Here is a 461373-nt window from a genome sequence, read left to right on the forward strand (position 1 = left end):
GCGGGCGGCCACCTGGAGGACGTCTACAACCTCGGCAGCGGCGAGGGCGCCTCGGTGCGGGAGATCATGTCGACGATGGCCGCCGTGACCGGCATCGACTTCACGCCGACCATCGGGACCCGGCGTGCCGGCGACCCGGCACGGATCGTCGCGTCGGGCGACCTCGCGGCGCGCGACCTCGAGTGGCGGATGCGCCACGACCTGACCGACATGGTCCGGTCGGCCTGGGACGCCTGGATGCGCGCGGTCGACTCCCCCACGCCCTGACCGCGGGTCACCAACGCACGTCGGCGCCCCGTGAGCCGCGACGGTTCACGTGCGGGCGAGACCGGCGAAGCGCTCGACCTTCTTCGTCGGACCCGACACGATCAGCTCGTCGAACTCGCCGACGAACGTCTCGGGACGGGCGTAGGTGAAGTCCGCGCCCGGACGCTTCACGCCGACGACCGTGATGCCGTGCCCGGTGCGCAGCGCCGACTCCGCGAGCGTACGGCCGACGGCCTCCTCCGGCGCGGCCGTCCGCGCGATCGCGAACCCGTCGTCGAACTCGATGTAGTCGATCATCGCGCCGGTGACCATGTGCGCGACGCGCTCGCCCATCGCCGACTCGGGGTAGACGACGTGGCGGGCGCCGACGCGCTCGAGGATCTTGCCGTGCTTCTTGTTGATCGCCTTCGCCCAGACCTCCCGGATCCCGAGCTCGTTGAGCGTCAGGACCGTGAGCACGCTGGCCTCGATGTCCGTGCCGATCCCGACGACCGCTCGCTCGAACTGGTCGGCTCCGATCTGACGGAGCGCCTCCTCGTCGGTGGAGTCGAGCTGGACCACGTGGGTGAAGTCGGTCGCCCAGCGCTGGACGATGTCCATGCTCTCGTCGACGGCGAGCACCTCGTGACCGAGCCGGATCAACGAGGAGGCGACGGCCGTCCCGAAGCGGCCGAGGCCGATGATCAGGATCGGGACCTCGGGGGACGGTTGCTGATCGCGCTTAGCCAATGATCGGACGCTCCTCGGGAAGGTGGAACCGGCGGGGCCGGCCGCGGAGGGCGAGTGCGGAGGCCGCCGCGACGGTACCCACTCGCCCGACGAACATCAAGAACATCAGGATCAGCTGGGAGGCCGCCGGGAGGTCACCGGTGACGCCCATCGACAAGCCTGCCGTACCGAACGCCGACGAGCACTCGAAGAGCGCCTCGTCGGTGCTCACGTCACCGAGCGCCAGCAGCGCGAGGGTCGACGTGGCCACGAGCATCACGGCGAGCAGCGCGATCGTCAGGGCCTGCCGCAGCGTCTGGCTGCCGATCTTGCGCGACCCGATCGCGACCTCCGGGTCTCCGCGGACCTCGGCCAGGATCACGTACGCCAGCAGCAGGAACGTCGTGATCTTGATGCCGCCGGCAGTGCTCGCCGATCCACCGCCGATGAACATCATGATCGACCCGATCAGCGTCGTCTCCTGGGTCGCCTGGCCGTAGTCGACCGACGCGAACCCACCCGAGCGCGGCATCACGCCACCCTCGATCGACGTCACGACCTTGTCGAACGTCGACATCGTCCCGATCGTCGCGCTGTTGTTCCACTCCGCGAGGCCGAACGTGACCGCTCCGACCACGAACAGCAGCAGCGAGCCCCAGACCGTCAGCCGGGTGTGGATGGTCCAGCGTGAGGGGTGCCGCCAGCGGCGGAACAGCTCGGCGAGCACCGGGAACCCGACCGCGCCGACGAACACGGCCACGGAGATCGTCAGGATCAGCCACGCGTCGCCCGCGAAGCCGACCAGGCTGTCGGTGTGCAGGGTGAAGCCCGCGTTGTTGAACCCCATCACGGCGTAGAACAGCCCGTTCCAGAGCGCGTCGCCCCACGACTCGTCGTACTCGGTCCGGAACCGCCAGCCGAGGATCGCGGCCAGCACCAGCTCGAACGCGAGCATCACCAGGGCGATCCGCTTCAGCAGCGGGACGACGTCACCGAGGTTGGTCAGGTGCAGGTCGACCTGCGCGGCCATCCGCGACCGCAGCCCGAGCCGCCCGCCGACGAACACGCCGAGGATGGTCGCGAGCGTGACGATCCCGAAGCCCCCGATCTGGGCGAGCAGCAGGATGATCACGTGCCCGAAGGTCGTCCAGTACGTCGCCGTGTCGACGTTGACGAGCCCGGTGACGGTGACCGCCGAGACGGAGGTGAACGACGCCGCCATGATGTCGGCCGAGCCCTTGCCGTTGTGCGCGGCCGGGATCATCAGGAGGGCGGTCCCGATCAGGCTTCCGAGCAGGAACGTGACCGGCAGCAGGCGAACCGGGTGGAGCACGGTTCGCCTGATCGCACTCACCGGCGTGCGCGGGCCATGGACACTCGCCACGACGAGCACGCTACCGCCCGCTGCGCCTCACCGAGCGGCGGACGGGACCCGAGACGGTTCGCGTCGCGCCAGCAGGACGTGCACGACGACTCCGACCGCCAGCGCCCAGAACGCCGAGCCGACGCCTCCGAGCGTGACGCCTGCGGCAGCGACCACGAAGGTGACCACGGCCGCCTCGCGCCCGCGCTCGGGCGCCAGGGCCGACCGCAGCGACGACCCGAGGGTGCCGAGCAGCGCGAGACCGGCGACGGCGGCGACCACGCCGTCCGGGGCGGCGACGACCAGGGCGACGAGCGCCGCCGACAGCACCGCGAGCACGAGGTAGGTCCAGCCCACGGCGCGGGCGGCGCGCCATCGCTGGTCCGGATCCGGGCCGGCGTCGTCGCCGGCGACCAGCGCTGCGGTGATCGCCGCGAGGTTGACCGCGTGCCCGCCGGCCGGGGCGGACACGAGCGTCCCGAGACCGGTCACGAGCATGCTCGGCCGCCACGGCACCGGGTAGCCGTACGAGGCCATCACCGCGACTCCGGGGACGTTCTGCGCCGCCATCGTGACCACATAGAGCGGGACGGCGATCCCGATCAGCGCCGCCGGGGACCAGGTCGGGACGGTCCACGCGACGTGCGGCAGGAGCGGCCCGTCGACCGAGCGGCCGGTGCCGATCAGCCAGCCGACGATCAGCACGAGGGTGACGGCGAACGCACCGGGGACGGCCCAGCGGGGCGCGACCCGCAGCAGCAGGAGCCACACCACGATCCCGGGCAGGACGAAGCCAGGGGTGTCCACGGCGGCGAGCACGGGCGCCAGGCAGAGCGGGAGCAGCACGCCGGCCAGCATCGCGTGCGCGATCGGTGCGGGGATCCGGGCGACCAGGGCTCCGAGGCCGGGCCAGGCGGCGGTGAGCAGGAGCAGCAGCGCGGTGACCACGAACGCCCCGACCGCGTCGGACCAGCCGGCGGACAGCTGCGTGCCCGCCAGGACGGCGGCGCCCGGGGTCGACCACGCGAGCGTGACCGGGAGCCGGTAGCGCCAGGTCAGCACGAGCATGCCCAGCGCCATCGCGACGCACAGCGCGAACAGCCCCGACGCGGCCTCCGCATCCGACGCACCCACCGCCCGGAGGCCGGCGAGCACCACGGCGAAGGAGCTCGTGAATCCCACGAGCGCGGCGACCACCCCGGCGACGGTGGTGGTCGCACGGGCGGTCGCGTGCGTGGGGCGAGCACCGGTCGCCGCCTGCGCCTCCTCCGGCATGGCACCTCCTCGTCGCTTCCAGGTCGGCGCCCGCACGGGCGGTTCGCACCGCGCAGAGCCGTTCTGTAGACAGAACGATACGATAGGTCCGTGCCCGAGCCACTGCCGCTCCGCGTCGGACGCCGGGTGCGCGCTCTGCGCACCGAGCGTGGGATGTCGCTGTCCGCCCTGGCCGCGGTCGCCGGGATCGGCAAGGGCTCGCTGTCCGAGCTCGAGGCCGGCACCCGCAACCCGACGCTCGCCACGCTGTACGCGATCGCGGGCCCTCTCCGGGTCCCGCTCGCCGCGCTGCTGGACGACACGATCGGGGCCGAGGTCAGCGGCGACGGCATGGACACCCGGCTGCTCGACGTGCGCCACCACGACACCGGGACGGTCGAGACGTACCTCCTGGTCCTCGCACCCGGCGCGACCCGCCGCTCCCCCGCGCACGCACCCGGCGCGACCGAGCACCTGGTCGTCACCCGGGGCGCGTTCGGAGCGGGTCCCGAGGACCACGTGACGACCGCCGGACCCGGTGATCGGCTCGACTTCGCCGCCGACCGCCCGCACCGCTACACCGCCGGTCCGGCAGGCTCCGAGGCCGTCCTCGTGATCCGAACACCTGTCGGCGGCCCGCCCTAGACTGACCGGGCACCGCAGGATCACCGACGACGACCCGAGGAGACGCACGTGAGGTCTGGCATCGACGCCGGGAGCATGGACGACGCCACCCGTCCCCAGGACGACCTGTTCAGGCACGTCAACGGCGGCTGGCTGGACACGGCCCGGATCCCGGCCGACCGCGCCGTCGCCGGCAGCTTCGTGACCCTCGTGGACGAGGCCGAGAAGCACGTCCGCGCGATCATCGAGGAGTGCCGCGATGCCGGCGCGGGTGACCCGGCCGGCGACACGACCGACGACGAGCCGGCCAAGATCGGTGCGTTCTACGCCAGCTTCATGGACACCGACCGGGTCGAGGCCGCCGGCACCGACCCGATCGCCGCCGACCTCGCCGGGATCGAGGAGATCAGCGATCGCGACCAGCTCGTCGAGGCCCTCGGCTCCCTCGAGCGGCTCGACGCCCCCGGCGCCTTCGGGGGCTACGTCGGCATCGACCGCGGCAACCCGGATCGGTACCTCCTGACGCTCGTCCAGGCCGGCCTAGGCCTCCCCGACGAGTCGTACTACCGCGAGGAGGCCTTCGCCGAGGTCCGCACGGCCTACCGTGCCCACGTCGAGACGATGCTGACCCTGGCCGGGCTCGACGACGCCGACGGCCGGGCCGCCCGGGTGTACGCCCTGGAGGAGCGGCTCGCGAGCGGGCACTGGGACCGCGTCACGAACCGCGACGCCGTCGCGACGTACAACCTCATGACCCGCGCGGAGCTCGACGCGGCCGTCGACACGCTCGACTGGTCGCGCTGGGCCCGCGCCGCCCGGATCGACGAGGCGGCACTCGCGGAGGTGGTCGTCGCGCAGCCGTCCTTCCTCGCGACGCTCTCGGACGCGATCGCCGAGGTCGACCTCGCCACGTGGAGGGACTGGCTGCGCTGGCAGGTCGTCCGGGCCGCAGCGCCCTACCTGTCGAGCCCGCTCGTCGACGCCGACTTCGACTTCTACGGGCGGACGCTGTCCGGCACCGACGAGCTCCGCGCCCGCTGGAAGCGCGGCGTGTCCGTGGTCGAGGCGGCGCTCGGCGAGGCCGTCGGCCGGATCTACGTCGAGCGTCACTTCGGCACGACTGCTCGCGAGCGGATGGACGAGCTCGTCACGAACCTGCTCGAGGCCTACCGGCGCAGCATCTCCTCGCTGGCCTGGATGAGCGACCAGACCCGCGCCCGGGCGCTGGAGAAGCTCGACTCGTTCACCCCGAAGGTCGGGTTCCCGGTGCGCTGGAAGACGTACGGCGCGCTGGTCGTCGACCCCAGCGACCTGCTCGGCAACGTCCGGCGGGCCGCGTCCGTCGCGATGGATCGCGAGCTCGCCAAGCTCGGCGGACCGATCGACCGCGACGAGTGGATGATGACGCCGCAGACGGTCAACGCGTACTACAACCCGACGATGAACGAGATCGTCTTCCCGGCCGCGATCCTCCAGCCGCCGTTCTTCGACGCCGACGCCGACGACGCGGCGAACTACGGCGGCATCGGCGCGGTCATCGGGCACGAGATCGGGCACGGGTTCGACGACCAGGGGTCGCGCTACGACGGGACCGGCGCCCTGAACGACTGGTGGACCGCCGAGGACCGCGCGGCCTTCGAGAAGCTGACCGCGACCCTCGTCGACCAGTACGCCGCGCTCTCGCCCAGCGGCGCGGAGGGCCGCCCGGTCAACGGCGAGCTCACCCTCGGCGAGAACATCGGCGACCTCGGTGGCCTCGGGATCGCCTACCAGGCCTACCGGCTCTCGCTCGGCGGCGCCGAGCCGCCGGTGATCGACGGGCTGACGGGAGCGCAGCGGTTCTTCTTCTCGTGGGCCGCCTGCTGGCGGGGGAAGGTCCGACCGGCCGAGACGGTGCGCCGCCTCACGATCGATCCGCACTCCCCTCCGGAGTTCCGCGCCAACCAGACCGTCCGCAACCTCGATGCCTTCCACGAGGCGTTCGGGATCGACGAGGGCGACGGGATGTGGTTGTCGCCGCAGGACCGGGTGGCGATCTGGTGAGCGACGCCGCGGTCGCTCTGAGGTCGCGGGTCCAACGCCGCACGGTCGCGGTGCTGGCTGCCGCCCAGGTGATCGGCGGCCTCGGTGCCGGTGCCGCCCTGAGCGTCGGGGCGCTGCTGGTGCGGGACGTGTCCGGCTCGTCGGCCTGGGCGGGCCTCGCGACCACGATGCTCACGCTCGGCGCGGCGCTGCTGGCCCTGCCGCTCGCCACGCTGGCCGGCCGCACGGGACGACGGGTCAGCCTGACGACGGGGTGGCTGCTGGCGGTGGTCGGGGCGCTGGTGACGATCGCCGGCGCCCAGGCCGGCAGCGTCGTGCTGACCCTGGCGGGGCTCTTCGTCCTGGGCGCCAACACCGCGACGAACTTCCAGTCCCGCTACGCCGCGACCGACCTCGCCGAGCCCACCCAGGTGGGCCGGTCGCTGTCCCTGGTGGTCTGGTCCACGACGATCGGCGCGGTCCTCGGCCCGAACCTCACCACCCCGGGTGCCGCGGTGGCCGACCGGCTCGGCCTGCCCGACCTCGCGGGACCGTTCGTCTTCGCCGCGATCGGCTTCGTGGTGGCGGCGCTGCTCATGGCGGTCGCCCTCGTACCCGACCCGCTCGTGCTCGCCCGCCGGCTGCACGTCGACGCGGGGGGCACCGAGCATCCCCGCCGGAGCCTGCGCGACGCACTCGCCGTCCTGCGGGTCAACCTGCCGGCACGGACCGGGGTCGTGACGGTCGCGTCGGCGCACGCCGTGATGGTCTCGGTGATGGCGATGACCCCCGTCCACATGGCCGACCACCATGCGTCGTTGACCGTGATCGGGCTGACGATCAGCCTGCACATCGCGGGCATGTTCGCCCTGTCGCCGGTGATGGGGCTGCTGGCCGACCGCTGGGGGCGCGGCCGCACGATCATCGCCGGCCAGGCGACGCTGCTGCTCGCGGTGCTGATCGCCGGCACGTCCGGCCACTCGGAGGTGCAGATCACGATCGGGCTGGTGCTGCTCGGCCTGGGCTGGTCGGCCTCGATGATCGCGGGGTCGGCGCTGGTGGCCGGCACGGTGGAGATCGAGGAGCGCCCGAGCGTCCAAGGGCTCTCCGACCTGCTGATGAACCTCGCCGGCGCGTTCGGGGGCCTGCTCGCCGGAGTCGTCGTGAACCTGTGGGGCTTCGGCCCGCTCAACGTCGTCGCCGCCTTCCTGACCGTGCCGGTGATCCGGATGGTCCTGGCGGGTCGGCACCGCCCGCCGCGCTGAGGCGACGGTCTCACCCACCCTGCCGATCGGCGCGTCGCCCGGGGTGCCGGGCAGACTGGTCCCGTGAGCACCGATCAGCACAGCACCACCGGCGCGTACGTCACGGGTGGCGAGGCCTTCAACCGGGACATGCGCTACATCCCGACCCGGATCACGCGTGACGGACGGGACGGCTACCCGGTCGAGCCCGGCCGCTACCGGCTCGTCGCGGCGCGGGCCTGTCCGTGGGCCAACCGCGCGGTGATCGTGCGTCGCCTGCTGGGGCTCGAGGACGTGATCTCGATGGGGTTGTGCGGCCCGGTCCACGACGCGCGGAGCTGGACGTTCGACCTCGACCCCGGCGGCGTCGATCCCGTGCTGGGCTACGAGCGCCTCCAGGAGGCGTACTTCGCCCGTGTCCCGGGCTACGAGCGCGGCATCACCGTGCCGGCGCTGGTGGACGTCCCGACGCGTGCGGTGGTGACCAACGACTTCCCGCAGATCACCCACGACCTCTTCTTCGAGTGGCGCGACCACCACCGCGAGGGCGCCCCCGACCTGTGGCCCGACGCCGTCCGCGAGGAGATGGACGCGGTGATGGAGCGGGTCTTCACCGAGGTCAACAACGGCGTGTACCGGTGCGGTTTCGCCGGGTCCCAGGAGTCGTACGACCAGGCGTACGGCCGGTTGTGGGACGCGATGGACTGGCTCTCCGAACGCCTGTCCGCCCGCCGCTACCTGATGGGCGCGACGATCACCGAGGCCGACGTCCGGCTGTTCACGACGCTCGCGCGCTTCGACTCCGTCTACCACGGCCACTTCAAGTGCAACCGGCAGAAGCTGTCGGAGATGCCGGTGCTGTGGGCCTACGCCCGCGACCTGTTCCAGACACCGGGCTTCGGCGACACGATCGACCAGGGCCAGATCAAGCGGCACTACTACGTCGTGCACTCCGACATCAACCCCACCGGCATCGTCCCCGACGGACCCGACCTCGCCGGCTGGACCACGCCGCACGGCCGTGAGGCCCTCGGCGACCGCCCGTTCGGTGACGGGACGGCACCGGCTCCGCTGCCGCACGGGGTGCTCGCGACCTGACGCGGACGGGGTCTTGTCAGGGCGCGTCCGCAGCACCTACCGTCGGTCGCACCGGCGGGGGCCGGGTTGGCGACTCGGGGGAGCTGCGCATGCACAACACGCCGTGGGGTCCGGCACCGGCGGCCGGACGCTTCACCTACTGGCCCGCTGACGATCGCTGGCACTGGTCGAGGGAGGTCTACGCGATCTTCGGCCTCGAGACCGAGCGCGAGATCAGCACCGACCTGGTGCTGGAGCACACCCATCCCGAGGACGTCGAGCAGACTCGCGCGGTGCTGTCCCGCGTCGGGTCGAACGGCCCGTTCAGCTTCACCCACCGCATCGTCGACGCCGACCACCTCGTTCACACCGTCGTCTCCGTCGGCTCCGACGAGCTCGGCGAGTCGGGCACGATCGAACGGCTGGACGGGTTCATCGTCGACCTGACCGACGTGCCGCGTCCGGCGTGGTCGTTGCCGATGGTGCCGGTGGAGTTCGATCCGGCCGACCTGGTGATCACGGGGTGCGTGACGTGCGCCCAGTGGTGGGCCGAGGTGGCGCACTCGTCGAGCGGGCAGCTGGTGGTCCGGGAGTGGCACGAGGCGTCCTGTCCCGAGGCGCTGCGCTGGAGCACGCTGGACGAGGTCGACCCCTCGACCGAGCCCGCTCGGGAGCAGCTGGCCGACTGATACGGTGGCCGCCGTGCCGCAGTCCTCCCCCCGCCCCGATCGCCCGACGCTCGCCGAGTACCGCGCGATCGCGCAGCCGCCCGAGGTGCGCGCCCGTCGCAGCGCCGAGCACTGGGTCGCGGACCTCTACCTGCGGGACCTCTCGCCGTACGTCAGCCGCCCGCTGGTGCGGCTCGGGCTCAGCGCCAACGCCGTGACGTACGTGATGATCCTGACCGGGTGGGCGGCCGCCGGCGCGCTGCTGATCCCGGGGATCGCCGGCGCGGTGGTCGGCGTCGTGCTCGGCCAGCTCCAGATGCTGCTCGACTGCTCCGACGGGGAGGTCGCACGCTGGCGCAACACGTTCTCGCCGGTCGGGACGTTCCTCGACAAGATCGCCCACTACACGACCGAGTCGCTGATCCCGATCGCGCTGGGCGTGCGGGCGGCCGGGGGCCTCGGGGACCTGGACGGGCACTACGGCTGGACCACCCTGGGGGCGCTGCTGGCCGTCGTGATCCTGCTGAACAAGGCCTTGAACGACTTCGTGCACGTCTCCCGGACCTTCTCCGGTCTCCCCCGGGTCGCCGACAGCGCCGAGACCGCGGCCCCGCGGCCCGGGCTCGTCGCGAGGCTGCGCCGGATCGCTCGGTTCGTGCCGTTCCACCGGCTGTACCACTCCGTCGAGATGACGCTGCTGGTCCTCGTCGCCGCGGTGGTCGACGTGGTCGCGGGATCGGCCTGGGGCGGGCTCGCGGGCACGCGTACGCTGCTGGTCGTGCTGCTGCCGCTGTCGGTGCTCGCGGTCGTCGGACACTTCGTGACGATCCTCGCCTCGTCGCGGCTGCGCGCCTAGGATCGGCGACGTGCAGCGGATCAGGCGGGTCGCCGGCATCGGTGCGCGTGCGACGGCGATGGTGCGCAACCGTCTCGCACGCAGCTCGTTCGCCGCGCGGTGCAACGACGACCCGCGCGCCCGTACGGCCCCCGTCGCCCTCTACCTCGCCGACGGACCGGAGAACGTCTACCAGCTGCGGCAGTGGGACCGTGTGGCCGAGGACCTCGACGAGCCGGTCGTCGTGATCGTGTCCCGTCCGGACACCGGCCGCCGCGTCCTCGAGGAGACCACCCTGCCGGTGTTCTTCGCGCCCGGGTCGACCTACCTCGAGGATCTCGTCGCCGACGGACACCTCGAGGTGGTGCTGTACGTCAACCATCTCCCGCTGAACTTCCGGATGCTGAGGTTCGCCGAGCCGGTGCACGTCCACCTGGGCCACGGCGAGTCCGACAAGGACTCCAGCGTGTCCAACCAGAACAAGGCCTACGACCTGGTCGCCCTGGCCGGACCGGCCGCGACCGAGCGGGTGGCAACGCGGCTGCGGATGTTCGACGTCGCCGCGCACGTGCGCGAGATCGGCCGCCCGCAGCTCGACCTCGACCACCCCGGCGCACCGGACTGGCCGGACGACGGCACGACTCGCGTGCTCTACGCGCCGACGTGGGAGGGCGACCGCGCGAGCATGGCGTACGGGTCGGTGGCGAGCCACGGCGTCGGCCTGGTGGGAGCGCTCCTCGCGGACCCGCGCTATCGCGTGATCTACCGGCCCCATCCGCGGACCGGGATCCAGTCCCCGGCGTACGCCGAGGCCGACCGCGCCGTGCGCGCCATGATCGGCGCCGCCGGTCCGCGTCACCTGGTCGACGAGGGGCCGTACGGCTGGCAGTGGGCGTTCGCGGACGCGTGCATCACCGACCTGTCCTCGGTGGCCTACGACTGGCTCGCGACCACCAAGCCGATGCTCGTCACCGTGCCGGCCGAGCCGCGGGTCACCCTCCCGGACAGCAGGCTGCTGTCCGACGTGGACCGGATCACGGTGGACGACGCCGTACGGGCGCCTGCGCTGCTCGACGCGGCGTCCCGGCCGGCCCGCCGGGCGGCGCTCCAGGCACTGTCGGCGCACTACTTCGGTGACACGGCGCCGGGTGCGTCGATGGACCGCTTCCGGGCCCTGGTCGCCGAGGCCCGCACCCTCGCGCGCACCTGACGGCTCGTCCGCGATTCGTCGGGTTGCGGTGGGTTCGGACCGCCCGAAAGCCTCCGCAACTCGACGAATCGCGGTCGGGAGGGTCAGCCGCGGAGGAAGCCGGCGCCCCAGGTGAGATGGAGGGTGCCGATCGCGAGCGGGAGGCGTACGCGCGCCGCCGCGTCCAGGTCCCGGCCCTCGACCGCGGAGACAGCGAGCACCCCGAGCCCGTACGCCGCGGGTGCCACGAACCCGAGCAGCGGCCAGCCGCCGGTCACGAGCCCGACCGCACCGACGACCAGCCCCGCCCCGGTCGCGACCGCGGCGGCCGGCGGCGCGAGGTAGCGCACCGACGCGGTCTGCGGGTAGCGGCGGATCACCTTGCGGCGCCACTGGCCGGTCTTGTACTGCTGACGGGCGAAGTCGCGCCAGGTCTCGCGCGGGTGGTAGACCACCGCGAGGTCGGGCAGGAACCAGACCGTCTCCCCCGCCTGCCGCAGCCGGAGATTGAGCTCCCAGTCCTGGGCCCGGACGAAGTACTCGTCGTACCCGCCGACGGCCTTGAACGCCGAGCGCCGGAACGCGCCGAGGTAGACCGTCGGCTGCGGACCGGGGTCGCCCCCGACGTGGAACGCCGCTCCGCCGATCCCGAACCGCGACGACATCGCGCGCGCCACCGCGCGCCCGAACGGACCGTGCCCCACCGGCTCCATCCGGCCGCCGACGTTCGCCGCGCCGGTGCGCTCGAGCTCCGCGACGACCCGCGCGACGTAGTCCGACGGGTACAGCGCGTGCCCGTCGGCGCGGACGAGGTAGTCGTGCTTCGCCGCGGAGACCGCGGCGTTGAGCCCGTGCGGGGTCAGGCCGGTCGGGTTGTCGACGACGGTGAGCCGCGGCTCGTCGGCGGCGAGCGCGTCCGCGATCTCACGGGTCCGGTCGTGGGACGGTCCGACCGCCACGACCAGCTCGAGGTCGCCGTCGTAGTCCTGCGCGAGGATCCGTGCGACGCAGTCGGCGAGGTCGCGCTCCTCGTCGCGGACGGTCATGAACACCGACACGGCCGGCATGCCCATCAGCGGATCCCCTCGTCGAGCGGGCCGGCGTCGATCAGCCGGCGGGCGGCGTCCAGGAACCCGTCGGCGTAACGGCCCGGGTCGAAGTCGCCGAGGTAGTACTGGCGGGTCCGGGTGCGTTCGTCGACGAGCGGGTCCGCGCCGAGCATCGTGTCGAGCGCGTCGTCGAGGTTCGCGAGGTCGCCGTCGACGACGTACGCCGCGCGGGCGGCCGGCGCCTCCTCACGCAGCGCCTCGGCGGTCCGGCCGACCGAGACCATCGCGAACGGCTTGCCCGACTGGAGGTAGTCCGAGACCACGGCCGAGACGTCCGCGACCATCGCGTCGGAGGCGTTGAAGCAGTCCACGAGCGACATCCGCTCCTCCGCAGCCGGGCCCCAGACGTGGCGCCGGCCCGACACGACCCGGTCGGCGTCCAGCAGGGCACCGATCCGCGTGATCGCCGCGGCGGCGTCGTTGAAGCGGTAGTTGAAGGGGTGCGACCGGAAGATCACCCGCGCGCCACGCTCCAGCAGCCGCCGTACGATCGCCTCGCCCTGCGGCAGGGAGTAGACCTCGGAGTCGGCGTACGGTCCGCGCCACGTGGGTGCGTACAGCACCGTCACGTCGTCCAGGTCGGCGACCTTGCCGCGCGCGGGCTCGATGTCCTCGACCTGCGGTCGCCCGACCACCTGGAACTTCTGCTCCGGGATGTGCACGCCGTGGCGGGCGTACCGGTCGATCCCCGCCTGGCCCGCCGCGAAGATCCGGTCGTAGATCGCGTGCACCGGGTTGAAGCAGGCGGGCTTCTCGGAGTCGCCGTGGTTGAGCCAGACGTGTGCCATCTGGCGACGCTCGAGGAAGTGGGTGTTGTTCGGGGCGTTGTTGACGTAGAACGCCGCCCGCATCGTCGGCACGATCACCTCGGGCAGGCTGCGGATCGAGGGACGGTGCACGATCGGTGCGTCGGTGATCCCTTCGAGCGCCCGGAACATCGTGAGGTTGCGCGCGACCACGACGAACGGACGTCCGATCCGCTCGAAGTAGGGCATCCACATCCCCAGCTGGTACTGGGCGCCGACGTTCGACCCGAAGTAGACCGCGAACTCCGGCCCGATCTTCTCGAGGGTCCCGTAGAGCCGGTCCTCGGCATCGACGCAGCGGTGCACCCGCCGCAGCCCGACGACGACCGCCACGGCGACGGCCGCGGTCAGCAGCAGGGCGAGACCGAGCACGAGCCAGTCCGCCGCGACGATCCCGGCGACGACCCAGGCGAGCAGCAGCACCGTCCAGTCCGCGGCTCCGACCGTCCCGCGGCCGACGACCTCGGGGATCTCCACACGCAAGGTGGGGAGGTTGCGCGCCTCGAGGCCCACCCGCTCCCAGCTGTCGAAGACGGTCGTCTCGGCCGCCGTGCACGCGGCGACCAGGGCCATCGCCGCCGCGGCGGGCCAGGACCAGCCCCACCAGTCGTCCCAGGCCACCACCAGCGTCAGCGCGAGCAGCAGCCGCGCGAGCTGGAGCGTGCCGGCGATCTCGTGCTTCTTGCGCGGGATCGAGGTGGCGCGCCGGTGCAGCGGCACGTACAGCGCGAGCGTGACCACGGCGGACGCGACGACCACACCCCGGGGTGCGCCGAGCAGGACCGTCGCGAAGGTCACCAGGGCGAGGCCACCGGTCACGACCTCGCGCGCCGCGACCGCGAGCTGGCGGCGTACGGCGCCGATCGACAGCTTGACGCCGCCGTCGCTGGTGTCGGCCTCCGCGGACTCCTCGGGCAGCTCGCTGGTGCTGCGGTGGTCGATGATCTCGCGAGCCCGGTCGACGAAGACGTCGGCGTAGCCGTCCGCCGGAAGGTCGCCGAGGTAGTCGGTGCGGACGCCGGCGCGCTCGAGCGCGAGCGGATCGGCGCCCAGCATGTCGTCCAGTGCACGCGACAGGTTGGACAGGTCGGACTCGATCACGTAGGACGCCGCCGCGATCGGGAAGTGCGCCGCGAAGTCGCGACCCGACTCGGTCATCGCCGTCATCGCGAACGGCTTGCCGGAGAACAGCCAGTCGACGACGACGCTGGAGACGTCGGAGACCATCGCGTCGGCGGCGTTGATGCAGTCGAAGATCGACATCGACCGCTCGGCCTCGGGACCGAACACGTGCTCGCGGCCGGTGCGGTCGGTGTCGTCGCGCAGCATCTGCTGGACCGTACGGATCGTGGCGGCGTCGGTCTCGAAGCGGTAGCTGAACGGGTGCGGCCGGAAGATCACCCGCGCACCGCGCTCCAGCAGCGCGCCGACCACGTCCACCGCGATCGGCAGCGAGTGGTAGGCGGTCTCGTCGACGTGGCCACGCCACGTCGGTGCGTACAGCACCGTCGGCTCCGATCCGACGGGGCCGTCGACGCGCACGACGCCCTCGACCTGCGGGCGGCCGACCACGTCGAACTTCTCCGGTGCGATCGAGATCCCGTGGATCGCGTAGCGCCGGATCGCGGCCTCGCCGGCGACGAAGATGTGGTCGTACATCGCGTGCGTCGGGTTGTACGAGGTGGGCTTGTCGGAGTCGCCGTGCCCCAGGAAGACGTGGGTGATCTGGTGGTGACGGACGAAGATGCTGTTGCCGGACGACGCGTTGACGTAGAACGCCGTGGTCAGGGAGGGGACGACCAGGTCGTCGAGGTCCCGTGAGCCATGACGCATGACGACCGGGACGTCGGTGTGCTGCGCGAGCAGCTCGGCCGGGTAGTGGTGTCGCGTGACGACGAGGAACCGGCGTCCGGTGCGCTGGAGGTACGGCAGCCACATCGTGACCTGGTGCGTCCCGTCCTCGGGCCAGGCGGTGTAGACGATGAACTCGGGGGCGTACTCGGCGATCGCGTCGGCGATCCGCGCCTCGATCGCACGGCCGGCGCGCATCCGCACGAGCGTGTTCACGCCCATCACGACGTCCGGGCCGGCTGCCAGCACCGTCACGGCCGCCCACCACCACGGGGAGATCCCGAACGCCGCGGCGACCGCACCGAAGGCGAGCGCGGTCAGGTGCGCGGCGGTGGCGGCGGTCTCGAGGCCGAGCAGCGGCGGAGCGGTGCGGACACCGGGCAGGTTCGCGACGAACGTCACGCGGTACTCCCGCGCCTGTCCGAGCACCGGCTCCAGCACGACGACCCCGATGCTCAGCGCTGCGGCGACGACGGCCGCGTGGGCGGACGCGTCGGTCCAGGCGACGAAGCAGACCGCGACCGCGGCGCCGATCATGCCCCGCAGCGGGCCGTCGTGGCCCAGCAGCGTCTTGGCGTCCTTGTCGGGGACGTCGGTGCGGTGGCTGAACCGCCACGCGTCCCCGGCGATCGCGGCGACGGCGAGCAGGAGGAGGACGACCGACGACGCCTCGGGCGCGTCGACCAGCGCCAGGGCCAGCGCGAGGGTGACCGCGGCGGCGACACCGATCTCCGCGGCCAGGTCGAGGATCCGGGCGCCGGTGACCCGTCCGGCCTCGGGCGCGCTCAGCCCACCGTCAGCCATTCGTGATCGCGGCGGGGCCGTCCTCGCGGCGGATGTCGATCACATGACCGGTCAGGTCGGACAGCAGCACGTCGAGCGACTGGTGGGCGACCTGCTCCGAGCTGAGCAGCGTGCCCGCCGGCTCCTCACCGAACGCGCGGGTCCGCATGGGGGTCCCCGTCCGCTCGGGGTTGATGCAGTTGATCCGCACGGTCGGCGACCACTCGTCGGCCAGGGCCTGGGTGAGGTTGACGACCGCCGCCTTCGCCGAGGAGTACAGCGAGTAGCCGGAGCGTCCCCGGGTGTAGGACGAGGACGTGAACAGCAGCAGCGATCCGCCGGTCTGGGCGAGGTGCGGGTAGAACTCCTGTGCGATGAAGATCGGGCCGAGGTAGTTCACCTCGGTCGCGGCGTAGATCGTCTCCTCGCTGGTCTCGGCGAGGGGGGCGATCGGCAGGACGCCGGCGGTGTTGACGACGTAGTCGATCCGCCCGGTCTTCGCCAGCACCTCCTGCGCCGCGGCGCGCACGTCGGCACGCCGCTCGACGTGGGTGTTCGTCGACGACCGGGAGAAGGTGAACACGGTCGCACCCGCCCGCTCCGCGAGCGACACGATGTCGCCGCCGATGCCGTACGACCCGCCGAAGACCACGACCGTCTTCCCGTCGAGGGCCGCACCGTGCTCGGCCTCCGACAGCGGGGTCGGGCGCTCGGCGGAGGCGAGCTGGAAGAGCTTGTCGGCGATGTAGACGTCGATCGGCTCGGTGACCTTCATGTTGCGCTCGTGACCGGGGACCACCGCGATCGGCACCTCGGGCAGGTAGCGCAGCACGACCGTGCAGTCGTCGGTGGCCTCGAAGTTCGGGTCGGCCCCGGCGAGCTCGTAGGCCCGCCGGATCACCGACAGCCGGAACGCCTGCGGCGTCTGGCCACGGCGCAGCAGGTGCCTCGGGAGCACGTCGGCGATCGTGTCGGAGTCCGGGTGCACCTGGACCACGGTGTCGGCCGACGGGATCACGGTGTCGACGGCCTCGGACTCGCCCAGCGCCTCGACGACGTTCTCGAGGATGGTCTGCGAGACCAGCGGGCGTACGGCGTCGTGCAGCAGCACGTTGCACTCGTCGTCGCCGAGCGCGTCGAGCGCGCGCTTCGTGGTCGCGTTACGGGTGTCGGCGCCCTCGAGGATCTGGGTGACCTTGTCGTAGCCGCCGCTGCGCACGAGCGCGCGGACCGGGTCGAGGTGACCCGGCGTCATCATCACGATGATCTCGTCGATCAGCTCGGAGGCCTGCATCACCGCGATGGTGTGCTCGATGATCGGCTTGCCGGCGATCTTGATCAGCTGCTTGGGGATCGCCAGTCCGACCCGGGTGCCTGTGCCGCCCGCGAGCACCACGGCGACGTTGCGCATGTTCGTCACGACCTAGAGGGTAACTTGTGACCTGCGAGACGCTGAGCGGGGCCGACGTGGATCCCGCCCGGTCACCACGTATTGTGTCGGTGCTGCGCCGCGTTTGGGCGTCGGTGCATGCTGCCGTGGAAGGAACCGATGGTCGACTCGAGCTACACCCGCTCCCCCTGGGCGCGGGTCAAGGCTATCTGGAAGGTCCGGGGCGTCTTCTGGCTCCTGGTCCGCCGCGACCTCAAGGTCCGCTACGCCGACTCGATCCTGGGCTACTTCTGGACGATCCTCGACCCGTTGCTGATGAGCTTCGTCTACTGGGCGATGTTCAGCGTGATCATGGGCCGCGACGTGCCCGGCAACGATCCCTACATCGTCTTCCTGCTGGCCGGCATGCTGCCGTGGCAGTGGTTCAACTCGACCATGAACCAGTCGTCGAAGGCGATGAAGAAGGCGTCGCGGCTGATGGCGACGACCAACCTGCCCCGCGAGATCTGGGTCCTGCGGATCGTCACCGCCAACGCCGTCGAGTACGTCTTCGCGCTGCCGGTGCTGTTCGCGTTCGCCTTCATCTTCGATGCGCCGATCCACTGGGAGATCGTCTACACGCTGCTCGCGGCGGCGATCCTGTTCGTGATGCTCACCGGCATCGGCCTGCTGCTCGCGGCCCTGACCGTGCTGGTCCCCGACATCAAGCGGCTGCTGCGGATCGTCACGCGGCTGCTGTTCTACGCCTCGCCGATCCTCTACAGCACCGACCGGCTCCCCGTGGAGCTGCAGTGGGTCTACGTCGCGAACCCCCTGGCCGACCTGCTCGCGCTGTTCCGGACCGGATTCTTCCCCGACATGCTGAACTGGTGGCACGTCGGCTACGCCGCTGCGATGAGCCTGATCCTGTTCGCCCTGGGATGGTGGGTCTTCGCCCGCCTCGAGCGCACGGTCCTGAAGGAGCTGTGATGAGCGAGCCGATCATCTCCGTGCAGGACCTGTCCGTCCGCTTCCACCGCAAGCGGCGCCACCGCAGCGTGCGCGACCTCGTCTTCAAGGGCGAGACGGGGGTGCGCGCCGGCGAGTTCTGGGCGCTGCGCGACATCAACTTCGACGTGATGCCGGGCGAGGCGATCGGCGTCGTCGGCGCGAACGGCCAGGGCAAGTCGACCCTGCTGCGGGCGATCGCCGGTCTGCTGATCCCCGACGAGGGCCGGGTGAAGGTCAACGGCGGCGTCGCACCCCTGATCGAGCTCACCGGTGGCTTCGCCGGCGACCTGACGGTGCGCGACAACATCTGGCTGGTCTCCGGTCTGCACGGGATGAAGCGCAAGGAGGTCGCGGCGAAGTTCGACGAGATCCTCGAGTTCTCCGAGATGGAGGACTTCGTCGACACGCCGTTCAAGCACCTGTCGTCCGGCCAGAAGGTCCGGGTGGCGTTCAGCGTCGTCGCCCAGCTGAACGAGCCGATCATGCTGGCCGACGAGGTCCTCGCCGTCGGTGACCGCGCCTTCCGGCAGAAGTGCCTCGAACGGTTCGCCGAGATGCTCGAGCAGGGCCGGACGCTCTTCATGGTCTCGCACAGCGAGGGCAACCTGACACGGTTCTGCACCCGCGGCCTCTACATGGACGGCGGTCGTCTGGTCCAGGACGGGCCGATCAAGGAGGTCGTCGAGAAGTACTTCGAGGACTCCGGTGACGCGGCCCGGCTGCGCCGCAAGCACGAGCGGAAGATGCGCAAGTTCCGTGAGATGGGGATCGCGGACGATGACGACGATGACGACGACGATGACGACGACTGGGGTCGCTGAGCCCTAGACCACCGGCGGGCGACCCAGCCGCGTCATCCGCGCCACCGTGCGCCAGCGCATCGCGCGCCGGACGCCGGGATCGGTCGTCCACCCCTCTCGCCAGCCCGCCAACCACGGCCGCAGCGAGTGCCGTCCCGCGGCGGTGCGGACGCTGCGCAGGACCTGCACGAGCGTCCACGTCGCGACGTACGCCCAGGTGAAGGGCCAGCGCAGGTTGCGGCGAGCCAGCCACACCCGGTTGCGGGCGTTGAGCCGGTAGTAGTAGTCGTGCCGGGCGGGGTCGATCGCGGGGTGCTCGCAGGCGAGGTCGCCGCGGTACCAGACGGTGAAGCCGGCGTCCCAGACCCGCCAGGCGAGCTCGATCCCCTCGTGGGCGTAGAAGAACTCGTCACCCCACCCGCCGGCCGCGTCGAAGGCCGTGCGGCGGACCACGAGCACGCCCTCCCACAGCGAGAACGCCGGAGAGGAGCGGTGCGGGTCGCCCTTGCGCATCCGCGGGATCCAGCGCGTCGGGGCGTCCTCCCCCGGGCTGGTGACCCGCGGCTGGACCACGCCGAGGCCGGGATCGTCAGCGAACAGCGCGGCGGCGCGGGTGAGGAAGTCGGCGTCGGCGAGCCGCGCGTCGTCGTCGACGAACAGCAGCAGGTCACCGTCGACGTGGGCCACCCCGGCGTTGCGTCCGGCGGGAATCCCGACGTTCTCGGGGAGCGCGACCGGCCGTACGCCCTCGGGCAGGCCGACCGGCGCCCAGCCGTTGCCGACGCAGACCACGTCGACGTCGACCCCGGTCTGCGCCAGCACCGCCTCGAGCGCCGCACGGAGCTCGTCGGGGCGCGTCCCCATCGTGAGCACGACGACGCCGACACGGGGGCGGGCTGGCTGCTCGGTCACGCGGGCCAACCTACCGCCGCACGGCTCAGGCGTCGCCGAGCAGGTCGGCGAACGACGTCGTCAGGGCGAACGGGTCCTCGACCGTCACCGGCTCCCGCTGCGCGACCAGCTCGGCGAGCTCACCGGCAGCCCGAGCGACCCGTGTCTGGAGCGCACCTGTGACGCCCTCGCCGGCACCCCAGTCCTCGGACGAGGCGTAGACCGCCGTCGGGACGACCACCGCCCGCAGGTACGCGAACAGCGGACGCAGCGCGTGCTCCAGGGCGAGCGAGTGCCGGGCCGTGCCACCGGTGGCCGCGATCAGCACCGGCTTGCCCGCCAGCGCCTCGGGGTCGATCACGTCGACGAACGACTTGAACAGTCCCGAGTACGAGGCGGTGAAGATCGGGGTCACGACGACGACGGCGTCGGCGGCGACCACGTCGTCGATCACCGTCTGGAGATCGGCCGGCGCGAACCCCGTGAGCATGGCGTTGGTGATGTCGTGGGCGTACGTCCGCAGGTCGTGGAACGTCGTCTCGACGGTGATCCCGCGCTGCTGCGCGTCGGCGACGACGGCGCGGGCGATCTGCTCGCCCAGCAGCCGCGTCGACGACGGCTGGCTGAGCCCGGCCGTGACGACCGCGATCCTCCGGGTCGTGAGGCTGCTCATCGGACCACCTCCGGCTCCGGCGAAGCGCCGGTGACGTCGTCGGACGCGGCGTGCACGGTCGCGTCGTGGGCACCGCCCGCCGCCGCGACCAGCGACGCGTGGGTCGGGGCCTCGGGCACGTGGGCAGGCTTGAGCGCGGCGAACTCCTTGCGCAGCACCGGCACGACCTCCTCGCCGAGCAGGTCGAGCTGCTCGAGCACCGTCTTCGTCGGCAGGCCGGCGTGGTCCATCAGGAACAGCTGGCGCTGGTAGTCGCCGACGTAGTCGCGGAAGCCGAGCGTACGCTCGATCACCTGCTGCGGGCTGCCCACGGTCAACGGGGTCTCACGGGTGAAGTCCTCGAGGCTCGGCCCGTGCCCGTAGACGGGTGCGTTGTCGAAGTACGGCCGGAACTCGTGCACCGCGTCCTGGCTGTTGCGGCGCATGAACACCTGGCCGCCGAGCCCGACGATCGCCTGGTCGGCGGAGCCGTGGCCGTAGTGCTCGAAGCGCTGCCGGTAGAAGCCGATCATCTTCTCGGTGTGGCTCGCCGGCCAGAAGATGTGGTTCGCGAAGAAGCCGTCGCCGTAGTAGGCCGCCTGCTCGGCGATCTCGGGACTGCGGATCGACCCGTGCCACACGAACGGAGGCACACCGTCGAGCGGACGCGGAGTGGACGTGAACCCCTGGAGCGGCGTGCGGAACTTGCCCTCCCAGTCCACGACGTCCTCGCGCCACAGGCGGTGCAGGAGGTGGTAGTTCTCGATCGCGAGCTCGATGCCCTGGCGGATGTCCTTCCCGAACCACGGGTAGACCGGGCCGGTGTTGCCGCGCCCCATCATCAGGTCCGTCCGGCCGTCGGACAGGTGCTGCAGCGTCGCGTAGTCCTCGGCGATCCGGACCGGGTCGGTCGTCGTGATCAGCGTCGTGGAGGTCGACAGGATCAGCCGCTCGGTCTGGGCGGCGATGTAGGCGAGCGTGGTGGTCGGAGCGGACGGGATGAACGGCGGGTTGTGGTGCTGCCCGGTCGCGAAGACGTCCAGGCCGACCTCCTCGGCCTTCTTCGCGATCGCGATCGTGTCCTTGATCCGCTGGTGCTCGCTCGGCGTGGTGCCGTTCGTCGGGTGGGGGGTGACGTCGCCGACGGTGAAGATCCCGAACTGCATCCTGTGCTCCTGTTCCGACCGGGTGTCGGTCTGCCTGGGATCCAATGTAGTACAGGGTTCAACTATTCGAGAGCGCAGGCTATTCCGGCGTCCCGACGACGGGCTCAGCGCAGCACGGTGATCGCCGTGACCGCGAACGACACCGCGACGAGCAGCGCGCAGATCGCCGTCATCGACGGCGCGAGCCGCAGGGTCGACGGCCAGCCCTCTCCGCGCACGGCCTGGGCGCGCTCGCCCAGGAGCCCGGCCCACACGAGAGCCGCGACCGCGAGCAGGAAGATCGCGATCAGGTCCCACGGCAGGCTCCGGGTCCCCACCGCCACGTCGGGCATCAGGTCGTTCACCCACGCGAACCAGGTCCTGACCACGTCCTCGGTCTGAGGGATCGACGCCGTCAGGCACACCACCGCCGCGACCAGCGCGATGAAGGCCGCGACCTTGTCGAGCCACCACCCGCGTCGCATCAGACCACGCTCCGACGTCCATCCCGCCTCGGTGTCCTCGAAGCGGCGGCGCTCGGCGTGCTCAGCGTCGGTCCAACCGCTCTCCCGCCACGCCGCGACCCGGACGGCACCGGGCGCGACCGCCTTCACCGAGCGTCGGGGCGAGCGGCGCTGGGCCCGCGCGACGATCGCCGTCGCCGCCTGGTCGTAGCCACGCTCGTGGGCCGAACGCAGCGTGCTCATGAGCCGCTCGTTGGCCAGCAGGCGAGCCACCGCGGGTTCGAGCGCGGGCTCGGCGGGGGCGGGGGGCGGCGCGGGCGCCGCCACGGTCCCTGCCGTCGTGGGCGGCACCAGCAACGGCCGCGGCGCGCCCGGAGGCTCCGGATCGCTCGGGCGACCGGCGATCCCCGCCAGCGCCGACATCACGTCGGCCATCGACGGACGGTCCTCGGGCGCCACCCGGGTCATCGCGCGTACGAGGTCCAGCAGGGGCGGGGGCACGGACCCCAGATCGGCGCGGCCGTCCAGCACCGCGCTGATCGTCTCGGGCTCCGGTGCCGACGGGAACGGCCGGCGGCCCCCGACCACGAACGCGAGCAGCAGCCCGAGCCCGTACACGTCGCACGCGGGGGTCACGGCGCCCCCGGTCAGGCGCTCGGGGGCCGCCCAGACGACGGACCCGACGATCTCGCCGGTCCGGGTCAGGTCGCGGTCGTCGCCGCCCTTCGCGATCCCGACGTCGATCAGCATCGCGCGCCGTGCCGACAGCATCACGTTGGCCGGCTTCACGTCGCGGTGGGCGAACCCGTGCTGGTGCAGCCGATCCAGCGAGCGCGCGACGTCGAGGCCGATCCCTGCGACCGCCGGGACGGGCAGCGGACCGGCGTGCCGTGCGATCTCGTCGAGGGTGAAGCCGTCGAGCAGCTCCATCGCGAACCACGGCGGCGCCGCGGCCAGATCGGCGTCGACGAACGCGGGAAAGCCCTGGCCTCCCAGCGACCGGAGCAGGTCCACCTCCGCCGCGAACCGCTCCCGTGCGCTCGGGTGACGCAGCGTGAGCACCTTGAGCGCCACCTCGGGTCCACCGGGTCGGCTGGCGACGTGCACGGCGCCGAACCCGCCGGCGCCGAGCAGCCGGTGCAGGCGGTACGGTCCGATCGCGCCGGACCCGCCCGCCGTCGACGCGGGCGTCGGAGCCGGGGCCCGGGGTGGCGTCCGAGGCGGTGACGGCTGTTGCGACGTCTGAGGCGGTGACGGCTGAGGCTGCGGCGGCGGTTGTGCACCGGAGTCGGAGCGGCGCGCCGGACGCACCGGCCTCGTGGGCAGGTCGTCCTCACCGACCTGCTCGGACTGCGAGCGTCCCCCGACCTCCGCCATGCAGGGAGGGTAACAACGGCACGGGCCGCGCCGGCCCGGCCGAGCCGCTCGCGAGTCGCTCGCGAGTCGCTCGCGGGCCGCCGGTCGACGATCGCGTACGGCCCGCCGCACCGTCGTACCGTGGCTCCATGAGCGACGACGACCTCCGCTGCACCCGCACGCTGCTGCTCGACCAGATCGACCGGCTCGAGGGCCTGGCCGACACCATCACCGACGGGCTCGCCCCCGACGTCGCGACGGCGCGGCCGGGTCCACGCGCGAACTCGATCGCCTGGCTGCTCTGGCACTCGGCCCGGGTGCTCGACGACCACACCGCCGATCTCGCCGGGACGCGCCAGGCGTGGACCGAGGACGGCTGGGTCGAACGCTTCGGGCTCCCCTTCGCCCCGGACGCCACCGGCTTCGGTCATGGCCCCGAGGAGGTTGCAGCCGTGCGCTCGGGCGCCGACGACCTCGCCGGCTACCACCGGGCGGCGACCGAGCGGGTCCGCGTCTACGTCCGCACCCTCGACGCCGACGAGCTCGACCGGATCGTCGACACCCGGTGGGACCCGCCGGTCACGGCCGGAGTCCGCATCGTCAGCATGCTCGGAGACAGTCTCCAGCACCTCGGTCAGGCCGCGTACGTACGCGGCCTGACCGAGCGCTAGACGATCAGGCGGTCGAGACGGCTGCGATCGGATTGGTCGTCGGCGCGTCCGAGCCGCCGGCGGGCTCGACGGTGATCGCGACCGCCGTCACCCCGTCGAAGTCGGAGACCAGGCGGCTGCTGGCCGACTCCGGTCCCTGGTCGTCGCGCCCGAGGACGCCTGCGCTCGTCGGGTCGTCCCCGCGCAAGGTCCACACCTGGTAGTCGTGCTCCGCGTCCAGCTCCGGAAGCCCGGCGACCACCACGACCGCGTCGTCGAGCTTCTCGGAGCGGACCACGCGGACCGTGCCGCCGCCCTCGACCTCCGCGGCACTCATCCGGGCGTCCGGGGCCGACAGCACCGCGGTGATCGCGGCCTGATCGGCGGCCAGGTCGTCGGCGCGGTCACGCTCCACCACCGCCCACGACCCCAGCGCGACGATCGCCGCGGCAGCAGCCGCCGCCAACGCGGTCAGCACGGCCCGACGTCCACGTCGCGGCTTGTGCAACGGGGTCACGCCCGGCCGTTCCTGCGGCGTCCGCGCCACCGCCTCCATGACCGACGTCCTCAGGCCCGGGGGCGGCTCCGCCCGGGCCGCGTCGGCGAGCCGCGCCGCCGTCTCCCGGAATCCCCTCACCTCCTCGGCGCAGTCGGTGCACTGCGCGAGGTGCTCCTCGAAGCCGACCCGCTCCGCCTCGTCCAGCGCGTCCAGCGCGTACGCGGCGGCCAGGTTGTGCGGCTCGCTGGTCATGCGACCACCCCCAGGCAGTCCCGCAGCCGGATCAGGCCGTCGCGCATCCGGGTCTTCACCGTCGCCGGGTTCGCGTCCAGGACGGTGGCGACCTCGGCGTAGGTGTAGCCCTGGTAGTAGGCGAGACCGACCGCCTCGCGCTGCAGGTCGGTCAGCGTGCCGAGGCACCGGCGTACCTGCTCGTGCTCCAGCCGGACCGTGACCTCGTCGGAGACGTGGTCGAAGTCCGGGCCCCCCGACCAGTCGTAGCGCGTCTCGCGGTCAGCGGCGGCCTGGTCCCGGCGGACGGCGTCGACCGCACGCCGGTGCGCCAGCATGAGCACCCACGACCGCGCCCGTCCGCGCCCCGGATCGAAACGGACGGCGCTCTGCCACACCTGGAGGAACACTTCCTGGGCGACCTCCTCGGATCGGGCCGGGTCACGCAGGACCCGGCGCGCGAGCCCGTAGACAGCCGCCCCGAGCTCGTCGTACAGCGCCGCGAACGCCGCCTCGTCGCCGCGCGCGACCGACGTCATCAGATCGTCGAGCTCGTCCGCCGGCGCCCGGTCGGCACGGTGCGCCGGCCGGTGCGGAGGTGGGTCGCTCTGGGCCATCGAGGCTCCTCGTTCGTCGGTGGTCTCATCCGTCGTTCGGCGCCGCGAGCCCGCCGGACGGGTCCGAGCCCGATCCGAACGAATTCTCGGGAGGACCAATCCGTACGGGGCGCGGCGCCGAACGACGAGGCAGAACGGTTCCTGCACCCAGACGGAAGGACGACCTCATGCGTACCACGACCACCCGGCTCCTCGCCGGACTCGCCGCGACCGCGGTGCTCGGGCTCGCCGCAGGATGCGGGTCCGACGACTCCGACGCAGCAGACGACACCGCGACGACGTCGCCGGAGTCCAGCGCGACGACCGAGCCGGACCCGGCCGCGAACCTCGTCGGCACCGGCTGCTCCGCGTACGCCGAGCAGGTCCCGACCGGCCCCGGATCGGTCGACGGCATGGCCCAGGACATGGTGACCACCGCCGCGAGCAACAATCCGATGCTGACGACGCTGACGGCGGCCGTCACCGGTCAGCTGAACCCCGACGTGAATCTCGTGGACACGTTGGAGAGCGACGAGTTCACCGTGTTCGCGCCGGTCGACGACGCGTTCGCGCAGCTCGACCAGAAGACTCTCGACACGCTGGCGAAGCCGGCCGGTGCCGAGACGCTCGAAGCCGTGCTCACCTACCACGTCGTTCCCGGACAGCTGGCGCCCGACGAGGTCGCCGGAACCCACACCACCGCCAACGGGGCCGACGTCACGGTCAGCGGTGAGGGCGACGCCCTGATGGTCGACGACGCCGCGGTGATCTGCGGCGGCGTCCAGACCCAGAACGCGACGGTCTACCTGATCGACGGTGTCCTGATGCCGCCGTCCTGAGCACTCCCCGACTGCCGGGCGGCGCCGCGAGTCGGGGGCGGCGCCGCCCGGCTCTGGAGCGGACACGGTCGTGACGGACCGGTGACGAGCGTCCGGAGCGGCCCGCGGACCCGACGCGCGGGGGTAGCGTCGAGAGGACGAGAGGGGCCTGATCACCACCATGACGGAGCAGACACGCACGACGACGGCCCGTGCCGACCTGACGCCGCGGGCCCGGCGCGCTCTCGCCGCGCTGTCGGGGGTCCTCGCGGCCGCCGCCGGGGTCGGCGCCGGCTCGGCGACCGCCGCCCTGACCGGTTCGCCGTCGCCGGTCGTGGCGGTCGGCAACTCGGTGATCGAGCGGACGCCCGAGCCCGTGAAGGAGTGGGCGATCGACTGGTTCGGCACGAACGACAAGCTCGTGCTGCTGCTCGGGATCGGCGTCCTCCTCGCCGCGCTGGCGGCCGCGGCGGGGCTGGTCGCCCTGCGCAGCCGCGGGGCAGCCGGAGGGTTGATCGTGCTCGTCGGCGTCGTGGCTCTCGCGGCCGCGCTGACGGACGAGACCACCTCCACCCGCATCGTGCTCGGGGTCCTCGCGCCCCTGGCGACGGTCGTGGTCGCGCTGTGGGCGCTCAGCGCGCTGCTCGACGCGCTCGTCGGGCCCGAAGCCCGACCGCACCGCCCGCCGCCGTCGGCCGACGGGCTCGGCGGCCGTCCCGGCCCCGGCGGCCCGGACCTGCCTGACCGTGTGGCCGGCGACGACCTTCCCACCGGCTTCGACCGTCGCCGCTTCCTGCTGGTCGCCATGGGGACGGCCGCCGCCGCGGTCGCCGGGGGCGCGACCTACCGGCTGCTCGGTACGCCCGAGGCCGCCGGCTCGCGCTCCGCCCTCGGCGTCCCGACCCCGGACTCCCCCGCCGCCCCGGTCCCCACCGGCGTCGACCCGCCCCTGGACGGGCTGCCCCCGCACATCACCCCGAACGCCGACTTCTACAGGATCGACACCGCCCTGCGCGTGCCCGACGTGCCGGCCGACAGCTGGCGGCTGCGGATCCACGGCGACGTGGAGAACGAGATCGAGCTCGACTACGCCGGCCTGCTCGCCGAGCGTCTGATCGAGCGCCGGATCACGCTGACGTGCGTCTCGAACGAGGTCGGCGGCTCGCTGGTGGGCAACGCCACCTGGATCGGCGTGCCGCTGGCCGACCTGCTGGAGCGGGCCCGACCCGCCGGTGGGACCGACGCCCTGCTGACGACGAGCGCCGACGGGATGACGATCGGCGTGCCGCTGGACGCGGTCACCGACGGCCGCGACGCGATGCTCGCGGTCGCGATGAACGGCGAGCCGCTGCCGTTGGAGCACGGCTTCCCCGTCCGCATGGTCGTACCGGGGCTCTACGGGTACGTGTCCGCGACGAAGTGGCTCGTCGACATCGAGGTGACCCGCTTCGACGCGTTCGACGCCTACTGGACCGAGCGCGGCTGGTCGGAAGAAGGTCCGATCAAGCTGTCGAGCCGGATCGACGTCCCGCAGGCGACGACCCGGTTCGGTGCGGGCGAGGGCGTCGTCGCCGGCGGCCTCGCGTGGGCGCAGAACACCGGCCTCGCCGCTGTCCAGGTGCGGATCGACGACGGCGAGTGGCGCGATGCCGACCTGGCGCCGGAGGACACCGCGGACACGTGGCGTCAGTGGACCTGGCGCTGGGACTCCCCCGAGCCGGGCGACCACACGCTGACGGTGCGCGCCGTCGACGCGGACGGCCAGTCGCAGGAGACCGCGGAGGCCGACCCGGCACCGGACGGGGCGACCGGGCTGCACGCGATCGAGTTCACGGTCGAGTAGCGCGTGGCAGAGACGCGGCTCAGTCCGCGCGGGTGACGATGCTCTGCACCTCGCCGACCCCGATGTCGTCCGACCACGACGACGTCAGCGGATCGATGGCGCCCTGCGGCGCGCCGTTGAAGCTCCATGTGCCGTGCCAGAGCGTCGAAGCGGTGACCGGCGTGGCCGCGGCGGAGCGTCGGAAGGTCAAGGTGCAGTCGCTGTTCTCGCCCTGGGCGTACGGTGTCCCGCCGTCCGTGCACAGCACCGACCCGGCGCTCGGCGAGGCGAACTCGACGCCCTCCCGGGTGATGTCGACGGTGACGCTGTTCGCGCCGGCGCTGGCGGTCACGGAGCCCGCGGTCGGGATCGACGCGTCGGTCCAGAACCACGTCTCGAGGTTCACGACGGTGATCGCGTCGCCCTGGTAGCGGGGATTCATCTCGAAGCGCGGCTCGGGGACCGTCATCGCGTCCTCGGCGGCCTGGAGCAGCACCTCCGGCGGGACGGGCGGGACGGGCGGTGTCTGACCGGCCTGGACGTAGACGGGGCCTCGGTCCCTGAACCAGTCCTCGGCGAAGTCGAGGAAGTCGCCGGTGTACCCGAGGTCCTCGTACGCGGCGCCCGAGCAGACCCCGGCGTACCACGATCCCTCGTCGTCGTCCTTGTGCTGCTTGTAGCCCGGGTAGTACTCGCTCGCCGGGACCGACGGCTCGTGCGGGCCGCCCAGCGTGACCATGCCGTCCTCGCCGTAGCGGTCGTAGAGCTCCTTGCCGGTCTCCGTCGCGAAGTACCAGCACGGCACCGGGACCGCGACCGTGGTCGACGACGATCCGGACGATCCGCCGGACCCGCCGCCGACGAAGGACCCCGTCACGTGCACCGTGACGGTGCCGCCGTCGGTCTGCGTCGAGCCGGACCCGGATCCGCCGCCGCAGCCCGTCTCGCCGCAGGCCGCCGCGGCGGAGAGCACGGCACCGGCGCCGACCATGGCGACCGACCCGGTCGCGACCACGGCCGCCCGTACGAACGTCCTCAGCATGAGTCCTCCGTCCACGTGTAGTCCGTCACCAGCCAGACCCCGCCGGCCGCGGTGAGGGTGACGTCGATCATGGTCCGCGGGTCGCCCTCGAGCGGCTCGCGGGTCCCCGCCGACTCGACCTCCATCGACGCGGTGTCCGAGCACACGGCGAGCGCGAGCATGGTGTCGCTCGACTCCGCCGCGTCGACCTCGAGCACGTTCGTGCCGACGAGCCGCGAGTCGGCGTCGCGGAAGGACCGCGCGATCGCGCGCATCTGGTCCTCGACCGGGGGCGAGGCGTTGCGCCGGACCAAGGGACCGACACGCGTCGTCTCGTACATCCGGCGGCGCCCCTCCTCGAAGGCGACGTACGTCTCGAGCGCGGGGCCGTACTCGTCGTCCACCGCGGGCAGCTCGGTGATCTCCAGGCCCGGGTAGCTCGTCCGGATCGATCCCGCATCGTCGGTGGGCGTCGAGGTCGCGCTGGTCGTGGCGCCGCCGATCGTGATCTCGTCGTCCCCGGCCTCGTCTCCGCCGCACGAGGAGAGCACGAGCACAGCCGAGAACGTGACCAGGACGGCCCGAGGCGTCGGTCTCACGAGGCTCCTCCGGGGGACGGGGGTACGCAGGAGCGAGTATGCCTCACGTCGAGCCACGCCGTCCGCACCCGGCCGACGAGTCAGCCCTTCGCCGCCTTCGCGGCCGCCTTCTGCTCCTTCTTGAACGCCCGGACCTCGCCGAGCGTGGTGGCGTCGACGACGTCGGCGATCGAGCGTCGCGAGCCCGGCTCGCCGTACGCCCCCGCGGCCTCGCGCCACCCGGCCGGCTCCACCCCGCGCTGCTTGCCGAGCAGCGCGAGGAAGATGCGCGCCTTCTGGTCGCCGAATCCCGGCAGCGCCTTCAAGCGCGTGAGGACCGTGCGGCCGTCCGGGTCGCCATCGGTCCAGATCCGGGTCACGTCGCCGTCGTACTCGTCGACGACCAGCTGGGCCAGCGCCTGGATCCGCTTCGCCATCGCCCCCGGGTAGCGGTGCACGGCCGGCGGCGTCGAGCACAGAGTGGTGAAAGCGTCGGGATCGGCCTCGGCGATCGTGGTGACGTCGAACGAGCCCATCCGCTCGGCGATCTTGTGCGGTCCGGCGAACGCGGCCTCCATCGGGTACTGCTGGTCGAGCAGCATCCCGGTCAGCAGCGCGAAGGGGTCGGAGTCCAGGAGTCGGTCGGCCTCGGCATCGCCGACGAGGTGCAGGGTCATGCTCCGATGATCGCATCCTCGGGCCGAGAGCTGGTCAGTCGGCGAACGCGATACGCGACACCGGACGCTGTCCGGAAGAAGGTGGAACACCAAGTGACCAGGCGCGCGCCGCGTTCGCACTGCCACCGAAACGTCGGCGGACGATGCGAGCACGAACCAGGCGAGGTGGGTCGACTAACTTCGCCTCTTCTGCGTCAGCGCGGCCACCGTGCAGACGAAGATCGCCGTCCAGCAACACCGGCACCCCCCGTCGGGGGTAGCTCGGAATGATCGCCCACTCAGCGACGACGTGAAGGCGGGCGAACGAGAGGGAGAAGATGCCTGCATAGGTCGTCGCCGTGCCGGCGACCGCTGCCCACAAGCGCCCCGGACTCGGTGTTGATCGACCAAGTGCGGGGCCCACTTGCGGCTGTGGAGACTGAGCTCAGTGCTCCACCTCCTCGAGCTTGTGCCTGAACACCTCGGCTACCTTGCGGGGCTCGTCGCCGTGCTGCACGTGAGCCTCGAACTTGGAGGCAGCGTCACCCAGGAACACGACGAGCTCGGCGTTCTGCGGCATCGCGTCCTTGAGGGCTGCGACCACGAAGTTCCGCGGCTCACGGTCTGCCTTCGGGAGGCCGTGAAGAGCCAGGCCGTAGCCCGGCCCGCTTGACGCAACCCGCCCCTTAACGACCCTCTCCCCGAGCGATCCCCCCGCCGACTTCGCCGCTCCGTACTTCTTCGACGCCGCCTGACCGCTCACCCCGAGCAGGTCTCCGATCAGTGCCCACGACATGTTGTTCTCGCGAGCTTCGGCCACGGCCTCGGCGAGGTCCCGCTCGGCGAACCCGCGCCGCATCACGGCGTGCATGAGCTTGTGCCGGTAGTTCTTCTCCGCCCGCTCGTAGTCCTCCTCCGTCGGCTCGTAGTTCTCGATGGAACCTGCGAGCTCGTCTGCTCGAGCGATCAGCTCGTCCATACTCATCGGCATCTGCATCACCTCACTCACGGGAGTTGCGCCCTGCGGCGCACGGCTTTGGTTAGGAAGTTGGCGTGGATCAGGACCGAGCCGAGCTCGTCGGACTCGGCGTAGCCGAGCTCAATCGGTCGACCATCGGAGGGAAGGAAGTGAACCTCGATCAGTACCCCTGACTCCGTCTCGTACGGTCGACCCAATGCTGGTGTCTGCGCCGCCGCTCGAATCTGATCTGCCGTCAAGCCGTGCTTGAAGCCCGACGACCGAACGATGGGCGGATGCCCATCCATGTCTACTTTAGACTCGTCCATGCCACCTCGTCAAACATAGGTTTCATCGCTTCACTGTAATTCCAGTGGACAAGCGTGTCGAGGTGAACCCTTCCTGCTAACGCTTCTTGAGCAGCATCCCGGTCAGCAGCGCGAAGGGGTCGGAGTCCAGGAGTCGGTCGGCCTCGGCATCGCCGACGAGGTGCAGCGTCATGCTCCGATGATCGCATCCTCGGGCCGGCACCCGCGTCGAGCGACGAGACATCTCGCCCACACGGCGGTCCAAAGGTCTCGTCGTTGCCGACGGTGGACGGACTCAGCCGAAGACTGCGTCGCCGAGAGCGAGCCCGGCGGCCGCGGCAGCGATCGCGAGCAGCAGCGTGCCGAAGGCGTTGACGAGCGCGCGGCGCACGTCACCGGCCTGGACGAGGCGGACCGTCTCGGTCGTCGCCGTCGAGAACGTCGTGAACCCGCCGCAGAACCCGATCGCGACCACGCGGTACGCGTCGCCCTCCAGGCCGGTGACCGCGAGCCCGATCACGAACGAGCCGACGACGTTCACCGCGATCGTCCCGACCGGGAGCACCGTCGGCCATCGTGCGCGGATCGACTGGTCGGTGACGAACCGCCCCGCCGCACCCACGGCCCCGCCGAGGCAGACCAGGAGGAACGCCGCCGCGCTCATGCCCGGTCTCCGTCGACGTCGGCGGCGTCGGGATCCGTCGGCAGCGCGACCGCACGGCGCCGGTGGTGCAGCCGCGCACCCAGCAGCACGCCGAGGACGCATGCCACGAACCCGACGACCACTGTCCCCAGGGCGTACGCGAGCGCGAGTCCGCTCTTCCCCGCGTCGAGCAGGTCGGTGACCTCGAGCGCCAGGCTGGAGTACGTCGTGAAGCCGCCGAGCACACCCGTACCCAGTCCGAGGCGCCACCGTCGCCGACCCGGTGTCTCGTCGCCGGAGCGGATCAGCGCCTCCAGCAGCAGACCGAGGGCGAAGGCGCCGAGCAGGTTCGCGGTCAGCGTCGCCACCGGCAGGGCGTCAGGGTCGTGGGGCCACCACACCGCGAGGCCCGCGCGGGCGGCCGTTCCGAGGAACCCTCCGAGCGCGACGACCAGCACGAGTCCCGGCACCCGGTGGTGGGGCCGGCTCACGCGCCGCCCTCGGGCCCGTCGCCCGGACGGCGCTGCGGGACGACCAGCACCGGACGCAGCTGGCTGTGAGCGAGCCGGCCGGCGACCGAGCCACCGATCAGCTCGTTCATCCAGCCGCTGATGCCCGGCCGCCGCGTCCCGACGGCGATCACACAGGCGTCCACCTCCTCGGCGACGGCAGCCAGCCCGTGCACGACCTCGCCGACCACGTACCGCAGCTGCCAGGAGACGCCGGCGTCCACGAGCAGCGGGCTCAGCCGCTCGATCATCGCCCGCTCCGCCGCGACCACGGCCTCGTCGGTCTCGTCGGGGTCGAGCGGCGTCGTGATCAAGGCCCCGGGCTCGTCGCTGACGATCGTGCGGGACCCGTCCACCCAGACGCAGACCAGTCCTGTCCGCATGGCGGCCGAGATCCGCGCCGCCGCCCGTACGACCACCGGGTTCTGGTCGTGATCCACGCCGAGGACGACCGGGCGGCTACGCGGGCCGTCGGACCACGGATGGGGCCGCGAGACACTCACGTCGCGCGCCCGTCCCGTGCCGTCGCGACCTGCTCGCGGACGGCCGGCGCGACCTCGCGGGCGTACCGGCTCAGCAGCTCGGGGTCGTCGGTCCCGAGCACGAAGCTGGAGATGCCGTCCCGCAGCGCAAGCTCCGCGACCTGCTCGGGCCAGTCCGCGACCGTGCCGTGGAGGCCGTCGCCGACCACGTTCAGCATGCGGCGGATCGCCCGCGGGTCGCGTCCCGCCTCCACCGCGGCCGCGTCGATGCGCTCGTTGCCCGCACCGAGGTCGAGGTCGCGCGCGAACCCGAGGCTGGGCAGCCACCCGTCCGCCTTCCGACCGACCAGCGTCAGCATCCGTGGCCCGTAGGCCCCCAGAACGATCGGTACGTCGTGCGCCGGCGCGGGGCCACGCTTGGCCCCGTCCAACCGGTGGAACTCCCCCGGCACCTTCAACGGGCGGCGGTCCGTGGTGTCCCAGATCCCACGGACCACGTCGATCGCCTCGCCCAGCGCCTGCACGGCCTCACCTGCCGAGAGCCGGGTGCCTCCCATCGCCACGATCGCGTCCCAGAACGCCCCTGCGCCGAGAGCCAGCTCCGTCCGCCCGCCGCTGAGCAGGTCCAGGCTCGCCACCGATCGCGCGAGCACGGCCGGCTGGCGCAGCGGCAGGTTCAGGACGTTGCCCGACAGCCGGACACGCCGCGTACGCGCGGCGACGTACGACAGCAGGGTCCAGGTGTCGAGGAAGCGTGGTTGGTACGGGTGGTCCTGGAAGGTGACGAGGTCGAGGCCGGCGTCCTCGCAGTGCACCGCCAGCGCGACCACGGCGGCGGGGTCGGCGTTGCTCGGCGTCAGGAACGCCCCGAAGGAGAGCTCGTGTCCGTAGTCCGGCACCGCGGACCTCCTCGCTCGGCTCGGTCGGCTCAGGACCCCGCGACGTGGTTGTCGGGGCCGGTGACGTCCACCTGGGGAGAGCCGCCGAACGAGACGTCGTTGCGCGCCCCCTCGACGTCGATCTCACGCACCTGGTCGACGTTCACCTCGTTCTCGTCGCCCTCGACCGACAGGTCGTCGGTGGCCTCGATGCTGACGGTCGCTCCGGTCGCGGAGACGTCGACGTCCTCGCAGGAGCCCGTGATCGCGACGCTCGTCGCAGCGCGGACGTCGATCTCGCCCCCACCGTCGCAGTGCACGCGCGCGGCCTCGGAGGAGGTGACGTCGTGCTCCTGGTCGGGCCCGATCGTGATCTCGTCGCCCGGCTCGCCCGGGTCGCCGTCGTCGGTGGCCGTGCCTGCGTCGGTCGGCACGGCCGACGCCGGTGACGGTGCAGCGTCCTCGGTGACGTCATCCGCCTCGGCGCAGCCGGCCAGCACCGCCAGGACCATCACCGCCGCTGCTCCGAGCCCCGCCGTACGCCGTCCCACCATCGTTCGCCCCCTCGTCCGCTCTCGCTCAGCGTCTGCTGCGCTCGCCCGCCACCGTACCGGCGCGCGGGCCACCACGCCGCTCGCCCTCGCCTAGACTCGGGCCGTGGTCGCGCACGTGCTCTCGCTCAGTCAGGATGTCGCCGCACCGCCCGAACGGGTGTGGGAGGTGCTCACCGACCTGCCCGGCACGGCCGCCGTGCTGACCGGCGTCACCCGGATCGAGGTCCTCACCGACGGTCCCTACGCCGTGGGCACCCGCTGGCGCGAGACCCGCCGGGTGTTCGGGCGCGAGGAGACGCAGGAGATGTGGGTCGGCGCAGTCGACCCGCCACGGTCCACCGTCGTCCGCGCCCGAGCCGGCGGCATCGACTACGACACGACGTTCACGCTCGAGCCTTCGGGAGCGGGCACCGCACTGACGATGGAGTTCCGCGGGGAGGACACGAGCACCAGCCGGCTCAAGCGGCTCGTGGAGACGTTGACCGCGCCGCTCGGACGGTCGGTGACGCGCAAGATCATGCGCCGCGACCTGGAGGACATCGCAGCCGCAGCCGAGGGCCGTCCGTCGGAGAACGCCGGGTCCTGACGCCCGTCTCGGCCGCCGGGCGGCTCAGCCGCCTGCGCGGCCGGTCGATGCGGCCCTGGCCGCCTCGGCCTCCGCCTTGGCGTCCTCCACGGCTGCCTGGGCCTGCTCCGCGGCCGCGACGGCAGCATCCTCCGCGTCGGCGTCGGCGATCGCGCTCTCGGCCTCGGCTGCGCCGGCCGCGACCGTGGGATCCTCGTCGTCGGGTCCGGTCTCGGCCCCTCCCGACCCGGCGAGCTGGCGCGGGAAGGCGCTCGCGGGACGCTCGTGGTCGCTGAAGGCCGAGGTGATCGTGCGGACCGCCTCGGTGAGCTCGCCCGGGATGACCCAGAACGTGTTGTTCTCGCCGCCCGCGAGGTCGGGCAGCACCTCGAGGTACTTGTAGGCGAGCACCTTCGGGTCGGCGTCGTTGCGGTGCACGGCCTGGAAGACCCGCTCGACGGCCTTCGCCTCGCCGTCGGCGCGCAGGATCGCGGCCTGCTGGTCGCCCTGAGCGATCAGGATCTCCTGCTGCCGGCTTCCCTCCGCACTGAGGATCTTCGCCTGTCGCTCGCCCTCGGCATGGAGGATCACCGCCCGCTTGTCGCGCTCGGCGCGCATCTGCTTCTCCATCGCCTCCTTGATCGTCGACGGCGGATCGATGGCCTTGATCTCGACGCGGTTCACCCGGATCCCCCACTTGCCGGTGGCGTCGTCCAGCACCTCCCTCAGCCGCGCGTTGATCTCCTCGCGCGAGGTCAGGGTGCGCTCGAGGTCCATCGACCCGATCACGTTGCGCAGCGTCGTGACGGTCAGCTGGTCGATCGCCTGGAGGTAGTTCGCCACCTCGTACGCGGCGGCCCGCGGATCCGTGATCGTGTAGTAGAGGACGGTGTCGATGTTGACCACGAGGTTGTCCTCGGTGATGACCGGCTGCGGACGCGACGACGCGACCTGCTCGCGGACGTCGAGCTTGGTGTTGACGCGGTCCACGAGAGGGATGATGAAGTTCAGGCCCGGTTGCAGGGTCGCGCGGTAGCGACCGAAGCGCTCGATGTTGTAGCGGCGGGCCTGCGGCACCACCCTCACGGCCGACAGCGCGATGAAGGCGACCAGGACGGCCGCGATGATCAACGGGACGATGAGTTCCATCGGGACTCCTCTCTGCGACGAGTTCCCCGCCCGGTCCGGGGGGTCGTCACGACAGCTCCTCGTGCGGGTAGACGACGGCCGTGGCGCCGTCGATCTCCATCACGTCGACGAACGTGCCCTCGGGGATCACGAGGTGCTCGTCGTACGGGCGGGCGGTCCACTCCTCGCCGGACAGCCGCACCGCGCCGTGCCGGGCGCTGACCTCGTGGATGACCAGGGCCGTCTTGCCGACGAGGGCGTCGGTGCCGTCGCGCAGCAACGGCGGCTGCCGCATCTGGCGGCGCGCGATCGGCCGGATGACGGCCAGGGACACCCCACCGGTGAGGACGAACGCCAGCACCTGGGCGAGCACCGGCGCGCCGAGCCCGGCGACCACGGCGGCCACGAGCGCGGCACCGGCCAGCAGCCCGAAGGCGAACGTGAGCGTCGCGGCCTCGGCGATGCCGAGCAGCACCGCCAGCCCCAGCCACGCGACCCATGCCATCGTCGAACCTCCCGCTCCGGGTGGTCTCATCGAGCCTAGCGCGCCGTGACCAGGATCACCGGCGGCCGCGGACCTCGCCGGTCCTCACGGGGTGTCCGGTTGCCCCGAGCACGATCCCTCGACAGGGTGAAGGGGCGGACAGCGGGAGGAGCCCACGACGATGAGCGCGAGCGACACGAGCGAGACGCACGACCAGCACGACCCGGACGACGAGAGCATCAAGGCGACGCTGGAGCGCAAGTCCGTCAAACCGTCGGTGTTCTTCCCGGCGCTGATCCTGCTGCTGGTGGTGGTGGGCCTCAGCATGGCGTTCCCGGTCCGGACCGGCGAGGTCTTCGGCACGCTCAACGACGCGGTGATCGGCTCGGTCGGCTGGTACTACACCCTGAGCGTCACCGGCTTCGTGATCTTCTCGCTCTGGATGGCGATCGGGCGGTTCGGCGACCTCACGCTCGGCCCCGACGACGAGGGTCCCGAGTACGGCTTCTTCGTCTGGTTCTCGATGCTGTTCGCCGCCGGGATGGGCATCGGTCTGGTCTTCTGGGGCGCCGCCGAGCCGCTCTCGTTCTACGTCGACCCGAAGCCGGGGTGGAGCGGCGACGACGCGGACATCGCCCACCTGTCGATGGCGCAGACCTTCCTGCACTGGGGCGTCCACGCCTGGGCGATCTACGTGGTCGTCGGCCTGGCCCTCGCGTACGCGATCCACCGGCGCGGTCGGTCGATCTCGCTGCGGTGGACCCTCGAGCCGCTGCTCGGCGACCGGGTCAAGGGGTGGGTCGGCGACCTGATCGACGTGGTCGCGATCGTCGGGACCATCGCCGGGGTCGCGACGTCGCTCGGTCTCGGCGTCTCCCAGATCTCGGCCGGCCTGGTCTACCTGGACGTCGTCGACGAGGCCACCGACCCGCTGATGGTGGCGCTGATCGTCGCGATCACCGCGATCGCGACGATCTCCGTCGTCACCGGCCTCGACATCGGCATCAAGATCCTGTCGAACTTCAACATCGCGCTCGCCGGCGTGTTCGCGGTCGTGCTCCTGATCCTCGGCCCGACGCTGTTCCTGCTGCGCAGCTTCGTGGAGAACATCGGCGCGTACCTCTTCGAGGTCATCCCGCTGAGCTTCTCGACGAGCGCGTTCTTCGGCGAGGACGGCGAGGCGTGGCAGGGCGCGTGGACGACGTTCTACTGGGGCTGGTGGATCTCGTGGGCGCCGTTCGTCGGGCTGTTCATCGCACGGATCTCACGCGGCCGGACGGTGCGCGAGTTCGTCTTCGGTGTGCTGCTCGTGCCGACGCTGGTCTCGATGGTGTGGTTCTCGATCCTCGGCGGCAGCGCGCTCTACCAGCAGATCTTCGGCGGCGGGGGTCTGACGAACGACGACGGCACGGTGACGAGCGAGAACGTGCTGTTCAACCTGGTCGGCGACCTGCCCGGCGGGACCTTGCTGGTCGGGATCGTGATCCTGCTCGTCACGATCTTCTTCGTGACCTCGTCGGACTCCGGCTCCCTGGTCGTCGACATGCTCGCGTCCGGAGGCGACACGAACCCTCCGAAGTGGAGCCGGGTGATGTGGGCGGTGATCGAGGGATCGGTCGCGATCGGGCTGCTCCTCGCAGGCAGCCGCGCGACCGACGATCCGCTCGATGCGCTCGGCGCCCTGCAGACCGGCGCGATCCTCACCGCGGCGCCGTTCAGCGTGATCATGATCGCGATGTGCTTCGCGCTCTACAAGGTGTTCAAGAGCGAGTACCGCGAGATCCAGCGGCTCAACCGCAAGGCGCGGGTCCGGGCGATGCAGGACGAGCTCGGCGACGCCATGACCGAGCAGGTCACCGACCACCTCGTCGAGAACTTCGACGACCACTTCGGTGAGCACGTCGACTCCCACGTCGAGACCGCGCTCGACCGCCGTTCGCGCTGGCGCCGTCCGCTCAGCCGCCGTTCAGCAGGACCCGACGACCCGCAGGAGTGACCAGGGCCTCCACGTCGGCGCCCGCCTCGGCGAGGGCGTCGGCGAACCGCTGACCGGGCGTCTCGAAGAAGTGCCGCCGCGTCGCCGGCGCCACCCGCCCCATCCCGACGGGCCAGAACGTGCCCCAGTGCACCGGCACGGCCCAGCGCGCCCCGACCTGCTCGACCAGCCGTACGGCCTGCACCGGGTCGACGTGGTCCTCCCCCAGCGTCGGCCCCCAGCCGCCGACCGGGACCATCGCGAGGTCGACGGAGGAGACGCCGGTCAGGTCGGTCGCGGGCCCCGTGTCGCCGGGGAACCAGAAGGAGCCGTCGTCGCCGGCGACCCGGAACCCGATCGGCATCGACGCGCGCCGCGACCACCGGTGCCGGCTCGCCGGGTGGTCGGCGGGCAGGACCTCGACGCTCAGTCCGCACAGCTGCAGCCGGTCGCCGGCCACGGCCTCACGCACGTCGAGGCCCAGACCGGACAACAGCCCCGAGCTGCTCTCCGGCACCACCACGACGGTCCCGGGAGCCAGCCGGCGCAGCGACGGCACGTGGAAGTGGTCGAGGTGCAGGTGCGAGACCAGCACGAGGTCGGCCGTGGCGGCCGAGGCGTCGGGTGACGCGCTGTGCCGTCGGAGGTGCGCGAAGCGGTCGACGAGCACGGGGTCGGTCAGCACCCGTCGTCCGCCGATCTCGACGGTCGCCGTCGAGTGCCCCCACCACGTCACCGCGCTGACCACGGAGCCACTCTACGGAGGCCGAGTGCGGTTACGCTGTGGCGACGCGAGCGAGCCTGGAGGAAGCATGACGAACGGCCGGATCCGGATCACCCTCGACGAGTCGGAGATGCCGACGCACTGGTACAACATCGTCGCGGACCTGCCGACCCCGCCGCCTCCGCCGCTGCACCCGGGCACGCACCAGCCCGTGGGGCCGGACGACCTCGCGCCGCTCTTCCCGCCGGAGCTGATCGCCCAGGAGGTGACCGCCGAGCGCTACGTGGAGATCCCGGAGCCGGTGCGCGACGTGTACCGGCAGTACCGCCCGTCACCGCTCGTGCGCGCACGACGGTGGGAGCAGCGGCTCGGCACGTCCGCACGGATCTACTACAAGTACGAGGGTGTCTCGCCGGCCGGATCCCACAAGACGAACACCTCGGTGCCGCAGGTCTACTACAACGCGATCAACGGCGTCACGCGGCTCACGACCGAGACCGGGGCCGGGCAGTGGGGCACGGCTCTGGCGTACGCGTGCGCCCTGTTCGGCGTCGAGTGCGAGGTGTGGCAGGTCGGGGCGTCGTACGACACCAAGCCGCAGCGCCGCACCCTGATCGAGGTCTTCGGCGGGAAGGTGCACCGGTCGCCCAGCACGCTGACGGGGTTCGGCAAGGGCTTCGACGCCGGGCACCCCGGTTCGCTCGGCATCGCGATCACCGAGGCGGTCGAGCTGGCCGCCCAGGACGAGGCCACGAAGTACGCGCTGGGCTCGGTCCTCAACCACGTGCTGCTGCACCAGAGCGTGATCGGTCAGGAGGCCGTCCTCCAGCTCGCGAAGGCGGGCGAGTCCGGCGCCGACCACGTGATCGGGTGCGCCGGCGGCGGCTCGAACTTCGCCGGCCTCGCGTTCCCGTTCCTGCGGGAGAGGCTCGAGGGTCGCCAGGCACCGCGGATCACCGCTGTGGAGCCCGCGTCGTGCCCGACGCTGACCCGGGGCGAGTACCGCTACGACTTCGGCGACACCGGCGGCATGACGCCGCTCATGAAGATGCACACGCTGGGCCACGACTTCGTGCCGTCGCCGATCCACGCCGGCGGCCTGCGGTACCACGCGATGGCGCCGCTGGTCTCGCACGTCGTCGAGGAGGGGATGATCGACGCGGTCGCGCTGCACCAGAGCGAGTGCTTCGAGACGGCGACCGAGTTCGCCCGGACGGAGGGGATCGTGCCCGCCCCGGAGTCCTCGCACGCGCTCGCCCAGGTTCGGCGGACCGCGCTCGCCGCTGCCGAGGCCGGCGAGGAGCCGGTGATCGTGGTGGGTCTGTCCGGGCACGGGCTGCTCGAGCTCGGCGCGTACGACTCGTTCCTGCACGGCCGGCTCGGCGACGACCCGCTCAGCGACGAGGACCTCGCCTCGTCGCTCGCCGCGGTGCCGAGGATCGGCTGAGCGGATTCGGCGGTCCGGCTGTCGAAATCCGGCGGGCCCGTTCGGCGCACTGTCGAGAGGCTCGATCGCATCGCCGGTCGAGCGTGTCGAGACCGCGAACCACAGCGACGAAAAGGATGCACCGATGAGACCACTGATCGTGACGGCGTTCGTCTCGGCCGACGGCGTGATGGAGGCGCCGGGCGGCGAGGAGGGGTACCGCAACTCCGGCTGGACGTTCAAGGACGTGGAGTTCGACGAGGCGGCCTACGAGATCAAGGGCCGCGAGCAGGAGGAGACGACGGCGCTGCTGCTCGGGCGGCGCAGCTACGAGGCGTTCGCGCCGGTGTGGCCGACGATGGAGGAGTTCGCGGAGTACAACGCGATGCCGCGCTACGTCGTGTCCACGACGCTCGAGTCCGACGACGAGCGGTGGCCGGCGACCGTCCTGCGGTCGCTCGACGACGTCGCGGCGCTGAAGGAGACCGAGGGCGGTCCGATCGCCGTCCACGGCAGCGCCACGCTGGGGCACGCGCTGGCCGATGCCGGTCTCGTGGACCGCTACCACCTGCTCGTCTTCCCGTTGCTCCTCGGGGCCGGCAAGCGCCTGTTCAGCGATGCTGACAAGGACACGACGAGGCTCCGGCTGGCCGAGTACGAGGCGTACGGCAACGGGATCATGAAGTGTGTCTACGACGTCAATCCTTGATGCCGGGACGACGGAGGGACTTGACACCTGTCTGACAGGCGCTACGGTGCCTGTCAGACAGGTTCTCCACGAAAGGTCCGTCTGCGATGAGCGATCAGAACGCAGCCTCCGCCAACCGCGACGTCGTCGTGCGCAGCCTCGACAACTTCGCCTCCGTCGCCACGATCGGCGGTGAGCACTCCGTCGTGATCGACGAGCCGCGCGAGTTCGCGGGCGACGGCGCCGCCCCGAATCCGTTCGGCCTGATCCTCTCCGCGCTCGGCGGGTGCATCGCCGGCACGCTCCGAGGAGTCGCGCGCCAGCACGACTTCGACTACGCCGACGCCTCCGTACGGCTCTCGCTGCGGGTCAACCGGCCGACCAAGGGACCGCTGGACCCGGGCGAGCGCGAGCTGCGGATCTCGCGGGTGATGGCCGACGTCACCATCACCGGATCGCTCACCGAGGAGCAGCAGGGACTGCTGCGCCACGGCGTGGAGACCTGCCCGGTCGGCAACACCCTGCGCCGGTCGCTGAACCTGGTCGAGACCGTCACGTTCAAGGGCTGAGGCAACCATGAGCACCCAGCACGACGGCACCTTCGACCTCGTCGTCGACCACGCCCGGCTCCTCGACGGCCGCGTCGTGACGCTCGGCATCAGCGACGGGCGCTTCCGCCACGTCGGAGATCCCGTGAGCGTCGCCTCCCGCGACCGCATCGACGCCGACGGACGACTCGTCACCGAGACGTTCGTCAACCCGCACATGCACCTCGAGAAGGTCTACACGCTCGAGAGGGCAGGCGACGCGGCCCTGCACGCGTACACCTCGGACTCGATGGGCGATGCGCTCGGCTCGATCGTCCGCGACGCGTCGACGGTGAAGCAGAGCTACGACCGGGCCTGGATCATGCCGAACGTCCGCCGCGCCCTCGATCTCGCGGTGGTGAACGGCGTGCTGCACGTCCAGGCCTTCGTCGACGTCGACACGTCGGCGGGACTCGAGGGACTGGAGGCGGTCCTCGCGGTGCGCGAGGAGTACCGCGGCCTCGTCGACCTCCAGGTCGTGGCATTCCCGCAGGACGGTGTCCTGCGTGATCCGGGCGCCGCCGAGCTCTGCGAGGAGGGGCTCCGGATCGGTGCCGACGTGGTCGGCGGGATCCCGTGGATCGAGAGCACGGACCGTGACGCACGCGCCCACGTCGAGTGGGCGTGCGCGCTCGCGTCCCGCACCGGCCGACGCGTGGCCATGCTGGTCGACGACGCGGGCGACCCGTCGCTGCGCACGACGGCCATGCTCGGCGAGGCGATGCTCGACCACGACCTCGTCGGACGGGGCGTCGCGTGCCACGCGCGCGCGATCGGCGAGTACCCCCAGCCCACCGTGAGCCGCCTGGTCGAGCTCGCCCGTCGCGCAGGCCTCGGCTTCGTCTCCGACCCGCACACGGGTCCGCTGCACCTACCGGTGCGGAAGTTCCTCGCCGAGGGCCTCCACGTGTCGCTCGGGCAGGACGACATCGAGGACGCCTACTATCCGTTCGGCCGGCACAGCATGCTCGAGGTGGCGTTCCTGGCTGCGCACGTCCTCGGCTTCCTGTCCGCCGGTGAGCAGCGCACCCTGATCGAGCTCGTGACCGGGCGGGCCGCGCAGGTGCTGGGGCTCGACGGGCACGCGGTCGAGGTCGGTCGCGCTGCGAACCTGTGCATCCACTCCGACGAGCGGGTGGTCGACGTGCTGCGTGAGCACGCTCGACCCTGGAAGGTCCTGCGTGACGGGCGCGTCGTGGCCGAGTCGACCACGGCGTCGACGATCCATCGCGCCGCGCCGGAGCAGCGATAGGCTCGCCTGCGTGGTGACGTCCGCGCAGTCCGCAAGTCCTCCCGACGGCCCGCCGCCCTCGGTTCAGCGGCGGCTGCAGGCGCTGTGGGACGAGGTTGCCCGCGCCGGCGGGGTGATGCCGAGCGAGCCGGCGCTCGCAGCGACGCTGTCGATGAGCCGCCCGGCGCTGCGCGAAGCGCTGGTCCGGCTCGAGGAGCGCGGGTACATCCACCGCCGCAAGGGCGCCGACACAGTCGTGAACACCTCGCTGCTCGACGTCCCGGCGCGGTTCGACCAGCGCATCGACCAGTCCGAGCTGATCGCGGCGATGGGTCGCACTCCCACGCTGGACGTGCTCGCGTCGGAGATCTCCGCGATCTCCTCACAGGAGGCACGCGAGTACGAGCTCCCGCCGGAGACTCAGGTCCTGCGCGTGGCGAAACGCTGGTCCGCCGACGGTCTCCCGGTGATGCTCGCACGGGACGCCATCCGGATCGGGCCCGGGATCGACCCGGACGACGTCGACCCGGCGCGGTCGTTGTTCGAGATCGCGCCGGAGCTGACCGGGGAACGCATCGAGTGGGAGATCGCCTGGCCGTCCGCGGCCGCGCTCGGCGACCAGGACGCGGAGCGTCTCGACCAGCCCTCGGGTGAGCCCGTGCTCACGCTCGACGCCACCGGCGTGAGCCGGCTCGGCCGCGTGGGCTACTGGACGTCGGAGATCCACCTCCCGGGCGCCTTCCGGTATGCGATGATCCACCGCACGGGCCGGACCTAGCAGCGCCTCGAGGGCGGGCGAGGCGGTGTCGGAGGTCGCCGTCGACCGGCTCAGTCCGAGTCGACGGACCGCACGGCGTAGACCAGTCGCGCGAACTGCCCGACGGCAGTCGCCGAGACGAGGCGCAGCCGGTCGGACTCGAGCCGGCGCGGGAGGAGCGGGGCGCCGCCGGTGAGGGCGACCGGCGCGACCGAGATCGCGATCTCGTCCAAGGCGCCGGCGTCGATGAACTGGCCGGCGAGATCGCCACCGCCGACCACCCAGACGTCGCCGTCACCCGCGGCCTCCCGGATCGCCGGCAGCGCGTCGGCCACGGACCCGGAGACGAACCGGACGTCCGCCCCCTCCGGGACCGGCAGGTCGCGCGTCGTGAAGACGAAGGTCGGCTTGTCGCCGTGGAAGTTCTGCCACTTCTCCGGGTGCGCCAGGATGTCCTCCTGGGCGAGCACCCAGGCGTACGTCGTGGAGCCCTCGACCAGCACGCTCGCCTCCGAGGGGAACAGGCCCTCGTCAGGATGCTCACCCCCGTCGACGGCGAACAGCCAGTCCAGGGAGTTGTCCTCGTCGGCGATCCAGCCGTTCAGGCTCGTTGCGGTGTCGAACAGGATCTTGGCCATGCACCGACGATAGGCGGGGCGACTGACAACCGACCGAGGGCCGGCCCCGCGTACGCAGGACCGGCCCTCGCCGGCGAACGATGCGGATCCGGAGGTCCGCCGTCGGACTCAGACGTCGAAGCGGTCCGCGTCCATCACCTTCGCCCAGGCCGCGACGAAGTCACGGGCGAACTTCTGCTTCGCGTCGTCGCTCGCGTAGACCTCCGCGACGGCCCGCAGCTCGGAGTTCGAGCCGAACAGCAGGTCGACCCGGCTGCCGCTCCACACCTGCTCACCGGTGGCGTCGGAGAAGCAGGCGTAGAGGCCGTCCTCCCCCTCGACCGGCTTCCAGGTGTGACCGAGGTCGAGCAGGTTGACGAAGAAGTCGTTCGTCAGCGTGCCCGGCGCGTCGGTGAACACGCCGAGGTCGGAGTCGGCGTAGTTGGCGCCGAGCACCCGCAGGCCACCGATCAGCACGGTCATCTCCGGAGCGCTCAGCCCGAGCAGGTTGGCCCGGTCGACGAGCAGGAACTCCGCCGGCAGGGTCTGGTCCTTGCGCAGGTAGTTGCGGAACCCGTCCGAGGCCGGCTCCAGGTAGGAGAACGACTCGACGTCGGTCAGCTCCTGGGTCGCGTCACCACGGCCCGGGGTGAACGGCACCTCGAGGTCCAGCCCGGCCGCCTTCGCGGCCTGCTCCACGCCGACGACACCGCCGAGCACGACGAGGTCCGCGAACGAGACCTGAGCACCGCCCCGTCCGTTGAAGTCGTCCTGGACGCCCTCGAGCGTACGGATGACCGCGGCGAGCTTCTCGGGCTCGTTGACCTCCCAGCCGCTCTGCGGCTCCAGGCGGATGCGGCCGCCGTTCGCGCCGCCGCGCATGTCGCTGGCGCGGAAGGACGAGGCCGCCGCCCACGCGGTGGAGACGAGCTGCGCGACCGACAGGCCGGAGGCGGCGATCGCGGCCTTCAGCGCCACGACGTCGGCGTCACCGATCACCGGGCCCTGCGGCGCCGGGATCGGGTCCTGCCACAGCAGCACCTCGTCCGGGACCTCGGGGCCGAGGTAGCGCTGGACCGGGCCCATGTCGCGGTGGGTCAGCTTGAACCACGCACGCGCGAACGCGTCGGCGAGCTCGTCGGGGTTGTCCTTGAACCGCCGCGCGATGGGCTCGTAGATCGGGTCCATCTTGAGCGACAGGTCCGTCGTGAGCATCGTCGGCAGGTGCTTGCGATCCGGGTCGTACGCGTCGGGGATGATCGCCTCGGCGTCCTTCGCGACCCACTGGTGCGCTCCGGCGGGGCTCTTGCTCAGCTCCCACTCGTGGCCGAACAGGATCTCGAGGAAGCCGTTGCTCCACTGCGTCGGCGTGGTCGTCCAGGTGACCTCGAGGCCGCTGGTGACGGTGTCGGGGCCCTTGCCGGTGCCGTAGCCGTTCTTCCAGCCGAAGCCCTGGGCCTCCAGCGGCGCGGCCTCCGGGTCCTCCTGGAGCTTGTCGTCGGGGTGCGCACCGTGGGTCTTGCCGAACGAGTGCCCGCCGATGATCAGGGCGGCGGTCTCCTCGTCGTTCATCGCCATCCGGCCGAACGTCTCGCGGATGTCGCGCGCCGCCGCGACCGGGTCCGGCACGCCCTCGGGGCCTTCCGGGTTCACGTAGATCAGGCCCATGTGCGTGGCGCCCAGCGGCTTCTCCAGGTTGCGGTCCGCGCCGCCGGAGATCCGCTTGTCGCTGCCCAGCCACTCGGTCTCGGCGCCCCAGTAGACGTCGTCCTCGGGCTCCCACACGTCCTCGCGGCCCCCGGCGAAGCCGAAGGTCTTGAAGCCCATCGACTCCAGCGCGACATTGCCGGCGAGCACCATGAGGTCGGCCCACGACAGGCTCTTGCCGTACTTCTTCTTCACCGGCCAGAGCAGGCGACGGGCCTTGTCGAGGCTGACGTTGTCCGGCCAGCTGTTCAGGGGGGCGAAGCGCTGCTGTCCGGCGCCGGCGCCGCCGCGCCCGTCGACCACGCGGTACGTCCCGGCGCTGTGCCACGCCATCCGGATCATCAGCGGGCCGTAGTGCCCGAAGTCGGCCGGCCACCAGTCCTGCGAGGTGGTCAGGACCTCGGCGATGTCGGACTTGACCGCCGGCAGGTCCAGGCTCTGGAACGCCTCGGCGTAGTCGAAGTCGTCATCCATCGGATCGGCGACCGCCGGGTTCTTGGCGAGGACCTTGAGGTTCAGGCGGTTGGGCCACCAGACCCGGTTGGCGTCGCCCTGGGTCGGGTGCGGCATCCGGCCGTCGTGCGCGACCGGGCACCCTCCCGCCGCGCGCTCTTCCCTCGGCTCGTCCACGTCGGTGACGGTGACACCCTGCTCGTTGGCACCGTGCTCGTTCTCAGTCATGCGATTCCTTCCGATCGTGCGGCGTTGTGCGGTCAGGCTCGTTCGTGCCCAGGCACGCTCGCGTGCTCAGGCAAGCTCGGTCTCGGGTCGGCGATGGGCAGCGCACTGGGGGCAGAGCCCCCAGAAGATCACCTCGGCCTCGTCGATCGCGAAGCCGTGGTCGTCGGACGCGGTCAGGCACGGCGCCTCGCCGACGGCGCAGTCCACGTCGTCGATGCGGCCGCAGGAGCGGCAGACGACGTGGTGGTGGTTGTCGCCCACCCGCGCCTCGTAGCGGGACACCGACCCCGACGGCTGGATGCGCCGGACCAGCCCTGCGGCCGTCAGGCGGTGCAGCGAGTCGTAGACGGCCTGGTGCGAGACCTCCGGGAGCGCGCCACGCACGGCGTCGATGATCGACTCGGTGTCGGCGTGCGGGTGCGTGTGCACCGCGTCCAGGACCGCCATCCGCGGCCGGGTCACGCGCAGCGACGCGGTCCGCAGCATCTGCTCGTAGTCCGGTCCCGATGGCATGCCCTCATCCTGCCAGTTTTCTTGAATGAGTCAAGTTTAGGGAGCGGTGTCGACGTAGGCGACCAAGCGCGGGTCGTCGGAGCTGAAGCGATCGACCTCTTCGCCGCCGTCGCAGCGCGCCAGCACCACCGTGACCCCGCCGCCCGACACGGCGACGGTCCACCAGGCTCCCCCGGCCGCCTCCCAGCGCGTGAGCCGCTCCAGGTCGTCGGACGCCTCCTGACCGGCGCCGCGGACCGGACGGTCGCCACCAGCCCCCTGCACGCTCCCCACCCTAGGCCGCGGCCGCAGTAACGTCACACCATGCCTCGCACCGACGCCGCCGAGCGCCTTCTGGACGCCCCGGCTCCCCGGGTGTTCGCCGCCCTCGTCGATCCCGACGCGCTGCTGGCGTGGTTGCCCCCGGACGGCATGACCGGTCGGTTCGAGCACGCCGACATCCGCCCGGGCGGCTCGTACCGTCTCGTCCTGACCTACGACGACCCCTCCGGCGCTCCGGGGAAGGCCACGGCGGACTCCGACGTGGTCGACGTCCGGATCGTGGATCTGATCGAGGGCGTACGGGTGGTGCAGGCGGTCGACTTCGTGGCCGACGACGCCGCGTTCGCCGGCACGATGACGATGACCTGGACGGTCGCACCGCGCGGCAGCGGCGCGCTCGTCTCGATCCGCGCCGACGACGTGCCCGACGGCATCTCGGCCGCCGACCACGCCGCCGGGCTCGCGTCGTCGCTCGCGAACCTCGCGGCCTACGTCCAGGGATAGAGCGCCGCCGCGACGACCGTCCGGACGTACGACTCTCCCCACCGACCGGCTCCCGTCGGGCGCAACGTCGAGAATCGTAGGTCCGGACGGTCGCGCGTACGCTCGGCGCATGATCGAGGCAGTCGTGTTCGACATGGACGGTGTGATCGTGGACAGCGAGGAGCGCTGGGAGGACGTGCGGCGGCGGCTGGTGATCGACAGCGGCCGACCGTACCCGGACGGTGCCACCCGCGCCATGCAGGGCATGAACCCGGCGGAGTGGGAGACGTACCTGTCCGACGACCTCGGCGTTCCGGGATCGCCGCGCGAGATCGGCCGGCGCGTGGTCACCGCGATGGCCGCCTCCTACCGCGAGGACCTGCCGCTGATCGACGGGGCGGTCGACACCATCCGCGCCCTCGCACCGCGGGTACCGCTTGCGGTGGCGTCCTCCTCGAACCGCGAGCTGATCGAGCTCGCGCTCGACCTCGCCGGTGTCCGCGACGCATTCGGTGCGGTCGTCTCGAGCGAGGAGGTCGAGCGCGGCAAGCCCGCACCGGACGTGTATCTCACAGCCGCCGGCCGACTGGGCGTCGCCGCGCAGCGGTGTGCGGCGATCGAGGACTCCTCGAACGGGATCCGCTCCGCGCACGCCGCCGGGATGCGTGTCGTCGCCGTACCCAACCGTGCGTTCCCTCCGGAGGAGGACGCCCTCGCCCTCGCCGACGCGGTCGTCGACACGATCGGTGCCGCGACCCCCCAGGTGGTCCTGGGTCGCTGACCCCGCGGCCGCCGGTGGCCGCCGAAGCCGGCCGCCTCACCGGCGCCAGGCGCGGAGCTTGTCGGGGTTGCGCACGACCCAGACGTGCTCGACGGCGGACCCGCCCAGGGCGAACGCCATCACGGCCGTCGTCTCGCCGCCGAGGGACACCACGAGCCCGGGCTCGCCGTTGACCTCCTCCTCCCGTACGGCCAGGTCGGGGCGCCGCGCCAGGACACCGACGAAGAACGCGGCGATCGCCTCCGCGCCCCGGATCGGCTCGAGCTCGGCGGACACGAGACCGCCCCCGTCGGTGATCGCGGTGGCATCGGGATCGAGGAGGTCGACGAGCGCACGGAGGTCCCCGCTGCGCCACGCCGCCGCGAACGACCGCACGACCGCGGCGTGCTCCGCCGACGCGACCGCGACGCGGCGGGCGTCACCGACCCGGCGACGGGCCGACGCGGCGAGCTGGCGGCACGCGGCCGGCGAACGCCCCACGATCGTCGCGACCTCGTCGAAGGGATACCGGAAGACGTCGTGCAGCACGAAGGCGACCCGCTCGGCCGGGGTCATCGTCTCCAGCACCACCAGCAGCGCCATGGACACCGACTCGTCGAGGCTCACGCGCTCCGCCGGGTCGTCGACCTCGCCGGTGCCCGGCAGGGTGCTCCACCGACCCGGTGCCGGGACCGGCTCGGGGAGCCATTCACCGACGTAGCGCTCGTGTCGTGCGCGCGCGGACCCGAGCATGTCCAACCCGATCCGCCCGGCGGTGCGGATCAGCCACGCGCGCGGCGTCGCGATCGCCTCCCGTTCGCGGTCGCTCAGGCGGTACCAGCGCACGTACGTCTCCTGCACCGCGTCCTCCGCATCGCTCAACGAGCCCAGCAGTCGGTAGCAGATCCCGATCAGCACGCTCCGATCGTCGCTCGCCGCGTCCGGCCCGGATCCGGCGTCGCCCCGTTCCGCTCCACCGGTCATGACCCCTCCGTCCGTCGCCCGGCCCCGACATCCTTCGTACCAAGGACGACGCAGGACCGCGGAGTGTGAGGCGCGCCGCGCCGACCTCACGAAGCGACCGGCTGCGTCGTCTGAGAGGTGGAGCCGACGCCCGTCGCCTCCCCACCTCGAGAGCAGGAGCAGCCATGTCCGATCCCGTGACGTTCATCAACGTCGTCGACGTCGACGCGTCGACGCAGCAGGAGGTCGTCGACCTCCTCCGCGAGGCCGTCGAGGACTTCTTCTCGCACCGGCCCGGCTTCCTGTCGGCGACAGTCCTGGCATCGCCCGCGGGCGACCGGGTGGTCACCGTCGCACGATGGCGAAGCGCCGAGGACGCCGCCGCCAACGGGGAGCAGGCAGCCACGGCCGAGTACGGTCGCCGGCTGAGCGCGCTCGCGACCCCGAACCCCGGCACGTACGCCACGGTGGCCGAGTACGCGGCCTGAGCCGGCGCAGCAGCGGGGGCGGCCGGGTCCCAGGGGGCCCGGCCGCCCGACGCCACGCCTCAGAGGGGAGCTATCGCCCGCCAGAGGGCGTCGCGTGCGCCCGCGAGGTCGTCGTCGGAGAGCGTCAGGTAGTCCTGGCGCTCGGCCTTGAGCAGGTGGACGAACGAGCCCCACAGCATCGCGACGAGCACGTCGGGTCGTACGTCGCCGCGCAGCGCGCCCGCCAGCTGCGCGTGCTCCACACCGCGCGCGATCGGCGCGAGCACGTCGCGCTCGACCTCGCGGCTGGCCTCGTCGAGGTACGGGAGGTGGTCCTGCAGCTCGAGGAACCGGTACGCCGCCGGGTGCTCGCGGGCGAACGCGACCTGCGCGGCCCACAGGTTCGCGAACTGCTGATGCGCCGATCCCGCCGGCCGCGCGAGCGCGACGGCCAGCCGCTGACCCAACGCCTGCTTGTGCTGACGGAACAGCTCGTTGACCAGGCCTTCCTTGCTGTCGAAGTAGCGGTAGATCGTGCCCGTGCCCACGCCCGCCCGCACGGCGATCTCGGGGACGGCAACACCCCGCACGCCGCGCTCGGCGAACACCTCGAGCGCGGCGTCCAGGATCGCCTCGCGCTTGGGTGCGCGAGGGCGGGTCGGGTCGTCGTCAGGCACGGAAGCTCTGGTGCGGCTGGAAGACGCAGATGTTGGTCTGCCCCATCGCGTTGCCGTCGGTCAGCTCGGTGAAGTACACGTACGGAGTATCGCGCGCGAACGGGCTCGTCACCGTGACGCGGTCCCGGTTGAGCCCGGCGGTCGGATCGGTTGCACGCTGGAGGAAGATGTTGTCCCACCAGTGCAGGTTCTGCGTGTCGAACTCGAGTCCGTTCGAGCCCGCGCTGAGTCGGAAGATCGCGTACGCGTCCTGCCCGGCGAGGTCCTTCAGCGAGGTCCAGGTGATGTCGACGGCCTCACGCGGCGCGTCCTCGTCGAGCACGTCGCCCTGGCCGGGGCTGTACGAGTCGTACAGCGCCTGCCGGTTCTCGACGTACGCCTCGACGATCGCCTTGGTCGGACCGTCCTCCTGGACCCGCGACATCGTGGTCACGGAGCCGTCGCGGCCACGCACCTCGATCGTGTACTCGCCGGCGGGCATGAACCCGGCGTCGAGATTGAGCATGTACCAGTGCGCGTCGGTGGTGCGGTCGTAGATGTGACCGTTCTTGTTGGCGGCGGTGAACGGCTGGTTGGCGATCTCGACCGCGTACCCGTCCGGGCCGCGGGCGGTGATGCGTTCGACCAGCTCCGGGGCCGGCGCGCCGCCGGTCGGGAAGAGCGCGACGAGGAACTTGTGCTGCTCCTTGCCGACCCCGGGCGTGCCGAAGTCCCAGTAGACGTTGCACGCCATGATGTCGAAGATCTGAAGCCGGCCGTCGGCCATGCGTCCTCCTGCTGTCGCTGCGGAATGAACATTCATTCCGCAGCCTAGTGAAAGCGGCCGGCGGACACACGCCTGCGCGGCCGAGACGCCGTCTCAGGCTGGTGGCGCACGCGCGGTCAGCGCGCCAGGCGTCGTGTCATCAGGCGGACGTAGAGGCGCGGGAAGAGCCGCGAGACGTACCACGACAGCCGGGCGGTCCGCCCGACCAGGACGCGTTCGCGCCGACGCACCACACCGTCGACCACCGCGCGGGCCACGTCGTCCGACGTCACCTCGGGACCCGACGTCGCGCGCTCCGTCCCCGACGCGCGATCGGCAGCCTCCCCCATCCCCCCGGTCACGAAGGTCGGGTGCACCACCGTCACGCCGACGCCCGACCCAGCGAGCTCCGGGCGCAGGGCCTCGTACAGCCCTGTCGCCGCGTGCTTCGCAGCCACGTACGCCGGCCGCCCCAGCACCGGCGCGAAGCCCGTGACCGAACCGATCAGCACGAGCCGGCCGCGGCTCGCCACCACCGCCGGCAGCGCCGCCTGCGTGCAGGCGACCACGCCCAGGTAGTCGACCTCCATCACCCGGCGGTGCACGTCCACTCCGTGGTCGGCGAACGCCCCGATCGCCGAGATGCCGGCATTGTTCACCAGCACGTCGATCCGGCCGGCGCGCTCCAGGACCTGCTCGAAGGCGCCGGCGACGGATGCCTCGTCGGTGATGTCGCACCCCACCATCGCCTCGTCGTCCCCGACCAGGGCAGGCAGGTCCAGGCCGACGACCACGTACCCGGCCTCGCGGAAGCGGACGACGAGGCGGCTGCCGATGGCGCCTGCGGCTCCGGTGATCACGGCGACGGGCTGGGTCATGCCCGCGACCCTAACCGCTCCTCTGAGGGTGTCGCGCACCCGCAGCGGTCCTGGCGCGATCCGGGCCGCGGTCATGCTCGGCGTTGTGGGACCCACGCCGGCGCCGCCACGCCACAACCCGTGAGGTTGTCGCACCGGACGTACTGCCGGCCGACCCGCTCCAGCGGGCAGTGCAGTCGTTCGGCGGCACCGGTGCGGCCCGTGTCCTGCCCCGGGTCAGGACGGGCCTCGGCACCGACTCCCCCAGCGCCCAGGAGCATCGCCGCACAGGCGGCGACCGCTGCCCAGCGGACCGATCCGCGATGAGTCCCCATGATGCTCGTCCCTTCCTCGGCCGGACCAGGCCGTCCGTCGCGGCCCTGTTCCGAGACTGGCCCGACCCTCGGCCCGGGAGGAATACGACGAACCTCGTATTCCTCCGGCCCGGTCCGGGAAGCCACGATCGATCGCGAAGGGACCCGACCATCGCTCGGCGGTGCTAGGTTCCCCGTAGGGCGAGGCGCCCGACGGGGCGGTCCGAGGGGAGGCGCCGTGGCGCTCGAGACCAGGCTCGCGAAGGTCCTCGACGTGCTCGCACGCGCCGAGCCCGACGAGTGCCCCGGCGTGACGGAGGACGTCCTCACCGCTGTCGGCGATCTCATCGGCGCCGACGTCACGAGCTTCTCCGAGTACGACCCGTACCGCCAGGTCACGATCGCCGACCGCGAGGTCGGACCGGCGGCCGGACCCGTCGACGTGGACGAAGGGATGTTCTGGCGCAACTTCTGGACCGCGTCGTGCTCCTATCCCGAACGCACCGGCGACCACGCGACGGTGTGGCGCGTCTCGGACTTCGCCTCGGCCCGAGAGCTGCGCGCACGGCCGATGTACGTCGAGCACATGCGACCGTCGGGGGTCGAGCACGAGATCGTGATGTCGCTCGGCACGGGCACCGGCACCTCACGCCGTGTGCTGCTCAGTCGCGGGCCGGGGCGGGACTTCAGCGAGACCGACCGCCTCGCCCTCAGCCTGCTCCGTCCCCACCTGGCCGAGTTCGACACCCGCACCCGCCGGGACCGCCGCAGCGCGTGGAGGCTGACCGACCGCCAGCGCGAGCTGCTCGGGCTCGTCGCGAACGGCCGGACGAACGCCGAGATCGCACGCATCCTCGTGGTCTCGCCGCACACGGTCCGCAAGCACCTCGAGAACATCTTCGAGCGCCTCGGGGTCAACAGCCGTACGGAGGCCGTCGCCGCGGTGTTCCTCGACGCACCCCTCGGCGCGCCGGCGGACGCCCGCCCTCACCCGAGAAGTTAACCCTGAATCACATTCTTCGGTAGCGTGGGTGGATGCCCCACGACAGCGCCCCCGACGTCGACGACGACCGCACCAAGGCAGCCGAGCGCCACGCGCTGGACGCGATGGCGACGACGGCCCTGCGCGACTCGGTCAACTGGTTCCTCCTCCTCGCGGGAACGTCGAACGTGATCATGCAGCTGTCTGCGCGGCCGATCGGCCACGGCGTCAAGGACAGCCCGGTGGACGAGGGCAACCTGTTCCTCAACCCCGCGCGCCGACGACGCACGACGCTCGGCTACATCGCGGTCGCGATGCTCGGCGGCGCGGAGGAACGCGCGGCGTACCGGCGGGCGACCAACCGCTCGCACGCGCAGGTGCGCTCGCCCGAGGGCGCGGAGGTGACGTACAACGCCTTCGACCCGGCGTTGCAGCTGTGGGTCGCCGCCTGCCTTTACAAAGGGGCCGAGCACGCGTACGAGCGCGTGCACGGTCCGCTGACGGGCGCGTTCGCCGAGCGGTTCTACCGCGAGGGGATGGTGTTCGGGACCACCCTGCAGCTCCCCCACGCGATGTGGCCCGCGACCCGACAGGAGTTCGAGACCTACTGGCAGACGTCGCTGGACGGGCTCGAGATGGACGAGCCGACCCGCGCGTACCTGATGCGCGTCGTGCGCCTGGAGTACCTCGGTCGCACCGTCTCGCCGCGCCTCCTGCGATGGCGGGAACGGCTGGTCACCGGCTACCTCGAGCCGCGCTTCCGGGAGCTCATGCGCTTCGACTGGTCCGACGAGGACGAGGATCGGTTCGCGCGGTTCAACCGGCGGATGGCGCGGTTCACGCGGGTCTCGCCCCGGTGGGTCCGCGAGCTTCCGTTCCGTCGCAGCCTGCACGACGTCAGGCGGCGGCTCGAAGCCGGTACGCCGCTGTTCTGACGGACGGCCCACGGTCGACCCCGGCTCGGTCGCGCTACGCGTCGAGGCCCCAGAACGAACCGGTGAGGCCGACGCTCCGGAAGTAGTCGGCGGCCTGCGCCGGCTCGCGCCGCTCGTACCCACGGTCGAGACGCCCGGCGTACCACCCGCGCGCGAACCGCCACAACGTCGGCAGGTCCATGACGTAGCCGAGGTCGTTGCCGGTGTCGGCGAGCCAGCGGTCGACGCAGTCCCGTGCGCAGAAGATCCGCTGGTGGCTGCAGGTGTGGACCACGTCGTCCCACATGCGGGCGGTCGGGACGAGGAAGTGAGCGACATGGTCGCCCGGCGGCGGTCCCTGCGTGTCGACGTTCCAGGCGTGTGCGGTGCCGCAGGCCGGACAGCGGGTCGAGACCAGGACGGAACGTCCGTCGATCAGCAGGTCGGGCATCGAAGGTCCCACCAGGTGCGGCAGGGCGAACGAGTCCCACGCACAGCCGCCCCACCACAGCGTCCGGTCCCCCATCACGGCGAACCCGAGCGGGACGGCGCTGAACGGGTGCGCCATGACCACTGCGCCGTGCTCGTCGAGCACCAGGTGGTGCGCGTCGGCCAGCCGGCCGAGTGCGTGGACGATCTCGCTCTCGTCTCGCCCGAGCCGAGCGGCGAGCTCGGCAGGACTCGGCACCCTCCCCACCGTCGCCAGCCGCTCGTACACCGCGACCCGCACGTCCTCGACGTCCACCACGTCCACCCCCGGTGTCATTGTGCAGGCCGATCTTGACGGGCGGCCTCCGCAGGCCTACATTTAACGTGTTGGTTAAGTGAAAGGGGCGACACGTGGCCGGCACCGATCAGCTCAGCGCCGTGTTCTCCGCGCTGGCAGACCCGACGCGGCGTGCGATCCTGGCCGACCTGGCCGGGCGCGACGCGACCGTCACCGAGCTGACCGCTCCGCACCCCATCTCGATGCCCGCCGTGTCGCGCCACCTCAAGGTGCTCGAGCGTGCCGACCTGATCTCGCGGACGCGCTCGGGCCGGTGGAGGGCGAGCCACCTCGAAGCCGCCCCGCTGCGCGAGGCGGCGGACTGGATCGAGCGCTACCGGAGGTTCTGGGACTCGTCCCTCACCCGCCTCGATGCCCACCTCGCTGCCGTGCAGTCCGCCGACCGCGCACCCGACCCCACGGACCCCAGCCTCACGACGTTCACCGCCACCGCCGTGGACCACCAGGAGACCTGATGCCGACGGAGACAGAGACTCCGCAGATCGCCATCTCGCGTGTCGTCGACGCGCCCCGCGAGCTCGCCTACCGCGCCTTCACCGAGCCCGCGCACTTCGCCGCCTGGTGGGGACCGACCGGCAGCTCGCTTCCGCACGAGGAGATCGCCTTCGATGTGCGCCCGGGCGGGCGCCTGCGATGGGTCGAGGTCTCCGCCGACGATCCCACCGTCCGGGTCCGCGTCGCCGTCGACCTCACCGAGGTGGTCGACGGCGAGGTCGTCGACGGGCGCTATCACCTGAGCGGTCGTCTCCCGGGCGGCATCGATGCGTTCGAGACGAGGATCCGCGTCGAGTTCTTCGACGAGCCCGATGGACGGACGCGACTCGAGATCCGCCAGTGGGTGCCCGCCGATGTGTCGAGCGGTGCCGAGGCCGGTTGGCGCGAGGCGTTGACCACACTGGATGCCACGCTGGCCGGCACCCGGACCCCGCCGTCGGGCGTCGAGGCGTCGTGACATGGCCCGGCTGATCTACGCGATGAACGTGTCGCTCGACGGCTTCGTCGAGGATCTGCGCGGCGCCTTCGACTGGGCTCCCCCCGACGACGACGTCCTCGTGGCCATCACCGACCTGATGAGCTCCGCAGGCACCTACCTCTACGGGCGGCGCCTGTACGAGGTGATGGCTCCGTGGGAGACCGACGCCGCCCTCGCCGCGCAGTCCGACCTCGCCGCGGACTTCGCATCCGCCTGGCAGGCGGCAGAGAAGGTCGTGTACTCGACGACCCTCGACGCCGTGCCGACCGCGAGGACGAGGCTCGAACGGCGCTTCGACGCTGCGGCGGTCCGCGACCTCAAGGAGACGGCGACCAGCGATCTCACGGTGGGGGGCCCTCTCCTGGCGGCACGCGCGTTCGAGGCGGGGCTCGTCGACGAGTGCCGGCTGTTCGTCTGGCCCGTCGTCCTCGGCGGAGGCAAGCCGGCCCTGCCGCGCGGCGCCCGCACCGACCTGGAGCTCGCCGACGAGCGCCGGTTCGACAACGGCGTCCTGAGTCTGCGCTATCGCGTCCGGGCCTGAGACCCCAGGTCTGGCCCGCACGGGCGCTCACCACCGGGACCATGCCCCAGGAACGACGAAGGCCGGACGCCCAGAGAGGGGTCCGGCCTGTCGCCGATCTCGGAAGATCACTGGGTGGAGCTAAGGGGATTCGAACCCCTGACCTCTTCCATGCCATGGAAGCGCGCTACCAACTGCGCCATAGCCCCGTGCTCGCATCGCGTGGTCTCCCACTCATCGAGCCGAACTCGATCTTAGCGGGTCTGGCCAACCGATCCCACACCGGGGTCTGCTCCCTCGGTGCCGTCGTCCTCTCGGCTCGCCTCGTCGTCGCTCATCACCGGCTCGGGCAGGTTCCCGGCGTTCCACTCGGTGATCTGCCACCGTGGTCCGCGCTCGGACAGCACGGCCCAGCAGCAGTTCGCGAACCCACCGAACGTCCTCCAGTGCTCGCGCGGAAGCCCGACGAAACGACACAGACCGACCCGGATCACCCCACCGTGCGCGACGACGACCGACGTCTCCCCCGCACCCGTACGCCCGGCCACGTCCACGAGCGACTCGGTGAACCGCTCGGCCGCCGCATCGTAGGTCTCGGCGCCGTCGACCACCACCTCCCGACCCTCGCGGAACATCGCCTCGATCTCGGGGTAGCGGGTCCGCATCTCCTCGCGCGTCAGGCCCTCGCGGTCTCCGAACGCGACCTCGCGCAGGCGGCGGTCCGGCTCGGGCTCCAGCCCGCAGAGCCGGCCGAGCTCCGCGGCGGTCGACGCGGCGCGCGCCAGGTCCGACGTCACGATCCGCGAGGGACGCAACGACGCCAGCCGGGCCGCGGCCGTACGCGCCTGGGTGCGGCCCGTGGCGTTCAACGGGACGTCGGTCTGACCCTGGAGGCGACCCTGGAGATTCCAGTCGGTCTGACCGTGGCGCCAGACGACGATCTGACGGCTCACGCGGACGCGTCCCCGGGGTCGTCGGCCCCCGCGCCCCCGGGAGCCCGGGGCGCGGGGCGCCCGGTGTCGGGAAGACTCACCGTCGGACAGTCGCTCCAGAGCCGCTCCAGGGCGTAGAACGCACGGTCCTCGTCGTGCTGCACGTGCACCACGATCTCGGCGTAGTCGAGCAGAACCCAACGGCCCTCCCGCTCGCCCTCGCGCCGCACGACCTTCGCGCCGAGCTCCAGCAGCCGCTTCTGGACGGCGTCCACGATCGAGCGCACCTGCCGGTCGTTCGGGGCCGACGCGATCAGGAAGACGTCGGTGATCACCAGCTGCTCGGTGACGTCGAACGCGACGATGTCGTGCGCCAGCTTGTCGGCCGCGGCCTGCGCCGCAGCACGCGTCAGCTCCAGGGCGCGCTCGGATGCGCTCACGTGTCCCCTCCGTCGTGGATCGTGGCCGCCCGGTCGGCGGCGTACAGGCGGTGCTTGGCGATGTACTGGACGACGCCGTCGGGCACGAGGTACCAGACCGGCTCGCCGCGCGCGACGCGCGTCCGGCAGTCCGTGGACGAGATCGCGAGCGCCGGGATCTCGACGATCGTGACCCGGTCCTGCGGCAGCTCCGTCAGCGTCCGGGTGTCGATGTCGTGGCCCGGGCGGGTGCAGCCGACGAACTCGGCGAGCTCGAACAGCTCGCTGTGGTCCCGCCACGTCAGGATCTGCTCGAGCGCGTCCGCGCCGGTGATGAAGAACAGGTCGACGTCGCCGCCGTACGCCTCGCGCAGGTCCCGGAGCGTGTCGATCGTGTACGTCGGGCCCGAGCGGTCGATGTCGACCCGGCTGACGGTGAACCGCGGGTTCGATGCCGTCGCGATCACGGTCATCAGGTAGCGGTGCTCCGCGGCGGAGACCTCGCGGTCTGCCTTCTGCCACGGGCGGCCGGTCGGCACGAACACGACCTCGTCGAGGCCGAACCACGCCTGGACCTCGCTCGCCGCGACGAGGTGACCGTGGTGGACGGGATCGAACGTCCCGCCCATCACCCCGACCCGAGGCCGGTGGCCGTCCTCGCGAGGCAGGGTCATCAGCTGTGCTGGCGTCCCTTGCCGAAGGTGAAGAGCCCGAGCAGCAGGAGGACGAAGACGACCAGGACGGCGACGCCGACGAGCCACGGGTTGATCTCGGACTCGGAGCCTGCCTCGGCGGCCAGGACGGCGGCAGCGGTGAACGACATGAAGGACAATCTACCGCCCGAGGTCCGCGCTCACGTCCCCGAGGTCCTCAGCGGACGTGCCCGTCCCCCGTCACGACGTACGTCGTGGTCGTCATCTCCGTCAGGCCCATCGGGCCGCGCGCGTGCAGCTTCTGGGTCGAGATCCCGATCTCGGCTCCCATCCCGAGCTCACCGCCGTCGGTGAACCGGGTCGAGGCGTTCACCATGACGGCCGCCGCGTCGACGGCCTCGGTGAACCGCTGGGCCGTGGCGAGGGACCGGGTCACGATCGCCTCGGTGTGACCAGAGGAGTAGCGCCGGATGTGCTCGACCGCGTCACCGAAGGAGTCCACCACCCGCGCCGCGAGGTCGAGGGAGAGGTACTCGGTCTCCCAGTCCTCCTCCGTCGCCGCCACCACCGCCTCGTCGTGCGCGGCGAACGCCGCGTCGCCGTGGATCGTGACGTCGCGCGCCCGCAGCGCGGGGACCAGGCGCGGCAGGAGCTCGTCGGCGACGGCCTTGTGCACGAGCACCGACTCGGCGGCGTTGCACACGCTGGTGCGCTGCGTCTTGGAGTTGAGGACGATCTCGAGCGCCATGTCGAGGTCGGCGTCGGCGTCGACGTACACGTGCACGTTGCCGGTGCCGGTCTCGATCACCGGCACCTGCGACTGCGTCACGACCGTCTGGATCAGCCCCGCCCCGCCGCGGGGAATCACCAGGTCGACCAGGCCGCGCGCGCGCATCAGGGCCGTCGCGCTGCTGCGGTCCGACGCGTCGAGCGCCTGCACCGCATCGGCCGGGAGGCCGACCGACGCGACCGCGTCGCGCAGGATCTCTGCGATCGCCGCGTTGCTGCGACCAGCCGACCCCGACCCGCGGAGCAGGACAGCGTTGCCGGCCTTGAGACAGATCGCCGCGGCATCGGCCGTCACGTTGGGGCGGCCCTCGTAGATCATCCCGACCACGCCGATCGGCACGCGGAGCTGGCGGACCAGCAGGCCGTTCGCAAGCGTCGACCCCCGGACCACCTCCCCCACCGGGTCGGCCAGCGCGGCGACCTCGCGCGTGCCGTCGGCCATCTGGGAGATCCGGTCGGCGTCGAGCCGCAGCCGATCGATGATGTGGTCGGAGGTGCCCGCGGCACGGGCGCCGTCGACGTCCAGGGCGTTCGCGGCGAGGATCTCGTCACGTCGCTCGACCACGGCGTCGGCCATCGCGTGCAGGGCCGCGTCCTTGGTGGCCCGCGGGACGCTGCGCAGCGTCGTGGCGGCGCTGCGGGACCGGCGGGCGGCGTCGTGCACGTGGGACGAGAGATCAGTCACGCGACCAGGATAGGGCGACGTCCCGCACTCGCGGCGCGGTGCTCGCCCCGCGGTATCAGAACGGGACCGGCACCGGCGCGGCCGACCCCAGAGGCGGCGGGACCGACGTCAGCGGGTCATCGGCACGACGTTGGTACGTCTCTCGATCGAGGACCTCGAGTCCGACGATCTCCCAGTGCGGGAGGCCGGCGGAGTCGCGGTGCTCGTTCCAGACACGCATCGCCATCGCGGCGGCATCGAGCATGTCGCGAGCCTGCTCCCAGTACGCGATCTCGGCCCGGGTGGAGTCGTACCGCAGCGAGTGCAGGAACGCATGCTGCTCACGGAGGCGCTCCATCGCCGTCCGCACGACATCGGCATCGTGCGCGGATCCGGTCACCGTCACCGCGACGTGCCACAGTCGGTCAGTCTCGCCCACCCTCGTCCCCTCTCCGGTCCGGCTCAGCGTACGACGCCCGTGGAGGGCCCGGACGATGTTGATGGAATCCCCCGTTTCGGGCGGGAGCGCGACCTCAGACCAGCACGACGAGGTCGTCGCGGTGCACCAGCTCGCGCTCGTACTCCGGGCCCAGCTCGACTGCGAGGTCCCGGGTCGAGCGGCCGAGCATCTTGGGCACCTCGGTGCTGTCGTACGCCACCAGGCCGCGCGCGACCGCGGTCCCGGCCTCGTCGACGAGGTCGACGGGGTCGCCGGCGTCGAACGTCCCGGCGCACCCCGTCACGCCGGCCGGCAGGAGCGACGCGCGGCCCTCGGTCAGCGCCCGGACGGCGCCGGCGTCCAGCGTCAGCGTGCCCTTGCCCGTCGTCGCGTGCGCGAGCCACAGCAGGCGGGTGGGGCGGCGGCGGCCGGTGGGATGGAAGGTCGTCCCGACCTCACGGCCGCCGTTCAGGGCGAGGTTGACGTTCGCGGCGCTCGTCAGGACCACCGGGATGCCCGCGCCCGTGGCGATCCGTGCCGCCTCGACCTTCGTGACCATCCCGCCGGTGCCCACGCGCGAGGCGCCGGGCGCGGCGATGTCGACGTCCTCGAGGTCGGCCTCCCCGTGCACGTGCCGGAGAAGACGCGCGCCCGGGCGCGACGGGTTCCCGTCGTACAGACCGTCCACGTCCGACAGCAGCACCAGACGGTCCGCGTGCACGAGATGCGCCACCAGGGCGGCGAGCCGGTCGTTGTCCCCGAACCTGATCTCCTGGGTCGCGACGGTGTCGTTCTCGTTCACCACCGGCACCACACCCAGATCGAGCAGCCGCGCGAGGGTGCGATAGGCGTTGCGGTAGTGGCCCCGCCGTACGACGTCGTCGACGGTGAGCAGCACCTGGCCGACCACGAGGTCGTGACGGGCGAACCGCTCGGTGTAGCGGGCCATCAGCAGGCCCTGACCGACGCTCGCAGCCGCCTGCTGCGTCGCGAGATCGCGCGGACGGGTGGGCAGCGTCAGGGGGGCGAGCCCCGTGGCGATCGCACCTGAGCTGACCAGCACGACCTCGTCACCGCGCTCCCGCACCGCTGCGAGGGCGTCGACGAGGCTGTGCAGGCTGGAGAGCTGGAGACCGCCGTCGGCGGAGCTCAGCGAGGACGAGCCGACCTTGACGACGACCCTCACGCGTCCTCGTCCTCCTCGGACCACAGGTCCTCGGCCGCCGACGTGCGCTCGCGCTCCTCGCGCGCGACCCGCTCGTGCTCACGGCGCGCGGCGAGCGCCTCGCGGCGCTCCTTGGTGGTCCGCCGGTGGTTCTGGACGAGCCGCTCGTCCTCCCCGCGGCGTGAGCCGAGAAGCTCGGCCCCGGCGACGACCTGCGGATCGAAGTCGAAGACGACCGCGTCGTCGGTGCTGCCGATGACGACGTCCTCGCCGGCGGCGGCGCCGAGCTCGAGGAGCCGGGCCTCGACCCCGAGCCGGGCCAGCCGGTCAGCCAGGAACCCGACCGCCTCGTCGTTGGTGAAGTCGGTCTGCCGGACCCAGCGCTCCGGCTTCTCACCCGTCACCCGCCACATCTCACCCTGCCGGACCACGGAGAAGTCGTCCCCGCCGTCCGCGGACGGCGGGCTCAGCACGATCCGGCGGGCGGGTGCGGGCTCGACCGTACGGCGCGTCGACGCCACGACCTCGGCCATCGCGTACGACAGCGCAGCCAGCCCCTCGTGGCTGGCCGCGGAGATCTCGAACACCTCGAGGCCGCGATCGGCCAGCTCAGCACGGACGAACTCGGCGATCGTCCTCGCGTCCGGGACGTCGACCTTGTTCAAGGCGACGAGGCGGGGACGGTCCTCGAGCCCGCCGTACGCCGCCAGCTCGTTCTCGATCACGTCGAGATCGGTCAGCGGGTCACGGCCCGGCTCGATCGTCGCGCAGTCGATCACGTGGACCAGCGCCGCACAGCGCTCCACATGACGCAGGAAGTCGTGCCCGAGACCACGACCCTGGCTGGCGCCCTCGATCAGGCCGGGAACGTCCGCGACCGTGAAGGTGGTGTCGCCGGCGACCACCACGCCGAGGTTCGGGATCAGGGTGGTGAACGGGTAGTCGGCGATCTTCGGGCGGGACCGCGAGAGCGCTGCGATCAGGCTCGACTTGCCGGCCGACGGGAAGCCCACCAGGCCGATGTCGGCGACGACCTTGAGCTCGAGCGTGATCGTACGCTCGTCGCCCGGCTCACCCTTGAGCGCGAACCCGGGGGCCTTGCGCTTCGACGAGGCGAGCGCGGCGTTGCCGAGGCCGCCGCGGCCGCCGTTCGCGACCACCAGCTCGGTGCCGGGACCGATCATGTCGGCGAGCAGCTCGCCGTCGCCGGACCGGACCACGGTCCCCTCAGGAACCTCGAGGACCAGGTCGTCGCCGGCCGCGCCGCTGCGGTTGCCTCCGCTGCCGTGCAGTCCCTTGCCGGCCCGCCGGTGCGGCTCGTGGTAGAAGTCCACGAGCGTGGTGACCTGAGACTCGACCCGGAGCACGACGTCGCCGCCCCGCCCGCCGTTGCCGCCGTCGGGGCCGCCGAGCGGCTTGAACTTCTCCCGGTGCACCGACGCGATGCCGTTGCCGCCGTCGCCTGCCTTGACGTGCAGCGTCACCCGGTCGACGAATGTCGGAACCGCCATCGCGTCTGCTCACTCTCCTCTGGGTCGGCCCGGAACGGACGAAGGGGCGGGACCCGCACTCGTGCGGACCCGCCCCTTCCTCGTGAAGTCCTTCAGGTCACTCCGCCGGGACGACGTTGACCACGCGGCGCCCACGGCGCGAGCCGAACTCGACCGCACCGGCGGCGAGCGCGAACAGCGTGTCGTCCCCACCGCGGCCGACGTTGGTGCCGGGGTGGAAGTGGGTGCCCCGCTGACGGACGATGATCTCGCCGGCGTTCACCTGCTGACCGCCGAAGCGCTTCACACCGAGGCGCTGGGCGTTGGAGTCGCGGCCGTTCTTGGTAGAAGCGGCGCCCTTCTTGTGTGCCATCTGCTCGAGCCTACTTTCGCGTCACTTCGAGATGCCGGTGATCTTGACCTGGGTGTAGTGCTGGCGGTGACCCTGGCGCTTCTTGTATCCGGTCTTGTTCTTGTACTTCTGGATGACGATCTTCGGGCCCTTGGTCTCCCCGAGGACCTCAGCCGTCACCGACACCTTCGCGAGGCTGTCGGCGTCGCTGGTCACCGACTCGCCGTCGACGAGCAGCACCGCGGGGAGCTCGACCGAGTCTCCGGTCGCGCTGGCGACCTTGTCGATCTCGATGACGTCGCCGACCGCGACCTTCTTCTGCTGGCCGCCACTGCGCACGATCGCGTACACCGCCGACTCACTTCCTCACTGGTTGCTGCTGCACGTTGTCGAAACTGGGGGTGGTGCCCGGCGAGACCGCTGCGGGCACACAGATCAGCGCGCACGTGAGCGCACCGACGCACTAGTCTACGGAGTCGTCTCGGGCCCGGTCAAAACGGGGTCGGCCGACTCGCTGTTCATCGTACCGGGTGCCTCCACACCGGCCTCGTCGCTGCCGGAGGACGTCGCAGAGGCGGGCTTGCGGCGGGAACGGCGACGCTTCGGAGTGGCCTCCGCGGGCGTCTCCTCGCCGGCAGGCTCGCCCTTCGGCTGCTCGTCCTTCGGCTGCTCGCCCTTCGGCTGCTCGTCCTTCGGCTGGTCGTCCTTCGGCTGGTCGTCCTTCGGCTGCTCGCCCTTGGACTGCTGGTCGCCACCCTTGGACTGGCCGCCCTTGCCCTCGTCCGACTTCGCCTTGCGGTTGCGGTTGCGGCCGCCACGCCGGCCCGATTCGTCCGAGGACTTCTTCGGCTCGATCGGCTCGTCGTGGATCATCAGGCCGCGACCGCCGCAGTGCTCGCAAGGCTCGCTGAACGCCTCGAGCAGGCCGGTCCCGATCCGCTTGCGCGTCATCTGGACCAGACCGAGCGAGGTGACCTCGGCGACCTGGTGCCGGGTGCGGTCACGGCCGAGGCACTCGACGAGGCGCCGCAGCACGAGGTCGCGGTTGCTCTCCAGCACCATGTCGATGAAGTCGACGACGATGATCCCGCCGATGTCGCGGAGCCGGAGCTGGCGAACGATCTCCTCGGCGGCCTCGAGGTTGTTCTTCGTCACCGTCTCCTCGAGGTTGCCCCCGGACCCGGTGAACTTGCCGGTGTTGACGTCGACGACGGTCATCGCCTCGGTCCGGTCGATGATCAGCGATCCGCCGGAGGGCAGCCAGACCTTGCGGTCGAGCGCCTTCGCGATCTGCTCGTCGATCCGGTGGGCGGTGAACACGTCCCCACGGCCCGAGCCGTCCCAGACCTCCACACGGTCCTTCAGGTCGGGGGCGACGTGGCTGACGTAGCCCTCGATCATGTCCGAGGCGTCCGAGCCCTCGACCACCAGGCGCGAGAAGTCTTCGTTGAACAGGTCGCGGACGACCTTGATCATGAGGTCGGGCTCGCCGTACAGCAGCTGCGGGGCGGAGCCGGATGACTTCTTCTCGATGTCCTTCCAGCGGGCGTCGAGCGCCTCGACGTCGCGGGTGAGCTGCTCCTCGGTCGCGCCCTCGGCCGCGGTCCGGATGATCACGCCGGCGTCGCCCGGGAGGATCTCCTTGAGCAGGGCCTTCAGTCGGGCGCGCTCGGTGTCGGGGAGCTTCCGCGAGATGCCGCTGCTGCGCCCGCTGGGCACGTAGACCAGGAACCGGCCGGGAAGGCTGATCTGGCTCGTGAGGCGCGCGCCCTTGTGGCCGACCGGGTCCTTCGTGACCTGCACGAGGACGGTCTGGCCCGACTTCAGGACCTCTTCGATCTTGCGCGGCTTGCCGTCGCCCAGCTTGCTCCAGTCGACCTCGCCGGCGTACAGGACGGCGTTGCGACCCTTGCCGATGTCGATGAACGCCGCCTCCATCGACGGGAGGACGTTCTGGACCCGGCCGAGGTAGACGTTGCCGATCATCGAGTTCTGGGACTCGCGCGACACGTAGTGCTCGACCAGGACACCGTCCTCGAGCACCGCGATCTGGGTGCGGTCCTCGCGCTGGCGGATCACCATCTCGCGCTTGACCGACTCGCGCCGGGCCAGGAACTCGGCCTCGGACACGATCGGTGCGCGGCGACGACCGGCCTCGCGGCCCTCGCGGCGACGCTGCTTCTTGGCCTCGAGCCGGGTGGAGCCGGAGACGCTGGTGATCTCGTCCTCGGGGCTGCGGGGCTCGCGCACCTTGACGACCGTGTTCTCCGGGTCGTCGGGCGAGGACTCCCCCGAGGAGTCGCCACGGCGGCGGCGACGGCGGCGCCGGCGGCTCGATCCGCTGGTCTGCTCGGCGTCGTCGTCCGATCCGGCGGTGTCGGACTCGCTCGCGTCGCCGGACGACGCGTCCGGGCCCGCGGCCTCGTCGGACGTGGCGGCAGGGTCGTCGACGGACTCCCCCGCGCTGTCGGCGTCGTCGGAGCCGTTGCCCGAGCGACGGCGGCGGCGACCCCCACGGCGACGGCGGCGGCGCGCCGGTGTGCCGTCCCCGTCCCCGTCCCCCGTCTCGCCGTCGGCGCTCTGCTCGTCGGAGGACGTCTCGGCCTCGCGGTCCTCGTCCGGCGTGGAGTCTGCGGCCTTCGACTCGCTCGTCTCCTCGCCTGCCGACTCGGCGCGCGCCGGAGCCGTGCCCGGGTCGGGGGCCTGGAACAGCGGCGCTGCTGCTGCGGAACCGCGGCTGCGCTTGCGGGGCTTGCGGGTCGCCTCGGCGGGCTCCTCCGTGGCATCGGCCTCGGAGGCCGGGGCATCCCCGGTCTGTGGGACGGTCGGGTCGTCCGTCGGCTCCTGGTCGTCGCTCGCCGGCTCGGTGTCCGCAGGCGCCGCGGCCTTCTTGGCCGCCGTCTTCTTGCTGGTCGACTTCTTCGCCGCGGCCTTCTTGGTGGCCTTCTTCGGCGGCTCGTCGGCAGCGGTGGTCTCGGCTCCTTCGCCCGCGTCGGGAGCCACCGCCGCGTCGCTGTCCTCCGCGACGGGCTTCTTGCGGGCACGCGTCCGCTTCTTGGGCGCCTCGGCGGCGTCCGAGGTGGCAGCGTCCGAGGTGCCCGCGTCCGAAGCGGCCGCGTCAGAGCTGGCCGCGTCAGAGCTGGCCGCGGCGGCAGCCTGGGCGGTCGCCTTCTTCGAGGCACCGCGCTTCTTCGGCGGGTCGGCGACCGGCTCGGAGAAGACGGCCGCGCTCGGAGGGCCGGCCGGACGGGAGGCGGCCCGTCGCCGTCTGGTGGTCACCGTCGCGGCCGCAGCCGGCTGGTCACCCGACTCCTCAGGGGTGGGAGTGGGTGTGGTGTCGTCGTCGAGCATCTGCTCTCCTTCGCCCCGCTGATGCTGCGCGGCAGCACCTCGAGGTCACGTTCGTCGCCGCGTGCTCCCTGTGGGGCACCGCGGTCGCAAGCCTTCGGTCGGCCCGGGTCCCCGGGCTACGGCGACGCTCCCCAGCTGGTGTCGGCCTGTCACTGGCTCCCCGTCCGCCGCCGCGGTCGACATCGCAGGCTTCAGCGCCTACGACGCGTCGCGGTCGGTCGCGAACGGATCGCCGACCGTGCCGGTCTCCGGATCGAGCGGACCCTGCGCCACCCGGGTCGCCACGGGGACGTCGGAGGGCGCGAAGTCCGCGACGGCGCGAAGCCCGGCGAGAACATCGTCGGGTCGAACGGACGGGGTCCCGTGCCGCACGACCAGGTCCAGTATCGCACACCGGTCCTCACCGTCCGGGTCGGCCGCGCCGACCAGGCTCACCACCGCGGCGCGGGCGTCGAAGCTGCGGAGCCCCTTCTTGGTCATCCGTTCAACGGTGACCTCCGGAGCCTGCATGAACGCCTCAGCCGCCCGTACGGCGTCCTGCGGGGCCACGCCGGTCAGCCGCAGACGCCAGGAGCTGGCCTGGAGCCGCTCGGCCAGCGCACCCCTCCCCTGGGCACCGACTGTGACATCGAGCACATCCAGTCCGGGCGGCAGCGCCGCGTCCAGCGCGCGGTGGACGTCGGCGGGGTCCAGCGGCCGGGTGACGCCGATCTCGAGGTACTCGGCCTCGCTCGCCGCCCCCGTCGGCGCGGCGCCGGCGTAGGAGATCTTCGGGTGCGGCGTGTAGCCCGACGAGTACGCGATCGGCACCCCGGCCCGGCGTACGGCCCGCTCGAAGGCCCGCCCGAAGTCGCGGTGGCTGGTGAACCGCAGCCGCCCCCGCTTCGCGTACCGGATCCGGAGTCGCTGCACGGTCGGCAGCTGCGGGTTCGGCGCCTCGGGATTGGACTTCGTGGGATCGGCGCTGGTCACCGTGCGAGGGTACCGGGCGGCCGACGGGGAGCTCAGCGGCGGCGCAGGGTGTCCTCCAGGGTCGTCCCGCGCGCGACCGGCGTGCCGGCGATCGCGATGCCGATCGCCGCGACCGCGAGCACGGTGATGGGCACGGTCCAGTCTCCGGTGGTGTCGTGGAGCACGCCGGTCAGCAGTGGTCCGAGCGAGGCGAGCAGGTAGCCGAGGCCCTGCACGAAGGCCGACAGAGCCGTGGTGGCCGCGGGTGTGCGGGTCCGCTGCCCGATCATCGTCAACGACCACGTGAAGGCGCCGCTGCCGATCCCGAGCAGGATCGACCACAGCAGCACCAGCTGCTCCGGCCCGAGCAGCACCCCGAGCCAGCCCGCGACCGTCACGGCGCCGAACGTCCAGGGCAGGACGGCAGGGCGGACCCGGTTCATCACCCAGGGCAGTGCGAGCGTGGTCGGGATCCCGGTGCCGGCCAGGATCCCGAGCATCAGGCCGGCGTACGCCTCCGAGTGCCCCTGGTCGACGAGGATCGCGGGGTACCAGCCGAACTGCGCGTAAGCCTGGGCGGACTGCAGCGCGAACAGGGCGACCATCTGCCAGGCCAGGGGCGACGACATCACGACGCGCATCGGCAGGGGCGCGACGTGCGCCGCCGCGCGCACGTCGTCGCGCAGCAGCCAGATCCACGGGACCAGCGTCGCGACCGCCAGCACCGCCCACGAACCCAGACCCACCCGCCAGCTGCCGGCGGCGTCGCTGATCGGGACCGTCACCATCGACGCGATCGACGCGCCGCCCACGATCGCGGCGCCGTAGACCGCGCTCACCATCGGGATGCGGTCGGGGAAGTACTGCTTGACCAGCGGCGGCAGGATCACGTTCCCGATCGCACAGCCGGCCAGGGACAGCGCCGAGGCGAGCACGAAGACCGTGACCGAGGACGTCGCCGCGCGCAGGAGCAGGCCGGCGGCGATCACGACGAGGGCGAGGGCGGCCGTACGGGTGAGCCCGGCACGCCGGATCGCCTCCCCTGCGAACCCGCCGAAGACCGCGAACGCCAGCACGGGCAGGGTCGTGAGGAGGCCGGCGAGCGTCGGTGAGATCGACAGCGCGTCGCTGACCTGGGTCAGCAGCACCCCGAGACTCCCGACGGCCGCGCGGAGGTTGAGTGCCAGAGCCACGATCGCGACGAACGCGATCACCCGCCCGCTGCGAGGCGTCGTCGCCCCGATGGTTGCGTCACTCACCGGACCAGCCTGCCATGCGCCCGTCCCGTCCCCGATCCGGGCACTCCGGGCAGGAATCGGCACCCTTGCTCTTCCCCGGAACGCCCGCATCGGGGACGGTGAGGGTCAGACGACCGACAGCGGCAGCAGCTTCTGGCCCGTCGGGCCGATCTGGATCTCGGTCGACATCTGCGGGCACACGCCACAGTCGAAGCACGGGGTCCAGCGGCAGTCCTCGACCTCGATCGCACCGTCGGGATCGATCGAGTCCTGCCAGTCCTCCCACAGCCAGTCCCGGTCCAGCCCGGCGTCGAGGTGGTCCCACGGCAGCACCTCGGCGTACTCACGCTCGCGGGTCGTGTACCAGTCGAGGTCGACCGGCTCGTCGGCCAGCGCCTCGGCGGTGCAGCGCTCCCACCGGTCGTAGGAGAAGTGCTCGCTCCAGCCGTCGAAGCGGCCACCGTCGCGCCAGACCGCCTCGATCACGCGGCCGACCCGGCGGTCGCCGCGCGAGAGCAGTCCCTCGACCGTCCCGGGCTTGCCGTCGTGGTAGCGGAAGCCGATCGCCCGACCGAAGCGCTTGTCCGACTGCACCGACTCACGCAGCTTGCGCAGCCGCTCGTCGGTGGTCTCGTGGTCGAGCTGCGCGGCCCACTGGAACGGTGTGTGCGGCTTCGGGACGAACCCGCCGATCGAGACCGTGCAGCGGATGTCGCGGCGGCCGGAGACCTCGCGCCCGGTCTCGATCACCTTCTTCGCGAGCTCGCCGATCTGGAGCACGTCCTCGTCGGTCTCGGTCGGCAGGCCGCACATGAAGTACAGCTTCACCTGACGCCAGCCGTGGGAGTACGCGGCCGAGACCGTACGGATCAGGTCCTCCTCGGAGACCATCTTGTTGATCACCTTGCGCAGCCGCTCCGACCCGCCCTCCGGCGCGAACGTCAGGCCCGAGCGGCGGCCGTTGCGGCTGAACTCGTTGGCGAGCGTGATGTTGAACGCGTCGACGCGCGTGCTCGGGAGCGAGAGCGAGGTGTTCGTGCCCTCGTACCGGTCCCCCAGCTGCTTGGCGACGTCACCGATCTCGGTGTGATCGGCGCTGGACAGCGACAGCAGGCCGACCTCCTCGAACCCGGACCGCTTCAGACCGTTGTCGACCATCGACCCGATCGTCTGCAGCGACCGCTCGCGCACCGGGCGGGTGATCATCCCGGCCTGGCAGAACCGGCAGCCACGGGTGCAGCCGCGGAAGATCTCCACCGAGTAGCGCTCGTGCACGGTCTCGGCGAGCGGGACCAGCGGGTTCTTCGGGTACGGCCACGCGTCGAGGTCCATCAGGGTGTGCTTGGCGACGCGCCACGGGACGCCGGGGCGGTTCGGGGCGACGCGCTGGATCCGTCCGTCCGGCAGGTACGAGACGTCGTAGAACCGCGGGACGTACACGCCGCCGGACGCGGCGAGGCGCATCAGCACCTCGTCACGGCCGCCGGGACGACCCTCGGCCTTCCACTCGCGCACGACCTCGGTGATCGCGAGCACGACCTCCTCGCCGTCGCCGAGCACGGCCGCGTCGACGAAGTCCGCGATCGGCTCGGGGTTGAACGCCGCGTGCCCGCCTGCGAGCACGATCGGGTCGTCGTCGGTGCGGTCCGCTGCGTGCAGCGGCATGCCGGCGAGGTCCAGAGCGGTGAGCAGGTTGGTGTAGCCCAGCTCGGTCGAGAACGAGATCCCGAACAGGTCGAACGCCCGGACCGGTCGGTGGCTGTCCACCGTGAACTGCGGGATCGCGTGCTCCCGCATCACCGCCTCCATGTCCGGGAAGACGGAGTAGGTCCGCTCCGCGAGCACGCCCTCGCGCTCGTTCAGCACCTCGTACAGGATCTGGACACCCTGGTTGGGCAGGCCCACCTCGTACGCGTCCGGGTACATCAGGGCCCAGCGCACGTCGACGGCGTCCCACTCCTTGCGGACCGAGTTCAGCTCCCCGCCGACGTACTGGATGGGCTTGCTGACGCTCGGCAGGAGCGGCTCGAGGCGGTCGAAGACCGACGCCGCGCCGGTCGACTCGTGAAGCTGTGCGGACATGGTCTCCAGGGTACGGCGACCTCCGAGGACGAGGAACCCGACCGGTCGACCCGGGCGCGGCGGGATCAGACGCGTCGGATCCGACCGGTCCTGCGGCCCACCGCGACCACCAGTCCCACCGCCATCGCGGCCGAGAACAGCGCCGTCCCGCCGTAGGACACGAACGGGAGCGGCACCCCCGTGACCGGCATGATCCCCAACGACATCCCGATGTTCTGGAACGACTGGAACCCGAACCAGCACGCCACCCCTCCGGCGGCCAGCCGGTCGAACGTGTCGGTCGCCCGTGCGGCGATCCGCAGGCACCGCCACACCACCACGCCCAGCAGCACCACGATCACCGCCGCGCCGACCAGCCCGAGCTCCTCTCCGGCGACGGTGAAGACGAAGTCGGTGTGCTGCTCGGGGACGAAGCCGGCCTGGGTCTGCGTCCCGTGGAACAGCCCCTGGCCCCACAACCCGCCGTTGCCGATCGCGACCCGCGCCTGGATCGTGTTGTAGCCGGCGCCGCGCGGGTCGAGGCTGGGGTCGGTGAAGGCCTCGAACCGGAGCAGCTGGTACTCGTGCAGGAACCCGGTCGCGATCGCGACCGCGATCACCCCGACCCCCGCGGCGACCAGGCCGAGCAGCCAGCCGACGCCGACCCCGGCGAGCGCCAGCACCCCCAGCACGATCGCGATCAGCACCATCATGGTCCCGAGGTCGGGCTGCGCGAGGATCAGCGCCGCCGGCACCGCCGCCGCCGCGAGCGCGATCACGACGTCCGTCGGCCGGACGGTCGAGCGCATCGCCGCCTCCGCCCGCTCGGCGAAGACCAGCGCCATCATCAGCACCACACCGAGCTTCGCCAGCTCCGCCGGCTGCAGCGACAGGCCGCCCACCGCCAGCCACGACTGCGACCCGTTGATCGTGGCCCCCACCCCAGGGACGAGGACGAGCACGAGCCCGAGCACCGCGAGCCCGTAGAGGGTGGGCGCCCACACCCGCAGCCACCGCCGGTCCGTCGCCGCCATCACGGCGCCGAGGGCCAGCGCGATCGCCAGGTTGATGCCGTTGCGGTCCAGGAACGCCGTCGGGTCTCCGCCGGTCAGGTCGTCGCGCGACGCGGTCGCGGACCACACCAGCACCGTCCCGATCACCGCCAGGGCGACCGCCGCGGCGATCAGCAGCACGTCGACACCCGCCACCCAGCCGAAGCCGCGGCGCCGGTCGTCGCCCGGCAGCGCGACCGGGCGGACCGTGCGCCCGACCCGCACCGGGGCGCTCACGGCGACCTCCGTACGCGGCCGTCGGCGTCGACCTTCGGCAGCGCCCGCGACGGCTCGGTGCCCTCGATCAGGGCCTTGTCGGGGCGGACCTTGCCGTTCTTCACCCCGTAGAGGCCCTCCCAGATCGTCCGGACCGCGTCGCCTGACGACCCCGAGCCGGTCCCGCCCTGCTCGATCATCATGACCACGACGAAGTTGCGGTCGTACGTCGCCAGCCAGCCGGTGGTCTGCCGGCCCTGCACCTCCGCGGTGCCGGTCTTCGAGCGGATCGGCACGTCGTCGAGGGGGAAGCCCGCGAACTTCCACGAGGAGGTTCCGACGCGTGCGGTCCCCTTCAGCGCCCGGTCGATGTAGCGCAGGTGCCGCTTCGAGACCGGGACGCGGCCCGCCTTCGACGGCTTGATCCGCCGGACCACGTCACCGTCCGCGTCCAGGACGGCCTTGCCGATCCGCGGCTCGTACAACGTCCCGCCGTTCGACAGCGCTCCGTACGCGACCGCGAGCTGGAGCGGCGAGAGCAGCGTCTCGCCCTGCCCGATCGAGAAGTTCACCGCGTCGCCGGCACGGTAGACGTAGCCGTCGGCGCAGAACTCGCGTGCGAACAGCCGCATGTACGCGCTGTCGATCTTCTCCGGGTTCCTCGCAAGCTTGCAGTACTGGGCCTTGTTGGCCTCCCAGTAGTCGCGCCGCCACGTCCGGTCGCCGATCCGCCCCGCGGTCTCGCCCGGCAGGTCCACCCCGGTCCGGCTGCCGACACCGAAGTCCCGCGCCATCCGCACCAGCGGGTCCGGGGTCTTCACGCCGGCGTCGCTGCCGCCCTGCTTCACCCAGTTCGCGTACGCGATCCGGTAGAAGAACGTGTCGCAGGACAGCTGGAGCGCCCGGTCGAAGGTGAGCGAGCCGTACGACGCCGACTCGTAGTTCTTGAACCACCGGTTGCCGACCTGCAGGCCCGACGAGCAGGCCAGCCGGGTCCCGGTGTCGTACCGCGCCTGCTCGAGCGCGCCCGCGGTCACGATCGGCTTGAACGTCGACCCGGGGGCGAGCTGGGCCTGGGTGACCCGCGACAGCAGAGGCGTGCCCGCGCGCTCGGAGTAGAGCGACTTCAGCCGCCGCGAGCTGATCCCGCCCACCCAGCTGTCCGGCTCGTACGACGGGTAGCTCGCCGCGGCGATCAGCCGGCCGTCGTTCGGGTCCATCACCACGACCGCACCCGCGCTCGCCTCGTAGTTGCGTCCCGTGACGTCGTCGTGGGTCCGGCGTGCCGTCATGATGGCCTTGCGCAGCTCGGTCTCCGCCAGCGACTGCACCGTCGCGTCGATGCTCGTGACCAGCGTGTCGCCGGCCTGCGGAGCCACCGCGTCGCCCTCCGAGACGACCCGGCCCCGGCTGTCGACGGCCTTGCCGGTCGTGCCCGGCACACCGCGCAGGTCCGCGTCGTAGCTGCGCTCCACGCCGGCGCGTCCGATCGCCGCCGACGGGGTCAGCGGGTCGTCGGAGTCCAGCGACGCGTCGTACTCGTCGGCCGTGATCGGACTGACGTAGCCGAGCAGGTGCGCAGCGTTCACGCCGGACGGCGCCGGGTAGTCGCGCACGTACCGCTGCTCGACCCCGACGGCCGTGAAGTCCTCCGGCCGCTCCGCGATCGCCAGCGCCAGGTCCCGCGGCACGTCCTCGGCCACCGGCACCGGCTCGTACGGCGAGCCGTTCCAGCACACCGGCGGCTTCGGCGCCCCGTCCTCGCCGCACAGCTTCGTACGGTCGACGACCCGCTGGTAGGAGGTGTCGAGGAGCGTCGCGAGCCGGCGCAGCACCGCGACCTGCTCGTCGACGTCGGTCACGGCGAGCGCCGACCGGTCCACCGTGACGACCCAGGACACGCGGTTGGTCACCAGAGGGCGGCCGGCGGCGTCGACCACCAGTCCGCGCTGCGGCTGCACCGTCACCAGCCGGGTGGTGTTGCTGCGCGCCTGCGCGGAGTACGCGTCGCCGCCGACGACCTGGACGTACCAGAGGCGCCCCAGCAGCGTCGCGAACAACGCCAGCGTCAGGACCTGCACGACCACGAGCCGCCCCGAGAGCCTGCGCTGCACCGTCACCACCCCCGCACCGGCGTCGGCTCGACCCGGTCGAGGGCAGCACGGACCAGCGGCAGCACGAGAAGACCGAGCACCGCGTCGTAGGCCACCGCCAGACCGACCACCGACGACGCGACCGCGAGGTCGGCGCCGGCGAGGCCGAGGACGATCGAGGACAGCGCGAAGATCGAGACCCCGACGAACGCCGCCGCACCGGAGACCACCAGGTCCAGCCACCGCGTCGAGCGGCTCCCGCGGTCGACGGTGCCCGCGAGCAGCCCGACCACGCACAACGCGAGCGCCCACTGTCCCATCAGGTCGTCCGACGGCGGCGCCAGGTCGATCAGCAGGCCGCCGGCGAACCCGGTCCACGCCCCGGCGACCGCGCCGTCACGCAGACCCACGGCGGCGACCACGAGCAGAACGACGTCGGGCACGACCGCGGTCGGGAACAGCACCGGCGCCACGCTCAGCTGGACGAGCAGCGCGACCACCAGCAGCGCCGCGATCACCAGCGTGCGTCCGGCCGCCACGTCAGCGCTCCCGGCCGATCCCGGTCACCACGGCGACGACATCGAGGGACGACGCGTCGACGAACGGCGCGACCGTGACCTCCGTGCTCTGCTCGCGCGGGGAGAACGTCGTGCGCTCGACCCGCCCGATCGGCACCCCGGCGATGTACGGGACGCCGCGCGGCGACCCCCACGACACCACCGTGTCACCCACGTCCGGCTCGACGGTCCCGTCGAGCAGGGTGAGGGTGAGCCGGCCGGCGCCGGACAGGTCCCCGTCGCCGCTGAGCATCCCGAGCTCCGCGTCGGAGCCCAGGCGCGCTCCGACCCGGGACTCCGCGTCGGCCAGCAGCAGCACCGTCGCGTGCGACCGTCCCGCGACCAGCACACGACCGACCAGCCCGTCGGCCGCGACCACCGTCATGTCGACACGGACGCCGTCGGCGGTGCCGGCGTCGATCGTGACGGTCCGGCGGAACGACTGCCCGGGCCCGTAGGCGACGACGGCGGCCTGGACGGTGCGCAGGTCGGCCTCGCGGGTGTAGCGGGCCAGCCGGTCGTACTCGCCGAGGCGCTGCGCGTCCACCCCGGTCGAGGCCAGCCGACGGCGCAGCGAGGCGTTCTCCTCCTCCAACCGCACGTTCTCGTCCTCCAACGCGGTCCGGTCGGCGAACACGTCGAGCCCGAATGGCTCCATCACCCGCGCGACACCGCCCTGGAACGGACCGAGGACGGTGGAGGCGACCGTACGGACCGGGCCGCCGGCGCCGGTCAGGTCGAGCGTGATCAGGGCGACCGCGGCGAGCAGGACGAGCAGGACGACGGGTCGCGGCCGCGGGTCGCGGTCACGACCGCGGGTCCGGGTGCTCGCCACGGTCTTCACCGGCGCGGCTCGGTGGTGAGCAGCTGGCTGAGCGCGTCGAACTCCTCCACGCACTTGCCGGCGCCCATCGCCACCGAGTGCAGCGGATCGTCGACGACGTGCACCGGCACCTCCGTCTCGCGCCGGATCCGGTCGTCGAGGCCGCGCAGCAGCGCCCCGCCGCCGGTCAGCACGAGTCCACGGTCCAGGATGTCGGCCGCCAGCTCGGGCGGCGTCACGTCGAGCGTGTCGCGGACGGCGTCCACGATCCGGGAGACCGGCTCCTCCAGCGCACGGCGCACCTCGGCCGCCGTCACGTCGATCGTGCGCGGCAGCCCGCCGACCAGGTCACGGCCGCGGATCGAGACCATCGGCTCGTCCGCTCCGGGGTACGCCGACCCGGCGTCGATCTTCAGGTCCTCGGCGGTCTGCTCACCGAGGAGCAGGGCGTGCTCCTTCTTGAACCAGTCCACGATCGCGGCGTCGAGGTCGTCGCCGGCCGTCCGGATCGACTTGCTCGCGACCACGCCGCCGAGGGCGATCACCGCGACCTCCGTCGTACCGCCGCCGACGTCGACGACCATGTTGCCCGCAGGCTCGTGCACCGGCAGCCCGGCACCGAGGGCGGCCGCCATCGGCTCCTCGACGACGAAGACCTGCCGCGCACCGGCCTGGTAGCCGGCCTCGCGCACCGCCCGCTGCTCGACCGACGTGATCGCGCTCGGCACGCAGACCACCAGTCGGGGCTTCGCCAGGTGACGACGACGGTGCACCTGCTGGATGAAGAGCCGCAGCATCTGCTCGGTGGCCTCGAAGTCCGCGATCACGCCGTCGCGCATCGGCCGGATCACGGTGATCGCACCCGGGGTGCGTCCGTGCATCCGCTTCGCGTCGGACCCGACGGCGAGGATCGCACGGGTGCGGGCGTTCAGCGCCACCACGCTCGGCTCGTCGAGCATGACGCCGCGCCCTCGGACGTAGACGAGGGTGTTCGCGGTGCCCAGATCGACGGCCATGTCCCGGCCGAGGACACTGCGCACCGACCGATGGCGGTTGGGGAAGGAACCTGCCATGCGATCAGGCTAGGGGCGGCGGCCCCCCGGACAGGGCCGACACGCCCGACGCGATCGCGCCGTGACCAGCACGGACGCGGTCCGCAGGTCAGCCCTTGATCGCCCCTCCGAGCCCGCCGCCGCGCAGGAAGAAGCGCTGGAAGACCAGGAAGAAGGCGATCGGGACCGCGGTCGAGAGCAGCAGTGCGGCGAGGAACACGTCGAGCTCGGTCACCGGTGCCAGGGTCGGCAGGCGCACCGACAACGGCTGCATGGTGGGGTCGGGCAGGACCAGCAGCGGCCAGATGAAGTCCTTCCAGGCGGCGAGCACCGCGAACACCGACACCACGCCCAGGATCGGACGCGACATGGGCAGCACGATCGAGAAGAACAGCCGGAACGGTCCCGCGCCGTCGACCCGCGCGGCCTCGATGATCTCGCGCGGGAGGCCGTCGAAGAACCGCTTGACGAGCACGACGTTGAACGCGCTCGCGCCCGCCGGCAGGAATGCGCCCCAGAACGTGTTGATCAGGGACACGTGCACGACCGGCAGGTCGAGGGCCGTCAGGTAGAGCGGCACGAGCAGCACGACGGCGGGCACGAAGAGCGTGCACAGCACCGCTGCGTAGACGATCCGGCCGTAGCGCGGCCGCAGGACCGACAGGGCGTATCCCCCGGTCGTGGCGACCACCATCTGCGTCACCCACGAGCCCAGCGCGATCACGACGGTGTTGACGAAGTACAGCCGCAGGTCCAGGTCGACCCAGGCCGTGCGCAGGTTCGCCCAGTCGGTCCCGTTCGGGAAGAACGCCATCGGGGTGCGCAGGATGTCCTGGGTGGGGGTGATCGCCGCCTTCGCGAGCCAGAGGATCGGACCGAGCGCGACCACCACGAGGAAGAGCAGCAGGGCGGTGTTCAGGGTGCGCCGCCCCCACCGCACGGCCGGCCGCCGACGGTCGGACTCCGACGTGATCGAGCGGGTCGACTCGGCAGGGCGCCGCCGCCGCGGGGCGCGGGGAGGTTGTGCCGGCACAGGCGGCGTCGGCCCCAGCTCGTCCTCGGTCGGACGGGCGGGCAGCTTGAGGCTCATGTGTCGCTCCACGATCGGGTCAGGCGGAAGTACAGGGCCGACAGGACGGCGAGCGCGACCGCGAGCATGAGGCTGAGCGCCGTGGCCTTGCCGTAGTCGCCGCCGAGGCTGTTGCCGAAGGCGTAGTCGTAGACGAGCAGCAGGATCGTGGTCGTGGAGTTGTCAGGACCGCCGTCGGTGAACAGGTAGGGCTCGAGGAACACCTGGACGGTCCCGATCACCTGGAGCACGAGCGTGATCAGCATGATCGCGCGCATCTGCGGCAGCGTGACGTGCCAGACCTTGCGCCACACCCCGGCGCCGTCGATCTCGGCGGCCTCGTACAGCTCCGGCGGGACCGACAGCAGCGCGGCCAGGTAGATGATGACCGTCCCGCCGGCGGCGGCCCACGTCGCCTCGATCACCAGGGACGGCATCGCCCAGCTCGTGGACTCCAGCCAGGGCACGGGACCGAGCCCGACCCAGCCGAGGATCGTGTTGAACACACCGTTGGGTGAGGCGTCGTAGAAGAAGCGCCACAGCAGGACCGCCACCGCGGGCGGGACGACGACCGGCAGGTAGACCAGCGTCGCGTAGATCCCCCGGGCGCGTCGCAGGTCGCTCATCAGGACCGCCAGCACCAGCGGGACCGGGTAGCCGAGCACGAGGGCCAGCAGAGCGAACCACAGCGTGTTCTGGGTCGCCGTCCACAGCATCGGGTCGTTCAGCACCGCGGAGAAGTTGTCCCAGCCGACGAACTCCGGCGGCGTCACGAGGTTCGTCACCTGGACGCTCATGACCACCGAGCGGACGATCGGCCACCACGAGAACAGGCCGAAGACGACCAGCAGCGGGAGCAGCATGACGAGGGTGCTCAGCCCGCCGCCGCGGACCCAGGTCGCCGGGCTGCGACGAGGACGTGGTCGCGACGACGGCGGTGCGGCGGTGGTCATGGTCCTCCCGGTGGATCGGGCCGACGCGTGCCGGCCGGGTGGTGCTCACCGGCCGGCACGCGTCAGGGGCGGCGTGCCGACCGGTGGGCGGTCGGGTGAGGCTACTGCGCGAGCACGGCGTTCGCGTCGTCGTTCGCCTTCGACAGCAGCGCCGCGATGTCCGCGTCCTCGTCGCTCAGGACCTTCTGGACGACGCCGTCGAGGATCGCGTAGACCTCCTGGGTGTGCGACGGCGGCTCGGGCACCAGCGTCTGGTCGAAGATGTTGTCGGTGAAACCGGTCATCTGGTCGACCGGCACGTTGATGTAGTCCGCGATCCACTCACGCTGCTGCGTCCACGTGTCCTCGTCGAAGACCGGGAGCAGGGGCGTGCCGATCGGCTGGTCGCTCGCGGCGAGCGTCTCGGCGTCGAGCACCGCTGCCTCCTCGTCGACCAGCTTGCGCACGCGGAAGAAGTCGTTCCACGCCACGGCCGCCTCCTTCTCGGCGTCGCTGGCGTCGGCCCGCACCACCGAGACCGAGCCGCCGCCGAGGATGCCGGCGTCGGGGTCGTCGGCCAGCGGGACGGTGGTCAGCCCGTAGGTGTCGGGGTCGATGTCGTTCGTGGTGACGAGGGCGTTGTAGACGTCGGAGCCTCCGACGTACATCCCGACCTTGCCGGCGGCGAAGGCCTGGTTGATGCCGGACCAGTCGAGCAGCAGGTTGTTGCCCATCGAGCCGTCCTCCCACCGCATCCCGTGCAGCATCTCGAGCACCGCCCGGGTCTCGGGGTTGTCGATCGTCGCCTCGGCCCCGTCCTCGCTCTCGATCCGCCCGCCGAAGGCGTACGTCAGCGTGGTGAGCAGCCAGCCGCCGGTGTTGTCCTTGGTCATCTCGGCGTAGCCGGGCTGACCCGTGCGCTCGGTGATCTGCTTCGCAGCGGCGCGGACCTCGTCCCAGGTCGCCGGCGGATCGTCGGGGTCCAGTCCGGCCTCGTCGAACAGCGCCCGGTTGTAGTGGAGTCCCATGCCGTAGACGTCGCTCGGCAGGCCGTAGATCCGTCCTTCGGCGTCCTGCGCCGCGGCGAGCACGCTGGGGTTGAAGCTGTCGGCGTACGGCAGCGCGTCGACCTGGTCGGTGACGTCGGCGATCTGCGAGCGCTGGACGAGCCCGAGGGTGTCGGTGAACGGCACCCGGAACGTCGTCGGGAGCGTGCCGCCGGCGAGCTGGGCCGGGAAGGTCTCGGCCTTCCACTCCCACTCGACCGGCTCGACGACGATGTCGGGGTTCTCCTTGTTGAACTCGGCGACGAGGTCCTTGACCGAGTCGGCGGTGGCCTGCTCGTCGCCGGGTCGCCACCCCTCGACGGTGATGGTGGTGGTGCCCTCGGCGTCGGCGGAGTCGCCTGAGTCGCAGGCGGCGAGGACGCCGGCCGCGGCCACGAGGGCCAAGGCGGCGGCGAACCGCTTCCGGTGGTGGTGCATGGGACTGCTCCTTCGGGTGGCGGCGCCGTTGCCGCGGCGTCCGCGTGTCGGGTTGGGGTGGTCGGAGGGGCGCTGGGGTGGGAGACGGTCTTGTACGGCGTGCTCAGGCGGTGCCGGGCAGCCGGATCCAGGCGGCGGCGTCCGCCGGCAGGCGACCTCCTTCCGGCGGTGTGCTCGCGAGCCACACCTGGTCGTTGGGCGGCAGCGCGATCGGTGAGTCGGTGAGGTTGGCGACGCAGGCGAAGCCCTCGCCACGGGTGAAGGCCAGGACGCCCGCTCCCGCGTCGAGCCACTCCATCGGCCCGTCCCCCAGCGCGGGGTGCGTCCGTCGGACGAGGAGGGCCATCCGGTAGAGCGAGAGCATCGAGGTCGGGTCGGCCGACTGCGCCTCGGCGGTCAGCGTGGCCCAGTCGTCGGGCTGCGGGAGCCAGCTCGCGGCCGGGCCCGGGCTGAAGCCGTACGGAGGGGCGTCCCCGGACCACGGCATCGGGACGCGGCACCCGTCCCGTCCGGGGTCGGTGCCGCCGCTGCGGAAGTACATCGGGTCCTGCAGGCGGGCGGGCGGGATGTCCTCGACCTCGGGCAGGCCGAGCTCCTCGCCCTGGTAGATGTAGTACGACCCGGGCAGAGCCATCGCGAGCAGCGCGGCCGCACGGGCGCGGCGTCGGCCGAGCTCGAGATCGGTGGGGATCCCGAACCGCTTCCGCTCGAAGGCGAACGTCGTGTCGTCGCGCCCGAACCGGGTCACCGGTCGGGTCACGTCGTGGTTCGACAGGACCCAGGTCGCGGGTGCTCCGACCGTGCGGTGCACCGCCAGCGTCTCGTCGATCGAGGTACGCAGGCGGTCGGCGTCCCAGGCCGCGGAGAGGTAGTCGAAGTTGAACGCGGTGTGCAGCACGTCGGGCCGCAGGTAGCGGGCGAACCTCTCGCTGTCGGGCAGCCACAGCTCGCCGATCAGGGCACGGTCCGGCCCGTACGACTCGGCGATGGCTCGCCAGCTGCGGTAGATCTCCTGCAGGTCGTCACGGTCCACGTACGGGTGGCCGCCCGGGCCGGGCTCGTTCGGGACCTCCGGCAGGGTCGCGTCCTTCGCGAGGAGCGCGGCGGAGTCGATCCGGACGCCGGAGACGCCCCGGTCGAACCAGAAGCGCAGCACGTCCTCGTACTCGTCGCGCACGTCGGGGTGACCCCAGTTCAGGTCCGGCTGGGCCGAGGAGAACAGGTGGAGGTACCACTGCTCGGCAGTGCCGTCGCGGCGCACCACGCGGGACCAGGCCGGTCCCGAGAAGTTGGACACCCAGGCGTTCGGTGGCTCGGCGCCGTCCACGCCGACCCCGTCGCGGAACCAGAACCGCTCCCGCTCGGGCGATCCCGGCCCCGCGGCGAGCGCCTCGCGGAACCATCGGTGCGCGTCGGAGACGTGGTTCGGAACCACGTCGACGATCGTGCGGATGCCGAAGTCGAGCGCGTCCGCGATCAGCGCCTCGGCCTGCTCGAGGGTGCCGAAGGCAGGATCGATCGCCCGGTAGTCGGCGACGTCGTAGCCGCCGTCCGCCATCGGCGAGGGGTACCACGGGGTGAACCAGATCGCGTCCACACCCAGGTCGCGCAGGTAGCCCAGGCGGGCCCGGACGCCGGCGAGGTCGCCGGTGCCGTCCCCGTCGGCGTCGGCGAAGCTGCGCGGATAGACCTGGTAGATCGTCGCGCTGCGCCACCAGGTGGCGTCGGACGGCTCGATCCGGGCCTCCGGTGCGGCCGGCACGCGCTGGAGCGCGGTCACCGCCGAGTCGCCGTCCGCCGCACTGACTGCAGTCACTGTGATTCCCCTCACGTCGCTTGACGGTGAGGAACGCTACGCCGATACGACTTCAGCGCGCAAGAACTCGACAGAATGTAATTATTTTCGTGACTTTGCAGGGCCGGTTGAGCGACGGACCACGAGCTCGGGCTCGAAGAACAGCTCCTCGGGCGCGGTCGTCGCACCCGAGATCTGCCGCATCAGCAAGGTGATCGCGGCCCGGCCCATCGCCTCGATCGGCTGACGCACCGTGGTCAGGGGCGGTTCCGTACAGCTCATGAAGGCGGAGTCGTCGTACCCGACCACCGAGACGGACTCGGGCACCGGCAGACCGCGCCGGCGGGCGGCACGGACCGCGCCCAGCGCCAGCGGGTCGCTCGCGCACGCGATGCCGGTCGCACCGCGCTCGAGCAGACGCGCCGCAGCCGCCTGCCCGCTCTGCAGCGAGTAGAGGCTGCGCTCCACGAGCACGTCGTCCAGGGGCGCCCCGGCCTCCTCCAGCACCTGGCGCGCCGCCTGGAGCTTGCGCTCGGACGGCACGTGGTCGGACGGGCCGAGCACCAGGCCGATCCGGGTGTGCCCCAACGACAGCAGGTGACCGACCGCCTGCTCCGCAGCCATCGCGTCGTCGCAGACCACACGGGGGAACGGCATCGCATCGACGCCGGCGTTGATCAGCACGACCGGCAGCCGACGGTGGACCAGGCGGTCGTAGTGGCCGTGGTCCGCATCGAGCTGGCTGTAGGTCCCGCCGGCGAAGACGACACCGGCGACCTGCTGGCCGAGCAGCAGGTCGACGTAGTCGGCCTCCCCCACCCCGCCCGCGGTCTGGGTGCACAGCACCGGCGTCAAGCCCTGCTGGGCGAGGTGCGACCCGATCACCTCCGCGAGTGCGGGGAAGATCGGGTTCTGCAGCTCGGGGAGCACGAGACCGACCAGACGGGCTCGCTCACCCCGCAGCTTCGACGGGCGCTCGTACCCGAGCACGTCCAGCGCGGTCAGCACCGTCGAGCGGGTCGCGTCGGAGACCCCGGGCTTGTCGTTGAGCACGCGACTGACCGTCGCCTCGCTCACCCCGGCACGGGACGCGACCTCAGCGATACGTCGAACCATGACGGAAACCTAGCGCACCCGGACGGCATCTGTGTGCATTCCTCTTACAGTACTTACGCAAGAAGTCGACAAGAACCTCGTTCCGGCTCCACGCAGATGCCTGCACATCGACCAGCAGGCGGTATCGAGCGCAGGCAGGTCCGTGGTGGCACGTCGAACGCAGGCGCGTCCGTACGGGCGACCACGACCGAGATCAGTCGGCGACGAGCGCCGCCGTCTCGTCGAGTGGCGCACCGGCCCGCAGACCCGCCAGCCCGATCGCGACGTACCGCCGCCAGCCGCCGCCGTCGCGGAGCAGCGGAGAGACCGACGCGACCGCGCCCACCATCATCGCGACGCCGACCAGGTCGCTGGCCGTGGCCCTCGGATGCAGGAAGCCGTCCGCGCGGGCTCGCATCACGAGCTCCGTGAACGGTGGGACGAAACGAGCCCCGGGAACGTACTCGGGGTCGTAGGTCTGCATGGCGCGCAGGATCGCGTGCGACCCCGGCACCGAGACCAGCGCCTCGCTCAGCCGGGTCACCAGCAGGACCACCGCCTCGTCGGCGGGCCCCTCCCAGTCGGCCTCGGCAGCGATCGCGTCGGCGCGCGCAGCGACGCGCGCGGTCAGCGCCCGGACCAGCGACTCGCGATCGGGGAAGTGGCGGTAGAGCGTGGCGCTCGAGACCTGGGCCCGACGGGCCACCTCGTCGAGCGCGACGGCCGCGCCCCGAAGCTCGAACAGGACCTCGGCCTCGTCGAGCAACCGCTCCCGGTTGCGTACAGCATCACGTCGCACGTACCGCCTCCCCTCCGGCCTCGACAGGCCCCCTACGTCGGCTCCACGCGTTGCCGACAGGGACACGATACGACCGGGGACCTCAGACGAGGTCCGGGAACCACAACCCGATCTCGCGCGTCGCGGACTCGGGCGAGTCCGAGCCGTGCACGAGGTTCTCCCGGTTGGACAGCGACAGGTCGCCTCGGATCGTGCCGGGAGCCGCCACGCGGCCGTCGGTGGCGCCGTTGAGCAGACGCACGACGTCGATCGCGGACTCCCCCGACAGCACGAGCGCCATCATCGGCCCGGACGTGACGAACGTCCGCAGCGGGGGGTAGAAGTCGCGCTCGACGTGCTCCGCGTAGTGCGCGTCGGACGTGGCCGCGTCGATCTGCCCGAACCAGGTCGCCTCGATGGACAGGCCCTTGGCCTCGTACCGCGACAGGATCTCTCCGACCAGTCCGCGGCGGACGGCGTCGGGCTTGAGCAGGACCAGGGTGCGTTCGGACATGGCCCGAGCCTAGCGAGCGTGGCCCTGGTGGCCCGCACGCGCCCGGTCGGGCAGGCCGGGCGCCGCGGCTGCGCGGCCCGTCAGGAGGCGTAGAACTCCGGGTTCGCCGCCCGGTCCTGGGCGATCTTGCGGCCGATCAGGATCGCCCCAGCCCACAGGGCGGCGAAGATCCCGCCGATCAGGAACGCCGACGGCATCCAGAACCCCATCGCGACCGCCAGCACCTGGACCAGCCAGCCCAGGCCGTACGCCCAGGAGAACCGGAGCAGCCCCGCCGTCACCAGCGCCAGCGCGCTCAGCCCGAGGCCGTACGCCAGGGCGAGCCCCGTCGGGACGTCCTCGACCATGATCAGCACCGGCACCGCCAGGCCCATCACGATCGCCTCGAGCGCCAGCACGGTCGCGCACATCGCCCGCATCAGTCCGTCTCCTCCCGCGAGAGCAGCAGGCGCGCCTCGCCGGCGGTGACGACCGACCCGGTCACCAGCACGCCACCCGTGCCGACCGCGTCTCCGTACCGGGCGCTCTCCGTCAGCCGGACGGCCGTCTCCAGCGCGTCGGGCAGCCGCGGCGCCCGGTGGACCCGGTCGGCGCCGAAGATCCCCTCGGCCAGGTCCGCGAGCTCCTCGGCCGGCAGGCTGCGGTCCGAGGTGTTCTGGGTGCAGACCACCTCTGCGGCGACCGGCTCGAGCACCGCCAGCATCTCGTCGGCCTCCTTGTCGGCCATCACGCCGAGCACCGCGACCAGCGGGGTGAACGCGAACGCCTCCTGCACCGCCGCCAGGCTCGCCTCCATGCCGGCCGGGTTGTGGGCCGCGTCGACGAGGACCGTCGGGCTGCGTCGGACGACCTCGAGCCTTCCCGGCGAGGTCACCTGCCCGAAGGCCTCCCGGACCAGCTCGACGTCGAGCTCCTTGCCTCCGGTGAGCGCCTCGACCGCAGCCAGGGCGTAGCTCGCGTTGCGCGCCTGGTGCTCGCCGAACAACGGCAGGAACACCTCGTCGTACGTCGCGCCGAGACCGTGCAGCCGCAGCACCTGGCCGCCCAGACCCGGCACCCGCTCCTCGATCCCGAAGTCGGCGCCCTCGCGCAGCAGGGTCGCTCCGACCTCGACCGCGCGGGCGACGATCTCGGCCGCGGCGTCCTCCGGCTGGGCCGCCATCACGACCTGTGCCCCCGGTTTGATGATCCCGGCCTTCTCGACCGCGATGTCGCCCGGCGCGTCGCCGAGATAGCGCGCGTGGTCCACGGCGATCGGCGTCACCACCGCCACCTGCGCGTCCGCGACGTTCGTGGCGTCCCAGCGGCCGCCCATCCCGACCTCGACCACGGCGACGTCGACCGGGGTGTCGGCGAAGGCCTGGTAGGCCATCCCCACCATCAGCTCGAAGAACGACAGCGGGTGGGGCTGGGAGTCGTCGACGACCTGGGCGTAGGCGGCGACGTCGGCGAAGGCCTCCACGAACAGCTCCGGCGACAGCGGCTCACCGTCGATGCTGATCCGCTCGGTCATCGAGACCAGGTGCGGGCTGGTGAACCGGCCCGTACGCAGGCCCCGGGCTCGCAGCAACGCGTCGATCATCCGGCCCGTCGAAGTCTTGCCGTTGGTCCCGGTGAGCTGGACGACCGGGTAGGACTGCTGGGGGTCGCCCATCAACCGGCAGAGCGCGCCGATCCGGTCCAGGGACGGCTCCAGGCGGGTCTCGGGCCAGCGCGCCAGCAGCGCCTGCTCGACCTCGGCGTACGTGGGATTGCTCATCGCCGTCCAGTATCCCCGATAAAAACGATGAGTCCTTCGGCCCGGTGCCGTCCTACCGTCGAACCAGGCCGTAGAGACGGCCCCACACTCCTGGGGGACAACACGATGACGCAGTCGATCGCTGGGTGGATCAGCCACCGCTGGACGAAGTACGCGGTGATCGCGTTCTGGTTGGTGCTCGTCGCCCTGCTGGGCCCGCTCGCCGGCCAGCTCACCGACGTGCAGGAGAACGAGGCCGAGAACTGGCTGCCGTCGAGCGCGGAGTCGACGAAGGTGCTCGACGCCGCCTCCGCCTTCTCCTCACCGAACGTCATCCCGGCCGTCGTCGTCTACGAGCGCGACGGCGGTCTCGCGCCCGGGGACATGGAGAAGGCCGCCGCCGACGCCGAGGAATTCGGCGCGCTCGAGGGCGCCGGCGAGGTCGTCGGCCCGATCCCGTCGGAGGACGGCGAGGCGATCGAGACGATCGTGCCGCTCGACCTCGGACCGGACGGCTGGAACGAGGCGCCCGACGCCGTCGACGACATGACCGCCACCGCCGACAGCACCGACGGCCTCGACGCCTACGTGACCGGACCGCTGGGCCAGGCCGCGGACTCGGCGGCGGCGTTCGAGGGGATCGACAGCACGCTGCTGCTCGCCGCGGCCGGGGTCGTGACCGTCCTGCTGCTGCTGACCTATCGCAGCCCGTTCCTGTGGCTCCTGCCGGTGATCTCCGCCGGGGTGGCGCTGACCGGCGCCCAGGCCGTGATCGTGCTCCTCGCCAAGCACGCGAACCTGACGGTCGACGGTCAGAGCGCGGGCATCCTGACGGTCCTCGTCTTCGGTGCCGGGACGGACTACGCCCTCCTCCTGGTCGCCCGCTACCGCGAGGAGCTGCGCCGGCACGAGGACCGGCACGACGCGATGGCGCTCGCCCTGCACCGTGCAGGACCCGCGATCATCGCCAGCGGCGCCACCGTGGCGATCGGGATGCTGTGCCTCCTGCTCGCGCAGATGACCTCGACCCGCGGGCTCGGCCCGGTCGCGGCGATCGGCATCGTGGTCGGTCTGATGGTGATGCTGACGCTGCTCCCGGCGCTCCTGGTCGTGCTCGGACGCTGGGTCTTCTGGCCGCGGATCCCTCACTTCGGGGACGAGGATCCTGCCGTCCACGGCTTCTGGTCACGGATCGGCACCCGGATCTCCCACCGGCCACGCCGGGTCTGGGTGGTCACCTCCCTGATCCTGCTCGCGCTGACCGCGGGCATCACCCAGCTGAACGCCAACGGTCTGACCGTCGAGGAGTCGTTCCGCGGCACGCCGGCCTCCGTCGAGGGCGAGCAGGTGCTGTCCGACCACTTCCCCGGCGGCGCGGGCAACCCGGTGGTCGTGGTGACGCCGGACGGCACCCAGGACGACGTCGCCGCCGCTGTCGCGCAGGCCGACGGAATCGACCCCGCGAGCGTGACCGATCCGCAGGTCGCGGACGGCTGGGCGTACTTCGAGGCGACGCTCGACGTCGAGCCGGACAGCGACGCCGCGTACGACGTCGTCGACGACCTGCGCGCCGACCTCGACGACGTCGGCGACGGGGAGGCGCTGGTCGGTGGCGGGACGGCCATCAACCTCGACATCCAACGGGCGTCGGCCGCCGACAACCGGGTGATCATCCCGGCGGTCCTGCTCGTCGTGCTGCTCATCCTCATGGTGCTGCTGCGAGCGGTGACCGCACCGCTGATCCTGCTCGGCACCGTCGTGCTGTCCTTCGCGGCCGCCCTCGGCGTGAGCGCGCTGATCTTCACGTACGTCTTCGACTTCGCCGGCGCCGACAGCGCGTTCCCGTTGTTCGTGTTCGTGTTCCTGGTCGCGCTCGGGATCGACTACAACATCTTCCTGATGACCCGTGTCCGCGAGGAGTCGTTGCGGTTCGGGACCCGGCGCGGCGCGCTGATCGGCCTGACAGCGACCGGTGGCGTGATCACGTCCGCGGGGCTGGTGCTGGCGGGCACGTTCCTCGCCCTCGGCACGCTGCCGCTGGTGGCCTTCGCCGAGATCGGCTTCGCCGTGGCCCTCGGCGTGCTGCTCGACACCCTGGTCGTACGGTCGGTGCTGGTGACCGCGCTCAACCTCGACGTGGGTCGGCACATGTGGTGGCCGAGCGCGCTCGGGCGGGTCGAGGACGTCGAGGACCCGGGCGAGACGACCGGGGGCGAGGCCCTCGCCGACACGCGGGCGTGACGACGGTCTCGTACGCCCGTGACCTGGTCGTGACCGGGTCACGGGCCTGAGCGCCGGTGCTTCTAGACTTGGCGCATGAGCAACGTGCCCGAGAAACCCGCCCTCGAAGGCCTCGAGGCGAAGTGGTCTGCGCTCTGGGAGGAGCGCGGCACCTACGCCTTCGACCGGTCCAAGGCGCGGGAGCAGGTGTACGCCATCGACACCCCGCCGCCGACGGTATCGGGGTCGCTGCACATCGGGCACGTGTTCTCCTACACCCACACCGACCTCGTCGCCCGCTACCAGCGGATGAGCGGCAAGGAGGTGTTCTACCCGATCGGCTGGGACGACAACGGTCTGCCGACCGAGCGCCGGGTCCAGAACTACTTCGGCGTGCGCTGCGACCCGTCGCTGCCGTACGACCCTGACTTCACCCCGCCCGAGAAGCCGGACGCCAAGCGTCAGATCCCGATCAGCCGACGCAACTTCATCGACCTGTGCGAGGAGCTCGTCCAGGTCGACGAGAAGGCGTTCGAGGACCTCTTCCGCACGGTCGGCGTGTCGGTCGACTGGGACCACACGTACACGACGATCGGTGAGGTGTCGCGGGCGGCGTCACAGCGGGCGTTCCTGCGCAACCTCGCGCGCGGCGAAGCGTACAGCTCCGACGCCCCGACCCTGTGGGACGTGACGTTCCAGACCGCGGTCGCGCAGGCCGAGCTGGAGGCGCGTGAGTACCCGGGCCACTACCACCGCGTCGCCTACCACGGCGCCGACGGCCCGGTGTACGTCGAGACGACCCGTCCCGAGCTGATCGCGTCCTGCGTCGCGCTGATCGCACACCCGGACGACGAGCGGTACGCCGAGCTGTTCGGGACGACGGTGCGTTCGCCTCTCTTCGACGTGGAGATCCCGGTGCTGGCGCACCCGGCCGCGGAGATGGACAAGGGCGCGGGCATCGCGATGTGCTGCACCTTCGGCGACCTGACCGACGTGCAGTGGTGGCGCGAGCTGGAGCTGCCGACCCGCACGGTCGTGGGCCGCGACGGGCGGCTGCACCGCGAGGTCCCGGAGTGGATCACCTCCGAGGCGGGCGCCAAGGTGTACGAGGAGCTCGCCGGCAAGACGGTGTTCTCGGCGCGCGAGGCCGTCGTGGCCGCGCTCCGCGACTCCGGCGACCTCGACGGCGAGCCGAAGGCGACGACCCGTATGGCCAACTTCTTCGAGAAGGGCGACAAGCCGCTCGAGATCGTCTCGACCCGCCAGTGGTACATCACCAACGGTGGCAAGGAGCCGGAGCTGCGCGGCCAGCTGATCGCCCGCGGCCACGAGATCGACTGGCACCCGCCCTACATGCAGCACCGCTACACGAACTGGATCGACGGGCTGCACAGCGACTGGCTGATCTCGCGGCAGCGGTTCTTCGGCGTGCCGCTGCCGGTCTGGTACCGCCTCGACGGCGACGGCGAGCCGCTCTACGACGATCCGATCGTCCCCGACGAGGCCGACCTGCCGATCGACCCGCAGTCTCAGGCGCCGGAGGGCTTCGCCGAGGACCAGCGCGGCGTGCCCGGCGGGTTCGTCGGCGACCCCGACGTGATGGACACCTGGGCGACGTCCTCGCTGACGCCGCAGATCGCGGCCGGCTGGGAGCGCGACGACGACCTGTTCGCGCGCACGTTCCCGATGGACCTGTGCACCCAGGCCCACGACATCATCCGGACCTGGCTGTTCTCCCGGGTCGTCCGCGCGCACCTGGAGAACGGCGCGGTGCCGTGGGGCCATGCGCTGATCTCCGGCTTCGTGGTCGACCCCGACCGCAAGAAGATGTCGAAGTCGAAGGGCAACGTCGTCGTCCCGACCGACATCCTCGAGAAGTTCGGCGCCGACGCGGTGCGTTGGCGTGCCGCCGGTGCGCGCCCCGGGGCGGACTCGCCGTTCGACGAGGCGCAGATGAAGGTCGGCCGCCGGCTCGCGATGAAGGTGCTGAACGCCTCGAAGTTCGTGCTCGCCGCACCCGACGCGTACGGCCTGGGGGCCGGCGTCGACGATCTCGCACCCGAGCGGGTCACGGTGCTGCTCGACCTCGCGATGCTGCGCCGGCTGCGCCAGGTCGCGCAGGAGGCGACCGAGGCCTTCGAGACGTACGACTACACGACGGCTCTCGAGGTGACGGAGCGGTTCTTCTGGGACTTCTGCGACGACTACCTCGAGCTCGTCAAGGAGCGGGCGCGCCGCGACGACGAGGGCGGCACGTCCGCGCGCTCCGCGTTCGCGATCGCGCTGTCGGTCCAGCTGCGCCTGCTCGCGCCGTTCCTGCCCTACGTGACCGAGGAGGTCTGGTCGTGGTGGCGCGAGGGCTCGATCCACCGCGCTTCGTGGCCCGAGGCGGCGCTCGAGATCACCACGACGCCGCACGACCCGGCGCTGCTCGTCGCGGCCGGCGAGGCGCTGGCGGGGATCCGCGGGGCGAAGTCGACGGCGAAGCGGTCGATGCGCACCGAGGTCGACGCGCTGGTGATCCGCGGGTCGCAGCAGAGCCTGGACCTCGTGGAGCGCGCCATGGACGACGTCCGCGCGGCCGGCCGGGTGACCGGTGGGGTCGAGCTGATCGTCGATCCGTCGCAGGAGGGCGGCTCACTCGCGGTCGAGGCGCAGCTCGCCGAGCCGGAGGAGAAGCCGGCCGACGCCTGACAGGCGAAGCGGATGGCGGTGCGTTGTGACGAATGCACAGCCCGTCCATCCGTCGCCACGCACCGACACCGACCCGGGCCGTACGGCGTCAGCCGGCGAGCCGGAAGTCGGCGAAGTCGAAACCGGGACTCACCAGGCAGCTGACCAGCGCATCCGCGTCGGCCGGGACGGTGCGCTGCCAGGTCCCGGCCGGTACGAGGGCCTGCGGGAGCTGACCCGATCCGACGTCCGTCCCGAGCACGACCCGTTCGGCAGGCGCAGACGGCGCCGGCTGCTCGCCCGTGCCGCCGAGCTCGAGCGTCACGGTGCCGACGTTCGCGATCCAGACCTCGTCGGACGCGACCACGTGCCACGCCGACGACTCGCCGGCGCCGAGCGCGAACAGGATCAGCGTCGCAGCACCGCGCGTACGGCCGTCCGTCGTCGTCACCGTCTCCGGCGACGCGAACGTCTGGCGGAACCAGCCGCCCTCGGGGTGCGGCTGGAGGTCGAGAGCCTCCGCCAGGCGCGGCCGCGCGGTGCCGGTCACAGCGTGCGGAAGTACGGGAGCCGCTCGAGCAGCGCCTCGCCCATCGCCACCGCGGTGGTGACTTGGCCCGCGACCTTCGGCACGTCGTCGTACGCGAGCGCCATCAGCGACTCGCCGAGCATCACGGCGGTCTCGGTGTAGCCCGGGTCGCCGCCGCGGGCCTCGGTGACGAGCGTACGAGCGCCCGAGCCCTCCCCCGCGCTGGCATGGAAGCGCACCCGGAACCACGACTTCGCGCGGGTCTGCTCGCTCGGCCCCTCCCCCGGCGTCTTCACCCGCAGGAGCGCGTCGCGCAGCGGCGGAACCTGTGCCGCGCCCAGGACCACGGCGCCGCCGACCCCGGCGCCGACCACGGTCGTCAGCCGCTTCACGTGGGCGAAGTGGCCGTACCCGAAGTCGTCGCCGTACTCACCGAGCGCACGTGCAGAACGCAGGACGATCTGCGGGTCCAGCGTCGGCAACGGCAGCGCGTACCCGCCGTCGGGCGCGCGCTCGGGTCGTCCCGACAGCCCGCGGACGCGGCGCCCCTGCTGACGCGGCTCGGCCGCGCGGCGCTGCTTCGCGAGCTGCCGCGACTCCCGGAGCCGCGAGAACGCCCGGACCGCCGAGTGGTAGGTGCCGCCGGAGAACTGCGCCGACGCTCGCACGTACCCACGAACCCGGATCGGCGTCCCCTCGTCCGTCCCGGCCTCGCGCAGCGCCTTGATCGTGTTCAGCACGCCGATGTCGTACGGGATCGAGTCGAACCCGCACGCGTGCACGAGCCGCGCGCCGGTCCGTTCGGCCTCGGCGTGGTGACGCAACCAGGTGCGGTCGACGAACTCGGGCTCGCCGGTCAGATCGCAGTACGCGATCCCGGCGGCAGCCGCAGCAGCCACGGCCGCCTCGCCGTACTCGACGTACGGGCCGACCGTGGTGCCGAGCACGCGCGTGCTCTCCGCGAGGTCGCGCACCGCGGTCGCGTCGGACACGTCGGCCTCGACGACCTGGGGCACGTTGCCGCCGGCGTCGGCGACCGCCTGCGCGACCGCCTCCAGCTTGGCTCGGCTGCGACCGGCGATCGCCCAGGACGCGTCGTCGGGCAGATGGGCAGCGAGGTGCTCGGCAGTGAGTCGTCCGGCGAAACCGGTCGCGCCGAGCAGCGCGATGTCGTGGCTCATCTGCGCGAGTGTAGAGGGTGGGCCCGGTGCCGTCCGGACGCGCGTCTCGACATCGCCGTGGATCTCGACACGGCTGCCGCGGCTACCGTGCCACATCGAGATTCACCTCAAGTGACATCAGGTCCCGACACCTCCGAACCCTTTCGATAAGGTGCCGCGCATGCCCGCGACCGGAAGCTCGTTCGTCCGCGCCGAGCACTACCTCGACGTCGGCAACCCCCAGGCCTGCGTCGACGTCCTGGACGAGGTCGCGTTCGACCAGGACCCGGTGCGCGCCTTCGAGCTCCGATCGCTCGCCCTGCTGCGCCTCGAACGTCACGACGACGCGCTCGAGGCCGCGCACCAAGGACTGAGGCTCGATCCTGAGAACGCAGCGCTGATGTTCTATGCCGCCCAGGCAGCCGGCCGGCTCGGACGCCCTGATGCGGATGACCTGTTCGCCGCTGTCCTCCGCGTGGCCCCGGGTGACGCCGTCACACGATGTGCGTACGGGTTGTACCTGACGGCCGAGGCTCGCCTTCCGGAGGCGATCGAGCAGCTCGAGGCAGCCCGGGACCTCGAACCGAGCTCGAACGACGTCACCCTGCTCGAAGGCAGGATCGCCTTCCACCGGGGCGACTGGTCGACATGTCGAACCTGTGCCCAGGCGGTCCTCGCGGAGGATCCCGAGAACGTCGAGGCCCTGCTCCTCGATGGAGCCGCGGCGGACGAGCAGGGCGACATCGCGGGAGCCGCGCGCCGGATCAGCCAGGCTGCGGCCGCCACTCCCGACGATCGAGCACTGACCGGCGTCGCCCACGAGACGCAAGCTCAGGCCCACTGGATCATGCGCCCGTTCGTCCTGGTCACGAGGGTCGTCCCGTGGTGGTTGCAGATGGTCGCGATGTTCCTCACCGTCCGCGGGGTCCAGCTGAGCGGATCGGAACGGGCCTTCACGATCGTGCTCCTGCTCGCGCTCGCCTGGGGTCTCTACGGCCTCGGGGTCCCGGGCCTCCTCGAGCGACGATCCATGAGAGGCCGCCGATGAGCGGCCAGGTGGGGGTCGCAGTCCCGTCAGCAGTCGGACGATAGGGTGCCGCGCATGCCCGCGACCGGAAGCTCGTTCGTCCGCGCCGAACACTATCTCGACGTCGGCAACCCCCAGGCCTGCCTCGACCTCCTGAACGAGGTCGCTTTCGACGAGGACCCGGTCCGCGCCTTCGGGCTGCGGTCGCTCGCGTTGCTGCGCCTCGGCCGGAACGAGGAGGCACTCGAGGTAGCCGAGGCCGGTCTGGCGCACGAGGAGAGTCCGGCTCTCCTGTTCTACGCAGCTCAGGCGAGCGAGTCGATGAGGCGGCCCGAGACCGGGACGTACTTTCGGCGTGCGGTGGAAGCGTCCCCGTACGACGTTGCGATCGTCTGTCGGTATGGCTCGTTCCTGATCGACGCGAATCACCTCGATGAGGCCCACCGGATGGCGGCGACGGCCGAGCAGCTCGATCCGACCTCGACGAACCGGCTGGTGCTCGAAGGAGAGATCGCCCGCGCAGAGGAGGACTGGCCGCGATGCCGCTCCTACGCTCAGGCCGTTCTCGCCGACGATCCCGAGAACGTGCAGGCGCTCGTCCTTATGGCTGTGAGCGCGGATGCCCAGGGTGACTTCGACGGCGGCGCACGGCGGCTGGGCCAGGCGGCCGCCGCGAACCCCCAGGACCGAGGACTACGCAAGGCTGCACGGCGGGCTCAGGCTGCAGCAGCCCCCGCTCTGCGCCCGGTCCGGCTCGCCAGCGAGGCTCTGCCGTGGTGGGCCCAGGGTCTCATCCTCGTGATCACCTTCCGGATTGCGCGGCAGCTCCCGGCGCCGGCGAACCTGATCCTGGGCACCCTTGTCCTGAGCTGGGTGGCCTACTCATGGATCGCGACCGGTTACGTGGCGTTTCGCGGCAGGCGGAGCCGCCGATGAGCGACCGGATCGACGGGCTCCGCGACGCGCTCGAGGCGAGTCCCGGCAACACAACCATCCGTCTCATCCTCGCGGAGGCGTTGCGCGACGGGGGTGAGGCCGCCGAGGCGATCTCGCACTACGAGATCCTGCTGGCCGCGGGCGGTCTCACACCTGTTGACGCTGTCGCCGTCGCCCACTTCTCGCTGGACCACGGCCGCCTCGACGTTGCCCGCGGCTGTCTCGAGTCGGCTCGCGAACGCGGCGAGATCGACGGGATCACCGAGGCCGACGCCCGCCTCGCCGCCGCGATGGCCGCTATCACGCGGACGGGCCCTGCTGTCGAGTCCGATGCGCCCGGGGACCCGTTCGATCACCTGGCCGCGGGCCAGCTCGGCCCAGGCTCCGTACCGGCCGCCGAGCTGCTCCGCGAGGAGTCGGTACGCTTCGCCGACGTCGGCGGGTTGGAGGACCTGAAGAAGGTGCTCCACCGCCTGATCGTGATGCCGTACGTCCGCCCCGACCTGTACGCGAAGTACGGACGTCGCGCGGGCGGCGGCGTGATGCTGTACGGGCCTCCCGGCTGTGGCAAGACGTTGATCGCGCGGGCGATCGCGGGCGAGTGCGGGCTCCCGTTCTTCCCGATCCGTATCGAGGACGTCGTGTCGGAGTACTTCGGCGCCTCCGAGCGCAATCTCGCCGACATCTTCGAGCAGGCCCGCGCGAACGCGCCATGCGTCGTCTTCATCGACGAGATGGACGCGATCGCGTACAAGCGCCACCGCGCCGGTGGTGACTCAGCACGACGCCTGACGAATGTCCTGCTCCAGCAGCTCGACGGCGTCGGATCCGACACGACCGACATGCTCGTGGTCGGCGCTTCGAACGCTCCGTGGGACGTGGACTCTGCACTGTCCCGACCGGGTCGCTTCGAACGTCGTGTCTTTGTGCCACCCCCAGACGACGACGCACGGCGGGCGATCGTCGAGACGCTGCTGCACGGCATCCACGCAGACGCGTCCGGCGCCACGGCGCTGGCAGCCCGAACGGACTTCTACTCAGGAGCGGACCTGCGGGCGGTCGTCGATCGTGCGGCTGAGTATGCCATCGAGCATGCCCTCGACACCGGCGACGACCAGCCGATCGGCACGTCCGAGCTGCTCGGGGCCGCGGCCGAGGTGCGGCCAACGACACTCGACTGGCTGCGACGAGCGCGCGACTTCCTCGAGTTCGCGGACTCAGACGAGTGGGACGACGTTCGCACATTCCTCAAGAAGCGGCCGATCCGCAAGCGGCTGTGACCACGTCAGCGACACCGCGAACGGACGTCCCGCGTGCGGACTCGCGTCCGTCGGTCGCCTACTCGCTCGACTGTGCGTAGCGCGGCGCCATCGCCTCCATCTGCTCCATCACGAGCGAGATCGCAGCCGGCTGCTTGTCCGGCGGGTAGCCGTGCCGCACGAGCAGCCGCTTGATCGACGACCGCAGCTTGGCCCGGACGTCGTCGCGCACGGTCCAGTCCGTACGGACGTCGCGGCGCATCACGCCGACGAGGTCGCGTGCGATCTGCGCGAGCACGTCCTCGCCCTGCTCGCGGACCGCCGACTCGTTCTCGGCGACCGCGTCGTAGAAAGCGAGCTCGTCGGTGTCGAGAGGCGGGTCGAAGTGGCGCCCCCGGTCGGCTTCGTCGGCGACCTCCTTGGCCAGCGCCACGAGCTCCGCGATCACCTCGGCTGCGGTGAGCTGGGAGTTGGTGTACTTGCGCATCAGCTCGTCGACGCGGGCGGAGAACGCGCGGGCGCGCACCTGGTTGTGCGACGTGGCCTTCCGGGACTCCTCGGCGACGAGCGCACGCAGGGCCTCGATCGCCAGCTGCGGGTTGCGGGCGTCCTTCGCCTGGTCGGCGAACGCAGGGCCGAGCTGATCCAGCGTCGGGCGCGGCATCCCCGCGGCCTCGTAGATGTCGAGCGTCTCCCCGGACGCAGTCGAGGTCGCGATCAGATTGGCGAGCAGCCGGCGGATCTCGTCCGGCACCGGCTCTCCGCGGGACCGACGGTCCTCGGCGTCGTACTTCGCCATCCACACCCGGACCTCCTCGTAGAAGGCGATCTCGGGCCGCAGCTCGGACAGGGTCTGCGCTCCCCCGGCGAGCGCCCACGCGCGGGCGAGCTGCGCAGATGCACGGCGATACCGGTCGGCGAGGCTCTCCTCCCCTTCGGCGACCTGGTTGCCCGGGGTCGCGGGACTGCGCAGGTAGTTGACCGTGCTCTGGGCAGCCGCGAGGTACGCGCGCCTGCCGCCCGACTCCAGGGTCGCCTTCCAGTTGTGGTCGGCGAGCATCCCGCGGATCCGGTCCACCAACGTCTGCACCAGCGAGACGGCCTCGTCCACGTTGCGCCCCACCGGCTTGGTCTCGCGATCGGCCTGTGTGTACTCGGCGAGTGCGGCCTGGAGGTTGTCGACGAGCGGCGCGTAGGCGACCAGCAGGCCGTCCGGCTTGCCGCGGTACGTGCGGTTCACGCGTGCCAACGTCTGCATCAGGAGCGCGCCCTTGAGCGGACGGTCCAGGTAGAGCGTGTGCAGTGGCGGCGAGTCGTAGCCGGTCAGCATCATGTCCTTCACGATCACGATCTCGAGCGGATCGTCGGCGTCCTTGAGCCGGTTCTTGATCACCTTGTTGAACGAGTCGCGGCGCACGTGGTTCGAGATCGGCGGCTCGTCGCTCGCGGTCCCGGAGTAGACGACCTTGATGACACCCTGGTCGAGCTCGTCGGAGTGCCATGTCGGACGCAGCTTCACGATCGCGTCGTACAGGTCGGCGCAGATCCGCCGTGTCGCGCCGACGATCAGGGCCTTGCCCGGGGACTCGATGTACGGGCGCATCGCGTCCCGACGTCGTTCCCAGTGCGCGACGATGTCCTCGGCGAGTGCGTCGATCCGCTCCGGCGCCCCGTACACCGCGTTGACGACGGCGACGCTCTGCTCGATCCGCGCCCGTTCGGCGTCGTCGAGCCCGATCGTGGCCTCGTCGGCGGCCAGATCGATCTGCTCGGTCGTGACGTCGGTGGCGTAGTCGACCTTGATCAGTCGCGGCTCGAACGTGACGGGGACCGTTGCGCCGTCCTCGACGGCACGCGTCAGGTCGTAGATGTCGATGTAGTCGCCGAAGACGGCCTGGGTGTTGCGGTCGTCGAACGAGATCGGCGTCCCGGTGAACGCGATCAGCGTCGCGCGCGGCAAGGCGTCGCGGAGGTGCCGCGCGTACCCGTCCAGGTCGTCGTAGTGACTGCGGTGCGCCTCGTCGACGACCACAATGATGTTGCGGCGATCCGACAAGAGCGGGTGGTCTACGCCCGCGTCCCGCTCGTCGCGGCTTCGTCCGAACTTCTGGAGCGTCGTGAAGTAGATGCCCCCGGTCGTACGGCCCGACAGCTCGTCGCGCAGCTCGCTGCGCTTGCGGATCTGGCGGGGCTTCTCGGGGAGCAGCAGGCTCTTCTGGAAGCTCTCGTAGAGCTGACCGTCGAGCTCCCGACGGTCGGTGATGACGACGATCGTCGGGTTCAGCAGGCGTGGGTGTCGCAGGGTGAGCGCGGCGTACAGCTCCATCTCCATCGACTTGCCGGAGCCCTGCGTGTGCCAGACGACGCCGGCCTTGCCGTTGCTGTCGAGCGCGGCGACCGTGGCGGCGACCGCCTTGGTGACCGCGAAGTACTGGTGCGGCTTCGCGATCCGCTTGACGAGTCCTTCGTCGGTCTCGTCGAATGCGGTGTAGCTCCGCATCAGCTGGCCGAACCGCTCCTGGTTGTACAGGCCGTACAGCGCCGTCTGCAGCGCGACGTCGGTGCTCTCCGCTGGTCGAGGCGCGAGCGCCCCTCCTTCCGCCGGTCGAGGCGCGAGCGAACCTCCCTCCGCTGGTCGAGGCGCGAGCGGAGCGAGCGATCGAGACCCCTCCCCCACCGGCGCCCCGTCGTCGTCGACGTTCCACGGCGCGAAGTGATGCAGCGGTGTGAAGGGTGTCCCGTACGCGGCGGTGATGCCGTCGGAGACCAACACGAACAAGCAGAACCGGAACGCCAGCGGGAACTCGCGGAGGTACGTCTGGAGCTGGGCGTGTGCGCCCGCGAGACCGGTGTGGGCGTCGCCGGCCTTCTTCAGCTCGATGATCGAGACCGGCAGGCCGTTGCAGTACAAGACGACGTCGAAGCGGCGGTCATGTTCCCCGCGCACGATCTTCACCTGGCGGACGGCGAGCCAGTCGTTGTGACCCGGGTCGGCCGCGAGGAGCTGGATCGTCGGGGTCGTCTCGCGCCCGTCGGCGTCGACGTAGGTGATGCCGCGGTAGCCGTGGACGAGGTACTCGTGGAGTCGCTGGTTCTCGGTGATCGCATCCTGCGACCTCGCGGCGACGATGTCGGCCGCGGCCTGCTGGAGGTACGGCTGCGGGACCTCAGGGTTGAGCCGCTGGAGCGCTGCGAGGAACCGCGGGCGGATCACGAGCTCGTCCCACGAGTCACGCTCCCCCGACCCCGGCGCAATCTCCTGTCCGGTCCCGGTCGCCCAGTCGAGCTCGGCAAGATCCTCCATCGCGAGGTCTTCCCACTCGGCCTCCGACATCACCATCAGGCGTCCTTCCGTCGCTTCGTGCTGTCGGACCCATCTTGGCCGACTGTGGGCGCGGGAGGTCGTCAGACGGTGATAACCCGGGTGATCAGGGTTCCGCGCGGCCAGGACCGCGTAGGACGCACCTGGACCTAGGCTCGCGGGCCCAGAACCAGTCGTGCCTTCTCGATGCGGAGCATCTCGTAGGTCGTGACGTGCTTGACGCCGACGCCGATGCACGCATTGGGGATCTTGATCTTCTTAAGTGATGGCGAGAACACCTCGTGGGTGACGACAACGTGCTCGCCTGCGAGAGCCTGAGCCACGAGGTAGAAGTCTGCGACCTGGAGGAACGTGTTGACCGCCGATGGTTCGTAGCCCATCCCGGCCACCCAGGTCGCGACGGCGGTCAGACTCGCGCTGTCCGTAGCGTCCGCAGGCTCGAAGAACGTCGCGGGTCGCCCGGTGGCCCAGGTGGCAAGGTCGTCGCCACCGGCCTTCAGCTCGTCACCAACCTTCTCGATGGAGAGCACCACTCCTGCATCGTGGGCCTGGACGATCCAATCCCAGAAGCCGGGCGCGAAGTCCATGCCGTAGTGAAGGTTCTTCGCTTGGATGAAGACGTTGGCGTCGAGAAGGTAGGCCATCAGGCAACGCCCATTCGACGAGCGAGCTCCTCGAACGCCGCTTCCTTCTTGAATCCGAGCATCCGGAAGGCATCGCGGTAGAGGGTCCGACCTTCGAGCGTGTCTGCGATGAGCGCACGGGTGAATCGCTTGCTCGTACGCACGGGCTGGGTGTTGTAGAAGTTCCCTCCTCCGCCTCTGGAGGACGCCAACCTGAGGTCGGCGAGTCGGGCGCGCTCGGCTTCGTAGCGGCTCCAGTAGAACGCCCGACCGATGCTCCCGAGGTCAAGCAGCCGACGGAGGACGACGAGGGTGCTCACCCGAAACTCGGCCGCGAAAGCATCGAGCTCTGCAGAGTCGAGCGCGCCGAGATCCCGCTGGGTGAGAGAAGACGCGGGCACGAGCAACTCACCCGCGACCGCATTGCACCACTGCTCAGCGGCTTGCGTGCCGATCGAAGTTGGATCTGCGTCGTCGAGGGCGGAGCCGCCGAGCCACACGTGGGCGAGCTCGTGGGCGAGGGTGAAGATCTGAGCAGCTTTACTGTCGGCACCGTTGACGAACACCACCGGAGCCAAGCGGTCGACGAGCGCGAAGCCGCCGAACTCGTCGGGGTCGAGTGGCCGGTGGGTATTGCTTCCCACGATGCCGCTGACCATGACGAGGATGCCGAGGTCCTCTGCATGCTCGCTCAAGCGTCGGAAGGCCTCGCTCCAGGAAGGTCCGCGGCTTCCCACCTGGTAGGCGAGGGTCTCGCGAAGTCGAGCGCCTGCCTCGGCCGGATCCACATCGATGGTCAGAGAACCGACGATCTCGACTTCATCCTCGCCATAGATCACCGCGAAGTCGCGATACCACTCCTGGCGGGCCTCGCACGCGTAGATGGTGTCGAGCAGATCGGGGCTCGCGTGCTGCACAGCCCGCCCTCCCCGGGTCCGAAAGTCCTGGACGGGCAGCGGTTCGTCGGGGGGCTCGGGGAGAAACAGATAGCCGAATGGCGTGTGGGTGGTCTTGGCGAACCTCTCCAGCTGCTTCAGCGTGGGGTGGGTGGTGCCGGACACCCACTCGCTCAGCTTCGGAAACTTGCGCGCGAGATCTTCGGCGGGCAAGCCAGAACGTTCACTGGCCCACGCCAGCAGGTCGCCGGTCACAGCCACTGTTGCGCTCACCCTGCCATTCTCTCGGTTGCGGGTCGCGGATGCGCCATTTGGCCGACGCCCGTGTCATGTTGCGATTCACTCACACGTCACCGACAGCCTTGACCGTTCGGCGTCAATCCGCTTCCGTCCACCGATGCTTCCAGCTACGGTGAATCACAGAAGGTGGTGAGTGATTCATGGCGATCTCTGGACGTTTAGGCAGGCTGCGCGAGGATGCGCATCTCTCGCAACGCGCGCTGGCGGAGGCCTCCGGTATCTCCCAACCGACGCTTTCGCGGATCGAAAGCGGAGCCCGCGAGCCGCACCTCGGCGAGCAACTGGCACTCTCGGCAGCCCTCGGGCTCACGCTCGACCAGCTCCGCGGCACCTCTCCGGTCGCCGAGCGGGTGACGTGCGCGGCGCGTGCGACGGGCGACGCCACGATGACGACCCTGCGCGACAAGCTCGTCGAGTATCTGGAGCTTGCCGACTACCTCGCCGATCAGGCGATTCCCGAGCCCACGTGAGCAACGAGCACGACGGGCGCCTGCTCGCCCAGCAGTTCCGGGATGAGAGCGAGCTTGGGAACGCCCCGATTCGCGACCTGATCGACCTCGTGGACTCGAGGTGCGGTGTGGACGTCGCGATCGTTCCGGCTGAGGCTGACGAGCACGGTATGACCGTGTCAGACCCACAGCGGCGCCTTCGGATGATCGCAGTCGCGACGACGACGAGACCTATGCGACAGCGAAGCACGATCGCACACGAACTCGGTCATGTTCTCGCTGACGACTGTGCACCCGCCGCCGGGAACGGCTGGGCGGAACGCAGCGACGAGGAAATCCGGGCGGACGCGTTTGCGCGGCACCTCTTGGTCCCGATCACCGCGCTTAAGGGCCGCTTTCCCGAATCGCGACCGCTGACGGAGGCCGACCTGTCGTACGTCGTCCGGATCTTCGGCGCATCGCCGATGATCGCGGCGATTCAACTCTACGGCGCCGGCCTCATCGACGACCGAACGAAGAGCAGTTGGAAATTGCTCACCACCCCGGCGCTGGCCAGCCGGTTTGGGTGGCGTGACGAGTACACCGCCCTCCAAGCAGAGTCGCGGACACCGCGGCCTCCCCGCCGACTCACCGCCTGGGCTACTGAGGGATACATCGAGGGCGTGGTGTCGATCGAGACCGTCGCACGAGTTCGCGGGCTCTCGACCGACGAGGTCCGAGCCGAGTTCGCCGACGCCAGGATCGAGCCTCGGCCTGCCGTTCCACCCGGGGCTCCCCTGAGCGCATTCAGTCGCGATGTCGACCTGAGTGAGTTGGATGACGATGGGTGAGCCGGTCGTCATCGACGCCGGCCCGGCGCTCAACTTCTTCGCCACGAACAGCGAACGCCTGATGTTCAGCGTCGTCGGCCAGATCGCCGTGCCCGAGACCGTGGTGGGCGAGTTGCTCGGGAAGGCGCGACTTCCGCGGTTCGCGCATGCGGAGAAGGTGTGGCGCAAAGTCCAGCCGACGAAGCTGGTTGAGGTCCTCGATGACGATCCCGACGACGACGCTCTTGACCGGGCGGTCCGCCGTCTGAGCAGCATGCCGATCGAGCAGAGACTGCGCCATCCCAAGGACGCCGGCGAAACCATGGTGATCGCACATGGTGTCGTCCGTGCCGAAGCGGGCGCCGACATCGTGCTGCTCATCGATGACGGAGGCGGTCTCGACCTCGCCGCGCGCGAGGCCGCCCGCCTGCAGAGGCTGGCGAGGTCGGATGACCGTACGGGCGCCTCCGCGAATGCGACGACGGCTTGCCTCCGATCGGGGCGACGGACCTGCTGTCGGCGGGAGTCTGGCAGTCTCCGCCGGATTCATGAACGGTCCAGCGGCTCCGGAATGTCGGCCCGTTGCGCAAGTGACAGGTCGGCGTCTCGACCGAGCGCCCAGAGGTAGTCGGCGAGCGTGTTCACTCGCACGTTGCCGTCCCCGCGGAACACCTGAGTGACCGCGGACTTCCGAACGCCCAGCTTTGCCGCCAGCTCGGTCTTCGACATGCCGCTCTCTTCCAGAGCCTGATGGAGCAGCTTCAGGGCTTCGCACCTGAGGCGTGCCGCAGCGAGATCTCGGGCGCCGTCAGGGACCGACGTGATCCTGTCGCGGAGGGTCATCCCGGCACGGTGACACGACGAGGGTGTTCAGTCAAGACTGAACTGATTGGCCTGGCTGATGGTTCAGAGCTCATGGCTCGACAAGGCCGCGACGTTCCCATTCACCGTAGGTGGCACCGTCCTCGGCGATCCACGACTGCCGCCCGTTGCAGGAGCGCCCAGTAGCGATCGCGCCCGCCGTCGACGGCGAGCCGAAGGGGATGTCGCGGGTCACCGTGGCAGGGGTCACTGTCGCATCAATCGCGCCGTCTTCGCGGAGCTTCTTGTGAATCGCTTCGTACCCCGCGTACGCGGCCGCGGTCGAGGATGCATACGAGGCCTTGGCTCGGATGGACGAAGCAACCAGGGAGCCCGCCAGGAGAGTGAACTCGCCGTCGATCTCCTGGGCCCGCGCCTCGACCCCTGCGCGCGGCACCGTCAGGGTGAAGAGCGGCGAGCGCGGGATGGAGCTCGCGACGGGCTCAGCCTCCGCGCTACCGCCGAGCGCCTTTCGGCCGCGCAGCACGTTGACGCCGAGGACCGGCAGGACGATCTTCAGGTACGCAATGAACTCGTCCATGTCCGAGACGTCGGCCTCGGGAAGCCGGGGAGGGTCTGGTGTGGTCCCGTTCTCGAGCGTGCATCGCGCAGCATCAGACGCGAGGGCGATGAGACGAGCTTCGAGATAACGGGCGTGGGCCTTGGTGAGGTTCTCGTCCTTCGACAAGATCAGAACGGCACGATCCCAGAAGTCCTTGCCGCGACCGCTCGCGTGCTCGCGCAACCTGGCGCCGATCACGTCCGCCTCGCCGACGTAGCACCGCAGCCCTCCGACCGCCTCGGGATCATCGCCGAGCAGGAGGTACGCGCCGGTTCGCGCGGCTTCGTCGCGTCTCAGGACAACGCCGAGGTCGGATCGCGGCGCCTGCACGATCTTCCCGGTCCAGTTGATGATCTCGGCGGTCGTGAGCCCACCGGCTGTGCCGTCCGCCAGGAAGAGCCGGACCTGCTTCCCCGCCATCAGACGACCTCCTCGACTTGCTGGATCGCGTCGCGCACGCGGAGGCGGCCCGACATCAGCTGAGGCAACAACGTGTCTCGCAGTTCGGCGAGGGTGCGGTTCTCTTCGATCGCAGAGGACGCGCGCTCGTGCAGCCCAGCCGCGTACGTCTGAAACGCGTGCATCGTCGAGTTGTCTGCGAGCCGGACGGGGAGAAGCTTGAACCGCCCCCTGCTCAACTCGAGGAACGTTGCGCCATTTGCGTGGGCGACGAAGTCATCGACGCGGGAACGCATCTCGTGGAAGATCCACATCGACACGTCCGGGTCATGGGGCTGCACGACGATGAAGCCTTGATTGACGCTCGTGGGGTGCTCCGCAATTGCGAACGCACCGATCGTCGCTCGTGACGTCATGAGGATCGAGCCTGCGGGGTACAGCTTCGATGAACACGCGCCGAGCCCGCTCTCGGTAATCCTCCGTGCCGTGTCGAACAGGTACGGGCCCACGAGCCCTGTGACGTCAGTAGGCGTTGCCCATCGGACGTCCCCGCCCCAGTACTCCTCGATCTTCGTCTTCGGCGTACCACCTCCACCCACCTCGGCCACGTCGCCAAAGGTCGCGGGGCCCAAGTTCGCATGTTGCACCTGCCTATCGAACTGCGCGGAAGCGACTGAGTCCGCTGTAGCAGCGACGGTGGTGTTGGCGGCGATCTTGTCGTCGAGGGCGCCGAGCACCTCAGCGATCGCCTGCTGCTCGGGGAGGGGTGGGACAGCCAGACGAAGCCGCTTAAGGTCCGAGAGGTTGAGTGTCGCCTGCACTGTCGTGTTGAGCGCAGAATGAAGCTGGGTCTGAACCGCGGGAGCCTGCAGCGCGTACGCAAGCCATCTCGTCACGACATGCGCAGGACGCAGCACGGCAATCGCACGCGCTACGTTCCACCCTCGGAGCGAGTCGGGCACTACTGCGACTTCCCCCACGGTGCCGACGAGTGAGACCAAAACCTCACCACCGCCAAGCCTCGTTCGGTCGTGCTTTGCCTCAATACCATTCGCAACTCTTAGGGGGTCCCCAGCGTTTATGGCTCCGCCCCGAAGGTCCTTCACCCGCAAGATCGGAACACCTTGTTCGTCGTGTGCTCCGGGTTGGACGATCCCGTAGGTAGCCTGCCCGTCGCGAAGAAGGCTACAGAGTTCTACTGTCGACCAGCCTGCCTTCACCTCCCTCACGACACACGTCCCAACTGCTCGCGGACGACCGCTGCCAGGCGGGCGGACTCGTCGAACTGCGCCTCGAGCTCCTTCGTCAGCCGCGCGATCTTCTCCTCGATCGGCTCGCCGTCGTCCTCGACCTCCGCAGCCCCGACATAACGCCCGGGCGTCAGCGCGTAGTCGGCCGTCTTGATGTCGGCCAGGCTCGCGGACTTGCAGAAGCCCGGCACGTCCTCGTACGCGATCCCTCGCTCAGTGGCCGACCGCGTCCCCCGCCAAGCGTGGTAGGTGTCGGCGATCCGGGCGATGTCGTCGTCGGACAGCCAGCGCTCGGCGCGATCGACCAAGTACCCCAGCTCGCGCGCATCGATGAAGAGCACCTCGCCACTGCGGTCGACCGCACCCTGCCGCCCGGGGGCCTTGTCCTTCGCGAAGAACCACACGCACACCGGGATGCCGGTGCTGCGGAACAGCTGTGTCGGCAGCGCAACCATGCAGGACACAAGATCCGCTTCGACGAGCTGGGCGCGGATCTTGCCCTCGCCACCGGAGTTCGAGGACATCGACCCGTTCGCCATCACGACGCCGGCTCGGCCGTCCGGAGCGAGCTTGGACAGGATGTGCTGGATCCACGCGTAGTTCGCGTTGGTCGCCGGCGGCACGCCGTACCGCCAGCGTGCGTCGTCCTCGTTGCGCACCCAGTCCTTGATGTTGAACGGCGGGTTCGCCATCACGACGTCGGCGCCGTTCGCCCCGCTCAGGTCCGGGTGGATGTCGCGCGCGAAGGTGTCCTGCCACCGCGAGCCGAGGTTGGCCGCGAGCCCGTGGATGGCGAGGTTCATCTTCGCCATCTTCCAGGTGCGCTCGTTGAACTCCTGCCCGTAGACCGAGATCGCCGTCCGGTCGCGGTCGTGCGCCTCGAGGAACTTCTCGGTCTGCACGAACATGCCGCCGGACCCACAGCACGGGTCGTACACCCGGCCGCTGCTCGGCTCCAGCACCTCGACGAGGACTCGCACGACCGACTTGGGCGTGTAGAACTCGCCGCCACGCTTGCCCTCCGCCCGGGCGAACCGCTCGAGGAAGTACTCGTACACCTCCCCCAGCAGGTCCCGCGCCTTGGTCGCGCCGTCCCCATGGAAGCGCGCGCCGTTGAGCAGGTCGATCAGCTCGCCGAGCCGCTTCTGGTCGACGTTGTCCTTGTTGTAGATCGTGGGGAGCGTGCCGTTGAGCGAGTCGTTGCCGCGCATCAGCGCATCCATGGCCTCGTCGATGAGCTGACCGACGGGCTTGCCAAGCACACCGCCGGACGGCGCCAGGCCCTTCGCGTTCTGCGCGAGGTAGCCCCATCGGGCCGACTCCGGCACCCAGAACACGCCGTGCCCCGTGTACTCGTCGGTGTCGTCGATCAGCTGCGCGACCTGGTCCTCGTCGAGACCCTCGGCCTCCAGCTCGGCAGCGAGCGCGATCCGCCGCTCGTCGAACGCGTCGGAGACGTACTTCAGGAACACCAGCCCGAGGACGACGTCCTTGTACTGCGCGGCGTCCATCGAACCGCGTAGCTTGTCGGCCGCCTTCCAGAGCAGATCCTGCAGCTCCTTGACCGTCGACGGTGCACTCGGCGTCGCCGCTCGCTTCTTCGCCATCCTCAACCCTCTTCCTCGAACCTGATGCTCATGCTGCCGTCCGACGGCGTCGCCTCGCCGGCGATCTCCAACGACACCGTCCCCGACGTCACGCCGTCGACCAATCGCGCCGACAGCCCGTCCAGGCGCCGCGCCTGCTCCCGCGCGGCCTCGCGCGACGTACGCACCGCCGCGAGCGTACTCGCGAGCGCCGACCGTTCTGCCTCCGCGACACGGCGAAGGCGCCACTGCCGCCATGCGCGGGCGCTCGGCGGCTGCTCGTTGATGTCCACCGCCACGATCTCCGCGTGCAGCCCAGCGGGATCGGCAGGATCAACCCGCAGAACCCTTGCAGGCGCCATCACAACCGACGACCCCTCGTCATCGACGATCGCGGCCGGACGCGGCGCCGTACAGAAGATGACGTCACCCGGCTCGGTGAGTCCAGCCGATGGGTACGAAGCAGCGAGGACCAGCGCTGCGATCGCACGGACTCCCGGCCGTCGTACGCCCATGACCTCATCGGGTCCGATCACTCGCAGACCACCGCCGACACCCCCGAGGTCCTCCTCTGCGAGGCGCGTGCCGGGAACCACCCGCAGGTGACGGCCGTCGAGCGCATCCGTGACCTTGATCGGTCGCAAGCCGCGCCCCGACCCCGTCCGCATCCCCGGCGCCATGGGGGCAGACAGGTCCGCCAGCCCGCCGTACGCAGCCTGGAGACCGCGTGCAGCCTCGACGATGTCGGTCATGCGGAGAGGTCGGCCCGCAGCGGCGTCGGTCAACCGGCGGGCCGACAGCAGCGAGCGGAGCGGCACCGGGTTCAGGTACGTGTACGCGTGCCGCCGCGCAAGGTCGACGTCGGCGGTGGCCGCAACAATGACGTCAGTCACGAGCTCATCGATCGTCGTCGCGTCGATCGGATCATCGGACAGGTCCACGGTCCAACAGACGTCCTCGGCGACGCCTGCCCGAAGGTCCGGTGCGCCCAGCACGTACAGCGCTAGTGCCTGTCGCGAGCGAGCAGTCACCAGCCCCGCCGGAAGCCGGACGATCGCCCGGACACGGCCACCGCGCAGCAGCGCGGACCGGGTCTGCTCGGCCGAACCACCCGACGCATCGGTCAGGGCCGACGCGGGACCGACGACCACCGCACGCTGCGTGTCGTCCATCTGCAGGACGATCTGATCGAGCGCATCCACGACCTCGGCAACTGTCATCCGCGGACGACCGGGCGCTGGAAGCTGAGTCACGATCGTCGACTCCGGAGCGGCGACGAACTCCCCGTCCGCGCTGACGTCGAGCTCGCTGCGCGCGGCGCCGTGGGTGAGCATGCGCCGGCGTACGAGCCGCTCGGCGCGTCCCTCCCCCGACGGGATCACGACCTCGGCCGGACCACGCTCCCCGTGCTCGGCGAGCACCGCCACCAGCAGGTCGCTCGAGCCAGGACGCGGGTCGACGTACGTCGCCGAACCGTCAAGCCGCGCATTCACACCGACCGCGACCCGGGCGACGAGGGTCGCGATCTCCGGCTGGAGCGCGACTGCGACGTGCTCGTCGAGGCTGCTGCGGAAACGATCCGCCATCAGGATCTCGAACGCCGCGGCAGGCGACAGCGCGGCATCCGCGCGCTGCACGGCGGCGTCGATGATTACCGGGAGACGCTCGCCCACCTGCTCGAGCTCACGGAATATCGCGGCATCGTCCGGGTCCTGTTCGTCGGCCAGGTCGAGCAGCTCCTCGGCGTCGAGCTCTCGAAGATCGTCGGGCACGGTCGCGAGCAGGCACAGGACCGCCGTCAACGCATCGAAGACCAGCGGATCGTCGTGCGGCGCGTCGCGGTCGATCCCGTACGCCGTGATCTCGTCGGCCGCGTCCGGGTTGTTGCCGCGCCCGGTGTCGCGCAGCCACGCGGCGATCTCGTCTGCGACGAACAGATCCTGCTGGCCACGGCGCTCGTACGCCGCGGGAAAGGGGTACGAGCTGGCGGCGCTGCGTGACCGCCACATCGAGACGACCGGTCGCTGCACTCGGGTGACAGCGGCGATCTCCGGCATGCCGACGAGCCTCGGCGTACGCCCGCTCTCCTCAATCGACATGCACAGTCCCCTTTCTGATCGGTGATGTGACCGTACCGAAGAACGTCGTGATGCGGCTGCTGACCTTGATAACCCGTCTTATCGCACTTCACGTGCTGACCCGCGAACAGCGGCCGTACGGTCCTGTCCGGCGTCGCGAGTCCATCTCGGGGGTTCGCGACGCCGCCACCGTCCACGAACGACGTTCCGCACACAGAACAGGAGCACGACCATGAAGATTCGTACCTCCCGCCCCGCCATCCTCGTCGCCAGCGCCGTGCTTGGCGTCGTAGCCCTGGCCGGCTGCGCGAGCTCGTCGGAGACCCCGGACACCACCGAGGCGGCGAAGGAGGCAAAGGACGCCCTTGCGGCCTCCGACGAAGAAACCCCAGAGTCGGAAGGCGACGCCACTGACGACGCGTCGGACGCACCGCTCGACGGCTCGAACAGCGGCCTCCCGCCGTCACTGGATGCCACGAACGGGCAGAGCGCCCTCTTCGGCGGCCAGTACACCTACGGCGACGGGCTGATCGTGAGGGTCGGAAAGCTCAAGCCGTACAGCGTCAGCGACAACTGGCTGCTCGATCACAAGAAGTGGCCGCAGGTGACGTTCCAGGTCACCGTATTCAACGGCACCGACGATCGGTACGACCCGTCCGGGATCTACTCGACGGCTTCGTCCGGTGGTCGCGAAGGTGAGGAGATCTTCGACTCGGCGAACGGCATCGACGGTACTCCGAGCACCACCCTCCGGCCCGGCAAGAAGGTCTCGTTCGATCTCGCCTATGCCGTCAAGGACGCCGACGACATCGACCTGGAGATCTCACCCGGGTACGACGACGACTTCAACGAGTGGGCGCCGATCCTTTTCACCACGAGCGCTTCGTGACGTGCATCCGGCTCGATTCGTCGAAGCCGGCTGACACACCTGAGGGGTGGGGAGCCGGTGCGCTCCCCACCCGACACCACAGGGGGGACACCATGAAGGGATCGACCAAGATCCTGGTTGCGATCACGGCGATGATCGCGATTGCAGTGCTCGGCGTCGGTGCGTACGTCATCGGCTCGATGGTCCAGACGCAGCGCGCGGAGGTGGCGAAGCAGGAGCGAGCCGCGGCTGAGCAGGCAGCGCAGCAGGAGGAACGGGAGACGTGCGAAGCCGCGCTCCGCCCCTACCTCCGTGCCCTGCAGGACATCGACGCACGGCTCGATGTCGGCATGACCCAAGCCGACTTCGGCGCGGCCGTCGGCGACGCATCCGTCGCGCGCAACCGCGTGGACACGACCGCGCTGTCGTCCTGGTGCTCGGGTGTGCTCGCCGATGCCGACCAGGCGCTGACCGCGTACACCACCACGAACTCGGAGTGGAACGACTGCATCTGGAGCTCGTACTGCGACACCGACGACCTCGACCTCCAGGGTCCGTGGTCCGAAGCGTCGACGCAGCTCACCGGCGCCGCCGCCTCGTTGCGCGACGGCACTCCTGGCACGCCCGGCTAGTGGGCAGATCTCGTCGTGCTAAGCCGCACACGTGTCCGATTCGTAGAGGTGACTCCGGTTGGAGGCCCGATCTTCAATCTGGTAGTGGCTCGGATCGTTAAAGTAGTTGTTCAGCTCCTGCTGGGTCCATCCCAGGGAGAGCGCTTTCATCTTGGTGCATCGCCACTCGTAGCCTGGTTTGTGGCCATAGTCGAACTTTCCGTAGCTGGGGATCACCTTTCCCGTGTTCGGGTCGATGAAGTCGCCCTCGGCAGTCTTCTTGGCCTCGGCGCGAACCTGGCTCTTCGTCGTTGCCCAGACGTTGGGGCGGACACGCAGACTGTCGGCGGTGACTACTTTCGCCATCGTGTTCTCGGGCCCGACAGCCGCCCGAATCGTGGTCGCAACCTCCGCAATATCGTCGGCCTCTGCAGCCGCCTTCTCCGCGGTTACGCCCGCCTTCACGCCCGTGGCGATCTTCGTAAAGGCGAGGCCCGGCACCGCTGCGGCGAGTGAGAGACCGGCCGCCACGTAGTCGCCGTCGATCGCATACCAGGTCGCGTTCGTCACCGCGGCGGCAACACCGACGGCTGTGAAAGGCGGCGGGGCGAACGTGGCACCCGCAAGGATGTCCAGGGTGAGGTGGCCCCAATCCTGGATCCATCGCCACACGGACTCCGCTACGGCTACAGCACAGTGCCAGTAGTCGAGCGGATTCCATGAGCAGCCGTTCTCCTCGCTCAGATCCTTCGCCAGGTTCTGCAGGACGAGGACGTCGTGCACGGGGCCGGCGCTGGCCCGCGACGCCGAAGTGGACGTGTCGTCAGCATCCGCGGCCCCGTCCGTAGCCTCGATCGCTGAGGACAACGCCGTAAGGGTCGCGGTCCTACCCGCGCCCTCGCCGTCGGACGACCCGGGGAAACGATGCTCGAACATCAGGTAGTGGGTGAACCTGCCAATGGCATAGTTCGAGCCGTCGATCTCCTCGGTGCCCGGCTGAAAGTCTGTGAACGCCCAAGCGCTGGCTTCGGCGTTCGCGGTCAAAGCTGCGGTGAGGGCGAGAATCCCGTCGGTGAGGTACTGACCGGACGGCGCCGGCGCGTACTTCGCATCCTCGAGCGACGTCCCGGACCACGCGTCGTCGCCCTGGTCGAGGTCGTACAGCCAGTAGGCGTCGGTCACTGCCTGAAGGAACTCTGTTGACCAGTAGCCGCGCGACAGCAGCAGCAGGAGGTTCTGCTTGTTCGCGACATCCTGATTGGAACGGACCTGCTCCGAGACGTCGGCACCGTCGCTCTCGTCGCCGTACAACTCCTCCGGAGTCGTCGTCGCGGTGATGAAGTCATCCGTCCAAGCGGCGGCCAAGGCACGGTCGCCTGTACCGAACGTCGCCAGGCCGAGGGTGCCCGCCAGATCAGCCAGGGTGAGGGCGTAGGCGTGGGCGTCGACGTCCTCCCGCAACGGAGTGTCGTCGCTCTCGCCGGCGGCGGTGGAGAGCGCGTCGCCGAGAGCGCGCGGTGTGGTCTCCGATGTGAAGTAGTAGGCGAAATCGGCCTGACCGCGGTTGGCCGCCAACTGCGCCTCGAGCGCGACAAGATCGCCAGCGTCGAGAGCTTTGATCGCTGCCTGAGCGTCGGCGCGAACCTCGTCAAGCGGATCCTTGATGAACGGCAACTGCGTCGATGCCCCGACGAGTCCAGCCACGACGCACAGGGCGAGTCCTGTGCGTACGATCAGGAGTCGCCAGCGCCGGTCGGTCCCCGTTCGTACGGAGGTGCGCCCGGGTCGCAGCTCGTCGGTTGTCGCACGCTGCCGGCGGCGGGAGTACGTACGTCCCAAGTCTGGCTCCTCGTACCGCTCGCCGCCGCAGTCCGGCGCTTCCGGGCCAGCCCTCCCCGTGTGGGACGCCGCAAGCTCGCGCTCACGCTACCGAGTCCCTCGAACGCGATGGGCTGAAACTGCTAAACCTGGCAGCGGCGATTCCGCATCACGTACCGACGGGAGCCTTGATGACGCGCGGCGAGGCCGGGCGCCCGCTCGGACACCGGCCTCGCCGCGTACGTCAGGGTCAGGCGGTCGTACCGCCCTCCGACGGCGGCGGTCCGGCGTGCGCGGGCGCCGCCGTACGGGCGCCGACGTCACGCATCCCGAGTCCGATCAGGACGAACAGCAGGCCCATCGCCGCCGCCATCGCGGCGACACCGAACGCGACGACGGAAGTGAACAGCGAGGCCTGGAGGAACGCCGAGTCCATGGCCGTCTCACGGACCGGGTCGTCCTGCTCCAGCTCGGCGTACGTCTTGCCGCCGGTGGCCTCCATGGTGTGCTTGTCGATCACGTCGGCCTGGCAGTAGGCGCTGATCGGCCCGTTGACGGTGTCACCGGCCGCGCAGTCGGCGTCGTCGGAGACGGTGATCTTCTGGTCGGCGAGCGTCGTGGACACGACGATCCAGGTGATGATCGCGGCGACGATCATGATCACGCCGAGCACGATCGAGGCGATGGAAGCGGTCTTACGCATGGGACGTCCCTCTCGGAGAGCATCGATCCGGAAACAGAGTGCTACGTCGGGGATACCGAACTTGGCGAACACTCTGCACCCGACACGCCGGGGTTGCACTCCGAGTTCACTGCGCGGGGAGCCGCCGTTCAGCGCAGCAACGGGGCGACGGCGTCCCGGATCGCCTCGGGGATCGGTGTCACGGTCCGACCCTCGCGGGTCACGTACACGTGCACGAACCGCCCGACCGCCGCCGGCTCCCGCGCATCGCCCTGGAACAGCCCGATCTCGTACACGATCGACGACCGCCCGAGCCGCTCGACCGCCAGCCCCACCTCGACGTCCGTCGGGAAGTCGAGCTCGCGCAGGAAGCGGCACCCGGTCTCGGCCACGAGCCCGACCGCGTCCAGCGCACGGATGTCGGTGCCGGTGGCATCGACGAGGTAGCCGTTCACGGCGGTGTCGAAGTACGAGTAGTACGTGACGTTGTTGACGTGCCCGTAGATGTCGACGTCGGCCCAGCGGGTCGTGATCGTACGCAGGACGTTGAAGTCGTCACGGGTGGGGTTCTCGCTCACCCGGGCGACGATAGCGGGGTCGGGGGTGGGACCGGGTCTCGATCCTCGCTTCCCTCAGCCGGTTCTCGAGGCGTGAGCGCAGCGAACGATCGAGAGGCGACCAGCCGGGGGATCCCTCGGCCGGTTCTCGAGGCGTGAGCGCAGCGAACGATCGAGAGGCGACCAGCGGCGTCGACTACGCCGGCTCCGCCTCGCGCATCCGCTGGCTGATCACCGCGGACACACCGTCACCGCGCATCGACACGCCGTACAGCGCGTCCGCGACCTCCATCGTGCGCTTCTGGTGGGTGATCACGATCAGCTGCGAGTTCTCGCGCAGCTCCTCGTAGATCTCGAGCAGGCGACCGAGGTTCGTGTCGTCGAGCGCCGCTTCGACCTCGTCGAGGATGTAGAACGGGCTGGGCCGCGCCTTGAACAGCGCCACCAGGAACGCGACCGCGACGAGAGACCGCTCGCCGCCGGACAGCAGGGACAGCCGCTTGACCTTCTTGCCCGGCGGCCGCGCCTCCACCTCGATCCCCGTCGTGAGCATCGAGGAGGGGTCGGTCAGGACCAGCCGTCCCTCGCCGCCGGGGAACAGCCGCGAGAACACGCCCTCGAACTCGCGCGCCACGTCGGCGTAGGCGTCGGTGAAGACCTGCTCGACCCGCTGATCGACCTCGTCGACGATCCCGAGGAGGTCGCGGCGCGTCTTGCGCAGGTCGTCGAGCTGCTCGGAGAGGAACTGGTGCCGCTCCTCCAGCGCCGCGAACTCCTCGAGCGCGAGCGGGTTGACCTTGCCGAGCAGCGCGAGCTGCTTCTCCGCGGCCCGCAGCCGCTTGGTCTGCTGAGCGCGGTCGTACGGGACGGGGTCGGGGTCCGGTGCTTCCTCGTCCGCGTCGGCGGGACGTGGCACCGGTACGAGCTGCTCGGGGCCGTACTCGGCGACGAGCGCATCGACCTCGATCCCGAGCTCCTCGAGGCTGCGCTGCTCCAGCGCCTCGATCCGCAGCCGCTGCTCGGCCCGGGCGACCTCGTCGCGGTGCACGGTGTCGGTGAGCCGGGTGAGCTCGACCGACGTCTCGCGGACCCGACGCCGCAGGTCGGCCAGAGCACGCTCCCGGTCGGCGCGGGACGCGGCCACCGCATCGCGGGCCTGCTTCGCCGCGGCGAGCGAGCCGTCGATCCGACGCAGCACGACTCCGGACGCCTCCCCCACGGCCGTCGCTGCCTCGGCCTCCCGGCGCAGCCGCTCGATCCGCTGCCGGTCGCGCTCCCGCGCCGCGCGCTCGTCGGCAGCGCGGCGTCGCAGGCCGGTCGCCCGGCCGTGGATCGCGCGGCCGCGCTCCTCGGCCGTACGCAGCGAGAGTCGGGCCTCGGTCTCCGCGGCGCGGCGCTGCTTCGCCTCCTCCGCCAGGCGCTCCATCGCCGAGGTGTCGGGGTCCTCCTCCGGCGCCTGCTCGGCGTCGGCGAGCCTCCGCTCGAGGTCGGCGAGGTCGTTCGTCGCGGCCTCCCGGCGCTGCTGGGCCGCGTCGATCTGCGTGGTGAGGCGTTCGGCCTCGCCCTTGCTCGCCCGCACCGTCGACCCGAGCTGGGCGAGCTCCTCGGTCAGGGCGGAGACCTTCGCGTCGGACTCGCGCTGCTTCGCGGTCGCCACGTCGAGGCGCTGCTGCGCGGCGTCCCGGTCGGTCCGCAGCCTCGCCACGTCGGCCTCCAGGGCCTCGTGGCGCTCGCGGACCTCGTCGAGGTCGGCCGCCGCCTGGTCGACGGCGGCCTGGGTCTCGATCAGGCTCGGCGCGTCGTGCGAACCGCCGGAGACGAGGTGCGCCCCGACCAGGTCGCCGTCGCGCGTCACGGCGACGACGTCCGGGACGGCCTCGACCAGCCCCCGCGCGTCGTCCAGGTCCTCCACGACCGCGATCCGCGTGAGCAGGCGACGCAGCGACGCCCGTACGCCGTCGGGTGCGTCGACGACGTCCACGGCGTACGTCGCGCCGGCCGGCAGGTCGGGCCACGCAGCGGCGGGGTCACCGTCGGGACCGGCCCCGAGCACGAGGGCCGCACGCCCCTGCGCGTCCTGCTTGAGCACCGAGACCGCATCGAGGGCGGTGCCGAGCCCGTCGACCGCGACCGCGTCGGCTGCGGGGCCCAGCGCGGCGGCGAGCGCCGTCTCGTACCCCGGCCGTACGGTGGCGACCGCCGCGAGCGACCCGAGAACGCCGGGGAGCCGGTCACCGGCCGCCAGCACGGCACCGGTGCCGTCCTTGCGCGCGAGACCCAGCTCGAGGGCCTCGCGTCGGGCCTGCAGCGCCGCTGCCTCGCGGTCGGCGACGTTGCGCGCCTCGATCGCCTTGCCGAGCTGGTCGGCCAGGTCCTCGACCTCGGCCCGGGCTCCGTCGATCTCGGCAGCCAGCCCGGTCTCGCCGGAGTCGAGTCCGGCGACCTGCGTCTCGAGGGCGGTGTGCTCGTGCTGGGCGCGGGCTGCCCGCTGCTCGGCGGCGGTGCGGTGCTCGGTGAGCCGGCCGATCTCCTCCTCGGCCGCGCCGACGCGGGTGCGGAAGGTCTCGACCTGGCCGGCGAGGCGCGCGAGCCCCTCTCGGCGGTCGGCGGCGGCGCGCACGAGGTCGGCCATGCGGCGCTCCTCGGACTGGTACGCCTCCTCGGCCCGCGAGCGGTCCGCCACCGCCTCGTCGAGTGCGGTCTGGGCGGTCGCGACCTCGGCGGCCGTCGCCCGCTCCTGCTCCTCGAACTGCGCGGCCTCGGCCTCGAGCTCCTCGGGGTCGCGGCCGCGACGCTGCTCGGCGGGCTGGTCCTCGGCGTTGCGGATCCGCTCGGCGGCGAGCGCGGCGACCGACTGGATCCGGTCGCGCACGCTCCCCAGCGCGTACCACGTGTCCTGGGCGGCCTGCAGCCGCGGCGCGTCCTCGCGCAGCGCCTCCTCGAGCCCGGCCTCGGACTCGCGCAGCTCGGCCAGCGTCGCCTCGACGGCGGTGCGCTTCGCCTTCAGAGCCTCCTCGTCGGCCAGCTCGGTCGCGAGCTGCGTCCGCGCGACGACGACGTCCTCGGCGAGCAGCCGGGCGCGCGCGTCCCGCACGTCGGCCTGGACCACCGCGGCCTTGCGAGCAACCTCGGCCTGGCGGCCGAGCGGCTTGAGCTGCCGCCGGATCTCGGCCAGCAGATCCTGGAGACGGGTGAGGTTGCCCTCCGTGGCGTTGAGCTTCCGCAGCGCCTTCTCCTTGCGCTTGCGGTGCTTGAGGACGCCGGCCGCCTCCTCGACGAACCCGCGTCGGTCCTCGGGCGTGGCGTGCAGGACCCCGTCCAGCTGGCCCTGGCCGACGACGACGTGCATCTCGCGGCCGATCCCGGAGTCGCTCAACAGCTCCTGGACGTCGAGCAGGCGGCACGGGTTGCCGTTGATGGCGTACTCGGAGCCGCCGTTGCGGAACATCGTCCTCGAGATCGTGACCTCGGAGTAGTCGATCGGGAGAGCACCGTCGGTGTTGTCGATCGTCAGCACGACCTCGGCGCGCCCGAGCGGCGGACGCCCGGACGTACCGGCGAAGATGACGTCCTCCATCTTGCCGCCGCGCAGCGACTTCGCGCCCTGCTCCCCCATCACCCACGACAGCGCGTCCACGACGTTGGACTTGCCGGAGCCGTTGGGACCGACCACGCAGGTGATCCCGGGCTCGAGCTGGAGGTGCGTCGCGGACGCGAACGACTTGAATCCTCTGAGGGTCAGGCTCTTGAGGTGCAAGCCGGGGCTCCTTCACGCGACGGTGGTACGGGCTCTGTCGACAGCGGACGGACTGCCGACAGCGGGGAAGGTGCCGCTCTCAGGGTAGGCGACCCCGTCGACGCCGGAGTCGATCTCGGTCCCGGCGCGTCGGAAGGCGCGGGACCGGCGGGTGGCCCGGAGGCCACCGGCCTCGGGTCAGGAGCCCGCGGGCTCGAGCAGGTCGGCGGTGCTGAACTCGGCGTCCGAGAGGGAGTCCGCCGCTGCCAACAGCTGGTCGTTCTCGCTCTTGAGCCGGAGGATCTCCGCCTCGAGGTCGGCGATGCGACGGCGGAGGTGGGCCTCTCGCGCCAGGTTCGGGTTCGGCGCCACCACGGAGCCGAGGAGAGCCTTGGCCATGGAAATCCTTCTGATCTCGATGATCTGAACTCAGGGTCTGGGCGGTCCGCGTCGCGCTCTCAGTCGCCCTCGGACCACGACGAGGCCGTGAACCCGACGCGCGGACTGCGCCGTCTTCCAATATCCCACCCGGGGTAGGTCCCGGTCAATCCGGGCCGGTGTGACGTCTGCGGCACGCCGTACGGCGGGCGGGGCCGGGTCGCACGCCGTCCGGCGCCCTTCCTCCCGCTGCCGTTGATGGCCGAGCACAGGCCCTCGAACGGCACCGAGCGCGCCCTTCCGACTCCGAGCGCGCCGCGCAAGGCGCGCCCGGAATCGGCAAGGTGCGCTCGGACCTCGGTGGCCAGTCGAGAGCGCAGAGTCGGTCCGACCGCCCGTACGGCGGGCGGTGGACGACCAGGGGCCGCGGCCGGCCCCATCCGCACGCGAGCGCCTCCGCATGAATCCGAAGATAACGAAACGGGAACGGACCTTGACCGAGGTTTGTAAGTAGGCTGAACTAACAACATGCTCGAGCGGACGACTCCCCCCAGCGGCGAACGCACGATGCCGCCGTTGCGGCCTCGTTCGACCCGCCGTTCCTCCGACAAGGTGCTGCCGGCCGACACCCGCCGCCACCACCTGTCGCTCGTGCTCCAGTGCCTCGTCGACGACGGGCCGCTGAGCCGTGCGGACCTGGCCCGCGCCACCTCGCTGACGCGGGTGACGGTCTCCGACCTGGTCTCCGAGCTCCTCGCCGACGGTCTCGTCGCCGAGCTCGGCACGAAGCCCGGCGTCCGCGCCGGCAAGCCCGCGACGCTGATCGGCCTCGTGGACGACGCCGCTCTGATCGTCGCCCTCGACCTCTCCGACGACGCCACCCTCCACGGCGCTCTGCTCGACCTGCGCGGCGCGGTGCTGACCCGTGAGGCGGTCGCGCTGGACGGCGCCCGCGGTGACGACGCGGTCGACCTCGTCGTCGCGCTGGCGCAGCGGCTGGTCGCCGACGCCGAGCACCAGGTGATCGGGGTCGGCATCGGCACACCCGGTGTGGTCGACGACAAGGGCGTGGTGCGCCAGGCCCCGAACCTCGGGTGGTACGAGCTGCCGCTCGCGCAGCTCGTGACGGACCGGCTCGGCCTGCCGGTCTCCATCGCCAACGACGCGAACATCGCCGCGCTCGCCGAGTGCACCTTCGGCAGCGGGAACGCCCACGGCCTCCTCCTGGTCGCGGTCGGGCACGGTGTCGGTGGCGGCATCCTGATGGACGGCGCCGTGCTCGGCGGCCCTCTGATGTCCGCGGGCGAGATCGGCCACGTCGTCGTGGAGCCCGGCGGACTCCCGTGCGCCTGCGGCAACCGCGGGTGCCTGGAGACGCTCCTGGCGGTCCCCCGGCTCCGTGCCCGTCTCGCCGGGTGCGACGCCGACGAGCGAGCAGCGGAGCTCGCAGCGGTCGGCTCGACGCTGGGAGCGGCGCTCGCCCCGATCGTCACCACGCTCGGGATCGCCGACGTCGTGCTCTACGGCCCGACCGAGCTGCTCGACGGGCCTCTCCTGGAGGCGGTCCGCGACGAGGTCGCCGGCCGCAGCATGCCGGTAGTGACCGAGAGCCTGGACGTGCGGATGGCGTCGCTCGCGCGCGACGTCGTCCTCACCGGCGCGGCGGCCCAGGTCCGCTTCGCCCAGCTAGGGGTGGTCTGACGTCGGACACCCCAGCCGCTGACCCCGGACCCAACGAACGACCAGCACCGATCAACACCAGCACGAATCAACCCCAGCAACCCCACAACCCCCCACAGGATCGAGAGGGAACACTCACCATGAAGCTGACACGACTGGCGGCCCTGGGCGTGGCCTCGGCGCTCGCCCTGACCGCGTGCGGCGGTTCGGACTCCGACGACACCGCGTCGGACACCCCGCCGGAGACCATGAAGCTCTGGCTCGCGGGCGAGACCGACACGCCCGAGGAGCTCGTCAACTGGCTCGAGAGCACCTACGAGGCTGACCACGAGGGCACCGACCTCGAGATCCAGCAGATCGACTGGGGCGAGCTCATCCCGCGTCTCCAGACCGCGCTGTCGAGCGAGGACCAGACCCCGGACGTGTTCGAGGTCGGCAACACCCAGTCGCCCACCTTCACCGCGGCCGGCGCCTTCACCGACCTGAGCGACAAGATGGACGAGCTCGGCGACAACATCGGCCCGGAGGGCTTCCTCGAGGCCGGTGCGTACGAGGGCGCGCAGTACGCGGTCCCGTACTACTGGGGCTCGCGCTACGTGTTCTTCAGCAAGAAGGCCTTCACCGACGCCGGGATCGAGGTCCCGACCACGCTCGAGGAGTTCAGCACCGCCGCCGCGGCGCTGAAGAAGCAGGGCAACAAGGACTACTCGGGCTTCTGGCGTCCCGGCCAGGACTGGCGCAACGGCATCTCCTGGATGTTCGCCAACGGCGGCGACATCGCCACTCTCGACGGTGACACCTGGACCGGTCAGCTCTCGTCGGAGGGCTCGGTCGCCGGCCTCGAGCAGTGGCAGGCGCTCGGCGACACGACGACCGCTCCGGTCGACGGTCTCGACTCCGAGGCGTGGGTGCCCTTCAACAACGGCGAGGCCGCCATGTTCATGGCGCCGAGCTGGGCCCGCTGGAGCGTCGAGGAGAAGCTCGCCGACGACCTGGGCGCGCTCGCGCTGCCCGGTGTCGACGGTGACGCCGCCCCGGTGTTCGCCGGCGGCTCCAACATCGGCATCTCGGCCAAGTCCCCGAACCAGGACGAGGCCTTCGAGCTCCTGCAGCTGATCTACAGCGACGAGTACCAGCAGATGCTCGCCGAGAACGGCCTCGGCCCGGCCAACTCGGACTTCACCTCGGCGATGGGTGACGACGAGTTCGCGCAGGCCGCGATCGCCGCGGCCTCCAACGCCAAGCTGACGCCCGCGTCGCCGGCGTGGACCGACATCGAGACCTCCGGTCTGATGGAGGAGTTCTTCGGCAAGATCGCCGCCGGTGGCGACGTCGCCGCGCTCGCTGCCGAGTACGACGAGAAGCTCGAGGCCGCTCTCAACGGCTGATCGAGGCTCGGGTCTGCCGGCCCGCACGTGATGGCCGGCCGGCAGACCCGTCCCACCGTGGGGCCCGTCGTACGCCCCCCGAGAACGACGGGCCCCACCCCTTCCCTTCCTCGCTCACGGAGCCTGCTCGGGCCGTTCCGACGAGCGCACTGACCACGACAGGTGCACGATGTCCCAGGCGATGACTGACGACGGAGCCGTGCGCGCCCCGCAGCAGCCGGCGGCCACGACGGCCGGTCCCGACCGCGGCGGGAAGCGCCGCACGCGACGTCGGCCCGGCGGCTACCTGCTGCTGATCCCCACCCTCGCCGTCCTGATCCTCGGCCTCGGCTACCCGCTGGTGCGCCAGGTCATGATGTCGTTCCAGGAGTTCGGCCTCGCCCAGCAGTTCGGCACCGCCGATCCCGGGTGGATCGGCCTCGGCAACTACGTCGAGATCCTCACCGACCCGACGACGTGGGCCGTGATCGTCCGCTCGGTCGTCTTCTGCTTCGTGTGCGCGTTCGTCACCATGACGATCGGCATGGCGGTCGCGCTGCTGATGCGGCAGGTCTCGACGGCCGCCCGCATCATCCTCCAGGTCTCGATGCTCGCCGCGTGGGCGACGCCGCTGATCGCGAGCCTCACGGTCTGGAACTGGCTGTTCGACCAGCGGTACGGGGTCGTGAACTGGCTCCTCGTCAAGGTCGGCTTCGAGCGGTTCGACGACTACAGCTGGCTCGCGAACTCCACGACGTTCTTCCTCGTCGCCGGTGTCATCGTCATCTGGATGAGCGTCCCGTTCGTCGTCTTCAGCCTGTACGCGGCGCTGACCCAGGTGCCCGAGGAGACGATCGAGGCCGCGCAGCTCGACGGCGCGTCGCGGACGCAGCGCTTCCGGCACATCATCCTGCCGACGATCCGGCCCGTGCTGTCGATCGTCATGCTGCTCCAGATCGTCTGGGACCTGCGCGTCTTCGCCCAGATCAACTACCTCCAGAGCGCCGGCGGGATCCGGAGCGAGACCCACCTGCTCGGCACGTACCTGTACCAGCTCGGCATCGGCCAGAGCGCGTACGGCGTCGCCTCGGCCGTCGCCATGGTGATGCTCGCCCTGACGCTGGCGCTGACCTTCGGCTACGTCCGCTCGCTGCTGCGTGAGGAGCGCGCATGACCACCACCACCGTCCGCCGCCGGCGCAGGACCGGGCGCCGCGCGCTCTCCGCGTTCGCGATCGTGCTCGCCCTCGTGTGGGCGTTCCCCGTCTACTGGATGGTCAACAGCTCGTTCCAGCCCGTCGGCAAGCTCCGAGCCCCGACCCCGGCGTGGGTCCCGTTCGGCAGCGGCACCAGCGGCGAGGCGTACGGGCGGGTGCTCGACGCCGACTTCTGGGACTCGATGCAGCTGTCGCTGACCGTCACGTTCCTCTCGGTCGCGGCGGGGCTGGTGTTCGCGTTCCTCGCGGCGCTCGCGATCTCGCGCTTCCGGATCCGCGGCAAGGCGACGTTCATCGTGGTGATCCTGGTGGTCCAGATGATCCCCGCGGAGGCGCTGTTCATCAGCCAGTACAAGATGCTGTCCGGGTGGGGTCTGTTCAACTCCGTCGCCGGCCTGACGCTGCTCTACCTCGCGATGATCCTGCCGTTCACGGTCTGGATGCTGCGCGGGTTCGTCGCCGGCGTCCCCGCTGAGCTGGAGGAGGCAGCGATGGTCGACGGCTGCAGCCGCTTCCGCGCCTTCTTCACCATCACCTTCCCGCTGCTGGCGCCCGGCCTGGTCGCCGCCGGCGTGTACGGGTTCCTCCAGTGCTGGAACGAGATCACGCTCGCGACCGTCGTGATGGACCCGTCGAACCGTACGGTGCCCCTGTGGCTCCAGGGCATGACGACGGTCTCCAACGAGGCGATCGACTGGCCGGCCGTGATGGCGGGCGCGACGCTGGTCGCGGTCCCGGTGATCGGGCTGTTCATGTTCGTCCAGAACAGGATGACCTCGGGCATGGTCTCCGGAGCGGTCAAGGGATGAGCTCTGCGACCTCCGACTCGGTGCGCCGCGACGCGCTCCGGGTGATCATGGGTGCCTTCGAGGGCGAGGCGATCCCGGAATGGCTGCCGGCGCTCGTCGACGACGGCCTCGGCGGGATCTGCTTGTACGGCAACAACCTCGGCGACTCGAGCGAGTCGGTGCTCGACCTCGCGCGGCGGGTCGGGGCGCTGTCCGACGGGCTCGTGCTCACGCTCGACGAGGAGGGTGGGGACGTCACGCGGCTGCACTACGGCCACGGCAGCCCGTACCCGGGCAACGCCGTCCTCGGCCGCCACGACGACGTGGAGACGACCGCGCAGGTCGCCCGTGGGATCGGCGAGGAGCTGAAGTCGGGCGGGATCTGGCTCGACCTGGCGCCCGACGCCGACGTGAACTCCAACCCGCGCAACCCGGTGATCGGGACCCGCAGCTTCGGCGCCGACCCTGCACTGGTCGCGCGGCACACCGCGGCGTGGGTGACGGGGCTCCAGGCCGCCGGGGTGGCCGCGTGCGTGAAGCACTTCCCCGGCCATGGCGACACGGAGGCGGACTCGCACCTCGCGCTCCCCCGCGTCGACGCCGACGCCGCGACGCTGCGCGAGCGCGAGCTCGTCCCGTTCACAGCGGCCGCCCGGGCCGGCGCCGCCGCGGTGATGACCTCGCACATCGTGCTGCCCGCGCTCGACGCCGAGAACCCGGCGACGATGAGCCGGGCGGTCCTGACGGGCCTGCTGCGCGACGAGCTCGCGTACGAAGGGCTGATCGTCACCGACGCCCTCGACATGGCGGGCGCCAGCGCGACGATCGGCGTCCCGGCGGCAGCCGTACGCGCGCTCGCGGCCGGAGCGGACCTGCTGTGCATCGGCCCGAACCTGCGGGGCCGCGGTGTCGAGGACATCGTCGACGTCGTGGATGCGATCGTCGCCGCCGTCGACGACGGTTCGTTGGCGCGCGACCGGCTGCGTGACGCCGCCGCCCGCGTGGACGCCCTCGCCGCGACGTACGGGACGGGCGCACGCGCGGCCGACGCCGACGTGGTCGCTGCCGGGCTCGCGGCCGGTGAGGTGGCCGCGGCTGCGGTCCAGGACGCGCTCGGCCCGCTCCCGCAGGGGACGCCGCGGGTCCTGCAGGTCCGCGCGCACGCGAACCTCGCCGTCGGAGAGGCGGCCTGGGGCGACCTCGGCCTGGAGGGTGTCGTGCCACGCGTCGTGGACGCCGACACGCTGCCTGCGGCCGACGAGTTGGCTGCCGGCGACGGCCCGCTGGTCGTCGTGACCCGCGGCGCGACCAACGTCGCTCTCGTGTGGGACTGGCTGCGTGCCGTCACCGAGCGTCGGCCCGACGCGGTCGTCGTCGAGACCGCCTGGCCGTCGCCGGACCTGCACGCGCTGCCCCGCGTGCTGCGCACCTGGGGCTCGTCCGTCACCGCGACCCGGGCCGCCGGGCACGTGATCGCGGAGGCGCTGGCCGGAGCGGTCGACACCACGGGAGCGCACCGATGAGCGCGCCGCGGACCGCCGTACGGATCGGGCTCGACATCGGCGGCACGAAGATCCACGGGGTCGCCGCCGACGCCGCGACCGGTGCGGTGCTCGCGGAGACGCGAACGGCCTCGCGCCGGGGACCGGGCGGCGTGGTCGCCTCCGCCCTCGACATCGTCAAGCGGCTCGTCGACGAGCTCCCCGACGACACGAGCCTGCTGTCGGTCGGCGTCGGGGTGCCCGGAGCCGTCGACGCACGCGGCGTGCTGACGAACGCCGTCAATCTCGACGTCACCGCGCCGCTCGACCTCGCCGGCGAGCTCACCTCGGCCCTGTCCGTGCCGGTCACCGTGAACAACGACGTGAACGCCGCGGCACGCGGTGCGGCGACCTGGCTGGCCGGTCTCGGTGAGCCGGAGGACGTCGCGCTGCTGTCGGTCGGCACCGGGCTCGCAGCGGGGTTCGTGCTCGGCGGACGGGTCCGCCGCGGCGCGAGCGGCCTGGTCGGCGAGATCGGGCACCTCTCCGTACAGCCCGACGGGCCGCGCTGCTCGTGCGGCCAGAACGGCTGCCTCGAGCTGTACGCGTCGGGCAGCGGCCTGGCGCGGCAGTGGCCGTACGACGGGTCGGTCCCGGCGCCGGTCGCGCTGTTCGACGCCGCCGACACCGGGGACGAGGCCGCGATCGCGATCCGCAGCTCGTTCATCGGCTGGTTGTCCGAGGCGATCCGGATCGCGACGCTGTCGGTCGATCCGGCGCGGGTCGTCCTCACCGGCGGCGTGATGCGCCTCGGCGACCGGATCATGGAGCCGCTGTTCGAGCGGCTCGACGTCGACGAGACCGCCTCGCCGTTCGTCGCGAGCCTGCGGCTGCGCGAGCGGACCATCGCTCTGCCGCCGGACCACCCGGCGGCCGCGCTCGGAGCGGCCGAGCTGTCGGTCGGCTCGGACCGCGACGACACCACAACCGAAGGAGAGTCCCCGTGGAGGTCGTGATCTGCTCGTCGGCCGAGCAGATCGGTGCGCACGTCGCCGACGTGTACGCCGAGGTGCTGCGCGGAGACGACCCGGTGATCGGGCTGGCGACGGGCTCGTCGCCGCTGGTCGCGTACGGCGAGCTGATCCGCCGGCACCGTGAGGACGGGCTGTCGTTCGCGCACGCGACCGCGTTCCTGCTCGACGAGTACGCAGGGCTCGCGCGGTCGCACCCCGAGTCGTACCACGCGGTGATCCGGCGCGAGCTCGTCGACCACGTCGACATCGACCCGGCACGGGTGCATTCCCCCGACGGCGAGGCTCACGACCTCGCCGAGGAGTGCCGGCGCTACGACGCGGCGATCGAGGCCGTCGGCGGCGTCGACGTGCAGCTGCTGGGGATCGGGACGGACGGCCACATCGGGTTCAACGAGCCGATGTCGTCGCTGTCGTCACGGACCCGCCCGAAGACCCTGACGCAGCAGACCCGCGAGGACAACGCACGGTTCTTCGACTCGATCGACGACGTGCCGCACCACGTGCTGACGCAAGGCCTCGGGACCATCCGTACGGCCCATCACCTGCTCCTGGTCGCGACCGGCGCCGGCAAGGCCGACGCGGTCGCCGCAGCGGTCGAGGGTCCGCTCGCAGCGCGGTGCCCTGCATCGATCCTCCAGCTGCACCCGCACGCGACGGTGTTCGTGGACGAGGCAGCGGCATCGGGACTGGAGTACGCCGACTACTACCGCTACGCGTACGCCCACAAGCCCGCCTGGCAGACCTTCTGACACAGTGGCCGCCACTCCGCGATGTGGCGTGATCGCGCGCCTGAAGTAGGCAAGCACCGTACTGCCCGATTCGACGGGTTCGCCACCGAAAGCAGAGTCCGGATCGGTGGGGAACCCGTCGAATCGCGGGCGCGGACCGGGTCGGGGTCAGGCGCCGAGGCGCTGACCGGTCTTCGAGCTGAAGGCGTGCACGTGGTCCGCGTCGACGGCGAGGTTGATCTTGTCGCCGATCCGCGGCGGGGTCCGCCAGTCGACGCGCGCGATGAACGTCTCCTCCGAGCCGTCCACGGTCGTACGGCCGTAGGCGAACGCGTCCGAGCCGAGCTCCTCCACGACGTCGAGGACCATCGCGATCCCGGCGTCGGCGATCTCGACGTCCTCCGGGCGGATCCCGACCGTGATCGACGGGCCGTCGGCGGCCGCGAGCACGTCCCGCGCCACCGGCACGACGGCGTCGCCCACCCGTACGCCACCGTCGACGATGGGCGCGTCGAAGAGGTTCATCGCGGGCGAGCCGAGGAAGCCGGCGACGAAGACGTTGTTCGGCTTGTCGTAGGTGTGCCGCGGGGTGTCGATCTGCTGGAGGACACCGTCCTTCATCACGGCGACACGGTCACCGAGCGTCATGGCCTCGACCTGGTCGTGGGTCACGTAGACGGTGGTGGTCCCGAGCCGGCGCTGGAGCTGGGCGATCTGGGCGCGGGTCTGGACGCGGAGCTTCGCGTCGAGGTTCGACAGCGGCTCGTCCATCAGGAACACCTGCGGGGAGCGTACGATCGCGCGGCCCATCGCGACGCGCTGGCGCTGACCGCCGGACAGGGCCTTCGGCTTGCGGTCGAGGTACTCGGTCAGGCCGAGCATCTCCGCGGCCTCGGCGACACGCTGCTTGATCTCCGACTTCGCGGTGCCGGCGATCTTGAGCGCGAAGCCCATGTTCTCGGCGACCGTCATGTGCGGGTAGAGCGCGTAGTTCTGGAAGACCATCGCGATGTCGCGGGACTTCGGGGGGAGGTCGGTGACGTCGCGGTCGCCGATCAGGATGCGACCGGAATCGACCTCCTCGAGGCCGGCGAGCATCCGCAGCGACGTCGACTTGCCGCAGCCCGACGGGCCGACGAGAACGAGGAACTCCCCGTCCGCGACCTCGAGCTCGAGCTCGTTGACGGCCGGGCGCTCCTGGCCGGGGAAGACACGCGATGCTTTGTCGAACGTGACAGAAGCCATGACAAAACCATTCCCTTCACCGGCAGGTACGTGCCGGACGATCCGTTGTGAAGTGGACGGCTCGGGTTCGAGCCACGCTTATTGTTGCCGAGGACGACATATCCCGTCCAGGGTTCGTCCGGATCGTGATCCGACCGAGATCGCCGCGGCCGGATCACGATCGCGGCCGCTCAGGGCACGACCAGGCTGAACCCCAGTGGCTCGGCCCCTGCCCCGACGGAGTCGAGCAGCCAGGTCGACACGTCGAACCACCCCGCAGGGCAGTTCGGCGCGCCGAGCCCGACGTACGCGACGGTCCCCGGGCCCCCGAGGGCCCGCACCTGCGCGGCCCGCAGCCGGGTCACCGGCAGCGAGACCGCGGGCTGGACGCAGAACTGGTGCGCCGCGTTCGGCTTCGTGACCGCCTTGATCCGGTACGACCCGGAGGCGATCGTGCCGTCCTCCGCGACCACACCCCACATCGACGAGGTCCCGGGGGCGCCCCGCGGGCCCCTCGGTCCACGCGGGCCCGCGGGACCGCGTACGGCGATGGCCTTCTTCGTCGTCCTTCTCGGGCACGTGCCGTTCTTGTTCGCCGAGCGCACGACCTTGGACTTGGTGACGCAGACCTTCACGGTCTTCTGCGAGGACACCGCGTACGTCGCGGTGCCCCCGACCAGCAGCCCGCACACCACTCCGGCGGCGAGGAGAACGACTCCGTGCTTCGTGACCATCCTTGATTGTCGGCCCGCGGGAGGGCCCTCCAGGGACGCATTGTTCTCGCCACGGTCGATAGGGTCGAGAGTGTGGAAGCGATCTTCTCCCCCGGCGCGGCCTGGCACCCGGTCTCCGAACGACTGCGCACGATGCGGCGGGTCCTGATCCTCGTGTGGTCGGCCGTCCTCGGGATCACGGCAGCTGTGGCGATCGGCCTGCTGCTCGGCTGGTGGTGGCTCTCGGCGATCATCGTGCTGGTGTCGGCCGGCTCAGCGGTCTGGGGGTGGTTCTGGGCGGCCCGCAACCAGCGCGCATGGGGCTACGCCGAGAACGACGACGACCTCTACGTCCGCAGCGGCGTCGCGTGGCGGCGCATCGTCGCGGTCCCGTACGGGCGGGTGCAGTTCGTCGACGTGGAAGCCGGCCCGCTCGAGCGTGCGTACGGGATCGCGACCGTGAGCCTCCACACAGCCAGCTCCGAGACGTCCGCGCAGATCCCCGGCGTCCCGGCCGACGAGGCGTCGCGGCTCCGCGACCGGCTGACCGAGCTCGGGAAGACGCATGGCGCCGGGATCTGATCCGTCGCCCGAGGCCGGAGCCCCGACCGTGCCGCCGACGAGCCAGGGCCTGCGCACCCATCCGGCGAGCGCGCTCGTCCGGGTGTGGATCTGGATCGTCGCGGGCCTCGTGGCGTTCGGCCGCAACGTCCTCGAGGAGCAGACCGCGTTCGGCCAGGTCATCGTGTCCTTGCTCGCGATCGTCGCCGTCGCTGCCGTCGTCGGGGTCGCGTTCGGTTACCTGACCTGGTGGTTCACGCGGTTCACGATCGACGGGCGCGAGATCCGCCTCGAGTCGGGCATCCTCACCCGCCGCTCCCGGCGGGCGCCGTACGAGCGGATCCAGTCGGTCGACATCAACGAGCCCTTCGTGGCGCGCATCTTCGGTCTCTGCGAGCTGACACTCGAGCTGGCCGGCGGGTCGGACTCGCAGCTCAAGCTCCAGTACCTCAAGCGCCCGGAGGCCGAGCGCCTCCGGGGCGTGCTGCTCGAGCGTGCACAGGAGGCGACCGGAGAGCCGGGCGCGGCCACCGATCCGGCGTACGGCGGTCCGGCCGCCGACCTCGGCACGTCCGCGGTCGGCACCCCCAGGGACGGCGCGTCCGAGCTCGGCACGTCCGCACCGGCGGATCCGGCTGCGCAGCCCGGGCAGCCGAGCGGCCCCTACTCCCCCGACCTCGCTCCGCCGATCGTCGTGGTGAAGCCCGGGCGGCTGGTCCTGGCGACGCTCCTGTCGGCCGAGTTCCTGATCCCGGCCGTCCTGACGCTGGGCGTGCTCGCGGTGGGCGTCTTCGCCCCCGGCATCGTGATCGGGCTCGTGCCGTTCCTGTTCTGGATGGGACAGGTCGTCTTCAACCGCGTGGTCGCGCAGTGGGAGTTCACCCTGCGGCGCCACCCTCGGGGACTGCACGTGACGCGCGGGTTGCTGACGCGGGTCTCGCAGACCATCCCGTACGACCGGGTGCAGGCGTTCGTGGAGCACCAGGCCGCGCTGTGGCGGCCGTGGGGTCTGGTCCGGGTCGAGGTCACGGTCGCCGGGCGTCCGACCGACTCCGACGGGCGTCAGTCCACCGCGACGCTGCTGCCCGTCGCGACGTCCGCCGAGACGCAGATGGTGATCGCTCAGCTCTCGTCGCGGGTCGACCCGCCGTCGGTCCCCCGGGTCGCTGCGCCTCGGCGCTCGGCGTGGCTGGCGCCGATCGGGTGGCGGTTCCGGGCTGCTGGTTCGGACGAGGCCGCGTTCGTCGCCGACCGTGGCTGGGTCTCCCACCGCACGGACGTGGTCCCGCACGCGAAGACGCAGTCGGTCTCGGTCACCCAGGGTCCGCTGCAGCGGCTCCTCGGCGTCGCCGACCTGCGCGTGCACACCCCGAACGGCCCCGTCGACGCGCACGGTCGCAACCTCGCTGCGGACGACGCTGCGGAGCTCGCGCGGCAGCAGGTCGCGCACGCCCGGGCGGCCCGCACGGACTGACTCGGCGGCCGCCCGCTGCACGTTGGGCCTGGCTGTGGCCGCGGGTTTGCGTTGCCGGCAACGCAAACCCGATCTGGGCACCGCGGAATCACGCGTGTCTTCGGTGCCCTGAACCAGGCTGCGTTGCCGGCAACGCAATCGCGCAGACGTGACGCGGGTGGCACCGCCACAGATGACTCGCGACGCCGCCACGGCTGACTCGCGAGGGCGCCGGCGGTGACTCGTCAGCCGCCGGACGTGGCGTCCTCGGCGGCGGCGTCGATCGCGTCGACCTCGCGGGAGCTGAGCCAACCGTCCGGGAGAGCGACGCGCTTGGCGCTCCCCTGACGGCCGCGGGGCTTGCCGAGCTCTTCGAGCGGGTACGGCTCGTCGGGGTCCAGATCGGCGAGGAGAGCGTCGAGCTCGGGCAGCGAGCTGATCGTCGCGAGCGCGTGCCGCATCCGACCACCGGCGCGGAAGCCCTTGAGGTACCACGCGACGTGCTTGCGGAACTCCACGCAGCCGCGCTCCTCCCCCAGGTGCTCGGCCAGCAGCTCGGCGTGACGACGCATCCGCGCGGCGACCTCACCGAGCGTCGGCAGGGCCGTCACCGGCTCTCCGGCGAAGGCCGCAGCGAGATCCCGGAACAGCCACGGCCGGCCCAGGCACCCGCGCCCGACGACGACGCCGTCGCAGCCGGTCTGCTCGACCATCGCGATCGCGTCGGACGCCTCCCAGATGTCGCCGTTGCCGAGCACCGGGATGTCGACGGCGTCCTTGAGCGTCGCGATCGACTCCCAGTCCGCCGTGCCCGAGTAGTGCTGCGCGGCCGTCCGGCCGTGCAGCGCGATCGCCGCGCAGCCCGCCTCCTGGGCGATCCGGCCGGCGTCGAGGAACGTCAGGTGGTCCTCGTCGATCCCCTTGCGGGTCTTCATCGTCACCGGAACGCCGTACGGCTCCGCGGCGCCGACCGCCTCGTGCAGGATCGCGCCGAGAAGCGTCGCCTTCCACGGCAGCGCGGCGCCACCACCCTTGCGGGTGATCTTCGGGACCGGGCAGCCGAAGTTCAGGTCCACGTGCGCCACCCCGTACTCCTCGCACAGGATCCGCACCGCCTTGCCGATGTAGACCGGGTCCACGCCGTACAGCTGGACCGAGCGCGTCGTCTCCGTCGCGTCGAACGTCAGCATCCGCAGGCTGATCGGATCGCCCTCGACGATCCCGCGGGACGTGATCATCTCGCACACGTACAGCCCCGCGCCCTCCTCGGCGCACAGCCGCCGGAACGCCGCGTTCGTGACCCCGGCCATCGGCGCGAGCACGACCGGCGTCGGGACCTCGAGGTCCCCGAGACGCAACGGACGGGCGGGAGCAGTGGTCGCGGACATGGCGTCCATTGTCCCAGGGGCGCGCAAGAGGGTCTCGATCACTCGCTGCGCTCGCGCCTCGACCACCGAGGAATCACTCGCTGCGCTCGCGCCTCGACCCCCGGGGAATCACTCGCTGCGCTCGCGCCTCGACCACCGAGGAATCACTCGCTGCGCTCGCGCCTCGACCCCCGCACGCGCGACAAGCCCCAGGCGACCAGACCGACGACGGCGCCGACCAGCACGCCGGTGAACAGACTGCTCACGAACGCCGCCGCCCGGGTCACGATGGCGTGGGTGCTGTCCGACACGTCGCTCAGGTTGCCTCCGAGCCGAGGCGGGTCGTCGCCCCACACCGAGTCCCAGAACAGCTGGTGCCCGACCGCGAGCAGCACCCCGTACAGCGCTCCGATCACCAGGACGGTGAGGAAGGGGTTCGGTACGCGTGCCGCCAGCACGACCACGACCCAGATCACCGGTGGCAGCACCGCCAGCAGCACGGTCAGCACGCCCTGCGGCGGAGCGAGGTCGAGATCGTGGACGACGACCCGCGGGAACGCGAGCGCGGCGAGCCCGAGGAGGGCCAGGAACGGCAGGCCGAGTCCGCGGCGCGCCGGCCGCGGGTTGGCCGGGTACGACGGGTTCGGCGGGTACGACGGGTTCGACGGGTTGGGCGGGTACGACGGGTTGGGTGGGTTCGACGGGTTGGGCGGGTTCGACGGGTTCATGACGTCGACGCTACGAACGCCGCGCAGGGCTCGGGAGCGTCGCGCGTCCCTCGTCGGATCGCCCGCGGGCGACGCCGGCGTCGCCGGTGAGCGTACGCACGGAGGCGCCCGCGCCCGTACGCTCGGACCATGTCCCGGTTCGCGGATCGCCCCGTGCTGGTCGACGCCGCGCTCGGCACCGGGGTCGCGCTGGTGATGTCCTTGGTGATCAGCTCCGGGCAGGCCGGGGACCCGCACCCGGTCGCGTACTTCTGGGCGGTCGGCCTCGGCGCGCTCATGCTCGCCCGCCGGCGCTACCCGGTGATCGTGCTCGCGGTGACGGTGCTCGGCCTGTTCGCCTACTACGCCGCCGGCTACGCGGCCGTCGGAGTCGCGCTCCCGGTCGTCGCCGCCCTGTACTCGGCGGCCGAGGCGGGACGGACGTGGGCCGCCGTGATCGCGGCCGCCGTCGTGCTCGCCACGTCGCTGACCTTCCGGCTCGCCGTCGGACAGGACGCGGCGTACGTCGTGGGGTACGAGCTGGCGTCGCACGTCGCGCTGATCGCGGCCGCGATCGCACTGGGTGACAGCGTACGCAGCCGCCGCCGGCTCCAGCAGAAACAGTCCGTGCTCGACGACCTGGACGAGGCTCGCCACGCCGCCGACGCCGAGCACCGTCTTCAGGACCAGCGCCTGGCTCTCGCCCGGGAGCTGCACGACTCCCTCGGCCACCAGATCACCGTGGTCAGCCTCCAGGCCGAGGTCGCGCGCGAGGCGCTGCGCGACGACCCGGATGCCGCCGAGGCGGCCGTCGGACGGATCCGGCAGGCCTCGTCGGCGATGCTGGGCGAGCTGCGCCGGACCGTGCGGGTGCTCCGCAGAGCCGCGGAGCCGAGGCCCGGTGGTTCACTGGCCGCCGCCAGCGACGTACTCGACGCTGCCCGGGGCACGGGACTCGAGGTGAACCTCGAGGTCGACGGCGACCTGGCAGCGCTGCGCAGCGACGTCGACTCCGCGGCGTACCGCGTGCTCCAGGAGGCGGTGACGAACACCCTGCGGCACGCCGGCGCGGCCACCATCTCCGTCCGGATGGCCGTGGACGCCGGGACCCTGCGGCTGCACGTCGTCGACGACGGCGGCTCATTCGAGGGTCCCGTGGTCGCGAGCGGCGGGCTCGCGGGCATGGAGGACCGGGCCCGCGCGGTCGGCGGGAGCCTGGCCGCGCGGCGCGGGACGGACGGCTTCGAGGTCGATCTGGTGGTCCCGGAGGCAGTCCGATGATCCGGGTGCTGCTCGCCGACGACCAGGAGCTCGTCCGTACGGGCCTGCGCGCGCTGCTCGCGCGCGACCGCGACGTGGAGGTCGTCGGGGAGGCCGCGGACGGTCGCGCCGCGATCCGCCAGGCCGTCGCGCTGCGGCCCGACGTGATCCTCATGGACCTGCGGATGCCGCTCGTCGACGGCATCGCCGCGACCGAACGCATCACGGGCGATCCCGCGCTCGCGTCGACGCGCGTGCTCGTGCTGACCACCTTCGACGACGCGGACGAGATCGCCGACGCCGTCGCCGCAGGCGCCGCCGGCTACCTCCTCAAGGACACCGGCGCCGACGAGCTCCGTACGGCCGTGCGCACCGTCGCGGACGGCGGCAACGTGCTCTCCCCGACCGTGGCGAGGCTCGTCATGGAACGGATGGCGCGCACACCGGTGGCGGCCCCCGACCCGCGGATCGCCGACCTGACCGTGCGCGAACGTGACGTGCTCGCGCGGGTCGGGCTCGGCGAGTCCAACGACGAGATCGGCCGCGCGCTGCACCTCAGCCCGGCGACCGCCCGTACCTACGTCAGCCGGCTGCTCGGGCACTTCGACCTCCGCGACCGCACCCAGCTCGCGCTCCTCGCGCAGCGGTCGGGCGTGTCGGCGGGCGACGCGGACGCCGGCTGAGCCGGTGTGCCTCCCCCGGTCGTCGGCGACCAGGGGTCTCGATCACTCGCTGCGCTCGCGCCTCGACCCTCGGCATCGCCGAGCGGAGCGAGGATCGAGACGCGACCTTCCCCCGGCCGTCGAGGCCGAGCGGAGCGAGGATCGAGACGCGGGGGGTCAGGTCCAGGTCGACAGGAACGACGCGATGCGCTCGATCGCGTCCTCGAGGTCCTCGACACGGGGCAGGGTCACGAGCCGGAAGTGGTCGGGGTCGGGCCAGTTGAAGCCGGTCCCCTGCACCACGAGCAGCTTCTCCTGACGGAGCAGCTCGAGCGCGAACTGCTCGTCGTCCTTGATCGGGTACACGTCCGGGTCGAGCCGCGGAAACATGTACAGCGCGCCCTTCGGCTTGACCACCGACACCCCGGGGATGTCGGTCAGCAGCTCGTACGCGCGGTTGCGCTGCTCGAGCAGGCGCCCGCCCGGCAGGATCAGGTCGTGGATCGACTGCCGGCCGCCGAGTGCCGTGGCGATGGCGTACTGGCTCGGGACGTTGGGGCACAGCCGCATGTTCGCGAGCATGTTGAGGCCCTCGACGTAGCTGTGCGCGTGATGCTTCGGGCCGGACAGCATCATCCAGCCGGTCCGGAACCCGGCCACGCGGTACGCCTTCGACAGACCGTTGAACGTCACGCACAGCAGGTCGGGCGCGAGCGAGGCGATGCAGGTGTGCTCCGCGTCGTCGTACAGGATCTTGTCGTAGATCTCGTCGGCGAACACGATGAGGTCGCGCTCGCGGGCGACGGCCACGATCTGCTCGAGGACCGCCTTGTCGTAGACCGCGCCGGTCGGGTTGTTCGGGTTGATCACGACGATCGCCTTCGTGCGGTCGGTGATCTTGGAGCGGATGTCGTCGAGGTCAGGGTTCCAGTCCGCGGCCTCGTCGCAGCGGTAGTGCACCGCGGTGCCGCCGGACAGGCTGACCGCCGCCGTCCACAGCGGGTAGTCCGGCATCGGGATCAGGATCTCGTCGCCGTCGTCGAGCAGCGCCTGCATCGCCATCACGATCAGCTCGGAGACACCGTTGCCGATGTAGACGTCGTCGACGTCGATCCCGTCGATCCGCTCCTCGTAGTGCTGCACGATCGCGCGCCGGGCCGGCATCAGGCCCTTGGAGTCGCTGTAGCCCTGGGCCTGGTGGAGGTTCGCGATGATGTCGACGAGGATCTCGTCGGGGGCGTCGAAGCCGAACGGGGCGGGGTTGCCGATGTTGAGCTTGAGGACCCGGTGGCCCTCCTCCTCCAGCCGCTTGGCCTCGTCGAGCACCGGCCCACGGATGTCGTAGAGGACCTCGGCCAGCTTCGTCGACTGCATCACCTCGCGCATGCGCCCAAGGATGCCAGGCGGCGGATCGGGTGGGCGAACGAGATTCGGGTCGACCCGTACGGTCGGCGCCTCAGCCGCGCAGGGTCCAGGACACCGGCGCCGCCAGGTCGTCGGTGCGGACCTGGATGCTGGTGAATGGCTTGCCCGGCTGCGTGAGGAAGACGTAGCACCGCTTCGCGACGTCGCCCTGGGCGAACGGCTTCGGCAGCGCACCGCCGGCACACTTCGTGAACGTCCCGCCCTTGAACGACGTCGGCGCCACGTACGTGTCCCCCGGATCGGCCGCGAAGACCGGAACCTTCGCGCCGCCGAGCGGGTCCGGTCCGTCGTTGCGGACGGTGACGTCGACGAGGTACGGCGTCGCCGCGGCGGTCTTGCCCGGCAGCGCCCACCCGTCGAGGTCGGCAGCCGTGCCCTTGCGGACCTTCGTCACGGTGACGGTGATCGCACTTGCCTTGTCACCGACCGGGTAGCCGATCGTCGCCGGCTTCCCGACGGCGACCGCGGTCCCCGCCTCGGTCAGCGTGACGCCGTCGGGCAGGTCGACCAACGACGTGGAGGTCGGGGTGTTCGCGTCGGCAGGCTCGGCGTCGTCGCTGCCGCTGCAGGCCGCGGTCACGGTGACGAGCGCGCCGACGAGCGCGACGGCCGCTGCGGGCCGCCGCCAGGTCGCCCACCTCACGCGCCGACCAGCCGGGTGGCGAGGTAGGCCGGAACCTGGTCCAGCGAGACGCGCTCCTGGGTCATCGTGTCGCGCTCGCGCACGGTGACGGCCTGGTCGTCGAGGGTGTCGAAGTCGACCGTGATGCAGAACGGCGTGCCGATCTCGTCCTGGCGGCGGTAGCGGCGACCGATCGCGCCGGCGTCGTCGAAGTCGACGTTCCACGCCGTACGGAGCTCGGCCGCGAGGTCGCGCGCGGCCGGGCTGAGCTTCTCGTTGCGCGACAGCGGCAGCACGGCGGCCTTGACCGGGGCGAGCCGCGGGTCGAGCGCGAGCATCGTGCGCTTGTCGACGCCGCCCTTGGCGTTCGGGGCCTCGTCCTCGCGGTACGCGTCGACGAGGAACGCCATCATCGAACGGTTCACACCTGCTGCGGGCTCGATGACGTACGGGGTCCAGCGCTCGCCGAGCTCCTGGTCGAAGTACGTGAGGTCGCTGCCGGAGTGCTTCGCGTGCGTGCCGAGGTCGAAGTCGGTGCGGTTGGCGACGCCCTCGAGCTCGCCCCACTCCGAGCCGGCGAACCGGAAGCGGTACTCGATGTCCACGGTGCGCTTGGAGTAGTGCGACAGCTTCTCGGCCGGGTGCTCGTACAGCCGCAGATTGTCGGCGGAGACGCCGAGGTCGGTGTACCAGCGCATCCGCTCGTCGATCCAGTACTGGTGCCACTCCTCGTCGCTGCCCGGCTTGACGAAGAACTCCATCTCCATCTGCTCGAACTCGCGCGTCCGGAAGATGAAGTTGCCCGGCGTGATCTCGTTGCGGAAGCTCTTGCCCATCTGGGCGATGCCGAACGGCGGCTTCTTGCGGGCCGCGGCCATCACGAGCGCGAAGTTCACGAAGATGCCCTGCGCGGTCTCCGGGCGCAGGTAGTGCAGCCCCTCCTCGGAGTCCACGGCGCCGAGGTACGTCTTGAGCAGGCCGGAGAACTGGCGCGGCTCGGTCCACTGGCCCCGGGTGCCGCAGTTCGGGCACGCCACGTCGGTCAGTGCCACGTCGTCGGGGTTGTCGATCCCCTTCTTCTCCGCGTACGCCTCCTGGAGGTGGTCCTCACGGAACCGCTTGTGGCAGTGCTGGCACTCGATCAGCGGATCGGTGAACACGTCCACGTGCCCGGACGCCTCCCACACCTGGCGCGGAAGGATCACCGACGAGTCGAGACCGACCACGTCGTCGCGCCGCTGCACCATCGCACGCCACCACTGGCGCTTGATGTTCTCCTTCAGCTCGACGCCCAGCGGACCGTAGTCCCAGGCGGAGCGGGTGCCTCCGTAGATCTCGCCGCTGGGGAAGACGAATCCCCGACGCTTGGAGAGGCTGACGATCTGGTCGATGGTGGAGGCAGGCACGGGGGTGCTTCCTTTCCGGCTGGGTTGTCGGCGGGCATCCGCGGGTCGCCGTGGCGTCCCGCGCCCGAAGGCCGGTCCAGGGTATCCGACCACGCCAGCACCCCCGTACGGACCGGTGCGGCTCTGGCGGTCTTCCCAGCCGGCTACGCAACCTGCCACCTGGCGCGGATGGTTTCCCCAGCCCGGCGGAGATCTGCGTTGCCAGGTGTGCGCCCACGGCGGGCCGTCCGATCCGGACGGCTCGAACGCAGGCACCTACGGCGGGGTGCGTGCGACAGCGGTGGGAGTACGGCGACATCAGCTGATGTCGCGAATCTCCTCGGTGTACGCAGTGGGCTCGTCGAGCGCCCGGGCGTACAACGGCGCCGCGTCGACCTTGACGGCGTACGCCGACAGCGCCCGCCGGTACGCGCCCACGCTCTCCCACCGGGTCGTGAAGGTCCACAGCGTCGGGTCGTCGAGGTTGCGCCCGAAGTACGCGTCGACGAACCCTCGCTGGGCGGACAGCGCCGTACGGGCGGCCGCGGCCTCCTCGACGACGGCGTCGGCGTCGGACGCGGGGACGCGCAGACGGGTGATCACCAGCATGCGCCGCATCGTACGAGCTGGGGTCTCGATCGCTCGCTCCGCTCGCGCCTCGACCGACGGGATGCAGGCCGAGCGAAGCCCACACCGCTCGTCGAGGCCGAGCGGAGCGAGGATCGAGACGCGACCATGGCCGGGGGTCTCGATCGCTCGCTCCGCTCGCGCCTCGACCGACGGAAAGGTCAGCACCCTCGCGCCTCGACCAGCAGACGGGCGCGCTGGCAGGATGACGCCATGCCGGACTCCCCGTCGTCGCTGCAGATCTTCCTCGCCACCCGCGCGGCGCGCATCATCGTGCCGATCGCCGCAGCGGTGCTGTTGATCGTGGGGCTCGCGGGGCCGGCGCTGCTCGGTGTCGTGGCGCTCGCGACGCTGGTCGCGGGGATCGCCTGGTGGTCGTCCACGCAGCCGGCGTCGGCGGGTACGGCGCGGCTGCGGGCCTTCGTGCTCGGGATCCTGGTCGCGCTGCTGGTCGCACGGTTGCTGACCTGGCTGCTGTGAGGCCATCGCGACCGGACCGTTTTTGATAATGGTTCTCAGTACCAATAGACTGCTCCCGTGAAGATCCGCACTGCCGCGCTCGCCGCCACCGCTGCCCTGACCGTTCCCGCCCTCGCCGCCTGCGGCTCCGACGGCTCCGCCGACGACGGCACGATCGACGTCGTCGCCGGCGCCTACCCCTTCGCCTGGGTGACCGAGCAGATCGGGGGGACCATGGTGGACGTGGACAACCTCACGCAGCCGGGGGTGGAGCCGCACGACCTGGAGCTGACTCCGAAGCAGGTCGGCGCGGTCAACGACGCGGACCTCGTGGTGTTCCTGCACGGCTTCCAGCCGCCGGTCGACGACGCGCTCGACCAGTCCGCGCTGTCCGACGAGGCGCGCCTCGACGTCGCGGACGTCGTCGACCTGCTCACGATGGACTCCGACGGCCACGAGCACGAGGCCGAGGTGGGCGAGCACGGCGAGGAGGAGCACGGCGAGGAGGAGCACGGCGAGGAGGAGCACGGCGCCGACGACGGGCACGACCACGGCTCCCTCGACCCGCACGTCTGGCTCGACCCGGCCCGGACCGCGCAGATCGCCGAGGCCGTACGAGACCGCCTGAGCGAGATCGACCCGGACAACGCCGCCGCCTACGACACGAACGCCACGAAGCTCCTCGACCGGCTCACCCGGCTCGACACCGACTTCTCCGACGGCCTCGCCTCCTGCACGCTCCGGACGTTCGTGACGAGCCACGCCGCGTTCGGCTACCTCGCGGACGCGTACGACCTCGAGCAGGTCCCGATCGCCGGGATCGAGCCGAACACCGAGCCGTCCCCGCAGGACCTCGTCGACATCGCCGATACGGTGGAGGCAGAAGGTGTCACGACGATCTTCACCGAGTCGCTGACGAGCCCGAAGATCGCCGAGACGGTCGCGAGCGAGACCGGAGCGACCACCGCGGTGCTCGACCCGATCGAAGGGCTCACCGACGACACCGCGGACGAGGACTACCTCTCCCTGATGCGCAGCAACCTCACGGCGCTGCAGAAGGCGAACGACTGCTCATGACCGACCACCCCCGTACGAGCCCGGTCGAGGCCTCCTCGGCTCAGCCGCTCGCGATCTCCGACCTGCGGGTGGCACTCGGCGGGCGCACGGTCGTACGGGGGGTCGACCTGACCGTGCGGCGCGGCGAGTTCGTCGTGCTGCTCGGCAGCAACGGGTCCGGCAAGTCCACGCTGATGCGCGCCGCCCTGGGGCTGCTGCCGACGCACGGAGGGGAGGTGCGGCTGTTCGGGACGCCGCTGCGGTCGTTCCGCGACCACGCCCGGATCGGCTACGTGCCCCAGCGCTCCACCGCTGCCTCGGGCGTCCCGTCGACCGTCAGGGAGGTCGTGATGAGCGGGCGGCTCGCACGGCGCCGGTTCGTCGGCGTCGCCGGTCGCGCCGACCGTGGAGCCGTCGCCGAGGCGATCAGCGCGGTGGGGATGGGGGCGTACGCGCACGCACCCGCCGCGGAGCTCTCCGGCGGCCAGCAGCAGCGCGTGATGATCGCCCGCGGGCTCGTCGGCGACCCGGACCTGCTCGTGCTCGACGAGCCGACCGCCGGCGTCGACCTCGCGCACCAGGTCTCGCTCGCGACCCTGTTCGGGCAGCTGCTCGCCGAGGGACGGTCGATCTTCATGATCGCGCACGAGCTCGGGCCGTTCGAGCCGCTGATCAACCGCGCCGTCGTGCTGCGCGACGGACGCGTGGCGTACGACGGGCCGTGCTCCGACGAACGCGTCGGCGCTTCCTCCGAGCCGCACAGCCAGCACCACCCGCACCTCGACGAGCCGCCGGGGTTCGTCGGCGTCGAGGGGACGGGGGCGTGGCCGTCGTGACCGAGATCCTGTCGTACGACTTCATGCAGCGCGCCCTGATCGCCGCCCTGCTGACCGGTCTGACCGCGCCCGCGATCGGGATGTACCTGGTCCAGCGTCGACTCTCCCTGCTCGGCGACGGGATCGGCCACATCGCGCTGACCGGCGTCGCCGTCGGGCTGATCACGAACACCCAGCCGCTGATCACCGCGGTGATCGTCAGCATCCTGGGGGCGGTGACGATCGAGCTGCTCCGGATGTACGGGCGGACCAGCGGCGACGTCGCGCTCGCGCTGCTGTTCTACGGCGGCATCGCCGGGGGCGTCATGCTGACGAACCTCGCCGGCGGGTCCGCAGCGACCTTGAACTCCTACCTCTTCGGGTCGATCACGACCGTCTCCGCCGGCGACCTCGCGGTCGTCGGTGCGCTCGCGGTCGTCGTGCTGGTGCTCGCCGTCGGGCTGTCGCCGCAGCTGTTCGCGGTCTGCCAGGACGAGGACCACGCCCGCGTCTCCGGCGTGCCGGTGCGGGCGTACGCGATGCTGATCGCGGTGCTCGCGGCCGTCACGGTGACCGTCTCCATGCGCACGGTCGGGCTGCTGCTCGTCTCGGCGCTGATGGTGGTCCCGGTCGCGACGGCACAGCAGGTGACGCGAAGCTTCCGCGGCACGTTCGCTCTCGCGATGGCGATCGGCACCCTCGCGGCCATCGCCGGGGTGTTCGGGAGCTACGAGATCAGCACCCAACCCGGGCCGACGATCGTGATCATCGCGCTCGCGCTGTTCCTCGTGGTGGCGCCGCTGGGCGGGCTCGCACGGCGGCTCCGACGCCGGCGGCGGTCGGGCACAGCACCGCCGGGCTCGGCACCGCCGGGACCCCCCGTACCGGCCGCCCCGGGGGGTGCAGCATGACCGAGCAGCCCGTCCGGACCACCCGGCAGCGCCGCGCCGTCGCCGCGGTGATGGCCGACCTCGACACGTTCTCCAGCGCCCGTGAGGTCCACGAGGCACTGCGGGACCGCGGCGAGTCCGTCGGCCTCGCGACCGTCTACCGCAACCTCCAGGCGCTCGCGGACGCCGACGAGATCGACCAGCTGCGCAACGACGACGGCGAGGTGCTCTACCGCCGCTGCGCGACCGAGCAGCACCACCACCACCTCGTGTGTCGGGTCTGCGGACGCACCGTCGAGGTCCTCGGCCCCGCGGTCGAGCGCTGGGCGGACCAGGTCGCGGCCGACCACGGGTTCCGCGACGTCGCGCACACCCTCGAGATCTCCGGGACCTGTGACCGTTGTTCGTGACGCTGCCCGAGTCCGACTGGACGGCCCGCGCCGCCGCGTACCGCGAACGCGCCGAGCCGTACGTCCGCGGGCGGCTCGAGCGTCGGGCGCGGGGTGAGAGGCACCCGGTCGACGACTTCCTGTTCGAGTACTACGGCTACTCCCCCGCACGCCTGACCCGCTGGCACCCGGGAGTCGGGACGCTGCTCGCCGGCGACGCGGCGGACGCGTACCTCGAGCTCGGCGCCTACCGTCGGTTCGACGCGTACGGGGGCGCTGCGTACGGGGGCGCGGTCGGGGCGGATCCGGCCCGGCTCGCGCACCGCGTCGATGGGCTGCGCTGGATCCGCGACCTGCTCGCGCTGACCGCGACGCGACCAGCGAAGCTCGACTGCTTCGGACTGCACGAGTGGGCGATGGTCTACCGCCAGCCGGCCGACGCCGTACGGCACGAGGCGTGGCCGCTGCGGCTCGGCTCCGCCGGCACGGACACGGTCGTCGAGACGCACCAGATCCGCTGCACGCACCACGACGCGTACCGCTTCTTCACCGACGACGCCGCCCCGCGCAACGCCCTGCGGCCGACCCGCGCGAACCAGCACGACCTCGAGCAGCCCGGCTGTCTGCACGCGGGGATGGACCTCTACAAGTACGCCGCGAAGCTCGTGCCGTACGGCGACTCGGACCTGATGCTGGACTGCTTCGACCTCGCGCGCGACCTGCGCGACCTGGACATGCGCGCGTCGCCGTACGACCTGGGCGACCTGGGGTACGAGCCGGTGCGGATCGAGACCGCCGACGGCAAGGCCGCGTACGTCCGTGAGCAGCGCGCGCTCGCCGACCGCGCGGCCCTCCTGCGGCGGCGCCTGCTCGCCGACGTCGAGCGTGTGCTCGCGTGGTGCCCCTGATCGCCCCGATCTGACGCGTTTCCCACCGAACGGGCCAGCCGGATCGGTGGGCAACGCGTCAGATCGGGGGCGCAACGTGCGCCGGCGGGTCAGGCGCCGTGGTGGCGCAGCCCGTACGTGACCGACGCGAGCAGGGCCTCCCAGGACGCCTCGACGATGTTGTGCCCGACCCCGACCGTGGTCCAGGACGTCGCGCCGTCGGAGGTCTCGATCAGCACGCGGATCCCGGCGTCGGTGCCGCTGGACTCGTCGAGGATGCGCACCCGGTAGTCGGTGAGGTGGAACGACGCGACGTCGGGGAACGCCCGCTCGATCGCCTGCCGCAGCGCGTGGTCGAGCGCGGCGACCGGACCGTTGCCCTCGCCGGTCGCGACGATCCGGTGGCCGCCGGCGTGGAGCTTCACGGTCGCCTCGCTCGGCGCCTCCTCGCCGGCCGCGTGGTGCGACTCGGTGATGACGCGCCACGACTCGACGTCGAAGAACGACGGCGGCGTGCCCTCGACCTCGGCGGCGAGCAGCAGCTCGAACGACGCGTCCGCGGCCTCGTACGTGTAGCCGGCCTGCTCGCGCTGCTTGACCAGGTCGGTGACCCGCGCGAGGGTCTCGGGGTCGTCGGTCAGGTCGAACCCGAGCTCCTTGCCCTTGAGCTCGATCGACGCCCGCCCGGCCATCTCCGAGACGAGCAGGCGCATGTCGTTGCCGACGTCGACCGGGTCGATGTGCTGGTACAGACCCGGGTCGACGCGGATCGCCGACGCGTGCAGCCCGGCCTTGTGCGCGAAGGCCGAGACGCCCGTGTACGGCTGGCGGGCCGACGGCGGGTAGTTCGTGACTTCCGCGATCGCGTGGGCGATCCGGCTCGCCTCGCGCAGCGCACCCGCGGGCATGACCTTCTGGCCGAGCTTGAGCTCGAGGTTCGCGACGGACGTGACGAGGTCGGCGTTGCCGGTCCGCTCCCCGTACCCGTTGATGCAGCCTTGGAGGTGCGTCGCACCCGCGGCGACCGCCGCGAGCGAGTTCGCGACGGCGCAGCCGGTGTCGTTGTGCGCGTGGATCCCGAGCCGCGCGCCGGTCGACTCCGCCACGTCGGCGACGATCTCGCTGACCCAGTGCGGGAGCATCCCGCCGTTCGTGTCGCACAGGACGACCACCTCGGCGCCCGCGTCGGCCGCGGTCCGGACCACCTCGAGGGCGTACGCGCGGTTGGCGCGGTAGCCGTCGAAGAAGTGCTCGCAGTCGAGGAAGACGCGCTGCCCGTGCTCGCGCAGGTACGAGACGGTGTCCCGGATCATCGCGAGGTTCTCCTCGAGCGTGGTGCGCAGCGCGAGCTCGACGTGACGGTCGTGGCTCTTCGCGACCAGGGTGACGACGGAGGCGCCGGAGTCGCGGAGCGCGGCCACCAGCGGGTCGTCGGCGGCGGCCGTACCGGCCCTCCGCGTCGCGCCGAATGCCGCGAGCGTCGCGTGCTTCAGCTCCAGCTCGGCCCGGGCGCGGGCGAAGAACGTGGTGTCCTTCGGGTTCGAGCCCGGCCAGCCGCCCTCGATGTAGCCGACGCCGAGGTCGTCGAGGTGGCGTGCGATCACGAGCTTGTCGGCGACCGAGAGGTTGAGCCCCTCCTGCTGGGCACCGTCGCGCATCGTCGTGTCGTACACGTGGAACGAGGGATCCGGCTGCGTGTCCGGCTGACGGCTCGTCTGGGCGTTCGTCTGGACGTTCATCGTTCGTTCTTCCTGCGGTGCGGGTGCGCGGTTGAGGCGTGCAGGGTGGGACGCCGTCGTCAGGCCAACAAAAAAGCCCCTCGGGGTACGAGAGGCTGCGCGTCGGACTCGGGTCTCGAGTCAGACGCGCTCGGGAATGATGAGGACCGTGACGGCCGCCGCGCGTGGCATGGCGCCCATCCTAGACTGGCGACACCATGACTTCCACCACAGCCCCCGTTGACGCGTCCACCACCAACCGCACCGTCCGCCTCGCCAGCCGCCCCACCGGCGAGCCCAGCGCCGAGAACTTCCGGATCGCCGACGAGCCCCTCCCCACCCCCGGTGACGGCGAGGTCCTGCTCCGCACGATCTACCTGTCGCTCGACCCCTACATGCGGGGCCGGATGTCCGACGCCGAGTCGTACGCCGCCCCGGTGCCGGTCGACGGCGTGATGGAGGGCGGCACGGTCTGCGAGGTGGTCGAGTCGCGGTCCGAGGCCCTGGAGCCGGGTGACATCGTGCTCGCGTACGGCGGCTGGCAGACGTACGTCGTGGCGCCCGCCAACCAGGTGCGCAGGCTCGACCCGACCCGCGCACCGATCTCGACGGCCGTCGGCGTGCTCGGCATGCCCGGCTTCACCGCGTACGCGGGGCTCCTCGAGATCGGCAAGCCGCAGGCCGGCGAGACCGTGGTGGTCGCGGCTGCGTCCGGACCGGTCGGCTCGGCCGTCGGGCAGATCGCGATGGTCAAGGGCGCCCGCGCCGTCGGGATCGCCGGCGGCCCGGAGAAGTGCGCGCACGTGAAGGACGAGCTCGGGTTCGACGCGGTGATCGACCACCGCGACCCCGAGTTCAAGGCGAAGCTGAAGGAGGCCACGCCGGACGGCATCGACGTCTACTTCGAGAACGTCGGCGGCAAGGTCTTCGACGCGGTCCTGCCGCGGATGAACACGTACGGCCGGATCCCGCTGTGCGGCCTGGTCTCGCAGTACAACCTGACCCGCCTCCCCGACGGCCCGAACCGCGTCCCGTCGGTGATGCAGCGGATCCTCACCAAGAGCCTGACGGTGCGGGGATTCATCCAGAACGAGTTCGTGAAGGCGCACTACAAGCAGTTCCAGGCCGACATGGCGCAGTGGATCGCCGACGGCGCGGTGCGCTACCGCGAGGACGTCGTCGAGGGGCTCGACAACGCGCCCGAGGCGTTCCTCGGCATGCTGCGCGGGACCAACTTCGGCAAGCTCGTCATCCAGGTCGGCGCCGACCCGACGCAGTCCGCGTGACCGGCGAGCGGCCCGTCGACGTCCCGGACTCGGTCACGGCGCTCTACGTCGTCCTCACCGACGAGCCGCTGGAGTCCGACCTGCCCGCTCCCCCGGTGCCGCCGCCCAGCCTGCTGCTCGCGCGCGGGTCGTCGCCGAAGGCGGTCGCGTACGCGGAGGGCCTGGTGCACGCGATCGCCGTGACCGAGGAGGGTCCGACGGCCGACGCGCTCGGCGTCCACCGCCGGGCGCAGGAGCGGGCCCGGGCTCTGGCGGCGGAGCACGTCGGCGCGGCGGTCGACGTCGCGGTCCCGCGGCTCGTCGGCGGGTCGGTCCCGCACCCGGACCAGGTGCGGGCGACCGACTGGTTCGTGCTGGAGCACCCCGACGACGCCACCACGACCACGCACGGGATCGCTCGGGTCGGGGTGCCCGAGCTCGTGGCGGCGCAGGTGCCGCCCGGGCAGCTGCCGATGTACGACGCGGTGCTGACCGGGCTCGCGCAGCGCGTGCTCGAGGAGTGGCCGGACCACGACCCCGTCGGTCCCGCCACGATCACGCTGCGCGACGTCGCCCGGGGGTACGGCGACGCGTCCGCCGGCGGGGAGGACCCGACCCTCGCGCGGAGCATCGACGTGACCCTCGCGTACGACGAGGACGCCGACCTCCTCGCCGTCACGCTGCACGACGACCCCGCGACCGCTCTCTTCGCGTAGGCGGGGTCTCGATCACTCGCTTCGCTCGCGCCTCGACCAGCGGAGCGGGAAACGCAGCAGCACAACCACGCTCGTCGAGGCCGAGCGCAGCACAACCACGCTCGTCGAGGCCGAGCGCAGCACAACCACGCTCGTCGAGGCCGAGCGCAGCGAGGATCGAGACGGCGCCCACCCCCGACCAGCGGGGTACGGCAGGGATCAGGCGATGCGGTGCATCCAGCCGTGGGGGTCGTCCGCCCGACCGTACTGCAGGTCGATCAGCGCCTCGCGGATCGCCATCGTGACCTTGCCGCCCTCACCGTCGCTGGACACGGCCTCGCCGTCGGGCCAGCGCAGCGCGCCGACCGGCGTGACGACCGCGGCCGTCCCGCAGGCGAACACCTCGGTGACCCGCCCGGAGGTGACGCCGTCGATCCACTCGTCGATGCTGAACCGCCGCTGCTCGACCGTGTGCCCGAGATCGGCGGAGATGGTCGCGATCGCGTCACGGGTGATCCCCTCGAGGATCGAGTCGCTGTGCGGCGTGACGATCGTGCCGTCGTCGTGGACGAAGTAGAGGTTCATCCCGCCGAGCTCCTCGACGTAGCGGTGCTCGCCGGAGTCCAGGAACACGACCTGCTCGCACCCGTGCTCGGCCGCGATCTGCTGCGGCAGCAGGCTGGAGGCGTAGTTGCCTCCGCACTTGGCCGCGCCCGTACCACCGGACCCTGCCCGGCCGTACTCCCGGGACAGCCAGATGTTGACCGGCTTGACGCCGCCGGAGAAGTACGCGCCGGCGGGCGAGGCGATCACGCAGTACGTGACGTGCTGGCTCGGCCGGACGCCGAGGAACACCTCGGAGGCGAACATGAACGGCCGGAGGTACAGGCTCGTCTCGCCGCCGCTGGGGACCCAGCCGCGATCGGCCTGGACGAGCGCCTCGATCGATCCGAGGAACCAGTCGGTCGGCAGCTCGGGCAGCGCCAGCCGGTGCGCGGAGCGTTGCATGCGGGCGGCATTCTCGTCCGGGCGGAACGCCCAGATCGAGCCGTCCTCGTGCGCGTACGCCTTCAGGCCCTCGAAGATCTCCTGGGCGTAGTGCAGGACCGCGGTTGCGGGGTCGACGGACAGCGGCCCGTACGGCGCGAGCCGGGCGTCGTGCCATCCGGCCTCCGGCGTCCACTCGGCGAGGAACATGTGGTCGGTGAAGTGCTTGCCGAACCCCGGGGAGGCCAGGATCTCGGCGCGACGCTCCGCCGGCACGGGAGCAGGATTGGGCTCCGTGTCATAGGTGAACGGGGCATCGGTGAGGTTGGTCATATCAGGCACGCTATCTAACCAATCGGTCGGTGACGAGAGGGGCTGCGGTCACGCCCCGGCTACGTCTCCGGCCACGCGCGCCGCGATGGCCTCCCCCACCTCCTTGGTGGTCCGGGGACCCGTCCGCTCGGTGATGTCGGCCATGATCGCGGCGTCGATCGCCGCGGCCGCCTCGGGCAGACCGAGGTGGTCGAGCATGAGCGCGACCGAGCCGATGGCGGCCGTCGGGTCCGCCTTGCCCTGACCGGCGATGTCCGGCGCCGAGCCGTGCACGGGCTCGAACATGCTGGGCGCGGTGCCGTCGGGGTTGACGTTGCCGCTGGCCGCGAGGCCGATGCCCCCGGAGATCGCGCCGGCGAGGTCGGTGATGATGTCGCCGAAGAGGTTGTCGGTGACGATCACGTCGAACCGCGCCGGGTCGGTCGTCATGAAGATCGTCGCCGCGTCGACGTGCAGGTAGTCCACGGTGACGTCCGGGAACTCCGGCGCCACCTCGTCGACGACCCGCGACCAGAGGCCGCCGGCGTGGACGAGGACGTTCGTCTTGTGCACGAGCGTGAGCTTCTTGCGGCGGGACTGGGCGCGGCGGAACGCATCCCGCACCACCCGCTCCACCCCGTACGCGGTGTTGAGGCTGACCTCGGTGGCCACCTCGTGCCGCGTCCCTGCGCGCAGCCGGCCGCCGTTGCCCGTGTAGGGGCCCTCGGTGCCTTCGCGCACCACCACGAAGTCGACCTCGCCCGGATCACGGAGCGGAGTGGCGACGCCGGGGTAGGTCTTGGTCGGCCGCAGGTTCACGTAGTGGTCGAGCTCGAAGCGCAGACGCAGGAGCAGGTTGCGCTCCAGGAGTCCGGCGGGAATCCGGGGATCGCCCGGCCTGCCGCCGATCGCGCCGAGCAGGATCACGTCGTGACCGCGAATCTCGGCGAGAGTCTCGTCGGTCAGCACCTCCCCCGTCTCCAGGTAGCGCTCGGCGCCCAGCTCGTACGGGGTCTGCGTGAAGCTGAACCCGTGGATGCGGGCGGTCTCGTCGAGGACGCGGAGTGCCTCGGAGACCACCTCGGGGCCGATGCCGTCGCCAGGGATGACGGCCAGGGAGAAGCTGCGTGTCATGGCTCGTACTCTATCGTCGCCGGTCCCAGAATCTGATACCGGCATCTCGGATAATGGTCAGTTGTCGTCCGGGCGCGGGCCGCCGTTGTCGCGCAGATCCAGCGCGGTCTGGACAGCGTGCCAGGCGTCGCTCGACTCGGCGTGGCCGTCGCGGTGACGGCTCGGGCCCCACTCGGTGGACTGCATCTCGTACATGTTCCTTCTCCTGTCAGCTCTCGGGACGCTGCCTGCGTCGGAACCGAGTCCCCGGAGGAGAACGGATGCGGTGTGCGGATCCTCGCTGCGGGTCGTCGGCCAACGACAAGCACCGCGGCGAGGTGTCGGCCTAAGAGGCCTCGCCGCGGCAGTCGAGGATTACGACCAGCTTCCGCATGATGGAGTCAGGCTAAGCCGGACCCGGGGTCGAGACCACCGGTTGTGCACGGATGTCCCACGATTCGAGACGCCGATCTCTCGGGGTGGGTGTGAAAGACTGACGCCGTGAGCGCCCCCACCGAAGTGCCGCCGCTCGTCGGCCGCGCCCTCGACCTCTCGCGTCGCAAGGGATTCATCACCGCGACCCGCCACGAGACGGGCCGGCTCCTGGCCGCGCTCGCCGCGTCGAAGACCGGCACGCTCGCCGAGCTCGGCACAGGCTGCGGCGTCGGGTCGGCCTGGCTGGCCAGCGGTGTCGGCAAGGGCACGCGCATCGTCAGCGCCGAGCTCGACCCGGCGCTCGCGGAGGCGGTGCAGGACCTCTTCGCGGAGTGCGGTTCGGTCGAGGTGACGGCCGGCGACTGGAGCGCGCTGGAGCAGTACGCCCCGTTCTCGCTGCTGTTCGTGGACGTACGGGACGTCAAGCGCAGCGTCGACCTGGTCGCGGACCTGACGGAGCCGGGCGGCATCGCGGTCCTCGACGACTTCACGCCGTCGCAGACCTGGCCCCCGATCTACGAGGGTCGCGTCGACACGGTCCGCGAGCAGTGGCTCACCGACGAACGGTTCGTCGCGGTCGAGGTGATGGTCGCACCGGACGCGTCGGTCATCCTCGCCACCCGGGTCTGACCCGCGCGCCGCGCTCACAGGCGCGGCGTCCGGGTGTCGAAGCCGCGGTGCGTGCTCACGCGACGCGGCGCCGCCTCGATCGCCGACCACAACGTCACGATGGCGATCGACACCACGATCGCGGCGATCGCGATCGCACTCATGATCTCGTCCATGACCCTCCCCCTCTCCGGTGCCTGACGGTTCAGGTGGTGCGATCACCACCTGCGCCGTTCTCACGACGACAGATTCGTCCTCTGAGGTACGTGCGAACCTCGGCCATCTGCCGCAGTCGCTACCTCAGATCGCGGCCGCGTCAGGGACGACGCCATCGACGGCGCGACGGCGACCCACGGCAGGAACGCCTGCACGATCGGCCCGATCGCCAGCGCGTACAGCACGGTCCCGACTCCGACCGTGCCGCCGAGCACGAACCCGATCGCCAGGACCGCCACCTCGACGCCGGTCCGCATCATCCGCACGCTCCGCCCCGTACGGCGGACGAGTCCCAGGAACAGCCCGTCACGCGGGCCGGGCCCGAGCCGCGCCCCGATGTAGAGCGCGCCGGCCAGTCCGTTGAGGACGACCCCGGCAACCAGCATCGCGGCACGGAGCGCCAGCGAGTCGGGCTGGTGGAGGAGCGCGAGGCCCTGGTCGACGGCGATCCCGATCAGTACGACGTTGAGGACCGTGCCGAGCCCGGGCGCCTGGCGCAGCGGGATCCACAGCAGCAGGACCGCGGCGCCGACGACGATCACGATCTGCCCGAACGTGAGCGGCACGATCCGGGTCAGCCCTTCGTGGAACACGTCCCACGGATCCAGCCCGAGCCCGGCCTCGATCATCAGCGCCATCGACCAGCCGTAGAGCATCAGGCCTGAGACCAGCTGCGGCAGACGGCGCCCCAGCCCGCCGGAGCGGATCTGCGCGAGCGGGGAGAGCGTGTCAGGAACGAACGGATCGCGAGCCATGCCCTCAAGAATGGTCCTGATTGGACTACTTTTCGATAGCCAATCATGGGATAGTGGCTTACGTGACCACTCCCACTGTGTCCGCATCGCGGCTCCGCGCCCTGCTCGACCTCGACGAGGCCGACGTGCCTGGCTACCGCGAGCTCGCCGACACGATCCGGCTCCTCGTGCTGGACGGTCGGATCGCTGCGGGGACGCGCCTGCCGAGCGAGCGCGAGCTCACGACCGCCCTGCCCGTCAGCCGCACGACGGTCACCCGGGCGTACGCGACGCTGCGGGAGGTCGGGTTCGTGTCGTCGCGGCGTGGTTCGGGGAGCACGGTCACCCTGCCTGCCGGGCACCGCCCGCGGTCGTCGACGCCCCGCGGTACCGCGGCGGTCGCCTGGACCGTCGCCGCGGGCCCGGCCGCCGCCGGAGTCGGACGGGCGTACGCAGCCGCGCTCGAGCGGCTGCCGGCGTACCTCCCGCACAGCGGGTACGAGACCGCGGGCGTCGCCGTGCTGCGGGAACGGATCGCGCAGCGCTACGCCGACCGGGGCCTGCCGACCGATCCCGAGCAGATCGTCGTCACGTCCGGCGCGATGGCGGCCTTGAACCTCGTCGCGAGGACGGTGATGTCCCGCGGCGAGCGGTGCGCGGTCGAGAGCCCGACGTACCCGAACGCCATCGACGCCCTGCGCCGCGACGGTGTCCGGCTGCACGGCATCGCCCACGACGGCGAGCGGCTCGACGTCGACGCCCTCGCCGCGACGCTGCGGGCGGCCCCGGTCGGGTGGGCCTACCTCATCCCCGACTTCCACAACCCCACCGGCGCGCTCGCCGACGACGAGGACCGGGCCGGGTCCGCAGCGGTCCTGCGCCGGGCGTCCGCGACCCCGATCGTCGACGAGACGATGGTCGACATCGCGCTGGGTCGGCCGGGCGCCCCGAGCGGTGGACCACGAGGCGTTGGAGCGCCAGGCAGTGGAGCGCCAGGCGGTGGTGCGCCAGAGATGCCCCTCCCGTACGCGGCGCACCACCCCGGCGCGATCACGCTCGGATCCGCGAGCAAGTCGTACTGGGGCGGCCTGCGAGTCGGGTGGATCCGCGCCCCGCACGCCCTCGTACCGCGGCTCGTCGCCGCCCGCGAGACCGGCGACCTCGGGACCCCGGTGCTGGAGCAGCTCGCGGTCGCCGAGCTCCTCGACGACCGCGAGAACGTGCTGGCGGAGCGGCTCGGCCAGGCACGGCGTGCCCGAGACGCCCTGCTCGCTGCGCTCGGCGAGTCCCCGTTCGACGGATGGCGCCCGAACCGTCCCGCCGGTGGCCTCTCGCTCTGGATTCGCCTCCCCGCCCGGGCGTCGACGCGGCTCGTGCTCGCCGCCGAGCAGCACGACCTGCTGCTCACGGCCGGGCCGCGGTTCTTCGTCGACGGCGGTGGCGAGACCGCCCTGCGGCTGCCGTACGGACCCGAGTCCGGCGAACCCGACGACGCGCTGGCCCGGCTCGCGGCGGCGTGGGAGGACGTCCGCAGCGGGCGGACCCTCCCTCCCGTCCGCCGTGCGACACCGCTCACGGCCTGACGGCGAGTCGGTCCTGCCGCACCGCGTACGCTGATGCCGCCGACCGGGGGCACCCAACCGCAGGAGAGACTTCATGAGTGACGTTGGGGTCTGGCGATCGCCGAGCCTGCGGTCGGACCTCGTCAAGGTGGCGACGCCCGCCGCGATCATGATGTGCTGCGCGGTCCTCGTCGTCGGTGGCCCGTTCTTCCCCGGCCGCGCCGACCTCGTCCTCCCGATCGGCGTCGTCGTCGTGGTGGTCGCGACCGCGCTCCGCGTGCGGCACTGGCACACGCGGTTCGGGGGCCGCGAGCTCGTCTCGAGCGTGACCGCCCTCGGCATGCGGGACCGCACCGGCAAGGAGCTCGCTTCGGTCACCTGGACCGAGGTCGACTACGTCGCCGTGATCCTTCCGAACATCGGGGTCTTCCAGCTCCTCGATCTGCTGTGGGGCGCGCCCGAGTTCGGCTGGGTCTACGTACGCACCCGGGGCCGCGGGAGTGCCGAAGCGTGGGATCTGCCGATCGCATCGAAGGGGTCCGTGGACTCCGTCGTGGGGTTCCTCCGTCACGAGGCGTGGCAGCACGGCTTGACGGTCAACGTCCTCTCGCAGTCCGAGCTGCGGCGCGCCGACTCGACGTCCGACTCGGTCTGAGCCGAGCCGACCGGCGCGGCACGTCCCGACGTACGCGCCTGCGGTCGATACTCCTGGACGCAGGCGCCTGCGTTCCGCAGCCGCAGGCGGTTCCAACGCAGGCACGTCCGCCCGCCGCGTCCCACCGGCGACGCAGATGCCTGCAGCGCGACCGGCCTGCGGTACGGAACGCAGGCACGTCCGTGGTCGTGGACCGAACGCAGGCACGTTCCGTACGGCGAACCTGGACGCCGATCGTCAGGCAGCTCCGCCGGCCTCCGGCCAGGTCTCCCCGCGCCAGGACGCGTCCCAGAACATCCACTCGAACCGCGTCGCCCGGACGTACGCCGCGAGCATCTCCGCGCGCCGCCCCGGGGCCGCCGCGGCCGCGAGCTTGTCGGTCCAGTCCTCCACCCGCGTGACCGCCGCGTCGAACGCGGGGTCGGAGTAGGTGTCGATCCACGCGCGGTACGGGTGGTCGGGGTCGGCGGCGCGCGCAGCGATGGCGCGTCCGACCTCGAGGTAGACCCGGAAGCACGGCAGGACGCCGGCGAGACCGACCTCCACCGGCGCGTACGCCGCGTCGGTCTGGAGCGTGCCCACGTAGGCGCGACAGGTCGGCGTCGGCTCCGCAGCGTCGGGCGAGTCGGGATCGATCCCGAGCGGTGCGAGGAACTGCTGGTGCAGCAGCCGTTCGGCGTCGACGGCCTCCGCGGCGGCGCGGGCCAGGTCCGCCGCGAGTGCGGGTTCGCCGGCGCGGGCCGACAGCATCGCCAGCGTCCCGGCGTACGACGCGAGGTAGTGCGCGTCGTCGAGCAGGTAGCGCGTGTAGACCTCGGTCGGCAGCGTCCCGTCGGCCAGCCCGCTGACGAACGGGTGGGCGAGGATCGCGTCGTACCAGTCCGCGACCTCGTCCCAGGCGTCGGCCGAGAAGCTCATCGTGTCCTCCAGAGGTGGTCGACGGGCCCGTGCCCGTGCCCGATCTCGAGGTCGGCGCCGGCGTCCAGCGCGCCGTCCAGGTAGTCCTTGGCGGCCCCGACGGCGTCGCGCAGCGCGAGGCCCGAGGCGATCCCGGACGCGATCGCCGACGACAGCGTGCAGCCGGTGCCGTGGGTGTTGCGGGTCGCGACCCGCGGCGACGCGTACGCCCGCACGCCCGCGGTGTCGGCGAGCACGTCGACGCTCTCGGGACCGCCGAGGTGGCCGCCCTTGACCAGTGCCGCTGCGGCACCGGCCTCGCGCAGCGCCCGGGAGGCCGCGCCCAGGTCGTCGACGCTCCGCGCCGGCGCGACCCCGGCGAGCACCGCGGCCTCGGGGACGTTCGGGGTGACGACCGTGGCCCTCGGCACGAGCCGGTCGCGGATCGCCTCGACCGCGTCCTCCGGCACGAGCCGGTCCCCCGACGTCGCCACCATCACCGGGTCGAGCACGACGGGGACGTCGGTGCCGGCGAGGACCTCGGCGACCGCGTCGACGACGTCGGCCGTGCCGAGCATGCCGATCTTGATCGCGCCGACCTCGAGGTCGTCCAGCACCGCGCGGACCTGGTCGGCCACGAACGCCGGCGGGACACCGTGGATCCCGGTCACGCCCCGGGTGTTCTGGACGGTGAGCGCGGTCAGCGCCGCTGCGCCGTACACCCCGAGCGCCGTGGCGGTCTTGAGGTCGGCCTGGATCCCGGCTCCGCCCGACGGGTCGGAGCCGGCGATCGACAGCATCACGGGCACGCTGGTCATCGCATGCTCCTCTCGTCCAGCGCGGCATCCACGACCCGGCGCAGCCCGATCGCGGCGCCGTACGGGTCGGGGGCGGCGCAGATCGCCGACACCACGCAGATCCCGTCGGCACCGGCGTCGATCACCGACGCGGCGTTGGTCGCGTCGATGCCGCCGATCGCGAGCAGCGGCACCTCGGGCGGTACGGCGTCGCGCAATCGGCGGACGCCGTCGAGCCCCCACGGCGCGGTGGTGTCGGGCTTTGTCGGCGTCGGCCAGACCGGGCTCACCGCGAGGTAGTCGGACGCGGCGAGCGCCTCGGCGTCGTCGAGCTGCGCGAGGTCGTGCAACGACCAACCGATCACGCGGTCGGGGCCGAGCGCTTCACGGGCGGCCGCCGGGTGCAGGTCGTCCGGGCCGACGTGCAGCCCGGCGCCCTCGACCGCCAGCGCGGCGTCGATGTCGTCGTTGACCACGAACGTGGTGCCGATCGGAGCGAGCCGCTCGGCCGCCTCAGCGGCCCGCCGTACGCGCTCGGCGGGCGATGCGCCCTTGAGCCGGAGCTGGATCGTCGCCGCACCGCCCAGCGCAGCCTGCTCCAGCACGTCGATCAGGTCCGAGCCTAGCGGGACGTCGCCCGAGACCAGGTAGAGCCGCAGGTCCATCGCGCGGCTCAGCGGGCCGCGACCGCGGCGGCCTCGTCGGCGCTCAGCGTCGACAGGGCGTCCAGCAGCCGCCAGCGCAGCGAGCCGGGCCCCTCGGCCTTCTCGCCGGCCTTCTCGACGGCGGCCGACAGGATCGCGAGCGCCGACGCGGACGCCTCCAGCGCGTCGTCGTGGACCGCGCAGCACGCGGCGACCAGCGCGCTCGCCGAGCAGCCCAGCGCGGTGATCATCGGCGCCCTCGGGTCACCGCCGGTGATCGTGACCGAACGGGTGCCGTCGGTGACGAGGTCGGTGGCGCCCGTCATCGCGACCACCGTGCCAAGCTTGGACGCGAGCGCCTCCGCGTCGGACCGTACGTCCTCGACCGCCGCGTCGGCGTCCACGCCGCGTCCGGCACCGGCCGAGGTGGCGATCGCCAGGATCTCGCTGGCGTTGCCGCGGATCACCGCGGGGTTGTGCTCGAGCAGCCGGTCGACCGTGTCGCGACGGAAGGTGGTGGCGCCGACCGCGACCGGGTCGAGGATCCACGGCGTCCCGTCGGCCTCGGCCTGCGCGACCGCGGCGAGCATGCCGTCGACCCACGGGTCCGACAGCGTGCCGATGTTGGCCACCACGGCGCCGGCGATCCGGGCGAACTCGCCGGACTCGTGCGCGTCGTGGACCATCGCCGGCGAGGCGCCGGCGGCGTTCAGCAGGTTGGCCGCGATGTCCATCGACACGTAGTTCGTGATGACCTGCACCAGCGGTGACGTCTCGCGCAGACGCGTGTGGACGTGGGCGACGGTGGATGGTTCGAGCATCAGTGGCTCCCTCTCGCCGGCATGACCCGGATCAGGTTCGGCGGGTGTGTTCTCAGCCCTGCGGGCACCCCGGCCATCGACTTCGCCGCCCACCCTACCGCCCGCACCACCCCGTACCCAGCCCACCCATGCGACCGCGATTCGTCGAGTTCCGGCGCGAATCGCAGGCGCAGATCCGACCGCAACTCGACGAATCGCGGTCGGGACGTACGGCGGCCCGGGCACCTGCCGTACGCAGGGGTGCCCGGGCCGTCGAGGAGGTACGGAGCCGCGTCGCGTCAGCGGGCGGCGGTGCCCTCCGTGTAGTCGTCGTCGGTGCTCTTCACCCACGCCATGAGCTGACGCAGCTCGCGGCCGGTGGCCTCGATCGGGTGCTGCTCGCTCTCCTCGCGGAACTTCTTGAACTCCGGCGCACCGGCGTCCTGATCGGCGATGAAGCGCTCAGCGAACGCGCCGCTCTTGATGTCGTCGAGGACGTCCTTCATGGTGTCCTTGACGCGGCTGTCGATGACCCGCGGGCCCGACACGTAGTCGCCGTACTCGGCGGTGTCGGAGACCGACCAGCGCTGCTTGGCGATGCCGCCCTCGTACATCAGGTCGACGATCAGCTTGAGCTCGTGGAGGCACTCGAAGTACGCGACCTCGGGCTGGTAGCCGGCCTCGGTCAGCGTCTCGAAGCCGGCCTGGACCAGCGCCGACATGCCGCCGCAGAGCACGGCCTGCTCGCCGAAGAGATCGGTCTCGGTCTCCTCGGTGAACGTGGTCTTGATGCCGCCGGCACGCAGACCGCCGATCCCCTTCGCGTACGAGAGGACGAGCGGCCAGGCGTTGCCGGTCGCGTCCTGCTCGACGGCCACGAGCACCGGGACGCCACGGCCCTCGACGTACTCGCGACGGACCAGGTGGCCCGGGCCCTTCGGGGCGATCATGCCGACGTCGACACCGGCCGGGGGCTTGATGTAGCCGAAGCGGATGTTGAAGCCGTGTCCGAAGATCAGCGCGTCGCCGTCGTTGAGGTTCGGCTCGACCGACTCGGAGTAGAGGTTCCGCTGGACGTGGTCCGGCGCCAGGATGACGATCACGTCGGCCTCGGCGGCGGCCTCGGCCGGGGTGAGGACCCGCAGACCCTCGGCCTCGGCCTTGTCGCGGCTCTTCGATCCCTCCGGCAGGCCGACGCGGACGTCGACGCCGGAGTCACGCAGCGACAGCGCGTGGGCGTGGCCCTGGCTGCCGTAGCCCAGCACGGCCACGCTCCGGCCTTGGATGACGCTCAGGTCGGCGTCGTCGTCGTAGTACAGCTCAGGCACGGGTTGGCTCCTTCTCGTTGTGCCGGTGGGTCTTCGGGTGCCGGACCGGACAGGCCGGTACGGCGGGGTGCGTCGGCTCAGGCGGTCTGGGTCGACGACGGCGTGACCGAACGCAGGGCCCGGTCGGTGATCGAGCGGCCACCACGGCCGATCGCCACGCGTCCGGACTGCGCGATCTCGCGGATGCCGAACGGCTCGAGCACCCGCAGCATCGCCGCGAGCTTGCCCGGGTCGCCGGTCGCCTCGATCGTCACGGCGTCGGGCGCGACGTCGACGACCTTGGCGCGGAACAGCTGGACGGTCTCGAGGACCTGTCCACGGGTCTGGGAGTCGGCCCGGACCTTGATCAGCATCAGCTCGCGCTCGACGGCCGACTCCGGCTCGAGCTCGACGATCTTGAGGACCTGGACGAGCTTGTTGAGCTGCTTGGTGACCTGCTCGAGCGGGAGCTCGTCGACGTTGACCACGATCGTCATCCGGGAGATCTCCGGATACTCGGTGGGGCCGACCGCCAGCGACTCGATGTTGAACCCGCGCCGCATGAACAGGCTCGACACACGAGCCAGCACACCGGGGGTGTTCTCGACCAGGACGGACAGGGTGTGGGTGCTCACAGCTCTTCCTCTCCGAAGTCGGGCGCCATGTCGCGCGCGATCTGGATCATGTCGTTGCTGACGCCGGCGGCGACCATCGGCCACACCATCGCGTCGCGGTGGACGACGAAGTCGATCACGACGGGGACGTCGTTGATGGACATCGCCTTCTCGATCACCGCGTCGAGGTCCTCGGCGCGCTCGCAGCGCAGGCCCACGCACCCGTACGCGTCGGCGAGCTTGACGAAGTCCGGGATCCGGGCGGCGTCGGGACCGGTCTGGAGGTCGGTGTTGGAGTAGCGGCCGCCGTAGAACAGCGTCTGCCACTGCCGGACCATCCCGAGCGAGGAGTTGTTGATGACCGCGACCTTGATCGGGATCCCCTCGAGGGCGCAGGTGGCCAGCTCCTGGTTGGTCATCTGGAAGCAGCCGTCGCCGTCGATCGCCCAGACCGGCTCGCCGGGTCGCGCGACCTGGGCGCCCATCGCGGCGGGCACGGAGAAGCCCATCGTGCCCATGCCGCCGGAGTTGATCCAGCGGGCCGGGCGCTCGTGGTCGAGGAAGTTCGCGGCCCACATCTGGTGCTGACCGACGCCGGCGGTGAAGGTCACCTCGGGCCCCGACAGCGCGCTGATCCGCTCGATCACCTGCTGCGGCGCGAGGCCGCCGTCCTCGGCCGGCTCGTAGCCGAGCGGGTAGCGCTCGCGGATCCCGGTCGTGTACGTGCGCCAGGACGCGTAGTCGGCGGGGTTGTCGGCGTACTCGACCTGCAGCGCGACGACGAGGTCGGCGATCACCTCGCGGCAGTCGCCCACGATCGGGACGTCGGCGACGCGGTTCTTGGAGATCTCGGCCGGGTCGATGTCGGCGTGGATGACCTTGGCGCCCGGGGCGAACGACGACAGCTCGCCGGTCACCCGGTCGTCGAAGCGTGCGCCGAGCGAGATCAGCAGGTCGCTCTTCTGGAGCGCGCCGACCGCGGCCACGGTGCCGTGCATGCCGGGCATGCCGAGGTGCAGGTCGTGGCTGTCGGGGAACGCACCGCGCGCCATCAGCGTGGTGACGACCGGGATGCCGGTCATCTCGGCGAGCACCTTGAGCTCGGCCGAGGCGTTCGCTTTGACAACGCCGCCCCCGACGTACAGCACGGGCCGCTTGGCGGCCGCGATCAGCCGCGCGGCCTCGCGGACCTGCTTGCCGTGCGGCTTCGTCGTCGGACGGTAGCCCGGCAGCGACAGCTCGGCCGGCCACGCGAACTCCGTCATGCTCTGGAGCGCGTCCTTGGAGATGTCGACGAGCACCGGGCCCGGGCGGCCGGTGGAGGCGATGTGGAACGCCTCGGCGACGGCCCGCGGGATCTCGGCCGGGTCGGTGATGAGGTACGAGTGCTTGGTGATCGGCATCGTGATGCCGCGGATGTCCGCCTCCTGGAAGGCGTCGGTGCCGATCGAGGCGCTGGTGACCTGACCGGTGACCGCGACGATCGGGACCGAGTCCATGTGCGCGTCGGCGATCGCGGTGACGAGGTTCGTCGCGCCGGGGCCGGAGGTCGCCATGCAGACGCCGACGCGGCCGGTCGCCACCGCGTACCCCTGGGCGGCGTGGCCCGCGCCCTGCTCGTGCCGGACGAGGATGTGGCGGATCTGCTCGGAGTCGAAGAGCGGGTCGTACGCCGGAAGGACGGCGCCACCGGGAATGCCGAAGACGACCTCGACCCCGGCGTGCTCCAGGGCACGGATCAGAGACTGGGCCCCGGTGATCTGCTCACTCATCGCTTTCCCTTCCGGCTTCGGCATCCTCGCCGCTGCTCGTTGTGCCGCTGCTCGTGGTGATGGTCGTGGGCAACAAAAAACCCCTCGGCCCGGGCGGGCATTCGAGGGGCGACGCGTGACCGGTGGCCGGTCGCGCGTCAGTGACGTACGAGAATGATGTTGCGCACGGAACCAGGGTCGCCGACGCCCCGACCCCGGTCAAGCCAGCGCCGTCTCCATCTCGCATGTCGAGACCGCCGTCCCACATCACGGCGGCCTCCCCCATCGCAGGTCAGCCCAGCACGGCCCCGTCGGCCGCGGAGCCGACGAGCCGGGAGTACTTGGCGAGCACGCCGCGCGGCGGCACGTCGGGCAGCGTCGGCGACCAGCCCGTACGGCGGCGCTCGAGCTCGGCGTCGTCGATGTCGACGTCGAGACGGCGGTTCGCGACGTCGAGCGTGATCGGGTCGCCGTCCTCGACGAACGCGATCGGGCCGCCGTCGACCGCCTCGGGCGCCACGTGGCCGACGCACAGGCCGGTGGTGCCGCCGGAGAAGCGTCCGTCGGTGAGCAGCAGGACGTCCTTGCCGAGGCCGGCCCCCTTGATCGCACCGGTGATCGCGAGCATCTCGCGCATCCCCGGGCCGCCCTTCGGGCCCTCGTAGCGGATCACGACGACGTCGCCGCCGGTGATCGTGCCGTCGGCCAGCGCCTCCATCGCGGCCTGCTCGCCGTCGAAGACGCGCGCGGTCCCGGAGAAGACGTCGGAGTCGAACCCGGCGCTCTTCACGACCGCGCCCTCCGGTGCGAGCGTGCCGCGCAGGATCGTGAGGCCGCCGGTGGCGTGGATCGGGTTCTCGAGCTTGCGGATCACGTCGCCGTCGACCGTGGTCGTGACCAGCTCGTCGAGGTTCTCGGCCATCGTCTTGCCGGTGACCGTGAGCGTGTCGCCGTGCATCAGGCCGGCATCGAGCAGCGCCTTCATGATGACCGGGATGCCGCCGACCTTGTCGACGTCGTTCATCACGTAGCGGCCGAACGGCTTGAGGTCGCCGAGGTGCGGGACCTTGTCGCCGATCCGGTTGAAGTCGTCGAGACTCAGGTCGACCTCGGCCTCGCGCGCGATCGCGAGCAGGTGGAGCACCGCGTTCGTCGAGCCGCCGAGCGCCATCACGACGGCGATGGCGTTCTCGAACGCCTCGCGGGTCATGATCTGGCGGGCGGTGATGCCCTGGCGGAGGAGCCCGACGACCGCCTCCCCGGAGCGGTGCGCGAACCCGTCGCGGCGCCGGTCGACCGCCGGCGGGGCGGCCGAGCCCGGCAGCGACATGCCGAGCGCCTCGGCGACGGCGGCCATGGTGTTGGCGGTGTACATGCCGCCGCAGGCGCCCTCGCCCGGGCAGATCGCCCGCTCCACGCGGTCGACCTCCTCGCGGGTGATCAGACCGCGCAGGCAGGCACCGACGGCCTCGAACGCGTCGATGATCGTGACGTCCTTGCCGTCGACCTGGCCCGGCATGATCGACCCCGCGTACAGGAAGACGCTGGCGAGGTCGAGCCGCGCGGCCGCCATCAGCATGCCGGGCAGCGACTTGTCGCACCCGGCGAGGGTGACGGAGCCGTCGAGCCGCTCGGCCTGCATCACGACCTCGACGGAGTCGGCGATCACCTCGCGCGAGACCAGCGAGTAGTGCATCCCCTCGTGGCCCATCGAGATGCCGTCGGAGACCGAGATCGTGCCGAACTCGAGCGGGTAGCCGCCGGCCGCGTGCACGCCGTTCTTGACCGCGTCCGCGAGCCGGTCGAGCGGCAGGTTGCACGGGGTGATCTCGTTCCAGCTCGACGCGACGCCGATCTGCGGCTTCTCCCAGTCGTCGTCGCCCATGCCGACGGCCCGGAGCATGCCGCGTGCGGCCGCCTTCTCGAGTCCGTCGGTCACGTCGCGGCTGCGGGGCTTGATGTCGGGGGTCTCGGACGCCATGCATACAAGACTACGACCGCGCAACGTGATCTCATCCTCCGGCCACCCATGTCACGATGCGGACGCCACCCCGTACCCCTTCCGCGGTTCGTGACGCCACGCCCGTTCCGCCGCGACGGAATCGGGGCCGGTGTCACAGAGCGGTGAGGGGGAGCACGTACGGGGCGAGCGCGACGTAGACGCAGCCGGAGGCCCAGATCACGCTGACCATGGTGCCGATGATGAACCGCTCGGCGGTGCCGGCGGACGCGCCCGTACGGAGCTCCGGGTAGCGGCCGAGCCCCTTGACCGCGAGGACGATCGCGACCCCCTCGGGCCACCGGGCGGCCAGGGCGCCGAACACCGCGAACCGCTCCAGCGCCCCGATCCACGCGCCGCCGCGCAGCACCTGCCCCGCCGCCTGGATCCGAGGCGGCTCCCCGCCGACCTCCGTACGGCCCTGGTCGATCACGAGGAACGCGGCCGCCGTGACGACCGCACCGCCCGCGACGGCCAGCAGCAGCGCGAACAGCACCAGCACGTCCTGGGTCGTCTCACCATCGACCCGACCGTCGAACAGCGTCGCCACGATCGCCGCGGCCCACGCCACGGTCAGCGCGCCCCCGACCAGCCGCACCCCGCGCGGGTCGCGGACGAACGCCCACCCCGGGAGCGCGAGACAGGCGGCCAGCACGACGATCACGAGCGCGGTCATCGCGGCCCCTCCTCCGGACGGTCGGCGCGGGCGAGCAAGCGTCCGGCGAGACTACGGCCTCGGCCCTCGTCGGTCCACCCCGCGACATCGAGCCGCTGCGACATCGCCTGCGCGGAGATGCCCAGCGCCTCGGCGGCCGCAGCCTGGGTCGGGTGCACCGCGCGGACGTCGACCGCCTCCCACCCCGCGTCGCTGCGGCGCTCGAGCACGGCCGCGAGCAGCCACAGCGCGGTCTCCGCATCCTCGGCCGCCTCCGGCGCCTCGGTGGCGCGGACGCAGACGGGGTGCGCGGCACGCTTCGCAGCCTCGACCGCGTCACGGGCATCGACGTACGCGGGGCCGCGGCCGGCGCGGACCACGTCGGGGAGCGGCTCCTCGGTCGGGCCGACCCCGATCCCGATCGACCACCGACCCGTACGGAGAGCGCGGACGACGACGTCGAGGACCGCGGCAGGGTCGTCGAGCAGCCCCTGCACCTCGTCGCCGGCGGTGCGGTCGAAGGGCAGGACCGTACGGAGGCCGTCGTCGGCGAGCGCCGCGAGCAGGTCCGGCACCGCATCCGGCTCCCGCCGGCTGCGCCGCTGATCGAGCGTCATCACGAACACGCTCGTACGATAACAAGTTCAAGAGCCTGATTCCAGCGAATCAAGTTGGGGAACTTGATCTTTCGTGATCCAGGGCCAGGCCCTGATGCTGCGTGAGACAGCCCGGATCAGGGCAGCACAGCCGCCCGTACGCTCATCACGTCCGGCAGGTGGCTCGCGACCTGCGACCAGGTCGCCCCTTCATCCGCGCTCGCGTAGACCGTGCCGTCGCGGGCGCCGAGGTAGAGCCCTGCCGGCAGTCCGTGCGCCGGGCCGTCGTCGGCGCGGAACGCGTCGCGCATCACCGCCGCGTAGAACGGCTCGGGCAGTCCGTCCGACAGCTCGCGCCAGGTCTCGCCGGCGTCGTCGGAGCGCCAGACCCGGGCCTTCGCGTCCGGGGGCATCCGGTCGGAGTCCGCGACGAGCGGGAAGACGTAGACGGTGTCCGGGTTCGACGGGTGCACCACGATCGGGAACCCGAAGTCGCTCGGCAGCCCGTCCGCGATCGACGTCCACGTGTCGCCCCCGTCGTCGGAGCGGTAGACGCCGTGGTGATTCTGGGCGTAGAACCGCTCGGGCTTGTCCGGGTGCGCCGCGACCTTGTGCACGCACTGGCCGAACTCGGGCCACGGGTCGGGGAAGAAGTACGCCTTGATCCCCTTGTTGCTCGGCGCCCAGCTCGCACCGGCGTCGGCGGTCCGGTAGACCCCGCCGGTCGACATCGCGACCAGCATCGCGTCGGGGTCCTTGGGATCCGGCACGATCGTGTGGATCGCCTGCCCGCCGTACCCCGCGCCCCACTCCGGCCGGTGCGGGTGGTCCCACAGCGCCCGCACGATCTCGTACGTCTCGCCGCGGTCGTCGGAGCGGAACAGTGCCGAGGGCTGGGTCCCGGCCCACACCACGCCCGGCTCCGTGCCCGGGGTCAGCTGCCAGACCTGCTCCAGCGCCGTCTCCGTGTCCTCGGGGAACCGGATCCCGCCCTCGGGCGTCGACGACCACGTCTCCCCCAGGTCGTCGGACCAGCTGACCTGGGGCCCGAAGTGCTCGTTCATCGTGCCGGCGAGCAGCCGCGGCCCCGGCTCGCGCGTGTCGATGCAGGCCGCGTAGACCGCCGTCATCGGGAAGTGCGGGCCCGTCAGCGTCCACTCCCGACGGTCGGGCGACCGCCCGATCCACATCCCCTTGCGCGTGCCGATGAGCAGCATCGTCTCCATCGCAGTCCCCCAGCTCCATCCGTCGAAGAGTCTCGTCCTCATCAGACCGGGCGCGGCACCCGAACTCATCGGACCTCTCGGACGCTAGGGAGCGGCCCGCACGGTGTCAACGCGCTGGCAACGTGCGGGGTCGGCGCGGGGCGCGACCGGGGCGCGACCGGCTCGCGACCGGCTCGCGGACCTTCCAGGGAACTGACAGGGCGATGCCGTAGCGTGGACGGGCTGCCCACCGACGAGAGGAAGCCCGTGGCCCTGATCGCGCTCGCCAGCTCCGCCGACCTGCACGACCACCCCGAGGTGAAGCTGCTCGCCGAGGCGCTCGCCGGACTCGGCCACGAGGCGAGTGTCGAGACCTGGGACGACGAGAGCGTCGACTGGCACCGCTACGCGCTCACCGTGGTCCGCACGACGTGGGACTACACCGCGCGGCGCGACGAGTTCCTGGCCTGGGCGCGAGCCGTCCCGCGACTGCGCAACCGCGCCGACGTGCTCGCCTGGAACACCGACAAGACCTACCTGCGCGACCTCGACCAGTACGAGTGCCCGGTCGTCCCGACGGCGTGGGACGTCGACGACTCCGCCACCGTCGAGGCGCTGGCCGACCACCTCGGTGTCTCCGTCGACGAGCAGGAGTGGGTGGTGAAGCCGACGATCTCGGCCGGCTCGCGCGACACCGGCCGGTGGAGCAGCATCGATGACGCCGTCGCGCACAGCCGCGAGCTGCTGGCTGCCGGTCGCCCCACGATGCTGCAGCCGTACGTCGAGGCCGTCGACGCCGAGGGCGAGACCGCCCTGCTGTACGTCGGGGGCACGCTCTCGCACACGATGAACAAGTCGCCCCTGCTGGCGCCGGGCGAGGGCGTCCCTGCCGAACGGGAGGCCCGGAAGCGGATCACCACCAGCGCTGCGAGCCCCACCCAGACGAAGGTCGCCGAGAAGGCGCTGCGCGCGGCGCGCAAGACGCTCGGCGGCGGGCTCGACCTGCTGTACGCACGGGTGGACGTCGTCACCGGGCCCGACGGGTCGCCGCAGGTGCTGGAGCTCGAGCTGACCGAGCCGTCGATGTTCGTCGCGGAGGCCGGCCCGGAGGCGGCCGAGCGCCTCGCCGGCGCGATCTCGACCGCCCTCACGTCCGTCGGCCGAGCCTGAGGTCCCCCCCGACGAGACCCACCTCGGGCGGCCGGGCGCTCACGAACCCGGCGACGCGACCTCCGCGGGATCGCCGACGGCTCCGCACACGATCGACCGCGCCACGAAGGGTCGTCCGCGGGCGCGCCACTCCCGGGGGTAGCCCAGGGACACCTCTTCGACGGCCACACCGTCGTAGACCGAAGACCGCGGCATGTGCAGGTGCCCGTGGACGATGGTGTGGATGGGGAAACGCTGGTGCCAGTCAGAGGTGAGGCGGGTTCCGCACCACATCGGGAGGTGGGGCGAGAACATCCGGCGCGCCGGCTCCTCGATGAGGGGGTAGTGGCCGACCACGACCAGCCGTACGCCCGGGCCGACCTCGGCCAGCCGCTTCTCCGTCAGCTCGACACGAGCGCGGCACCACGCCTGACGTGTCGGGTAGGGGTCGGGGTGCAGCAGGAGCTCGTCGGTGAAGACGTGCCCCGCGTCCCACGCCGCGCGGAGCGCGGTGTCCAGATCGACCGCAGGGTCCCGGAAGGAGTAGTCGTACAGCAGGTGGACCGGGGCGACCACGAGATCGTGCGCCGGGCCCCGCCACGTCGCGTACTCGTCCTCGGGCGTCAGCACATCGATCGCCCGGCACCTGCGCACGAGGCTCTCGTAGCGCGCCACCCCACGACTCTGGTCCTCGTCGTGCGGATGCGTCCAGAGCTCATGGTTGCCAGGAGCCCAGATCACCCGGTCGAACCGTCGACGGAGACCTGCCAGCACCTCCTGGGTGCGTGACGGCGACTCGGACACGTCACCGGCCACGAGCAGCCAGTCGCCCGGGTGCTGCGCTCTCAGCGAGTCGACGACGCGCTGGTTCGCCTCGTGCCCGACGTGCAGGTCGCTCACCGCCCACACGTGGGGATGAGTCGGGTCGAGACAGCCCTCACGTGGATCGCTCACGTGTCTCCCTCCGTCGTCGTCCGTGCCGTCGTCGTCCGTGCCGCAGCCGACGGCACGGGATGGCTCAGGACCGTACGACGGGCAGCGCCAGCCACGCCCCCAGCGCGTCGACCTCCGCATCGACCGCCGCCGCCATCGCGTCGGTGAACGCCTCGTCCTCGTGCACAGCGTTGACACGCAACACCCCTGCCTTCTGGTCCGCGACCGCGTCGAGCTTCCCGACCAGGCGGTCGTCGAACAGGATCGGGAGGGCGAAGTAGCCCCACCGACGCTTCGCGGCGGGCTTGTACATCTCGAGGCCGTACTCGAAGTCGAACAGCTCGGTAGCCCGCTTGCGGTCGTGGATCAGCCGGTCGAACGGTGACAGCAGAGCGGCGCGCCCCTCGAACGAGCGCCCGAGATAGACCGGGTCGACGCGCCACTCGCCCTTGACCCCCTCCACGACGGCTGCCTCGCCTGCCTCACCGACGTCGTAGGGCTCGACCGGCACCTTCGTCGACTTGGTGCGCGCGATCCCCAGGGAACGCAGCCGCCGCTCGTTGCGCGAGCGCGCCGCCTCCTCCTCGGCCGGGATGGGATCGTCCGGATACACCCGGCCGGCCAGGTCCCACAGCCGATCGCGGCCCCGCCGGCCCGCGATCGCCACCTCCCCCAGCTCCGCCATGATCCCGAGCAGGCGGATGACGTTCTGGTCGTTCGTCCAGCCGGTGGACTTCCACGGAACGACGCAGGTGTCCGGGATGTCGCGTGACGGCAGCGGGCCGTTCGTCGCCAGTCGCTCGAGGATGTCCTGCCGGCATGCGTCGTTGGCGTGGAGCCAGGCGCGGAACCGCTTCTCCCAGTCGGCGACGGGCGGCCGGTCACGCAAGCACAGCATCTCGGCCCGGTACAGGGCCACGTCCTCCGCGGGGCGGATCGTCGACCCGACCTCGATGAGCTCGCGGTCGTCCAGGGCCCGGAGCAGGTCTTGTGGCGAGTACGCGCTCCCGAGCCTGCTCCAGGACACGAGATCAGCCGACGGGGCGATGGCCGAGGTCGGGTCCAGCTGAAGGAGGGTCAGGTGGCGAACCATGTCGACCAGCTCGGACGGTCGTTCGCGCTGCAGGAGCTGCGCGCAGATCGCAATCTGCTGCGCATCCGCACGGCTGAGCTTGTGAACGCTCATCAGGCTCCCTCTCCGACTACGCAGTCAACCATCACACGTGGGCACGTCACCGCGGTTCGGTCGTCGACCGGTGTGCTCGAGCAGCCGCCTGAGGCAGCAGGCCGACTGACGGGCTCGACCCGTCGCCGGCGAGACGGCACCCCTGAGCAGATCGTCGCGCTGCCGCACCGCCCCGTCATGCCGCCCGTTCGGGTGACTACCCCGCGCCAGTCCTGCGAGGTGCGCTAGCGGCATGCGCACCGAGGCACTCGAGCGGGTCACGGTCGACCTTCTCGAGGAGCTCGGTGTCGCCGCGCCCGTCTACCGGCTGGGTGAGCTGGAGCGTCACCACGTACTCGAGCGCCGCCGCGGGTCCCTCGTCTCCTACGTCGTGGCACGCGACGCGACCGACGGCGCCGTCGGTCTGCTGCCCGTCTACCGGTCGCCGCGACCGTTCGAGCCCTCGCTGGATCCGGACGCCCTCTTCCCCGGCACCGGTGCCGGAGCGGACGCGACGAGCTCCCCGTTCTCCACGTTGTGCTCGGCCGGCGGCGCCGGGGGCTACGCGAACCACCTGATGCTCAGGGCAGGGCTCGCGGCCCCTCGCACCGCCCTGGCCGCGCACGCGTTGATCGACGCCGCCCGCGACATCGCCGCGGCAGCCGGCTGTGCCCGCCTCCTGGTCCCCGACCTCGACCGGACGCAGGCGCGCTGGCTCGCGGAGATCGAGGCCGAGGCGACGGCCGCGTCCACACGGGAGAAGGCCGTCCTGCCGATCGACTGGAACGACTTCGCCGGCTATCTCGCCGCCCTCCCCCGCAAGCGCAGGTGGCAGGTCCGCCAGGAGCGCCTCGCCTTCGCCGAGGGCGGCACCGAGGTCCGCGACGAACCGCTGGCGGCGGTGGCGGTCACGCTCGCCCCGCTGCTGGCGCAGACCCAGCGGCGCCACGGCGAGGCCGTGGACCCGGCCGCCGCGGAGTTCTACCTCACCATGCTCGCGATGACACCGGGCGCCGTGACGCGCGCACTGGTCGGCTACCGGAAGGGTGAGCCCGTGGCGTTCTCCGCCGTGGTCCGCTGCGCCGACACCTGGACGGTGCGTGCGGTCGGGCGCGACTACGCCGCTCCGGACCACGCAGAGTACTTCAACCTGACGTACTACGAGCCCATCGCGCGCGCGGCCGCCTCGGGCGCCCGCGCGATCGACTTCGGCGTCGGATCGCTGGCGGCGAAGCGGTTCCGCGGATGCCGCCTGCAACCTCTACGGTCGTTGCTCATCCGCTCCGCGTCGCACAGGCAGCGGAAGTCGCCGCTTTCGGCGACACGACCAACGCTCGGCCGCGCCGTAGCGTCCGAGTCCTCGCAGGTCGCCGACCGAGGAGGCATCAATGGACCTTGACGATGCGATCGCGGTGGTCGGAGTCGCGGCGAACGTCCCCGGCGCGTCCGACGTCGACGCGTTCTGGATGAACCTCGCGCGCGGCGTGGAGTCCGTGACGGTGCTGAGCGACGAGCAGCTGCGAGACCACGGCGTCCCGGAGGAACGGCTGGCGGACCCGGCGTACGTGAAGGCGGCCGCCATGGTGGAGGACGCCGCGGGGTTCGATGCGGACCTGTTCGGCATGACGGCTCGCGAGGCACAGGCGTGCGACCCCCAGATCCGGCTGTTCCTCGAGGCCGCCCACGCGGCGATCGAGAGCGCCGGCTACGACCCGACGACGATCAGCGCCGGCACCGGCGTCTTCGCGTCCTCCGGCGCGCCGCTGTACCACGAGCACCACCTCCGGCCCCAGGCGGACGCGGCAGGCTTCCCGCTCTCGGGTCTGGTGACGCTCAACCACGGCGGCTACATCGCCACGATGGCCTCGTACACCCTCGACCTGCACGGCCCCAGCGTGACCGTGCAGACCGCGTGCTCGAGCACCCTCGTCGCGGTGCACCTGGCCTGCCAGTCGCTGCGGACCGGTGACTGCGACACCGCGATCGTCGGCGGAGCCAGCATCGACTTCCCCCTCGGCCACGGCTACCTCTGGTCCGACGGGGGGGTCCAGTCGCGCAGCGGACACTGCCGCCCGTTCGACGCCGACGCCGACGGCACCGTGTTCGGTGCAGGGGCGTGCGCCGTGGTGCTGAAGCCGCTGGCCGACGCGCTCGCGGACCACGACCACGTGCGTGCCGTGATCCGCGGCAGCGCGGTCAACAACGACGGCGCCGACAAGGTGAGCTTCGGTGCCCCGAGCGCCGCAGCCCAGCGCGCCGTCGTCATGGAGGCGCTGTCGGTCGCCGACGTGGATCCGGGCGAGATCTCTTACGTCGAGACCCACGGCACGGGGACGGTCGTCGGCGACCCGATCGAGGTCCGCGCGCTGGCCGATGCCTTCACCGGTCTCGCGGACGAGCCGCTTCCCGCCGGCAACTGTGCGATCGGGTCGGTCAAGGGCAACATCGGGCACCTGGGCCCGGTCGCCGGGCTGGCCGGCTTCATCAAGACCGTGCTCGCGCTGGAGCACGAACAGCTGCCGGCGAGCATCAACGTCCGCGCCCCCAACCCGCGGCTGGACCTGCCGTCCACCCCGTTCCGGATCCAGGACCGCCTCGCCACCTGGGCGCGAGACCCGCAACGGCCACGGCGCGCGGCCGTGACCTCGACGGGGATCGGCGGCGCGAACGCCCACGTCGTGCTGGAGGAAGCGCCGCCGCGGGCCACGTCCCGTCACGAGGAGGAGCCCCGCCTGGTGGTGTGGTCGGGTCCGACCCTCGACGCCGAGCGCGAGGTGCGCGCCGAGCTCGCCGAGTCGTTCGTCCAGCAGGGCGAGGCGACGTTCGCCGACGCGGTGGCCACCCTGCAGCACGGCCGCCAGACCCACTCGGTCCGGGCGGCCGCGGTGTGCACCAGCGCCCACGACGGTGCCGCAACCCTGAGGGAGGACGACGGCGAGAGGATCGTCGTCTCGCGACAGCCGGTGACCGACGCGCCATCGGTCTGTCTGCTGTTTCCCGGCCAGGGCTCCCAGCAGGTGACGATGGCCCGGGGCCTCTACCGCCGGGTGCCGGTGTTCGCACACGCCCTCGACGAGTGGTTGGAGCGGCTCGACTCGCCCGACCTGCGGCTCCGGGAGTGCTGGCTCGGGAACGCCGGGCTCGACATCACCGACACCGCCCGCGCCCAACCGCTGCTGTTCGCCGTCGAGCTCGCCCTGGCGCACCTGTGGCAACGGGCGGGCGTCCGCCCTGCCGCGCTGCTCGGGCACAGCCTCGGCGAGCTGTCCGCCGCGACCGTCGCGGGGATCTTCGAGCCCGACGACGCCGCCTCCGTCGTCCTCGCCCGCGGGGCCGCGATGCGCGACCACGCGGCGGGCGGCGGCATGCTGGCCGCCGCTGTCGGTGCCGATGCCGTGGACGACCTCCTCGCCGGCACGGTCACGGTCGCCGTGATCAACCGGGACGACCAGGTCGTGCTGTCGGGGTCCGACGACGATCTCGCCGACGTGGCCGCCGAGCTCACCGATCGCGGCGTCGCGTGCACGCGGCTGCCCACCTCCGGGGCGTTCCACACCCCCTTGCTCCGCGACGCCGCTGTCGCGTTCGGGAAGGCCTTCGACGGCGTGTCCCTCGCTCCCCCGTCGCTACCCGTCTACTCGGCCGCCAGCGGCCGGCTGATCTCGGCGGAGGAGGCCGTCGAGCCGGCCTTCTGGCTCGACCAGCTCACCGAGCCCGTGCGGTTCGCCACCGCGTTCGACGCACTCGTGGAGACGCCGCCCGGCGTCCTGCTGGAGGTCGGCCCCGGACAGGTGCTCACCGACCTCGCCCGCCGCCACCCACACGTGCGCGACGGCTCGGTCGACGTCGTGCCGACGCTGCCGCGCCGGAGCGGGACCGCCGCCGGCGACCCGGACGAGGACGTGGTGGCGGCGCTGGCCGCCGCGGCACGACTCTGGACGGCCGGGACCGACCTCTCGTGGGAGGCGCTGGGGCAGTCGCCGCTGCGGCACCGGGTCCCGCTCCCGGGATACCCGTACCAGCGCGCGCGCCACTGGGTCGACGCGCCGGCGGCCCCGGCGACCCCGTCGACCGCCGCCCCCGTCGTACAGGCGCCCGCTCCCGCGCCCCGTCCCGCGGCCGCCGCCGAGCCCGCCACCCCGTTCTCGATGATCTCGTGGCTGCCGTCGGCCGGCGGCCCGCCGCACCTCACCCGCGCCGGCACGACGGCCGTCGTCTTCCTCCCGGCGGACGACGTTCGCGCCGACGACGTGCTGGCGGCGCTGGAGCGTGCCGAGGTGCGCACGGTCCCGGTCCGCGCGACGCCCTCCTCCGGGCAGGAGGGGCCCGACCTCGTCGCCCGGCCCGGCAACGCGGCCGACGTCCGGCGCGTGTTCGACGAGCTGGCCGACCGCGGCACGGACGTCGACCTGATCGTGCACGCCACCGCTGCCGCCCCCTGGTCGCCCGCCTCCACGGCCACCGTCGACGAGCAGCTCGAGGCGAGCTTCTTCGACGTGCTCGCGGTGGTCCAGCACGGGCTGCGCACCGGCGCGACGGGCCGCGCGCCGGAGCTCGTCGCACTCACGTCGGGCGCAGTCGACGTGTCCGGCGCCGAGGCCGTCGACCCCGTGAAGGCGAGCATCCACGGCCTGGTCCGGACCCTGGCCGCCGAGCTGCCGTGGCAGCGGTGCAAGGTCGTCGACGTCTCTGCGACGACTCCCGTCGACGAGCTGCGTGAGGAGCTCTGCCGCACCGACGAGCACGGCGTCGTCGCACTGCGCGGGCGGCACCGCTGGGTGCCGGTGGAGACACCGCTGCAGGTCGCACCGAGCCGTCCGTCGATCCTGCGCTCGGGCGGCGTGTACGTCCTCACGGGCGGGATGGGCGGCCTCGGCCTCACGATCGCGAGAGGGCTGGCGGCCACCGGGACCCGCCCGAGGATCGCGCTGCTCGGCCGCCGCGTCCCCCCGGACGGCGAGCCCGTCGACACGTGGTCCGCCGAGGTCGCGGACGCCGTCACGGAGGCCACCTCGCGGGGTGCGGAGGTCCGGCTCCTCTCCTGCGACGTCGGCGATCCGCGCGATGTGCGCCGCGCCCTCGACGTCGTCGCCGCCACCCTCGGGCCGGTCCGGGGTCTCCTCCATCTCGCCGGGGTCGCGGGCGACGGGATCCTCCAGGTCCGCGACCCGCAGCGAGCCGCGGAGGTGCTGCGCCCGAAGGTGCGCGGCACCTTCGCCCTCGCCGAGGCGCTCGCGGACCGGGCCCCGCTCGACTGGGTCGCGCTGTTCTCCAGCCGCGCGGCCGTCGACGGGCTCGTCGGGAGCGGCGACTACGCCGCCGCGAACGCCGTCCTGGAACGGTGCGCGAGCGTCGACCTGTTCCCCGCCGAGCGGGTGCTGAGCATCGGCTACCCGAGCTGGACGACCGTCGGCATGGCGAGCCGTCCCGGGGGCGCGTCGGGCGTCGGCGAGCTCCGCCGGACCACCCGCCTCGCCGCGGAGGACACGTGGGCGCTCGACGAGCACCGGCTCGACGGCACCCCCGTCCTTCCAGGCACGGCCACCCTCGACCTCGTCGTGCGCGCCGCCGCGCAGACCCTGCCCTCGGACGACGACCAGGCGCTGGTGCTGTCCGACGTGGCCTTCGTCGCGCCCCTGGTCGCACGCCAGGCGCGACGCGTCGACGTCGTCCTCGTCGCCGAGGACGGCCGTCATCGCTTCGAGGTGCGCTCCCAGCCCGAGCACGACACGACGGCACCGTGGGTCACGCATGCCACGGGCGGGGTCGGGCGGCGGGCCGCGGAGCCGGCGACGTGCGACCTCGCAGCGCTGCGGGAGGCGACCCGGCCGGTGACGGAGCCCGGCCCCGGGAGGTTCTCGCTCGGCCCGCGGTGGGACTCGGTCCACGAGGTCCGCGACGGCGAGCACGAGCGGCTCGTCGGCCTGCGGCTCTCAGCACCCTTCGCCGCCGACCTCGACGCGCACCCGCTTCACCCGGCCCTGCTCGACCTGGCCACCTCCGCCGCGCGCGGCTGCCCCGGCCCGGGCCCGGCCGACGACCCCGACGAGCCGTACGTGCCGTTCCACTACCGCTCGCTCACGGTCTTCGCGCCGCTGCAGGCCGAGGTCGTCGCCCACGTCCGCAGCCAGGGCGTCCGCCCCGGGCACCTGGTGGCAGACGTCGACGTGTTCGGGACCGACGGCCGCATCCTGGTCGCCGTCGAGGGCTTCACGATGCGGCGGGTCGACCGGGACGCCTTCGCCGACGGCCTCGACGCGACGTCGGCCGACTCCCCCGAGCCCGTCGGGATCGACCCCGAGGTCGGGATCGACATGCTGATGACCCTGCTGGCGTCGCGGACGCCGGAGAACGTGATCGTCCGCCCGCACCGCGGCGGCCGACCCGTCCCGCTGAGCGGGTCGGAGTCACCGGCGGCGCCCGCCGTCCCGCGCCCCGTCACTCCGCCGGCGCCTGCGGTGCCCGCGGCCCCGGCCGCCGACGCTCCTGCCGTCACGGCCCCCGCCGCCTCGCCACCCGCCGCCGCGCCACCCGCCGCTGCGCCACCCGCCTCCACGCCTCCCGCCGCCGAGCCCGCGCGCTCGACGTCGGATCGCCTGCGCGAGCTGTGGGCGCACACCCTGGGCAACGACCGGATCGAGCTCGACGACGACTTCTTCGACCTCGGCGGGAACTCGCTCACCGCGATCGAGCTGATGTCGCAGATCCGGGAGCGGTTCGAGGTCGAGCTGAGCGTCGGGTTCCTCTTCGAGGCCCCCACCCTCGCCGAGCTCAGCGACGTGATCGACGAGCGGCTGCGACGATGACGGCCGCAGCGCAAGCGTTCGCCCTCGACGGCCCGTCCTCCGACGCCGAGCCCGGCCACCGGATCGCGCTGCGCGACGGCTGGTCGCTGTGGCGGCTCGCCGCGCTGCGCAGCGCGGGCATGCCGATGGCGTGGCTCGAGGCGTTCGCCGTGCCCGACGCCGCGGACGACGAGTCGGACCTGCGCAGTCGGGAGACCTCGGCGGCGGCGGTGCGTCACGTCGTCGGGCAGCCGGCGTTCGTCGAGGCCGTCACCTGGCAGAACCCCGCCCTGGTGCGGAACTGGCTGGGCCGCTTCGCCGCGGACCTCGCCGCCGGTGGGGACGGCCGCCTCTCACGCCGCGACCAGCGCGAGGCGCTCGTCGCCTTCCTCGCCCAGCGTTACTGCGCGAAGAACGAGACCATCGGGTTCTTCGGGCCGGTCGCATGGGCGCGGTTCGGCGAGGACCACGAGGACGTCCGCACCAGCGGCACCGCCCGGCTCCGGAGCCGCACCCTGTTCCGGGAGCAGTGGGCCGTCGACGCGATCGCCCGCACGTTCGCGGCCCGGCCGGAGCTGCGTCCGCACCTGGTCGCGCGACGCCACCCGGCGTGCTCCTTCGACGGCGGTGTGCTTCGCCGACCGCGCCGCCGTCCGCAGCCCCTGGACGCCGACGAGGCCGTGGTCGCGGCCGCCCTCGCCCGGCCCCGCCAGGTCGGCGAGCTCCTGACGGCCTGCGGGACGCCCGAGGCGCTGGACCGGCTCGTGACGGCGGGAGCCGTCCTGGTCGGGCTGCCGATCCCGGTCACCGACCGGCCGGAGGACGTGCTGCGCGGCCACGTCGCACGGATCGACGACGACAGGCTCCGCGCCGGCCTGGCGGCGGAGCTCGACCGCATCGACGACGCGGCCGCCGTGGTCGCGGCCTCGGCGGGCGACCCGGTCGCGCTGCGCGACGCCCTCGAGCGTCTGGGGGAGGAGTTCCGGTCGCTGACCGGCGTCGGCGACCAGCGCGCCAAGACCGATCGCGACCTCGGACGCTGCATCGTCTACGAGGACTGCCGGCGCGACCTCGACGTCGACATCGGCGCCGACCTGGTCGACGACCTGCGCGCGCCGCTCGCGCTCCTGCTGGACACGGCGCGCTGGCTCGTCGCCGAGACCGGAGCGGAGGTGGAGCGGGACCTCGCCGCCCGCGAGGCGTCGCTGAGGGAGGCCTCCGGACGACCGGTGGCCCTGTGCGACCTGGTGATGGCGTCCGGCGACGTCCTCGGCGGGCTGCCCGGCACCGCCGTCTCGCGGGTGGCCGCCGACTTCCGGGCCCGCTGGGCCGAGCTGCTCGCGACGGCAACCGATGCGTCCCGGCTCACGACCGCGAGGCTGACGCCGCTGGTGCGGCTCCTGTTCCCCTCCGGCCCGGTGCGGTGGCGGGCGGCCCGCCAGCACAGCCCGGACATGATGCTGCGCGAACGCCCCGGCGACCGTCCGCAGTGGGTGCTCGGCGAGCTGCACCTCGCCGTGAACACGCTGGAGAATCGCGCCTTCGCCACCCAGGCCGACGACCGCGCCGAGCTGGTCGCCGCCACCGCGGCCGACTTCCCGGACGGCCGCTTCGTCCCCGTCCTCCCCGCCCGGTCACCGGACGTGACCTCGCGCACCTATCCCCCCCTCGCGCTCGACCTGCCCGATCGCTACCGATACTGGTCGTGGACCGACGACGAGGGCCATCCGTCGGGGCGCCCGACGCTCCCCGGTGCCGGCCTGCTCGTGGAGCGCGACGGCGACCGGCTCGTGGTGCGCTCCCCCGACGACGGCTGGCACGCCCCGCTGGTCGAGGTGCTCGGAGAGTTCCTCACCGCGCTCGTCGCCGACCGCTTCAGCCTCCGTGGCCCGGCGCCGCACCACCCGCGCCTGATGCTCGACGACGTGGTCGTCGCGCGCGAGGCCTGGCACCTGCCGGTGACGGAGCTCCCCGATGCCCCGGGCGACTACCGCCACCGCGCGCTGCGCGCGCGGCTCGGCGAGCTGGGCATGCCGCGCTGGGTCTTCGCCCGGACCCCGGATCAGCCGAAGCCGTACCTCGTCGACCGCGACGCGCCGCTGTCGCTGCGCAACCTCGCGCGCGGCCTGCGGCGCAGCGCCGGCTCCGATCCCGACGCCACCATCACGTTCACCGAGATGCTCCCCGCGCCCGACGAGCTTTGGATGGCGGGACCCGGCGGCGAGCCCCACACCAGCGAGCTGCGGATCGTCGTGCATGACGACGGGCAGCCCCGCTCCCCCCTGACGGCCCCCGATCGGACGGAACGCGGATGACCTCCTTCTCCTCGGCGTGGTTCAGCGACGTGCTCAACCCGGACGGGGACGGACCCGTCGTGGTCGGGCTCCCCTACGCCGGCGGATCGGGCCGCGCGTTCCGGGCGGTGCACCCGTACCTGTCCGACGACAGCGTGCTGGCGCTCGTCGACCTGCCCGGCCACGGCACCCGGCTGGCCGAGCCGTGCGTGCGCGACGCGGACGACGTCGTCGTCGAGCTGCTCGGGACGCTCGACGCGCTGCCGACGGAGCGACTCGTGCTGCTGGGCTACAGCATGGGCGGGTGGCTCGCGTACGACGCGGCTGCGCGGCTCGTCGACGCCGGTGCCCCGCCGCTCGGGCTCGTGGTGTGCGGGAGCCGTGCGCCGCAGACCGGCCTCGGGCACCCGTCCCTCGCTCGTCACCCCGTCGGGCCCGAGTTCCTCCGCGAGGCGGTGTCGATGGGACTCGCAGCCCCGGAGATGATCGAGGTTCCCGGGATGGCCGAGCTCTTCGCGCCGGCGCTGCACGCGGACTTCGCCGTCGTGCAGAGCTTCCGCTACCGATCACGTCCGCCGCTGCCTGTGCCCGCCTGCGTCATCGGCTTCGACTCCGACTGGCTGGTCCCGGAGCCGTCGCTGCGGGCCTGGGACGACGTCTGCGTGCGCCCGCTGCAGCGCCGCGTCGTCGGCCCGCACCTCGGGCTGCACGAGGACGAGGCGGCGTTCGGCACCGCGGTGGCGGCCGGGGTGGCGCACGCACGCGACGCCCACGCCCACGCCCGTACCGCGGCGACGACGGGACTCGTCCGATGACCTCGACCCGCCCTCCCGCGGAGTGGTACGACACCGACCGGGCCTACCCGGACGGGCTCACCGCCGTCGACCTCGTCGCCCAGGCGGCGCGGCGAGCGCCGGACGCACCAGCCGTGGTCGATGCGCACGGCGTCGTCCACACGCACGGACAGCTGCACGCGCTCGCCACCCGGCTCGCGGGGCTCCTCCACGAGCACGGGATCGGCGTCGGCGACAATGTCGCGTTCCTCGGGAGACGCCACGCCGCCTCGCTCGTGGCGATCCTGGGGGCCGGTCTCGCCGGCGCGGCGTTCGTGCCGATCGGCCACCGGTGGCCGATCGAGCGGATCGTGTACGTGATGCGGGCGACCCGGGCACGCTGCATCGTCGGTCTCGGCGAGGACGCGCCGCTGCTCGACGAGCTCGCCGCCACCTGTCCCGACCTCACCGACGTCGTGCTCCTCGACGTGGACACCGAGCACCCGTCCATGGCGCCCGAGGCGACCGCGCGCACGGACCCGTCCGCCCCGCCGGTCGAGCCGGACGCGCTCGCGGCCGCCGTCCTGGCCGAGCGGCCACGCACCGTGCTGCAGGTCGGGCTGGGCAGGGGAGAGCTGCTGGAGCGGGTCGGGCCGTACGTCGACCTGTTCACCGCCGTCGAGCCGGATGGCGACGCGGTCGACGCCGCCGCGCGGTGGGCGAACGAGAACGACGTCTTCGCCGACCTCGTCGTCGGCGGTCCCGAACGCGTCGGCGAGCTGCCGCCCGCCGCCGTCGACGTGGCGGTCCTGCCCGCGGCTCCGTCGCCGGCACAGCTCGCGGCCGTCGCGGCCGCGGTCCGTCCAGGCGGCGCTGCGATCGTCCCGGGACCGGCCGCGCCGGTGGAGGACCGCGTCTGGGCGGCGGCGGCGGCCGCGCCCGACGTCGGCGCGACCGTGCTGCGCCGGACGGACCTCCCGCCCGGCGTCGCGGGCGGCCGCGGACCCCGTGTGCACACCGGATGGCACCTCGCCCGGCAGCCCGCCGTCGACCCGCCCCGGGCCCTCGCCCCGGGCGACGTCGCGTACGTGATCTTCACCTCCGGCTCCACCGGCCGCCCCAAGGGGGTCGCGGTCAGCCACGGCGCGCTGGTGAACACGCTGTGGAGCTGCTCCGAGCTGTTCCCGTTCCGGGCGAGCGACCGGCTGCTGCAGGTGGTGTCGTTCTGCTTCGACCTCTCGATCTACGACGTCTTCGGCGTGCTGTCGGCCGGCGGAGCCCTGCGCATCGCCGACGAGGACGAGCTCGCCGAGCCCGCGCTGCTGGCGCGCGTGCTGCTCGAGGAGGGCATCACGTTGTGGAACTCGGCGCCCCCGATGTTCGCCTGGGTGCTCCCCTTCCTCACCGAGGCCGACGCGCCGCCGGAGCGCAGCTCGTCGCTGCGCCTGATGTTCCTCGCGGGCGACTGGATCCCGCTGTCGATGCCCGACGAGACGCGGGCCGTCTTCCCCGACCTGAGGATCGTGAACCTCGGCGGCGCGACCGAGACGGCCGTGTGGTCGTGCTGGTACGAGATCGGCAGGGTCGAGGCCGACTGGCCGAGCATCCCGTACGGGCGACCCCTCGCGAACACCCGCTACTACATCCTCGACGAGCATCGCGAGCCCACGCCGATCGGCGAGGCCGGCCAGATCTACACGGCGGGCACGTCGCTGGCGCTCGGGTACCACGGCGACCCGGTCCAGACCGCGCAGGTCTTCGTCCCGGACCCGTTCCGGCCCGGGCAGCGCATGTACGCGAGCGGTGACCGCGGGCGCTGGCTCCCGGACGGGCAGATGCAGCTGCTCGGCCGGATCGACCACCAGGTGAAGGTCCGCGGCTACCGCGTCGAGCTGGGGGAGATCGAGTCCGTGATGGCCGCGGCGACGAACGTCCGGTCGGCCGCCGTCGTCACCGTCGACCGCGTCGGCAGCCTGGCGCTGGTCGGCTTCTACACCTGCCGCGAGCCGGGGGTCCCGGTCGAAACGTTGCGCGAGCTGCTCGCAGCGACGCTCCCGGACTACATGGTCCCGACGCATCTCGCGTGCGTGGGCGAGCTGCCGCTCACCACGAACGGCAAGGTGGACCGGGCGGCACTGGCCGGGCTCGCGGCCCCGGCGACGGCGGCCAGCGGAAGCGAGGGACGCCGGTGACCGACTCCGAGGGCACCCTGGCCGAGCGCGTGCGGGCCATCTGGACCGACACGCTCGGCGAGACCGACCCGGACGCCCGGTTCCTCAGCGCGGGCGGCCACTCCGTCCTCGCCGCCAAGCTCATCGCCCGCATCGGCACCGAGCTCGGCGCCACCCTGAGCCTGGCGACCTTCCTCGGCGAGGACCGGTCCGTCGGCGACCTCGTCGACCTGGTCGAGCGTGCCCGGAGCTCTCCCGCCGCCGACCCGGGTGCGGGTCCCGCGGCCGCGGTCGGTGGCACGGGGACCGACCCGCACGGCGACCCGGCGAGCGGCACGGGCTCGGCGCCGATCTCGCCGGCGATGCGGCGGATCTGGACGTGGCACCGGATCCACCCCGACTCCCCCGCCTACAACGTGGTCCGCGTGCTCGAGGTCGACGGTCGGGTGCAGCCCGCCCCCCTGCGCTCCGCCCTGGCCGACCTCGCCGACCGGCACGAGGCCCTGCGCTGCCACGTCGACGAGCCGTCTCCCGCGCAGCCCGAGGTGGTCGTCGCCGCGCCGGCGCCGGTGCCGCTCACGATCGAGGTCGTCCGGGGCGAGTCGGACGCCGACGTCGACGCCCAGGTCGGGGCCGCCCTGCGCCGGGTGGCCGAGCAGCCGATCCCGATGGACGCCGCGCCGCTGTGGCGCTGCGGGCTGGTCTGGTCGCCGAGCACCGGGCGCTCGTGGATCGCCGTGGTGATGCACCACCTGATCAGCGACCTGCGGGCGTCGGACATCGTGCTCGACGACCTCGCCACCGCGTACGCGGCGCGCCGCACGGGGTCCGCGCCGGACCTGCCGGGCTCGGCCGGTCTCCTCGACCACCTCCGCCATCAGGCCACGATCCCCGGCTCCCCGCGCTGGCACACCGACCTCGACTGGTGGCGCGGCCGACTCGAGGGCCGGTCCCGCACGATGGTGTCGCCGACGGCGGCGAGCGACGACGAGCACCGCGCCGGCACCGTCTCCGTCGACCTGCCGCCCCACGTCGGTCACGCGGTCGACGCGATGCTGCGCACCGCTGGGATCACGCCGGCCGTGCTCTTCCTGACCCTCGCCACCGCGGTCCTCTCCGCACGCTCCGGCGGCGAGGCGGGCGTGATCGGCGTCCCCAGCGCGCGCGCCGCGCGGCCCGCCGACGAGCGGACCGTCACCTTCCTGCTCGACACGCTGCTGCTCACGACCGGCGATCCCGGCGCCGACGAGCGCACCGTCCTCCAGGCGTGCGCCGCCACGCGGCTGGCCCTCCTCGACGCCGTCGACCACGCGAGCCCCACCTACGACGAGATCCTCGGCCGGCTGCAGCTGCCGCGCAGCGGCCGCAGCCCGCTGATCCGCCTGTGGTTCAACGACCTCACCGGCGCCGCCCCGCCGGCGCGCTTCGGCGAGCACCCGAGCGTCGAGCACGACCTCGCGCCCGGCTGGGCGCTCTTTGACCTCGGCGTGTACGTCGTGCGCCCCCCGACGGGCTACCGCCTGCACGTCGTCGCCCCGCAAGCCTCGGCGCCCGACGACGTCGCCGCGTTCGCCGAGCAGCTGCTGCAGGTGTGCTCGGCCGCCGCGGCCGATCCGCACCGCCGGCTCGCCGACCTCGTTCCAGCGCGGACGGGGGCGCCCGAGGACGGCTCGCCCCGCACGACGCCCGGCCCCGGGGAGGTCGCGTCGACGGTGGAGGCCCTCGCCGGTGCGGCCGCCGAGCACCCCGCCGCCGCGGCCCTCGTCACAGCCGACGGCGTCGTCGACCGCCGCACGCTCGACGACGCCGTGACCGACCGCGCCGACCGGCTGCGCGCCGCGGTCGCACCCGGCGTCCTCGTCGCCCTCCCCGCCCGCCGCGACCGGCTCTACCTCGAGCGGCTGCTCGCATGCATGCGCGCCGGCGCCGTCCCGGTCCTGATCGACGCCGCGTGGCCGCGAGCCCGCCGGGACGCGGCGATCCGGAGCAGCGGCGCCACCTATGCGTTCCCCGACGACGACGGGCCCCTGCGGACCCTCACCGAGGGCGCGACGAAGCCGGCTGTCGCGACCGAGCCCGCGCACGTCCTGTTCACCTCCGGCACGACCGCCGACCCGCTGCCCGTGCTGGTGCCGACGGCGGTCACCGACGCCGCCGTCGCCGACCTGGCCGCCTGGCTCGAGGTCGGCGCCCACGACCGGATCGCGCTGCTCAGCGGACCCGCCCACGACCCTGCCCTCCGCGACCTCGGCCTCGCGCTGCGCACGGGAGCCAGCCTGCACGTGCCCGCACCGACCGAGCAGGCCGACGTCACCCGGCTCGCGCACTGGCTGCGCACGGAGCGCGTCAGCGTCCTCAGCTCGACCCCGACGCTGCTCACGCTCGTCCTCGGCGCCGACCCCGGCGCGCAGCCCCTGCCCGACCTGCGGGTCGTGGTCTGCGGCGGCGCCCCGCTCACCAGCGCGACGGCGGCACTGATCCGGTCGCGGGCACCGGGTGCGGTGATCGTCAACGGCTACGGGTGCGTCGAGACCCCGCAGCTGGTGGTCGCGCACCGGCTCGAGCCCGACGACCTCGTCCCCACGTCGCCGCACGTGCCGCTCGGACGTCCGCTTCCGGGTCGACGGATCGAGCTCCTCACCGCCGACGGGCAGCCGTGCGCCGACGGGGAACGGGGCGAGATCTGGGTCGGCGCGCCATGGATCGCGTCGCGCTACCTCACCGACGGTCCCGCCCGGTTCGTCGCCGAGCCCGATCGGCTCGTGCGCACCGGCGATCTCGCCCACCGCGACCGGGCCGGGCTGCTCCACCTCGTCGGACGAGCCGACCGGCAGGTCCTCGTCAACTCCTACCGCGTGCTCCTCGACGAGGTCGAGGCCGCTGCGCGCGGGTGCAACGGGGTCGCCGATGCCGTCGCCGAGCTGGTCGGCAACGAGCACCACCAGGGGCTTCGGCTCTGGGTGCAGCCCTCGGCCTCGGGCGAGAGCGTGGACGAGGCGACCGTGCGGGCCCACCTCGCCGACGTGCTCGCTCCGCCGGCCGTCCCCACCAAGATCCTCCTCGTCGATCGGCTGGGGCTGTCGGCGAACCTCAAGCCCCTGGTCCCCACCGCCGCGACCAAGCCGCAGACGGCCGCCGCCGCGTCCGCTGCTCCGGTCGACGCCCGGCTCACCGACACCGCGGCGTCGGTCCTCGGTCGCCCGGTGGGTCCCACGGCGAACTTCTTCGACGCCGGCTTCACCTCGATCACGCTGCTGCGCCTCGGCGCCGAGCTCACCGCCGTCCTCGACCGCCCGGTCGAGCCACTCTGGCTGTTCCAGCACCCGAACCTGCGGGCGCTCGCCTCCGCTCTTGAGCTCGTGGCCGCGCCCGAGGGGGAGGCGGACACGACAGGTCGCGCCGGGCCCGCGCCTCGCACGCAACGCGACCCCGCCCGCCGCCGGGAGAGCCCCGGACGCATGCGGGACACCCGTCGGCTGGCCCGGCAGCGTGTCCGCGAGTCCCGCGAGGACACCGACGGCTGACCCGACGACCGCTCAGGGGTGGTGCGCGGCCTGCGACTCCAGGACGCTCAAGAGTGCCTCGACGTCGTCGGCACGCGCCTGCTGCGCCTGCCGGACGGCGATCCGCTGCGCGAGCATCTCGACGGTCGCCGACGCGAAGATGTCCCGCAGCGCGAGGTCGACGTGGACGGTCTCGCGGATCCGGATGTTCAGCTGCGTCGCGAGCAGGGAGAAGCCGCCCAGCTCGAAGAAGCTGTCGTGGATGCCGACCCGGTCCACGCCGAGGAGGCCCGCGAGGATCTCGACGAGCTGCTCCTCCAGCGGCGTCCGCGGGGGCGCGTAGCGGTCGGCGGTCGCGCTCGGCTCCGGCCGCGGGAGCGCCGCCAGGTCGTACCGGCCGGCGGGAGTCAGCGGCAGCCGCTCGAGCACGACGAGCTGCGTCGGCAGCAGCGCGTCCACCAGCCGTGCCGCGAGTTGCGGCTGAGCCGCCGCGGGGTCGAAGTCGGCGCCGGCGGTGGCGACGTAGGCGACGAGCTCGGTGCCGCCCTCGTCGTCCGGCAGCTCCACGACCAGCGCGTCGACGACGTCGGGCAGCTCGCGCAGCGCGCCCACGGTCTGCAGGGTGGCGGCGCCCGGGTCGGCATCGATCGCGCCGACGAGCTCCACCGTCCCGTCCACCCAGCGCCGCCCGATCTCGTCACCCGGGCGCTCGCCCACGCGGAGCTCGGCGACCTCGCCGACGGCCGCGTCCTGCTCGCCGCGGCGGACCAGCCGCAGGCCGTCGTGCGCCGCGTGCCCGAGCGGCACCCGCAGCGGCGCCGTCTCGACGCTCCACTCTCTCGGCACCTCGTGCACGGCCGCGGGCCGGCCGTCGGGGCCGATGCGGTAGACGCCGGTGCATCCGGCCGACGGGGCCGAGCGGCGCAGCGCGGCCACGTCGCGCGAGAGGAACGTCCCGTCGTTCTCGACGACGACGTGGCGCAGGGTGGGCAGCGAGTCCTCCGCCAGGGCCCGCAGCGGGGGCGGCGTCGAGAAGAGCACGGTGAGGTCCGCGACGTCCGGCGTCGCCGACGCCTCCTGGCCGTCGGTGTGCGCGGGGTCGAGCAGCACCACCGTCGCTCCCGCCGCGGACGCGGCCCGGAGGGCGCAGATCACGGATCCGGTGGAGCCCCCGAGCACGCCGACCCTGTCGTGGGCGTCCAGCCCGTACCGCTGCGCCGCCCAGTCACCCGGCGGAGTCGTCGGCACGTCCGCACCCGGCGCGTCGGCCGTCGCCTCGCCGAGGTCGATCTCGACCACGTCGTCGCCGACGCGCAGCACGATGCCCGAGGCGTCGGCACAGACCTCCAGGCCGGCGGCCGCCGGGCCGTCGTCGCCGTCGCCGTCGCCGTCGTCCAGCGTCACCGCGATCCCGGCCAGCAGGCAGCCCAGCACGGCCGCCGCGCAGACGGCGACCGGCCGCCAGGCGAGCACGACCCGGGGCTCGTCGCGGTCGGTGCCGCCGCCGTGGTCATCGATCGGCAGGTGCCGACGCAGCGCCCGCGCGACGCGATCGGCCGCCGTGTCGACGCGGCCGCGGCTCCACGCGCCGTCGCCGTCGACCACGGCGACCCCGCTCGGGTCGGCGGGCGGCATCCTGCGCTGCCCGGCATCGCCCGGCACCGTCGCCGAGGCTCCCGTGCCGGCCGAGCCGAGGACGTAGCCGGACAGGCGGCGGTCGGGGTCGTTCGCCGCGGTCCGCAGCAGGGCGAGCGTCTGGTCCAGCAGCTGCTCGATCATCTCCTGCTCGTAGCGGCTCGCGTCGAACTCGAGGTCGAACTGGAGCGCCCCGCCCCACGCCCGCGTGCTCAGGTTCAGCTCAAACTTGCTGGGCCGGGTCGGGGTGTCCAGCAGCTCCCCGGACGTGCCGGCCAGCGGACGCACCTCGGGCGTCTCGACGCCGTTGAGGATCACCTGGAACAGCGGCGTCCGCGACGGCACGCGGGTCGCCGGGATCTCGCCCACCAGCAGGTCCAGCGGCGCCTCAGCGTGCGCATATCCGCCGAGCGCCGCCGACCGCGCCCGGGCGAGGAGCTCGGCGAAGGTCGGGTCGCCGCCGAGCCTCACCCGCACCGGGAGCGTGTTGACGAAGAACCCGATCAGCCGCTGCACCCGCGCGTCGGACCGTCCCGTGATCGGCACCCCGATCACGACGTCCTCCTGTCCCGACCAGCGGCCGAGCACGGTCGCGAAGCCTGCGAGCACGACCATGAAGGATGTCGCATCGGCCTGGCGGCACAGCGCGTCGAGGGCGCGGGTGTCGGCCTCCGACAGCGTCGTCCGGACCCGGCCGCCGGCGGGCAGCTCGCCCGGGCGGCGCCGCCGTCTGCTCGGCAGCGCCAGCGCCGGTGGGGCGCCCGCGAGGTGCTCGCGCCAGTAGTCGACCTGCTGCGTCAGCGACTCGCCGGTCAGCCAGCGTCGCTGCCAGACGGCGAAGTCGCGGTACTGGACCTCGAGCTCCGGCAGGTCGGCCCGCTGCGGGTCGCCGCCGGCCGCGTACAGCGCGGACAGCTCCCGGACGAAGACGTCGACCGACCAGTCGTCGCAGACGATGTGGTGCGCGGTGATGCTCAGCAGGTGCTCCGTGGGGCTCGTCCGGATCACCAGGCAGCGGACGAGGGGGCCGTGCTCGAGGGGGAAGGGCGTGCTCGCGTCGTCGTCCATCAGCGCGCGTGCGGCGTCGTCGCGGTCGGGCCGCTCGCTCAGGTCCTCGAAGCGCAGGTGCCAGTCGGGCGCGAGCTCGTCGACGACCTGCACCGTCGCGCCGTCGGAGACCGGGAACCGCGAGCGCAGCGCCTCGTGCCGCTGCATGATCGCACGCAGCGAGGCGTCGAGCGTGGCCACGTCGAGCTCGCCGACGAGACGCTGCCGGCCGTGCACGTGGTACGCAGCGCTCGGCAGCAGCTGGTCCTCGAGCCAGAGCCGCTGCTGGTCGTAGGACAGCACCGGCGCGGCGTCGGCGGGACGGCGGGTGACCGCGGGCCGCTCGGCCGGTGCCGCCTGCGACACGTGGGCGGCGAGCGTCGCGACCACCGGGGACTCGAAGAAGTCCATCGCGCGGACCCGCACGCCGTAGCGCTCATGGATCCGCCCGAGCGCGCGGACCGCCATCAGGGAGCTGCCGCCGAGGTCGAAGAAGTCGTCGTGCGCGTCGACGTCGTCGCGGCCGAGGACGTCGCGGAAGATCGCCGTGATGCCGTCCTCGATCGCCGAGCGGCGGACCGTCGGCGCATCCGTCGGAGGACGAGGCGGACTCGCAGGGTGCGGGGGGCTCGGAAGATGAGGGGGCACGATGCCGACGCTAGGAGGACGCCGCTGCCGCGTGGCGTCGCCGAAATCGGGTACCGGCTCGGCGCGTCCCGGTCACCGCCCACGTCACGGCCCCGTCCTCGTGGGCTCTGTCCCGTGAACACCCGACAGGAGGCGACCGGCGAGACCGGGTTGACTGGGCGCTCCGAGCCGTCGAGACACAGGGAGCCCCGTTGTCGCCCGTCGATCGACTGTTCCCGTACCGCAAGGCGACCGACGGCTTCGAGCTGTTCGCGTTCCCCCACGTGGGGGCCGGACCCACCCTGTTCCACGCACTGCGCGCCGCAGCGGCGCAGGAGGGCGTCGCCGTTTCCGGCGCGCTGCTGCCCGGGCGCGGGCGCCGGGTCCGCGAGGCGCCGCACCGCACGGTCGACGCGCTGCTCGCCGAGATCGAAGAGGTCGCGCGCGACGACGGATCCGCAGCGTTCTCCGGCGACTACGGCCTGCTCGGCCACTGCTCCGGTTCCCTCATCGCCTTCGAGGTCGCCCGCCTCCTCGTCCGGTTGCCGTGCGCGAACCCGCGGTTGCTCGTGATCTGCAGCTGCCGGCCGCCGGAGGTCATCCCCGACACCGGCACCAGTCGGCTGCCTCGCGCGGACATGCTCGAGCGCACCGCCGCGCTGGGCGGGATGCCGGACGCGCTGTTCGCCGACCAGGACCTCCTCGACCTCCTCGAGCAGCCGCTGCGGGCGGACTGGGAGATCTTCGACCGCTACGTCTACGAGCCCGGGCCCGCCCTGCCGTTCCCGATCCTGGCCGCGCGAGGGGCGCACGACCTGACGGTGCCGCCGGAGGAGCAGCCGCGGTGGCAGGCGCACACGCACCGACCCTTGCAGACCGTCGAGCTCCCGACCGACCACTGGATGCTCTCCGACGAGGGCTCGCGCCGCCTCGCCCGCGAGATCGCGACCGCCGTGTCGGCGATCCGCGCCTGACGCGTGGTCCCCGAGCCCTAACGACCCGCCGGCTGCTCCGCGGTCAGGTCCGCGACCAGCACGCCCGGGTCCGCCGCGACCTGCTCCAGGACCGCCAGGTAGCGCTCCACCATCGCATCGGCGCCGGCGGCGTCCAGCGACCCCGCGCGGTAGCGCAGCAGACCGTGCGCGGCCCCCGACACCTCCGCGATCACCACCTCGACGGGAACGGCGCCGCCACCGACCGGCAGCGGGAACTTCTCCACCAGCAAGGATCCGAGCCGGCCGCGGAGGGCGGGAGCGCCCACCTGGGCGAGCGCTGAGAGCTCGGCGTCATGGTGCGGAGGAGCCTGGTTGAGGGTGAACAGCACGTCCGCGAGGTGTCCGCGGCCGCCGAGGCCGTGCCGCTCGCGGAGCAGCGCCGTCGGGTAGTCCTGGTGTTCCAGCGCGCCGACGACCTGCACCCTGACCCGATCCAGCAGCGTGGAGAACCGCTCGTCGTCGGCCACCGTGCTCCGGACGAGCATCGTGCTCGTGCAGCACCCGACCACGTCGGCGAACTCGGCACGAGCCCGGCCCGCCACAGGCGTCCCCACGACGAGGTCACGCTGCCCCGTCGTGCGGTGCAGCGCCGCGACGAACGCGGCCAGCAGCAGCACGTACGTCGTCACGCACTCGGCCGCGGCGCGAGCGCGCAACGCCCGTGTGAGATCGGCGGACAGCGCGAAGGGCGTCGCACCGCCGGGCCCCGACCGAACGACCGGCGGCAGCTGGAGCCGGGGCCACGGCGCGTCCGGGTCGCCGGACAGCTGCGCGAGCAGCCGACTCCCCATGGCTCGCACACGCTGCTCGTCCGCCAGCACCGAGCGCCGCCACGCCGCCACGTCGAGGCTCGTCGCCCGCGGAGGCTCCAGCACGAGGTCCCTTCCGGCGACGGCGGCGCTGTAGAACGCCCCCACCTCGCGCGCGAGGATCGTGCTCGACCAGAAGTCGGTGGCGATGTGGTGGATCCGCACCAGGAGCACGTCGCCGTCCGGGCGCCGGTACAGGTCGAGGCGCAGCGGCGGACTGCCGGCCAGGTCGATCGGGAGGCGCGCGTCGGCATCGAGGCGTCGGGCGAAGGCGGGCTCGTCGAGGGCGCTCGCATCGTGCACCCCGACCCCGACGCGGGCGTCCGGGTGGACGACCTGCACGGGCTCGTCGCCCCGCAGCTCGTAGGTCGTGCGCAGCGCCGGGTGCCGGGCGACGACGGCGTCGACGGCGGCCCGCAGCGCGGCCACGTCGACCGGCTCCAGCAGACGCAAGGCGGTGCCGACCACGAGCTCGGGGCTGTCGGGCTCGAGCTGCTGCATCATCCAGATCTCGCGAGCGCCGTGCGGGAGCGGCGTGTGGTCCCGTTCCCGGGACCCGGCCCGGTCCCGCGGCGGCACCGCGACGACGGACGCCGGCGCGGGCTGGACGCCCGCCTGCGCCACATGCTCGACGACGTCGGCCAGCGTCGCCCCTGCGAGCACCTCGCCGATCGGGAGCGCGACCCCGAGCGCCGCCTGCAGCTCGTGCTGCAGGGTGACGACACCGAGCGAGTCCAACCCCATCGCGAGCAGGGGCACCGCCGGGTCGAGCGCATCGGGCTCGCCGCCGACCAGCTCTGCGACGAGGGTCCGCAGCCGGGGCTCCACGTCCTCGTGCGGGCCGACGGGAGCCACCCCCGACGGGGCGGCCGTGGTCTCGCGCGGCGCTACCTCGGCAAGGTCGCCGGCGAGGTAGCGCGCGCGGCACAGGCTGCGCTGGATCTTGCCGCTGGAGGTCTTCGGGATCGTGGCCGCCGCGATCGGCACGAACGCGTGGACCTGGATCCCGTGGGCCGCTGCTACCGCCTCCCGTACCGTGGCGGCGACCGCGGCGCCGTCCGGCGGCTCGGGCGAGCGACGGACCTCCGCCACGAGGACGAGCCGGTCGTCCCCGTGCACGCCGGGCACCTGGAACGCCGCCGAGCAGCCCGTGCGCAGCGCCGGGTGCGCCTGCTCCGCCGTCAGCTCGATGTCGTGCGGGTAGTGGTTTCGTCCGCGGACGATGACGAGGTCCTTGCGTCGCCCCGTCACCACCAGCTCGCCGTCGCGCAGGAACCCCAGATCACCGGTGCGCAGGTAGCGGGTGGGCGCATCGGGTGCGTCCTCGCCGGCGATTCGGGCGCCGAACACACGCTCGGTCTCGGCGGGGCGGCGCCAGTACCCCCGTGCGACGCTCGGACCCGCCACCCAGATCTCGCCCACCACGCTGTCGGGGCACCGCCGGGCCGTCTGCGGGTCGACGATCGCGATCCGCTGGTCGGGGGCGCCGGCGCCGCAGGAGACGAGCTCGCCCTGCGCGCCCGTCTCGGCGCGGACCCGGGGGGCCGGCGCGCCGGGACGGGAGCCGCTGACGATCAGCGTCGCCTCGGCCAGGCCGTAGCACGGCAGGAACGCCTCCGGCCGGAAGCCGGCAGGGCCGAAGACGTCGACGAACCGGTCCAACGTCGCGGCCCGGATCGGCTCCGCCCCGTTGAACGCCGCCTGCCACGAGCTCAGATCGAGCTCCGCCACGTCCCGCGGGCCCGCACGGCGCGCACACAGCTCGTAGGCGAAGTTCGGTCCCCCGCTGACGGTCGCACCGAGGCGGGAGATCCCCCGCAGCCAGCGCATCGGCTGCTCGAGGAAGTGCAGGGGCGAGATCAGTGTCACCGGACAGCCCGAGTAGAGGGGCTGCAGGAGCCCGCCGATGAGTCCCATGTCGTGGTACGGCGGGAGCCAGATCAACGCCCGGCTGTCGGGATCGGTGCCGAAGTACTCGCGGATCATGCCGAGGTTGTGCAGCAGGTTCGCGTGGGAGACCATCACCCCGCGCGGGGCCGCTGTCGAGCCCGACGTGTACTGCAGGAAGGCGGTCGCCTCCGGATCGACCGTGACCGGATCGCCGGCGACCTGCGGCACCGTGTCGACCGCGAGCCACGCCAGGTCGCGCAGCACCGGCGCCTGCTCACCGAGCGCGTCGACGAATCCGACCAGGTCCGACGTGGTCAGCGCCACCACGGGGTCGGCGTCGCTCACCACCGCGAGCAGCCGCGGCAGCGTGCGCTCGAGCCGGAACGGGTCGGGTGGATACGCCGGCACCGCGACCACGCCGGCGTACAGGCAGCCGAAGAAGGCCGCGAGGTAGTCGAGCCCGGGCACGAGCAGGAGCAGCGCGCGCGAACCGGGCTCGGCGCCTGCGGCGCGCAGCGCGGCGGCGATCGCGCCCGCCCGCTCCTCGACGCCGGCGTAGCTCAGGGACTCCTGCTCGGTCTCCCCGTCGGTCAGGAAGGTGTAGCCGATCGCGCCCGGTCGTTCCCTCGCGCGCTCGCGCAGCAGCTCGGCGACGGTGGCCGGACCTGCGACCTGCTCCTTCGGGACCACGGGTCCGAACCTAGGCACCGCGTCCCGCGGTGTCGCGTCACCGGAACGAGGGGCCGCCGCGGCTCCCCGCCGCCGCCTACCGTGATCGCATGAACGGACGCGAGATCCATCTGGCCTCGCGACCGCTCGGCTGGCCGTCGGAGTCCGACTTCGTCCTCGCCGAGGTCGCGGTCCCCGAGCCCGGCCCCGGCGAGCTGCTGATCCGCAACGAGGTCATGTCCGTCGACCCGTACATGCGTGGGCGGATGAACGAGATCCCGTCGTACGTCACGCCGTTCGAGATCGGGCGCCCGCTGGAGGGCGGCGCGGTCGGCAAGGTCGTCGAGTCCGGCTCGGCCGAGTTCGCGGCGGGCGACGTCGTCCTGCACCAGGCCGGCTGGCGGGAGTACGCGCTCGTCGCCGACGACGCCGCCACGACCGTCGACGTCACGCTGGGACCGGCCTCGGCGTACCTGGGCGTGCTCGGGATGCCGGGCCTGACCGCGTACGCCGGGATCCTCGAGGTCGCCTCGATGGTCCCCGGCGAGGTCGTCCTCGTCTCCGCCGCCGCCGGCGCGGTCGGCAGCGCGGCGGGGCAGATCGCCCGGCTCCGCGGCGCCGCCCGCGTGGTCGGCTCCGCCGGTTCGGCGATGAAGCTGGAGTACCTGCGGAGCATCGGGTTCGACGCCGCGTTCGACTACCGCGACGGTGCGCTGCGTCGATCGCTGCGCCGAGCCGCACCCGACGGAATCGACGTCTACTTCGACAACGTGGGCGGACAGCAGCTCGAGGTCGCGATCGGCGCGCTGCGCCCGCACGGCCGGGTGGCGATGTGCGGGGCGATCTCGATGTACAACGCCGAGGAGCCACCGGCGGCGCCGCGGAACCTGGCGCTGTGCATGGGCAAGCGGCTCACGCTGCGCGGCTTCCTCGCCGGCGACTTCGCGCACCTGCGGGAGACGTTCGTCGCGGAGGCGTCCGCGTGGCTGCGCGCCGGCGAGCTGCACTACCGCGAGACGGTCGTCGACGGCCTCGCCGCCGCACCCGGCGCATTCCTCGACATGATGCGCGGGGGCAACGTGGGCAAGATGCTCGTCCGGCTCTGACGAGGTCCGGCGGAGGATCGGCCGCGTGGCGCGCCGTCGCTCACAGCACCTGGTCGACGTTCGCCAGGCCGGCCGTCAGCTCGGCGCGGGTGCCGCCGAAGCCCAGCCGGACGTGGTTGCGGTAGGCGTCGCCGAAGCAGTCGCCAGGGACCAGGAGCGTTCGGAACTCCTCGGCGAGCGTGCGACACGCAGCCGTCACGTCGTCGACGCCGAGGAGCTCGACCAGGGCGCTGACGCCGCCGGCCGGGGGCGTCAGCCGGACGCGGTCCGGACGCTCGGCGGCCCACGCCAGAAGGAGCTCCCGGTTCGCTCGCGCGTGCTCGCGCTGCATCCCGACGATCCGGTCCGCGCTGCGCACCGCGCGCTCGGCGAAGAACTCGAGCACCGGCGAGACGTAGAGCGCGACGTAGTCACGCAGGTGGGCCATCTGCGCATGGAGCTCCGGTGGCGCGAGGCACCACCCCGTGCGGATGCCGGCGAGCCCGTAGCTCTTCGAGAACGTGCCGAAGGACAGGCTGCGCTCGTAGCGGTCGTGCGGGAGCGGCAGGCCATCGGCGTCGTAGGTGATCTCGCCGAAGGCGTTGTCCCAGACGAGCCAGGCCCCCGCCGGGGCCACGATCTCGATCAGCTCGTCCTGCTGCTCCCGGGTGAGCGAGACGCCCGTCGGGTTGTGCGGGAAGTTGACCACCACCATGCGCGGTCGTCGCGCTGCCACGAGGTCGCGCAGGCGGTCGAGGTCGGGGGCGAAGCCGTCGCCGCACGACAGGTCCCACCGCCGCAGCCGAGCGCCCTGCGCGACCGCGATGTCGTACAGCTGCTGATAGGCCGGGTCCACCACGACGACGTCGTCGCCGGGATGCACCAGGGTCTGCATCACGAGCCAGATCGCCTCACTGGAGCCGTGGGTGACCATCACGCGATCGACGTCGCCACCGGTCCATCGGTCGGCCAGCGCAGCACGCAGACCCGGGCCCCCGAGCGGCTCGCTGTCGTGGAACGGCAGCGCCTTGAGCTCGGACAGATCGAAGTCGGCGACGTCGCACAGCTCGCCGACCGTGAGGTCCCGGACCCCGCTGCTGCCGATGTCGTGATCGACCGCGTGGTAGTAGAGCCTCATCCATTCTTCGAGCTTGGCGAGCGGCAGCTCCATGGTCTCTCCCCTTCCTAGACCGACGACACGACGTCGTCGAGATCGTCGAGGCCGTCGAGGACCCGCTCGGCGTCGATGCCGAAGTCGACGAGGCACGCGATCTCGGTCACGCCGATGTCGGCGAAGCGACGGATCCGCTGCGCGCACTCGGTCTTGCTGCCCACCAGGCCACCGCCCCGCAGCAGGCGAGCCTTGGCCGTCGCGACCATGTCCTCGAGGTCGTCCGGGGCGATGTCGACCGCGTCGTTCTGTCGCTGCAGGTCGAGGTGCCGCCGGATGTAGGCGTCGTACGAGGTGTCGAGCGCGTCCGCGATGGCACCGGCGTCGTCGTTGACGTAGGTGTGCAGCATGAGCCCGACCCGAGGGCTCGGCGTGTGGGGCGACGGCACGAACTCCGATCGGTACAGGGCGATCCTGCGCTCGAGGTCGTCGAACTGCTTGCCGGTGAAGTTCGTGACGATCCCCATGCCCCGCCGTGCCGCATGTCGGAACGTCGCGTCCGACTGTCCCGACAGCCACAGCGGGACGTCGAGGCGCCGCGGGCGCGGGTGCACGCTGATCGGGACCTGCTCGCCGTTGCCGTTGGTGCGCTTCTCGGACTCCCCGTGCCACAGCCGCACGAACTGGTCCATCGCGTCGTCGAAGGTCGCGTGCCGGTCGGCGTACGCCTCGGGCGCCAGCACGAAGTCGTTGGCGTGCCACCCGCTGGAGAACGCGATCTCGGCCCGCCCGGCGGACAGGTTGTCGACCACCGACCACTCCTCCGCGACCCGCACCGGATCGTGCAGCGGCAGCACGACGCTGCCGGCCCGGACGGCTACCCGCTCGGTCGCCATCGCGATCGCCGCGCCCAGCACCGACGGGTTCGGGTACAGCCCCCCGAACACGTTGAAGTGACGTTCCGGCGTCCACAGTCCGCACAGGGAGCTGTCGTCGATGCCACGGGCGACCGCCTTCACCAGCCCGTACCGGTCCTCGGCCCCGCCGTCCGCCTCGGCGTCGGCCGAGAAGAAGAAGACGCTCGCGTCCATCGTCAGCTCCGGCGGCTCATGCGGACTCGGCCCCGACGTCCTCGAGCCGAGCGCTCCGGGGACGCAGATCCGTCCAGCTCGTCTCGATGTAGTCGAGGCACGCCTGACGCGAGTCGGCGTCGTGAACGACGTGCCATCCGGCTGGGACGTCCAGCGCCTGGGGCCACAGCGAGTGCTGCTCCTCGTCGTTCACCAGCACGAGGAAGGTGCCGTCGGGGTCATCGAACGGGTTCATGGCGCCTCGCTGCTCACGTGTCGACAGTGGCGGACGGTGGTGAAACTACCGGCCCCTCGTGGCGGCGCGCTGTCCCGTGAAGCGAGGACACCCGGTCGTCCCCCTCCGCGGGCGACGTCCCCGAATTCGGGGGATGCCCGTGCGGAGGCCCTTCGCGAACGATGGGCGGCAGTACGTGTCCACACAATCCCCTCACCTCGCCCAGCAGGCGGGATCGGACGGTCGACCGGTGCGTAGGTTCACGGTGCTCTGCGCGGGCTACTTCGCCAGCATGACGGGCACGGCGCTGACCGCGTTCGCGCTGACGGTCTGGATCTACCTGGAGACCGGGTCGACGATCCAGTTCGCCTTCGGGTTCGTGCTGTCGCTGCTGCCGGCGATCGTGCTCTCCCCGTTCGCCGGCGCCCTCGTCGACCGGTGGGACCGGCGCACCGTGATGCTCGCCAGCGACATGGTCGGCGTCGGCACGACCGTGACGCTGGCCACGGTGGCCGCGACCGGAGTCCTGCAGCCGTGGCACATCTTCATCACGATCGCCGTCCGCTCGGCGATGGGTGCGTTCCTCGTGCCCGCGCTCAACGCGAGCGTGACGCAGCTCGCCCCGCGCACCCAGCTGGGCCGGGCGAACGGGATGGTGATGACCGCGACCGCGGTGAGCCAGACCGTGGCCCCGGCGCTCGGCGGACTGCTCATCGTCGCGATCGGGCTCCCCGGGATCCTTCTGATCGACTGCCTGACGTTCCTGCTGAACATCGCGATCCTCGTCCAGATCCGCATCCCGCAGCCGGCGCCGGCAGGCGTCAGCGCTGCCGGGCTGCTCGGCGAGATCGGCCAGGGGTGGCGCTACCTCGGCAGGCGCCGGGCCCTTCTCCCGCTGCTCGCCTTCTACGCCGCGCTCAACCTGGCGGTCGGGTTCGTCGACGTCCTGTTCACGCCGCTCGTGATCGGGATGGCGTCGGTGGCGGCGCTCGGTGCGGTGCTGTCCGTGGGCGGCATCGGGATGGTGCTCGGCGGCGTCGCGATGGCCACCTGGGGCGGGCCCCCGAAGCGGATCCACGGCATCGCGGGCCTCGCCGTGCCGCTGGGACTGTTCCTGTGCCTCGGCGCGCTCCGCCCGAACGTCGTGCTCGTCGCGATCGCCGCCTTCGGCTTCCAGTTCTGCTCGATGATCATCGAGGGCACCAGCCGCAGCGTCCTGCAGATGGAGGTCGAGCCGGGCATGCAGGGACGCGCCTTCGCGGCGTTCAACATGGCGACCAACACCGTGCTGTTCACCGGCTACATGCTCGCCGGCCCGGTCTCCGAGCGGATCTTCGATCCTCTGCTGCGCGCCGGCGGACCGCTGACCGACACCGTCGGCACCGTGATCGGCGTCGGTCCGGGACGCGGTTCGGCGTTCCTGATCCTGCTGCTGGGCCTGTTCGTCCTCGTCGTCGCGGCGCTCGGCTACCTCTCGAGCGGCCTGCGGGCGCTGCGCGACGACGCACCGCTGACCGCCCCGACGTCCACGGGCGCTGCGTCGGCCGGACGGCCAGTCGGCGCGGGTACCGCACCCAGCCTCGAGCCGGCCGCCGGCACGTCGTCGGCGGGCCGCTGACCAGGGACGACCAGCACGAACCCCAGCACGAACGACCAGGAGGACCCCGGATGGACACCGACACGGCGACTGTGGCCGACCCCGATCTGCCGGCTCCTCCCTACCCCTACGGCTACGACCCGTTCGACTTCCGGATCCACGACGACCCGTACCCGTTCTACGCCTGGATGCGGGAGCACGCGCCGGTCTACCGCAACGAGCAGCGGGACTTCTGGGCGCTGTCGCGGCACGCCGACGTGCTCGACGCGCTGCGCAGGCCCCAGCGGTTCTCGAACCGGTTCGGGATCTCGCTGGAGCCGGAGCTCTGGGGCCCGCACGCCGTCAACACCAGCTTCTTCCTGGCGATGGATCCGCCCGACCACGGCACCTACCGGACGCTGGTCTCCAGCGCGTTCACCCCACGCCACGTCGTCGCGATGGAGGCGCGGGTCCGCGAGATCACCCGCGACCGGCTCGAGACCCTGCGCGGCCAGCGGCGCTTCGACTTCGCCTCCGACTACGCGGCCGCCCTGCCCAACGACGTGCTGTGCGAGCTGCTCGGCATCCCCGAGTGGGACTGGGACCTGGTGCGGGCCGACACCGACGCGCTGAACGTGCGCGAGGACATGTCGGACGAGCGCGGGCCGACGGCGACAGCGGCCGCGCTGCGGATGGCGCAGTACTTCGTCGACCTCGTCACGGACCTGCGCACGCACCCCGGTGACGACCTCACCTCGAGGCTCGTCACGGCGGAGGTCGACGGCCGGCGGCTGAGCGACTCGGAGATCGTGGGCTTCCTGTTCGTGATGGTGGGCGCGGGCAACGAGTCGACGGGCAAGACGATCGGCAACGCCTGGCACCTCGGGCACCTGCATCCGGACGTGCAGCGGCAGGGCCTGAACGGACGCGCGGACGACTGGGCGAGCGAGAGCCTGCGCTACGACTCCGCGAGCCAGATGGTGGCGCGTCGCCTCACCGAGGACACCGTCGTCCACGGGGTCGAGCTCCCCGCGGGGGCACGGGTGGCCATCCTTCCCGCGTGCGCCAACCGCGATCCTCGGGTGTTCGACGACCCGGAGCGTTTCGACCTGGACCGCGACACCAGCAGGATGATCAGCTTCGGCCACGGCCCCCACCACTGTCTCGGCGCCGCGCTCGCGAAGCTCGAGATCCGGGTCGCGCTCGAGGAGATCGCCGCCCTCGTGTCGTCCTACGAGGTCGACCTCGACCGCGCGCGGCGCGTCCACACCCCCCACCAGCGTGGCTTCGCGGCGCTCCCCTGCGAGGTGACCTGGCGCTGAGTCCGCCGCACCGGCGCGATGATCCCTCCGCCGCGTCAGCTCGCTCGGGCCGTCGCGCCGCATCGCCCGCAGTGGGCGTCCAGGGACCGCTCGATGACGGATGCCAGCACCTCGGGCTGGTCCTGGAGGAAGTAGTGGCGCCCCTCAGGGATCACCGCGAGGTCGACGCTGCTGCCGAACCGGTCCCACTGCCGAACCCCGCGACCGTAGCCGACCGTCAGCGGGTCCGCCGTGCCGGCGATGAACGTGATCGGCGCGGACAGCGGGGCCGGGGGCTCCGAGGGCTCCCGCAGCCAGGGCTCGATGCCCCGCGTCCAGACGTCGGCGAAGTAGCGGCCGCCCTCGACCACGTCGTGCCGGAAGGCCCTCATCACGAAGGCGATCGTCTCGTCGTCGACCTCGGTGCCGAACCCGCCGATGGCCCGCAGATAGCGCACCTCGGCTCGGTCGGCCTCGCCCACACCTATCCGGGTCGTCCCCACCGTGCGCGCACCGACGCGCAGCCACCCGCTCTGCACGAGCCCCGCCAGCACGCGCTGGACCGCCCGCCCGGTGCGGCGCGGCGCGTAGAACGGGTACGAGGCGCCCAGGAACAGCCGCTCGACCGGACGTCCCGCGGCCTCCACCTGCCGGACGACCTCGACGGCGAGCGCGACGCCCGCGCAGTGCCCGTAGACCGCGACCGGGCCCGGAGGCAGCGCGAGCACCGAGGCAGCGCACTCGCCGGCGACGTCGGTCACCGGGTGCAGAGCGGTCTCGCTGCCCGGCTCGTGCCCGGGAAGGGTCACCGCGTGCAGCCCGACGTCGGGCGACAGCTCGCCCGCGAGCGCCCGGTAGGCGATCGCGCTGCCGCCGCCGAACGGCACGCACACGAGGCTCGTCGCGGGCTGCGTCCCGGGCCGCGCCAGGCTCAGCAGCATGCTCGCGTCTGCCGGTGTCTCCAGCGCAGCGGCGAGCGCCCGCACCGTCGGGTGCTCGGTGATCAGCGGCACCGTCGCGCCGTCGATCCGCCGGATCGCGCGGACCGCGTCGAACGACGTCCCGCCGAGTGCGAAGAAGTCGCTCTCGCGGTCGAGCGCACTCACGCCGAGCACCTCCTCGAAGGCGGCGGCGACCGCCTTCTCGCCCGGTGTCACCGGCCCCGCCGGCGAGCGGTCCTCCCCCACCCGGACCACCGGTCGCGGATCGGGCAGCGCCGCGCGATCGAGCTTCCCGTTGTGCGTCAACGGCATCGCTCCGAGGACGGTGACGGTCGCCGGCACCATGTAGCGCGGCAGCCGCTCGGCGAGATGCGCCCGCAGCTGCGCCGACAGCCCCGGTTGATCGTGCACGTCGTCGCCGGCGGTCACGTAGGCCGCGAGCTCGCGGTGCTCGCCGCGCGAACGCACCACCACCACGCCCTCGCGCACGGCGTGGTGCCGCAGCAGCGTCTGCTCGATCTCGCCCGGCTCGATCCGGTAGCCGTTGATCTTCACCTGGTGGTCGACGCGGCCGAGGAACTCCAGCGACCCGTCAGCCAGCCGGAGCACCTTGTCGCCCGTGCGGTAGAGCCGCCCGCCGGGGCCCGCCAGGGGATGCGCGACGAACGTGGAGGCGGTGAGCCCCGGCCGACCCACGTAGCCGGTGGCGAGCTGGACCCCTCCGAGGTACAGCTCGCCCGGGACGGAGCGCGGCGACTCGACCAGCCGACGGTCGAGTACGTGGGCGCGCGTGTTCGCGACCGGTCGACCGATCGGGATCACACCCGGGGGCGCCGTCTCACCGCAGTCCCACCACGTCACGTCGACCGCGGCCTCGGTCGGCCCGTACAGGTTGTGCAACGCCACCTGCGGCAGCCGCCGGGTGAACCGCTCGGCAAGCCCGTGCGGCAGTGCCTCGCCGCTGCAGAGCACACGGCGCAGCGCGGGCAATGACGCCGAACCGGGCTCGTCGACGAAGAGCTCCAGCATCGACGGCACGAAGTGCGCGGTCGTCACCCGTCCGTCCCTCATGATCTCGGCGAGGTACGCGGCGTCCTGGTGCCCGCCGGGGCGCGCCATCACGACGACCGCGCCGGTGATCAGCGGCCAGAAGACCTCCCAGACGGACACGTCGAACCCGAACGGGGTCTTCTGCAGCACCCGGTCGTCCTGAGTGAGCCCGAAGGTGTCCTGCATCCACAGCAGGCGGTTGGCGATCGCGTCGTGCGTGATCGCCACCCCCTTGGGGCGTCCGGTGGAGCCGGAGGTGTAGATGACGTAGGCGAGGTCGGAGCCGTGGCCGGGCGGCGGCGTCCAGGTCGAGGGGGCCGCCCGGACGTCGCGCACGTCGACGATCGTGCCGACGCCGGTCGAGCGGGCGAGCGCCGCTGTGCCCGGCTGTGCGATCACCACCTCGGCCCCGGCGTCGGCCGCCATGAACGACAGCCGCTGCTCCGGCAGCGACGGCTCCAGCGGCAGGTACGCCGCGCCGGCCAGCTGCGTGCCCAGCAGCGCGACCACGAGGTCGACACCGCGCTCGGCGCAGACGCCGACCGTCGCCCCGCGGCGCACACCGGCCTCGCCCAGCCCCGCCGCCACGGCGCTCGCCCGGTCCCACAGCTCAGCGAACCCGAGCACCCCGTCGTCGGCGACGACCGCGGGCGCGTCCGGGGTCCTGTCCACCCACCGCTGCACGAGCGCGGGCAGGCACGCACCGGCGTCGCCCCAGCGGACGAACGCCCCGCGCGCCGCCGGGTCGGGCCGCCGGGCTGGCGCGAGGCTCAACGCGGCACCGCCGGTCCGCGGTACGCGGGTCAGCGTCGTCAGGGCGTTCCGGAAGGCCTCGACGATCTGCTCGACGTCGGAGTCGAGGATCCGGTCGCGGTGGTAGAGCACCCGCAGGCCGGACCCCGCGGTGACGAACACCGTCAGCGGCTCGCTGGTCTTCTCGAAGTCCGTCAGCCCCCGCACCGACAGCGTGTTCGCGTCCGCGGCGTCGCCGAGGTCGACCGGGTAGTTCTCCAGCACGAGGAGGCTGTCGAACAGGCGCTCGGTCGCCGCGACCCCCGTCCAGGCCTTGATCTGCGAGAGCGGGCTGAACTCGTAGCGGCGGGCTGCCGCGTGCTGCGCCTGGACCTCGCGCAGCCACTCCCCCACGTCACGGTCCGCGGGGACCGTCACCTGCAGCGGAAGGCTGTTGACGAAGCTGCCGACCATCCGGTCCACGTGCGGCAGCGCGGCGGGCCGCCCCGAGCAGGCGACCCCGAACCGCACGTCGGGCTCGCCCGTGAACCGCTCCATCACGAGCGCCCACGCCGCCAGCATCAGCGTGCCCTGGGTGACCCGGTGCCGCGCCGCGGTCGCCCGCAGCGCGGCACCCAGCTCGTCACCGAGCGCGAGCCCCTGCTCGTCGATGACGGCGGGCGCGTCCTCCGAGACCGCCGGCCGCAGCAGACCCAGCCCGGTGAACCCGGCCGTGTCGCCGAGCGTCTCGATCCAGTACTGCCGTGCCGCGCCCAGGTCCTGCTGCTGCAGCCACGCGATGTAGTCGCGGTAGTGAGGAGCGGGCGGTGGCGCGGGTGAGCCCGTCGTGATGCTGAGGTAGCGCCCGACGACCTCGCCGATCACCAGGGGCACGGACCACCCGTCGACGGGCAGCATGTGGTGGGTCCACACGACGAGGTGCCGGTCCACGCCGAGCCGCGCGAGGTCGAGGCGCAGCAGCGGTGCGCGAGCCAGGTCGAAGCCCGCGGCGCGCTCGTCCGCGAGCACCTGCTGCGTCCGCTCGTCCTGGTCGCGCTCGTCGAGGGCGGACCAGTCGTGACGGCGCAGGTCGACGTGCACGTCGCCGTGCACGACCTGCAGCGGCGTGTCCAGGCCGTCCCAGTGGAACGACGTCCGCAGGGCAGGATGCTCGGCGACGGTGTGCTGCCACGCGGTCTCGAGCGCCTGCGCGTCGAGCGGCCCGTCGACGGCGAAGCTGTGCTGCGCCAGGTAGGTGTCGGAGTCCCCGCCGTACAGGCTGTGCAGGAGCATGCCCTGCTGCAGCGGGGACAGCTCGTAGACGTCCTCGATATCGCTCGCGGTCATGTCCTATCCCTCGGCGAGCCTGCCCAGGAGGCCGTCGAGCTGCGCCCGGTCGACGCGCGCGAGCGGGAAGTCTCCCGTGGCCCGGTCCGCGTCCTGCGCGCCGATCAGCGTGCGGACCTCCGCCGCATGCCGCGCGGCCAGCCGCTCCACGGTGGCGGCGTCGTGCCGCAGCTCGCTGAAGGACCAGTCGACGACGAGCTCACCGTCGCGCCCGCCAGCGCGCACCTCGAGCGGGTGCGGGCGGCGTCCGGCCGGGCTGCGGTCGGTGCCGATCGTCTCCGCGGCGACGGCGAAAGCACCGGACGCGGGCCTCGTGGTGCTGCCGGTGTAGCCGAAGGCCAGGTCGATCGGCCCTGCGTCCGGTGCCTCACCGGTCTGGGCGAGCAGCTGCCAGCCGGTGCCGCCCGCGGGCACCGCGCGCAGTGCCGCCTTGACGGACGCCAGGGCGTCGTCGCCGACGGCGGACAGCGCCAGCGGGTGTCGCGGGCTGAACCACCCGACGGTCCGGGTCACGTCGACGTCGTCGAACAGCGGCGTCCGCTCGGACCGGGTGACGTCGACGAGATGGCGCTCGGCGCCGGTCCATTCTTCGAGCGTGCGCCCGAGGGCGGCCAGCAGCACCTCCTCGACCGTGCACGCCAGTCGCTCGGGCGCCGCCAGCAGCGTCGTGGTCGTCGCGGGGTCCAGCCGCGCGGAGACGGTCCGGGTGGTGGCCTCGGTGTCGACGCCGACCTCGACCGTTCGGTCCTCGGGCAGCCGGCCCCGCGGCTGCCCACCGGCTCCCCCGGTCACGACCTCCGACCAGTAGGTCCGCTGGCCCCGCACCGACTCCGACGAGGCGTAGCGGGCGAGCCTGCGCGCCCACGACTGCCACGACGTCGTCTTCGGCAGGAACCGCAGCGGCTCTCCGGCCGCGAGCTGCACCACCGCGGTCTCGAGGTCCTCCAGGAGGATCCGCATCGACGCGGCATCGACGACGAGCTGGTGGGCGACGACGGCGAGCTGGTCGCGTCGACCGCGACCGAGGCGTAGCAGCGCGACCCGCACCATCGGTCCGACCGCCGGGTCGAGACCGCGCTGCAGGTCGGCACAGGTCTCGGCGGCCCGGAGGTCGGGGTCGTCGGCGACCGACAGGTCGTGGACCGCGAACGGAGTCTCGTCGCCGCGCGGCGCGATCCGGGCCCGGGTGCGCGCGCCCGCGAGAAGCAGTCGCTGTCGCAGCCCGTCGTGGTGTCCGACGACCGCCTCGACGGCCTCGCGCAGCACCTCCGGGTCGACCTCGACCGCAAGGTCGACCAGCACCGAGGTGTTCCAGTGCGCGGGCTCCGCGAGCCCGGCGGCGCAGAACCAGTGCTGCGTCGGCGCGAGGGGGGCGGGTCCGGTGACGTCCGTCTGCTCGGCGTCGACCGTGTGGCCCGCCTCGACCACGGCGGCGAGCTCACCGACCGACGGGTTCGCGAACAGGTCGTACGGCGTCAGGCGCAGACCCGCCTGCTGGGCCTGCGCCACCACCTGGATGGCGAGGATCGAGTCGCCGCCGACTTCGAAGAAGTTGTCGTCCACTCCGACCTGCGCGACCCCGACCACGCCGGCGACGATCCCGGCCAGCGCCTTCTCGGTCGCCGACGTGGGCGCGCGGAAGCCCGCCCCGGTCGGCGCGTCCGCGCGGTCCGGCGCAGGCAGGCGTGCCCGGTCGATCTTGCCGTTGGCGTTGAGCGGCAGCGCGTCCACCTCGACGAACGCCGACGGGACCAGGTAGCCGGGGAGCCGCTCGGCCAGGAAGGCCCGCAGCTCGGCGGCGACGCCGGGTGCCCCGGCCGGCACCACGTACGCGACCAGCCGTCGGTCGCCCGGAGCGGGCTCGTGGACCGCGACGACGGCCTCGGCGACGCCCGGGTGCTCGGTGAGAACGGACTCCACCTCGGTGGGCTCGACCCGGAAGCCGCGGATCTTGACCTGGGTGTCGACCCGGGAGTGGAACTCGAGGTTGCCGTCGGCGCGCCGACGCACGAGATCGCCGGTGCGGTAGAGGCGCGCGCCCGACCGCGTCGGGTCGGCGACGAAGCGCTGCGCGGTGAGGCCCGGGCGGCCCAGGTACCCGCGGGCGAGGCTGATGCCCCCGATGTAGAGCTCTCCGACGCCTCCGGCCGGGACCGGGCGGAGCCGCCGGTCGAGGATCCGCAGGTCCGCCGACGGGAGCGGGGTACCGATCGGCAGGTTCGGCCACTGTGCGACCGGGTCGACGGGGTCGAGCCGGAAGAAGGTCGAGCTGACCGTCGTCTCGGTGAGCCCGTAGACGTGGGCGAGCGGGACGCCGGTGCGTCGCCACAGCGCGAGCCGCTCAGGCAGCACCCGCTCGCCGCCGATGATGACCAGGCGCAGGTGCGCGGGCAGCTCCCGGCCGAGCCGGTCGAGCTCGCGCACCCACTCGTGCCAGTACGCCGTGGGCAGCTCCATGACGGTCAGCCGCTCCCGCTCGACGAGCGACGCGAGGTCGTCCTCCCCGCTGAGCAGGTGCTTGGTCGGGATCACCACGGCACCGCCGGCGAGCCAGGTCGGAAACAGCTCCTCGGCGAGGACGTCGAAGCTCGGGGAGGCGAACTGCAGGAACCGGTCGCCGGTGCCGAGCCCGAGCCGCTCGACCACGTCGGCCGCGAACACCGCGAGCGAGCGGTGCTCGATGACCGCGCCCTTCGGCCGACCCGTCGATCCCGACGTGTAGACCACGTAGGCGGCCGCGGAGGGAGCCGGGGGGTCGAGGTCGTCCTCGTCGTCCGGTCCGGAGCCCTCGTCCCGCGGCGCCTCGTCCATCAGCACCGTCGTCCACCCGTCGGCGCGCACCGGCGCGTCGGCCAGGAGCGCCTCGGTGACCAGGACCCGGGCGCCGGAGTCGGCGAGCAGGAAGGCCATCCGCTCCGGCGGGTAGGTGGGGTCGATCGGGACGTACGCTCCGCCTGCCTTGAGCACCGCCAAGATGGCGACCGCCAGCGACGGCGAGCGGTCCACGAGCACCCCGACGCGCGCGTCGCTCCGCACGCCTGTGGCGCGCAGCCGGTGCGCGAGCCGGTTCGCGCGGCGGTTCAGCTCGTCGTAGCTGGTGGCGACGCCGTCGCAGATCACCGCCGGGGCGTACGGCGCGACCGCCACCCGGCGCTGGAACCGCTCGACGAACCCGACCACGTCGGGCGCGCTCGCGGGCTCGGCCGACGGGGTCGCCGGCACGCTCGCGCGCTCGATCGACGGGGCGCCGGTGGCGAGCTCGACGGCCCACACCGGCGTGTCGGGCTCGGTGACGAGCTCGCGCAGCACGCGCTGGAACTGGTCGGCCAGCAGCGCGACCGTGGAGGGGTCGAGAAGCTCGGTCATGTAGTGCCACTGGGTGAGCAGCGTGTCGCCGCTCGGCGTGACGTTGAGCGTGAGGTCGACCGACGTCTTGGCCGGCGCGATCGACACCGGCACGATGCGCAGCCCCGGCAGCTCCAAGGTCATGTCGGGCACCGCGATCACGTTGATCCACATCGGGCTGAACGAGCTGCGCGTCGACTCGCGCCCGAGGCCGAGCTCCTCGGCCACGCGGTCGAACGGAAGGTCCTGGTGGTCCAGCGCGTTCGCCAGCGTCTCACGCGCCTCGCCGACGACCTCGCGCAGCGTCAGGTCGTCACGCAGCCGCAGCCGCAGCGGCAGCGGGTTGGCGAAGCTGCCGATCAGTCGCTGAGTCTCGGCGCGGGTGCGGCCCGAGACGAGCGAGCCCACGACGACGTCGTCCTCGCCCCCGTAGCGGTTCAGCAGCACCGAGCCCGCGGCGAGCAGCACGGTGAACAGCGACGCGCCCTCCTGCTCGCCGAAGCGGTGCACGGCGGCCGCCAGCTCAGCGGGCAGGTGCATGTCGTAGACGGCGCCTGCGTACGTCGGACGCGCCGGGTACGGTCGGTCGACGGGCAGCGCCGCCTCGGCGGGCATGCCCGCCAGCTGCTCGCGCCAGTGCCGGACCTCGAGCTCCTCGCGGTCCGCGTCGCGATGCGCGCGCTGCCACGCGGCGACGTCGCCGAACTGGACCTCGAGCGGCGGGAGCTCCCCGGTGCCCTCGCTGGTGCGACCGCGGTAGATCGCGGCCAGCTCCTCGACGATGATCGCCAGCGACCAGGCGTCGGACGCCGCGTGGTCGGCGGCGAACAGGGCGACGTGCACGTCCTGCTCCAGCGCGAGAAGCGTCACCCTCAGGCGTTGCGGATCGGCGTGGTCGAACGGGCGCGCGGCGTCGCTGCGGGCGGCCCGGGTGACCTCCTCGTCGCGGCGGGACGGCGGGACGCGGGTCAGGTCGGTCACCGGAGTCGGCACGGGCGTCACCGGCTGCACGACCTGGACCGGCGTGCCGTCCGCGCCGACCTCGATCGTCGTCCGCAGCACCTCGTGCCGCTCGAGGATCGTCGTGAGCACGTCGCTCAGCAGTGTCAGGTCGAGGCGGCCCTCCAGGCGGAGCGCGCCGGTGATGTTGTTGACCGAGCGGATCTGCCCGACGGCCCACTCCCGGTGCTGCGCCACGCTGAGCGGCGTCGGGGCCGACCGGTCGCGCGGGACGATCCGATCGCTCGGGCCGTGTCCCCGCGCGGGGGCCAGCTCGGCCAGCCGCGCCTCGAGGACGGCACGCTGCTCGGCCGGCAGCGCGGTGATGCGGCTCTCCAGGTCGGTCATCTCGCCACTCCTTCGTCCGTGGGTCTCGAGCCCGCCTGCGCGTGCGCGGGCCCGCCGAGCGCGCGTCCGACGGCCTCGATCACGGCGGTCTCGGAGGCGTCGTCGAAGAAGTGCCCACACCCGAGCACGTCCATCGAGAACCCCGCCGTGGTCTCGTCGCGCCAGGCGCGCATCCGGTCGGGGCTCGCCTCGTCGTCGAGCTCCCCGGCGAACGCGTGGACGGGGATGTCGAGCGGGACGTCCGGATGGAAGCCGTGGGTGCTCAGCACCGTCAGGTCCGCCTCGAGGACGGGCAGCAGCGCGGCCAGCAGCGTCGGCTCGGCGAGCACCGACGGCGGGGTCCCGCCCATCTCCCGCACGTACCCTTCGAGACCGTCGTCGCGGCCCTCCCAGAGCCAGTCGCCGTCGTCGAGCGACGGCCCGCCGCTCGCCGCGACGAACAGGGCTCGCGGGCTGGGCAGGTCCCGCTCGCGCAGGGCGTGCGCGAGCGCCCACGCCACCCGGGCGCCCATGCTGAAGCCGTAGCAGGCGAAGGGCTGGTCGAGGGACGGCGTCAGCACGTCGATCAGCTCGTCCACCAGCGGACCCATCCGGTCGTGAGGGGTCTCCAGGAACCGGTCCGCCCGTCCCGGCAGCTGGACGCCCACGACCTCGACCGTCGAGTCGAGCATCGGCGGCCAGTGCCGGAAGATCGCCGCGCTGCCCCCGGCGTAGTGGAAGCACAGGAGCCGGGTCGGCGCCGGCCCCGACGGTGCTTCCGACGGCGCGCGCGACGGCGGGGAGAACCGCTTGAGCCAGCGCCGCTCGCGCTCGGTCCGCGTCGGCGCCGCCGTACCGGTCATGCGCGGACCCCGAGCGCCGTGCCCATCAGGTCGAGCAGGTCGTGCGGCGCCTCGATGAACCGGTGGTGGCTCCCCTCGAGCAGGACCGACGTCGTCTCTCCGCACGCCGCCCAGCCGCCCATCGTGTCGAACGGGATCTCGTCGTCGCCGGTCCAGCCGATCGCGGTGATCGGGCACGGAAGCCGCAGGGGCCGCGGCACGACGTAGCGCTTGTTGATCTCGACGTCGGCGCGAAGGACCTCGAGGTAGAGCTCGATCAGCTCGGCGGACGGCGTGCCACCGAGCTCGCGGATCAGCGTCTCCAGCTCGCCGCCGAGCTCACGGTCGTCCATCTCGAGGAACCGGCCGGCGGGACCGTCCTGGGGAGCGACCTCGGAGGAGACGAACAGCGCGGCGGGACTCGGCATCCCCGTCCTGACCAGCTCGGCCGACGTCTCGTACGCCGCGAGCGCCGAGCCGCAGTGGCCGAAGAAGCCGAACGGCACGTCGAGCGCGGGCTGCAGCCCCTGCACCATCAGCGCGGCCAGCTCGGCGTAGGACGTGACGTTGGGCTCGGCGAAGCGCGACTCGTGCCCGGGAAGCTCGACGGGCAGGAACTCGACGCCGTCGCGCTCCTGCGGCCACTGGCGGTACATGCTCGCGCCGCAGCCGGAGTACGGGATGAGGAACACCCGTGCGCGCGCGGTACGCGACGGTGCACGGGGCAGCCAGCGGTTGCGGACGGGAGGTCGGGACGAGGACATGGAGCACCCTTCCATGGAGCGGCCTCAGCCGGGGTGGGCAAGCGTCGCGGTGATGGGCAGCTGTCGGTAGCCGGAGACGAAGGTGGAGTGCAGCCGCTGCGCCTCGCCCGCGGGCTCGAACGCCGTGAACCGGGTCAACAGCTCGGTGAACAGGGTGCGCAGCGTGACTCGTGCGACCGTGTGGCCGACGCAGTAGTGCGGGCCGATCCCGAACGCGAGGTGCTTGTTCGGCCGCCGTCGCAGGTCGAAGCGCTCCGGGTCCGCGAACACCGTGCCGTCGCGGTTCGCGGCCCCGAGCCAGCTGACCACGGCCTCGCCCGCCCGGATGCGGGTTCCGTGCACGACGACGTCGTCGACCGCGTACCGCATGAAGTGGCTGACCGGCGAGCCCAGGCGCAGGGCCTCCTCCACGGCCGTCGGGGTGGCGACGAGGTCCGCGGCCCACCGGTCGAGGGTCCCGTCGGCGATGCGCTCGGTCATCATGTAGTTGGGCGCGTGCGGCGTCGTGACCACCGCGCCGAGCAGCACGCTGTAGCAGTTCGACATCACCTCGCCGGGCGTCATCGTGCGCCCATCGACCTCGGTCGTGATCAGCACGCTGATGAGGTCGTCGCCGAGGTTGCGGCGCCGCTCGCGATAGATGTCCTGGAAGTACGCGAACAGCTCGCGATGAGCGGCATCGAGCGTCGCCTGCGTGCCCGCCGCGTGCTGGTAGGCGGGATCGTCGGCGGCGATGGAAGCAACCAGCAGCTCCCCCAGCCGCGGCCAGTCCGCGCGCGGGAGCCCCATGGACTCGCCGCCGATCGCGACCGGCAGCGCCAGCATCGCCTCGGCGAAGTCGAAGCCGCCGTCGGCGGCGAGCGGGGCCAGCGCCTCCCGCACGAGGCGGGTGATCGAGTCCTGCTGCTTCTCGATCGACTTGATGGCCAGCGCCTTCTGCAATCGCGCGCGCATCACGGTGTGCCGGGGCGGGTCGGTCGCGGCGATCTGCCGACCGCCGGCCGGGTCCTCGACGCCCAGGATGTTGATCATCGTCCCGCGCTCGGACGTGAACGCGTCGGCGTCACGCAGGACGCGGTCGACGTCGGCGTACGTCACCACCGACCAGAAGCCGTTGTGCTCGTCCACCTGTGTCCACTCGAGGTGGTCCTCCTCGCGCATCCGCGCCCAGGCCGTGCGGAACTCCAGGTCGGTGAAGGTCGAGGGGAGCGCCAGGTCGCGGGCGGCCTCGGCGACCGGGCACCCCGCCGGCGCCGTTGGAGGCGAGGCGACGTGCGCGCTAGTGGGCCGGTGCATCCGGGGCCTCCTCGGGGTTCGAGCCGGCCGCGCTCTCGCGGAGCTCCTTCGCGAGCTCGGCGATCGTCGGCCGGAGGTAGAGGGTGCGTGCGGGCAGGGTGGTGTCGAACTCAGCCGGGAGGGCTGCCAGCAGCTCGGCGGCGAGCAGCGAGTGGCCGCCGAGGTCGAAGAAGTTGTCCTCGATCCCGACCTTCTCGACGTCGAGCGCCTCGCTCCAGATGACCGCCAGCCGCTGCTCGACGGAGTCCGTGGGTGCCACGTACTCGTTCCAGACGTTGCGGGGGATCTTCTCCGACGGCAGCGCCGCGCGGTCCACCTTCCCGTTCGGGTTCAGCGGGATCTCGGGCCGCACGACGATCGCCCACGGCACCAGGTGGGCAGGGACCACGGCCTGCAGCCGCTCGCGCAGCGAGGCGCCGAAGTCCGTCCATGTCGACGGGTCGCGCTCCCCCGCGGCCACGTACGCGATCAGCCGGGTGTCGCCCGCCCCGTAGGTCCGCGGCACGACCGCGACCTGCGAGACGCCGGGCAGCCGCAGGATCTCCAGCTCCACGGCACTCGGCTCCACCCGGTAGCCGCGGATCTTGAGCTGCCGGTCGACGCGGCCGAGGTACTCGAGCGTGCCGTCGTCGGCCCAGCGCGCGAGGTCGCCGGTCCGATACATCCGACTGCCGGGGCCTGCCGCCGGATCGGGATCGGCGACGAACCGCAGCGCCGTGGCCGACGGCCGGTTCAGGTAGCCGAGCGCGACGCCCGTCCCGCCCACCCACAGCTCACCGACGTCGCCGTCGGCGACCGGGCACAGGTCGTCGCCGAGGACGGCGGCGGTGCTGCCGTCGATCGGGACGCCGATGGGCACCGTGGGCGCAGACCCGGGGTCGAGCGTCGTCCAGCACGTGCTGAACGTCGTGTTCTCCGTCGGCCCGTAGCCGTTCGTGAAGACCATGCCGGGATGCGCGTCCATCACCCGACCGACGTGGGCCGGCGAGAGCACGTCACCGCCCGCGAGCAGGTGCCGGATCCCCGTGAAGCCCTCGAGATGGTGGGTCACCATCTGGTGGAACAGGCCCGCGGTCAACCACAGCACCGTCACGCCCTCGGCTCTCATCGCCTCGGTGAGATCGCCGAGGTCGAGGGTGTCGTGCAGCGGCGGCCCGAGTGCCAGCCGCAGCCCGCGCACGAGCGGCATCCAGATCTCGAACGTCGACACGTCGAAGCCGACGCGGGTCAGCTGGAAGAACACGTCGTCGTCTCGGACGTCGATCCACGACGGCCTGTCGATGAGCCGGAAGACCGCCTGGTGCGAGACCACGACCCCCTTCGGGTCGCCGGTCGAGCCGGAGGTGTAGCAGACGTACGCGGGGCTCTGCGCCGTCGTCCGGGCCTCCATCGACGAGGACGGCGCGGGCTCGGCACCGTCCACGTCCACGTCCACGTCGACCGCGACGTCGACCTTCCCGCGGGACTGCGCGTCGACGACGGCGTGCCGGGCGCGGGCGTCGGCGAGGATCTTGGCCCGCTGGCCGTCCGGCTCGGCCGGGTCCAGGTAGAGGTAGGCGCCGCCGGCCCGCATCACCGCCGTCAGCGCGACGATCAGCTCGATCGACCGGTCCAGCACCACGGCGACGATGTCGCCGTGCGTCACCCCGGCGCTCCGCAGTCGCCGCGCGATCATGTCCGAGCGGGCGTCGAGCTCGGAGTAGGTGAGCGTGCTGCCGTCGCGGCTGACGGCGATCGCGTCGGGCGTGCGACGCGCCTGCGCGACGACCAGGTCGTGGATGCAGCGGGTCTCGGTCACGGCGACGTCCCCCTCGTGCGTGGCGTCGTGGCCCCGCGCGTCAGCAGACATGGCGCACCCACCCGTCCGGGTCGGGCGCCGACCCGTGCTGGATGCCGAGCAGCTCCTCGCGCAGGCGGAGGGTGATCGGCCCGGGCCTGCCGTCGCCGACGGTCCAGCACTCGCGCTCCGACCTCACCGCGCCGACCGGGGCGATCACCGCGGCCGTCCCGCACGCGAACACCTCGGTGAGGGTGCCCGCGGCGCACTCCTCGCGCCACTCGTCGATCGAGATCTGACCTTCCACGGCGTCGTAGCCCAGTCGCGGGGCCAGCCTGAGCAGTGAGTCGCGCGTGATGCCGGGCAGCAGCGTGCCGGTGAGCGCCGGGGTCATCAGACGAGGTCGGGCGCCCTCGCGGGCAAAGACGAAGAAGAGGTTCATCCCGCCCATCTCCTCGACCCAGGAGTGCTCCATCGCGTCCAGCCAGACCACTTGGTCGCACCCGTGGGCGGTCGCCTCCAGCCCCGCGGCGAACGCACCCGCGTAGTTGCCTCCGGTCTTCGCGAATCCCGTGCCGCCACGGACCGCGCGGGTGAAGCTCGTCGACAGCCAGACGGTCAGCGACGTCGGCGGCCCGCCTCCGAAGTAGGCGGTGGCGGGTGACGCGACGACGCAGAACAAGAAGGTGCGCGACGGGTGGGTGAAGCCCAGCGCGGGGTCGGTCGCGATCATGAACGGCCGCAGGTACAGGCTCCGACCAGCCCCCTCGGGAACCCAGCCTCGGTCCTGGCTCACGAGCAGCTCGAGCGATTCGACGAAGACCTCGGGCGGGAGCTCGGGCATGGCCATGCGTCGCGCCGAGGCGTTGAACCGCGCCGCGTTCTCCTCCGGGCGGAAGAGCGTGATCGACCCGTCGTGCTGCCGGTACGCCTTCATCCCCTCGAACATCGCCTGGCCGTAGTGGAACACCGATGTCGCCGGCTCCAGCGTGAAGGAGCCGTACGGCTCGAGCCGACCGTCGTGCCAGCCTCGCTCCGCGGACCAGCGCATCGTGACCATGTGGTCGGTGAAGGTCTGCCCGAAGCCGGGGTCCTCCAGCACCGCGGCGCGCTGCGCCGCGGGCAGCGGCCCGCTCGCCGGGTGGATCTCGAAGTCCGTCGTGGCCGTCATCGCCTCAGCCCCGCGCCAGGTACGCCTCGGCCAGGGTGACCGCGGCCTCGCGAACGATCTCGTGCGGCCGGGCGAGCGAGATGCGGATGCTGCGCAGGCCGCTCTTCGGGTCGGCCCAGAAGAACGGTGCGCAGGGCAGCACGTGGACACCTCGGGCGACCATGTCGTCGTACAGCTGCGAGGAGTCAGGGCCGTCCTCGGGAAGCGCGACCCGCGCCACGCTGATCTGCGAGTCGGGGTCGGCCAGGCTCAGACCGACGGTCTCGATGGCCTCGCGGACCGTCGAGCGGTTGAGGTCGATGAGCGCGCGGGCGCGCTCGTATCCGCCGTCGACCCAGTCGCCCGCGAGCGCCTCCACCAGCTGGAGCACCACACCCGACGCTGCCAGCATCGACTCGGAGAACGCCCGCTCGATCGGGTGCGTCGTGCGCTCGCTGTAGGCGAGCATCCCGATCTTCAGCTCGTGCATCGGCCAGAGCTTGCCGGTGTCCTCGATGGTGATCCAGTCAGCGCCGGCGGCATCGAGCACCGCGTAGGTGTCGTACTGGGCGTCGCGGACCTGACCGCGGAAGCTGGCGTCGAGGATCACCGTCTGGCCGTGGCGCGCCGCGTGCTCCGCCAGCGAGCGCAGGTGACCCTCAGGCGTGATCAGCCCCGTCGGGTTGTTCGGCATCGTCAGGACGACGGCGCTCACCGGTGGACCTGGCCAGTCCCGGTCGAGCAGCGCCTCCTCGGAGAGCGGGACCAGCTTCAGGCCGCGGGTACGGAAGAGATCGGCGATGTTGTCGAACGTCGGGTGCAGGACGGCGACGGTCGCACCGTCCGGCAGCGCGCGCGCCACGATGTCCGTGGCGAGCGTCGAGGAGTAGCAGCTCAGGATCCGGCCGGTCCCGACCGGTGCCGAGCGCTGGCCGAGCGCGCCGAGGAACGCGGATTGCGCCGCTTCCTCGATGGTCGGGAAGGCCCGTCGGGTCGCCGTCTCGAACATCTCGGGGATCCGGGCGACGATGGCCGCCTGCTCCCCCGTCAGGTCGAGCCGCGCGTGCCCGTCCGTCAGGTTCAGGCCGCCGTCGAGGTCGGTCAGCGCGTCGACTTCCATCAGTGTCAGATTCGCAAGTGCGGTCATGGATCCCTCGCCTGCCGGTGTCGCGGATTCCGCCTGGTTCGTTCAACACCGGGCACACTAGGCGCGGACAGCGGGGACTCTCTGTCCCCTGTATTGGGCACCGCCGTCCGTGCCACCCGTCTTCGTACACTCGCCGGGAACTGGTCTGCGCAGGGAGGACGGGCGATGAACAAGCTGACGCTGACGGAGGAGGACCTCGAGGAGATCGAGCCGCTGCTCGAGGACGTCGCCGCGCGGTACAGCTGCATCGAGGACCCCGACCTGCACCGTCGAGCACCCGTGCTGGCGCGCCGGCTGCCGGCGGAGCTGCTGGCGTTCCTCGAGGACCATCGGCTGCGCGAGCCGGCGGCGCTGTGCGTGGTCTCCGGCTTCGACGTCGACGAGACCGAGATCGGCCCGACTCCGGAGCACTGGCAGGGCAGCCACATCTCCTCGCCCGCGCTGCGCTGCGAGATCTTCTTCCTGCTGTGCGCGTCGGTGCTCGGTGACGTGTTCGGGTGGGCGACGCAGCAGGACGGCCGGATCATGCACGACGTGCTGCCCATCAAGGGCCACGAGCACTACGAGCTCGGTTCGAACAGCCTCCAGCACCTGTCGTGGCACACCGAGGACGCCTTCCACCCGTGCCGCGGGGACTACGTCGCGCTGATGTGCCTGAAGAACCCGGACGCGGTCGAGACGATGGTCTGCGACGCGGGCGACCTGGACTGGTCCGCGCTCGACGTGGACGCGCTGTTCGAGTCCGCCTTCACCCAGATGCCCGACAACTCCCACCTGCCGACGAACTCGACGTCGACCGGCGACCCCACGATCCAGCGACTCCGGGAACGCAGCTTCAAGACGATCGAAGCGTGGAACGCGAACCCCGTCGAACGGCCCGTCCTCTTCGGCGACCGACTCGACCCGTACATGGTGCTCGACCCCTACCACATGAAGACCGACGGCTGGAGCGAGCGCTCGCTGGCGGCCTTCACGGGGCTGTGCGACCAGATCGAGTCCCGGATGAAGGGGGTCGCGCTGGAGCCGGGCGACTGCGCGTTCATCGACAACTTCCGCGCGGTGCACGGTCGCGCCGCGTTCCAGGCGCGCTACGACGGTACCGACCGCTGGCTCAAGCGGCTGAACGTCACGCGGAACCTGCGCGGCTCGCGGTCGTGGCGCCCCGCCGCCGACGACCGGGTCATCTACTGAGTCGTCGCGGGCCGCGTCGTCAGGGTCGACCCCATCGCCCGGAGCCGGGTTGCCAGCTCGGCGATCCCGGAGCGGTCGGCGTTGCCGACGCTCACCCGCAGGGTCCGCCGGTCGTCAGGCAGGAACGCCGTGCCGGGCACCACGAGGACCCCGTGGTCGCGGACGAGCGCGCGCACGACGTCGGCGGTGGGGACCCCCTCGAACGGGTGCGCGATCCAGCCGAAGAAGCCCCCGCACGACAGCAGCTCGAACCCGCCGGGGCGCTCGGCCATCGCCGCGCGCAGCCACCCCCGCCGGCGCGCCAGCTCGCGCACGCGCTCGGCTCTCCACCTCCCCGCCCCCGTGAGCCCCGCCCACGCCGCCTCCTGGCCGACCCGCGGCGCGCAGACCGCCACGCAGTCGAGGAGCTTGCAGGTCTCGCGGTTCAGCTCGACCGATCCCACCACCGCCCCCACCCGGTAGCCCGGGATCGCGAGATCCTTGGAGAACGAGTGGAGGCTCACCACCGTCCGGGTCCAGGCCGGGTCCGCGAAGAGGTCGTGGGCGGGCTGGTCGCAGTCGCGGAACGAGCGGTACGTCTCGTCGACCACCAGGGCGATCCCGTGCCGGTCCGCCAGCTCCGCGAACGCGGCGATCTCCGCCGGAGGCATCGTCACACCCGTCGGGTTGCCCGGGGTGACGATCACGATCGCGCGGGTCCGCACGGTGATCAGCGGCTCGGCGTCAGCGGCGCGGGGCACCAGGTCCGCGTCCGGCTCCAGGTAGACCGGCGCGACGCCGTTCATGCGGAGCCACATGTCGTGGTTGAAGTAGTAGGGCAGCGCCAGCACGACCTCGTCGCCTGCACCGGCCAGCGCCGAGGCGACCATCGCGAACGCCTGGTTGCAGCCTGCCGTGATGACGACGTTCTCGGCCGCCACCCGTCCCGCGTACGCCGTGCTCAGCTCGGAGGCCACCGCGTCGCGCAGGCGCGGGAGCCCGGGCACCTCGGTGTACTCGCTCCCGGCCCCGGCGCGCACGAGGTCGGCCACGTGCTCGCTGACGACCGGAGACGGCGGGTACTGCGGTGCCGCCTGCGCGAGGTCGAGCAGGTCACCGTCGCGCGCGGACTGGTCGAGCAGCGCGTAGGCGGTGCTGATGGGCGAGTCGACCTGGGCGGTCGTCTGGCTCCGCAGCCGCATGCCGGGCTCCTCCCACCGGTGGACCAAGACCGTCGCCGCCGGTGGTCGTCGACCGATCGACGGCCAGCGTGGGGCTGCACTCACCGTAGCCATCCCCCGCGACTCGGGCTGTCGCCCGTTCACAGGACACGGACGGGTCCCCGGAACCGGGGAGTGCTCGGACCGCGGCAGGTGCCAGATCATGATCGGGTTCAGAAGGGACGGTAGGCTCCGATGACAGACAAGCAGCAGCAGCCGCCGGGCCCGGCGGCGGCCCGGACACGGTCGACCAGCACGAGATCCCGGCGCGTCGCGTCGCTCGTCTCGGCGCTCGTCCTCGTGGTCATCGGCGCGGCTTGCCTCTGGTCGCTGCAGCCTCCGCAGGCGAAGCCCGACTCTGCTCCCGACACCGAGTTCGCGGCGGATCGTGCCCTCGCCCTGCTCGACGACATCGCGTCGTCCCCGCACCCCGCAGGGTCGGAGGCCGCAGCCGACGTTCGTGAGTTCCTCGTCAGCGAGCTGCGCCGCCTCGGACTGGACCCGACCGTGCAGACGCGCACGACGTCACGCACCCCGGCGCACGGGTACGCAACGGTCGCCGAGGTCGCGAACGTCCACGCTCGCGTACCCGGGTCGCAACCCACCGGTCGTGTGCTGCTCGTCGCCCACTACGACTCCGTACCCAACGGAGCCGGCGCGAGCGACAACGGCGCGAACGTGGCCGCCGTCCTGGAGGTCGTGCGCGTCCTTCGCTCTCTCCCCGAGCCGCGCAACGACGTCGACGTGCTGTTCACCGATGCCGAGGAGCCCGGGCTCCTCGGAGCCCAGGCGTTCGTCGAGTCGGGAGCGGCCGGCGACCCGCGGCGGGTCGCGGTCGTGAACCTCGAGGCGCGTGGCGTCTCGGGGCCGGCCGTGATGTTTCAGATGGAGGGCCCGCTCACCTCCGCCGTCTCGGACTCCAACGCCGTGACGACGTCGTTCGCCGACGCGGTCTATGGCCTGCTCCCGAACGACACCGACCTCACCGTCCTGACCGAGAGTGGAATGCGCGGGATCAATCTCGCCTACATGGACGGGGTCGCGCACTACCACACGCCCCACGACGACATCGCCCACGTCGACGCCGACAGCGTGCAACACATGGGCGAAGCCGCTCTCGGCGCGGTCCGGTCCCTTGCCGACGCCGATCTCACGGCCGATCAGGGGGAATCCCACTACTTCTCGCTCCTCGGGTCCGTGGTCTCCTACCCGCAGTGGCTCACCCTGCCGCTCGCGATCGCCGCGGCCACGGCGTTCGTGGGCTTCCTCGTCAGCGGCCGGCGCCACGGGCTTCGCATGTCGAGAGTCGGCCTCGCCGCAGGCTCGTTCACAGCGGTCCTTCTGGCAGCCGTCGGGATCGGCGTCGGGGGGTGGTGGCTGCTGACCACCCTCCGCCCGGAGGTCGCCTTCGGCATCGGCGCCGTCTACCACCCCGCCCCGTACGTGGTGGCGGAGCTGGCAGTGGCGGTGCTCGTGCTCCTTGTCTGGTACCGGTGGGCCCGCGGGCGTGCGTCCGCCGTCGAAGCGACCGCCGGCGTCCTTGGCTGGTTCGCGGCGCTCGCGCTGGCGAGCGCTCTCGTCCTGCCTGGCGGCGCCTACCTCTTCACGTGGCCCGCCCTGATCGGGCTCGGCGCGCTCACCGCGGCACGACGGGCAGCGCCGGACTCACCCGTCCACGCGCTCGCCGGTGCTGCAGCGGCGGTGCCCGCCACCGTGCTGCTGGTCCCCGTCGCGGTCCTGATCACGCCGGCCGTCGGGCTCGGCCTCAGCGCTGCACCCCTGCTTCTCATGATCCTGCTCGGCGCGACGGCGATGCCGCTCGCAGAGCCCCGTCCGAGCCGCCGCCTGTCTGCCTCGCTCGGAGGAGCGCTGCTGCTGGCCGCGGCGGCGGCGACGGTGGTCGCGTCGATGGCGAACAGGTTCGACACCGACGCCCCGCAGCCGGTCAGCCTCGCCTACGCGTGGGAGTCGGATACCGAGACGGCGACGTGGCTGAGCGACGGCGGCCCGGCCCAACCTGAGGTCGGGCGCCTTCTCACGGCTGGACCGGACCGCCTCGACGAACGGATCCCTCCCCTGGCGGGAGCGCCGCTCCACCACGGACCCGCTCCTGCCGCGGGCGACGGCGCCTCCGATCCCCGTGCCGAGCGCTCGGCGCCGGACGAGGTGGATCCGACGACGGGGCAGCGAACCGTCAGCGTCCGCGTCGCCCTCCCCGAGGGCACCTACCTGGCCGACGTGCTGGCGGACACGACCACCCAGACCGTGCACGGGGCCACGGTCGACGGTGTCGACATCGGCCCGGACGGCAGCGGGCTCGTCCCACCGTGGGGTTGGGGATTCCGCTACGCCGCTCCCACCGGAGACATCGATGTGACCTTGCGGGTCCAAGGAGCCGGTCCCCTGAGGATCCGTGTCGTGTCGACCGTGCCGGGTCTCCCTGACGACGTCGAGGCACCTCGACTGACGCCAGCCACCAGCTGGGCGGCCTGGCCGGCGCTGTCCGGCCAGACCATCGCCGTCCGCACCTTCACGTTCTGACGCTCCGACGACGGAGGGCGCGAGGGGCCGTGAGCCCCCCGCGCCCTCCGGTCGCGGGATCAGACAGACGCGAGGAACGTGTGGACGCGCTCCATCAGCAGCTCCGTCGCCTCCGGATCGAAGTCTGCGAGCGAGGAGTCGGCGAAGAGGTGCTGGTCGCCGGGATAGAGGAAGAGCTCCGCGGAGTCGGCCTCGGCCAGCTCGCGCGCCGCCGGCAGGTCCTCGTCGAAGAACTCGTCACCCTGCTTGCCGTGGATCTGGACCGGCACGCCGTCCGGCCACGACGGGCCGAACTCCGCGACCGGGATGCAGGAATACATGAGCAGGGCCCCACGCGCCCCGGGCCGGGTCTGCGCGAGCCGCTGGGCGATCGTCACGCCGAACGAGAATCCGGCATAGACGAGATCGGGACCGAGCTCGTCGGCCGCCGCCGCGCCGCGCTTGCGGATGACGTCGAACCCGGATTTCCGGGCGAATGACATCCCTTCCTTGAGACTTCCGAACGTACGCCCTTCGAACATATCCGGAGCGTGGACGGTATGGCCGGCCTCGCGCAGATCGTCTGCGAACGCCTGGATGCCTTCGGTATAGCCCTGGATGTGGTGGAACAGCAGAATCTCAGCCATATCAGCAGTTTCCGTCGCCTATTGATCGACTCTTTCGGAACGTGCCTCGAAATTAGCCGAATCCCTCACGGCCGACAACCCCTCCGGAGCTCACGCCAGACGCCGTCAGGTGGCCTCGACGTGAACAGACGGCGTCACGCGAGACCCTGCCGCATGCATCGATCCCCGGTTCCCCCGTGAAACCGCGGGGGACCACGGCCGATCGGGCACCGCCCGGCGGGATTGTCGCCATTGTCGTAGTACAAACCCCGCCGGGCCGTGTCCCCAGAACTAGGGATCAAAGGCGTGCGCACGCATCTGTTTATCTAAGCCTCAATCGTCGGCATGCCGCACCTGTATTCCAGCAAAGGAATTCCAACAGACACCTGGGCGTCACTCCACTGGTCTGCCGTTCGACTACCTTGCACCTAGCCGTGGCCATCGATCTGGGGGATGCATGATTCGTACGGACCTTCTCGTCACCTCGCCTTGCTTCCTGATCGGCTTGAGCCAGGTCTTCACAGAGGCCGGAATCAGGATCGTCGCCACCCGCGCCTCGGCCATCGAGGAGCCGTGCTGGCTGGCCGACGTGGCAGTCATCGACGCCGACGCGGTCTCGGGCTCCGACCTCGAGATCGTCACCGCCACGGCTCGGTCGATGGCGGTGCTCGTCCTCACGAACGAGCTCGCGAAGAACCAGGAGACGTATCTCCACGCCGGCGCGGCCGGCGTCGTCAACAAGGGGGAGACCGGCGGGGGCATCGTCCGTGCCGTCGAGCTCGCAGCGGCCGGAACGGCCACCCGCGCAGCCCGGTCGACGGCGTCAGCAGGCGCCGTGGTCCATGACACCGCCGGGCTGAGCGAGCGCCCCAGGCTGTCCGACCGCGAGGAGCAGGTCCTCTCCCAGATCGCCCACGGCAGGACTCACGGCCAGGTCGCGACCCGCCTCGGGATCAGCCCGCACACCGTCGACACGTACGTCAAGCGCATCCGGGTCAAGCTCGGCGTCGGCAACAAGGCCGAGCTGACGCGCGCCGCCCTGCTCGGTCGTTTCGCCCCGACGAGCGAAGGCTAGAGAACGGACCGTGGCGGAGCGAGCGCGCGCGCATGGCTGCGCCGACCCGGCGGCGACCATGATCGAGCTGCTGCTGCCCCCCGAGGTCGTCTGTGCGGAGCGGCGGTCCGACGTACCGGACGACTGCCTGTTCCCCGAGGAACGGCCGGCGGTTGCGCGGGCCGTCGGCAGCCGACGGAGCGAGTTCGCGACCGGTCGGGCCTGCGCCCGGTCCGCCCTCGCGCAGCTCGGGGTCCCACCGATCCCGTTGCCTCAGGGCGAACGCGGAGCCCCCTCGTGGCCCGAAGGCGTGACCGGAAGCATCACGCACTGTGTCGGCTACCGCGCTGCTGCGGCTGCCCGCAGCTCGCAGATCGCGGCGCTGGGAATCGACGCCGAACCCGACCAGCCGCTGCCGGAAGGCGTGCTCTCGATCGTCTCCAGCCCGACCGAACGCGACCGACTCGACACGCTCCCGTCGGGCATCCACTGGGACCGCCTGCTCTTCAGCGCGAAGGAGGCCATCTACAAGGCGTGGTTCACGCTGACCAGGTGCTACCTCGACTTCGGTGAGGCCGATCTCGCCCTCCGCCTCGACCCGGGCGACCGCCTCGTCAGCGGCACGTTCCTCGGCCGCCTCCTCGTGCCGGGCCCGGTGCTTCACGGGCAGACCGTCAAGGAGTTTCGCGGCACCTGGCGCGCCGACAGCGACCTGCTGCTCACTGCCGTCGTCGTCCGACGCCCGGCTGCACACGGCACCCCGCCGTAGGCTCGATGCATGACGGTGCGCGAGCAGCTCGGCGCGGTGCTCTTCGCCCGGGTCGCCGGGGACGAGGGGCCGCAGCGGCGCGAGCGCATCCACGGCGAGACCGGGCCGCGCAGGTTCGGCCGGGACGACCCGATCCAGCGGGTGCACGGCGACGCCGCGATGTTCGTGGGCGGTCTGCGCGCCCTGCTCCTGCAGTCGCTGCACCCGCTCGCGATGGCCGCAGTCGACCAGCACTCCGGCTTCCGCGGCGACCCGTGGGGTCGGCTGCAGCGGACCAGCGGGTTTCTGGCGGAGACCACGTTCGGCACCGAGGAGCGCGCGGACCGCGCCGTACGGATCGTGCGGGCGGTGCACGGGCGGATCCGCGGCACCGCGCCGGACGGGCGGCCGTACCGCGCCGACGACCCGCACCTGCTGACCTGGGTCCACGTCGCCGAGGCGGACAGCTTCCTCTCGGCCTACGAGCGGTACGGCGGAGGGCGGCTGAGCGCGGCCGAAGCCGACACGTACGTCGCGCAGACCGCCGAGATCGCACGCGCGCTCGGCGCCGACGACCCGCCGACCGACGTGACCGGGCTGCGCGCACGGCTCGAGGCGTTCCGCCGGGAGCTCGAGGGCACGCCCGCCGCTCGCGCGACCGCGCGCTACCTGCTGCTCACCCCGCCGGTGCCGACCGCGCTGCGTCCGGGGTACGCGATGCTGTCCGCGGCCGCGATCGGGCTGCTCCCCCGCTGGGCACGCAGCCCGCTGCGGCTCCCGTACCTCCCGGTCACCGAGGCGACGTCTGTGCGGGTCGCGGGCCGGATGGCGACCTCGACGATCAGGTGGGCGATGCGTCCACCCGGTTGAGCAGCGGCTCCCCGCTCGCGAACCGGCGCAGCTGCTCGGTCACCAGCCGCAGCACCCGCGGGCGCATCGCCGACGTGCCGCCGGCGACGTGCGGCGAGATCAGCAAGCCGGGCGCGGACCACAGCGGGTGCCCGTCGGGCAGCGGCTCGGGATCGGTGACGTCGAGCGCGGCCCGCAGGCGCCCGGTTCCAAGCTCGGCGAGCAGGGCCTCGGTGTCGACGATCGGACCGCGCGCCAGGTTGACCAGGAGCGTGTCGTCCTTCATCGCGGCCAGGAACTCCGGCCCGACGAGATGCCGCGTCGCGTCGGTGAGCGGCGTGAGCATCACGACGACGTCGGCGTCCGGGAGCAGGTCCGGCAGGTCGGTGATCGGGTGGACGCCCTCACGGGCCCGCCGCGCCACCCGCACGACGTCGACCTCGAACCCCTCCAGCCGTCGCTCGAGCGCCTCGCCGATGCTCCCGTACCCCACGATCAGCACCCGCTTGTCCGCCAGCGCCCCGTACTGACGGAACGGCAGCCACTCCCCCCGGTCCTGCGCCCGCACGAAGTCGGGGATCCGGCGCATCGACGCGATGATCAGCCCGACCCCCAGCTCGGCGGTCGCGGAGTCGTGCACGCCGCGGGCGTTGCAGAGCGTCACGCCGTCCGGGATCAGGTGCGCGATCCCGTCCGTACCGGCCGACTGCGCCTGGATCACCCGCAGCCGCGGCATCCGCGGCACGATCCGGTCGATCGGCAGCGCCAAACCGTACGGCAGCACCCACAGCTCGACGTCCTCGATGTCGTCGGGCACCTGATCGAGGGTGCCGGCGCCGGCGGCGTCGCGGGCGCCCCCGTCGTACCGGGTGAAGCTGTACGTCGTCGGCAGCGGTCCCAGCTCGTCGGGCCGGAACGGCATCATCACGAGACTCATGCCCGCAGCGTACGGGTCGGTGCTTGCCCCGCTGCTCCCCGCGGCGCGGCCGCCACCGTGCCCGCAATCGTGACAGTGACGATGTCATGGACAATGGCACCGTGCCCTCCACCACGACCAGCCGGCTGACCCCGCGCCACTTCGACGTGCTCAGCGACGACGGCACGCGGATCCGCGCGTGGACCAACGACGCCGACGGCCCAGCGGTGCTGCTCTGCAACGGCCTCGGCACCAGCCCGTACGCGTGGCCGGCGCTGCTGTCCGCGGACTGCGGTGTGCGGGTGGTGTCGTGGTACCACCGCGGGATCGGCGGGTCCGAGCGCCCGGTGGATCCGGAGCGGGTCGGCGTCGGCGCCGGGATCGAGGACGCGCTCGCCGTGATGGCCGCGGCCGATGTCGAGCGGGCGACCCTGCTCGGCTGGTCGATCGGCGTGAACCACGCCTTCGAGATCGCCGTACGGTGGCCCGCGCGGGCCGACGCCGTCATGGCGGTCGCCGGGGTCCCGGGCGACACCTTCGCCACGATGCTGGCGCCGTTCCGTCTACCCCGTCCGGTGAACCGCCGGATCGCGCTCGGGATGGTCGGGGCGTTCTCCGCGGCCGGCCCTGCGATGACGCCCGTGACCCGGCAGCTCCACCGCGTACCCGGCCTGGTCGACGTGGTGCGGCACACCGGGTTCATGTTCCCGCGGGCCGACCGTGCCGACGTACGCGCGACCGTGGAGGCGTTCCTCGACGTCGACGTGCGCTGGTACATGCACCTCGCCCGCCACGCCGCACGGCATCCGCGGGTCAGCCTGTCGCAGGTCCGGCAGCCGACCACGTTCGTCGCGGGGCGCTGGGACGTGCTCGCGGGCGCGCGCGACATGCGCAGCGCCTCCGAGCGGATCGACGGGGCGCGGTTCGTCGAGCTCGCCGCGTCGCACTTCCTCCCGCTGGAGCGGCCTGACGAGGTGCACGCCGAGCTGCTCGCGCTGATCGGCCGCTAGCGTCGGCGGCGTGCCCTAGGATCACGCGCATGTCCCGACGCGCCGTGCGACCCGACAGCGTCGTGATCCGGCCGCGCTCGGGGGCCGGCAGCTCGTCGTTGATGCGCGGGGTGGTCCTCGTGCTGGTCGCCAACAGCGCCGGCGTCGTCATGCTGAGCCTGTCCGGCGGTTTCGCGATCTGGCTGCTGAACCTCGGCCTCCTGGCGATCGGCATCGGGCGCATCGTGACGGTCCTCTGGTCGCGCACCACCCGCGTCCGCGCCGTGCCAGGATCGCTGCGGGTCACCCGGTGGGCTTCACCGCCGATCCTGATCGCGACCGGCACTGCCCGCGGCCTGCTGGGACGCGACCCGGCCACGAAGCGTCCCGTGCTGATCGTGATGTCCGCCGACGGTCGGCGGGTCCGGCTCGGCTCTGACACCTGGGACGAGCAGGACCTCCGTACGGTGGCGGAGCTGGGCGAGTTCGATGAGGACCCGACCGTGGTCCGGACCGAGGAGTGGGAGGCGCGCCTTCCGGGCAGCACGACGTGGCTCGAGCGGCACCCGCTCGGAGGGCTCGAGATGACGATGGCGCTCGTGGCGGCGACGATCACCCTTGCGACCGCGATCGGGGCGACGGGATGACGGGAGCGACAGTATGACGGGAGCGCCGGGATGACCACGCTGGGACCGGTCGAGCAGATCGAGCTGCGCCCGACGATCGCGTCTCGTCGTGGCGAGATCGTGCGGCAGGCGGTGTTCGCCACGACGTTCCTCGGGCTCCTCGCGCTCGTGCTTCGACCGCCCGAGATCGTCGTTCCGCTGATCGCAATCGCCGTCGTCAGCGCGCTTCTGGTCATCGGGCAGCGCGTTGCCGACCGCCGTTATCGCAGCCGCGCCCGGATTCTCCTCGCTCCCGGGTGGATCTCGTACATCCGGGAGGCTGCACCGCAGACGCTCGTGCGGATCGAATCCAGCCATGGACTGGTCGGTCGGGAGCCGGGCACGGGACACGCTCAGCTCGTGGTGGTCAGTGACGACGGGAGCCGGCTGCTCCGCCTGCGGTCCGACCGGTGGTCGGAGTCGGACCTGGAGTCGATCGCCCGCACCTGCGGGTACGCGATCGACCCGTCCATGAAGCGCGCACGGGACTGGGAGGCGCGGCTACCCGGGAGCACGGCTTGGTTCGAACGGCATCCGGCTGGGCTCCTCGCCGTGATCCTGATCGGCATGATCGCGGTCTTCGGTCTCGTGATGCCGACGGCGCCGCTCTGAGCCGCCGCGCGCCGCCGGCGTTGCGTACGCTGTCCCGGGTGCACCCCCAGCAGCCGTCCGATCCCCCCACGGAGCGGGAGCCCCGACCGCCGGTGTCGCACGAGGTCGAGCTGCGCCCGAGCCTGCGGCAGTACCGCTCCCAGGTTGGTCAACGTGCGCTGATCGTCGTTCCCTTGATCGCGGTCTACGCGTTCATCGTGATCGACTCGGTCGTCGGTCTCGTCGTCGTCGGAGCCGCACTCCTCGTGCTCGTCCCCGCCGTGGTCCTGTGGACGATCCGTTACGCCCGGACCGCGCGACTCCAGCTCAGGCCCGGCTGGATCCGCTACACCCGGTGGAACGGGAACCCGGTCGTGATCGAGGTCGCCCGCACCAGGGGCCTGCTCGCACGCCAACCCGCAAGCAGCCACTCCCGGCTGATGATCGTCGCAGCCGACGGCAGCCGACTGGCCCGGCTCAACGCTGATCTGTGGACCGAACGTGACCTCCGCAGGGCCGCAGACCTGTGCGGATACCCGCACGACCCGACCGTGCGGAGCGCGAAGGACTGGGAGGCGCGGCTCCCGGGGAGCACGACCTGGATCGACCGGCATCCGATCGTGACCGGGATCGCGATCGCCGGAGTGATCGTCGCGCTGATCCTCTTCTCCGTCGCGTTCTCGATGGCGTTCCCGATCTGAGCGCGACCCCCGCGACCGCACTGGTCGGGGTCGGCCGACCACCGTTGTGCAGCACCGTCCGGCTCGACGGAGATGCCTGCGTGTGCGCCACCCGTACGGACATGCCTGCGTTGCGTACCCGGTGGCGGTTCGTACGCAGGCACGTCCGTGGTCCGCGGCGGCGCCGTGACGGTCATGCCTGCGTACGGGCCGGACTGCGGTCGCCTTCGCAGGCATCTGCGTCGCCGGGCGCAGCAGCTGTCGCGATGCAGGCACATCCGCGGAAGCGACCCGCCGGTCCGAACCGCTTCGCGTCAGGTCAGGCGTTCGAGGATGAGCTCGCGGACGCGGCCGGCGTCGGCCTGCCCGCGCATCTCCTTCATCACCGCACCGATCAGCGCGCCGGCGGCCGCGACCTTGCCGCCACGGATCTTGTCTGCGACGTCCGGGTTCGCTTCGATCGCGCGATCGACCGCGGCGGTCAGCGCACCGTCGTCCGAGACCACCTCGAGCCCACGCGCGGCCACGATCTCCTCGGGCGTCCCCTCACCGGCGACCAGACCGTCGAACACCTGACGCGCCAGCTTGTCGTTGATCCGCTTGGCGTCGACGAGACCCTGGACCTGCGCGACCTGTTCCGGCGTGACGCCGAGCTCGTCGAGCGCGACGTCGGTGTCGTTCGCGCGCCGCGCCAGCTCGCCGAGCCACCACTTGCGCGCCGACGCCGGCGACGTCCCGGCGGCCACGGTCTGCTCGACGAGGTCCAGCGCGCCCGCGCCGACGACGTCACGCATCTCGAGGTCCGAGTAGCCCCACTCGCCCTGCAGCCGCGCCCGGCGCGCGGCCGGCGGCTCCGGGAGCGTGCCGCGGAGCTCCTCGACCCACGCGTCCGACGGCGCCACCGGCACCAGGTCGGGCTCGGGGAAGTAGCGGTAGTCCTCCGCGTCGGACTTCTCGCGCCCGGACGTGGTCTCGCCGGTGTCCTCGTGGAAGTGCCGCGTCTCCTGAACCACCTTCTGGCCGGCGTCGAGGATGCCCGCGTGGCGCGCCGCCTCGTACCGCACCGCGCGCTCGACCGAGCGCAGCGAGTTCACGTTCTTGGTCTCCGAGCGCGTCCCGAAGACCTCCGACCCGATCGGCATCAGCGACAGGTTGACGTCACAGCGCATCGAGCCCTGCTCCATCCGCACGTCGGACACGTCGAGGGCACGGATCAGCTCCCGCAGGTGCGCGACGTACGCCTTGGCGACGGCGGGCGCGTGCTCGCCGGCACCGGTGATCGGCTTCGTGACGATCTCGATCAGCGGGATGCCGGCGCGGTTGTAGTCGACCAGCGAGTACTCGGCGCCGTGGATCCGGCCGGTGGAGCCGCCGACGTGCAGCGACTTGCCGGTGTCCTCCTCCATGTGCGCGCGCTCGATCTCCACCCGGAACGTCTTCGGGCCGTCCTCGGTGTCGACGGTGACGTCGGTCCAGCCGTCGAACGCGATCGGCTCGTCGTACTGCGACGTCTGGAAGTTCTTCGGCATGTCCGGGTAGAAGTAGTTCTTCCGGGCGAACCGCGACCACGGCGCGATCGAGCAGTTCAGGGCGAGGCCGATCCGGATCGCCGACTCCACGGCCTTCCCGTTGACCACCGGCAGCGCACCGGGCAGGCCGAGGCAGGTCGGGCAGACCTGGGTGTTCGGCTCCGCACCGAAGACCGTCGAGCAGCCGCAGAACATCTTCGACGCGGTGTTGAGCTCGACGTGGACCTCCAGGCCCATCACCGGCTCGTAGCGGGTCAGCGCCTCGTCGAACGGCACCAGCTCGGTCGGCGCCTGATCGGTTCGTGTCTGCGTCATGCCCGCACCTCCAGCTCCGGGGCCTTCGCCAGCAGCGGGCCGCCCCACTGCTCGATGAGCATCCGCTCGAGCGCCGCGCCCACGTTGTACAGCCGGTCGTCGGCCATCGCCGGTGCCAGCACCTGGAGGCCGACCGGCAGCCCGTCCTCCTCCGCGACGCCGACCGGCAGGGACAGGCCCGGGATGCCGGCGAGGTTCGCCGGGATCGTCGCGACGTCCTGCAGGTACATCGACATCGGGTCGTCCAGCTTGTCGCCCAGCTTGAACGCCGTCGTCGGGGACGTCGGCGAGACCAGCACGTCGACCTGCTCGAAGGCGGCGTCGAAGTCGCGCGCGATCAGCGTGCGGACCTTCTGTGCCGAGCCGTAGTAGGCGTCGTAGTAGCCGCTCGACAGGGCGTACGTGCCGATGATGATCCGGCGCTTCACCTCGTCGCCGAAGCCCGCCTCGCGGGTCGCGGTCATCACCTGCTCGGCGCTCGGCGCGGCCACGCCGGACGGCGCCGTACGCAGGCCGTAGCGCATCGCGTCGAAGCGGGCGAGGTTGCTGCTCGCCTCGCTCGGCAGGATCAGGTAGTACGTCGACAGGGCGTACTCGAAGCTCGGGCACGACACCTCGACGACCTCGGCCCCGGCCTTCGTCAGCAGCTCCACGGCCTCGTCGAAGCGAGCCCGGACGCCCGGCTGGTAGCCCTCACCACCGAGCTCGCGGACCACGCCGATCCGCAGCCCCGCGACGTCCGCGCGACGCGCCGCCTCCACCACCGGCGGTACGGGGCGGTCGATGCTGGTCGAGTCCATCGGGTCGTGGCCGCCGATCACGTCGTGCAGCAGCGCCGCGTCGAGGACCGAGCGGGTCACGGGACCGGCCTGGTCCAGCGAGCTCGCCAGCGCGATCAGGCCGTAGCGCGACACCCCGCCGTACGTCGGCTTGACGCCGACCGTGCCGGTCACGGCAGCGGGCTGGCGGATCGAGCCGCCGGTGTCCGTGCCGATCGCCAGCGGCGCCTCGTACGCGCCCACGGCCGCCGCGGAGCCGCCACCGGAACCACCGGGGATCCGCTCGCGGTCCCACGGGTTGCGGGTCGGACCGTACGCGGAGTGCTCGGTCGACGAGCCCATCGCGAACTCGTCCATGTTGGTCTTGCCGAGGATCGGGAGTCCGGCCGCGCGGAGCCGCTTGGTCACGGTCGCGTCGTACGGCGGGACCCAGCCCTCGAGGATCCGGGACCCGGCGGTGGTGGTCAGGCCCTCGGTCGTCACGACGTCCTTGACGGCGATCGGCACGCCCGCGAGGGGGTGCAGCGACTCGCCGGCCGCGCGGCGCTCGTCGATCGCGCGGGCCGTGGCCAGCGCAGCCTCGTCGTCGCGGGCCAGGAAGGCGTTGAGGTCGCCGTCGACCGCGTCGATGCGGTCCAGGTGCGCCTGCGTCACCTCGACCGACGACAGCTCACCCGAGGCCAGGGCCGCGGCGATGTCCGCCGCGCTCATCCGGATCACGCTCACTGCTCCTCCCCCAGGATCCGCGGGACGGCGAACCGCTGCTGCTCGACGGCCGGGGCCATCGCCAGCGCCTGCTCCGGGGTGAGTCCGCCGGTGACGACGTCGTCGCGGAAGACGTTCGAGAGCGGCACGGCGTGCGAGGTCGGCGGCACGTCGGCCGACGCGACCTCCGAGACCTGGGCGACCGAGTCGAGAATGACCTGGAGCTCGGGTGTGAGTCGGTCCAGCTCGGCGTCGGTGAGGTCGATGCGCGCCAGGTCGGCCAGCTTGGCCACGTCGGCGCGCGTGATCCCGTCGGACACGGCGTCTCCTCCGAAGGGTTGGGTGGGTACCGACCCATCCTAGGGTCTGCGGCCTGAGCGGCCGCGACCGCTCCCGACGCCCACCCGACGCCCGACGCGGCGGCTGCTGGGCGAACCTGCGGACAGCGCGTGAGGGGGCGCGGTACGTTCCGTTCACCGTTCTCTGGAGGGAGATCCATGCGTACCCGTCCCCCACGCATCCGCGCCGCCACCGCCACCGTCGTGACGGCGGCCGCCGGGCTGACCGCGGCGCTGCTCGCGACCACCCCGGCCGACGCCGCACCCGTCCCGGTCGTGCTCCCCATCAGCGGCACCACGACCCTCGCGAACCCCCTCGCCGGCGGCGCCGTGCTCACGATGCCCGAGGGCGCTCGGCTGCGCGGCGACTTCGACCTCGCCACGAGCGGGGTCACGGGGACGATGGAGATCCCCGAGATCACCGCGAAGGTCCGTGCGCTGGGTCTCCCGTGGATCGGCGACACCACGTCGACGGTCGTCCTCGAACCGATCGGCGACACCGTCGCCGTCGTCGGGGACGGTGGGATCGTCACCGCCGACACGACCTTCCGGATCGCCCTTCCCGACGTCCGCAGCGACCTGCCGCTGCTGCGCCTGATCAACCTCGGCGGCCCGACCTGCCGGACCGGCGACGTCACCGCGCGGCTGGTCAGCAGCGAGCCGTTCAGCCTGACCGACCCGATCGCGATGTCCGCCGCGTTCACGATCGGCGACCTCCACGGGTGCCCGGACGTGCTGGGCCTCCCGGCCGGCGACTGGCTGCTCAGCACCCTGCTGTCCGGCGACGGCAACCGGCTCGACCTCACGGTCGGGCCGATCTCCCCCGACCCCGACGCGCCGACACCGACCGAACCGACCCCGACGGAACCGACCCCCACCGTGCCACCGAAGCCGCCCGTCGTGAAGCCGCCGACGAAGGTCGCCTCCACCACGACGGCGACGACCACGGCCGTACGGTACGGGCGCAAGGCCAGGATCCGCGTCCGCGTGCGCTCCTCGCGGACCGCGACCGGGGTCGTACGGGTGCGCAAGGGCGCGAAGGCGCTGGGTTCGCACCGCCTGCGGTCGGGCCGCGCGACCGTCACGCTGCGGCGCAAGAGCCTGCGGGTCGGTCGCCACTGGCTGACGGTGGTCTATCCGGGCAGCGCGAAGGTCAAGGCCTCGAAGACCACGGTCGTGCTGCGGGTGAAGAAGCGCCGCTGACCGCGGCCGCCACGTCGAGGCGGTCCGCCGGTCAGCGGATCACCTCGACGGTCGCGCGCTGCGTGAAGTAGCCGCTGCCCCCGTCGTACGGGTCGGCGCCGAGTGCGTACCCGGCGAAGTCGCCGGCCTGTCCGCGCTGCGCGGACGCGAGGAAGGCGACGCCGGCGTCGTCGGTGAGACCCGCGCCCTCCAGCGTCTGCCCGACGAGCTCGTTGGCGCGCTGCTTCGTCGGCCGCGCGCCGTACTCGGGCGACGCCGACACCGTCCACGACGACCAGGAGTCCCCGACGTATCCGCTGGCCTGCAGCCGCAGACCGTCGGTGGTCTTCTCGCAGGTCGTGGTGTCGGCGGGGTCCTCGCAGGTGAACCCGGCCCGACGCAGGCTCGCGACCACCTCCGCGACCTGCGGGAGATCGGGTCCGGTGAGGCGCTCGCCCGTCGACGTGGAGATCGTGAGGTAGCCGCCGCTCCCGTAGGCGTACACGCCCTCGAGCTGCTCGCCACCGCCGAGCGCCGCTTCGAGTCCGTCACGGTCGCCGTCGAGCAGGTGGACGGCGACCGCGTCGACCACCTGCTCGCGCACCTCGGGCAGCTCCTCGGCTCCGTCGGCCCGGAATGCGACCGAGACGACCGACTCGTCGTCGTACCCGAAGGTCAGGGTCGCCCGGTCGGGGATGTCACCGGCCTTCACGTAGTAGAAGCACCGCGAGACCGAGCCCGGGACCGAGTCGTAGCAGGTCCAGTCCGGACCGGTCTCCGTCAGCGTCTGCTGGACCGCGTCCATCCCTTCGACGCTCATCGACGTCCCGGACGCCTCCTGGACCTCCGTCGTCGACGAGCTGAGGGTGAGGAGCGCCACCGAGACCAGCAGGACGACGAGGATCGCTGCGACCACCGCGGCCAGAGCGATGATCAACGCGATCCTGCCGCCGCTGAGCTTCCTCGCCGGCTGCGGGTGCGGCGGCCCGTACGGATTCTGGGCGTACGGGTGGGGCTGCTGCGGGTGCCCGTACGCCGGACCGTACGGCTGGTGACCCGGCTGGCCGTACCCGCCAGGCTGCTGGCCGTACGGCGTGGTCCACTCCGGATGCGGCTCCTGCCCGTGCGGCGGCTGGCCCTGCGGGTGGTGCGGATCCGACATCGTTCCTCCGGTGCGTCGACGGCTCGGACATTCTGTCGGAGCCCGCCGCACCCCAGCGCCTCACCCCTCGGCGTCGTCCTCGGCGTCGTCCGCAGCGTCGTCCTCCGCCGGCGACGGCCCATCGCGGAGCAGGTCCACGAACCCCTGCTCGTCGAGGACCGGGACGCCCAGCTCCTCGGCCTTCGCGGCCTTCGAACCCGCCGCCTCACCGACCACGACGAAGCTCGTCTTCTTCGACACCGATCCCGCTGCCTTGCCGCCGCGGGCCAGGACCGCCTCCTTGGCCTCGTCGCGGGTGAATCCCGTGAGCGAGCCGGTCACGACGATCGTGAGACCCTCCAGCGTCCGCTCGATCGACGCGTCCCGCTCGTCGGCGGTCCGCACCCCGGCGGCGCGCCACTGCTCGACGATCTCGCGGTGCCAGTCGACGCCGAACCACTCCACCACCGACTCCGCGATCGTCGGGCCGACCCCGTCGACCGCCGCCAGCGTCTCGGTGTCGGCCTCGGCGATCGCGTCGAGGCTCCCCAGCTCGGCGGCGAGCGCCCGCGCGGCGGTCGGGCCGACGTGCCGGATCGACAGCGCCACCAGGACGCGCCACAGCGGCTGCGCCTTGACCTTCGCGAGGTTGTCGAGCATGCGACGACCGTTCGCGGACAGCACCCGCGGACCCGCACCGGCCTCCTGCTCCGCCTTCTTCGACGCTCGCGTGAACAGCGGCACCTCGAGCAGGTCGGACTCTCCGAGCGCGAACAGCCCACCCTCGTCGGTCAGGACCCCGGCATCGAGCAGCGCCGTCGCCGCCTCGTACCCCAGCACCTCGATGTCCATCGCCCCGCGGCTGCCCACGTGGTACAGCCGCTCGCGCAGCTGCGCGGGGCAGGACCGGGTGTTGGGGCAGCGGATGTCGGCGTCGCCCTCCTTCGACGGCGCCAGCGTCGTGCCGCACGCGGGGCACTCGGTCGGCATCACGAACGCCGTCTCCGACCCGTCCCGCAACGGCACCACCGGCCCGACGATCTCCGGGATCACGTCGCCGGCCTTGCGCAGCACGACCGTGTCGCCGATCAGCACACCCTTGCGCTCGACCTCCGACGCGTTGTGCAGCGTCGCCATCTCCACGGTGGACCCCGACACGAGCACCGGCTCCATCACGCCGTACGGGGTGACCCGGCCTGTGCGCCCGACGTTGACCCGGATGTCGAGGAGCGTGGTGTTGACCTCCTCGGGCGGATACTTGTACGCGATCGCCCAGCGCGGCGCCCGCGACGTCGAGCCCAGCGCACGCTGCACCGCGAACCGGTCGACCTTGATCACGATCCCGTCGATCTCGTGCTCGACGTCGTGACGGTGCTCGCCGTAGTAGCCGATGAACTCCTCGACGTCGGCCAGCGTCGGCAGCACCTTCACCCGGTCGCTGGTCGGCAGGCCCCACGACGCCAGCGCGGCGTACGCCTCCGACTGCCGCTGCGGCTCGAACCCGTCGCGGTCGCCGATCCCGTGGCAGACCATCCGCAGCGGCCGGGTCGCGGTCACCGCCGGATCCTTCTGGCGCAGCGAGCCGGCAGCGGCGTTGCGGGGATTGGACAGCGGGGTGTTGCCGGCCTCGGCCCACGCCTGGTTGAACGTCTCGAACGCAGCAGTCGGGAAGTAGATCTCACCGCGCACCTCGACCAGCGCAGGGACCGCGTGGTCGCCGTCGCCACGCAGCCGGTGCGGGATCCCCTCGATCGTGCGGACGTTGGCGGTCACGTCCTCGCCGATCGTGCCGTCACCGCGCGTCGCGGCGCGGACGAGCCGGCCCCGCTCGTACGTCAGGTTGATCGCCAGACCGTCGACCTTGAGCTCGACCAGCAGCTCCGGGTCCTCGTCGGCCTCCTTGTGGACCCGTGCGCCCCAGGTCTGCAGCTCCTCGAACGAGAAGCAGTTGTCGAGGCTCTCCATCCGCCGGCGGTGGCGGACCGGCGCGAACGCCTCGCTCGCCACGCCACCGACCGTCTGCGTCGGCGAGTCGGGGGTCCGCAGCTGGGGCCACGCGTCCTCCAGCTCCTCGAGCTCGACCATCTGCCGGTCGTACGCGGCGTCCGAGATCGTCGGGGCGTCCTCGACGTAGTAGCGCGTCCGGGCGTGCTCGATCTCCTCGGTCAGCTCGGCGTGCCGCTTGCGGGCCGCCGCCTCGTCGGGTGGGCTCTCGATGCGTTCGTCAGCACTGGACACGGGCGACAATCTACCCGTGCGCACCGACAGCGAGGTGGCACGATCGGATGCAGGGAGGTGCGTCGCCGTGGGCTGGTACAGCGACCACGTGCTCCCCCGCTGGGTCGACCGGGCGTGCGGGATGGAGCAGGCCGACCCCTACCGCGCGCGGGTCTGCGCGGGGCTGTCGGGCGACGTCGTGGAGATCGGGTTCGGCAGCGGCCACAACACCCGTTTCTATCCGCCGGCGGTCCGGTCCGTGGCGGCCGTGGAGCCTTCCGACGCCGCGTGGCGGATCGCCGAGGAGCGGATCGTACGGGCGCACGTCCCCGTCGTGCGGTCGGGCCTCGACGGCCAGGCGCTCACGCTCGACGACGACAGCGTCGACGCCGCCCTCAGCACCTGGACGATGTGCACGATCCCCGACCTCGACGCTGCGCTCGCCGAGCTGCGGCGGGTGCTCCGGCCGGGCGGCACGCTGCACTTCCTCGAGCACGGCCTGGCGCCGGACGAGTCCGTACGACGCTGGCAACGACGCCTGGCCCCGCTCCACCAGCGCATCGCCGGCGGGTGCCATCTCACCCGGCGGATCGTCGCCGCGATCGAGCGCGCCGGGTTCGAGGTCCGCGAGGTCGACGTCTTCTACGAGGACGGCGCGCCGAAGGTGCTCGGCGCCGACGCGCTCGGCCTCGCCGTCAACCCTGCCGACCCGCCGCTCAGCGCACCCGGACCTTGATCCACTTCGAGCGGTACGGCCGCTGGTAGCCGGCCGGGTCGACCTTCACCCGGATCCGCTTCTTGCCCTGCCAGGAGACCGGGATCCGAATCTTGCGGTGCCCGTCGTGCCGCGCCCGCAGCCGCTTCGACTTCAGCACCCGACCGGACTTCGTCACCACCTGGATGCGACCACGCACCGCGTCGTGCCCGGCCGCCTTGACGCGCATCCGCAGCACGAGCCGGTCGGAGCGGCTGATCGTCCGGTCGTCGAGCCTGCGCCGCACCTGGAGCACGGCCGGCTTGACCGCGAACGTGCGGGTCACGGGCGTGGCCCACCGCAGGCTCGCCGACCCGTGGTACTGGACGGTCACGGTCCGTCGGCGGACGTCGTTGCGGGTGAGCCACACGGTCGCGACGCCGTCGCGCATGCTCCCCCGTCCGACGACGCGACCGCGATCGCGCACCACCACCGGGCCGTCCGGTCGCTGGTGCTCGGCCGACGCGGTCACCCTCAGCACGGGCCGCGCCTTCCATCGCGGCACCCGGACGTGTGCGACCGACGTGATCCGGCTCGGCGCCTTCGCGACCGTCAACGTGCCCGGTGTCGCATCCTTCGAGCCCGCGATCGACGGGTGCCCGTCGTAGCGTGCGACGAGTCGGTGGGTCCCGCCTGCGAGCTCGCGGCTCAGTCGCACCGTCGCCGTCGCTCGTTTGGTCGACGGGACTCGCGTGAGCGTCGCCCGACCGACCCGCGTGCCTCCCGACCAGACCGAGGCGGTGCCGCGCGGGTAGACGTCGTCGCCCGCGACGACGACGGAGGCGCGGACGAGGTCGCCCGAGGTGATCGCGGTCTTGTCGTACGTCGCCGTGGTGGTCGTCGGTGCCTTGCGGACCGTGATGCCGAACGAGGTGGAGCGGGCCCACGCGACCAGGCCGTTGCCGCTGTACAGCACCCGCAGCGGTCGGGTCCCGGCCGGCAGCAGCTTCAGCAGCTTGACCCGCGCCTTCCCGCTCGACAGCGACACGGGGCCGCCCACGATCGTGTCGGAGTCGACATCGAGGATCTCGACCGTGCCGGTCGGCACCGTGCCCGGCGCGGTCACGGTGACGTCCACGTCGACGCGGTTCCCGCCGACCTGGTAGTTCTTCGGCGACGCGGCGGCGCGGATCGTCGGCTTCAGGCCGTTGTTCGCCATCCTGGAGCGGACGCGCGAGCGGATCCCGGGCAGCCGCTTGTAGAGCGTGGAGCCCGGGCAGGCCGTCTGACCGACGTCACGGTGGCCCACGACCTTGGGCTTCGAGACCCGCTTCCCGGTGTTCGTCGTATAGGTCCAGGTGCCGTTCGGGTTGACCCGGTTGAGCGAGAACTTCCAGGCGATCACGCGCGACACCGTGCGTGCGACCGCCTTCGAGGCCTTCATCGGGCCGAAGTCGCCGATCACCGAGATCCCGAACGTCGTCGAGTTGTTGTTCAAGGCGTGGGCGCCCACGACGTTGCGGCTCAGGCCGCCCCAACGGCCCTCCCAGGCGCGGCCCCACTTGTCGACCAGCACGTTGTAGCCGATGTCGCGCCAGCCGCGCACCTTCACGTGGTAGCTGTAGAACGACCGGATGAGGGCGGGGACCTCGTCCTTGCTGTACGAGGTCGGGCCCGCGGTGTGGTGCACGACCGCACCGCGCACCGACCCGTAGTCCGGACTGGACTTCTCGCGGATCCGCTCGTTCGCGCCCCAGGCGGCGCGGCTGCGGATCGTCGGCATGGGGACCCCGCCGGCGGCTGCCATCGGCTCGAGGTCCGTTCCGTCGACCTCGGGTTCGGGCGCCGGAGCCCGCTGCTCCTCGCCCGTGTCGCCGTCGTCACCGGTGGAGGTGCCGTCACCGAGCCCGACGACGTCGACCTGCACGTCCTCGGGGATCTGCCCGTCGGAGGTCGCGAGCACGACCTGGACCGCGTCGGAGTCGTCGACGAGCAGCGGGTCCGTGCCGGCCCGGGCGTTGCGGGCCTCCTCGGAGCCCGGATCGGGCCCGTCGACGGACTCGTGCAGCTGGTACCAGGCGGTCCAGCCGTCGTCGCCGCGGGTCCGGACGTACGCGACGACCTCGCCGCCGCTCGTACCCTGCTCCCACGTCACCCCGGCGAGACGGAAGTCCTCGGTCGGCACGACCGGGCTGTCGACGACCTTCTCCAGGTCGTGACCGTCGTCCTCGGGCGTGCTCCCGTCCGCCGCGACCGCATCCTCGAGACGCGGATCGTCCGCGACGTCGCCGCCGGAGGAGCCTCCGGTCGCGTACGCCGCCAGGGCGTACGCGTGCGGCTCGGGGACCTCACCGACCGGGGGTGTCGCCGGACCGGCCACCTGCGTCCAGGTCATCACCGGCACGGTGAGCAGGCCGGCCACCACCGTGGGCGCGACCACCAGGGCCGAGGCCCTCCGCTTCGACGTCATGGCCGTCCCCCTCTTCCACATGGCACACGCCCGTTGGACGCGTGTCCGATTCGGCACATGTCCGATTTCGACCGCAACGATCCAGAACTCTACGTGAGATGACCGGTCGCGCGAGTCGATCTCGGATCATCCGCGCGCCGTGGCGGCAAGCCGCTCCAGCGCACGTCGTGCCTGGTCAGGGGCGTGACCGGCGAGACCGCAGGGTGGAGTGACCACCGTCGCCGCCTCGAAGGGCGCCTCGGAGGCGCCCAGCACCTCGGCGAACCGCTCCAGGCGGCGCCGCTGCTCCCCGACCGACGCGTGCCCCAGCCCCGGCCACAGCGCGACCCCCGACTCGTACGCCGCGGCGAGCGCGTCGACCTCGTCAGGCTCCACCAGGTCGAGGTCGAACGACAGCGCGTCGAAGCCGATCGGGACCAGCAGGTCGGTGGGCAGCCGCGCGGCGCAGGAGTGCAGCGCGGTGGCGTCGGCGACGCCGTCCAACGCCTCGACGACCCGCCGCAGAGCCGCGTCCGCCTCCGCCGGCTCCACCCGTCGGTAGCGGTCGAGCCCGCTCACGGTGGGCACCTGGGCGTCGAGGACGGCCCGCAGCGCCGGCTCGTCGACCTGGACCGTCAGCCGGGCACCCGGGACCCGTCGCCGGACGTCGGCCGCATGGGTCGCGACGCCGGAGGCCAGCGACTCAGCGAGCTCGCGGCGGGCGCCGTGGTCGGCGAGCACCTTGCCGCCCCGCGGCCGCTCGAGGGTCGCGGCGAGCGTCCACGGGCCGGGGACCTGGATCTTGAGGTCGCCCTCGGCGCCGACGAGCTGTTCCTCGAGCACGTCGAGGTCCTGGCCGAGCAGCGAGCGAGCCCGTCGCTGGTCTCGACCGGACCGGTCGAGGAGCCTCCACCCGGTCGGCTGGAGGTCGGCGCCGAGCCCGTCGAGCAGCGCGGTGCCGCGTCCGATCATGTCGGCCCCGTCGCCCCGGTCCGGCAGCTCGGGCAGGAACACCAGGTCGCCGACGAGGTCGCGGACGGCCTTGATCGTCTCGGCGACGTCGGTCCCCGGCATCGACCCCACTCCGGTCGCACGCACCGCCTCAGCCCACCGTCGCGCGCCGGGTCGCGGCGATCGTCGCGGACCCGACCACGCGCGTGCCGTCGTACACGACCGCTGCCTGACCGGGCGCGATCCCGTACGCCGGCTCGTCCAGCGTGATCCGCATCCCGTCCGCCTCCGGCTCCACCGTGGCTCCGTACTCCTCGCCGTGCGCCCGCAGCTGCACGGTCGCCCGCAGCGCCGCGGTCGGAGCGGGGCCGCACCAGCGCGGGCGGATCGCGTCGATCCCGGTGATCGCGAGCCGCTCGTGCGGCCCCACCGTGACCGTGCCGGAGACCGGCTCGATGTCGAGCACGAACCGTGGGCGGCCGTCGGCCGCCGGGCGACCCAGACGCAGGCCGCGACGCTGCCCGATGGTGTACGCGAACGCGCCGTCGTGCTCACGGAGGACCTCGCCCGACTCGTCGACGATCACGCCCGGCTTCGTCCCGAGCTTGTCGTGCAGCCAGCCGGGGGTGTCACCGTCGGCGACGAAGCAGATGTCGTGGCTGTCCGGCTTCTGCGCCACGAACAGGCCCCGGCGCTCGGCCTCGGCGCGGACCTCGGGCTTCGTGTCGGTCCCGAGCGGGAACAGCGAGTGGGCGATCTGCTCCGCGGTCAGCACCCCGAGCACGTACGACTGGTCCTTGGCGTGGTCGACCGCGCGGTGCATCTCCGTGCCGTCCGGACCCGCGACGACGCGGGCGTAGTGGCCGGTGACGACCCCGTCGTACCCGAGGGCGAGGGCCCGGTCGAGCACGGCGGCGAACTTGATCTTCTCGTTGCAGCGCAGGCACGGGTTCGGGGTGCGGCCCGCGGTGTACTCCGCCACGAAGTCCTCCACGACCTCGTCGTGGAACTCGTCGCTCATGTCCCAGACGTAGAACGGGATGCCGATCACGTCCGCGGCGCGGCGCGCATCGTTGCTGTCCTCGATCGAGCAGCAGCCCCGGGCGCCCGAGCGGTACGAGCGGGGATTGCGCGACAGCGCGAGGTGCACGCCGGTCACGTCGTGGCCCGCGTCCTTGGCACGTGCGGCGGCGACGGCGGAGTCGACCCCGCCGGACATCGCGGCGATCACCCGCATCAGCGCCGACCTCCGAGCCGGCCGGCCGCGAGCGCACGCTCGTGCACGGCCGGCAGGACCTCGAGCAGCCGGTCCACGTCCGCCTCCGTGGTGGTGTGGCCCAGGCTGAAGCGCAGCGAGCCGCGCGCCGCCAGCTCGTCCATCCCCATCGCGAGGAGGACGTGGCTGGCCTGCGGCACACCAGCGGAGCACGCCGAGCCGGTCGAGCACTCCACGCCGTGCGCGTCGAGCAGCATGAGCAGCGAGTCGCCCTCGCAGCCGGGGAACGTCACGTGCGCGATGCTCGGCAGCCGGTGGTCCGGCCCGATCTCGGGGGCGCCGTTGACGACAGCGGCCGGGACGGCGGCCGCGAGCCCGTCGACCAGACGACGCCGCAGGGCCTCCAGCCGGACCGCCTCCGCCTCCGCCCGCCCGACGGCGACGTCGACCGCGGCAGCGAACGAGGCCGCGGCAGCGGCGTTCGGCGTACCCGACCGCACGTCGCGCTCCTGGCCACCGCCGTGCGCGAGCGGGACCAGGTCCACCTCGCGGCGTACGACCAGCGCGCCGACCCCGACGGGCCCGCCGAGCTTGTGCGCGGAGATCGTCATCGCGTCCAGGCCGGACCCGGCGAAGTCCACCGGCACGTGCCCGAGCGCCTGCACGGCGTCGCTGTGCACCGGGATCCCGTGCCGGTGCGCCACCGCGACCACGTCGGCGATCGGCTGGACCGTGCCGACCTCGTTGTTGGCCCACATGCAGCTCACGAGCGCGACGGACGCAGGATCGCGCTCGACCGCCCGCTCGTAGGCGTCCAGGTCCAGGCGGCAGGTCGCGTCCACGTCCACGAGCTCGACCTGCGACCCCTGCTTCGCCATCCAGGTCAGCGGATCCAGGAGCGCGTGGTGCTCGACCGCGGAGGCGATCAGCCTCGTACGCGCCGGGTCGGCGTTGCGCCGTGCCCAGGCCAGGCCCTTCAGCGCGAGGTTGTCGGCCTCGGTGCCGCCGCCCAGAAGCACGACCTCACCGGGGCGCGCGCCGATCCGCTCCGCGATCAGCTCGCGGGACTCCTCGACGACCCGGCGGGCGGCCCGGCCGGAGCCGTGCAGCGACGACGGGTTGCCGATCGCCGCCAGGTGCTCCGTCATCGCGGCGATCGCCTCGTCGACCATCGGCGTGGTCGCCGCATGGTCGAGGTAGGTGGTGGTCGCTGCAGTCATCGCGTCCCCAGCGTAGTCGTCGTCCCCGTGCGGAGCCGGGGGGCAGCCGCCAGGGTGGAAGGATGAAGCGCCTCGCGACCGGACGTCTGCGGCGGCACGAGGACCACCACGACCTCGTGTACAGCCGGATCGTCCCTGCTGCCACCGACCGGACCTGGGCGGCACTGACCGATCCCGACGAGACGGCTCGGTGGTACGGACGGTGGCGCGGCGACGGCCGACCCGGCGGTTCGGTGAGCATCACCATGGCCCACGGCGCCGAGCAGCCGGCCCGGATCACGGCGAGCAGCCCCGAGCTGCACCTCGGTCTGGCCCTGGTCGCGACCGACGACGAGCACGCCGAGCCGTTCGGCACCACCGTCGACGTCTACCTGCGTGAGCGCGACGACGGAGGCACGGACGTCCAGCTCGTCCACCACCGCGCCGAGGTCGACTGGCTCGCCACGCTCGGCCCGGGTTGGGACTACTACCTCGACCTCCTCGTCGCCCACGTCGCCGGCGACGAGCTCGCCACGTGGGACGCCTACTACCCTTCGATGCGGGCCTACTACGAGACCCTCGCCGACCTGGAGGAGTGAGCATGAGCACGTTCGACATCGCCGGAGTCGGGACGGTCGACCGGCTCGGATTCGGTGCGATGCGCATCACCGGTCCGGGGATCTGGGGTGAGCCTGCCGACCGCGAGACCGCGCGGGCCGTCGTACGCCGTGCCGTGGAGCTCGGCGTCACCCTGATCGACACCGCCGACTCGTACGGCCCGTACGTCAGCGAGGAGATCATCGCCGAGGCGATCGCCCCGTACGACGACGACGTCGTCGTCGCGACGAAGGCCGGCCTCGTGCGGACCGGACCGGACCGGTGGCACCAGGTCGCACGGCGCGAGTACCTCGTCCAGCAGGCCCACCTCAGCCTGCGCCGGCTCCAGACCGACGTGATCGACCTCTTCCAGCTGCACCGGATCGACTCCCGGACGCCCCGGGAGGAGCAGTTCGAGACGCTCGCCGAGCTGCGCCAGGAGGGTGTCGTGAAGGCGATCGGCCTCTCGGAGGTGAGCGTGGCCGACATCGAGGAGGCGAGCCGCTACGTCCCGGTCGCGACCGTCCAGAACCGCTACAACCTGACCGACCGCCGCTCCGCCGACGTGCTCGCCTACTGCACCGAGAACGGCATCGGCTTCATGCCGTGGGCCCCCGTCGCCGCCGGCGAGCACGCGGCGACCTCCGGTCCGCTCGCCCGCGCCGCGGTGGAGCACGACGCGACGCCGTCGCAGGTCGCGCTCGCGTGGCTGCTCCAGGCGTCGCCGGTGATGCTGCCGATCCCGGGAACGGGCTCGATCGCGCACCTCGAGGAGAACCTCGCCGCGAACGACCTCAAGCTGACACCGGAGACGGTCGAGGAGCTCGACGCACTGGGCTGAGCACCCTCACGCTGCGGGTTTCCGTTGCCGGCAACGCAACCTGGATCCGAGCACCGAAGACTCGCGCACGTTATCCGTGCCACGAACCACCTTTCGTTGCCGGCAACGGAAACGCGCGGCAGCCTGGCGGTATGGACCTCGCCCTGCACCTGTCCCGGTTCGACATCGACGGCGGGCCGGCCGCGGTCCCGGCGATGCTCGGCGACCTCGGCCGCACCTGCGACGACGGCGGCATCACCACGCTGTCCGTGATGGACCACTACCTGCAGATGGAGTGGTTCCGCGGCGGCGCGACCGACCCGATGCTCGAGGCCTACACGACCCTCGGCTACCTCGCCGCGCGCACCCGGACCGTGCGGCTCCAGACGCTCGTCACCGGCGTGACGTACCGCTCCCCCGGCCTGCTCGCGAAGATCGTCGCCACCCTCGACGTGCTCAGCGAGGGCCGGGCCGGGCTCGGGATCGGCGCGGCGTGGTACGAGCGCGAGCACCACGCGTACGGCGTGCCGTACGCGTCCGCCGGCGAACGGCTCGCGCGCCTCGAGGAGACGCTCCAGGTCGTCCGACAGGTGTGGTCCGACGACGACGGGCCGTACGAGGGGCAGCACTACCGGCTGGCCGAGACGATCTGCGCTCCGCGCCCGATCGGCACGATCCCCGTGATGGTCGGCGGTGGTGGCGAGAAGGTGACGCTGCGGCTCGTGGCGCGGTACGCGGACGCGTGCAACCTGTTCGCCGGGCCGGACAGCGGCGCCGACGTCGTCGCGCACAAGCTCGAGGCGCTGCGCGAGCACTGCGACCGCGTCGGGCGGTCGTACGACGCGATCCGTCGCACGATCCTGTGGAACGGGCCGGTCGCGCTCGACGGGTCGTTCGTCGAGGCGATGCGTCCGTTCGCGGACCTCGGGGTCGAGCAGGTGTTCGTGATGCCGTTGGAGGGCGACCCGGTCGCGTTCGCGCAGGGCGTCGCCGACGGAGTCGTCCCGGCGCTCACCCGACTGTGACGCTGCCCCGGGGCAGCGCTGTCGCCAGCCGGGCGCACGGGATGAGATCGCGTCTCAGGGCCACAGGGGTGCCCGCTCTGCCACGGTGTCGCCCATGCGACACCTGCGCCCGGCACCGGTGGCCCTCCTCACCCTGCTCCTGCTCCTCGGCACCGCCGCGTGCGGCTCGACCGACGAGCGGGCTGCACCCGCGGCCGACGCAGCGTCGACGCCGACCGGCGACCCCGACACCTCCGTGTCCGACGACACCGTGTCCGACGACACCGTGTCCGACGACACCGCCACGACGATGGGCGCGGCCGGCATCGGGGTCGCCGACCTGCGCGCGTCCGCGACGTTCTACTCCGAGGCGCTGGGGATGAGCGAGCTCACGACGTTCGAGATCCCGGGCTACATGGACGAGATCGTGCTCGGCTTCGACGACAGCACGCGGGGCGCGTCGGTCGTGCTCATGCACTACACCGACGGCAGGAAGCACGACTACGCCGACAACCCGGTGAAGCTCGTCTTCTACGTCCCCGACCCCACCGCCACGGCCGCCGCGATCGAGCAGGCGGGCGGCTCGATCGTCCTCGAGCCCGCTCCGCAGGCGTCGCTCGGCGGTGCGGTCGTCGGACTCGCGAAGGACCTGGACGGCTACACGATCGAGCTGCTCGAGGCCGGGACCGGCCCCGTGGAGTAAGACCGGGCCCGTCGCCCGCTCCCGGTCAGGGGCGGGCCGAGGCGCTGGGGTGCGTCGCCCGCCAGGCCTCGAAGGCCTCCGCAGAGGTGTACGCCGGCTCGTACCCGAACTCGCTCCGCAACCGACCGTTGTCGAGCACCGGCCGGTACTGGAGGAACATCGTCTGCTCCGGCCCGTACCGCGTCAGCCGCAGCGGCTTCGCCACCGCCAGCGCCGCCCGCAGCAGCCACTCCGGCAGGACGAGGGTCGACTTGCCGAGACGCTGCGCGATCTCGTCGAGCGTCAGGGCTCCCGTGCCGGCGACGTTGAACGCCCCGGTCACGTCGCCCAGGACGGCCCGCACGACGATCGCGGTCAGGTCGGTGTCCCACACGAAGACGAACGGCGACGCCGACCCCGCGATCCGCAGCAGCCGCGGGCGCTCGAACAGCGCCGTGATCTGGTTGTCGACCCGCTCACCCAGGATCGTGCCGATCCGCAGCACGACCTGCTCGAGCTCGGGGTGGTCGCGCCGGACGTCGGCGAGCATCTGTTCGACGAGCCGCTTGTGCCGGGCGTACGCGAACGCGTCGTTGCCGCGCACCGGCTGGTCCTCCGTGATCCAGTCGGGGTTGTCCGGGTGGTACCCGTACGCCGCGCCGCTGGACGACACCACGACCCGCCGTACGCCGTGGGTCAGCGCCGCATCCAGGACGTTGCGGGTGCCGTCGACGTCGACCGTGTACGCCACGTCGTCGCTCATCCCGGACGGCGGCGTGACGATCGAGGCGAGGTGGACGATCGTATCGACCGCGTGGGCGCCGACCACGTGCGCGACCAGGTCGGCGTCGGTCACGTCGAGCCGCTCGTAGGTCACGCCGTCGACGCGCTCGTGAGGGTCGCGGATGTCGCCGCTGACGACGAGCGCGACCTCGTCGTCGGTGGCGAGCGCGGGGACGACCGAGGATCCGAGGAACCCGGAGCCGCCGGTGACGAGGACGCGGCACCCGCCCGTACGGCCCGTCATGCCGGCACCGCCTCGGACCGGATCGGCCGACGCGACCAGAGCTGCGCGACGGTCAGGCCGGCGATGATGTCCCAGATCCCCCACCAGGCCGCGACCAGCGCCATCCCGCCGAGCCCGTCGAAGAACTGGAAGACGAGCAGCAGGCCGAGCCCGGCGTTGCGGATCCCGACCTCGAACGTCACCGCACGCGTGGCGCGGTCCGGCAGCCGGCCGGCGCGGGCGATCGCCCACCCGGTCGCGAGCGCGAGCGCGTCGTGCAGGAACACCGCGACCACGACGACGCCGATGTAGGTCACGAAGATCGACCAGTTGCCGGCGATCCCGGACACGATGATGGCGGCGAGGCCGAGGAACGCGACCTTGCCGACGATCCCGTGCGCCCGCTCGGCGACCCGCGGCCACAGCTGCGAGACCGTCAGGCCGAGCGCGAACGGGATGCCGATCACGAACAGGATCTCGCTCAGCATGTCCCACGGGGACAGCGCGATGTCGGCGAGGTAGTCGCTGCCCGTCGGGTGCAGGCCGCCCCAGAACGCGAACGTGATCGGCATCAGCACGATCGAGAGCAGGTTGCCGATCGCGGTCATCGAGACGGACAGCGCGACGTCGCCCTTCGCGCGGTGCGTGAGGATGTTCGAGACGTTGCCCGGCGGGCAGCACGCGACCAGGATCATGCCGAGCGCGACCGACCCCTGGACACCGAGGACGAGCGTGAGCACGAACGTCAGCGCCGGGAGGACGAGGAACTGCGCCGCGATCGCCAACGCCACCGGCACCGGCTTGCGCAGCGCGGTCCGGAAGTCCGACAGCCGGGTGTCGAGCGCGATCCCGAACAGGATCGCCCCGATCACGATCTTCAGCAGCGTCAGCGACGACTCGTCGAACGAGATCCGGATCGAGTCCACGTCGGACGCGGCCGCGAGCACGGTCGAGGGATCCATCAGGACAGCTCCTCGGTGGCGGCGCGGACGGCCGTACGGTAGGCGTCCTTGTTGACGTAGTACGCCATCCGCTCCAGACCGAGGTACTTGTAGCCGCCGGACAGGTCCGGGAGCGGTCCACGGGTCCGTTCGGCGAACGCCGCCGCCTGCTCCGGTCGGTCGCGGCGCGCCTCGAGGTACGCGGCGATCAGCTCGGCCTGCTCGTAGCGGCCCTGCCAGCCGAGCCCGGACGCCTCCACCATGCCCATCACGAACAGGTCGTCGCGCACGGGCGTGAAGATGTTGAAGTACAGGGCGGGCGCGTCGCCGTCCCACCGCAGGTGCTCGGGATCCACGAACGGGTAGTGCAGCGTGTAGCCGGTCGCGAGCACGATCAGGTCGTAGTCGTCGCTGCTGCCGTCGCGGAAGTGCACGGTGTGACCGTCGAAGTGATCGATGTCGGCCTTGATCCGCAGGTCGCCGTGGCCGAGGTGGTGGAGGATCAGCGAGTTCACGATCGGGTGCGACTCGTAGATCTTGTGGTCCGGCTCCGGGAAGCCGAGCCGTACGGGGTCGCCGGTGAACAGCTTGAGGATCCGGCTGTCGACCGCCTGCTTGATCCGCGGCGGCAGCGGCCTGCCCTGGTTCAGGGTGTCGGCGGGTTTGCCGAAGACGTACTTCGGGACGAAGTGGTAGCCCCGGCGCACGCTCATGTCGACCGACGCGGCGTGGTGGACCGCGTCGACGGCGATGTCGCAGCCGGAGTTGCCGGCGCCGATCACCAGCACGCGCTTGCCGGCGAACGCAGTGGCGCGGCGGTACTCGCTGGTGTGGATGATCTCGCCGTCGAACTGGCCCTTGAAGGACGGGACGTTGGGCTCGGACAGCGTGCCGTTGGCGATGATCACGCCGGCGACCCGCTCGACGGTCTCGACGGACGGGTCTCGATCGCTCGCTCCGCTCGCGCCTCGACCACCGGAGTCATCGCCGGGGTTCTCGCCTCGACCGCCGGGGTCCTCGCTGGTCGAGGCCGAGCGGAGCGAGGATCGAGACCCGACGCTCCGCGACCGCACCTCCCAGCCGCCGTCGGGGTGCGGCTCGACCCGGACGACCTCCGTACCGAAGGCGTAGTGCCGACGCAGGTCGAAGCGGTCCGCGTACGCCGCGAAGTAGCGCTTCAGCTCGCGGTGGCTCGGGTAGTCGGCGACCTCGTCGGCCATCGGCATCTCGGCGAACTGCGTCGTCGTCTTCGACGAGATCAGGTGCGCCGACTCGTACATCGTGCTGCGCGGACCCTCGATGTCCCACAGCCCGCCGACGTCGGTGTGCATCTCGTAGCCGCGCACCGCGAAGCCCCGCTTGGTCAGGGCTCGGGTGGCGGCCAGGCCGGACGGACCGGCGCCGATCACGGCGTACGGGAGGTCGTCCGGCTGGGCGTCCGGCTGGACGTCCGAAACGTCGGAATTCGTCTTGGGCATGCGCCCTAGTGTGCCAGGTCACACCAACGGACCCATCGGCGCTTGCTCCAGGCCGCGTCGCGCGGACCCGGGGAACACCCTGCCCTCGGGATTCCTCGCACACCGTACGCGCACGGTGTGCGAGGAATCCCGATGTGCCACCCTCTGTGCGCGCACGGCGCGTCCCCGCTCAACACGCGTCCCCCGCCTCACGCGCGTCCCCGCCTAACGGAAGTCGCGCGATGTGGTCCGGGCGGTGATCGGGAGGCGCTCGAGCCGGTCGGCGTGGAGGTTCGCGGCTCCGTCGCGTCGCTCCAAGAGCCCTCGGACCACCAGGGCGCTGGAGTCGCGGGCGATCCGCCGGTAGCGCGCCCACAGCCCGGCCGTGCAGATCACGTTGAGCATGCCGGTCTCGTCCTCGAGGTTGAGGAATGTGACCCCGCCTGCCGTCGCCGGCCGCTGCCGGTGCGTCACGAGGCCCGCCACCTCGATCCGTAGCCCCGGCTCCGTGTGAGCGAGGTCGGCCACCCGCAGCACCCCCCGTACGGTCATCGCCTCCCGCACGTGCTCGATCGGGTGACTGTCCGGCGCGATGCTCGTCGCCCACAGGTCCGCCATCGTGGTCTCTGCCGGGCTCATCCCCGGCAGCATCGGAGCCTCGCGCAGTGCGGTGGTGCCCTCCAGCTGGTCCGGTGACTCCTGCGACGCCGCACCCGCCGACCACAGCGCCTGCCTGCGCGACAGGCCGAAGCCGTCGAACGCCCCCGCGGTCGCCAACGCCTCCACCTGAGGTGCGGTCAGCGGGACGCGGCGAGTCAGGTCCGTCATCGAGGCGTACGGGCCGCCCCGCTCACGCTCGGCGACGATCCGCTCGGCCAGGCCGGTCCCGATCGAGGTCACCGACGTCAGTCCGAGGCGGACCACGAACCGTCCGTCGCGGCGGTGCCAGGCGTGGTCGAACGGCGCGTCGGGGTCGAAATCGCCCACGGGCGGCTGGTCGGTCACGAGACACGCATCGTGGCCGGAGGGGTCTCGATCACTCGCTCCGCTCGCGCCTCGACCAGCGGAGCTCCCGTTGGTCGAGGCGGAGTTCCCGCCCGACCCGGTGGTCGAGGCGGAGCGGAGCGACGATCGAGACCCGCCCGACCCGCTCGCCTCCGCAGCCTCGAGGTCCGCGGCGGTGGCGACCGAGGCGTTGATGTCGGGACGCAGCACCTCGACCCCGTGGTGACGCGCATCGGTGACGAGGCTCGCCGGCGAGTAGAACCCCATCGGCTGCGCCCGCAGGAGGCCCACCAGGAACGCGCCGGGGTAGTGCAGCCGCAGCCACGTCGAGGCGTACACGAGCAGCGCGAAGCTGATCGAGTGCGACTCGGCGAACCCGAAGCTCGCGAACGCCTCGATCCGCAGGTAGATCTCGTCGGCGAGCTCGCCGGTGATCCCGTGCGACGCCATCCCGGCGTACAAGGTGGCGCGCAGCCGCTCGATCTTCTCGACCCCGCGCTTGGAGCCCATCGCCCGGCGCAGCAGGTCGGCCTCGTCGCCGGTGCAGCCGCCGACCTGCATCGCGATCTGCATCAGCTGCTCCTGGAACAGCGGCACCCCCAGCGTCCGCTTCAGCACCGGCTCCAGCGCCGGGTGCAGATAGCTGATCTCCTCCTCGCCGGTGCGGCGGCGGATGTACGGGTGGACGGCGCCGCCCTGGATCGGACCCGGACGAATCAGCGCGATCTCGGTGACCAGGTCGTAGAAGCAGCGAGGACGCAGCCGCGGAAGCGTGCCGATCTGCGCCCGGCTCTCGACCTGGAACACCCCCACGGAGTCGCCGCGACACAGCTGGTCGTAGACGCCGGGCTCCTCCTTCGGGATCGTCGCCAGCTCCCACCGCTCCCCCACGTGCTCGGCGACCACGTCGAAGCAGTGCTGGATCGCGCCGAGCATCCCGAGGCCGAGCAGGTCGAACTTGACCAGGCCCATCCACGCGCAGTCGTCCTTGTCCCACTGCAGCACCGTCCGGTCCTCCATCCGAGCGTGCTCGACCGGACACACCTCCCCCACCGGCCGGTCCGTCAGCACCATCCCGCCGGAGTGGATCCCGAGATGGCGTGGAGCAGTCAGCAGCTGGTCGGCGAGGTCGAGGACCGGGTCCGGGATCTCCCCGGCCAGCTCCTCGCGCGGCAGGGTCCCCCATCGGTCGATCCGCTTCGACCAGGCGTCCTGCTGCCCGGTCGAGTAGCCGAGCGCCTTCGCCATGTCGCGGACGGCGGACTTCGGGCGGTACGAGATGACGTTCGCGACCTGCGCCGCGTTGTGCCGCCCGTACGTCGCGTACACCCACTGGATCACCTCCTCGCGACGGTCGGAGTCGAAGTCGACGTCGATGTCCGGCTCCTCGTCGCGCGTCGCGGACAAGAACCGCTCGAACGGCAGGTCGAACTTCACCGAGTCCACCGCGGTGATGCCGAGGGCGTAGCAGACCGCCGAGTTGGCGGCCGAGCCCCGGCCCTGACAGAGGATCCCGCGCCTGCGGGCGAACGCGACGATGTCGTGCACGATCAGGAAGTAGCCGGGAAAATCCTTCTCCTCGATCACCGCGAGCTCGGCCTCGAGCCGCTCGTACGTGCTCGCCGGCGCGCCGGCGTACTTCTGGTCCGCCCCGCGCCGGACCAGCTCGCGCAGCCAGGTCATCGGGGTGTGTCCGTCGGGGACCTGCTGCTTCGGGAGCCGCGGCTTGGCCCGGCGCAGCTCGAAGGCGAGATCAGCGGCCACGTCGACCGTCCGCTCCACCGCTCCCGGCCAGCGAGCGAACGCCCGCGCCATCTCCGCCCCGGAACGCAGGTGGGCCCCGGCCGCGGGCAGCCAGCCGTCCATGTCCGCGAGGCTGCGCCGCGCCCGGACCGCCGCGACCGCGTGCGCGAGCCGCCGGTCGGTCGGCGTGGCGGCGTGCACGTTGCCGGCCGCGACGACGTCGAGCCCGCAGCGCGCCGCGATCGCCGCCAGAGCGTCGTTGCGGACCGCGTCGCGAGGGTCCCCGGACTCGGACAGCTCGACCAGCACCGCGTCGGAGCCGAACCGCTCGACCAGCGCCCGCGTCTCCGTCTCCGCCGCCGCCTCGCCGCCCGGTCCGGCGAGCGCCTGACGAACCGCGCCCTTGCGGCAGCCGGTCAGCACGACCGCGTGCCCGGCGAGCCGCTCGGCGACCGCGTCCAGGTCGTAGACCGGGCGTCCCTTCTCCCCGCCGGCCAGGTGCGCGTCGGTCAGCGTCGCGGACAGCCGGTGGTAGCCCTCCTGTCCACGCGCCAGCACCAGCAGGTGGCTCCCTTCCGGGTCGGCGATGCCGTTCTGGGGGCCGCGCAGTCCCAGCGACAGCTCCGCGCCGAACACCGTCGGCATCCCGTGCAGGTCTGCCGCCTCGGCCATCCGCACCACCCCGTACAGGCCGTCGTGGTCGGCCAGCGCCAGGGCCGACAGCCGCAGCCGGACCGCCTCCTCGACCAACGCCTCCGGGCTGCTCGCGCCGTCGAGGAAGCTGAAGTCGGAGTGCGCGTGCAGCTCGGCGTACCCGACGTACGGCTCGTCGGGATGCGTGTCGGGCACGGCCGGCGGCTCGTACGGTCCGCGCTTGCGCGACGTGCCCGGACCGTCGCCGCCGTCCAGCTCGAACCCGGCCCGCTCGTGCGGCAGCAGCCGGCCGGACAGCCGGCGCTCCAGCTCCGACCACGGCATGTCCGGGTTGTTGAATCCCATCGGCCCTCCTCTCCGTCGTCTCGGCCGTACGGCGCCCTCAGTCGTACTGCGCCTCGGCGCACCAGCCGTCGTCGCCGACCCGCAGCAGCCAGGCCGTCCCGTCCACGCCGACGACCTGGAACCGCGCCGCCCGGACTGCGGACGCGGCGTCCCACCAGCGCTCGTCGACCGGCCACGGTCCGGCCCACGCCTGCACCGGGTGCAGACCGTCGCCGCTGCGCTGGTCGAGGCGCGAACCTGCAGCCCCGTCCCGCTGGTCGAAGCGCGAACCTGCAGCCCCGTCCCGCTGGTCGAAGCGCGAACCTGCGAGCGATCGAGACCCCTCCCCCGGTCGAGACCCTCCCACCGCGAACCGGGCCGGCGCCCCCGACAGCGCACCGCGCTCGCTCACCACCACCGGCCGCCCGTCCACGCCGACCACCTCGGCCGGGCGCGGCGGGTCGTACACCCGGGCGGGAGCGGGCGGCGGCAGGCTTCCCGGCCACGGCGGCGACGGCGAGCGGGCCGGCTCGAGCGGGTCGCCCCACGGCACCGCCGTCTGCCGGTCGGCGGGCCCGCGACCACCCCCGAGGACCACGGACACCACCGCCTCCCGGCCGAGCATGCTCTGCACCTTCGACGCGGCCCGGTGCACCCGCTCGTCCGGCCCGCTCCCCCACAGACCGTCGGCGTGCTCGGTCACCGACGCGCACTCCGCCGGCACGAACCGGACCGCCTCCACCGGCCCGCTCACCGCCGACGCCGACCCGGCCGACAGCTGCCAGCGGACCCGGTCGACGAGGTCGCCCGCGTCGAACCAGCGCGGGTGCAGCCACTGCCGCTCGGTCACCTCGCCACGGTCGGTGCGGACCTCGATCCAGACCGACGTGCACACCGTCTGGTGCGCGGCGAGCGCCGAGACCATCTCCTCCGCTGCACGCCGCACGCTGAACGCGACCGCCTCGGAGTCGACCAGCGGCGGCTCGAACGCGACCTCCCGCTCGAAGTCGCTCGGCGGTCGCCGCGACGCGAACGGCCGGTCGTCGACCCCGCGGGCGAGCCGGTGCGCGAGCGCCCCGTCGGACCCGAACCGGTCCCGCACGTCCGCCGCGTCCAGGCCGGCGAACGCCCCCAGTGTCCGCAGACCGAGCCGTTGCAGCAGGCTCGCCAGATCCGGACGCTCGAGCACCGCCACCGGCAGGTCGGCGAGGAACGCCCCCGACGCCCCCGCCGGCACGACGAGGCTGTCCTGCGGCAAGGCCCTGCGTGCCGCCTGCTCCGCGGTGAAGACCGAGTCGGCGATCCCGGCCCGGACGTCGTCGACCCCGTACGTGACCAGCCGCTCCGCGAGCACCGCAGCCGCGTGCCGCTCGCCGCCGAAGTAGCGCGCCGGACCCGCGACCCGGATCGCGCAGGTCCCGGGCCGCAACGGCTGCACCCCTGGGGCGACCTCCTCGACGAGCGCCAGCACCGGCTCGTACGCCCGAGCCTCGTGGCCGGGGTCGCGCTCGGTGACGACGAGCTCGGGACACCGCGCCTGGGCGTCGCGCATCCGCTGCCCACGGCGCACCCCGTCCGTACGGGCGCGCGCCGAGCACGCCACCACCTCACCCCCCTCGACGACCGCGACCGGCGCACCCGCGGGGAGGTCGAGCCCGAGCCCGGTGTGCGTGACCGCCCGCACCGGCCAGTCCGGGCACCACAGCACCAGCGCCCGCGCCATCAGCTCGCCAGCCCGTCCACGGCACGCAGCCCGTCCACCGCACGCAGCGCACCCCGGCCGGCGACAGGCTCCACGGTCGTGTCGAGCCGCAGCCGGGTCCGGTGGCGACGCCCGCCTCGAACGGTCGTGGTCACGGTGACCGTCCGCTGTCGGAGGTGGCCGTACCCGCCGTCGAGACCCGCCCACACGCTCTCGGAGACCTCCAGCCGCGCCTGCGCCCGCGGCCAGGCGACGACGGTGCCGCCGGCCACGCCGTCGGTGAGCACGACCAGCGTGCTGCGCTGGCGGCGCAGCCGCGCCGCGACACGCTGCGCCTCGGCGTCCCCCACCGGCACCGGCGGGCGCAGCACGATCAGCTCGGCGACGTCGCCGAGCGCACCGACGACGTGCACCCAGTGCTCCCCGGGCGCCGGCACCAGGATCGTCCGGCTCAGGTCCACCCCGAGGGCCGAGGCCGCCTCGGCCCCGACCTCGCCGACGCCGACGACCGCGCACCACGAGCCGGCCGACGACGGACCGGCGAGCAGCGCCACCGCCAGACCGAGCGAGCCGCCCACCTCGTACACCGCGCCTCTGCTCAGCCCGCCCGGCACCACGTCGGCCAGCGCAGGCAGTGTCGGGAGCGGCTCCCCCCGTGGAGCAGAGCCCTCCATCGCCCGCACCTTGGCGGCCAGCTCGTCGACCAGCGCAGCACCCGTCACCCGTCCATGATCGAACACATGTTCGAACGAGTCAAACGGAGTGACCCTCCTCCGTGGTTGTCTGGCGTGGCCGTCGAACCCACCGAAGGAGACCCATGCTGAAGTCGCGCATCGCCATCCTGCTCGGCACCGTACCGATCGTCGCAGCCCCGGCCCTCGCCGCCGCTCCCGCGCACGCCGCGTGCCCCGAGGCGGGCGAGACCACCGTCCACGTCACCAAGATCACCCGATCCTGGATCCCGACGAGCTTCAAGACCAGCTACCTGAAGGGACCGGCGACGCTCCGGTTCGACACGGCGGGCAAGACGGCCCGCGCGAAGGCGCGCTACCCGAAGCGGCTGAAACGCGACGTCGGCGCGGCCGTGTCCAGGGCGTCGCAACGCGGAGCCCGGGTCACCAGCCGCTGGAGCGAGAGCGGCGGCGCGTACGTCTACACGATGAAGGTCCCGAAGGGCGAGACCGCGCGGATGCGGATGCTCCACCGCTCCCGCACCCTCAAGGTCAAGGTCACGAGGACGACGACCGGCCAGGGCGGCGGCTGCACGGTCACCACCCTCCGCAAGGGGAAGATCAAGGCGCCGCTCGTACGCGGCCACAACCTCTGGAAGATCCAGCGCCGCTGAGCGCAGCCGCTGCAGACTCCGTAGCCGGCTGGGGTGAGCTGCACCGGGCGAGGGAAACCTTCGGTGCCCAGTGCAGAACTCCCCAGCCGGCTACGCAGACCGCCCCCGGCCGATCGGTGCAGGACCGGTCCGGGGGCGGTACGGCCGGGTCCGTCGCCGTACGACGCGCGGTGCGCTCCGGGGTCAGCCGACCAGCAGGTCGTGTCCCGGGATCGCGTCGAGCAGCTTGCGGGTGTACTCCTCGCGCGGGTTGTCGAAGACCTCGGCGACGCTCGCAGCCTCGACCACCTGACCGTCCTGCATGACCAGCACGTCGTCGGCGATCTGGCGGACCACCGCGAGGTCGTGCGTGATGAACAGGTAGCTCAGTCCGAGCTCGGCCTGGAGATCGTTGAGCAGCTCCAGGATCTGCGCCTGGACCAGCACGTCGAGCGCCGAGACGGCCTCGTCGAGCACGACCACCTCCGGCTGCAGCGCCAGCGCACGCGCGATCGCCACGCGCTGACGCTGACCACCGGACAGCTCGTTGGGATACCGCTTCATCACCGAGCCCGGCAGCGACACCTTGTCCAGCAGGGTCCGGATCCGCTGCTCGTTCTCCTTCTCGGAGCCGATCCCGTGCGTGCGCAGCGGCTCCTCGATCGAGCGGTAGACCGTGTAGAGCGGATCGAGCGAGGCGTACGGGTTCTGGAAGACCGGCTGCATCTTGCGCCGCAGGTCGAAGAGCTTCCTGCCCTTCAACGTCGACACGTCGACGCCGTCGAACTTCACCGTGCCCTCGGTCGGCTCCAGCAGACCGAGCACCATCCGCGCGACGGTCGACTTGCCGGAGCCGGACTCGCCGACGATCGCCGTCGTGGTCCCGCGCTCCAGACGCAGGTCCACGTGGTCCACGGCCACCAGGTCCGTCTTGCGCCACGGCTTGTCGCCGGGGAGCTTGAAGACCTTCGTCAGGCCGTCGACCTCGATCACGTGGTCGGGACCCGACGCGGCCTTCGCTGCGGCGACCTCGGCCTCCTCCGCGATCTCGCCGGCCGTCTGGATCGCTGCCTCACGGATCTCCTCGCGGTGCTGGACCGCGGTGAGCCGCTGCGACGCCAGCGACGGCGCCGAGGTCACGAGCCGCTTGGTGTACGGGTGCTCGGGATTCTTCAGGATCTCCAGCGCGGGCCCGGACTCCACGATCTGGCCCTTGTACATCACCACGATGTGGTCGGCCCGCTCCGCAGCGAGACCGAGGTCGTGAGTGATCAGCATGACCGCGGTCCCCAGCTCGGCGGTCAGCCCGTCGAGGTGGTCGAGGATCTGCTTCTGCACCGTCACGTCGAGCGCCGAGGTCGGCTCGTCGGCGATCAGGAGCTTCGGCCGCGCGGCCAGACCCATCGCGATCAGCGCCCGCTGACGCATGCCGCCGGAGAACTCGTGCGGGTACTGCTGCGCGCGCCGCTCGGCGTCGCCGAGCCCGGCCTCCTGCAGCAGCTCCACGACCCGCCGGTCGGCGGCCTTGCCCTTGGCGACGTCGTTGGCGACCAGCGACTCCTTGATCTGGTCACCGACCTTCCACAACGGGTTGAGGTTGGTCATCGGGTCCTGCGGGACCAGGCCGATCTCGGAGCCGCGCATCGCGACCTTCTGGCCCTTCGAGGCGTTGACGATGTTGCGGCCGTCGAAGGTGATCTCGCCCCCGGTGACCTTGCCGGTGCCGGGGAGAAGACCGATCACGGCGTGGGCCGTCGTCGACTTCCCGGAGCCGGACTCGCCGACGATCGCGACCGTCTGGCCGGGATAGATCACGAGGTTCGCGCCGCGCACGGCGGGCACGATCCTCTTGTCGGACTGGAACGCGACCTCGAGGTCACGGACCTCCAGCAGCGGTTCGGTCATCGCTTCCTCGCCTTCGGGTCGAGCGCGTCCCGCACGGCGTCGCCGAGCAGGATGAACGCGAGCACGGTGAGCGCGAGCGCAGCCGCCGGGACGAACATCACCTGGAGGTTCTCGCCCGACGGGATCACGACCTGCGCAGCCGCGATGTCGTTGCCCCAGGAGACCACGCGTGAGCGCGGCAGACCGAGGCCCAGGAACGACAGCGTCGCCTCGGCCACGATGAAGATGCCGAGCGAGACGGTCGACGTCACGATCACCGGAGGCAGGGCGTTCGGGACGATGTGCCGGCGCAGGTTCGTCCAGTTGCTGGCGCCGATCGCGCGAGCGGCATCGACGAACTCGAGGTTCTTCACCTCGAGCACCGAGCCGCGCATGATCCTCGTGATCTGCGGCCAGCCGAACAACGCCAGCGCCAGCACGACCGCTCCGACGCCGCCCCAGAACCCGCGATCCGGGTACAGGTTGTTGAAGATCGACAGCACGACGATCGACGCGAGCAGGATCGGGATGGCGAAGAAGATGTCGCTGACCCGCGAGATGATCGCGTCCGCGTTCTTGCCGAAGTAACCGGCGACGGCGCCGGTCAGCCCACCGACCAGTGCGACCAGCAGGGTCGCGAGGACACCGACGGCGACCGACGCGCGCGCCCCGTAGAGGGTGCGCGACCACACGTCGCAGCCCTGCCGGTCGAAGCCGAACGGGTGGCCCGGCGACGGCCCTTCGAACTGTCGCCCGAGGACGCAGTGGAACGGATCGGTGTTCGTGAACGCCTGCGGGACCGCGATCACGATCGCCAGCAGGACCAGCAGGACGGCGGAGGCGATGAACAGCGGGCTCTTGCGGAGCTGCTTCCACGCCTCCTTCCACTGGCTCGCAGGGGTCTCGTCGACGTCGAGGGAGTCCACCGCCTGCAGGGGCGTCTCCTCGAGGGGAGCGACGAAGCGCTCCTGTCCGGGAAGCGGTTGATTAGGCATAGCGGATCCTCGGGTCGAGCCAGGCGTAGAGCAGGTCCACGACCAGGCTGGCCAGCACGTAGACGAGCACCATGATCGTGACCACCGAGACGACGGTCGGGTTCTCGCCGCGTTGGATCGCCTGGAAGGCGAGGTTGCCCACGCCGGGGATGTTGAAGATGCCCTCGGTCACGACCGCACCGGCCATCAGGGCTCCGAGGTCGACACCCAGGAACGTCACGACCGGGATCAGCGAGTTGCGCAGCACGTGGCGGCGCACCACCACGCCCTCGGGGAGCCCCTTGGCGCGGGCCGTACGGACGTGGTCGGCGGTGAGGTTGCCGTAGACCGACGTCCGGGTCAGGCGTAAGACGTAGGCGAACGAGACCAGACCGAGCACGATCGCCGGGAGCAGCAGGTTGTAGAACGACGTGTTGCCGCCCACGGTCGGGGGGAACCATTCCAGCTTCACGCCGAAGACCAGCTGGAGCAGGAAGGCGAAGACGAAGATCGGCACCGCGATCACGAGCAGCGAGACCACGAGCATCGTCGAGTCGAAGAGCTTGCCCTTGCGGATGCCCGCGATGGTGCCGGCGATGATGCCGAGCACGGCCTCGATGATCAGGGCCATGAACGCGAGCTTGAGGGTGACGGGGAACGCCCGCTTCACCAGGTCGATGACCGGCTGCCCGGTGTAGGACATCCCGAAGTCGCCGACGAAGACGCCCTTCAGGTACAGCAGCCACTGGAGCAGGAACGGCTTGTCGAGGTTGTACTGCGCCTCGATCTGGGCCTTGACGGAGTCGGAGATCGGCTTGTCACCGAAGAGTCCGTTGATCGGGTCGCCCGGTCGAAGGAAGACCAGGGCGTAGATGAGCAGTGTGGCCCCGAGGATGACGGGGATGGTCTGCAGCAGTCGTTTGCCGGTGTACCACCACATCGCGAGCCTCCTGATGGAGAGTGATCGAGCTCAGGGTGGATCAGGCCCGGTCGGGGCCGATCGTACCCGCGCAGGGCGCGTGGAGCAGCCGATCAGCTGCTCCACGCGCCCTGCATCGAGCGGTGGTTACTTGGTGAGGAGCTGGTACTCCGGCAGGTTCTGCCAGTTGAACTCGACGTCGTTGACGCCGTCCGCGGCGACCGCGGCGATGTTCGAGTACCACAGCGGGATGGCCGGGAGGTCCTCCATGAGGATCGCCTGGGCGTCCGCGTAGATCTGCTCACGCTCCTCGTCGGACTCCGCCGCCGACGCCTGGCTCATCAGGTCGTCGAACTCGGCGTTCGAGTAGTCGCCGTCGTTCGAGCCGGCCCCCGTGCCGTACAGCGGCGCGAGGTAGTTGAAGATCGACGGGTAGTCCGGCTGCCAGCCGGTCCGGAACGCGATGTCGATCGTCCGGTCGGTGACGTCGGTCCGAAGCTCGTCGAACGTCGGGTACGCCTTGCCCTCGGCCTTGATCCCCAGGTTGTTGGAGATCTGGTTGGTCACGGCCTCGACCCAGGCCTCGTGGCCGCCGTCGCCGTTGTAGGCGAGCTGGAAGGTGCCGTTGTAGGGCTTGATCGCGTCGGCCTCGGCCCAGAGCTTCTTGGCCTCGTCCGGGTTGAACTCCACGACCTCGTTGCCCTCGATCTCCTCGGTGAAGCCCGGCATCAGCGGCGAGCTGAAGTCGACCGCAGGCGTACGGGTGTCGGCGAAGATCTTCTCGGTGATCTCGGCCCGGTCGATGGCCATGGAGATGGCCTCGCGACGGAGGTGGCCCTCCTCGTCGTCACCGAAGCCCGGCATCGAGGCCGCGAAGGTGAACGACTGGAAGACCGAGCCCGGCTCGGAGAACGGCTGGACCTGGTTGTCGTCCTGGAACGTCGTCAGGTAGGCGTCCGGAACCGTCTTCAGGACGTCGAGGTTGCCCGACTGGACGTCCACGTAGGCCGCGTCCAGGTTCGTGTAGAACTTGAACGTCAGGCCGGCGTTCTGCGCCTGGCGCGCGCCGTCGTAGTCCTCGTTCGGGACCAGCGCGATCTGGACGTCGTGCTGCCACGCGCCCTCGCCGTCCATCATGTACGGGCCGTTGCCGACCGGGTTCTCGCCGTAGGCCTGGAGGTCCTCGAAGGCCGCCTCGGGCAGCGGGTAGAACGCCGAGTAGCCCAGACGCGCCGGGAAGTCCGACTCGGGCTGGTTCAGGGTGATGGTGAAGGTCTTGTCGTCGACGACCTCGAGGCCCGACATCGTGTCGACCTTCGGGTTCTCGGCCTGAACCTCCTCGAAGCCCTGGATCGGGTAGTAGAAGTAGCTGTTCAGGTGAGCGTTGGTGCTCAGCGCGCCCTGGTTCCACGCGTCCACGAACGAGCTCGCGGTCACGGGGGTGCCGTCGCTGAACGACCAGTCCTTCAGCGTGACGGTCCAGGTCTTGTTGTCGTCGGACTCGATCGACTCCGCGACCTCGAGGGTGGACGAGCCGTCGGCCTCGTACGTGACCAGGCCGGCGAAGATCATGTCGATGACGTTGCCGCCACCGGTCTCGTTCGTCATCGAGGGAACGAGCGGGTTCTGGGGCTCAGAACCGTCGACGGTGATGACGGCATCGGTGCTGGCCGTGTCGTCATCACTCCCGCCGCCGCCGCACGCGGTCAGGGTCAGACCGACTGCAGCGAGCAACGCCACGCCCGCCAGGCGAGTACGCCGGGAGAGTCGCATGGAATCCTCCTGTTTCGTTGGGTGTTCGCAATAAGAATTGCGCAACCCCATGCCTACTATGCGGATCACCCGTACAACAGGGTGCGAGCCAGACGCTTACCGAAGTGTTACAACCGCGGATGTGCGCTGGGCCACCCGCTTTCCTATCAGAGGGCCCCAAAACGGTCGAAACGGCGCCTAGGTTCCCGCCCCTGGACGTGAGAACCGCCACGCCCCGACGGGGGCGTGGCGGTCTCGGACGTACGGCGGGCTCAGCCCTTGCGCTTGGTGACCTCGTCGGTCGCCTGCGGCAGAACCTCCTTGAGGTCGCCGACGACGCCGAAGTCGACCAGCTCGAAGATCGGAGCCTCGGGGTCCTTGTTGACCGCGACGATCGTCTTCGAGGTCTGCATCCCGGCGCGGTGCTGGATCGCGCCGGAGATGCCGTTGGCGACGTACAGCTGCGGCGAGACCGTCTTGCCGGTCTGCCCGACCTGGAAGCTGTGCGGGTACCAGCCCGAGTCCACAGCGGCGCGCGAGGCGCCGACAGCGGCCCCCAGCGAGTCCGCGAAGGCCTCGACCTGCGAGAAGTCGCCCCCGGTGCCACGGCCGCCGGAGACGACGATCGCCGCCTCGGTCAGCTCCGGACGACCGGTCGCCTCACGCGGCTTGGAGTCGGTGATCTTCGCGCCCTTCGCGGCGTCGGAGACCGTCACCGAGACCGGCTCGAGAGTCGCGGCGCCCGACGCCTCCTCCGGGGTGGCGGAGTTCGGCTTGACCGCCACGATCGGGGTGCCGTGGGTGACGGTCGCGTCGACGGTGAACCCGCCGGCGAAGACCGACTGGGTCGTCTTGACCCCGTCACCCTCGGCGACGACGTCCACGGCGTCGGTGATGACGCCCGACTCGGTCTTGATCGCCAGACGTCCGGCGATCTCCTTGCCCTCCGCGGAGCTGGAGATCAGCACCGCGCCGGGCTGCTTGTCGGCGACGAGCTGGGCCAGCGCCTCGGCCTTGGGGGCGACGAGGAACTCCGACAGCTCCGGCGCGTCCAGGACGTAGACCGTCTCGGCGCCGTACTGCGCCAGCGCGGCCTGGGCCGCGTCGGCGCCGGAGCCGATGAAGACGGCCGACGGCGTCCCGAGGCGACGGGCGATCGTCAGGAGCTCAGCAGTGGTCTTGCGGACGGAACCGTCGACGTGGTCGACGAGAACGAGGATCTCACTCATGCTGCTTGCCTCCTCAGACGAACTTCTTCGAGGCGAGGAACTCGGCGAGCTTCACGCCGCCGTCGCCCTCGTCGGTGACGATCTCGCCGGCGGTCCGCGGCGGACGCTCGGCGAAGGACAGGACCTTCGTCCAGGCGGCGTCCAGGCCGACCTGGGAGGCCTCGATCCCGAGGTCGTCGAGCGTCAGGTCCTCGACCGGCTTCTTCTTCGCCGCCATGATCCCCTTGAACGAGGGGTAGCGAGGCTCGCCGGACTGGTCGGTGACCGACACGACGGCCGGCGCGGAGGCCGTGATCGTCTCGGTCGCGGTGTCGCCGTCACGGCGCACCGTCACCGTGCTGCCGTCGACGGTCACCTCGGAGGCGAACGTCACGGCCGGCAGGCCGAGGCGCTCGGCGACCATGGTCGGGACGACGCCCATGAGACCGTCGGTCGAGCTCATCCCGAAGAACACGAGGTCGTGCTCGAGCTTCTCGATCGCCTTCGCGAGGACCAGCGACGTCGCGACGGCGTCCGAGCCGGCGATCGTGTCGTCCTCGACGTGGACGCCGGCGTCGGCGCCCATCTGCAGGGCCTTGCGGACGGCGTCGGCGGCGTCGGCAGGGCCGACGGTGACGACGGTGACCTCACCGTCGTTCTCCTCGGCGACCTGCAGCGCCTGCTCGACCGCGTACTCGTCGAGCTCGGACAGCAGACCGTCCACGCCCTCGCGGTCGACGGTGTTGTCCGACGCATCAAAGGACCGGTCCGCCGTGGCGTCCGGTACGTACTTCACACAGACGACGATGTTCATGGCCTCTTCGGCCCCTCCTGTGCAGTCGACTTCGGTCACGGCGCTCGCACGAGACGCGCGTCGCGGCAGCCGTGGCGGCTGCTGGTGCCGGAGCTGGATACGGCTCCGCATCTTTCACGTTACCGACAGGTAACCCCGATGGCGAGAGGCGGCGAAATGGCGTGGGTCACACCGGAGCCCCCTCCCGTCAGGCGCTCGACCGGAACGGATGGTGACCCGCGCCGTGTCAGGTAGTGGCCCCTACGCCCCGGACACTGCGACACTGGGCCGCAACGACCGGCCGAGGAATCGGCCCGGCAGGTGCCCTCATGGTAGCCCCCGTGCTCCCACGGACACCGCCGGGTCCGCGGCCCGACCCGAGACGATGGAGAACGCATGAGCTACGACCAGCCCCCGTACGAGCCCGGCGACGCGCGGCCGAGCGACGGTGGACCCCAGACGCCGAGCGGTCTGACGATCGACCCGGGCCGGCTCTGGGCGGGTGGGGTCGCGACCGCCGTCGTCGCCGGACTCGCCGCGGTGGTGGGTCTGCTGGTCTGCCGCGGGGTCTTCGACATCCCGGTCTTCGTGCCCGACAGCGCGGGTGGGTGGGACGTCGCCTCGACCGTGCCGTACGCGTTCGGTGCGGCCGCCGCCGCGCTGCTCGCGACCGCGCTGATGCACCTCCTGCTGATCGCGACCCCGCGCCCGAAGCTGTTCTTCGGGTGGATCGCGACCCTGATCACGGTGATCGTCGGTGTCCTCCCGTTCACCGTCGACATCGACGTGTCCGAGCAGATCGCGTCGGCGGCGGTCGGAGTCCTGATCGCGATCGTGATCGCGACTCTGGTCTCAGGGACGGCCTCGCGGTCGGTCAAGACCGGCGTGGCCTGACCCTCCGTCGGTCGGGGGTCTCGATCGGGCTCGTCCCTCGCCCGCCTCGACCAGCGTGACGTCCGCTGGTCGAGGCGCGAGCGGAGCGAGGGATCGAGACCCGTAGGCTCGCCGGCACCCGCGCGTGACGTCCGCTGGTCGAGGCGCGAGCGGAGCGAGGGATCGAGACCCGTAGGCTCGCCGGCACCCCCACGTGACGTCCGCTGGTCGAGGCGCGAGCGGAGCGAGGGATCGAGACCCGTAGGCTCGCCGGCATGCCCGCGCCCGAGCCTCGTCCGCAGATGGTCATCACCGGTGAGCGGACGGTGCCGGGGCTCTGGCACGAGAACTACTGGTTCCGGCGTCACGAGATCGTCTACGAGGCGATCGCCGACCGGGTCGCTGATCGCCGGGTGCTCGAGGCCGGGTGCGGCGAGGGGTACGGAGCGGACCTGCTCGCCCGGACCGCCGCTGCGGTCGTCGCGCTCGACTACGACGCGTACGCGACCGGGCACGTCCGCACCGCCTATCCCCTGCTCCGGGTTCTGCGCGGCAACCTCGTGAGCCTGCCGTTCACGGACGGCGCGTTCGACGTGGTCGTGAGCCTGCAGACGATCGAGCACCTGTGGAGCCAGGAGGCGTTCCTCGCCGAGTGCGTGCGTGTCCTCCGTCCGGGCGGCACGCTCGTCGTCAGCACGCCGAACACCCTGACCTTCCCGCCCGGCAACCCGTACCACCCGAACGAGCTCGACCCCGACCAGCTCCGCGCTCTGGTGGCGCGGCACGCGACGGTCACCCAGTACGCGGGGCTGCGGCACGGAGCCCGGCTGACGACGTGGGAGCGCGAGCACGGTTCGATCGTCGAGGCCCAGATCGCGGGGCCGTACGCCTCGTGGCCCGAGCCCGTCGCCACCTGCGTCGCGTCGGTCACCACGGCCGACTTCGCGCTCGCGGAGGACGATCTCGCCACCTCGCTGGACCTCGTGATCAGCGCCCGGGTCTGATCCGCCGACAGCGGATCCGCCCGGAGCCGATCCGCCCAGGGTGGATTCGCTGGATCGCCGCCGCCAGGTGTGGCGAGGGTGAGGCCATGAGCCACGACAACGCACCGCCCCAGTTCGACTCCACCACCCGCCAGCAGCTCCTCGCCCGACGTGTCCTCGTCCTCGACGGCGTCCTGGACGACGACAACGGTGCTCTGCTGTCGGCCCAGCTGATCTCGCTCGCGGCCGACGACCCGGATGCGGACGTCGCGCTGTGGATCCACTCCCCCGGCGGGTCCGTCCCGTCGATGCTCGCCCTGCGCGACCTCGTACGGATCGTGCCGTGCGACGTCGCGACCCTGGCACTCGGCCTCGCGTGCAGCGCGGGCCAGTTCCTGCTGTCGGCGGGGACGCCCGGCAAGCGGTACGCGCTCCCGCACGCCCGCGTCCTCATGCACCAGGGTTCCGCCGGCATCGGCGGGAGCGCCGTCGAGATCGAGGTCCAGGCCGACGACCTGCGGCACACCCGCGACACCGTGCTCGGCCTGATCGCCTCCGACACCGGACAGCCGGTGGAGCGGATCTTCGAGGACTCGCTGCACGACCGGTGGTACACGGCCGAGCAGGCCCGGGCGTACGGGTTCGTCGACGCGGTCGTCGACTCCTTCGACCAGGTGATGCCGCGGAGGCGCCGCACCGTCGGGATGGGCGTCGCGGGGCGGGAGGCCGTGCGATGAGCAGCTACACGATCCCCAACGTGATCGCCCAGCACCCGCGCGGCGAACGGATCATGGACGTCTACTCGCACCTGCTCAGCGAGCGGATCGTCTACCTCGGCACGGGCGTGGACGCCGGCGTCGCGAATGCTCTGATCGCCCAGCTGCTTCATCTGGAGGCCGACTCGCCTGATGCCGAGATCAGTCTCTACGTGAACTGCGAAGGCGGCGACGAGACCGCCATGCTCGCCGTCTACGACACGATGCAGCACATCCGCTCCCCCATCGCCACCGTCTGCGTCGGGCAGGCGATCGCCGGCGGCGCGGTCCTGGTCGCGGGTGGGACGCCGGGCAAGCGCGCGACGCTCCCGCACGCACGGTTCGTGCTGCACCAGCCGGCGGCACGCGGGCAGGGGACGATCCCGGACCTCATTCTCCAGGCCGACGAGGTCGTGCGCGTCCGCAACGAGATGGAGCAGATCCTCGCCGCCCACACCGGCCAGACCGCGGCCACGCTGCGACACGACACCGACCGCGACCGGGTGTTCTCGGCGAGCGCGGCCCGGGCGTACGGCCTGGTCGACGTGGTGCTCGAGGCGCCGGTCAGGCCGCGCGGGCCTGCGGCGCCCCACCCTGCGTCGGCCCCGCTGTAGGGCCGGCGCCGCGGGAAACGGTCCGGCTGCGCAGGTCGAGGCTCACCCCGGCGGTCAGGTCGAGCAGCGTGCAGCCCAGGGCACCGGCGACGGCCGCGACGATCTCGCTCGACGGCTCCTTGAGGCCGCGCTCGACCTCGGACAGGTACTGGACCGAGATCCCCGCAGCACCGGCGGTGTCAGCGAGCCTCTGGCCCCTCTCGAGCCGCAGGGCACGGAGCCGGCGACCGAGCACGACCCGCCACAGCGGCTCCGGCTCGTCGAGCGGCGCGCGCGGCGCCGTACGACCAGGGATCCGCGACGACGGTGCGTGCGCGTCGGATCGCGGAGTGTGCTCGCGTGGCTGCTCGCGTGGCTCGAACCGGATCAGGTCGCCCATGTCGGCAGGCTAGGTCAGGTCGCGCCTCGCAGGAAGGCCGTTCTGCTAGGGGCGGACGGGGTCTCGATCACTCGCTCCGCTCGCGCCTCGACCAGCGAAGACCCACCCGCTCCGCTCGCGCCTCGACCGGCGAAGACCCACCCGCCCCGCTCGCGCCTCGACCAGCGAAGACCCACCCGCTCCGCTCGCGCCTCGCCCAGCGGTGCCGCTGAGAACAGGGGGTCGGGGCTGAATTCCTCGCACACCGTGCGCGTACGGTGTGCGAGGAATCCCACGTGGCCCGATTTTCTGGTGGGCCGCGCGTCTTCCAGTGGGCCGCGCGTCGCGGCTGCCGGATCACGCCAGCCGCGAACCGCCAGCCGCCAACCGCCAGCCGTCACCCGCCAACCGCCAGCCGCCACCCGCCGGCCGTCAACCGAAGGTCTCGCGCGCCTCGGCCTGCTCGGCGGCGACCTCGGCGGTGTAGCGCTGGATCTCGGCCCACTCCGCCGCGTCGTCGCGCCGACTCTTGACCACGCGTCCGGGCAGCCCGGCGACGATCGCGTAGTCCGGGTAGTCGCCCCGGGCGACGGTGTGCGCCGCCAGCACGACCCCGCGCCCGGTCGTCGTGCCCCGCAGCACCGAGGCCTTCACGCCGATCCACGAGTCGGGACCGATCCGTACGGGCGCGACCACCAGCCCCTGGTCCTTGATCGGCCGCTCCAGGTCGAGCGTGACGTGGTCGAAGTCGCAGATGTAGGTCCAGTCCGACACGATCGTCGCCGCACCGATCTCGATGTCGAGGTGGGCGTTGACGATGTTGTCCGACCCCATCACGACCTTGTCGCCGAGCCGCAGCGTCCCGTTGTGCGCACGCAGCGCCGTCCGGTCGCCGAGGTGCACGAACGCACCGAGGACGATCCGGCCGTACGGAGTCTTCGTCTCGATCTGCACGTCCCGACCGAGGAACACGAACCCCTCGGTGATGACGTCCGGGTGCCGCCGGCGGAACCGCCAGAACCGCCAGTAGCGCACCAGGTGGTACGGAGTCCATGCGCGGTGCCGCCGGACCCAGCGCCACGAGTCGCGGGTCAGGAACCGGGCCTGACGCGGAGCGCTCACGGCTTCGTCGCGGTCACCGAGACGTTGTAGTAGAGACCCTTCGGCACCACCGGCGAGACCGCCTTGTCCAGTGCCGAGAGCCGCAGCCACGTCTTGTACGCGAACATCCGCCAGCCCGCCCCGAGACGATCCTCGGGCACGGCCGCCTCGAAGGTCCGCACCGGCCAGCCGAACCACGACGCGGTCAGCTCCTCGGTCGCGGTCCGCACGTTCACGCCGCCGGCCCGCAGGACCGTCCGCTCCAGCGCGGACGGCTCGAACGTGTGCAGGTCGACGACCGCCTCGAGCGCCGCCGCACGCGACGACTCGTCGAGCTCCTCGGCCGGACGGGACCAGCCGCGCAGCGGGCCGAGCCTGGTCGCATTCGTCGTCGCCCACCAGGTCAGCCGTGACAGGCGCCGCGCCACGAAGTCACCCCGTCGGGTCGGCTCGCCGCAGATCACGATCCGCCCGCCCGGGCGGAGCACCCGCAGCATCTCCCGGAACGCCTTCTCGACGTCCGGGATGTGGTGGATCACCGCGTGCCCGATCACCAGGTCGAACGAGTCGTCGTCGTACGGAAGGCTCTCCGCGTCCGCGGCCTCGCCCTCGAGCGCGAAGCCGAGACCCTCGGCGTTGCGCTGCGCGACCTCGACCATCCCCGGCGAGATGTCGGTGACCGTGCCCTTCTCGATCACGCCGGCGAGCATGAGGTTCAGGGTGAAGAATCCCGTGCCGGCGCCGATCTCGAGGCTGCGGCCGTAAGGCCAGCCGGCCTCGCCGGCGACGGCGACGAAGCGATCCCGGGCGTAGTCGATGCAGCGCTCGTCGAACGAGATCGACCACTTCTCGTCGTAGGTCTGCGCCTCCCAGTCGTGGTAGAGCACCTGGGCGAGCTTCGTGTCCTCCCAGGCGGCCTCGACCTGGTCGGCGGTCGCGTGCGGGTTGGGTGCTGAGCCGGACATCGGGCTACCTTCCCTCGAACGTGGCCTTGCCCGGCCCGTTCTCGATGAACGAGCGCATGCCCGTCTTCTGGTCCTCGGTCGCGAACAACGCCGCGAAGCTCATCCGCTCGATCTCCAGCCCGGTCGTCAGGTCGACGTCGAGGCCCTTGTCGACGGAGTCCTTCGCGGCGCGCAGCGCAAGGGACGCCGCGCCGACGAACTGCCCCGCCCACGCGAGCGCCGCGTCGTACACCTCCGCCGCGGGGACGAGCCGGTCGACCAGACCGATCGCCAGGGCCTCGTCGGCGTCGACGAACCGCCCGGTGAAGATGATGTCCTTCGCCTTCGCGGGACCCACCAGGCGGGACAGCCGCTGCGTGCCGCCGGCGCCCGGGATGATCCCGAGGAGGATCTCGGGCTGGCCGAGCTTCGCGTCGTCGGCGGCGATCCGGATGTCGGTGCACAGCGCCAGCTCGCAGCCGCCGCCGAGGGCATACCCCGTGATCGCGGCCACCGTCGGCTTGCTGATTTGCGCGACCGCGGTCAGCGACGCCTGCAGGGCCTTGGACCGGGCCGCCATGTCCTGGTAGTCCATCTCGGCCATCTCCTTGATGTCCGCGCCGGCCGCGAACACCCGTTCGCCGCCGTACACGACCACCGCCGCGACGTCGTCGCGCGCGTCCGCCTCACGTGCGGCCTCGGCGATCTCGTCCTGCACCTGGATGTTCAGGGCGTTCATCTTCGGACGATCGAGCCTGATCGTGGCGACGCCGTCGGCGACCTCGAGCCGGACGAGCTCTCCCATCGGATGTGCCTCTCGTGCAGGGTGCGGGGACGACCCGAGAGTAGCGAATGCCACAGCGTGGCCCGCCGCTGCGGCTGTCGTGTGCGTCATCATGGACGGATGCACGATTCCGAGGCGTGGGCGTACGAGCGCCACGGGTCCGCCCCCGGCTACCCCCACCCGTTCGGCGCCACCCGGCTCGCGGGCGGCGGCGTCAACTTCGCGGTGCACGCCCCGCGCGCCCGCGCCGTGCAGGTCGAGCTGCCCGGGATCGGGACCGTCGAGCTCGAGTCGCGGACGGGCTCGGTGTGGCACGTCGAGGTGGCCGGGCTCCCGCCCCGGCAGGAGTACGGGTTCGTCGTCGACGGCGTCCGCCTGCTCGACCCGTACGCCCGGCACGTCACCGGCGGTCTCGACGGACACACCTCCGCGCTGCGCTCGTACGTCGTCGAGCCCGGGTTCGACTGGGCCGGGGACGTCGCGCCACGCACCCCGTGGGACCGCACGGTGATCTACGAGGCGCACGTCAAGGGCCTCACCCGGCTCCACCCCGACATCCCCGACGAGCTCCGAGGCACGTACGCCGGGCTCGTCCACCCGGCCGTGCTGGACCACCTCGTCGATCTCGGCGTCACCGCCGTCGAGCTGCTGCCGGTGCACCACTTCGTCACCGAGCCGAGCGTCGCCGAGCGCGGCCTGGTGAACTACTGGGGCTACAACACCGCCGCCTACCTCGCCCCGCACGCGCCGTACGCCGCGACCGACGACCCGGTCTCGGAGTTCCGCACGATGGTGCGGGCGCTGCACGAGCGCGGGCTCGAGGTGCTGCTCGACGTGGTCTACAACCACACCGCCGAGGGTGGGAAGGACGGTCCGCTGCTGCACCTGCGCGCGCTCGACGACGCCGGCTACTACCGGCACGCGCACGGGCGCTACTTCGACGTCACCGGCTGCGGCAACACCGTCCGTACGCACGCCGCTCCCGCCGAGGCGCTCGTGATGGAGTCCCTGCGCTACTGGGTCACCGAGATGCACGTGGACGGGTTCCGGTTCGACCTCGCCTCCGCGCTCGCTCGCGCCGGGCAGGGGCGCGTGAACCTGCACCGCTCCCTGATCGAGCGGATCACCGCCGACCCGGCGCTGCGGGGCGTCAAGCTCGTCGCGGAGCCGTGGGACGCGAGCATGGACGGGTACCTGCTCGGCGGGTACCCCGAGCCGTGGGCCGAGTGGAACGACCGGTTCCGCGACGACGTCCGGGACTTCTGGCGCGGCCACGGAGGTGGCGCCGCTCCGATCGCGACCCGGCTCGCCGGCTCCTCGGAGATCTTCGGGCCGAGCGGCCGCCCACCGCAGGCGTCGGTCAACCTCGTCACCGCGCACGACGGGTTCACGCTGCGCGACACCGTCTCCTACGACCACAAGCACAACGAGGCGAACGGCGAGGACAACCGCGACGGCCACAACCACAACTGCTCCGACAACGGCGGTGCCGAAGGGGAGACCGACGACGTCGAGGTCCTGACGCGCCGCCGGCGCCGCTCCGCCGCGCTGCTCGCGACCCTGCTCGTGTCCGCGGGGACGCCGATGATCCGGGCCGGCGACGAGCTCGGGCAGACCCAGGGCGGCAACAACAACGCGTACTGCCACGACGACGAGACCACCTGGCTCCCCTGGATCCCCGACGTCGGGTGGGGCCACCTCCGTACGGTCGCCTCGCGCCTGCTGGCGTTGCGGGCCGAGCACGCGGCGCTGCGGACCGCCCGGTACTTCACCGGCGAGCCCGGCGGCCCGTACGGGCGCGAGGACCTGGCGTGGCTCCACCCGGACGCGCGCCCGTGGACCGACGAGGACTGGGCCGACGACACCACGACGGCGGTCGGGATGGCGCTCGACGGCACGCAGACCGGCGACGGCGAGGGCCGCAGCGTGCTCGTGCTCCTCAACGCCGCGGACGGGCCCGTCGCCTGGACGCTCCCCGCCGACCCCTGGCCCCCGAGCTACCGGGTCGCGCTCGACACCGCCGACCTCGACCGCGACGCGACGTACGGCGCGAAGGAGACGATCGAGGTCGCCGGCCAGTCGGTGCTGGTGCTGGTCGAGGCCACCGAGATCTGAGAACCCCCACCGGTCTCGACTACGGTCGGAGCATGATCACGCGTATCCCGGTGATGGACGTCTCCCCCGTGATCGAGCACGGGGCCTACCCCGCGAAGGCCACGGTGGGCGAGCCGTTCCCGGTGCGGGCGCGGGTCTTCCGGGAGGGCCACGACCGCCTCGGCGCGGGGGTCGTGCTCACCGGTCCGGACGGGCGTGAGCGGCCCCTCGTGCGGCTCCCCCACCAGGACAACGACGTGCACGAGGTCTGGCTGACGCTGGAGCAGCCCGGTGCGTGGACCTTCCGGATCGAGACGTGGTCCGACCCGTACGGCACGTGGCTGCACGATGCGGCGGTCAAGATCGCCGCCGACGTCGACACCGAGGTGATGCTGCTCGAGGGCGCGGTGCTGCTCGAGCGAGCGGCCAAGGGCCTTCCGCGCGGCACGACCGCCGACCGGGCCAAGCTGCGCGCCGCGGCGAAGGTGCTGAAGGACCGTCGCCGCGCCGTCGACGAGCGGCTCGAGGCGGGACGGACCGAGACGGTGCTCGACGTCATGGGCCGGTACCCCGTGCGCGACCTGCTCGACGCGACGCGGGAGTACCCGCTGTTCGCCGACCGCGAGCGAGCGCTCGCCGGTGCGTGGTACGAGCTGTTCCCTCGCTCGTACGGCGGGCTGCGCGGCGCGGCGGACCGTCTGCCCGCGGTCGCCGGGATGGGCTTCGACGTGGTCTACCTGCCGCCGATCCACCCGATCGGCCGGGTCAACCGCAAGGGACGCAACAACGCGCTCGTCACCGAGCCCGGCGACGTCGGATCCCCGTGGGCGATCGGCGCCGCCGAGGGCGGTCACGACGCGATCCACCCCGACCTCGGCACGTTCGACGACCTCGACGCGTTCGTCGCCCGCGCCGGCGAGGTCGGCCTCGAGGTCGCGCTCGACCTCGCGCTGCAGTGCGCGCCGGACCACCCGTGGGTCCGCGAGCACCCGGAGTGGTTCAACGTCCGCGCCGACGGCTCCATCGCGTACGCCGAGAACCCGCCGAAGAAGTACCAGGACATCTACCCGCTCAACTTCGACGTCGACCCCGAGGGCCTGTACGCGGAGATCCTGCGGGTGGTGCGGTTGTGGATGGCCCACGGGATCCGGATCTTCCGGGTCGACAACCCGCACACGAAGCCGGTCGCGTTCTGGGAGCGGCTCATGCGCGAGGTCCGCACGACCGACCCGGACGTGGTGTTCCTCGCCGAGGCGTTCACGCGGCCCGCGATGATGCAGGCGCTGGGGATGGTCGGGTTCCACCAGTCGTACACGTACTTCACGTGGCGGGAGACCAAGGGCGAGCTCGAGTCGTACCTGTCCGAGGTGTCCGGCCGCAAGGCGGCGGTGATGCGCCCGACGTTCTGGGTCAACACCCCCGACATCCTCCCGGTGCACCTGCACTCGGGAGATCCTGCGATGTTCCGGCTGCGGGCGGTGCTCGCCGCGACCGGCGCGCCGAGCTGGGGCGTGTACTCCGGTTTCGAGCTCCTCGAGCACACGCCGCTGCGTCCCGGGAGCGAGGAGTACCTCGACTCCGAGAAGTACCAGCTGCGCGAGCGCGACTTCGACGACCCGCGCTCCATCGCTCCGTTCATCGCGCGCCTGAACGCCATCCGCGCCGATCGGCCGGCGCTGCGTCAGCTCCACCGCCTCACGATCCACGCGACCGACTCCGAGCACGTGATCGCGTACTCCAAGCGCTACCTGCGCGGCGACGTCGACGACGCGGTGATCGTCGTCGCGAACCTCCAGCCCGCCGCCGACCACGAGACCACCGTCCACCTCGACCTTCCCGCCCTCGGGATCGGGTGGGGCGAGACGTTCCGGGTCCGCGACGAGCTCACGGGCGCGGAGTACGAGTGGGGCGAGCACGACTACGTCCGGCTCGGCGGCGAGGGCGAGGTCGCGCACGTGCTGACCGTCCTGCGCTGAGGGTCGCGGTCGATCCACCCGCCGATCCCGTACGAAGCGCACGTTGCCGAATCCGAGCGCGTCCTGCCGGACGCGCTCGGATTCGGCGGAACGCGCTCGGAGTCGGTCACAGGCGCCCCGCCCGCGCCCGTCGATAGGCCCGAGCGAGCTCGCTCCTGATCCGCGCGGCGGTCCGCTCCTGGTTCTGGGGCAGGAGATCGATCCAGGTGACGCGGACGACGCTGAAGCCGAGATCTTCGATGGCCTTCTCGCGCCGCTTCTCGTTCATGACCTTCGTCGCGGCACTCGGACCGCCCCGATCCCCCTCGTCCTCGTACTTCTGCTTCCCGTCGAACTCGACCACGAGCCGCGCCTCCGGCCAGCAGAAGTCGACCTCGGCGTGCCGATCGGGCCCGATCGCGATCTCGTACTGCGGCTCCGGACGCTCGATCCCGTACCGCCACAGCATGACTAGCACCCGGACCTCCCCGACGCTGTCGCACCTCGCGTCCGCGATCGCCGCCGCGTCGCGCGCCGTCGGCGCCCCGGTCCAGTGGGCCAGCGTGTCGAGCTGCGCGACGAGCCGAGAACGGTCGGCCTCCTGGTCGTACAGCTCGACCATTCCCCGCCGTCGCGCGTCGGCCATGCGCGACGCGAGCCACCCCGACGCCAGCACCGTCCCGTCGTCGAGGTCGAGGGTCGTCATCGTCGTCGCCACCGCACGAACCGGCTCGGTGACGGGAACCCCGCCGATCTCGACGATCTCGGAAGCCTCGAGCGGGCCGCGATGGTAATGCAGGGCGCCGGTGCGCCGGCTGGTCGTCCCGTCGCGATGGGCCAGGTGGACGCGGTCGAGATCGAGCCCGTCGGGCACGAGCGCACCGGTCGCGAGCCCGTGCACGGCGATCGCGCTGTCATGGGTCCCGACATGGCCAGGCTTGACGTGCGCGAGCACGGCCCGCAGACGGACCACGGTCTGCTCCGCGACGGACAGCCGCCGCCACGACACAGGGGCGTACACGCCCCTGTGCAGATGGACGAGGACGCCTCCGTCGACGGCGCGCTGCAGCGCGGCGTCGGAGACGCCGCAGTCGACGGCCTCGCGTCGGGTGACGTACCCGCCGTTGGCGATGGCGCGCGGTTCAAGTCGGTGCATGGTCACCACCCTGTCGGCCCCCGGCCTCCGATGGCGTACTCACGGGGTGCCTGTGGAGGACCGACATCCTCCGAGCGCGCGTTGCCGACTCCTAGCACGTCCTGCGGGATGCGCTCGGAGTCGGCAAGGCGCGCTCGGTCCGCGGACTACGGGCCAACGCGCGCGAGCGGCCGCTCGCTGCGCCCGCGCCGCGAGGGTCACATGGCGTGGCGGCGGACCGTGTCGATGTAGTGCGCCGCAGTGGTGAGCCGCATCGTCGTACGCGAACGCAGCAGCTTCATCGCCTTGAACGTCTTCCCCCGACCCAGCAGCTCGCGGACCTGTTCCGCGATCGCGTCGGAGACCTCCGGGTGGTCCAGCGGCCGCAGAGCGGCGTGGGCGCGCTCGGTCGCCCGTTCGACCCCGAGCACCGTCTCCCACTCCGCGACCTGGGACTTCGCGGCGAGCAGCGTCAGCCCCGTGCGTACGTGCAGGAGACGGGTCGCCTCGAGCCGTTTGCCCTCCGTCAGCAGGCGGGTCATCTCCGCCAGGGTGACCTCGTCGACCACGGTGTTCTCGCTGGTGATCACGGAGCCGGCGCGCAGGCCCGGCGCCACCGCCGGGAGCCGCCGGCCGATCGTCGCCTCGGGCACGCGCGCCGCGGCCCGGCTCGAGAACCACACGAGCAGGGCGCCGAGCGCGATGCCGGCGACGAGCGCGACGACCACGGCGGTGACCACGCTCGTCAGCGTAGCGGCGGCGGCCTGCACAGTCGCGGAGGCGTGCAAGGATGGCGCGCATGGACGCCCCCACACGAGCGAAGACGGAGGCACGCGACCGGCGCTCGACCGAGGCCCGCGACCGGCGTGACGACGACCCGCTGTGGTTCAAGCGGGCGGTGTTCTACGAGGTCCTGGTGCGATCGTTCGCGGACTCGTCCGCGGACGGCGTCGGTGACCTCGCCGGGTTGACCAGCCGCCTCGACTACCTGGCGTGGCTCGGCGTGGACTGCCTCTGGCTCCCCCCGTTCTACCCCTCTCCTCTGCGCGACGGCGGGTACGACGTGGCGCACTACACCGAGATCTCCGAGGAGCTCGGGACGATCGAGGAGTTCCAGACGCTCCTCGACGCAGCGCACGAGCGCGGGATCCGCGTGATCATCGACGTGGTCATGAACCACACGTCGGACCAGCACCCGTGGTTCACCGCGTCGCGCGACGAGCCGGACGGCCCGTACGGCGACTTCTACGTGTGGTCCGACTCCGACGACCCGTACTCCGACGCCCGGATCATCTTCGTCGACACCGAGACCTCGAACTGGACGTACGACCCCGTGCGCGGCCAGTACTTCTGGCACCGCTTCTACTCCCACCAGCCGGACCTGAACTTCGAGAACCCCGCGGTGCACGACGCGATGATCGACGTGCTGCGGTTCTGGCTGGACATGGGCGTGGACGGGTTCCGGCTCGACGCCGTCCCGTACCTGTACGAGGAGGAGGGCTCGATCTGCGAGAACCTCCCCGAGACCCACGCGTTCCTCAAGAAGGTGCGCTCGTTCGTCGACACGCACTACCCCGGCCGCGTGCTGCTCGCCGAGGCGAACCAGTGGCCGGCGGACGTGGTCGACTACTTCGGCGACGCCGAGGCCGGTGGCGACGAGTGCCACATGTGCTTCCACTTCCCCGTGATGCCGCGCCTGTTCATGGCCGTACGCCGCGAGTCCCGCTACCCGATCAGCGAGATCATGGAGCAGACCCCGGACATCCCGGACTCGTGCCAGTGGGGCATCTTCCTGCGCAACCACGACGAGCTGACCCTCGAGATGGTCACCGACGAGGACCGCGACTACATGTGGCGCGAGTACGCCACGGACCCGCGGATGAAGGCCAACATCGGGATCCGGCGACGGCTCGCGCCGCTGCTGGACAACGACACGAACCGCATGGAGCTCTTCACCGCGCTGCTGCTCAGCCTGCCCGGCTCGCCGGTGCTGTACTACGGCGACGAGATCGGGATGGGCGACAACATCTGGCTCGGTGACCGCGACGGGGTCCGCACGCCCATGCAGTGGACACCGGACCGCAACGCCGGCTTCTCCCGCGCGAACCCGGGCAAGCTCAGCCTCCCGCTGATCATGGACCCGGTCTTCGGCTACCAGGCGGTCAACGTCGAGGCGCAGGAGGAGGACCGCTCGTCGCTGCTGCACTGGACGCGCCGGATGATCCACATCCGCAAGCAGCACCCGGCGTTCGGGCTCGGCACCTTCCACGACCTGGGCGGGTCCAACCCGTCGGTGCTGTCGTTCGTGCGCGAGCACGAGGGCGACGTGATGCTGTGCGTGAACAACCTGTCGCGCTTCCCGCAGCCCGTCGAGCTCGACCTGCACGCGTACGCCGGGGTGCAGCCGGTGGAGATGCTGGGCGGTGTCGAGTTCCCCGCGATCGGTGAGCTTCCGTACCTGCTGACCCTGGCGGGCCACGGGTTCTACTGGTTCCGGATCCGTCCGCTTCCGAAGGAGGAGGGCTGATGTCCCCCGAGACGCCCGCGATGCTCGACTACCTGGTGCGCCAGCGGTGGTTCGCCGGCGACGGGCCCGGCTGGGAGCTCGTCGACCTCGACGCGTACGGATGGCTGGACGGCGCGCCCGAGGGTCTGCGCGTCCGGTACGAGATCGTGACCGTGGACGGGCCCGGCGGCCGCCAGACGTACAACCTGCCGACCGCGTACCGCTCCGAGCCGATCGAGGCGAACGCGTACGGGCTGATCGGGACGTCGCGCGACGAGGACGGTCGTGAGGAGTTCGTCTACGACGCCTTGCACGACCCGCAGGCGCGCCAGGTGCTGATGGCGGGGTTCTTCACCGACGCGCGCGTCGGTGGGATCCGGTACGCGACCGAGCCGTCGTTCCACGCGACCGACGGTGACTCCGACGAGCCGAGCGAGCCGATCGGTCCCGACTCGGAGTCCGTGCTGCTCGCGGTCGAGCAGTCGAACACCTCGATGATCGTCGACGAGGTGGCGATGCTGAAGGTGTTCCGCAAGGTCGTGCTGGGGCGCAACCCCGACGTGGAGATCCACGACGCGCTCGCCGGACCGGGCGACGACGCGATCGCGGCCCTGTGGGGCTGGGTGTGCACGGACACCCAGCCCGGCGAAGGGTACGACCTGGCCATGCTGCAGCGGTTCCTGCGGACCGCGACGAGCGGCTGGGACTCCGCGCGGGCGAGCGTGCGCGACCTGCTGGCCGAGCCCGACCTCGCCCCGCAGGAGGCCGGCGGCGACTTCGCGGGCGAGGCGGAGCGGCTCGGGGAGGCGGTGGCGCTGGTCCACACGCTGATGGCGCAGCGGCTGACGACCGCGTCGTGGGGCGCCGAGGAGCTGGCCGCGCTGGCCGACCGGCTGACCGCACGGATGGACGCGCTGGTGGCGCGGGTCGAGGCCCTCGCCCCGTACGCCGACGCCGCGCGGGCGGTCTACGACCAGCTCCGCACGCCCGACGGGAGCGCGCTGGCGCAGCGGGTCCACGGGGACCTGCACCTCGGCCAGACGCTGCGGACGACCGCCGGCTGGAAGCTGATCGACTTCGAGGGCGAGCCGGCCGCGCCGCTCGCGGAGCGGACCGCGCTGGACTCGCCGTTGCGCGACATCGCCGGGATGCTGCGCTCCTTCGACTACGCGGCGCGCTCGTCGCTGCTCCAGTCGGTCGCGGCCGACGGCGACGAGGTCGCGCGCGCGGAGGCGTGGGCGCGCCGCAACCGCGGGGCGTTCCTGCGCGGGTACGCCTCGGGTCGCGCCGCCGACGCGGCCGAGCCCGCGTCGTCGGCCGAGCTGACGGACACGCTGATGCGGGCGTACGAGATCGACAAGGCGCTGTACGAGTACGTGTACGAGATCGACCACCGGCCGGACTGGGTCGCGGTCCCGGCGACCGCGCTCGACCGCCTGCTCGAGCGCTGACGGCTCCGGGCCCCGGGTGCATTCGCCGGGTCGGCGAGCCTCGTACGGTGCAGACTGGCTCAGGTGTCGGGTTCTCGCTACAGCATCGCCCTCGACGAGGGCCGACGTGGGCTCGACTCCCAGATCGACGACCTCAAGGGGACCCGGGACCGTGCGACCGCCTTCCTCGGGGTCGCCGGCGTCGCCGCGGCGTTCCTCGGTGGCCTGCGGGGCGATCGGCCGCTCGGCGTCGCCACCTGGGTCGCGGTGCTGGCCTTCCTGCTCGTCGCGGCGTTCACCGTCATGACGTTGTGGCCGCGGGAGATGACCGTGGTCCAGCGGCCCACGACGATCGTCGGGTGGGCCGACGACGAGACGAACTCGACCGACGACATGGAGCGCGACCTCGCGCTGCACATGAGCGGCCACTTCGACACCAACGAGCGGACGCTCGACCGTCTCCACAAGGTGACCGCTCTCGGTGCGGTCGCGCTCCTCGTCGAGGTGACGGCCCTCGTGTTCGACCTCGGGAGACTGTGATGGGCAACGACGATCCGCAGCCGCGCCTCCCCGACCCCGGCCGACCGAGCCGGCGCGACCGGCCGGACGCGCCGCAGCCCGGCTCGCCCCAGCCGTGGGCGCCGCTGCCCTCGCCCGGGACGCCGCCGCAGCCGGGGGCTCCGCGACCGGGTCGGCCCGGCCCGCCGAAGCAGGGTCGATTCCGGTGGTTCCGCCGTCGGCGACGTACCGACTGAGCGAGGACCGTCTCGGCGGCGCAGGCGGACGTGGGCGTGTGCGGCCGTCAGGTCGCCTGCACCGCGTCCAGCGCCGACAGCTTGGTCGATCGCCGGGCAGGCACGAGCGCGGCGAGGAATCCGAGCACGGACCCGGCGACGAGAACGGCGACCAGCGTGAGCCACGGCACCGTGAACCCGACGGACACGCCGGCGAGCCGGGCCATGCCCGTGGTCACGGCGAGGCTCAGCACGATCCCCGCGACCATGCCCGTCAGCGTCCCCATCAGCGCGATGAGCACCGACTCGAGCCGGACCATCCGCCGGACCCGGCGGTCGGTCATCCCGACGATCCGCAGGAGGCCGAGCTCGCGGCGGCGCTCCAGGATCGACAGCGACATCGTGTTGATGATCCCGATCAGCGCGATCACCACGCTCATCAGCAGCAGGCCGGTCACGGCGTTGATCGCGAAGTCGAAGATCCCGCCGATGAGGTTGCCCAGGGCGTTGCCCGCCATGATCGTGATGTCCGGCCGGAGGTCGGCGATGTCCTGGATCTCCTCCTCGGTCTCGGACTGCTTCCCGACCGCGACGTCGACGATCGCGGCGGTGGGAGCGACGTCGCCGACCAGCTCCTCGAAGGTCTCCTCGTCGACGAGGTCGCCGAGCTGGGCCGCGTCCAGCGACACCGCGAGCACGGCGACGACGTCGAGGTCGACCGTCTGGCCGTCGAGATCCTCGACCGCCACGGTGTCGCCCACCGTGCCGGTGCCCTCGAGGACGGCGATCGCGCCGCCGCTCAGGTCGTCGAGGCTGCCGTCGAGGACGGTCAGGTCCGTCTCCTCTCCGAGCGCGGCCAGGTCGCCGCTGGAGATGAGGGCCGGATCGCCGTCGACGGTGACGGTCTCCCGGCGGTACGGGGTGACGGCCTCGACCTCGTCGATCGACTCGATCGCGCTGACCAGGTCGGGATCGACCGTCCCGCCCTCGGAGGACACCACGTAGTCGGCGCTCTGGAGCTCGTCGATCGTCTCGACGGCGAAGTCGCGGATGCTGCTCCCAGCGACCGACACGAACGTGACCAGCAGGACGCCGATCACGAGAGCGTTCGCGGTGGTCGCGGTGCGCTTGGGGTTGCGTACGGAGTTGTCGACGGCGAGGCGCCCCTCCAGCCCGAAGCGGTGCATGATCGGGCGGCTGAGGCGCGCGACGGCGACGGCGACGAACGGCGCACCGACCAGGAGCGCGGCGACGAACAGCACCGCTCCCAGGCCGATCACGGGGGCGTTCGGGCCGAAGAACATCGCGAGCAGTCCCAGCCCGGCCAGGACGGCGGACGCGATCGCCCGCCCCCGCGACAGCGTGCCGGTCTCGACGGCTGCGTCCTGCATCGCCGCGATCGGTTCCGTCCGCCCCGCGCGCCGTGCCGGCACCATCACGGAGACGACGGTGATCACCGTGCCGAGCACGAGCCCGCCGAGGATCGTGCCCGACGTGATCTTGGCGCCACCGCCGGGGAGATCGACACCGAAGAGCTGGAGCAGGAGCGCCATGACCACGACCAGGACGTACCCGACCACGACGCCGATCGCGGACCCCGCGAGGCCGATCACGAGGCCCTCGTAGCGCAGCGACCGCTTGAGCTGCTTCCCGGTCGCACCGAGGGCCGACAGCACCGCCAGCTCGCGCTGCCGCTGCGCCACGATCACGCTGAAGGTGTTGTAGATGACGAAGCCGCCGACCAGCAGCGCCAGGATCGCGAAGGCTTGGAGTCCCTGCTTGATGACCCGGCCGAACGAGCCCGACGACTCCTTCTGCTGCTCGCGGAAGTCCTCACCGTCCACGGCCTCGAACGCGGGCGGCGTCACGGCCTCGACCTCGTCGAGCAGCGCGTCGGGCGAGCCGGAGGCACGCAGATAGAGGTTGTCGTACTCGCGGTGGCCGTCGCGCAGCCAGTCGAACGCCGACGCCTCGGGGACCGAGACCGTGCCGGCCGAGTCCAGTGCGTCGCTGTCGGCGAACCGGGTCGTGCCGACGATCGTCACGTCTTGCGGGCCCGCGACGGTCAGCAGGGTGACGTCGTCGCCGACGGCGAAGCCCTGGTCCTCGGCGAGCCCCCGGTCGACGGCGATCTCGCCGGCCGCGCTCGGCGCCTCACCCTCCTCGACGTCGAGCGGGTTGAGCTCGTCGTCGGTGACCCACAGCCGCGCCGTCGCGTCGGTCGCGACCGGGTCGCCGCCGACCACGAAGCCGCTCGGGCCGGTCAGGGTCCCCGCGCCCGCCTCCACTCCGTCGAGCCCGAGGATCCGGTCCGCGCGACGGCCCGGGATCACCAGCGGCTCGGCGGCCTCGGCCGCGGCGTCCGGGTCGGCCACGACGGCGACGTCGACGGCCCCGAACTCCCGGTCCACGTCACCCTCGAGCGAGTCGATGATGCCCTCGGACAGGAAGCCGGTCGCGGCGTAGAACATCACGCCGGTGATGATCGCGACCAGCGTCGCGAGGTAGCGCCCACGGTTGTGCCGGACGCTGCTGAGGATGAGCCGGAGCACGCCGATCAGCCCTCGAAGCGCTTCATCCGGTCCAGCACGCGGTCGGCAGTCGGATTCGCCATCCGGTCGACGATCTGCCCGTCGGCGAGGAACAGCACCTGGTCGGCGTACGACGCGGCGTGCGGGTCGTGGGTCACCATCACGATCGTCTGGCCCGTCTCGTCGACGGCCCGCCGCATGAACGTGAGGATCTCGATGCCCGTGCGGGAGTCGAGCGCGCCGGTCGGCTCGTCGGCGAAGACGATGTCCGGGCGCGGCACGAGCGCCCGCGCGACCGCGACCCGCTGCTGCTGGCCGCCCGACAGCTGGCTGGGGAGGTTGCCCAGCCGGTCGGCCATCCCGACCGTGCCGACGACCTCGTCGAGCCAGGCCTCGTCGGGCTTCTCGCCGGCCAGGGTCAGCGGGAGCAGGATGTTCTCACGGGCGGTCAGCGACGGGATCAGGTTGTACTGCTGGAAGATGAAGCCGAGCCGGTCGCGCCGCAGCAGCGTCAGCTCCGTCTTCGACAGCGTCGAGATGTCCGTCTCCCCGATGTACGCCGACCCGGAGGTGAGCCGGTCCAGGCCGGCGACGCACTGCATCAGTGTGCTCTTGCCGGAGCCGGACGGGCCCATGATCGCGGTGTACGCGTGCTGGGGGAAGTCGACCGTGACGCCGGCGAGCGCATGCACCGCGGCCTCTCCGGTCCCGTAGGTCTTGCGTGCATCCACGGCACGCGCGGCTGCCGTGATCACGGCCGTTCCGTCGGTCATCCGGGGCCTCCGAGGGTCGCGTACCGGTCACCCTAGCGGCGCGTCGGGCTGCTCGCCGGGATGTTGACGGGACCGGGATCTCGGCGGTGTGGGCGCAGCCGTGATCCGTGAAAGACTCGGCAGCATGACGCGAGACCTCTGGCGCGACCTCGGTGCTCATGCGAGCCCGGACGGTGTCGACTTCGCGGTGTGGGCCCCCAACGCCCGCCGCGTCCAGGTGGTCGGCGACCACTCCGGGTGGTCGGGCGACGGCGTGGACGCCGCACGCGGCGACGACGGCGTCTGGCGGCTGCACGTGCCGGGCATCGGTGACGGCGCGCTCTACAAGTACGCGGTCGAGGGTGCGGACGGTGTGTGGCGCGAGAAGGCCGACCCGTTCGCCGCGTGGGCCGAGGTGCCCCCGTCGACGGCGTCGCGGGTGTTCACCTCCGCGTACGACTGGACCGACCAGGCGTGGATGCGACGACGCGCTCAGGCGCAGCCGTGGGCCGAGCCGATGAGCACGTACGAGGTGCACCTCGGCTCGTGGCTCGAGGGCCGAAGCTACCGCGACCTGGCGACCGAGCTGGTCGACTACGTGGCCCGGCAGGGCTTCACGCACGTCGAGCTGATGCCGGTGATGGAGCACCCGTTCGGCGGCTCGTGGGGCTACCAGGTGACCGGCTACTACGCGCCGACGTCACGGTACGGCTCCCCGGACGACTTCCGTGCGCTCGTCGACGCGTTCCACGCCGAGGGCATCGGCGTGATCCTCGACTGGGTGCCGGCGCACTTCCCGCGCGACGAGTGGGCGCTGGCACGCTTCGACGGCACCCCGCTGTACGAGCACCCGGACCCGCGCCGCGGGGAGCACCCGGACTGGGGCACGTACACCTTCGACCTCACCAAGGGCGAGGTCCGCGAGTTCCTGCTCGCGAACGCGTTCTACTGGCTCGAGGAGTTCCACATCGACGGCCTGCGGGTCGACGCGGTCGCCTCGATGCTCTACCTCGACTACTCCCGCGGACCCGGCGGCTGGGTCCCGAACATCCACGGCGGCAACATCGACCTCGAGGCCGTCTCCTTCTTCCAGGAGCTGAACCGCGCCTGCTACGGCCGTTTCCCCGGCATCTCGATGATCGCCGAGGAGTCGACCGCGTTCGACGGCGTCACCCGCGGCGCGGAGCACGACGGGCTCGGCTTCGGCTTCAAGTGGAACCTCGGATGGATGCACGACACGCTCGGCTACGTGGCGGTCGACCCGGTCTTCCGGTCGCACGACCACCACCGGCTGACGTTCGCGATGATGTACCACCACGCCGAGAACTTCATCCTGCCGCTCTCGCACGACGAGGTCGTCCACGGCAAGGGCTCGCTGCTCGGCAAGATGCCGGGCGAGGGCGACGACCGTCTCGCGCACCTGCGCACGCTGCTGGGCTACCAGTGGTCGCACCCCGGCAAGCAGCTCCTGTTCATGGGCGGCGAGATCGCCCAGGACCGCGAGTGGTCCCAGGAGCGGTCGCTGGACTGGCACCTGCTCGACCACCCCGGCCACGCCGGGATGCAGCGCCTGGTCGCCGACCTCAACGCCGCGTACACCCAGAACCCGGCGCTGTGGGCCGACGACCACGACCCGTCCGGCTTCGCCTGGATCGAGGCCGACGACACCGACAGCAACGTGCTGACCTTCGCGCGGCGCGGCGGCGGCCGTACGGTCGTGGTCGCGGTCAACATGTCGGGCGTGACCTGGGACGCCTACCGCCTGGGTGTTCCGGCGGCGGGCACGTGGCAGTGCGTGCTCAGCACCGACCAGGCCGAGTACGGCGGGTGGGGCGCCACGCAGCGCGGCGACACGGTCACGACCGACGACGAGCCGCTGCACGGGCAGCCGTGCTCCGCGGTGCTCCGGCTGCCGGCGCTGTCGGTGACGTGGTGGGAGATCGCCGGTGCCTGACCTCGACCTGCAGGACGCCGGCGACGGCACGTACGCCGTGGTGGACCACGACGGGCTCGGGCCGCCCGGCGCCATGCTCGGGACGGTGACGGTCTCGTCGTTCGACGACCACACCGCGACGGTCTCGTGGGACCTCGGCCCGACCGAGGAGCCGGAGCGGTCGACGGCCATCGCGATGGCGGTCGCCCGGGCGTTCGAGGACTTCGGGGTGACCCGGGTGCAGGCACTGGTGTCGCTCGACGCCGTGGCGGACCGGCGCGCCGCAGCCCGGGCGGGACTGCGGCGCGACGGCGTCGTCCGGCACGCCCACCGCAGCGACGAGGAGCTCGTGTCGCGGCTGTCGGACGACCCGCAGCCCGGCAGCCGCGAGGGATTCGTCGCGATGCTCAACGCGGCGCTCCCCCGCAAGCGCGCGATCGCGCAGGCGCTCGTGCGCGACGAGTCGGGCCGGGTGCTGCTGTGCGAGCTCACGTACAAGCGGGAGTGGGATCTGCCGGGCGGCGTCGTCGACCCGTCGGAGTCGCCGGCCGGGGCCATCGTCCGCGAGCTGCGCGAGGAGCTCGGTGTCACCGCGCGGGTCCGCCGCCTGGTGACCGTGAACTACCTGCCGCCGTGGAGCGCGTGGGACGACGCGGTGCTGTTCGTGTTCGAGGTCGAGCCGTTCTCCGACGACGAGGCGATGACGCTCCAGCCGACCGAGATCGCCGCGGTGCACTGGTGTACGGCCGATGACGTCCGTGAGCACGGGACCGCCGCGACGATCCGGCTGCTCGACGGTCTCGACGCCGATCCCGACGCACCGTACCGCGAGGCCGGCACGCCGTTCGCCGGCGACGCGGGCTAGGAGTCCGGCGTCGCGCCAGGCAGGAGAGGGGCCTCGGTCTCGCCGGGCGCGGGCGCGGGTGCCGTCTCGCCGGGCGCAGGTGCCGTCTCCCCAGGGGCGGGTGCCGTCTCGCCGGGCGCCGGTGCCGTCTCCCCAGGGGCAGGCGGGGTCTCGCCGGGCGCGGTCTCGGTCGGCGCGGGCGGGACCAGCGCCGCCTGCCCGTCGCCGTCCGCGCGGCCGACCACCCCGCCGTACTGCCCGATCACGCGCGGCGTCCCGCTGTCACCCTGCGGCGGGACGTACATCAGCACCTCGTGGTAGTAGCGCAGGACACCGGGCCCGCCCATGGGGTCACCGAGGTGTGCGCGCTGCTCGGAGTCGTCCGGCCAGCGGACCACGGCCCCCTGCCTGAGGGTGTACGCGTCCTGGCGGAGCAGGGTGCCGACCACGAGTGCCCCGCCCTCGCGGGTGCGGAAGGCGTACAGGTCGGGCTGCACCGCCCAGGAGCGCTCGAGCCCGAGCCCGGGATGCTCGGCCAGCAACGCAGCCTCCTGGCGACGCATCTGCTGCACGAACGAGTCGGTGGCGGCCTCGCCCGGGGCGGCGTCGGCGTCCAGCGCAGCCGCGTAGTCGTCCAGAGCCTCCTGGGGCGACGCGGCGAGCCCCGCGCCGTCGTCGGCATCGAGCACGTCCAGGGCGCCGTCGGTGACGGCCGGCTCGGGGAGCGCGGTCGAGCCGAACGTCTCCGGCCCGGCGACCAGCCGCCAGGGCGCGACCGCCGACGGGCGCGAGAACACCCGCAGCTGTCGCCGCGACCGCTCGTCGTCGGCGGCGATCGTGACGAACCACAGCGGGTACGCGTCCAGGCGCGGCGTGTACTGCTCCTCGGTCTCCCACGTGGACGTACCGCTCCCGGTGGCGGTGACGCCGTTGAGGAGCCGGGCGACCTGGATCGCGCCGGTGTCGATCGCCAGCATCGAACCGCCCTCGACGAGCGCGAGCGTCTCAGCGTCGAGCGCGGCCATCCCGAACTCGCGCGCCTCCTCGTACGTCCCCGAGATGCTGTCGACGTCGTCCGGTGCGGCGGCGATCTTGCCCGCGGGAGCGTCCTTGCGGACCGGGACCACACCGCAGCCCGCGAGCGCGGCCGCGAGCACCCCGACCGCCAGGGCGAGCGCTCCGAGCCGTACGGGGCGGGAACGGAGGCCGGCCGTCATCGCACCTCCTCGAGGAAGTCGTCGAGCGTGTCGGTGTCGGCCGGGTCGGTCTCCGGCCACGGCACCTCCCACTCGTCGTCGGCCAGCGCGGCGGGATCGGCCCGGCGACGCCGGACGAACGGCCGGACCCGCAGCAGCGCCAGCCCGATCCCGACGAGACCGATCCCGGCCGCAGCGGACCCGACCGCGATCCCGAAGCCGCCCGGCCACTCGTACGCGGCGCTGATCCGCAGACCCTCGAGGTCACCGTCACCGAGCGCCAGCACCGCCAGCGACGCGGAGTCCGACGGAAGGTCGAACCGCAGCTCGGCCTTGCCGACGCCGGCGGCGTCCGCCCACCACCAGTCGAGCGCGGTCGGAGCGGCGGGGAGGTACGGGTCGCCGTCGACGTCGTCCGTGCTCACCTCCCACGGGAGCGCGAACGTCGCCACCTCCTCGTGCGCGGTCCCGCCGAGGTAGTCGTCGACGTCGACGGGGTGCGCGAGCCCGATGAAGACCGGCCGCTCGTCACCCAGGTCCGCGACCACGCTCACCTGCGGTCCGGCGTACGCGAGAACCCCCGGGGCGGTCGCGATCGCGCGGTCGCTCACCTCGATGGCGTGCGGACCCGTGCGGACCTGGTCGTCGGGGCCGAGCGCCACCGCGACCGACGTCGCGACGAGCACGAGCAGGACGCCGAGTCCGACGAGTGTCACACCCCCGACCCGACGCATGGCTCCAGTATGCAGACCGGCCGGTGGGGACCCGGGGGGCGACACCATCCGGACGTGTATGCGCAGACCGGGCGTACGCGTCGGCCCGGACTGCGTCGCTCAGAACAGCGCGGAGGCGAGGGCGCGTCGCGCCTGACCGACCCGCGGATCATCCGTGCCGACCACGGTGAAGAGCTCCACGAGACGGGCACGGACCCGCTCGCGCTCGTCGCCCGCCGTCGCGCGGACCAGGTCAATCAGGCGGCCGAAGGCGTCGTCGACGTGACCGCCCGCGACGTCGAGGTCGGCGACCAGCAGCTGCGCGTCCACGTCGGCGGGATCGTCGGCGGCAGCAGCACGCGCGTCGTTGAGGTCCACGCCGGAGGTGCGCTGCAACAGCTTCGCGCCCGCGAGCCGCTCGGCAGCCTCGGAGTCGGCCGGGTTCGCGGCGACCAGCTTCTCGTACTCGGCGACGGCCGTGGCGAAGTCCCCTTCGGCGTAAGCGTCGTCGGCAGCCGCGAACCGCGGGTCGTCCGCCGGCTCCTCCTCGACGGGAGCCGCGCCCCCGGACGGGGCGGCGGTGCCGGTCACGCCGTTGGCCTCGGCGACGCGGAGCAGCTCGTCGAAGTACTGGCGGACCTCGGGCTCGTCCGCCGTGCCCTGGAACAGCGGCACCGGCTGGCCCTTGACGACCCCGAGCACGAACGGGACGCCCTGGGCGCCGAGCATCTGCGCGATCTGAGGGTTGGTGTCGACGTCGATCTGCGCAAGCTGCAGCCGCCCGCCGTAGGAGTCCGCGACGCGACCCAGCAGCGCGTTGAAGCTGGCGCTCTGCTCGGCCCGCGACGTCCACAGCGACAGCACGACGACGTGGCTCGCCGACTCGGTGAGGATCTGCTGGAAGTTCTGCTCGGTGACGTCGACGACCCAGGTCGCGCCTGCGGGCGCGGCGCCGGCAGACGACGGCGGCTTCGACGTGGCGGCGTTCTTCAGCGCCGAGAGATCGACGGCGCCAGGACGGGAGAAGCTCATCGGATGCCTCCTGCGGTGCGGCTCAGTGACCGCCGGCCAGCTCGGCCCGCGACGCCGAGGCCTCCAGCGGCGGGCCCTGCGGACCCCCGGCGACGTACTGCTCGTAGCTCGGCTTGGTCCGTCGTGCGAGGACGTAGCCGAACAGCGTGAGGACCAGCGCGAGCGCGACCGGGATGCCGACGAAGATCAGCAGCACGTCCAGGGTCGACATCGGCGTGCCGTCCTCCCAGCCCGACGGGGTGTCGGCGGCCGCCGGACCGGCCAGCGCGACCGCACCGAGCGGTGCGGCGACGGCGAGGCTCGCGGCGAAAGTACGGACTGCGGTGCGGCTGCGGCTCAGCATGGGCGTCAGTCTAGCCGCGCGGTGCGGTCACCTCGTCGCCGGATTGACCGGCGAACCCGCCCTACACTCGGGCCATGGCCTCGACTCCCCCCGAAGCCCACGGCGCTCTGGCGCTCGCCGCCGCGTTCCGGACCGGCGCGGCCGACCCCGTCGAGGAGGTGGAGCGACGTCTCGAGCGCATCGCGGTGCTAGACGAGACCGTCGGCGCCTTCGTCACCGTCACCGCCGAGCCTGCCCTCGCCGCCGCCCGGGCCGCCCGAGACGCGCTGGCCGCGCCCGCCGCCGACCTGCCTCCGCTGTACGCCGTGCCGACCGCGCTCAAGGACCTGACGCCGACCGGGGGCGTCCGGACGACCTTCGGGTCGGCCGCGTTCGCCGACTTCGTGCCGGACGTCGACGCCACGATCGCCGAGCGGGTGCGCGACGCGGGGATGCCGGTGCTGGGCAAGACGAGCACGCCGGAGCTCGGACTCCCCTGCTACACCGAGCCCGACGTCGCGCCGCCGGCGCGCACACCGTACGACCTGACCCGCGGCGCCGGCGGGTCGTCCGGCGGGGCCGCCGCGGCAGTCGCCTCGGGTCTGCTCCCGGTGGCGGCCGGCTCGGACGGAGGCGGCTCGATCCGGATCCCGGCCTCGTCGTGCGGGCTCGTCGGCCACAAGCCGTCGCGCGGGCTGATCCGGGTGCGCCCGGACGAGGTCGACCCGGTCGGGCTCGGGGTCCACGGCCCGCTCGCGCTGACCGTCGCCGACGCGGCGGCGCTGCTCGACGTGCTCGCCGGCACCGGCCGTACGTTCCTGGACGCCGCCGGGACGCGCCCGCCGCGCCTGCGGATCGGCCGCTTCGCGACCCCGGTGATCAGCGACGCCCCGGTCGACGACACGGTGCTCGCGGCGTACGAGGAGGCGACCCGGCTGCTGTCCGGACTCGGGCACACCGTGGTCGACGTCGAGCCGCCGTTCGGGCCGGACACCGTCGCGGCGTTCGAGACGGCGTGGTTCGTCGGGGCGGCGAGCGCCCCCGTACCCCCCGAGTCCGAGCACCTGCTGCGCCCGCTCACCCGGTGGGAGCGCGAGCTCGGGCGAGCCGCGAGCGGCGTCGAGCACCTGGAGGCGCTGCGCGCCATGCGCGAGGCCGAGCGCCGCACCCTGGACGCGTACGCCCACCTCGACGTCATCCTGACCCCGACGCTCGGGCAGCTCCCGGCGGCGGTCGGCTCCATCCGCGACGACGACGACCCGGCTGCGGACTTCGCGGCGCAGAAGGCGTTCACCCCGTACACCTCCGTGTGGAACGTCACAGGCAGCGCGGCGGTCTCGTTGCCGACGGCGTGGACCTCCGACGGGTTGCCGGTCGGGACGATGCTGGCCACGGCCCCGGGCGAGGACGCGCTGCTGCTTGCGCTCGCGGCGGAGGTCGAGGCCGCGTGCACGCACGCGGAGGTGCCGTGGGACCGTCCGGCACCCCCGGACCCGGTCGGGCCGCTCCCCCGCTGATCAGCGACCCGGTGCGCTGCCGGGAGCGGTGAGCCGCTGGAACAGCCGAGGCACGGTCGCTACCGTCGGGACGGTGATGACCGCGCTGCCCTTCGACAACGAGTGCTGGACCGACCCGGACAACACGACGTGTCGGCTGGTCCACAAGTGGACCGGCAACGACACGCTGGCCGAGATGAGCAACATCTTCCTGGCCAAGCCGCTGTCGATCCTGATCCTGATCCTGATCGGGATCTTCGCCCGCTGGCTGCTCAACCGCGTGATCGACAAGGTCGCGCGCCGCGCCGGCACCACCGCGATGCCCGGGGCTCTCGGCCGTGCGGCGCCGATCAACCAGCGCCGGGCGCTGCGCGCCGAGAGCCTGGCTTCGCTGCTGAAGAGCATCAGCACCGCCGTGATCGCCTCGATCGTCGTGCTCATGATCATCGCGCAGCTCGGCTACAACATCGGTCCGCTGCTCGCCTCGGCCGGCATCGTGGGTCTGGCGCTGGGCTTCGGCGCCCAGAGCCTGGTCAAGGACTTCGTGTCGGGCATCTTCATGGTCTTCGAGGACCAGTACGGCGTCGGCGACTGGGTCGACCTCGGGCCTGCCGACGGCACCGTCGAAGCCGTGAGCATGCGGATCACCCGGATCCGCGACGTGGACGGCACGGTCTGGTACGTCCGCAACGGCGAGATCACGCGAGTCGGCAACATGTCGCAGAACTGGGCCCGTGCCGTGATGGACATCCCGGTCGCCTACGGCGAGGACATCGACGAGGTCCGCGACACCCTCATCGCGGTCGCCGAGCGGATGCGTGAGGACGAGGAGTGGCGCACGAAGATCCTCGAGCCTCCGGAGGTCTGGGGCGTCAACGCCATCAGCGCCGAGGGGATCATGGTGCGCACGGCGATCAAGACCGCGCCGCTGGAGCAGTGGGCCGTGATCCGCGAGCTGCGGGAGCGGGTGCTCAACGAGTTCGAGCGGCTCGGCATCGACGTCCCGTACGCCCACGCGGTCGCGTACGGCCAGCCGCCCCGCGACGGCGTGGACGGCGACGACGCCCGCAACGCCGCGATCGCCGACCAGGCCACGCCGGACGACGCGCTGTAGCGGCGGTCGGGTCTGCCAGTCGGCGGGGTGGCCTGTCTCGCCTGGCGGTCTCCGTAGCCGGCTACGGGATTCCGCACTGGGCCCCTGATGGTTTTCCCAGCCAGGTGCGGGTCTCCGTAGCCAGGTGGCGCGCCTGCGGTCCGAACGCCGGCACGTCCGACGCGCGTACGGCTTCCGCGGCCGGTCCCGGCTGGAGCGGGAGACCGAGATGCCTGCGTTCGCTACCCGCTCCCGGCTCGTACGCAGGCACGTGCGCGGATCGCGTACGCGGTCGAACCGTGATGCCTGCGCAGGCACCAACCCGCGGCTCGAACGCAGGCACCTCCGTTCCCGTAGCGCGCCCGCGGTCCGAACGCAGGCACGTGCACCGCCAGACGCGGGCCGACCCGTACGAAGTGCCGCGGGCCGACCCGTACGTCGCGCCGCCGCCGCTACTCGGGGTCGTGCGCGTTCAGCAGGAACTGCGCCGCGTGGGTGACGTAGGCCCAGAACTCGCGGTCGTGCTCCGGGTCCAGGGCGACGGTGTCCAGCGCGGCCCGGAAGTGGCGCAACCAGTGCTCGGCCGCGGTCGGCGTGACCAGGAACGGCGCGTGCCGCATCCGCAGGCGCGGGTGACCGCGGGTCTCGGAGTAGGTCGTCGGGCCGCCCCAGTACTGCGTCAGGAACAGCGTCAGGCGCTCGCGCGCACCGGCGAGGTCCTCCTCCGGGTACATCGGACGCAGCACCGGGTCGGTCGCGACTCCCTCGTAGAAGGCGTCGACGATCGCGGCCATCGTCTCGCGTCCGCCGATCGCCTCGTAGAACGTCTGCTCGTCGCTGCGCTGAGTCACGCCCCCCATTGTCGCGGCCGCGATCAAGGATGCGTCGGGGTGTCCGTCGGCGCGTCGTCGACGAGGTCGATCCGGTGCGGTTCGAGCAGGGCACGCTCGCGCTCGGTGTACGGGCGGGACCGCTGGGTCGCGCGGTCGAACCCGACCAGGACGACGCTGGTCCGGCCCAGCACGACCGGCGCTCCCTCGTGCTCGGACGACACGAGCTGGCTCACCAGCTCGAAGCTCGACCGTCCGATCCTGCCCACGCCCGACCTCACCTCGTACGGGGTGGCGCGGTAGCGCGGAGCGCCGTACATCCACAAGGTGCTCCGCGCGACCACGCGGTGGCCGGACTCCTTCCCGCTCAGCCCGAACAGCATCTGGACCCGCCCCTCCTGGAGGAGGTCGAGCATCGCGACCTCGTCTGCGGCGCCTTCCGCACCGAGGTCGGCGATCCGCAGGGCGACGGGCACCCTGAACCGCAGCCGCTCGTCCGCCACCACCGGGGACGGCGACGGACCGAGCTCGGTCCTGGCCCGGACGTACTCGGTCACCGCTCCGTCGTCGGCGCGGTCGAGGATCGACTGCTCGACCACCGTCTCGCCCGCCGCTCCCCCCGCCGTCACCGTCGACTCGACTGTGACCGGCGTGCTGCGGAAGACCAGGGGTGCGCGGTACTCGAGCTCGAGGACCTTCACCGTGCCGGCTCCCGGGTCGAGGACGCCGTCGCGCTCCATCGCGTGCCGCGCCTCCCGCAGGTAGTCGGCGTACGTCACGTTGTTGACGTGCGCGAGGGCGTCCATGTCGCCCCAGCGCAACGGGCAGGCGTAGCGGTGGTCCACGACAGCGATGGTGGCACGGTGGAGGTCGAGGTGGCAGGGTGACCCCCGTCCCCTGTGTGTCTCGCTTCACGCGCGATGGGGTACGTTGCTAAGCAACCGCTTAGTGCGAGCACCAGACCCGTCCCACCGAGGAGTACCTGTGAGCCAGCAGCGCACCGCCATCGTGACCGGCGCCGCCCGCGGCATCGGCGCCGCCGTCGCCAAGCGTCTCGCGGCCGACGGACACGCCGTCGCCGTCGTCGATCTCGACGAGTCGGCCTGCCAGGGCACCGTCGACGCGATCACCGCCGAGGGTGGCAAGGCGATCGCCGTCGGAGCCGACGTCTCCGACGAGGCTGCCGTCGCCGCAGCCGTCGAGCGCGTCGCTGCCGAGCTCGGCGGACCGACGATCCTGATCAACAACGCCGGCATCACCCGCGACAACCTGCTGTTCAAGATGAGCGTCGCCGAGTGGGACTCGGTGATGGGCGTCCACCTGCGCGGCGCGTTCCTGATGGCCCGTGCGGCCCAGCAGCACATGGTCGAGGCGAAGTTCGGACGGATCGTCAACCTGTCCTCCACCTCGGCGCTGGGCAACCGCGGCCAGGTCAACTACTCAGCCGCCAAGGCCGGCATGCAGGGCTTCACGAAGACCCTCGCGATCGAGCTCGGCAAGTTCGGCGTCACCGCCAACGCGATCGCCCCGGGCTTCATCGAGACCGAGATGACCGCCGACACCGCCAAGCGGCTCGGCGTGGACTACGAGGACTTCAAGACGTTCTCCGCGCAGCAGATCCCGGTCGCCCGCGTCGGGCAGCCCGAGGACATCGCGGCGACCGCCTCGTTCCTGACCAGCGAGGAGTCCGGCTTCGTCTCGGGCCAGGTCATCTACGTTGCCGGCGGACCGAAGGACTGACGCGAATGCCCGAGGAGCTTCCCGGGCTCGATCTCGACCGGCTGGGCGCCTACCTCGACGAGGTGGCGCCCGGCCTGGTCTCGGGCCCGCTGTCCGGTTCGGTGATCGCCGGTGGGCGGTCGAACCTCACCTACGACGTCACGGACGGCACGACCTCGCTGGTGGTACGGCGCCCGCCGCTCGGCCACGTGCTCGCGACCGCGCACGACATGGGCCGTGAGTTCACGGTGATCAACGCGCTGGCCCCGACCGCGGTCCCCGTGCCGAAGGCGTACGTCCACTGCACCGACGCCGACGTGATCGGCGCCGAGTTCTACGTGATGAGCAAGGAGAAGGGTCTCGCGATCCGACGGGCCGACGAGCTCGCGCCGTTGGGTCCGGAGCGGACCGCGGACATCGCCGGACGGCTCGTCGACACCCTCGCCGACCTGCACGCGGTCGACCCTGCGTCCGTCGGGCTCGAGGAGTTCGGACGACCCGACGGCTACCTGGAGCGCCAGGTCCGACGCTGGACGAAGCAGGCCGAGGCCTCGAAGAGCCGCGAGCTCGCCGGGTACGAGGAGCTGCGTGACTACCTCGGCGCGAACGTGCCGGCATCCTCCGACGCCTCGATCGTGCACGGCGACTTCCGGCTCGACAACGCGCTCGTGGACGTCGAGGACGGCGACCGGATCACCGCGGTGCTCGACTGGGAGATGGCGACGCTGGGCGACCCGCTGTCGGACGTCGCGCTGACGATCGTGTACCAGGAGATGGGTCGCAACGACAGCAACAACGTCGTCGCGACCGCCACCGCCGCGCCGGGCTACCCGAGCGTCGACGAGGTGCTCGCTCGCTACACCGCCCGCAGCGGGCGCGACGTGTCCTCGATCGGGTTCCACCTCGCGCTCGGCTATTTCAAGCTCGCGATCATCACCGAGGGGATCCACTACCGGTTCACCCAGGGCCAGACCGTGGGCGCCGGGTTCGACCGGATCGGCGAGTCCACCGAGCCGCTGATCGCCGCCGGCCTCGCAGCCGCGAAGTCCTGAGGACCCTGGCAGTCTCCGTAGCCGAGGTCCTGACGGCCTGGCAGTCTCCGTAGCCGAGGTCCTGACGGCCTGGCGGTCTCCGTAGCCAGCCACGAAGACCCGCACCTGGCGAGGGAAGTTTCCCCAGCCAGGTGCGGGTCTGCGTAGCCAGCCGTTGCCGTGCTGCCAGCCGGCGAGGACCGGGTCAGACTCCGCCGGTCAGCGTCAGTCCGCCGTCGATCACCAGGTTGCGTCCGGTCAGCCAGGCGGCGTCGTCGGACAGCAGGAACGCCACCGCCGAGCCGATGTCGTCCGGCACACCGAGCCGCTTCAGCGGGTACGCAGCCGACACCTCGTCCTCCTTGCCCTCGTACAGGGCCGTGGCGAACTTGGTCTTCACGACCGCGGGCGCGACCGAGTTCACCCGGATGTTCGGGCCGAGCTCGACCGCGAGCTCCTCGGTGACGTGGATCAGCATCGCCTTGCTGGCGCCGTAGAAGCCGATCCCCGGCGCGGGCTTGATCCCGGCCACGGAGGCGACGTTGACCACGGAGCCGCCCTTCGCCTCCATCCACGCGCCGTAGACCTTCTGCGTCCACGCCAGCGCGCTGAGCACGTTGACCTGGAAGATCTTGGCCGCCGCGGCGAGGTCGATGTCGATCATGCGCCCGTAGACCGGGTTGATCCCGGTGTTGTTGACCAGGTGGTCGACGGACCCGAAGGCCTCGATCGTCTTCGCGATCACCTCGTCCTGGTGGCTCTCGTCGTCGGCCTTCCCGGCCACGCCGATCGCGACCTCGGGCCCGCCGAGGTGGACCACGGCCTCCTGGAGCGCCTCGTCGTTGCGCGCCGTGATGCAGACCCGGGCGCCCTCCTCGACGAGCCGCTCGGCGATGCCGAGGCCGATCCCGCGGCTCGCGCCGGTGACGATCGCCGTACGGCCGTCGAACCGCCTCGTGCCGGCGCTCACGAGAGCCGCTCCAGCACCATCGCCATGCCCATGCCGCCGCCGACGCACATCGACTCGACGCCGAACTGCTTGTCGTGCCACTGCAGACCGTTGATCAGCGTCGAGGTGATCCGGGCACCCGTCATGCCGAACGGGTGGCCGAGCGCGATCGAGCCGCCGTTGACGTTCAGCTTGTCCTCGTCGATGCCGAGCTGCTGGGCGGAGCCGAGCGACTGGACCGCGAACGCCTCGTTGATCTCGAACAGATCGATGTCACCCAGGCTCATGCCGGCGTTCTTCAGCGCCTGCGGGATCGCCTGGACCGGGCCGAGACCCATGATCTCCGGCGACAGGCCGGTCACGCCGGTGGACACGATCCGCGCGAGCGGCGTCAGGCCGAGCTCCTTCGCCTTCGTGTCGCTCATGATCACGAGCGCTGCGGCGCCGTCGTTGAGCGGGCACGCGTTGCCGGCGGTCACGGTGCCGTCGGGACGGAAGACCGGCTTGAGCTGCGAGACCTTCTCGTACGTGGTGCCGGGCCGCGGGCCGTCGTCGGCCGTGACCTGGGTGCCGTCGGGCAGGGTCACCGGGACGATCTCGCGGTCCCAGAAGCCCTCCTCGATCCGCTGCACGGCGAGGTTCTGGCTGCGCACGGCGAAGCGGTCCTGCTCCTCGCGGCTCATGCCGATGACCTGCTGGACGTTCTCCGCGGTCTGGCCCATCGCGATGTAGACGTCGGGGAGCTGGTCGTCCTCGCGCGGGTCGGTCCAGGTCTGGCCTCCCTGCGCGAGCTTGTCCGTACGGGTCACCGCGTCGTCGAACACCGGGTTCGTGATCTCCTGGCCGGGGATCGCGTCGCTGTTGCCCTTCGCGAAGCGGCTGACGGTCTCGACTCCGGCCGAGATGTACGCGTCGCCCTCGCCGGCCTTGATGGCGTGGAACGCCATCCGGGTCGTCTGGAGGCTCGAGGAGCAGTAGCGCGTGACCGTGGTCCCGGGGAGGAAGTCGTACCCGAGGAGCACGGAGACCACGCGACCCATGTTCATCCCCTGCTCGCCGCCGGGCAGGCCGCAGCCGAGGATCAGGTCGTTGATGTCACGCGGATCCAGCTCCGGGACCTTGTCGAGCGCGGCGCGGACCATCTGCACGGTCAGGTCGTCGGGACGCATGTCCTTCAGCGAGCCCTTGAACGCACGCCCGATCGGCGACCGTGCGGTGGAGACGATGACGGCTTCAGTCATGTCAGAGTCCTTCTCGTCGTTGATTCGGTTCCCCGAGAGGGTGGGTCCGACCGACCGGTCAGAGCCCGAGGTCGCGGCCGATGAGCTCCTTCATGATCTCGTTCGACCCCGCCCAGATCTTGGTGACGCGGGCGTCGCGCCAGGCGCGCGCCACGCGGTACTCGTTCATGAACCCGTACCCCCCGTGCAGCTGCACGCAGTGGTCGAGCACCTCGTTCTGCACCTGCGAGGACAGCCACTTGACCTTCGCCGCGTCGATCGCGGTGAGCTCGCGCTTCGTGTGCGCGAGGACGGCAGCGTCCACGTAGGCCTCGACCGACTCGATCCGCGTGACGAGCTCGGCGAGCAGGAACTTGTTGTGCTGGAACGCGCCGATGGGCTGGCCGAAGGCGTTGCGCTCCTTCGCGTAGTCGATCGTCTCCAGCAGGATCTGCTTGGCGTGCGCGACGTTCGAGACCGCGCAGGACAGACGCTCCTGCGGGAGCCGCTCCATCATGGCGATGAACCCGCGGTCGACCTCACCGATGACCTGCTCGTCGCCGACCCGGACGTCGGCGAAGAACAGCTCGGCGGTGTCCGACTCGGTCTGGCCGACCTTGTCGAGCTTGCGGCCCCGGGTGAACCCGTCCATCCCGGTCTCGACCGCGAACAGCGTGATGCCCTTCGCGCCCTTCTCCGGGCTGGTGCGGGCCGCGACGACGACCAGGTCGGCGGACCACCCGTTGGTGATGAAGGTCTTGGAGCCGTTGATCACCCAGGAGTCACCGTCCCGTACGGCGGTGGTCTTGAGCGCGGCGAGATCGGACCCGCCCGACGGCTCGGTCATCGCGATCGCGGTCAGCAGCTCGCCGGTGCAGAACCGCGGCAGCCAGCGCTCCTTCTGCTCGTCGGTCGTCAGCTCGACGAGGTAGGGCGCGACGATGTCGGAGTGGATGCCGGTGCACGACGGCAGCGCGGCGTTCACCTTCGACAGCTCCTCGGCGAGGACCGCGTTGAACCGGAAGTCCTCGGCTCCGGCGCCACCGAGCTGCTCGGGGATCTCGAGGCCCAACAGGCCCTGCTTGCCCGCCTCGAGCCAGTAGTCTCGCGGGAGGCCCTTGTCGTCGACGTACTGGTCGACGTTCGGAAGGACGTTGCGCTCGACGAACTCGGCGACCGACGCACGGAACGCCTCGTGGTCGGAGTCGTAGATGGCTCGCTTCATGGGAGTGCCTCCGTGCGGTGTGGTCTCGATCCCCTAGAGTGTACTAAGCGCGCGCTTAGCCGTGACGGGGGTCCCACAGGGACGGCCGTGCGTGCACCAGCATCGTCACCCCAGGAGCCGGCCATGTCAGAACCCACCAGTCGTCAGCGGCTGATCGAGGCTGCGATCGAGGCGTTCGCCGAGCGCGGGTTCCATGCGACGACGACGCGGGACATCTCGACCCGCGCGGGGATGAGCCCGGCCGCCCTGTACGTCCACCACGCGTCGAAGGAGCAGCTGCTCTACGAGGTGAGCTCGTTCGGCCACGCTGACACGCTCGCCATGGTTCGCGAGGTGTACGCCTCGTCGGAGGACCCCGTCGAGCGCCTGCGGCTGATGCAGTATGAGTTCACCCGCTGGCACGCGGTCCACCAGCAGAAGGCGCGGGTGGTGCAGTACGAGATCGCCGCGCTCACCCCGGAGCACCGCCGCGAGGTCGCCGGCTACCGGCGCGACATCGAGCAGGTCTACCGTGACGCGATCGGCGCCGGCGTCGACAAGGGCGTCTTCGACGTCGAGGACGTACGCGGGACTGCGCTCGCGCTGATCTCCATGGCGATCGACCTGGTCCGGTGGTACCAAGCAGAAGGTCCGCGAACCCCGGAGGGGATCGCGGACCTCTACGCGCAGCTCGCGCTGCGGGCGGTCGGCGTCAGCGACGCCTGACCCTGCTGGTCACTGGGCGAGGACGGCCTCGCCGGTGATCAGGATGCTGATCTTGTCGCCGATCATGACCTTGTCGCCCTCGAGCGGGATGTTGAAGTCGATCCCGAAGTCCTTGCGGCTGATCGACGTGGTGGCCTCGACGCCGACGCGCGTGCCGCCCCACGGATCCTTGCCCTCACCGAGGAACTCGACCGCGAGCTCGACCGGCTTCGTGACGTCCTTGATCGTCAGGTCGCCGACGAGCACGAACGCGGTGTCGGACTTCTGCAGCACGCTCGTCGAGGTGAACGTCATCGACGGGTGCGACTCGACCGAGAAGAAGTCGCTCGACCGCAGGTGCGCATCGCGATCGGCCGTGCCGGTGTTGACCGACGAGAGGTCGATCGTGGCGGTCGCAGTCGACGTGGTGATGTCGGGCTGGGTGACGATCTGGGCCTCGAACTTCTCGAACGTGCCCCGGACCTTGCTCATGATGTGACGGACGGTGAACCCGATCTCGGTGTGCGTGGGATCGAAGTTCCAGGTGCCTACGGTGATGTCAGCCATCGCGACGCCTCCTAACTGATTGCAGTTTCAACCAACCCGTCTCACTGTAGCAGATGTTGTTGAGGTGTCAACTAAACCGGGAGTACACTGGGTCACATGACGACGAGCACGACCCCTCCCCCGCAGACGATGACCCGCTGGCTCACGACCGAGCAGCAGGTGCTGTGGCGGTCGTTCCTCGGCGGTGCGACCGTCTTCTTCGACCAGCTCGACCGCGACCTGCGGCGCGAGCACGACATCTCGATGCCCGAGTACGAGATCCTCGTGCGGCTCTCCGAGGCCGAGGACCAGACCCTGCGGATGGCCGTGATCGCGTCGAGCGTCGCCCACAGCCGCTCCCGCGTCACCCACACGATCGCACGGATGGAGAAGGCGGGGCTGGTCGAGCGGGCGTCGTGCCTGTCGGACGGGCGGGGCGTCAACGCGCACCTCACCGAGGCGGGCATGGACAAGCTCCGCGACGCCGCCCACACCCACGTGACCGGCGTCCGGGAGTACCTGCTCGACAACGCGACCGACGAGGAGTTCGAGGTGATCGGCCGCGTGTTCGAGCGCGTGGTCACCGCGCTCGGCGGCCACCGGATGTGACGCTGACGGTTTCCGTAGCCGGCTACGGAAACCGTCACCTGGCGAGGGAGGTTTCCCCTGCCAGGTGCGGGTCTCCGTAGCCAGGTGGACCGACGGGTCTCGATCGCTCGCTCCGCTCGCGCCTCGACCGGCGGGACCGCAGCCCGAGTGGTCTCGATCGCTCGCTCCGCTCGCGCCTCGACCGGCGGAACGGCAACTCGAGCGGTCTCGATCGCTCGCTCCGCTCGCGCCTCGACCAGCGGCACGGCGGACAACGCGCACGCGCCCCGGCCAGCGTGCTGGTCGGGGCGCGTCGCGTGCAGCGGTGTCAGTCGCGGGTCAGGCGGCGGTGCGTGACGCTGTGCGGACGCGCCGCCTCCGGGCCGAGGCGCTCGATCTTGTTCGCTTCGTAGTCGGCGAAGTTGCCCTCGAACCAGAACCAGTTCGCGGGCTCGTCGGCATCGCCCTCCCACGCGAGGATGTGGGTCGCGACCCGGTCGAGGAACCACCGGTCGTGGGAGACCACGACGGCGCACCCCGGGAACTCCAGCAGCGCGTCCTCGAGCGACTGGAGCGTCTCGACGTCCAGGTCGTTGGTCGGCTCGTCGAGGAGCAGCAGGTTGCCGCCCATCTTGAGGGTGAGCGCGAGGTTCAGGCGGTTGCGCTCGCCGCCCGACAGGACGCCGGCGCGCTTCTGCTGGTCGGGACCCTTGAACCCGAACGACGCGACGTACGCCCGGCTGGGCATCTCGAAGTTCGCGACCTTGATGTGGTCGAGACCGTCGGAGACGACCTCCCACACGTTCTTCTGCGGGTCGATCCCGCCGCGGCTCTGGTCGACGTAGGAGATCTTGACCGTCGACCCGACCGTGAGGGCACCGGCGTCCGGCTCCTCCTCCCCCACGATCATCTTGAACAGTGTGGTCTTGCCGACACCGTTCGGGCCGACGATGCCGACGATGCCGGCCCGGGGAAGCGAGAACGACAGTCCGTCGATCAGCGTCCGGTCGTCGAAACCCTTGGTGAGCTTGCTGGTGTCCAGCACGACGTCGCCGAGACGCGGGCCCGGCGGGATGTTGATCTCGGCGAGATCGATCGCCCGTCCGCGCTCCGCCTCCGCCGCCAGCTCCTCGTAGCGCGCGAGACGCGCCTTGTTCTTGGCCTGGCGGGCCTTCGGGTTCGAGCGGACCCACTCGAGCTCGCGCTCGAGGATCTTCTGACGCTTCGCGTCCTTCTTGCCCTCGACGACCAGGCGCTGCTTCTTGGTGTCGAGGTACGTCGAGTAGTTGCCCTCGTACGGGTGGGTCTTGCCGCGGTCCAGCTCGAGGATCCACTGGGCGACGTTGTCCAGGAAGTAGCGGTCGTGCGTCACGGCCAGCACGGCACCGGGGTACGAGGCGAGGTGCTGCTCGAGCCACAGCACGCTCTCGGCGTCCAGGTGGTTCGTCGGCTCGTCGAGCAGCAGGAGATCGGGCTGCTGCAGCAGGAGCTTGCACAGCGCGACGCGACGACGCTCTCCGCCGGAGAGGTGATCGACGATCGTGTCCGGCGGCGGGCAGCGCAGCGCGTCCATCGCCTGCTCGAGCCGCGAGTCGAGATCCCACGCGCTCGCGTGGTCGAGGTCGGCCTGGAGGTTGCCCATCTCCGCCAGCAGCGAATCGTAGTCGGCGTCGGGGTCGGCCAGCTCCTCGCTGATCTGGTTGAACCGGTCGAGCTTGCCCTTGATCTCGGTGACGGCCTCCTCGACGTTCGCCAGGACGGTCGTGCCCTCGGTCAGCGGCGGCTCCTGCAGCAGGATGCCGACGCTCGCCTCGGGGTCCTTGTAGGCGTCGCCGTTGCTGGGCTGCTCCATCCCGGCCATCAGCTTCAGCAGGGTCGACTTGCCGGTGCCGTTGGGGCCCACGACGCCGATCTTGGCGCCGTGCAGGAACGAGAGCGTGACGTCGTCGAGGACGACCTTGTCGCCGAGGGACTTGCGGACGTTGCGCAGCGTGAACACGTAGTCAGCCATGATGAGTCAAGACTAGGCGCTCACGGGTTGCCGGGACTCACCGGTGGTCGGGGCCTGCTCGCCCTGGCTCGCCTCGAACGCGCGGACGACCTCGCCCTCGCTGGCGGTGGCCTCGGTGGCCGCCGGCTGCTCGTTGCGCCGGAACGTGGTCGTGCCGCGGTTCAGGTCGTGGCAGACGGCGGTCGCCTCGAGGACGTCGCGGCGCTGCGTCTCCCGCGTCGTCGGGTCCTGCCAGGTGTGGGTGCGGATCCGGCCGATCACGACGACCGGCTCGCCGACCGTCAGCGACGCCTTCACGTTCTCCGCGAGGGTGCGGGTCGCCTTGACGGTGATCCAGACCGTCTCCAGGTCGCGCCAGATGCCCTGCTTGCGGTCGAAGTACCGGGGGGTGGAGCCCACCCGGAACATCGCCCAGCAGAACGCGTTGCTCTCGCGGAAGTCGACCTCGGTGCCGACGTGGCCGTAGACGGTCATGGTGTTGTCGCTCATCGTTCGCTCCTGTCGTCGGGGACGACACGAGCATCGTCTGCCGACGGCGACAGCGGGAGCCGCGGCGACCGGTCTGGGGACAGCGACGACCTTGTGGACGCAGATCGGACCGACGACGGACGCAGGGTCAGGACCCAGCACCGCCCGTACGAGCCACGTGGACCGTCAGGCGCGGTGTCCGAGCGCGGTCGCGAGTCCCACGCGCGCCTGCTCGTACGCGCCGAGCTCGGCGTCGATCGGGTCGAGCACGCGCTCCTGGGCCACGTCGGCCACGACCTCGTGCATCGCGTCGGCGAGACCGTGTGCGCGTCGGGACGCCGACGACTTCGCAGCGACGGTCGCGACCAGCGCCAGCACGAGCCCGACCACCAACCCCCCGACGGCGAGCAGGACCGGCACGCCGATCCCCGCAACCGTCGGCATGTCGGCATCACCGGTGATCTCGGCGCCCGCGACCGCGAGCAGCCAGAGCGCACCGCCGACCGTGGCGATCAGCGCCAACCACTGGATGACGTTGAACAGGCCCCACCACATCGGCGGGCGGCCGAGGGAAGGACCGTCGGCCGCGATCCGCTTCTCCAGCTCGTCGGCCAGGTCGGCGTTCGGGGACACGACCCGCCGGCGCAGCGCCTGGAACCACGGCGAGCTCAGCCCGACCGACGCCCGGTCGACCACGGCACGGACCGCCACATCGGTCGCCGACCGCTGGAGCCGCACCGGAGCCTCGTCGTCGGAGAGCGCCGAGACGGCCGCCGGCGGGCTCGTCCGGGACCGGCCGAACATCCGCAGCGGAGGCCAGGTCGTCTTCGAGACCGCCTTCGAGACCAGCGACTTCTCCATCTCGTCGGCCACGGCGTCGATCCCGGCGGCGTCGACCAGCGCTCCGACGAACTGGTCGCGGTCGGAGTCGGTCAGGCCGATCGCCGGGGCGTCACCGCTGGCCTGCTGCAGCGCCCGCGCCGCGTGGTCCACGTCGGCGCCGATGCGGGTGCCCGCAGCCTGCTTGTCGCGGATCTTCCGGACCAGGGCGCGCTTGAGGTCGTCGACGCCGTCGCCACGGGCCGCGGACACCGCGAACACCCCGACGTTCGGGAGGCCGTCCTCTGCGAGCAGGCGCCGTACGTCCTGCAACGTGCTGTCCCACTTCTCGGTGGGGATCTTGTCGATCTGGTTCAGGACGATCATCGTCACGTCCGCGTGCCGGGCGAGCGGCCGCAGGTAGCGCTCGTGCACGGCCGCGTCCGCGTACTTCTGCGGGTCCAGCACCCACACCAGCACGTCGGCGTACTGCACGAGGCGGTCCACCTCCAGGTGGTGGGAGACCTCGGTCGAGTCGTGGTCGGGGAGGTCGAGCAGCACGAGCCCCTCGAGGTTCACCTCGTCCGGCACGACGCCGAGCTGGCTGCCGAGCGACATCTGCTGGCGCTCCGGGATGCCCATCCACTCGAGCAGGTCGCGGGCCTGGCCGCCGCCCCATGCGACCGCCATCGCCCACGAGGTGGTCGGCCGGCGCACGCCCACGGCGGACAGCTCGACGCCAGTGATCGCGTTGAACAGCGACGATTTGCCCGACCCGGTCGCACCCGCGAGCGCGACCACGGTGTGGTCGCTGGAGAGCCGCAGCCGGTCGCGGGCGCGTCCCACGACCGTGCCGGCCTCGGCGACGACCGCGTCGTCGATGCGTCCGGTCGCGGCCTCGGTCGCTCGGGCGAGCCCGTCGACGCGTGCAGCAAGGTCGCCGCCGGTCGAGCTGAAGAGCGGCGCGGGAGGTGTGGAGTTCACGTCAGGTTGTCCCAGTCGTCGGGGATCAGGTCGCGGTGGCGGGCGTCCTCTGCGGACCGCGCCGCCGACCGGATACTAGCGGCAGCGTCGGGCGATGCCGCCGTCCGAGACAGCGCGTCGTAGAAACGCTGACGTTCTCCGACCAGGACGGTCCCCGCCCGCCTGAGGAGATCTTCCTTCGCGGTCTGCAGGAGATGCTCGGAGGAGTCCCCGAAGGTCTCCGCGAGCAGGTCGCGCGCGGCCGCGCCGCCGCTGTGGTGCGCGTCCTCACGGGTCGCGAGCTCGTTGAGCACCGCCACGGCCAGGGTGATCGCGGCGCCGTGGGTGCCCAGCGCCAGGAACCGCGCCGATGTCTTGCGCTCGCTCCCGGTCGACCGGACGATCTCGGTGCACGCCTCGACCCAGTCCTGCGAGACACGCTCCGCACGCGCCCGTACGGTCCGGGTCGCCCGCTCCAGCTCACGATCCCCGCCACGCAGCAGCGCGGCGCCCGCTTGGTTCTCCTCCCACGCCTGGTACGCGGCGTGGGCACCGGCCTCGGCCTGCTCGAGGAGCAGCAGCTCGACGTTCGTCGCCAGGGCCTGCTGGACCTCCGCGACCCGCGTCCGGCGGCCGCGCACGCTGTCGACGATGCGGTCGCGGATCCGGCCCATCCGGTCGTCGACGCCGCGACCCATGTCGCCGCCGACGAAGTCGCGCCATCGCGCCGCGAGCTCGCCGTGCATCAGGGTCCCGTCGGAGACGGACTTGTCGAAGGCCGCCTCGGCGCCGGTGTAGGCACGGTCCACGTCCTCGACGAGGCTGGCGGTCACCGCGCCCTGCTCGGCGACCAGGTCGGCCACGTCGAACGCGGCGAAGACGATCTTGCGCACGGCACCGTCGAGCGTCTGCGCGACCACGGCAGCGCGCACCTCGGGGTCCCCCGCGAGGTCGTGCAGCCAGCTGAGGATGGGAGCGACCGCGCTCGGCGGCAGCAGGCCCTCGCTGTCGACGCTGGACTCGAGCACGGTGAACAGCGGCGAGTCCTTCAGTCCGCGCGCCGTGAGCATCCGGGCCAGGTGGCCGCGCACCTCCCCCATCGACTCCGTCGACGTGCGGTCGAGCACGATCGCGACGGCGGCGCTGCGGTCCGCGGCCTCACGGAGGTAGTCCCACGGCACCTGGTCGGCGTACCGGGCGGCGGAGGTGACGAACAACCAGAGGTCCGCGGCCGCCAGCAGCTCGCCGGCCAGACGACGGTTGCTCTCCTCGACCGAGTCGACGTCGGGCGCGTCCAGGATCGCCAGCCCACGGGGCACCGTGTGCGCGGCGACGAGCGTCAACGAGCGGGCGTCGTTGGTCTGGCTCGCCGTCCGGGCGAGGTCGGGAAGGATCCGGTCCGGCTGGAACCACTCCGCGTCGTCCGGATGGTGGACCAGCACCGCGGAGCGGGTCGTCGGGCGCAGCACGCCGGACTCCGTGACCGCCCGTCCGATCAGGGAGTTGACCAGGGTCGACTTGCCGGCTCCGGTCGAGCCGCCGACGACGGCCAGCAGCGGCGCGTCCTGCTGGACGAGCCGCGGCAGGACGTAGTCGTCGAGCTGCGTGACGAGGGCCTGGCGGGCGTCGCGACCGTCCTGCGCGCCCGGGATCTCGAGTCCGAGGGCAGCACCGCTCAGCTCGGCACGCAGCTTCAGAAGTGCGGCGAGCAACGTCGCGGTAGAGCCGTCCGTCGACACTCGAACCTCCGCTGGACAGTGTACGGGCGCGTGCGGGCACCTCGGCGCCCATGGCAAACCTTAGTGGAGCGTTCCTGAAGCGTCGCACGGGCGAGCCGCTCACGCAGGACGGACGTGGTGGGGCTCACCACGGCCCCCCGCGCGACGGAGGCTCCGCCTGGGGCGGGACCGGCGTGGGCGGCGGCGCGGTCGGCGGCGGCCAGGCCGCGGGCGGCACAGGAGGTGCTCCGGGCGGTGCGCCGTACGGGCCAGGTGCCCCTGCCGTCGGATACAAGGCCCCGGCCTGCGGCGCGGGCGGAGCGTACGGCGGGTAGCCCGGCGCGACCGGCTGGGCGGAGAAGCGCATCGGCGGCGGCAGCACGACGTACGGCCGAAGGGCGCGCATCACGCCGAGCAGCTGCTCGACCCGGACCCGGGCCTGCGGCTTGGGTCTCCCCTCCAGGATCCCCGCGTGCAGGAACGCGGTCGTGACCGCGTCGCGCTGGTAGCGGCGGGTCGCGCGCGAGGCGACGTCGCCGCCGCGCTCCCGCGCGTACGTCACGGCCTTGCGACGGTACGCCGGGGCTGCGATGAACGGGATCTCGTCGGGGACCATCCAGCCGCGCCGGGCCAGATCGGTCAGCGCGCGCGCCAGGAAGCGCCCCTGCCGGCTCCGCGCCAGCACCGCCAGGACGATCAGCCCGGCGAGCAGCCCACCGACGAGCACGTACACGACGAGGAACCATGCGCCTTCGTCGAAGGACGCGCCGGCGTTCCACAGCCCGTGGAGCAGGATGCTGCCGACCAGCCCGCCGACCCAGAGCAGGACCTTGAGCGGCTTGGAGCGCACGGTGACCGCGATCCCGACGGCGATGCCGAACGCCGCAGTGAACATCGGGTGCGCGAACGGGCTCATGATCCCGCGCAGCACGAACGTCATCGTCGTCGCGAACGGCCCGTCGATCGTGGTCTCGTCGATCCCGACGTACGAGCCCGCGTAGTAGCCGACGTTCTCGACGAACGCGAACCCCAGACCGACCAGGCCCGCGAAGACGAGACCGTCGACCAGCCCGTCGATCACGCGGCGCATCCGTACGAACGTGAGGACCAGGAAGAGGGCCTTCGCCGGCTCCTCGGTCAGCGGCGCCACCACCGTCGCCATCACGGGCAGGCTCGGGCTCCACAGCCAGTCGATCGTCAGCTGCGCCGCCAGAGCGATCGAGACCGCTCCGACGCCACCCCACACCACCGCCGCGAGCTTGTAGTGCCACGGCTCCGGCTCGTAGCGGTCGAGCCAGAAGAAGCACGCGAGCAGCGCGGGCAGCGGCAGCAGCGCGTACAGGAGGCTCAGGCCGCTGCCCCGCGCGTCGCCGGAGGTGATCGCGAAGAAGCCGGCCCCGACGACGCCGACCGCCGCCATCACGAACATCAGGGCGACGAGCACGACGTGGCCGCGCTGGCGCATCGGGTCGGGCAGGTCAGGCAGGAGGACGGGCGCCGCGGCGGCCGCGGCCGGCTGCGGGGGCGGTGCGGCACGCCACGGTTCGGACACACCGACACCCTAGCCAGCGGCCAAGACCGTCACGCCGCCGTCCGGAAGTGCGGCATACTGGCGCCCGTCCGCGCCCGTAGCTCAGCTGGACAGAGCAGCGGCCTTCTAATCCGCCGGTCGCAGGTTCGAATCCTGCCGGGCGCACCGATTCGGCGGCGCCGGACGGCTTCCGGCGCCGCCGACCCGGCACCCGTCCGTACGTGCGGGCGCGGCCGGCACCCGGACGTACGGGTGGCTCAGTCGCTCAGCCGGGCGGACAGGACGACCTCCGGCACGGCGGCGAGCGCCTTGCTGACCGGGCACCCGGTCTTCGTCTCCTCGGCGACCCGGTCGAAGTCGTCGGCGCTGATCCCCTCCGCCGACACCGTGACGTCGAGCGCGATCCTCGAGATCTTCAGCCCGCCCTGCTCCTCGTCCGGACCGACCGTGACGTCGGCCGTGATGGATGTGGCCCCCGGCGTACCGCCGGCCTTCTCGATCCCACCCGACAGTGCCATCGCGAAGCACGAGGCGTGCGCGGCCGCGATCAGCTCCTCGGGACTGGTGACGCCACCGGCCTCGTCGGCGATCCGCCGTGGGAAGGAGACGTCGAACGTGCCCACGTGCGAGCTGTCGAGACTGACCTGCCCCGACCCGTCCTGAAGACCACCGGTCCACTGCACCGTTGCACTGCGCGTCGCCATCGCCTGCTCCTCTCGTTGGATGGACGTGAGGGCGCGGGGATCCGCGGCCCGAACCCCACCGTACGAACGAACGCCCGGCCGCGCAGACGGCTCGGGGCCGTGCGCGACCGGGCGTCGGTCAGAGGCGCGTCACTGCTCCGCGGTGCCGCCCGCCTCCTGGATCGCCTGCTGGATGTCCTCGGTGCCCGGGACCGTCGGGTTGCCGTCGGCGTCCTCGGGCCCGTTGACGGTCGTCCCCTCGACCCACACGGTCGGGGTGCCCGACAGCGTGTTGCCCTCGGAGTCCTCGTCCTCGAACGCCTGCTTGGTCGCCTCACCCTCCGGCGACGCCCAGTCGCGGAACGGACGCCCGCGGATGCAGTCGGCCGCCTCCGGGGTGCCGGACTCCTCCGCGAACTGGACGAAGTCGGACGCGTCGAGGTTGCCGCCCTCGGCGGGCTGGTTCTCGTAGGCCAGCGTCGCGAAGGTGCGGTACGCCTCGGCGCCGCCCTCCTCGAACACGCACATCGAGGCAGCGAGCGCGTCCGAGGAGTACTCGGTCAGGAAGGACACGGGCCGGAACTCGACCTCGATGGTGCCGGCAGCGACCTGCTCGTCGAGCCACACACCGGTCGAGGCCTCGAACGACTTGCAGTGCGGACACGCGAAGTCCTCGAACAACGTCACCTGGACCGGATCACCACCGGCCGTACCACCCGCGTCGGAGGAACCGCCAGAACCACCCGCGTCCTCCGCGGTGTAGAGCACGCCGTTGCCGTCGGTCAGACCCTCCGGAGCCCGGGTCGCCACGTCCGCGTTGTTGTCGATCGCCGTCTTCACAGCGAACCCGGCACCCGCGATCACCGCCACCACCGCCACCACGATCACCGCGGTGATGATGTTGCGGCGCCGCTTCTCCTGCCGCTCCCGCTCCTTGCGCATCTGCTCAGCGCGCGCCTGCCGTGCGCGCTTGTCGTCCTTGCTGGCCACGGGCAGACAGTAGCGGCGGCCCGGGGTCATCCGAGCCATCCGTGCGTGCAGGCCGAAGGCGTGCGTGACGCGTTCGTCGGCGGTCGGGACTAGGGTGATGTGTCGTGATGGACAGGCTGGTGTGGATCGACTGCGAGATGACCGGGCTCGACCTCGAGAACGACGCGCTCATCGAGGTGGCGGCCGTCGTGACCGACTTCGAGCTGCAACCGCTCGGCGAGGGCGTGGACGTCATCATCAAACCGCCGGCCGGAGCGGTGGAGCAGATGGGCGACGTCGTCACGCAGATGCACACCTCGTCGGGCCTGCTCGCCGAGCTCGACGGCGGCACGAGCATGGACGAGGCCCAGCAGCTCGTCCTGGACTACATCCGTGAGCACGTTCCGGAGGCGGGCAAGGCCCCGCTCGCCGGCAACACAGTCGGGACGGACCGCGCGTTCCTCGCGCGCGACATGCCCGAGCTGGAGGCGCACCTGCACTACCGGATCGTCGACGTCTCGTCGATCAAGGAGCTGTCGCGGCGGTGGTACCCGCGGGCGTACTTCAACTCCCCGGAGAAGAACGGCAACCACCGTGCGCTCGCCGACATCCTGGAGAGCATCGAGGAGCTCCGGTACTACCGTGAGGCCGTCTTCGTCCCGCAGCCGGGCCCGGACAGCGACACCGCCAAGGCCCTCGGGGAGAAGTACGCGGGGTCGCTCACCGGGAAGGGCGCGGAGGGCGGGACCCAGGATTCGGACCCCGCAGACTGACCCGGTATGCTTTCTACGCCGCACGCGGTGATGCCGCGGTGCGCGCGGTGGGTGTAGCTCAGTTGGTAGAGCACCGGCTTGTGGTGCCGGTGGCCGCGGGTTCAAGTCCCGTCATCCACCCCCACGCGAAGGCCCGGAATCCGTACGGACTCCGGGCCTTCGGCATGTCCGGCCGTCAGGGTGTCGCAGCGGGTGTCGCGGGGCTGAGCGGGAGCGTGCGGGGGCTGACGAACCGCCGCGGCGAACCGTCGACCGGGTCGGTGAACGCCAGCTCGCTCGCGAGCAGCTGGAGCGGACGCGCGAAGTCGTCCACGTCGACGTCGAGCACCTCGGGATAGAGCGGGTCGTCGACGATCGGGATCCCGAGCCCGTGCAGGTGCGCCCGCAGCTGGTGCGTGCGCCCGGTCAGCGGCTCGAGCCGGTACACCCCGAGATCGCCGATCCGTCGCTCCAGCGAGACCTGGGTCTCGGCGTTCGGGACCACGCCCTCCACGACCTCCACCTGGAACGTCCCGCGCCGCTTGACCAGATGGTTGCGGACCACGGTGGGCAGCTCCAGACCCGGCCGTACGGGAGCGAGCGCGCGGTAGACCTTCTGCGCCTCGCGCCGTTGGAAGAGCAGCTGGTACGGGCCGCGCCACCGCCGTTCCGTCGCGAGCACCAGCACACCCGACGTGACCCGGTCGAGCCGGTGCAGCGGGGACAGGTCCGGCAGGTCGAGCTCCTCGCGGAGCCGTACGACCACGCTCTCGCGCACGTGCCGCCCACGCGGGATCGTCGACAGGAACGCCGGCTTGTCCACCACGACCAGCCGTTCGTCGCGGTGCAGGAGCTCGACCCGGCCCGGCACGACGGGCTCGTCGCGCAGGTCGCGGTGGAACCACACGAACGAGTGCGGGCGGTACGGATCGTCGTCGCGGACCCGATCCCCGGCGTCGTCGACGAACCGGCCCTCGGCGAGCAGACCGTCCACGTCGACGCGTTCCGGGAGCCGCTGACGGAGCCACTCCCCCATGCTGGTCCACGGCGCGGGCGCAGCCGGGTCGCGGTCCGGCGTCCGCAGCCACACGGCGCGCAGGCCGTGGCGAGGCGGGAGCGGGGAACGCGGCGGCACCCGTCGATCGTAGGCGCGACAGCACCACGCGCACGTACGACCCGACGCGCCCACGCTGCCGTGCGGCGCGCGAGGCGTACGGGTCCGTGAGACCGTGACGGGATCGGCGAGGGGAGACGACGATGTCCGACCGGACCTACGAGATCATCGCGTTGGCGATCTACTTCGCCGGGATGATCGCCATCGGGTACTACGCCTACCGCCAGACCTCGGACCACGAGGGCTACATGCTGGCCGGTCGCAACCTCCCGTCCTGGGCCGCCGCGCTCAGTGCCGGTGCGTCCGACATGTCGGGGTGGCTCATGATGGGCCTGCCGGGCGCGATCTACGTGGCCGGGCTGATCGAGTCGTGGATCGCGATCGGGCTCACGGTCGGCGCGTACCTGAACTGGCGTCTGGTCGCCCCGCGGCTGCGCGCGTACTCCGAGGTCTCGCGGAACTCCATCACCATCCCGAGCTTCTTCGAGAACCGCCTGCGCGACCACACCCACCTGCTGCGCATCGCGTCGGCCGTCATCGTGCTCGTGTTCTTCACGTTCTACGTGTCGTCCGGCATGGTGGCCGGCGGCGTCTTCTTCGAGAGCTCGTTCGACTCCCCGTACCTCGCCGGGATGCTGCTGGTCGCCGGCGTGACGCTCTCGTACACGCTGTTCGGCGGGTTCCTCGGCGCCTCCCTCACCGACGTCGCCCAGGGCGTGATGATGATGGTCGCGCTGGTCGTCGTCCCGATCCTCGCGATCGCCGAGCTCGGCGGACCGGCCGACACGCTCGACGCGATCCGCGCCGTCGACCCGGACCACCTGTCGATGCTGGCCGGCGAACCGCTGACGTGGGCCACGTTCGTCAGCATCGTCTCCGCAGCCGCCTGGGGCCTCGGCTACTTCGGCCAGCCGCACATCATCGTGCGCTTCATGGCCCTGCGGAACCCGGCCGCCGCCACCAGCGCCCGCCGGATCGGGATGACCTGGATGATCATCTCGCTGATCGGCGCGGTGACCGCCGGCCTGGTCGGGGTCGCGTACTTCGCCGAGACCGGTGCCGAGCTCGGCGACCCCGAGACGGTGGTCCTGACGATGTCGCAGCTCCTGCTCCACCCGCTCGTCGCCGGGTTCGTGCTGGCCGCCGTCCTCGCCGCGATCATGAGCACGATCTCGAGCCAGCTGATCGTGTGCTCGTCGGCGCTCGTCGAGGACCTGTACAAGCTCGCAGCGAAGACGCCGCCCGCCCCCCGCACCCTGATCCTGCTCGGACGCAGCTGCGTGCTGGCCGTCGCGGTCGTCGCGGCGCTGCTCGCGATCGAGCCCGGCGACACGATCCTCGAGCTCGTCGGGTTCGCGTGGGCCGGGTTCGGCGCATCGTTCGGACCCGCGATCCTGCTGTGCCTGTTCTGGCGTCGCCTCACGAACATCGGCGCCGCCGCAGGCATGGTCGCCGGTGCGGTCACCGTCTTCGCGTGGGACGCGTGGGGGACGGACCTGTACGAGATCGTGCCCGGCTTCCTCGTGAACCTCGTGGTCGCCGTCGTGGTGAGCCTGATGACCTACCGCGACAACCCCGAGATCGATGCCGAGTTCGACCAGGCGGCCTCGCTGGTCGACAAGCGCGCGAAGACGGCGGCGTAGGAGTCGGGCCGCTGGTGGTCTTCGTAGCCGGCTACGGAGTTGCGCACCGGGCCACGGAGGTTTCCCGCGTCGAGTCGGGGATTGCGTAGCCGGCTACGGAGTCCGACTCGGCCGCGCGGTGCGGTGCGGGATTGCGTAGCCGGCTACGGAGTTGCGCACTGGGCGACGACGGTTTCGCCAGCCAGGTGCAGGTCATCCCGGTTGGCTACGGAGTCTGCGCCGGCCGGGCGACCGGTACGACGTCGGCCGCGCCCATCCGTGCCGCATCGGCCGTCTCGTCGTCCGGCATGGTCTGGCTCTGCCGTTCGGCGTCGACGCGCGCGACGTAGTGCTCGATCTCGCGCTCGATCTGCTCCGGACCCCACCCGAGCGGTCCGGCGATCAGCGCGGCGACCTCCGCGCAGCAGTCCGTACCGCGGTCGAACGTCTCGATCGAGATCCGCGTGCGCCGGGTCAGCACGTCGTCGAGGTGCCGCGCCCCCTCGTGCGTGACCGCGTAGACGACCTCGGCCCTCAGGTAGTCGTCGGACGCGCCGAGCGGATCCCCCAGCGACGGATCGGCCGCGATCAGGTCGAGCACCTCGGTCACCATCGTCCCGTACCGCCGCAGCAGGTGCTCGATCCGCGCCACGTGCAGACCGGCCGACCGCGCGAGCAGGCGCCGGCGGTTCCACAGCGCCCCGAAGCCGTCGGCCCCGAGCAGCGGCACCCGCTCGGTCACGCACGGCGGGATCGACCGCGCGAGTCGGACGTCGAGGGCGTTCGCGGCCGCGTCGACGGCGTCGCGGGCCATCACGCGGTACGTGGTGTACTTCCCGCCGGCGACCACCACCAGACCCGGCACCGAGTGCGAGACGGCGTGCTCGCGGGACAGCTGCGACGTCGCCTCCGACTCCCCCTCGAGCAGCGGCCGCAGCCCCGCGTACACACCCTCGACGTCGTCGGGCGTCAGCGGCGTCACGAGGACGGTGTTGACGTGGTCGAGGATGTAGTCGATGTCGCGACGGCTCGCGGCCGGGTGGTCCTTGCTCAACGACCAGTCCGTGTCCGTCGTGCCGATGATCCAGTGCCGCTTCCACGGGATCACGAACAGCACCGACCTCTCGGTCCGCAGGATCAGCCCGGACTCGCCGTGAATCCGGTCGCGCGGCACGACCAGGTGCACGCCCTTGCTCGCCCGCACGTGGAACTGGCCGCGCTCCGCCGCCAGCGCCTGGGTCTCGTCCGTCCACACCCCCGTCGCGTTGACGACCTGCGCGGCGTGGATCGCGAACGACTCCCCCGACTCCAGGTCGACCACCTCGACGCCGGTGACGCGCTCCCCCTCCCGAAGCATCCCGGTCACGCGCGTACGGCTCGCGACGTGCGCACCGTAGGACGCGGCCGTACGGGCGAGCGTCATCGTGTGGCGGGCGTCGTCGACCTGTCCGTCGTAGTACTCGATCGCACCGACCAGCGCATCCTTGCGCAGCGCCGGCATGCGCCGCAGCGCCCCACGCCGGCTCAGGTGACGGTGACGCGGGACGCCGCGCGACTGGCCCGACAGCCACGCCATCGAGTCGTACATCGCCACGCCCGTCCCGGCGTACACGCGCTCCCAGCCGCGGTGGGTCAGCGGGTAGAGGAACGGGACCGGCTCGACCAGGTGCGGCGCCAGCGTCTCCACCAGCAGCGACCGCTCCGCCAGCGCCTCCGCGACAAGCGCGACGTCGAGCATCTCGAGGTAGCGCAACCCGCCGTGGATCAGCTTCGAGGAGCGGCTCGACGTGCCCGACGCGAAGTCCCGCGCCTCCACCAGCCCGGTGACCAGCCCCCGGGTCGCGGCGTCCAGCGCACAGCCGGACCCGACGACACCGCCCCCGATCACGAGCACGTCGAGCGGCTCGTCCGTCGTCGCCCGCAGGGCGTCCAGAGCGGCGGCACGCTGGCGCGGCCCGAGCGCGACCGGCCGCACTCAGTCCACCTCCACCCAGTCGAGGGTGCGTTCGACGGCCTTCTTCCAACGGCCGTACGCCTCCGCGCGCCGCTCGTCGTCCCACTGCGGCGACCAGCGCTTCGACTCGGCCCAGTTGCTGCGCAGCTCGTCCTTGCTGGACCAGAACCCGACCGCCAGCCCCGCGGCGTACGCGGCGCCGAGCGCCGTCGTCTCCGCGACCACCGGGCGGCTCACCTCGACGCCGAGGACGTCGGCCTGGATCTGCATGCACAGCTCGTTCTGGGTCACGCCGCCGTCGACCTTGAGCACGTCGAGCTCGATCCCGGCGTCGGAGACCATCGCCTCGGCGACGTCGCGGGACTGGAAGCAGATCGCCTCGAGCGTCGCGCGGGCCAGGTGGGCGTTGGTGTTGAACCGCGACAGTCCGACGATCGCGCCGCGGGCGTCGGAGCGCCAGTACGGGGCGAACAGCCCGGAGAACGCCGGCACGAAGTACACGCCACCGTTGTCCTCGACCTGACGCGCGAGCGCCTCCGACTGGGCCGCGCCGGAGATGATCCCGAGCTGGTCGCGCAGCCACTGCACCGCCGATCCCGTGACCGCGATCGACCCCTCGAGCGCGTAGTGCACGGGCTCGCCGTCGAACTGGTACGCCGGCGTGGTCAGCAGCCCGGCCTCGCTGCGGACCAGGGTCTCGCCGGTGTTCAGCAGCATGAAGTTGCCGGTGCCGTAGGTGTTCTTCGCCTCGCCGGACTCGAAGCACACCTGCCCGACCATCGCCGCCTGCTGGTCACCGAGGATCCCGGTCAGCGGGACCTCGCCGGCGAACGGACCGTCCTCGCGCGTCGTGCCGTACGGGTCGCGCACCGACGAGGGCCGGATCTCGGGCAGCATCGAGGCCGGGATCCCGAAGATCTCGAGCAGCTCGTCGTCCCAGTCGAGCGTCTCGAGGTTCATCAGCATCGTGCGGCTCGCGTTCGTCACGTCGGTGACGTGGACGCCCCCGCGGCGACCGCCCGTGAGCTGCCAGGTGAGCCAGCAGTCGGTGGTGCCGAAGATCGCGTGCCCCGCCTCCGCGTCCTCCCGGACGCCGGGGACGTTCTCCAGCAGCCAGGCGATCTTGCCGCCGGCGAAGTACGTCGCGGGCGGCAGACCGGCCTTGCGCCGGATCACCTCCCCGTACCCCTCCCGCTCGAGCCGGGACGCGAGCTTGTCGGTCCGGGTGTCCTGCCAGACGATCGCCGGGTAGTACGGCCGGCCGGTGCGTCGGTCCCAGACGACCGTGGTCTCGCGCTGGTTCGTGATCCCGACCGCGGCGAGGTCGTCGGAGCCGAGTCCGGCCTTGGCCAACGCCGTCTGCACCACGGCGCTGGTGCGCTCCCAGATCTCCAGCGGGTTGTGCTCGACCCAGCCGGCCTGCGGCAGGATCTGCTCGTGCTCGAGCTGGTGACGCATCACCTCCGAGCCCGCGTGGTCGAAGATCATGAACCGCGTGCTCGTCGTCCCCTGGTCGATCGCACCCACGTAGTCGGCCATGCGTGCCGTTCTACCGCATCGGGCGGCTCTGCGCGGGGACCCGCCGGTCGAGGTCGAGCGGAGCGAGGATCGAGACCCGACGCTCGGGGTCTCGATCGCTCGCTACGCTCGCGCCTCGACCGACGGTGCCGAGACTGCGCTCGCGCCTCGACCGACGGTGCCGAGACTGCGCTCGCGCCTCGACCGACGGTGCCGAGACTGCGCTCGCGCCTCGACCGACGGTGCCGAGACTGCGCTCGCGCCTCGACCGACGGTGCCGAGACTGCGCTCGCGCCTCGACCGACGGTGCCGAGACTGCGCTCGCGCCTCGACCGACGGTGCCGAGACTGCGCTCGCGCCTCGACCGACGGGTGCCCGGCTACCGCCCGCGGGTCCGCAGGCCGAAGCCGTACGGGTACAGCGGGTCGTAGTCGGCGTCCCCGACGTTGATCGGCTCCTGCTCGACGCTGCGCGGCCAGCTGACCGACAGCTTGCCGGTGAACCGCTTCGTGCCGAACAGCACGTCCGCGACGCCGGCGCCCTCGCTGCCGGGCAGCCACCCGGCGACGAGCCCGTCGATCTGGCGGAGCAGCGCCGGTTGGATCTCCAGCGGTCGCCCGGAGATCACGATCACGACGCACTGCGCGGCACCGGAGCACACGGTCTCGACGGCCTGCTGGTCGGCCTCGGACAGCTTCATGTCCTTGACCGGCCGCGGAACGCCGTTGTCGCCGGGGTCCCACGCCCACTGCGGACCGCCGACGTCACCGAAGCCCTCGGCGTACGGCGTCTCGCCGACGACCACGACACCGGTGGCGTTGCGCGGGACGGGTTCCGACGCGTCCTCGCTGACCACGATGTCGTCGCGACGGCTGGCGTCCTCGATCCCCTCGAGGATCGTGGTGCCGGGGAACTCGTGGTACGAACCGCCCTGCCACGTGAGCGTCCAGCCACCGGCCTGGTTGCCGAGGTTGTCGGCGTTGCTGCCCGCGACGTACAGCCGCTGGTTCTTGCGCAGCGGCAGTGCGGACCCGCGGTTCTTCAGCAGCACCTGGGACTTCGCGACGGCCGTGCGCGCGACCTTGCGGTGCTGCGCGGAGCCGATGTCGTCGGCGTGACGCCGGTCGGTGTACGGCTGCTCGAACAGCCCCAGCTCGAACTTGGCGGTGAGGATGCGCCGGACGGCGTCGTTGATCCGCGCCATCGGGACGCGTCCCGCCTCGACCTCCTCGGTCAGGGCGGTGATGAACTCGCGGAACGACGCGGGCTCCATCGCCATGTCGATCCCGGCGTTGACGGCGGTGCGGACCTGGGTGTTCCAGTCACCGGGGAGCTGGTGGATCGCCTCCCAGTCGCTGATCACGAAGCCGTCGAAGCCCCAGCGCCGCTTGAGCTGACCTGTGAGCAGGCCGCGGTGGGCGGTCATCTTCGTCGGGTTGCCGACGCCGTCGTTGGTCCAGTCGACGGAGGAGAACGACGGCATCACCGAACCGGCGCCGTACTTCTGCAGCGCCGGCAGGTACGGCGACAGCGCGAGCTCGGCGAACTCCCGTCTGCTCACGATCGCGATGCCCTGGTCGATCGGGTAGTCGCCGGAGCCGGTCCCGTACTGCGTGAGGCCGTCGCCTGCGTAGTGCTTCGGCGTGGCGAGCACACGGTCGGCGCGGTCGAGCTGGCCCTCGCGTCCCTGGAGCCCACGGACGCCGACGGCCATCCGCGCGACCAGCTTCGGTGACTCGCCGAAGCTCTCGTACGTCCGGCCCCACCGGTCGTCGCGGGCGACGCACAGGCACGGCGCGAAGTTCCACTGCGGTCCGGTGGCGCGGGTCTCCTCGGCGGTGATGTGGGCGATCTTCTCGACCAGCTTGGGGTCGCGGGTCGCGCCCAGGCCGATGTTGTGCGGGAAGACGGTGGCGCCGTAGAGGTTGGCGTGCCCGTGCACGGCGTCCACGCCGTACAGCACGGGGATCTCGAGACGGGTCTGGAGTGCGGCGTCCTGGAAGGTGTCGACCATGTCGGCCCAGCCCTCGGGGGTGTTGTCCTCGGGGACGGAGCCGCCACCGGAGAGCACGCTCCCGAGGCCGAGCTCGGTGACGACGGTGGGGTCGGACAGGTTGGCCCGCTCGGCCTGGGTCATCTGGCCGATCTTCTCCGCGAGGGTCATCCGCGAGAGGAGGTCGGCGACGCGCTTGCGGGTGGGCAGGCGCGGGTCGAGGTACGCGGGGCCGCTCCTCGCGGCGTCCGCGGTGCTGGTGGTGGCGGCGTTCGTGCCGGCGCTGGTGGTGGCCGGAGCCGAGGCGGTGCCGGCGGCGACGAGTCCGGCGACGAGGGCCGCGGCGGCGCCGACGATGACGGCGGTACGGCGGCGTGGTCGTCCGTTCCTGGGTGGTGCGGTGGTGCGAGATGGGGTGTCCATGGGAGCCCTCCGCTCGATCGACTGTGATCTAGGTCATACCCACAGCGATCGAATATTGCGGAGCGAGCAACTTACCGCAAGTGCTGAATTTGTTGGATTGAACGGGCGATGTCGACGCTTGCCTACGGCCCCGGCGGTTGAGGAATCTCCAGATCGAGCTGCGTCAGGAATGCGGCCGCGGCCGGGGTCGGGCGGTGCCGGCTCCACGCGACGTACTCGTCGCGCACGGGGGCGTCGTCGACCGGCACCGTCCGTACGCCCGGGAGCGTCGCCGCGTACGCAGCGGGGAGGAACGCGACGCCGAGCCCTTCGCTGACGAGCCGCCCCGCGAGGTCGCCGGTCGTGACCTCGAAGGCGACGTGCCGCGTCACCCCGGCGGCGGCGAAGGCGACGTCGGACTGCAGCCGGCCCGGCGTCCCAGCCGAGAAGTCGACGAACGGGTGGTCGGCGAGCGCGGCCAGGTCCGTCCGGTCGACGTCGGCGAGCGGGTGGTCCGGCGCGAGCACGGCGACCAGCTCACCGCGTCCCAGCCGCCGGCTGCGGACGCCGGCAGGCTCGACCGCTGGCGGCAGGCCGAGGAACGCGACGTCGATCGCGGCGGCGGCGATCTGCGTCGCGAGCTCCTCGCTCCCTCCCGTGCGCAGGCTGACGTCGACCCGGGGGTGGGCGTCGCGGAACCGACGGACCGCCGCGGGGATGTCCGCCGCGGTCACCGTCGGGATCGCCCCGAGCCGCAGCCGCCCCGACACCTCCCCCGACGCCGCGCTCGCCTCGCGCGGGCCCGTTCCGCGGCCTCCACCGAGGCCCGCGCGTCCGGCAGGAACGCCTCTCCGGCCGCGGTCAGCAGGACGCGTCGGCTGGTCCGGTCGAACAGTCTCGCGCCGATCTCGCGCTCCAGCTTCGCGACCTGGTGACTGAGGGCGGACTGCACGACGTGGCACTGCTGCGCGGCGCGGGTGAAGCTGCCGGTCTCGGCGATCGCGATCACGTAACGCAGCTGCTGGAGGTCCACGAATCCATCGTGGATCACGATCGTAGCCGTGACAAGAATGCGTTGGATTCATGACCTTGACCGCCGCACGCTGGAGGCATGACCCGGTCTCGATCGTTCGCTCCGCTCACGCCTCGACCACCGGCCCCCGGACTCCCGTCGGTCGAGGCCGAGCGCAGCGAGGACGCACCCCCGTCGGCCGAGGCCGAGCGCAGCGAGGATCGAGACCCCGGACTCCCCATCCCCTCCCGTACCCTCCTGCTGCTGATGGCGGCGTCCACCGGCCTGTCGGTCGCGGGCAACTACATCGCCCAGCCGCTGCTCGAGCTGATCGCTCACGATCTCGGGCTCACGACCACGACCGCAGCGCTGATCGTGACGATGAGCCAGGTCGGGTACGCGGTCGGGCTGCTGCTGCTCGTCCCGCTCGGCGACCTGGTCGAGCGACGCGGACTGGCCGTCGCGCTCTTCGCCGGGACCACCGTGTCGTTGCTCGCCTCGAGCGTCGCGCCGGGTGGAACCGTGCTGCTCGCGACGACGGCGCTCACGGCGCTGTTCTCGGTCGCGGCGCAGGTCGTGGTGCCGTTCGCGGTCACGCTGGCCACGCCGGAGCGACGCGGCCGGGTCGTCGCGACGGTCATGAGCGGGCTGCTGCTCGGGAGCATCCTGTCCCGTCCGGTCGCGGGCGCGATCGGGGAGGTCGCCGGCTGGCGCGCGGTGTACGCCGTGCTGGCCGTGGGCGTGGCCGCGATCGGCGCCGCGCTGTGGCGACGTCTCCCGCGCCTGCGCACGCCGGCCGCGATCCGCTACCCGCGCCTGATCGGGTCCACGCTCGCTCTGCTCGTCGCGCAGCCCGTCGTACGGCGTCGGTCGGTGATCGGGGCGCTGTCGCTGGCGTCGTTCAACGTGTTCTGGACCGCCCTGACGTTCCTGCTCGCTCGGAGGTACGGACTGTCGGAGACGGTGATCGGGATGTTCGGGCTGGTGGGGCTCGCCGGGGTGGTCGCGACCCCGATCGCGGGCCGCCTGGTCGACGCCGGCCGGCTGCGTACGGTCACGGTCGGATCGGCGGCGCTGCTCGCGGGCGCGTGGCCGATGATCGCGCTCGGCGGCGGTTCGCCGGCGTGGCTCGTCGCGGGAGCACTCGTCCTCGTGGTCGGTCAGACCGCACTGATGAACGCCAACCAGAACGCCGTCCTCGGCCTCGACCCAGCGCTGCGCAACCGGGTCAACTCGGCGTTCATGACCGCGTTCTTCGCCGGCGGCGCGCTGGGGTCCGCGGCGACGCCGCTGGCGTGGACGCTGGCCGGGTGGCCCGCGGTCAGCGCGCTCGGGGGTGCGCTGGCCGCGGCCGCCCTCGCGACGGCAGCAGCGACCAGCTCCCCCGGCGCGGCTGTCAGGCGTCGGGGGTGGAGCCTCCGACGTCGCCGTGCGGGACGTGCTGAGCCGGGATCTGCCCGAACCGCCCCTTGTTGAAGTCCTCGTACGCGGCGAGCACCTCGGCCTTCGTGTTCATCACGAACGGCCCCGCCCACGCCACGGGCTCGCGGATCGGCAGGCCGCCGAGGATCACGACCTCGAGCGACGGGTGGCGCGACTCCTGGCGCGGATCGGCGGCCACGGTGATCGTCTCGCCTGGTCCGAGCACGGCGAGCTGGCCCGTACGCAGCGGGCGGCGCGCGGCGGAGACCGTACCGTCGCCCGACATCACGTAGACCAGAGCGTTGAAGTCCGCGCGCCACGGGATCGTCATCGACGCACCGGGCGAGACGCTCGCGTGCACCATCGCCATCGGCGTGTGCGTGCTGCCCGGGCCCGTGACGCCGTCGACGTCTCCGGCGATCACGCGGATCAGCGCGCCGGCGTCGTGGGAGGTCGCGAGCCCGACCTCCGAGCTGCGCAGGTCCTGGTAGCGCGGGGTGGCGAGCTTCTGCGTCTTCGGAAGGTTCACCCAGAGCTGGAGACCGTGGAACAGCCCGCCCTGCGCGACCAGCCACTCCGGCGGCGCCTCGATGTGCAGCAGGCCCGCACCGGCGGTCATCCACTGGGTGTCGCCGTCGGTGATCGAGCCGCCCCCGCCGTGGGAGTCGGCGTGGTCGAAGACGCCGTCGAGCATGTACGTCACCGTCTCGAACCCGCGGTGCGGGTGCCACGGCGTGCCCTTCGGCTCCCCGGGCGCGTACTCGACCTCGCCCATCTGGTCCAGATGGATGAACGGGTCGAGCGCGCGCAGGTCGACGCCCGCGAACGCACGGCGGACCGGGAAGCCCTCCCCCTCGTACCCGCTCGGTGCCGTCGTGATGGTGGCGACGGCGCGATCCTCGTGCTCGGGCACGGTGACGACGCGCGGCAGGACGGTCCAGTCGGGAGCGGTGACGGCGGGCATGACGGCCTCCTCGGTGTCGAACTCCAAGTTAGTTTAAGTCTGTACTATCCGCAACACCCAGGCAGCTCGCATGCATTCCCAGTCCCGCCGCCTCCGCGCTCCCGGCCGCCCGGGCGGGAGGAAGGCGTCCACGGCGCTCCCCCTCCGGAACGGATCTAGGCTGCTGCCATGGACTCCCCAGAGGTGGACACCCCCGCTGGTCGAGGCGCGAGCGCAGACGGCGACACCCCCGCTGGTCGAGGCGCGAGCGCAGCGAGTGATCGAGACCCGGTCCCCACCGACGCCGATGTCGTGATCGTGGGCGGCGGCCACAACGCGCTCGTCGCCGCGACACTGCTGGCCCGCGCCGGCCTCCGTACGACCGTGCTCGAGCGACTCGACCACACCGGCGGCGCCGCGGTGTCGCAGCGGCCGTTCGCCGAGGTGGACGCACGCCTGTCCCGGTACTCCTACCTCGTGAGCGTGATGCCGGACGGGCTGATCGCCGACCTCGGACTGAACGTCGAGCTCCGCTCCCGCGCCACCGCCTCGTACACCCCGTACGGCAGCGGCGGCCTCCTCGTCGAGACCCACGAAGGTGACGCGACCGCGCGGTCGTTCGCGGAGCTGACCGGCGGCGACCGGGAGTACGCGGCGTGGCGGGCGTTCTACGACGACGTGGCGCTGCTCGCCCGCGCGGTCGCGCCGACGATGCTCGACCCGCTGCTGCCCGCGACCGCGTTCCGCGACCAGGTCCCGCGCAACGTCTGGCACGACATCGTCGAGGCGCCGCTCGGTGCGACGATCGAGCGGCGGTTCCACGACGACCTCGTCCGCGGGGTCGTCGGAACGGACGCCCTGATCGGGACGTACGCGTCGCTGCACGACCCGTCGCTGATCCAGAACCGCTGCTTCCTCTACCACCTGATCGGCAACGGGACCGGAGAGTGGCGCGTCCCGGTCGGCGGGATGGGCGCGGTCACCGACGAGCTGAGGCGCGTCGCCGAACAAGCCGGCGCCCGGATCAGCACCGGGTGCGAGGTGACGTCGATCGACGCGGACGACGACGGCGTCCAGGCGCGCGGCGACGGGTTCGCGGTGCGCGGACGGTGGCTTCTCTCCGGAGTCGCACCGTACGTGCTGGCGGGGCTGCTCGGCGAGGAGCGCCCGCAGAAGCCGCAGGGTTCTCAGCTCAAGATCAACCTGCTCGTCGACCGGCTCCCCCGCCTGCGCAGCGGAGCCGACCCGACGGTCGCGTTCGCGGGCACCTTCCACCTCGGCGAGGCGTACTCGCAGGTCGAGCAGGCCTTCGCAGCGCCGTCACCGGACGTCGCGTGCGGCGAGCTGTACTGCCACACGCTCACCGACCGCTCCATCCTCGGGGCCGACCTCGCGGCGTCCGACGCGCAGACCCTCACGTACTTCGGCCTGCACTGGCCGGTCGACGCGTCGGGGCCCGAGGCGGCCGAACGTGGCTGGCGGTCGTTCGTCGCCGCGATGGACGAGCACCTCGCTGAACCGCTCGAGTCCGTGCTCGCGCACGACGCGGACGGTCGGCCGTGCGTCGAGGTGAAGACACCGACGGACGTCGAGCGCGACCTCGCGATGCCCGGCGGACACATCTTCCACGGCGACCTGCAGTGGCCCTGGCTCCCCGAGTCCGCACGTGCGTCGGACACGCCGCAGAAGCGGTGGGGCGTCGCGACCGCGCGGCCGCGGGTGCTGCTGTGCGGGTCCGGCGCCGTACGCGGTGGCGCGGTCAGCGGCCTCGGCGGGCACGACGCCGCGCGGGCCGTGCTGGACCTCGAGAGCTGAGCCGCGCCCGCCGGTCGAGCCGACGACACCCCGCCGGTCGAGCCCGTCGCTACCTCACGGAGTGCCGGCCATCGATCGAGGCGCGATCATGGCACCGTGCACCACGATGACGACGCCACTTCGCTGTGGTCCTACCGCTCGAGGCGATCGATCCTGTCGATCGGGTCCGACCGCTCCATCCTCTCGATCGGCTCGACCGGATCGGTCCTCTCGATCGGCTCCGCCGGATCCTTCGCCTCGGTGCTGTCGGTCGCGTCGTTCTGCTCGGTCCTCTCGGCCTTCTCCGCCGTCAGTGAGCGCTCGGGGTTCTCGTGGCACAGCCGGCGCGGATGGTTCGCAGCGGACGCGGGCCAGGCCTGCTGCGAACCCGACTCCGAGGGGTGACCGACGTCGCTCCCCCTCGATTTTGGGGCGGTTGGAGGCGACTGCTAGAGTTCCTACTGCTTCGGGCGACGGCCCAGAGGCACCACGCGCCATTAGCTCAATAGGCAGAGCAGCTGACTCTTAATCAGCGGGTTCGGGGTTCGAGTCCCTGATGGCGCACAACCGCATGTATGGCCTCGGCTGAGGGACGACGTTTCGTCTTCGGCCGGGGCCTTGCACGTTGTCGGGTGATTCCTGACAGGTGGTTCGGCTGATGGCTGACACCCAGACGCCCTAGGCCCTCGCCCGGAAGACGCTGTCCCAGGCGGCCCAGCACTTCTCCACGTACTCGCGCCGACCGTGAGCCAGACCGAACGCGAGATCCTCGAGCAGCCCGCATGCGGCGTAGAAACCGGCGCGCGGGGCGACGGTGTCAGGGTCGCCGCCGTGCGCCGAGTAGACCCTCATCGCGCGGGCGAGCGAGTCCCGCCCCAGGTCGCGTAGCAGCCGACCGACGTCGACCGCCGGATCGGTGATCGCGGCGTCGGACCAGTCGATGATCCCGGTGACTCGCGCGTCTCCCCCGTCGGCCGCGTCGACCAGCACGTGCTCGATCCCCAGATCGTTGTGCGTGAATCGAAGGCCGGTGGTCGGATCCGGCGCCGGTCGAGCGAGGAAGGCCCGGACGTCGGTGCGCTGACCTGATGTCAGCTCGTCGTCGACGACACCGGCGTGATCAGCAGCCTCGTCCCTCCACTCCGTCGGCGGTGTGGTGTCGGTCGGGACGACGTCCGCGAAGGTCGTCGGTGAGCAGGCGTGCAGCTCCGCGAGGGTGCGCGCCATCTCGTCCGTCGCCCTGCCCGTCATCATCGTGCTGCGGTCGGTGACGTCGATGAGCCGCCGCCCGGGAAGGGGACGCACGGTCAGAACACCGGGTACGGGCGCGACCGAGACCACCGTGGGGACCGGGACGGACACGCGAGCTGCCACGCGCCGCAGGAGCTCCGCATCGCGTTCGAGGTCGGGGTTGGGCGACGCCGGCCAGTCGAACGCGACGGTGGCGAGGTCGCCGTGGTCCCCGACGCGATAGGTACGGGTCTCGCCGCCGACGTCGTACAGCTGGACGTCGGCGACTCCCAGGACTGTCCGCAGAGTGTCCTCCTGCGCCTCCACCGACGACCGCATCCGTCGACCCTAGCCGGGGGGACGGGCGCGCCGCCGTCGCTGCGAGGCGACTGCCGGATGCGTCGAGGAGCGACCGAGCTGACGCCGCGCGACCCGGGTCGGCGACGTGTCCGCCTGCCTACGGTCGCAGCGATCGGGCGACCGGAAGGAGCCGGGGTGGCGAGGCGGGCAGCTCGGTGAGTCGCACGGAGCGCGCACCTGGTCCTGCTACGTCTCGGTTGCGGGACCGGAGGCGCGCGTACGTCAGCCTGGTCGCGCTCGCGGTCGCCGCGTTCGCCTTCAACACGGTCGAGATCCTGCCCGTCGGACTGCTTCCCGAGATCGCTGCGGGGCTGGGGTTGTCGCCTCCGCAGGCCGGCATGCTCGTCACGGCGTACGCGCTGACGATCGCCGTGGGAACGGTGCCGGTCGTCGCGGCGTCGACTCGCGTGCGTCGGCGGACCGTGATCCTCGGGGTGGTCGCCGTCCTCACGGTCGCCACGGTCGTGTTCGTGGTGGTTCCGGCGGTCGGCAGCGTCTTCGGCTCGAGGGTCGCGACCGCCGTGGCGCACGGAGTGATGTGGTCGCTGATGGGTCCGGCCGCCGTGGCGCCCTATCCCGAGCACCTGCGGGGGCGGGTGCTGTCCGTGCTCGCGACCGCGGGTGCCGCTGCGATCGTCGGCGGCTTGCCGGCAGGAACCTGGTTGGGAGGGCTGCTCGGATGGCGAGTCCCCTTCGTCGTCGTGGCGGTCCTGGGGATCGGGTCGGTCGCGATGCTCGCTGCCTGCCTGGACGACCACGACGACGCGCGCCCGGAGATCGGACGGGCCCGCTCGCGCGCGCCCGATGCCTTCGCGTTCGCTCTGGTGCTCGTCGTCCTCGCGGCGTCGGTGGCCGCCACGTTCACGGTCGTCACCTTCGTCTCGCTCCTTCCCGTCGACGGCGGGATCAACGGCGCCCGCCGCGCAGCCGTGCTCACGACGTTCGGGGTGAGCGGAGTCGCCGCGGCGGCTCTGCTCGGGCGCCTGCTGGACCGTCGACCCCGTGCCGCCTTCGCGCTCGCGCTCGGCCTGCAGGGAGGCGGGCTGATCGCACTGACGGCAGCCGCTGCGTGGGGACCTGCGCTCTGGCCGGGCGCCGCCCTGCTCGGGGCGGCCGCGACGACCGTCCCGCTGGTGTGCCAGTACGTCGTCTACGACCTGGCGCCGGCGCGGCTGGAGCTCGCGCTCGCGCTGGCCTCCCTGGCGTACAACGCAGGCGTGGCGCTCGGCGCCGGGCTCGGCAGCTGGGCGCTCCGCACCCACGCGAGCGACGCGCTCGTCCCGGCGTCGCTGGTGGTCTGGACCGCCGCGGCCGCGGTCTGCGCCGTTGCACGCCGACGCACGAGCATGCAGGCGATCACGGTGTCGCTTCTCGACGTACCGCGTGAGGACCGAGCCGAGTAGCGTCGCGACATGACGCACGTGGTGTCACCCTCCGAGCAGCGGACAGCCGTCGCGGTGGTCGCGCGTCTGATCGAGCGTCACTACGTGTTCGCACAGGACGCGCGGACCTACGAGGACGCACTCCGGGCAGGGGTCAGACTCGACGACACCGTGCCCGCGGCGGACTTCTGCCGTGCGGCGACCGAGGCGCTGCGCAGCATCGACCGCCACTTCGCCGTCACCTGGGGCACCTCTGAGACCGTCCTCCGCGTGACGACGACCCCCGACGACGGCCCGGCGATCACCGCCGACGTCGTCGGCAGCGTCGGCGTGCTCGCGGTGCGCGTCTTCGACGACGCCGACGCCCCGGCCGCCCGGGAGGTCGCCCGGGCCGCTGCCCAGGAGCTCGAGGGTTGCGCGTCGGTGATCGTCGACCTGCGCGCCAACCCGGGCGGGTGGCCGTCGATGGTGGAGTACCTCCTCGCGCCGTTCCTCGGCGCGCACCCCGTCCACGTCGTGACCTTCCGCAGCACGCGTGCTCCGGCCCGGATGGCGTGGACACGACCCGACCCGGACCTCCCGGACCTCTCACGCGTCCGCGTGATCGTCGTCGTCGACCAGCACACCGCATCGGCCGCAGAGAGCTTCGCGTACGCGCTGCAGACGACGGGCCGCGCCACCGTGGTCGGCGAGCGGACCGCGGGCGCGGCCAACCCCGTCGAGCTGTTCACGGATCCGACCGGGCCGGCGGTCTACATCCCGACGGGCGCGCCGATCGACCCCCGCAGCGGGACGAACTGGGACCACGTCGGCGTACGACCGGACGTCGGTGCACCGAGCGGCGACGCACTCGCCGTTGCGCGTGACCTGTCCACGGTCGCGGCCCCACCGTCGGGCTGACGACCACGTACCCGCGACGGCGGCGCGCGCCGACGACCGACGGGTTCCGGCCGCGATCCGCGCCGCAGGTGTCCGTGGTGGCGCGACCGCGCCCACGATGGCGGGAACCACGGTCCCGCTGCGGACGACCACGCCGTCCCACGGGGCTGTCCCTCCCACGAAGGACGCCCGCATGGAGCGACGGATCGTCACCGCCGTGGCGACGCGATCGTGCTCGCGCTGCTCCGTCCGCGCGCGTGGCACGCCGTGAGAGACCTCGCGCTGGTCGCCGCCGCTGCGTGCGCGTTGCTGCTGTACGTGGTGGTCGCCCCCACCTACCCCGAACACGAACCGCCGGTCCGCCCCACGTTGCGGTCGACACGGTGAGCTCCTGGCGAGGCTGCGGTCTACGACATCCCTAGCCGTCCCCCTGCTCCCCCAGCGCGCGGAGGCGCCACTGCGCCGGGGACGCGCCGTACGTCTCCCGGAACCGCCGCTGGAAGTGGCTCACGCTGCGGAATCCCCAGGCATGGGCGACGGAGCCGATCGGGACCCGGGCGAACCGGCGTGACGACAGCGTCCCTGCGACCCGTCGGAGCCGCCGCTCGATCACCCACTGCTCGAACGAGACCCCGGCTTCGGCGAAGCGCGCGTACGCGTACCGGCGCGAGACGTTCATCCGGGCCGCGAGGCTGTCGAGCGACAGGGACGGGTCGCGGAGATCGTCGTGCGCGAGGGCGAGGGCGCGCGTCACGAACGTGTCCGCGAACCGGTCCTTCACGTCGCGTCGCGGCGGCGCGGCGGAGATGAGCAGGGCGCGCAGGAGGTCGACGCCGGCGCGCTGTGCCGCCTCGGCCGCGAGCGGGTCGGCCGAGATCCGCTCGGCGTCGCGGAACAGGGCGGCGAAGAACCGCTGGGCGGTCCGGTAGAGCGGACTCCGCTCCAGGTTCCCCGCCCCGTCGATGATGACCTGCTGAGGCAGATCGAGGAGCTCGCGCGGCACCTGGAACAGCGTGCCCGTCCCGTGAGAGGGCTGACGGAAGCTCTGCAGCTGCTCGGAGTCGATCACCGACAGGTCCCGGGGTCCCACGACGGTGCGCCGGCCGAGGTAGTCGAGCTCGCCTCCGGAGACGATCGGCACGCTCAGAGCAGCGCCGCGGTTGCGCGCGATGGACTGGCGGTTACGGGTGAGGTGGAACCCGGTCGACTCGGTCGCCGCCACGGCGCACGCGCCCATGGGATAGAGGTCGAGCGTCGTGACCAGGCCGCCCGGAGCGTCGGTGTCGATGTGCTCGAGGCGGCTCGGGAAGAGGCTGCTCTCGTACGCGTCGTGCAGACGGTCCAGGGTCTCCGCCGGAGGCAGGGTGCGTGAGTCGAACAGCCGCATGGTGGACCGCCTTCAGCGTTCGGAGCGAGCGACGCGACAACGACCGGGGTTCACCGCAAGGTTGGTCCCTCCCCGCTGCACCGTCAAGACGTCCGAGGTGCGCGCCGGTCGTGCACGGAGAGGGCGGTGCGCGTGCACGCACAGCGAACCGGCCCGACGTCCGCGGTTCTAGCGTCGTCGCATCTCCTGTCCGCCAGCGAAGGGATCCGATCATGTCCGACTACGTGGAGTACGAGCCCACCGCGTCCGAGCTCGGAGAGGTCGCCGCCGCCAACCGGTCGGGCCGACCACCGGTCGTCTTCGTCCACGGCCTCTGGCTGCTCGACTCGAGCTGGGATCGGTGGGCCGCCATGTTCGAGGAGGCAGGGTACGCAGCCGTCACCCCCGGCTGGCCCGACGATCCGCCGGACGTGGAGGCGGCACGCGACGACCCGAGCGTGTTCGCCAACAAGAGCGTCGGTGACGTGGCCGCGTACCAGCAGAGGATCATCGAGCGGCTCGACCGCAAGCCGGCGCTCATCGGGCACTCGTTCGGCGGTCTCCTGGTGCAGATCCTCGCCGGCCGCGGACTGTCCGCGGCGACGGTCGCGATCGATCCTGCCCCCTCGCGCGGTGTGCTGCCGCTGCCCGCGGCGGCGCTCAAGGCCTCCGCGCCGGTGCTCACGAACCCGGCCAACCGGCACCGAGCCGTGTCCCTGACCTTCGAGCAGTTCCGATTCGGGTTCGCCAACGCGGTCACCGACGAGGAGGCTCAGCAGCTGTACGACGAGTTCCACGTCGCCGGCTCGGGTGTCCCCGTCTTCCAGGCCGCTTTCGCCAACGTGAACCCGCGTAGCGAGACGAAGGTCGACAACCTCGCCGCCGACCGCGGACCGATGCTCGTCACGGCGGGCGAGATGGATCACCAGGTCCCACCGGCGATCTCACGGGCGACCTACGAACGGCAGGCGAAGAACGAGGACGCCGTCACCGAGTACGTCGAGATCCCGAAGCGCGGCCACTCGCTCACGATCGACTCCGGGTGGCAGGAGGTTGCGCAGACCTGCCTCGACTTCGTCGACCGCTTCGCGCGCACCGCTGGTTGAGCGGCACCATCGTCGGTTGAGCTTGTCGAAACCCTCAGACCCGCCCGTCGGTGCACGTACGGTCGGGGTCGATGCGCGCCAGCACGGCCTCGCCGATCCCGCGCAGCGCGTCGAGCTGCTCGGGCGTGACCGCGTCGATCAGGACCTCCCGTACCCGCTCGACGTGGCCTGGCGCGGCAGCGACGACCTTGGCGTACCCGGCGTCGGTGAGCCGCGCGCAGGTCCGCCGACCGGGGCCGCGCATGCGCTCGCGGGTCACCAGGCCCTCGCGCTCGAGCCGCGTCACCGTGTGCGACAGACGCGACAGGGAGCCGGAGGTGAACTCGGCGATGTCGCTCATCTGGAGGGTGTGGTCGTCCTGCTCGGACAGCACGGCCAGGATCATGTACTCGAAGAAGCTCAGCCGCTGGTCGTGCTGGAGCTGGGCGTCGAGGGCGTTCGGCAGCTTCACGATCAGCGCGGCCACGGCGAGCCACGCGGCGCGCTCCTCCGGCGAGAGCCACCGCACCTGATCGTCCGTCGTCGTCATGGACCCGAGCGTACGACCCCATTTCTTGACTACTCAAGTTATTGCGGACTAGGCTTTAATTGAATAGTCAAGTTAGAAGGTTCCCCATGAACATCGCTCTGTGGATCATCGCCGGCGTCCTCGCCGCCCTGTTCCTCGTCGCCGGCCTCACGAAGGCCGCCCAGCCGAAGCGCAACCTCGCCGCGAACATGGCGTGGGTCGAGGACTTCTCCGACTCCACGATCAAGCTGATCGGCGTCGCCGAGATCCTCGGCGCGGTCGGGCTGATCCTCCCCGCAGCCCTCGACATCGCGCCGATCCTCACGCCGCTCGCCGCGAGCGGCCTGGCGGTCACGATGGTGCTCGCCGCCGTCGTGCACGCGCGTCGCCAGGAGTACCCCATGATCGCGGTCAACGTCGTGCTGTTCGCGCTCACGGCGTTCGTCGCCGTCATGCGCTTCGGCCCGCAGGCGTTCTGACCCGCGCAGGAGGACCCGATGACGGCCGACCCCTTCAACCCGGCGACACCCGCCGGGGCGTACGACGCGCTGCTCGCCGAGGTGCTGCCGCGAGCCGGCGACCACCGTCCCTGGGAGCCCGCCGACGGGGCGATGCCTGCGTTGTTCGTCAGTCATGGCGCGCCGCCGACGCTGGACGACCCGACGTGGCTGCGCGACCTGTACGACTGGGCGCGGCGGATGCCACGACCGCGCGCGATCGTGGTGGTCTCCGCGCACTGGGAGAACGCCCCGCTCGCGATCTCGGCCCCCGAGGCGGGCACGCCGTTGTACTACGACTTCGGCGGCTTCCACCGTCGCTACTACGAGCTGCAGTACCGGACGCCGGACGCCACCGCTCTCGCGCACCGGGTCGCCGGCTCGCTCGCGGACACCACTCCCCTGCACCAGCACGTCGGCCGCGGTCTGGACCACGGCGCGTTCATCCCCCTGATGGCGATGTACCCGGCGGCCGACGTGCCTGTCGTCCAGCTCAGCATGCCGAGCCTGGAGCCGGAGGCCCTCCTGGCGCTCGGGGAGCGGCTGCGGTCGCTGCGGGCCGAAGGCGTGCTGGTGATGGGGTCGGGCTTCATGACGCACAGCTTCGACGTCTTCCGGAACCCTCAGCTCGGCGCTCACCTCGAGGCGTTCGACACGTGGGCCGCCGACGCGCTCGCCCGCGGTGACGTCGACGCGCTGACCGACTACCGCACGAAGGCGCCGGCGGCGCGGATCGCGCACCCGACCGCCGACCACTTCGTCCCGCTGCTGCTCACCGTCGGCGCCGGTACGCACCCGGGAGAGGCGCCGACGACGGCGATCGAGCGGATGGTGTTCGGCAACTCGATCCGCTCGCTCCAGGTCGCCTGAGGCGCGCAGGTCGGCCGTCGCAGCGCGCGTCGCTCCGCTCGACGCTCAGGCGCGCGACCCGAACAGCGACTCGGTCGAGCCGAGGAACCAGTGGCGGCGGACGCACCGCACCTTCACGTGCTCGACGGGCCCGGCCGTGCTCTCCTCGCAGAAGCGCCAGAGCACCTCGGCGGGCGCATCGCAGCCGGGGCAGGACGTCAGGTCCACGGGTCAGCCACCCTTCTCGCGTCTATTAGGTAAGCCAACCCTAACTGAGGTGCCAGACCAGGGGCCGCACCAGGGTGTTCCGGGGCGCGATCGACCGCGCTCGTTCACGAGCATCGGGTGCGTCGGCGCCGACCGGCGGCGACGCACCCGAGCGCGAGGAGCTGCGCGATGTTCGAGAACCAGATCCCCAGGTACGCCTTCCTGATCGTGGCGGTGCTCGCTGCCGTCTGGATGATCCGAGCCACCCCTGACCAACCACCGGCCACGGTCGCCGACCAGCAGACCGTGGTGCCGCCGGTGGAGGTCACGGTGAACCCAGGGCGCGCGCCCCGCGGACGCGGCCCCGCGCGCCCGGAGGACGGGGCCGCGCCGCGCACGAGCACGACCGTCGCGGCTCCCTCCGCCACGACCGGAACCACGGTGCGTGAGCGCGTCGTACGGACGATCACCCGCCGGACCCGTGCCGCCGAACGCACCCGCACAGCGCAGGCACGCCTGGGTGGCGCGGACGCCAAGGCACCTCCCTCCGTCGCCGTCCCCGCCGTGATCGAAGTCGTCCAGCCGCGACGACCCAAGGGCGAGGAGCAGACCGTCGGGGCCGCCGGCGGGACGCAGGTGATCGCCACGGCGGGGTCGATCGTCTACGTCGGTGACGACGGCCAGATGTACGCCAACACCGGCGCCGCGGCGTCCGGTGGCGTGATCGGTCTCGGCGTCGACGACTCCGACCTCCGGTCGGGGCGCGTCACCGTGCCGGCGGACCTGCTCACCAGCGTCGCGACGATCGCCTCGGCACCGAACCACGGCAACGGGTCGTTCGAGCTGCTGCGAGCCGACGACGGGCGCGCGATCAGCATCAGCGGGTTCGAGGACCACTCCGTCAGCGTGATCGGCGACGACCAGATCGTCACGTACGACGACTCCAACGTCTTCATCGCACGCGACGGACAGATCAACGCCAACACCGGAGACACCGACTCGAGCGGTCTCAACGCGGTCGACGTGATCGGCTCGTACGTGCGCTCGGGCAACTCCGGTGACGGCGAGGAGCCCGAGGACGACGAGGACGAGGACGAGGAGGACCGCGACGACGACGGCGAGCAGTCGTCGGACGATCTCGAGGACAGCGCCGCCGGGCGACAGTCGGCCCAGGCCGCCGCGACGCTCGCGACGGATGACGACGACGAGGACGACGACGGGGACGACAGCGACGAGAGCTCGGAGGAGGCCGGGCACGCGGGCCGCGGGACCTACTCCGAGGTCACCGACGAGGGTGCGTCCGTCGCCAGCGGCGACCAGACGCTGGTGATCGGCGCGGACGGCTTCGACGACGTGTCGATCCGGTCGTACGGGAGCCGCAACATCGTGACGTACGACGACTCCAACGTGGTGATCGGCGGCACGGGGAAGGTGAACGCGCAGATCGGTGACAGCGACACCGGCGGCGCGGTCGTCATGGGGATCGTCTACTCGACCGTCACGGCCGGGTGCGAGGGCGACCTCTGCTACTCGGTGCTCGCCCCGACCGCGCAGGCCGGCGGACATCCGTAGATCGACCGGACGCGCCTGCACCCGCCGCGACGTCGCGGCGGGTGCAGGCGCGTCCGGGGCCGATCCGTGTCAGGCGATCGGTTCGTCGGCGCGTACCCGCGGGGCCAGCGCGGCCGCGAGGAGGCTGCGCAGCCTGACGCCGTAGCCGGGGACGACGGGCTCGTCGTCGTCGATGCGGTCGGAGCTCGACGTGAGCCGGGCGAGCTCGGACGTGACGTGCAGGGAGAGTGCGCTCAGGACGGTGCTGTGGTCGTTCACGGTCCACCTCCGCGGTCGGTGCCGGCCCGGCGGCCCCGGGCACGCGGCTCTGCCTGGTCGACCGCGCCGACGCACGCGGCGTGACGACGGCGCGCTAGGAGGCCGTGTCCGAGAGCGCCGACTGCAGCTGGTTGCGGGAGCGGATCCCGAGCTTCGCGTAGACCTTCCGCAGGTGCCACTCGGCCGTGTGCGCGCTGATGAACAACCGCGCACCGATCTCGCGGTTCGTGCACCCCTCGCGCGCGAGCCGGGCGACGTTCAGCTCCTGGTCCGTCAGCTCCTCGGCCGCGCCGGCACCGCGCGTGCGCAGCGTCTCCCCGGTCGCCCTCAGCTCACGCTGGGCGCGCTCGGCGAAGGCGGTCAGGCCGCACTCCGACAGCACCGCGTACGCCGCCCGCAGCTGAGCCCGGGCGTCGACACGGCGTCCGGCCCGGCGCAGCATCTCGCCGTACAGCAGCTGGCTGCGTCCACGGAGCATCGGCACGCGGATCCGGTCGAAGTCGTCGATCGCCGCCTGGAAGCAGGCCTCCGCCTCGTCCGGATCGAGCAGCTGGGCCCGGGCGAGCGACACGACCGCGTGCGCCCACGCGCTGTCGTCCACGACCGGCTGCGTGAGGCGTTCCAGTCGTTCGAGCGCCTCCTGCGCGACGGCCCGCTCGTCGACCCGCACGGCGGCCTCGACGATCTCCAGCAAGGTCCGCATCGCGTGCCCCAGCTCGTCGGCGTACGGCAGCTCCCCCCGACCCGCGGCGAGCGCCTCGGCGTAGCGGCCCGCGCCGTTGTACGCCAGCGCCTCGGCCATGTTCGCGGCCGTCAGCGCGTACGCCTCGCCACGCTCGTAGGCGTCCTCGCGAAGCTGCCGGGCGCGGCGCTCGACCTCGTCGAGGTGGCCGCGGTAGGCGGCGATGAACAGCCGGCCGTACTGCGGGACGGCGTGCCCGGTGATCGCGAGGATCGCGTCGATGTCGTCGCAGATCGCCTCGGCCGCGTCGAGGTCCCCGTCGAACGTGCGCAGCACCATCAGCAGGCTCAGCGCCATCGGCAGGACGGTCACGACGCCACCGGCACGGGCGATCTCGACCTGCCGCTGCGTCAGCGTGCGGAGGGCCTCGGTGTCCCACACGTCCTGCGCGGTGCGGGCACCGAACCACATCCAGTGCAGCGCGCTCGCGCCCGGCGGGTCGTCGACGAGGGCCTTCAGCGCGCGGCGCACCGTCGGCAGCGCCGCCTCCGGTCCGCGCGAGTACAGCAGCGCCTGGCCGCGCAGGATCAGGTCCTGCGCCCGTTCCGAGCTGTCGTGCTCGGTCGCCTCCAGGATCACCTCCGCGACCTCGGTCACGGCCCCGGGCTCGCCGAGCCGGCCGGCGTAGACCGCAGCCGAGAGCGCCTCGATGTAGGTGTCGCGTGCCAGGGCGGGGTCGTGCGGCTCGAGTCGCCGTGCGGCGTGCAGCAGCATCCGCGGCGCCCTGCGGTCACGGCGCAGGGCGTAGTGCGCCCGTGCGCGGACCCGTCCGGTCAACGCCTCCTGCACGGGCGCGAGCGGTTCGTCGCGCAGGCTGTCGAGGAGCCGCAGTGCGACCTCGGGAGCGCCGGCGTCGTGCTTGGCGGTCGCCGCGGCGATCAACCGGTCGACCCGTCGGCCCTGCTCCGGCGTGAGCTCGGCGGCACGCTCGAGGAACGCCGCTGCCGCCGCAGCTCCCCCGCGCGACCGTGCCCGCACGGCCGAGGTCTCGAGGTCGGACGCCACCTCCTCGTCGGGCTGCACCGTCGCGTTCGCGCGGTGCCACGCGCGACGATCGGGGTCGCGGTCCACGTACGTCGCGTCCGCGAGCGCCGCGTGCACGAGCCGACGCTCCTCCGGCTGCGCGGCCCGGTAGACCGCGGAGCGGACCAGCGGATGGCTGAAGCTCACCCGGGCCGCACGCACGAGCGCCCCGGCCTCCTCGGCCGCGTCGAGGTGCTCGGGACCGATGTCGAGGGCGGCGCTCGCACGCCAGAGCAGCCCCGGGTCCCCGGTCGGGTCGGCCGCCGCGAGCAGGAGCAGCCGTCGGGTGGGCTCCGCGAGCAGGTCGGTCCGCGCCAGGATGCTCTCCTCGATCCGGCTCTGCAACGGCATCGACCGGGCCAGACCGAAACCACCCGCGAGCTCCGTCGGGCTCAGGCTGCGCGGAAGCACACGCAGCGCCAGCGGGTTGCCGGCGCTGTCGGCGATCAGCTGGTCGCGCACCCGTTCGTCCAGCGCACCCGGGAACGCCGTGCCCAGCAGTGCGCGTGCGTCGTCGTCCCCCAGGCCTTCGACGCGCAGCTGCGGCAGGTCGGTGAACGGCTCGTCGACCTCGCGCATCGCGAAGACGATCGCCACGCCCTCGGTCCCGAGCCGTCGCGCCACGGACGCGAGCGCGCGTGCCGAGACGTCGTCCAGCCAGTGCGCGTCGTCGACGACGCAGACGAGCCCGCCTCCGCTGTCATCGTCGGCAGCGGCCACGTTCGCCAGCAGGTTGCGGACCGCGAGCCCCATCACGAGCGGGTTCGGCATGCCGGCGTCCCGCACGCCGAACGCCGTCTCCAGGGCCTGCCGCTGGGGCTCCGGAAGGTCCCCGGCCGCCTCCATCAGGTGACCGCAGAGCAGCTCGAGGCCGGCGTACGGCAGACACACCTCGCTCTCCGCCGCGATCATCCGGACCACGCGGACGTCCTGTCCGGCTCGATCGGCGAGGGCGTCCAGCAGCGCCGTCTTCCCGACCCCGGCCACGCCGCTCACGACGACGGCCCCGCTGCGACCCTGCCGCGCCTGGTCGACGAGCGACCACAGGCGAGCCAGCTCGCGGTCCCGGCCGAGCAACGCGGTGGCACGGCGGGTCCGGGGCGGCTGCGGGGTCGACCGGTCGGTCATCGGGCGCTGCTCGCCGGCCGAAGGGTGGGCGCCATGCCTCAGGATACGGTGCGCGCGGCCGGGACCGCCTCGTGTGCGCTGCACCCCTCAGACCGGCGTCGCCACGACCGGCCGCCTCCACCGCTCCGGAACGCGTGCGGTCGGTGCCACCGGGCGGATCGTCGCGCGTCGGCGTCGGACGCGTCGGGCGCGCTGGGCCAGGAGTCGCTCGAGGTCCGCCCGCTCCCCCGTGCGGGTCGCCGCCAGGAACGCGCGCACCAGCCGGTCACGCTCGACGGTGTCGACGTCCCGTACGGGCTCGCAGGCGAGGTGCACCTGGGCGCGTCGGACCAGCTGACGTGCGCCGGAGACGCTGGTGCGCAGGATCCGCGCGACGTCGCGGTACGGGTAGTCGAGCCCGCGTCGCAGCACGTAGGCCGCGAGCTCCGTCGAGGTCACCCGCTCCATCAGGACCGTGATCGCGTCCTCGACGTCGGCGGCCCGGTCGAACGGGTCCGGCGGCGTGCCGAGCCGGGGCCGTGCCTCCGGCACCGCCGCGGTCGTCGCCTCGTGCCGACGCGCCGCCGACTGGACGACGTTGATCGCGAGGTTGCGGGTGGTCGTCGTCAGGAAGGCCGCCGGGTTCGTGATCCGCGCGCGGTCGGTGCGCTGCCAGCGCACCCACGCCTCCTGGAGGACGTCCTCCGCCGTCCCGGCGTCCCGGACGATCCGGGCTGCGATCCGCTCCAGCCGGAGACGGTGGCACAGGAAGACGTCGAGGGCGTCGCCCAGATCGACGTCGGGGCTGCGGCATGAGTCGAGCATGATGGCTCCTCGCGGTCGAGACGGATGCACCGGAGTGCGGGTGTCTCCACCGTGCGGGCGTGGGCCGGCAGATCGCGCCCTGGTGGTGCGTGGTCGGGTGCGTAGCCACCACGCGGCCACGTGGCCGGGCGGACCGCCTCAACGAGACGGCAGGAGACGCTCGGCCAGCCCCACGAACCAGTGCCCGAGGACGCACCGCAGGCGGACGTGCTCCATCGGCCCGTCCGTGCTCTCCAGCGCGAAGCGCCCGGTCACCTCCGCGGGTGCCCCGCAGTCCGGGCAGGTCGTCAGCTCCATCGTGCTCCCCCGTCGCCGGCCGGCCCTGCGTACGGACCGGTCTGTGCACCGACGACCACGCCGCCCCCATCGCCGTGACGCCGATCCGGCACGGCGAGGTCACAACCGGTGCCGCAGCGCTGTCGCACGAGAGGACGGGCGCCGGCCCGGCGCTGTCACGCACCGATCCCATCGGAGAGGACCCCGACCATGACCGACCACCACCACCTCGAACCGGAGGCGCAGGCGATCGCCGACGCGACCGCGAACCCGCCGTACTTCTACGAGATGACCCCGCAGGACGCCCGCGCGGTCCTCGACGACCTCCAGGCGAAGCCGGTCGCCATGCCCGACGTCGAGGAGACGTGGGTGAGCGTCGCCGCCGCCGTCGGCGACGTCCGCGTCCGGATCGTCCGACCGCCGGGGGCGTCCGACGCCCAACCGGTCGTGCTCTACATGCACGGCGGCGGCTGGGTGCTGGGCAACGCCGGCACGCACGACCGGCTCGTCCGCGAGCTCGCGGTCGGGGCCGGGGTCGCGGTCGCGTTCGTCGAGTACGACCGCTCGCCCGAGGCCCGCTACCCCGTGGCGCTCGAGCAGGGGTACGCGACGGCGCGCTGGATCTCCGAGCACGGCGCCGCACACGGACTGGATCACGAACGGGTCGCCGTGGCCGGGGACTCCGTCGGCGGCAACCTGGCCGCGGCGCTCACGCTCCTCGCGCGGCAGCGCGGCGACGTGACGTTCTGCCACCAGTCGCTCTACTACCCGGTGACCGACGCCGGCCAGGACACCGCGAGCTACCGGGAGTTCGCCGACGGGCCGTTCCTGCTCGCGAAGTCGATGGCCTGGTTCTGGGACGCCTACCTGCCCGATCACAGCAGACGCGACGCCATCACCGTCTCGCCGCTGCGTGCCACGCTCGAGGATCTCGCCGGACTGCCCGAGGCGTTCGTCGTGGTCGACGAGAACGACGTGCTGCGCGACGAGGGCGAGGCGTACGCCCGCCGGCTGGGCGAGGCCGGGGTGCGGACCACGATCGTCCGCTACGGGAGGACGATCCACGACTTCATGATGCTCAACCCGCTGCGCCCCACCGCAGCCACCACCGCGGCCACCGAGCAGGCGATCCACGTCCTGCGCACGGCGCTGCGGCCTTGACCCCCACCTTCCGCCCGTCCACCACCAGAAGGAGATCCATCATGAACGACAACATCCCGACCGTCGTGCTCGTGCACGGCGCGTTCGCCGAGTCGGCGAGCTGGTACCCGGTCGTCGAGGCCCTCGGCCAGCACGACGTCGAGACCGTCGCCGTCGCCAACCCGCTGCGCAGCGTCAGCGGCGACGCGGCGTACCTGCGTGACGTGATCGCCGGGCTGGGACGACCGGTCCTGCTCGTCGGCCACTCCTACGCCGGTCTCGTGATCACCGAGGCGGCCTCGCGCAACCCGTCGGTCACCGGTCTCGTGTACGTCGCGGCGTTCGCGCCGGACCACGGCGAGAGCGCGCTGCAGCTGTCGACGACCTACCCCGGGAGCACGCTCGGGGAGGCCCTCACGGCGTACCCCGTCAGCAGCGGCGGCAACGAGCTCGTGATCCGACAGGACGTGTTCCACCAGCAGTTCGCGGCCGACCTCTCGGCCGGCCTGGCGAGCCTGATGGCAGCGACCCAGCGCCCGGTCACCGAGCGTGCGCTCTCCGAAGGGCTGCCCACCACGGAGCCGGCGTGGGCCACCCTGCCGTCGTGGTTCGTCTTCGGTGACTCCGACCGCAACATCCCGCCCGCCGCGCTGCGCCACGAGGCGAACCGCGCGGGCGCACGGAGCGTCACGCAGCTGCGGGGCGCGTCGCACGCGGTCGCGCAGTCGCGTCCGACGGCGGTCGCCGACGTGATCCTCGAGGCACTCGGCGAGTGCACACGAGCGGACGCTGCCTGACCGGCGCCGCGACCGAGACGAAGGGTGGACCTGCCCCAGCAGGTCCACCCTTCGCACGCGCCATGTGGCTCGCCGCGGATCAGGTGCGCACCTGGCGCTCCGCCCAGTCGCGGTAGCCGACGGTGCTGAGCTCGGCGCCCGGGCCGGGCACCAGGCTGTCGTCCTCGAGCGTCGTGCCGAAGTACCGCGCGTCCGGGTCGGCGACGACCTCGCGGTCGTCGCCCGCGAGCCGCAGCGCCGTCTCGATCAGGTCGGACATCCGCACCCGGTCGGGACCGCCGATCTCACGAACCCCCTCGCTCGGGTCGCCCGCAGCGGTCCGTGCCACGGCCGCCGCGACGTCGTCGGACGCCATCGGCTGGAAGTGTGCTGTCGACAGCCGCGCCACCCCGTCGGTGGTCGCCTCCTCGGCGATCGCCCGGAGGAACTCGTAGAACTGCGTCGCGCGGACGATCGTGAACGGGATCCCGGACTCCGTGATCAGACGTTCCTGCGCTGCCTTCGCCCGCAGGTACCCGCTCGCGAGCAGCCGGTCGTTGCCCACGACCGACAGGGCCACGTAGTGGCGGACGCTCGCACGCCGGGCCGCGGCGAGCAGGTTGGTCGACGACGTGACGAAGAAGTGCATCACGTCGTCGTCGGCGAACGACGGCGAGTTGGACACGTCGACGACGACCTCGGCCCCCGCGAGCGCGTCGTCGACTCCTTCGCCGGTCAGGGTGTCGGTGCCGGTGGCGGGCGAGGCGGGCGTCGCGTCGTGGCCGTGCTCCTCGAGCAGGGCGACGACCCTCGACCCGATCAGGCCGGTACCGCCGATGACGGTGATCTTCATGGTGACTCCTCTGGTCCGGAGACCTTCTGGTCTCACCCGCTCCGACCGGGAGCGGCCGGAGCGCGTGACGCCGCCGCCCAGGTGGCTCAGCCCCTGACCCGCGCCGACCTCGCCGAGCGGACCTCCACCGTGCGGTACCCGGGCTTGCTCACGGTCACGCGCAGACGCAGCCGCTTCCCGAGGAGGCCCTTGCGCACCCGCAGCGAGGGACCGTCGGCGCCCCGGATCACCTTCTTCCCGGCCAGCCACTGGTAGCGGATCCTCACCGGCGCGGGCCTCCAGCGGACGTTCGCCGCCCTGACCCGATTGCCGACCCGTGGCTTGCCAGCGATCCGCGGGCGCGGACCGACGAGCCTGCCGGGAGCGACCGGCCCGGCCGCGGCCGACGTGACCGCCGATCGCACGTACCCGTGCAGCGTGGCGGTCACCCGCACCGTGATCCGCTTGCCGACCAGCGCCGGCCCGAGCGCGAGGCGCGTGCCGGTCCGTCCGCGGATCGCACGGCCGTTCGCGTACCACTGGTAGCCCAGGCGCACGCCCGCCGGGCGCCACGTTCCCGGGTGCACCGTCAGGGTCCGGCCGAGGGCGGCGGACCCGGTGATCCGCGGTGTCCCGGCGACCAGCGTTCCCCGTGCGACGGGAGGGGTCGGCTCCGACGTCCGGCTCACCGACGCGTACCCGTCCAGCGCACCCGTGACCTCGACCGTGATCCGCCGGCCGACCAGTGCGGCGCCCAGAGCGAGCTCGTCGTCGTCGGCGCCCGCGATGGCGGCGCCGTCGGCGTACCACCGGTACGACAGCTCGACCCCGTCCGGACCCCACTCCCCTGCGTTCGCCACCAGCGTGCTGCCCACCGCGACGGTCCCGGCGACCACCGGCGTCGCAGCCGTCAGCTCCCCGGCCGCCGTGGCGGTGAAGGTGTGCACCTCGCTGTCGTGCACTCCCCCGTACGGTCCGGAGACCCGGACGTACCAGCCGTGCTCCCCGGCCTCGACGTCACGCCAGACCGCCTCGACGCTCGACCCGCTCGGCACGTCGTCGAACGCGTCGACCTCCTGCGTGGTGAGCACGTCGGCGCGGAACGCGTCGGTCGCGAGCGACTTCGTACGCGGCTCCAGCCCGACCGCGACGTACGGGATCTCGAACTCCTGCTGCCCGGGCGGGTCGTTCAGCGACACGTCGTCAGAGTCGAAGTCCTCCAGCGACGGCGAGTACGTGCGGACGACGATCCTCTGCTGCTCGTTGTCGAAGTGCAGCAGCCGCAGGTAGCCCAGACCGCCCTCCGGCAGACCCTGGTAGTCGAACAACATCGAGTAGACCGTGCGGTCGGGCGTGCCGTCCCCGTCGTCGTCGAAGTCGTCCGTGCGGGTGTACGCGTCGTGGTAGTGGCCCGAGCTCACGGCGAAGACGTTCGGGTTCGGCGTGACGACCTCGTCGAAGATCCGCTGCGGGATCGGGCCGAGCGTGCCGGTGGTGAGGAGGTACTCGTGCAGGTTGATCCACACCTTGCGCTCCGGGTACTGGCGGATCACGGAGTTCATCCAGGCGATCTGCTCGTCTCCGGGGCCCCACCCCATCGACAGCACGAGGAAGTCGATCCCGCCGGCCGAGACCAGGTCGTAGTGGCCGCGGTTGTTCTGGATCTGACCGCCGTACCACGGGTTGGACGCGTAGCGATCGGCGCCGAACCACTTCCCGAACATGCTGTAGTCGTTCGCCGCGTGACCGACGTCGTGGTTGCCCGCCAGCACCCCGTACGGGAGGCCGGCCTCGTCGAACGCGCGGTACGCCGGGTCGGCGTTCTTCCACTCGTACTCGGGGTCGTCGTTGTCGCCGGAGAAGACGGTCGCGACGTGGTCGTCGACGATGTCACCGGTGTGCAGCACGTACTGCAGGTTGAGGTTGTCTCGCTCGTCCAGGAAGAACTGGTTGATGTTGCGCTGGTGCCGGTAGAACGTCTCCGGGTTGCCGTCGCCGGCCTTCCAGCCCTGGTTCTCGTTGTAGTACTGCGTGTCCGACTCCCACCCGATCGTGAAGTCGTAGTCCTGGCGCGGCGTCGCGCCCTGGTGGTACGGCGTGACGGCGCTGCCGCGGTCGCTGCGGTCGGTCCCCGCGAAGCCCTCGGAGTGCTGCACGAGGACGGTGAGCTCACCGTCGACCACGTGGTCGGCGACGGCGACGGTGGCGGCGAGCTCGAAGGCGGCCGACTCGTCCTCGGCGTCCGTCGTGACGTGCCGGTCGACCTCCTGCCAGCTCTCGTCCGCGGTGTCGAGGACGTACATCAGGACCTTGGCGTCGGCGTTGGCCGAGCCCGACCACGCGAGCCGGACCGTTGCGTCGTCGCCGGCGTCGTCGGGCACGTTGACGGTGAACAGCTGGTACGGCAGGGCGCTGTCCGAGCTGATCGTCTGCTCGACACCGTCGGCGCCGACCATCGCGTCGAGGTCGTCGTCCGTGAGGAGAGTGCGGTCGTCGCGGTCGAGAGTCAGCGCCTCGGTGGTGGTGCCGGCATAGCTCTCGACCGCCGCGTCGGCCGGGTCGTAGGTGAACCCCGTGCGGAAGCTCACGCTGAGGTCGTCACCCTCGGCCGACGTCGGCGTCGCCTCCAGCGTCACGTCGCCGGTGCGGACCTCGCTCCCGTCGTCGGGCCCGCCGAGGTCGACCGACGAGGACTCGTCGCCGGTGGCGAAGGTGATCGTCCGTGTGGTCGTGTTGCCGAGTGCGTCGGCGGCCTTCACCACGAGGACGTGGCTGCCCGGGTCGAGCTCGACCGACGACGTCGCGTACGGGAGCGTGACCGCGGCACCGTCGAGCGTCGCCGTCACGCGGTCCACCCCCGAGCCGGCGTCCTCGGCGCTCGCGTCGACCGTGAGGTCGCCCCGGTAGGTGCGCCCGTCCTCGAGCGGCGTCGTGACGGTGGGCCGCGTGTTGTCGACCACGACGGTGCGCTCCAGCGTGTCCTCGCCCACCGTGGCCGTGACCGCGTGCTCACCGTCCACGGCGGTCGTCGTGTCCCACACGTACGCCTGGGAGTCGAACGCGTCGTCCGGGATGGCGAAGGTCGCCTCCACGTAGTCGTACGTCGAGGAGCCGTCGCCCATCGCGATCGACGTCGTCGGGTCGAGGTCCAGCGTGGTCCGCACCGGAGGGTCGTACGCGGTCGCGCCGTTGGTCGCGTGGACCCCGACGAGCTCCGGACGCAGCACCCGGCCGTCGGGCAGGGCGAGGCGGAGGTTCCTGATCGTGAAGTCGTCGTTGTTGTCGTCGGTGCTGAGCTCGGGATAGCCCTTCGTGCCCGACCAGACGCTCACGGTCAGCGGCTCGCCCTTCGCGATCCGATCGACCGGGATCTCGCTCGGGACGGTGACGAGGCTGCTGTAGAAGCCCTCGTCGAAGATCGTGAGGACGTCGTCGCCGAGCTTCACGCCGTTGCGGAAGAACGCGTCGGTGTTGGTCGCCTCGAACGCGAACAGCGGCGCCTTCTCCAGCGTCGGGACCGTGGCGCCGACGTCGGTGCCGTCGATCCGGAGACCCAGGGTGGACGGGTCGCCGGAGGTCGACCCTGCGATCCGGGTGTCGCCGCCGACGAACTGGCCGTCGCGCACGTTCAGCCGCACGGGCGCGGGGTCCTCGGTCTGCAGGGTGATGCGGACCGGCCCGTATGTGGTGGTGTTCGCCCCGTCCCGGGCGACGACGGAGTACTCGATCCACTTCTTCCCGTAGAGGTCGACATCGGGAACCGTGTAGTAGTAGCGGTTCGGTCCGTCGAACGCGAGCTGGTGGGTGACCGGCTCGTCGACGTCCGTGTCCAGGGTCAGCGCGACCGTGCGGACCTGGTGGTCGTCGGTGACGTCGAAGGCGAGCTCGAGGTCGTCGGTCACCGGGACCTCGGGTCCGCCGCGCAGGTCGACGACCTCGGGCGCCTCGTCGTTCGCGGGATCGCCGACCAGCCCCGACGGCACCTGGCTCGGTGCGGTGTAGCCCGGGGAGGCGGTGTCGATCCCGACCTGTGTCTGGACGGTGCCCGATTCCCAGCGGTACTGGATCGGCTGGTCGGCGACCGTCTCGGCATCGCTCATGTAGTCCGCCCGGCTGATCTCGTGGCCGGTGTTGGTCCGCACCTGGATGCCGCGCGGCCCGCCGTTGGCCATGCCTCCGACCTGCATCTCGAGCAGGTCGGTGCCGGCGGTCAGGCGGCTTCCCCAGTGGGCGTTGAAGTCCTCCGCGGTCAGCGCCTGGTTCGCCGCGTTCTTGACCCACAGGACGATCACCTGGCCGGGCTCGACCACGGTGTCGTCGGGTACGGAGGGCCACAGCGCGCTGCTGGTGATGACGTGGCTCGCGTCGATGTAGAGGTAGCTGATCGTGAAGTCGCGCCAGCGTACGGGTGACTCCGAGGCGTTGTAGACCTCGATGAACTCGTACCCGTCCGATCCGCCGACGTTCGCGGTGTCGGGCGCCACCTCGGTCACCTGGAGGATCGGCGCGTCGAGCGCGGGGTCGACCGCCGGCGGGGTCGGCTGCTCCGGGACGCTCGGCCCGGTCGGCTCGGTCGGCGTCGGCTCGGTCGGCGTCGGGGTCGGCTCCGTCGGCGTGGTCGGGTCGCCTGCGACGAGCTGCTCGTCCGCGACCACGCCCGGCGTCGGGGCGTCGTCGGCGAACGAGGTCGACTGCGCGATCAGCGCCGGCACCCGGTAGTGGGAGGAGACCGCAGGCGTCGTGGGGGCACGCGGGGCGAGGTAGCTCCAGCTGACGGTCCGCATCGCACCCGGAGTCGATGCGTCGACGAGCCCGAGGCTGCGAGCACCGCCGTTCGCGATCCCGCCCTGGCCCTCGACGCGCACGACGTCGACATCCGCGGCGACGTCACCGTAGAACGCGCGGAAGTCGGCCTCGGTCTGGGCGTACGTGTCGAGCCCGGTGGCGGTGTAGTCGAGCCAGAAGACCGTGCTGCCGTGCGCCGGAACCGTCGCGTCCAGGGGCGCCGAGGTGACCGCGTTGCCGGCGACACCGTCGGAGGTCGCGAACGTCAGCGCGGACGCGAGCACCTCGTCGCTCGGCGTCGCGCTCGTGCTGTAGCTCGCGCCGATGCCGTGCTCGGCGAGGTCGATCGGCTCGTCGGTCGTGTTCGTGACCTCGAAGAACTCGTAGAGGTCCGGGACGTTGCCGGGCGTGCCGTTGTCGGGATGGATCTCGGAGATGAAGAGGTCATCGCCGGTCAGCGGGTCGCTCGGCGGCGTGGTCGGGTCCGTGGTCGCCGGGTCGGTCGGCGTCGGCTCCGTCGCGGTCGGCGTCGGCTCCGTCGCGGTCGGCGTCGGCTCCGTCGCGGTCGGCGTCGGCTCGGTCGCGGTGGGTTCCGTGGCCGTCGGTGTCGGCTCGGTCGGTGTCGGCTCGGTCGGTGTCGGCTCGGTCGGCGTGGGCGGGGTCAGCTGCTCGGGATCGAGGACGCCCGGCGACACCCCGTACTCGGTCTCGACGGAGCCGTCGTGCCAGACCGGAGCGGACGTGCTGGTCGCATCGTCGGCCGGCACGCGGAAGTGGACGGCACCGTTCGGGACGGACGTCCTCGACGGCACCCAGGACCGACTGATCTCCGACCCGTCGGCGCGGACGACGCGGACCGCGCGGCCTCCGCCGTTGTTGAAGCCGTTCTGGCCGGTCAGGTGGACCAGCGGCGCCTCGTCCTCGAGTCCGTAGAAGGCGCGGAAGTCCGCGTCGGTCTTGTCCAGGTAGTTGCTGTTCTGCAACCAGAAGACGGTCGTCCCGTGGGCGGGGACGACGGTGGGCACCGTGGGGAGCGGAAGTGTCGTCCCCTCCCCACCGCGGGTCAGGACGGTGCCGCCGGTCTGCCCGTCGGCGTCCGAGGTCGTGTAGACGAGCTCGATGCCCTGAGCGTCCAGGTCGATCGCCTCGTCGGTCCGGTTGTGGACCTCCACGTACTCGTAGAAGTCCGTCCCGGTGTTGTCCCCGTTGATCTCGGAGACGAACAATCCGCTCGCGGGGACCTCGGCACGGGCTGCCTCCGGCGCGCGCTCGGCAGCGTCGGCGGCTCCGAAGCCGCTTCCGACGACCGCGGTGGCGAGGACGGCGACGGTGAGGGTACGCAGGCTGCGCAGGCGTCGAGGCACGGGGGGATCCACTCTCTGTTGTCGGGCAACGGAGCGACGCTAAGGACGCGAGGCGAACACGTTCCCCGTGCCGGGTGAACTCCTCGTGTCCAGTCGATGGCAGATCGGAGCCGTCGAGCACTACCCCGCGCGTCGTACGGACTCCTCCGACTCCTCGATCAGCTGCACCCGCTGGCGCGGCACGCCCGCGTCGTGGTCGCGGATCCACCCGACCAGGTGCTCGCGCACGTGGCAGCGCAGGTCGAAGAGCTTCGGCGCGTCCGACGCGGTGACGAGCACGCGGACGCGGACCCAGCCGCCGACCGCGTCGGTCACCTGGAGCACCTGGCCGCGTCCGTCCCACAGGTCGGTCGTCGACAGCGCCACGTCGAGCTGCTCACGCAGCGCGTCGGGGTCGACGCGCCAGTCGACGTCGAGCTCGACCGACCCGAGCAGCTCCGACTTGTGGCGGGTCCAGTTCTGGAACGGCGTGGTCGTGAAGTACGTCGAGGGCAGCACGAGCCGCCGGTCGTCCCACAGCCGCACCACCACGTACGTCAGGGTGATCTCCTCGATCCAGCCCCACTCGTCCTCGACGATCACGACGTCGTCCAGCCGAACGGCGTCGCCGAAGGCGATCTGGATGCCGGCGAACACGTTCGCGAGGACCGACTGCGCCGCCAGCGCCGCGACCACACCGGCGAGACCGGCCGACGCCAGCACGCTCGCGCCGACCGTCCGGACGTCGGGGAACCCGAGCAGCACCGCACCGAACGTCACCACCGCGCCGAGTGCGATCGTCAGCCGACGGATCACCAGCACCTGGGTGCGGACCCGGCGGGCCAGGCGGTTGTCGGCGGTGTCCACGCGGTAGCGGGCCAGACCGACGTCCTCGAAGAACAGCACGACGGAGGTGACGAACCAGCCGGCCGCGATCACCGCCAGGACCCGGGCCACGACCGCGCCCCAGACCCACCACGCGGCATCGGAGTCGGCCGGGCGAAAGGCCGCGACCACCGGGTTGAGCGTGATCATCAGGACGAGCACGCGGAACGGCACGCGGGCGCGCCGCTCGAGCCCGGCGACCTGCGGCCACCGTCGGGCGAGGAGGCGGCACGCGAGCCGGGTGGCCACCAGCACGGAGAGGGCGACGCCGAGGGCGATCGCGACGCCGAGCAACGTCTCGGTGAGTTCCGTCATCACCCCATGCTTGCGGGAGAACGGCCGTCACCGAAGGGGAAAGTGGCGACCGTCACGCGGTCGATCGCCGGGTGCTCGAACGCTCGCCCGTCGGCTCAGGCGTCCTCCCCGAGCGAGCGGACCTCCGACCGCAGCCGCCCCATCTGGTCGTCGAGAGCGTTCGCCGTCGCGGCGACCGAGAGCAACGTGTCGGTGAGGTCGTCCGGGACCTTCCCGTCGTACTTGTAGAAGATCTGGTGCTCCACGCTCGCCCAGAAGTCCATCGCGATCGTCCGGATCTGTACCTCGACCGGCACCTTCGCCGTCCGGTCGGACAGGAACACCGGCACCTCGACGATCAGGTGCAGGCTGCGGTAGCCGTTGGGCTTCGGGTCACGGATGTAGTCCTTCGTCGCCAGCACCGTGAGGTCGGGCTGGGCGGTCAGCATCTCCGCGAAGCGGTAGGTGTCCTCGGTGAACGAGCACGTGACGCGGATCCCCGCGATGTCACGGATCCGCTCACGGATGATGCCGAGGTCCGGCGGGCACCCCGTACGCTCCAGCTTGTCCCCGAGGCTGCTGATCGACTTCAGGCGTGACTTCACGTGCTCGATCGGGCTGTAGTCGTGGGAGTGCTCGAACTCCTCCCGCAGGATCGTGATCTTCGTGAGGACCTCGTCGAGCCCGAACTTGTACTCGAGCAGGAACCGCTGCACGGCCTCCTGGATCGCCCGCAGGAGCTCGCGCGGGCTGCCTTCGTCGGGCTCGAGCCCGGTCAGGCCGCGGAACGCTTCCAACGGGTCGCTGCCGCTCATTCCCTCGAATCGCGCCATACCCCAGTATGGGGAGGCGGACCTGGGAGCCGCCTGTGCGGCGACGGTCCGCGTGCCGGCCCGTCGGACGAGTCAGGGGCGAGCAACGACCTCGGACCCGAGCATGCCCTCGGCGACCTCCCGGATCTCGGAGTCGGGGACGTCGCGGGACCGCAGGTCCGCGAGCGCGGCCGCGTACATCGGGCTCGGTGCGTGGAACTCCAGCGCGATGCCGTCCGGGTCGCGGAAGTTCAGGTGCCATCCCAGCGGCTGCTCCTGGATCGGCGTGTACTCGACCCCGGCCGCGTCGAAGCGCTCGACCCACTCGTCGAGCTCGGCGCGGTCGGCGGCAGCGAGCCCGAGGTGGTCCAGGCCCGTGGTCAGCTCCGAGAAGCGGTCGGAGGACCCGTTCGGGTGGCGGATCAGCGCGATCGTGAAGCCGCTCTCGCGGTCCATGCACACGCGCCCGTACCCGAAGTCCAGCAGGGGCAGGAAGCCGAGCACGTCGGCGTAGAAGCGTGTGCTGACCTCCAGGTCACGTACCGAGAACGCGACGTGGTTGACGCCGGAGAACGCGGCCATGAGTCCTCCCGCCGTCGCAGCGACATTCCCTCAGATCGACGCTCCAGCACCGGCCCGGGACCGTCAAGCGCCATGCATCCCGCGGCGTCTGCCACACGTGCGCTACTCGCGGCAGTACTCGTGCTCGTCCTCGGCTCGGGCCGGGTTCGCGGCACAGGTCCCGAGCACGGCGTCGACGACGGTGACGTGGTCCTCGCCTCCGGTCCGGTACTCGACCTCGATCCCGTCGACGATGACCGCGGTGTCCGTCGGAACGGGCAGGACCACGGCGAGCACGAGGCCCGTGCTCGCGCTGCCGTCGCCGCACTCCCGGACGGGACCGGACGAACCCGGCACCGCACCGAAGGCCGCCGGAAGGGACCGAGCAGCGCCACCTCCCGTACGGATCGGCTCGGCCGCCGAGGGCCAGGCGGCGCGGAAGTCCACGTGATCCGCTCCCGTCAGGCTCACCGCTGCGGCCGACAGCAGCTCCACGTCGGCGGCGGCGCCGCTGCTCAGGCAGCCGTCGAGCGTCGTGAACATCGGCCGCGGCGACGGCGCCATCAGGTACGTGTAGGCGCCGCCGGTGAAGCGCAGAGGGCCGCCGGTGTCACGCGAACGTCCGTCGGCCCCGGCGCAACCGACGAGGAGTCCCGCGGCTGCAACAAGCGCTAGCGGCCGACGTACTCCAAACGGCGGATCACGTTGCAGCGACCAGTTTCGCGTGCGGCGGGTTCGCATCCTTGCCGCGACGAGCGAGCCGATACTCAAGACTCACCCTCCGGTTGTAGCCCGTGTTGTCCCTGATCCAGGGGCCTTTGGGGCAACTCGTGAAATGGGTGTAGTGGGGACGCTAACGTTGGGCCGGTGACGGGTCGGCAAGAACGGTCTCCACGAATCTTTGGGCTTGACCCTTTGGGCTTGACGTGACATTCCTGGCGCAGACACACTCGTAAAGTGGAGTGCATCTCTCGTTTGATCGTAGCCCGGCACATCACAACGGCCCGAATGACAGTTTTGGCCATCGCCGCCGTCCTGGTCGCAACCTTCACTGGCGCACCCAGCTCCGCAGTTGAACAGCCCACGTAGCGGCCGCCTCCTCGCCGTCCTCACTCTGGGCGCTGCCCTCCTGCTAGGCGCCTGCTCGTCGGCAGCAGGCGGCCGCACCGTGCACGAGGACGGAGACGGACCGCTGTCGGTGGCCGACGCCGGAGGCGGCGCAAACTCGATCCTCGCACCCAAGAAGAAACCCTGGTTTGCGACCTTCGGGTGGGCCAATCCGTGCACCACGACCGGCGACCTGATCGTCGTCGATGACGTCCGCTACCAGTTCAAGGTCACACCACTATCCGTGCGCACCCTCGCCTTCGACGCGCGGAGATGGCGCGGTACCACTGGCATCGGATCGACAAAAGGCACCCCACAAGCACAGTTGGCCTCCGACGAGGTCCGCGGAAAGATCCTCGGGCCCGCCGAAGGTTTCAAAGTGACTGTCACCTGCGGCGAGGCGAGTCAGAGCGAGGACCAACTCCTTCAGCTGCTGACCGTGCTCAAGGCAGGTGCCCGCGGCGCAGAGGTAACCGACTATCTCATCGACTACACAGCCGGCGGCAAGGACTACACCCTCAAGGTGAACTGGCAACTTGTCGCCTGCGGGACAGCCACATCCCCGAACATGTGCCAGCCCTAGCCCTTGCCCTAACCCGGATCGTCCACGACGCTGCGGGCTGATCGGCATGGAGAACACCGAAGGGCGTCCTGAACAGGGACGGACGTGGACGTGCGACAGTTCACGCTTCAGTCCTGGCCCTGGGCTGCCGCGATCGTCGCCCTGTTCGCGAACATCACCGCGATCGTGCACTCACTCCAGGGGCCAGCGGATCTCGGCGAAACCGCTGGCGTCGAGCATGAGGTGCGTGTCGGTCTGGACGAGCCGCAGCAGGACGTGGTCGCAGCCCTGGCAGCGCGCGACGATGCCCGGGCCCGCCGTCCAGACCCGTACGGCCGGGACCGGCCCGTCGTGCCCGCAACCGCCGCACCGGCCGTACGCGCCGGTGAGGTCGCGCACGAACACGGCCGACAGCTCGCCGCCGAGGACGTTGCCGTCGAGGAAGTCCTCCCCCGTCTCGCGGTCCGTCTCGTCGTGCTGGTCACTCATGGCTGCTCCTGCTCCTCAGACCCCGGTGGGGCCGAACCGCTCCGTCTTGATCCGGGCCGGGTCGTGCCCGAGTGAGATCAGCATCGCCGCGACCGACTCCACGAACCCGGTGGGGCCGCACACGAACGTCGCGGGTGCGAAGTCCGGCGGCCACGCCCAGCTGACCAGGTCGGCGACCTCGATCCGACCGACCGGGCGGGCGGCCTCCTCGGGCGCCTCGCGGGTGTAGAGGAACGCCACGTCGAGCGCCTGGTCGTCCGGACCCGGGTGCGCGAGCTCGCGGCGGAACATCCGGTCCGCGGGCGTCCGTACGGAGTAGAGCAGCCGGAACGGCGTCCGCGACCTGGCCTCGCGGCGGGTCCGCACCATCGAGACGAGCGGGACGATCCCGGACCCGCCGGCGATCAGGGTCACCGGAGTCCCGTCGGGCTCCCACACGAACCACTCGCCGATCGGGCCGCGGACCTCGATCTCGTCGCTGACCGCGAAGTCGTCGGCGAGGTACGGCGACACCTCGCCGTCGGCGACGCGTTGCACGGTGACCGCGACCCGGCGGCGTCCGCCCTGCGTGCTCGGCGCCGCGGCAGGGCTCGACAGCGAGTAGCTGCGTGTCGCGGTGTAGCCGTCGTCGGCGGTGAGCCGCAGATCGACGTGCTGGCCGGCGAGATTCCCGGGCCAACCCTCGACGTCGAGCTCGAGCGTCACCGCGCTCGCGGTCTCGGCCGTGCGGCTCACGCAGGTCGCGCGGCGCCAGGTCGCCACGTCAGTCGCCCCGGTACCGCTGCTCGCGCCACGGGTCGCCGTAGTCGTGGTAGCCGAGCGTCTCCCAGAATCCGGGTCGGTCGTGCGCCATCAGCGTGATGCTGCGGACCCACTTCGCCGACTTCCACAGGTACAGGTGCGGTACGAGGAGCCGCGCCGGCCCGCCGTGCTCGGGATGCAGCGGCTCCCCCTCGTACGTGTGGACGATCCAGGCGCGTCCGCCGCGCAGGTCAGCGAGCGGCAGGTTCGTGGTGTAGCCGCCGTACGACCCGACGGTCACGTACGAGGCCGAGGTCTCGACCCCGTCGAGCAGCACGTCGACGTCGACGCCGGTCCAGTGGGTGCCGAACTTCGACCACCGGGTCACGCAGTGCAGGTCGACGGTCGGGGTGCTCTGCGGGAGCGCCATCAGGTCCTGCCACGTCCAGCTGCGCTGCTCGCCGCTCTCGGCAGTCAGGTCGAGGCTCCAGCGATCGGTCGTGACCCGCGGCGTCGGACCGGCGGACAGGACCGGGAAGTCGCGGGTCTCGTACTGGCCGGGCGGCAGGTCGTGCTCGGACTCACGCGCGCGGCGGCGGAATCCCGGAGTCAGCGGCATGGCACGAGAATAGGTCCGCAGGAGCGGACCGGCACCTGGTCGAGCGGTGGGACGGGCGCCGTACGTCAGATCCGCGGTGCAGGCGGCTCGAGCATGGGCACGAGGACGGTCCGGGCGACCGCCCGGAGCTGCTCGACGTCGTCGATGTCGATCACCTCGCTCGGCGTCACGAGGAACGACGTCGAGATCCGCACCATCAGCTCGCCGACCAGGTCGACGTCGACGTCGTCGCTCACGTTGCCGGCCACCTGCTCGCGGCGGAGCTGGCCCGCGACGAAGCGGCTGACGGTGGCCAACGTGCGACCTGCGTCGACCATCATCGAGTGCACGACCGGGTCGGGCTCGGCGGCGAGCAGGGCTCCGATGACCGGGTTGTGCCGGATCGCCCGCAGCGCGCTGGCGAAGCCGACCTCGACCCGCTCGGCGACCGTGCGGGCAGCACCGATATCCACGAGGAACTGCGCGAAGTACGCCCGTACCTCGCGGCGCACGACCTGCTCGACGAGGACGTCCTTCGTGGCGAAGCGTCGGTAGACCGTGATCCGCGAGACCCCTGCACGCCGTGCCACGTCGGCCATGGTGGTCCGCTGGACTCCCACCCGGCTGAACTGCTCGGACGCTGCTTCGAGCACCCGTGTGGTGATGGCGTCCTCCTCGGCCAGGCTCGCGTCCTCCGCGAACGCGCGCGCCAGCAGCGAGTCCGTGTCGGTGCCCGGCGTCGCCATGCCACGACCGTACCGGGACGGGCGCGCTCGGACGGCGAACTCCGGATTGTCACGCGCCGTACCCGTCCGGAGGAGGGACTGGCGCAACCGCGCGGATTGTGGTGTCCTAGGTCACACGAGATACACGGTGCCTCATTTTGTATCTCTGTATCTCGACCGCGACCTGGACAAGGAGCCCGTCATGCCCGAACTCAGCAGGCGCAAGATCCTGATCGCCGGAGGCGCCCTCGGGGCCGCCGGCGCACTCGGCGGCCTCGGCGCCATGCCACCGGTGATGGCGCGGCCGCAGTGGAGCTGGACCGCGGCGATGTCGGTCGCCGGCGGCAGCGGCACGGGCATCGACCCGCAGTGGCTCTGGGACGACGAGGTCGACTCCCTCATGGCCGCCGTGATCGACCGCGGCGACGTGCCGCTGGTCAACCAGCACCTCGAGACCTGGACGCGCAACGACCAGCCCGTCCCCGACGGCCTGCCCGCCGACGTGAAGAACTGGATGAACCGCGCGCGCGCTCTCCCCGACTGGGTGGACCACGGCAAGCTCCGAGCCGCAGCCGACTTCAACAAGTCCCGCGGGATCCTCCTCAACCTCTGCAACGGCCCCGGCGGTGGGATGCTCAGCACCGCCATCCCGCGAGAGGCACGCGCGGTCTACTACTCCAAGGGCGGCGCCGACATGGAGGACCGGGTCGCGAAGACCAGCATCCTCGGATTCTCCGTCGGTGATCTGAACGCCTACCAGCCGGACGGCGACTGCATCGTCCAGGCCGTCAAGACCCGGATGGTGCACGCGTCCGTGCGCCACCTGCTGCCCCAGTCCCCGCACTGGACCGAGACGAGCGGCGGCCAGAAGATCCCGATCAGCATCGCCGACGTGCTCGTGACCTGGCACAGCCTGCCGACGTGGACGATGCAGAAGCTGCTCGAGTGGGACGTCCGCATGACGACCGAGGAGTCCGAGGGCTACCTGCACAGCTGGCAGGTCACCGCCCACATGCTGGGTGTTCCCGACGAGTACATCCCCGGCAGCTGGGACGCCGCGAACCTCCAGTCCAAGCAGATCTTCGACCCGGTGCTCGGGCCCACCTCCGAAGGCGTCATCCTCACCGACATCCTGCTCGGGCAGCTCGCCGAGCAGACCAGCCCCGGAAGCCTCAGCCGACCCGCGGTGAACGCGCTCGCGCGGTTCCTCGTCGGAGACAAGATCGCCGACTGGGACGGCATCCCGCGCGAGCCGTTCTGGGAGTCGGCCATCCGCGCGGTCTGGCCGGCGTTCATCCGGCTGCGTGAAGGGGCGATCCGGCTGCCGCTGGTGCCGAGCCTCGCCTGGGCGATCGACGAGGCGGCACGCAACTACCTGATGTTCTACCTGACCAAGGGGCAGGGCACGCACATCTCCATCCCCGACACCAACCGCACGTTCTGAGGCCCCCAGGGATGACGAACCACCACGGAACGGAGCAGCCCCGCCCGGACGGGATCGGACGACGGCGGTTCCTCGGGTACGTGCTCGCGGCGCCGACCCTGGCCGCGGCGGCGCAGATCGACGCACCGGGCCGCGCCCAGGCCGCGGTCACCCCCCAGCCGACGGACATCGTGGACCTCAACGACCTGATGACCGTCGCCGCGCTGCCGACGTCGCACCTCGTCACGGTGATGGTCAACACCGACGGAACCGTCTCGTTCGCCCTGCCCAGGGCCGAGGTCGGGCAGGGCATCACGACGTCGACCGCGATGCTGATCGCCGAGGAGCTCGACGTCGGTCTCGAGCGGGTGAAGGTCTCGCTCGCCGACGCCCGTCCCGAGCTCGTCTTCAACCAGCTCACGGGCGGCTCGAACACGACGATCGCGACGTACGAGCCGATCCGGGTGGCGGCGGCGGTGGCCCGCAAGCAGCTCCTGCTCGCGGCCGCCGCTCAGCTCGGCGTACCGACCGGGGACCTGACCCTCGCCGACGGTACGGTCACCGCCCCCGACGGCACCGCCCTCGACATCGGTTCGCTCGCGGAGAAGGCGGCCAGCACCCACGTCCACCGTGTGTCGGTCTCCCTCAAGCCGAGGTCGCAGTTCGCCGTGATCGGCACCGCACGCACCCGCGTCGACGCCCTCGCTGCGGTGACCGGACGCAAGACCTTCGCGATGGATCTGGACGTCCCGGACGCGAAGCCCACGATGGTCTGCCGCGCCCCCACCCTGAACGGGACGCCACGGTCGGCCGCGAACCTCGCCCAGGTCCGCTCCATGCCCGGAGTCACCGACGTGGTGACGATCTCGACCGGGATCGCCGTACGGGCGGAGACGTTCGGCCAGTGCATCGACGCGATCCAGGTGCTCGAGGTCGCGTGGCGGGACGGGACGGCGGAGGGGAAGTCCGACGACGACGTTCTCCGCGAGCTGCGCTGGGCCGAACCCTCGCTCGGGCTGCCGCCGCTCGCACCGACGATCGACGAGCGGTTCACCTTCGCGTTCCGCAGCAACAGCGCGCTCGAGACCAACTGCGCCGTCGCGGACGTCCGGTCGGACCGGGCCGAGATCTGGTCCTCGCTGAAGTCCCCGATCGTGGCCCAGCAGACGATCGCGGCCAAGCTGCGGCTGCCGGTCCGCGACGTCACCGTCCACGTGACCGAGGGCGGTGGTTCGTTCGGGCGCAAGCTCTTCTTCGATGCCGCGCTGGAGGCGGCCGAGATCTCCCGAGCGATCGGCAAGCCGGTGAAGCTCATGTGGCACCGCGCCGACGAGCCCCGCCAGGGCCGCACGCACCCGATGGCGACGTCGCGGGTGCGCACCTGGTACCTCGGCGGCCACGTGCTCGGGTTCAAGCAGGCGCACACCAGCGTGGCCACCGACCTCGGGCACGGCTTCGGCGAGCTCGTCACGGCGACGGCGGCGCACCTGCCGATCGCCGACCAGGCGTTCTCCCAGGTGTTCTTCCAGCTCTCCCAGACGATGCCGTACGAGTTCGGCGCCAGCAGCCGGATCCTCAACGAGACCGACCGCGGCTTCAACACCGGCAGCATGCGCAACGTCTACTCCCCCGACGTCACGTGCTCCCGCGAGCTCGTCGTCGACCGTCTGGCCGCGCGGATGCGGGAGGACCCGTACCGGTTCCGGCGGCGGATGCTGCGGACGGACCGCGCGCGAGCGGTGCTGGACGAGGCGGCCCGGGTCGGAGAGTGGGGCCGGTCGCTGCCCGACGGCGTCGCCCAGGGAATCGCGTTCCACGACGAGTACCGCGCCGTCAGCGCCGTCCTCGTCGAGATCGACTGCCGGCCGCAGACCGTGGGACGCCAGATCCGAGACGCCGTGACCGGGCCGCGCGTGACGAAGGCCGTCGTCGCGGTCGACGTCGGCCTCGCCGTGAACCCGAAGGGTCTGGAAGCCCAGATGATGGGCTGCGTGATGGACGGCATCGCGCACGCCCTGACGGCCGGGCTGCACCTGCGCGACGGCGCGTTCCTCGAGGCGAGCTGGGACAACGACTTCTACACCCGGCAGTGGAACACGCCTCCGGACTTCCGGGTGGTGGTGATGCCGCCGACGACCGGCGAGCCCGGGGGCGCCGGAGAGCTCGGGGTCGCCGGCGCGATGGCGGCCGTGGCCTGCGCGTACGCCCGGGCGACCGGGTCGATGCCGACCCGCTTCCCGATCAACCACGGCACGCTGTCGTTCGAGCCGAAGCCCCCCGTACCGCCCGTACCGCAGTCACCGACCGACGGCCTGGACCACGTCCGCTGAGCCACCCGCCGAGCACAGGAGAAGAACGCGTGCCGAACCACACCTTCGTCGTCAACGGAGACCGGATCACCGTCGACCTCCCCGACGACGTCCGGCTGCTCTGGGTGCTGCGCGACGTGCTCGGGATCACCGGCCCCAAGTACGGCTGCGGCATCAACGTGTGCAAGGCCTGCACCAGCCACATCAACGGCCGCGCTTTCAACCCGTGCGCGGTCCCGGTCTCCGAGGTGGGGCCGGACGACGAGATCACCACCATCGAAGGGCTGCCCGCCACCGTCGGTCGCGACCTGCACCCGATGCAGGAGGCGTGGCTGGAGCACGACGTCGCGCAGTGCGGATACTGCCAGCCCGGTCAGATCATGGCGGCGGTCGACCTCGTCCGGCGGGTCGAGGCCGAGGGCCGCGAGATCACCGACGACGACCTCGACACCCTCCGCAACATCTGCCGCTGCGGGACCTACCCGCGCATCCGCGACGCGATCAGGACCGGCGCCGCCGCGATGTAGACCGTGGTGCCGGCGCACGGTCAAAGCCGGCCCTGTCGGCGCGCGCAGGCCCTATCGTGAGGTGCAACCGCACCGGCCGGGCCGGCTGCACCCGCACGCCCACGCAGATGGACGCCTATGCCGAGACCGACGATCCTCACCGTCGACGACGACCCCCAGGTCGCCGACGCGCTCGTCCGGGACCTCAAGGACCAGTACGGCGAGGAGTTCCGCGTCCTCGGGGCGACGTCCGGCGCCGAGGCGCTGGACCTGCTCGCGTCGCTGGCGCTGCGCGGCGACCCGGTCGCGCTGATCGTCACCGATCAGCGGATGCCGTCGATCAGCGGGACCGAGCTGCTGGCCCGCTCCCGCGAGCACGCTCCCGACGCGAAGCTCCTGCTGCTCACCGCGTACGCCGACACCGACGTCGCGATCGCGGCGATCAACGAGATCGGCCTCGACTACTACCTGCTCAAACCGTGGGACCCGCCGCAGGAGCGGCTCTTCCCCGTCGTCGAGGACCTGCTCGGCGACTGGCGGTCGGCCCACCCCGACGTCACCACGCAGATCAGGGTCGTCGGCGACCGGTGGTCCGACCGGACGTACGAGCTGAAGACGTTCCTCGCCCGCAACCACGTCCCGTACCTGTGGCTGGACGTCGAGCGCGACGCGGAGGGGCGCCGGCTGCACGAGGCGGCCGGCGGGGACGATGCCGACCTGCCGCTGGTGCTCCCGCCGGACGCTCCGCCGCTGCGCTCGCCGAGCGTGCGCGACCTCGCGACCGCGCTCGACCTGCACACCGACGCCAGCCAGCCGCTCTACGACGTGTGCATCGTCGGTGGTGGGCCCGCCGGGCTGGCCGCGGGCGTCTACGCCGCGTCGGAAGGGCTGAGCACCGTGATCGTCGAGCGGCAGGCGCCGGGCGGGCAGGCAGGCCAGAGCGCCGCGATCGAGAACTACCTGGGGTTCCCCCGCGGACTCAGCGGCGCCGATCTGGCGCAGCGGGCCCTCGCGCAGGTCATGCGGTTCGGCGCCGAGCTCGTGCTCGCCCGCGACGTGGTCGGTCTGGAGCGGCGGGGCCCCGTCCGTGCGGTCCTGCTCGAGGGCGACGGGGTGGTCGAGGCCCGCTCGGTGGTCGTGGCCAGCGGCGTCGCGTACCGACGGCTCGAGGCCGACGGGATCGAGCGGCTCCAGGGGCGCGGGGTCTACTACGGAGCGACCGCCAGCGATGCCGCGCAGGTCCGTGACGACGTGGTGTACGTCGTGGGTGGGGCGAACTCCGCGGGGCAGGCCGTGCTCAACCTCGCGCGTTACGCGAAGGAGGTCGTGATGGTGGTCCGGGGCACCGACCTGGCCGACACGATGTCGAGCTACCTGGTCGAGCGCATCACCAGCACTCCGAACATCACCGTGCGGACCGACAGCGAGATCGCCTCGGCCGACGGTGACGGGCACCTCGAGCGCCTGTGCGTGCGGACGCGGTCGAGCGGCGAGTCCGACGAGGTGGTCGCGCACTGGCTCTTCGTCTTCATCGGAGCCTCACCTCGGACGGACTGGCTCGGTGGTGACGTCGCTCGCGACGACCACGGCTTCGTCCTCACCGGTCCGGACCTGACGGCGCGCGCGACCTCGCCGACCTGGCCGCTCGAGCGACCGCCCGGCCTGCTCGAGACCACCGTGCCCGGCGTGTTCGCCGCCGGCGACGTGCGGCTGGACTCGATGAAACGGGTCGCCTCGGCCGTCGGCGACGGAGCGATGTCGATCTCGCTCGTGCACCGCTACCTCGGGTCGTTGTGATGCTTGCCGACGAGCTGGGCACGATCGAGCTGCTCGCCGGTCTCACCGAGGAGCAGCGCTCGGAGCTCGCGTCGCGCGCGGACGTCGTGGCCTTCGCGCGGGACGAGGTCCTGTGGATCGAGGGCGAGCACGCCGACAGCTGGTGGGTGCTGCTCGAGGGGGTGGTCGCGCTGTCGCGCAGGGTCGGCCGCGAGGACGTGATCGTCGCGAGGATGGACGTTCCCGGGCGGTGGGCCGGAGGGTTCCAGGCGTGGGACGACGAGGGCTTCTACCTCGCGACCGCGCGCGCGACGAGCAACGGCCGGATGCTGCGCCTGGACGCGACCGACCTGCGCGCGCTGCTCGACGCCTGGTTCCCGTTCGGCGGGCACCTGGTCAACGGGCTCTACCACACCGCCCGGTCGGTCGAGTCCACCGTCCGGCAGCGCGCCTCGCTCATCACGCTCGGCACGCTCGCGGCGGGACTCGCCCACGAGCTCAACAATCCGGCCGCTGCCGCGACCCGAGCGGTCGACGGTCTCGGCGAGGCCTGCGACGCCCTCCTCGGATGCCTGATCGGTCTCGCTCGGCACGACCTGACGCCCACGCAGTTCCTCGCGCTCGACGACCTGCGGAGCGAGCTCCGGGCTGCTCCTCGGCCTCCGGACGCTCTGACCCTCGCCGACCGTGAGGACGAGCTCGCCGACTGGCTCGTCCGGCATGCCGTGAGCCGACCGCGGAGACTGGCCGCGACCTTCGCCGCCGCCGGCGCCGACGTCGTCTGGGCCGGCCGGGTCTCCGCCGCGCTCCCCGGGCCCGCGCTCGAGCTCGGTCTCGGCTGGGTCGCGGCGACGCTCGATGCCTCCACCCTCCTGGAGCGGACGAAGGAGTCGACGCGGCGAGTCTCCGAGCTCGTCGCCTCGGTCCGTTCGTACTCGCAGATGGACCGCGCCTCCCGGCAGGAGATCGACGTCCGGGACGGGCTCGAGAACACCTTGACGATGCTCGGCCACCGACTGCACGGTCCGATCGACGTCGTGCGCCGCTACGACGACCCACCCGCGATCGACGCGCACCCGGGCGAGCTCAACCAGGTCTGGACCAACGTGATCAGCAACGCGCTCGACGCGATGGACGACGCGGGGACGCTGACGATCGCGGCGTACGGCGAGCAGGACCACGTGGTCGTCGAGATCGGCGACACCGGGCCGGGCATGCCCGACGACGTCGCGGCTCGGGCGTTCGAACCGTTCTTCACCACGAAGGAGATCGGCGACGGGACCGGACTCGGCCTCGACATCGCACGACGGATCGTCGTCGAACGACACGGCGGGACGATCGACCTCCGCACGTCGGCGGACGGGACGACGATGGTGGTCCGGCTCCCGGTGCACAGGGCGGAGTGAGCAGTACAGTCCTCGAGATGGACCCGATCACGATCGTCACGGGCGGCACCCGAGGGATCGGCGCGTCGGTCGCCCGTCGCCTGGCGACCGAGGGGCACACCCTGGTGCTCGGCTACGCCCACGACGACGGAGCGGCCCGCGACCTGAGCGACGAGCTCACCGAGCAGACCCCGGTCCGACTCGTCCGTTCCGACATCACCACCGACCGCGGAGTCGAGGCGCTGTACGAGGCTGCCGCCGAGCTGGGTGAGGTCACCGGCCTCGTGAACAACGCCGGTGCGACGCTTCACCTCGGCACGCTGGCGACCACGCCGACCGCCACCGTCCGGGCGGTCGTGGACCTGAACCTCACCGCCGCCGTCCTGTGTGCACGACGCGCCGTGATCGCGTTCGAGGAAGCCGGGACCCCGGGCACGATCGTCAACGTCTCCTCCGTCGCGGCAGCGACCGGGTCGCCGGGCGAGTACGTCCACTACGCCGCGGCCAAGGCCGGGATCGACGCGCTCACGTACGGGCTCGCGAAGGAGACGGCAGCACTCGGGATCCGCGTCGTCGGAGTTGCGCCCGGGATGGTCGAGACCCGGATCCACGCCGACGCCGGCGACCCCGACCGGCTCGAGCGTCTCGCCGGGCGGATCCCGATGGGCCGCGTCGGCGTCCCGGACGACATCGCGTCCGCGATCGCGTGGCTGCTCACGGACGAGGCGTCGTACATCACCGGGACGACCCTGCGGGTCGCCGGAGGTCTGTGACCGGACCGCACGGGAAGCCCGGGCCCCGACCGGGGACGGTGCCCGTGTCGCGCACGGGTCCGATCGCGCCGCACGGGCGTGACCGTGGGTTGGTGTCCACACCATCACCGACGCCCGCGCCGCACCACGCGCGCACGCCCGTACGCCCCGTCGTCGTCGGCATCGACGGCGGGCCGCGGGATGCTCGAGTCGTCGCGTGGGCAGGAGTCCGTGCGTGGGCCGGTCGCCATCCGCTGCGCCTGGTGCACGCGTTCCGACAGACGACCTCCACCGATCCGTTCGGCACGATCTCGTGGTGGGATCCGGCCGCGCGGGACGAGGCCGAGCAGTTCGTCGCACGCGTAGCGGCCCACGTCCGGGCCCGGGCGCCCTCGGTCCAGGTCACCACGACCACCCTCGCGATGGGCCCGGTGGCAGCTCTCGCCTGGGAAGGCAACGGGGCCGAGGTCGTCGTCATCGGGCGCAGCCGACGGGCGTGGTTCCGGCCCACGGGCCTGTCGGTCGAGGCGCGGCTGGCCCGGCGGGTGCCCGGACGTGTCGTCGTCGTCGGCCCGGACGACGAGACGCTGCGGTGACCGCTCAGGCCTCGGAGTACGCCGAGGCGAGCTCCTTGCGCGAGGTGACCCCGAGCTTGCGGAACACCTTGTGCAGGTGCCACTCCACCGTCCGCGGGCTCACGAACAGCTGGGCCCCGATCTCGGGGTTGCTGTGGCCTGATGCTGCGAGCTTCGCGATCTGGGCCTCCTGGGCCGAGAGCTCCTCGCGGCCCTCGGAGGACCGCGCCACGGTACGTTCCCCGGCGGATGCCAGCTCCTGCCGGGCACGCTCCTCGAAGGCCTCCATCCGGATGTCCGTGAACAGCTCGAGAGCTCGGCGGAGCTCGACCCGTGCATCGTCTCGGCGGCCGGCGCTGCGGAGCCACTCGCCGTACAGCAGGTGTGCGCGGGCCAGCTCGGGGCGGAGCGAGGTGCGGGCCAGCCGTTCTGCGGCCTCCCGGTAGGCCGGCTCCGCGTCGGCGCCGCCGGTGAGCAGAGCGCGGGCCCGCGCCTGGATCCCGAGCGCCCAGTCGCCTCCGGCGGCGTCGGTCGCCTCGGCGAGACGCTCGTAGGCCTCGCGCGCAAGATCGTGCCGGGAGCTCCGCACCGCGGACTCGACCAGCTCGCTCGTCGCCCAGCTCGACACGAACAGCTCGGGGGTGTCGTCCGCAGCGGCCTGTGCGTACGGGAGCGCGCGGTCGTGCTCACCGCGGCCGTTGTAGAGCATCGCCGCAGACCAGCGCGCGTACTGGATCGCGATCCCCTGGCGCCCGGCGGTCGCGTCGTCGATCGTGCGGCCGATCAAGGTCACCGCCTCGCTCTCCCGCCCCCGCATGCCGGCGAGAACCAGCGCGCCGTACGGGGCCACCCTCGTCCCGGTCGCCTCCGTGACGGCCTCGGCCTCCGCGACGAGCGAGGCCGCGCGGGTGAAGTCGCCACCGAGCGCCTCCGCCTGCGCGAGCACGTTGGCGCCCACCGGGAGAACGGTCAGTGCACCGGCCTCCCGCGCGGCCGTCACCTCGCGCGACGTCACCGACCGGCAGGTGTCGTAGTCCCACGCCATCACGGCCGCGGCGGTCGCGAGCCACCCCCACCGCAGCACGTCCTCGAGCGTCACGGCGTCGCCGTCGAACCCCTGCGCGGCTCTGCGGAGGACCGGCACGGCCACGGCGCGTCCGCGCGTGATCGCCTGGGCGAACCCGGCGAGCAGGAGCGTGGGCGGCGTGTCGGTGACCGTGCCGGCGCCGCTCTCGCCGTCCCAGCTCGCCGCGTGGGTGGAGACCTCCCGCAGACCGATGCGACCGGCGAGCGGTCCGGCGAACAGCGCCGCGCTCCAGGCGTCGAGGCAGGTGCGCTGCGCGAGCCGAGGGTCGAGCGGCTCGAGCAGGGTCGCCGCGTCGAGCAGGAGGGCCGGAGCGTCGCCGTCGCGGCTGCGGGAGTACGCCGTGTCGGCCCGGACCAGCTCCGCGCGCGCACGCTGCAGCTCGCTCAGCGGTGCGGCCTCCGCGGTCGCGAGCAGCCGCAGGGCAGCGTCGAACGCCCCGGCCTGCAGGCTCACCTCCGCGGCCACCAGCGCGCGCTCGGCTCGCTGCACGGGGTCCTCGCTGAGGGCCGCCGCACGTTCGAGGAAGCGTGCGGCGGCCCCGAGGCCGCCGCGGGCCCGGGCCCGGTCCGAGGACCGTTCGAGCAGGTCCGCGACCGCCGCGTCCGGACCGTCCGCCGCCATCGCGCGATGCCACGCCCGTCGGTCGGGATCGGTCTGCGCGTCGGTGGCCTCGGCCAGCGCGCGGTGCACGGCCCGGCGATCATCGGGCGACGCGTGGTCGTAGATCGCCGAGCGGACGAGCGGGTGTCGGAAGCTGACCCGGCTGTCGATCCGCAGGAGCCCGTCGGTCTCGACGCTGTCGGCGGCCGAGAGCCCGATCCCCAGGAGGTCGGTTGCTCTCCAGAGGAGCACGGGGTCGCCGCTCGGCTCGGCGGCCGCGAGGAGCAGCAGCGTGCGTACCTCGTCGGGGAGGCCCTCGAGCCGCACGCGGTACGCCTTCTCCACCTGCCCCGGAGCAGGAGCCGACTGCGTGGTCGCCAAGCCGCCGACGACGTCGCCCGAGCCCGGACCGCGGGGCAGCTCCAGCAGGGCGAGCGGGTTCCCGCGCGCTTCGGAGACGACCCGGTCGAGCACGGCCGCGTCGAGCGGGCCGGGCGTCACCTGCCGCAGCAGACGGCGCGCGTCGTCGTCGTCGAGCCCGTGCAGGGTCAGCTCGGGCAGACCCGACAGGTCGTCGCCGTCGACGACCGGGTCGCGCACCGCGAACACGATCAGCACCCGATCGGCACCGAGCCGTCGAGCGACGAACGCCAGGACCTGGCGGGAGGCCTGGTCCAGCCACTGGGCGTCGTCGACCACGCAGACCAGCGGCTGCGACTCTGCCGCCTCCGAGAGCAGCGTCAGGACCGCGAGGCCGATCAGGAAGCGGTCCGGCGGCGCGCCCCCGTGCAGGCCGAAGGCGACGCCCAGCGCCGCCGCCTGCGGCGCCGGCAGCGCGCCCAGGCCATCGAGGAACGGCGCGCACAGGAGGTGCAGCCCGGCGTGGGCGAGCTCGACCTCCGACTCGATCCCGTTGGCCCGGACCACCCGGAACCCCTCTGCGCGGTCGCACAGGTCGTCGAGCATCGCGGTCTTGCCCACGCCCGCCTCGCCCCGCACCACCAGCACACCGCTGCGCCCGCCGCGCACGCTCGACAGGAGCCGGTCGAGCGTCTCGCTCTCACGGCGTCGCCCCAGCAGCGTCGGACCAGACCCGGGTCCCGGCATGGCGACACAGTACCGGCGGTGCGGCGGTCCGGCGCCTTCGTGCGCTGCACCGTACGCTCCGGCACGTCCGGCGCGCGTGACGTACGGGAGGCGCCGCACCCCCGCGACGACGCCTCCCGTACGGGCCTGTGTGCGCCGGCTCAGCCGAACGCCTTCCAGAACGCGCAGTGGTGGCGCTCGGCGAACGTGCCGTCGACGACGGGACCGGTCGACGTGAGCGAGAGGATCCGTTCACGCCGGTCGTCGAAGCGCGGCCACGTGCCCTGCCGGGTCGACGGCGATCCGGTGGCGGCGAACTGTGCCCACGCACTCCTCATCGTCCGGGCGAGCGCCTCCTGGCTCGGCGTGAGCGTCGCGGGAGCCGCGTTCGGGAGGCCGAAGAGGTACTGGAGCTCGGTCTGGTGGGTCGCGACGTACGGCGGGCCGAGCGCGTCCGGCACGAAGCGCTCGGGCGCGGTGTCGTCGTTGAACTCGTAGCCGTACGTCGGGACGTACTTCGCCGCAGCCCGGTCGAGCACGAGGGCGGGGCACGAGAAGTTCGCATCCGACGACAGCGCGCTGAACGCCAGCGCCGCCGACCCGTACGACTCCACGGGATACTCGGCTGCGGCAGCCGCCGCCTTCGGCGCCGAGACACCGAGGGTCGTGGAGATGACGTCCTCGTACGAGTCCACGGTGATCGGACCCGGCAGCGCAACGGTCGCGCCGTTGCTGACGCTGAGCCCCAGGTTGGTGAAGATCCGCTCCTCCTCGTGGTTCGACCCGTTGACCAGCGGGACGCGGTGGAACCGACCGGCTGCGATCGCTGACCCCACGGACTCCCGGATCACGGCGCCGTCGACGATCCCAGGGGTGTACGACAGCGGCTCGTTGGCCACGAGCGTCGACGCGGGGAGGGCGCGCAGGCACTCGGCCGTCTGCTCGGGGCAGCCGGCCGCCTCCGCGAAGGTGCGCCCGTCGGCCTCGCCCTGCCTGAGCGACTCCTGCTTCGGCGCGAACGCCCCGCTCTGGACGACCGCACGCTGGAACAGCCCGCGCGCGCCCGGCGACACCAGCTGGTTGAGCACCGACAGGCCGCCCGCGGACTGGCCGGCGATCGTCACGTTGCGCGGGTCGCCTCCGAACCGGCCGATGTTGCGCTGCACCCACCGCAGCGCCGCCTGCTGGTCCATCAGCCCGTAGTTGCCCGACGCGCCGCCGCGGTGGCGTGCCAGCGCGGGGTGGGCCAGGAAGCCGAGCGGACCGAGCCGGTAGTTGATGGTGACGACCACGGTGCCCTCGGCGGCGAGCTGGGTCGCGTCGTAGTCCGCTCCCTCCCCGATCGCGTAGCCTCCCCCGTGGATCCAGACCAGCACCGGCAGCGCCCGACGACCGTGCGGCGCACGGGTCGGCGCCGTCACGTTCAGCGCGAGGCAGTCCTCGCTGCTGCCGTTCGGGCTCGGAGGCGCCTGCGGGCAGACCGGTCCGAACGCGCTCGCGTCGCGGATCCCCCGCCACGGGCGTACGCGCTGCGGCGGGCGCCAGCGCAGCGACCCCAGCGGCGGCGCCGCGTACGGGACCCCGCGGAACTCCTGCACGTCCCCGGTGACGGTGCCGCGCAGCAGACCGCCGTCGACCTCGACCACCGGGGCGCGGTGGCTGTGCTGCGCATGGCCCTTCGACGGGTTCGCGGCTGCGTCGGGGACGACGGTGTCCGGTGAGAACCCGGCGACGACGCCGAGGAGTGCGAGCAGCACGATCCCGACCCGCAGCGCCACCGGGCGCCGCGACGGTGGTGCTGTCTTCTGTGTCTGCATGATGGGCTCCTTCGGTGATGGAGCCTCCACCGTCGTCGCTCGCGCGCTCACCTCGCGCCCGTGCTCACCCCCGGGTCGCGACGCCCCCGTGCCCGGGCCGCAGACCTGGTGCGCCCGGCGGCGACGGGTCCCTACCCTCCCCCGCCGGCGCGCTCGAGAGCCGAGCGCAGCTGGCGACGCGACGACAGACCGAGCTTCGCGAAGACCTTGTGCAGGTGCCACTCGACCGTGCGCGGGCTCAGGAAGAGCTGCGCACCGATCTCGGTGTTCGTGCTGCCTGCCGCGGCCAGGCGCGCGATCTGGTGCTCCTGGGCGGTCAGGTCGTCCAGCGTGTCCGGCGTCCGACGGCGCGCGGTCTCACCCGTCGCCGCCAGCTCGCGGCGCGCTCGCTCGGCGAAGGCGTCGGCTCCCATCTCGGTGAACATGGTGTGGGCGAGCCGCAGCTGGTGGCGCGCGTCGACCCGTCGGTTCTCCCGTCGCAGCCACTCGCCGTAGACGAGGTGCGTGCGCGCCAGCGCCGTGCGAACGGACGTCTGCCCGAGCAGCTCCAGGCTCTCCTCGTACAGCGTCTCGGCCTCGGCGCCCTCGCACAGCATCGCGCGACAGCGCGCCGCGACGCCCCGGGCCCAGGCCGTCCCGCAGCCGTCCGCGATCTCGACGAGCCGATCGACCGCCTCGCGTGCGCGGTCGTGCCGCGCGCTGCGCACCGCCGCCTCCGCCCGTTCGGCCACGCACCACAGCGCGAGGCCCAGGTCGTACGGGTGCTCGGCGATCTCCTCGGTCGCCTCGAACGCCTCGTCGTAGCGGCCGAGGGCGTTGCGGACCAACGCGCTCATCCAGCCGGTCGCGACGAACCATTGTCCCTCTCCGCGGTCGAGCACGCCGGCGCTCCTGCTCGCCCGCAGCGCATCGGTCGCCGCGAGGTCACCGCGGTAGGCCGCCAGCCATCCCGAGCGGTCGAGGCTGGCCGGTGAGCCGATCACCTCGACGACGGTCGCGGCATCCGTCGCGATGGCGGAGGCCGTCGCGACGTCACCGACCAGGAGCGCGTACGACACCTGCTCAGCCATCGCGACGGGCAGCAGCGCCACCCTGCCCGAGCGGCGCGCGAGACGGACCTGCCGCTCGCTGAACCGAGCCAGGGCGGCGTCGTCGGCCACGATCCGCGCGACCAGGCAGCCGACCCACAGCCACCTCAGCGCGTCGTCGTCCTCGACCGTCTCCTCGTCCAACGCGTCCAGCGCCGATCGCAGCGCCGGCGCTCCCGCGGCGTACCCGTCGGTGGTCAGGACGGCGAGGCCGTGCAGGATCAGGTCGCTCGCACGCTCCGGCTCTCCCAGCGACCCTACCTCCTCGGCGGCCAGGACGGCCGCCGCGACGTCACGCACGTCAGCTCCGCGCGCGAGCCGCCCGGCCGACAGTGCCGCCAGGAACGCCCACAAGAAGGTCTCGCGGGCCGTGGTCGGGTCGTGCGGGGCCAGGCCGTGGGCAGCCCGTACGTAGAGAGCGGTCGCGTCGCGCCCGCGCGCCGTCGCGTACGAGACGTGGGCGCGCACGAGGTCGGCGCGGGCGCGCTCGTGGTCCCCGAGCGGGCCGGCCTCCGCGATCGCCACGAGCCGAAGCGCCTCCTGCGCGGAGCCGACCGGGTAGGTCTCCTCGGCCGCGGCGAGAGCCCGACGGGAACGGACGGCCGGGTCCGGGGTGAGCTCGACGGCACGTGCCCGGAACGCCGCCCCGGCAGCGATCCCGCCGCGGCCCCGGGCACGGTCGGCCGACGCCTCCAGCTCGGCCGCGACGGTCTCGTCCAGGCCGGCCGTGGCGCGGGCGAGGTGCCAGGCCCGACGGTCGGGGTCGGACTCGCGGTCGGTCACCTCCGCCAGCGCGCGGTCCGCCGCCCGCCGCTCCTGCGCCGACGCGGCGTGCCACGCGGCCGAGCGTACGAGCGGGTGGCGGAACAGAACGTGTCCGGCCAGGTTGACCAGGCCCTCCTGCGTCGCGGGTGCGGCGGCCTCCGGCCCGACCCCGAGGCGTTCGGCGGCCTTGAAGATCCGGACGGGGTCACCGGCGGGCTCGCACGCCGCGAGAAGGAGCAGGAGACGCGTGTCCGCCGGGAGATCGGCGATCTGGCGCGCGAAGCTCTGCTCGACGCGGCGCGACACCGACCGTTCGGAGGGCACGGGATGGCCGTCGGCGACCTGGTCGGAGCGGCGACCGCGGTTCAGCTCGAGCAGCGCGAGAGGGTTTCCGCCGGACTCGGCCACGATGCGGTCGCGGACGGCCGCATCGAGCGAGCCTGGGACCACCGCGTCGAGCAGCTCGCCCGCGATCGCGGGCTCGAGCCCGGCGAGGCGCAGCTCCTCGACGCCGGTCAGGAACCTGTGCCCCACGCCGTCGCGCACGGCGAAGACCAGCCCGACGGACTCGGCCACGAGCCGCCGTGCCACGAAGGCCAGCACCTCGGCCGACGCACGATCGAGCCACTGGGCGTCGTCGACCACCCACACCAGCGGCCGCCCGGAGGCGACGACCGACGCCAGGCCGAGCAGGGCCAGCCCGACGATGAACCGGTCCGGCGGGGTTCCCTCCTTGCGGCCGAACGCCACCGCCAGGGCGTCGGCCTGCGGCTCGGGGAGCTCGTCGAGGCGGTCGAGGAACGGCGCGCAGAGCTGCTGCGCTCCCGCGTAGGCGAGCTCCATCTCGGACTCGACGGCCGTCGACCGGACCACCTGGCACCCCGCGACCTCGGCGCCGCGGCCGACGTGGTCCAGCATCGCGGTCTTGCCGATCCCGGCTTCGCCCCGCACCGCGAGCGCACGGCTCTGGCCGGCGAGCAGGCTGGCGACGAGACGATCGAGGACCTCGCGCTCGCGTCGCCGGCCGAGCAGCCGAGGAGCATCGTCCTCGACCGCCGGCGGGAACGGCCGACGCACCACGACCCCGGCGGAGAGCGGAGTCTCCGGCGGCGCCGGGTGCGGCCCGCTCACGTCACGCTCGTCCTGCGAGGAACTCGAGCAGCGCCGAGTTGACCTCCTCGGGGAAGGTCCAGCAGACGTTGTGCGGGCCCTCCTCGACCTCGACCACCCTCAGGTCGACGATCAGCTCCTCGTCGCGCAGCCGGGCCGCCGTCGCCTCGAACGGAAGGATCCGGTCCGCCGTGCCGTGGATGACCAGCGTCGGGACGTCGATCTTCGGCAGGTCGGGCCGGAAGTCGGTGAGCCACGAGTCGACGCAGGCGTACGACGCGTACGCCGACGAGCCCGCCGCCACACCGAAGGCGTTGCGGAGCGCCGCGTCGCTGATCCGCTCCGGCGCCAGGACGTCGGTGTTGAAGAAGTTCGCGAAGAAGTCGTCGAAGTACGCGTAGCGGTCCGCGACGACCGCCTCCTTGATCTCCTCGAACACGCTCCCCGGCACCCCCTTCGGGTTGTCCTCGGTCTGCAGGAGGTACGGCGGGATGACGCCGATCAGCACGGCACGGTCGATCCCCTCCGAGCCGTACGTCCCCAGGTACCGCGTCACCTCGCCCGTCCCCATCGAGAATCCGACGAGCGTGGCGTCCTCGTCAAGCGCCAGGTGGTCCAGGACCGCCTTCAGGTCGGCGGCGAACGTGTCGTAGTCGTAGCCCGTCGTGGGCTGCGACGACGCCCCGAAGCCTCGCCGGTCGTAGGTGATGCAGCGGAAGCCCTCGGCGAGCAGCGCGCGTTCCTGGCGCTCCCAGGAGGCCCCGCTCAACGGGTAGCCGTGCACGAGGACGACCGGGTGGCCGGTGCCGTGGTCCTCGTAGTGGATCTCGATGTCGGTGGAGTTCTCCTGACCGACGATGACTGTTCCCATGGTGATCTCCTTGTCGTGGGACGGTCGATGGATCGGTGGGTGGGTCCAGTACGGGGTCCGCCGGGTGGTCCGGCGTCACGACCGGTCGACCCGGATGCGGGTCAGCTCGAGCGAGCGGATCAGCCAGCGGCCGTCGTGACGCACGTAGGTCTCGTGGAAGTGGCCGAAGCCGTGCGCCCGGCGGCCGAGGTCGCTGCCGGTGGCCGGATAGATGAGGTGGTCCTCCATCGCCCAGACCCCGTCCGCGCGGGTGGGCGACACGATCGTGAGCTCGGCGCTGAACGCGTGCACCACGACCTGGGCGCCGCCGAGCCGCCGGCTCAGCGTCAGGCCCACGTCCGGTGCGTCGGCGAAGTACGTCAGGTGCCCGTCCACGTCGTAGACGCGGACCTGCCCGTTCGGTGCGAACAGCGGGTCCAGCTCGCGCCAGGCGCCGGCCCCGAGCAGGCGGCAGTACCGCGCCTTCAGCGTGCGGAGCTCCTGCACGGCGACGAGGCGGTCGACGTCGCCGGTCGTCACGTCGGGAGCTCCTGGCCCGCCTGCTCGCGCACCATGTACTCGGCGTACCAGTCGGGCCACCCCGGGTCCTCGTGTCCGGTGCGGGCCTCGTGCTCGCCGTGGGCCGCGGCCGCCCTCCGCAACGCCTCCGCCAGCGCGGCGGAGTCGCCGAACGAGGTCCACAGGATCCGCCCCGGGATGCGCGCCGTCACCTCCTGGACGATCCACTCGTTGCCGTCAGGGTCCTCGAACGACACGAACGATCCGTACGACCGACGCTCGGGCGCGAGACCCTCGACGCGCTCGGCCGTACCCGCGTGGTGGAACACGCCCCCCGAGTCGTGGAAGATCCCGCTCACCTCGACCTCGCGGCCGACCAGGTCGGATCGCGTGGCCTCGATGTCGGACACGACGAGCTGGAGGCCCCGGACGGAGCCGGGCGCCGCGGACGTCAGCCCGGTCCCGAAGATCACCGACGTGGGCGACCCCGGCGGCGTGAACTCCACGACGCGGAAGTCGTCGCTCATGGACTTGTCGATGTCTTCGCGCCACCCCAGTCGCGAGTAGAACGCCTTGGCGCGGTCGACGTCGCTGACCGGGATGACGACGACCTCGATCTTCATCGTCGCCGTGGCGACATCGCGGGTCGTGCGTCGCTCCATCTCGATGCTGCTCATGGCTGCGTCCTCTCGTGGGTCGGCTCTGTCTCTCGACCATGACCCCGACCGACGTGCGCTCGCGCCCGTGATCACCCCGGGTCGTGCCCGGGCCGGACGGGTGCGTCACGTCGGTCGTCGTGCGGACGAGCGAGGGGCGCGCGCTCGCTTCGATCTGGAGCGGGCAGTCCGCGATGCCGCTGCTGCGGGGATGACGCAGGCCGAGATCGCGTATGAGATCGGACGCAGCCAACCAGAAGTTTCCCGGCTCCTGCACTTCCGCGGCACGAGCGCGCGCAAAGGCCCTCCGGCACCGGCGCCGCGCCATCAATGCGCTCGTACGCGACGCCGGTGGGCGTCACGTACGAGTCTTCGGTTCGGTCGCCACGGGCGTTGATCGCGACGACTCCGATATCGACCTGCTGTTCACGATGACGAAGCCGATGAGCCTGATGGCCCTTGGTCGGCTCGAGCAGAAGATCAGCGACCTCGTCGGCGTGCGGGTGGATCTGGTCCCGGACAGCGCGGTGCGTCCTGAGTTTCGCGACCGCATCGAGGCCGAGGCCGTCCCGCTGTGACCCGGAGCGACGTCGAGGTCCTCGAGGACGCGCTCGCCCAGTCGTCGTACCGGCTCACGCCTCCGGTCGCGGCACGCGCACCAGTGCCAGGGGTACGTGGTGCTGCCCGGCGTGCATGTCGCGATCGCGCAGCGAGCCCTGGCTGATCGGCCGCGGGAACGAGATCTTGACGACGTTCAGCGACGGGATCCGGAAGATCTGCACGTCGTCGGCATCCACCCGGTAGAGGTGCGCGATCACCTGCTCGCTCACGTACGCCTCGTCGGCCGCGAGCCGGTACGACGCCGCGTCGCGCATGAAGAGCTCCATCGTGACCCAGAACGGGCCGGCGTTCTTCGAGCGGACCTCGAGGGCGAGCTCGCCCAGGGCGACGGACTCTGGTGCGACGGAGTCCGGCGCGACGGTCTCCACCGCGGCGGCCTCGGGAACGGTGGTCTCGCTCATCGGGTCTCCCCCATCTCGATCCGGAACAGGCTCGTCGGTGTCGGCGACTCGACCACGTGGTTGAGCACGAACTCGTACGCCGCACCGCGCTCGATCTCGGCCGGCGACGTAGCGAACGCGAAGCTCGGCAGGTAGTCCATGTCGGGCGTGGGCAGGTGCAGCATGAGCGGGTTCGCGACCTTCGCCACCGCCGTGGCGGTGGCCTGGTCGGCCGCGCTGACCAGCAGCATCACGGCGACCTCGCGCGGCGGCCCGGTCTCGGGCTCGAGCTCGTCCAGCACCGCGTTGTGCCCGTAGAGCCGCAGGTCGAAGGCGTACTCGTCGGTCGACAGGCCGAGCGTCTGGCCCACCCGCTCGGTGATGATCGTGCGCATCAGGGCGGACCAGCGACCGAGGTCGCCCAGCACGAGCGGGTCGCGGATCGCCGAGAACGAGATCGTCTCGTAGCCCGACAGCCGCGCACCCTCGAGCTTGATGGTGTGCTGCTCGGCGACGTGGAACCGCGACCCCTCGACGCGCACCCGCCGATCGTCCAGCGCGACGTAGGTCGCGTCGCTGACGTCGAGCTCACCGTCGGGCTCGCGCATCCGGAACGGGTTCACCGTCTCGTACAGCATGTGCGCGGCGACGGAGGTGGGCGTGCAGGCGGCGTCGGTGTCGAGCGGCTCGATCTCGAACCCCTGCGCGTCGACCGTCGCGAGCACGCCTCCGGCACGTGGGTTGGTCGTGCACTGCCCGCCGCACTCGACGATCTTGGCCATGTGCCAGGTCGGGCCGGCGGGCATCCCCTTGATCAGTGGGTACGCGGCGGCGATCGCCGTGTCGGTCGCCCGGCCGGCGAAGACCACCTGGGCGCCGGACTGCAACGCCTCGACGATCGGCTCGTGGCCCATCGCCCCCACGATGTGCGTGCAGCTCTGCAGGGTCTCGGCGGTGAGCTGACCGAGCGGCGGCAGCGGGTGGATGCGTCCGGCCGACAGGTGCTCCTTGAGGTCGACGGCGCTCTGCTCGCTGTAGATCCGGGCGACCCGAAGGTCGAGCCCTTCCTCGGCCATCACCTGGGCGGCGAGCCCGGCGACCCAGTCGACCCCGGAGTCCGTCCCGCTCGTCCCGCAGGATCCGACGATCAGCGGGATGTCGGCGCGCGCCGCCGCCTTCAGCAGGCTCCGTAGGTCGCGAGCGACCGCGGCCGCGGTGGTCTTGGGCTTCGACGCGCCCAGGTAGGCCGGCCCGGAGTCGGTCGATCCGCCGTCGACGGAGATGACGTCGGCGCCGAGCGCGAGCGCGCGCTCGACCGTCGACTCCGCGAACCCGGCGCCGAGCATGCCCGTCGGCGCGAAGACGCGAACGGAGTCGGCGGGACGGTCGTGGGTGGTGCTCATGAGGGCTGTCCTCCTGCAGTGAGGGCGTCGGCGGCGGCCGTACGGGGCGCCGCGTCGATCAGGTGCTGGTTCACGCTCGAGCGCGGTCGTCCGGCGAGGGCCGCGACGATCTCCTCCGCGCCGCGCATCCCGGCGGCGGCACGCGCCTCGGCAGTCTGGCCGGCCATGTGGGAGTAGACGACGATCCCGTCGACGTCGCGCAGCGGGCTGTCCGGTGGCAGCGGCTCGGCGGCGACGACGTCGAGCGCCGCGCCGGCGATCCGACGGTCACGGACGGCGTCGACCAGTGCCTGCTCGTCGACGATCGGCCCGCGTGCGGTGTTGATCAGGATCGCGTTCGGCTTCATCCGCGTGAACGCGTCGGCGTCGATCAGGCCACGCGTGCGGTCGTTGAGCGCGGTGTGGATCGACACGTAGTCCGAGCGCGCGAGCAGCTCCTCGAGGCCGACGAAGCTGACCTCCCCGGCGACGTCACCCCGCTCGTCCGGCGGCACCTGCGTCGTGCAGAGCACCTCCATCCCGAACGCCCGCGCCAGCGGTGTCACCGCACGCGCCGACGCGCCGAAGCCGACCAGCCCGAGCGTCGCGCCGCGCAGCTCGTGCCCGTCCTCGCGGGGCCAGCCGCCGGCGGCGACACCGGCCGCGCTCGCGACCAGGCGGCGGGCCGACGCGAGCAGCAGGCCGAGCGTGTACTCCGCAACCGCGTTCGCGTTGATCCCCGGCAGGTTGCTCACCGTGATCCCGTGCCGGGCTGCCGCCTCGACGTCGACCGAGTCGTACCCGACACCCGTCCGTACGACCGCACGGAGGCGGTCGGCGCGGCCGAGGACGTCGGCGGTCATCGGCTCGTTCGCGATCAGGGCGGCGTCGATCCCTTCGAGCGCCGCGGCGAGCTCCTCAGGGTCCCGAGCTCCGCGCATCGGCAGGTGGACGGTGTCCATCCCGGCGGCGCGCAGGTACGCGTCGACGTCGTCGCCGGGGCACAGGTAGTCGGTGGTGATGAGGACGCGGGGCACGGGATCTCCTTCGGGCATCACAGCGCGCGTCCGTCGGCGCGCTGCCGCTGGGCGGACTGGACCTTGACGACGACCAGGATCGCGAGCGCGGTCAGGACGGCGATGTCGAGCAGCATCCACGACCAGCTCGTGACGTCGACGACGGCGCCGATCATCGCGGGACCGAGGAACCCGCCGGTCGCCCATCCCACGGTGTGCAGCCCGGCGTACGTCCCGAGGACACGAGCGGACGGAGCGAGGTTCCACAGGACGACGACGGCGTTGATCATGAACCCGGACGCGCCCGCCGCGCCGATGCACAGGCCGGTCACGGTGCCGGCCGGGGTCTGCACGACGGTCGCGAGGATCATGCCGCCGGCGAAGATCGCCATCCCGATGATCATCACCTTGAGCCGGCCGATCCGTTCGGCGATCAGCGCCATCGGGTAGGCGGCGATGATGTAGGCGATCCCGGCCGGCAGCGTGAGCCCGCCGGCCTGGCCGCGGGTGAGGTCGAGGACCTCCATGCCGTACGGGGTCACCAGGGAGCGCGAGGCCGCCCACGCCCCGCCGAAGAGGAAGATCGCGAAGATGATCAGCAGTCGGCTGCGGTCGGTGTCGCGCACGATCTCGCCGAGCGTCTCGCGGACCCGCACGTGCGCGGCGTCCTTGCGGTCGGGGTCGGCGTCCTCGGCGAGCGCCTGCTGGTACGCCGGGGAGCGGCTGTCGCGGACGGTCGCGGCGAGCACGGCGATCGAGATCAGCATGAGCGCCGACGGGATCGCGAACGCCAGGTCCGGGTGGTCGTCGACCACGAGCAGGCTGATCAGGGCGGCCACGATCACGGTGATGGCCGACGCGATCTTCACCGCGGCGTTCGCGCGGCTGCGACGCTCCGGCGCGATGAAGTCGGGCATCAGAGACTCGCCGATGGGCTTGAACGAGTTCGCGACCAGCGCGTAGGCGAACATCACGACGAGCAGCGTCGCGAGCGTGCCGGCCGCGTGCGGGATCAGCAGGAAGAGCAGTGCCGCGATGGGCATCCCGACGACCAGGTACGGCATCCGCCGGCCCCACGACGTACGGGTGCGGTCCGAGCGGTTGCCCATCCAGGGCTGGATGAAGATGCCGAGCAGGTTGTCCATGCCCATGCACAGGCCGATCAGCGCGGCGCTCGCGAGGTGGTCGCGCAGCAGGGCCGGGACCTGGCTGTCGTAGAAGTTCCAGGTGGACTCCTGGGCGAACACGGCCAGCGCCACCAGGAAGGTGATGCGCCGCTCCATCGAGCGCTGCGACCGGGGTGTCGCCGCCGTCGTCGTCATCCGTTGCTCCTCAACGCCATGGTCATGGATCACCACCGACCGCGTCCCTCGAACGCGGCACGCCGTGACCCGTACGCAAGGTGGACCGGTCGCCGTGTGGCCTGCGTCACGCTATTTTGCTATAGCAAAACTGTCAAGAGGTGCATCAGGGATTTGCCATTGCGTTTCGACTAAGGTGAGGTCGTGCCCGAAGAGCTTTCCACCCAGCTGGCGCCCGAGACGCTGGCCGACCGTGCGTACCGCTCGATCCGCGCTGCCGTCGCGACCGGCGAGCTGCGGCCGGGGCAGAAGGTCACGGAGCGTGGTCTCGCCGAGCGCCTGTCGGTGAGCCCGACCCCGATCCGTGAGGCGATCCGCCGCCTGGAGCAGGACGGCCTGCTGGAGCGCACCGGCCCGCGGACGGTCGAGGTCGCCCAGATCGGCGACCTGGCGATCACCGACCTCGCCGAGGTCGAGGTCGCGCTGCGCGGGATGGTCGCGCGGTTCGCCGCGCGCCATGCGACGCCCGACCAGCTCGACACGCTCGACGCGATCCTCGACGACGCCGACGACCTGCTCATCGTGCTGCGCCAGCGTCACCTCGTAGGCGATGCGATCGACCGGCACCTCAACCAGCTGCTCGACACCATGCAGCGGTTCAACGCCGGCGTCGACGCCTGCGCGCACAACCCTGTGCTGGTCCGGTTGCTCGACCAGGCCCGGGTGTTCTCGTGGCCGGAGCGCCGCTCGCGTCTGGTGGACGCGGTGCACCTCGACGCTGAGTTCGGACTCGAGCGCTACGCCCTGCACCGCGCACTCGTCGGCGCGCTGCGCGACGGCAACGAGGAGGACGCCGAGCGGCTCGTCACCGAGGACGCTCGCGGCGGCCTGGCGGACCTCCTGGCCGGCTCGCCGCGGACCTGAGCCGCGCCCTTCGCGCCGAGCGTCGGGCTCGGATCAGGGAGGTCCTGGCAGTCCCGGTCTCCGCAGGACCTGCCCTGGGCCGGGGAGCGTGTCTAGCGTGAAGCCATGAGCATTCCCGAGATCACTCTGAACAACGGCGTGACCATGCCGGGCCTCGGGTTCGGCGTCTACCAGACCCCGCCGGACGAGACCGAGACGGCAGTCGCGACGGCGCTCGACGCCGGGTACCGGCACATCGACACCGCGGCGGCGTACGGCAACGAGCGCGGCGTCGGGGCCGCTCTGCGCGGCTCAGGCCTCCCCCGCGACGACGTGTTCGTCGAGACGAAGGTCTGGATCAGCGACTACGGGTACGACGAGACCCTGCACGCCTTCGACAAGAGCACGGGCAAGCTCGGCATCGAGCAGATCGACCTCCTGATCCTGCACCAGGCTCTGCCGAGCGCGTTCGATCGGACGATCGGCGCCTACCGCGCACTGGAGACGCTGCTCGCCGACGGCTCGGTGCGCGCGATCGGCGTCAGCAACTTCATGCCGCCCCACCTCGACCGGCTGCTCGACGCGACCGAGATCGTGCCGGCGGTGAACCAGATCGAGGTGCACCCGTACTTCCGCCAGTCGGAGCTGCTCGCGTACGACGCCGAGCGCGGGATCGTCAACCAGGCGTGGTCGCCGATCGGCGGCATCACGTTCTACCGCGACGGCTCGCACGGCTCGACCCTCGAGGACCCGACGATCCTGGCGATCGCGGCCGAGCACTCCCGCACGCCGGCCCAGGTGATGCTGCGGTGGCACCTCCAGCAGGGCCGCCAGGTCATCCCGAAGTCGGTCACGCCGTCGCGCATCCGCGAGAACGTGGACGTGGCCGACTTCGCGCTCTCCGCCGGCGAGCTGGCCGCGATCGACGCCCTCGACACGGGGGTGCGAGGCGGCCCCGAGCCGGAGGACATCACCCTCGAGACCTTCGGGATGCCGATCCCGGAGGCGTAGACCTCACGCGACGAACCGACCGATCCTCAGGTCCAGCACCGAAGGTCAGCCGCGGCGGTCCGACCCAGCGGGGTCGGAGACCTCCTCCGCTGCGTCGTGGGTCGCGACCCACGACGCCAGGAGCTTCAACGCGTCGGCCGTCGGACTCCCCACGGGCGCGGTGTAGACGTTGAGCTGGAGGCCCGGTTCGGACGGCAGCTCCATCGCCTCGAAGTCGAGATCGAGCTGACCGACCACCGGATGGCGCAGGCGCTTGCGCCCGCTGCGGTGGTAGCGCACGTCCTGCGACGCCCACCGCTGCCGGAACAACTCGCTGCGGGTCGACAGCTCGCCGACCAGCTCGATCAACGCCTTGTCGTGCGGGTTGCTCCCCGCCTCCAGCCGCAGCATCGCAGCCGCGTCGCGAGCGATCACGTCGTAGTCGACGAACATCTCGCGCGCGGCCTCGGGATGCAGGTAGATGAAGCGCGTCGTGTTCGCCGGGCGCCGCGGGTCCTCGAAGACGGGTGCGTAGAGCGCTCGCGCCAGCGGGTTCATGGCGATGATGTCGTGCCGTCCGTTGCGTACCCACGCCGGAGCGTCGGTGATGGCATCGAGCACCTGCTGAACCGCGGGGCGCACCTGCTTCGGCTCCTTGCGCGTACGTCGCGCACCGCTCGCCCCCGCCTCCCGGGCCAGCGCGAACAGATGGTCCCGCTCGGCGTCCTCGAGCTGCAACGCGTTCGCGACGGCATCGAGGACGCTCTCGGACGCCCCGGCGAGTCCTCCGCGCTCCAACCGCACGTAGTAGTCGACCGAGACTCCGGCGAGCATCGCGACCTCCTCTCGGCGTAGGCCCTTGACGCGCCGCGTCCCCCCGTACGCCGGCAACCCGGCCTGCTCGGGGGTGATGCGGGCGCGCCGCGAGCTGAGGAACTCACGGATCTCGTTGCGCAGATCCATCGATGCCATGGCTCCACGGTAGGTCGGGTTGCGCCGACGTGGGGAGCACTGCTGGTACCCGGAAGACCCGTGACTCCCGCAGCGAGCGAAAGAGGGGTTGTCTGGACACGGACGGCGACCCCGTCCAACGAACGACCACCCACGAGGAGACCTTCCATGCGAGCAGCACTCATGTACGGCGCCGGCGACGTCCGCGTCGAGACCGTCGCCGATGCGGCGATCGAGGAGCCGACCGACGCCGTCGTCCGCGTCGTGGTCGCGTGCGTGTGCGGGTCGGACCTGCACCCGTACCGCGGCATGCCGGCCTCCGAGCAGGGCACGCCGATGGGTCACGAGTTCGTGGGCGTCGTCGAGGAGACCGGCTCCTCGGTGGCCGGGGTGGCACCCGGTGACCTGGTGATCGCCCCGTTCGCCTGGTCCGACGGGACCTGCGACTTCTGCCGCGAGGGCCTGCACACGTCGTGCCGGCACGGTGGCTTCTTCAGTGCGGCGCAGGCGGAGGCGGTCCGCGTGCCGCAGGCCGACGGCACCCTGGTGAAGGTCCCGTCCGACGTCGATCCGGCCGTCCTGCCGTCCCTGCTGACGCTGTCGGACGTGTACGGCACCGGCTACCACGCAGCCCACCAGGGAGGCGTCGACGCACGCACGTCGGTCACGGTGATCGGCGACGGCGCCGTGGGCCTGCTCGCCGTCCTGTCGGCCAAGCAACGCGGCGCCGAGCGGATCATCCTCATGGGCCGCCACAAGGACCGCACGGACCTCGGCCGCGACTTCGGCGCCACCGACGTCGTCGCCGAGCGCGGCGAGGCCGGGATCGAGGCGGTCCGCGAGCTCACCGGTGGCGACGGCACGCACGTCGTCCTGGAGGCCGTGGGCCTTCGCGCCGCGTACGACATGGCCGTCGGCGTCGTCCGGCCCGGCGGCACGATCAGCCGCGTCGGCGTCCCGCAGTACGCCGACGCTCCGATCGGCTTCGCCTCGCTGTTCGGACCCAACGTGACCCTGACCGGCGGACCGGCGCCCGCACGGGCGTACATCGAGCGGCTCCTCCCCGACGTGCTCGACGGGACGGTCGATCCCGGTCGCGTCTTCGACCGGACCGTCGACCTCGACGGTGTGCCCGAGGGCTACCGCGCGATGAACGACCGAGAGGCGCTCAAGGTCCTCGTCCGGCCCTGACCGCCCCGGCCCGTGCGAGGAGGTCAGGTTCGCGGGTCACCAGCTGGTCGGCTTCTCCGGCGTGTAGGCCCAGACCTCGAAGAACTCGTCCAGGTCCTGCTTCGAGATCTTCTCCGCCAGCGCGATGAAGTCCGCGGTCGACGCGGCGTCGTACCGGTAGGTCCGCGGCCACGCCTTGAGCAGCTTCGCGAAGTCCTTCTCGCCGATGGTCTGCTGCAGCTCGTACAGCGTCAGCGCGCCGCGGCTGTAGACGGCACCGGCGAACAGGTCCACCGGGCCGGGATCGGCCATGACGGTCTCCCAGAACGCGTTGTCGGCCGGGATCGCGTAGACCGACGCCGCGCTGTCCGCGACCGTCGTGCCACCGGAGTGCTCGGCCCACATCCACGCCGCGTAGGTTGCGAAGCCCTCGTTCAGCCAGATGTCGGCCCAGCGGTGCGGCGAGACCGTGTTGCCGTACCACTGGTGTGCGATCTCGTGCGCGACCGTGCCCTCGCGGGCGACCCGGGAGTAGACCGCGCGCGACTGCGTCTCGAGCGCGTACCCGACGGAGTCGTCGTCGACGATGCCCCCGGCGGAGTCGAACGGGTACGGGCCGAAGTGGTCGGTGAAGAACGCGATCATGTCGCCCTGCTTCGCCAACGACGCCTCGCTGGTCGTACGGTTCGTCGGCGTGACGTCGCGGTCGATCGCGTCGATGATCGGCAGGCCCTTCGGGCCGTCGGTCGTCGTGATGTCGAAGTCGCCGATCGTCGCGGTCGACAGGTAGCTCGCCATCGGCTTCGACTCGAACCAGCGGTAGGTGGTCCGTCCGTCACGGGTCCGCGGCTGACCGACCGGGACGCCGTTCGCGATCGCCGCCTTGCCCTCCGGCACCGTGATCGCGAACGTGTAGACCGCTTTGTCGTTCGGGTCGTCGTTCACGGGATACCACGTCGGTGCGCCGTCGGGCTCGTTCACGACCATCGCGCCGTCGGCGGTGGAGACCCACCCGTACAGCGAGCCGCCCAGGTCCCGCGGCTGCCCGGTCGTCCCGCCGTAGGTGACCTTCACGACCGCCGGGACCCGCTTGAGCAGCGGGAACCTCGGCGTGACCGTGAGCTCGCCGTACTCGTGGGTGAACTCGGCTTCGAGGCCGTTGACCCGGACGGACGACACGTCGAGCCCGCGCAGGTCGAGGTTGAACGACGACAGCGTCACGTCCGGGCGCAACGTCATCAGAGCGACCGCGTCCAGGTCGCCGCTCGCCGCGTCGACCGGGGTGTAGTCGAGCTTCAGATGGTAGGTCAGCGTGTCGTAGCCGGTCGCGCCGAGCAGCGGGAAGTACGGGTCGCCCGCCGACGACCCACCGGGCTGCGGCTGCAGGAACGACGGCGGTCCGGCGGCAGCCGGGGCGACGGCCCCGGCCAGTCCGAGGCAGAGCGCGGAGCAGGCGGCGGTGACGGCGAGGGCGGTACGACGCAACGGACGCATGCCCTGACCGTAGACCCGTTCGATGACGTTCGCGTTTCGAGTTTCACAACCACGCGCTTGCCGCACTGGCAAGGTCGCGGGCCCGATCGGGGATGCCACGGCATGCTGGAACACGTCCACCCACCGGCACAGCCGCCGAGCACGCGAGGAGCCCCATGTCGGCTACGCACCAGCACCCCGATCCGACGACCGACCCGACCGCGTTCTGGGAGGATCGCTACCGCGACAGCGACCGGATCTGGAGCGGGAACCCCAACCCGCTGCTCGTGCGGGAGGCGTCCGACCTCTCCCCCGGGACCGCACTCGACCTCGGCTGCGGCGAAGGCGCCGACGCGGTCTGGCTCGCGAGCCGCGGCTGGCAGGTGACCGGCATCGACATCGCCCAGGTCGCCCTGGACCGTGCCGCCACCCACGCGACCGATGCCGGGGTGGCGGAGCGGATCACCTGGGAGCGGCACGTGCTCGGCGAGACCTTCCCCGACGGCTCGTACGACCTGGTCAGCGCGCAGTTCCTCCAGTCGCCGGTCGCGCTGGACACCGACGGCGTGCTGCGCCGAGCCGCCGACGCGGTCGCTGTGGGCGGCACGCTGCTCGTCGTGATGCACGCCGGATGGCCGTCGTGGGCACGCGAGGAGGACCACCCGTTCCACGCGACCTTCCCGACGATTCAGGAGGTGCTCGACGTGCTCGCGCTCGGCGACGACTGGCGGATCGACACCGTGGAGGCCGTCGAGAAGCCGTCGGTGTCCCCCGACGGCGTCCCCGGGATCCGGGCCGACAACCTCTGGCGCGCGACCCGCCTGCGCTGACGCGCTGCCGCCGCGCTCGCACCCGCGACCAGCGCGATCCCGGCGGCGTCCAGCCCGCTCAGCTCCTGACCGAGCACCACGAACCCGACCAGCGCGGCGATCGCAGGTGACAGGCTCATCAGCATCGCGAACACCGACGCCCGGATCCGGCGCAGCGCGGCCATCTCCAGCGCGTACGGAAGCGCGGTCGACAGCAGCGCGACGGCCGCGCCGAGTGCCAGGACCGACGGCTCGAGCAGCCTCGGACCCGCCACCGTCAGGCCGAGCGGGAGGGAGACGAGTGCTCCGACCGCCATCCCGAGCGCCAGGCCCTCCCCACGCGCGAACCGCCGTCCGGCACTGGCCGACGTGAGGATGTAGACGACCCAGCCCGCACCGGCGCCCAGCGCGAAGGCGACCCCGAGCGGATCCCAGTCGCCACCCTCTCCACCGCCGACCCCGGGAGCGCCGATCAGCACGACGCCGGCGAGGGCGAGCGCACCGAGGGCGTAGGCGCGGGCGCGGCGGTCGAGCACGACCGACAGGGTCAGCGGGCCGAGGAGCTCGATCGTCACCGCGAGGCCCAACGGGATCCGTTCGATCGCCTGGTAGAAGCAGACGTTCATCGCGACGATCCCGGCACCGAAGCCCGCCGCCACCGACCAGTCGCCCCGGTCGTGGCGCAGGCGCGGTCGGCACACGACCAGCAGGACCAGCGCCGAGAACCCGAGCCGCAGCGCGACCGCACCCGCAGCCCCGACGGCGGGGAAGAGCGCGACGGCGACCGCCGCACCGAGTTGCTGGGACACCGCGCCACCGACGACGAGCGCAACCGCGACGCTCGACCGGTCCGGTCGGGCCCGTACGGCAGCCGTGGGAGTCGCAGGACCCGGCGACGATGCAGGAAGGAGTGCCACGCGACCGACCGTACGAACCTCTGATCCGGATCGGAAATGCTGATCTTCCTGCGGTTATGCTTGGCGAGCATGAGCATGGAGCTGCGGCATCTGCGGTGCTTCCTCGCGATCGTCGACGAGGGCACGATCACGGGTGCGGCCCGCAGACTCCACCTCACCCAGCCCGTCGTCTCGCGCACGCTCGGCCAGATCGAGCGTCACCTGGGCGTCCGTCTGATCGACCGTTCCACCCACCACCTCGCGCTCACTCCTGCCGGCGAGGCGTTCGCGCGACGCGCAGCGGTGGCGCTGAGCGCGGCCGACGCCGCCTTCGATCCCGAGCAGCTGCGCGCCTGGCCCCTGCGGCTCGGATACGCCTGGTCCGCGCTCGGCCCCCACACCGCGGACCTCCTGCGGCAGTGGGACTCGGCGCACCCCGACACACCGCTGCGGCTGCTGCGGTTCGTCGACGTCGTGGACGCGCTGACCAAGGGTGACCTCGACCTCGCGCTGATCCGCGGCGACCGGGTGCCCAGCGCGCTGCACGTCGAGCTGGTCGGGCAGGAGCAGCGCTACGCCGCCGTGCCCTCCGACAGCGACCTGGCCGGTCGGGCCGGGCTGACGCTGGGCGAGCTCGCGCGGGAGACGATCGCGATCACGCCCGTGTCCGGCTCGACGACCCCGCAGCTGTGGCCGTCGGACGCGCGCCCGACCGAGATCGTCTCGACCCGCGACACCGAGGACTGGCTCGCGACGATCGCCTCCGGGCACGCGGTCGGCGTCACCTCCGCCGCCACCTCGAGCCTGCACACCTTCCCCGGCGTCACCTTCGTCCCGCTGACCGACGCGCCTGCGCTTCCGGTCCGGGTCGCCTGGACCGACCCGCCGCCGCACCCCGCCGTCGAGGACCTCGCGACCCTGGTCCGCGCGATCATCGGTTCGGCCGACCCACCCTGACCCGGCGCCGACTCAGAGGGCGCGCACGACCCGTGCGGGCGACCCCACGGCGACGACGTCCGGCGGGAGATCCTTCAGCACGACAGAGCCGGCGCCGACCACCGTGTTCGCGCCGATCGACACCCCTGGCCCGACGATCACGCCGCCGCCGAGCCACACGTTGTCGCCGATCGTGATCGGCTGAGCGGACTCCCACTTCTCGCGGCGCGGTCCCGGCTCGAGCGGGTGGGTCGCGGTCAGGAGCTGCACGTACGGGCCGATCTGGACGTCGTCGCCGATCCGGACCGCTGCGACGTCGAGGCAGACCAGGCCGAAGTTCGCGAACGTACGGGCACCGATCGACGTCTGGTAGCCGTAGTCGCAGCGGAACGGCGGCCGGATCTCGCTGTCCTCGCCGATCGCGCCGAGAAGCTCGCCGTACAGCTCCCGAAGGCGTGCGGAGTCGCTCGGATCGGTGGTGTTGATCTGGTGCGCGAGACGCTGCGCGCGCGCCAGCTCGACCTGCAGCTGCGGATCGTCGGCCTGGTACGGCTCGCCGGCGAGCATCCGGGTCCGCATGTCGGAGTCGGTCATGCCCCCAACGTAGGGCCGCGCTCGCATCTGCGCCTGCGTCGCCGGCCCGGCTAGGTCGCCCCTTGGCGCTTGTCCCGCCAGTGGCCGGCGACCTCGAAGACGCCCCAGACGACGAAGGCGACGAAGAAGGCGACCGCGGTCGCCGCGCCGCCCGAGTAGGTGAACGCATTGGTCCCGAGCAGGTTGCTGCACATCACCGTGCCCGGGTCGTAGGTGATCGTGAGGTCACGCTCCACCGCGGCCGCCGACCCGTCGGTGGTGCAGGACCACGGCACGCTGATCGCGAACGCGAAGACGCCGGAGCCGATCCCGAACAGGATCCCGCCCGCGTGATCACCCAGCGTCGACATGGCTGCTCGGTCGGGGCATGGCTGCACTGTAGGGACGCGGACGCTCCCGCGGGCGGGATTTCACCGCACCCGGTCACGCGCTCTGCTGCAGGATCCACGTCGGGACCGGCGCGGCGACCTCCGCGACGACCTCCCAACCGGCGCGACGGTAGAAGGCGAGGTTCGCGGGGTTGCAGGTCTCGAGGACGGCGGGCAGCCCGTCGGACGCGGCGCGACGAAGCCCCTCGGTCATCACCGCGCGAGCACGACCCTGCCCGGTGTGGTCCGGGTGGGTGGCGAGCACGCCCAGATACCAGTACGGCTTCGGCGGCATCGCCGGGTGCAGCACCTGCTCGTAGCGGTCGAGCCGGGCGAGCGCATCCGGCGGGACGACCGCGGCGAGGTCGGCGACCGGGTCGCCGGCAGCCTCCGCGGACCCGGGTGGCGCCCACATCGCGACCGCGGCACCGTCGATCGTCCAGATGGTGCCGTGCTCGACCCGCCGGTCGAACAGCCCGCCGAAGAACGCGTCGGCGTAGGTGGGATACGCGGCGTCGTCGGGGAAGAACCACCGGATCAACGGGTCCTCACGGAACGCCGCCACGATGGTCGTGAGCACGGTCGTACGGTCGGACGGCGTGGCCACCGTGACGCGCGCACGGAGCGCCTCCGTACGGCCGGAGCCGTTCGTGCCGTCGGCGCCGTCGGGGCTGGTCATGCGCGCGCGGGGATGCCGTAGACGTGGTCGAGCCGGATCCGCGCGACCAGCCGCCCCTCGGCCACCTGCGTCCGACGGAACTCGTCCCAGTCCGGATGCTCCCCGGACAGCCTGCGGTAGTAGTCCACGAGCGCCTCGACCACCTCGTCGTCGGGGTCGGCGGCGACCTCGGTGAGCGACGCATCGCCCTCGGCGACGACGTAGCTCCAGCGGTCGGCACTGGTGACGTACAGACTCGCCCGCGGATCGCGACGCAGGTTCGCGGTCTTCGCGCGCGACGCCGTGACGGAGACGATGGCGGTGCGATCGTCGGCGTCGTACGCGTAGATGATGTTCGAGATCTGAGGACGGCCGTCGCGTTTGAGCGTCGCGAGCGCGGCGAAGCGGTTCGCGGCGATCATCGTCCAGAGCGCATCGGTGTCGGCCATGCACCGAGGCTAGCGCCGCTTCCGGCGCCCGACTCGCGACCAGGTCGTCGATGGACCCGCGTTCTTCTAGGGTCGGATCGTGCTGTTGCTCTCCGACCCCAGGGTCGCGGCCGTGCCCGTCGAAGACTCGGGCGAGCCCCTCGTCGACCTTCGGGCCGTTCCCGGGCTGTCCATCGATCACCGCAAAGCTGATCCGCGTGGCGACTGGGTACGGCTGCGGGAGGGCGTCGCGGATCGAGTCCGCGAGGCGCAGACGCTTCTGCCCCGCGGCATGCGCCTGCTCATCGTCGAGGGGTATCGGCCTGCGGCCTTGCAGTCGCGGTACTTCGACGACCACCGGTCGACCGTGCAGCGGGATCAGCCGACGTGGTCGGCGCGACAGGTCGCGGTCGAGGCGAGCAAGCACGTGTCCCCCGTCGAGGTCGCGCCGCACCCGTGCGGAGCCGCAGTCGACCTGACGCTCTGCGTGGACGGGGCCGAGCTGGACCTGGGCACTCCCCTCAACGCGACGCCTCAGCAGAGCGCGGGTGCCTGCTTCACCGGCGCGCCGAACGTGTCCGCTCCAGCGCGCGAACGGCGCCGTGTGATGGCGGAGGCGCTCGAGGCGGTAGGCCTGGTGAACTACCCGCCGGAGTGGTGGCACTGGTCGTACGGCGACCGGTACTGGGCGGCGGCCACGGGAGCCTCCCACGCGCTCTACGGCCCGCTCTGACCGCCCCTGAGACCGGCGGGTGAACGCGGACGGGTCAGGTGCTCAGCTTCGCCAGTCGCGTCCAGGTGTCGACGACGGTGTCCGGGTTGAGCGACATCGACTCGATCCCCTGCTCGAGCAGCCACTCCGCGAGGTCGGGGTGGTCGCTCGGGCCCTGGCCGCAGATCCCGACGTACTTCCCGCGCGCCTTGCAGGCCGCGATCGCGGCGCCGAGCATGTGCTTGACCGCCGGGTCGCGCTCGTCGAACGACTCGGCGACGAGGGCGGAGTCGCGGTCGAGCCCCAGAGTCAGCTGGGTCATGTCGTTCGAGCCGATCGAGAACCCGTCGAAGTGGTCGAGGAACGCGTCCGGGATCACGGCGTTCGAGGGGACCTCGCACATCATGATGACCTGGAGGTCGTTCTCGCCGCGGCGCAGACCGTGCTCGCCGAGCAGATCGATCACACCCTTCGCCTCCGCGACCGTGCGGACGAACGGGATCATGATCTTGACGTTCGTGAGACCCATCTCGTCGCGGACGTGCTTGAGCGCCTCGCACTCCATCGCGAAGCACTCCGCGAAGTCGTCCGACAGGTACCGCGACGCACCGCGGTAGCCGATCATCGGGTTCTCCTCGTCCGGCTCGTACAGCTCGCCGCCCACGAGCTTCGCGTACTCGTTGGACTTGAAGTCCGACATCCGCACGATCACGGGGTGCGGCGCGAACGCCGCCGCGATCGTCGCCACGCCCTCGGCGACCCGGTCGACGAAGTACGCCCGGGCGCTCGGGTACGCCGCGATCGCCTCCCCGACCTGCTCGGCCAGCGGGCCCGTCAGGTCGTCGTAGTCGAGCAGCGCCTTCGGGTGGATCCCGATCTGGCGGTTGATGATGAACTCCAGCCGCGCCAGGCCCACCCCGGCGTTCGGGAGCCGCGAGAACGCGAACGCCTGCTCGGGCGTGCCGACGTTCATCATGATCTTCGTCGGGATGTCGGGCATGGCGTCGATCGTGGTCTCCTCGACGGTGAAGTCGAGCAGCCCCTCGTACACGTAGCCGGCGTCGCCCTCGGCGCACGACACGGTGACCTCGCGGCCGTTCGCCAGGGACGACGTCGCGTCGCCGCTGCCGACCACGGCCGGGATGCCGAGCTCGCGGGCGATGATCGCCGCATGGCACGTGCGGCCGCCGCGGTTGGTGACGATGGCGCTGGCGCGCTTCATGATCGGCTCCCAGTCGGGGTCGGTCATGTCGGCGACGAGCACCTCGCCGGGCTCGAACGCGTGCATCTCGTCGACGGACTCGAGCACCCGGACGGCGCCGGCGCCGATCCGCTGGCCGATCGCGCGCCCCTCGGCGAGGACCGACCCGCGCTCGTTCATCCGGAACCGCTGCTGCCCGGTCGCGGCCGCCCGCGACTGGACGGTCTCGGGCCGCGCCTGCAGGATGTACAGCTCGCCGTCGATCCCGTCCTTGCCCCACTCGATGTCCATCGGGCGCTCGTAGTGCTCCTCGATCACGAGCGCCTGCCGCGCGAGCGCCTCCACCTCGGCGTCGGTCAGGCTGAGCAGTCGGCGGTCAGCTGGGTCCACGTCGACGAACTCCGTCGTACGGCCGACCGTGCGATCCTCGGTGTAGACCATCTTCGTGGCCTTCGAGCCGATCCCGCGCTTGAGCACCGCCGGTCGTCCGGCCCGCAGCGACGGCTTGTAGACGTAGAACTCGTCGGGGTTGACCGCGCCCTGGACGACGGCCTCCCCCAGCCCGTACGACGAGGTGACGAACACCGCGTCGGAGAAGCCCGACTCGGTGTCGATCGTGAACATCACGCCCGACGTGCCGACGTCGGAGCGCACCATCTGCTGCACGCCCGCCGACAGCGCCACGGCCTCGTGCTCGAACTGGTGGTGCACCCGGTACGCGATGGCGCGGTCGTTGTAGAGCGACGCGAAGACCTCCTTGATCGCCTGGAGGATCGCGTCGATGCCGCGCACGTTGAGGAACGTCTCCTGCTGGCCCGCGAACGAGGCGTCCGGAAGGTCCTCGGCGGTCGCGCTGGAGCGGACGGCGAACGACGCCTCGTCCGAACCGCCGGACAGCTCCGCGTACGCCGCACGGATCTCGTCCTCCAGGTCGGCCGGCAGCGGCTGCGCCATCACCGACGCGCGGATCTCGCGACCCGCGTCGGCGAGCGCCTGGACGTCGTCGGTGTCGAGGTCGGCGAGCCGCGTGTTGATCCGCTCGGCGAGTCCGGTCTCCCCGATGAACCGCCGGTACGCCTCCGCGGTCGTCGCGAACCCGTTCGGCACCCGCACCCCCAGGTTCGTGAGGTTGCGGACCATCTCGCCCAGCGACGCGTTCTTGCCCCCGACCTCCTCGAGGTCGGCGAGGCCGAGATCGGCGAACCAACGGACGTTGCTGCTCATGGGACTGCTCCTCGACGGCCGGACGGGTTCCTGCGGGCGAGCACCTGCAGGATCAGGGTGGACATCTCCTCGACCGACTTGGCCGAGGAGTCGATGATCGGGAGATCGTGGGCGCGGTACATCGCCTCCGCGCGGCGCAGCTCCGAGGAGCACTGCGGCAACGACGCGTACGTGGAGTTGGGGCGGCGCTCGGACCGTACGGCGTGGAGCCGGGCCGGCGTGGTCGTGATCCCGAAGCAGCGGTCGTGCAGCTCGCGGACCGGGCGCGGGAGCTCGAGGTCGGCCAGGTCCTCCTCGACCAGCGGGTAGTTCGCGACGAACAGGCCGTGCTGGAGCGCGAGATACATCGTGGTGGGCGTCTTGCCGCACCGCGACGGCGCGACCAGGACCACGTCGGCCTTCTCCAGCGACCGCACGCTCTGACCGTCGTCGTGCTCGATCGCGTACTCGACGGCCTGCATCCGGCTGTTGTAGCGCTTGATGTCGCCGACGCCGTGCAGTCGGGCGGGCGCCCGTACGCCCCGGGCGCCGAGCAGACCCTCGACCCGCTGCATGTGCATGTCGAAGAAGTCGATCAGCGGCGCCCGCGTCTTGTGCAGCTCCAGGCGGACCTCGTCGAGCGCGGTCGTCGTGAACGCCAGCGGGGTGATCCCCCGGTCGACCGCGGCGTCGAGCGTCGCGACGACGTCCCGGGCCTCCTCGACGGTGGTGATGAACGGGATCAGCGTCCGCTCGAACCGCAGGTCCGGGAACTGCAGCAGCAGCGCGTTGCCCATCGTCTCCGCGCTGATGCCGGTGCTGTCGGAGAGGAAGAACACCGGTACGGGCTGGTCCGGGTCGTGCGTCTGCGTCGCCACGGCGCCCTCCCCTCGCGCTCGTCCCCCGTGTCCGCGCAAGATACCGTGTGCGGCTCGACGCGGAGACGGCACCGCCTCCGGACCCGGTGGGCCGGAGGCGGCGACGGGAGGGACCGCGGCCCCCGAGCGCCCGCTCAGCTGCTGGTGGCCGACGCGCTCTCGGTCTCGGCCCCGGAGCTCTTCGCCTTCGCGTCCTTGGCCTCGAGCTTGGCCTCCCGCTTCGCTGCGCGCTTCGTCGCCCGCCGCTCCTTGCGCCGCTCGACCAGCAAGTAGAGCACCGGCACGAGCAGCAGCGTGAGCACCGTCGACGAGATCAGGCCGCCGATCACCACGATCGCCAGCGGCTGGGAGATGAACGCGCTCCCACCGGTGATCCCGAAGGCCATCGGGGTGAGCGCCAGGACGGTCGCGAGCGCCGTCATCACGATCGGGCGGACACGCTTCCCGCCGCCCTCCTCGAGGGCCTCGGTGATGCCCGCGCCGGCGTCGCGGCGCTGGTTGACGAGGTCGATGAGCACGATCGCGTTCGTGACCACGATCCCGATCAGCATCAGCGCCCCGATCAGCGACGGAACGCCGAGCGGGATCCCCGTGACCGCCAGCAGGAGCAGAGCACCGGTCGCGGCGAACGGCACCGACACCAGCAGGATCAGCGGCTGCACGAGCGAGCGGAACGTCCCGACCATCACCGTGTAGACGATCGCGATCGCGACGACCAGGGCCAGGCCGAGCTGGGCGAACGCCTCCGTCTGGTCCTCCGACACGCCGCCGAGACTCACGTCGGTGCCCTCGGGCAGCTCGACGTCGTCGAGGACGGCCTGCACGTCCGCGGTCACCGCGCCGAGGTCGTCGGCCTCCGGCTCGGCCGTGATCGTGATGGTGCGCTCGCCGTCGGTGCGCGTGACCGCCGTGGCGACCTGCTCCTCGGTCAGCTCGGCGACCTGGCCGAGCGTCGCTCCCCCGGAGACCGGCAGCTCGCGCAGCTCGTCGAGGGTGGCCGGCTCGGCACCGGTGACCATCGCGACGTCGAGCTGCTCGCCGTCGATCGAGACCTGTCCGATCGGCGGCTGCGACAGCGCCTGGGCGATCAGCTGCCCCAGGACCGCGCTGGTCAGGCCCGACGCCTCTGCCTCCGGGCTCGGCTCGACGCTGAGGATCGGCTGCGCGGGCGCTGCGTCGGAGGTGACGGAGCCGATCGCGTCGACGTCGGCCAGCGCGTCGACGACCGTCTCCGCGGCCGCGTTCAGGTTGTCCTGGTCGGTTGCCGTGACCACCACCTCGAGCGAGGACGCGAACCCGGCGTCCCCGGCCGTGACCGTGATGTCGCCGTCAGCGTCCGCGAGCGCGGCCTCGATGTCGTCGGCAGCCGCGTCCGCGTCCGCGTCCTCGTCGAGGGTGAGGGCGAAGGTCGTCGCCCCACCGGAGAACGCCGCGGTGAACGCGTCGCCGGAGCCGACCGTGGTCTGCACGGTCTCGACGTCGTCGAACCCGACCAGCACGTCCTCCACGCCGCTCGCGGCCTCGTCGGAGTACGCGAGCGAAGCGCCCGGCTCGAGCTCCTGGGTCACCGTGAGCGTGTTCTGACCGCTGCTGCCCAGGAAGTTGGTCTTGATGAACGGCGTGAGGGCCATCGTGGCGACCAGGATCACCAGGGCACCGGCCACGGTCCGCCAGGGACGCTTGACGACCCAGCGGATCGCCGGGTCGTACGCGCGGCGCAGCCACGAGCGCTCTTCCTTCGCCTCCGCCTCGGCCTGCACCGCGGCTGGGTCGACGGTCGTCGCCGGCGACCGGAGGAACCAGTACGCCAGGACCGGCACGATCGTCAGGGACACCAGGAGGGACGCGAGCAGCGCCAGCGCCACCGTCACGGCGAACGGTCGGAAGAGCTCTCCGACCTGGCCGCCGACGATCCCGATCGGCAGGAAGACCGCGGCGGTCGCGATGGTGGACGAGGTGATCGCGCCGCCGACCTCCCGGACCGCGGTGGTGATCGCGCGGACCTTCGCCTCGCCGTACGAGAGGTGGCGCTTGATGTTCTCGATGACCACGATCGAGTCGTCCACGACACGGCCGATCGCGACGGTCAGTGCGCCCAGCGTGAGGATGTTGAGCGTGTAGTCGCCGAGGCGCAGGCCGATCAGGGTGATCAGAAGCGACAGCGGGATCGACACCGCGGTCACCAGGGTCGCGCGCACGGAGAAGAGGAACAGCAGGATCACCACGATCGCGAAGAACAGGCCCAGCCCGCCCTCGGTGGTGAGATCCTCGATCGACTTCTCGATGAACGGAGCCTGGTCGAACGACACGGTGAAGGTGGTGCCGTCGCCGATCGACTCCTCCAGCTCAGCGGTCAGCTCGTCGACCTCGTGGGAGATGTCGACGGTGTTGCCGTCGGGCGTCTTGGTGATCGCGATCGAGAGGCTCGGCTCGCCGTTGGTCCTCGAGTACGAGGTCGGCGCGGACTCCGCGACCTGCACGTCGGCGACCTCGCCGAGCGGGCGCGTACCGCCGTCGGGCAGCGCGACCGGGACCGCCTCGAGCTCCTCGAGGGTGGTCGGCGTCGCACCGACCTGGACCGAGAGGCTGGAGTCGCCCGAGTCGACCGAGCCGGCCGGGACGAGGGACGCGTTGGTCTCGAGCGCCTGCGCAACCTCGGCGCCGGTCACCCCGAGGCGGGATGCGCGCGGTGTCAGGGTGATCTCGACCCGGTCTTCCGGGGCCCCGGTTAGCTGCACCTGACGGACGCCCTCGATGTCCTCGAACTCCGGTACGGCGATCCGCTCGAGCCGCTCGGCTAGCTCGGGCGCGTCGAGGTCGGAGGTGACGGCCAGCTGGATCACCGGGAACTGGTCGAAGTCGCCCGCGAACACGATCGGCTCCGCGCCGTCCGGCAGCGTGGTCAGACCGGTCACGGCGCTCTCGACCTGCTGCTGGGCGCGGTCCAGGTCCGTGCCGTACTCGAGCGTGACGAGCACGAGCGCGGAGCCGCTGGACGAGGTCGAGTCGATCTGCTCCAGCCCGTCGACACCCGACAGCGCCGACTCGACCGGCTCGGACACCTCCTGCTCGACCGCCTCGGGCGAGGCGCCGGAGTACGGCACCACGACGCCGACGGCGGGGAACTGCAGGTTCGGGATCAGCTCCTGCTTCAATGCCCCTGCGGACATGACGCCGAACAGGGCGACGAACACGGTCGCCAGCGCGACCAGCGCGCGGTTGCGCAGGGAGAACGATGCGAGACGGCCCACGGGCGCGGTCAGCTCCTCGTCAGTACGTGACGGTCCAGGGACAGAAGATAGTTAGCCGGAGACTAACTATATAGTGAGCCTCCGGCTAACGGACGGGCGGGGAGCACCATGGGGCGACAGGACGACCTCGACGAGGTGGAGGCACTGACAGGACGCGTCGAGCGCCTGACGGCCGACCTGCGGATCGACGCGATGGTCGCCAGCGAGCTCTCCATCCAGCAGCTCAAGGTGCTCACGCTGGCGGTGCACCGCAGCCCCGTCACGGCGCACGACGTGGCCGAGACGCTCGGCGTCAGCGCCGCCACGGTCTCGGGGCTGGTCGGACGCCTCGTCGACCGGGACCTGCTCGTGCAGGAGCCCGATCCGCGGGACGGTCGGGCCCGGCGGCTCCGCGCGACCGAGGCCGGACAGGATGCGCTCGAGGAGGTCGCGAGCTTCCACCTCCAACAGTCCCGCGAGCTGCTCGAGCGCATGACCGACGAGGAGATCGCCGCGCTACGCGTCTCCATGGGCGGACTCGAGCGCGCCATCCGCGAGACCGTCGACGCCCAGAAGGCAGTCCGCGGCGTCTGACGGCCCCTCCCCGCTCGTCGAGGCCGAGCGAAGCGACCCCTCCCGCTCGTCGAGGCCGAGCGAAGCGACCCCTCCCGCGCGTCGAGGCCGAGCGAAGCGAGGATCGAGACGCCTCAGCCCCCGCCGAGCCCCGTCTCGTCGTCGTGGTCGCCGCGCACCCAGGCGATGTGCCGCTCGGCGGAGTACTGCAGGACCGCCTTCGCGTCCCCGTCGATCAGATTGCCGAAGTTGCCGACGATCCGGTCGAACGTGAACGCCGAGAGCCGTTCGGCGATGGCGGCGACGACGTTCGCCGAGAGCGGGATCTTGTTCGGGTAGCTGCGCATGAAGCCGAGCGTGCGGCGGTCCGGGTTCGGGAACACCGTGTCACCGCTCATCAGCAGCCCGCGCCCGTTCTCGTCGTCGGCCCACAGCGCCACCGCCGCGCCCACGAAGTGACCGCCGACGCGATGCAGGCTCAAGCCCGGAGCGAGCGCGTGGTCGCCGTCCCAGAGCTCGATCCGGTCCGACGTGCGGCCGAGCCACTGCGCGTCCGGCTCGCACACGAGCACCGGGGCGTCGAGCGCCTCGCCCCACGACACCTGCGCACCGAACATGTGCGGGTGGCTGGCGGCGACGGCGATGACGGGACCGCGCTCGCGGATCCGCGCGACCGTCTCGTGGTCGACGTAGCCGACCGGGTCCCACAGCAGGGAGCCGGCGTCCGTCGTCACGAGCTGGGAGGTCTGGCCGATCCCGACCCCCGGATCGGCCCGGATCTCGGCACGGCTCGCCTCGCGATCACGCCAGGACAGCGTCTGCCCAGCCAGCTGCAGCTCCGCCAGCGTGGTCCACCGCTGGCCGTCGGCGGGGACGTACTGCCGCTCGTCGGCACAGATCGGGCACACGTCCGGCAGCGGCTCGTCGTACTCCACCGCGCAGGTCAAGCAGATGTGCATGGTGCTCTCCCTCGGTTTCGCGGCTCTCACTCACGTCTGACAGAGGTGGGGGCGCGTTCGCCTATGTTAGAGCGCTCCGGACCGCCTCATCCCGAGCGCATCACGTCCCCGCGAGCGGCGTGCGTCATCCCAGCGGCGCGCGGTGCAGGACGAGCTTCGTGGTCCTGGCCGCGTACGCGGTGGGTGCGTCATCGAAGTCGGCGAGCTCCGTCGTGACCCGCTCCGCCGGGAAGCCCGTCGCGGCGATCCAGTCCAGAAGCTCCGGCAGCACGGCACGCGGGTGCGAGACCCCGAGCCGCAGGGTGATGTCGGTGGCGTACATGTGCATCAGCGGCACGCCGGTGGCCGTCCCGACGTAGTAGCCGACCGCCGTGCAGACACCGCCCGGCGCAGTCGACCGTACGGCTGCGCGCAGGCCGGGGCTCGAGCTCGACGCCTCGACCACCACGTCGTACGCGCCGAAGCCGCCGCGCGGACGCCGTGGACGCTCCCGGACCGCGACACCGAGGGACTCCGCGATCGCGAGCCGGGTCGGATCGACGTCCACGTACTCCACCCGGGGCGAGCCGAGCGCGACCGCGAGCCCCGCCGCGTACAGACCGATCGACCGCGCTCCCCCGCCGACGACGAGCACCGATGCGTCGGGCCGGTCTCGCAGCGCGGGTGCGACCGTGCGCCAGGCGTCGCTCAGGTTGTCCGATGCGGCTGCGACCCGGAGCGGATCGAGGCCGGTAGGCAGCGGCACGAGCATCGCGTCGGCGTGCGGGACGCGGACCAGGTCGCTCGCCATCCCGCCGAACTCCCCGCTCGCCGGACCGAACCCGTACGCCGACAGCGTCCGCTCACCGCCGGCCGCGGCCCGTGTGGTCTCGCACTTCGACGTGAGGCCACGCCGGCACGGACCGCAGTGCCCGCACGAGACCGACCACGGCACGACGACATGATCGCCCGGCCGTACGGACTCCACGGCGTCGCCGACCTCGACGACCTCCGCGACGCACTCGTGCCCGATCGCGAAGGGCCCCGCGAACGGGAGTGGACCGCAGATGTGGCCGACCGCGGGGTCGATCAGGCCAGCCCTCAGCCCGGCTTGCATCGCGCGCGACACCTTGCGGTGGATCGGCAGGGTGTCGCCGTCGCACCGGCTCACGACGAACGGGCGCACGATGGCGTCGCGCGGTGTTCGCAACGTCGGGTCGGGCTTGTCGACCCAGCGCAGGTCGCCGGCGGAGAACAGATTGAGCTCGCGCATGCCCGGCAGTCTATGACGACCGTTATAAACGGCGTCGACCGACACCGGGTGGAGTCAGGCCCGCAGGACCTTCTCCAGTGCCTTGCCCTTCGCGAGCTCGTCGACGAGCTTGTCGAGGTAGCGGATCTTCTGCATCAGCGGGTCCTCGACCTCCTCGACCCGAACCCCGCACACCACGCCCTTGATGAGGGTCACGTTCGGGTTCAGGTCAGCGGCGGCGAAGAAGTCCTCGAACGTGGTCTCCGCCTCGAGGTGCTTGGCGAGCGTCGCCTCGTCGAACCCCGTGAGCCACTCGATGACCGCGTCCAGCTCCGCCTTCGTACGGCCCTTGCGCTCGACCTTGGTCACGTAGTGCGGGTAGACCGACGCGAAGCTGGTGGTGAAGATGCGGTGCATTCGGCGATGCTAGTCGCTCGGACGAGGAGCCTGCGCGGGCACATACGTGATACCGCGGAGTCCGACTCCCGGGAACCAGGGACCCGTGTCTCGACATTCCCGCTGCCCGGGCGACGGGAATGTCGAGACTCACGTCGATGTCGAGACTCGCGAGCGGAACCCAAGGGCACCCACCCGCCGATCCGGCCCCCGCGGACGTGATGACCGAGTCCGGCTACTCGTCGTCGAGCAGCGGGTCGATCGGAGGCGGACCGTCCGGGTTCGGGACGTAGTGCGAGGGCGGCTCGGCAGTGATCCGAGTCCGCCCGGTGATGTCGGTCCACAGGTACTCGACCGTGCCGTCGGTCGAGAAGCCGACAGCCACGTGCTCCCGCTCCTCGCGAAGCCACTTCGCGAGCCCCGGCAAGGCCCACTCGAGGTCGACCATGCTCGGCTTCATTCCCCTGACTCCGCGGAGCGCGATCTCCTCGACGTGCGTCATCTCGAGCAGCGGGGCGTAGTCGCCGCTGAGGACACGCGGGTTCCACCGCAGCTCGCGAAGCTTCGTCAGGCGGGGCAGGAAGGCGATCGAGTCGGCGTCGTAGCGCGGACCGCCGTTGGCACTCCCCCATACGGACAGCCGTTCGAGTGCCACGAGGTCACCGAGCGGCGAATAGTCGGTGACCCGCTTGGCTCCGTCGATGTGCAGCTCGCGCAAGCTCGTCAACCGAGTGAGCGGCGACAGGTCGGTGACTGCCGTGGCGCCGCCGAGCCAGAGGTGGCGGAGCTTCGTCATTCCCTCGAGGACGTGAAGGGCCGAGTACCGGCCCCACGTGATCTCGAGCCTCACCAAGCCGGTCTGCGCCGCAAGCGAATCGAAGACCAAAGGCGTCACCTGCCCGACGAATCCCAGGGATCGCAGCGGCCACGGGTCGGCGAAGAACTCCGCCCAGGCCTCACGGGCCTTGCGGTTCTTGTAGTCCGACAGCCCCGGATCGGTCGTCACGACGACGTCGCGCTCGCCGTCGTACTGATCGGGGTGGCTCAGGACAGTGCCTGTGACGCGCGGTTCCATGGCCATGCAGCCATTGTCACCGGACTCCCTCGGCGAGGGACCCGATCCCCGCCTACGCTCGCCGGATGAGCAGCGACGACGACGACCGGCGGCAGCACGTCGTCGACACCCTCACCGAGGCCTTCGACGATCTCCTCCGGGCCGATCCCCGGGGATTCCGGACGAAGTTCCGCAAGATGGCGGCGGACCCGTTCGCGTTCTTCCGTGGGTCGGCGTGCGTGTTCTACGCGGACCTTGCCGGGGCCGAGGACCGTTGGGGCGACGACCGCACGTCCCGGGTCTGGATCCACGGTGACCTGCACGTCGAGAACTTCGGCACCTACATGAACTCCGAGGGCCTACTCGTCTTCGACGTCAACGACTTCGACGAGGCGTATCTCGGGCCGTTCTCGTGGGACCTGCGCCGCTTCGTCGCGAGCCTCGCGCTGCTGTGCTGGCAGAAGGCGCTGCCGGAGGAGGACGTACGGCGGCTCGCGGCCGTCTATCTCCGTGCCTACCTCGACCAGGTCCGGCGCTATCTCGGCACCGACGACGACACGAGCGAGTTCGCACTGCGGCTCGACAACACCGAAGGCGCGGTGCACGGCGCGCTGCAGACCGCGCGGGCCGGCACGCGCATCGGGCTCCTGGGGTCGATGACCGTGGTGACGGACCATGAGCGGCGGTTCGTCGACGACACGACCGTCCGACACCTCGACGCGGCCGAACGCTCCCAGGTCCTCGCGGCGTTCGACCGGTACCTGGAGACGATCCCGGCGGACAAGCTGTCCGGTCGCGCGGTCTACTACGACGTCAAGGACGTGGTCGCGAAGAGCGGGTTCGGCATCGGCAGCGCCGGTCTCCCCGCGTACAACGTGCTGATCGAGGGCTTCGACCAGGCACTAGAGAACGACATCGTGCTCAGCATGAAGCAGGGCAACCGCTCCGCCGTCGGACGCGTCGTCGGCGACGAGCGAGCACGTGGCTTCTTCGAGCACGACGGGCACCGCACGGTCGTGAGCCAGCGAGCGCTCCAGGCGCACGCAGACCACTTCCTCGGATGGACGTCGATCGCCGGTACGGGGTTCGTCGTCGCCGAGCTGTCACCGTACGAGACCGACCTCGAGTGGGACGACATCACCGAGCCCGACGAGATCGAGCCGCTGCTGGTCGACCTCGGCCGTGCGACCGCGAAGGTGCACTGCGCGTCCGACGAGGACAGCGACGAGGAGCTCGTCGAGTTCCAGACCGAGGAGGCGATCGTCGCGGTGATCGGCGACGACGAGGACGCGTTCGTCGACGACGTCGTGGGATTCGGGATCACCTACGCCGAGACCGCGCGGCACGACCACGCATTGTTCGTGGACGCGTTCCGGGCCGGTGACATCGCGGGGCTGGCCGCGCGGGGGTAGTGGGGCGGCGCTCTCGCCGCCGGTTGGTCCGGTGCGTCATAGTGACGCCATGCCCGATCCCGAGCGTTGGCTGCTGACGCGGTCCGAGCGCGACAACCCGTACACGCAGATCGACGACCGGTACGACGGTGACCGCGCGTGGTCGACCGGCAACCAGGTCGACCCGCTGATCGACGGGGCGACGTACTTCGCCGCGTTGCACGAGGCGTTGGAGGCGACGGGCGACGGCGACCTCGTGCTGTTCACCGACTGGCAGGGTGATGCCGGCCAGCAGCTGACCGACGACCCGGACAGCCGGGTGCTCGACGTGCTCGCGGCGGCGCGGCAGCGCGGCGTGGACGTACGGGGCCTCGTGTGGCGCTCGCACACCGACCAGGCCGGGTTCTTCCACGAGCAGAACCGCCACCTCGGTGAGCAGCTGCGCAAGCGCGGCATCCCGGTCATCCTCGACATGCGGGTGAGGCCACGCGGCTCGCACCACCAGAAGTTCGTCGTGATCCGGCATCCCGACCGGCCCGACGCCGACCTGGCGTTCGTCGGCGGCATCGATCTCGCCCACAACCGCCGCGACGACCACGACCACGCAGGCGACCCCCAGGGCCGGCGGACCGTGCCGGAGTACGGCGAGCACGCGCCCTGGCACGACGTGCAGGTACGGCTGCAGGGGCCGATCGTCCACGACATCGAGACGGTGTTCCGGGAGCGGTGGGAGGACCAGACCCCTCCCACGTCGCTGCCGTGGCGCAAGGTCCGCGACACGATCAGCCGCGTCGACACCACGCCCGTGCCGCTCGCGCCGCAGCTCCCGCCCCCGCCGGAGGCCGGGACGCACACCGTCCAGCTCCTGCGGACCTACCCGGAACGTCCGCGCCGCCCCTACCCGTTCGCGCCGCGAGGTGAGCGCAGCGTCGCCGCGGGCTACCGGAAGGCCATCGGGAACGCGACCGAGCTCGTCTACGTGGAGGACCAGTACTTCTGGGGCCACGACGTCGCCGACATCTTCGCCGAGCAGCTCCGCGCGCAGCAGGACCTCCGCCTGATCACGATCATCCCGCTGTACCCGGACGTGGAGGGACTGAACCGCTCCGCGCAGCACCTCGCCCGCGACCAGGCCCTCGACCTGCTGATGCGGGTCGCCCCCGGGCGCGTCGCGGCGTACGGGTTGGAGAACCCGGCCGGCGTCCCGGTGTACGTGCACGCGAAGGTCGCCGTGATCGACGACCGGTGGGCCGCGACCGGCTCCGACAACTTCAACCGCCGCTCCTGGACCCACGACTCCGAGCTCACCGCCGCCGTGCTCGACGACACCTATGCGCGGGACCTGCGGCTGCGGCTCGCCGCCGAGCACCTCGACCGGCTGGACGACGTGCTCGGCGGCTCCGAGCTCAAGACGGTGATGGCGGACTGCCTGAGCTCGCACGCGATGTTCGACAAGTACGGGGAGTACGCCGACGCGCTGGACGCGTGGTACCGCGACGGGCGCCGCGGACCCAGACCGCCCGGGCGCTTGCGTCGTCTGCCCGCGACCCGCGACCGCGCCCGTACGATGCCGATCGCGGCCGCACTGCTGAACCGCGTGCACAACCCGGACGGTCGGCCGCGCGACGAGCGGGGCGGGGCCTGACCGTCGGCGACGCGTGCGTCACGCCGGGAGCAGCGCCCCTCACCGCGCGGCCAGGTACGCCTTCCATCCGCCGTGGCGCGTGATGTCGGCACCGCCCGCGGCGCTCTGAGCGTCGCAGCCGAACCCCAGGACCTCGCGGCCGTCCTCCAGGTCCACCGCGCCGAGGTTCATCGGCGACGGCAGCGCGGCGAGGAAGTCGCCGAGCGCCCCGACGGACAGACGCCACACCTCGCCACGGATCGCCGCACCACCCGCGCCGACGCGGACGAGTCCCGGCTTCGGCGGCGTGGTGTCGAGCGCCTTCAGCGCGTACGCTGCCGCCGTCCGCGCCGGACCGCACCACAGGGCACCGCGATCCCGCAGCTCGCGCTCCAGCGGCTGACCCACGAGGTGTGCGCCGACGACGAAGAGCTCGGTCGTCGCGAGACCGGCGGCCGCGGGCCACGGAAGCGGCGGCACGACAGCGCCGTCGCCTGGTGTCCCCCGGTCCGACGGCCCCTCGGAACCGAGCCCCCGGACCCGCGCCGCGACATCCGCGACCACCGCGTCGCCGAACGCCGGAGCCAGCAGCGTGACGCCGAACTGTGCCACCCCGTCGCCCTGGTCGGCGACCTCGCCCGCCGGCACCGCGACGGCGCACAGGTCGAACAGGTTGCAGAAGTTCGTGTAGGTCCCCACCCACGAGTTCACCCCCACCGGGTCGGCCGCGACGTCGGCTCGCGTCGGCTGTCCGGGCGCGGTCGGGACGAGCAGCGCGTCGCAGTCGGTCAACAGCGCGAGCGACTCCCGCTTCAGCGCGTCGAGTCGCTCCCGGTCGCGCAGCATGTCCGAGGCCCGCACGTCCCCGGCGCGCGCGATGATCGCGCCGACCGTGGGATCGACGTCCTCGCGGTGCGTGTCGACGAAGTCCCCGACAGCGGCATGCCGCTCCGCGACCAGTCCTCCGTCGTACAGCAACCGCGCCGCCTCGAGGAACGAGCCGAACGGGATCGGCACGATCGCGCACCCGGCCGTACGAGCCTGGTCGACGGCTGCGCCGAACGCCTCCGCCCACCCCGGCGCCATCGCGACGAGCTCGTCCGGCACGGCGAGGCGCGGGCGCGCCGGCGCACCGACCGGCGCGTCGGCCGGCCAGGCCCGCGTCCCCGGTCCCCCGGCCATGACCCCCATCGCAGCACCGGCCGTCGCGAGGTCGCGCGCCATGATCGTCACCGCGTCCCACGACCGGCACGCCGGCACGACACCCTCGGTCGAGACCACGCCGAGCGTCGGCTTGATCCCGACGATCCCCTGGTACGCGGCGGGCACGCGCCCCGACCCGGCGGTGTCCGTGCCGATCGCCAGGTCGGCGAGGCCGAGCGCGACGGCGACGGCCGATCCCGAGCTCGACCCGCCCGACACGTACGCCGGGCGGCGCGCGTCCCGCACGCCGCCGTACGGGCTGCGCTGCCCGACGAGGCCGGTCGCGAACTGGTCGAGGTTCGTCGTCCCGATCACCGTCGCCCCCGCGGAACGCAGCCTGGCGACGGCGACGGCGTCAGCCTCCGCTGGCCCGGTCGCGAACGTCGGACACGCAGCCGTCGTCGGGAGCCCGGCGACGTCGACGTTGTTCTTCACCGCGAGCAGGAGCCCGGCGAGCGGGCCCTCGGCGACCTCGGCCTCCGCACGCACCTCGTCACGCTCGCGCAGACCGATCCACACCTCGGCCCTGTTCACGCGCGCCACCGCGTCGTACGCATCGTCGACCCGATCGGCCGGGACCCGTCCCGTCGCAGCCCCCGGCCCGCCGAGCGTCTCGGAAGGCGCCGTCGCCGTCATGCTGCCTCCTCCAGGACCGGCCCGAGGACCACGAGCGCCTCGCCCGGCGCGACCTGCTCCCCCGCCGCGCAGCGCACCGCCGTGACGACGCCGTCGCACGGCGCGGTGACCGCCGACTCCATCTTCATCGCCTCCAGCGTCACCAGCGTCTGCCCTGCGGTCACGCGGTCACCGACCGCTACGCCGACCTTCCACACGCTCGCGACCAGCGGCGCGTCCACACGCGAACCGCCGTCGGGGACCTCCACGTCGGGCTTGTCGGCGACGACCGCGTCGGCCGCCTGCTCCGCCCGGGCGAACTCCCCCGACGCGTGCCACGCCTGCCGCTCCGCACCGAACGCCGTCGCCTGCCGCTCCCGGAACGCCGCGATGTCCCCGGCGTTGTCCGCGAGGAACCGCTCGTGCTCCGCCAGGGAGAACGTGCCCTCGGTGATGTCGAGCGAGCCACGCCCCGCCGCCATGTCGGCGCGCAGGTCGAGCAGCTCGTCGGCGCCCACCGGGTACCACGAGATCCGGTCGAAGAACCGCAGCAACCACGGCGTACCGTCCTCGAACGGCGCCCGGTCGTGGCGGTAGGTGCTCCACACCTGGGTCGTACGGCCGACGAACTGGTAGCCGCCCGGCCCCTCCATCCCGTAGATGCAGAGGTACGCGCCGCCGATCCCGACGGAGTTCTCCGCGGTCCACGTGCGCGCCGGGTTGTACTTCGTCGTGACGAGCCGGTGCCGCGGGTCGAGCGGCGTCGCGACCGGCGCCCCGAGGTAGACGTCGCCGAGGCCGAGCACGAGGTAGTCGGCGTCGAAGACCGTGCGGTAGACGTCGTCGACCGAGTCGAGCCCGTTGATCCGGCGGATGAACTCGATGTTCCACGGGCACCACGGCGCGTCGTCGCGGACACCCGCCATGTAGCGCTCGATCGCCTCACGCGTCGCCGGGTCGTCCCAGCTGAGAGGCAGGCGGACCTGCCGGCTCGGGACCACCGGCTCGGTGGTCGCCGGGAGCTCCCGCTCGATCTCGGCGAGCAGGTCGAGCACGTGTCCGGTGGGCAGGACATCGGGATCGACATGGACCTGGAGCGAGCGGATCCCCGGGGTCAGGTCGACGACGCCCGGGACCGCCCGCTCCGCGAGCGCGGTGTGCAGCGCGTGGACGCGGGCGCGCAGCCCGAGGTCCAGCACCAGGTCGCCGTACTCCACGAGCACGTTGTCGTCGCCGCTGCGGCGGTAGGTGACCGACGGCTCGCCGTCCGCGCGACGGAGCACACCCCCGTCGTCGGCGCTCGGGCTTCGCGGGACGTACGCGGGGGTGGCGACCGCGCGACGCGAGGGCAGGTCCGCCACCTCCACGGGGACGAAGCGGACCGTGTCGCCGGGCCGGAGCTGGCCGAGCTTCCACCGGTCCGCGGTCACGACCGTCACCGGGCAGACGAACCCGCCCAGGCTCGGACCGTCCGGCCCCAGCAGGATCGGCGTGTCCCCGGTGAAGTCGAGCGCACCGACGGAGTAGGCGTTGTCGTGCAGGTTCGACGGGTGCAGGCCCGCCTCGCCCCCGTCCGGACGCGCCCACTGCGGCTTCGGCCCGACCAACCGTACGCCGGTGCGCGCGGAGTTGAAGTGCACCTCGTAGGCCGACGTGTACAGCGTGTCGATGTCCTCGCGGGTGAAGAAGTCGGGTGCGCCGTGCGGACCCTCGGTCACCGCGAGCTCCCACGCGTGGGTCATCTGTGGGGTCTCGATCGCTCGCTCCGCTCGCGCCTCGACCAACGGGAAGGACTCCGCTCGCGCCTCGACCACCGGGCCGGACACCACCCGCAGGACGTCACCCGGGCGCAGCGCACGACCACCGTGGCCGCCGAACCCGCCGAGGGTGAACGTCGCTGCGCTGCCGAGGTACTCCGGCACGTCGAGCCCGCCGGCGAAGGCGACGTACGTCCGCAGGCCCACGGTCGCGTCGCCGACGTCGAGCGTGGCGCCGGCCGGCACGTCCACCGGCTCCCACATCGGCACCGGGTCTCCGTCCACCATGACCGGCGCCTCCGCGCCCGTGACGCAGACGGACGTCGCGTGCGAGAACCGCAGAGCCGGCCCGGACGCCGTGCACTCCAGCCCGGCGGCGTTCGGATCGTTGCCGAGGGCGAGGTTCGCGAGCCGCAGCGACCGGTCGTCCATCGCCCCGCTCGGCGGGACACCGACCTGCCACGCACCGGCGCGGCCCTCGACGTCCTGCACCGTCGTCATCATCCCGGCCCGGTCGACGCGGATCCGGGGCTCGGGATCGGTCACCGCATCCAGCGTGCTCGTGGTGTGCTCGACCGCCCGCACCACGTCGAGCCCGGTGATGGTGCGCAGCAGCCCGAGGTTGACCTCGATCCCGTCGATCCGTGCGTCCGCGAGCGCGACGCCGAGCCGGTCGTACGCGGCGTCGCGGTCGTGCGCCGACGCGATCACCTTCGCGAGCAGCGGGTCGTACGACGTGGTGACCTCGGTGCCGTCGGCGATCCACGCGTCGACGCGGACGTCGTCGCTCTCGGGAAGTGCGACCCGGGTCAGCACCCCCGCGCTCGGCGCGAACCCCTCGGCCGGGTCCTCGGCGTAGACACGTGCCTCGACGGCGTGCCCGATCACCGGGACGGCGCCGCGTCCGGTCGCGTCGACGTACGCGTCGAGCATCGACGCGTCACCGGCGGCGAGGCGCAGCATCCAGGCCACCAGGTCGACCCCGGTCACGGCCTCGGTCACCGGGTGCTCGACCTGGAGCCGCGCGTTGACCTCCAGGAAGGACGCCTCGTCGCGATCGGTGTCGTAGACGAACTCGACGGTCCCCGCCGAGCGGTAGCCGACCTCCGCGGCCAGGTCACGGGCCGACGCGTGCAGCTGCGCCCGTACGTCGTCGGGCAGCGCCGGCGCCGGCGCCTCCTCGACCACCTTCTGGTGGCGCCGCTGCAGCGTGCAGTCGCGGTCGCCGAGCGACACGACCCGTCCGGTCCCGTCGCCGAAGACCTGGACCTCGATGTGACGCGCCCGCTCCACGTAGCGCTCGGCGAACACCCCGGCCGATCCGAACGACGCGGCCGCGAGCCGGGTCACCCGCTCGTACGCGTCGGTGAGCTCGTCGGCGTCGCGGCAGACGGTCATCCCGATCCCTCCGCCACCCCCGGTCGCCTTCAGCATGACCGGGTAGCCGAGCCGCTCCACCTCGGTGACGGCCTCCGCGGCGTTCCCCAGCAGTCCGGTCGCCGCGAAGACGGGAACACCCGCCCGCTCCGCAGCGGCACGGGCGGTGTGCTTCGTCCCGAAGGCGCCGAGCTGGTGCGGGGTCGGTCCGACGAAGGTCATCCCGGCCGCCTCGACGGCCTCGCAGAACTCCGCGCTCTCCGACAGGAACCCGTACCCGGGGTGGATCGCATCCGTGCCGGTGCGCTTCGCGGCCGCCAGCACCGCCTCGACGTCGAGGTAGCTCGCCGACGGTGCGGCGGGGCCGATCAGCACGGACTCGTCGGCGAGCCGCACGTGCGGCGCCGCCCGGTCGGCCTCGGAGAACACCGCGACCGTGCGCATCCCGAGCGCGCGGGCGGACCGCAGGATCCGGACCGCGATCTCGCCGCGGTTCGCGACCAGGAGCGTACGGGTCCGGCTGCGCGGCGCCGTCATGCCGGCACCCCCGCTCGAACGACCATCTCTGCGCGGCTCGGGTCGAAGCCGTTGCAGGGGTTGTTGATCTGCGGGCAGTTGGAGACGAGGACGAGTGTGTCCTTCTCCGCACGCAGGCTGACCGACAGGCCCGGGGCGGAGATCCCGTCGACGATGCCGAGGGCGCCGTCGGGATCGACGGGGACGTTCATGAACCAGTTGACGTTCGGGACGTGGTCGCGCTTGCCCATCCCGTAGCGGCTCAGCTCACGCAGGAAGTTCTCCGCGCACGCGTGCTGGCCGTACGTGTGGTGGCCGTAGCGCAGCGTGTTCGACTCCTTCGAGCAGGCCCCGCCGAGGGTGTCGTGGCGCCCGACCTCGTCCTCGACGACACTCAACAGCGGCGTGCCCTCGTTGTCGCGGAGCACGCTGCCGGTGGTGAGGAAGACCGAGTCCTGCTCCTGCAGCGTCGCCTGCGCCGAGTACGCCCGGCTCGTCTCGTGCGCGTCGTAGGCGAGGAAGTCGACCGCCTGGTTGCCGTCGAGGTCGACGATCGTGAGGAGCTGGCCGCGCTCGAGCACGGCCGACCACGGTGCGCGCGGGGCCACGGTGGTGCGGGAGACGAACGTGCTCATGCCAGACCTCCGGAGCGCAGGTAGTCGCGGGTGTTCTCGAACGCCCGCCGGCCCTCCGGCGTCGCGTCCCACAGGGGGTCGTCCGGACCGGTCGGCCGGTCGCGCCACGCGACGACGTCGAGCGGCGTCGCGACGTACTCGTCGCGCGGGTCGAGCGGATGGGGCACGTCGGCGACGAGCAGGATCAACGGCATCTCCGCGCGCAGCACCACGCTGCCGCCCGCACCCGCCGATCCGGTCGGGTGCGGGCGGCCCTCGTCGTCGATCCGTACACCCTGGAAGTACGAGACCGACGGCACCACGTCGCGGCGTCCGAGCCCGTGCTTGGCAGCGCCCAGCACCAACAGCTCGCGTCCCGCCGGCGACGGCCCTTCGGGTGACCCGTCGCCGTAGCGCCGCTCGTTGCGCGCCTGGGTCGACGTTCCGTAGATCGTGTCGTGGTGCCCCGACGTGTCCTCGACTACGGACGCGAGCACGCGACCCTGGTCGGACAGCAGCAGCCGGCCCGCCCCGGCGTACACCTGCCACTGCACCTTGACGGTGTCGGCGACGTTCAGGCGCTCCCAGGGCGCGAGCGCGTTGTAGGCGAGGACGTGCGCGCACGCGTCGCCGGCGACGTCGACGAGCCGGACGCAGGTCCCCCGGGTGATGCGCCGGTGACTGTACCCACCGCCTGCGATCCGCTCGGCCCAGACGACGTCGTCGGGTGTGACACCGGGGGGTGGCGCCGGTCGCGCGAAGCCCTCGCTCAGTGCCTGCGCCTCTTGAGCTCGGGCGTGCGCACGAGCGCCTGCGGTCGTCGCGGTCCCGGTCGAGACCATGCTGTCGGTCGACATGAGCGGCGGCCTTTCTGTCGGTTGATCGAAAGTCAACGCGAGTGCCCGTACGGACGCGTCTCAGCAGCGTTAAGGCTCGGTAAACCGAGAGGGAGGTCCTGGTCGCCCTGCTACCGTCACGCGCATGGCCTCGAAGCTCGGGCGACCTCGCGCGCAGGGTCCCTCCACATCGGGGCTCACCACCGAGGAGGACATCCTCGTCGCGGCGGCGGCGCTGTTCTGCGAGTCCGGGTACGGCAGCACGAGCACCCACGCGATCGCGCGCGCCGCCGGGATCTCCCAGGCGAGCATGTACCACTACTTCGCCGGCAAGCACGCGATCCTGCTCGAGCTGCTGCTCGCGACCGTGCGTCCGTCGACGGCGTTCGCCGCGTCCGTCGCCGACGCCGAGGCCGATGCCGAGACACGGCTCTGGGCGCTGTGCGCCTACGACGTGCACCTCCTGCTGTCCGGGCAGGAGAACACGGCCTCGCTCTACCTGCTGCCCGAGCTGGCCGACGAACGGTTCGCGGAGTTCCACGCCGAGCGGCAGCGGCTCTTCGGCGTGTACCGCACCCTGGTCGGCGCGGTGCTCGGCGTCGGACCCGAGGACGCCCAGGAGGAAGCGAGCCTCGTCTTCGGGCTCGTCGAGTCCACGATCCTGCGCCGCCGCAACGAGCCGGAGATGGTCGTGCGCGGAGCCGGCGAGCGCCTGGCCGATGCGGCTCTGCGTCTGCTCGGCGCGGACTCCGCGACGATCGAGCGCGCGCACACGGCCGGGACGGCGCTCGTACGGCCGGCTGCCGGCTGAGCGCACAGCGGGTCTCGATCGCTCGCTCCGCTCGTGCCTCGACCAACGGGTCGGCCCGAGCCCCGATCGAGACCCTCGTTAACACGACTGTGAGGAAGCGGAGTGCCCCGTCGTAATACGGGCGCGCCTGAATGGTGACCACTATCTGTCGACCGACCGAAAGTCGGCGCCGTACCCCGTGGAGTCACCATGATCATCGCCGGAGTCGCCCTCACCGTCCTGCTCGTCCTCGTCGTCGGCATCGCCGTCGCTCGCAAGATCGACGGGGACAGCGCCAACTACCTGGTGGCCGGGCGGCAGCTCGGCATCCCGCTCGTCGCGGTCGCGCTCACGACCGCCGCGGTGGACAGCAACGCGACGGTCGGCAACACCGACCTCAGCTCCGCGTACGGCTTCTGGGCCGGCGCGTCGCTCGCGATCGGGCTCGCGATCTGCCTGACGATCGCGGGTCTGTTCCTGGCGCGGCCGATGAACCGGATGGGGTTGTTCACGCTCGGCGACTTCTTCGCCCGGCGCTACAACCGATCCGTGGAGGTGGTCGCGTCGGTGCTGATGATCTTCGCGTTCACGATCCTGCTCGCCGGCAACCTCGTCGCGTGCGGCTTCCTCCTCGAGTACTTCACCCCGATGCCGTACGACGTGGGCGTCGTCCTCGCGGTCCTGCTCGTCCTCGCGTACACGATCGGCGGCGGCCTGTTCTCCGACGCCTACACCGCGGTCATCCAGGCGATCATCACCGTGGTCGCGACGATCGTGCTGCTGTTCTGGGTGATGGCCGAGTACGGCATCAGCATCCCCGCCGGCATGGGCCCGTTCGACTTCGGCCAGCTCACCGACACCAGCCAGGGTGCCGCGATCAACTGGGCCACCCTGATCTCGCTCGGCATCGGCGACCTGGTCGCGATCGACTTCATGCAGCGCATCTTCGGCGCGAAGAGCCCCGAGGTCGCCCGCAAGTCCTGCTTCATCGGCGCCGGCTTCACCGCCACCGTCGGGATCATCTGGGCGCTCGTCGCGCTCACCGCCTCCTCCGTGCTCGGCCTGACCTCGGACGAGGCGCCGATCATGTACCAGCTGCTCGACGGGTACGCGCCGGCGCTGCTGGCGATCCTCGTGCTCTCCGGCGTCGTCGCCGCGTCGTTCTCGACAGCGTCCGGCGCGATCCTCGCGACCGCGGCCGTCGCGGTCCGCAACATCGCCGGCGTCCGCCGCGAGGTCGAGCCCGGTCACGCCGACCCGCTGCTGCGCTGGACCCGCGTGGCGATGCTGCCGGTGGTCGCGATCGGCATCTTCCTGGCGATCCGCGTGAGCCAGACCGGGATCCTGCTGACGCTCGCGTTCGACCTGATGCTCGCCTGCCTGATCGCGCCGTTCCTCCTCGGCCTGTTCTGGAAGCGCTCGACGTCCACCGCCGCGCTGGTCGGCGCCGGCGTCGGGTTCGTCGTCCGGGTGGTCCTCCTGGTCCTGACCCCGACCCTGTACGGCGTGCCGAACGACCTGCTCTACGTCGACAACTCGCTGGTCGGGGCCGGGTTCGACGGCTGGGCCACGCTCGTCGCCGCCGCAGCCGGTGTCATCGCCTTCGTCGTCACGGCGCTGGTCACGACCTCCGACCCGGAGGAGGAGAAGGACCTCGTCACTGCGGACGTCCGCGCCGCTGCGGGCGGCCCTGCTGGTGCCGCCGAGCCCGATCTCGTCTGATCCCCGCCGGGCACCGCGCCCGATCCGGATCCCCGGCCGCCCCGCGCACCCCCGCCGCGTGGGGCGGCCGGCCGGTACGCGGACCGAACGACCGTCCGGACGTACGATTCTCGCCCCCACGCGGTGATCTCCCCGCCGCGTCGGGGAATCGTAGGTCCGCGTGGTTGCGCAGTCCGCTTCACCCCGCCCCGGCCTCCCCGGCCGCCTCCCGGAACGTCAGGGGCGTCTGCCCGGTCCACGTCTTGAACGCCCGCTGGAACGAGCTCTGGTCCCCGAACCCGGTCAGGAACGCCACTTCTGCGAGCGAGTGCCGGTCGTCGGCGAGCAGCGCCTCCGCAGCCTCGCGCCGGGCGAGCACGGCGATCGACTGGTAGCTCTCCCCGTGCTCGGCGAGGCGCCGGTGCAGGGTGCGTTCGCTCATGCCCAGGCGCCGGGCGATCACGGACCTCTTCGGCACGCCGTCGGGCAGCAGGTCGGTGATCGTCGCGTGGACCGACTCGACGAGTGACCGCTCGGCCTGCTCCGAGCGCAGCTCCTCCAGGTGGGCCAGCAGGAACGTGGACAGGCCCTGGTCCGCGAGCGTCGCCGGCGTCGCGAGGGTCCGGGCGTCGAGCTCCAGCGCGTTGCGGTGCGCCCCGTACCGCACCGGGCAGCCGAAGAATGCGTGCGCCTCGGCGATCGAGTCCGGTCGGTCGTGGCAGAAGGACACGGCTGTCGGCGTGACGCGCTTCCCGGCGGCCTCGCGGAGGACGGACGTCACCGCCGCCAGCGCGCACTCGTTCGCGAGGGCAGCGCCCCGTCGGTGGTGCGGACGGATCAGGCCGAGCGTCGCGCCGCCGTCGGGCGCGCTCTCGAGGGTGTACTCCAGGGTGTCGCTGAGCAGCAGGACGTAACGCACGAGCCGCCGCAGCGAGTCGCGCAGCGTCTCAGCCGTCTTGAGCCCGAGCCCGAGGGCGCTGAAGTCGTCGGGGTGCAGCGTCTCGGCGTAGCGGTACGGCAGACCGTGGTCGTCCGGCAACGTCGCGCGCTCCAGGAACGCGTAGTACGCCTCCGCCTCCACGCTCTCCTTCGACGCGTCGAGCGGCGTCCCCCCGACCCCGAGTCCGACGCTGCGCAGGAGCGCCTCGGGAGTCTCCGGTGCGCTCGCGACGCGGGCGATCACGCGGACCACCGAGCTCCGGACCGTGCTCACGTCGCGCTGCCTCCCGGTCAGCGGCGGCCGGCGACCGCCGCGCTCCAGCCTAGGGCGCGGCTGGCCCGATCGGGCAACAGAACGGCCGCGGATGTCAAGACCGGGCCCCTCCCCGCTTCCTAGCGTTTCAGGCATCGGACGGAAGGACCGGACCCATGATCGAACAGATTCCGAGCACCGCCCCCGCGGCGTACCACGAGCGGTACGGCGCCCCGCGTCTCGTCGGGCAGCGCGAGCTCGCGGTGCCCGCTCCCCCGGACGACGGCGTGGTCGTACGGGTCCGCGCCGCCGGCATCAACCGCGGCGACGGGCTCGCGATCGAAGGCATCCCGTACGCCGCCCGCCTGTCCTACGGCATCACGCGCCCGAAGCACCGGGTCCCGGGGACGGACGTCGCCGGTGTCGTCGCCGCGGTCGGACCGGACGTCACGACGCTGACGGTCGGCGACGCGGTGTACGGGTGGGCGCGCGGCGCCTTCGCCCGGTACGCCGCCGCGTCGGCCGGCGACCTGACGCGCAAGCCGGACACCCTCACGTACGAGGAGGCGGCCGCCGTCCCGACCGCAGCGGTGACCGCGCTCCAGGCGTTGCGCCTCGCCGGAATCGAGTCCGGGCGCGCGTCGGGCCAGCGCGTCCTCGCGATCGGAGCCTCCGGCGGTGTCGGATCCTTCGCCGTCCAGCTCGCCACGGCGTACGGGGCGGTGGTGACCGGCGTGTGCAGCAACCGCAACGTCGACCTGGTCCGTTCCTTCGGCGCCCGCCACGTCGTCGACTACACGCAGGCGGACCCGACCGCCGAGCGCCGCCGGTACGACGCGGTGCTCGATCTCGCCGGCCGCGCGCCGCTCACCCGTGCCCGCCGGACGCTGCGGCGCGGTGGGACGTACGTCGTCGTCGGGGGTGGCGAACCCCGCTCCCTCACCGGCCTGCGTCGCTTCGCTGCCGCGGTCCTGCTCTCGCCCTTCGGTCCCGAGCGGCTGCGACCGCTGTTCGCGTCGCCCGAGCCCGCCGACCTCGAGGTCGTCACCGGCCTGCTCGCGTCCGGCGACGTCGCTCCGTACGTCGAAGCGGCGTACGACCTGCGCGACGCCGCCGACGCCGTCGAGTACGTCCACCGCGGGCGCGCCCGGGGGAAGGTCGTCCTCGTTCCCTGACCCCACCCGTTCCCTACGACCGATCCAGCCCGCACCCACCAGGAGGAGCCATGACCGCCACCACCGCACCCTCGAACGCCGCACCGTCCACACCTGCGCCGCACACCGAGACCCGCCGAGCCCGCCTGCGCCGCCTCACCAAGGTGGCCGGCTGGCTGTACCTCGCGATCTTCGTGGTCTACCCGCTCGCGACGCTCGTCCGCTCGAGCCTCGTGGTCCCGGGGGACGCCGCGACCACGGCCGCCAACATCCACGACAACGAGACCCTGTTCCGCTGGGGCATGGCCGGCGAGGCCTCGATCGTGCTGATCGAGATCGTCCTGGCCGCGGTGCTGTACGCGCTGCTGCGGCCCGTCAGCCGTTCGATGTCGCTCGCAGCGTCGCTCGCTCGGGTCGCCGAGGCGGTGGTGATGGCCGCCGGCTGTCTCGTCACCAGCATCCTCAGCCTCGTCGTCGTGAACGCGGGCGGGTACGCCGCGGCGTTCGACGCCGACCAGCGCAACGCCCTCGTGATGGTCTTCCAGGAGGCCAACGACGACATCGTTCTCGTGTGGGGGTTCTTCTTCGCGCTCTCGCTGCTGCTCACCGGGTGGCTGGTCGTCCGGTCGGGCTTCCTGCCCCGCATCCCGGGCCTGCTGCTCGCACTCGCCGGGGCGGGCTACCTGCTGCAGAGCTTCGGCACGTTCGTCGCGCCGGGCATGACCGACGTCTGGGCGACGGTCGTGCTGGTCGTGGCGATCCCGGGCGAGCTCGTGTTCGCGCTCTGGCTGCTGATCAAGGGCGTCGACGAGGACGCGTGGTCGGAGTCGGCTGCGCGGGCGCAGCGCACGCAGCTCTGAGTGTCGAGACGAGCCGAAGGGTGGCAGACGATGATCGCGATCCGTCGCACGATTCGGACGGTCGTCCTGGCCGTCGTCGTGGCCGGGGTCCTGCTCGTCGGGATCGCCGCGAACGCCGGCGCGTACCTGATGGACTTCACCGCGCCCGCCGCCGGACGGGAGCCGGCGGCGTACGCCGGGCTGAGCCATGCGCGACCCGGCCCGTACGGCGTGGGGCTGCACCGGTTCCGGACGGACGAGGCGCCGCTGGACCTGACGGTCTGGTACCCGGCCCGCGTGGGGTCGGCCGACGAGCCCGCGCTCACCTACACCTACGGCGTGGCGATGCTGAGCGCGAGCAGTCCGACCGCGCTTGCGACCTACGGCGGGCAGGCACGCCTGCACGCCACCCCCGAGACGGTGGGTGGCCCGTACCCGCTGGTCGTTCTCTCGTCGGGATTCGCGATCACGCCCGAGAGCTACGGCTGGCTCGCTGAGCACCTCGCGTCGTACGGGCTGGTGGTGGTCGCGCCCGACCACAGGGAGGCGCTGGACCCACGGCGGCTGTGGGAGGCGACGCGGGACCGCCCCGACGACGTCGCGGCCACCCGGGCGTACGTCGCGTCGGCTGCCTTCGGCGACGGCGAGCTCGGCGGGGTCGTCGACCCGGACACGGTCGCGGTCGTCGGCCACTCGTACGGCGGGGCGACCGCGCTCGCGGCGGGAGGCGCGAGGGTCGACGCGGACGCGTTCGACGCCGCGTGCACCGAGGCCGGCGGCGACGGGCCGCTCGGGCTCCTGTGCGACGCGCTGCTCCCGCGGCTCGGCGACATCGCGGGCGGGACGCAGGAGCGCCCGTCGGGCTCGCCCGTCGACGCGGTCGTGTCGCTCGCCGGTGATGCCGCGATGTTCGGACGCCCCGGGCTCGCGGCCGTGACCGCCCCGGTGCTCACGATCGGCGGTACGGCGGACCACGACTCGCCGTTCGCGTGGACCTCCGCCCTGGCGTACGAGTCGGTGGGGAGCGCACGGAGGACCGAGGTGGCGCTCGAAGGCGCCGGGCACTTCGTGTTCACCGGCCCGTGCGCCCGAGCGCGTCGGGGTCTGGCGGTGATGCCGACCGGGTTCTGCTCGGACCCGGCCTGGGAACGGCATCAGGGGCACGCGGTGGTGAGGCACTACGTCGCGGCGTTCCTGCTCGCCGAGCTCGACCGGGACGTCGCCGCTCGTACGGCGCTAGCACCGGGCCGCGCCACGCCGGACGGCGTCCGGTTCCGCGCGACCGGCTCGTGACGCCGGGACCGGAATCTCGACATGACCGTCGTCCGAGCAACGGCGATGTCGAGATTCCGGTCGGGGCTGGGTGAGGCTCAGCGTGTGGCGGCCGCGATCGCGTCGGCGAGGATGTCGAGCCCGGTGTGCAGGTCGGCCTCGCTGATCGTGAGCGGGGGCGCGATCCGGAAGATCCCGCCCATGCCGGGGAGCTGCACGATGTTCATGTGCAGGCCGCGCTCGAGGCACGCTGCCGTGACGGCGGAGCCGAGTGCGTCCGCGGGGGCACGGGTCGCCTTGTCGGTGACGAGCTCGACGCCCTGCATCAGCCCGCGGCCGCGCACGTCGCCGACCACGTCGTACCGGTCCTGCAGCCCGTGGAGGCGCTCGCTGAGCTGCTCGCCGAGCTTCGCCGCGCGCTCGACCAGCCCGTCGCGGGCGATCACGTCGAGCACCGTGTTCGCGACGACCGCGGCGAGCGGGTCGGACACGTGGGTCGTGTAGAACAGGAACCCGCGCTCGTGGCACGCCTGCTCGATCGCGTCGCTCGTCACGACCGCGGCGACCGGGAGTCCGGCGCCGAGCGTCTTGGAGAGCGTGAGGATGTCGGGGACGACGCCGTCGCGCTCGAACGCGAACAGGTGGCCCGTCCGCCCCATCCCGGTCTGCGCCTCGTCGAGGATCAGCAGCATCCCGCGCTCGTCGCACCGGCGCTTCAGCTCCGCGAGGTAGCCCGGCGGGAGCTCGATGATGCCGCCGGAGGACAGGATCGGCTCGACGATGCACGCGGCCAGCGACCCGGTCGACTGCGCGTCCACCGCCGCGAACCCGTAGTCCAGCTCCGCCTCCCAGTCGTAGGAGCCGTCGGGACGGCGGAACGGGGAGCGGTAGGCGTTCGGCGTGGGGAGCGTGAGGTTGCCCGGAACCATCGGCCCGTACCCGCGACGTCCCGCCGAGAACGTCGCCGACGCAGCGCCCGAGGTCATCCCGTGCCACGACCGGTCGAACGAGACCACCTCGTACCGGCCGGTGGCGAGCTTCGCCATCTTGAGCGCGGCCTCGTTCGACTCCGCGCCGGTGGTGAGCAGCATCGTCCTCGTCAGCGGGTCGGGCAGCACGTCGGACAGGCGCCGCGCGAGGTCGACGACCGGGCGGCTCAGCATCCCGGAGAACACGTGGTCCAGCGACGCGACCGACTCGCTCACGGCCCGCACGATGTCCGGGTGGGCGTGCCCGAGCACCGCACTCATCTGCCCGGACGTGAAGTCGAGGATCGCGTTGCCGTCACTGTCGTAGACGTACGAGCCGGCGGCGCGCTCGATGATCCGCGGCGTGAACGACGGGAGGTAGCGAACGAGGTGACGATCGGCGTCGTCCCAGAAGGCGTCGGTGCTCACGTGGCATCTCCTGACCCGGCCCCGCGTACCGGCGCCCTTGACCCATGAGACTAGGACACTTTGGCCGGGGTCGGCGAGTGGGAGCGTCCACTTTCCGCGAGTTTTCGCTAGTCTCGGCCCCATCGGACCTTTTTCAGCCTAGAAGATCAGCCCGGAGGGTAGGCCACAACGATGACGACGAGACCGGTGGACACCCGCATCCGGGTCAGCCAGCACTCCGACATCCCGCTGTTCCGGCAGATCGTCACGCAGGTGACGTTCATGGTCGAGACGGGCCAGCTCGCCGACGGCGACAGGCTCCCGGGGACACGGCTGCTCGCGGACAACCTCGGCATCAACCGCAACACGGTCGCCCGGGCGTACGGAGACCTGCGCCGGCGCGGGCTCGTCGAGTCGCGCGGTCGGCGCGGGATGGTGGTGGTCGGCGCCGAGGGCGCGCGTGCCGCCTCAGCCACTCGGGACCACGCCCACGACCTGCTGGCGTCCGCGGTCGACGCGTGCATAGGGATCGGTCTCGGCCCGGCCGAGATCGCCGAGCTCGCCGGCGGCTACGCGGCGCGAGCGGCAGGCAGCGCACCGCGGATCGCCTTCGTCGAGTGCAACACCGACCGAGCGACCGCCCTTGCCCACGACCTCGAGCACGAGCTCGGCATCGAGGTCGAGCCACTCGTGCTGGGCGGCTTCGAGGCACCCGAGCTGGACGTCGACCTCGTCCTCACCACGTTCTTCCACCTGGCCGAGGTCCGGGCGCTGGCACGCGGTCGACCTGCCGACGTCGTCGCGCTCGTCGTGGCTCCGCACATCCGCACCCTCGTCGAGATCGCGAGCGTGCCACACGACCGGACGGTCGGGCTCTGGTATCCGACCGAGGACCAGGCGATCAGCGTCCGCGACTCGTTGCAGCAGGCCGGGATCACGAACGTCCGGATCCTGGCCGGCACGTCGGGCGCGGACCTGCGCGGGATCGACGTCGTCGTCCTCCCGAGCGAGCGACCGGACGTCCGCGACGCCCTGGCCGACCGGGTCCGGGTGATCGAGTTCGGCAACGTCCTCGACGCGTCGTCGGTCCGGATGGTGCGCGACGTCGTCCGGGACCTGCGTCCGGCGGCACCGCCGCCGCGCGTCAGCCGCGCGCGACCCAGCCGGTGAACGACCGACGCGACGGCAGCCAGTCCGTACGCTGCTTCCCGGTCTGCGGATCGACGTCCCCGGACCGCACGCTCACCCGCACCTTCCCGTACCCGCCGAGGCACGTCTCGCTGATCCGGAACCGCACCGTGTCGCGGCCGTAGCGGATCCGCATGCCGACCCGGCACGGGATCGGCCCGCCGACCTGCTTCCATCGGCGTACCCGGCCGACGCTTGTCGCATCGGAATCCCCCCATCCCGTCGGACGACCGTTGCACGGTACCTCCGCCCGAAGGTCACATGGCGGGTCAGTTTCAGCGCGATCCCGACACGCCCGACGCGCACGCCGCACCCCCCGCACCGCGCCGTACCGCCGGCCGTGGTCAGCGTGCCGCGAGCAGCGCCGGGATGGTCTGGCGCACCAACGTGACGAGTGTGGCGGCCAGCAGCTGCTCGAGCTGGTCACGCGTCACCCCACCACCGCCGAGCCAGCGGCGCGTCGTGGTCGTGGCGAAGGCCGAGTAGCCGTGCAGGGCGACCCGTACCTCCGGCTCCGCACGCACGTCGTGGAGCCCCGCGATCTCGCAGATCCCGTCGGCCATGCGCTCGACGTAGGTGTCGACCAGCTCCTGGATCTCGCCGTCGCGTGGTTGCCCGAGCAGGGCGGCCGCCGCGAGCCAGGCCTGGGGGTGGTGCGCGACCATCGCGACCCAGTCGCGGACGCTCTCCTCGACCCGGTCCTCGACCGTGGCTCCCTCGACGAACGCCGGCGTCGGCAGACGGGGGCCGTCGAGCAGGCGAGCGAGCACCGCGAGGTAGAGGTCGCGCTTGGTGGCGAAGTAGTGGTTGAGCAGGCCACGGCTGATCCCGCAAGCGGCCGCGAGCTCGGTGGTGGACACCTCGTCGTACGACCGCTCGGCGAAGACCCGGCCCGCCGCGGAGACGATCTGCTCACGCCGGACGTCCGGATTCATGCGAACGCGTCCCGAGGCCATGTCGGCCATCTTGCCGTAGGGCCAGCGATCCGGCGCCGGTTTGGCCCGTTCCGTCCGTTGCGGCACGGCCCCCTCCCCTCGCTGTCGTCGTTCTGCCAGTTGTTACTGGCAATCTGCCGATAACGCTTCTATGATGCACATCACACCGTCGCGTCCGCGGCGGCGACTGGAGGAGGAACGATGGGCGAGCTCAACAGGAGACGGCTCCTCAAAGCAGGAGGAGCGCTCAGCGCACTCGGCGCGATGACGGTCGCGGCGCCGTCGACGGCATGGTCGTGGTCACCGGCAGGATCGGTCGCCGGCACCGGCGCGGGGCTGGACCCGCGGTGGGTCTGGGACGACCCGGTCGACTCGCTGATCGCCGACGTCATCGACCGTGGAGACGCGCAGCTGGTCAACGACTCGATGAAGCGCTGGATCTACAACGGCCAGGCAGTGCCGTCCGGTGCGCCGGCGGACGTCCAGGAGTTCATGAACAGCGCGATCCAGCTGCCGGCCTGGGCGGACCTCGAGAAGCTCGACGTCGCGTTCGACTTCTGCGAGAAGTGGGGCCTGTATCTCGGCGTCCTCTACGGGATGAACAGCGGCATGATGAGCACCGCCATCCCGCGCGAGGCCCGCGCCGTCTACTACTCCAAAGGCGGATGGGACCTCAAGGACCGCATCTCCAAGACGGCCAAGCTGGGCAAGGACATCGGCGACCACCACGCGTACCGCTCCGACGGGAAGATGTCGGTGACCTGTGCCCGGACGCGGATGACCCACGCGGGCGTCCGCCACCTCCTCCCCCAGTCACCGCACTGGGTCGCGGCCGCGGACGAGGAGATCCCGATCAGCCAGCGCGACATCATGGTCACCTGGCACAGCCTGGCGTCGTCGGTGTGGCAGAAGCTCATGGAGTGGGACATCGACGTCCCCGACGACGAGGCCGAGGCGTACCTCCACCTGTGGCAGGTCACCGCCAGCATGCTCGGCGTCCTCGACGAGTACATCCCCGCGACGTGGGCGGATGCGCTCGCGCAGCGTGAGCAGATCCTCGTCCCGCTCCTCGGCGCGACGCCCGAGGGCATCAAGCTCGCGGACATGCTGCTCGACCTCGGCAAGAACCTCGACGCCACGCTCGTCACCCGGCCGGTGCTCGAGTCGTTCACGCGCTACATGCTGGGCAACAAGATCACCGACAGCCTCAAGATCCCGCGACACTTCATCCTCGATCCCACGATCAGGACGGGGTGGCCGATCTTCGTCAAGATCCGCGAGTTCGGCCTCAACCTGCCGTTGTCGGAGAAGCTCTACTGGACCTTCGAGGAGCTGATCCGGGTCGTGGTCCTCATCTACATGAGCGAGGGCATCGAGCCGATCCTCATCGACATCCCCACCGCCAACAACCCCAACCCCTGACCCCCGGACCGGGCGGGTCGACGCGTCGAGGTCGGAGCCGCAGTCCACGCCTCTTGACACATCGGCGACGATCTCGGTCGCGTCGACCCGCCCACCTACTCGTCGACGACGAGCCGGCGTGCGCGTTCCCGCAGGTAGCGCTGCTCGGCGACGTTGAGCGTCGCCCGCGCAGCGTCACGATAGGCGCGCACCGCATCGTTCGTACGCCCTTCGCGCTCCAGCAGGTGCGCGCGGACGGACTGTGCTCGAGGCAGGTCGGGATGGGCCGCGGCGAGCGTCTCGAGCTCACCCAGTGCGCAGCGCGGGCCGTCGACCATCGCCTGCGCCACGATCCGGTTGAGAACGACCGTCGGGTTCCGTCCCTGGGTCCGGTGCTCGAGCACGCGATACAGAGCGTGGATCTCGTCCCAGTCGGTCGAGCCGGTGTCGCGCGCCTGGGCGTGGACCCCGGCGATGCAGGCCTGCAGGAGGTACGGACCAGGGCTCGAGCCCGGCACGACCCCGTCCAGGAGCGCCAGACCCTCGGCGACGAGATCCTGGTCCCAGAGCCGACGGTCCTGCTCGTCCAGCGGCACGAGCTCCCCGCGCGGCCCGACCCGCGCGGGGTGACGCGCCTCCGTGAGAAGCATGAGCGCCAGAAGACCCGCGACCTCGGTGTCGTCCGGGACCGCGCCGCGCAGCAGTCGGGTGAGCCGTACGCCCTCGGCCGCGAGCCCGGGATCGCGGGCCGGATCCCCGGTGGTCGTGTGGTGCGCCTCGGTGAGCGTCACGTAGAGGACGTCGAGGACGGACCCCATCCGCTCCGCCGCGTCGGCCGGTCGCGGAAAGTCCGCGCCCGCCTCGGTGAGCCGCCGCTTGGCTCGCGTGATCCGCTGCGCGACCGACGCGACCGGGACCTGGTAGACGTTGGCGATCTGCTGCGTCGTCAGCCCGGCAACCGCGCGCAGCGTGAGTGTCACCTGCGCCGTCCTCGTGAGAGCGGGATGACAGCACAGCTGCAGCAGGAGCAGCGAGTCGTCGCTAGCACCACCCGGCGCGGCCACCGGGACCCGCAGCATCGCTTCCCGGCTCTCGCGGTCGCGGCGGCGCCGATCGCTGCGGACACGGTCGACGTAACGGCGCCGAGCGACCGTGGAGAGCCATCCGGCAGGGTCGTCCGGCGGCTGCGACGCCCACCTCCGGTGAGCCTCGACGAGCGCGTCCTGCACGGCGTCCTCGCACGCCTCGAACTGGTCGCCGCCGTACCGGCGCACGAGTCCCGCCAGGGCCCGTGGTGCGAGCTCGCGCCACGGGCCCTCGGCGTCGTCGTCGACCGTCACCCGTCGCCCATGTCGGCGAACATCACCGGGCGCACCTCCAGCGCGAGCCCGGGGACGCTCGCGTCGGGGATCTGCTTCGCGAGCTCGACGGCACGGGACTCGTCCTCGACGTCCAGCAGGTAGAAGCCGCCCATGAACTCCTTCGCCTCGACGAACGGACCGTCGGTGACCTGGAGCCCGTGGCCGTTGCTGCGGACGACCTTCGACCTGCTCGGGTCCGCCAGGGCCTGGGTCGCGACGAACTCACCGCTCTGCTTCGTCCGAGCCATGAATGCCGCGTGGCCGTCGCCGATCAGCTGCTGCTGCTCCGGTGTCAGCCCCTCGAGCACGGCGGGGTCCACGTTCATCATGATCAAGTACTTCATCTGGGTCTCCTTCTCGGATGCGTCCCGACGGGCCGCTCAGCACAGGGTCGTCACCGTTCGCCCTGACTCGACATCCGCCGAGAACTCGACTCGAGATCGTGTCGAGACTGATCGCTCCGTGACGACCCCGGGGCATGAAACATCCCGAGACCGGCTCTTTCCCTGCTCGCCTGCGCGGCCCGGCGCGACCCTGGTTGAGCCTCACCCTGCTGCTGCTTCCCACCGCGGTCGTGGCTGTCGACATGAACGTGCTGTTCCTGACGCTACCGGACCTGACGACCGACCTGGACGCTTCCGCGACGGAGCAGCTCTGGATCGTCGACGTCTACGGCCTGGTCGTCGGCGTGCTCGCGGTCGCGGCCGGGGCGATCGGAGACCGGATCGGGCGCCGACGCCTGCTCCTGGCCGGTTGCGCCGGCTTCCTGTCTGCCTCGCTCCTTGCCGCGTTCTCGCCGAGCGTCGAGGCTCTCCTCGTCGCGCGGATTCTCCAGGGCGTCGCCGGCGCGACCCTGATGCCGTCGACGCTGGCCCTGATCGGCGACCTGTTCGAGGACCCGACGGGACGGGCGCGTGCGATCGGGACGTGGGCGGCGTGCCAGTTCGCGTTCGCCTCGTTCGGTCCTGCGGTCGGTGGCGTGCTGCTCCACTGGTTCTGGTGGGGCTCGGTCTTCCTGCTGGCGGTGCCGGTGTGCGTCGTGGTGCTGGTCCTCGGTCGTCGGCTCCTCCCCGAGTCGCGGCCGTCCGGCGACGACACCTCGTGTGTCGACGCGCTCAGCGCAGGGTTGCTGATCGGGGCGCTGGTCGGCCTCTTCACGGCGATCAAGGCCGTCATCCCGGGCACGGCGCTCCCCTGGCCGGTGGCCGTGGCCGTCCTCGCTCTCGCCGGGGGATCGGCGGCGGCGTTCTCGGTCCGTCAGCGGCGGATGCCCGTGCCTTTCCTCGATCTCGCTCTGCTCCGTCGGCCCGTGATCGCTGCATCGGTGATCAGCTTGGCGATGGTCGCGGTCGTGCTGGCGGGCACCGGGTTCTGGGTGACGCAGACGCTTCAGACGGTGGTCGCGCTGGATCCGCTGCGGGCAGCGATCGCGTTCATGCCGATGGGACTCGGGATCGCAGCCGGCACACTGCTCGCACCCCTGTTCGCGAACCGGGTGCCGGCAGCGCGGCTGGTCCCCCTGGGTCTCGCCGTAGCCGCCGTCGGTGCGCTCGCGCTGCTCGCTGCCGCGCCGGACCGGCTCCTGGTCCCGATGCTCGTAGCGATCACCGTCACCGCGTTCGGCTGCGGACCGCTCTTCGCGTTCGGCACCCACCGCGTCGTCTCCGGCGCACCGCGGGCAGCTGCCGGCCGGGCCGCAGCCCTCGCCGAGACGTCCAACCACCTGGGCTCCGCGGTCGGCCTCGCTCTGGTCGGGACGGTCGCCAGCACGACCTTCCTGCTCGCGCTGCAGGGCACGGCCGCAGAACCAGGTCCTGGGGTCACGACCATGGCTGATGCCGCACCCTCGGCCACCGATCCGGCCGCGCACGCCGCTGTGGGGGTCGCCGCGGCCGAGGCGCTTCATGCCGTCGGCCTGCTCGGCGCTGTCGTCCTGCTCGGGTGCGCCGCACTCGACGTTGCGGTGCAGCGGCGTGAGCGGGCGTACGCGCGGCTCCGGGGTACGCCCGACCCGAGCCGACGATGACGAGGGCACCGCTCCCCATCCGGGAGCGGTGCCCACGCAGTCGTCTGTTCGGGCGCTGCGTCAGCGACGGCCCAGGTAGCGGGGCCACGGCTCGAAGGTCGCGATCGGGCTGCGGCCGACACGTCGTGCGAATCGCTTCATGATGGTCATCGGATCTCCTCGGAAATGGTCGTACGAGTGGGTTTCGCGTTGATTTGTTGTTCTGAACAACGAACACCGCCCCGTCCGTGTTTCCGCGGACCCCCGAGAGCCCGCTCACACCGTCGCCGTCAGGACCGGCCGCCGGCCCAGGACGTACGGCCGTCGCCGTCGATCGGCAGCTGCGGCCCGAGGACGACCGAGGGTCGCAGCGTCGCCTCTCCCAGCCCGCGGACCCGCGCCAGGACCTCGCGGACACCGGCGCGGGTGCGCTGCGCATCCCCCACGCCGAGGCCGTACGCGTCGACGTCGGCGGCGCGCGCCAGGTCGACGGCCCGTGCGAGATGGAAGTCCTGGGTCACCACGACCGCGGAGGACACCTGGAAGACCTCCCGCGCACGGCGCATCGTGTGCCACGTGCTGAACCCGGCGTAGTCGGTGAAGACGTCCTGCGGATCCACTCCGGCGGCGAGCACGGCATCGCGCATCGCTCCGGGCTCGTTGTACGCGTGGGTGCGGTTGTCGCCGGACACGAGGATCTTGTCGACCGCACCCGACTCGTAGAGCGCGACGGCGGCGTCGACGCGCTGGCGGACCACCGCTCCGAGGCTGCCGTCCGGGCGGACCATCGATCCGGGCACGATCGCCGCCTGCGCATGCGGGAGATCGTCGGGCTCTTCCACGATCCAGCGATCGGTCCGGGCGAGCACCACCGCGTTGGCGGCGCCGACGACGAGCGCGCCCGCGGCCACGACGACCCCCGCGACGACCCCCGCACGGCCCAGTCCCATGCGTCGAGCCTAGGCAGGGCAGCCAACACCGATCACGGGGCAGCGGGCCGCCTACGCGTCGCGCAGGAACCGCGCGAAGAACGCCGTCAACCCGTCGACGTCGTCGAGCGGCAGCACGGTCGCGACGTACTGGTCGGGCCGGACGACGACCAGCGCACCCGCGTCCCTGTCGACGCCGCGCAGGTCGAAGATGTCCGGCTCGGCCCCGACCGACGTGAACGCCTTCTCGTAGTCGTGCAGCCCGAAGCGGCCCTTCGCTGGCAGCAGCAGCTCCGGCAGGTCGGTCGGCGCGACCGCGGTGTGGGGCTGCTGCAGCACCGCTCGCAGATCGAGGACCGCATCGACGTCGGCGCCCGCCGGCGTGAAGCGCCGCACCGCCGCGTCGCGCCGCTCGGTCAGCGCCTCGCACAGCGCACGCAACCGCGAACCGGGATCGCGTACGTCGGCCCGGTCCGCGAGCGCATACAGCCGCCACCGGCCGTCGGCGCGGTGGGCGTGGCCGAGGTGCACGGGCTTCGCATCACTGATCCGCAGCACGGGCGCGGAGTGGAACCGCTCGCCGATCCCGAACCCCTTCGCGAGGTGCTGGTGCGTGCCGTCGCCGGTCAGCAGCGCCGGCTCGTACCGGGTCCCGAAGCCTGCCGTGTAGCGCCCCTGCGCCACGAACGTCTCCCGCATCACGGTGGCGACCTCGTCCGGGCCGTCGGTGTCGGCGCCGTGCGACCGCGCGGTCATCTTCGCTGCGAAGTCGCGGTCGAAGTCGATCAGCTGTTGCGCGACGACCTGGCGCTCGGCGCTGTACGTGGACAGCAGCGATGCGTCCGCCTGCCCGCGCAGCACGGCGGCGAGCTTCCAGCCGAGGTTGAACGCGTCCTGCATCGAGACGTTCATCCCCTGCCCGGCCTTCGGGCTGTGCGTGTGGCACGCATCCCCGGCGACGAACACCCGCGGCTCTCGCCCGTCGCCGGCGTCGTCGAACTGGTCGGTCACGCGCTGACCCACCTCGTACGCCGACCACCACACGATCTCGTGCACGTCCAGCGCGTACGGAGCGAGGATGCGCTGGGCAGCGGCGATGACGTCGTCGGAGCCGATCCCGCGCTGCGCGACCCGCTCACCCGGCTCGAGCTCGCCCATCTCGACGTACATCCGGAACAGGTAGCCGCCCTCGCGCGGGATGATCAGCATCGACCCGGCCTCGGACTTGATCACGGCCTTGAACCGGATGTCGGGGAAGTCGGTGGTCGCGAGCACGTCCATCACGCCCCACGCGTGGTTCGCCGCGTCGCCACGCAGCTCGCGGCCGATCGCACGCCGTACGGTGCTCCGCGCGCCGTCGCAGCCCACCACGTAGCGAGCACGTACGACGCGATCGGCGGGTGCCGCGTCGGCCGCCGCGCCGTCGTTGGTCGGCCGCAGCGTCACCGCGACCGGATGATCGCCCGCGTCGTGCAGGGGGTCAGCCACGACGCTCAGCCCCGCGACCTCCCACCCGTACGCGGGCTCGAGGCGGCTCGGCGCCTTCTCCATCGCCTCCAGGAGGAACTCCTGCACCCGCGCCTGGTTCAGGATGACGTGCGGGAACTCCGACAGCCCTTCCTCGACGTCACGGACCCGGCCGGTCCGCGCGATCCGATCCGGCGCTCCGGCTTCGGGGCTCCAGAAGGTGACCTCGTTGACCCACGAGCCCTCCTTCACGACGCGCTCACTGAACCCGAACGCGTCGAACATCTCGATGGAGCGGCACGCGACCCCGTCGGCCTGCCCCATCTCGAGCGGGCCGTCGCGGCGCTCGACGATCGCGGTCGTGATGTCGGCGAACTGCGCGAGCTGGGCGGCGAGCACGAGACCGGCCGGACCCGTACCGACGATCAGGACGTCGACCGCGTCCGGCAGGCCGGGCTGCGCGGCGCGGTCCGGGTCGGCGGGGAGTCGCTCGGGGTCGCCGGGGTGGAAGCCGTTCAGGTACGCCTGCATGGGTGCTCCTCGTGCTCGGTCGGCGCTCGAACCAGATAGTCAGTACACTGACTATCTGGCAGGATACGTGTCGCGGCCCCTGCCGTCCACCCGCCCGCGCGGGGTCAGGGCAAGCGGGCGAGCGCGCGCAGGTCGTCCAGCAGGCGGGCACGGGTCGGCGGGTCGAGGTCGTGCATCAGCTGCTCCTGGACGGCCGCGACGGCGGGCGCGGACTCGTACGCCGCGCGCTCCCCCTCCGGAGTCGGTGTCAGCACCCGGCGGCGCCCGTCCGCAGGGTCCCGCTCCTGCGCGACCCAGCCACGCTCGCGCAGCCGCGCGACGACTTCGCCCACGGTCGTACGGTCGAACGCGGCGCGGTCCGCGACCCCGCTCTGGCTCACGCCCGGGCTCGCGACGACCACGTGCAGCGCCGCGTACTGCGGTCCCGTGATCCGGCCACCGAGCTCGGCTGCGAACAGCTCGGTGTGCACCTGCTGGGAACGGCGCACCAGGTGGCCGGGCAGCACGAGCGGAGAGGCCGTACGGTCGTCGACCGAGTCGCGATCTCCGACCCGGCCCACGCTGCGCAGCGCGTCGAGGAACGCCTCGCGCTCCCCCGCCGCTACGGGCTCGAGCAACCGATCCTGGACGCGCCCCACGGCCGGCGCGACCGCGCCGAGCGTACGGAGGCCGTCGGGGGTGACCGTCAGGACGTGACGGCGCCCGTCGGTCACGTCGCGCTGCCGCTCGAGCCAGCCGCGCCGCTCGAGCCGCCGCAGGACCTCCATCGTCGAGGTGCGGTCGAGGAACGCGAGCGCGCCGATCCCGCGCTGGTCGGTGCCGGGGTACGCACGGACGGCGCCGAGCACCGCGTACTGCCGGCTGGTCACGGTGTCCCCGACCTCCTCGGCCCACAGCGCCTGATGCACCTGGTACGAGCGCCGCAGCAGGTGCCCGCAGAGCGCAGTCAGCGCAACCCCGCCGGGCGCGCGCCCGGCGGGGTTCTCCGACGTACGGTCACGCGGGTGTGCCGGGGAGGACTCCACGACACCCCATCATGGCCCTCAGCTGCGCGTGACGCGTCGCCGACGGACGGCGTATCTCGCGGTATAGCAGAAAGTGCTATGATCGTGCCATGTCGACCCGAGGGGAACTCCTGCGCGAGGTGATGTCTGAGACGGGCACCACCCAGACGATGCTGTCCCGCGTCAGCGGTGTGCATCAGCCGAGCATCAGCCAGTTCCTGTCTGGCAAGGTCGACCTGAGTGACGAGCAGCTGGACCGGCTGTTGTCGTGCATGGGCTATCGACTCGAGGTCGTGCGCCGTCCGGTCGAACCAGAGCTCACGCACTCCGAGCACCGCTCCTGGATGCTGCACCGTCGACTTTCCTTCCACCTGACGAAGCCGACCTTCGAGGAGTGGCAGCCGCGACTGCTCGAGAACCTGGAGCGGCTCCGCGGCGGGGTCCGAGGAAGGGTCCACACACAGAACGTGGAGCGTTGGACGGACCTCGTCAGCGAAGGTGAGATCCTCGACCTGCACCGGGCGATGACAGGTCTGGATCGGCGATCGATCGAGATGCGAGAGGTCTCGCCGTTCAGCGGCCTTCTCCCCGACTCCGAACGGCTGGACGTCCTGCGCGAGCTCAGGCGCGCCGGCTGATGCGACGCGACCAGCTGGAGCATGCGATCCGAGCCGCCTGTCAGATCATCGACAGACACGAGGTGATCATCGTCGGGTCACAGGCAATCCTGGGCTCGGTCGACGAGGTGGACCTGCCGGAGGTCGCGACGATGTCGATGGAGATCGATGTGCTGCCGATTGCCCCGACGAACGAGGAGACCGCACGCCTTGCTGACGAGATCGCCTCGTCAAGGTGAGCAACCTCAACACGGCTGCGCCCGGCGGCGAGCCTGTGTTCACCGGGTGGCGCCTCGACAAGGACGACCTCTGCGTGGCCAAGCTCTGCGCGTTTCGGGAGAAGGACCGTGACTTCGTGCGCGCCCTCGTCGAAGCTCGCCTGGTCGACCGAACGGCGATCGAGGCCCGACTAACGACGGTGGCGCCTCGCTACCAGCGCGCCGCGGACGCCGCGGCGCGCTGGATCGCCACACTCTGATCCGACCTCGTCGGCCGGCCAGCCACAGCGCGAGGGCCCTCAGCTGCGCGTGACGCGTCGCCGCCCGACCGTGTAGACCTCGAGCTCGCGCCCGACGTGCACCGCGCCGTCGAACCCGACATGCGCCCAGCGACGCCACTGCTGGCGGTCCAGCGGCGAGCCGTCGAGGTTGCCGATGTGGCTGAGCAGCAGCGTGTCGACGCCTGCGCGCTGCGCGACCGGGCCGACCTCCTGGACCTCGACGTGGGACTCCAGGATGTGGGCGAGCACCGGCTCCGGCAGCGTCATCCCACGCACGTTCACCGCTTCGTGGACGAGCAGGCGCGACCCGTCGGCGAGGCCTTCGAGATTCGTGCTGTACGTGGTGTCGCCGGAGAACGTGATGGACCCGTGCTCGGTGTCGAAGCGGTAGCCGAACGCCGGGTACGCCGGGCCGTGCGGCACGAGCACCGCGCTGACGCGGACCCGGTCGTCCTCCATCACGACGAACGGATCCATGTCCGGAGCGGTGTTCTGGAACGACGCACCGACGTCCGGGATCGCGATCTCGTGCACGTCGGCCAGGGCACGGGTCTCGCGGATCCGCGAGTCGCGCAGGAAGACGTTCGTGCTGTACGCGAACGCGGCGCAGGCGTGGTCGGTCAGCGCCGACAGGCCCGGGGTCGGGTTCTCGGGCGAGGTCGTCGGCGACGTGCCGCCCCCGAACGTCGGAGGCAGACCGCCGGCCGAACCGGGCCCGTACACCGGGACCGGCCCCGCCAGGCTGTCACCCTGGCCCGGCGCGTTCCAGCCGCCGAGCAGGAAGAGGTTCGGGTAGTCGGCCACGTGGTCGACGTGCAGGTGCGTGACGAACACCGCGGCCAGGTCGGCGAGCCTCAGCCCCGCCTGGACGTACTGGTGCACGGCGGACGCACCGGCGTCGACCAGGTAGACCCGGCCGTCGACGACGACCGCGGTCGAGATCCCGGCCTGGCCGGGCCGCGGCGGCGGCCCACCCGCCGTCCCGAGCAGCACGACGTGCAGGCCGCGGGAGAGGTCGACGGACCGGCCGCGGCCCGCTGACGGCGACGCGTGCGCGATCCCGGGCAGGGCGACCGCACCGAGGCCGGCCGCGGCCGCGCCGCCGAGGAGCAGGCGCCGCGACAGCGCCGTGGTGGTGTGGGTCGGGTCGGAGCAGGAGGTGCACATCAGCCGGCCAGCCCCCACAGCTCGAGGAACCCGTCCTGGTAGTCCGTCGACCCGTACCACGCCCCGGTCTTCTCGGCCTCGGGCGTCAGGTCGAGGTCGTCGATGTTCTCAGCGGTGAACATCCGCTGGTACGGGAAGGCGACCTCGGTGTTGCTCGGCTGGCCGGCCATCATCCGGACCGCCTGGTCGGCGGCGTACCAGGCGAGCGCGTCGGCGTTGAACCCCACCTCGCTGGAGACCAGCTGGCCGCCCTCGAGCTGCTGGAGCGCGGCGAGGGTGCCGTCCATGCTGGCGATCTTGACCGACGTGGCGTTGGCGGTCTGCAGTCCGTCGATCGTCGGCTGCACGAGGAAGTCGACCTCGGTCTGCACGTAGTCGATATCAGGGTTCTTGGTCAGCTCGCTGGTGACGAGGCTCGGAAGCTTGTCGAGCTGACCGGTGTTGGCCTTGATGACCGTGACCTCGCAGTCCGGGCAGTCCCGCTCGTACGTGGCGAGTGCGCCCTGCTCGGCCCAGATCGTGGTCGCCGGGGTGTCGGTGACCTGGATGTAGAGAACGTTCGCTGCGGCGTCGGAGTCCGCGATCACCCAGCTCGCCGACCGCGACTGGAGTGCGACGTAGTCGGGCGTCAGGTACGCGTACTGCGCGGGGTCGCCAGGGCCGGCGGGCGCGGTCATCGTGTTGACGACCGGGATGCCCGCCTTCTGGGCACTCTCGAACGCGACGGACGCGAGATCGGTCGGGATGGACCCGGTGATGATCGCCGCAGCCTCCGCGTCGATGCCCTGCTGGATGCAGCTCGCCATGTTCGCGGGGTTGGCCTTGCCGTCGCAGACCTCGACCTGGACGTCCGCCGCACCGAGCGCGTTCTCGAGCGCCGACGCCACCGCCTGGAAGACCGGCACCTGGTAGGTGGCCGGGACGAAGTAGACGGTCTTGCCGGCGAGCTGGTCGACGCCGTCGACCGCGTCACCGGGGGCCTCGAAGCTCTCGACGGCCTTCGTGGCCTCCTCGACGACCTGCTGGGCGGCCTTCGCCTCGGCGCTGGTGGCCTGGGCGGCGGAACCTGCCTCGGCGGCGCTCTGCTCCTCCACGGAGCTGCATCCGGACAGCGCCAGGGCGGCGACCGCGCACGCGGCCACCAAGGGCTTGTCGATCCTGAACATGGGAGTTCTCCGTTTCTCGCGGTGCTCACGCACCGGGTGGAAGGGACGGTCCGAGACGGGCTAGCTGCGCAGCCGGCGTTGGACGTACGCCGAGGCGGCGACGGCGGCCACGAGCACGCCGCCGTAGAAGACGTCGGTGACCCACCCCTGGTAGCCCAGGAGCTGGAGGCCGAAGACGCCAGTAATGAGGAAGTAGACGGCGATGAACATCCCGAGCGGGTTGAACCGCCCGGGCACCACCGCGACGGTGCCGAGGAAGACGCTGGCGAACGCGGGTAGGAAGTACTCACGCGCCGAGGTCGCGTTGAACCCGCCGAGCCCGGCCGCGGTCACGACGCCGGCGACGCCGCACAGGAGCGACGACGTGAGCCACGCACCGACCCGCACACGCGTGACGGGAATGCCGGCGAGCCGGGCCACGTCGCGGTTCGCGCCGACGAACAGCATGTGCCGCCCGAGCGGCGTCGCGCTCATCACGTACGCGGCGACGACGACCAGCACCACGCCGTACCAGAAGATCATCGGCAGGCCGGCGACCCGCGCGAGAGCGATGTTCGACAGCGTGAAGTCCAGCCCGCTGACCGACGTCTCCTCCGAGATCCAGCTGCCGAGCCCGAGGGCGACGCTGCCGACGCCGAGCGTGACGATCACGGAGTTGATCCCGGCGCGGACGACGAGCACCGCGTTGACGGCGCCGAACAGCACCGCCAGCACGATCGCCGCCAGCGCCGCCAGCGGGAACGACCACCCGTGCAGCACGACCAGCGAGGCGACCGTGGAGCCCGACAGCGCGTAGACCGACGGGAACGACAGGTCGAACTCCCCGACCGCCATCGTCGCGACGACGGCCATGCCGAGGAAGACCAGCGGCGTCTGACGGGCGAAGATGCCCTGGAGGAAGTTGCTGAGCGGGACGTCGGCCAGCACGAAGAACACCGCACCCATCACGACCCACAGACCGATCAGGCTGAAGCGCTGGGCGAGCTGGGCGTACGGAGGGGTGCGCCGGGCGCGGGACGCGGTGTCGGGCGCCGGGTCGGAGCTCGCGTCGGGCTCGTGCTCGGTGATGGTGGTCATGCGGGTCCTCCGGTGGGAACGTCGAAGATGGCGCCGAGCACGGACTCGGCGGTGAAGGGACCGGTGAGGTCGCGGGCGACGACGCCGTCGTCCAGCACGAGCAGGCGGTCGCAGACCGCTGCGAGGTCCTCGACCTCCGACGACACGTAGAGCACGGCGGCACCGTGCTGCGCGGCCTGGCGGGTGGCCTCGAGCAGCGCGGCGCGCGCGCCGACGTCGACGGCCTGGGTCGGCTCCTCGAGGACGAGCAGCCGCGGCTCACCGAGCAGCCACTTGCCGAACAGAACCTTCTGCTGGTTGCCGCCGCTCATCGTGGCGACGACCGTGTCGCGGCCGCGCGGGCGCACGTCGTAGCGCTCTAGGACCCGGTCGGTCTCCTGCCGGCGCCACGCCCGGCCGAGTGACCACGGGCGCGCGCGGGCGCCGACGTGCGGGATCGTGACGTTCTCCTCGACGGTGAGGTCCATCGCGAGGCCGTAGCCGTGGCGGTCCTGCGGGATCATCACGACCCCGGCGTCGAGCAGCTCGGCGACCGAGCAGCGGGCGAGGTCGAGCGCGCGTCCGGCGCGACGGATCGAACCGCGGGCGGAGCGCGCACCTCCGAGCAGCCCGGGGAGGTCGAGGAGGCCGGAGTCGATCGTGCCGGTCACACCGACGACCTCGCCCGGCCGCAGGGTCGCAGTGACGTCACGGACGCGACCGCCGCCGATGCCGGACAGCGTGACCGACTCGGCGGGCGCGCCCGACACGGGCGGGTAGTGCCCGATCAGGTCGCCGGGCGCGCCGTCGCGGCCGAGCACGAGCCGGGTCAGCGCCGCCTCGTCGAGCGCGGCGACGTCGACGCCGGTCTCGACGACCCGGCCGTTGCGCAGCGCCGTGACGCGGTCGCCGAGCGCGAGGACCTCCTTGAGGTCGTGGCTGACGAACAGCACTGCCGTGCCCTGCTCGGCGAGGAACCGCACCATCGCGTAGAACGCAGGCAGCGCCTCGTGCGGGATCGCCCGCGACGACTCGTCGAAGACGACGACGCCGCTCCCCTCGGCCCGTTCCTGGAGCGCCCTGGCGACCGCGACCGCGACCCGCTCGCTCGGGTCGAGCGAGCCGACGGTCGCGTCAGGGTCGATCGGGACGCCGAGGAATGCGAACGTCTGCCGGACCGCGGCGCGATCGGCCGCACGGTCGATCCGGCGGGTGACCGCGTTGACCGCGTGGCGCCCGACCCGCACGTTCTCGGCCACGGTCAGGTCGTTGATCAGTCCCAGGTCCTGGTGGACGAACGCGAGGCCCTGCTGGTGCAGCCGGCCGGCGTGCACCGGCGGCCCGATGGCGGTGCCGTCGACCAGCACCTCGCCGCCCGGATCGGCCCGGTGGACGCCGCTGATCAGCTTGATCAGCGTCGACTTGCCCGAGCCGTTCTGACCGACCAGCGCGTGGATCTCGCCCGGCGCGAGCCGCAGGTGCGCGTCGCGCAGCACGGTCACGCCGGAGAACGTCTTCGAGAGTCCGCGCACCTCCAGGCGGGGAACGGCACCGTCGGCTCGGGTCATCGCACCTCTCCAGATCGTCGGTTCGCGTGACCGCGGTCACGTTGGGTCACAGTTGTACCACTCACTTGTCACTGTGTCCAGCGAGTGCGCGATACGACAACTCAGCGCATGAAGAGAGGCGCGGGGGCGAGCGCATGGGAAACCGTGGGCCGTACGGGGGCGTACCGGAACCGTGGGCCTACGGTGCGGCGGGGACCGAGAGCCGAGCGGCCTCGACGAGGACCGCGCCGAGCCAGTCGATGAAGCTGGCGTCGGCGAGCCGCGGGTTCCACACGAGGTCGATCCCGAGGCCCGGGAGCGGGTACGGGAACTCCGCGACCCGCAGCGGGAACATCTCGCTCATCGCCCCGATCACGCTCGCCCGGTGCACCGCGACACCGCCGACGGGCGCGACCAGCGCCGGGATCAGCATGTTGTCGGGGACGAGCTGGCCCACGCGGTACGGAATCCGGTGGTCGTCGAGCGCGACGTACGGCGCGCTGCTCCGCAGACCCTCCTCGAACACGACGTGCGGGAGGTCGCGCAGCAGATCGAGTGCGGTCGCGTCCACCGGCGCGGCGTCGGGTGCGGCGACGACAACCCAGCGGTCGTCATAGAGCCGCTCGCGCGGGTACGGCGCCGGGACGCCCTCGGACAGGAGCACGGCGTCGACACCGCCGGAGGTGAAGTCGGACTCGGCCGGCACCGCGAACGTCCGCAGCCGCAGCGTGGCCTGCGGAGCACCCTGCGCGACCAGCCGTGCAAGCGCGCTGCCGAGCACGAAGGCCGTGCTCGTGGTCGACGCGACCGTGATCGTGCGACGGTCGGTCGCTGGGTCGAACCCGGGGAACCGGACGACCCGCCCGGCGTGCTCCAACGCCTGGCGCAGCGGCACGACCAGCTCGGCCGCGCGGGGGGTGAGGGTCATCCCGGCGCCGTGGCGGACCAGCAGCTCGTCACCGAGGAGCCGCCGCATCCGGCCGAGCGCGTGGCTCATCGCCGGCTGCGAGAGGCCGACCCGGGCGGCGGCGCGGGTGACCGAGCGTTCCTCGAGCAGCGCGAGCAGCGGCACGAGCAGGTTCAGGTCGACCGACGCGAGCCGGTCGAGCCCGGAAGCGTCGCTCTGCCCGTCGTCCACCCTCCGCACCGTACCCCGCGTCGCACCAACTGATCGGCCGTGGACTCGTGCCCGAGGCGGACCAGCGCCTGGCGGTACGGCGGACCATGCTCGTCAGGGACGCGACCCACCACGAGGCGGTCTCGCGCGCGGTGTCGGTCGGTCGCCACCGCGGCCGGGATGCACGGCGCGACGAGCGGGCACGGCCGTGCGGGCTCGACTGCCGTCGCGCCCTCGGTGATCCTCGATGCCCAGGGTCGGACGCTGGTCTACCGCGCCCACCTCGTCAGGCCACAGCGGTCTCGCAGAGCCGTCGCAGCCGCGGCACCGGGATCCGGTAGTTCACGGCGGCCGCCGCACCCGGCCACTGCACGAGGCACGCGTCGCCGGTGCCGTCGACGACAACCGGGTCGCCCGCGGCCGGCATCACGCCGGCCGCCTTCACCGAGAGGCCGAACTGCTCGGTCCAGAAGTACGGACGGGCCCGGTACGGCACCGCGTCGTCGCCACGCAGCAAAGCCGCGGCGGCGACCCGAGCCTGCTCGATCGCGCTGGTCCACAGCGGGGTCCGACGAGGTCCGTCGGTCGACGGGAAGGCCGCGACGTCCCCCGCCGCGACGACGTCCTGGCGGACCCGTCCGCGGGAGTCGACCACGAGCCGACCACCGCCGAGCAGTCCGCTGGATCCGAGCCACGCGTCGTTCGGCACGTCTCCGACCGCGGTCACGACGAGGTCGGCCGGCGGCCGCGGAGCGTCGGCGGGCAGGATCCGCAGCCCCCGTGCGCGGGCCGCGTCGACGAGCAGGTCCGACAGCCACCGCCCGAGCTGGTCGAGCAGCGGCGGGCCCAGCGACATCAGCGTCGTGTCGCACCCGGCGTCCAGGCAACCCGACGCGATCTCCATCCCGAGCGGTCCCCCGCCGATCACGAGCACCGATGGCCGGGATGCGATCCGCTCCCGCAGCGCGAGTGCGTCGTCGAGGTTCCGCAGCGCGAGCGCGTCGTCGCGTCTGCCGGCGCCTGTGCCGGGCCCGGTTCCGGTCGCCGCTTCCGCCCCGAGGCGACGCGGTCGGCAGCCGCTCGCCACGACCAGCCCGTCGTACGGGAGCGTCTCGCCGTCGTCCAGCACGACCCGGCGCCGCCCGACGTCGAGCGCCGTCGCGCGGACGCCGAGCAGCTCGACCGCGCCGTGGTCCGACGGGGGCAGCGTGTGCGACGCGAGATCGTCGATGTCGCGCAGCAGCGCCTTGGACAGTGCCGGCCGGCTGTAGGCGGGGCGTGGCTCGTCGCCCACGATCGTCAGCTCGCCGTCGAAACCCTCGGCACGTAGCGTGTCCGCGGCCGTGAGTCCGGCGATGCCGTGGCCGACGACGACGACCCTGCGCGGCCTGCTCACGACGGACCCGCTGGTCATGACAGCCGCAGCGCGGCGACGGGGCAGACCCGCACGGCTGCGTTCGCGGCGGCGGTCTCGGAGTCGCCGAGCTCCTCGCGGTCGAGGACGAGCTCGCCGTCGTCGTCGAGATGCATCAGGGCGGGCGCAGCCTCCTCGCAGAGCCCGTGCCCCTCGCAGCGCGGTCGGTCCAGGACGATCCTCATGCCGGCACCACCTCGAGGACGCGCAACTCCTCGATGCTGCGGGTGATGTTGCTCGGCACGCGAACGGCGTCGGCGACCTCGAGCCGCTCGACCCGCGCGGCCAGGGACGCGATCACGGCGTGCACCTCGAGCCGGGCCAGGCCCTGGCCTGCGCAGCCGTGCGGCCCGTACCCGAAGGACAGGTGGTCGACCGGGTTGCGCTCGACCCGGAACGTGTCGGCGTCCTCGTAGTGCCGCGGGTCGCGGTTGCCGGCACCGAAGAGGATCGCCACCTGCGCTCCCGCCGGGACGACGGCGCCGTCGATCTCGACCTCCCGGGTGGTGCGCCGGCCCCACGCGTGCACGGGCGCCCAGAAGCGCAGCGCCTCGTTGAACGCGGCCGGCACGAGCGTCGGGTCCCGGCGTACGAGGGCCAGCTGGTCGGGGTGCGCGGCCATCAGCGCGACGACGTTGCCGAGCGCGGCGATCGTCGTATCGACCCCGGCGCCGAGATACTGGTGGATGATGTGCCCGGCGGTGCCGGGAGGGATGTCGCCGCGCTCCTCGGCATCGAAGATCCCGCGCCCCACCGAGCCCGGCGCGAGCTCGTCGGCGGTCACCGTCGAGCACCACCCGTACAGCTCGCCGGCGATCGGGAAACTCTCGGCCGTGCGCTGGTTGAGCGGGCCGATCACCTGCATCGCGGCCTGACCCCAGCGGAGCATGTTCGCGCGCACCTCGCCGGTGAAGCCGATCAGGTCGGCGACCACCTCGAGCGGGAGGGCACGGGCGAGGTCGTCGATCGCCTCGAACGACCCACGCTCGACCAGCGCGGCGACGAGCGTGTCGGCCTTCGCCTGGATCTGCGCCTTGAGACCGCGCAGCGCTCGTGGGGAGAGGTTCTCCGACAGCGTGGCCCGGAGCTGGGTGTGGACCGGCGGGTCCGAGGCGAGCGACGTCCCGGCGAGGGCCTCATTCACCATCGGGTTGAAGCCGATCGCACCGTCGGAGGAGAATGTCTCGGGGTCCGCGAGCGCCTTGCGGATCGGCTCGTACCGGGTCAGCGCGTGGACGTCGTTGGCGGGAAGGTGGACGACCGCGGCGCTCTCGCGCAGCGCACGGTACGTCGGGTACGGGTCGACGAGGACGTCGTCGCCGAAGAGATCGACGTCCGCCGTCACAGGCCGGAGGGGTGTGGATGACATGACGTCAAGTGAATGTGCTCACCGTCATATCTGTCCAACGCATTCTCTGCATGGACTGTCATGCACAGAGTGAATATAGTCAGCCGGCGTCGGTCAGCAGGTGGCACCAGGAGTCGGTGAGCTCCTCGAGGCAGATCTCGCGCGGCGTCGCCCAGCCGACCGCGAAGTAGCGCCGCGACAGGTACTCGAGCTGCCCGAACGCGAGCGTGCAGCGGATCTTGCGCACCGAGGCGTCGAACCGCCCGGCCTTGTCGAGCCCCGCGATCATGTCGCCGACCGCGCTCTCGAACCACTGCTCGGTCCGCTCGATCACGTCGGGCTCGTGCATCGCCTGGTACGACGCGGTGAGGTAGGGCTTGATCTCGTCCCACTGCGAGAACTTCCGGTCGAGCCATGCGCGGATCAGCGCCCGCGAGCCCGACTCGACCACGACCGGCAGCGGCGGGTCGTCCGACGAGGTCAGGATCGTGTCGACCTTCTCGAGCAGCGCGCTCATCAGCTCCGCCTTCGAGGCGAAGTGCAGGTAGAACGTCGTCCGCGTCGAGCCGGCCGCGCTCGCGATGTCGTCGACGGTCGTGGCGGCGTAGCCCTTCGTCCCGAAGAGCTCGAGCCCCTTCTCCAGGAAGAGCTCGTAGGTCATCCGCTTCTGGGCCGCGCGCAACGTAGACACGCACCGCAGCATAGCGGCTGACCAACCAAACATCTTCGAGTTCATTGGCTTGACAGCGTGTAAAGTGACTGCTTACTTTGATCAGGCAGCGCGTGACGCCGGTCACCCGCATCCGACCGCAAGCCCGTCTGGAAGGTCCTCATGACGCACCTGGTCAGCACCGTCCTCGGCCCCGTCCCCGCCGACGACCTCGGCGTCGTCGCGGTGCACGAGGCCCTTCTCTCCGTCGTCCCCGGCGCCGAGCACGCGTACGACATCGCCTACGACCGCGCAGCGATCTTCGAGACGCTGGAGAAGAAGCTCACCGACTTCCGCAACGCCGGCGGCGGCACGATCGTCGACAGCACCGGGATGTTCGCCGGGCGCGACGTCCGTTTGTACGAGGCGTTGTCGCGCACCACGGGCGTGCACGTCGTCGCGTCGACCGGGATGGGCCCCGAGGAGATGCTCGGCGGCTACTTCCTCACCCCGCAGACGAACCCGCCGACCCCCTGGCCGGCCGAACGGTTCGCCGGGCTGTTCGGCGACGAGGTCCGCGACGGCATGGTCGTCCCCCGCGTCGAGCGCCGTGGCGCGGCAGGCCTGATCGCGACCGCAGCCACCCGTACGGGCATGACCGCGACCGACGAGAGCCTGTTCCGCGGGGCGGCGCGCGCCGCGTCCGCCACCGGTGTCGCGGTCTCGATCCGGTTCGGCGCTGACGCGGTGGACGACCTCGACGTCGTCCTCGGCGAGGGGCTGCCGGCCGACCGCGTCGTGGTCGGCGGTCTCGACCGTACGGACGCCGTCGCCGCCGGAGCCCCGCTCGCCGTCGCCCGGCGCGGCGCGTACGTCGCGCTCGACCACGTCGGCCTGAACGACGACCCCGGCCACGTCACCGACGCGGCCCGCGTCGACCTCGTGCGCGAGCTCCTGGCCGCCGGCTTCGGCGACCGGGTGCTGCTGTCGAGCAACGCGGTCGGGGTGGCGCTCGGACACAGGCCGTACGACCTGCCCTACGAGCATGTGCTGACCGCGTTCGCGCCGCTGCTGCGCAGCCACGGCGTCACGGACAACGACGTACGGCGGCTGCTGGTCGACAACCCCCGCGACCTGCTGACCCCGCGCTGATCTGACCCCGCGCTGATCTGACCCTGCGCTGACCCGACCTGCGCTGAGAGAGAAGGACCCATGTCGAAGGTGAACACCGTCCTGGGGACGATCCCCACGGCCGAGCTCGGCGTCGTCGCCGTCCACGAGCACGTCGGCTACGGCATGCCCGGCTCCGAGCTGGACACCCAGTGGTGGAAGACGCCCGAGGAGCGGTACGCGGAGACGGTCCCGAAGCTGCGGGCGTTCCACGAGCACGGCGGCGGCACGTTCGTCGACGCGACCGGCATCTGCAACGGCCGCGACGTCGACTACTACAAGTCGCTGTCGGCGAAGACCGGCGTCCACATCGTCGCGTGCACCGGGTTCGTCGGCGGCGACACCGCGCTCCCCCACTTCGCCCGGGCGTCGGTCGACTACCTGACCCGTCAGTTCGCTCACGAGATCACCGTCGGCATCGGCGACACCGGCAGCAGGGCCGGCGTGATCAAGGTCGGCGTGAGCCGCGGCGGCCGGATGACCGAGCTGGACAAGACGATCTACCGCGCCGGAGCGCGCGCCGCGGTCGCGACCGGGGTCCCGATCCTCACCCACCTCGCGATCGACCCCGAGCCGGCGGTCGCGATCTTCCGCGAGGAAGGCCTCCCCCTCGACCGGGTGCTGTTCGGCCACGCCGACGACGGCCTGAACGCCGACCAGACCCCGCACGACTGGATCGTCTCGCAGGGCGGACGGCTCGGGTTCGACACGTTCGGGTACGAGACCGAGCTCGAGGACCCGCCGTTCTGGGCGCGGGCGCGCAAGGAGCGGCTCGACCACTTCCTCGACCTGGTCGCGAAGGGCTACCTGCCGCGCCTGCTGGTCTCCGCCGACGCGAACTGCAGCCCGCTCGGCTGGCCCGGCGTCAAGGGCCACACCGTCAACTACCTGTTCGAGGACCTGGTCCCCGACCTGCGTGAGCGCGGGGTCGACGAGGCCACGATCACGACGCTGCTCGTCGACAACCCGGCCGACTTCCTGACCATCAAGGCCTGACCGAAGGACATCACCATGCATCACTCCGATCTCAAGAACCTCGACGTCGCGATCGTCGGGGCCGGGTACGGCGGCGCCGCCGCGGCGAAGGCCCTGAGCCTGCTCGGTGCGAACGTCGCCGTGTACGAGCAGGCGAGCGAGACCCGCGAGGTCGGCGCCGGCATCGGGCTGCGCCCGTCCACGATGGACCTCTTCCGCCGGTGGGGGATCTTCGACGCGATCGCCGCCGTGAGCTCGCCCAGCGACTACTTCGAGATCCTCACGCCGACCGGCGAGCCGATCATGAAGGACGCGTGGCCGGGGATGGACGACTACGGCGTCAAGACTCACACCCACCTGATCCACCGCGGCGACTTCATCGAGGCGCTGCTCGGCGTGCTCCCTGACGGCATGGTGCGTCTCGGCCACAAGCTCGAGACGATCGAGGACCACGGCGACAGCGCGACGCTGTCGTTCGCGAACGGCACCTCTGTCACGGCCGACCTCGTGATCGGCGCCGACGGCATCCGCTCCGTCGTCCGCGAGCAGCTGTTCAGCCAGGCCGGTCCGGTGTTCTCCGGCGAGCACGCGTACCGCACGGTGCTCGACGCCGACGACGCGTACGGCACGGTGATCGACGACAACCTGCGGATGTACATCGGCCGCGGAACCAAGGTCTACCTCCTGCCGCTGCGCCACCGCGGCCAGGTGTCGTTCGACGTCACCTCGCTGAATGCGGACCCGACCTGGTCCCCGCAGGTCACGAAGGACGACCTGCTGGCGACGCTCGAGGGGTTCGACGAGCGGCTCGTGAGCATGGCCCGCGACCTCGATCTCGCGACCTGCAACGTCCGTGCCGTCTACGACATCGACCCGTTCGAGCGCTGGCACACCGACGCGGTCGCGCTTCTCGGCGACTCGGCGCACTCGATGCTGCACCACCAGGGCCAGGGCGCGAACTCCGCGATCCTCGACGCCGGCGCGCTCGCGACCGCGCTGGTCGAGTCCGACTCGGTCGCGGCGGCGCTGACCGCGTACCAGGCCGTGCGCAAGCCCGTCACCGACGAGCTCCAGGCGATCTCGCGGCAGGGCTGGGAGGAGGACGCGCTCGACGACGTCTTCCCCGGCCAGAAGCCGGCCTCGCAGAAGGCGGCGACCCCGCAGACGGCTCGCTGATGGCGCTGCACCCCGAGATCGCGAAGGTCCTCGCGACCCTCCCCCCGCCCCCGCCCGGCCCGATCGACCCGGCCGTCCTGCGGGCCGCCGAAGAGGCCGAGGTACGCCCGGTCGAGGAGCGCCTCCCGCTGCACGCGGTCACGGACACGACCGCCGACACGGCGTACGGCCCGGTGCCGGTGCGGATCTACACGCCGACGCAAGCCCCCTCGTACGGGGTGCTGGTCTACGTCCACGGCGGCGCATTCTTCCTCGGCAGCCTGGAGACGCACGACCACGTCGCGCGGTCCCTGGCGTCGGCGACCGGCCTGAAGGTCGTCTCCGTCGGCTATCGCCGGGCACCCGAGTCGGCGTTCCCGGCCGGGCTGCGCGACTGCTACGGCGTGGCCCGCTGGGTCACGGACCACTCCGAGAGGCTCCGCTGGGACGGCGAGACCCTCGCGCTGGTCGGCGACAGCTCCGGCGGGACGTACGTCGCGGCGGTGACCGCGCTCGCGTACGACGACGCGGCTGCCGGTCGCCCGAGCGCCCCGATCACGCACCAGGTGCTGTACTACCCGTCGCTGGACCTCGACTTCGACGTCACGCGGTACGCGTCGCTGCGCGAGAACGCGCAAGGGTACGGCCTGGAGACCGCGGGTCTGAAGCCGTTCAACGCCTTCTACCTCGACAGCGGCGCCGACCCGGACGACCCGCGGGTGTCGCCGATCAAGCGCGAGGATCTGACGGGACTCCCGCCGACGCTGGTCGTCACCGCGGAGCACGACCCGCTGCGCGACGAGGGCGAGCTGTACGGGCGGCGGCTCGCGGAGGCCGGCGTCGCCGCGACGGTGAGCCGGTACGACGGGGCGGGGCACGGGTTCGTGCAGCACTTCGGGTGGATCCCGGAGTACCACCGGGTGTTCGACGAGACCGCCGCGTTCCTGCGTGGCCCCGGGGTCGAGGCATGACCGCGGCGGCCCGGAGCGCGGTCGAGATCCATCCGCTGGTCTCGCCGTGGGGCCGGTTCGGCCTCTACAGCTTCTTCATCGACGCGCCCGAGCCGGCGATCGTCGACGCCGGGATCGCGTCGTCGCCCACCGAGGGCATGGCGCCCGCGCTCGAGGCGATCGGACGTCGGATCGAGGACGTCCGCTGGATCCTGCTGACCCACGGCCACATCGACCACGTCGGCGGCGCGCACGCGCTGTGGGAGCTGACGGGCCGGCGGGCCGAAATCGTGATCGGAGCCGCCGACGCCCCGATGCTGCGGTCGCGGCAGGCGCACGTCGAGGAGTACGCGGCGGGCCGGGGGCGCTACCTCGGCGACCCCGATGGCGCGGCGTCGGTGGCGGCGGCGGCGCAGGCCGTGATCTCCGGCGAGCTGGAGCCGACGCGCCTCGTGACCGGCGGCGAGACACTGCCGCTCGGCGGCGACGTCACCGTCTCGGTCCATGCGATCGGCGGTCACACCCCCGGCTCGGTCGCCTACGTGGTCGACGGGCAGCAGTCCGTGTTCGTCGGCGACGCGGTCCAGGTCCACGGGGCCGCGAACGGCTTCCCTGGCTACGTGGACCCCGCCGCGTACCGCGCGAGCCTCACGTACCTGCGTGACGAGGTCCGTCCCCAGCACCTCTACCTCGGCCACCCGTACCGCCGTACCGACGCCACCCCGTACGGCGTCGAGCTCGATGCCGATCAGGCCCGGGCGGCGCTCGACGAGAGCCTCGCGATCGAGGCGCGGGTCCGTGTGGCCGCAGCCCGGTGCATCGCGGCCGGACTGCCGCACACCGACTCGCCCTACTCCCCCTTCGCCGCTGCCGCCGAACAGCTCGGCTACGCCGGCGACCCCACGCTCGAGCCGTCGCCGTTCTTCACGACGCTGCACGGCTACGTGACCGAGGAACAGGAGCTGCACCCATGACCGACGACCAGTTCATCACTGACCTCAAGATCATGGACGCCGGCGGGCAGAAGATCGCCGTGCGCAAGGACCTGCGGGTGCCGATGCGCGACGGCGTCACGCTCGCGACCGACGTCTACCACGGAGTCGAGGACAAGCCGCGTCCCGCGCTCGTCGCGCTCAGCCCGTACGGCAAGGAGCTGCAAGCGCTCGCGCTCACGACACCGCCGCAGCGTCGTCCGTCGCCGATGTGGGACGGGTGCATCGAGGCCGGTGACATCGCGCGCGTCGTCGCCGAGGACTACGCCCACGTGATCGGCGACCTGCGCGGCTCGGGCGCGTCGGAGGGCGAGCACGTCGGCAACTACAACGCCGGCGGCGTGCCGCTCGGCCAGGACGCGTACGACCTGATCGAGTGGGTCGCCGAGCAGCCGTGGTGCGACGGCAACGTCGGGATGATCGGCATCTCGTACTTCGGCTCGATGCAGGTGCTCGCGGCCGCCGAGCGACCGCCGCACCTCAAGGCGATCTTCGTCTCCGGCGGCCACTTCGACTTCTACGAGACGACCTACCACGGCGGCATCATGTGGTTCATGCCGCGCGCAGCACGGGAGGGCCGCGGCGGCGACTCGGGCTGGGCGTTCACCGACCGGATCACGTCGCGGATGCTGGAGACGTACTCCTCCGAGGAGATCGAGGCCCGCGTCACCGCACGGCTCGCCGACCCGGACGTCGCCGCCTGGCCCAACCTCGTGCACACCCTGCACTACCCGAAGAACCACGAAGCCTGGTTCGACATCGTCCTCAACGACCTCGACGGCGCGTGGTACGAGGAGCGCAACCCGGTCAACCTCGCGAAGAACATCGAGGTCCCCGTCTACCTCCAGATCGACCAGGGGCGCGGGTGGACCGTCGACGGCCACATCGAGCTGTACGAGAACCTCCGCGGTCCGAAGCGGCTGGAGATCGGGTCGTACCCGCCGATGCAGTCGCGGCCGTGGGTCGAGGAGCACGACACGATGTTCCGTTGGTACGACTACTGGCTGAAGAGCATCGAGAACGGCGTGATGGACGAGCCGGCGGTCAGTGTGTTCGTCGAGGGCACGCGTGAGGTCGTCACCGCGCAGGCGTGGCCGCCCAAGGAGATCGACTACCGTCCGCTCTACCTGCGACCGCGGCGCACGCTGTCTCCGGAGCCGGAGCGGATGGGCGCCGAGCACGCCGCGCCGGACGGCTTCTACCAGGCCCCGCTCACCGTGACGGACCAGGTGGAGATCATCGACTGGCGGACCGCGCCCTTCGAGGAGCCGACCGAGCTGATCGGAACCGGCGCGGCTCACCTGTTCGTCGAGATCGACCAGCCGGACACGAACCTCATCATGCGGCTGTGGGACGAGGCTCCCGGCGGGGCGCGCCAGCTGCTCACGACCGGGTTCCTCAAGGCGTCGCACCGCGAGCTCGACGACCGGACCACCGAGGGCAACCCGTACCACCCGCACACCCGCGCGGTCCCGGTCGAGCCGGGGACCATCGAGGAGTACGTGCTCCGGCTGTACCCGTTCGCGGCCACCCTGCGGTCGGGCCACCGCCTCGTCGCCGAGCTGTCGAACGACGAGCCGCTCGCCGATGCGCACAACGCGTTGCTGCCGCCCGACGCCTTCCACCTACCGGTCGGCCGTCCGGTGACCCACAAGGTGTATCGCGACGCCGCTCACCACTCGCGGCTCGTGCTTCCGTTCACGCGCTGAAGCGAAGAGGGGGCGGATCGAGATTCCTGGTACACCGTACGCGCACGGTGTACCAGGAATCTCGTGCAGGCACTCGTCCTTGCGGCTACCGCCGGCGCACCCGTACCTTCACCGTGCGCGTGGACGACGACAGCTGGTCGCTCCCGCGGTAGGTCACGGTGAAGCGCTGGCGCCCGGCCCTCGGGAGGCGACCCAACCGGACCTTCGCGACGCCGTGGCGAACTCGCGCCGTCGCGTCGACCCCGCGCCCGCGAACCGTGACGAGGCCGCGCGGACGGACGCCGTGGGCTCCGCGCACCCGCACGACGACCTTCACCCGGGTCCGCTCGGCCACCACCTTCCGCGGCTTCACCTTCGCCGCCGTGATCCGGGAGCGTGCCTTCGTGATCCGCAGCCGGACCGTGTCCGACGACGCCCGGTGACGCTCGTCGCCGCGGTAGCGCACCGTGAGCGTGTGACGGCCAGGGGCGAGCGACCGGGCCGGCACACGGACGGTGGTGACGCCCCGCCTCGCCGACGTCGAACCGAGCACCCGCGAGCCCTTCCGAACCTCGACCCGACCGGTCGGGTGCCCGGCAGGAGAGGTGACCCGCGCGGTCACGACCGCCGACCGCCCGTACGCGACCGCCCACGGCCGCACCTGCGCGGAGGTCGACGTCGTCGCCTTCTCCGGCGCCGGTCGCTCGTCCGGATCGAGCGACGCGACGTAGCGCGGCGTACCGGCCGACGTGCCGGCCACGAGCCGGTAGGCCTCGAGAGCGGAGCCCTGGGCCAGCGCGACCTCGAACGTCGCGTCGCCCGCGTCGTCCGCCGCCGCCTGACCGACGTACGCGACGTCGCCGGCACCCGGTGCGTCGGCATCAGCGTCGCCGTCGAGCACCAGCACTCCGACCTGCCCACCGGCCGCGGCGGCCCCGCCGTGCAGCGTCACCGTCGCGACCCCGTCGGCGAGCACGGCGTCGTGCGCCATCGCCGACCCGTCCTCGGCCTGCCCCACGACGCTCGGCGCCGGGTGCCGAAGCGCGTACGACACCGGCTCGACCGTGACCGCGCCGCGCTCGACGGCCGCCGAGGAACGCTGCGCCCGCCCGTCTGCCGGCTCGTCTGCTCGCCGCAGCACCGGCCGCTGCGCCTCGTCGTCCCAGCGCCACACGCTGTCGAGGTCCCAGCCGAGCCGGCCGGTCCACGTGTCGGCGCTCTGTGTCTCGGCTGTCGTGACCGTCTCCCCGTTCAGCGTGGTCGGGCCGGTCGCCGTGACCGACTGCGTCTGCGCGACCAGCGTCTCGATGGCGAGGTTGTTCGACAGGGTGGCGGTCTGCCCCGACGCGTAGCGGGCGACCACCCGGTGGGCCAGCGACGTCGCGGTGACCGACGGGTTCAGCGCGATGCTGTCGCGGACGACGGTCCCGCTGTCGCGTGCGTACCCGGTGAGCCCGCCGGCCGTCGTCCCCGACGCGGTGACCGCGCCCGTCGCGTACACCCGCTCGGTGGTGCTCGGGCTGTCCGCCACACCGATGATCCCGCCGGCGTAGTTGCCGCCCGTCGTGCTCACCTCGGCGGTGGAGTACACGTCGCGGATCGTCCCGAACGAGTCGCCCGCGACGCCGCCGGCGTACGAGAGGCTGCTCACCGAACCGCCGACCGAGACCCGCTCGACCGTGCCGCGCAGCGAGTCGACCAGGATGCCGGCCTTGCTGGCGGACTTCGTCACGGTGGCGTCGACGAGCTCGAGATCGTGCACCGACGCGCCCGCGTCGATCGTGCCGAACAGGCCACCGGACGTCGAGGTGAAGCCGCGCAGGACGTGCCCCGCACCGTCCAGCTCGCCGGTGAACGGCGCCGGGAACCCGAGCTGCGGCAGCGTGACGCCGTCGAGGTCGAGGTCCGACGTCAGCCGGAACGACTCGTCGGGCCAGGCGGCGACCTCCTCGAGATCGGCCGGCTTCGTGATCAGGTACGCACCGTCGTCGGCCTGCTCGAGCGCGGGCGCCTCCGGCTCCTCGGGGAGCGGCGGGACGTCCTCGAAGGCGTTCTGCAGGACGGGGCGCTTCCCGTCCTCGTCCCACGCCCACACCGTGTCGAAGTCCCAGCCCCGGGCGACGAAGAACGCCTGCGTCCGCGCCTGCGCAGCCGCGACCACCGCACCCTTCGGGTTGTCGGCGGCAGGCTCGTCGGTCAGGCTCTCGCCGCTGATCGCGACGGCGTCGCTCACGTGGTTGTCGAGCAGGTCGGCGACCTGGCCGGCTCCGACCCGTCCCACGATCGCGTGCGCCCACGTCGGCGCGACGACCTGCGCGTTCAGGGCGACGACGTGGTGGACGACGGTCTCGTCGTAGCCGTAGCTGACGACGCCGCCGGCGTTGCGTCCGTCGGCCGTGACCGCTCCGGACGCGTACGCGTTCTCGGTGACGGACCCGCCGATCGCGATCCCGACGACGCCGCCGGAGTACAGACCGGTCGCCCGGACGTCCGCCGTCGAGTAGCTGTCGCGGACCACGCCGTAGTGGTCGCCGACGATGCCGCCGACGCGACCGGCGCCGGTGATCGAGCCCTCGGTCCGGACCTGCTCGATCGTGCCGTGGTTGACGTCGGCCAGCAGACCGATCGTCGTCTTGGCGGACTCGACGTCGCCGCGGACGACGAGGTTGCGGATCGTCCCCTGGTTGTCGGCGAACAGGCCGACGCCCTGGTTCGACGGCGCCGTGAAGCCGCTGATGGTGTGTCCGTCCCCGTCGAGGACGCCGCGGAACGAGACGAGGCGGTCGATCTGGTCCGTCGTCGTGCCGGACAGATCGAGATCGGTCGTGAGCCGGTAGTGCTTCGCCGGGTCGTTCGCGATCTTCGCGAGGTCGGCGGCGCTCGCGATCAGGTACGGGTCGTCGGCCGTCCCGTCACCGGCGATCCCCTCGCGAACCGTGATCGCCGGGCGGATCGGTTGTGCGCTCTCCAGCCCGTCCCACAGGTAGACCCTGAGGGTGTCGCTCGGCGCGACCGGCAGCGGCTCGTCGAAGGTCACGAACTGCTCGACGCCCCGGTGGTCCAAGGTCGCGTCGACACTGCGCATCGCGCCCATCTGCCGGCCGCTGCTGTCGTACGTCGCGGCGACGACCGTGACGTCGTCGCGGCTGCCCGGGTAGCTGAGCAGGCCGACGCCGTCGAGCCGGCGGTCGACCACGTCGGTCGACGTCACCTTCCAGGTCCCCCTCGGCTTGCGCACCGTGTAGGAGTCGACCTCGCGTCCGTCCACCGTGTACGTGGCGATCTTCAGGCCCTCGTCGGTGACCTCGAGGACGCCACCGACCTGGGTGTCCTCGTCGAAGACGACGTCGTCCCACCAGTGCACCGTGTTCTCGTAGAACTTCGGCCCGGCCGAGCCCATCGTCACGTACGTCGTCCCGAGCGCCTCCTCCTCGGGGGTCTGCGCGAGCCGGCCGTCGTAGATCGTGGACCGCTTGTACAGGTGGTCGTGACCACCGACGTAGAGGTCGACGCCGAGCCGGTCGAGCGCGGCGGTGATCTTCGGACGGTCACCGGCCAGGTCGGCGTCGTCGCCGTGCTGGCCGCCGTAGTAGGAGTAGTGGCCGACGACGACGTTCCACGTGCGTGTCGACGAACGGATGTCGTCGGTCAGCCAGGCGAGCTGGGCATCCATGTCCTTCACGGAGTTGAGCACCGAGACGTGGACGTCGCCACGGTCGAACGAGTAGTTGCTCTCCCCGATCGCGCCGTTCTTCGGAAGGTCGTAGAGGTTCGAGAAGATCGCGGTCCGCTCGGTCGTGGTCGAGTCGTAGTCGAGGTCGCCGTACGTCTCGTGGTTGCCGGCGACGGGGGCGACCTGCACGTCGAGACCCTCGAAGACGTGCTCGAACACCTCGTCCCAGTACTGTCCGCGGCCGCCGTTGTCGACGAGGTCGCCGGTCTGCACCAGCGTCCGGCCGCCGGGCGCCTCGGTCTCGAGCCGGTCGAGCACGTCGCGGAGCATCCCCAGGTCGTCGGCGTCGTGGCTCGTGGCCTGGAGGTCACCGATCACGTAGATCGGCTCGTCGTCAGCGCCGCCGGCGACGAGCTCGCCCTCGACGTCGGTCCACGCCGCGTCGTCGTCCGGGTCCGGCGCCCCACCGTCGCGCGCCACCCCGAAGCGGTACTCGTAACGGCCGTCCGTGTCAAGCCCGGCGACATCGAACTCGTGGCTGCGCAGCGTCTGCCCGGTGATGGAGTGCTGGTAGGTCTCCTCGTCGTTGCCGATCGTGTTGACCTCGTACGGGCGGTCGTTCGTCGACGTGAGCACGTCGGCGTCGTCCCAGCCCTCCGTACCGGCCTCGCGGACCTGGGCGTAGACGGTCTCGATCGAACGGTCGGTGGACACCGCGATCCCCGCACCCCCGGGCTTCTCCGTGACCGCGGCGGTGCTGCCGAAGTACTGGAAGACCCCGGCCGGGTCGAGCGCGTCCTGGTCGACCGTGATCCGGAGCAGCTCTGCGTTGGTGCTGCCGGCGTCGTCGGTGGCCTTGACGACCACGTAGTGCGGGTCGTAGCTGCGCACCCGGAACGCGCCGTCGGCGACGGGAACCTCGCCGGCGGCGTCGTACACCTCGTACGTCACGGTGGGGGTCGTGCCCGAGTCGTCGGTCGCGGTCGCCTCGGGCAGCGCGACCTCCTCGCCGTACACCGCGGTCTCGACGAAACCGTCCGGCACGGTGATCTCGGGCGCGTAGTTCGCGCCGCGCGTCGTCTCGCCGACCCAGACCGGCGCCGAGACCACCACGTCACCGTCGGCCTGCCCGGCCCGCACGAAGTAGTAGTCCCCGTCGGCGACGTCGCGTTCGAGGCTCAGGGAGACCTCGTGGCCGGAGACGTCGTCGAACTGCTTCGCGACCGTGCCGCCGTTCGTGACGAGCTCGACCGAGGTGAACACGTCGTCGGCGTCTGCATCGGTCAGCCGGATGTCGAACGTGGTCGTGGTGGTGTCGGCCGGGAGCACCGAGCCCATCAGCACGTCACCGGCGCCGAACTCGAGCACGGTGTCGACGTCCTGCGTGCTGAACACGCTGCGGTCCTTCATCGCCCCGTAAAGACCGTCGAGGGAGTGGTCGCTCGCCCAGAGCCCGGTGATGGCGTCGTTGCCGGAGACCCAGGAGGCCGAGTGCTCGTCCCCGTTCCAGACCGGCCCGACGTGCCAGCCCGCATCCAGCGCCTTCTCGTACTGCGCGAGATGACCGGCGGACTTGACCTCGATCAGCTCCATCCGGTCGTCGGTGACGGGGTCGAGCCCGGTGAAGCCGAAGAAGTTGCCCTTCGACGTCGTGCTCGGGTGGTTGAACTGCGCGATCGCGTCGGGGTCGAGCTTCAGCCGCGCGTAGAAGGTGGCGAGGTCGTACTTGAGGTCGCCGGTGCCGAAGCTGTTGGCGAACCCGTCGACGCTCCCCTTCTCGGTGGCGCGCGCCGTCGCCTTCCAGTCGGTGTTGAAGACGTTGATGTGACCGGTGCCGTCGTACCAGGTGTTCTCGATCGACGGCACGGCGACGAGGTCGTCCTGCGAGGCGTTGTACGTCTCGACCTCCTCGTGGACCGCCCGCCACTCGCGCGAGTCGGCGTCACGCCAGTCGTCGACGAAGTCGTCGCCGTTGCGCAGGTCCCACATCACGTCGTGCTCGGAGACGGTGAAGAAGTCCGCGTCGGTCTCGTCGTGCACGTGCTCGAACGCGTCGGGCGGCATCTCCACCCCGTCGCTGACCGACGTGTGCGCGTGGAACTCCCCCGTGTAGAAGGTCTTGCCGCGGTACGTCGGCCGGTCGTCCTCCTCCGCTGCGGCCGCGGGTGGCGCGGCCGCAGCGAGGAGTCCCGCGATCACCGCCCCCGAGAGTGCCCCTGCCCAGACCTTGCGATGACGCGACCGTACGCGCACGTCCTACCTCCGTCGTCAGCGAAACTGCCTCGGCGAGTGCATCAGCGCCGACCGAACGCGGGGCGTTGGTCAGGTGACCAAAAGGTGTCGTGCGGATGCACACAGCACACCTCACGGCCCTCGGCGACCTACGGTGGGTGTGTGGCACACCAGAGCGTCGAGACGTCGCTGGTCCGCAGGATCCGGGAGTCCGTGATCGGTGAGGACCAGGTCGTGCCGGGCCCGTACGGGCCACGACGGATCACCTACGCCGACTACACCGCGTCGGGCCGCGCACTCACCTTCATCGAGGACTTCATCCGCGACGAGGTGCTGCCGCGCTACGCGAACACGCACACGGAGTCCAGCGGCACCGGCCTGCAGACCACGCGGCTGCGCGAGGACGCACGCGCGCTGATCCACGAAGCCGTCGGAGGCACGAGCGAGGACGTGGTGATCTTCTCCGGGTCCGGGTCCACCGGCGCGATCGACAAGCTGATCGCGATCCTCGGACTGCGGGTGCCGTCGGCGCTGGACGACCGCTACCACCTCACCGACACGATCCCCGCGGACCAGCGCCCGGTGGTGTTCGTGGGGCCGTTCGAGCACCACTCGAACGAGCTGCCGTGGCGGGAGTCGATCGCGGACGTCATCGAGATCGCGCAGGACACCGACGGGCACATCGACCTCGCGGAGCTGGAGCAGCAGCTCGTCGACCACGCCGACAGGCCCGTGCGGATCGGGTCGTTCTCGGCCGCGAGCAACGTCACCGGCATCGTCTCCGACACCGTCGCGATCGCGTCGCTGCTGCACCGCCACGGCGCACTGTCGTTCTGGGACTTCGCCGCCGCCGCCCCGTACGTCGCGATCTCGATGCGGGCGGCGGAGGGTGAGCCCGACTCGTACAAGGACGCGATCTTCCTGAGTCCGCACAAGTTCGTCGGCGGCCCCGGCACACCCGGCGTCCTGGTGGTGCGCCGCGAGCTCCTCCAGAACAGGGTTCCCGCGGTCGTCGGCGGGGGCACCGTCGAGTACGTCAACCAGGAGGAGCAGCACTACCTCCACGACGTCGTCGCCCGCGAGGAGGGCGGTACGCCTGCGATCGTCGAGTCCATCCGCGCCGGCCTGGTCTTCGGGCTCAAGAACGCGGTCGGCGTCGACGTCATCCGCGCCAACGAGGATCGGCTCCTGCAGCGCGTGGTCGCGGCCTGGTCCGAGGTGCCGGGCCTGGAGATCCTCGGCAATCTCGCGTCCGAGCGGCTCTCGATCGTCTCGTTCGTGGTCCGCTCGCCGTCCGGACGCTTCCTCCACCACAACTTCGTCGTGGCACTGCTCAACGACCTGTTCGGCATCCAGTCGCGGGGCGGGTGCTCGTGCGCAGGACCGTACGGCCACCGGCTGCTGGGGATCGACCTGGACCGCTCCCACCTCTACGAGCGCCAGGTCGCCGGCGGGTGCGAGGGCATCAAGCCGGGATGGGTGCGCGTCAACGTCAACTACTTCATCTCCGAGGGCGTGCTCGACTACGTGATCGAGGCGGTCACGTTCGTGGCCCGATACGGCCACCTGTTCCTCGAGGACTACCGGTTCGACCCGGCGAGCGCGCTGTGGCGACATCGGTCCGGGCCCGCCGAGCCTCCGCTGCGACTCGACCAGCTGCGCTACGGCGCAGACGGCACCCTGGAGTACCCGCACCACGGCGACCGGGCGCCCGAGAGCGCCCTCGCCGGCTATCTCGCGGAGGCGCACCGGCTCGCGGCCGACCGCGCGGACCACACCGCGCCGGGGGTCGATGCGCACCTGAGTCCCGACTTCGACGCCCTGCGCTGGTTCGACCTGCCCGTACCCTGCGTGAACGCGTAGATCAGCGCGGGCCACCGGGCGTAGGTTGAGGGCATGGTCGACGCCGAGGAAGGCCGTCTGTCCACCGGGGTCCCGTACCTCCGACTCGGACACGGCCCTCCCCTGCTCGTCGCGGCCGGTCTGAGCCCGCAGCACCGCAGCCCGCACGGGATGATGAGGCGGATGGCGCTGGGCTGGGCGGCGCCGTTCGCCGAGCACTTCACCGTCTACCTCGTCAACCGGCGCCCCGGCCTGGAGCCGGGCTCCACCATGAGCGACATCGCCGCCGACTACGCGAGTGCGATCGAGAACGACCTCGGTGCGCCGGCGATGGTGCACGGGACCTCGACCGGCGGGTCGGTGACCCTCCAGCTCGCGGTCGACCGACCGGATCTCGTCCGCAGGCTCGTCCTGGGCTCGTCCGCGTGCCGCCTGTCGCCGTACGGCCGGCACGTCCAGGCGGAGGTTCTGCGCCACACCCAGGCGGGCGATCCGCGACGGGCCGCCGCGGTCCTCGCCGACGCGATGGCGCCGGGTCCGCTCGCGTACCCGGCCCGCGGCGTCGGCTGGATCGCCGGGGGTCTGATGCCCGCGGGCAGCCCCGACATGATGGCGACGATCGCGGCGGAGGACGCGTTCGACGCCGAGCCGCACCTCGACCGCGTCACCGCACCGACGCTGGTGCTCGGCGGGACGCGGGACCCGTTCTACAGCGACGATCTCTTCCGGCTCACCGCCGCGGGTGTCCAGGACGGGCACGTGGTGATGTTCGGGGGGAAGACCCACGGGTGGGTGGCGGGATCGAAGGTCCCCGCCGCGATCGCGCTGGGCTTCCTGCTGGGCTGAACGCGCCGCTCAGAGCGAGGTCCCGGTCTCCAGCTCGGACTTGAGCGACGAGTAGATGTACGGGGTGTCGCGCTCGGCTGCGGCCGCGGTCGCGGGGCCCATCGCGCTCAGCGACACGACCAGCTTCGTGAGTTCGCCCGTCTCGTCGGCGTCGGTGAGCACGTAGTCCAGGATGCCCGCCGGCTCGGCATCGACGTCGGCGTCCCAGTGGCAGTCGAACCCGAGCGTCAGGCGCGAGCACTCCTCGACCACCAGCACCTCGCCGTCGATCATCACGAATCCTTCGGCGTCCTGCGCGTAGGACGACCCGACCCGCCAGTCCGTGGTCGTCACCGTGTCGTACAACCATCCGCGGGGCGTCCCGGTGGCGGTCAGGGCCTCCCAGACACGCGCGCGGGGCGCTCGGATGACGATGGTGAAGACGGTCGTCGGTGCCGTGTCCGAGGGGAAGGAGGTCTCGGTCATCTCGCGCTCCTCGAGGGCGTGTCGCAGCGCCAGCAGGGCGCGGCTCGTGGTGGCGGTGTAGTCGGTGAGCCAGCGGTCCTGGACCTCGACCAACGGCACCGGGTTGAGATAGTGCAGCTTCCGTCTCCCGCTGCGCACGACGCTGATCAGGTCGGCGTCCGCAAGCACGCGCAGGTGGGAGCTGACTCCGAAGCGGGTCATCTGGGGCAGCTTTGCACTGAGCTCGGTGAGCGTCAGTCCGCTGGACCGTCGGAGGGTGTCGAGGAGCAGCCGACGCGAGGGGTCGGCGAGCGCCTTGAAGACCAAGTCCACCCGACCACAATAGGTGAGTCGATACTCACCTATCAAGAGCCGCGCTCGCAGGTCGCGAACCGGCATTGCGCGTCGAGGTCTCGCGCATCAGCGGAGCGAACGTGCGCGCAGGGAGGTCACGTCCGCGATCGCTTCGAAGGCTGCGTCCTTGTGCACCAGGGTCGCGTCGTTGCGGATGGCGATCGCCGCGATCAGACAGTCATTCAGGCTTCGGACGGTACGACCGCTGCGGCGCACCGCGCGGAAGATGCTGGCTGCGGACCGGTAGTCGAGATCAGGCTCGAGCCGCAACGTCGGGAGCCCGTTCACCATGATCTCGAGGCGGTCGTGCACGACGTCGCGGTCCGCACCGGCGAGGAGCTCCATCGCGATCGGTTCGCAGCAGACGATCGACTGCGCTGACGCCGTAGGGCCGGAGCCCTCGATCAACGCGTGGACGGTCGCCGCAGCGCGTGACCCCGTACCGCGCAGATAGTCGATCCACGCGGACGTGTCGATCAGATTCATCGAGCGTCGACGGGATCGGACGACCGCATCTCGTCCAGATCGCCGTCCCAGCCGATCCCCTCCAGCGACAGCAGGAACGCGCGGTCGACCGGACTCCCCACGAGCCTCCGCAGCGCGAGGTCGACGGCGTCCTTCTTCGTCGAGACGTCGAAGCGACGCATCACACCTCTGCGGCACTCCCATCGGTGCGGTGGATCCGGGGCAGCCCGTGCCACCGATCCACCGCACTGGCGGGTGCCATACTCGGCGCATGAGCGAGCGCACGCCCGAGCCGCGCGCACGTCGGCGCGGCCGGCCGGGCTACGACCAGGAGACCGTCCTGCGGCGGGCGATCGACCTGTTCAACCGGCAGGGGTACGAGGCGACGAGCGTCGGGGACATCGCTGCCGAGCTCGGGCTGGTGAAGTCCGCGATCTACCACCACGTCCCCAGCAAGGAGCACCTGCTCGCGGCCGCGCTCGACGAGGCGCTCGACGGATTGAGCGCCGCGATCGATGCGGCCACGCAACGGCACGGCGGCGCCCCGGCGTACGACCGGCTGGTCGCCGTGGTGCGCGAGTCGGTGCAGATTCTCGCCGCGCACCAGCCGGCTGTGACGCTGCTGCTGCGTGTCCGCGGCAACAGCGAGGTCGAGCAGGCGGCGCTGAAGCGGCGCCGCGAGATCGACGACAAGCTCGCCACCCTGGTCGCGGAGGCCGCCGAGGAGGGGTACGTCCGCAGCGACATCCCGGCCGACCTCGCCAGCCGCCTGCTGTTCGGGATGGTGAACTCGCTCATCGAGTGGTACCGCCCCGACGGTCCGCTCGGCGTCGACGAGCTCGCGGACCAGGTGGTCGAGATGGCATTCGAGGGCCTGCGCACGCCGCCGCTGCGGCCCGGCCGCTGAGCAGCGCCGCGCCCGTACGGCGGGTCGCGGCCGGTCAGTCGCGCTCGAGCGCCGGGTTCGTCTGCGACGTCATCCTGCTGCGGCCGCGGAACACCGCGAGCACCGCGCCGTCGCGGTCCCGGACGACGTCCACGTCGTACAGCCCGCCTCTCCCCCGCACCACGACCTCGCGCGCTCGCGCCACCAGCAGGTCACCGCGCCGCGCGGGCTCGACGAACGTCACGTCGAACCCGGCCGCGAGCGTCACCATGCCGTGGGAGTTGCAGGCCAGCGCGAACGCCGAGTCGGCGACGGACGCCACCAGACCGCCGTGGCACAGGCCCCAGCCGTTCACCATGTCCTCGCGCACGAGCATCGAGACCGTCGCCGTGCCGGGACCGCACGCGACGATCTCCATACCGAGGGACCGGCTCGCGTGGTCCTCGGCCCACATCGCCGCGGCGCTCAGGCGAGCGACCTCCTCGGGGGTCGCCGGGGTGGCCGGCGGCGGCGACTGCGTCGGCTCGGTCATGGCGTCACGCGTCGAAGTCGACGGTCAGCTCGTCGCCGACGGGGTGGCTCTGGCAGGTCAGGACGAAGCCCGCGGCGAGCTCGTCGTCGTCCAGCGCATAGTTGCGTCGCATGTCCACCTCTCCGCCACACACCCGGGCACGGCACGTGCCGCACACCCCACCCTTGCACGCGAACGGGACATCGGTCCGCATCGTCTGCGCCGACTCCAGCACGGTTCGCGCCCGCGGCACGGTCGCGGTCGTACGGCGTCCGTCGAGCACGACGGTCACGGTGCTCGTCTCCCCCTCGAGCACCGGGTCCGGTCGGTGCAGCTCGGGCGGGGGCTCGTCGACGTAGAAGAGCTCGGAGTGGATCCGCTCCACGGCCACGCCACGGTCGCGCAGGGCCTCCCGGGCGTCGGTGATCATCCCGTACGGCCCGCACAACCACACGTGGTCGAGATCGCCGACGGGCACGAGCGCTCCCAGCAGGCGTCGGACGCGGTCGGCGTCGAGCCGTCCGGAGAACAGCTCGACGTCGCGCGGCTCGCGGGACAGCACGTGCACGATCTCGAACCGCGGCCCGTACGCGTCCTTCAGGTCGGCAAGCTCCTCCGCGAACATCACGGAGGCCGTCGTGCGGTTGCCGTAGAGCAGCGTGACGGAGGCCGAGGGGTTCGCGAGCAGCGTCGCCGCGATCGAGAGCACCGGCGTGATCCCGGACCCGGCGGCGATGCACAGGTGGCGCCCGTCGGCGTCCGGGTCGGCGCGGAACCGTCCGGTCGGCGTCTGCACCTCGACCATGTCCCCCGGCCGTACGTCGTGGCCCAGCCAGGCGGAGAACAGTCCGTCCGGGATCTCGCGAACGCCGATGCGCAGCGGCGCACCGACCCGGGCGCAGATCGAGTAGTCGCGCCGCTCCTCCACCCCGTCGACGAACCGCCGCACCGTGACCGACTGGCCGGCGTCGAACGCGTACGCGTCGGCGAGGTCGGCCGGCACGGCGAAGGTGACCGCGACCGCGTCCTCGGTGAGCCGTTCGACCCCAGCGACCTCGAGCGCGTGGAACCGTGCCCGGGTCGGGCTCGGCGCGGGAGTCGTCAGCGTCATCTCAGATCTCCTTGACGTGCTCGAAGGGCTCGGCGCACGCCGTGCAGCGGTAGACCGCGGTGCAGGGCGTCGGGCCGAACTCGCTCAGCACCTCGGTCTCGGCACTCCCGCACCGCGGGCACCGGAGCGTCCGGCGGGTCGGGGCGAGGGTCAGGGCGACGGGACCGGCGTCGGTTGCGCCCTCCCGTACGGGGCCGGGCGCCGACAGCCCGTGGGTCTCGAGCGCGCGTCGGCCGCGCTCGGTGATCCAGTCGCTCGACCACGGCGGGTCGAGCGCGACGTCGACCCGGACCTCGGCGAAGCCCGCACCGCGCAGCACGCGGACCAGGTCGTCGCGCATCGCGGCCATCGCCGGACAGCCGGAGTACGTCGGCGTGATCGTCGCGGTCACCGCCCCGTCGCCGTCGACGCGGACGTCGCGCAGGACGCCCAGGTCGGCGAGCGTGAGCATCGGCATCTCCGGATCGGTCACCGCCGCCGCGACGTCGTACGCGCGGCTGCGCGCCGGAGTCTCCCCCGCCGGTCGAGGCGCGGTCTCCCCCGCCGGTCGAGGCGCGGTCTCCCCCGCCTCCCCCGCCTCCCCCGCCGGTCGAGGCGCGAGCGAAGCGAGCGATCGAGACCCCCCGTACGCACCCATCCTCACCACCGCCCCGACGGGTGCGCCCGGGCGACCACCTGCATCTCCGCGAGCATCCGGCCGAGCGCCTCGGTGTGGATCCCGTCGCGGCCGGTGCGTCCGGCGACCGGCCCCGCCGGCGGGACCTCGGGCCGTACGAGCTCGGCTGCCGCGAGCACCTGCTCCAGCACCTCGTCGATCTCCGCACGGAGCTCCGCCGGGTCCACACCGAAGCCCTGCTCCGCCGCGACCCGCTCGACGTCGTGCGTGGCGGCCAGCTCCCCGGCGTACGCGAGGACCTGCGGCAGCGCCTCCGTGATCCGGCGTCGCGACTCGTCGGTGCCCTGTGCGAGCGTGACGCACCAGCGGGCGGCGTAGTCGCGGTGGTAGGTGACCTCCTTGACGCCCTTCGCCGCGATCGCCGCGAGGACCGGGTCGCCGGAGTCGCGCAGGCGCGCGAGCAGAGCCAGGCGGTACGTCGCGAAGACCATCAGGCGCACCATGGTGAGAGCGAAGTCGCCGTTCTCGGCCTCGACCAGGCGGACGTTGCGGAAGCCGTCGGCGTCGCGGAAGTAGGCGAGCGCATCCTCGGCCGGGACCGGTGACCCGTCGGGCAGCGCCGGAACGAGCGACGGATCGGCGGCGCTCGCCCGCGCGTACAGCAGGCGAGCCTGACCGAGCAGGTCGAGCGCGACGTTCGCGATCGCGATGTCCTCCTCCAGGTCCGGGGCGTTGCTGCACCACTGCGACAGCCGGTTGGCGTGGACGAGGGCGTCGTCGCCGAGCGCGAGGCAGTAGCGTCCGAGCGCTGTCGGGTCGACGCCGTCCGGGATCGTGCCCCCTCCGCCGATCGCCGCGAACGGGTCGTCGAAGTCCGTGCCGAACGCCCAGTGGCCGTCCTCACCGCCGGCGAGCAACCCGTCGTACGCGTTGCCGCTCGTCCTGCTGCTCATCCGTGCTCCTTCCCGTCCGCCCCGTCCACGAGAGGGGTCACATGTGGGGGACGTCGTCGCCGATGTCGTAGAACGTGGGGTGCCGGTAGACCTTGTCGTGGCTCGGTGCGAAGAACGGGTCCTTCTCGTCCGGGCTGGACGCCGCGATGGCGTCGGAGCGGACCACCCAGATGCTCACGCCCTCGTTGCGACGGGTGTAGACGTCGCGGGCGTGCCGCAGGGCCAGGTCGTCGTCGGGCGCGTGCAGGGACCCGACGTGCACGTGGTTCAGGCCCCGCTTGCCGCGGACGAACACCTCGTACAGCGGCCAGTCGCCGCGGATCTCGGTCATGGGCGGGCCTCCGGGTCTCGATCGTCGCTTCGCTCCGCCTCGACCAGCGGGGAGGAGACGCTTCGCTCCGCCTCGACCAGCGGGGAGGAGACGCTTCGCTCCGCCTCGACCAGCGTCCGCGCCGCGTAGGCCGTCGCCGCCTCGCGGACCCAGGCACCGTCGTCGTGCGCCCGGCGACGGTGCGCGATCCGCTGCGCGTTGCAGGGCCCGGCGCCGCTGATCACCGCGGCGAACTCGTCCCAGTCCGGCTGCCCGAAGTCGTAGTGCCCACGCTCGGCGTTCCACGCGAGCGCGGGGTCGGGCAGCGTGACACCGAGCGCCTCGGCCTGCGGGACGGTCATGTCGACGAACTTCTGCCGCAGGTCGTCGTTGGTGTCGCGCTTGATCCCCCACGCCATCGACTGCGCCGTGTTCGGCGAGGCGTCGTCGGGCGGGCCGAACATCATCAGCGACGGCCACCAGAACCGGTCCACCGACTCCTGCACCATCGACCGCTGCGCGTCGGTCCCGCGCATCATCGTGGCGAGCAGCTCGTAGCCCTGCCGCTGGTGGAACGACTCCTCCTTGCAGATCCGGATCATCGCCCGCCCGTAGGGCCCGTAGGAGGTGCGGCACAGCGGCACCTGGTTGCAGATCGCCGCGCCGTCGACGAGCCACCCGATCGTCCCGACGTCGGCGTACGAGAGCGTCGGGTAGTTGAAGATCGAGGAGTACTTCTGCCGTCCGGACATCAGCTTGTCGACCAGGTCCGCACGGGAGGCGCCGAGCGTCTCGCACGCCGCGTAGAGGTACAGGCCGTGGCCGGCTTCGTCCTGGACCTTGGCCAGCAGGATCGCCTTGCGCCGCAGCGAGGGGGCGCGGGTGATCCAGTTGCCCTCCGGCTGCATCCCGATGATCTCGGAGTGCGCGTGCTGCGCGACCTGGCGCACGACCGTGGCGCGGTACTTCTCCGGCATCCAGTCGCGTGGCTCGATCCGCTCGTGACGCGCGACCGTCGCGTCGAAGTGCGCCTGGAGCGCGTCGGTGTCACCCGTCTCCTGCACCGCAGTCGTCATCGTGTCCCTCCCGACCGGTCGCGAGAGTTACAGAACGATCGGTCAGTAAGAGTCTGGCACGCGATCCCGAGCGAAGCAATGCCCGATGCGCGGGGCCCTACGCGTCCAGGACGAGCTTCGGGCAGGCGCTCCGGGAGACGCAGGCCATCATCGTGGCGCCGGACTCCTGCTCGGCCGGCGTGAGGAGGTCGTCACGGTGGTCCACGGTCCCGGCGAGCACCTTGACCTCGCACGTCCCACAGATCCCCATCTCGCAGGACGACGGGTGGTCGACCCCAGCACGGCGGATCGCCTCGAGGACCGTCTCCTCCGACCCGACGAGGACGGACGTCCCCGTACGCGCGAGCTCGATCTCGAACGTGTCGCCGTCAGTCGCGACCAGCGCGGGAGCGGAGAACCGCTCGGTCCGCAGCACGTCGCCCCGCCCGGCCGACTCCAGCCGCGCGGCGAGGTCGTCGAGCATCCCTGCCGGCCCGCAGGCGTAGACCGCGGACTCGTGCGCGGAGGCGACGATCCCGTCCAGATCGAGCGTGCCCTCCACGCGCTCGACCCGGGGGCCGTACGCAACGAGCTCGGCCGTGAACGCGTGCCGTCCCGGCCGCGCCGCGTACACCAGGCGCCAGTCGCGACCGGCGGCCTCCGCAGCCGCGACCATCGGCAGGATCGGCGTGATCCCGATGCCCCCGGCGACGAACAGCACCGACCCGGCACCGTCGAGCGCGAAGTCGTGCCGCGGCGCCCCGACCAGCACCTCCGCGCCCGGGCGCAGCGCACGATGCACCTCGCACGAGCCCCCGCGACCGTCGACCACCTCGAGCACCGCGATCCGGTAGCGGCCGGGATCCGCCGGCTCGCCGCACAGCGAGTACTGCCGCACGGTGCCGGACGGAAGGTGGACGTCGACGTGCGCGCCGGGCTCCCAGGCCGCGACCGCGTCGCCGTCGAGCGGGACGAGGTCGTAGCTCGTGACGCCCGGCGCCTGCCAGCGGGCGACGTCCACCCGCATCGCACGGGGGTCAGGCCCGGACACGGCTCTGCTCCTGGGCCCGGTCGCCGACGTGGTCCGCCGCGCGGCCCTCGACCCGACGCATCAGGTCACCGAAGCAGCGCCGGTAGTTCAGGGTGAACAGGTCCGCGGGCACCGAGAACTCCTCGACCTCGTGGTCCCACGGGATCTCGCGCGGGTCGAGGTCCTCGACGATCGGGACGTCCTCGAGGTAGACCATCTCCTCGATCCGCAGGTTCTCCTCGAGGCTCGCGCCGCGGTAGTCGACGGCGTTCGCGACGGCCCAGAAGATCGTCACGTGGTCGTACGAGACCGGCGACGGGAACCCCGCGACCACCCGGACGCCGTACTTCTCGTAGTCGTAGGTGATCGACGCGAGCCCGGGTGCGATGCAGTGGTACTTCATCAGGCAGTCCCCGTCGCCGGCCCACTCCCCGGTGCCGGCGTTGAGCGGCCGGTACATCCACACGTCGAGCCCGTCGCGCTCCACGTCGAGCGGTTCGACGACCTCCGGGGTCGGCCCCATCGACACCTTGTGCACGAACGGGAAGTGGGCGACGTCCCGGAAGTTCTCGACGGTCACCCCGACGCCGACCGGCGAGTCGATCGGGTCCGCGGCGAGCCACTCGAGCTCGACCGCTTGCCACTCCTCCGGGTCGTACATGTCGCGGACCGGGTCCTCCAGGACGGTCCACACGTGCCCGAACCGCTCGACGGCCGGGTAGGTCGCGATCTTCGCCTTCGGCGGGATCTTCGCCTGGTCCGGCAGGGAGGGCACTCGGACGCACGCACCGTTCTCGGCCGCGAACTCCCACCCGTGGTAAGGGCACGCGATCGACGACTCCTTCGCCTCTCCGATCGACAGGTCGCCACCACGGTGCGGGCACCGCCGGGAGCTGACCCGTGCGGCGCCGCTGCCGTCGCGCCACACGACGAGCTTCTCGCCGAGCAGCGTCGCCTTCTGCGGAGTCGCGAGGTCGACCGACCGGGCCACCGGGAACCACGAGTGCCGCATCGCCTCCTCGGCGAGTTCACGCTTCGTGGCGGCGGGTGCGGTCGCGGTGCGTTCGGGTGCGATGGTCATGGGTGTGTCCTTTCTCCGGCGCGTCAGATCCCGACGCGCAGCGCCCCGCCGTTGACGGGGATGGTCTGGCCGGTGATGAAGCCGGCCGCGTCCGATGCGAGGAACGCGACGACGGCCGCGACCTCGTCGGGCTCACCGAGGCGGCCCAGCGGCACGGCGGCGACCTCGAGGTCGTACACGTCGTCGGGCACCATGCGCGTACGGACGGCGCCCGGGGCGATCGCGTTGACGAGCACCCGGTCGCCGATCAGCTCGTCGGCGAGCGCCTTCATCAGCCCGAGCTGGCCGGCCTTGGAGACCATGTAGCCGTACGAGTGGCCGTCGGGCACCTGTCCCCACTGCGACGAGACGAAGATGATCCGTCCGTGGACGCTCGCCCGCAGGATCGGCGCCGCCGCGCGGCTCAGCGCGTACGGGGCGGTGACGTTGACCGCGAGGTACCGCTCGAGGTCCTCCGCGGTCGTCTCCTCCAGCCGGCGCCAGTCGTGCGCGAGCCCGGCGTTGTGGACGAGGATGTCCAGACCGCCGAAGGTGTCGACCGTGACACGGACGAGCTCCTCGGCCGCACCCGCCCCGGTGACGTCGGCAGCGACCGCCCGCACGGGGTGCCCCCGCTCGGCGAGGTCCGCCGCCGTCTTCTCGACCTCGCTGTCGAGGTCGACCAGCACGACCGATGCGCCGCGCTCGGCGAGCAGCCTCGCGTGCGACGCCCCCATCCCTCGCGCGGCGCCCGTCACCAGCGCGACGCGACCGTCGAGCCGACCGCTGGTGTCGACGTCGAGCGGGGGCGCGGACGACACGGTCACGCCTCGGCCTGGTGCGGCTCGGTGACGTACAGCATGTTGCCGTCGGGGTCGAAGAACGGCCGGTACCGGTACCAGGTGCCGCTCGGGTGCTTCCACTCGATCCGCTCGTCGACCCACTCGACGTGGCCGTCGAGGGCGGCCTCGGCCGCGTCGAGGTCGTCGACCTCGAACGCCATCGAGTCGTAGCCCGGCGCGTTCTCCGGGTTCACCGCCGTACGGCGCGGTGCGTGCTCGCCGACCTCGGACTTGAACAGGT

At 71.9% G+C, this 461373-nt stretch carries 406 protein-coding genes, 4 tRNA genes, 1 pseudogene and 1 riboswitch (2 of these 412 only partly in view); of the genes and pseudogenes, 158 read left to right on the top strand and 253 right to left on the bottom strand.

Going from position 1 to position 461373, the window contains the following annotated elements; translation table 11 throughout:
- On the top strand, positions 1-267 hold the end of the coding sequence (galE, locus tag CLV56_RS17000) for a UDP-glucose 4-epimerase GalE (RefSeq protein ID WP_039359597.1). The gene continues 711 nt to the left of window position 1, outside the view; only the last 267 of its 978 coding nucleotides appear in the window; its start codon lies beyond the left edge, outside the window; the stop codon is at positions 265-267.
- 45 nt (positions 268-312) lie between these two features.
- On the opposite strand, the gene CLV56_RS17005 is transcribed toward galE, so the two are convergent.
- From CLV56_RS17005 to CLV56_RS17015, 3 genes are read right to left on the bottom strand one after another with little or no spacing between them, the layout of a single operon-like run.
- Positions 313-996, bottom strand: a complete 684-nt coding sequence (locus CLV56_RS17005) for a potassium channel family protein (RefSeq protein WP_245857973.1) — start codon at positions 994-996, stop codon at positions 313-315.
- The gene (locus CLV56_RS17010) at positions 989-2359 is read right to left on the bottom strand and encodes a TrkH family potassium uptake protein (protein WP_245857974.1); all 1371 of its coding nucleotides are present in this window, start codon (positions 2357-2359) and stop codon (positions 989-991) included. Before CLV56_RS17010 ends, CLV56_RS17005 begins: the two co-directional genes overlap by 8 nt.
- A gap of 27 nt (positions 2360-2386) precedes the next feature.
- On the bottom strand, positions 2387-3613 hold the full coding sequence (locus tag CLV56_RS17015; RefSeq protein ID WP_039359600.1) for a benzoate/H(+) symporter BenE family transporter: 1227 nt from the start codon (positions 3611-3613) through the stop codon (positions 2387-2389).
- A gap of 90 nt (positions 3614-3703) precedes the next feature.
- On the opposite strand from CLV56_RS17015, the gene CLV56_RS17020 reads away from it, so the two are divergent.
- The 7 genes from CLV56_RS17020 to CLV56_RS17050 all read left to right on the top strand — a co-directional run bounded on the left by CLV56_RS17020 (position 3704) and on the right by CLV56_RS17050 (position 11272).
- Entirely contained in the window at positions 3704-4237 is a 534-nt protein-coding gene (locus CLV56_RS17020; protein ID WP_039359603.1) for a helix-turn-helix domain-containing protein, read from the top strand.
- 48 nt (positions 4238-4285) lie between these two features.
- The gene (locus tag CLV56_RS17025) at positions 4286-6259 is read left to right on the top strand and encodes a M13 family metallopeptidase (RefSeq protein ID WP_039359607.1); all 1974 of its coding nucleotides are present in this window, start codon (positions 4286-4288) and stop codon (positions 6257-6259) included.
- A complete protein-coding gene (locus tag CLV56_RS17030; protein ID WP_245857975.1) occupies positions 6256-7503 on the top strand; it encodes an MFS transporter in 1248 nt (415 codons plus the stop codon). The genes CLV56_RS17025 and CLV56_RS17030 overlap by 4 nt, the downstream gene beginning before the upstream one ends.
- 129 nt (positions 7504-7632) lie before the next feature.
- Positions 7633-8580: a glutathione S-transferase family protein gene (locus tag CLV56_RS17035; protein ID WP_211288220.1), complete on the top strand. Its 948-nt coding sequence runs from the start codon at positions 7633-7635 to the stop codon at positions 8578-8580.
- 89 nt (positions 8581-8669) lie between these two features.
- Positions 8670-9248 carry a PAS domain-containing protein gene (locus CLV56_RS17040; protein ID WP_100415328.1) on the top strand — a complete coding sequence of 193 codons (579 nt, stop codon included), beginning with the start codon at positions 8670-8672 and terminating at the stop codon, positions 9246-9248.
- 13 nt (positions 9249-9261) lie between these two features.
- On the top strand, positions 9262-10083 hold the full coding sequence (locus CLV56_RS17045) for a CDP-alcohol phosphatidyltransferase family protein (protein WP_039359780.1): 822 nt from the start codon (positions 9262-9264) through the stop codon (positions 10081-10083).
- 10 nt (positions 10084-10093) lie between these two features.
- Complete coding sequence (locus tag CLV56_RS17050; RefSeq protein ID WP_100415329.1) at positions 10094-11272, top strand: CDP-glycerol glycerophosphotransferase family protein; 1179 nt, start codon at positions 10094-10096, stop codon at positions 11270-11272.
- An 83-nt stretch (positions 11273-11355) separates the two neighbouring features.
- On the opposite strand, the gene CLV56_RS17055 is transcribed toward CLV56_RS17050, so the two are convergent.
- Genes CLV56_RS17055 through CLV56_RS17065 form a run of 3 tightly spaced genes read right to left on the bottom strand, consistent with a single transcriptional unit; the run spans position 11356 to position 17211 of the window.
- Positions 11356-12324 (bottom strand): glycosyltransferase family 2 protein, encoded by a 969-nt coding sequence (locus CLV56_RS17055; RefSeq protein ID WP_039359613.1) that lies wholly within the window; start codon positions 12322-12324, stop codon positions 11356-11358.
- On the bottom strand, positions 12324-15821 hold the full coding sequence (locus tag CLV56_RS17060; protein WP_100415330.1) for a CDP-glycerol glycerophosphotransferase family protein: 3498 nt from the start codon (positions 15819-15821) through the stop codon (positions 12324-12326). Before CLV56_RS17060 ends, CLV56_RS17055 begins: the two co-directional genes overlap by 1 nt.
- On the bottom strand, positions 15814-17211 hold the full coding sequence (locus tag CLV56_RS17065; RefSeq protein WP_100415331.1) for a bifunctional cytidylyltransferase/SDR family oxidoreductase: 1398 nt from the start codon (positions 17209-17211) through the stop codon (positions 15814-15816). The genes CLV56_RS17060 and CLV56_RS17065 overlap by 8 nt, the downstream gene beginning before the upstream one ends.
- A 138-nt stretch (positions 17212-17349) precedes the next feature.
- On the opposite strand from CLV56_RS17065, the gene CLV56_RS17070 reads away from it, so the two are divergent.
- The gene (locus CLV56_RS17070; RefSeq protein ID WP_157805205.1) at positions 17350-18159 is read left to right on the top strand and encodes an ABC transporter permease; all 810 of its coding nucleotides are present in this window, start codon (positions 17350-17352) and stop codon (positions 18157-18159) included.
- Complete coding sequence (locus CLV56_RS17075) at positions 18159-19001, top strand: ABC transporter ATP-binding protein (protein ID WP_100415333.1); 843 nt, start codon at positions 18159-18161, stop codon at positions 18999-19001. The genes CLV56_RS17070 and CLV56_RS17075 overlap by 1 nt, the downstream gene beginning before the upstream one ends.
- A gap of 3 nt (positions 19002-19004) precedes the next feature.
- Here CLV56_RS17075 and CLV56_RS17080 read toward each other — a convergent pair whose 3' ends face one another.
- The 4 genes from CLV56_RS17080 to CLV56_RS17095 all read right to left on the bottom strand — a co-directional run bounded on the left by CLV56_RS17080 (position 19005) and on the right by CLV56_RS17095 (position 23509).
- Positions 19005-19892, bottom strand: coding sequence for a glycosyltransferase family 2 protein (locus tag CLV56_RS17080; RefSeq protein WP_039359616.1), 888 nt, complete (start codon positions 19890-19892; stop codon positions 19005-19007).
- A 25-nt stretch (positions 19893-19917) separates the two neighbouring features.
- Positions 19918-20544 carry a CE1759 family FMN reductase gene (locus CLV56_RS17085; RefSeq protein WP_039359620.1) on the bottom strand — a complete coding sequence of 209 codons (627 nt, stop codon included), beginning with the start codon at positions 20542-20544 and terminating at the stop codon, positions 19918-19920.
- A complete protein-coding gene (locus CLV56_RS17090) occupies positions 20541-21689 on the bottom strand; it encodes an LLM class flavin-dependent oxidoreductase (RefSeq protein WP_039359624.1) in 1149 nt (382 codons plus the stop codon). The genes CLV56_RS17085 and CLV56_RS17090 overlap by 4 nt, the downstream gene beginning before the upstream one ends.
- 104 nt (positions 21690-21793) lie before the next feature.
- The gene (locus CLV56_RS17095) at positions 21794-23509 is read right to left on the bottom strand and encodes a serine/threonine-protein kinase (protein WP_100415334.1); all 1716 of its coding nucleotides are present in this window, start codon (positions 23507-23509) and stop codon (positions 21794-21796) included.
- A 128-nt stretch (positions 23510-23637) separates the two neighbouring features.
- Between CLV56_RS17095 and CLV56_RS17100 the strand changes: the two genes are divergently transcribed.
- The gene (locus CLV56_RS17100) at positions 23638-24159 is read left to right on the top strand and encodes a mycothiol transferase (protein ID WP_039359627.1); all 522 of its coding nucleotides are present in this window, start codon (positions 23638-23640) and stop codon (positions 24157-24159) included.
- A gap of 4 nt (positions 24160-24163) precedes the next feature.
- On the opposite strand, the gene CLV56_RS17105 is transcribed toward CLV56_RS17100, so the two are convergent.
- The gene (locus CLV56_RS17105; RefSeq protein ID WP_039359630.1) at positions 24164-24889 is read right to left on the bottom strand and encodes an anti-sigma factor; all 726 of its coding nucleotides are present in this window, start codon (positions 24887-24889) and stop codon (positions 24164-24166) included.
- Positions 24886-25485: an ECF RNA polymerase sigma factor SigK gene (sigK, locus tag CLV56_RS17110; RefSeq protein WP_039359633.1), complete on the bottom strand. Its 600-nt coding sequence runs from the start codon at positions 25483-25485 to the stop codon at positions 24886-24888. Before sigK ends, CLV56_RS17105 begins: the two co-directional genes overlap by 4 nt.
- Positions 25486-25652: 167 nt before the next feature.
- On the opposite strand from sigK, the gene CLV56_RS17115 reads away from it, so the two are divergent.
- Both CLV56_RS17115 and CLV56_RS17120 read left to right on the top strand, forming a co-directional pair.
- Positions 25653-26303: a fasciclin domain-containing protein gene (locus tag CLV56_RS17115; protein ID WP_039359636.1), complete on the top strand. Its 651-nt coding sequence runs from the start codon at positions 25653-25655 to the stop codon at positions 26301-26303.
- A gap of 160 nt (positions 26304-26463) precedes the next feature.
- Entirely contained in the window at positions 26464-28125 is a 1662-nt protein-coding gene (locus CLV56_RS17120) for a molybdopterin-dependent oxidoreductase (protein ID WP_039359639.1), read from the top strand.
- A gap of 19 nt (positions 28126-28144) precedes the next feature.
- Here CLV56_RS17120 and CLV56_RS17125 read toward each other — a convergent pair whose 3' ends face one another.
- The 10 genes from CLV56_RS17125 to CLV56_RS17170 form a co-directional block, all read right to left on the bottom strand.
- A complete protein-coding gene (locus CLV56_RS17125; RefSeq protein WP_039359641.1) occupies positions 28145-29146 on the bottom strand; it encodes a hypothetical protein in 1002 nt (333 codons plus the stop codon).
- Complete coding sequence (locus tag CLV56_RS17130) at positions 29140-29724, bottom strand: hypothetical protein (protein ID WP_039359644.1); 585 nt, start codon at positions 29722-29724, stop codon at positions 29140-29142. The genes CLV56_RS17125 and CLV56_RS17130 overlap by 7 nt, the downstream gene beginning before the upstream one ends.
- 80 nt (positions 29725-29804) lie before the next feature.
- Positions 29805-30380: an HhH-GPD-type base excision DNA repair protein gene (locus CLV56_RS17135; RefSeq protein ID WP_039359646.1), complete on the bottom strand. Its 576-nt coding sequence runs from the start codon at positions 30378-30380 to the stop codon at positions 29805-29807.
- Positions 30381-30804: 424 nt separating this feature from the next.
- Positions 30805-31350 (bottom strand): hypothetical protein, encoded by a 546-nt coding sequence (locus tag CLV56_RS17140; RefSeq protein ID WP_157805206.1) that lies wholly within the window; start codon positions 31348-31350, stop codon positions 30805-30807.
- A gap of 14 nt (positions 31351-31364) precedes the next feature.
- Positions 31365-31646: a hypothetical protein gene (locus CLV56_RS17145; protein WP_039359649.1), complete on the bottom strand. Its 282-nt coding sequence runs from the start codon at positions 31644-31646 to the stop codon at positions 31365-31367.
- A 274-nt stretch (positions 31647-31920) separates the two neighbouring features.
- Positions 31921-32289: a fluoride efflux transporter FluC gene (locus CLV56_RS17150; protein ID WP_039359652.1), complete on the bottom strand. Its 369-nt coding sequence runs from the start codon at positions 32287-32289 to the stop codon at positions 31921-31923.
- Positions 32286-32759, bottom strand: a complete 474-nt coding sequence (locus CLV56_RS17155; protein WP_039359655.1) for a fluoride efflux transporter FluC — start codon at positions 32757-32759, stop codon at positions 32286-32288. Before CLV56_RS17155 ends, CLV56_RS17150 begins: the two co-directional genes overlap by 4 nt.
- Positions 32756-33280: a universal stress protein gene (locus tag CLV56_RS17160; RefSeq protein WP_100415336.1), complete on the bottom strand. Its 525-nt coding sequence runs from the start codon at positions 33278-33280 to the stop codon at positions 32756-32758. Before CLV56_RS17160 ends, CLV56_RS17155 begins: the two co-directional genes overlap by 4 nt.
- Entirely contained in the window at positions 33277-34158 is an 882-nt protein-coding gene (locus CLV56_RS17165; RefSeq protein WP_100415337.1) for an LLM class flavin-dependent oxidoreductase, read from the bottom strand. Before CLV56_RS17165 ends, CLV56_RS17160 begins: the two co-directional genes overlap by 4 nt.
- Before the next feature lie 29 nt (positions 34159-34187).
- Positions 34188-34691, bottom strand: coding sequence for a DUF3060 domain-containing protein (locus CLV56_RS17170; protein ID WP_100415338.1), 504 nt, complete (start codon positions 34689-34691; stop codon positions 34188-34190).
- A gap of 103 nt (positions 34692-34794) precedes the next feature.
- Here CLV56_RS17170 and CLV56_RS17175 point away from each other — a divergent pair, with 103 nt between their 5' ends.
- Positions 34795-35277, top strand: coding sequence for an SRPBCC family protein (locus CLV56_RS17175; RefSeq protein ID WP_039359658.1), 483 nt, complete (start codon positions 34795-34797; stop codon positions 35275-35277).
- A gap of 24 nt (positions 35278-35301) precedes the next feature.
- Here CLV56_RS17175 and CLV56_RS17180 read toward each other — a convergent pair whose 3' ends face one another.
- Together CLV56_RS17180 and CLV56_RS17185 are read right to left on the bottom strand one after the other, a co-directional pair.
- On the bottom strand, positions 35302-36405 hold the full coding sequence (locus tag CLV56_RS17180) for an SPFH domain-containing protein (RefSeq protein WP_039359660.1): 1104 nt from the start codon (positions 36403-36405) through the stop codon (positions 35302-35304).
- Positions 36406-36451: 46 nt separating this feature from the next.
- On the bottom strand, positions 36452-36889 hold the full coding sequence (locus tag CLV56_RS17185; protein WP_039359663.1) for an NfeD family protein: 438 nt from the start codon (positions 36887-36889) through the stop codon (positions 36452-36454).
- 160 nt (positions 36890-37049) lie between these two features.
- On the opposite strand from CLV56_RS17185, the gene CLV56_RS17190 reads away from it, so the two are divergent.
- The gene (locus CLV56_RS17190; protein ID WP_039359665.1) at positions 37050-38864 is read left to right on the top strand and encodes a BCCT family transporter; all 1815 of its coding nucleotides are present in this window, start codon (positions 37050-37052) and stop codon (positions 38862-38864) included.
- Here the strand turns inward: CLV56_RS17190 and CLV56_RS17195 are convergent.
- The gene (locus CLV56_RS17195) at positions 38824-39591 is read right to left on the bottom strand and encodes an MBL fold metallo-hydrolase (RefSeq protein ID WP_100415339.1); all 768 of its coding nucleotides are present in this window, start codon (positions 39589-39591) and stop codon (positions 38824-38826) included. The two genes, CLV56_RS17190 and CLV56_RS17195, sit on opposite strands and share 41 nt — an antisense overlap.
- Before the next feature lie 64 nt (positions 39592-39655).
- On the opposite strand from CLV56_RS17195, the gene CLV56_RS17200 reads away from it, so the two are divergent.
- The 5 genes from CLV56_RS17200 to CLV56_RS17220 all read left to right on the top strand — a co-directional run bounded on the left by CLV56_RS17200 (position 39656) and on the right by CLV56_RS17220 (position 44277).
- Positions 39656-41014 (top strand): TrpB-like pyridoxal phosphate-dependent enzyme, encoded by a 1359-nt coding sequence (locus CLV56_RS17200; protein ID WP_039359318.1) that lies wholly within the window; start codon positions 39656-39658, stop codon positions 41012-41014.
- Between the two features lie 124 nt (positions 41015-41138).
- Positions 41139-41702 (top strand): dihydrofolate reductase family protein, encoded by a 564-nt coding sequence (locus CLV56_RS17205; RefSeq protein WP_039359315.1) that lies wholly within the window; start codon positions 41139-41141, stop codon positions 41700-41702.
- An 86-nt stretch (positions 41703-41788) separates the two neighbouring features.
- A complete protein-coding gene (locus CLV56_RS17210; RefSeq protein ID WP_039359312.1) occupies positions 41789-42250 on the top strand; it encodes an OsmC family protein in 462 nt (153 codons plus the stop codon).
- 7 nt (positions 42251-42257) lie between these two features.
- Positions 42258-43520, top strand: coding sequence for an amidohydrolase family protein (locus CLV56_RS17215; RefSeq protein ID WP_039359310.1), 1263 nt, complete (start codon positions 42258-42260; stop codon positions 43518-43520).
- Between the two features lie 10 nt (positions 43521-43530).
- A complete protein-coding gene (locus CLV56_RS17220) occupies positions 43531-44277 on the top strand; it encodes a GntR family transcriptional regulator (protein WP_039359308.1) in 747 nt (248 codons plus the stop codon).
- Positions 44278-44327: 50 nt separating this feature from the next.
- Here the strand turns inward: CLV56_RS17220 and CLV56_RS17225 are convergent, their stop codons facing one another.
- From CLV56_RS17225 to CLV56_RS17240, 4 genes are all read right to left on the bottom strand, one after another.
- Positions 44328-44894, bottom strand: a complete 567-nt coding sequence (locus CLV56_RS17225) for a dihydrofolate reductase family protein (RefSeq protein ID WP_039359306.1) — start codon at positions 44892-44894, stop codon at positions 44328-44330.
- Between the two features lie 108 nt (positions 44895-45002).
- Positions 45003-47261, bottom strand: a complete 2259-nt coding sequence (gene katG, locus CLV56_RS17230) for a catalase/peroxidase HPI (RefSeq protein ID WP_039359304.1) — start codon at positions 47259-47261, stop codon at positions 45003-45005.
- Between the two features lie 66 nt (positions 47262-47327).
- Positions 47328-47774: a Fur family transcriptional regulator gene (locus CLV56_RS17235; RefSeq protein ID WP_039359302.1), complete on the bottom strand. Its 447-nt coding sequence runs from the start codon at positions 47772-47774 to the stop codon at positions 47328-47330.
- Positions 47775-47810: 36 nt separating this feature from the next.
- On the bottom strand, positions 47811-48038 hold the full coding sequence (locus tag CLV56_RS17240) for a hypothetical protein (protein WP_157805209.1): 228 nt from the start codon (positions 48036-48038) through the stop codon (positions 47811-47813).
- A gap of 39 nt (positions 48039-48077) precedes the next feature.
- Between CLV56_RS17240 and CLV56_RS17245 the strand changes: the two genes are divergently transcribed.
- Entirely contained in the window at positions 48078-48539 is a 462-nt protein-coding gene (locus tag CLV56_RS17245; RefSeq protein WP_039359296.1) for an SRPBCC domain-containing protein, read from the top strand.
- A gap of 109 nt (positions 48540-48648) precedes the next feature.
- Positions 48649-49299, top strand: coding sequence for an HAD family hydrolase (locus tag CLV56_RS17250; protein ID WP_039359293.1), 651 nt, complete (start codon positions 48649-48651; stop codon positions 49297-49299).
- 36 nt (positions 49300-49335) lie between these two features.
- Here CLV56_RS17250 and sigJ read toward each other — a convergent pair whose 3' ends face one another.
- On the bottom strand, positions 49336-50262 hold the full coding sequence (sigJ, locus tag CLV56_RS17255; RefSeq protein ID WP_039359288.1) for an RNA polymerase sigma factor SigJ: 927 nt from the start codon (positions 50260-50262) through the stop codon (positions 49336-49338).
- 164 nt (positions 50263-50426) lie between these two features.
- On the opposite strand from sigJ, the gene CLV56_RS17260 reads away from it, so the two are divergent.
- A complete protein-coding gene (locus tag CLV56_RS17260) occupies positions 50427-50729 on the top strand; it encodes an antibiotic biosynthesis monooxygenase family protein (RefSeq protein WP_039359286.1) in 303 nt (100 codons plus the stop codon).
- Between the two features lie 59 nt (positions 50730-50788).
- Here the strand turns inward: CLV56_RS17260 and CLV56_RS17265 are convergent, their stop codons facing one another.
- The 3 genes from CLV56_RS17265 to CLV56_RS17275 form a co-directional block, all read right to left on the bottom strand.
- Complete coding sequence (locus CLV56_RS17265; protein WP_039359283.1) at positions 50789-51385, bottom strand: TetR/AcrR family transcriptional regulator; 597 nt, start codon at positions 51383-51385, stop codon at positions 50789-50791.
- Complete coding sequence (locus CLV56_RS17270) at positions 51378-52151, bottom strand: proline racemase family protein (RefSeq protein ID WP_039359280.1); 774 nt, start codon at positions 52149-52151, stop codon at positions 51378-51380. Before CLV56_RS17270 ends, CLV56_RS17265 begins: the two co-directional genes overlap by 8 nt.
- Before the next feature lie 116 nt (positions 52152-52267).
- The gene (locus tag CLV56_RS17275; RefSeq protein ID WP_039359277.1) at positions 52268-53008 is read right to left on the bottom strand and encodes an SDR family NAD(P)-dependent oxidoreductase; all 741 of its coding nucleotides are present in this window, start codon (positions 53006-53008) and stop codon (positions 52268-52270) included.
- A gap of 531 nt (positions 53009-53539) precedes the next feature.
- Between CLV56_RS17275 and CLV56_RS17280 the strand changes: the two genes are divergently transcribed.
- Together CLV56_RS17280 and CLV56_RS17285 are read left to right on the top strand one after the other, a co-directional pair.
- Positions 53540-54304 (top strand): helix-turn-helix transcriptional regulator, encoded by a 765-nt coding sequence (locus CLV56_RS17280; protein ID WP_100415342.1) that lies wholly within the window; start codon positions 53540-53542, stop codon positions 54302-54304.
- 32 nt (positions 54305-54336) lie between these two features.
- Entirely contained in the window at positions 54337-55218 is an 882-nt protein-coding gene (locus tag CLV56_RS17285; protein WP_245857977.1) for an oxygenase MpaB family protein, read from the top strand.
- Between the two features lie 34 nt (positions 55219-55252).
- Here the strand turns inward: CLV56_RS17285 and merB are convergent, their stop codons facing one another.
- Positions 55253-55951, bottom strand: coding sequence for an organomercurial lyase (gene merB, locus CLV56_RS17290; protein ID WP_211288179.1), 699 nt, complete (start codon positions 55949-55951; stop codon positions 55253-55255).
- A gap of 86 nt (positions 55952-56037) precedes the next feature.
- Between merB and CLV56_RS17295 the strand changes: the two genes are divergently transcribed.
- Genes CLV56_RS17295 through CLV56_RS17305 form a run of 3 tightly spaced genes read left to right on the top strand, consistent with a single transcriptional unit; the run spans position 56038 to position 57498 of the window.
- Positions 56038-56439 carry an ArsR/SmtB family transcription factor gene (locus tag CLV56_RS17295; protein WP_039360445.1) on the top strand — a complete coding sequence of 134 codons (402 nt, stop codon included), beginning with the start codon at positions 56038-56040 and terminating at the stop codon, positions 56437-56439.
- Positions 56439-56936: an SRPBCC family protein gene (locus CLV56_RS17300; RefSeq protein ID WP_039360447.1), complete on the top strand. Its 498-nt coding sequence runs from the start codon at positions 56439-56441 to the stop codon at positions 56934-56936. Before CLV56_RS17295 ends, CLV56_RS17300 begins: the two co-directional genes overlap by 1 nt.
- 1 nt (position 56937) lies before the next feature.
- Positions 56938-57498 carry a dihydrofolate reductase family protein gene (locus tag CLV56_RS17305; protein ID WP_039360450.1) on the top strand — a complete coding sequence of 187 codons (561 nt, stop codon included), beginning with the start codon at positions 56938-56940 and terminating at the stop codon, positions 57496-57498.
- Positions 57499-57613: 115 nt separating this feature from the next.
- Here the strand turns inward: CLV56_RS17305 and CLV56_RS17310 are convergent.
- The 29 genes from CLV56_RS17310 to CLV56_RS17445 all read right to left on the bottom strand — a co-directional run bounded on the left by CLV56_RS17310 (position 57614) and on the right by CLV56_RS17445 (position 87200).
- Positions 57614-57686 (bottom strand) — tRNA-Ala (locus CLV56_RS17310).
- Positions 57687-57731: 45 nt separating this feature from the next.
- The gene (locus tag CLV56_RS17315; protein ID WP_100415343.1) at positions 57732-58430 is read right to left on the bottom strand and encodes a histidine phosphatase family protein; all 699 of its coding nucleotides are present in this window, start codon (positions 58428-58430) and stop codon (positions 57732-57734) included.
- A complete protein-coding gene (rsfS, locus tag CLV56_RS17320) occupies positions 58427-58849 on the bottom strand; it encodes a ribosome silencing factor (RefSeq protein ID WP_039360453.1) in 423 nt (140 codons plus the stop codon). The genes CLV56_RS17315 and rsfS overlap by 4 nt, the downstream gene beginning before the upstream one ends.
- Positions 58846-59502: a nicotinate-nucleotide adenylyltransferase gene (gene nadD / locus CLV56_RS17325; protein ID WP_100415344.1), complete on the bottom strand. Its 657-nt coding sequence runs from the start codon at positions 59500-59502 to the stop codon at positions 58846-58848. Before nadD ends, rsfS begins: the two co-directional genes overlap by 4 nt.
- Positions 59502-59651: an MHYT domain-containing protein gene (locus CLV56_RS20680; protein ID WP_157805210.1), complete on the bottom strand. Its 150-nt coding sequence runs from the start codon at positions 59649-59651 to the stop codon at positions 59502-59504. Before CLV56_RS20680 ends, nadD begins: the two co-directional genes overlap by 1 nt.
- Positions 59652-59698: 47 nt before the next feature.
- Complete coding sequence (locus tag CLV56_RS17330; RefSeq protein WP_039360457.1) at positions 59699-60955, bottom strand: glutamate-5-semialdehyde dehydrogenase; 1257 nt, start codon at positions 60953-60955, stop codon at positions 59699-59701.
- A gap of 55 nt (positions 60956-61010) precedes the next feature.
- Positions 61011-61373 carry a hypothetical protein gene (locus tag CLV56_RS17335; RefSeq protein WP_100415345.1) on the bottom strand — a complete coding sequence of 121 codons (363 nt, stop codon included), beginning with the start codon at positions 61371-61373 and terminating at the stop codon, positions 61011-61013.
- A gap of 94 nt (positions 61374-61467) precedes the next feature.
- The gene (gene proB, locus CLV56_RS17340) at positions 61468-62559 is read right to left on the bottom strand and encodes a glutamate 5-kinase (RefSeq protein ID WP_245857978.1); all 1092 of its coding nucleotides are present in this window, start codon (positions 62557-62559) and stop codon (positions 61468-61470) included.
- Entirely contained in the window at positions 62556-64049 is a 1494-nt protein-coding gene (obgE, locus tag CLV56_RS17345) for a GTPase ObgE (protein WP_100415346.1), read from the bottom strand. The genes proB and obgE overlap by 4 nt, the downstream gene beginning before the upstream one ends.
- 97 nt (positions 64050-64146) lie before the next feature.
- Positions 64147-64401: a 50S ribosomal protein L27 gene (gene rpmA, locus CLV56_RS17350; RefSeq protein ID WP_039349188.1), complete on the bottom strand. Its 255-nt coding sequence runs from the start codon at positions 64399-64401 to the stop codon at positions 64147-64149.
- A 21-nt stretch (positions 64402-64422) separates the two neighbouring features.
- Positions 64423-64731: a 50S ribosomal protein L21 gene (rplU, locus tag CLV56_RS17355; protein WP_039349185.1), complete on the bottom strand. Its 309-nt coding sequence runs from the start codon at positions 64729-64731 to the stop codon at positions 64423-64425.
- 117 nt (positions 64732-64848) lie between these two features.
- Positions 64849-67731, bottom strand: coding sequence for an Rne/Rng family ribonuclease (locus CLV56_RS17360; protein WP_100415347.1), 2883 nt, complete (start codon positions 67729-67731; stop codon positions 64849-64851).
- Between the two features lie 198 nt (positions 67732-67929).
- Entirely contained in the window at positions 67930-68703 is a 774-nt protein-coding gene (locus CLV56_RS17365; protein ID WP_211288180.1) for a TIGR03936 family radical SAM-associated protein, read from the bottom strand.
- A 32-nt stretch (positions 68704-68735) separates the two neighbouring features.
- On the bottom strand, positions 68736-69941 hold the full coding sequence (locus CLV56_RS17370) for an MFS transporter (protein ID WP_157805211.1): 1206 nt from the start codon (positions 69939-69941) through the stop codon (positions 68736-68738).
- A gap of 105 nt (positions 69942-70046) precedes the next feature.
- Positions 70047-72002, bottom strand: a complete 1956-nt coding sequence (locus CLV56_RS17375; RefSeq protein ID WP_039349182.1) for a TIGR03960 family B12-binding radical SAM protein — start codon at positions 72000-72002, stop codon at positions 70047-70049.
- Positions 72003-72067: 65 nt separating this feature from the next.
- A complete protein-coding gene (gene rodA / locus CLV56_RS17380) occupies positions 72068-73270 on the bottom strand; it encodes a rod shape-determining protein RodA (RefSeq protein WP_245857979.1) in 1203 nt (400 codons plus the stop codon).
- Positions 73267-75363, bottom strand: coding sequence for a penicillin-binding protein 2 (gene mrdA, locus CLV56_RS17385; RefSeq protein ID WP_245857980.1), 2097 nt, complete (start codon positions 75361-75363; stop codon positions 73267-73269). Before mrdA ends, rodA begins: the two co-directional genes overlap by 4 nt.
- Positions 75364-75365: 2 nt before the next feature.
- On the bottom strand, positions 75366-75881 hold the full coding sequence (mreD, locus tag CLV56_RS17390) for a rod shape-determining protein MreD (protein WP_100415349.1): 516 nt from the start codon (positions 75879-75881) through the stop codon (positions 75366-75368).
- Position 75882: 1 nt separating this feature from the next.
- Entirely contained in the window at positions 75883-76743 is an 861-nt protein-coding gene (mreC, locus tag CLV56_RS17395) for a rod shape-determining protein MreC (protein WP_100415350.1), read from the bottom strand.
- Complete coding sequence (gene mreB / locus CLV56_RS17400) at positions 76740-77795, bottom strand: rod shape-determining protein (protein ID WP_100415351.1); 1056 nt, start codon at positions 77793-77795, stop codon at positions 76740-76742. The genes mreC and mreB overlap by 4 nt, the downstream gene beginning before the upstream one ends.
- 88 nt (positions 77796-77883) lie before the next feature.
- Positions 77884-78864: a carbohydrate ABC transporter permease gene (locus CLV56_RS17405; protein ID WP_039349178.1), complete on the bottom strand. Its 981-nt coding sequence runs from the start codon at positions 78862-78864 to the stop codon at positions 77884-77886.
- Complete coding sequence (locus CLV56_RS17410) at positions 78861-79796, bottom strand: carbohydrate ABC transporter permease (protein WP_100415352.1); 936 nt, start codon at positions 79794-79796, stop codon at positions 78861-78863. The genes CLV56_RS17405 and CLV56_RS17410 overlap by 4 nt, the downstream gene beginning before the upstream one ends.
- A 101-nt stretch (positions 79797-79897) precedes the next feature.
- Positions 79898-81259: an extracellular solute-binding protein gene (locus CLV56_RS17415; RefSeq protein ID WP_039349175.1), complete on the bottom strand. Its 1362-nt coding sequence runs from the start codon at positions 81257-81259 to the stop codon at positions 79898-79900.
- 103 nt (positions 81260-81362) lie between these two features.
- Positions 81363-83021: a glycoside hydrolase family 13 protein gene (locus tag CLV56_RS17420; RefSeq protein ID WP_039349214.1), complete on the bottom strand. Its 1659-nt coding sequence runs from the start codon at positions 83019-83021 to the stop codon at positions 81363-81365.
- A 135-nt stretch (positions 83022-83156) separates the two neighbouring features.
- Positions 83157-84170 (bottom strand): LacI family DNA-binding transcriptional regulator, encoded by a 1014-nt coding sequence (locus CLV56_RS17425; RefSeq protein ID WP_039349173.1) that lies wholly within the window; start codon positions 84168-84170, stop codon positions 83157-83159.
- Between the two features lie 193 nt (positions 84171-84363).
- Positions 84364-84948 carry a TetR/AcrR family transcriptional regulator gene (locus tag CLV56_RS21065; RefSeq protein ID WP_211288181.1) on the bottom strand — a complete coding sequence of 195 codons (585 nt, stop codon included), beginning with the start codon at positions 84946-84948 and terminating at the stop codon, positions 84364-84366.
- A gap of 82 nt (positions 84949-85030) precedes the next feature.
- Positions 85031-85441, bottom strand: a complete 411-nt coding sequence (gene ndk, locus CLV56_RS17435; protein ID WP_039349170.1) for a nucleoside-diphosphate kinase — start codon at positions 85439-85441, stop codon at positions 85031-85033.
- A gap of 80 nt (positions 85442-85521) precedes the next feature.
- Entirely contained in the window at positions 85522-85860 is a 339-nt protein-coding gene (locus tag CLV56_RS17440; protein WP_039349167.1) for a DUF4233 domain-containing protein, read from the bottom strand.
- On the bottom strand, positions 85860-87200 hold the full coding sequence (locus CLV56_RS17445; protein WP_039349164.1) for a bifunctional folylpolyglutamate synthase/dihydrofolate synthase: 1341 nt from the start codon (positions 87198-87200) through the stop codon (positions 85860-85862). Before CLV56_RS17445 ends, CLV56_RS17440 begins: the two co-directional genes overlap by 1 nt.
- A 105-nt stretch (positions 87201-87305) precedes the next feature.
- Here CLV56_RS17445 and CLV56_RS17450 point away from each other — a divergent pair, with 105 nt between their 5' ends.
- Complete coding sequence (locus CLV56_RS17450) at positions 87306-89420, top strand: MMPL family transporter (protein ID WP_039349161.1); 2115 nt, start codon at positions 87306-87308, stop codon at positions 89418-89420.
- 75 nt (positions 89421-89495) lie between these two features.
- Positions 89496-92093 (top strand): valine--tRNA ligase, encoded by a 2598-nt coding sequence (gene valS / locus CLV56_RS17455; protein WP_039349159.1) that lies wholly within the window; start codon positions 89496-89498, stop codon positions 92091-92093.
- 88 nt (positions 92094-92181) lie between these two features.
- Here the strand turns inward: valS and CLV56_RS17460 are convergent, their stop codons facing one another.
- Positions 92182-92622: a cupin domain-containing protein gene (locus tag CLV56_RS17460; RefSeq protein WP_100415355.1), complete on the bottom strand. Its 441-nt coding sequence runs from the start codon at positions 92620-92622 to the stop codon at positions 92182-92184.
- Complete coding sequence (locus tag CLV56_RS17465; protein WP_039349156.1) at positions 92619-93782, bottom strand: saccharopine dehydrogenase family protein; 1164 nt, start codon at positions 93780-93782, stop codon at positions 92619-92621. The genes CLV56_RS17460 and CLV56_RS17465 overlap by 4 nt, the downstream gene beginning before the upstream one ends.
- Before the next feature lie 160 nt (positions 93783-93942).
- Here CLV56_RS17465 and CLV56_RS17470 point away from each other — a divergent pair, with 160 nt between their 5' ends.
- The 3 genes from CLV56_RS17470 to CLV56_RS17480 are packed head-to-tail and all read left to right on the top strand — an operon-like array spanning position 93943 to position 97004.
- Positions 93943-94809, top strand: a complete 867-nt coding sequence (locus CLV56_RS17470; RefSeq protein WP_039349153.1) for a tetratricopeptide repeat protein — start codon at positions 93943-93945, stop codon at positions 94807-94809.
- Positions 94810-94863: 54 nt separating this feature from the next.
- The gene (locus tag CLV56_RS17475; protein WP_039349151.1) at positions 94864-95724 is read left to right on the top strand and encodes a tetratricopeptide repeat protein; all 861 of its coding nucleotides are present in this window, start codon (positions 94864-94866) and stop codon (positions 95722-95724) included.
- A complete protein-coding gene (locus CLV56_RS17480) occupies positions 95721-97004 on the top strand; it encodes an ATP-binding protein (RefSeq protein ID WP_039349148.1) in 1284 nt (427 codons plus the stop codon). The genes CLV56_RS17475 and CLV56_RS17480 overlap by 4 nt, the downstream gene beginning before the upstream one ends.
- 58 nt (positions 97005-97062) lie before the next feature.
- Here CLV56_RS17480 and CLV56_RS17485 read toward each other — a convergent pair whose 3' ends face one another.
- The 3 genes from CLV56_RS17485 to CLV56_RS17495 all read right to left on the bottom strand — a co-directional run bounded on the left by CLV56_RS17485 (position 97063) and on the right by CLV56_RS17495 (position 102097).
- The gene (locus CLV56_RS17485; RefSeq protein WP_039349145.1) at positions 97063-100323 is read right to left on the bottom strand and encodes a type I restriction endonuclease subunit R; all 3261 of its coding nucleotides are present in this window, start codon (positions 100321-100323) and stop codon (positions 97063-97065) included.
- A gap of 131 nt (positions 100324-100454) precedes the next feature.
- Positions 100455-100949 carry a DUF4411 family protein gene (locus CLV56_RS17490; RefSeq protein WP_039349142.1) on the bottom strand — a complete coding sequence of 165 codons (495 nt, stop codon included), beginning with the start codon at positions 100947-100949 and terminating at the stop codon, positions 100455-100457.
- Positions 100949-102097 carry an ImmA/IrrE family metallo-endopeptidase gene (locus tag CLV56_RS17495; RefSeq protein ID WP_039349141.1) on the bottom strand — a complete coding sequence of 383 codons (1149 nt, stop codon included), beginning with the start codon at positions 102095-102097 and terminating at the stop codon, positions 100949-100951. Before CLV56_RS17495 ends, CLV56_RS17490 begins: the two co-directional genes overlap by 1 nt.
- 167 nt (positions 102098-102264) lie before the next feature.
- On the opposite strand from CLV56_RS17495, the gene CLV56_RS17500 reads away from it, so the two are divergent.
- Both CLV56_RS17500 and CLV56_RS17505 read left to right on the top strand, forming a co-directional pair.
- Positions 102265-102594, top strand: coding sequence for a helix-turn-helix domain-containing protein (locus CLV56_RS17500; RefSeq protein WP_039349139.1), 330 nt, complete (start codon positions 102265-102267; stop codon positions 102592-102594).
- Positions 102591-103403 (top strand): ImmA/IrrE family metallo-endopeptidase, encoded by an 813-nt coding sequence (locus CLV56_RS17505; RefSeq protein WP_039349137.1) that lies wholly within the window; start codon positions 102591-102593, stop codon positions 103401-103403. The genes CLV56_RS17500 and CLV56_RS17505 overlap by 4 nt, the downstream gene beginning before the upstream one ends.
- Here CLV56_RS17505 and CLV56_RS21070 read toward each other — a convergent pair.
- From CLV56_RS21070 to CLV56_RS17535, 6 genes are all read right to left on the bottom strand, one after another.
- Positions 103360-103932, bottom strand: coding sequence for a hypothetical protein (locus tag CLV56_RS21070; protein ID WP_157805212.1), 573 nt, complete (start codon positions 103930-103932; stop codon positions 103360-103362). The genes CLV56_RS17505 and CLV56_RS21070 overlap by 44 nt on opposite strands.
- The gene (locus tag CLV56_RS17515; protein WP_039349126.1) at positions 103929-104225 is read right to left on the bottom strand and encodes a helix-turn-helix domain-containing protein; all 297 of its coding nucleotides are present in this window, start codon (positions 104223-104225) and stop codon (positions 103929-103931) included. Before CLV56_RS17515 ends, CLV56_RS21070 begins: the two co-directional genes overlap by 4 nt.
- Before the next feature lie 70 nt (positions 104226-104295).
- Positions 104296-105225 carry a GIY-YIG nuclease family protein gene (locus tag CLV56_RS17520; protein ID WP_039349123.1) on the bottom strand — a complete coding sequence of 310 codons (930 nt, stop codon included), beginning with the start codon at positions 105223-105225 and terminating at the stop codon, positions 104296-104298.
- Complete coding sequence (locus CLV56_RS17525) at positions 105225-106433, bottom strand: restriction endonuclease subunit S (protein WP_100415356.1); 1209 nt, start codon at positions 106431-106433, stop codon at positions 105225-105227. The genes CLV56_RS17520 and CLV56_RS17525 overlap by 1 nt, the downstream gene beginning before the upstream one ends.
- Positions 106430-108061 carry a class I SAM-dependent DNA methyltransferase gene (locus CLV56_RS17530; protein WP_039349115.1) on the bottom strand — a complete coding sequence of 544 codons (1632 nt, stop codon included), beginning with the start codon at positions 108059-108061 and terminating at the stop codon, positions 106430-106432. Before CLV56_RS17530 ends, CLV56_RS17525 begins: the two co-directional genes overlap by 4 nt.
- A gap of 2 nt (positions 108062-108063) precedes the next feature.
- Complete coding sequence (locus CLV56_RS17535) at positions 108064-110139, bottom strand: hypothetical protein (RefSeq protein WP_039349112.1); 2076 nt, start codon at positions 110137-110139, stop codon at positions 108064-108066.
- Positions 110140-110350: 211 nt separating this feature from the next.
- Here CLV56_RS17535 and CLV56_RS17540 point away from each other — a divergent pair, with 211 nt between their 5' ends.
- The gene (locus tag CLV56_RS17540; RefSeq protein WP_039349110.1) at positions 110351-111007 is read left to right on the top strand and encodes a hypothetical protein; all 657 of its coding nucleotides are present in this window, start codon (positions 110351-110353) and stop codon (positions 111005-111007) included.
- A gap of 92 nt (positions 111008-111099) precedes the next feature.
- The gene (locus tag CLV56_RS17545) at positions 111100-111618 is read left to right on the top strand and encodes a hypothetical protein (protein ID WP_039349108.1); all 519 of its coding nucleotides are present in this window, start codon (positions 111100-111102) and stop codon (positions 111616-111618) included.
- A gap of 18 nt (positions 111619-111636) precedes the next feature.
- Here the strand turns inward: CLV56_RS17545 and CLV56_RS17550 are convergent, their stop codons facing one another.
- From CLV56_RS17550 to CLV56_RS17570, 5 genes are all read right to left on the bottom strand, one after another.
- Entirely contained in the window at positions 111637-113301 is a 1665-nt protein-coding gene (locus tag CLV56_RS17550; RefSeq protein ID WP_100415358.1) for a GH-E family nuclease, read from the bottom strand.
- A gap of 364 nt (positions 113302-113665) precedes the next feature.
- The gene (locus tag CLV56_RS17555) at positions 113666-114118 is read right to left on the bottom strand and encodes an aromatic ring-opening dioxygenase LigA (protein WP_100415359.1); all 453 of its coding nucleotides are present in this window, start codon (positions 114116-114118) and stop codon (positions 113666-113668) included.
- 128 nt (positions 114119-114246) lie between these two features.
- Positions 114247-114675 (bottom strand): acyl-CoA thioesterase, encoded by a 429-nt coding sequence (locus CLV56_RS17560; protein WP_211288182.1) that lies wholly within the window; start codon positions 114673-114675, stop codon positions 114247-114249.
- Positions 114676-114850: 175 nt separating this feature from the next.
- Positions 114851-118411, bottom strand: a complete 3561-nt coding sequence (gene smc / locus CLV56_RS17565; protein WP_039349104.1) for a chromosome segregation protein SMC — start codon at positions 118409-118411, stop codon at positions 114851-114853.
- Positions 118412-118588: 177 nt separating this feature from the next.
- Positions 118589-118789, bottom strand: coding sequence for a hypothetical protein (locus CLV56_RS17570; RefSeq protein ID WP_039349102.1), 201 nt, complete (start codon positions 118787-118789; stop codon positions 118589-118591).
- Between the two features lie 507 nt (positions 118790-119296).
- Between CLV56_RS17570 and CLV56_RS17575 the strand changes: the two genes are divergently transcribed.
- The 7 genes from CLV56_RS17575 (at position 119297) to nagB (ending at position 127083) form a co-directional block, all read left to right on the top strand.
- Complete coding sequence (locus tag CLV56_RS17575) at positions 119297-120469, top strand: ROK family transcriptional regulator (RefSeq protein ID WP_245857981.1); 1173 nt, start codon at positions 119297-119299, stop codon at positions 120467-120469.
- 119 nt (positions 120470-120588) lie between these two features.
- Entirely contained in the window at positions 120589-121836 is a 1248-nt protein-coding gene (locus CLV56_RS17580) for an extracellular solute-binding protein (RefSeq protein WP_039349100.1), read from the top strand.
- A gap of 181 nt (positions 121837-122017) precedes the next feature.
- Positions 122018-122989 carry a carbohydrate ABC transporter permease gene (locus CLV56_RS17585; RefSeq protein ID WP_100415527.1) on the top strand — a complete coding sequence of 324 codons (972 nt, stop codon included), beginning with the start codon at positions 122018-122020 and terminating at the stop codon, positions 122987-122989.
- Positions 122986-123840: a carbohydrate ABC transporter permease gene (locus CLV56_RS17590; protein ID WP_039349097.1), complete on the top strand. Its 855-nt coding sequence runs from the start codon at positions 122986-122988 to the stop codon at positions 123838-123840. Before CLV56_RS17585 ends, CLV56_RS17590 begins: the two co-directional genes overlap by 4 nt.
- Entirely contained in the window at positions 123837-125342 is a 1506-nt protein-coding gene (locus CLV56_RS17595; protein WP_039349094.1) for a glycoside hydrolase family 3 N-terminal domain-containing protein, read from the top strand. The genes CLV56_RS17590 and CLV56_RS17595 overlap by 4 nt, the downstream gene beginning before the upstream one ends.
- A complete protein-coding gene (locus CLV56_RS17600; RefSeq protein WP_039340506.1) occupies positions 125339-126316 on the top strand; it encodes an ROK family protein in 978 nt (325 codons plus the stop codon). Before CLV56_RS17595 ends, CLV56_RS17600 begins: the two co-directional genes overlap by 4 nt.
- A complete protein-coding gene (gene nagB, locus CLV56_RS17605) occupies positions 126304-127083 on the top strand; it encodes a glucosamine-6-phosphate deaminase (protein WP_039340507.1) in 780 nt (259 codons plus the stop codon). The genes CLV56_RS17600 and nagB overlap by 13 nt, the downstream gene beginning before the upstream one ends.
- 147 nt (positions 127084-127230) lie before the next feature.
- On the opposite strand, the gene CLV56_RS17610 is transcribed toward nagB, so the two are convergent.
- Positions 127231-128307: an ABC transporter ATP-binding protein gene (locus CLV56_RS17610; protein ID WP_039340509.1), complete on the bottom strand. Its 1077-nt coding sequence runs from the start codon at positions 128305-128307 to the stop codon at positions 127231-127233.
- Between the two features lie 170 nt (positions 128308-128477).
- A complete protein-coding gene (locus tag CLV56_RS20695) occupies positions 128478-129020 on the bottom strand; it encodes a hypothetical protein (protein WP_039340511.1) in 543 nt (180 codons plus the stop codon).
- A 72-nt stretch (positions 129021-129092) separates the two neighbouring features.
- Here CLV56_RS20695 and CLV56_RS17620 point away from each other — a divergent pair, with 72 nt between their 5' ends.
- On the top strand, positions 129093-129581 hold the full coding sequence (locus CLV56_RS17620) for a PH domain-containing protein (protein ID WP_245857982.1): 489 nt from the start codon (positions 129093-129095) through the stop codon (positions 129579-129581).
- Positions 129565-131034, top strand: coding sequence for a PH domain-containing protein (locus CLV56_RS17625; RefSeq protein WP_039340513.1), 1470 nt, complete (start codon positions 129565-129567; stop codon positions 131032-131034). Before CLV56_RS17620 ends, CLV56_RS17625 begins: the two co-directional genes overlap by 17 nt.
- A gap of 224 nt (positions 131035-131258) precedes the next feature.
- Here CLV56_RS17625 and dusB read toward each other — a convergent pair whose 3' ends face one another.
- Both dusB and CLV56_RS17635 read right to left on the bottom strand, forming a co-directional pair.
- On the bottom strand, positions 131259-132401 hold the full coding sequence (gene dusB / locus CLV56_RS17630) for a tRNA dihydrouridine synthase DusB (RefSeq protein ID WP_039340570.1): 1143 nt from the start codon (positions 132399-132401) through the stop codon (positions 131259-131261).
- 143 nt (positions 132402-132544) lie between these two features.
- Complete coding sequence (locus CLV56_RS17635) at positions 132545-133108, bottom strand: hypothetical protein (RefSeq protein ID WP_245857983.1); 564 nt, start codon at positions 133106-133108, stop codon at positions 132545-132547.
- 129 nt (positions 133109-133237) lie between these two features.
- Here CLV56_RS17635 and CLV56_RS17640 point away from each other — a divergent pair, with 129 nt between their 5' ends.
- Positions 133238-134368: a sensor histidine kinase gene (locus tag CLV56_RS17640; protein WP_039340514.1), complete on the top strand. Its 1131-nt coding sequence runs from the start codon at positions 133238-133240 to the stop codon at positions 134366-134368.
- Positions 134365-135030: a response regulator transcription factor gene (locus tag CLV56_RS17645; RefSeq protein ID WP_039340515.1), complete on the top strand. Its 666-nt coding sequence runs from the start codon at positions 134365-134367 to the stop codon at positions 135028-135030. The genes CLV56_RS17640 and CLV56_RS17645 overlap by 4 nt, the downstream gene beginning before the upstream one ends.
- A gap of 156 nt (positions 135031-135186) precedes the next feature.
- Here CLV56_RS17645 and CLV56_RS17650 read toward each other — a convergent pair whose 3' ends face one another.
- From CLV56_RS17650 to CLV56_RS17665, 4 genes are all read right to left on the bottom strand, one after another.
- The gene (locus CLV56_RS17650; protein ID WP_039340516.1) at positions 135187-136395 is read right to left on the bottom strand and encodes a pyridoxal phosphate-dependent aminotransferase; all 1209 of its coding nucleotides are present in this window, start codon (positions 136393-136395) and stop codon (positions 135187-135189) included.
- Positions 136396-136465: 70 nt separating this feature from the next.
- Positions 136466-137077 (bottom strand): hypothetical protein, encoded by a 612-nt coding sequence (locus tag CLV56_RS17655; protein WP_039340517.1) that lies wholly within the window; start codon positions 137075-137077, stop codon positions 136466-136468.
- Positions 137074-138462 (bottom strand): glycine--tRNA ligase, encoded by a 1389-nt coding sequence (locus CLV56_RS17660; protein WP_039340518.1) that lies wholly within the window; start codon positions 138460-138462, stop codon positions 137074-137076. Before CLV56_RS17660 ends, CLV56_RS17655 begins: the two co-directional genes overlap by 4 nt.
- A gap of 297 nt (positions 138463-138759) precedes the next feature.
- Positions 138760-139050 (bottom strand): antibiotic biosynthesis monooxygenase, encoded by a 291-nt coding sequence (locus CLV56_RS17665; RefSeq protein ID WP_039340575.1) that lies wholly within the window; start codon positions 139048-139050, stop codon positions 138760-138762.
- A 231-nt stretch (positions 139051-139281) separates the two neighbouring features.
- Here CLV56_RS17665 and CLV56_RS17670 point away from each other — a divergent pair, with 231 nt between their 5' ends.
- From CLV56_RS17670 to CLV56_RS17695, 6 genes are read left to right on the top strand one after another with little or no spacing between them, the layout of a single operon-like run.
- Entirely contained in the window at positions 139282-139548 is a 267-nt protein-coding gene (locus CLV56_RS17670) for a hypothetical protein (RefSeq protein WP_039340520.1), read from the top strand.
- A gap of 57 nt (positions 139549-139605) precedes the next feature.
- Positions 139606-140604, top strand: a complete 999-nt coding sequence (locus tag CLV56_RS17675; RefSeq protein ID WP_039340522.1) for a metal ABC transporter substrate-binding protein — start codon at positions 139606-139608, stop codon at positions 140602-140604.
- Positions 140601-141419, top strand: coding sequence for a metal ABC transporter ATP-binding protein (locus CLV56_RS17680; protein WP_100415362.1), 819 nt, complete (start codon positions 140601-140603; stop codon positions 141417-141419). The genes CLV56_RS17675 and CLV56_RS17680 overlap by 4 nt, the downstream gene beginning before the upstream one ends.
- The gene (locus CLV56_RS17685) at positions 141407-142309 is read left to right on the top strand and encodes a metal ABC transporter permease (RefSeq protein WP_245857984.1); all 903 of its coding nucleotides are present in this window, start codon (positions 141407-141409) and stop codon (positions 142307-142309) included. Before CLV56_RS17680 ends, CLV56_RS17685 begins: the two co-directional genes overlap by 13 nt.
- Entirely contained in the window at positions 142306-142698 is a 393-nt protein-coding gene (locus CLV56_RS17690; RefSeq protein ID WP_039340524.1) for a Fur family transcriptional regulator, read from the top strand. Before CLV56_RS17685 ends, CLV56_RS17690 begins: the two co-directional genes overlap by 4 nt.
- Positions 142695-143585, top strand: a complete 891-nt coding sequence (locus tag CLV56_RS17695; RefSeq protein ID WP_245857985.1) for a 3-methyladenine DNA glycosylase — start codon at positions 142695-142697, stop codon at positions 143583-143585. The genes CLV56_RS17690 and CLV56_RS17695 overlap by 4 nt, the downstream gene beginning before the upstream one ends.
- 89 nt (positions 143586-143674) lie before the next feature.
- On the opposite strand, the gene cimA is transcribed toward CLV56_RS17695, so the two are convergent.
- Positions 143675-145303 (bottom strand): citramalate synthase, encoded by a 1629-nt coding sequence (gene cimA / locus CLV56_RS17700; RefSeq protein ID WP_100415363.1) that lies wholly within the window; start codon positions 145301-145303, stop codon positions 143675-143677.
- 197 nt (positions 145304-145500) lie between these two features.
- Here cimA and CLV56_RS17705 point away from each other — a divergent pair, with 197 nt between their 5' ends.
- Together CLV56_RS17705 and CLV56_RS17710 are read left to right on the top strand one after the other, a co-directional pair.
- Positions 145501-146568 (top strand): NADP-dependent oxidoreductase, encoded by a 1068-nt coding sequence (locus CLV56_RS17705; RefSeq protein ID WP_039340529.1) that lies wholly within the window; start codon positions 145501-145503, stop codon positions 146566-146568.
- Positions 146565-147263 (top strand): hypothetical protein, encoded by a 699-nt coding sequence (locus CLV56_RS17710; RefSeq protein WP_039340531.1) that lies wholly within the window; start codon positions 146565-146567, stop codon positions 147261-147263. The genes CLV56_RS17705 and CLV56_RS17710 overlap by 4 nt, the downstream gene beginning before the upstream one ends.
- 198 nt (positions 147264-147461) lie before the next feature.
- Here the strand turns inward: CLV56_RS17710 and CLV56_RS17715 are convergent, their stop codons facing one another.
- From CLV56_RS17715 to CLV56_RS20700, 3 genes are read right to left on the bottom strand one after another with little or no spacing between them, the layout of a single operon-like run.
- Positions 147462-148562 carry a branched-chain amino acid aminotransferase gene (locus tag CLV56_RS17715; RefSeq protein ID WP_039340533.1) on the bottom strand — a complete coding sequence of 367 codons (1101 nt, stop codon included), beginning with the start codon at positions 148560-148562 and terminating at the stop codon, positions 147462-147464.
- Between the two features lie 48 nt (positions 148563-148610).
- Positions 148611-149675, bottom strand: coding sequence for a 3-isopropylmalate dehydrogenase (locus CLV56_RS17720; protein ID WP_039340534.1), 1065 nt, complete (start codon positions 149673-149675; stop codon positions 148611-148613).
- A 57-nt stretch (positions 149676-149732) separates the two neighbouring features.
- Complete coding sequence (locus CLV56_RS20700; protein WP_157805213.1) at positions 149733-149870, bottom strand: hypothetical protein; 138 nt, start codon at positions 149868-149870, stop codon at positions 149733-149735.
- A gap of 285 nt (positions 149871-150155) precedes the next feature.
- Here CLV56_RS20700 and CLV56_RS17725 point away from each other — a divergent pair, with 285 nt between their 5' ends.
- A complete protein-coding gene (locus CLV56_RS17725) occupies positions 150156-150719 on the top strand; it encodes an O-methyltransferase (RefSeq protein WP_039340536.1) in 564 nt (187 codons plus the stop codon).
- A gap of 14 nt (positions 150720-150733) precedes the next feature.
- Here the strand turns inward: CLV56_RS17725 and CLV56_RS20705 are convergent, their stop codons facing one another.
- Together CLV56_RS20705 and yczE are read right to left on the bottom strand one after the other, a co-directional pair.
- Complete coding sequence (locus CLV56_RS20705) at positions 150734-150874, bottom strand: hypothetical protein (RefSeq protein WP_157805214.1); 141 nt, start codon at positions 150872-150874, stop codon at positions 150734-150736.
- Positions 150875-150934: 60 nt separating this feature from the next.
- Positions 150935-151669 carry a membrane protein YczE gene (gene yczE / locus CLV56_RS17730; protein WP_245857986.1) on the bottom strand — a complete coding sequence of 245 codons (735 nt, stop codon included), beginning with the start codon at positions 151667-151669 and terminating at the stop codon, positions 150935-150937.
- A 62-nt stretch (positions 151670-151731) separates the two neighbouring features.
- On the opposite strand from yczE, the gene CLV56_RS17735 reads away from it, so the two are divergent.
- A complete protein-coding gene (locus tag CLV56_RS17735; protein WP_039340588.1) occupies positions 151732-153231 on the top strand; it encodes an aminotransferase-like domain-containing protein in 1500 nt (499 codons plus the stop codon).
- A 73-nt stretch (positions 153232-153304) separates the two neighbouring features.
- Positions 153305-153865: a hypothetical protein gene (locus CLV56_RS17740; protein ID WP_039340537.1), complete on the top strand. Its 561-nt coding sequence runs from the start codon at positions 153305-153307 to the stop codon at positions 153863-153865.
- Between the two features lie 237 nt (positions 153866-154102).
- Here CLV56_RS17740 and CLV56_RS17745 read toward each other — a convergent pair whose 3' ends face one another.
- From CLV56_RS17745 to CLV56_RS17795, 11 genes are all read right to left on the bottom strand, one after another.
- A complete protein-coding gene (locus tag CLV56_RS17745; RefSeq protein WP_039340539.1) occupies positions 154103-154783 on the bottom strand; it encodes a TenA family protein in 681 nt (226 codons plus the stop codon).
- Positions 154780-155580 carry a bifunctional hydroxymethylpyrimidine kinase/phosphomethylpyrimidine kinase gene (gene thiD / locus CLV56_RS17750; protein ID WP_039340541.1) on the bottom strand — a complete coding sequence of 267 codons (801 nt, stop codon included), beginning with the start codon at positions 155578-155580 and terminating at the stop codon, positions 154780-154782. The genes CLV56_RS17745 and thiD overlap by 4 nt, the downstream gene beginning before the upstream one ends.
- A complete protein-coding gene (thiE, locus tag CLV56_RS17755) occupies positions 155577-156224 on the bottom strand; it encodes a thiamine phosphate synthase (protein ID WP_211288185.1) in 648 nt (215 codons plus the stop codon). The genes thiD and thiE overlap by 4 nt, the downstream gene beginning before the upstream one ends.
- 8 nt (positions 156225-156232) lie before the next feature.
- Positions 156233-157024, bottom strand: a complete 792-nt coding sequence (gene thiM / locus CLV56_RS17760) for a hydroxyethylthiazole kinase (RefSeq protein ID WP_039340543.1) — start codon at positions 157022-157024, stop codon at positions 156233-156235.
- Positions 157015-157106: riboswitch (TPP riboswitch) on the bottom strand. It overlaps the preceding gene by 10 nt.
- A gap of 196 nt (positions 157107-157302) precedes the next feature.
- Entirely contained in the window at positions 157303-158331 is a 1029-nt protein-coding gene (gene ilvC, locus CLV56_RS17765) for a ketol-acid reductoisomerase (protein ID WP_039340545.1), read from the bottom strand.
- Between the two features lie 77 nt (positions 158332-158408).
- Positions 158409-158945, bottom strand: a complete 537-nt coding sequence (gene ilvN, locus CLV56_RS17770; RefSeq protein ID WP_039340547.1) for an acetolactate synthase small subunit — start codon at positions 158943-158945, stop codon at positions 158409-158411.
- On the bottom strand, positions 158942-160696 hold the full coding sequence (locus CLV56_RS17775) for an acetolactate synthase large subunit (protein WP_039340592.1): 1755 nt from the start codon (positions 160694-160696) through the stop codon (positions 158942-158944). Before CLV56_RS17775 ends, ilvN begins: the two co-directional genes overlap by 4 nt.
- A gap of 271 nt (positions 160697-160967) precedes the next feature.
- Positions 160968-162656, bottom strand: a complete 1689-nt coding sequence (ilvD, locus tag CLV56_RS17780) for a dihydroxy-acid dehydratase (protein WP_039340549.1) — start codon at positions 162654-162656, stop codon at positions 160968-160970.
- A 133-nt stretch (positions 162657-162789) separates the two neighbouring features.
- The gene (locus CLV56_RS17785) at positions 162790-163350 is read right to left on the bottom strand and encodes a hypothetical protein (RefSeq protein WP_039340552.1); all 561 of its coding nucleotides are present in this window, start codon (positions 163348-163350) and stop codon (positions 162790-162792) included.
- A complete protein-coding gene (locus CLV56_RS17790; RefSeq protein WP_245858007.1) occupies positions 163347-163946 on the bottom strand; it encodes a SatD family protein in 600 nt (199 codons plus the stop codon). Before CLV56_RS17790 ends, CLV56_RS17785 begins: the two co-directional genes overlap by 4 nt.
- 116 nt (positions 163947-164062) lie before the next feature.
- Positions 164063-165151, bottom strand: a complete 1089-nt coding sequence (locus CLV56_RS17795; protein WP_039340558.1) for a sialidase family protein — start codon at positions 165149-165151, stop codon at positions 164063-164065.
- Between the two features lie 213 nt (positions 165152-165364).
- On the opposite strand from CLV56_RS17795, the gene CLV56_RS17800 reads away from it, so the two are divergent.
- Positions 165365-166300 carry an ATP-grasp domain-containing protein gene (locus CLV56_RS17800; RefSeq protein WP_100415365.1) on the top strand — a complete coding sequence of 312 codons (936 nt, stop codon included), beginning with the start codon at positions 165365-165367 and terminating at the stop codon, positions 166298-166300.
- A 39-nt stretch (positions 166301-166339) separates the two neighbouring features.
- On the opposite strand, the gene CLV56_RS17805 is transcribed toward CLV56_RS17800, so the two are convergent.
- Entirely contained in the window at positions 166340-167233 is an 894-nt protein-coding gene (locus CLV56_RS17805; protein WP_211288186.1) for a metallophosphoesterase family protein, read from the bottom strand.
- Between the two features lie 64 nt (positions 167234-167297).
- Positions 167298-168398 (bottom strand): DNA glycosylase AlkZ-like family protein, encoded by a 1101-nt coding sequence (locus CLV56_RS17810; RefSeq protein ID WP_039340563.1) that lies wholly within the window; start codon positions 168396-168398, stop codon positions 167298-167300.
- A gap of 232 nt (positions 168399-168630) precedes the next feature.
- Between CLV56_RS17810 and CLV56_RS17815 the strand changes: the two genes are divergently transcribed.
- Genes CLV56_RS17815 through CLV56_RS17840 form a run of 6 tightly spaced genes read left to right on the top strand, consistent with a single transcriptional unit; the run spans position 168631 to position 183924 of the window.
- The gene (locus CLV56_RS17815) at positions 168631-169776 is read left to right on the top strand and encodes a GNAT family N-acetyltransferase (RefSeq protein WP_100415367.1); all 1146 of its coding nucleotides are present in this window, start codon (positions 168631-168633) and stop codon (positions 169774-169776) included.
- A complete protein-coding gene (locus CLV56_RS17820) occupies positions 169766-175183 on the top strand; it encodes a type I polyketide synthase (protein WP_100415368.1) in 5418 nt (1805 codons plus the stop codon). The genes CLV56_RS17815 and CLV56_RS17820 overlap by 11 nt, the downstream gene beginning before the upstream one ends.
- The gene (locus CLV56_RS17825) at positions 175180-177477 is read left to right on the top strand and encodes a lantibiotic dehydratase (protein WP_039368940.1); all 2298 of its coding nucleotides are present in this window, start codon (positions 175180-175182) and stop codon (positions 177475-177477) included. Before CLV56_RS17820 ends, CLV56_RS17825 begins: the two co-directional genes overlap by 4 nt.
- Positions 177474-178271 carry a thioesterase II family protein gene (locus tag CLV56_RS17830; protein ID WP_100415369.1) on the top strand — a complete coding sequence of 266 codons (798 nt, stop codon included), beginning with the start codon at positions 177474-177476 and terminating at the stop codon, positions 178269-178271. The genes CLV56_RS17825 and CLV56_RS17830 overlap by 4 nt, the downstream gene beginning before the upstream one ends.
- Positions 178268-180421: an amino acid adenylation domain-containing protein gene (locus CLV56_RS17835; RefSeq protein ID WP_039368943.1), complete on the top strand. Its 2154-nt coding sequence runs from the start codon at positions 178268-178270 to the stop codon at positions 180419-180421. Before CLV56_RS17830 ends, CLV56_RS17835 begins: the two co-directional genes overlap by 4 nt.
- Positions 180418-183924 carry an AMP-binding protein gene (locus CLV56_RS17840; protein ID WP_039368946.1) on the top strand — a complete coding sequence of 1169 codons (3507 nt, stop codon included), beginning with the start codon at positions 180418-180420 and terminating at the stop codon, positions 183922-183924. Before CLV56_RS17835 ends, CLV56_RS17840 begins: the two co-directional genes overlap by 4 nt.
- A gap of 12 nt (positions 183925-183936) precedes the next feature.
- On the opposite strand, the gene CLV56_RS17845 is transcribed toward CLV56_RS17840, so the two are convergent.
- Positions 183937-187233 carry a condensation domain-containing protein gene (locus CLV56_RS17845; protein WP_039368949.1) on the bottom strand — a complete coding sequence of 1099 codons (3297 nt, stop codon included), beginning with the start codon at positions 187231-187233 and terminating at the stop codon, positions 183937-183939.
- Positions 187234-187424: 191 nt separating this feature from the next.
- On the opposite strand from CLV56_RS17845, the gene CLV56_RS17850 reads away from it, so the two are divergent.
- On the top strand, positions 187425-188186 hold the full coding sequence (locus tag CLV56_RS17850) for a thioesterase II family protein (RefSeq protein ID WP_039368951.1): 762 nt from the start codon (positions 187425-187427) through the stop codon (positions 188184-188186).
- A 17-nt stretch (positions 188187-188203) separates the two neighbouring features.
- Here the strand turns inward: CLV56_RS17850 and CLV56_RS17855 are convergent, their stop codons facing one another.
- Positions 188204-191596, bottom strand: coding sequence for an AMP-binding protein (locus tag CLV56_RS17855; RefSeq protein ID WP_170224821.1), 3393 nt, complete (start codon positions 191594-191596; stop codon positions 188204-188206).
- Between the two features lie 89 nt (positions 191597-191685).
- Between CLV56_RS17855 and CLV56_RS17860 the strand changes: the two genes are divergently transcribed.
- On the top strand, positions 191686-192681 hold the full coding sequence (locus tag CLV56_RS17860) for an NADP-dependent oxidoreductase (protein ID WP_039369065.1): 996 nt from the start codon (positions 191686-191688) through the stop codon (positions 192679-192681).
- A 40-nt stretch (positions 192682-192721) separates the two neighbouring features.
- Here CLV56_RS17860 and vioD read toward each other — a convergent pair whose 3' ends face one another.
- The 3 genes from vioD to CLV56_RS17875 are packed head-to-tail and all read right to left on the bottom strand — an operon-like array spanning position 192722 to position 195097.
- A complete protein-coding gene (gene vioD, locus CLV56_RS17865; RefSeq protein ID WP_039368953.1) occupies positions 192722-193831 on the bottom strand; it encodes a capreomycidine synthase in 1110 nt (369 codons plus the stop codon).
- 14 nt (positions 193832-193845) lie between these two features.
- Positions 193846-194862 carry a MupA/Atu3671 family FMN-dependent luciferase-like monooxygenase gene (locus CLV56_RS17870; protein WP_039368955.1) on the bottom strand — a complete coding sequence of 339 codons (1017 nt, stop codon included), beginning with the start codon at positions 194860-194862 and terminating at the stop codon, positions 193846-193848.
- A gap of 16 nt (positions 194863-194878) precedes the next feature.
- Complete coding sequence (locus CLV56_RS17875; protein WP_039368957.1) at positions 194879-195097, bottom strand: MbtH family protein; 219 nt, start codon at positions 195095-195097, stop codon at positions 194879-194881.
- A 229-nt stretch (positions 195098-195326) separates the two neighbouring features.
- Here CLV56_RS17875 and CLV56_RS17880 point away from each other — a divergent pair, with 229 nt between their 5' ends.
- Positions 195327-196694 carry an MFS transporter gene (locus tag CLV56_RS17880; RefSeq protein ID WP_157805215.1) on the top strand — a complete coding sequence of 456 codons (1368 nt, stop codon included), beginning with the start codon at positions 195327-195329 and terminating at the stop codon, positions 196692-196694.
- A gap of 50 nt (positions 196695-196744) precedes the next feature.
- The gene (locus tag CLV56_RS17885; protein WP_039368959.1) at positions 196745-197974 is read left to right on the top strand and encodes a cytochrome P450; all 1230 of its coding nucleotides are present in this window, start codon (positions 196745-196747) and stop codon (positions 197972-197974) included.
- A 35-nt stretch (positions 197975-198009) separates the two neighbouring features.
- Here the strand turns inward: CLV56_RS17885 and CLV56_RS17890 are convergent, their stop codons facing one another.
- The 8 genes from CLV56_RS17890 to CLV56_RS17925 are packed head-to-tail and all read right to left on the bottom strand — an operon-like array spanning position 198010 to position 213643.
- Positions 198010-202023 (bottom strand): non-ribosomal peptide synthetase, encoded by a 4014-nt coding sequence (locus tag CLV56_RS17890; protein WP_039368960.1) that lies wholly within the window; start codon positions 202021-202023, stop codon positions 198010-198012.
- A gap of 3 nt (positions 202024-202026) precedes the next feature.
- The gene (locus CLV56_RS17895) at positions 202027-206715 is read right to left on the bottom strand and encodes a non-ribosomal peptide synthetase (RefSeq protein ID WP_039368962.1); all 4689 of its coding nucleotides are present in this window, start codon (positions 206713-206715) and stop codon (positions 202027-202029) included.
- A complete protein-coding gene (locus CLV56_RS17900) occupies positions 206712-207557 on the bottom strand; it encodes a thioesterase II family protein (RefSeq protein ID WP_100415374.1) in 846 nt (281 codons plus the stop codon). Before CLV56_RS17900 ends, CLV56_RS17895 begins: the two co-directional genes overlap by 4 nt.
- Entirely contained in the window at positions 207554-208300 is a 747-nt protein-coding gene (locus tag CLV56_RS17905) for a thioesterase II family protein (RefSeq protein ID WP_039368965.1), read from the bottom strand. Before CLV56_RS17905 ends, CLV56_RS17900 begins: the two co-directional genes overlap by 4 nt.
- Before the next feature lie 24 nt (positions 208301-208324).
- Positions 208325-209596, bottom strand: coding sequence for a cytochrome P450 (locus CLV56_RS17910; protein WP_100415375.1), 1272 nt, complete (start codon positions 209594-209596; stop codon positions 208325-208327).
- A complete protein-coding gene (locus tag CLV56_RS17915) occupies positions 209580-211445 on the bottom strand; it encodes a non-ribosomal peptide synthetase (protein WP_211288187.1) in 1866 nt (621 codons plus the stop codon). The genes CLV56_RS17910 and CLV56_RS17915 overlap by 17 nt, the downstream gene beginning before the upstream one ends.
- Entirely contained in the window at positions 211435-212544 is a 1110-nt protein-coding gene (locus tag CLV56_RS17920) for a branched-chain amino acid aminotransferase (protein ID WP_039368967.1), read from the bottom strand. The genes CLV56_RS17915 and CLV56_RS17920 overlap by 11 nt, the downstream gene beginning before the upstream one ends.
- A 4-nt stretch (positions 212545-212548) precedes the next feature.
- Positions 212549-213643 carry an aminotransferase class I/II-fold pyridoxal phosphate-dependent enzyme gene (locus CLV56_RS17925; protein ID WP_211288188.1) on the bottom strand — a complete coding sequence of 365 codons (1095 nt, stop codon included), beginning with the start codon at positions 213641-213643 and terminating at the stop codon, positions 212549-212551.
- Positions 213644-213835: 192 nt separating this feature from the next.
- On the opposite strand from CLV56_RS17925, the gene vioC reads away from it, so the two are divergent.
- Positions 213836-214861, top strand: coding sequence for an arginine beta-hydroxylase, Fe(II)/alpha-ketoglutarate-dependent (gene vioC / locus CLV56_RS17930; RefSeq protein WP_039368971.1), 1026 nt, complete (start codon positions 213836-213838; stop codon positions 214859-214861).
- On the opposite strand, the gene CLV56_RS17935 is transcribed toward vioC, so the two are convergent.
- Complete coding sequence (locus CLV56_RS17935; protein ID WP_039368973.1) at positions 214855-216042, bottom strand: aminotransferase; 1188 nt, start codon at positions 216040-216042, stop codon at positions 214855-214857. The two genes, vioC and CLV56_RS17935, sit on opposite strands and share 7 nt — an antisense overlap.
- A 213-nt stretch (positions 216043-216255) precedes the next feature.
- On the opposite strand from CLV56_RS17935, the gene CLV56_RS17940 reads away from it, so the two are divergent.
- Entirely contained in the window at positions 216256-218601 is a 2346-nt protein-coding gene (locus tag CLV56_RS17940; RefSeq protein ID WP_100415376.1) for a M20/M25/M40 family metallo-hydrolase, read from the top strand.
- Between the two features lie 59 nt (positions 218602-218660).
- Here CLV56_RS17940 and CLV56_RS17945 read toward each other — a convergent pair whose 3' ends face one another.
- Positions 218661-219227: a dienelactone hydrolase family protein gene (locus CLV56_RS17945; protein WP_039368977.1), complete on the bottom strand. Its 567-nt coding sequence runs from the start codon at positions 219225-219227 to the stop codon at positions 218661-218663.
- Positions 219228-219663: 436 nt separating this feature from the next.
- Here CLV56_RS17945 and CLV56_RS17950 point away from each other — a divergent pair, with 436 nt between their 5' ends.
- The 3 genes from CLV56_RS17950 to CLV56_RS17960 are packed head-to-tail and all read left to right on the top strand — an operon-like array spanning position 219664 to position 221878.
- Positions 219664-220281 (top strand): helix-turn-helix transcriptional regulator, encoded by a 618-nt coding sequence (locus CLV56_RS17950; protein WP_039368981.1) that lies wholly within the window; start codon positions 219664-219666, stop codon positions 220279-220281.
- 58 nt (positions 220282-220339) lie between these two features.
- A complete protein-coding gene (locus CLV56_RS17955) occupies positions 220340-221029 on the top strand; it encodes a 4'-phosphopantetheinyl transferase family protein (protein ID WP_039369084.1) in 690 nt (229 codons plus the stop codon).
- A gap of 9 nt (positions 221030-221038) precedes the next feature.
- Positions 221039-221878 (top strand): oxygenase MpaB family protein, encoded by an 840-nt coding sequence (locus CLV56_RS17960; protein WP_039368982.1) that lies wholly within the window; start codon positions 221039-221041, stop codon positions 221876-221878.
- On the opposite strand, the gene CLV56_RS17965 is transcribed toward CLV56_RS17960, so the two are convergent.
- The gene (locus CLV56_RS17965; protein WP_039368986.1) at positions 221850-222794 is read right to left on the bottom strand and encodes a 2-hydroxyacid dehydrogenase; all 945 of its coding nucleotides are present in this window, start codon (positions 222792-222794) and stop codon (positions 221850-221852) included. The genes CLV56_RS17960 and CLV56_RS17965 overlap by 29 nt on opposite strands.
- A 101-nt stretch (positions 222795-222895) precedes the next feature.
- On the opposite strand from CLV56_RS17965, the gene CLV56_RS17970 reads away from it, so the two are divergent.
- From CLV56_RS17970 to CLV56_RS17985, 4 genes are read left to right on the top strand one after another with little or no spacing between them, the layout of a single operon-like run.
- On the top strand, positions 222896-223783 hold the full coding sequence (locus CLV56_RS17970) for an alpha/beta fold hydrolase (protein ID WP_245857987.1): 888 nt from the start codon (positions 222896-222898) through the stop codon (positions 223781-223783).
- A gap of 29 nt (positions 223784-223812) precedes the next feature.
- Positions 223813-224409, top strand: a complete 597-nt coding sequence (locus tag CLV56_RS17975; RefSeq protein WP_039368988.1) for a hypothetical protein — start codon at positions 223813-223815, stop codon at positions 224407-224409.
- A 30-nt stretch (positions 224410-224439) separates the two neighbouring features.
- Complete coding sequence (locus tag CLV56_RS17980; RefSeq protein ID WP_039368992.1) at positions 224440-225039, top strand: hypothetical protein; 600 nt, start codon at positions 224440-224442, stop codon at positions 225037-225039.
- Positions 225040-225077: 38 nt separating this feature from the next.
- Entirely contained in the window at positions 225078-225719 is a 642-nt protein-coding gene (locus tag CLV56_RS17985; RefSeq protein WP_157805216.1) for a hypothetical protein, read from the top strand.
- 293 nt (positions 225720-226012) lie between these two features.
- Here the strand turns inward: CLV56_RS17985 and gatB are convergent, their stop codons facing one another.
- The 3 genes from gatB to gatC are packed head-to-tail and all read right to left on the bottom strand — an operon-like array spanning position 226013 to position 229346.
- The gene (gene gatB, locus CLV56_RS17990; RefSeq protein ID WP_039368994.1) at positions 226013-227542 is read right to left on the bottom strand and encodes an Asp-tRNA(Asn)/Glu-tRNA(Gln) amidotransferase subunit GatB; all 1530 of its coding nucleotides are present in this window, start codon (positions 227540-227542) and stop codon (positions 226013-226015) included.
- Complete coding sequence (gatA, locus tag CLV56_RS17995) at positions 227539-229032, bottom strand: Asp-tRNA(Asn)/Glu-tRNA(Gln) amidotransferase subunit GatA (protein WP_039369089.1); 1494 nt, start codon at positions 229030-229032, stop codon at positions 227539-227541. Before gatA ends, gatB begins: the two co-directional genes overlap by 4 nt.
- An 11-nt stretch (positions 229033-229043) precedes the next feature.
- On the bottom strand, positions 229044-229346 hold the full coding sequence (gatC, locus tag CLV56_RS18000) for an Asp-tRNA(Asn)/Glu-tRNA(Gln) amidotransferase subunit GatC (RefSeq protein ID WP_211288189.1): 303 nt from the start codon (positions 229344-229346) through the stop codon (positions 229044-229046).
- 177 nt (positions 229347-229523) lie between these two features.
- On the opposite strand from gatC, the gene CLV56_RS18005 reads away from it, so the two are divergent.
- Positions 229524-230567, top strand: a complete 1044-nt coding sequence (locus CLV56_RS18005; RefSeq protein WP_039368995.1) for an Ig-like domain repeat protein — start codon at positions 229524-229526, stop codon at positions 230565-230567.
- Positions 230568-230598: 31 nt separating this feature from the next.
- Here the strand turns inward: CLV56_RS18005 and CLV56_RS18010 are convergent, their stop codons facing one another.
- Together CLV56_RS18010 and ligA are read right to left on the bottom strand one after the other, a co-directional pair.
- Complete coding sequence (locus CLV56_RS18010) at positions 230599-231708, bottom strand: hypothetical protein (RefSeq protein ID WP_100415378.1); 1110 nt, start codon at positions 231706-231708, stop codon at positions 230599-230601.
- 60 nt (positions 231709-231768) lie between these two features.
- Complete coding sequence (gene ligA / locus CLV56_RS18015; RefSeq protein WP_425437716.1) at positions 231769-233925, bottom strand: NAD-dependent DNA ligase LigA; 2157 nt, start codon at positions 233923-233925, stop codon at positions 231769-231771.
- A 67-nt stretch (positions 233926-233992) separates the two neighbouring features.
- Between ligA and CLV56_RS18020 the strand changes: the two genes are divergently transcribed.
- On the top strand, positions 233993-234640 hold the full coding sequence (locus CLV56_RS18020; RefSeq protein ID WP_039368996.1) for a class I SAM-dependent methyltransferase: 648 nt from the start codon (positions 233993-233995) through the stop codon (positions 234638-234640).
- On the opposite strand, the gene CLV56_RS18025 is transcribed toward CLV56_RS18020, so the two are convergent.
- The 4 genes from CLV56_RS18025 to CLV56_RS18040 all read right to left on the bottom strand — a co-directional run bounded on the left by CLV56_RS18025 (position 234621) and on the right by CLV56_RS18040 (position 240434).
- Positions 234621-237068, bottom strand: a complete 2448-nt coding sequence (locus tag CLV56_RS18025; RefSeq protein ID WP_170224822.1) for an Ig-like domain repeat protein — start codon at positions 237066-237068, stop codon at positions 234621-234623. The genes CLV56_RS18020 and CLV56_RS18025 overlap by 20 nt on opposite strands.
- Before the next feature lie 126 nt (positions 237069-237194).
- Positions 237195-238145 carry a uroporphyrinogen decarboxylase/cobalamine-independent methonine synthase family protein gene (locus CLV56_RS18030; protein WP_039368999.1) on the bottom strand — a complete coding sequence of 317 codons (951 nt, stop codon included), beginning with the start codon at positions 238143-238145 and terminating at the stop codon, positions 237195-237197.
- A 4-nt stretch (positions 238146-238149) separates the two neighbouring features.
- Positions 238150-239235: a tRNA 2-thiouridine(34) synthase MnmA gene (mnmA, locus tag CLV56_RS18035; RefSeq protein WP_039369001.1), complete on the bottom strand. Its 1086-nt coding sequence runs from the start codon at positions 239233-239235 to the stop codon at positions 238150-238152.
- Positions 239235-240434 carry a cysteine desulfurase family protein gene (locus CLV56_RS18040; protein ID WP_039369004.1) on the bottom strand — a complete coding sequence of 400 codons (1200 nt, stop codon included), beginning with the start codon at positions 240432-240434 and terminating at the stop codon, positions 239235-239237. Before CLV56_RS18040 ends, mnmA begins: the two co-directional genes overlap by 1 nt.
- 62 nt (positions 240435-240496) lie before the next feature.
- Here CLV56_RS18040 and CLV56_RS18045 point away from each other — a divergent pair, with 62 nt between their 5' ends.
- From CLV56_RS18045 to CLV56_RS18060, 4 genes are all read left to right on the top strand, one after another.
- Positions 240497-241012, top strand: a complete 516-nt coding sequence (locus tag CLV56_RS18045; protein ID WP_039369007.1) for an SRPBCC domain-containing protein — start codon at positions 240497-240499, stop codon at positions 241010-241012.
- Positions 241013-241014: 2 nt separating this feature from the next.
- Positions 241015-241851: an aldo/keto reductase gene (locus CLV56_RS18050; RefSeq protein WP_039369010.1), complete on the top strand. Its 837-nt coding sequence runs from the start codon at positions 241015-241017 to the stop codon at positions 241849-241851.
- Between the two features lie 131 nt (positions 241852-241982).
- Positions 241983-242855 carry an LLM class F420-dependent oxidoreductase gene (locus CLV56_RS18055; RefSeq protein WP_039369013.1) on the top strand — a complete coding sequence of 291 codons (873 nt, stop codon included), beginning with the start codon at positions 241983-241985 and terminating at the stop codon, positions 242853-242855.
- A gap of 94 nt (positions 242856-242949) precedes the next feature.
- Positions 242950-243537 (top strand): VOC family protein, encoded by a 588-nt coding sequence (locus CLV56_RS18060; RefSeq protein ID WP_100415381.1) that lies wholly within the window; start codon positions 242950-242952, stop codon positions 243535-243537.
- A gap of 25 nt (positions 243538-243562) precedes the next feature.
- On the opposite strand, the gene CLV56_RS18065 is transcribed toward CLV56_RS18060, so the two are convergent.
- The 6 genes from CLV56_RS18065 to CLV56_RS18090 form a co-directional block, all read right to left on the bottom strand.
- A complete protein-coding gene (locus tag CLV56_RS18065; protein ID WP_039369019.1) occupies positions 243563-244543 on the bottom strand; it encodes an SDR family oxidoreductase in 981 nt (326 codons plus the stop codon).
- Positions 244540-245484: a bile acid:sodium symporter family protein gene (locus CLV56_RS18070; RefSeq protein WP_100415382.1), complete on the bottom strand. Its 945-nt coding sequence runs from the start codon at positions 245482-245484 to the stop codon at positions 244540-244542. Before CLV56_RS18070 ends, CLV56_RS18065 begins: the two co-directional genes overlap by 4 nt.
- Positions 245484-246941 (bottom strand): flavin-containing monooxygenase, encoded by a 1458-nt coding sequence (locus CLV56_RS18075; RefSeq protein WP_100415383.1) that lies wholly within the window; start codon positions 246939-246941, stop codon positions 245484-245486. Before CLV56_RS18075 ends, CLV56_RS18070 begins: the two co-directional genes overlap by 1 nt.
- 204 nt (positions 246942-247145) lie before the next feature.
- Positions 247146-250667, bottom strand: a complete 3522-nt coding sequence (locus tag CLV56_RS18080) for an error-prone DNA polymerase (RefSeq protein WP_039369022.1) — start codon at positions 250665-250667, stop codon at positions 247146-247148.
- A gap of 37 nt (positions 250668-250704) precedes the next feature.
- Positions 250705-252369 (bottom strand): Y-family DNA polymerase, encoded by a 1665-nt coding sequence (locus CLV56_RS18085; protein WP_039369024.1) that lies wholly within the window; start codon positions 252367-252369, stop codon positions 250705-250707.
- Positions 252369-253070, bottom strand: coding sequence for a hypothetical protein (locus CLV56_RS18090; protein WP_100415384.1), 702 nt, complete (start codon positions 253068-253070; stop codon positions 252369-252371). Before CLV56_RS18090 ends, CLV56_RS18085 begins: the two co-directional genes overlap by 1 nt.
- A 95-nt stretch (positions 253071-253165) precedes the next feature.
- On the opposite strand from CLV56_RS18090, the gene CLV56_RS18095 reads away from it, so the two are divergent.
- A complete protein-coding gene (locus CLV56_RS18095; RefSeq protein WP_039369026.1) occupies positions 253166-253693 on the top strand; it encodes a hypothetical protein in 528 nt (175 codons plus the stop codon).
- 183 nt (positions 253694-253876) lie between these two features.
- Here the strand turns inward: CLV56_RS18095 and CLV56_RS18100 are convergent, their stop codons facing one another.
- The 6 genes from CLV56_RS18100 to CLV56_RS18125 all read right to left on the bottom strand — a co-directional run bounded on the left by CLV56_RS18100 (position 253877) and on the right by CLV56_RS18125 (position 261223).
- Positions 253877-255577, bottom strand: a complete 1701-nt coding sequence (locus CLV56_RS18100) for a dipeptide ABC transporter ATP-binding protein (RefSeq protein WP_039369029.1) — start codon at positions 255575-255577, stop codon at positions 253877-253879.
- Positions 255574-256551 (bottom strand): ABC transporter permease, encoded by a 978-nt coding sequence (locus CLV56_RS18105; protein ID WP_039369032.1) that lies wholly within the window; start codon positions 256549-256551, stop codon positions 255574-255576. The genes CLV56_RS18100 and CLV56_RS18105 overlap by 4 nt, the downstream gene beginning before the upstream one ends.
- Positions 256544-257470, bottom strand: a complete 927-nt coding sequence (locus tag CLV56_RS18110) for an ABC transporter permease (protein WP_039369036.1) — start codon at positions 257468-257470, stop codon at positions 256544-256546. The genes CLV56_RS18105 and CLV56_RS18110 overlap by 8 nt, the downstream gene beginning before the upstream one ends.
- Before the next feature lie 126 nt (positions 257471-257596).
- On the bottom strand, positions 257597-259222 hold the full coding sequence (locus CLV56_RS18115; RefSeq protein WP_039369041.1) for a peptide ABC transporter substrate-binding protein: 1626 nt from the start codon (positions 259220-259222) through the stop codon (positions 257597-257599).
- Between the two features lie 251 nt (positions 259223-259473).
- Positions 259474-260430, bottom strand: coding sequence for an electron transfer flavoprotein subunit alpha/FixB family protein (locus CLV56_RS18120; protein WP_039369042.1), 957 nt, complete (start codon positions 260428-260430; stop codon positions 259474-259476).
- A 13-nt stretch (positions 260431-260443) separates the two neighbouring features.
- A complete protein-coding gene (locus CLV56_RS18125) occupies positions 260444-261223 on the bottom strand; it encodes an electron transfer flavoprotein subunit beta/FixA family protein (protein WP_039369045.1) in 780 nt (259 codons plus the stop codon).
- A 375-nt stretch (positions 261224-261598) separates the two neighbouring features.
- Here CLV56_RS18125 and CLV56_RS18130 point away from each other — a divergent pair, with 375 nt between their 5' ends.
- From CLV56_RS18130 to CLV56_RS18145, 4 genes are all read left to right on the top strand, one after another.
- Positions 261599-262096: a DUF6069 family protein gene (locus tag CLV56_RS18130; protein ID WP_100415385.1), complete on the top strand. Its 498-nt coding sequence runs from the start codon at positions 261599-261601 to the stop codon at positions 262094-262096.
- Between the two features lie 254 nt (positions 262097-262350).
- Entirely contained in the window at positions 262351-263079 is a 729-nt protein-coding gene (locus tag CLV56_RS18135; RefSeq protein WP_039369048.1) for a class I SAM-dependent methyltransferase, read from the top strand.
- An 86-nt stretch (positions 263080-263165) separates the two neighbouring features.
- A complete protein-coding gene (locus CLV56_RS18140) occupies positions 263166-263795 on the top strand; it encodes a ClpP family protease (RefSeq protein ID WP_039369051.1) in 630 nt (209 codons plus the stop codon).
- Entirely contained in the window at positions 263792-264427 is a 636-nt protein-coding gene (locus CLV56_RS18145; RefSeq protein WP_039369054.1) for a ClpP family protease, read from the top strand. Before CLV56_RS18140 ends, CLV56_RS18145 begins: the two co-directional genes overlap by 4 nt.
- Here the strand turns inward: CLV56_RS18145 and CLV56_RS18150 are convergent.
- The 4 genes from CLV56_RS18150 to CLV56_RS18170 all read right to left on the bottom strand — a co-directional run bounded on the left by CLV56_RS18150 (position 264378) and on the right by CLV56_RS18170 (position 267635).
- Positions 264378-264806: a helix-turn-helix domain-containing protein gene (locus tag CLV56_RS18150; RefSeq protein ID WP_100415386.1), complete on the bottom strand. Its 429-nt coding sequence runs from the start codon at positions 264804-264806 to the stop codon at positions 264378-264380. The two genes, CLV56_RS18145 and CLV56_RS18150, sit on opposite strands and share 50 nt — an antisense overlap.
- A gap of 411 nt (positions 264807-265217) precedes the next feature.
- Entirely contained in the window at positions 265218-265907 is a 690-nt protein-coding gene (locus tag CLV56_RS18160) for an acyltransferase (RefSeq protein WP_039339564.1), read from the bottom strand.
- Complete coding sequence (locus CLV56_RS18165; RefSeq protein WP_039339562.1) at positions 265904-266851, bottom strand: class I SAM-dependent methyltransferase; 948 nt, start codon at positions 266849-266851, stop codon at positions 265904-265906. The genes CLV56_RS18160 and CLV56_RS18165 overlap by 4 nt, the downstream gene beginning before the upstream one ends.
- 4 nt (positions 266852-266855) lie before the next feature.
- Positions 266856-267635, bottom strand: a complete 780-nt coding sequence (locus CLV56_RS18170) for an enoyl-CoA hydratase/isomerase family protein (protein WP_039339561.1) — start codon at positions 267633-267635, stop codon at positions 266856-266858.
- A gap of 99 nt (positions 267636-267734) precedes the next feature.
- On the opposite strand from CLV56_RS18170, the gene glgX reads away from it, so the two are divergent.
- Together glgX and CLV56_RS18180 are read left to right on the top strand one after the other, a co-directional pair.
- Positions 267735-269729, top strand: coding sequence for a glycogen debranching protein GlgX (gene glgX / locus CLV56_RS18175; protein WP_170224823.1), 1995 nt, complete (start codon positions 267735-267737; stop codon positions 269727-269729).
- A gap of 32 nt (positions 269730-269761) precedes the next feature.
- Entirely contained in the window at positions 269762-271684 is a 1923-nt protein-coding gene (locus CLV56_RS18180) for an alpha-1,4-glucan--maltose-1-phosphate maltosyltransferase (protein WP_039339559.1), read from the top strand.
- Positions 271685-271790: 106 nt separating this feature from the next.
- Here the strand turns inward: CLV56_RS18180 and CLV56_RS18185 are convergent, their stop codons facing one another.
- Positions 271791-272819 carry a type IV toxin-antitoxin system AbiEi family antitoxin domain-containing protein gene (locus CLV56_RS18185; RefSeq protein WP_039339557.1) on the bottom strand — a complete coding sequence of 343 codons (1029 nt, stop codon included), beginning with the start codon at positions 272817-272819 and terminating at the stop codon, positions 271791-271793.
- Between the two features lie 197 nt (positions 272820-273016).
- Positions 273017-273538 carry a hypothetical protein gene (locus tag CLV56_RS18190; protein ID WP_100415390.1) on the bottom strand — a complete coding sequence of 174 codons (522 nt, stop codon included), beginning with the start codon at positions 273536-273538 and terminating at the stop codon, positions 273017-273019.
- A 59-nt stretch (positions 273539-273597) separates the two neighbouring features.
- Between CLV56_RS18190 and treS the strand changes: the two genes are divergently transcribed.
- From treS to CLV56_RS18205, 3 genes are all read left to right on the top strand, one after another.
- Complete coding sequence (gene treS / locus CLV56_RS18195) at positions 273598-275325, top strand: maltose alpha-D-glucosyltransferase (protein ID WP_100415391.1); 1728 nt, start codon at positions 273598-273600, stop codon at positions 275323-275325.
- Positions 275325-276755, top strand: coding sequence for a maltokinase N-terminal cap-like domain-containing protein (locus CLV56_RS18200; protein ID WP_039339552.1), 1431 nt, complete (start codon positions 275325-275327; stop codon positions 276753-276755). Before treS ends, CLV56_RS18200 begins: the two co-directional genes overlap by 1 nt.
- Positions 276756-276818: 63 nt before the next feature.
- The gene (locus CLV56_RS18205) at positions 276819-277274 is read left to right on the top strand and encodes a hypothetical protein (protein ID WP_039339550.1); all 456 of its coding nucleotides are present in this window, start codon (positions 276819-276821) and stop codon (positions 277272-277274) included.
- 262 nt (positions 277275-277536) lie between these two features.
- Here the strand turns inward: CLV56_RS18205 and CLV56_RS18210 are convergent, their stop codons facing one another.
- Positions 277537-280020, bottom strand: a complete 2484-nt coding sequence (locus CLV56_RS18210; RefSeq protein WP_039339549.1) for an ABC transporter permease — start codon at positions 280018-280020, stop codon at positions 277537-277539.
- Positions 280021-280025: 5 nt separating this feature from the next.
- Positions 280026-280772, bottom strand: a complete 747-nt coding sequence (locus tag CLV56_RS18215) for an ABC transporter ATP-binding protein (RefSeq protein ID WP_039339547.1) — start codon at positions 280770-280772, stop codon at positions 280026-280028.
- Positions 280773-280896: 124 nt separating this feature from the next.
- Here CLV56_RS18215 and glgB point away from each other — a divergent pair, with 124 nt between their 5' ends.
- Both glgB and CLV56_RS21075 read left to right on the top strand, forming a co-directional pair.
- Positions 280897-282705: a 1,4-alpha-glucan branching protein GlgB gene (gene glgB / locus CLV56_RS18220; protein WP_100415392.1), complete on the top strand. Its 1809-nt coding sequence runs from the start codon at positions 280897-280899 to the stop codon at positions 282703-282705.
- Positions 282698-283549 (top strand): NUDIX domain-containing protein, encoded by an 852-nt coding sequence (locus tag CLV56_RS21075; RefSeq protein ID WP_211288192.1) that lies wholly within the window; start codon positions 282698-282700, stop codon positions 283547-283549. Before glgB ends, CLV56_RS21075 begins: the two co-directional genes overlap by 8 nt.
- On the opposite strand, the gene CLV56_RS18230 is transcribed toward CLV56_RS21075, so the two are convergent.
- The 4 genes from CLV56_RS18230 to CLV56_RS18245 all read right to left on the bottom strand — a co-directional run bounded on the left by CLV56_RS18230 (position 283546) and on the right by CLV56_RS18245 (position 286812).
- Positions 283546-284745, bottom strand: coding sequence for a DUF8094 domain-containing protein (locus CLV56_RS18230; RefSeq protein ID WP_039339545.1), 1200 nt, complete (start codon positions 284743-284745; stop codon positions 283546-283548). The two genes, CLV56_RS21075 and CLV56_RS18230, sit on opposite strands and share 4 nt — an antisense overlap.
- Positions 284742-285458: a hypothetical protein gene (locus tag CLV56_RS18235; protein ID WP_100415393.1), complete on the bottom strand. Its 717-nt coding sequence runs from the start codon at positions 285456-285458 to the stop codon at positions 284742-284744. Before CLV56_RS18235 ends, CLV56_RS18230 begins: the two co-directional genes overlap by 4 nt.
- Before the next feature lie 99 nt (positions 285459-285557).
- Entirely contained in the window at positions 285558-286469 is a 912-nt protein-coding gene (locus tag CLV56_RS18240; protein ID WP_039339541.1) for a tetratricopeptide repeat protein, read from the bottom strand.
- Between the two features lie 22 nt (positions 286470-286491).
- A complete protein-coding gene (locus tag CLV56_RS18245; protein ID WP_039339539.1) occupies positions 286492-286812 on the bottom strand; it encodes a hypothetical protein in 321 nt (106 codons plus the stop codon).
- A 74-nt stretch (positions 286813-286886) separates the two neighbouring features.
- Between CLV56_RS18245 and CLV56_RS18250 the strand changes: the two genes are divergently transcribed.
- Complete coding sequence (locus tag CLV56_RS18250) at positions 286887-288308, top strand: amidase (protein WP_100415394.1); 1422 nt, start codon at positions 286887-286889, stop codon at positions 288306-288308.
- Positions 288309-288384: 76 nt separating this feature from the next.
- The gene (locus tag CLV56_RS18255; protein WP_100415395.1) at positions 288385-289401 is read left to right on the top strand and encodes a mechanosensitive ion channel family protein; all 1017 of its coding nucleotides are present in this window, start codon (positions 288385-288387) and stop codon (positions 289399-289401) included.
- 431 nt (positions 289402-289832) lie between these two features.
- On the opposite strand, the gene CLV56_RS18260 is transcribed toward CLV56_RS18255, so the two are convergent.
- Together CLV56_RS18260 and CLV56_RS18265 are read right to left on the bottom strand one after the other, a co-directional pair.
- Positions 289833-290231 (bottom strand): globin, encoded by a 399-nt coding sequence (locus CLV56_RS18260; protein WP_281254270.1) that lies wholly within the window; start codon positions 290229-290231, stop codon positions 289833-289835.
- Positions 290232-290254: 23 nt separating this feature from the next.
- Positions 290255-291055: an acyl-CoA thioesterase gene (locus tag CLV56_RS18265; RefSeq protein WP_157805217.1), complete on the bottom strand. Its 801-nt coding sequence runs from the start codon at positions 291053-291055 to the stop codon at positions 290255-290257.
- Positions 291056-291194: 139 nt separating this feature from the next.
- On the opposite strand from CLV56_RS18265, the gene fabG reads away from it, so the two are divergent.
- Together fabG and CLV56_RS18275 are read left to right on the top strand one after the other, a co-directional pair.
- Complete coding sequence (gene fabG, locus CLV56_RS18270) at positions 291195-291950, top strand: 3-oxoacyl-ACP reductase FabG (RefSeq protein ID WP_039339535.1); 756 nt, start codon at positions 291195-291197, stop codon at positions 291948-291950.
- Between the two features lie 5 nt (positions 291951-291955).
- Complete coding sequence (locus tag CLV56_RS18275) at positions 291956-292981, top strand: phosphotransferase family protein (protein ID WP_039339533.1); 1026 nt, start codon at positions 291956-291958, stop codon at positions 292979-292981.
- 184 nt (positions 292982-293165) lie between these two features.
- Here the strand turns inward: CLV56_RS18275 and CLV56_RS18280 are convergent, their stop codons facing one another.
- Genes CLV56_RS18280 through CLV56_RS18290 form a run of 3 tightly spaced genes read right to left on the bottom strand, consistent with a single transcriptional unit; the run spans position 293166 to position 296354 of the window.
- Entirely contained in the window at positions 293166-293930 is a 765-nt protein-coding gene (locus CLV56_RS18280) for an SDR family oxidoreductase (protein WP_039339531.1), read from the bottom strand.
- Entirely contained in the window at positions 293927-295150 is a 1224-nt protein-coding gene (locus CLV56_RS18285; RefSeq protein ID WP_039339529.1) for an acetyl-CoA C-acetyltransferase, read from the bottom strand. Before CLV56_RS18285 ends, CLV56_RS18280 begins: the two co-directional genes overlap by 4 nt.
- A gap of 58 nt (positions 295151-295208) precedes the next feature.
- Positions 295209-296354 carry an acyl-CoA dehydrogenase family protein gene (locus tag CLV56_RS18290; protein ID WP_039339527.1) on the bottom strand — a complete coding sequence of 382 codons (1146 nt, stop codon included), beginning with the start codon at positions 296352-296354 and terminating at the stop codon, positions 295209-295211.
- A gap of 123 nt (positions 296355-296477) precedes the next feature.
- Between CLV56_RS18290 and CLV56_RS18295 the strand changes: the two genes are divergently transcribed.
- A complete protein-coding gene (locus CLV56_RS18295; RefSeq protein ID WP_100415397.1) occupies positions 296478-297059 on the top strand; it encodes a TetR/AcrR family transcriptional regulator in 582 nt (193 codons plus the stop codon).
- A 9-nt stretch (positions 297060-297068) separates the two neighbouring features.
- Here CLV56_RS18295 and CLV56_RS18300 read toward each other — a convergent pair whose 3' ends face one another.
- A complete protein-coding gene (locus CLV56_RS18300; RefSeq protein WP_039339522.1) occupies positions 297069-297605 on the bottom strand; it encodes a YceI family protein in 537 nt (178 codons plus the stop codon).
- Positions 297606-297701: 96 nt separating this feature from the next.
- On the opposite strand from CLV56_RS18300, the gene CLV56_RS18305 reads away from it, so the two are divergent.
- Entirely contained in the window at positions 297702-298193 is a 492-nt protein-coding gene (locus tag CLV56_RS18305) for a MarR family winged helix-turn-helix transcriptional regulator (protein WP_100415398.1), read from the top strand.
- Positions 298194-298500: 307 nt separating this feature from the next.
- Here CLV56_RS18305 and ettA read toward each other — a convergent pair whose 3' ends face one another.
- The 5 genes from ettA to CLV56_RS18330 form a co-directional block, all read right to left on the bottom strand.
- Entirely contained in the window at positions 298501-300183 is a 1683-nt protein-coding gene (ettA, locus tag CLV56_RS18310; protein WP_039339518.1) for an energy-dependent translational throttle protein EttA, read from the bottom strand.
- Between the two features lie 12 nt (positions 300184-300195).
- On the bottom strand, positions 300196-300672 hold the full coding sequence (locus CLV56_RS18315; RefSeq protein ID WP_100415399.1) for a single-stranded DNA-binding protein: 477 nt from the start codon (positions 300670-300672) through the stop codon (positions 300196-300198).
- 165 nt (positions 300673-300837) lie between these two features.
- Complete coding sequence (locus CLV56_RS18320; RefSeq protein WP_039339516.1) at positions 300838-302454, bottom strand: GTPase family protein; 1617 nt, start codon at positions 302452-302454, stop codon at positions 300838-300840.
- Positions 302451-304172, bottom strand: coding sequence for a GTPase family protein (locus CLV56_RS18325; protein ID WP_100415401.1), 1722 nt, complete (start codon positions 304170-304172; stop codon positions 302451-302453). Before CLV56_RS18325 ends, CLV56_RS18320 begins: the two co-directional genes overlap by 4 nt.
- 124 nt (positions 304173-304296) lie before the next feature.
- Complete coding sequence (locus CLV56_RS18330) at positions 304297-305703, bottom strand: PrsW family intramembrane metalloprotease (RefSeq protein WP_100415402.1); 1407 nt, start codon at positions 305701-305703, stop codon at positions 304297-304299.
- Between the two features lie 70 nt (positions 305704-305773).
- Here CLV56_RS18330 and CLV56_RS18335 point away from each other — a divergent pair.
- Positions 305774-305847, top strand: a tRNA-Arg gene (locus tag CLV56_RS18335).
- 92 nt (positions 305848-305939) lie between these two features.
- Here the strand turns inward: CLV56_RS18335 and CLV56_RS18340 are convergent.
- Both CLV56_RS18340 and CLV56_RS18345 read right to left on the bottom strand, forming a co-directional pair.
- On the bottom strand, positions 305940-306386 hold the full coding sequence (locus CLV56_RS18340; RefSeq protein ID WP_039339514.1) for an OsmC family peroxiredoxin: 447 nt from the start codon (positions 306384-306386) through the stop codon (positions 305940-305942).
- A gap of 129 nt (positions 306387-306515) precedes the next feature.
- Positions 306516-307355: a DsbA family protein gene (locus tag CLV56_RS18345; RefSeq protein WP_157805219.1), complete on the bottom strand. Its 840-nt coding sequence runs from the start codon at positions 307353-307355 to the stop codon at positions 306516-306518.
- A gap of 107 nt (positions 307356-307462) precedes the next feature.
- On the opposite strand from CLV56_RS18345, the gene orn reads away from it, so the two are divergent.
- Positions 307463-308107 carry an oligoribonuclease gene (orn, locus tag CLV56_RS18350; protein ID WP_211288193.1) on the top strand — a complete coding sequence of 215 codons (645 nt, stop codon included), beginning with the start codon at positions 307463-307465 and terminating at the stop codon, positions 308105-308107.
- A 46-nt stretch (positions 308108-308153) separates the two neighbouring features.
- Positions 308154-308231: transfer RNA gene (locus CLV56_RS18355), tRNA-His, on the top strand.
- 51 nt (positions 308232-308282) lie between these two features.
- On the opposite strand, the gene CLV56_RS18360 is transcribed toward CLV56_RS18355, so the two are convergent.
- The gene (locus tag CLV56_RS18360) at positions 308283-309122 is read right to left on the bottom strand and encodes a pseudouridine synthase (RefSeq protein ID WP_211288224.1); all 840 of its coding nucleotides are present in this window, start codon (positions 309120-309122) and stop codon (positions 308283-308285) included.
- Between the two features lie 221 nt (positions 309123-309343).
- Here CLV56_RS18360 and putP point away from each other — a divergent pair, with 221 nt between their 5' ends.
- Positions 309344-310843 (top strand): sodium/proline symporter PutP, encoded by a 1500-nt coding sequence (gene putP, locus CLV56_RS18365; RefSeq protein ID WP_039339508.1) that lies wholly within the window; start codon positions 309344-309346, stop codon positions 310841-310843.
- 205 nt (positions 310844-311048) lie between these two features.
- Here putP and CLV56_RS18370 read toward each other — a convergent pair whose 3' ends face one another.
- The 5 genes from CLV56_RS18370 to CLV56_RS21080 form a co-directional block, all read right to left on the bottom strand.
- Positions 311049-312797: a glycerol-3-phosphate dehydrogenase/oxidase gene (locus CLV56_RS18370; protein ID WP_039339506.1), complete on the bottom strand. Its 1749-nt coding sequence runs from the start codon at positions 312795-312797 to the stop codon at positions 311049-311051.
- Complete coding sequence (glpK, locus tag CLV56_RS18375; protein WP_039339504.1) at positions 312798-314315, bottom strand: glycerol kinase GlpK; 1518 nt, start codon at positions 314313-314315, stop codon at positions 312798-312800. It abuts the gene before it with no gap.
- Between the two features lie 358 nt (positions 314316-314673).
- Positions 314674-316710, bottom strand: a complete 2037-nt coding sequence (locus tag CLV56_RS18380) for a glycoside hydrolase family 3 protein (RefSeq protein WP_100415405.1) — start codon at positions 316708-316710, stop codon at positions 314674-314676.
- A 122-nt stretch (positions 316711-316832) separates the two neighbouring features.
- Entirely contained in the window at positions 316833-317423 is a 591-nt protein-coding gene (locus CLV56_RS18385) for a LysR substrate-binding domain-containing protein (protein WP_245857988.1), read from the bottom strand.
- The gene (locus CLV56_RS21080; protein WP_211288195.1) at positions 317420-317722 is read right to left on the bottom strand and encodes a LysR family transcriptional regulator; all 303 of its coding nucleotides are present in this window, start codon (positions 317720-317722) and stop codon (positions 317420-317422) included. The genes CLV56_RS18385 and CLV56_RS21080 overlap by 4 nt, the downstream gene beginning before the upstream one ends.
- A gap of 78 nt (positions 317723-317800) precedes the next feature.
- Between CLV56_RS21080 and CLV56_RS18390 the strand changes: the two genes are divergently transcribed.
- Positions 317801-319177 (top strand): MFS transporter, encoded by a 1377-nt coding sequence (locus CLV56_RS18390; RefSeq protein ID WP_100415406.1) that lies wholly within the window; start codon positions 317801-317803, stop codon positions 319175-319177.
- Here the strand turns inward: CLV56_RS18390 and CLV56_RS18395 are convergent.
- Positions 319098-320087: a pirin family protein gene (locus CLV56_RS18395; RefSeq protein WP_039339575.1), complete on the bottom strand. Its 990-nt coding sequence runs from the start codon at positions 320085-320087 to the stop codon at positions 319098-319100. The genes CLV56_RS18390 and CLV56_RS18395 overlap by 80 nt on opposite strands.
- Positions 320088-320255: 168 nt before the next feature.
- On the opposite strand from CLV56_RS18395, the gene CLV56_RS18400 reads away from it, so the two are divergent.
- From CLV56_RS18400 to CLV56_RS18410, 3 genes are all read left to right on the top strand, one after another.
- Positions 320256-321881 carry a phytoene desaturase family protein gene (locus tag CLV56_RS18400; RefSeq protein ID WP_100415407.1) on the top strand — a complete coding sequence of 542 codons (1626 nt, stop codon included), beginning with the start codon at positions 320256-320258 and terminating at the stop codon, positions 321879-321881.
- A 96-nt stretch (positions 321882-321977) separates the two neighbouring features.
- A complete protein-coding gene (locus CLV56_RS18405) occupies positions 321978-322265 on the top strand; it encodes a hypothetical protein (RefSeq protein ID WP_100415408.1) in 288 nt (95 codons plus the stop codon).
- Between the two features lie 86 nt (positions 322266-322351).
- Positions 322352-322424, top strand: a tRNA-Lys gene (locus tag CLV56_RS18410).
- 114 nt (positions 322425-322538) lie between these two features.
- On the opposite strand, the gene CLV56_RS18415 is transcribed toward CLV56_RS18410, so the two are convergent.
- Positions 322539-323429 (bottom strand): aminoglycoside phosphotransferase family protein, encoded by an 891-nt coding sequence (locus CLV56_RS18415; RefSeq protein ID WP_100415409.1) that lies wholly within the window; start codon positions 323427-323429, stop codon positions 322539-322541.
- A gap of 218 nt (positions 323430-323647) precedes the next feature.
- Between CLV56_RS18415 and CLV56_RS18420 the strand changes: the two genes are divergently transcribed.
- Both CLV56_RS18420 and CLV56_RS18425 read left to right on the top strand, forming a co-directional pair.
- Positions 323648-324853, top strand: coding sequence for an MFS transporter (locus tag CLV56_RS18420; protein ID WP_157805220.1), 1206 nt, complete (start codon positions 323648-323650; stop codon positions 324851-324853).
- Between the two features lie 9 nt (positions 324854-324862).
- Positions 324863-325732: a S41 family peptidase gene (locus CLV56_RS18425; protein ID WP_039339499.1), complete on the top strand. Its 870-nt coding sequence runs from the start codon at positions 324863-324865 to the stop codon at positions 325730-325732.
- A gap of 397 nt (positions 325733-326129) precedes the next feature.
- On the opposite strand, the gene CLV56_RS18430 is transcribed toward CLV56_RS18425, so the two are convergent.
- Positions 326130-327098, bottom strand: a complete 969-nt coding sequence (locus tag CLV56_RS18430; protein WP_100415411.1) for a helix-turn-helix domain-containing protein — start codon at positions 327096-327098, stop codon at positions 326130-326132.
- Between the two features lie 212 nt (positions 327099-327310).
- Here CLV56_RS18430 and CLV56_RS18435 point away from each other — a divergent pair, with 212 nt between their 5' ends.
- On the top strand, positions 327311-328183 hold the full coding sequence (locus CLV56_RS18435; RefSeq protein ID WP_039339497.1) for an alpha/beta hydrolase: 873 nt from the start codon (positions 327311-327313) through the stop codon (positions 328181-328183).
- A gap of 34 nt (positions 328184-328217) precedes the next feature.
- Here the strand turns inward: CLV56_RS18435 and CLV56_RS18440 are convergent, their stop codons facing one another.
- A complete protein-coding gene (locus CLV56_RS18440; RefSeq protein ID WP_039339495.1) occupies positions 328218-328712 on the bottom strand; it encodes a MarR family winged helix-turn-helix transcriptional regulator in 495 nt (164 codons plus the stop codon).
- An 86-nt stretch (positions 328713-328798) separates the two neighbouring features.
- Here CLV56_RS18440 and CLV56_RS18445 point away from each other — a divergent pair, with 86 nt between their 5' ends.
- Positions 328799-329170 (top strand): DoxX family protein, encoded by a 372-nt coding sequence (locus CLV56_RS18445; protein ID WP_039339493.1) that lies wholly within the window; start codon positions 328799-328801, stop codon positions 329168-329170.
- 18 nt (positions 329171-329188) lie between these two features.
- The gene (locus CLV56_RS18450; RefSeq protein ID WP_039339491.1) at positions 329189-330058 is read left to right on the top strand and encodes a DODA-type extradiol aromatic ring-opening family dioxygenase; all 870 of its coding nucleotides are present in this window, start codon (positions 329189-329191) and stop codon (positions 330056-330058) included.
- Between the two features lie 45 nt (positions 330059-330103).
- Here the strand turns inward: CLV56_RS18450 and CLV56_RS20710 are convergent, their stop codons facing one another.
- Positions 330104-330265, bottom strand: a complete 162-nt coding sequence (locus tag CLV56_RS20710) for a hypothetical protein (RefSeq protein ID WP_157805221.1) — start codon at positions 330263-330265, stop codon at positions 330104-330106.
- A 168-nt stretch (positions 330266-330433) separates the two neighbouring features.
- Between CLV56_RS20710 and CLV56_RS18455 the strand changes: the two genes are divergently transcribed.
- Positions 330434-331816 (top strand): hypothetical protein, encoded by a 1383-nt coding sequence (locus tag CLV56_RS18455; protein WP_039339489.1) that lies wholly within the window; start codon positions 330434-330436, stop codon positions 331814-331816.
- 69 nt (positions 331817-331885) lie between these two features.
- Here the strand turns inward: CLV56_RS18455 and CLV56_RS18460 are convergent, their stop codons facing one another.
- From CLV56_RS18460 to CLV56_RS20715, 4 genes are all read right to left on the bottom strand, one after another.
- Positions 331886-332074, bottom strand: a complete 189-nt coding sequence (locus CLV56_RS18460) for a hypothetical protein (protein WP_039348087.1) — start codon at positions 332072-332074, stop codon at positions 331886-331888.
- A 94-nt stretch (positions 332075-332168) separates the two neighbouring features.
- On the bottom strand, positions 332169-334967 hold the full coding sequence (locus tag CLV56_RS18465) for an AAA family ATPase (RefSeq protein WP_100415412.1): 2799 nt from the start codon (positions 334965-334967) through the stop codon (positions 332169-332171).
- An 87-nt stretch (positions 334968-335054) separates the two neighbouring features.
- Entirely contained in the window at positions 335055-335771 is a 717-nt protein-coding gene (locus CLV56_RS18470; RefSeq protein ID WP_100415413.1) for a sigma factor, read from the bottom strand.
- Positions 335772-335909: 138 nt separating this feature from the next.
- The gene (locus CLV56_RS20715; RefSeq protein WP_157805222.1) at positions 335910-336068 is read right to left on the bottom strand and encodes a hypothetical protein; all 159 of its coding nucleotides are present in this window, start codon (positions 336066-336068) and stop codon (positions 335910-335912) included.
- Positions 336069-336257: 189 nt separating this feature from the next.
- Between CLV56_RS20715 and CLV56_RS18475 the strand changes: the two genes are divergently transcribed.
- Both CLV56_RS18475 and CLV56_RS18480 read left to right on the top strand, forming a co-directional pair.
- Positions 336258-337208 (top strand): alpha/beta hydrolase, encoded by a 951-nt coding sequence (locus tag CLV56_RS18475; RefSeq protein ID WP_039348084.1) that lies wholly within the window; start codon positions 336258-336260, stop codon positions 337206-337208.
- Positions 337209-337249: 41 nt separating this feature from the next.
- Positions 337250-337984: an alpha/beta fold hydrolase gene (locus CLV56_RS18480; protein WP_039348081.1), complete on the top strand. Its 735-nt coding sequence runs from the start codon at positions 337250-337252 to the stop codon at positions 337982-337984.
- 79 nt (positions 337985-338063) lie between these two features.
- Here CLV56_RS18480 and CLV56_RS18485 read toward each other — a convergent pair whose 3' ends face one another.
- On the bottom strand, positions 338064-338816 hold the full coding sequence (locus tag CLV56_RS18485; protein WP_039348078.1) for an SDR family oxidoreductase: 753 nt from the start codon (positions 338814-338816) through the stop codon (positions 338064-338066).
- Between the two features lie 86 nt (positions 338817-338902).
- The gene (locus CLV56_RS18490; protein ID WP_425437718.1) at positions 338903-343579 is read right to left on the bottom strand and encodes a metallophosphoesterase; all 4677 of its coding nucleotides are present in this window, start codon (positions 343577-343579) and stop codon (positions 338903-338905) included.
- Positions 343580-344015: 436 nt separating this feature from the next.
- Here CLV56_RS18490 and CLV56_RS21455 point away from each other — a divergent pair, with 436 nt between their 5' ends.
- Entirely contained in the window at positions 344016-344513 is a 498-nt protein-coding gene (locus CLV56_RS21455) for a hypothetical protein (protein ID WP_157805232.1), read from the top strand.
- A 551-nt stretch (positions 344514-345064) separates the two neighbouring features.
- Here the strand turns inward: CLV56_RS21455 and CLV56_RS18495 are convergent.
- From CLV56_RS18495 to CLV56_RS18510, 4 genes are all read right to left on the bottom strand, one after another.
- Entirely contained in the window at positions 345065-346123 is a 1059-nt protein-coding gene (locus tag CLV56_RS18495) for a mechanosensitive ion channel family protein (RefSeq protein ID WP_100415415.1), read from the bottom strand.
- Positions 346124-346218: 95 nt separating this feature from the next.
- Positions 346219-346917, bottom strand: coding sequence for a GTP pyrophosphokinase (locus CLV56_RS18500; RefSeq protein WP_100415416.1), 699 nt, complete (start codon positions 346915-346917; stop codon positions 346219-346221).
- Positions 346918-347007: 90 nt separating this feature from the next.
- On the bottom strand, positions 347008-347496 hold the full coding sequence (locus tag CLV56_RS18505; RefSeq protein ID WP_100415417.1) for a VOC family protein: 489 nt from the start codon (positions 347494-347496) through the stop codon (positions 347008-347010).
- Positions 347497-347598: 102 nt separating this feature from the next.
- Complete coding sequence (locus tag CLV56_RS18510) at positions 347599-348039, bottom strand: hypothetical protein (RefSeq protein WP_039348072.1); 441 nt, start codon at positions 348037-348039, stop codon at positions 347599-347601.
- Positions 348040-348643: 604 nt separating this feature from the next.
- Here CLV56_RS18510 and CLV56_RS18515 point away from each other — a divergent pair.
- A complete protein-coding gene (locus tag CLV56_RS18515) occupies positions 348644-349165 on the top strand; it encodes a hypothetical protein (protein WP_039348069.1) in 522 nt (173 codons plus the stop codon).
- A gap of 171 nt (positions 349166-349336) precedes the next feature.
- On the opposite strand, the gene CLV56_RS18520 is transcribed toward CLV56_RS18515, so the two are convergent.
- The 4 genes from CLV56_RS18520 to CLV56_RS18535 all read right to left on the bottom strand — a co-directional run bounded on the left by CLV56_RS18520 (position 349337) and on the right by CLV56_RS18535 (position 351718).
- A complete protein-coding gene (locus CLV56_RS18520) occupies positions 349337-349633 on the bottom strand; it encodes a DUF6510 family protein (protein WP_100415419.1) in 297 nt (98 codons plus the stop codon).
- A gap of 15 nt (positions 349634-349648) precedes the next feature.
- Entirely contained in the window at positions 349649-350395 is a 747-nt protein-coding gene (locus CLV56_RS18525) for a ferredoxin reductase (protein WP_039348066.1), read from the bottom strand.
- Between the two features lies 1 nt (position 350396).
- On the bottom strand, positions 350397-350993 hold the full coding sequence (locus CLV56_RS18530; RefSeq protein ID WP_039348062.1) for a sulfite oxidase-like oxidoreductase: 597 nt from the start codon (positions 350991-350993) through the stop codon (positions 350397-350399).
- A 65-nt stretch (positions 350994-351058) separates the two neighbouring features.
- Positions 351059-351718, bottom strand: coding sequence for a TetR/AcrR family transcriptional regulator (locus tag CLV56_RS18535; RefSeq protein ID WP_100415420.1), 660 nt, complete (start codon positions 351716-351718; stop codon positions 351059-351061).
- A 181-nt stretch (positions 351719-351899) separates the two neighbouring features.
- Between CLV56_RS18535 and CLV56_RS18540 the strand changes: the two genes are divergently transcribed.
- The 7 genes from CLV56_RS18540 (at position 351900) to CLV56_RS18570 (ending at position 360444) form a co-directional block, all read left to right on the top strand.
- Positions 351900-353141, top strand: coding sequence for an oxygenase MpaB family protein (locus CLV56_RS18540; protein ID WP_039348059.1), 1242 nt, complete (start codon positions 351900-351902; stop codon positions 353139-353141).
- Between the two features lie 11 nt (positions 353142-353152).
- Positions 353153-355450, top strand: coding sequence for a molybdopterin cofactor-binding domain-containing protein (locus tag CLV56_RS18545; RefSeq protein WP_039348056.1), 2298 nt, complete (start codon positions 353153-353155; stop codon positions 355448-355450).
- A gap of 29 nt (positions 355451-355479) precedes the next feature.
- Positions 355480-355956 carry a (2Fe-2S)-binding protein gene (locus CLV56_RS18550; RefSeq protein ID WP_039348053.1) on the top strand — a complete coding sequence of 159 codons (477 nt, stop codon included), beginning with the start codon at positions 355480-355482 and terminating at the stop codon, positions 355954-355956.
- 117 nt (positions 355957-356073) lie between these two features.
- The gene (locus CLV56_RS18555) at positions 356074-357732 is read left to right on the top strand and encodes an NAD(P)/FAD-dependent oxidoreductase (RefSeq protein ID WP_039348050.1); all 1659 of its coding nucleotides are present in this window, start codon (positions 356074-356076) and stop codon (positions 357730-357732) included.
- Positions 357732-359117, top strand: coding sequence for a sensor histidine kinase (locus tag CLV56_RS18560; RefSeq protein WP_039348047.1), 1386 nt, complete (start codon positions 357732-357734; stop codon positions 359115-359117). The genes CLV56_RS18555 and CLV56_RS18560 overlap by 1 nt, the downstream gene beginning before the upstream one ends.
- Positions 359118-359134: 17 nt before the next feature.
- Positions 359135-359869 carry an SDR family NAD(P)-dependent oxidoreductase gene (locus CLV56_RS18565; protein ID WP_039348044.1) on the top strand — a complete coding sequence of 245 codons (735 nt, stop codon included), beginning with the start codon at positions 359135-359137 and terminating at the stop codon, positions 359867-359869.
- Positions 359870-359961: 92 nt separating this feature from the next.
- A complete protein-coding gene (locus CLV56_RS18570) occupies positions 359962-360444 on the top strand; it encodes a universal stress protein (protein ID WP_157805223.1) in 483 nt (160 codons plus the stop codon).
- A 4-nt stretch (positions 360445-360448) separates the two neighbouring features.
- On the opposite strand, the gene CLV56_RS18575 is transcribed toward CLV56_RS18570, so the two are convergent.
- The 6 genes from CLV56_RS18575 to CLV56_RS18600 all read right to left on the bottom strand — a co-directional run bounded on the left by CLV56_RS18575 (position 360449) and on the right by CLV56_RS18600 (position 370022).
- On the bottom strand, positions 360449-363217 hold the full coding sequence (locus CLV56_RS18575; protein WP_039348038.1) for a helix-turn-helix transcriptional regulator: 2769 nt from the start codon (positions 363215-363217) through the stop codon (positions 360449-360451).
- Positions 363218-363357: 140 nt separating this feature from the next.
- The gene (locus CLV56_RS18580) at positions 363358-365013 is read right to left on the bottom strand and encodes a carboxylesterase/lipase family protein (protein WP_100415422.1); all 1656 of its coding nucleotides are present in this window, start codon (positions 365011-365013) and stop codon (positions 363358-363360) included.
- 131 nt (positions 365014-365144) lie between these two features.
- Entirely contained in the window at positions 365145-367997 is a 2853-nt protein-coding gene (locus CLV56_RS18585) for an ATP-binding protein (protein ID WP_211288196.1), read from the bottom strand.
- A 1-nt stretch (position 367998) separates the two neighbouring features.
- Positions 367999-368847: an alpha/beta fold hydrolase gene (locus tag CLV56_RS18590; RefSeq protein ID WP_039348035.1), complete on the bottom strand. Its 849-nt coding sequence runs from the start codon at positions 368845-368847 to the stop codon at positions 367999-368001.
- A gap of 75 nt (positions 368848-368922) precedes the next feature.
- Positions 368923-369366 carry a nuclear transport factor 2 family protein gene (locus CLV56_RS18595; protein WP_157805224.1) on the bottom strand — a complete coding sequence of 148 codons (444 nt, stop codon included), beginning with the start codon at positions 369364-369366 and terminating at the stop codon, positions 368923-368925.
- Complete coding sequence (locus CLV56_RS18600; protein WP_245857989.1) at positions 369363-370022, bottom strand: VOC family protein; 660 nt, start codon at positions 370020-370022, stop codon at positions 369363-369365. Before CLV56_RS18600 ends, CLV56_RS18595 begins: the two co-directional genes overlap by 4 nt.
- 212 nt (positions 370023-370234) lie before the next feature.
- On the opposite strand from CLV56_RS18600, the gene CLV56_RS21275 reads away from it, so the two are divergent.
- Entirely contained in the window at positions 370235-370579 is a 345-nt protein-coding gene (locus CLV56_RS21275) for a nucleotidyltransferase family protein (RefSeq protein ID WP_245857990.1), read from the top strand.
- Between the two features lie 54 nt (positions 370580-370633).
- Here CLV56_RS21275 and CLV56_RS18610 read toward each other — a convergent pair whose 3' ends face one another.
- Genes CLV56_RS18610 through CLV56_RS18625 form a run of 4 tightly spaced genes read right to left on the bottom strand, consistent with a single transcriptional unit; the run spans position 370634 to position 374722 of the window.
- Entirely contained in the window at positions 370634-371023 is a 390-nt protein-coding gene (locus CLV56_RS18610) for a DUF4387 domain-containing protein (RefSeq protein ID WP_100415424.1), read from the bottom strand.
- The gene (locus CLV56_RS18615; protein ID WP_039348032.1) at positions 371020-372405 is read right to left on the bottom strand and encodes an acyclic terpene utilization AtuA family protein; all 1386 of its coding nucleotides are present in this window, start codon (positions 372403-372405) and stop codon (positions 371020-371022) included. Before CLV56_RS18615 ends, CLV56_RS18610 begins: the two co-directional genes overlap by 4 nt.
- Entirely contained in the window at positions 372402-373421 is a 1020-nt protein-coding gene (locus tag CLV56_RS18620; protein ID WP_100415425.1) for a phosphoglycerate dehydrogenase, read from the bottom strand. Before CLV56_RS18620 ends, CLV56_RS18615 begins: the two co-directional genes overlap by 4 nt.
- Positions 373422-373438: 17 nt before the next feature.
- Positions 373439-374722 carry an MFS transporter gene (locus CLV56_RS18625; protein ID WP_039348029.1) on the bottom strand — a complete coding sequence of 428 codons (1284 nt, stop codon included), beginning with the start codon at positions 374720-374722 and terminating at the stop codon, positions 373439-373441.
- Between the two features lie 183 nt (positions 374723-374905).
- On the opposite strand from CLV56_RS18625, the gene CLV56_RS18630 reads away from it, so the two are divergent.
- Positions 374906-375625 (top strand): GntR family transcriptional regulator, encoded by a 720-nt coding sequence (locus CLV56_RS18630; protein WP_039348026.1) that lies wholly within the window; start codon positions 374906-374908, stop codon positions 375623-375625.
- A 105-nt stretch (positions 375626-375730) separates the two neighbouring features.
- Complete coding sequence (locus CLV56_RS18635) at positions 375731-376615, top strand: aldo/keto reductase (RefSeq protein WP_039348023.1); 885 nt, start codon at positions 375731-375733, stop codon at positions 376613-376615.
- A gap of 45 nt (positions 376616-376660) precedes the next feature.
- On the opposite strand, the gene CLV56_RS18640 is transcribed toward CLV56_RS18635, so the two are convergent.
- On the bottom strand, positions 376661-377566 hold the full coding sequence (locus tag CLV56_RS18640; protein ID WP_039348021.1) for a helix-turn-helix transcriptional regulator: 906 nt from the start codon (positions 377564-377566) through the stop codon (positions 376661-376663).
- 147 nt (positions 377567-377713) lie between these two features.
- Between CLV56_RS18640 and CLV56_RS18645 the strand changes: the two genes are divergently transcribed.
- Entirely contained in the window at positions 377714-378736 is a 1023-nt protein-coding gene (locus CLV56_RS18645) for a zinc-binding dehydrogenase (RefSeq protein WP_100415426.1), read from the top strand.
- Between the two features lie 36 nt (positions 378737-378772).
- Here CLV56_RS18645 and CLV56_RS18650 read toward each other — a convergent pair whose 3' ends face one another.
- A complete protein-coding gene (locus CLV56_RS18650; RefSeq protein ID WP_039348015.1) occupies positions 378773-380209 on the bottom strand; it encodes a M1 family metallopeptidase in 1437 nt (478 codons plus the stop codon).
- 155 nt (positions 380210-380364) lie between these two features.
- Between CLV56_RS18650 and CLV56_RS18655 the strand changes: the two genes are divergently transcribed.
- Positions 380365-381018: a class I SAM-dependent methyltransferase gene (locus tag CLV56_RS18655; protein WP_100415427.1), complete on the top strand. Its 654-nt coding sequence runs from the start codon at positions 380365-380367 to the stop codon at positions 381016-381018.
- 29 nt (positions 381019-381047) lie between these two features.
- On the opposite strand, the pseudogene CLV56_RS21280 reads toward CLV56_RS18655, so the two are convergent.
- Positions 381048-381623, bottom strand: a pseudogene (locus tag CLV56_RS21280) (EamA family transporter); the annotation flags it as partial.
- Between the two features lie 360 nt (positions 381624-381983).
- On the opposite strand from CLV56_RS21280, the gene CLV56_RS18665 reads away from it, so the two are divergent.
- Positions 381984-382850, top strand: coding sequence for a LysR family transcriptional regulator (locus tag CLV56_RS18665; protein ID WP_039348132.1), 867 nt, complete (start codon positions 381984-381986; stop codon positions 382848-382850).
- 12 nt (positions 382851-382862) lie between these two features.
- Here the strand turns inward: CLV56_RS18665 and CLV56_RS18670 are convergent, their stop codons facing one another.
- The 4 genes from CLV56_RS18670 to CLV56_RS18685 form a co-directional block, all read right to left on the bottom strand.
- Positions 382863-383423 (bottom strand): sugar O-acetyltransferase, encoded by a 561-nt coding sequence (locus tag CLV56_RS18670; protein ID WP_039348009.1) that lies wholly within the window; start codon positions 383421-383423, stop codon positions 382863-382865.
- 50 nt (positions 383424-383473) lie between these two features.
- Positions 383474-383773, bottom strand: a complete 300-nt coding sequence (locus tag CLV56_RS18675; RefSeq protein ID WP_039348007.1) for a hypothetical protein — start codon at positions 383771-383773, stop codon at positions 383474-383476.
- Positions 383774-383846: 73 nt separating this feature from the next.
- Complete coding sequence (locus CLV56_RS18680) at positions 383847-384470, bottom strand: GNAT family N-acetyltransferase (protein ID WP_100415429.1); 624 nt, start codon at positions 384468-384470, stop codon at positions 383847-383849.
- The gene (locus CLV56_RS18685; RefSeq protein ID WP_039348003.1) at positions 384467-384898 is read right to left on the bottom strand and encodes a PPOX class F420-dependent oxidoreductase; all 432 of its coding nucleotides are present in this window, start codon (positions 384896-384898) and stop codon (positions 384467-384469) included. The genes CLV56_RS18680 and CLV56_RS18685 overlap by 4 nt, the downstream gene beginning before the upstream one ends.
- Before the next feature lie 79 nt (positions 384899-384977).
- Between CLV56_RS18685 and CLV56_RS18690 the strand changes: the two genes are divergently transcribed.
- Positions 384978-385610 (top strand): M15 family metallopeptidase, encoded by a 633-nt coding sequence (locus CLV56_RS18690; protein WP_039348000.1) that lies wholly within the window; start codon positions 384978-384980, stop codon positions 385608-385610.
- A 34-nt stretch (positions 385611-385644) separates the two neighbouring features.
- Here CLV56_RS18690 and ppsA read toward each other — a convergent pair whose 3' ends face one another.
- The 3 genes from ppsA to CLV56_RS18705 form a co-directional block, all read right to left on the bottom strand.
- Entirely contained in the window at positions 385645-388014 is a 2370-nt protein-coding gene (gene ppsA / locus CLV56_RS18695; RefSeq protein ID WP_039347997.1) for a phosphoenolpyruvate synthase, read from the bottom strand.
- Positions 388011-388871 (bottom strand): pyruvate, water dikinase regulatory protein, encoded by an 861-nt coding sequence (locus CLV56_RS18700; RefSeq protein ID WP_039347994.1) that lies wholly within the window; start codon positions 388869-388871, stop codon positions 388011-388013. Before CLV56_RS18700 ends, ppsA begins: the two co-directional genes overlap by 4 nt.
- A 134-nt stretch (positions 388872-389005) precedes the next feature.
- The gene (locus CLV56_RS18705; RefSeq protein WP_039347992.1) at positions 389006-392122 is read right to left on the bottom strand and encodes an efflux RND transporter permease subunit; all 3117 of its coding nucleotides are present in this window, start codon (positions 392120-392122) and stop codon (positions 389006-389008) included.
- Positions 392123-392230: 108 nt separating this feature from the next.
- On the opposite strand from CLV56_RS18705, the gene CLV56_RS18710 reads away from it, so the two are divergent.
- A complete protein-coding gene (locus CLV56_RS18710; protein ID WP_039347989.1) occupies positions 392231-392695 on the top strand; it encodes a MarR family winged helix-turn-helix transcriptional regulator in 465 nt (154 codons plus the stop codon).
- Positions 392696-392808: 113 nt separating this feature from the next.
- On the opposite strand, the gene CLV56_RS18715 is transcribed toward CLV56_RS18710, so the two are convergent.
- From CLV56_RS18715 to CLV56_RS18730, 4 genes are all read right to left on the bottom strand, one after another.
- Positions 392809-393633, bottom strand: a complete 825-nt coding sequence (locus CLV56_RS18715) for an MBL fold metallo-hydrolase (protein WP_039347986.1) — start codon at positions 393631-393633, stop codon at positions 392809-392811.
- A 124-nt stretch (positions 393634-393757) separates the two neighbouring features.
- Entirely contained in the window at positions 393758-394885 is a 1128-nt protein-coding gene (locus CLV56_RS18720) for a zinc-dependent alcohol dehydrogenase (RefSeq protein WP_211288197.1), read from the bottom strand.
- Between the two features lie 54 nt (positions 394886-394939).
- Entirely contained in the window at positions 394940-395281 is a 342-nt protein-coding gene (locus CLV56_RS18725) for a DUF2200 domain-containing protein (protein WP_039347983.1), read from the bottom strand.
- Positions 395282-395495: 214 nt separating this feature from the next.
- Positions 395496-396341, bottom strand: coding sequence for a leucine-rich repeat domain-containing protein (locus CLV56_RS18730; protein WP_157805225.1), 846 nt, complete (start codon positions 396339-396341; stop codon positions 395496-395498).
- Positions 396342-396400: 59 nt separating this feature from the next.
- On the opposite strand from CLV56_RS18730, the gene CLV56_RS18735 reads away from it, so the two are divergent.
- Together CLV56_RS18735 and CLV56_RS18740 are read left to right on the top strand one after the other, a co-directional pair.
- Complete coding sequence (locus CLV56_RS18735) at positions 396401-397726, top strand: DUF2252 domain-containing protein (RefSeq protein WP_039347978.1); 1326 nt, start codon at positions 396401-396403, stop codon at positions 397724-397726.
- 49 nt (positions 397727-397775) lie between these two features.
- Positions 397776-399350, top strand: coding sequence for a phospholipase D-like domain-containing protein (locus CLV56_RS18740; RefSeq protein WP_039347975.1), 1575 nt, complete (start codon positions 397776-397778; stop codon positions 399348-399350).
- Between the two features lie 39 nt (positions 399351-399389).
- On the opposite strand, the gene atzF is transcribed toward CLV56_RS18740, so the two are convergent.
- Genes atzF through CLV56_RS18760 form a run of 4 tightly spaced genes read right to left on the bottom strand, consistent with a single transcriptional unit; the run spans position 399390 to position 406268 of the window.
- Entirely contained in the window at positions 399390-401168 is a 1779-nt protein-coding gene (atzF, locus tag CLV56_RS18745; protein WP_100415430.1) for an allophanate hydrolase, read from the bottom strand.
- Positions 401165-404818 carry an urea carboxylase gene (uca, locus tag CLV56_RS18750; protein WP_039347972.1) on the bottom strand — a complete coding sequence of 1218 codons (3654 nt, stop codon included), beginning with the start codon at positions 404816-404818 and terminating at the stop codon, positions 401165-401167. Before uca ends, atzF begins: the two co-directional genes overlap by 4 nt.
- Positions 404815-405432 (bottom strand): urea amidolyase associated protein UAAP2, encoded by a 618-nt coding sequence (locus CLV56_RS18755; RefSeq protein WP_039347969.1) that lies wholly within the window; start codon positions 405430-405432, stop codon positions 404815-404817. Before CLV56_RS18755 ends, uca begins: the two co-directional genes overlap by 4 nt.
- Positions 405429-406268 carry an urea amidolyase associated protein UAAP1 gene (locus tag CLV56_RS18760; RefSeq protein WP_211288198.1) on the bottom strand — a complete coding sequence of 280 codons (840 nt, stop codon included), beginning with the start codon at positions 406266-406268 and terminating at the stop codon, positions 405429-405431. The genes CLV56_RS18755 and CLV56_RS18760 overlap by 4 nt, the downstream gene beginning before the upstream one ends.
- A 124-nt stretch (positions 406269-406392) precedes the next feature.
- On the opposite strand from CLV56_RS18760, the gene CLV56_RS18765 reads away from it, so the two are divergent.
- Both CLV56_RS18765 and CLV56_RS18770 read left to right on the top strand, forming a co-directional pair.
- Complete coding sequence (locus CLV56_RS18765) at positions 406393-407058, top strand: TetR/AcrR family transcriptional regulator (protein ID WP_100415431.1); 666 nt, start codon at positions 406393-406395, stop codon at positions 407056-407058.
- Between the two features lie 189 nt (positions 407059-407247).
- On the top strand, positions 407248-408759 hold the full coding sequence (locus CLV56_RS18770; RefSeq protein WP_100415432.1) for a sodium:solute symporter family transporter: 1512 nt from the start codon (positions 407248-407250) through the stop codon (positions 408757-408759).
- 178 nt (positions 408760-408937) lie between these two features.
- Here the strand turns inward: CLV56_RS18770 and CLV56_RS18775 are convergent, their stop codons facing one another.
- Positions 408938-409951 (bottom strand): AraC family transcriptional regulator, encoded by a 1014-nt coding sequence (locus CLV56_RS18775; protein WP_170224825.1) that lies wholly within the window; start codon positions 409949-409951, stop codon positions 408938-408940.
- 155 nt (positions 409952-410106) lie between these two features.
- Here CLV56_RS18775 and CLV56_RS18780 point away from each other — a divergent pair, with 155 nt between their 5' ends.
- From CLV56_RS18780 to CLV56_RS18790, 3 genes are read left to right on the top strand one after another with little or no spacing between them, the layout of a single operon-like run.
- A complete protein-coding gene (locus tag CLV56_RS18780) occupies positions 410107-411105 on the top strand; it encodes an NAD(P)-dependent alcohol dehydrogenase (protein WP_100415434.1) in 999 nt (332 codons plus the stop codon).
- Positions 411106-411155: 50 nt separating this feature from the next.
- A complete protein-coding gene (locus tag CLV56_RS18785) occupies positions 411156-411944 on the top strand; it encodes a DUF4386 domain-containing protein (RefSeq protein WP_100415435.1) in 789 nt (262 codons plus the stop codon).
- Between the two features lie 30 nt (positions 411945-411974).
- Positions 411975-413216, top strand: coding sequence for an alpha/beta hydrolase family protein (locus CLV56_RS18790; protein ID WP_100415436.1), 1242 nt, complete (start codon positions 411975-411977; stop codon positions 413214-413216).
- A gap of 77 nt (positions 413217-413293) precedes the next feature.
- On the opposite strand, the gene CLV56_RS18795 is transcribed toward CLV56_RS18790, so the two are convergent.
- On the bottom strand, positions 413294-414592 hold the full coding sequence (locus CLV56_RS18795) for an aspartate aminotransferase family protein (RefSeq protein ID WP_039347966.1): 1299 nt from the start codon (positions 414590-414592) through the stop codon (positions 413294-413296).
- Between the two features lie 171 nt (positions 414593-414763).
- Here CLV56_RS18795 and CLV56_RS18800 point away from each other — a divergent pair, with 171 nt between their 5' ends.
- Complete coding sequence (locus CLV56_RS18800; protein ID WP_039347963.1) at positions 414764-415741, top strand: GntR family transcriptional regulator; 978 nt, start codon at positions 414764-414766, stop codon at positions 415739-415741.
- On the opposite strand, the gene CLV56_RS18805 is transcribed toward CLV56_RS18800, so the two are convergent.
- Positions 415716-415895 (bottom strand): hypothetical protein, encoded by a 180-nt coding sequence (locus tag CLV56_RS18805; RefSeq protein WP_039347960.1) that lies wholly within the window; start codon positions 415893-415895, stop codon positions 415716-415718. The two genes, CLV56_RS18800 and CLV56_RS18805, sit on opposite strands and share 26 nt — an antisense overlap.
- Positions 415896-416103: 208 nt before the next feature.
- A complete protein-coding gene (locus CLV56_RS18810) occupies positions 416104-416694 on the bottom strand; it encodes a TetR/AcrR family transcriptional regulator (RefSeq protein WP_157805226.1) in 591 nt (196 codons plus the stop codon).
- Between the two features lie 201 nt (positions 416695-416895).
- Here CLV56_RS18810 and CLV56_RS18815 point away from each other — a divergent pair, with 201 nt between their 5' ends.
- On the top strand, positions 416896-418116 hold the full coding sequence (locus CLV56_RS18815; RefSeq protein WP_039347957.1) for an oxygenase MpaB family protein: 1221 nt from the start codon (positions 416896-416898) through the stop codon (positions 418114-418116).
- A gap of 95 nt (positions 418117-418211) precedes the next feature.
- Here the strand turns inward: CLV56_RS18815 and CLV56_RS18820 are convergent, their stop codons facing one another.
- Both CLV56_RS18820 and CLV56_RS18825 read right to left on the bottom strand, forming a co-directional pair.
- On the bottom strand, positions 418212-419435 hold the full coding sequence (locus CLV56_RS18820) for an RNA polymerase sigma factor (protein WP_039347953.1): 1224 nt from the start codon (positions 419433-419435) through the stop codon (positions 418212-418214).
- Positions 419432-419800, bottom strand: a complete 369-nt coding sequence (locus CLV56_RS18825) for a YciI family protein (protein ID WP_039347950.1) — start codon at positions 419798-419800, stop codon at positions 419432-419434. The genes CLV56_RS18820 and CLV56_RS18825 overlap by 4 nt, the downstream gene beginning before the upstream one ends.
- A gap of 194 nt (positions 419801-419994) precedes the next feature.
- Between CLV56_RS18825 and CLV56_RS18830 the strand changes: the two genes are divergently transcribed.
- Positions 419995-421482, top strand: coding sequence for an MFS transporter (locus CLV56_RS18830; protein ID WP_157805227.1), 1488 nt, complete (start codon positions 419995-419997; stop codon positions 421480-421482).
- A gap of 269 nt (positions 421483-421751) precedes the next feature.
- On the opposite strand, the gene CLV56_RS18835 is transcribed toward CLV56_RS18830, so the two are convergent.
- From CLV56_RS18835 to CLV56_RS18845, 3 genes are all read right to left on the bottom strand, one after another.
- Positions 421752-422411 (bottom strand): SanA/YdcF family protein, encoded by a 660-nt coding sequence (locus CLV56_RS18835; protein ID WP_100415439.1) that lies wholly within the window; start codon positions 422409-422411, stop codon positions 421752-421754.
- 51 nt (positions 422412-422462) lie between these two features.
- A complete protein-coding gene (locus tag CLV56_RS18840) occupies positions 422463-424388 on the bottom strand; it encodes an FAD-dependent monooxygenase (protein WP_039347948.1) in 1926 nt (641 codons plus the stop codon).
- A 104-nt stretch (positions 424389-424492) separates the two neighbouring features.
- On the bottom strand, positions 424493-425413 hold the full coding sequence (locus CLV56_RS18845) for a MarR family winged helix-turn-helix transcriptional regulator (RefSeq protein ID WP_100415440.1): 921 nt from the start codon (positions 425411-425413) through the stop codon (positions 424493-424495).
- An 89-nt stretch (positions 425414-425502) separates the two neighbouring features.
- Between CLV56_RS18845 and CLV56_RS18850 the strand changes: the two genes are divergently transcribed.
- The 3 genes from CLV56_RS18850 to CLV56_RS21090 are packed head-to-tail and all read left to right on the top strand — an operon-like array spanning position 425503 to position 426487.
- Entirely contained in the window at positions 425503-426030 is a 528-nt protein-coding gene (locus tag CLV56_RS18850) for a helix-turn-helix domain-containing protein (protein WP_211288199.1), read from the top strand.
- Entirely contained in the window at positions 426030-426248 is a 219-nt protein-coding gene (locus tag CLV56_RS21085) for a hypothetical protein (protein WP_211288200.1), read from the top strand. Before CLV56_RS18850 ends, CLV56_RS21085 begins: the two co-directional genes overlap by 1 nt.
- Positions 426245-426487 (top strand): hypothetical protein, encoded by a 243-nt coding sequence (locus CLV56_RS21090; protein WP_211288201.1) that lies wholly within the window; start codon positions 426245-426247, stop codon positions 426485-426487. Before CLV56_RS21085 ends, CLV56_RS21090 begins: the two co-directional genes overlap by 4 nt.
- 39 nt (positions 426488-426526) lie before the next feature.
- Here CLV56_RS21090 and CLV56_RS18860 read toward each other — a convergent pair whose 3' ends face one another.
- The 9 genes from CLV56_RS18860 to CLV56_RS18900 all read right to left on the bottom strand — a co-directional run bounded on the left by CLV56_RS18860 (position 426527) and on the right by CLV56_RS18900 (position 436014).
- Positions 426527-427675, bottom strand: a complete 1149-nt coding sequence (locus CLV56_RS18860; protein ID WP_100415534.1) for an MBL fold metallo-hydrolase — start codon at positions 427673-427675, stop codon at positions 426527-426529.
- On the bottom strand, positions 427675-428841 hold the full coding sequence (locus CLV56_RS18865; RefSeq protein WP_039347945.1) for a sugar ABC transporter substrate-binding protein: 1167 nt from the start codon (positions 428839-428841) through the stop codon (positions 427675-427677). Before CLV56_RS18865 ends, CLV56_RS18860 begins: the two co-directional genes overlap by 1 nt.
- 60 nt (positions 428842-428901) lie before the next feature.
- On the bottom strand, positions 428902-429918 hold the full coding sequence (locus CLV56_RS18870) for an ABC transporter permease (protein WP_039347942.1): 1017 nt from the start codon (positions 429916-429918) through the stop codon (positions 428902-428904).
- Positions 429915-431465 carry a sugar ABC transporter ATP-binding protein gene (locus CLV56_RS18875; RefSeq protein ID WP_039347939.1) on the bottom strand — a complete coding sequence of 517 codons (1551 nt, stop codon included), beginning with the start codon at positions 431463-431465 and terminating at the stop codon, positions 429915-429917. The genes CLV56_RS18870 and CLV56_RS18875 overlap by 4 nt, the downstream gene beginning before the upstream one ends.
- A gap of 178 nt (positions 431466-431643) precedes the next feature.
- Positions 431644-432582 carry a LysR family transcriptional regulator gene (locus tag CLV56_RS18880; RefSeq protein ID WP_039347936.1) on the bottom strand — a complete coding sequence of 313 codons (939 nt, stop codon included), beginning with the start codon at positions 432580-432582 and terminating at the stop codon, positions 431644-431646.
- A gap of 265 nt (positions 432583-432847) precedes the next feature.
- A complete protein-coding gene (locus CLV56_RS18885) occupies positions 432848-433957 on the bottom strand; it encodes an NAD(P)/FAD-dependent oxidoreductase (protein ID WP_245857991.1) in 1110 nt (369 codons plus the stop codon).
- A gap of 14 nt (positions 433958-433971) precedes the next feature.
- Positions 433972-434160 (bottom strand): ferredoxin, encoded by a 189-nt coding sequence (locus tag CLV56_RS18890; protein WP_039347930.1) that lies wholly within the window; start codon positions 434158-434160, stop codon positions 433972-433974.
- Positions 434157-435344 carry a cytochrome P450 gene (locus CLV56_RS18895; RefSeq protein ID WP_039365067.1) on the bottom strand — a complete coding sequence of 396 codons (1188 nt, stop codon included), beginning with the start codon at positions 435342-435344 and terminating at the stop codon, positions 434157-434159. The genes CLV56_RS18890 and CLV56_RS18895 overlap by 4 nt, the downstream gene beginning before the upstream one ends.
- Before the next feature lie 79 nt (positions 435345-435423).
- The gene (locus tag CLV56_RS18900) at positions 435424-436014 is read right to left on the bottom strand and encodes a TetR/AcrR family transcriptional regulator (protein ID WP_039366203.1); all 591 of its coding nucleotides are present in this window, start codon (positions 436012-436014) and stop codon (positions 435424-435426) included.
- A 141-nt stretch (positions 436015-436155) separates the two neighbouring features.
- On the opposite strand from CLV56_RS18900, the gene CLV56_RS18905 reads away from it, so the two are divergent.
- The 6 genes from CLV56_RS18905 to CLV56_RS18930 are packed head-to-tail and all read left to right on the top strand — an operon-like array spanning position 436156 to position 442923.
- On the top strand, positions 436156-437124 hold the full coding sequence (locus CLV56_RS18905; protein ID WP_039365065.1) for a phosphotriesterase family protein: 969 nt from the start codon (positions 436156-436158) through the stop codon (positions 437122-437124).
- A 60-nt stretch (positions 437125-437184) separates the two neighbouring features.
- The gene (locus tag CLV56_RS18910) at positions 437185-438138 is read left to right on the top strand and encodes a phosphotriesterase family protein (protein ID WP_039365063.1); all 954 of its coding nucleotides are present in this window, start codon (positions 437185-437187) and stop codon (positions 438136-438138) included.
- Positions 438139-438153: 15 nt separating this feature from the next.
- On the top strand, positions 438154-439293 hold the full coding sequence (locus tag CLV56_RS18915; RefSeq protein ID WP_039365060.1) for an FAD-dependent oxidoreductase: 1140 nt from the start codon (positions 438154-438156) through the stop codon (positions 439291-439293).
- Positions 439293-440243 carry an alpha/beta hydrolase gene (locus CLV56_RS18920; RefSeq protein WP_039365058.1) on the top strand — a complete coding sequence of 317 codons (951 nt, stop codon included), beginning with the start codon at positions 439293-439295 and terminating at the stop codon, positions 440241-440243. The genes CLV56_RS18915 and CLV56_RS18920 overlap by 1 nt, the downstream gene beginning before the upstream one ends.
- Positions 440240-441196 (top strand): MBL fold metallo-hydrolase, encoded by a 957-nt coding sequence (locus CLV56_RS18925; RefSeq protein ID WP_039365055.1) that lies wholly within the window; start codon positions 440240-440242, stop codon positions 441194-441196. The genes CLV56_RS18920 and CLV56_RS18925 overlap by 4 nt, the downstream gene beginning before the upstream one ends.
- Positions 441193-442923, top strand: coding sequence for a CocE/NonD family hydrolase (locus CLV56_RS18930; RefSeq protein ID WP_211288202.1), 1731 nt, complete (start codon positions 441193-441195; stop codon positions 442921-442923). The genes CLV56_RS18925 and CLV56_RS18930 overlap by 4 nt, the downstream gene beginning before the upstream one ends.
- An 85-nt stretch (positions 442924-443008) precedes the next feature.
- On the opposite strand, the gene CLV56_RS18935 is transcribed toward CLV56_RS18930, so the two are convergent.
- Entirely contained in the window at positions 443009-448774 is a 5766-nt protein-coding gene (locus CLV56_RS18935; RefSeq protein WP_039365053.1) for a metallophosphoesterase, read from the bottom strand.
- Between the two features lie 195 nt (positions 448775-448969).
- Here CLV56_RS18935 and CLV56_RS18940 point away from each other — a divergent pair, with 195 nt between their 5' ends.
- Both CLV56_RS18940 and CLV56_RS18945 read left to right on the top strand, forming a co-directional pair.
- Positions 448970-450670, top strand: coding sequence for an aminotransferase class V-fold PLP-dependent enzyme (locus CLV56_RS18940; protein WP_039365051.1), 1701 nt, complete (start codon positions 448970-448972; stop codon positions 450668-450670).
- Positions 450671-450703: 33 nt separating this feature from the next.
- Complete coding sequence (locus CLV56_RS18945; RefSeq protein WP_100415442.1) at positions 450704-451495, top strand: alpha/beta fold hydrolase; 792 nt, start codon at positions 450704-450706, stop codon at positions 451493-451495.
- A 9-nt stretch (positions 451496-451504) separates the two neighbouring features.
- On the opposite strand, the gene CLV56_RS18950 is transcribed toward CLV56_RS18945, so the two are convergent.
- From CLV56_RS18950 to CLV56_RS18960, 3 genes are all read right to left on the bottom strand, one after another.
- Entirely contained in the window at positions 451505-452272 is a 768-nt protein-coding gene (locus tag CLV56_RS18950) for an ArsR/SmtB family transcription factor (protein ID WP_170224826.1), read from the bottom strand.
- A gap of 87 nt (positions 452273-452359) precedes the next feature.
- Complete coding sequence (gene vapC / locus CLV56_RS18955; protein WP_039365048.1) at positions 452360-452779, bottom strand: type II toxin-antitoxin system VapC family toxin; 420 nt, start codon at positions 452777-452779, stop codon at positions 452360-452362.
- Positions 452776-452940 carry a type II toxin-antitoxin system VapB family antitoxin gene (locus CLV56_RS18960; protein WP_039365045.1) on the bottom strand — a complete coding sequence of 55 codons (165 nt, stop codon included), beginning with the start codon at positions 452938-452940 and terminating at the stop codon, positions 452776-452778. Before CLV56_RS18960 ends, vapC begins: the two co-directional genes overlap by 4 nt.
- Positions 452941-453029: 89 nt before the next feature.
- On the opposite strand from CLV56_RS18960, the gene CLV56_RS18965 reads away from it, so the two are divergent.
- Positions 453030-453665: a TetR/AcrR family transcriptional regulator gene (locus CLV56_RS18965; RefSeq protein ID WP_039365042.1), complete on the top strand. Its 636-nt coding sequence runs from the start codon at positions 453030-453032 to the stop codon at positions 453663-453665.
- 34 nt (positions 453666-453699) lie between these two features.
- On the opposite strand, the gene paaI is transcribed toward CLV56_RS18965, so the two are convergent.
- The 10 genes from paaI to CLV56_RS19015 form a co-directional block, all read right to left on the bottom strand.
- Positions 453700-454176: a hydroxyphenylacetyl-CoA thioesterase PaaI gene (gene paaI, locus CLV56_RS18970; protein ID WP_039365039.1), complete on the bottom strand. Its 477-nt coding sequence runs from the start codon at positions 454174-454176 to the stop codon at positions 453700-453702.
- 4 nt (positions 454177-454180) lie between these two features.
- On the bottom strand, positions 454181-455266 hold the full coding sequence (gene paaE / locus CLV56_RS18975) for a 1,2-phenylacetyl-CoA epoxidase subunit PaaE (RefSeq protein ID WP_039365036.1): 1086 nt from the start codon (positions 455264-455266) through the stop codon (positions 454181-454183).
- A 1-nt stretch (position 455267) separates the two neighbouring features.
- Positions 455268-455903, bottom strand: coding sequence for a 1,2-phenylacetyl-CoA epoxidase subunit PaaD (gene paaD / locus CLV56_RS18980; protein WP_100415444.1), 636 nt, complete (start codon positions 455901-455903; stop codon positions 455268-455270).
- 2 nt (positions 455904-455905) lie between these two features.
- Positions 455906-456835, bottom strand: coding sequence for a 1,2-phenylacetyl-CoA epoxidase subunit PaaC (gene paaC / locus CLV56_RS18985; protein ID WP_039365034.1), 930 nt, complete (start codon positions 456833-456835; stop codon positions 455906-455908).
- 37 nt (positions 456836-456872) lie between these two features.
- Entirely contained in the window at positions 456873-457166 is a 294-nt protein-coding gene (paaB, locus tag CLV56_RS18990; RefSeq protein ID WP_039365031.1) for a 1,2-phenylacetyl-CoA epoxidase subunit PaaB, read from the bottom strand.
- On the bottom strand, positions 457163-458221 hold the full coding sequence (gene paaA, locus CLV56_RS18995; RefSeq protein WP_100415445.1) for a 1,2-phenylacetyl-CoA epoxidase subunit PaaA: 1059 nt from the start codon (positions 458219-458221) through the stop codon (positions 457163-457165). Before paaA ends, paaB begins: the two co-directional genes overlap by 4 nt.
- Positions 458222-458318: 97 nt before the next feature.
- Positions 458319-459251 carry a PDR/VanB family oxidoreductase gene (locus CLV56_RS19000; protein ID WP_039365028.1) on the bottom strand — a complete coding sequence of 311 codons (933 nt, stop codon included), beginning with the start codon at positions 459249-459251 and terminating at the stop codon, positions 458319-458321.
- Entirely contained in the window at positions 459238-460311 is a 1074-nt protein-coding gene (locus CLV56_RS19005) for a Rieske 2Fe-2S domain-containing protein (RefSeq protein WP_039365025.1), read from the bottom strand. Before CLV56_RS19005 ends, CLV56_RS19000 begins: the two co-directional genes overlap by 14 nt.
- 23 nt (positions 460312-460334) lie before the next feature.
- Complete coding sequence (locus CLV56_RS19010; protein ID WP_211288203.1) at positions 460335-461117, bottom strand: SDR family NAD(P)-dependent oxidoreductase; 783 nt, start codon at positions 461115-461117, stop codon at positions 460335-460337.
- A protein-coding gene (locus CLV56_RS19015) for a C45 family autoproteolytic acyltransferase/hydrolase (protein ID WP_039365022.1) crosses the window boundary here: on the bottom strand, positions 461114-461373 show its final stretch. It continues 1267 nt past the right edge of the window; the window shows 260 of its 1527 coding nt (coding positions 1268-1527); its start codon lies beyond the right edge, outside the window — the gene reads right to left on this strand; the stop codon is at positions 461114-461116. The genes CLV56_RS19010 and CLV56_RS19015 overlap by 4 nt, the downstream gene beginning before the upstream one ends.

Source organism: Mumia flava (genome assembly GCF_002797495.1).
GTDB lineage: Bacteria > Actinomycetota > Actinomycetes > Propionibacteriales > Nocardioidaceae > Mumia > Mumia flava.

Coding starts and splice junctions, on each gene's coding strand:
- CLV56_RS17015 (WP_039359600.1), bottom strand. CDS start 3,613: ATGCCGGAGGAGGCGCAGGCGGCGACCGGTGCTCGCCCCACGCACGCG.
- CLV56_RS17035 (WP_211288220.1), top strand. CDS start 7,633: ATGCGCTACATCCCGACCCGGATCACGCGTGACGGACGGGACGGCTAC.
- CLV56_RS17040 (WP_100415328.1), top strand. CDS start 8,670: ATGCACAACACGCCGTGGGGTCCGGCACCGGCGGCCGGACGCTTCACC.
- CLV56_RS17055 (WP_039359613.1), bottom strand. CDS start 12,324: ATGGGCATGCCGGCCGTGTCGGTGTTCATGACCGTCCGCGACGAGGAG.
- CLV56_RS17060 (WP_100415330.1), bottom strand. CDS start 15,821: ATGGCTGACGGTGGGCTGAGCGCGCCCGAGGCCGGACGGGTCACCGGC.
- CLV56_RS17065 (WP_100415331.1), bottom strand. CDS start 17,211: ATGCGCAACGTCGCCGTGGTGCTCGCGGGCGGCACAGGCACCCGGGTC.
- CLV56_RS17070 (WP_157805205.1), top strand. CDS start 17,350: ATGGTCGACTCGAGCTACACCCGCTCCCCCTGGGCGCGGGTCAAGGCT.
- CLV56_RS17075 (WP_100415333.1), top strand. CDS start 18,159: ATGAGCGAGCCGATCATCTCCGTGCAGGACCTGTCCGTCCGCTTCCAC.
- CLV56_RS17085 (WP_039359620.1), bottom strand. CDS start 20,544: ATGAGCAGCCTCACGACCCGGAGGATCGCGGTCGTCACGGCCGGGCTC.
- CLV56_RS17090 (WP_039359624.1), bottom strand. CDS start 21,689: ATGCAGTTCGGGATCTTCACCGTCGGCGACGTCACCCCCCACCCGACG.
- CLV56_RS17095 (WP_100415334.1), bottom strand. CDS start 23,509: ATGGCGGAGGTCGGGGGACGCTCGCAGTCCGAGCAGGTCGGTGAGGAC.
- CLV56_RS17100 (WP_039359627.1), top strand. CDS start 23,638: ATGAGCGACGACGACCTCCGCTGCACCCGCACGCTGCTGCTCGACCAG.
- CLV56_RS17105 (WP_039359630.1), bottom strand. CDS start 24,889: ATGACCAGCGAGCCGCACAACCTGGCCGCCGCGTACGCGCTGGACGCG.
- sigK (WP_039359633.1), bottom strand. CDS start 25,485: ATGGCCCAGAGCGACCCACCTCCGCACCGGCCGGCGCACCGTGCCGAC.
- CLV56_RS17115 (WP_039359636.1), top strand. CDS start 25,653: ATGCGTACCACGACCACCCGGCTCCTCGCCGGACTCGCCGCGACCGCG.
- CLV56_RS17120 (WP_039359639.1), top strand. CDS start 26,464: ATGACGGAGCAGACACGCACGACGACGGCCCGTGCCGACCTGACGCCG.
- CLV56_RS17125 (WP_039359641.1), bottom strand. CDS start 29,146: ATGCTGAGGACGTTCGTACGGGCGGCCGTGGTCGCGACCGGGTCGGTC.
- CLV56_RS17135 (WP_039359646.1), bottom strand. CDS start 30,380: ATGACCCTGCACCTCGTCGGCGATGCCGAGGCCGACCGACTCCTGGAC.
- CLV56_RS17140 (WP_157805206.1), bottom strand. CDS start 31,350: ATGCCGATGAGTATGGACGAGCTGATCGCTCGAGCAGACGAGCTCGCA.
- CLV56_RS17145 (WP_039359649.1), bottom strand. CDS start 31,646: ATGGACGAGTCTAAAGTAGACATGGATGGGCATCCGCCCATCGTTCGG.
- CLV56_RS17150 (WP_039359652.1), bottom strand. CDS start 32,289: ATGAGCGCGGCGGCGTTCCTCCTGGTCTGCCTCGGCGGGGCCGTGGGT.
- CLV56_RS17170 (WP_100415338.1), bottom strand. CDS start 34,691: ATGGTGGGACGGCGTACGGCGGGGCTCGGAGCAGCGGCGGTGATGGTC.
- CLV56_RS17180 (WP_039359660.1), bottom strand. CDS start 36,405: ATGGAACTCATCGTCCCGTTGATCATCGCGGCCGTCCTGGTCGCCTTC.
- CLV56_RS17185 (WP_039359663.1), bottom strand. CDS start 36,889: ATGGCATGGGTCGCGTGGCTGGGGCTGGCGGTGCTGCTCGGCATCGCC.
- CLV56_RS17190 (WP_039359665.1), top strand. CDS start 37,050: ATGAGCGCGAGCGACACGAGCGAGACGCACGACCAGCACGACCCGGAC.
- CLV56_RS17200 (WP_039359318.1), top strand. CDS start 39,656: ATGACGAACGGCCGGATCCGGATCACCCTCGACGAGTCGGAGATGCCG.
- CLV56_RS17205 (WP_039359315.1), top strand. CDS start 41,139: ATGAGACCACTGATCGTGACGGCGTTCGTCTCGGCCGACGGCGTGATG.
- CLV56_RS17210 (WP_039359312.1), top strand. CDS start 41,789: ATGAGCGATCAGAACGCAGCCTCCGCCAACCGCGACGTCGTCGTGCGC.
- CLV56_RS17215 (WP_039359310.1), top strand. CDS start 42,258: ATGAGCACCCAGCACGACGGCACCTTCGACCTCGTCGTCGACCACGCC.
- CLV56_RS17225 (WP_039359306.1), bottom strand. CDS start 44,894: ATGGCCAAGATCCTGTTCGACACCGCAACGAGCCTGAACGGCTGGATC.
- katG (WP_039359304.1), bottom strand. CDS start 47,261: ATGACTGAGAACGAGCACGGTGCCAACGAGCAGGGTGTCACCGTCACC.
- CLV56_RS17235 (WP_039359302.1), bottom strand. CDS start 47,774: ATGCCATCGGGACCGGACTACGAGCAGATGCTGCGGACCGCGTCGCTG.
- CLV56_RS17245 (WP_039359296.1), top strand. CDS start 48,078: ATGCCTCGCACCGACGCCGCCGAGCGCCTTCTGGACGCCCCGGCTCCC.
- CLV56_RS17250 (WP_039359293.1), top strand. CDS start 48,649: ATGATCGAGGCAGTCGTGTTCGACATGGACGGTGTGATCGTGGACAGC.
- sigJ (WP_039359288.1), bottom strand. CDS start 50,262: ATGACCGGTGGAGCGGAACGGGGCGACGCCGGATCCGGGCCGGACGCG.
- CLV56_RS17260 (WP_039359286.1), top strand. CDS start 50,427: ATGTCCGATCCCGTGACGTTCATCAACGTCGTCGACGTCGACGCGTCG.
- CLV56_RS17270 (WP_039359280.1), bottom strand. CDS start 52,151: ATGGCCGACGGCCGGCTTCAGATCTTCGACATCATGGCGTGCAACGTC.
- CLV56_RS17275 (WP_039359277.1), bottom strand. CDS start 53,008: ATGACCCAGCCCGTCGCCGTGATCACCGGAGCCGCAGGCGCCATCGGC.
- CLV56_RS17285 (WP_245857977.1), top strand. CDS start 54,337: ATGCCCCACGACAGCGCCCCCGACGTCGACGACGACCGCACCAAGGCA.
- CLV56_RS17300 (WP_039360447.1), top strand. CDS start 56,439: ATGCCGACGGAGACAGAGACTCCGCAGATCGCCATCTCGCGTGTCGTC.
- CLV56_RS17305 (WP_039360450.1), top strand. CDS start 56,938: ATGGCCCGGCTGATCTACGCGATGAACGTGTCGCTCGACGGCTTCGTC.
- nadD (WP_100415344.1), bottom strand. CDS start 59,502: ATGACCCTGCCTCGCGAGGACGGCCACCGGCCTCGGGTCGGGGTGATG.
- CLV56_RS20680 (WP_157805210.1), bottom strand. CDS start 59,651: ATGTCGTTCACCGCTGCCGCCGTCCTGGCCGCCGAGGCAGGCTCCGAG.
- obgE (WP_100415346.1), bottom strand. CDS start 64,049: ATGGCGGTTCCGACATTCGTCGACCGGGTGACGCTGCACGTCAAGGCA.
- rpmA (WP_039349188.1), bottom strand. CDS start 64,401: ATGGCACACAAGAAGGGCGCCGCTTCTACCAAGAACGGCCGCGACTCC.
- CLV56_RS17360 (WP_100415347.1), bottom strand. CDS start 67,731: ATGCTCGACGACGACACCACACCCACTCCCACCCCTGAGGAGTCGGGT.
- CLV56_RS17375 (WP_039349182.1), bottom strand. CDS start 72,002: ATGTCCGCACAGCTTCACGAGTCGACCGGCGCGGCGTCGGTCTTCGAC.
- mreB (WP_100415351.1), bottom strand. CDS start 77,795: ATGGCAGGTTCCTTCCCCAACCGCCATCGGTCGGTGCGCAGTGTCCTC.
- CLV56_RS17405 (WP_039349178.1), bottom strand. CDS start 78,864: ATGAGCCTCAAGCTGCCCGCCCGTCCGACCGAGGACGAGCTGGGGCCG.
- CLV56_RS17410 (WP_100415352.1), bottom strand. CDS start 79,796: ATGACCACCGCCGCACCGCCGTCGTCGCGACCACGTCCTCGTCGCAGC.
- CLV56_RS17415 (WP_039349175.1), bottom strand. CDS start 81,259: ATGCACCACCACCGGAAGCGGTTCGCCGCCGCCTTGGCCCTCGTGGCC.
- CLV56_RS17425 (WP_039349173.1), bottom strand. CDS start 84,170: ATGGTTCGACGTATCGCTGAGGTCGCGTCCCGTGCCGGGGTGAGCGAG.
- ndk (WP_039349170.1), bottom strand. CDS start 85,441: ATGTCCGAACGCACCCTGGTCCTGCTCAAGCCCGACGCCGTCCGCCGC.
- CLV56_RS17440 (WP_039349167.1), bottom strand. CDS start 85,860: ATGCGGGCGATGTGCGCGACCGTGCTGGCGCTCGAGGCGATCGTGATG.
- CLV56_RS17445 (WP_039349164.1), bottom strand. CDS start 87,200: ATGAGCAATCCCACGTACGCCGAGGTCGAGCAGGCGCTGCTGGCGCGC.
- CLV56_RS17450 (WP_039349161.1), top strand. CDS start 87,306: ATGACGCAGTCGATCGCTGGGTGGATCAGCCACCGCTGGACGAAGTAC.
- valS (WP_039349159.1), top strand. CDS start 89,496: ATGAGCAACGTGCCCGAGAAACCCGCCCTCGAAGGCCTCGAGGCGAAG.
- CLV56_RS17465 (WP_039349156.1), bottom strand. CDS start 93,782: ATGAGCCACGACATCGCGCTGCTCGGCGCGACCGGTTTCGCCGGACGA.
- CLV56_RS17470 (WP_039349153.1), top strand. CDS start 93,943: ATGCCCGCGACCGGAAGCTCGTTCGTCCGCGCCGAGCACTACCTCGAC.
- CLV56_RS17475 (WP_039349151.1), top strand. CDS start 94,864: ATGCCCGCGACCGGAAGCTCGTTCGTCCGCGCCGAACACTATCTCGAC.
- CLV56_RS17480 (WP_039349148.1), top strand. CDS start 95,721: ATGAGCGACCGGATCGACGGGCTCCGCGACGCGCTCGAGGCGAGTCCC.
- CLV56_RS17485 (WP_039349145.1), bottom strand. CDS start 100,323: ATGGTGATGTCGGAGGCCGAGTGGGAAGACCTCGCGATGGAGGATCTT.
- CLV56_RS17490 (WP_039349142.1), bottom strand. CDS start 100,949: ATGGCCTACCTTCTCGACGCCAACGTCTTCATCCAAGCGAAGAACCTT.
- CLV56_RS17500 (WP_039349139.1), top strand. CDS start 102,265: ATGGCGATCTCTGGACGTTTAGGCAGGCTGCGCGAGGATGCGCATCTC.
- CLV56_RS21070 (WP_157805212.1), bottom strand. CDS start 103,932: ATGAATCCGGCGGAGACTGCCAGACTCCCGCCGACAGCAGGTCCGTCG.
- CLV56_RS17515 (WP_039349126.1), bottom strand. CDS start 104,225: ATGACCCTCCGCGACAGGATCACGTCGGTCCCTGACGGCGCCCGAGAT.
- CLV56_RS17520 (WP_039349123.1), bottom strand. CDS start 105,225: ATGGCGGGGAAGCAGGTCCGGCTCTTCCTGGCGGACGGCACAGCCGGT.
- CLV56_RS17530 (WP_039349115.1), bottom strand. CDS start 108,061: ATGGCGAAGAAGCGAGCGGCGACGCCGAGTGCACCGTCGACGGTCAAG.
- CLV56_RS17535 (WP_039349112.1), bottom strand. CDS start 110,139: ATGTCGATTGAGGAGAGCGGGCGTACGCCGAGGCTCGTCGGCATGCCG.
- CLV56_RS17540 (WP_039349110.1), top strand. CDS start 110,351: ATGAAGATTCGTACCTCCCGCCCCGCCATCCTCGTCGCCAGCGCCGTG.
- CLV56_RS17545 (WP_039349108.1), top strand. CDS start 111,100: ATGAAGGGATCGACCAAGATCCTGGTTGCGATCACGGCGATGATCGCG.
- CLV56_RS17555 (WP_100415359.1), bottom strand. CDS start 114,118: ATGCGTAAGACCGCTTCCATCGCCTCGATCGTGCTCGGCGTGATCATG.
- CLV56_RS17570 (WP_039349102.1), bottom strand. CDS start 118,789: ATGGCCAAGGCTCTCCTCGGCTCCGTGGTGGCGCCGAACCCGAACCTG.
- CLV56_RS17575 (WP_245857981.1), top strand. CDS start 119,297: ATGCTCGAGCGGACGACTCCCCCCAGCGGCGAACGCACGATGCCGCCG.
- CLV56_RS17580 (WP_039349100.1), top strand. CDS start 120,589: ATGAAGCTGACACGACTGGCGGCCCTGGGCGTGGCCTCGGCGCTCGCC.
- CLV56_RS17585 (WP_100415527.1), top strand. CDS start 122,018: ATGACTGACGACGGAGCCGTGCGCGCCCCGCAGCAGCCGGCGGCCACG.
- CLV56_RS17590 (WP_039349097.1), top strand. CDS start 122,986: ATGACCACCACCACCGTCCGCCGCCGGCGCAGGACCGGGCGCCGCGCG.
- CLV56_RS17595 (WP_039349094.1), top strand. CDS start 123,837: ATGAGCTCTGCGACCTCCGACTCGGTGCGCCGCGACGCGCTCCGGGTG.
- CLV56_RS17600 (WP_039340506.1), top strand. CDS start 125,339: ATGAGCGCGCCGCGGACCGCCGTACGGATCGGGCTCGACATCGGCGGC.
- CLV56_RS17610 (WP_039340509.1), bottom strand. CDS start 128,307: ATGGCTTCTGTCACGTTCGACAAAGCATCGCGTGTCTTCCCCGGCCAG.
- CLV56_RS20695 (WP_039340511.1), bottom strand. CDS start 129,020: ATGGTCACGAAGCACGGAGTCGTTCTCCTCGCCGCCGGAGTGGTGTGC.
- CLV56_RS17625 (WP_039340513.1), top strand. CDS start 129,565: ATGGCGCCGGGATCTGATCCGTCGCCCGAGGCCGGAGCCCCGACCGTG.
- dusB (WP_039340570.1), bottom strand. CDS start 132,401: ATGTCCGCGACCACTGCTCCCGCCCGTCCGTTGCGTCTCGGGGACCTC.
- CLV56_RS17635 (WP_245857983.1), bottom strand. CDS start 133,108: ATGAACCCGTCGAACCCGCCCAACCCGTCGAACCCACCCAACCCGTCG.
- CLV56_RS17640 (WP_039340514.1), top strand. CDS start 133,238: ATGTCCCGGTTCGCGGATCGCCCCGTGCTGGTCGACGCCGCGCTCGGC.
- CLV56_RS17645 (WP_039340515.1), top strand. CDS start 134,365: ATGATCCGGGTGCTGCTCGCCGACGACCAGGAGCTCGTCCGTACGGGC.
- CLV56_RS17650 (WP_039340516.1), bottom strand. CDS start 136,395: ATGCGCGAGGTGATGCAGTCGACGAAGCTGGCCGAGGTCCTCTACGAC.
- CLV56_RS17665 (WP_039340575.1), bottom strand. CDS start 139,050: ATGCTGGTGATCACCCGTCTGCGCGTCCCCGCGTCCGACGCCGACGCC.
- CLV56_RS17670 (WP_039340520.1), top strand. CDS start 139,282: ATGCCGGACTCCCCGTCGTCGCTGCAGATCTTCCTCGCCACCCGCGCG.
- CLV56_RS17680 (WP_100415362.1), top strand. CDS start 140,601: ATGACCGACCACCCCCGTACGAGCCCGGTCGAGGCCTCCTCGGCTCAG.
- CLV56_RS17690 (WP_039340524.1), top strand. CDS start 142,306: ATGACCGAGCAGCCCGTCCGGACCACCCGGCAGCGCCGCGCCGTCGCC.
- cimA (WP_100415363.1), bottom strand. CDS start 145,303: ATGAACGTCCAGACGAACGCCCAGACGAGCCGTCAGCCGGACACGCAG.
- CLV56_RS17705 (WP_039340529.1), top strand. CDS start 145,501: ATGACTTCCACCACAGCCCCCGTTGACGCGTCCACCACCAACCGCACC.
- CLV56_RS17715 (WP_039340533.1), bottom strand. CDS start 148,562: ATGACCAACCTCACCGATGCCCCGTTCACCTATGACACGGAGCCCAAT.
- CLV56_RS17720 (WP_039340534.1), bottom strand. CDS start 149,675: ATGACACGCAGCTTCTCCCTGGCCGTCATCCCTGGCGACGGCATCGGC.
- CLV56_RS20700 (WP_157805213.1), bottom strand. CDS start 149,870: ATGTACGAGATGCAGTCCACCGAGTGGGGCCCGAGCCGTCACCGCGAC.
- CLV56_RS20705 (WP_157805214.1), bottom strand. CDS start 150,874: ATGGACGAGATCATGAGTGCGATCGCGATCGCCGCGATCGTGGTGTCG.
- yczE (WP_245857986.1), bottom strand. CDS start 151,669: ATGGCTCGCGATCCGTTCGTTCCTGACACGCTCTCCCCGCTCGCGCAG.
- CLV56_RS17740 (WP_039340537.1), top strand. CDS start 153,305: ATGAGTGACGTTGGGGTCTGGCGATCGCCGAGCCTGCGGTCGGACCTC.
- CLV56_RS17745 (WP_039340539.1), bottom strand. CDS start 154,783: ATGAGCTTCTCGGCCGACGCCTGGGACGAGGTCGCGGACTGGTACGAC.
- thiD (WP_039340541.1), bottom strand. CDS start 155,580: ATGACCAGCGTGCCCGTGATGCTGTCGATCGCCGGCTCCGACCCGTCG.
- thiE (WP_211288185.1), bottom strand. CDS start 156,224: ATGGACCTGCGGCTCTACCTGGTCTCGGGCGACGTCCCGCTAGGCTCG.
- thiM (WP_039340543.1), bottom strand. CDS start 157,024: ATGCTCGAACCATCCACCGTCGCCCACGTCCACACGCGTCTGCGCGAG.
- CLV56_RS17775 (WP_039340592.1), bottom strand. CDS start 160,696: ATGAGTGAGCAGATCACCGGGGCCCAGTCTCTGATCCGTGCCCTGGAG.
- ilvD (WP_039340549.1), bottom strand. CDS start 162,656: ATGGCGTCCGAGACCCCCGACATCAAGCCCCGCAGCCGCGACGTGACC.
- CLV56_RS17785 (WP_039340552.1), bottom strand. CDS start 163,350: ATGACCGCGCTCGTGATCGTCGTGCTGGCCGCCTGTCTCGCGCTCCCG.
- CLV56_RS17790 (WP_245858007.1), bottom strand. CDS start 163,946: ATGACGCTCGATCAGCGGCGCAGCCGGCGGGAGCCGGATGCGGTGCCG.
- CLV56_RS17795 (WP_039340558.1), bottom strand. CDS start 165,151: ATGGAGACGATGCTGCTCATCGGCACGCGCAAGGGGATGTGGATCGGG.
- CLV56_RS17810 (WP_039340563.1), bottom strand. CDS start 168,398: ATGAGCGTTCACAAGCTCAGCCGTGCGGATGCGCAGCAGATTGCGATC.
- CLV56_RS17815 (WP_100415367.1), top strand. CDS start 168,631: ATGCGCACCGAGGCACTCGAGCGGGTCACGGTCGACCTTCTCGAGGAG.
- CLV56_RS17820 (WP_100415368.1), top strand. CDS start 169,766: ATGGACCTTGACGATGCGATCGCGGTGGTCGGAGTCGCGGCGAACGTC.
- CLV56_RS17825 (WP_039368940.1), top strand. CDS start 175,180: ATGACGGCCGCAGCGCAAGCGTTCGCCCTCGACGGCCCGTCCTCCGAC.
- CLV56_RS17830 (WP_100415369.1), top strand. CDS start 177,474: ATGACCTCCTTCTCCTCGGCGTGGTTCAGCGACGTGCTCAACCCGGAC.
- CLV56_RS17835 (WP_039368943.1), top strand. CDS start 178,268: ATGACCTCGACCCGCCCTCCCGCGGAGTGGTACGACACCGACCGGGCC.
- CLV56_RS17860 (WP_039369065.1), top strand. CDS start 191,686: ATGAACGGACGCGAGATCCATCTGGCCTCGCGACCGCTCGGCTGGCCG.
- vioD (WP_039368953.1), bottom strand. CDS start 193,831: ATGGAGCTGCCGCTCGCCAAGCTCGAAGAATGGATGAGGCTCTACTAC.
- CLV56_RS17870 (WP_039368955.1), bottom strand. CDS start 194,862: ATGGACGCGAGCGTCTTCTTCTTCTCGGCCGACGCCGAGGCGGACGGC.
- CLV56_RS17875 (WP_039368957.1), bottom strand. CDS start 195,097: ATGAACCCGTTCGATGACCCCGACGGCACCTTCCTCGTGCTGGTGAAC.
- CLV56_RS17885 (WP_039368959.1), top strand. CDS start 196,745: ATGGACACCGACACGGCGACTGTGGCCGACCCCGATCTGCCGGCTCCT.
- CLV56_RS17890 (WP_039368960.1), bottom strand. CDS start 202,023: ATGACCGCGAGCGATATCGAGGACGTCTACGAGCTGTCCCCGCTGCAG.
- CLV56_RS17895 (WP_039368962.1), bottom strand. CDS start 206,715: ATGACCGACCTGGAGAGCCGCATCACCGCGCTGCCGGCCGAGCAGCGT.
- CLV56_RS17900 (WP_100415374.1), bottom strand. CDS start 207,557: ATGACCGGTACGGCGGCGCCGACGCGGACCGAGCGCGAGCGGCGCTGG.
- CLV56_RS17905 (WP_039368965.1), bottom strand. CDS start 208,300: ATGTCCTCGTCCCGACCTCCCGTCCGCAACCGCTGGCTGCCCCGTGCA.
- CLV56_RS17910 (WP_100415375.1), bottom strand. CDS start 209,596: ATGCACCGGCCCACTAGCGCGCACGTCGCCTCGCCTCCAACGGCGCCG.
- CLV56_RS17915 (WP_211288187.1), bottom strand. CDS start 211,445: ATGTCTGCTGACGCGCGGGGCCACGACGCCACGCACGAGGGGGACGTC.
- CLV56_RS17920 (WP_039368967.1), bottom strand. CDS start 212,544: ATGACGGCCACGACGGACTTCGAGATCCACCCGGCGAGCGGGCCGCTG.
- CLV56_RS17925 (WP_211288188.1), bottom strand. CDS start 213,643: ATGGAAGTCGACGCGCTGACCGACCTCGACGGCGGCCTGAACCTGACG.
- vioC (WP_039368971.1), top strand. CDS start 213,836: ATGAACAAGCTGACGCTGACGGAGGAGGACCTCGAGGAGATCGAGCCG.
- CLV56_RS17935 (WP_039368973.1), bottom strand. CDS start 216,042: ATGCGGCTGCGGAGCCAGACGACCGCCCAGGTCGACTCGCCCATCAGC.
- CLV56_RS17940 (WP_100415376.1), top strand. CDS start 216,256: ATGACAGACAAGCAGCAGCAGCCGCCGGGCCCGGCGGCGGCCCGGACA.
- CLV56_RS17945 (WP_039368977.1), bottom strand. CDS start 219,227: ATGGCTGAGATTCTGCTGTTCCACCACATCCAGGGCTATACCGAAGGC.
- CLV56_RS17950 (WP_039368981.1), top strand. CDS start 219,664: ATGATTCGTACGGACCTTCTCGTCACCTCGCCTTGCTTCCTGATCGGC.
- CLV56_RS17955 (WP_039369084.1), top strand. CDS start 220,340: ATGATCGAGCTGCTGCTGCCCCCCGAGGTCGTCTGTGCGGAGCGGCGG.
- CLV56_RS17960 (WP_039368982.1), top strand. CDS start 221,039: ATGACGGTGCGCGAGCAGCTCGGCGCGGTGCTCTTCGCCCGGGTCGCC.
- CLV56_RS17965 (WP_039368986.1), bottom strand. CDS start 222,794: ATGAGTCTCGTGATGATGCCGTTCCGGCCCGACGAGCTGGGACCGCTG.
- CLV56_RS17975 (WP_039368988.1), top strand. CDS start 223,813: ATGTCCCGACGCGCCGTGCGACCCGACAGCGTCGTGATCCGGCCGCGC.
- CLV56_RS17980 (WP_039368992.1), top strand. CDS start 224,440: ATGACCACGCTGGGACCGGTCGAGCAGATCGAGCTGCGCCCGACGATC.
- gatB (WP_039368994.1), bottom strand. CDS start 227,542: ATGACGCAGACACGAACCGATCAGGCGCCGACCGAGCTGGTGCCGTTC.
- gatA (WP_039369089.1), bottom strand. CDS start 229,032: ATGAGCGCGGCGGACATCGCCGCGGCCCTGGCCTCGGGTGAGCTGTCG.
- CLV56_RS18005 (WP_039368995.1), top strand. CDS start 229,524: ATGCGTACCCGTCCCCCACGCATCCGCGCCGCCACCGCCACCGTCGTG.
- CLV56_RS18010 (WP_100415378.1), bottom strand. CDS start 231,708: ATGTCGGATCCGCACCACCCGCAGGGCCAGCCGCCGCACGGGCAGGAG.
- CLV56_RS18025 (WP_170224822.1), bottom strand. CDS start 237,068: ATGACGTCGAAGCGGAGGGCCTCGGCCCTGGTGGTCGCGCCCACGGTG.
- mnmA (WP_039369001.1), bottom strand. CDS start 239,235: ATGCGGGTGATCGCCGCGATGTCCGGCGGGGTCGACTCCGCCGTCGCC.
- CLV56_RS18040 (WP_039369004.1), bottom strand. CDS start 240,434: ATGACTGCAGCGACCACCACCTACCTCGACCATGCGGCGACCACGCCG.
- CLV56_RS18045 (WP_039369007.1), top strand. CDS start 240,497: ATGAAGCGCCTCGCGACCGGACGTCTGCGGCGGCACGAGGACCACCAC.
- CLV56_RS18050 (WP_039369010.1), top strand. CDS start 241,015: ATGAGCACGTTCGACATCGCCGGAGTCGGGACGGTCGACCGGCTCGGA.
- CLV56_RS18055 (WP_039369013.1), top strand. CDS start 241,983: ATGGACCTCGCCCTGCACCTGTCCCGGTTCGACATCGACGGCGGGCCG.
- CLV56_RS18060 (WP_100415381.1), top strand. CDS start 242,950: ATGCGACACCTGCGCCCGGCACCGGTGGCCCTCCTCACCCTGCTCCTG.
- CLV56_RS18065 (WP_039369019.1), bottom strand. CDS start 244,543: ATGACGGGCCGTACGGGCGGGTGCCGCGTCCTCGTCACCGGCGGCTCC.
- CLV56_RS18070 (WP_100415382.1), bottom strand. CDS start 245,484: ATGGATCCCTCGACCGTGCTCGCGGCCGCGTCCGACGTGGACTCGATC.
- CLV56_RS18075 (WP_100415383.1), bottom strand. CDS start 246,941: ATGCCCAAGACGAATTCCGACGTTTCGGACGTCCAGCCGGACGCCCAG.
- CLV56_RS18080 (WP_039369022.1), bottom strand. CDS start 250,667: ATGGGATTCAACAACCCGGACATGCCGTGGTCGGAGCTGGAGCGCCGG.
- CLV56_RS18085 (WP_039369024.1), bottom strand. CDS start 252,369: ATGGCGCGGGCGCTGGTGCTGTGGTGCCCGGACTGGCCGGTGCGGGCG.
- CLV56_RS18095 (WP_039369026.1), top strand. CDS start 253,166: ATGCTGAAGTCGCGCATCGCCATCCTGCTCGGCACCGTACCGATCGTC.
- CLV56_RS18100 (WP_039369029.1), bottom strand. CDS start 255,577: ATGACCGAACCGCTGCTGGAGGTCCGTGACCTCGAGGTCGCGTTCCAG.
- CLV56_RS18105 (WP_039369032.1), bottom strand. CDS start 256,551: ATGCCTAATCAACCGCTTCCCGGACAGGAGCGCTTCGTCGCTCCCCTC.
- CLV56_RS18110 (WP_039369036.1), bottom strand. CDS start 257,470: ATGTGGTGGTACACCGGCAAACGACTGCTGCAGACCATCCCCGTCATC.
- CLV56_RS18115 (WP_039369041.1), bottom strand. CDS start 259,222: ATGCGACTCTCCCGGCGTACTCGCCTGGCGGGCGTGGCGTTGCTCGCT.
- CLV56_RS18120 (WP_039369042.1), bottom strand. CDS start 260,430: ATGAGTGAGATCCTCGTTCTCGTCGACCACGTCGACGGTTCCGTCCGC.
- CLV56_RS18125 (WP_039369045.1), bottom strand. CDS start 261,223: ATGAACATCGTCGTCTGTGTGAAGTACGTACCGGACGCCACGGCGGAC.
- CLV56_RS18130 (WP_100415385.1), top strand. CDS start 261,599: ATGAGCTACGACCAGCCCCCGTACGAGCCCGGCGACGCGCGGCCGAGC.
- CLV56_RS18135 (WP_039369048.1), top strand. CDS start 262,351: ATGCCCGCGCCCGAGCCTCGTCCGCAGATGGTCATCACCGGTGAGCGG.
- CLV56_RS18140 (WP_039369051.1), top strand. CDS start 263,166: ATGAGCCACGACAACGCACCGCCCCAGTTCGACTCCACCACCCGCCAG.
- CLV56_RS18145 (WP_039369054.1), top strand. CDS start 263,792: ATGAGCAGCTACACGATCCCCAACGTGATCGCCCAGCACCCGCGCGGC.
- CLV56_RS18150 (WP_100415386.1), bottom strand. CDS start 264,806: ATGGGCGACCTGATCCGGTTCGAGCCACGCGAGCAGCCACGCGAGCAC.
- CLV56_RS18165 (WP_039339562.1), bottom strand. CDS start 266,851: ATGTCCGGCTCAGCACCCAACCCGCACGCGACCGCCGACCAGGTCGAG.
- CLV56_RS18170 (WP_039339561.1), bottom strand. CDS start 267,635: ATGGGAGAGCTCGTCCGGCTCGAGGTCGCCGACGGCGTCGCCACGATC.
- glgX (WP_170224823.1), top strand. CDS start 267,735: ATGCACGATTCCGAGGCGTGGGCGTACGAGCGCCACGGGTCCGCCCCC.
- CLV56_RS18180 (WP_039339559.1), top strand. CDS start 269,762: ATGATCACGCGTATCCCGGTGATGGACGTCTCCCCCGTGATCGAGCAC.
- CLV56_RS18185 (WP_039339557.1), bottom strand. CDS start 272,819: ATGCACCGACTTGAACCGCGCGCCATCGCCAACGGCGGGTACGTCACC.
- treS (WP_100415391.1), top strand. CDS start 273,598: ATGGACGCCCCCACACGAGCGAAGACGGAGGCACGCGACCGGCGCTCG.
- CLV56_RS18200 (WP_039339552.1), top strand. CDS start 275,325: ATGTCCCCCGAGACGCCCGCGATGCTCGACTACCTGGTGCGCCAGCGG.
- CLV56_RS18215 (WP_039339547.1), bottom strand. CDS start 280,772: ATGACCGACGGAACGGCCGTGATCACGGCAGCCGCGCGTGCCGTGGAT.
- glgB (WP_100415392.1), top strand. CDS start 280,897: ATGACGCGAGACCTCTGGCGCGACCTCGGTGCTCATGCGAGCCCGGAC.
- CLV56_RS18230 (WP_039339545.1), bottom strand. CDS start 284,745: ATGACGGCCGGCCTCCGTTCCCGCCCCGTACGGCTCGGAGCGCTCGCC.
- CLV56_RS18235 (WP_100415393.1), bottom strand. CDS start 285,458: ATGCGTCGGGTCGGGGGTGTGACACTCGTCGGACTCGGCGTCCTGCTC.
- CLV56_RS18240 (WP_039339541.1), bottom strand. CDS start 286,469: ATGAGCTTCTCCCGTCCTGGCGCCGTCGATCTCTCGGCGCTGAAGAAC.
- CLV56_RS18245 (WP_039339539.1), bottom strand. CDS start 286,812: ATGCTGAGCCGCAGCCGCACCGCAGTCCGTACTTTCGCCGCGAGCCTC.
- CLV56_RS18250 (WP_100415394.1), top strand. CDS start 286,887: ATGGCCTCGACTCCCCCCGAAGCCCACGGCGCTCTGGCGCTCGCCGCC.
- CLV56_RS18255 (WP_100415395.1), top strand. CDS start 288,385: ATGACCGCGCTGCCCTTCGACAACGAGTGCTGGACCGACCCGGACAAC.
- CLV56_RS18275 (WP_039339533.1), top strand. CDS start 291,956: ATGCCCGAGGAGCTTCCCGGGCTCGATCTCGACCGGCTGGGCGCCTAC.
- CLV56_RS18285 (WP_039339529.1), bottom strand. CDS start 295,150: ATGACTGAAGCCGTCATCGTCTCCACCGCACGGTCGCCGATCGGGCGT.
- CLV56_RS18290 (WP_039339527.1), bottom strand. CDS start 296,354: ATGAAGCGAGCCATCTACGACTCCGACCACGAGGCGTTCCGTGCGTCG.
- CLV56_RS18295 (WP_100415397.1), top strand. CDS start 296,478: ATGTCAGAACCCACCAGTCGTCAGCGGCTGATCGAGGCTGCGATCGAG.
- CLV56_RS18300 (WP_039339522.1), bottom strand. CDS start 297,605: ATGGCTGACATCACCGTAGGCACCTGGAACTTCGATCCCACGCACACC.
- CLV56_RS18305 (WP_100415398.1), top strand. CDS start 297,702: ATGACGACGAGCACGACCCCTCCCCCGCAGACGATGACCCGCTGGCTC.
- ettA (WP_039339518.1), bottom strand. CDS start 300,183: ATGGCTGACTACGTGTTCACGCTGCGCAACGTCCGCAAGTCCCTCGGC.
- CLV56_RS18315 (WP_100415399.1), bottom strand. CDS start 300,672: ATGAGCGACAACACCATGACCGTCTACGGCCACGTCGGCACCGAGGTC.
- CLV56_RS18340 (WP_039339514.1), bottom strand. CDS start 306,386: ATGGCGACGCGCAGTGCAACGGTGCAGTGGACCGGTGGTCTTCAGGAC.
- orn (WP_211288193.1), top strand. CDS start 307,463: ATGGACAGGCTGGTGTGGATCGACTGCGAGATGACCGGGCTCGACCTC.
- CLV56_RS18360 (WP_211288224.1), bottom strand. CDS start 309,122: ATGGGGGAGTGGCTCCGTCAGCGGCTCCCGGAACGCGTCGACGTGGAC.
- putP (WP_039339508.1), top strand. CDS start 309,344: ATGTCCGACCGGACCTACGAGATCATCGCGTTGGCGATCTACTTCGCC.
- glpK (WP_039339504.1), bottom strand. CDS start 314,315: ATGGCCGACTACGTGGGTGCGATCGACCAGGGGACGACGAGCACGCGG.
- CLV56_RS18380 (WP_100415405.1), bottom strand. CDS start 316,710: ATGGACACCCCATCTCGCACCACCGCACCACCCAGGAACGGACGACCA.
- CLV56_RS18390 (WP_100415406.1), top strand. CDS start 317,801: ATGACCCGGTCTCGATCGTTCGCTCCGCTCACGCCTCGACCACCGGCC.
- CLV56_RS18395 (WP_039339575.1), bottom strand. CDS start 320,087: ATGCCCGCCGTCACCGCTCCCGACTGGACCGTCCTGCCGCGCGTCGTC.
- CLV56_RS18400 (WP_100415407.1), top strand. CDS start 320,256: ATGGACTCCCCAGAGGTGGACACCCCCGCTGGTCGAGGCGCGAGCGCA.
- CLV56_RS18415 (WP_100415409.1), bottom strand. CDS start 323,429: ATGCGGTCGTCGGTGGAGGCGCAGGAGGACACTCTGCGGACAGTCCTG.
- CLV56_RS18425 (WP_039339499.1), top strand. CDS start 324,863: ATGACGCACGTGGTGTCACCCTCCGAGCAGCGGACAGCCGTCGCGGTG.
- CLV56_RS18430 (WP_100415411.1), bottom strand. CDS start 327,098: ATGCGGCTGTTCGACTCACGCACCCTGCCTCCGGCGGAGACCCTGGAC.
- CLV56_RS18435 (WP_039339497.1), top strand. CDS start 327,311: ATGTCCGACTACGTGGAGTACGAGCCCACCGCGTCCGAGCTCGGAGAG.
- CLV56_RS18440 (WP_039339495.1), bottom strand. CDS start 328,712: ATGACGACGACGGACGATCAGGTGCGGTGGCTCTCGCCGGAGGAGCGC.
- CLV56_RS18445 (WP_039339493.1), top strand. CDS start 328,799: ATGAACATCGCTCTGTGGATCATCGCCGGCGTCCTCGCCGCCCTGTTC.
- CLV56_RS18450 (WP_039339491.1), top strand. CDS start 329,189: ATGACGGCCGACCCCTTCAACCCGGCGACACCCGCCGGGGCGTACGAC.
- CLV56_RS18455 (WP_039339489.1), top strand. CDS start 330,434: ATGTTCGAGAACCAGATCCCCAGGTACGCCTTCCTGATCGTGGCGGTG.
- CLV56_RS18465 (WP_100415412.1), bottom strand. CDS start 334,967: ATGACCGACCGGTCGACCCCGCAGCCGCCCCGGACCCGCCGTGCCACC.
- CLV56_RS18470 (WP_100415413.1), bottom strand. CDS start 335,771: ATGCTCGACTCATGCCGCAGCCCCGACGTCGATCTGGGCGACGCCCTC.
- CLV56_RS20715 (WP_157805222.1), bottom strand. CDS start 336,068: ATGGAGCTGACGACCTGCCCGGACTGCGGGGCACCCGCGGAGGTGACC.
- CLV56_RS18475 (WP_039348084.1), top strand. CDS start 336,258: ATGACCGACCACCACCACCTCGAACCGGAGGCGCAGGCGATCGCCGAC.
- CLV56_RS18480 (WP_039348081.1), top strand. CDS start 337,250: ATGAACGACAACATCCCGACCGTCGTGCTCGTGCACGGCGCGTTCGCC.
- CLV56_RS18485 (WP_039348078.1), bottom strand. CDS start 338,816: ATGAAGATCACCGTCATCGGCGGTACCGGCCTGATCGGGTCGAGGGTC.
- CLV56_RS18490 (WP_425437718.1), bottom strand. CDS start 343,579: ATGCGGACCGTCAGCTGGAGCTACCTCGCCCCGCGTGCCCCCACGACG.
- CLV56_RS21455 (WP_157805232.1), top strand. CDS start 344,016: ATGAAGAGGTCATCGCCGGTCAGCGGGTCGCTCGGCGGCGTGGTCGGG.
- CLV56_RS18495 (WP_100415415.1), bottom strand. CDS start 346,123: ATGACGGAACTCACCGAGACGTTGCTCGGCGTCGCGATCGCCCTCGGC.
- CLV56_RS18500 (WP_100415416.1), bottom strand. CDS start 346,917: ATGAGCGGCAGCGACCCGTTGGAAGCGTTCCGCGGCCTGACCGGGCTC.
- CLV56_RS18505 (WP_100415417.1), bottom strand. CDS start 347,496: ATGGCCGCGTTCTCCGGCGTCAACCACGTCGCGTTCTCGGTACGTGAC.
- CLV56_RS18510 (WP_039348072.1), bottom strand. CDS start 348,039: ATGGCGCCGTCGCCGCGGCCGATGTTCACGACGCTCGACGGCTGCCTG.
- CLV56_RS18520 (WP_100415419.1), bottom strand. CDS start 349,633: ATGAGTGACCAGCACGACGAGACGGACCGCGAGACGGGGGAGGACTTC.
- CLV56_RS18530 (WP_039348062.1), bottom strand. CDS start 350,993: ATGCCGCTGACTCCGGGATTCCGCCGCCGCGCGCGTGAGTCCGAGCAC.
- CLV56_RS18535 (WP_100415420.1), bottom strand. CDS start 351,718: ATGGCGACGCCGGGCACCGACACGGACTCGCTGCTGGCGCGCGCGTTC.
- CLV56_RS18540 (WP_039348059.1), top strand. CDS start 351,900: ATGCCCGAACTCAGCAGGCGCAAGATCCTGATCGCCGGAGGCGCCCTC.
- CLV56_RS18545 (WP_039348056.1), top strand. CDS start 353,153: ATGACGAACCACCACGGAACGGAGCAGCCCCGCCCGGACGGGATCGGA.
- CLV56_RS18555 (WP_039348050.1), top strand. CDS start 356,074: ATGCCGAGACCGACGATCCTCACCGTCGACGACGACCCCCAGGTCGCC.
- CLV56_RS18560 (WP_039348047.1), top strand. CDS start 357,732: ATGCTTGCCGACGAGCTGGGCACGATCGAGCTGCTCGCCGGTCTCACC.
- CLV56_RS18565 (WP_039348044.1), top strand. CDS start 359,135: ATGGACCCGATCACGATCGTCACGGGCGGCACCCGAGGGATCGGCGCG.
- CLV56_RS18575 (WP_039348038.1), bottom strand. CDS start 363,217: ATGCCGGGACCCGGGTCTGGTCCGACGCTGCTGGGGCGACGCCGTGAG.
- CLV56_RS18580 (WP_100415422.1), bottom strand. CDS start 365,013: ATGCAGACACAGAAGACAGCACCACCGTCGCGGCGCCCGGTGGCGCTG.
- CLV56_RS18590 (WP_039348035.1), bottom strand. CDS start 368,847: ATGGGAACAGTCATCGTCGGTCAGGAGAACTCCACCGACATCGAGATC.
- CLV56_RS18600 (WP_245857989.1), bottom strand. CDS start 370,022: ATGAGCAGCATCGAGATGGAGCGACGCACGACCCGCGATGTCGCCACG.
- CLV56_RS21275 (WP_245857990.1), top strand. CDS start 370,235: ATGAGATCGGACGCAGCCAACCAGAAGTTTCCCGGCTCCTGCACTTCC.
- CLV56_RS18610 (WP_100415424.1), bottom strand. CDS start 371,023: ATGAGCGAGACCACCGTTCCCGAGGCCGCCGCGGTGGAGACCGTCGCG.
- CLV56_RS18615 (WP_039348032.1), bottom strand. CDS start 372,405: ATGAGCACCACCCACGACCGTCCCGCCGACTCCGTTCGCGTCTTCGCG.
- CLV56_RS18625 (WP_039348029.1), bottom strand. CDS start 374,722: ATGACGACGACGGCGGCGACACCCCGGTCGCAGCGCTCGATGGAGCGG.
- CLV56_RS18635 (WP_039348023.1), top strand. CDS start 375,731: ATGAGCATTCCCGAGATCACTCTGAACAACGGCGTGACCATGCCGGGC.
- CLV56_RS18640 (WP_039348021.1), bottom strand. CDS start 377,566: ATGGCATCGATGGATCTGCGCAACGAGATCCGTGAGTTCCTCAGCTCG.
- CLV56_RS18645 (WP_100415426.1), top strand. CDS start 377,714: ATGCGAGCAGCACTCATGTACGGCGCCGGCGACGTCCGCGTCGAGACC.
- CLV56_RS18650 (WP_039348015.1), bottom strand. CDS start 380,209: ATGCGTCCGTTGCGTCGTACCGCCCTCGCCGTCACCGCCGCCTGCTCC.
- CLV56_RS18655 (WP_100415427.1), top strand. CDS start 380,365: ATGTCGGCTACGCACCAGCACCCCGATCCGACGACCGACCCGACCGCG.
- CLV56_RS18665 (WP_039348132.1), top strand. CDS start 381,984: ATGAGCATGGAGCTGCGGCATCTGCGGTGCTTCCTCGCGATCGTCGAC.
- CLV56_RS18670 (WP_039348009.1), bottom strand. CDS start 383,423: ATGACCGACTCCGACATGCGGACCCGGATGCTCGCCGGCGAGCCGTAC.
- CLV56_RS18675 (WP_039348007.1), bottom strand. CDS start 383,773: ATGTCGACGCTGGGTGATCACGCGGGCGGGATCCTGTTCGGGATCGGC.
- CLV56_RS18680 (WP_100415429.1), bottom strand. CDS start 384,470: ATGACCAGCCCCGACGGCGCCGACGGCACGAACGGCTCCGGCCGTACG.
- CLV56_RS18685 (WP_039348003.1), bottom strand. CDS start 384,898: ATGGCCGACACCGATGCGCTCTGGACGATGATCGCCGCGAACCGCTTC.
- ppsA (WP_039347997.1), bottom strand. CDS start 388,014: ATGAGCAGCAACGTCCGTTGGTTCGCCGATCTCGGCCTCGCCGACCTC.
- CLV56_RS18710 (WP_039347989.1), top strand. CDS start 392,231: ATGGGGCGACAGGACGACCTCGACGAGGTGGAGGCACTGACAGGACGC.
- CLV56_RS18715 (WP_039347986.1), bottom strand. CDS start 393,633: ATGCACATCTGCTTGACCTGCGCGGTGGAGTACGACGAGCCGCTGCCG.
- CLV56_RS18720 (WP_211288197.1), bottom strand. CDS start 394,885: ATGCGCGAGCTCAATCTGTTCTCCGCCGGCGACCTGCGCTGGGTCGAC.
- CLV56_RS18725 (WP_039347983.1), bottom strand. CDS start 395,281: ATGCACCGCATCTTCACCACCAGCTTCGCGTCGGTCTACCCGCACTAC.
- CLV56_RS18730 (WP_157805225.1), bottom strand. CDS start 396,341: ATGGCCATGGAACCGCGCGTCACAGGCACTGTCCTGAGCCACCCCGAT.
- CLV56_RS18735 (WP_039347978.1), top strand. CDS start 396,401: ATGAGCAGCGACGACGACGACCGGCGGCAGCACGTCGTCGACACCCTC.
- CLV56_RS18740 (WP_039347975.1), top strand. CDS start 397,776: ATGCCCGATCCCGAGCGTTGGCTGCTGACGCGGTCCGAGCGCGACAAC.
- atzF (WP_100415430.1), bottom strand. CDS start 401,168: ATGACGGCGACGGCGCCTTCCGAGACGCTCGGCGGGCCGGGGGCTGCG.
- uca (WP_039347972.1), bottom strand. CDS start 404,818: ATGACGGCGCCGCGCAGCCGGACCCGTACGCTCCTGGTCGCGAACCGC.
- CLV56_RS18755 (WP_039347969.1), bottom strand. CDS start 405,432: ATGAGCACGTTCGTCTCCCGCACCACCGTGGCCCCGCGCGCACCGTGG.
- CLV56_RS18760 (WP_211288198.1), bottom strand. CDS start 406,268: ATGTCGACCGACAGCATGGTCTCGACCGGGACCGCGACGACCGCAGGC.
- CLV56_RS18765 (WP_100415431.1), top strand. CDS start 406,393: ATGGCCTCGAAGCTCGGGCGACCTCGCGCGCAGGGTCCCTCCACATCG.
- CLV56_RS18770 (WP_100415432.1), top strand. CDS start 407,248: ATGATCATCGCCGGAGTCGCCCTCACCGTCCTGCTCGTCCTCGTCGTC.
- CLV56_RS18780 (WP_100415434.1), top strand. CDS start 410,107: ATGATCGAACAGATTCCGAGCACCGCCCCCGCGGCGTACCACGAGCGG.
- CLV56_RS18785 (WP_100415435.1), top strand. CDS start 411,156: ATGACCGCCACCACCGCACCCTCGAACGCCGCACCGTCCACACCTGCG.
- CLV56_RS18790 (WP_100415436.1), top strand. CDS start 411,975: ATGATCGCGATCCGTCGCACGATTCGGACGGTCGTCCTGGCCGTCGTC.
- CLV56_RS18800 (WP_039347963.1), top strand. CDS start 414,764: ATGACGACGAGACCGGTGGACACCCGCATCCGGGTCAGCCAGCACTCC.
- CLV56_RS18805 (WP_039347960.1), bottom strand. CDS start 415,895: ATGCGGATCCGCTACGGCCGCGACACGGTGCGGTTCCGGATCAGCGAG.
- CLV56_RS18810 (WP_157805226.1), bottom strand. CDS start 416,694: ATGAATCCGGACGTCCGGCGTGAGCAGATCGTCTCCGCGGCGGGCCGG.
- CLV56_RS18815 (WP_039347957.1), top strand. CDS start 416,896: ATGGGCGAGCTCAACAGGAGACGGCTCCTCAAAGCAGGAGGAGCGCTC.
- CLV56_RS18825 (WP_039347950.1), bottom strand. CDS start 419,800: ATGAAGTACTTGATCATGATGAACGTGGACCCCGCCGTGCTCGAGGGG.
- CLV56_RS18835 (WP_100415439.1), bottom strand. CDS start 422,411: ATGGGACTGGGCCGTGCGGGGGTCGTCGCGGGGGTCGTCGTGGCCGCG.
- CLV56_RS18840 (WP_039347948.1), bottom strand. CDS start 424,388: ATGCAGGCGTACCTGAACGGCTTCCACCCCGGCGACCCCGAGCGACTC.
- CLV56_RS18850 (WP_211288199.1), top strand. CDS start 425,503: ATGTCGACCCGAGGGGAACTCCTGCGCGAGGTGATGTCTGAGACGGGC.
- CLV56_RS21085 (WP_211288200.1), top strand. CDS start 426,030: ATGCGACGCGACCAGCTGGAGCATGCGATCCGAGCCGCCTGTCAGATC.
- CLV56_RS18860 (WP_100415534.1), bottom strand. CDS start 427,675: ATGTGCACCTCCTGCTCCGACCCGACCCACACCACCACGGCGCTGTCG.
- CLV56_RS18865 (WP_039347945.1), bottom strand. CDS start 428,841: ATGTTCAGGATCGACAAGCCCTTGGTGGCCGCGTGCGCGGTCGCCGCC.
- CLV56_RS18870 (WP_039347942.1), bottom strand. CDS start 429,918: ATGACCACCATCACCGAGCACGAGCCCGACGCGAGCTCCGACCCGGCG.
- CLV56_RS18875 (WP_039347939.1), bottom strand. CDS start 431,465: ATGACCCGAGCCGACGGTGCCGTTCCCCGCCTGGAGGTGCGCGGACTC.
- CLV56_RS18890 (WP_039347930.1), bottom strand. CDS start 434,160: ATGAGGATCGTCCTGGACCGACCGCGCTGCGAGGGGCACGGGCTCTGC.
- CLV56_RS18895 (WP_039365067.1), bottom strand. CDS start 435,344: ATGTCATCCACACCCCTCCGGCCTGTGACGGCGGACGTCGATCTCTTC.
- CLV56_RS18905 (WP_039365065.1), top strand. CDS start 436,156: ATGACGCACCTGGTCAGCACCGTCCTCGGCCCCGTCCCCGCCGACGAC.
- CLV56_RS18910 (WP_039365063.1), top strand. CDS start 437,185: ATGTCGAAGGTGAACACCGTCCTGGGGACGATCCCCACGGCCGAGCTC.
- CLV56_RS18915 (WP_039365060.1), top strand. CDS start 438,154: ATGCATCACTCCGATCTCAAGAACCTCGACGTCGCGATCGTCGGGGCC.
- CLV56_RS18920 (WP_039365058.1), top strand. CDS start 439,293: ATGGCGCTGCACCCCGAGATCGCGAAGGTCCTCGCGACCCTCCCCCCG.
- CLV56_RS18925 (WP_039365055.1), top strand. CDS start 440,240: ATGACCGCGGCGGCCCGGAGCGCGGTCGAGATCCATCCGCTGGTCTCG.
- CLV56_RS18930 (WP_211288202.1), top strand. CDS start 441,193: ATGACCGACGACCAGTTCATCACTGACCTCAAGATCATGGACGCCGGC.
- CLV56_RS18945 (WP_100415442.1), top strand. CDS start 450,704: ATGGTCGACGCCGAGGAAGGCCGTCTGTCCACCGGGGTCCCGTACCTC.
- vapC (WP_039365048.1), bottom strand. CDS start 452,779: ATGAATCTGATCGACACGTCCGCGTGGATCGACTATCTGCGCGGTACG.
- CLV56_RS18960 (WP_039365045.1), bottom strand. CDS start 452,940: ATGCGTCGCTTCGACGTCTCGACGAAGAAGGACGCCGTCGACCTCGCG.
- CLV56_RS18965 (WP_039365042.1), top strand. CDS start 453,030: ATGAGCGAGCGCACGCCCGAGCCGCGCGCACGTCGGCGCGGCCGGCCG.
- paaI (WP_039365039.1), bottom strand. CDS start 454,176: ATGACCGAGCCGACGCAGTCGCCGCCGCCGGCCACCCCGGCGACCCCC.
- paaE (WP_039365036.1), bottom strand. CDS start 455,266: ATGACGCTGACGACTCCCGCGCCGAGCCCGACCCGGGCACGGTTCCAC.
- paaD (WP_100415444.1), bottom strand. CDS start 455,903: ATGGGTGCGTACGGGGGGTCTCGATCGCTCGCTTCGCTCGCGCCTCGA.
- paaC (WP_039365034.1), bottom strand. CDS start 456,835: ATGAGCAGCAGGACGAGCGGCAACGCGTACGACGGGTTGCTCGCCGGC.
- paaB (WP_039365031.1), bottom strand. CDS start 457,166: ATGACCGAGATCCGCGGCGACTGGCCGCTGTACGAGGTGTTCGTCCGC.
- paaA (WP_100415445.1), bottom strand. CDS start 458,221: ATGACGACTGCGGTGCAGGAGACGGGTGACACCGACGCGCTCCAGGCG.
- CLV56_RS19005 (WP_039365025.1), bottom strand. CDS start 460,311: ATGACCATCGCACCCGAACGCACCGCGACCGCACCCGCCGCCACGAAG.